Annotated in this window: 347 protein-coding genes, 6 tRNA genes, 3 pseudogenes, 1 CRISPR repeat array and 1 riboswitch (2 of these 358 running past the window's edge); of the genes and pseudogenes, 58 read left to right on the top strand and 298 right to left on the bottom strand. The window is 74.2% G+C overall.

The features are described 5' to 3' along the window. From fliL to E1B22_RS08505, 20 genes are all read right to left on the bottom strand, one after another. Window positions 1-161: the start of a flagellar basal body-associated protein FliL gene (fliL, locus tag E1B22_RS08600; RefSeq protein WP_135225317.1), read on the bottom strand. Its footprint begins 397 nt before the window's first position; only the first 161 of its 558 coding nucleotides appear in the window; its start codon is at window positions 159-161; its stop codon lies beyond the left edge, outside the window. After that, the gene (locus tag E1B22_RS14105) at window positions 158-544 is read right to left on the bottom strand and encodes a flagellar FlbD family protein (RefSeq protein ID WP_318751395.1); all 387 of its coding nucleotides are present in this window, start codon (window positions 542-544) and stop codon (window positions 158-160) included. The genes fliL and E1B22_RS14105 overlap by 4 nt, the downstream gene beginning before the upstream one ends. A 488-nt stretch (window positions 545-1032) precedes the next feature. After that, window positions 1033-1899 carry a flagellar hook-basal body complex protein gene (locus tag E1B22_RS08590; protein WP_135225316.1) on the bottom strand — a complete coding sequence of 289 codons (867 nt, stop codon included), beginning with the start codon at window positions 1897-1899 and terminating at the stop codon, window positions 1033-1035. Then, window positions 1896-2393, bottom strand: coding sequence for a flagellar hook capping FlgD N-terminal domain-containing protein (locus E1B22_RS08585; protein ID WP_243123274.1), 498 nt, complete (start codon window positions 2391-2393; stop codon window positions 1896-1898). The genes E1B22_RS08590 and E1B22_RS08585 overlap by 4 nt, the downstream gene beginning before the upstream one ends. Window positions 2394-2480: 87 nt before the next feature. After that, the gene (locus E1B22_RS12715; protein WP_167758900.1) at window positions 2481-3107 is read right to left on the bottom strand and encodes a flagellar hook-length control protein FliK; all 627 of its coding nucleotides are present in this window, start codon (window positions 3105-3107) and stop codon (window positions 2481-2483) included. Window positions 3108-4413: 1306 nt separating this feature from the next. After that, window positions 4414-4878 carry a flagellar protein FliJ gene (locus E1B22_RS08575; protein ID WP_135225314.1) on the bottom strand — a complete coding sequence of 155 codons (465 nt, stop codon included), beginning with the start codon at window positions 4876-4878 and terminating at the stop codon, window positions 4414-4416. 125 nt (window positions 4879-5003) lie between these two features. Next, complete coding sequence (locus E1B22_RS08570) at window positions 5004-6362, bottom strand: FliI/YscN family ATPase (protein ID WP_243123862.1); 1359 nt, start codon at window positions 6360-6362, stop codon at window positions 5004-5006. A gap of 224 nt (window positions 6363-6586) precedes the next feature. Further along, window positions 6587-7393: a FliH/SctL family protein gene (locus E1B22_RS12710; protein ID WP_167758899.1), complete on the bottom strand. Its 807-nt coding sequence runs from the start codon at window positions 7391-7393 to the stop codon at window positions 6587-6589. Window positions 7394-7853: 460 nt separating this feature from the next. Beyond that, window positions 7854-8849 carry a flagellar motor switch protein FliG gene (gene fliG / locus E1B22_RS08560; RefSeq protein WP_256369309.1) on the bottom strand — a complete coding sequence of 332 codons (996 nt, stop codon included), beginning with the start codon at window positions 8847-8849 and terminating at the stop codon, window positions 7854-7856. 398 nt (window positions 8850-9247) lie between these two features. After that, window positions 9248-10870, bottom strand: a complete 1623-nt coding sequence (fliF, locus tag E1B22_RS08555; protein ID WP_135225312.1) for a flagellar basal-body MS-ring/collar protein FliF — start codon at window positions 10868-10870, stop codon at window positions 9248-9250. A gap of 170 nt (window positions 10871-11040) precedes the next feature. Next, window positions 11041-11385 (bottom strand): flagellar hook-basal body complex protein FliE, encoded by a 345-nt coding sequence (fliE, locus tag E1B22_RS08550; RefSeq protein ID WP_135225311.1) that lies wholly within the window; start codon window positions 11383-11385, stop codon window positions 11041-11043. A 41-nt stretch (window positions 11386-11426) separates the two neighbouring features. Beyond that, the gene (gene flgC, locus E1B22_RS08545; RefSeq protein WP_135225310.1) at window positions 11427-11942 is read right to left on the bottom strand and encodes a flagellar basal body rod protein FlgC; all 516 of its coding nucleotides are present in this window, start codon (window positions 11940-11942) and stop codon (window positions 11427-11429) included. 4 nt (window positions 11943-11946) lie between these two features. Continuing rightward, window positions 11947-12393: a flagellar basal body rod protein FlgB gene (gene flgB / locus E1B22_RS08540; RefSeq protein ID WP_135225309.1), complete on the bottom strand. Its 447-nt coding sequence runs from the start codon at window positions 12391-12393 to the stop codon at window positions 11947-11949. A 205-nt stretch (window positions 12394-12598) separates the two neighbouring features. Then, a riboswitch (cyclic di-GMP riboswitch) is annotated at window positions 12599-12691 on the bottom strand. A 275-nt stretch (window positions 12692-12966) separates the two neighbouring features. Beyond that, the gene (gene hslU / locus E1B22_RS08535; protein ID WP_135225308.1) at window positions 12967-14406 is read right to left on the bottom strand and encodes an ATP-dependent protease ATPase subunit HslU; all 1440 of its coding nucleotides are present in this window, start codon (window positions 14404-14406) and stop codon (window positions 12967-12969) included. 232 nt (window positions 14407-14638) lie between these two features. Beyond that, window positions 14639-15187 (bottom strand): ATP-dependent protease subunit HslV, encoded by a 549-nt coding sequence (gene hslV / locus E1B22_RS08530; protein WP_135225307.1) that lies wholly within the window; start codon window positions 15185-15187, stop codon window positions 14639-14641. Next, the gene (locus E1B22_RS08525; RefSeq protein ID WP_243123273.1) at window positions 15076-16266 is read right to left on the bottom strand and encodes a tyrosine-type recombinase/integrase; all 1191 of its coding nucleotides are present in this window, start codon (window positions 16264-16266) and stop codon (window positions 15076-15078) included. Before E1B22_RS08525 ends, hslV begins: the two co-directional genes overlap by 112 nt. 4 nt (window positions 16267-16270) lie before the next feature. Next, the gene (gene trmFO, locus E1B22_RS08520) at window positions 16271-17737 is read right to left on the bottom strand and encodes a methylenetetrahydrofolate--tRNA-(uracil(54)-C(5))-methyltransferase (FADH(2)-oxidizing) TrmFO (RefSeq protein ID WP_243123272.1); all 1467 of its coding nucleotides are present in this window, start codon (window positions 17735-17737) and stop codon (window positions 16271-16273) included. 2 nt (window positions 17738-17739) lie between these two features. Next, a complete protein-coding gene (topA, locus tag E1B22_RS08515) occupies window positions 17740-19878 on the bottom strand; it encodes a type I DNA topoisomerase (RefSeq protein ID WP_371413497.1) in 2139 nt (712 codons plus the stop codon). An 80-nt stretch (window positions 19879-19958) separates the two neighbouring features. Then, entirely contained in the window at window positions 19959-20846 is an 888-nt protein-coding gene (gene dprA, locus E1B22_RS08510; protein ID WP_135225306.1) for a DNA-processing protein DprA, read from the bottom strand. Window positions 20847-20914: 68 nt separating this feature from the next. Continuing rightward, window positions 20915-22549, bottom strand: coding sequence for an ABC transporter substrate-binding protein (locus tag E1B22_RS08505; protein WP_135225305.1), 1635 nt, complete (start codon window positions 22547-22549; stop codon window positions 20915-20917). A gap of 765 nt (window positions 22550-23314) precedes the next feature. On the opposite strand from E1B22_RS08505, the gene E1B22_RS08500 reads away from it, so the two are divergent. Further along, window positions 23315-24886: a YifB family Mg chelatase-like AAA ATPase gene (locus E1B22_RS08500; protein WP_243123271.1), complete on the top strand. Its 1572-nt coding sequence runs from the start codon at window positions 23315-23317 to the stop codon at window positions 24884-24886. 202 nt (window positions 24887-25088) lie between these two features. Here the strand turns inward: E1B22_RS08500 and E1B22_RS08495 are convergent, their stop codons facing one another. From E1B22_RS08495 to E1B22_RS08370, 25 genes are all read right to left on the bottom strand, one after another. After that, a complete protein-coding gene (locus tag E1B22_RS08495) occupies window positions 25089-25511 on the bottom strand; it encodes a YraN family protein (RefSeq protein ID WP_135225304.1) in 423 nt (140 codons plus the stop codon). Continuing rightward, window positions 25508-26473, bottom strand: coding sequence for a ribonuclease HII (locus E1B22_RS08490; RefSeq protein ID WP_135225303.1), 966 nt, complete (start codon window positions 26471-26473; stop codon window positions 25508-25510). Before E1B22_RS08490 ends, E1B22_RS08495 begins: the two co-directional genes overlap by 4 nt. A 233-nt stretch (window positions 26474-26706) precedes the next feature. Continuing rightward, entirely contained in the window at window positions 26707-27690 is a 984-nt protein-coding gene (locus E1B22_RS08485; protein ID WP_135225302.1) for a GTPase, read from the bottom strand. A 25-nt stretch (window positions 27691-27715) separates the two neighbouring features. Further along, window positions 27716-28246, bottom strand: a complete 531-nt coding sequence (gene lepB, locus E1B22_RS08480; protein WP_135225301.1) for a signal peptidase I — start codon at window positions 28244-28246, stop codon at window positions 27716-27718. A gap of 155 nt (window positions 28247-28401) precedes the next feature. Next, entirely contained in the window at window positions 28402-28743 is a 342-nt protein-coding gene (gene rplS, locus E1B22_RS08475; RefSeq protein ID WP_135225300.1) for a 50S ribosomal protein L19, read from the bottom strand. A gap of 217 nt (window positions 28744-28960) precedes the next feature. Then, window positions 28961-29743, bottom strand: coding sequence for a tRNA (guanosine(37)-N1)-methyltransferase TrmD (gene trmD, locus E1B22_RS08470; RefSeq protein WP_135225299.1), 783 nt, complete (start codon window positions 29741-29743; stop codon window positions 28961-28963). A gap of 10 nt (window positions 29744-29753) precedes the next feature. Further along, window positions 29754-30257: a ribosome maturation factor RimM gene (rimM, locus tag E1B22_RS08465; RefSeq protein ID WP_135225298.1), complete on the bottom strand. Its 504-nt coding sequence runs from the start codon at window positions 30255-30257 to the stop codon at window positions 29754-29756. After that, window positions 30254-30511, bottom strand: coding sequence for a KH domain-containing protein (locus E1B22_RS08460; RefSeq protein WP_135225297.1), 258 nt, complete (start codon window positions 30509-30511; stop codon window positions 30254-30256). The genes rimM and E1B22_RS08460 overlap by 4 nt, the downstream gene beginning before the upstream one ends. A gap of 101 nt (window positions 30512-30612) precedes the next feature. Continuing rightward, window positions 30613-30885: a 30S ribosomal protein S16 gene (rpsP, locus tag E1B22_RS08455; RefSeq protein ID WP_135225296.1), complete on the bottom strand. Its 273-nt coding sequence runs from the start codon at window positions 30883-30885 to the stop codon at window positions 30613-30615. Window positions 30886-31024: 139 nt separating this feature from the next. After that, entirely contained in the window at window positions 31025-32362 is a 1338-nt protein-coding gene (ffh, locus tag E1B22_RS08450; protein ID WP_135225295.1) for a signal recognition particle protein, read from the bottom strand. Window positions 32363-32364: 2 nt separating this feature from the next. Beyond that, the gene (locus E1B22_RS08445; protein ID WP_167758898.1) at window positions 32365-33000 is read right to left on the bottom strand and encodes a sigma factor-like helix-turn-helix DNA-binding protein; all 636 of its coding nucleotides are present in this window, start codon (window positions 32998-33000) and stop codon (window positions 32365-32367) included. Window positions 33001-33170: 170 nt separating this feature from the next. Next, window positions 33171-34106 carry a signal recognition particle-docking protein FtsY gene (gene ftsY / locus E1B22_RS08440; protein ID WP_135225293.1) on the bottom strand — a complete coding sequence of 312 codons (936 nt, stop codon included), beginning with the start codon at window positions 34104-34106 and terminating at the stop codon, window positions 33171-33173. 109 nt (window positions 34107-34215) lie between these two features. Then, on the bottom strand, window positions 34216-37773 hold the full coding sequence (gene smc / locus E1B22_RS08435) for a chromosome segregation protein SMC (protein WP_135225292.1): 3558 nt from the start codon (window positions 37771-37773) through the stop codon (window positions 34216-34218). 119 nt (window positions 37774-37892) lie between these two features. Beyond that, window positions 37893-38153 carry a stage V sporulation protein S gene (locus E1B22_RS08430; protein WP_167758969.1) on the bottom strand — a complete coding sequence of 87 codons (261 nt, stop codon included), beginning with the start codon at window positions 38151-38153 and terminating at the stop codon, window positions 37893-37895. Window positions 38154-38367: 214 nt separating this feature from the next. Further along, window positions 38368-39387 carry a ribonuclease III gene (rnc, locus tag E1B22_RS08420; RefSeq protein ID WP_135225290.1) on the bottom strand — a complete coding sequence of 340 codons (1020 nt, stop codon included), beginning with the start codon at window positions 39385-39387 and terminating at the stop codon, window positions 38368-38370. Then, window positions 39377-40639 carry a beta-ketoacyl-ACP synthase II gene (gene fabF, locus E1B22_RS08415; RefSeq protein WP_135225289.1) on the bottom strand — a complete coding sequence of 421 codons (1263 nt, stop codon included), beginning with the start codon at window positions 40637-40639 and terminating at the stop codon, window positions 39377-39379. The genes rnc and fabF overlap by 11 nt, the downstream gene beginning before the upstream one ends. Before the next feature lie 86 nt (window positions 40640-40725). Continuing rightward, on the bottom strand, window positions 40726-40965 hold the full coding sequence (gene acpP, locus E1B22_RS08410) for an acyl carrier protein (RefSeq protein ID WP_135225288.1): 240 nt from the start codon (window positions 40963-40965) through the stop codon (window positions 40726-40728). An 87-nt stretch (window positions 40966-41052) separates the two neighbouring features. Next, a complete protein-coding gene (gene fabG, locus E1B22_RS08405; RefSeq protein ID WP_135225287.1) occupies window positions 41053-41802 on the bottom strand; it encodes a 3-oxoacyl-[acyl-carrier-protein] reductase in 750 nt (249 codons plus the stop codon). After that, entirely contained in the window at window positions 41799-42752 is a 954-nt protein-coding gene (gene fabD, locus E1B22_RS08400; protein WP_135225286.1) for an ACP S-malonyltransferase, read from the bottom strand. The genes fabG and fabD overlap by 4 nt, the downstream gene beginning before the upstream one ends. Beyond that, entirely contained in the window at window positions 42749-44026 is a 1278-nt protein-coding gene (locus tag E1B22_RS08395; RefSeq protein ID WP_371413459.1) for a beta-ketoacyl-ACP synthase III, read from the bottom strand. Before E1B22_RS08395 ends, fabD begins: the two co-directional genes overlap by 4 nt. Continuing rightward, window positions 44010-45053: a phosphate acyltransferase PlsX gene (gene plsX, locus E1B22_RS08390; protein WP_243123270.1), complete on the bottom strand. Its 1044-nt coding sequence runs from the start codon at window positions 45051-45053 to the stop codon at window positions 44010-44012. Before plsX ends, E1B22_RS08395 begins: the two co-directional genes overlap by 17 nt. Next, on the bottom strand, window positions 45050-46228 hold the full coding sequence (fapR, locus tag E1B22_RS13735) for a transcription factor FapR (RefSeq protein ID WP_256369287.1): 1179 nt from the start codon (window positions 46226-46228) through the stop codon (window positions 45050-45052). Before fapR ends, plsX begins: the two co-directional genes overlap by 4 nt. A gap of 18 nt (window positions 46229-46246) precedes the next feature. After that, window positions 46247-46426: a 50S ribosomal protein L32 gene (gene rpmF / locus E1B22_RS08380; protein ID WP_135225284.1), complete on the bottom strand. Its 180-nt coding sequence runs from the start codon at window positions 46424-46426 to the stop codon at window positions 46247-46249. Continuing rightward, window positions 46407-46991 (bottom strand): DUF177 domain-containing protein, encoded by a 585-nt coding sequence (locus E1B22_RS08375; protein WP_135225283.1) that lies wholly within the window; start codon window positions 46989-46991, stop codon window positions 46407-46409. The genes rpmF and E1B22_RS08375 overlap by 20 nt, the downstream gene beginning before the upstream one ends. A gap of 154 nt (window positions 46992-47145) precedes the next feature. Next, complete coding sequence (locus tag E1B22_RS08370) at window positions 47146-47856, bottom strand: S16 family serine protease (RefSeq protein WP_243123268.1); 711 nt, start codon at window positions 47854-47856, stop codon at window positions 47146-47148. Between the two features lie 625 nt (window positions 47857-48481). Here E1B22_RS08370 and E1B22_RS13915 point away from each other — a divergent pair. Beyond that, window positions 48482-49693 (top strand): nucleoside recognition domain-containing protein, encoded by a 1212-nt coding sequence (locus tag E1B22_RS13915; RefSeq protein WP_135225282.1) that lies wholly within the window; start codon window positions 48482-48484, stop codon window positions 49691-49693. 98 nt (window positions 49694-49791) lie between these two features. Here E1B22_RS13915 and E1B22_RS08360 read toward each other — a convergent pair whose 3' ends face one another. The 5 genes from E1B22_RS08360 to E1B22_RS08340 all read right to left on the bottom strand — a co-directional run bounded on the left by E1B22_RS08360 (window position 49792) and on the right by E1B22_RS08340 (window position 53855). Then, entirely contained in the window at window positions 49792-50391 is a 600-nt protein-coding gene (locus tag E1B22_RS08360; protein WP_135225281.1) for a hypothetical protein, read from the bottom strand. Further along, the gene (gene coaD, locus E1B22_RS08355; RefSeq protein WP_135225280.1) at window positions 50388-50879 is read right to left on the bottom strand and encodes a pantetheine-phosphate adenylyltransferase; all 492 of its coding nucleotides are present in this window, start codon (window positions 50877-50879) and stop codon (window positions 50388-50390) included. Before coaD ends, E1B22_RS08360 begins: the two co-directional genes overlap by 4 nt. Beyond that, on the bottom strand, window positions 50876-51457 hold the full coding sequence (gene rsmD / locus E1B22_RS08350) for a 16S rRNA (guanine(966)-N(2))-methyltransferase RsmD (protein ID WP_135225279.1): 582 nt from the start codon (window positions 51455-51457) through the stop codon (window positions 50876-50878). The genes coaD and rsmD overlap by 4 nt, the downstream gene beginning before the upstream one ends. A 251-nt stretch (window positions 51458-51708) precedes the next feature. Next, on the bottom strand, window positions 51709-52341 hold the full coding sequence (locus E1B22_RS08345; RefSeq protein WP_135225278.1) for a spore coat protein: 633 nt from the start codon (window positions 52339-52341) through the stop codon (window positions 51709-51711). 101 nt (window positions 52342-52442) lie between these two features. Next, window positions 52443-53855, bottom strand: a complete 1413-nt coding sequence (locus E1B22_RS08340) for an MFS transporter (RefSeq protein WP_243123266.1) — start codon at window positions 53853-53855, stop codon at window positions 52443-52445. Between the two features lie 751 nt (window positions 53856-54606). On the opposite strand from E1B22_RS08340, the gene gpr reads away from it, so the two are divergent. Then, entirely contained in the window at window positions 54607-55854 is a 1248-nt protein-coding gene (gene gpr / locus E1B22_RS08335) for a GPR endopeptidase (RefSeq protein WP_243123265.1), read from the top strand. A gap of 350 nt (window positions 55855-56204) precedes the next feature. Then, window positions 56205-57545 (top strand): MFS transporter, encoded by a 1341-nt coding sequence (locus E1B22_RS08330; RefSeq protein ID WP_135225277.1) that lies wholly within the window; start codon window positions 56205-56207, stop codon window positions 57543-57545. A gap of 288 nt (window positions 57546-57833) precedes the next feature. Here the strand turns inward: E1B22_RS08330 and recG are convergent, their stop codons facing one another. Both recG and E1B22_RS08320 read right to left on the bottom strand, forming a co-directional pair. Beyond that, the gene (gene recG / locus E1B22_RS08325; protein ID WP_135225276.1) at window positions 57834-60515 is read right to left on the bottom strand and encodes an ATP-dependent DNA helicase RecG; all 2682 of its coding nucleotides are present in this window, start codon (window positions 60513-60515) and stop codon (window positions 57834-57836) included. 157 nt (window positions 60516-60672) lie between these two features. Then, window positions 60673-61203 carry an Asp23/Gls24 family envelope stress response protein gene (locus E1B22_RS08320; protein ID WP_135225275.1) on the bottom strand — a complete coding sequence of 177 codons (531 nt, stop codon included), beginning with the start codon at window positions 61201-61203 and terminating at the stop codon, window positions 60673-60675. A 625-nt stretch (window positions 61204-61828) separates the two neighbouring features. On the opposite strand from E1B22_RS08320, the gene rpmB reads away from it, so the two are divergent. Beyond that, entirely contained in the window at window positions 61829-62020 is a 192-nt protein-coding gene (gene rpmB / locus E1B22_RS08315) for a 50S ribosomal protein L28 (protein WP_135225274.1), read from the top strand. 396 nt (window positions 62021-62416) lie between these two features. Here the strand turns inward: rpmB and hslO are convergent, their stop codons facing one another. From hslO to E1B22_RS08210, 21 genes are all read right to left on the bottom strand, one after another. Then, window positions 62417-63529: an Hsp33 family molecular chaperone HslO gene (gene hslO, locus E1B22_RS08310; RefSeq protein WP_243123264.1), complete on the bottom strand. Its 1113-nt coding sequence runs from the start codon at window positions 63527-63529 to the stop codon at window positions 62417-62419. 658 nt (window positions 63530-64187) lie between these two features. Then, the gene (rpe, locus tag E1B22_RS08305; protein WP_243123263.1) at window positions 64188-64967 is read right to left on the bottom strand and encodes a ribulose-phosphate 3-epimerase; all 780 of its coding nucleotides are present in this window, start codon (window positions 64965-64967) and stop codon (window positions 64188-64190) included. A gap of 262 nt (window positions 64968-65229) precedes the next feature. Then, a complete protein-coding gene (gene rsgA, locus E1B22_RS08300) occupies window positions 65230-66141 on the bottom strand; it encodes a ribosome small subunit-dependent GTPase A (protein WP_135225273.1) in 912 nt (303 codons plus the stop codon). Between the two features lie 98 nt (window positions 66142-66239). Further along, window positions 66240-67268 carry a PASTA domain-containing protein gene (locus E1B22_RS08295; protein ID WP_167758897.1) on the bottom strand — a complete coding sequence of 343 codons (1029 nt, stop codon included), beginning with the start codon at window positions 67266-67268 and terminating at the stop codon, window positions 66240-66242. Beyond that, window positions 67166-68971 (bottom strand): protein kinase, encoded by a 1806-nt coding sequence (locus tag E1B22_RS08290; protein ID WP_135225271.1) that lies wholly within the window; start codon window positions 68969-68971, stop codon window positions 67166-67168. Before E1B22_RS08290 ends, E1B22_RS08295 begins: the two co-directional genes overlap by 103 nt. Further along, window positions 68968-69702: a Stp1/IreP family PP2C-type Ser/Thr phosphatase gene (locus tag E1B22_RS08285; protein ID WP_135225270.1), complete on the bottom strand. Its 735-nt coding sequence runs from the start codon at window positions 69700-69702 to the stop codon at window positions 68968-68970. The genes E1B22_RS08290 and E1B22_RS08285 overlap by 4 nt, the downstream gene beginning before the upstream one ends. A 312-nt stretch (window positions 69703-70014) precedes the next feature. After that, the gene (gene rlmN, locus E1B22_RS08280) at window positions 70015-71220 is read right to left on the bottom strand and encodes a 23S rRNA (adenine(2503)-C(2))-methyltransferase RlmN (RefSeq protein WP_135225269.1); all 1206 of its coding nucleotides are present in this window, start codon (window positions 71218-71220) and stop codon (window positions 70015-70017) included. A 218-nt stretch (window positions 71221-71438) separates the two neighbouring features. Beyond that, on the bottom strand, window positions 71439-73211 hold the full coding sequence (gene rsmB / locus E1B22_RS08275; RefSeq protein ID WP_243123262.1) for a 16S rRNA (cytosine(967)-C(5))-methyltransferase RsmB: 1773 nt from the start codon (window positions 73209-73211) through the stop codon (window positions 71439-71441). Between the two features lie 4 nt (window positions 73212-73215). Further along, a complete protein-coding gene (locus tag E1B22_RS08270; protein WP_135226041.1) occupies window positions 73216-73899 on the bottom strand; it encodes a zinc metallopeptidase in 684 nt (227 codons plus the stop codon). Between the two features lie 300 nt (window positions 73900-74199). Next, a complete protein-coding gene (gene fmt / locus E1B22_RS08265; RefSeq protein ID WP_135225268.1) occupies window positions 74200-75840 on the bottom strand; it encodes a methionyl-tRNA formyltransferase in 1641 nt (546 codons plus the stop codon). 71 nt (window positions 75841-75911) lie between these two features. Further along, window positions 75912-78371, bottom strand: coding sequence for a primosomal protein N' (gene priA / locus E1B22_RS08260; RefSeq protein ID WP_135225267.1), 2460 nt, complete (start codon window positions 78369-78371; stop codon window positions 75912-75914). Then, window positions 78368-79771, bottom strand: a complete 1404-nt coding sequence (gene coaBC, locus E1B22_RS08255) for a bifunctional phosphopantothenoylcysteine decarboxylase/phosphopantothenate--cysteine ligase CoaBC (protein WP_135225266.1) — start codon at window positions 79769-79771, stop codon at window positions 78368-78370. The genes priA and coaBC overlap by 4 nt, the downstream gene beginning before the upstream one ends. Before the next feature lies 1 nt (window position 79772). Further along, window positions 79773-80003, bottom strand: coding sequence for a DNA-directed RNA polymerase subunit omega (gene rpoZ, locus E1B22_RS08250; RefSeq protein ID WP_135225265.1), 231 nt, complete (start codon window positions 80001-80003; stop codon window positions 79773-79775). A 258-nt stretch (window positions 80004-80261) separates the two neighbouring features. Continuing rightward, the gene (gene gmk, locus E1B22_RS08245; RefSeq protein WP_135225264.1) at window positions 80262-80939 is read right to left on the bottom strand and encodes a guanylate kinase; all 678 of its coding nucleotides are present in this window, start codon (window positions 80937-80939) and stop codon (window positions 80262-80264) included. Between the two features lie 8 nt (window positions 80940-80947). Next, window positions 80948-81202, bottom strand: a complete 255-nt coding sequence (gene remA, locus E1B22_RS08240; RefSeq protein ID WP_013495332.1) for an extracellular matrix/biofilm regulator RemA — start codon at window positions 81200-81202, stop codon at window positions 80948-80950. Window positions 81203-81471: 269 nt separating this feature from the next. Next, the gene (locus E1B22_RS08235; RefSeq protein ID WP_243123261.1) at window positions 81472-82353 is read right to left on the bottom strand and encodes a YicC/YloC family endoribonuclease; all 882 of its coding nucleotides are present in this window, start codon (window positions 82351-82353) and stop codon (window positions 81472-81474) included. A gap of 74 nt (window positions 82354-82427) precedes the next feature. Beyond that, complete coding sequence (locus E1B22_RS08230; protein WP_167758896.1) at window positions 82428-83243, bottom strand: DUF402 domain-containing protein; 816 nt, start codon at window positions 83241-83243, stop codon at window positions 82428-82430. A gap of 53 nt (window positions 83244-83296) precedes the next feature. Next, on the bottom strand, window positions 83297-84466 hold the full coding sequence (locus E1B22_RS08225) for an LL-diaminopimelate aminotransferase (RefSeq protein ID WP_135225261.1): 1170 nt from the start codon (window positions 84464-84466) through the stop codon (window positions 83297-83299). A gap of 124 nt (window positions 84467-84590) precedes the next feature. Then, window positions 84591-85457: a diaminopimelate epimerase gene (gene dapF, locus E1B22_RS08220; RefSeq protein ID WP_167758964.1), complete on the bottom strand. Its 867-nt coding sequence runs from the start codon at window positions 85455-85457 to the stop codon at window positions 84591-84593. 573 nt (window positions 85458-86030) lie between these two features. After that, the gene (locus E1B22_RS08215; protein ID WP_135225260.1) at window positions 86031-86210 is read right to left on the bottom strand and encodes a hypothetical protein; all 180 of its coding nucleotides are present in this window, start codon (window positions 86208-86210) and stop codon (window positions 86031-86033) included. A gap of 17 nt (window positions 86211-86227) precedes the next feature. Next, a complete protein-coding gene (locus E1B22_RS08210; RefSeq protein WP_135225259.1) occupies window positions 86228-89056 on the bottom strand; it encodes a cation-translocating P-type ATPase in 2829 nt (942 codons plus the stop codon). An 886-nt stretch (window positions 89057-89942) separates the two neighbouring features. On the opposite strand from E1B22_RS08210, the gene E1B22_RS08205 reads away from it, so the two are divergent. Further along, on the top strand, window positions 89943-90461 hold the full coding sequence (locus E1B22_RS08205) for a hypothetical protein (RefSeq protein WP_243123260.1): 519 nt from the start codon (window positions 89943-89945) through the stop codon (window positions 90459-90461). A 284-nt stretch (window positions 90462-90745) separates the two neighbouring features. On the opposite strand, the gene E1B22_RS08200 is transcribed toward E1B22_RS08205, so the two are convergent. From E1B22_RS08200 to E1B22_RS08190, 3 genes are all read right to left on the bottom strand, one after another. Next, window positions 90746-92431: a methionine synthase gene (locus E1B22_RS08200; RefSeq protein WP_135225257.1), complete on the bottom strand. Its 1686-nt coding sequence runs from the start codon at window positions 92429-92431 to the stop codon at window positions 90746-90748. Window positions 92432-92555: 124 nt separating this feature from the next. Then, window positions 92556-93662 (bottom strand): NAD/NADP-dependent octopine/nopaline dehydrogenase family protein, encoded by a 1107-nt coding sequence (locus E1B22_RS08195; RefSeq protein WP_135225256.1) that lies wholly within the window; start codon window positions 93660-93662, stop codon window positions 92556-92558. Between the two features lie 773 nt (window positions 93663-94435). Next, the gene (locus tag E1B22_RS08190; protein ID WP_135225255.1) at window positions 94436-94825 is read right to left on the bottom strand and encodes a hypothetical protein; all 390 of its coding nucleotides are present in this window, start codon (window positions 94823-94825) and stop codon (window positions 94436-94438) included. 1676 nt (window positions 94826-96501) lie between these two features. Between E1B22_RS08190 and E1B22_RS08185 the strand changes: the two genes are divergently transcribed. Both E1B22_RS08185 and E1B22_RS08180 read left to right on the top strand, forming a co-directional pair. Further along, on the top strand, window positions 96502-97854 hold the full coding sequence (locus E1B22_RS08185; RefSeq protein WP_207669856.1) for a hypothetical protein: 1353 nt from the start codon (window positions 96502-96504) through the stop codon (window positions 97852-97854). 290 nt (window positions 97855-98144) lie between these two features. Continuing rightward, entirely contained in the window at window positions 98145-100988 is a 2844-nt protein-coding gene (locus tag E1B22_RS08180; RefSeq protein ID WP_243123259.1) for a bifunctional GNAT family N-acetyltransferase/acetate--CoA ligase family protein, read from the top strand. Between the two features lie 102 nt (window positions 100989-101090). On the opposite strand, the gene E1B22_RS08175 is transcribed toward E1B22_RS08180, so the two are convergent. The 4 genes from E1B22_RS08175 to E1B22_RS08160 form a co-directional block, all read right to left on the bottom strand. Beyond that, on the bottom strand, window positions 101091-102158 hold the full coding sequence (locus tag E1B22_RS08175; RefSeq protein WP_135225254.1) for an MBL fold metallo-hydrolase: 1068 nt from the start codon (window positions 102156-102158) through the stop codon (window positions 101091-101093). Between the two features lie 525 nt (window positions 102159-102683). After that, window positions 102684-104504 carry an acyl-CoA dehydrogenase family protein gene (locus tag E1B22_RS08170; protein WP_135225253.1) on the bottom strand — a complete coding sequence of 607 codons (1821 nt, stop codon included), beginning with the start codon at window positions 104502-104504 and terminating at the stop codon, window positions 102684-102686. A gap of 411 nt (window positions 104505-104915) precedes the next feature. After that, on the bottom strand, window positions 104916-106094 hold the full coding sequence (locus tag E1B22_RS08165) for an acetyl-CoA C-acyltransferase (protein WP_135225252.1): 1179 nt from the start codon (window positions 106092-106094) through the stop codon (window positions 104916-104918). Between the two features lie 28 nt (window positions 106095-106122). Continuing rightward, window positions 106123-108525 (bottom strand): 3-hydroxyacyl-CoA dehydrogenase/enoyl-CoA hydratase family protein, encoded by a 2403-nt coding sequence (locus tag E1B22_RS08160; protein ID WP_135225251.1) that lies wholly within the window; start codon window positions 108523-108525, stop codon window positions 106123-106125. 488 nt (window positions 108526-109013) lie between these two features. Here E1B22_RS08160 and E1B22_RS13730 point away from each other — a divergent pair, with 488 nt between their 5' ends. From E1B22_RS13730 to E1B22_RS08125, 7 genes are all read left to right on the top strand, one after another. Next, the gene (locus tag E1B22_RS13730) at window positions 109014-110459 is read left to right on the top strand and encodes a LacI family DNA-binding transcriptional regulator (protein WP_135225250.1); all 1446 of its coding nucleotides are present in this window, start codon (window positions 109014-109016) and stop codon (window positions 110457-110459) included. Between the two features lie 294 nt (window positions 110460-110753). After that, entirely contained in the window at window positions 110754-112169 is a 1416-nt protein-coding gene (locus E1B22_RS08150) for a sugar ABC transporter substrate-binding protein (protein ID WP_135225249.1), read from the top strand. 221 nt (window positions 112170-112390) lie between these two features. After that, the gene (locus E1B22_RS08145; protein WP_207669855.1) at window positions 112391-113371 is read left to right on the top strand and encodes a carbohydrate ABC transporter permease; all 981 of its coding nucleotides are present in this window, start codon (window positions 112391-112393) and stop codon (window positions 113369-113371) included. 68 nt (window positions 113372-113439) lie between these two features. After that, window positions 113440-114333, top strand: a complete 894-nt coding sequence (locus E1B22_RS08140) for a carbohydrate ABC transporter permease (RefSeq protein ID WP_243123258.1) — start codon at window positions 113440-113442, stop codon at window positions 114331-114333. Next, window positions 114317-115780, top strand: coding sequence for a GH1 family beta-glucosidase (locus E1B22_RS08135; RefSeq protein ID WP_135225247.1), 1464 nt, complete (start codon window positions 114317-114319; stop codon window positions 115778-115780). The genes E1B22_RS08140 and E1B22_RS08135 overlap by 17 nt, the downstream gene beginning before the upstream one ends. A 217-nt stretch (window positions 115781-115997) precedes the next feature. Then, on the top strand, window positions 115998-118124 hold the full coding sequence (locus E1B22_RS08130; protein ID WP_135225246.1) for an NFACT family protein: 2127 nt from the start codon (window positions 115998-116000) through the stop codon (window positions 118122-118124). Between the two features lie 138 nt (window positions 118125-118262). Further along, window positions 118263-119573 carry a glycerate kinase gene (locus tag E1B22_RS08125; protein ID WP_135225245.1) on the top strand — a complete coding sequence of 437 codons (1311 nt, stop codon included), beginning with the start codon at window positions 118263-118265 and terminating at the stop codon, window positions 119571-119573. 19 nt (window positions 119574-119592) lie between these two features. Here E1B22_RS08125 and pyrR read toward each other — a convergent pair whose 3' ends face one another. The 52 genes and pseudogenes from pyrR to tyrS all read right to left on the bottom strand — a co-directional run bounded on the left by pyrR (window position 119593) and on the right by tyrS (window position 180177). Then, window positions 119593-120144 (bottom strand): bifunctional pyr operon transcriptional regulator/uracil phosphoribosyltransferase PyrR, encoded by a 552-nt coding sequence (pyrR, locus tag E1B22_RS08120; RefSeq protein ID WP_135225244.1) that lies wholly within the window; start codon window positions 120142-120144, stop codon window positions 119593-119595. A 164-nt stretch (window positions 120145-120308) separates the two neighbouring features. After that, window positions 120309-121274 carry an RluA family pseudouridine synthase gene (locus E1B22_RS08115; protein ID WP_135225243.1) on the bottom strand — a complete coding sequence of 322 codons (966 nt, stop codon included), beginning with the start codon at window positions 121272-121274 and terminating at the stop codon, window positions 120309-120311. A gap of 67 nt (window positions 121275-121341) precedes the next feature. Then, window positions 121342-121842: a signal peptidase II gene (gene lspA, locus E1B22_RS08110; protein WP_135225242.1), complete on the bottom strand. Its 501-nt coding sequence runs from the start codon at window positions 121840-121842 to the stop codon at window positions 121342-121344. 260 nt (window positions 121843-122102) lie between these two features. Next, the gene (locus E1B22_RS08105; RefSeq protein ID WP_135225241.1) at window positions 122103-122885 is read right to left on the bottom strand and encodes a TraR/DksA C4-type zinc finger protein; all 783 of its coding nucleotides are present in this window, start codon (window positions 122883-122885) and stop codon (window positions 122103-122105) included. 218 nt (window positions 122886-123103) lie between these two features. Continuing rightward, window positions 123104-123460 (bottom strand): DUF5665 domain-containing protein, encoded by a 357-nt coding sequence (locus E1B22_RS08100; RefSeq protein ID WP_243123257.1) that lies wholly within the window; start codon window positions 123458-123460, stop codon window positions 123104-123106. Between the two features lie 724 nt (window positions 123461-124184). Beyond that, complete coding sequence (gene fbp / locus E1B22_RS08095; protein WP_135225240.1) at window positions 124185-125297, bottom strand: fructose-1,6-bisphosphate aldolase/phosphatase; 1113 nt, start codon at window positions 125295-125297, stop codon at window positions 124185-124187. Window positions 125298-125905: 608 nt separating this feature from the next. Further along, window positions 125906-127615: an amidohydrolase gene (locus tag E1B22_RS08090; protein WP_243123256.1), complete on the bottom strand. Its 1710-nt coding sequence runs from the start codon at window positions 127613-127615 to the stop codon at window positions 125906-125908. 43 nt (window positions 127616-127658) lie between these two features. Further along, window positions 127659-128540 (bottom strand): aspartate/glutamate racemase family protein, encoded by an 882-nt coding sequence (locus E1B22_RS08085; protein WP_243123255.1) that lies wholly within the window; start codon window positions 128538-128540, stop codon window positions 127659-127661. A 1036-nt stretch (window positions 128541-129576) separates the two neighbouring features. After that, window positions 129577-132555, bottom strand: a complete 2979-nt coding sequence (ileS, locus tag E1B22_RS08080) for an isoleucine--tRNA ligase (protein ID WP_135225239.1) — start codon at window positions 132553-132555, stop codon at window positions 129577-129579. A gap of 547 nt (window positions 132556-133102) precedes the next feature. After that, window positions 133103-133816, bottom strand: coding sequence for a DivIVA domain-containing protein (locus tag E1B22_RS08075; protein WP_135225238.1), 714 nt, complete (start codon window positions 133814-133816; stop codon window positions 133103-133105). Between the two features lie 84 nt (window positions 133817-133900). Beyond that, a complete protein-coding gene (locus E1B22_RS08070) occupies window positions 133901-134191 on the bottom strand; it encodes a YggT family protein (RefSeq protein WP_135225237.1) in 291 nt (96 codons plus the stop codon). A 103-nt stretch (window positions 134192-134294) separates the two neighbouring features. Then, window positions 134295-134750: a cell division protein SepF gene (locus tag E1B22_RS08065; protein WP_135225236.1), complete on the bottom strand. Its 456-nt coding sequence runs from the start codon at window positions 134748-134750 to the stop codon at window positions 134295-134297. 12 nt (window positions 134751-134762) lie between these two features. Further along, the gene (locus E1B22_RS08060) at window positions 134763-135455 is read right to left on the bottom strand and encodes a YggS family pyridoxal phosphate-dependent enzyme (protein WP_135225235.1); all 693 of its coding nucleotides are present in this window, start codon (window positions 135453-135455) and stop codon (window positions 134763-134765) included. A 551-nt stretch (window positions 135456-136006) separates the two neighbouring features. Then, on the bottom strand, window positions 136007-136921 hold the full coding sequence (locus tag E1B22_RS08055) for a polyphenol oxidase family protein (RefSeq protein ID WP_243123254.1): 915 nt from the start codon (window positions 136919-136921) through the stop codon (window positions 136007-136009). An 81-nt stretch (window positions 136922-137002) separates the two neighbouring features. Continuing rightward, entirely contained in the window at window positions 137003-137299 is a 297-nt protein-coding gene (locus E1B22_RS08050; RefSeq protein ID WP_135225234.1) for a YlmC/YmxH family sporulation protein, read from the bottom strand. Window positions 137300-137693: 394 nt separating this feature from the next. Next, entirely contained in the window at window positions 137694-138596 is a 903-nt protein-coding gene (locus E1B22_RS08045; protein ID WP_167758895.1) for a stage II sporulation protein R, read from the bottom strand. A gap of 115 nt (window positions 138597-138711) precedes the next feature. Next, window positions 138712-139482, bottom strand: coding sequence for an RNA polymerase sporulation sigma factor SigG (gene sigG, locus E1B22_RS08040; RefSeq protein ID WP_207669958.1), 771 nt, complete (start codon window positions 139480-139482; stop codon window positions 138712-138714). Window positions 139483-139834: 352 nt separating this feature from the next. Continuing rightward, on the bottom strand, window positions 139835-140173 hold the full coding sequence (locus E1B22_RS08035) for a hypothetical protein (protein ID WP_135225231.1): 339 nt from the start codon (window positions 140171-140173) through the stop codon (window positions 139835-139837). Window positions 140174-140287: 114 nt separating this feature from the next. After that, on the bottom strand, window positions 140288-141022 hold the full coding sequence (gene sigE / locus E1B22_RS08030; protein ID WP_135225230.1) for an RNA polymerase sporulation sigma factor SigE: 735 nt from the start codon (window positions 141020-141022) through the stop codon (window positions 140288-140290). Between the two features lie 29 nt (window positions 141023-141051). Then, window positions 141052-142416, bottom strand: coding sequence for a sigma-E processing peptidase SpoIIGA (locus E1B22_RS13360; RefSeq protein WP_243123253.1), 1365 nt, complete (start codon window positions 142414-142416; stop codon window positions 141052-141054). 233 nt (window positions 142417-142649) lie between these two features. Then, window positions 142650-143711 carry a cell division protein FtsZ gene (ftsZ, locus tag E1B22_RS08015; protein WP_135225229.1) on the bottom strand — a complete coding sequence of 354 codons (1062 nt, stop codon included), beginning with the start codon at window positions 143709-143711 and terminating at the stop codon, window positions 142650-142652. A gap of 358 nt (window positions 143712-144069) precedes the next feature. Continuing rightward, a complete protein-coding gene (locus E1B22_RS08010; RefSeq protein ID WP_135225228.1) occupies window positions 144070-144984 on the bottom strand; it encodes a cell division protein FtsQ/DivIB in 915 nt (304 codons plus the stop codon). Window positions 144985-145213: 229 nt separating this feature from the next. Beyond that, a complete protein-coding gene (gene murB / locus E1B22_RS14100) occupies window positions 145214-147535 on the bottom strand; it encodes a UDP-N-acetylmuramate dehydrogenase (RefSeq protein ID WP_371413457.1) in 2322 nt (773 codons plus the stop codon). Between the two features lie 41 nt (window positions 147536-147576). Then, on the bottom strand, window positions 147577-148770 hold the full coding sequence (gene ftsW, locus E1B22_RS07995) for a putative lipid II flippase FtsW (RefSeq protein ID WP_371413456.1): 1194 nt from the start codon (window positions 148768-148770) through the stop codon (window positions 147577-147579). Continuing rightward, complete coding sequence (gene mraY, locus E1B22_RS07990) at window positions 148767-149762, bottom strand: phospho-N-acetylmuramoyl-pentapeptide-transferase (RefSeq protein ID WP_135225227.1); 996 nt, start codon at window positions 149760-149762, stop codon at window positions 148767-148769. Before mraY ends, ftsW begins: the two co-directional genes overlap by 4 nt. 181 nt (window positions 149763-149943) lie before the next feature. Further along, entirely contained in the window at window positions 149944-151131 is a 1188-nt protein-coding gene (gene murF, locus E1B22_RS07985; protein ID WP_243123252.1) for a UDP-N-acetylmuramoyl-tripeptide--D-alanyl-D-alanine ligase, read from the bottom strand. Between the two features lie 89 nt (window positions 151132-151220). Continuing rightward, window positions 151221-151355 (bottom strand): annotated as a pseudogene (locus E1B22_RS13355) (hypothetical protein); the annotation flags it as partial. Between the two features lie 30 nt (window positions 151356-151385). Beyond that, window positions 151386-152987, bottom strand: a complete 1602-nt coding sequence (locus E1B22_RS07980; protein ID WP_243123251.1) for a UDP-N-acetylmuramoyl-L-alanyl-D-glutamate--2,6-diaminopimelate ligase — start codon at window positions 152985-152987, stop codon at window positions 151386-151388. Window positions 152988-153233: 246 nt separating this feature from the next. Continuing rightward, window positions 153234-155354, bottom strand: coding sequence for a penicillin-binding protein 2 (locus E1B22_RS07975; protein ID WP_243123250.1), 2121 nt, complete (start codon window positions 155352-155354; stop codon window positions 153234-153236). 202 nt (window positions 155355-155556) lie between these two features. Further along, the gene (locus tag E1B22_RS07970) at window positions 155557-156015 is read right to left on the bottom strand and encodes a hypothetical protein (RefSeq protein WP_135225225.1); all 459 of its coding nucleotides are present in this window, start codon (window positions 156013-156015) and stop codon (window positions 155557-155559) included. Window positions 156016-156425: 410 nt separating this feature from the next. Beyond that, on the bottom strand, window positions 156426-157673 hold the full coding sequence (gene rsmH / locus E1B22_RS07960) for a 16S rRNA (cytosine(1402)-N(4))-methyltransferase RsmH (protein WP_243123249.1): 1248 nt from the start codon (window positions 157671-157673) through the stop codon (window positions 156426-156428). A gap of 112 nt (window positions 157674-157785) precedes the next feature. Further along, window positions 157786-158217, bottom strand: a complete 432-nt coding sequence (gene mraZ / locus E1B22_RS07955) for a division/cell wall cluster transcriptional repressor MraZ (protein ID WP_135225224.1) — start codon at window positions 158215-158217, stop codon at window positions 157786-157788. Between the two features lie 600 nt (window positions 158218-158817). Further along, window positions 158818-158890: transfer RNA gene (locus E1B22_RS07950), tRNA-Ala, on the bottom strand. Between the two features lie 199 nt (window positions 158891-159089). Further along, a complete protein-coding gene (locus E1B22_RS07945) occupies window positions 159090-159854 on the bottom strand; it encodes a 5-formyltetrahydrofolate cyclo-ligase (RefSeq protein WP_135225223.1) in 765 nt (254 codons plus the stop codon). 374 nt (window positions 159855-160228) lie between these two features. Next, window positions 160229-161116: an acetyl-CoA carboxylase biotin carboxyl carrier protein subunit gene (locus tag E1B22_RS13910; RefSeq protein WP_305791192.1), complete on the bottom strand. Its 888-nt coding sequence runs from the start codon at window positions 161114-161116 to the stop codon at window positions 160229-160231. A gap of 17 nt (window positions 161117-161133) precedes the next feature. Next, the gene (locus E1B22_RS07935; RefSeq protein WP_135225222.1) at window positions 161134-161499 is read right to left on the bottom strand and encodes a hypothetical protein; all 366 of its coding nucleotides are present in this window, start codon (window positions 161497-161499) and stop codon (window positions 161134-161136) included. 223 nt (window positions 161500-161722) lie between these two features. Continuing rightward, complete coding sequence (locus tag E1B22_RS07930) at window positions 161723-163267, bottom strand: acyl-CoA carboxylase subunit beta (RefSeq protein ID WP_135226029.1); 1545 nt, start codon at window positions 163265-163267, stop codon at window positions 161723-161725. A 609-nt stretch (window positions 163268-163876) separates the two neighbouring features. Continuing rightward, window positions 163877-165166: a Glu/Leu/Phe/Val dehydrogenase gene (locus E1B22_RS07925; protein WP_207669957.1), complete on the bottom strand. Its 1290-nt coding sequence runs from the start codon at window positions 165164-165166 to the stop codon at window positions 163877-163879. An 808-nt stretch (window positions 165167-165974) separates the two neighbouring features. Continuing rightward, window positions 165975-166256: a preprotein translocase subunit YajC gene (gene yajC / locus E1B22_RS07920; RefSeq protein ID WP_135225220.1), complete on the bottom strand. Its 282-nt coding sequence runs from the start codon at window positions 166254-166256 to the stop codon at window positions 165975-165977. A gap of 193 nt (window positions 166257-166449) precedes the next feature. Further along, window positions 166450-167625, bottom strand: coding sequence for a tRNA guanosine(34) transglycosylase Tgt (gene tgt, locus E1B22_RS07915; RefSeq protein ID WP_135225219.1), 1176 nt, complete (start codon window positions 167623-167625; stop codon window positions 166450-166452). Window positions 167626-167913: 288 nt separating this feature from the next. Next, on the bottom strand, window positions 167914-168978 hold the full coding sequence (gene queA / locus E1B22_RS07910) for a tRNA preQ1(34) S-adenosylmethionine ribosyltransferase-isomerase QueA (RefSeq protein ID WP_135225218.1): 1065 nt from the start codon (window positions 168976-168978) through the stop codon (window positions 167914-167916). A gap of 256 nt (window positions 168979-169234) precedes the next feature. Beyond that, complete coding sequence (locus tag E1B22_RS07905) at window positions 169235-170956, bottom strand: anti-sigma factor domain-containing protein (protein WP_167758893.1); 1722 nt, start codon at window positions 170954-170956, stop codon at window positions 169235-169237. A 115-nt stretch (window positions 170957-171071) separates the two neighbouring features. Then, window positions 171072-171794, bottom strand: coding sequence for an RNA polymerase sigma factor SigI (gene sigI / locus E1B22_RS07900; protein WP_135225216.1), 723 nt, complete (start codon window positions 171792-171794; stop codon window positions 171072-171074). Between the two features lie 362 nt (window positions 171795-172156). Next, window positions 172157-172372 carry a DUF2905 domain-containing protein gene (locus E1B22_RS07895; protein ID WP_167758892.1) on the bottom strand — a complete coding sequence of 72 codons (216 nt, stop codon included), beginning with the start codon at window positions 172370-172372 and terminating at the stop codon, window positions 172157-172159. Window positions 172373-172476: 104 nt separating this feature from the next. Continuing rightward, window positions 172477-173568, bottom strand: a complete 1092-nt coding sequence (gene ruvB, locus E1B22_RS07890) for a Holliday junction branch migration DNA helicase RuvB (protein ID WP_135225214.1) — start codon at window positions 173566-173568, stop codon at window positions 172477-172479. Then, complete coding sequence (ruvA, locus tag E1B22_RS07885; protein WP_135225213.1) at window positions 173565-174233, bottom strand: Holliday junction branch migration protein RuvA; 669 nt, start codon at window positions 174231-174233, stop codon at window positions 173565-173567. The genes ruvB and ruvA overlap by 4 nt, the downstream gene beginning before the upstream one ends. Continuing rightward, complete coding sequence (ruvC, locus tag E1B22_RS07880) at window positions 174230-174856, bottom strand: crossover junction endodeoxyribonuclease RuvC (RefSeq protein WP_135225212.1); 627 nt, start codon at window positions 174854-174856, stop codon at window positions 174230-174232. The genes ruvA and ruvC overlap by 4 nt, the downstream gene beginning before the upstream one ends. Before the next feature lie 335 nt (window positions 174857-175191). After that, the gene (locus E1B22_RS07875) at window positions 175192-175773 is read right to left on the bottom strand and encodes a hypothetical protein (RefSeq protein ID WP_135225211.1); all 582 of its coding nucleotides are present in this window, start codon (window positions 175771-175773) and stop codon (window positions 175192-175194) included. 167 nt (window positions 175774-175940) lie between these two features. Next, window positions 175941-176687: a YebC/PmpR family DNA-binding transcriptional regulator gene (locus E1B22_RS07870; RefSeq protein WP_135225210.1), complete on the bottom strand. Its 747-nt coding sequence runs from the start codon at window positions 176685-176687 to the stop codon at window positions 175941-175943. A 328-nt stretch (window positions 176688-177015) separates the two neighbouring features. Further along, window positions 177016-177984 (bottom strand): cysteine synthase A, encoded by a 969-nt coding sequence (cysK, locus tag E1B22_RS07865; RefSeq protein WP_135225209.1) that lies wholly within the window; start codon window positions 177982-177984, stop codon window positions 177016-177018. Window positions 177985-178175: 191 nt separating this feature from the next. Beyond that, window positions 178176-178880, bottom strand: coding sequence for a sporulation protein YunB (gene yunB, locus E1B22_RS07860; protein ID WP_135225208.1), 705 nt, complete (start codon window positions 178878-178880; stop codon window positions 178176-178178). Between the two features lie 58 nt (window positions 178881-178938). Next, the gene (gene tyrS / locus E1B22_RS07855) at window positions 178939-180177 is read right to left on the bottom strand and encodes a tyrosine--tRNA ligase (RefSeq protein WP_135225207.1); all 1239 of its coding nucleotides are present in this window, start codon (window positions 180175-180177) and stop codon (window positions 178939-178941) included. Between the two features lie 475 nt (window positions 180178-180652). Here tyrS and E1B22_RS07850 point away from each other — a divergent pair, with 475 nt between their 5' ends. Continuing rightward, window positions 180653-183928 (top strand): PBP1A family penicillin-binding protein, encoded by a 3276-nt coding sequence (locus E1B22_RS07850; protein ID WP_135225206.1) that lies wholly within the window; start codon window positions 180653-180655, stop codon window positions 183926-183928. A 317-nt stretch (window positions 183929-184245) separates the two neighbouring features. Here E1B22_RS07850 and E1B22_RS07845 read toward each other — a convergent pair whose 3' ends face one another. The 5 genes from E1B22_RS07845 to pheS form a co-directional block, all read right to left on the bottom strand. Then, window positions 184246-186966, bottom strand: coding sequence for an endonuclease MutS2 (locus E1B22_RS07845; protein WP_135225205.1), 2721 nt, complete (start codon window positions 186964-186966; stop codon window positions 184246-184248). A 281-nt stretch (window positions 186967-187247) separates the two neighbouring features. Beyond that, window positions 187248-189317: a PHP domain-containing protein gene (locus E1B22_RS07840; RefSeq protein ID WP_243123248.1), complete on the bottom strand. Its 2070-nt coding sequence runs from the start codon at window positions 189315-189317 to the stop codon at window positions 187248-187250. Beyond that, window positions 189314-189769: a cell division protein ZapA gene (locus tag E1B22_RS07835; RefSeq protein ID WP_243123247.1), complete on the bottom strand. Its 456-nt coding sequence runs from the start codon at window positions 189767-189769 to the stop codon at window positions 189314-189316. The genes E1B22_RS07840 and E1B22_RS07835 overlap by 4 nt, the downstream gene beginning before the upstream one ends. 277 nt (window positions 189770-190046) lie before the next feature. Further along, window positions 190047-192602, bottom strand: a complete 2556-nt coding sequence (pheT, locus tag E1B22_RS07830; protein WP_135225204.1) for a phenylalanine--tRNA ligase subunit beta — start codon at window positions 192600-192602, stop codon at window positions 190047-190049. Between the two features lie 210 nt (window positions 192603-192812). Further along, the gene (gene pheS, locus E1B22_RS07825; protein ID WP_135225203.1) at window positions 192813-193853 is read right to left on the bottom strand and encodes a phenylalanine--tRNA ligase subunit alpha; all 1041 of its coding nucleotides are present in this window, start codon (window positions 193851-193853) and stop codon (window positions 192813-192815) included. Between the two features lie 1451 nt (window positions 193854-195304). Here pheS and E1B22_RS07820 point away from each other — a divergent pair. Further along, on the top strand, window positions 195305-195580 hold the full coding sequence (locus E1B22_RS07820; protein ID WP_135225202.1) for a zf-TFIIB domain-containing protein: 276 nt from the start codon (window positions 195305-195307) through the stop codon (window positions 195578-195580). A gap of 127 nt (window positions 195581-195707) precedes the next feature. Here E1B22_RS07820 and E1B22_RS07815 read toward each other — a convergent pair whose 3' ends face one another. The 18 genes from E1B22_RS07815 to E1B22_RS07730 all read right to left on the bottom strand — a co-directional run bounded on the left by E1B22_RS07815 (window position 195708) and on the right by E1B22_RS07730 (window position 215251). Continuing rightward, window positions 195708-196559 carry an RNA methyltransferase gene (locus tag E1B22_RS07815; RefSeq protein ID WP_135225201.1) on the bottom strand — a complete coding sequence of 284 codons (852 nt, stop codon included), beginning with the start codon at window positions 196557-196559 and terminating at the stop codon, window positions 195708-195710. 104 nt (window positions 196560-196663) lie between these two features. Next, window positions 196664-197323, bottom strand: coding sequence for a TrkA family potassium uptake protein (locus E1B22_RS07810; RefSeq protein WP_135225200.1), 660 nt, complete (start codon window positions 197321-197323; stop codon window positions 196664-196666). Between the two features lie 229 nt (window positions 197324-197552). Further along, the gene (locus E1B22_RS07805; RefSeq protein ID WP_135225199.1) at window positions 197553-198977 is read right to left on the bottom strand and encodes a TrkH family potassium uptake protein; all 1425 of its coding nucleotides are present in this window, start codon (window positions 198975-198977) and stop codon (window positions 197553-197555) included. Window positions 198978-199079: 102 nt separating this feature from the next. Beyond that, complete coding sequence (gene rplT / locus E1B22_RS07800) at window positions 199080-199439, bottom strand: 50S ribosomal protein L20 (protein WP_135225198.1); 360 nt, start codon at window positions 199437-199439, stop codon at window positions 199080-199082. Between the two features lie 174 nt (window positions 199440-199613). Further along, complete coding sequence (gene rpmI / locus E1B22_RS07795; RefSeq protein ID WP_135225197.1) at window positions 199614-199811, bottom strand: 50S ribosomal protein L35; 198 nt, start codon at window positions 199809-199811, stop codon at window positions 199614-199616. A 148-nt stretch (window positions 199812-199959) separates the two neighbouring features. Next, a complete protein-coding gene (gene infC, locus E1B22_RS07790; RefSeq protein WP_135225196.1) occupies window positions 199960-200553 on the bottom strand; it encodes a translation initiation factor IF-3 in 594 nt (197 codons plus the stop codon). 593 nt (window positions 200554-201146) lie between these two features. Next, window positions 201147-202049 carry a nickel transporter permease gene (nikC, locus tag E1B22_RS07785; protein WP_135225195.1) on the bottom strand — a complete coding sequence of 301 codons (903 nt, stop codon included), beginning with the start codon at window positions 202047-202049 and terminating at the stop codon, window positions 201147-201149. 107 nt (window positions 202050-202156) lie between these two features. Beyond that, window positions 202157-203167, bottom strand: a complete 1011-nt coding sequence (locus E1B22_RS07780; RefSeq protein WP_135225194.1) for an ABC transporter permease — start codon at window positions 203165-203167, stop codon at window positions 202157-202159. A gap of 273 nt (window positions 203168-203440) precedes the next feature. Continuing rightward, a complete protein-coding gene (locus E1B22_RS07775) occupies window positions 203441-205084 on the bottom strand; it encodes an ABC transporter substrate-binding protein (RefSeq protein ID WP_135225193.1) in 1644 nt (547 codons plus the stop codon). 151 nt (window positions 205085-205235) lie between these two features. Beyond that, window positions 205236-207167, bottom strand: a complete 1932-nt coding sequence (thrS, locus tag E1B22_RS07770) for a threonine--tRNA ligase (protein ID WP_243123246.1) — start codon at window positions 207165-207167, stop codon at window positions 205236-205238. Between the two features lie 521 nt (window positions 207168-207688). Beyond that, window positions 207689-208285 (bottom strand): DUF445 domain-containing protein, encoded by a 597-nt coding sequence (locus E1B22_RS07765; RefSeq protein ID WP_135225192.1) that lies wholly within the window; start codon window positions 208283-208285, stop codon window positions 207689-207691. 369 nt (window positions 208286-208654) lie between these two features. Further along, window positions 208655-210106 carry a putative sporulation protein YtxC gene (gene ytxC, locus E1B22_RS07760; RefSeq protein ID WP_135225191.1) on the bottom strand — a complete coding sequence of 484 codons (1452 nt, stop codon included), beginning with the start codon at window positions 210104-210106 and terminating at the stop codon, window positions 208655-208657. 542 nt (window positions 210107-210648) lie between these two features. After that, window positions 210649-211263, bottom strand: a complete 615-nt coding sequence (locus E1B22_RS07755) for a YwhD family protein (protein WP_135225190.1) — start codon at window positions 211261-211263, stop codon at window positions 210649-210651. 64 nt (window positions 211264-211327) lie between these two features. Next, window positions 211328-212296: a S1C family serine protease gene (locus E1B22_RS07750; protein WP_135225189.1), complete on the bottom strand. Its 969-nt coding sequence runs from the start codon at window positions 212294-212296 to the stop codon at window positions 211328-211330. A gap of 480 nt (window positions 212297-212776) precedes the next feature. Next, window positions 212777-212849, bottom strand: a tRNA-Val gene (locus tag E1B22_RS07745). A 123-nt stretch (window positions 212850-212972) separates the two neighbouring features. Beyond that, a tRNA-Cys gene (locus tag E1B22_RS07740) sits at window positions 212973-213044 on the bottom strand. Between the two features lie 459 nt (window positions 213045-213503). Then, window positions 213504-213575: transfer RNA gene (locus E1B22_RS07735), tRNA-Gly, on the bottom strand. A gap of 245 nt (window positions 213576-213820) precedes the next feature. Further along, the gene (locus tag E1B22_RS07730; RefSeq protein ID WP_135225188.1) at window positions 213821-215251 is read right to left on the bottom strand and encodes an ISLre2 family transposase; all 1431 of its coding nucleotides are present in this window, start codon (window positions 215249-215251) and stop codon (window positions 213821-213823) included. A gap of 457 nt (window positions 215252-215708) precedes the next feature. On the opposite strand from E1B22_RS07730, the gene E1B22_RS07725 reads away from it, so the two are divergent. Further along, window positions 215709-217526 carry a M3 family oligoendopeptidase gene (locus E1B22_RS07725; protein ID WP_243123245.1) on the top strand — a complete coding sequence of 606 codons (1818 nt, stop codon included), beginning with the start codon at window positions 215709-215711 and terminating at the stop codon, window positions 217524-217526. Window positions 217527-217833: 307 nt separating this feature from the next. Here E1B22_RS07725 and E1B22_RS07720 read toward each other — a convergent pair. The 5 genes from E1B22_RS07720 to E1B22_RS07700 form a co-directional block, all read right to left on the bottom strand. Beyond that, window positions 217834-217906: transfer RNA gene (locus E1B22_RS07720), tRNA-Phe, on the bottom strand. A 289-nt stretch (window positions 217907-218195) separates the two neighbouring features. Continuing rightward, window positions 218196-218270: transfer RNA gene (locus E1B22_RS07715), tRNA-Val, on the bottom strand. A gap of 491 nt (window positions 218271-218761) precedes the next feature. Then, window positions 218762-219193, bottom strand: a complete 432-nt coding sequence (locus E1B22_RS07710) for a PPC domain-containing DNA-binding protein (RefSeq protein ID WP_135225187.1) — start codon at window positions 219191-219193, stop codon at window positions 218762-218764. Between the two features lie 94 nt (window positions 219194-219287). Further along, window positions 219288-219983, bottom strand: a complete 696-nt coding sequence (locus tag E1B22_RS07705; RefSeq protein ID WP_135225186.1) for a hypothetical protein — start codon at window positions 219981-219983, stop codon at window positions 219288-219290. Window positions 219984-220046: 63 nt separating this feature from the next. Further along, a complete protein-coding gene (locus E1B22_RS07700) occupies window positions 220047-220268 on the bottom strand; it encodes a NifU family protein (protein WP_135225185.1) in 222 nt (73 codons plus the stop codon). A 299-nt stretch (window positions 220269-220567) separates the two neighbouring features. On the opposite strand from E1B22_RS07700, the gene E1B22_RS14095 reads away from it, so the two are divergent. Both E1B22_RS14095 and E1B22_RS07690 read left to right on the top strand, forming a co-directional pair. Continuing rightward, entirely contained in the window at window positions 220568-220837 is a 270-nt protein-coding gene (locus tag E1B22_RS14095; protein ID WP_371413455.1) for a hypothetical protein, read from the top strand. A 27-nt stretch (window positions 220838-220864) separates the two neighbouring features. Next, a complete protein-coding gene (locus tag E1B22_RS07690) occupies window positions 220865-221335 on the top strand; it encodes a DUF441 domain-containing protein (RefSeq protein ID WP_135225184.1) in 471 nt (156 codons plus the stop codon). Between the two features lie 67 nt (window positions 221336-221402). Here the strand turns inward: E1B22_RS07690 and E1B22_RS07685 are convergent, their stop codons facing one another. Together E1B22_RS07685 and E1B22_RS14090 are read right to left on the bottom strand one after the other, a co-directional pair. Continuing rightward, window positions 221403-221762, bottom strand: coding sequence for a sulfite exporter TauE/SafE family protein (locus E1B22_RS07685; RefSeq protein ID WP_135225183.1), 360 nt, complete (start codon window positions 221760-221762; stop codon window positions 221403-221405). A 165-nt stretch (window positions 221763-221927) separates the two neighbouring features. Continuing rightward, the gene (locus E1B22_RS14090; protein WP_243123244.1) at window positions 221928-222263 is read right to left on the bottom strand and encodes a sulfite exporter TauE/SafE family protein; all 336 of its coding nucleotides are present in this window, start codon (window positions 222261-222263) and stop codon (window positions 221928-221930) included. Window positions 222264-222841: 578 nt separating this feature from the next. On the opposite strand from E1B22_RS14090, the gene E1B22_RS13345 reads away from it, so the two are divergent. Continuing rightward, on the top strand, window positions 222842-223183 hold the full coding sequence (locus tag E1B22_RS13345) for an acylphosphatase (protein ID WP_243123243.1): 342 nt from the start codon (window positions 222842-222844) through the stop codon (window positions 223181-223183). A 429-nt stretch (window positions 223184-223612) separates the two neighbouring features. Further along, window positions 223613-224002 (top strand): cell division protein FtsI, encoded by a 390-nt coding sequence (locus E1B22_RS07670; protein WP_207669852.1) that lies wholly within the window; start codon window positions 223613-223615, stop codon window positions 224000-224002. A 408-nt stretch (window positions 224003-224410) separates the two neighbouring features. Here the strand turns inward: E1B22_RS07670 and E1B22_RS13340 are convergent, their stop codons facing one another. The 7 genes from E1B22_RS13340 to E1B22_RS13330 all read right to left on the bottom strand — a co-directional run bounded on the left by E1B22_RS13340 (window position 224411) and on the right by E1B22_RS13330 (window position 232258). Then, the gene (locus E1B22_RS13340) at window positions 224411-225319 is read right to left on the bottom strand and encodes a hypothetical protein (protein WP_167758792.1); all 909 of its coding nucleotides are present in this window, start codon (window positions 225317-225319) and stop codon (window positions 224411-224413) included. A 694-nt stretch (window positions 225320-226013) separates the two neighbouring features. Continuing rightward, complete coding sequence (locus tag E1B22_RS07660; protein ID WP_135225181.1) at window positions 226014-227240, bottom strand: nitrilase-related carbon-nitrogen hydrolase; 1227 nt, start codon at window positions 227238-227240, stop codon at window positions 226014-226016. A 98-nt stretch (window positions 227241-227338) separates the two neighbouring features. Next, window positions 227339-229702 (bottom strand): hypothetical protein, encoded by a 2364-nt coding sequence (locus tag E1B22_RS12700; protein WP_167758891.1) that lies wholly within the window; start codon window positions 229700-229702, stop codon window positions 227339-227341. A gap of 523 nt (window positions 229703-230225) precedes the next feature. Beyond that, a complete protein-coding gene (locus E1B22_RS07650) occupies window positions 230226-230687 on the bottom strand; it encodes a tRNA (cytidine(34)-2'-O)-methyltransferase (protein ID WP_135225180.1) in 462 nt (153 codons plus the stop codon). Continuing rightward, the gene (locus E1B22_RS14085; RefSeq protein WP_371413496.1) at window positions 230615-231097 is read right to left on the bottom strand and encodes a DCC1-like thiol-disulfide oxidoreductase family protein; all 483 of its coding nucleotides are present in this window, start codon (window positions 231095-231097) and stop codon (window positions 230615-230617) included. The genes E1B22_RS07650 and E1B22_RS14085 overlap by 73 nt, the downstream gene beginning before the upstream one ends. 300 nt (window positions 231098-231397) lie before the next feature. Beyond that, on the bottom strand, window positions 231398-231721 hold the full coding sequence (locus E1B22_RS13335; RefSeq protein ID WP_243123242.1) for a zinc ribbon domain-containing protein: 324 nt from the start codon (window positions 231719-231721) through the stop codon (window positions 231398-231400). A 225-nt stretch (window positions 231722-231946) separates the two neighbouring features. Next, on the bottom strand, window positions 231947-232258 hold the full coding sequence (locus tag E1B22_RS13330; RefSeq protein ID WP_243123241.1) for a helix-turn-helix domain-containing protein: 312 nt from the start codon (window positions 232256-232258) through the stop codon (window positions 231947-231949). A gap of 168 nt (window positions 232259-232426) precedes the next feature. Between E1B22_RS13330 and E1B22_RS13325 the strand changes: the two are divergent. Beyond that, window positions 232427-232786: pseudogene (locus E1B22_RS13325) on the top strand (transposase); the annotation flags it as partial. A gap of 285 nt (window positions 232787-233071) precedes the next feature. Here E1B22_RS13325 and E1B22_RS13720 read toward each other — a convergent pair. Further along, window positions 233072-233206, bottom strand: coding sequence for a hypothetical protein (locus tag E1B22_RS13720; protein ID WP_256369284.1), 135 nt, complete (start codon window positions 233204-233206; stop codon window positions 233072-233074). Between the two features lie 589 nt (window positions 233207-233795). Here E1B22_RS13720 and cas7u point away from each other — a divergent pair. The 4 genes from cas7u to E1B22_RS07615 are packed head-to-tail and all read left to right on the top strand — an operon-like array spanning window position 233796 to window position 240608. Then, a complete protein-coding gene (gene cas7u, locus E1B22_RS07630) occupies window positions 233796-235013 on the top strand; it encodes a type I-U CRISPR-associated RAMP protein Csb1/Cas7u (protein ID WP_135225177.1) in 1218 nt (405 codons plus the stop codon). Between the two features lie 17 nt (window positions 235014-235030). Then, entirely contained in the window at window positions 235031-236395 is a 1365-nt protein-coding gene (gene csb2 / locus E1B22_RS07625) for a type I-U CRISPR-associated protein Csb2 (protein ID WP_167758886.1), read from the top strand. Further along, window positions 236392-239595: a type I-U CRISPR-associated helicase/endonuclease Cas3 gene (gene cas3u / locus E1B22_RS07620; protein ID WP_135225175.1), complete on the top strand. Its 3204-nt coding sequence runs from the start codon at window positions 236392-236394 to the stop codon at window positions 239593-239595. The genes csb2 and cas3u overlap by 4 nt, the downstream gene beginning before the upstream one ends. Next, the gene (locus E1B22_RS07615; RefSeq protein ID WP_135225174.1) at window positions 239592-240608 is read left to right on the top strand and encodes a hypothetical protein; all 1017 of its coding nucleotides are present in this window, start codon (window positions 239592-239594) and stop codon (window positions 240606-240608) included. Before cas3u ends, E1B22_RS07615 begins: the two co-directional genes overlap by 4 nt. Before the next feature lie 230 nt (window positions 240609-240838). Further along, window positions 240839-241972: a CRISPR direct-repeat array (repeat unit 36 nt; unit sequence GTTGCATCCATGGTGAACACCGTGGCTACGTTGCAG). A gap of 226 nt (window positions 241973-242198) precedes the next feature. Here E1B22_RS07615 and E1B22_RS07605 read toward each other — a convergent pair. The 11 genes from E1B22_RS07605 to E1B22_RS07560 form a co-directional block, all read right to left on the bottom strand. After that, window positions 242199-242459, bottom strand: coding sequence for a type II toxin-antitoxin system RelE/ParE family toxin (locus tag E1B22_RS07605; RefSeq protein ID WP_135225173.1), 261 nt, complete (start codon window positions 242457-242459; stop codon window positions 242199-242201). Further along, window positions 242452-242781: a helix-turn-helix domain-containing protein gene (locus E1B22_RS07600; protein WP_135225172.1), complete on the bottom strand. Its 330-nt coding sequence runs from the start codon at window positions 242779-242781 to the stop codon at window positions 242452-242454. The genes E1B22_RS07605 and E1B22_RS07600 overlap by 8 nt, the downstream gene beginning before the upstream one ends. Window positions 242782-242793: 12 nt before the next feature. Then, window positions 242794-243492: a recombinase family protein gene (locus E1B22_RS07595; RefSeq protein ID WP_167758885.1), complete on the bottom strand. Its 699-nt coding sequence runs from the start codon at window positions 243490-243492 to the stop codon at window positions 242794-242796. A 221-nt stretch (window positions 243493-243713) separates the two neighbouring features. After that, entirely contained in the window at window positions 243714-247313 is a 3600-nt protein-coding gene (locus E1B22_RS07590; RefSeq protein WP_243123240.1) for a DNA polymerase III subunit alpha, read from the bottom strand. 109 nt (window positions 247314-247422) lie between these two features. Continuing rightward, complete coding sequence (locus tag E1B22_RS07585; protein ID WP_135225170.1) at window positions 247423-247665, bottom strand: DUF6504 family protein; 243 nt, start codon at window positions 247663-247665, stop codon at window positions 247423-247425. 174 nt (window positions 247666-247839) lie between these two features. Then, window positions 247840-249582, bottom strand: a complete 1743-nt coding sequence (locus E1B22_RS13905; RefSeq protein ID WP_305791191.1) for a nucleotidyltransferase — start codon at window positions 249580-249582, stop codon at window positions 247840-247842. A gap of 142 nt (window positions 249583-249724) precedes the next feature. Next, complete coding sequence (locus E1B22_RS07575) at window positions 249725-250393, bottom strand: response regulator transcription factor (protein WP_135225169.1); 669 nt, start codon at window positions 250391-250393, stop codon at window positions 249725-249727. A gap of 918 nt (window positions 250394-251311) precedes the next feature. Beyond that, window positions 251312-252343 (bottom strand): hypothetical protein, encoded by a 1032-nt coding sequence (locus E1B22_RS07570; RefSeq protein ID WP_135225168.1) that lies wholly within the window; start codon window positions 252341-252343, stop codon window positions 251312-251314. Between the two features lie 349 nt (window positions 252344-252692). Beyond that, window positions 252693-253718, bottom strand: a complete 1026-nt coding sequence (selD, locus tag E1B22_RS07565) for a selenide, water dikinase SelD (protein WP_305791223.1) — start codon at window positions 253716-253718, stop codon at window positions 252693-252695. Further along, window positions 253698-253952: a hypothetical protein gene (locus tag E1B22_RS12690; RefSeq protein WP_167758791.1), complete on the bottom strand. Its 255-nt coding sequence runs from the start codon at window positions 253950-253952 to the stop codon at window positions 253698-253700. The genes selD and E1B22_RS12690 overlap by 21 nt, the downstream gene beginning before the upstream one ends. A 239-nt stretch (window positions 253953-254191) precedes the next feature. Beyond that, window positions 254192-254668 (bottom strand): GNAT family N-acetyltransferase, encoded by a 477-nt coding sequence (locus tag E1B22_RS07560; RefSeq protein ID WP_135225166.1) that lies wholly within the window; start codon window positions 254666-254668, stop codon window positions 254192-254194. Between the two features lie 431 nt (window positions 254669-255099). Here E1B22_RS07560 and E1B22_RS07555 point away from each other — a divergent pair, with 431 nt between their 5' ends. Continuing rightward, on the top strand, window positions 255100-255645 hold the full coding sequence (locus E1B22_RS07555) for a gamma carbonic anhydrase family protein (RefSeq protein WP_135225165.1): 546 nt from the start codon (window positions 255100-255102) through the stop codon (window positions 255643-255645). A 338-nt stretch (window positions 255646-255983) separates the two neighbouring features. Here the strand turns inward: E1B22_RS07555 and E1B22_RS07550 are convergent, their stop codons facing one another. Beyond that, window positions 255984-257396 (bottom strand): NCS2 family permease, encoded by a 1413-nt coding sequence (locus tag E1B22_RS07550; protein ID WP_135225164.1) that lies wholly within the window; start codon window positions 257394-257396, stop codon window positions 255984-255986. A gap of 1072 nt (window positions 257397-258468) precedes the next feature. Here E1B22_RS07550 and E1B22_RS07545 point away from each other — a divergent pair. After that, the gene (locus E1B22_RS07545; RefSeq protein ID WP_135225163.1) at window positions 258469-258723 is read left to right on the top strand and encodes an alpha/beta-type small acid-soluble spore protein; all 255 of its coding nucleotides are present in this window, start codon (window positions 258469-258471) and stop codon (window positions 258721-258723) included. Window positions 258724-259289: 566 nt separating this feature from the next. Continuing rightward, complete coding sequence (locus E1B22_RS07540; protein WP_135225162.1) at window positions 259290-259637, top strand: ASCH domain-containing protein; 348 nt, start codon at window positions 259290-259292, stop codon at window positions 259635-259637. 104 nt (window positions 259638-259741) lie between these two features. Here E1B22_RS07540 and E1B22_RS07535 read toward each other — a convergent pair whose 3' ends face one another. Then, a complete protein-coding gene (locus E1B22_RS07535) occupies window positions 259742-260992 on the bottom strand; it encodes a YpdA family putative bacillithiol disulfide reductase (protein ID WP_135225161.1) in 1251 nt (416 codons plus the stop codon). Window positions 260993-261262: 270 nt separating this feature from the next. Then, window positions 261263-261979 carry an SDR family oxidoreductase gene (locus tag E1B22_RS07530; RefSeq protein WP_135225160.1) on the bottom strand — a complete coding sequence of 239 codons (717 nt, stop codon included), beginning with the start codon at window positions 261977-261979 and terminating at the stop codon, window positions 261263-261265. Window positions 261980-262621: 642 nt separating this feature from the next. Between E1B22_RS07530 and E1B22_RS07525 the strand changes: the two genes are divergently transcribed. Further along, a complete protein-coding gene (locus E1B22_RS07525; protein WP_135225159.1) occupies window positions 262622-264217 on the top strand; it encodes a hypothetical protein in 1596 nt (531 codons plus the stop codon). Between the two features lie 5 nt (window positions 264218-264222). On the opposite strand, the gene E1B22_RS07520 is transcribed toward E1B22_RS07525, so the two are convergent. From E1B22_RS07520 to E1B22_RS07490, 7 genes are all read right to left on the bottom strand, one after another. Continuing rightward, window positions 264223-264597: a hypothetical protein gene (locus E1B22_RS07520; protein ID WP_135225158.1), complete on the bottom strand. Its 375-nt coding sequence runs from the start codon at window positions 264595-264597 to the stop codon at window positions 264223-264225. Window positions 264598-264818: 221 nt separating this feature from the next. Beyond that, a complete protein-coding gene (locus tag E1B22_RS13900; protein ID WP_305791190.1) occupies window positions 264819-269516 on the bottom strand; it encodes a UvrD-helicase domain-containing protein in 4698 nt (1565 codons plus the stop codon). Continuing rightward, window positions 269503-273324, bottom strand: a complete 3822-nt coding sequence (locus tag E1B22_RS07510) for a PD-(D/E)XK nuclease family protein (protein ID WP_135225157.1) — start codon at window positions 273322-273324, stop codon at window positions 269503-269505. Before E1B22_RS07510 ends, E1B22_RS13900 begins: the two co-directional genes overlap by 14 nt. Next, window positions 273321-276821, bottom strand: a complete 3501-nt coding sequence (locus E1B22_RS07505) for an AAA family ATPase (RefSeq protein WP_167758884.1) — start codon at window positions 276819-276821, stop codon at window positions 273321-273323. The genes E1B22_RS07510 and E1B22_RS07505 overlap by 4 nt, the downstream gene beginning before the upstream one ends. Window positions 276822-276943: 122 nt before the next feature. Next, on the bottom strand, window positions 276944-278083 hold the full coding sequence (locus E1B22_RS07500) for a DNA repair exonuclease (protein ID WP_135225155.1): 1140 nt from the start codon (window positions 278081-278083) through the stop codon (window positions 276944-276946). A gap of 103 nt (window positions 278084-278186) precedes the next feature. Further along, window positions 278187-278756, bottom strand: a complete 570-nt coding sequence (locus E1B22_RS07495) for a glycerol-3-phosphate acyltransferase (RefSeq protein WP_135225154.1) — start codon at window positions 278754-278756, stop codon at window positions 278187-278189. Between the two features lie 316 nt (window positions 278757-279072). Continuing rightward, entirely contained in the window at window positions 279073-280479 is a 1407-nt protein-coding gene (locus E1B22_RS07490; RefSeq protein WP_243123855.1) for a hemolysin family protein, read from the bottom strand. A gap of 217 nt (window positions 280480-280696) precedes the next feature. Here E1B22_RS07490 and E1B22_RS07485 point away from each other — a divergent pair, with 217 nt between their 5' ends. After that, window positions 280697-281146, top strand: a complete 450-nt coding sequence (locus E1B22_RS07485) for an NUDIX hydrolase (protein WP_135225152.1) — start codon at window positions 280697-280699, stop codon at window positions 281144-281146. Window positions 281147-281160: 14 nt separating this feature from the next. Here E1B22_RS07485 and E1B22_RS07480 read toward each other — a convergent pair whose 3' ends face one another. From E1B22_RS07480 to E1B22_RS07460, 5 genes are all read right to left on the bottom strand, one after another. Beyond that, on the bottom strand, window positions 281161-282012 hold the full coding sequence (locus E1B22_RS07480) for an inositol monophosphatase family protein (protein WP_135225151.1): 852 nt from the start codon (window positions 282010-282012) through the stop codon (window positions 281161-281163). A 366-nt stretch (window positions 282013-282378) separates the two neighbouring features. Beyond that, window positions 282379-283884 (bottom strand): tripartite tricarboxylate transporter permease, encoded by a 1506-nt coding sequence (locus E1B22_RS07475; RefSeq protein ID WP_135225150.1) that lies wholly within the window; start codon window positions 283882-283884, stop codon window positions 282379-282381. Between the two features lie 405 nt (window positions 283885-284289). Then, entirely contained in the window at window positions 284290-284934 is a 645-nt protein-coding gene (locus E1B22_RS07470; RefSeq protein ID WP_167758882.1) for a tripartite tricarboxylate transporter TctB family protein, read from the bottom strand. Between the two features lie 164 nt (window positions 284935-285098). Beyond that, complete coding sequence (locus E1B22_RS07465; RefSeq protein WP_135225148.1) at window positions 285099-286220, bottom strand: tripartite tricarboxylate transporter substrate binding protein; 1122 nt, start codon at window positions 286218-286220, stop codon at window positions 285099-285101. A 498-nt stretch (window positions 286221-286718) separates the two neighbouring features. Next, window positions 286719-287492, bottom strand: coding sequence for a hemerythrin domain-containing protein (locus E1B22_RS07460; RefSeq protein ID WP_135225147.1), 774 nt, complete (start codon window positions 287490-287492; stop codon window positions 286719-286721). A 546-nt stretch (window positions 287493-288038) separates the two neighbouring features. Between E1B22_RS07460 and E1B22_RS07455 the strand changes: the two genes are divergently transcribed. Beyond that, complete coding sequence (locus tag E1B22_RS07455) at window positions 288039-288584, top strand: hypothetical protein (protein WP_167758881.1); 546 nt, start codon at window positions 288039-288041, stop codon at window positions 288582-288584. Window positions 288585-288995: 411 nt separating this feature from the next. Here E1B22_RS07455 and nth read toward each other — a convergent pair. Beyond that, window positions 288996-289565: pseudogene (gene nth / locus E1B22_RS07450) on the bottom strand (endonuclease III); the annotation flags it as partial. Window positions 289566-289907: 342 nt separating this feature from the next. Beyond that, entirely contained in the window at window positions 289908-290651 is a 744-nt protein-coding gene (locus E1B22_RS07445) for a hypothetical protein (RefSeq protein ID WP_243123239.1), read from the bottom strand. Between the two features lie 281 nt (window positions 290652-290932). Between E1B22_RS07445 and E1B22_RS07440 the strand changes: the two genes are divergently transcribed. Beyond that, window positions 290933-292369, top strand: coding sequence for an FMN-binding glutamate synthase family protein (locus tag E1B22_RS07440; protein WP_243123238.1), 1437 nt, complete (start codon window positions 290933-290935; stop codon window positions 292367-292369). Window positions 292370-292479: 110 nt separating this feature from the next. Next, complete coding sequence (locus E1B22_RS07435) at window positions 292480-293553, top strand: permease (RefSeq protein WP_135225144.1); 1074 nt, start codon at window positions 292480-292482, stop codon at window positions 293551-293553. Between the two features lie 68 nt (window positions 293554-293621). On the opposite strand, the gene E1B22_RS07430 is transcribed toward E1B22_RS07435, so the two are convergent. The 3 genes from E1B22_RS07430 to E1B22_RS07420 all read right to left on the bottom strand — a co-directional run bounded on the left by E1B22_RS07430 (window position 293622) and on the right by E1B22_RS07420 (window position 296742). Beyond that, window positions 293622-295043 carry a cell wall metabolism sensor histidine kinase WalK gene (locus tag E1B22_RS07430; RefSeq protein ID WP_135225143.1) on the bottom strand — a complete coding sequence of 474 codons (1422 nt, stop codon included), beginning with the start codon at window positions 295041-295043 and terminating at the stop codon, window positions 293622-293624. 24 nt (window positions 295044-295067) lie between these two features. Then, window positions 295068-295742, bottom strand: a complete 675-nt coding sequence (locus E1B22_RS07425; protein WP_135225142.1) for a response regulator transcription factor — start codon at window positions 295740-295742, stop codon at window positions 295068-295070. A 385-nt stretch (window positions 295743-296127) separates the two neighbouring features. Then, the gene (locus tag E1B22_RS07420; RefSeq protein ID WP_243123237.1) at window positions 296128-296742 is read right to left on the bottom strand and encodes a DoxX family protein; all 615 of its coding nucleotides are present in this window, start codon (window positions 296740-296742) and stop codon (window positions 296128-296130) included. A 489-nt stretch (window positions 296743-297231) separates the two neighbouring features. Here E1B22_RS07420 and E1B22_RS07415 point away from each other — a divergent pair, with 489 nt between their 5' ends. After that, window positions 297232-298686, top strand: coding sequence for a PQQ-dependent sugar dehydrogenase (locus tag E1B22_RS07415; RefSeq protein WP_135225141.1), 1455 nt, complete (start codon window positions 297232-297234; stop codon window positions 298684-298686). Between the two features lie 239 nt (window positions 298687-298925). On the opposite strand, the gene hemG is transcribed toward E1B22_RS07415, so the two are convergent. The 5 genes from hemG to E1B22_RS07390 all read right to left on the bottom strand — a co-directional run bounded on the left by hemG (window position 298926) and on the right by E1B22_RS07390 (window position 304921). Further along, window positions 298926-300470, bottom strand: a complete 1545-nt coding sequence (gene hemG, locus E1B22_RS07410) for a protoporphyrinogen oxidase (protein ID WP_135226022.1) — start codon at window positions 300468-300470, stop codon at window positions 298926-298928. A gap of 5 nt (window positions 300471-300475) precedes the next feature. Next, entirely contained in the window at window positions 300476-301537 is a 1062-nt protein-coding gene (gene hemH / locus E1B22_RS07405; protein ID WP_135225140.1) for a ferrochelatase, read from the bottom strand. A 117-nt stretch (window positions 301538-301654) separates the two neighbouring features. Then, on the bottom strand, window positions 301655-302590 hold the full coding sequence (locus E1B22_RS07400) for a glycine betaine ABC transporter substrate-binding protein (protein WP_135225139.1): 936 nt from the start codon (window positions 302588-302590) through the stop codon (window positions 301655-301657). 131 nt (window positions 302591-302721) lie between these two features. After that, the gene (locus E1B22_RS07395) at window positions 302722-303609 is read right to left on the bottom strand and encodes a proline/glycine betaine ABC transporter permease (protein ID WP_207669851.1); all 888 of its coding nucleotides are present in this window, start codon (window positions 303607-303609) and stop codon (window positions 302722-302724) included. Beyond that, entirely contained in the window at window positions 303590-304921 is a 1332-nt protein-coding gene (locus tag E1B22_RS07390) for a glycine betaine/L-proline ABC transporter ATP-binding protein (RefSeq protein ID WP_135225137.1), read from the bottom strand. Before E1B22_RS07390 ends, E1B22_RS07395 begins: the two co-directional genes overlap by 20 nt. 443 nt (window positions 304922-305364) lie before the next feature. Between E1B22_RS07390 and E1B22_RS07385 the strand changes: the two genes are divergently transcribed. Continuing rightward, on the top strand, window positions 305365-306273 hold the full coding sequence (locus E1B22_RS07385; protein WP_135225136.1) for a 4-hydroxy-3-methylbut-2-enyl diphosphate reductase: 909 nt from the start codon (window positions 305365-305367) through the stop codon (window positions 306271-306273). Between the two features lie 3 nt (window positions 306274-306276). On the opposite strand, the gene E1B22_RS07380 is transcribed toward E1B22_RS07385, so the two are convergent. Continuing rightward, window positions 306277-306693, bottom strand: coding sequence for an EVE domain-containing protein (locus tag E1B22_RS07380; RefSeq protein WP_135225135.1), 417 nt, complete (start codon window positions 306691-306693; stop codon window positions 306277-306279). 239 nt (window positions 306694-306932) lie between these two features. Here E1B22_RS07380 and panD point away from each other — a divergent pair, with 239 nt between their 5' ends. Next, on the top strand, window positions 306933-307307 hold the full coding sequence (gene panD, locus E1B22_RS07375; RefSeq protein ID WP_135225134.1) for an aspartate 1-decarboxylase: 375 nt from the start codon (window positions 306933-306935) through the stop codon (window positions 307305-307307). Between the two features lie 15 nt (window positions 307308-307322). On the opposite strand, the gene E1B22_RS07370 is transcribed toward panD, so the two are convergent. Together E1B22_RS07370 and glyA are read right to left on the bottom strand one after the other, a co-directional pair. Further along, window positions 307323-308099 carry a tyrosine-protein phosphatase gene (locus E1B22_RS07370; protein ID WP_135225133.1) on the bottom strand — a complete coding sequence of 259 codons (777 nt, stop codon included), beginning with the start codon at window positions 308097-308099 and terminating at the stop codon, window positions 307323-307325. Window positions 308100-308278: 179 nt separating this feature from the next. After that, a complete protein-coding gene (gene glyA, locus E1B22_RS07365) occupies window positions 308279-309553 on the bottom strand; it encodes a serine hydroxymethyltransferase (protein WP_135226021.1) in 1275 nt (424 codons plus the stop codon). Window positions 309554-309930: 377 nt separating this feature from the next. Between glyA and E1B22_RS07360 the strand changes: the two genes are divergently transcribed. From E1B22_RS07360 to E1B22_RS12685, 3 genes are all read left to right on the top strand, one after another. After that, entirely contained in the window at window positions 309931-311037 is a 1107-nt protein-coding gene (locus E1B22_RS07360) for an LLM class flavin-dependent oxidoreductase (RefSeq protein WP_135225132.1), read from the top strand. A gap of 1027 nt (window positions 311038-312064) precedes the next feature. Beyond that, window positions 312065-312550, top strand: a complete 486-nt coding sequence (locus tag E1B22_RS07355) for an NADH-quinone oxidoreductase subunit B (protein ID WP_135226020.1) — start codon at window positions 312065-312067, stop codon at window positions 312548-312550. Window positions 312551-312614: 64 nt separating this feature from the next. After that, entirely contained in the window at window positions 312615-312884 is a 270-nt protein-coding gene (locus E1B22_RS12685; protein WP_167758879.1) for a hypothetical protein, read from the top strand. 283 nt (window positions 312885-313167) lie between these two features. On the opposite strand, the gene E1B22_RS07345 is transcribed toward E1B22_RS12685, so the two are convergent. Further along, the gene (locus E1B22_RS07345) at window positions 313168-313431 is read right to left on the bottom strand and encodes a hypothetical protein (protein ID WP_135225130.1); all 264 of its coding nucleotides are present in this window, start codon (window positions 313429-313431) and stop codon (window positions 313168-313170) included. Between the two features lie 1306 nt (window positions 313432-314737). Then, a complete protein-coding gene (locus E1B22_RS07340; protein WP_243123853.1) occupies window positions 314738-315949 on the bottom strand; it encodes an amidohydrolase in 1212 nt (403 codons plus the stop codon). Window positions 315950-316065: 116 nt separating this feature from the next. Between E1B22_RS07340 and E1B22_RS07335 the strand changes: the two genes are divergently transcribed. After that, window positions 316066-318186, top strand: a complete 2121-nt coding sequence (locus E1B22_RS07335; protein ID WP_135225128.1) for a hypothetical protein — start codon at window positions 316066-316068, stop codon at window positions 318184-318186. A 140-nt stretch (window positions 318187-318326) separates the two neighbouring features. On the opposite strand, the gene E1B22_RS07330 is transcribed toward E1B22_RS07335, so the two are convergent. The 8 genes from E1B22_RS07330 to E1B22_RS07295 all read right to left on the bottom strand — a co-directional run bounded on the left by E1B22_RS07330 (window position 318327) and on the right by E1B22_RS07295 (window position 330427). Next, window positions 318327-319496: an ABC transporter permease gene (locus E1B22_RS07330; RefSeq protein ID WP_243123236.1), complete on the bottom strand. Its 1170-nt coding sequence runs from the start codon at window positions 319494-319496 to the stop codon at window positions 318327-318329. Window positions 319497-320194: 698 nt separating this feature from the next. Then, on the bottom strand, window positions 320195-321214 hold the full coding sequence (locus E1B22_RS07325; RefSeq protein ID WP_135225127.1) for an ABC transporter permease: 1020 nt from the start codon (window positions 321212-321214) through the stop codon (window positions 320195-320197). A 420-nt stretch (window positions 321215-321634) separates the two neighbouring features. Then, entirely contained in the window at window positions 321635-323182 is a 1548-nt protein-coding gene (locus tag E1B22_RS07320) for an ABC transporter substrate-binding protein (RefSeq protein ID WP_243123235.1), read from the bottom strand. Window positions 323183-324042: 860 nt separating this feature from the next. Then, window positions 324043-325458, bottom strand: coding sequence for a sodium:alanine symporter family protein (locus E1B22_RS07315; RefSeq protein WP_135225126.1), 1416 nt, complete (start codon window positions 325456-325458; stop codon window positions 324043-324045). Window positions 325459-326038: 580 nt separating this feature from the next. Beyond that, window positions 326039-326899, bottom strand: a complete 861-nt coding sequence (locus E1B22_RS07310; protein WP_135225125.1) for a ZIP family metal transporter — start codon at window positions 326897-326899, stop codon at window positions 326039-326041. Between the two features lie 399 nt (window positions 326900-327298). Beyond that, window positions 327299-328093 carry an SDR family oxidoreductase gene (locus E1B22_RS07305; RefSeq protein WP_135225124.1) on the bottom strand — a complete coding sequence of 265 codons (795 nt, stop codon included), beginning with the start codon at window positions 328091-328093 and terminating at the stop codon, window positions 327299-327301. Between the two features lie 370 nt (window positions 328094-328463). Further along, window positions 328464-328835 (bottom strand): bacillithiol system redox-active protein YtxJ, encoded by a 372-nt coding sequence (gene ytxJ, locus E1B22_RS07300; RefSeq protein WP_135225123.1) that lies wholly within the window; start codon window positions 328833-328835, stop codon window positions 328464-328466. Beyond that, window positions 328832-330427 (bottom strand): sensor domain-containing diguanylate cyclase, encoded by a 1596-nt coding sequence (locus tag E1B22_RS07295; protein ID WP_243123234.1) that lies wholly within the window; start codon window positions 330425-330427, stop codon window positions 328832-328834. Before E1B22_RS07295 ends, ytxJ begins: the two co-directional genes overlap by 4 nt. Window positions 330428-330965: 538 nt before the next feature. Here E1B22_RS07295 and E1B22_RS07290 point away from each other — a divergent pair. Continuing rightward, window positions 330966-331967, top strand: coding sequence for an LCP family protein (locus tag E1B22_RS07290; RefSeq protein ID WP_135225121.1), 1002 nt, complete (start codon window positions 330966-330968; stop codon window positions 331965-331967). Window positions 331968-332012: 45 nt separating this feature from the next. Here E1B22_RS07290 and E1B22_RS07285 read toward each other — a convergent pair whose 3' ends face one another. The 3 genes from E1B22_RS07285 to E1B22_RS07275 all read right to left on the bottom strand — a co-directional run bounded on the left by E1B22_RS07285 (window position 332013) and on the right by E1B22_RS07275 (window position 336573). After that, window positions 332013-333227, bottom strand: a complete 1215-nt coding sequence (locus tag E1B22_RS07285) for a cytochrome d ubiquinol oxidase subunit II (protein WP_243123233.1) — start codon at window positions 333225-333227, stop codon at window positions 332013-332015. A 107-nt stretch (window positions 333228-333334) separates the two neighbouring features. Continuing rightward, a complete protein-coding gene (locus tag E1B22_RS07280; RefSeq protein ID WP_243123232.1) occupies window positions 333335-335002 on the bottom strand; it encodes a cytochrome ubiquinol oxidase subunit I in 1668 nt (555 codons plus the stop codon). Window positions 335003-335727: 725 nt separating this feature from the next. Beyond that, complete coding sequence (locus tag E1B22_RS07275) at window positions 335728-336573, bottom strand: HAD family hydrolase (RefSeq protein ID WP_243123852.1); 846 nt, start codon at window positions 336571-336573, stop codon at window positions 335728-335730. Window positions 336574-337020: 447 nt separating this feature from the next. On the opposite strand from E1B22_RS07275, the gene E1B22_RS07270 reads away from it, so the two are divergent. Next, complete coding sequence (locus tag E1B22_RS07270; protein ID WP_243123231.1) at window positions 337021-338112, top strand: hypothetical protein; 1092 nt, start codon at window positions 337021-337023, stop codon at window positions 338110-338112. A 174-nt stretch (window positions 338113-338286) separates the two neighbouring features. On the opposite strand, the gene E1B22_RS07265 is transcribed toward E1B22_RS07270, so the two are convergent. The 6 genes from E1B22_RS07265 to E1B22_RS07245 all read right to left on the bottom strand — a co-directional run bounded on the left by E1B22_RS07265 (window position 338287) and on the right by E1B22_RS07245 (window position 344152). Then, the gene (locus E1B22_RS07265) at window positions 338287-339447 is read right to left on the bottom strand and encodes an acyl-CoA dehydrogenase family protein (RefSeq protein ID WP_135225120.1); all 1161 of its coding nucleotides are present in this window, start codon (window positions 339445-339447) and stop codon (window positions 338287-338289) included. 79 nt (window positions 339448-339526) lie between these two features. Beyond that, window positions 339527-339841 (bottom strand): hypothetical protein, encoded by a 315-nt coding sequence (locus tag E1B22_RS07260; protein ID WP_135225119.1) that lies wholly within the window; start codon window positions 339839-339841, stop codon window positions 339527-339529. A gap of 161 nt (window positions 339842-340002) precedes the next feature. Continuing rightward, window positions 340003-341271 carry an IS607 family element RNA-guided endonuclease TnpB gene (gene tnpB / locus E1B22_RS07255; protein WP_243123230.1) on the bottom strand — a complete coding sequence of 423 codons (1269 nt, stop codon included), beginning with the start codon at window positions 341269-341271 and terminating at the stop codon, window positions 340003-340005. Window positions 341272-341412: 141 nt separating this feature from the next. Further along, entirely contained in the window at window positions 341413-341538 is a 126-nt protein-coding gene (locus E1B22_RS13715) for a hypothetical protein (protein WP_256369283.1), read from the bottom strand. A gap of 170 nt (window positions 341539-341708) precedes the next feature. Continuing rightward, window positions 341709-342866 (bottom strand): hypothetical protein, encoded by a 1158-nt coding sequence (locus E1B22_RS07250; protein ID WP_135225118.1) that lies wholly within the window; start codon window positions 342864-342866, stop codon window positions 341709-341711. A gap of 278 nt (window positions 342867-343144) precedes the next feature. After that, on the bottom strand, window positions 343145-344152 hold the full coding sequence (locus E1B22_RS07245; protein WP_167758878.1) for an alpha/beta hydrolase: 1008 nt from the start codon (window positions 344150-344152) through the stop codon (window positions 343145-343147). Between the two features lie 471 nt (window positions 344153-344623). Between E1B22_RS07245 and E1B22_RS07240 the strand changes: the two genes are divergently transcribed. Continuing rightward, complete coding sequence (locus E1B22_RS07240) at window positions 344624-345844, top strand: alanine--glyoxylate aminotransferase family protein (RefSeq protein WP_135225116.1); 1221 nt, start codon at window positions 344624-344626, stop codon at window positions 345842-345844. 125 nt (window positions 345845-345969) lie between these two features. Continuing rightward, window positions 345970-346425, top strand: coding sequence for a GNAT family N-acetyltransferase (locus E1B22_RS07235; protein WP_167758877.1), 456 nt, complete (start codon window positions 345970-345972; stop codon window positions 346423-346425). A gap of 21 nt (window positions 346426-346446) precedes the next feature. On the opposite strand, the gene E1B22_RS07230 is transcribed toward E1B22_RS07235, so the two are convergent. Beyond that, window positions 346447-347019 (bottom strand): DinB family protein, encoded by a 573-nt coding sequence (locus E1B22_RS07230; RefSeq protein WP_135225114.1) that lies wholly within the window; start codon window positions 347017-347019, stop codon window positions 346447-346449. A gap of 280 nt (window positions 347020-347299) precedes the next feature. On the opposite strand from E1B22_RS07230, the gene E1B22_RS07225 reads away from it, so the two are divergent. Beyond that, complete coding sequence (locus E1B22_RS07225) at window positions 347300-347494, top strand: hypothetical protein (protein ID WP_135225113.1); 195 nt, start codon at window positions 347300-347302, stop codon at window positions 347492-347494. Between the two features lie 216 nt (window positions 347495-347710). On the opposite strand, the gene E1B22_RS07220 is transcribed toward E1B22_RS07225, so the two are convergent. From E1B22_RS07220 to E1B22_RS07205, 4 genes are all read right to left on the bottom strand, one after another. Beyond that, window positions 347711-348694, bottom strand: coding sequence for a GDP-mannose 4,6-dehydratase (locus E1B22_RS07220; RefSeq protein ID WP_243123851.1), 984 nt, complete (start codon window positions 348692-348694; stop codon window positions 347711-347713). A gap of 151 nt (window positions 348695-348845) precedes the next feature. Continuing rightward, window positions 348846-350441, bottom strand: a complete 1596-nt coding sequence (locus tag E1B22_RS07215; RefSeq protein ID WP_243123229.1) for a UDP-glucose/GDP-mannose dehydrogenase family protein — start codon at window positions 350439-350441, stop codon at window positions 348846-348848. A gap of 110 nt (window positions 350442-350551) precedes the next feature. Then, window positions 350552-352198, bottom strand: a complete 1647-nt coding sequence (locus E1B22_RS07210) for a CocE/NonD family hydrolase (protein WP_243123850.1) — start codon at window positions 352196-352198, stop codon at window positions 350552-350554. Between the two features lie 338 nt (window positions 352199-352536). Next, complete coding sequence (locus tag E1B22_RS07205) at window positions 352537-353823, bottom strand: IS256 family transposase (protein WP_135224104.1); 1287 nt, start codon at window positions 353821-353823, stop codon at window positions 352537-352539. A gap of 110 nt (window positions 353824-353933) precedes the next feature. On the opposite strand from E1B22_RS07205, the gene E1B22_RS07200 reads away from it, so the two are divergent. Further along, window positions 353934-354125, top strand: a complete 192-nt coding sequence (locus E1B22_RS07200) for a hypothetical protein (protein ID WP_135225111.1) — start codon at window positions 353934-353936, stop codon at window positions 354123-354125. 505 nt (window positions 354126-354630) lie between these two features. On the opposite strand, the gene E1B22_RS14080 is transcribed toward E1B22_RS07200, so the two are convergent. The 16 genes from E1B22_RS14080 to E1B22_RS07115 all read right to left on the bottom strand — a co-directional run bounded on the left by E1B22_RS14080 (window position 354631) and on the right by E1B22_RS07115 (window position 380637). Beyond that, window positions 354631-355545, bottom strand: a complete 915-nt coding sequence (locus tag E1B22_RS14080; RefSeq protein ID WP_135225110.1) for a glycosyltransferase family 2 protein — start codon at window positions 355543-355545, stop codon at window positions 354631-354633. 357 nt (window positions 355546-355902) lie between these two features. Further along, window positions 355903-356736: a glycosyltransferase gene (locus tag E1B22_RS07185; protein WP_167758875.1), complete on the bottom strand. Its 834-nt coding sequence runs from the start codon at window positions 356734-356736 to the stop codon at window positions 355903-355905. Window positions 356737-357259: 523 nt separating this feature from the next. Beyond that, entirely contained in the window at window positions 357260-358021 is a 762-nt protein-coding gene (locus E1B22_RS07180) for a CpsD/CapB family tyrosine-protein kinase (RefSeq protein ID WP_135225108.1), read from the bottom strand. 15 nt (window positions 358022-358036) lie between these two features. Beyond that, a complete protein-coding gene (locus E1B22_RS07175) occupies window positions 358037-358714 on the bottom strand; it encodes a YveK family protein (protein WP_135225107.1) in 678 nt (225 codons plus the stop codon). Between the two features lie 682 nt (window positions 358715-359396). Further along, on the bottom strand, window positions 359397-360644 hold the full coding sequence (locus tag E1B22_RS07170; protein ID WP_135225106.1) for an O-antigen ligase: 1248 nt from the start codon (window positions 360642-360644) through the stop codon (window positions 359397-359399). 119 nt (window positions 360645-360763) lie between these two features. Continuing rightward, complete coding sequence (locus tag E1B22_RS07165; RefSeq protein ID WP_135225105.1) at window positions 360764-361897, bottom strand: glycosyltransferase; 1134 nt, start codon at window positions 361895-361897, stop codon at window positions 360764-360766. 53 nt (window positions 361898-361950) lie between these two features. Further along, a complete protein-coding gene (locus E1B22_RS07160) occupies window positions 361951-362964 on the bottom strand; it encodes an exopolysaccharide biosynthesis polyprenyl glycosylphosphotransferase (protein ID WP_167758874.1) in 1014 nt (337 codons plus the stop codon). Window positions 362965-363997: 1033 nt separating this feature from the next. Beyond that, entirely contained in the window at window positions 363998-368782 is a 4785-nt protein-coding gene (locus E1B22_RS07155; protein WP_135225103.1) for a sugar transferase, read from the bottom strand. A gap of 608 nt (window positions 368783-369390) precedes the next feature. Continuing rightward, complete coding sequence (fetB, locus tag E1B22_RS07150; RefSeq protein WP_135225102.1) at window positions 369391-370200, bottom strand: iron export ABC transporter permease subunit FetB; 810 nt, start codon at window positions 370198-370200, stop codon at window positions 369391-369393. A gap of 116 nt (window positions 370201-370316) precedes the next feature. After that, window positions 370317-371138 carry an ATP-binding cassette domain-containing protein gene (locus E1B22_RS07145; RefSeq protein WP_135226016.1) on the bottom strand — a complete coding sequence of 274 codons (822 nt, stop codon included), beginning with the start codon at window positions 371136-371138 and terminating at the stop codon, window positions 370317-370319. 79 nt (window positions 371139-371217) lie between these two features. After that, a complete protein-coding gene (locus E1B22_RS07140) occupies window positions 371218-372792 on the bottom strand; it encodes a glycosyltransferase family 4 protein (protein WP_243123849.1) in 1575 nt (524 codons plus the stop codon). A gap of 431 nt (window positions 372793-373223) precedes the next feature. Then, window positions 373224-375053 (bottom strand): S8 family serine peptidase, encoded by a 1830-nt coding sequence (locus E1B22_RS07135; protein ID WP_243123228.1) that lies wholly within the window; start codon window positions 375051-375053, stop codon window positions 373224-373226. A gap of 270 nt (window positions 375054-375323) precedes the next feature. After that, on the bottom strand, window positions 375324-377342 hold the full coding sequence (murJ, locus tag E1B22_RS07130) for a murein biosynthesis integral membrane protein MurJ (RefSeq protein WP_243123227.1): 2019 nt from the start codon (window positions 377340-377342) through the stop codon (window positions 375324-375326). A 43-nt stretch (window positions 377343-377385) separates the two neighbouring features. Further along, window positions 377386-378078, bottom strand: a complete 693-nt coding sequence (locus E1B22_RS07125; protein WP_243123226.1) for an HD-GYP domain-containing protein — start codon at window positions 378076-378078, stop codon at window positions 377386-377388. Window positions 378079-378712: 634 nt separating this feature from the next. After that, window positions 378713-379774, bottom strand: a complete 1062-nt coding sequence (locus E1B22_RS07120) for a flagellar motor protein MotB (protein WP_135225100.1) — start codon at window positions 379772-379774, stop codon at window positions 378713-378715. Then, the gene (locus E1B22_RS07115) at window positions 379774-380637 is read right to left on the bottom strand and encodes a flagellar motor protein (RefSeq protein ID WP_135225099.1); all 864 of its coding nucleotides are present in this window, start codon (window positions 380635-380637) and stop codon (window positions 379774-379776) included. Before E1B22_RS07115 ends, E1B22_RS07120 begins: the two co-directional genes overlap by 1 nt. Before the next feature lie 132 nt (window positions 380638-380769). On the opposite strand from E1B22_RS07115, the gene murJ (E1B22_RS07110) reads away from it, so the two are divergent. Further along, on the top strand, window positions 380770-382461 hold the full coding sequence (gene murJ / locus E1B22_RS07110) for a murein biosynthesis integral membrane protein MurJ (protein WP_135225098.1): 1692 nt from the start codon (window positions 380770-380772) through the stop codon (window positions 382459-382461). Between the two features lie 63 nt (window positions 382462-382524). Here the strand turns inward: murJ (E1B22_RS07110) and E1B22_RS07105 are convergent, their stop codons facing one another. From E1B22_RS07105 to E1B22_RS13710, 3 genes are all read right to left on the bottom strand, one after another. After that, on the bottom strand, window positions 382525-383259 hold the full coding sequence (locus E1B22_RS07105) for an LD-carboxypeptidase (RefSeq protein WP_243123225.1): 735 nt from the start codon (window positions 383257-383259) through the stop codon (window positions 382525-382527). A gap of 37 nt (window positions 383260-383296) precedes the next feature. Then, the gene (gene galU / locus E1B22_RS07100; protein WP_135225097.1) at window positions 383297-384250 is read right to left on the bottom strand and encodes a UTP--glucose-1-phosphate uridylyltransferase GalU; all 954 of its coding nucleotides are present in this window, start codon (window positions 384248-384250) and stop codon (window positions 383297-383299) included. Between the two features lie 131 nt (window positions 384251-384381). Then, window positions 384382-385701 carry a mannose-1-phosphate guanylyltransferase gene (locus E1B22_RS13710; protein ID WP_256369282.1) on the bottom strand — a complete coding sequence of 440 codons (1320 nt, stop codon included), beginning with the start codon at window positions 385699-385701 and terminating at the stop codon, window positions 384382-384384. Window positions 385702-386020: 319 nt separating this feature from the next. On the opposite strand from E1B22_RS13710, the gene E1B22_RS07085 reads away from it, so the two are divergent. Together E1B22_RS07085 and E1B22_RS07080 are read left to right on the top strand one after the other, a co-directional pair. Continuing rightward, on the top strand, window positions 386021-386449 hold the full coding sequence (locus E1B22_RS07085; protein ID WP_135225096.1) for a HEPN domain-containing protein: 429 nt from the start codon (window positions 386021-386023) through the stop codon (window positions 386447-386449). After that, complete coding sequence (locus E1B22_RS07080; RefSeq protein WP_243123224.1) at window positions 386446-386664, top strand: hypothetical protein; 219 nt, start codon at window positions 386446-386448, stop codon at window positions 386662-386664. Before E1B22_RS07085 ends, E1B22_RS07080 begins: the two co-directional genes overlap by 4 nt. A 238-nt stretch (window positions 386665-386902) precedes the next feature. On the opposite strand, the gene E1B22_RS07075 is transcribed toward E1B22_RS07080, so the two are convergent. The 28 genes from E1B22_RS07075 to E1B22_RS06935 form a co-directional block, all read right to left on the bottom strand. After that, complete coding sequence (locus tag E1B22_RS07075; RefSeq protein WP_135225095.1) at window positions 386903-387721, bottom strand: hypothetical protein; 819 nt, start codon at window positions 387719-387721, stop codon at window positions 386903-386905. A gap of 102 nt (window positions 387722-387823) precedes the next feature. Continuing rightward, on the bottom strand, window positions 387824-388405 hold the full coding sequence (locus tag E1B22_RS13895) for a PilN domain-containing protein (RefSeq protein ID WP_167758872.1): 582 nt from the start codon (window positions 388403-388405) through the stop codon (window positions 387824-387826). 43 nt (window positions 388406-388448) lie between these two features. Further along, window positions 388449-389579, bottom strand: a complete 1131-nt coding sequence (locus tag E1B22_RS07065; RefSeq protein ID WP_135225093.1) for a hypothetical protein — start codon at window positions 389577-389579, stop codon at window positions 388449-388451. Between the two features lie 148 nt (window positions 389580-389727). After that, the gene (locus tag E1B22_RS07060; RefSeq protein ID WP_135225092.1) at window positions 389728-391122 is read right to left on the bottom strand and encodes a hypothetical protein; all 1395 of its coding nucleotides are present in this window, start codon (window positions 391120-391122) and stop codon (window positions 389728-389730) included. Then, window positions 391122-391691: a hypothetical protein gene (locus E1B22_RS07055; RefSeq protein WP_135225091.1), complete on the bottom strand. Its 570-nt coding sequence runs from the start codon at window positions 391689-391691 to the stop codon at window positions 391122-391124. Before E1B22_RS07055 ends, E1B22_RS07060 begins: the two co-directional genes overlap by 1 nt. 73 nt (window positions 391692-391764) lie before the next feature. Continuing rightward, on the bottom strand, window positions 391765-392217 hold the full coding sequence (locus E1B22_RS07050; protein ID WP_135225090.1) for a hypothetical protein: 453 nt from the start codon (window positions 392215-392217) through the stop codon (window positions 391765-391767). 86 nt (window positions 392218-392303) lie between these two features. After that, a complete protein-coding gene (locus tag E1B22_RS07045; RefSeq protein ID WP_167758871.1) occupies window positions 392304-392813 on the bottom strand; it encodes a type IV pilin protein in 510 nt (169 codons plus the stop codon). Window positions 392814-393125: 312 nt separating this feature from the next. Beyond that, the gene (locus E1B22_RS07040; protein WP_135225088.1) at window positions 393126-394352 is read right to left on the bottom strand and encodes a type II secretion system F family protein; all 1227 of its coding nucleotides are present in this window, start codon (window positions 394350-394352) and stop codon (window positions 393126-393128) included. Next, window positions 394349-396325 carry a GspE/PulE family protein gene (locus tag E1B22_RS13890; protein ID WP_135225087.1) on the bottom strand — a complete coding sequence of 659 codons (1977 nt, stop codon included), beginning with the start codon at window positions 396323-396325 and terminating at the stop codon, window positions 394349-394351. Before E1B22_RS13890 ends, E1B22_RS07040 begins: the two co-directional genes overlap by 4 nt. A 258-nt stretch (window positions 396326-396583) precedes the next feature. Then, complete coding sequence (locus E1B22_RS07030) at window positions 396584-397405, bottom strand: A24 family peptidase (protein ID WP_135225086.1); 822 nt, start codon at window positions 397403-397405, stop codon at window positions 396584-396586. Between the two features lie 223 nt (window positions 397406-397628). Then, entirely contained in the window at window positions 397629-398663 is a 1035-nt protein-coding gene (locus E1B22_RS07025; RefSeq protein ID WP_135225085.1) for a type IV pilus twitching motility protein PilT, read from the bottom strand. A 297-nt stretch (window positions 398664-398960) separates the two neighbouring features. Then, entirely contained in the window at window positions 398961-400277 is a 1317-nt protein-coding gene (locus E1B22_RS07020) for an acetamidase/formamidase family protein (protein ID WP_135225084.1), read from the bottom strand. A 28-nt stretch (window positions 400278-400305) separates the two neighbouring features. Beyond that, complete coding sequence (locus E1B22_RS07015) at window positions 400306-400563, bottom strand: MoaD/ThiS family protein (protein ID WP_135225083.1); 258 nt, start codon at window positions 400561-400563, stop codon at window positions 400306-400308. 258 nt (window positions 400564-400821) lie between these two features. Further along, the gene (locus E1B22_RS07010; RefSeq protein ID WP_243123223.1) at window positions 400822-401328 is read right to left on the bottom strand and encodes a DinB family protein; all 507 of its coding nucleotides are present in this window, start codon (window positions 401326-401328) and stop codon (window positions 400822-400824) included. 86 nt (window positions 401329-401414) lie between these two features. Then, complete coding sequence (locus E1B22_RS07005; RefSeq protein ID WP_135225082.1) at window positions 401415-402266, bottom strand: NAD-dependent deacylase; 852 nt, start codon at window positions 402264-402266, stop codon at window positions 401415-401417. A gap of 103 nt (window positions 402267-402369) precedes the next feature. Further along, entirely contained in the window at window positions 402370-403902 is a 1533-nt protein-coding gene (locus E1B22_RS07000; protein ID WP_135225081.1) for an arginase family protein, read from the bottom strand. Window positions 403903-404053: 151 nt separating this feature from the next. After that, entirely contained in the window at window positions 404054-404746 is a 693-nt protein-coding gene (locus E1B22_RS06995; RefSeq protein WP_243123222.1) for a YdeI family protein, read from the bottom strand. Window positions 404747-405043: 297 nt separating this feature from the next. Then, entirely contained in the window at window positions 405044-406687 is a 1644-nt protein-coding gene (locus E1B22_RS12895; RefSeq protein WP_243123221.1) for an imidazolonepropionase, read from the bottom strand. A 213-nt stretch (window positions 406688-406900) separates the two neighbouring features. After that, the gene (gene hutU, locus E1B22_RS06980; protein ID WP_135225080.1) at window positions 406901-408595 is read right to left on the bottom strand and encodes a urocanate hydratase; all 1695 of its coding nucleotides are present in this window, start codon (window positions 408593-408595) and stop codon (window positions 406901-406903) included. Between the two features lie 36 nt (window positions 408596-408631). Continuing rightward, the gene (locus E1B22_RS06975) at window positions 408632-408934 is read right to left on the bottom strand and encodes an NUDIX domain-containing protein (RefSeq protein WP_243123220.1); all 303 of its coding nucleotides are present in this window, start codon (window positions 408932-408934) and stop codon (window positions 408632-408634) included. Between the two features lie 63 nt (window positions 408935-408997). After that, entirely contained in the window at window positions 408998-410152 is a 1155-nt protein-coding gene (locus tag E1B22_RS06970; RefSeq protein ID WP_135225078.1) for an NAD(P)/FAD-dependent oxidoreductase, read from the bottom strand. A 167-nt stretch (window positions 410153-410319) separates the two neighbouring features. Next, on the bottom strand, window positions 410320-411027 hold the full coding sequence (locus E1B22_RS06965; RefSeq protein ID WP_167758870.1) for a CDP-alcohol phosphatidyltransferase family protein: 708 nt from the start codon (window positions 411025-411027) through the stop codon (window positions 410320-410322). A gap of 37 nt (window positions 411028-411064) precedes the next feature. Then, window positions 411065-412648, bottom strand: a complete 1584-nt coding sequence (murJ, locus tag E1B22_RS06960) for a murein biosynthesis integral membrane protein MurJ (RefSeq protein ID WP_135225076.1) — start codon at window positions 412646-412648, stop codon at window positions 411065-411067. A gap of 94 nt (window positions 412649-412742) precedes the next feature. After that, a complete protein-coding gene (locus E1B22_RS06955) occupies window positions 412743-413807 on the bottom strand; it encodes an iron-containing alcohol dehydrogenase family protein (protein ID WP_167758869.1) in 1065 nt (354 codons plus the stop codon). Then, window positions 413794-414600 carry an NTP transferase domain-containing protein gene (locus E1B22_RS06950; protein WP_135225074.1) on the bottom strand — a complete coding sequence of 269 codons (807 nt, stop codon included), beginning with the start codon at window positions 414598-414600 and terminating at the stop codon, window positions 413794-413796. The genes E1B22_RS06955 and E1B22_RS06950 overlap by 14 nt, the downstream gene beginning before the upstream one ends. Beyond that, the gene (locus tag E1B22_RS06945) at window positions 414567-415760 is read right to left on the bottom strand and encodes a CDP-glycerol glycerophosphotransferase family protein (protein WP_135225073.1); all 1194 of its coding nucleotides are present in this window, start codon (window positions 415758-415760) and stop codon (window positions 414567-414569) included. Before E1B22_RS06945 ends, E1B22_RS06950 begins: the two co-directional genes overlap by 34 nt. Window positions 415761-415857: 97 nt before the next feature. Next, a complete protein-coding gene (locus E1B22_RS06940) occupies window positions 415858-417222 on the bottom strand; it encodes an O-antigen ligase (protein ID WP_135225072.1) in 1365 nt (454 codons plus the stop codon). Between the two features lie 448 nt (window positions 417223-417670). Then, window positions 417671-418861, bottom strand: coding sequence for a glycosyltransferase family 4 protein (locus E1B22_RS06935; protein WP_135225071.1), 1191 nt, complete (start codon window positions 418859-418861; stop codon window positions 417671-417673). Window positions 418862-419207: 346 nt separating this feature from the next. Here E1B22_RS06935 and E1B22_RS06930 point away from each other — a divergent pair, with 346 nt between their 5' ends. Next, window positions 419208-420368, top strand: coding sequence for a glycosyltransferase family 2 protein (locus E1B22_RS06930; RefSeq protein ID WP_135225070.1), 1161 nt, complete (start codon window positions 419208-419210; stop codon window positions 420366-420368). Here E1B22_RS06930 and E1B22_RS06925 read toward each other — a convergent pair. From E1B22_RS06925 to E1B22_RS13275, 11 genes are all read right to left on the bottom strand, one after another. Next, window positions 420365-421513 (bottom strand): glycosyltransferase family 39 protein, encoded by a 1149-nt coding sequence (locus E1B22_RS06925; protein ID WP_167758868.1) that lies wholly within the window; start codon window positions 421511-421513, stop codon window positions 420365-420367. The genes E1B22_RS06930 and E1B22_RS06925 overlap by 4 nt on opposite strands. Continuing rightward, on the bottom strand, window positions 421510-424299 hold the full coding sequence (locus E1B22_RS13885; protein WP_305791188.1) for a S8 family serine peptidase: 2790 nt from the start codon (window positions 424297-424299) through the stop codon (window positions 421510-421512). Before E1B22_RS13885 ends, E1B22_RS06925 begins: the two co-directional genes overlap by 4 nt. A 472-nt stretch (window positions 424300-424771) precedes the next feature. Further along, the gene (locus E1B22_RS06900; protein WP_135225068.1) at window positions 424772-428059 is read right to left on the bottom strand and encodes an S-layer homology domain-containing protein; all 3288 of its coding nucleotides are present in this window, start codon (window positions 428057-428059) and stop codon (window positions 424772-424774) included. A 120-nt stretch (window positions 428060-428179) separates the two neighbouring features. Beyond that, window positions 428180-428452, bottom strand: a complete 273-nt coding sequence (locus tag E1B22_RS06895; protein ID WP_243123219.1) for a helix-turn-helix domain-containing protein — start codon at window positions 428450-428452, stop codon at window positions 428180-428182. Between the two features lie 700 nt (window positions 428453-429152). Further along, entirely contained in the window at window positions 429153-431372 is a 2220-nt protein-coding gene (locus E1B22_RS13880) for a SpoIID/LytB domain-containing protein (protein ID WP_135225067.1), read from the bottom strand. Window positions 431373-431599: 227 nt separating this feature from the next. Beyond that, complete coding sequence (locus tag E1B22_RS06885) at window positions 431600-433648, bottom strand: polysaccharide pyruvyl transferase family protein (RefSeq protein ID WP_135225066.1); 2049 nt, start codon at window positions 433646-433648, stop codon at window positions 431600-431602. 1 nt (window position 433649) lies between these two features. Then, a complete protein-coding gene (locus E1B22_RS06880) occupies window positions 433650-435146 on the bottom strand; it encodes an N-acetylmuramoyl-L-alanine amidase (protein ID WP_243123218.1) in 1497 nt (498 codons plus the stop codon). A 685-nt stretch (window positions 435147-435831) separates the two neighbouring features. Beyond that, complete coding sequence (locus E1B22_RS06875) at window positions 435832-436536, bottom strand: WecB/TagA/CpsF family glycosyltransferase (RefSeq protein ID WP_243123217.1); 705 nt, start codon at window positions 436534-436536, stop codon at window positions 435832-435834. Between the two features lie 54 nt (window positions 436537-436590). Then, entirely contained in the window at window positions 436591-437727 is a 1137-nt protein-coding gene (locus tag E1B22_RS06870) for a glycosyltransferase (protein ID WP_243123843.1), read from the bottom strand. Window positions 437728-438398: 671 nt separating this feature from the next. Then, a complete protein-coding gene (locus tag E1B22_RS06865; RefSeq protein ID WP_243123842.1) occupies window positions 438399-439961 on the bottom strand; it encodes a nucleotide sugar dehydrogenase in 1563 nt (520 codons plus the stop codon). A 490-nt stretch (window positions 439962-440451) separates the two neighbouring features. Next, entirely contained in the window at window positions 440452-442251 is a 1800-nt protein-coding gene (locus E1B22_RS13275; RefSeq protein ID WP_243123216.1) for an MFS transporter, read from the bottom strand. A 158-nt stretch (window positions 442252-442409) separates the two neighbouring features. Between E1B22_RS13275 and E1B22_RS12680 the strand changes: the two genes are divergently transcribed. Then, window positions 442410-444212, top strand: coding sequence for a spore coat protein (locus E1B22_RS12680; RefSeq protein ID WP_167758867.1), 1803 nt, complete (start codon window positions 442410-442412; stop codon window positions 444210-444212). Between the two features lie 178 nt (window positions 444213-444390). On the opposite strand, the gene E1B22_RS06845 is transcribed toward E1B22_RS12680, so the two are convergent. Beyond that, window positions 444391-444708, bottom strand: coding sequence for an AbrB/MazE/SpoVT family DNA-binding domain-containing protein (locus tag E1B22_RS06845; RefSeq protein ID WP_135225062.1), 318 nt, complete (start codon window positions 444706-444708; stop codon window positions 444391-444393). Window positions 444709-445418: 710 nt separating this feature from the next. Here E1B22_RS06845 and E1B22_RS13270 point away from each other — a divergent pair. After that, window positions 445419-447050, top strand: coding sequence for a hypothetical protein (locus tag E1B22_RS13270; RefSeq protein WP_243123215.1), 1632 nt, complete (start codon window positions 445419-445421; stop codon window positions 447048-447050). A gap of 2 nt (window positions 447051-447052) precedes the next feature. Beyond that, window positions 447053-450433 carry a glutamate synthase-related protein gene (locus E1B22_RS06840; protein ID WP_243123214.1) on the top strand — a complete coding sequence of 1127 codons (3381 nt, stop codon included), beginning with the start codon at window positions 447053-447055 and terminating at the stop codon, window positions 450431-450433. 364 nt (window positions 450434-450797) lie between these two features. Here the strand turns inward: E1B22_RS06840 and E1B22_RS06835 are convergent, their stop codons facing one another. Both E1B22_RS06835 and E1B22_RS06830 read right to left on the bottom strand, forming a co-directional pair. After that, entirely contained in the window at window positions 450798-452315 is a 1518-nt protein-coding gene (locus tag E1B22_RS06835; protein ID WP_207669850.1) for a carboxylesterase/lipase family protein, read from the bottom strand. A gap of 358 nt (window positions 452316-452673) precedes the next feature. Beyond that, window positions 452674-453078 (bottom strand): helix-turn-helix domain-containing protein, encoded by a 405-nt coding sequence (locus E1B22_RS06830; RefSeq protein ID WP_305791222.1) that lies wholly within the window; start codon window positions 453076-453078, stop codon window positions 452674-452676. A gap of 275 nt (window positions 453079-453353) precedes the next feature. Here E1B22_RS06830 and E1B22_RS06825 point away from each other — a divergent pair, with 275 nt between their 5' ends. Then, window positions 453354-453917 (top strand): YceI family protein, encoded by a 564-nt coding sequence (locus tag E1B22_RS06825; RefSeq protein ID WP_135225061.1) that lies wholly within the window; start codon window positions 453354-453356, stop codon window positions 453915-453917. A gap of 278 nt (window positions 453918-454195) precedes the next feature. Here E1B22_RS06825 and asnB read toward each other — a convergent pair whose 3' ends face one another. After that, window positions 454196-456043, bottom strand: a complete 1848-nt coding sequence (asnB, locus tag E1B22_RS06820; RefSeq protein WP_135225060.1) for an asparagine synthase (glutamine-hydrolyzing) — start codon at window positions 456041-456043, stop codon at window positions 454196-454198. 501 nt (window positions 456044-456544) lie between these two features. Here asnB and E1B22_RS06815 point away from each other — a divergent pair. Continuing rightward, on the top strand, window positions 456545-457249 hold the full coding sequence (locus E1B22_RS06815) for an ammonium transporter (protein WP_207669849.1): 705 nt from the start codon (window positions 456545-456547) through the stop codon (window positions 457247-457249). A gap of 195 nt (window positions 457250-457444) precedes the next feature. Here E1B22_RS06815 and E1B22_RS06810 read toward each other — a convergent pair whose 3' ends face one another. From E1B22_RS06810 to E1B22_RS06800, 3 genes are all read right to left on the bottom strand, one after another. Further along, window positions 457445-458200 (bottom strand): ANTAR domain-containing response regulator, encoded by a 756-nt coding sequence (locus E1B22_RS06810; RefSeq protein WP_135225059.1) that lies wholly within the window; start codon window positions 458198-458200, stop codon window positions 457445-457447. A 399-nt stretch (window positions 458201-458599) separates the two neighbouring features. Further along, window positions 458600-459934 (bottom strand): type I glutamate--ammonia ligase, encoded by a 1335-nt coding sequence (gene glnA, locus E1B22_RS06805; protein ID WP_135225058.1) that lies wholly within the window; start codon window positions 459932-459934, stop codon window positions 458600-458602. Window positions 459935-460067: 133 nt separating this feature from the next. Continuing rightward, window positions 460068-460403, bottom strand: coding sequence for a MerR family transcriptional regulator (locus tag E1B22_RS06800; protein WP_243123841.1), 336 nt, complete (start codon window positions 460401-460403; stop codon window positions 460068-460070). An 875-nt stretch (window positions 460404-461278) separates the two neighbouring features. Between E1B22_RS06800 and E1B22_RS06795 the strand changes: the two genes are divergently transcribed. Beyond that, window positions 461279-461373, top strand: partial view of a hypothetical protein gene (locus E1B22_RS06795; protein WP_135225056.1) — the beginning only. Its footprint extends 724 nt past the window's final position; only the first 95 of its 819 coding nucleotides appear in the window; it begins with the start codon at window positions 461279-461281; its stop codon lies off the right edge, out of view.

Genomic DNA, 461373 nt, shown 5'->3' with positions numbered 1-461373 from the left:
CCGTCCCGCAGATTGGTGGTGAAGGGCTCCAGGGAGACGTCCACGGGGGCGGGCTCCGCGGGCTTCGCCGCGCCCTGCCGGGCCATGGCCCACCACGTCCCCGCCGCCGCCACGGCGGCGGCGACGACGACCACCAGCGCCGTCCTGATCCTGCCTCTCACGCACCGTCACCGTCCTCGCACCCACGGGTGCACCGCTCCGCCCCGCCCGGGCCCCGGGCCGCCTTCGGCGCGAGCGGGGAACCCTCCACCGGCTCGGGGGATGGCGGGCCGTTGGCACCCTCCGCGCCGCCACGGCGCCCCGCCCCGCCGAGCCCCGACCCCGCCCGGCGGAGACGGGCGGCGGCCACGAACCGTCCCCCGCCGACGGCCACCCGCCGGCGATACGCGACCACCCGCCGCACCACCTCCGCCACCGACTCCCGCACCACCAGCCGCCGGCCGGTGGACAGGGTGATGACGGTGTCGGGCGTCGCCTCCAAGAGCTCGATGAGCTCGGCGTTGACCACCAGCTCCCGTCCGTCGAGACGGGTCACCCGGACCACCGGACCGCCCCTCCTCCCCGATCCGTGCCGCGGCGCTGCCCGTACCGGGCGTGCACCGCGGCGCCGCGGGCCGGCCGCCGGCGGCCTCGCCGGCCAACCGCACCGGGGGACGAGATTCCGCCACCCGCACCGGGGGACGGGGTTTCGCCACGCGCACCGGGGACGCAGCTCCGCCACCCCCACCGGCGGACGGGGTTCCGCCGGCTGCACCAGGCCACCGGATTTCGCCGGCCGCACCCGACGACGGGGCCCCCGCCCCACCCAGAGGGCCGGGCTCCTCCCTCCTGCTCCCCCGCGCCGCCCGCCGGCTGGGACGGGTCCGCGATGCCTCCACCCGCAGCGGATGCGGCATCCACCGCGTCGGCGAACCCGGCCGGCCGGCTGCGCCGCCCGGCCGGGTTCGTCCGCCGGGGGCCGGCGGGCCCGTCCGCGGCGGCCCCCGCTCCGGGCAGCGGGGCGCCCGAGCCCACCGGGGCCCGCGGTGGGGATCACCGCTTGAGGTTGACCAGCTCCTGCAGCATCTCGTCGGAGGTGGTGATCACCCGCGAGTTGGCCTGGAAGCCGCGCTGGGTGACGATCATGTCGACGAACTCCCGGGAGAGGTCGACGTTGGACATCTCCAGGGCCCCCGCCTGGACGGTGCCCCGGCCGCCGGTGCCTGGTGCCCCCACGTCGGGCACCCCCGAGTTGTTGGACTGGCGGTAGAGGTGACCGTCGCGCAGCAGGCCGCTGGGGTTGGCGAAGGTGGCCAGGGCGATCTGGGCGATGGGTCGGGTGCTGCCGTCGGCGAAGGTGCCGGTGATGACGCCCGCGGTGTCGATGCTGAAGGAGACCACGACGTTCTCGGGCTCCGTCGCGGGGTCCGCATCGGGGTCGAGGACCCGGATGGGACCGGCAGCCGTGGGATCCGGATCTGGGAGGACGCCGTCATCGGCCTGCCACCCCAGCACCAAGAGGCCGTCGCCGCTGACCAGGTACCCCTGGGCGTCCAGGCGGAAGTCGCCCGCCCGGGTGTAGACCTCGGCGCCGGTGGCATCCCGGAGGACGAAGAACCCGTCCCCCTGGATGGCCAGGTCGGTGTTGACCCCCGTGACCTGCGGGTTGCCCGGCTGGTGCACCACGTCGATGCCGCTCAGGGTGGTGCCCAGCCCGATCTGGATCGGGTTGGTCCCGCCGCGCACGGGAGGGGTGGGGGCCGCCGCCCCGCGCAAGGTCTGGCTGAAGAGCTCCTTGAAGGTCACGCGGGAGGCCTTGAAGCCCACGGTGTTCACGTTGGCGATGTTGTTGCCGATGACGTCCATCCGGAGCTGGTGGTTCTGCAGCCCCGAGATGGCGGCGTACAGCGAGCGCATCATGGCGCCTCACCCTCCTTCGTGGGGTCGGCCTGGGGGACCAGGCGCAGTGCCAGCACGTCGGCCCAGGCCAGCGGCTCGCCGTCCAGCAGCAGCCCCGGCGCGGCGGGGTCGAGGCGGACCCCCGTGACCGTCCCGGTCCGCTCGCCGTCGGCGGTGGTCACCGCCACCGCCCGGCCGAGCAGCGGCAGCGCGGCCAGGCCGGAGACCGCCGCCCGCAGGGCGCGGGTCTCCTCCAGCTGGGTGAGCTGGGCCAGCTGGGCCACGAAGGCCGTGTCCTGCATGGGCTGGAGCGGATCCTGATAGCGCAGCTGCGCGGCCAGGAGCCGGAAGAAGGCGTCGGGATCGAGACCACCGGGACCGGCCGCCCGTCTCGCCGCGTCGCCGGAGCGCAAGTCCGTCGTCGCCGCAGCGGTGCGGACGGGGGATCCGGAGGACCCCTCGCCGGTCCGTGCCGCAGCGGGGGCGGCGGCCCAGCTGGCGGCCAGGGTCGACACCATCGCCACCTCCTCTCGTCGTCCGCGTCGTCGTCGACGCCGGGTCCGGCAAGGCCTCCGCCGTAGCCGGCCCGCGCTCAGGTGCGTTCAGATCCGCACGTCCAGGCGGACGGATCCGGCGACGCCGCCCAGCGCTTCGCGGGGGAGCGCCCGGCGGGCGCTCGCCCCGATGAGGGGGTCCGCCCGGCCGATCGACGGCACGCCGTCCTGGTGCCATCCGCCCTGGCCACCCGTCCTTCCCGCGCCGGTCCGCCCCGCCTCGTCACCCGCCGCGCCGAGGCCCACGTCCAGGCTGGCCAGCGGGTAGCCGCGGGCCGCCAAGGCCTGCCGCAGCTCGTCCGCATGCCGGTTGACCAGCACCAGGGCGTCGGGGTTGAAGACGGTGATGCGGGCGGCCAGCCCGCCGGCGTCGCCGGCCACCTCCACGTGCAGCGGCCCCAGGTGGGCGGGCGTCAGGTGGAGTCGGAGCACCTGCCGCTCCCCGCTCCGGTGCCACTCCAGCCCCTCGATCCAGCGGGCCACGGCCTGCGCCCACCGGCCGGCGTCGACGGCGGCACCGGGGCCCGGCATCCCCCCCGCGTCCGCGCCGGGCGCCAGGCTCGGGACCCCGCCGGTCGGGGCGGCCGCGGAGGGACCGTCGCCCCCCGATCGGAGGAACCCGGCCGCGTCCTGCGCGGCCTCCGCCGGGTGGGTGCCGGCCGGCGCCGGCGCCACGGACCCGCCCCCCGGATCGCCGCCGGCCGGGACGCCGCCATGGCCCTGGGATGGCGAGGGTCCCGCCCCGCCCGCCCCGCGAGCCGGGTCCCCTCCTCCGCCAGGCAAGGACCCCGGCATGCCCTTCCTCCCGACCGCCTTCGGTCCGCCGGCATCGCCCCCCGCAGGGCCGGCGGGGCCGGCGCCCTCCCGGGCGGAGGACCTCCCATCCACGGCGGGCTCGGAGGGCAGGGAGCCCTCCCCGGCGGGCGGACGCCCGCCGTCGCCCGGGCCGCCTGCAGCGGCTTCGCCGGCGGCATCCTCGGGCGATCCGGCCCCGGCAGCGGCCCCGGCCGGGCCGCCGGTCGCCTCCCCGCCCGCCCCAGGCGCTCCGACCGCCGGCATCGCGCGGTCGGCCTCGACCCGCCCCGGGGCCGTGCCGCCCGCGCGGTCGGCGACGCCAGGGGCGCCCGGGTCCTGCCCAGCACCCGACGACGGGCTGCCGGCGCCGACGGCGGCGTCCCCCGCCGCACCCGGGATCGGGCGGCCGGCACCGGCTCCGGCGGAGGCCGGCGCACCACCGCCCCCCGGGCCGGCGGCGACCGCCGGGCTCCCGCCCGCCTCCGGGACCGGGGGCAGCGGCCCGCCGGAGGTCCCCAGGCCCTCGCGCCCCGACCCGCCGGCACCCGCCCTCCCCGGCGTCCCCTCCCCACCCGCGGCGCCAGCCCCCGGCGCGGGCGGCGCCCCGCCCGGCGCGGAGGGGCCGCCGACGGCGCCGTCCTCGCCGCCGGTCGGGGTCGAGCCCGCCGGTCGTCGCTCGTCCGGCGACACCGCGCCCGGCCTCCCGGGTCCGCCCCCAGGCGCAGCCCCATCCTCGCCGCCCGGCCCGGGGGCTCGGTCGACCGGAGGGTTCGACGGGGCCGCCGCACGCCCGTCGACCGCCGACGCCGGGCGCCCCTCCTGGCCGGGGCCCGTCGCCGGCCCCGTCCCGGGGGCGGTCGCCCCGCCCGGCGCGGCGGCCCAGCCGACCCAGCCGTCCGCCGCCCGCGATCCGGCGGCCGCGGCCCGGGACGGGCCGGAGCCAGCCTCGCGGTCGTCCGGGTCCAACCCCTTGCGCCGGCGATCCGGCGGTCCCGCGGCACTGGTCGGCTCCGCCGCATCCTCGGCCCGCCGCGTCCGGGCGCGCAGGAGATCGAGGAACGCCCCCCCTTCACCGCGGGCGCCGAGACCCGCCGCCCGCCCAGGGGCGGGATCGGGTGCCCCCCGCCGCGTCACGGCCCTCGCCGCGGCGGGCCCCAGGATCGGACCGCTCGCGGCACCGATCCCCTCAGCGCCAGCCGCCGCCATGCGGACCCCTCCCCCCGGCCACCCGCCCGGCGACCTCGTCGACCCGGGCCTGTTCCCGCCGCAGCGCCTCCAGGCGTTGCCGCTCGCGGTGGCGCCAGTAGAGCCGCTGATAGGCCTGTTCTTCCTGCCGGGCGTTCAGCGCCTCGCGCTGGCGGGTGGCCGCCTCCTGGGCTAGCACCCGGGCCCGGCCGTGGGCCGCCTCGGTGCGCCGACCCAGCGCCTCGACCTCTCGCCACCGGGCGGCCATCTCCACCGCCGGGAGGGAGGCCCCCACCGTCGCCAGGGCGCCCGCCGCCCGCCGGCGCTCGGCCTCCATCCGGCTCGCCTCCCGGCGCGCCTCCTCCGCCCGCGCCTGCCACCGGCTCCACTCGGCGAGCCGCGCCAGCGCCTGCAGCCGCCGGACGTCCCACACCCGTCGCAAGCGAAAGGGCTCGCGCTCGGCCATCGCCATCCCCTCCCCCCGTCTCCCCGATCCGGCGCCAGGGCCATCCCCCTGGCCCCGTCGCCCATGCGGGACGGAGCGGCGAACGCACCCGCACCCCAGCCGCCCGCGCCGCGCCGCTCCGCTCCTCACGCCGTCGCCCGTGCCCGCGGGTCGGCCCTCGCCTCGTCCTCGCCCTCGGGTGCACCGCCCGCCACCTGGTGCAGCCGCGCCACCGCCTCTGGGAAGTCTGACGCCTCGTCGCGCCCCTGGCTCAGGAAGGCGCGGATGGCCGCCATGCGCTCCAGGGCCCGGTCGACGTCGGGGTTGCTGCCCCGCTGGTAGGCGCCGATCTCCACCAGATCGCGGGCCTCGCGGTAGGCGCCGAGCCATCGCCGCAGGCGCTGGGCGGCGGCCCAGTGGGCCGGTTCGACCAGCTCCGGCATCAGCCGGCTGACGCTGGCCAGCACGTCCACCGCCGGGAACTGCCCCTCCTCGGCCAGCTGGCGCGAGAGCACGATGTGGCCGTCCAAGGTGCCGCGCACGGCGTCGGCGATGGGCTCGGTGAAGTCGTCGCCGTCCACCAGCACGGTGTAGAAGCCGGTGATGCTGCCGCGCGGCCCCGTGCCGGCCCGCTCCAACAGGCGCGGCAGGGCGGCGAACACCGACGGCGGGTAGCCGCGGGTCGCCGGCGGCTCGCCCACCGCCAGGCCCACCTCCCGCAGCGCCATGGCGTACCGCGTGACGGAGTCCATCACCAGCAGCACGTGGCGGCCTCGGTCGCGGAAGAACTCGGCGATGGCGGTGGCCACCTGGGCCGCCTTGATCCGCACCAGCGCGGGCCGGTCGGCGGTGGCCGCCACCACCACCGTGCGCCGGCGGGCGCCGGCCAGGTGGTGGTCGACGAAGTCCCGCACCTCGCGGTTGCGCTCCCCGATCAGGGCGACCACCACCACGTCGGCGGCGGTGTGGCGGGTCATCATCGCCAGCAGCGTGCTCTTGCCGACGCCGCTGCCGGCGAAGATGCCCACCCGCTGGCCGCGCCCGCAGGTGAGCAGGGCGTCGATGGCCCGCACGCCCACCGGGAGCGGCTCCCGAATGGGGCGCCGACTCAGGGGCGGCGGCGGATCGGCCTCGGCGGGATACCACGCCTCGGCGGCCACCGGCCCCAGGCCGTCCAACGGGCGGCCCAACCCGTCCAGCACCCGCCCCAGCAGCCCCTCGCCGACGCCCACCACGAAGCCGCGCCCCGTGGCCTCGACCCGGTTGCCCGGCCGGATGGCGCGGGCGTCGCCCAGGGGCATCAGCAGGGTCCGGGGACCCCGGAACCCCACCACCTCGGCGGGCACCGGCGACAACCCCTGCCGGTGGATCCAGCAGAGCTCGCCCAGGGAGCTCACCGGTCCCCGCGCCTCCACCGCCAGGCCCACCACCTCTTCCACCCACCCCTGGGACGGCCGCGGCTCGCTGGCGGCCACCAGGGCCTGGAGCCGCCCCCAGTCCAGCAGCGCCGACGGGTGGCCGCCGCCGGGGACGGTGGCGGGCTCGGTCCGGTCCGCGGGACCGCTCGCCCGGGGGGCGGCGGGCCCGGTCCGGTCCGCGGGGCTGGCCCCTCGGGGGGCGGCGGGCTCGGTCCGGCCCGCGGGGCTGGCCACCCGGGGGGCAGCGGGCTCGGTCCGGTCCGCGGGGCTGGCCCCTCGGGGGGCGGCGGGCTCCGCCGTCGCCGCGGCCTTCACGCCGGATCCCTCCCCTCCGCCCCACCGGGGGTCCGGGCCGCGGCTGGCGGCACCGCGGCGGGCCGGAGGTCCGCTCCCGGGGCACTCGCCCCCACGGGCCCGGGACCGCCCCCAGGGGCCGCTGCCTCATGCGGGGAGGCCGCACCGGATCCCGGCTCCTGCGCCTCGCCGCCCGCGCCCGGCCCCGTCAGGCCGTCCCCCTCCACCGGGGGGACCGCACCCAGCCCCTGCTCCCGCAGCACCCGACCCAATCGGTCCACCTGGGCCGCCACCCGCCCGTCGACCTGCCCGCGGGGGCTCTCGACGCGGAAGTCCCCCGGGGCCAGGGTGAGATCGCCCACCAGCTCCACCCCGGGCGCCAGCGGCGCCGTGCCCTCCAGTTGCGCCAGGCTCTCGGGGTGGAGCAGCACCCGGGCTCCCTCGGCACCCAGGCGGGCGAGGGCCTCCTCCACCTGGGCCCGCAGGGCGGTCGGATCCGCCGCCAGCTGCTGGCCCGCCACCCGCCGCGCGATGGCCAGCGCCAGCTCCAGCAGGGGCTCCGCCGAGGCGGCCAGCAGCCGCCGGTACCGGGCCTCGAGTTCGCGGCGCTGCGAGGCGACCTGTTCCTCCAGCCGGCGTTGGGCCGCCTCCCACCGGGCCCGGCCCTCGGCCTCGCCGCGGGCAAAGCCCTCCTGCCAGGCCCGCCGGCGCAGATCGTCCGCCTCCCGGCGGGCCCGTTCCAGGTGGGCCGTCGCCGCCCGGCGGGCCCGCTCAAGCCACCGGCGCGCCCGCCGTCGGGCCCGCGCCCCGTCCCCCGCAGGCACCGCCGCGGCCCACCCCGCCACCTCCGCCCCGCGCGCGACGGGCGCCGCCGGGCTGTCCCATCCGCGCCCGCCAGGGGACGGGCCTTGCCCCCGTGGAGCGGCGTCCCCGACGGGCGCGAGGTCCGCCCTCCGGTCCCCGACCCCGTCTTCGGCGGCCACCGGCGCTGGCGTCCAGGGCCGGGCCCGCCCCCGGGTCCCCGCGCCCGGCGCCTCCGCGCCCCGGCCGTCGCCCCCACCCGCCGCGACCGTCCCGGCCGCGGCCCGGCGCCTCGAGGGGGAGCGACGGCCGCCGCCGGCGGCCAGAACACCGGGCGTCCACGGCCGGGCGACCTCCACCCGGGACGATCCGGCCGGCCCGCGGCCGCCTACGGCCGTCCCCTCGCCTCCATCCCCGCCGCCCGCAGCCCCTGGCGCCGCGGGCCGGCGCAGGGCGGTCGCGGCGGCGGCGCCGCGTTCCACCTCAGACCACGACCTCATCCTGGCCACCCCGCGCGATGACGATCTCGCCCTCTTCCTCCAGGCGCCGGATGATGTTGACGATCTTCTGCTGGGCCTCTTCCACGTCGCGGAGGCGCACGGGCCCGAGATAGGACAGGTTCTCCTGGAGGATCTCCACGGCCCGCTGCGACAGGTTGCGGAAGATCTTCTGCTTGACCTCCTCGCTGACGGCCTTGAGGGCCAGCGGCAGGTCCTCGTTGAGGTCCACCTCACGCAGCACCCGCTGGAGCGAGCGGTCGTCCAGGAGGACGATGTCCTCGAAGACGAACATGCGCTTCTTGATCTCCTCGGCCAGCTCGGGATCGGTGACCTCCAGGACCTCCATGATGCTCCGCTCGGTGCCGCGGTCCACGTTGTTGAGCACCTGGACCACCGCCTGCAGCCCGCCGGCGGCGGTGCCCTCGTCCCCCAGGACCGACGAGAGCTTGCGCTCCAGCACCCGCTCCACCTCGCGGATCAGCTCGGGCGAGGTGCGCTCCATCAGGGCCAGGCGGCGCGCCACGTCGGCCCGGCGCTCCGGCGGCAGGCCGCTCAAGACCACGGCCGCCTGCTCGGGGTGCAGGTAGGCGAGGATCAGGGCGATGGTCTGCGGGTGCTCCTGCTGGATGAAGTTGAGGATCTGCATCGGGTCGGCGCGCCGCACGAACTCGAAGGGGCGCACCTGGAGCGTGGCGGTCAGCCGGTTGAGCACCTCCGCCGCCCGCTGGTGGCCCAGCGCCTGCACCAGGAGCTGGCGGGCGTAGTCGATGCCGCCCTGGGCGACGTAGGCGTGGGCCAGGGCGAGGTCACGGCACTCCTCCAGCACCGCCTGCCGCTGCTCCGGCGAGACCCGGTCCGTGTTGGCGATCTCCAGGGTCAGCTGCTCGATCTCGTCTTCCCGCAGGTACCGGAACACGCGGGCGGCCAGCTCCGGCCCCAGGGAGATCATCAGGATCGCCGCCTTGCGGCGAGGCGGGATGTCGGCCCCTGGCGGGCGCGGAGCGGATGCGGCGGACGAACCGGCCGCCGCGGGCGCGACCCCGCCGGCGGCGGGCTGCGCCGGGGCCGGGGCGGCGGGCGCCGCCCCGGCCCCGGCGGGGGCGCTGCCGCGTCGCCCGGCCGGGCCCCCCGCCGGGGGCCCGGCCGGGCGACGCCCTCCGGCCCCAAGGCGACCGCTGCCCTCGGCCCCGGACGCCGAGCCCAGCGCCCCCCTGCGGCCCGGCGCCGGCCCAGCCGCCGTACCCGTCGCTCCGCTGCCCATCTCCCGTGGCACCGTCTCCTGTGGAAGCGCCAAGGCCCCTCGCCTCCCCCGTCCCTACCCCGCCACCCGGGTCGCGGCCGGTGCCCACCGGCCCGCGGCACCCGTCGGCGGCCCGGCTAATTGGCCGACCGCTCCGCCAGCCAGCTGCGGATCACCTGGGCGACGTGCTCCGGCTGGTTCTTCACCAGCTCGCTGACCTGCTCGTAGACCGCGGCGTCCGCCGTGCGCCCGTCGGCCCAGGCCGGGACCCCATCGGCGCCGCCGGCCCGCGCCGCCGGCAACCCGTGGAACGGCAGCCCGTCCTGTCCGGGGACCGCCGTGCCGGCCCCCTCCACCAGGTCCTCGGCCTCCTCGCGGGCGCGGCGGACGGCCCGCCGGCGCCAGGCCACGACCAGGGCCGCCACCGCCAGGGCCGCCAACAGGCCGGCGCCCGCCCAGAGGGCCCACCGTCGCGCCGCCTCGCGGGCCTGCCGCTCCGCCTCCAGCGACTGCTGCAGCCGGTCGGCCACCGTCGTGTCGAAGGGCATCCCGACGACCTCCACCTGGTCCTGCCGCTGCGGGTCGCTGCCGATGGCGGCCGCCACCACCTGCCGGAGGGCGGCCTGCCGCTCCGGCGTCAGCTGCCCGTTGACCACCACCGCCACCGAGAGGCGCCGCACCGCCCCCGGCGCCACCTGGAGCCGGTCGATCACCTCGTTGACCTCGTAGTTGGCCGTCCGCTCCGTGCGCTGATACTCGCCCTCGCCCCCGACCAGCTGGGGATAGGTGGGGATGTTGGCGTCGCCGGGCACGCCGCCCGGGACCCCCTGCCCGGTGAAGGTCTCCTCCAGTTCCTGGATGGACCGCAGCAGGCCCTCGCCGCCGTCGGCCGGCGGCTCGAACAGGTGCCGCTCGATCACCTGCTGGTCGAAGTTCAGCTCGGCGTTCACCCGGGCCACCACGTTGCCCGGTCCCAGCACCTGTTCCAGCAGGGTCTGGAGCCGGTGTTGCAGGTCCGCCTCGAACTGGCGCTCGACCTCCAGGCGGTCGTCGGCGCGGGCGGTGTCGGTTCCCTCCGCCGCACCGACCTCGGCCGAGAGCAGGCGGCCGGTCGCGTCGACGACGGTCACGTCCTCGGGCTTCAAGCCCTCCACCGCCGAGGCCACCAGGTGCATGATGGAGCGCACCTGCTCGGGCCCGAGGTCGGCGCCGGGCTTGAGCTGCACCAGGACCGCGGCGCTGGGCGGCCGACGCTCGGCGACGAAGGGGGTGTCGTCCGGCAGGACCAGGTGGACCCGCGCGGCCTCGACGCCCTCCAGCCGGCCGATGGTCCGCGCCAGCTCGCCCTGGAGGCCCCGCAGGTACTGCACCTGCCGCTCGAACTCCGTGGCCCCCATGGGCATCCGCTCCATCAACTCCAGGCCCACCGTGCCCTCACGCGGCAGGCCCTGGGCGGCCAGCTCCAGGCGCAGCCGGTCCACCTCGGTGGCGGGCACCAGCACGGCCCGGCCGCCCTCCGCGAGCTGGTAGGGCACCCCCTGCTCCTCCAGCTGGCCGACGATGGCGGCCGCGTCGGAGGGATCGAGCCGGGTGAAGAGCGGCTCCCATCGCGGTTGACCGCGGCCCGCCAGGGCCAGCGCCAGCAGGCCCGCCAGCGCCAACCCCGCCGCCGCCACCACGGTCCAACGAGCCGCGGGCCGCAGCTGCCGGAACCAGCCCAGGAACTGTTGGGGAAGCTGCCGCAGTTGCGTCACCGGCATCGGGCCCTCCGCCGCCTCCTTCCCGTCGCCCTCGCCGCGCGCGGGCTATGCGGCCGCCCTCGCCGCCGCTCGCCGTCGGCGGCGGGCACGGCGGACCTGCTGCAGGTGGGCATCTGGGCGATGCGGCCGTCTCGCCGCCGGTCGCCACCGGCCAGGGTCGCGGGCCGCCGTCAGATGGGCATCCGCATGATCTCCTGGTACGCCTCCAGCGCCTTGTTGCGCAGCTGCACGGCGAGCTCGACGGCCAGCCGCGCCTTCTCGCTGGCCACCATGACCGCAGACAGGTCGTCGACCTGGCCCGTCACCAGCCGCTGGGCCATGGCGTCGGCTTCGGCCACCGTCCCCTCCAGTTGGGCCAGGGCCCGCGCCAGCTCCCGCAAGAAGCGGGGACCGTCGCCGGCGGCCGTCTCGGCGCCGCCCACCGGCGTCCGCGGGGCACCGGCGGCCGGCGCCAGGCCCTGCGCGACGGACGGCGCCCCCACGCCGCCCGCCCATCCCACGCCCCATGGGCTCATGGATCATCCCTCCTGCCCTGCAGCCAGCGCCCGCGTCCCGCCTAGCCCCGGCCCAGCTCCAGGGCCCGCAGGGCCAGGGTGCGAGCCGCGCTGAAGACGGCCACGTTCGCTTCGTAGGCCCGGGTGGCCGCCAGTAAATTCACCATCTCCATCAGCGGATCCACGTTGGGGTAGGCGACGTACCCGTCGGGCCCGGCGTCGGGATGCCCCGGGTCGAACACCAGCCGCGGCGGGGAGGGATCGGCGACCACCGCCGCCACCTGCACGCCCGCCGGGCCGAGGCCGCCGCCCCACGGGCCGGTTCCTCCCGTCCCCCGCGGCGCGACGCCGGCGGCGCCCCGGGCCAGGGGGCCGGCCGCGACCCGCTCCCGCAGCACCTCGGCGAAGGGCCGCACCCGCTCCTGGAAGACCGGCACCAGGCGCCGGTACGGCCCGCCGCCGGGGGCCCGGGTGGTGTCCACGTTGGCCAGGTTGCTGGCGATCAGGTCCAGCCGCAGCCGCTGGGCCGTCATGCCGCTAGCCGCGATGGCGAGGGTGCCGAAGAGGCCGCCGCCCATGGCGCTACCGCCTCCCCTCGGCGATGACCGTGCGCAACAAGGCGATGCGATCGGAGAGCTGCCGGATCAGCGCCTGGTAGTGCAGACCGGTCTCCGCGAGGCGCGCCATCTCGGCGTCGAGGTCGACGTTGTTGCCGTCGTTGCGCAGGGCCGTCCCCGTCTCGCGGTACACCGCCTGCCAGACCGCGCCGGCGGGTCCCCGGCCCGGCTGGTGCGCGGGGTGGGTGGCGGCCAGGGGCAACGGGCCTCGGCCCGCCGCCTGCAAGCCGTCCGCCCTGCCGGCGCCCCTCCCCGACGCCTCCAAGGCCAGCGCCAGCGCCCGGTCGAAATCCACGTCGTAGCGCTTGTAGCCAGGGGTCTCGGCATTGGCCACGTTCTGGGCCAGCAGCCGCTGACGGAGGGCCAGCACCTCCAGCGCCGCCGCCAGCCGGTCGTCGATGGCGCCCCACATGGGCCCACCCCCTCCGCTGCGAACACCGCCCGGTCCGGGAGCACCGGGCGCCTGCGCCGGGCACCGGGCGCCCGCGCCGGCCCGGGTCGCCGCCGGCCCGAGCGATGGACCGGCCGCGGCTTGGGATCCGAAAAGACGAGCCGCCCGCGGCGCAACCGGCACCACGGGCGGCCCACGACGGCGGGGACAGAACCACCACGCGGCGTTCGGCAGTCCGGCCGTCATAGTCCCGCCGGGGCGGGACCGTAGACCCGTGACTTTGCGAGCCTGCCTTTCGGCAGGGGTGCCTTTGTCGCTGCCGCGGGGGGCGGGCCGTCGCCAGGCTCCGACCGCTCCTGGAGCCCGGCGGGGGCACAAGGCCTCGCCCGCCCCCGAAGTTTATAGATTTGTCTATCCCTGTCGACCCGAGCTGGTCGACATGATTCTCCACGCCGCTGGTCATTCCTGCTATCGGCGACAAAAAATTTGGGACCCCGGTCCTGGATTTGGGTCCCTCTCTCGACACGGTTCGCCTTTCCAGCCGCGGTCTCCTTGGTGCGGGCGGCCGCCCGGCGGGCCGCGGCGGTCCGCGGGTCAGAGGATGTACCGGCTCAGGTCCTGGTCCTGCAGCACCCCCTCCAACCGCTGCCGGACGAAGGCGCCGTCGACCACCACCTTGCCCTGGAGGGCGTCGGGCGCGTCGAAGGCCAGGGGCTCCAGGACGCGCTCCAGCAGCGTGTGCAGGCGACGGGCGCCGATGTTCTCCGCCTGCTCGTTGGCGCGGGCGGCCATGGCCGCCAGTTCGTCCACCGCGTCCGGCGTGAACTCCAGCTCCACGCCGTCGGTCGCCAGCAGCGCCTGGTACTGGCGCAGCAGGGCGTTGTCGGGTTCCGTGAGGATGCGCTTGAAGTCCTCGCGGGTCAGGGGCTGCAGCTCCACCCGGATGGGAAACCGGCCCTGCAGCTCCGGGATCAGGTCCGAGGGCTTGGCGACGTGGAACGCGCCCGCAGCGATGAAGAGGATGTGGTCCGTCCGCACCGGGCCGTGGCGGGTCATCACCGTCGAGCCCTCGACGATGGGCAGGATGTCGCGCTGGACGCCCTCCCGGGAGACGTCGGGCCCGTGGCCCCGTTCCCGGCCGGCGATCTTGTCGATCTCGTCGATGAACACGATGCCCGCCTGCTCGGTGCGGCGGACGGCCTCGGCCACCACCTGGTCCATGTCGATCAGCTTCTGGGCCTCCTCCTGGGCCAGCACCTCCCGGGCCTCCCGCACCGGCAGCCGGCGCCGCCGCTTGCGCCGGGGGAGCCAGTCCTTGAGCAGGTCCTGGACGTTGAGGGTCACCTCTTCCAGGCCGGGCCCGCCCAGGATGTCCACCATCGGCGGCGTCTGGTCCTCGACCTCGATCTCCACCACCTGGTCCTCCAGCTGGCCGTCGCGCAGCCGCGCCGCCACCTCCTGCCGGCGCCGGCGCCAGTCCTCCTCCTCTTCCGGGCGCGGCGGCTCGCTGGGCTGGGGCGTGCCCCCGAGGGGCCCCAGCAGCATCTCCCACGGCGAGGAGAAGCGCGGGTGCCGCCGGCGGGGCGGCGGCACCAGCACGTCCAGCAACCGCTCGTCGGCGGCCGCCCGCGCCCGGTCCTGGACGGTGGCCATCCGCTCCGCCTTCACCATGCGGATGGCCGTCTCCACCAGGTCGCGGATGATGGACTCCACGTCGCGCCCGACGTAGCCCACCTCGGTGAACTTCGTCGCCTCGACCTTGATGAAGGGGGCACCCGTCAGACGCGCCAGGCGGCGGGCGATCTCGGTCTTGCCCACCCCCGTCGGGCCGATCATCAGGATGTTCTTCGGCGCCACCTCGTCCCGCAGGTGGGGCGGGAGCTGCTGGCGGCGCCAGCGGTTGCGCAGCGCGATGGCCACGGCGCGCTTGGCCGCGGCCTGACCCACGATGTACCGGTCGAGCTCCGCCACGATCTGGCGCGGCGTCAACCGATCGGGCTCCCATGCCGCACCCGGTGCGGCCGCCTGATCCACGGCGGGCGTCCCTCCTCCGGTGCCGATGGCCGGTCCCGACCCCTGGCGGCCGCCGCGCCCTGCCCCTGGCGCCCCGCGGCGCCGGAGCGCTCCCCGATGCCGCGCCGTGGGGCCTCGGGAACGGCCGACCCCAGAACGGGGCGGCCTCCTTGGACCCCGCGCCCCGCTCCATCCGCCTCGCGGACCTCCCCGCGGACGCGGCCTCCCGCCGTCGGGAGGAGGGGCGCGGGGCCTAGAGCTCCTCCACGATCAGCTGGTCGTTGGTGTACACGCAGAGCTCGGCGGCGATGCGCATCGCCTCGCGGCAGATGGACGGAGCGTCGAGGGCGGTGTGCCGGGCCAGCGCCCGGGCGGCCGCCAGGGCGAAGCCCGCGCCCGAGCCCACCGCGACGATGCCGTCGTCGGGCTCGAGCACCTCGCCCGAGCCGGAGACCAGCAGGAGGTGCTCGGCGTCGGCCACCACCATGAGCGCCTCGAGTCGTCGCAACATCCGGTCGGTGCGCCAGTCCTTGGCCAGCTCCACCGCCGCGCGCACCAGCTGCCCGGCGTGCTCCTCCAGCTTGCCCTCGAACCGTTCCAGCAGGGCCACGGCGTCGGCCACGCTGCCGGCGAACCCCGCCAGCACCCGGCCGTGGTAGAGCCGACGGACCTTGCGGGCCCGATGCTTCATCACCATGTGCTGTTCCAGGGTGACCTGGCCGTCGCCGGCCATGGCCACCTTGCCATCGCGGCGCACCGCCAGGATGGTGGTGCCGTGGAACGACCCGGAGCGTGCCGCCATGCCACCGACTCCTCCCCGGCCGACAGGTCCGGCCGACAGGGCCTCCGCCGCCCTCTCTGGGACCGCGCCGTCTCACGGCGGCGGACGGTGACCGGCCCCTGGCGGCTCCCGCCGCCGCGCCCGGGGGTGGGCCTGCTGGTAGACGGCCCACAGGCGCGCGCGCGAGACGTGGGTGTAGACCTGGGTCGCCGCCAGGCTGGCGTGGCCCAGGAGCTCCTGGACGGTGCGCAGCCCCGCCCCCCGTCGAGCAGGTGGGTGGCGAAGGTATGGCGCAGCAGGTGGGGATGGGCGCGCAGCCGCGCCACCGCCGCGCCGGCCTTGCGCACCACGGCCTGGATGCCCCGGGGGGACAGCCGCCCGCCCCAGCGGTTGAGGAACACCGCCCGCCGGTCCTGGGGAGGACACGGTCGTCGGCGACGGGCCGCCTCCAGCTGCGGTCGCCCCTCCTCGACGTACGCCCGCAAGGCCGCGGCCACGGGTCCCACCAGGGGGACGATCCGCTCCTTGCCCCCCTTGCCGTACACCCGAAGCCAGCCGCCGTCCCAGTCCACGTCGTCCAGATCGAGCCCGCTCAGCTCTCCGACGCGGAGACCGCACCCGTAGAGCAGCTCGAGGAGCGCCCGATCGCGCAGGGCGGCCGGCCCGCTGCCGCCCCCTGCAGCTGCCAGCAGGGCCCGGACCTCCTCGGGGGTGTAGACCCGCGGCAGTCGCCGGCGCACCCGCGGCGTGCCCAGGCGCGCCGCGGGGCTCGCGGCGACCCACCCCTCCCGCACGGCGTACCGAAACAACCCCCGCACCGCCGCCAGCTTGCGCGCCACGGAGGAGCGCGCCAGGCCGCGTTCCTCCAGGTGGACGAGCCAGCGGCGCAGGTCGCGGCTGGTGACGCGGGACAGGGACGCGGCGTCCACCGGCGGCGCCAGGCCCAGGAAGTCGAGCCACCCGGCCAGGTCCGCGGCGTAGGCCTCCAGGGTCCGCACCGCCAGACCCCGCTCCAGGCGCAGGTGGTCGAGATAGGCGGCGACGACGTCGGCCGGGCACCCGCCGGCTCCGGCCGGCGGCCGGCCCCCGGCGCCGCTCACGGCCTCACCGCCCCGGCACGGGCGTCGGCGTCTCCGCGGGCCGGGTCGACGCCCGCCCTGGGGCCGCCGGCGCCTCCCTCGCCGCGGGCGTCGCGGGCGCCCGGGCGCCCGCCGCGGAACCCGCAGGCCCACCGCCGGCGACCACCGGCGCCGTCTCCGGCAGACGGGCGGGGGCGAATCCCTCCAGCGCCTTCAGCGCCCGCTCGGCCATGAGCAACCTGCGCCGCCGCGGGTCGCGGACCCGCCGCTGGAGGGGCGGCAACAGCCCGAAGGCGATGTTCATCGGCTGGAAGTGGTCGGGGTGCGCCTCGGTGATGTAGCGCGTCAGCGCACCGTGGGCCGTCTCCGGCGGGAAGGCCACGGGCTCCTCCCCCCGGACGAGCCGGGCGGCGTTGATGCCCGCCACGATGCCGGTGGCCGCCGACTCGATGTAGCCCTCGACGCCCGTGATCTGCCCGGCGAAGAAAAGGTCCGGCCGCTTGCGCGTCTGCATGGTCGGCTTGAGGATCTTGGGCGAGCAGATGAAGGTGTTGCGGTGCATGACGCCGTAGCGGGCGAACTCCGCGTTCTCCAGCCCGGGGATCATGCGGAAGACCCGCTTCTGCTCGCCCCACTTGAGGCTGGTCTGGAATCCCACCAGGTTGTACAGCGTCCCGTAGCGGTTGTCCCGCCGCAGTTGGACCACCGCGTAGGGCTCCTTGCCCGTGCGCGGGTCGACCAGGCCTACCGGCTTCAGCGGGCCGTAACGCAGGGTGTCCGGGCCGCGCCGGGCCATCTCCTCGATGGGCAGGCAGCCCTCGAAGAACAGGCCCTGCTCGAAGTCGTGGGGCACGTGCCGCTCCGCCTCGACCAGGGCCTGCCAGAACGCCTCGTATTGCTCCCGGGTCATCGGGCTGTTGAGGTAGTCGTCGCCGCTGCCCTTGCCGTAGCGCGAGGCCCGGAAGAGCTTCGACAGGTCCAGGGACTCGTAGGTGACGATCGGCGCCGCCGCGTCGAAGAAGGCCAGGTACTCCTCCCCGGTGAAGGCGCGGATCCACCGGGACAGCGCGTCGGACGTCAGCGGCCCGGTGGCGATGATCACCGGCCCGTCCGCGGGCGGCTCCGTCACCTCTTCCCGGATCACCTCGATCAGCGGATGGTTCAGGATCGCCTCCGTCACGCGCCGGGAGAACTCCTCCCGGTCGACGGCCAGGGCGCTTCCCGCCGGGATCGCGCTGGCATCGGCCGCCTGCATGATCAGGCTGCCGAGGCGGCGCATCTCTTCCTTTAATAGTCCGGGCGCCTGGTCCAGCTGGGCGCCGCGCAGGGAGTTGCTGCACACCAGCTCGGCCAGGTTCCCCGTGTGGTGGACCGGCGTCGACTTCACCGGCCGCATCTCGTAGAGGCGGACGGGAATGCCCCGGCGAGCCACCTGCCAGGCCGCCTCGCTTCCCGCCAGCCCACCGCCGATCACCGTCACGCGGTTCGCCATCCTCACCGCCTCCCCGCCCCGGCACCGGCGCCGGCGGTCTCGCCCGCGGCCTCCCGCTGGTAGCCGCACTCCGGGTTCGCGCACACCAGCCGCACCCCCTGGCGGGAGCGCTTCTCCGCCAGGAAGGTGCCGCACTCCGGGCAGGTCTCCGCCGTCGGCCGGTCCCAGGTGGTGAAGTCGCAGTCCGGATAGTTGCTGCAGCCGTAGAAGACCCGCCCCTTGCGCGAGCGCCGTTGCACCAGCTCGCCGCCGCAGCGCGGGCAGCGGGCGCCGGTCTTCTCCACCAGCGGCTTGGTGTTGCGGCACTCGGGGAACCCCGGACAGGCCAGGAAGCGGCCGTATCGCCCGTGCTTGATCACCATCCGCCGCCCGCACTTCTCGCAGACCTCGTCGGTCTCCTCGACCGGCAGCGCCACCCGCTGGATCTGCTGCTCCGCCCGGCTCAGCGTCTCGCTGAAGGGACCGTAAAACGCGCGCACCACGTCTTCCCAGTCCCGCTCGCCTTCCTCGATCCGGTCCAGGTCCGCCTCCATGCGGGCGGTGAACTCCACGTCGACGATGTCCGGGAAGTACTCCTTGAGCAGGGCCGTGACCACCCGCCCCAGCTCCGTGGGGCGGAAGCGACGGTCTTCCTTGACCACGTAGCCCCGCTCCTGGATGGTCTCGATGATCGGCGCATAGGTGCTGGGGCGACCGATGCCCTTCTCCTCCAGCGCCCGCACCAGCATCGCCTCGGTGTAGCGCGGCGGCGGCTGGGTGAAGTGCTGCTCCGGCCGCAGCGCCCGCACCCGCAGGACGTCCCCCTCGGCCAGCTCGGGCAGCATGCGGTCCCCCTCGTCGCCGTCCCCCTCGGCGCCCTCGTCCCGCCCCTCGACGTAGAGGCGCATGAACCCCGGGAACTTGACGGTCGAACCCGTCGCCCGAAAGCGATGCGGGCCGGCGCCGATCTCGACGGTCACCGTGTCCAGCACGGCCGGCGCCATCTGACTGGCGACGAACCGCTCCCAGATCAGCCGGTACAGCTTGTACTGGTCGGGCGTCAAGTCGTCCTTGATCGCATCGGGTTCCCGCGCCACCGACGTCGGCCGGATCGCCTCGTGGGCGTCCTGGGCCTGCGCCTGGCGCCGACCCGCCTGCTTGCGGGGGGACGAGAACTCCGGTCCGAAGCGCTCGGCGATGTACGCCGCGGCCTCGTCCAGGGCCTGGTCGGCGATGCGCGTGGAGTCGGTGCGGATGTAGGTAACCAGACCCACCGCGCCCTCGCCGCGCAACTCGATGCCCTCGTACAGCTCCTGGGCGATGCGCATCGTGCGCCGCACGGAGAAGCCCAGCTTGCGCGACGCCTCCTGCTGCAGGGTCGAGGTGGTGAAGGGGGGCGCCGGGTTGCGGCGCCGCTCCTTGCGCTCGACGCCGAGAACGACGAAGGCGCGCCCCTCCAGATCGGCCAGCAGGCGGTCCACCGCCTCCCGACTCGGCAGCTCCCGCTTGCCTTCGGCGTCGCCGTGGTAACGGGCCGTGAACACCTCGCCGCCGGCCTGGCGCTCCAATTCGGCGTCCAGCGTCCAGTACTCCTGGGGCGTGAAGGCCTCGATCTCTTCCTCGCGGTCGACGATCAGGCGCACCGCCACCGACTGGACGCGGCCCGCCGAGAGGCCCCGCCGCACCTTGCGCCAGAGCAGGGGGCTGAGCTTGTAGCCCACCAACCGGTCGAGGACGCGCCGGGCCTGCTGGGCGTCGACCAGGTTGCCGTCGATGGGCCGCGGCTCCTGCAACGCGCGCCGCACGGCCTCGCGGGTGATCTCGTGGAAGACGATGCGGCAGGGCGAGTCCTCCGGGATGTCCAGCAGCTGGCACAGGTGCCAGGAGATGGCCTCGCCCTCCCGGTCCGGGTCGGTGGCCAGCAGCACCCGATCGGCCTGGCGCGCCTGCTGCCGCAGGCGCTCGATCAGCTTGCCCTTGCCCCGGATCGTGATGTAGTGGGGCGTGAAGTGATCGTCGATGTCGACCCCCAGCTGGCTCTTGGGGAGGTCGCGCACGTGGCCCATGGAGGCCTCGACGGCGTAGTCGCGCCCCACGAACTTCTTGATGGTCCTGGCCTTGGCCGGCGACTCGACGATGATCAGCGTCTTGGGCAATGGCATCACGCTCCGGCGCCTCGGCGCGTTGCACCCTAGTGTAGCACTGCCGGCCGCCGCCGGGCAACGCGGGGTGGAAGATCCTGCTAGACCCCGCCCAGCCCGTGGTCCCCCAGCACCGCGGCCACGTCGGCCCACGTGGCCACGGGCGGAGCCCCGGCCCGCAAGAGCTCCATGATGCCCTCCCCCTGCCGCCGGGTCACCGGTCCCGGCACCGCCATGACCGCGCGCCCCGCCGCCAGCGCCAGATCGGCGGTCACCAGCGCGCCGCTCCTGGGCGCCGCCTCGACGACCACCACCCCGTCGACCAGGCCCGCCAGGATCCGATTGCGCTCCGGGAAGCGGAAGGCCTCGGCCGGGGTGCCGGGCGGATACTCGGCGACGAGCCACCCCGTCGCCGCCAGCCGCTCCGCCAGCGCGCGGTGCTCCTCCGGATAGACCCGATCCGGGCCGTGGCCGAGGACGGCCACCGACCGCCCGCCGGCGGCCAGGGCAGCGCGGTGGGCCGCGGCGTCGATGCCGACGGCGAGGCCCGACACCACCACCCAGCCGGCCGCCGCCATGTCGCCGGCCAGCCGATGGGCGAGCTGGACCCCGTACGGAGAGGCGCGGCGGGACCCCACCACCGCCACCCAGGGCACGCCCTCGGCGGGGGCCCGACCCCGGTAGTAGAGGATGAGCGGCGGATCCGGGATGGTGCGCAGGCGCCGCGGGTAGGCCGGTTCGTCCCAGGCGACCCAGTCCACCCCCGCCGCCGCCACGCGGCGGGCCAGCCGCTCCGGGTCGATCCGGTCCCGGGCCGCGGCGGCGCGGAGCAGGACCTCCCGCGGCGCCACGGCGGCAGCCAGCCAGTCCTCCGCCGGCGCCCGCCAGGCCGCCGCCGGCCCGCCCAGGGCCGCGGCCAGCCGCCGCGCGCGCTGGCGCCCCAAACCGGGCAAGGCGAGCAGGGCCATCCACGCCCGGCCGGCGTCCATGCTGGGGATCCCCCCTCGTCCAGGCACGAGCTTGTCCTGCGGGGTGCGACGCCCCAAGCGGTGCCCCCTCAGCGGGCGTCGTCGGCCGCGGGTGCGAAGGAGACGGCCCACAGATCGGCCCCCTGGGGGAAGGGGGACGGGACGAAGCCGCGCACCTGGGGCTGCACCGCCCACACCACCACGGGGTGGTAGAGCGGCAGGCCGAAGCCGGCATCCAGCAACCGGGCCTCGAGGCGCGCGGCGGCCTCCGCCCGCTCCCGGCCCCGGGCGGGGAGGAAGGCGGCCAGCGCCTGGTGCACCGGGCGGTCCCGTCCTCGGAGGACGGCTCCTCGCTGCCCGCCGGCGCCCATCGCCCGATCCGCGGCCGCCTCGATCCAGGGCAGCAGGAGGGCCTCGGCGTCGGGATACTCCGCCCACGTCGCCCGGGGCGCCAGGTGGTACGGGGCGTCCCTGCCGTCCAGCGGCGGGAAGTCGGCCTGGGCGACGGTGGTGACGTCCAGCTCCAGGCCGACCCGCCCCAACAGGTAGTCGAGGCGACCGGCCACGGCCGACCAGAAGAGATCGCCCGGTTGCAGCCAGCGGAGTTCGGCCCCGGGCTGGACACCGGCCGCGTGCAGCAGCGCCCGCGCCTGCTGCGCGCGGTAGGCGGGCAGGTGGGCGGCGGGCCGGGCTCCCGCCATGCCGGGCGGGATCCACCCCTCGGCCAGCCGGTAGCCGCCGGGGGCGAGGCCCGCCACCAGGGTCTCCCGGTCGACGGCATATGCCAGCGCCCGGCGCACCGCCGGGTGGGTCAGCGGCGGCCGGCCGGCGTTGAGCTCGATCCAGACCGTGGCGGGCAGCTCCAGGCGCCACTGGGGTCCGGCCCACCCGAGGGCGGCCAGCTCGCGAACCTCGTGGGGCAGCAGGCGCACCGCGGTCAGCCGCCCGGCCGCGAAGGCGGCCAGGGTCTGTCGGCGGGATCCCCCGACCACCAGCTCCACGGCGTCCAGGTAGGGCCGGCCGCGATAGTGGCCGGCGTACGCCTCCAGCCGGATCGCCGCCTCGGTCCGCGCCGCCAGCCGGAAGGGCCCGGTGCCCACCGCCGGGAACGCCCCGCTCCCGCTGCCTGCCACGGTCTCGGCATCGACGATGGCCGCACCGGGCGTCGCCAGCCGATACAGGAGCGCCGGCCGCGGACCCACCAGGCGGATCTCCACCCGGTCGGCACCGAGGGCCCGCAGCCCGGTGATGGCGGATGCCCGCCCCTGCCGGTAGGCCTCGGCGCCCACCACGCCCTCCAACACCCATTGGCGCGGCGCGGGCTTTCGGGGGTCGGCCAGGCGCTGGAGGCTGAAGACGACGTCCGCGGCGGTCAGCGGTCGACCGTTGTGGAACCGCACGCCCGGCCGCAGCCAGAACACGTAGCGCGTGCCGCCGTCGCGGACCTCCCAGCGGCGTGCCAGCCCCGGGCCGAGACGACCGTCGGGCCCGAGGCGCACCAGGCCGTCGTAGAGCAGGGCGGCGATGCGCACCTCGGCCTCGCTGCTGGCCCGGGCCGGATCCAGGGACGCCGGGGGCACGGGGATCGGCTCGACCCATGTGCCGCCGGGGCGGCCGGGCGGCCGCCGCTCCGTCGCCTCCGGGGCTCCCACGGCCCACCAGCCGAGGACGACGGCACCGACGAGCGCCGCCGCCAGCGTGATCCGCCACCGCCCCGGCGCCATGGCCGTCACCTCCGCCGCCGGGGGATGTATACGTGGCGTCCCCGCGGTCCATGCCCGAGCCCCAGCCCGCCGGCCGGCCGGCGCACCGTCGCGGCCCGTGCCGCGGCGGACGGATCGCGGACTTTGGAGCCCTGGGGCCCCACGAGCCCGGCTGGCCCCCCTGGTCCCGCCGCGTCCCGGTGGCCGGCCCGCCCCGCAAGCCCACGGGCCCAGGACACGGCCCCGACGGGGCCGGCCCTGTGTCCCGCGGCGCGGCCGCCGCCCGGGTTGACAACGATATCCTATAATCCATATATTACCATACAGCAGCGCATGTCAAGCCCCTGAACCCGGACCGCGGGCGGGCCGGTTCCTCCGACGCGGGACGTCCCCGGCACGTCCGGCCTGCCCGGTGGGCACCACGCCGCCGCGGGGACCGCCCTGGCGGCCGACCGAGGGCGCCATCGCCGCCTCGGCGCGTCGGCGCCGTCCCAGGCCTCACAGCCAGGCCCGGACAGCGAGGGCGTCCCGCCGCCGGCTCCGCCCCAGGCGGGCTCCCGGTCCGGGCCCGGCTCGCGCGGCAGGAGGCGAGGCATCGTGACACCACCGGAGAACGGCAAGCCTCGGGGACCCATGCCATGCCGCAACGGATCCCCGCCCCGGAGCCCACGGGGCGAGCCGGGGGGCTGGCCGGCGTCCGGCGCATCCCCCGCCGGCCGCCCCACCCCGTCCCCGGGCGGTGGGCGGTCGGATTCCGGGCAGGTCGCCGAGCGGCGGCCCGAGGCCGTGCTGCCCACGGCCCCGTGGCGGTCGGTGGCGGGGACCGGCTCGGCCGTGGTCGGCCTGGCCTGCTCGGGTCCCCGCGGCGTCGCCGTGTTGGTGGAGACCGTGGTCGACCGCGGCCTGCCCCTCTTCGTGGTGGTCGGGCTGGCGTCGACGGCCGTCCGGGAGGCGCGAGAGCGGGTGCGGGCCGCCATCCGGGCCGCCGGGCGCACCTTCCCCCTGCAGCGGATCACCGTCAGCCTGAGCCCGGCCGACCTGCCCAAGGAGGGCACGTCCCTCGACCTGCCCGTCGCCCTGGGGTTGCTGGCGGCCAGCGGCCAGGCGCCGCACCTGCCCCCGGGCTGGGCGGCCTTCGGCGAACTGGGGCTCGACGGGTCGGTGCGCCCCGTCCGCGGCGCGCTCCCCATGGCCGTGGCCGCCCGTCAGGCTGGGGTGGCCCACCTGGTCTGCCCGGCCGGCAACGCCCGCGAGGTGGCCCTGCTGCCCGGCATCCGCCCGCTGCCGGTGCGGCGGCTCGCCGAGCTCCTGGATCGCCTCGCGCGCGACGATCCCTGGGATCCGCCGCCCGCGACCGCGGGCGACGCGGCACCGGTTCGTCCGCCGGCAGCGCCGGACCTGGCCACCGTCCAGGGTCAGCCCTGGGCCCGCAAGGCCCTGGAGCTGGCGGCCGCCGGCGGGCATCACATCCTGCTGATGGGACCGCCCGGCGCGGGCAAGACCCTGCTGGCCTCGTGCCTCCCGGGCCTGCTGCCCCCCCTGGATCCCGACGAGGCCCTGGAGGTGACGGCGCTGCACTCCCTGGCGGGACAGCTTCCTGCGGGGGCGGGGCTCATCACCTGGCCGCCCTTGCGGGCGCCCCATCACGCCACCCCCGTGGCCGCCCTGGTGGGGGGCGGCAAGGTACCGCGGCCGGGCGAGGTCAGCCTGGCCCATCGGGGCGTCCTGCTGCTGGACGAACTGGCCGAGTTCCGGAGGGAGACCCTGGAGGCGCTCCGGGAGCCCCTGGAGACGGGCTCGGTGACCGTGGCCCGCCTCGCCGGCGTGGAGCGCTTCCCCGCCGCCTTCCAGCTGGTGGCCAGCGCCAACCCCTGCCCCTGCGGTCGCCCCGGCGGCCGCTGCCGCTGCTCGGACCGGCAGGTGGCGCGCTACCGGCAGGCCCTCTCGGGGCCGCTCCTGGATCGCATCGACCTGCAGGTGCGGGTGGAGCGGGCCGCGATCCCACCCATGGCACCCGGCCGTCAGGAGACCTCCGCGGCAGTCCGCCAGCGGGTGACCGCGGCCCGCCGCATGCAGGCGGAGCGGTTCGCCCGCCTCGACCTGACCCGCCCGGACGGGGTGGGCCCGGTGAACCGGTGGCTGCAACCCGGCGACGCGCAGCGCTGGGCACCGCTGACGGCGCCGGCCCGGCGGCTGCTCGAGGCCCTCTACCGCGACGGCGAGGTGGGCCTCAGCGGCCGTGGCGTGATCAAGCTGCTGCGGGTGGCACGGACGGCGGCGGACCTGGCGGGCCGCGACGCCATCACGGTGGACGACGTGGAGCTGGCGGCCCAGTTTCGCTTCGGGCCGGAGTGGTGACCGCCAGGGCTGGTCTCGCGGGTTGTCGCCGAGTCTGAAGGTGCCCGGTTTCGCTTCAGGCCGGAGTGGCGACCGCCCGGGGCTGCGCCGGCGCCCGGCGTCCGGCCCCCGAGGCCTCCCCGTCCCGGCGATCGCTGGCGTGGGGCCGGTGCCGACGACGGGGCCCGGGGCGCGGCGTTCCCCGCCGGCTGCCTCGCCCCGGCTAGCGCTGGGCCCCGCCCTCCAGCCGGCGGTACACGGCCACCCTCGGCGCGACCGCCCCTGCCGGCTCGTCGGCGGTCGCGGGCCAGGTCACCGTCACCAGGTCGATCCGCCACGGCGCGTCCGGCAGGCCGGCCTGCGCCAGGAACCACTGCCCCACCCGCACCAGGCGGCGGAACTTGCGGGCGTCGACGGACTGGGCGGCGGGGCCGAAGCGGTCACTCCGCCTCCCGCGCACCTCCACGACCACCCACTCGCCCCCCTGCCGGCAGATCAAGTCGGCCTCGCCCCCCGGGCAGCGGACGTTGCGGGCCACCACGCGATAGCCCAGCGCCTCCAGGTGACGGGCGGCCAGCTCTTCCGACCGGCGGCCCAGCTCCCACCGGCCGTCCCGTTCCCAGCGGCGCGGCGGCCTGTCCCTCATGGGACCCGCCCCTCCCCCTGCCGCGGGCCGGGACCCGGGCTCCCACCAGCCTCGCCGTCCCGCCCGGGCCGCTGCGCCGGGTCCAGGCCCGCCAGGAAGCGGCGCCGGTGCTCCGGGCACGGACCGTGCCGGAGCAAGGCCCGACGGTGCTCGCCGGTGGCGTAGCCCTTGTTGCGCGCGAAGCCGTACCAGGGATAGAGGGGATCCAGCCGCCGCATCCACGCGTCCCGGAACACCTTGGCCAGCACCGAGGCGGCGGCGATGGCGGCCAGCCGCGCATCGCCGTCCACCACGGCCTCCACCGGGTACCCCAGGTCCCCGGGCGGGCGCCCGTCGACCAGCACCCGCTGGGGGACGACCCGCAGGCGGTCCAGGGCGCGCCGCATGGCCAGGCGGGTGGCGGCCGCGACGTTGAGCGCATCGACCTCCGCCGGGGTCGCCACGCCCACCGCCCAGTCCACGGCCTGCTCGCGGACGGCGGCGGCCAGCGCTTCCCTGGCCGCGGGGGTGAGCCGCTTGGAGTCGTCGAGGCCGGGCAGGAAGGCGCCATCGGGAAGGATGACCGCCGCCGCCACCACGGGCCCGGCCAGGCAGCCCCGCCCCACCTCGTCCACGCCGGCCACCGGCACGCCGCCCGCTCGCTGCCGCTGCGCCTCGGCCAGCTGCGCCCACCGCGACCGGGCCGCCTGCCACCGCTCCCAGCGGCGCCGGGCCCGGGCCGCGAGCCGCCGGGCCCCGACCCGGCGATCGGCCTCCAGGGCCTGGATCCACGCGGGCAGCTGATCCGGGGCGACGGCCGTCACCGCCTCCTCCAGCTCCGCCAGCGGCCGCGCCGCCAGCGGCAACCCCCGCCCGTCCCCCGCGCCCACGCCGACCGCCCGCCCCGCCGGGCAGGGCCGGTCCGCCGGATCCGCCCGGCCATGCGCCCCGCCCCCGGGCGGCAGGGGTGCCCGACCCGCCATGACGGCTGCCTCCCTCCGCGTGCCCCGTCCCGTTCCGAGGCCGACCGACGATCCCCAGCGTCCGGCCCGATGCGTGCCCCGATACCCCACGGGGCCATGCGCCGGTGCACACGCCGGCGGGCTGTCGACGCCACCGGACCCTCCCCACCCCCGGCTCCCGGGAAGCGGCAGCCGGAGCCGCGGGCCGGCGTAGCGAGCCCCGACCGCGAGCCTACCGGCGACGTCCCGCAGGGCTATTCGCTGGATGAAACTGGATCTCCTGCCCCGGAGCCGGGTTCGTCCGCCGGCGACGGCCCCGCCACGGCGTCGGGGCGCTCGAGGGAGAACCGGCCCAGCTCCCCGGCGCGGAAGGCTGCCACGAAGACCGCCGCGGCCCGGTGCAGGTCGGGGCGGCCGCCCGGCCCCAACAGACCGCGGCGCCGCGCCAGCTGCTCCAGCACCGCCTCCACCGCAGGCCGTCCCCGCGGGCGGGCGGTCCCGCGGCGCCCTGCCGCCGCTCCCGCCGCCGGGACCGCGCCCGCGGACCGGTCGGGGTCGTCGTCGGCCGGGCGCACCGCCGCGCGCGCGGCGGTGGCCCAGCGGTCGAGGGCCGTCTGGAAGGCGGGGTGGTCGCCGAGGCGCTCGATGAGGAACGCGGCCACCTCCTCGGCCCCCGCCACCTCGGGTCCGACCAGGCCCAGGGCGCCCAACACCAGGCGGCGGGTCCCACCCAGGCGCGGCGGCAGCACCCCGGGCGTGTCCAGCAGCCAGAACGCGCCCACGTCCACCCACTGCCGGCCCCGCGTCACCCCGGGCTGGGCCCCGACCCGGGCTCGCCGGCGGCCGGCCAGGCCGTTGAGCAGGGTCGACTTGCCCACGTTGGGCAGGCCGACCACGATGACCCGCGGTTTGAAGGCCGCCGGCGCCTGGGCCAGCCGCCGTCGCAGCCGGCTCACCAGGCGCGGGTCGGCGGGCCCCTCGCCGACCAGGGGCTCGAGACCCCGCCCGCGCCACCAGTCCATCCACGCCCGGGTGACCTGGGGGTCCGCCAGGTCGCCCCGCGACAGCACCAGCAGGTGCAGGCGGTCGCCCACCAGCTCCGCCAGCTGGGGGGATCGCGAGGTGAAGGGGGCCCGCGCGTCGGCCACCTCGACCACGGCGTCGACCTGCGCCAGATACCGCCGCACCTGGCGCAGCGCCCGGGCCATGTGCCCCTTGAGCGCCCCGCCCTCGCCCACTGCGCCTCCCTCCCCGCGGCGGCCATCAGGGGCCTTGCGGATGCGGCACCAGCCCGATCTCCGCCGGCGGCCAGTAGACGAACCACGCCCGGCCGATGATGTCGCGGATCGGCACCGTCCAGCCGCTGCGGCTGTCGTCGGAGTGGGGCCGGTTGTCACCCAGGACGAACACGTGTCCCGGCGGCACCGTCACGGGCGGGTAGAAGTCCGGCGCCCGCTCCGCCACGTAGGGTTCCGCCAGCGGCCGCCCGTCCACGTAGACCCGACCCTCGCGGATCTCGACGGTCTCGCCCGGCAGGCCGATGACGCGCTTGACGAAGTCCCGGCTGGGGTCGAGGGGGTAGCGGAAGACCACGACGTCGAAGCGCCGGGGCGCGCGCCAGCGGTAGGTCAACTTGTCCACCAGCAGCCGCTCGCCGTCGTGGAGGACGGGTTCCATGGAGACGCCGTCGACCACGAAGGACTCGACCACGAAGGCCCGGATGGCCAAGGCCAGCACCAGCGCCACCAGCAAGGTCTGCAGGACCTCCCGGGCGGCGCTCCCCCGAGCCGCCACCGCCGCGGTCCCTCCTCTCCTCCCTGCGCCATGAAGGCGTCGCGGGGCGTCGCCCTCCCCATACGTCCCCATCAAAGAAAGAACGTCCCCATAAAGAAAGAGGACTGGGGACCCAGTCCTCGGACGAACCGGCCGCCGTGGCGACCGCCCACGCGTCACCGCTTCTCCTTGATGCGCGCCGCCTTGCCCCGCCGCTGGCGCAGGTAGTTCAGCCGGGCCCGCCGCACCTTGCCGCGCCGGGTGACCTCGATGCGCGCGATGGCCGGCGAGTGCAAGGGGAACACCCGCTCGACCCCGACGCCGGAGGCGATGCGCCGCACGGTGAAGGTCTCGTCCAGCCCCCCTCCGCGACGGGCGATCACCGTCCCCTCGAAGACCTGGATGCGCTCCCGGCCGCCCTCCTTGACCTTCAGGTGGACGCGGACCGTGTCGCCGGGGCCGAAGTCCGGCACGTCGGTCTTCATGTACTCCTGCTGGATGCTCTTCAAGAGGTCCATGCCCTTCCGCTCCTTCTGCGCCGCGGGATGCCGCCGCTCACACGGCGGGATTATACCACAGCGCCGGGCGGTGGGACGCCCGGCCGTGGGACGCCGAGGCCGCGGGGCTGCGGCCGGCGGCCTCCGCCCCGGTGGCGCCGGGCCGGGCTCGGCGTCGAGCGCGGGGATCGGGACGGGCGGCGACCGGTCCCGCGTCCCCTCGGCACCCACCGCCGACCTAGGCCGACCCGTCGGGGGCGCCGGACCGCACCGACCCCCGCCGCGCCCGCACCTGCTCGAGGAAGCGCCGGTCCTCGGGGGTCAGGGGCGCCCGCTCCAGCAGGTCCGGCCGTCGCTCCAGGGTCCGCAGCAGGGCCTGCTGCCGCCGCCAGCGGGCGATGGCGCCGTGGTCGCCGCTGAGCAGGATCTCCGGCACCGCCATCCCCCGGTAGACCCGGGGCCGGGTGTAGTGCGGACCCTCCAACAGCCCGCTGGTGAAGGAGTCCTGCTCGGCCGCCCCCTCCGCCAGCACCCCGGGCAGCAGCCGCACCACCGCGTCGATCAGCACCAGCGCGGCCAGCTCGCCGCCCGTGAGGACGTAGTCGCCGATGGAGATCTCGTCGGTGACCAGCGCCTGCCGCACCCGCTCGTCGACGCCCTCGTAGTGGCCGCACAGCAGCACCAGCCAGTGGCGCCGCGCCAGGTCGGCCGCCACCGCTTGGGTCAGGGTCCGCCCCTGCGGCGCCAGCAGGATGAACTCCACACCGGGACCGCGGCTGCGCGCCCCCCCGGGTCCCAACAGGTCGTCCACCGCCCGGAAGATGGGCTCCGGCTTGAGGACCATGCCCGGCCCGCCGCCGAAGGGCCGGTCGTCGGCGACGTGGTGCCGGCCCTCCGCCCAGTCCCGCAGGTTGTGGACGAACAGGCGCACCACGCCCCGCTCCCGGGCCTTGCGCATCATGCTGGTCTCCAGCGGGGCGCGGACCATCTCCGGGAACAGGGTGAGCACGTCGATGCGCACGCCGTCCCTCCTAGTCCAGCAACCCCGGCAGCTCGCCCAGCACCAGCCGGCCCGCCGCTAGGTCAATCTCGGCCACGGCCTGCCGGATCGCCGGGACCAGGACCTCCCGGCCGTCGTCGGCGTCCACCACGATGACGTCGTTGGCCGGGTAGCGCAGCACGTCGCGCACCCGGCCGACGGGACGGCCCGCCGGGTCGAGCACCCGCAGCCCCACCAGCTGGAACACGTAGTACCGGCCCTCGGGCAGCGGGGGTACCCGGTCTTCGGGGACCTGGAGCCGACCGCCCCGCAGGGCCTCGGCCGCGGTCCGATCGGGACAGCCGGCCAGCTTGACCCGCCAGAACCGCCCATGGGGGCGGGCCCACTCCACGGTGTCCGGCCGGGCGGGACCGCCGCCGGGCGGCGCCACCCACACCTCCAGGCCCGGCCGCAGGCGCTCGGGGTCGTCGCTCAGCAGGTCGACCTTGACCTCGCCCCGGATGCCCCACGGCGCCAGGATGGCCGCCAGGGTCACCGGTCGGCCGTCGCCCGCCCGCCCCCGTCCAGGATCTCCACCTCGACCCGCTTGCCCATGCGGGCGCCCACGGCCCGGGCCACGGTGCGGATGGCGCGGGCGATGCGCCCCTGCTTGCCGATGATCTTGCCCACGTCCTCCGGCGCGACCCGCACCTCGAGGATCACCGTCTGCTCTCCCGCCACCTCGTTGACCCGGACCTGATCCGGGTGGTCCACCAGCGAGCGGGCGAGGAACTCCACCAGCTCCTTCATCCTGCGTCACCTCGATCGCCTCCCGGGTCGAGCCCGCACCGCCCCCACCCCCACGGCTCGGCCCCGCCCTGGCCGCCGCACCCACCCGTCGCCCCCGGCGCTCAGGCGCCCGCGCGCTGCTTCTGCCACTTCTCCAGCACGCCGGTCCGCTGGAGCAGCACCCGCACGATGTCCGTGGGCTGGGCGCCCTTTCGCAGCCACTCGATGGCCTTCTCCTCGTCGATCTTGATGGTCGCCGGGTCGGTGGTGGGATTGTAGTATCCGATTTCGTCGACGAACCGGCCGTCCCGCGGGGAGCGGGCGTCCGCCACCACCACCCGGTAGAACGGGTTGTTCTTCGCACCCATCCGGCGCAGCCGCATGCGCAGCGCCACCGCTCCTCACCTCGCCATCCCGTGGATTGACGCCGGCACCGGCATCCCGCCCGGCCCCGGTCGCCGGCGGCCCACCGCGACCCGGGACCGCGCCGACCCGGCCCGGCGTCCCGCCCGCCGCCGGACCGGGTTCGACCCCCTAGCGGAGGAAGGGGAGGTTGCCCAGCCCCCGCCGGCCCCGGCGGGCGGCCCCGGCCATCTGCTTCATCAGCCGCTGGGTCTCCGCGAACTGCTTGAGCAGCCGGTTCACGTCCTGCACCCGCGTGCCGCTGCCCCGGGCGATGCGCCGCCGCCGGCTGGCGTTGATGATCTCCGGGTGGCGGCGTTCCTCCGGCGTCATGGACTGGATGATCGCCTCGATGCGGCGCAGCTCGTCCTCGTCCACCCTGACGCCCTGGAGCCGTCCCGCCAGGCCCGGGATCATGGCCAGCAGCTGGTCCAGCGGCCCCATCTTGCGCACCTGGCGCAGCTGCTCGAGGAAGTCCTCCAGGTCGAAGGTCTGCTCCCGCAGCTTGCGCTCCAGGCGCTGGGCCTGCTGGGCGTCGAAGGCCGCCTGGGCCTTCTCGATCAGCGACAGCACGTCGCCCATGCCCAGGATGCGGGAGGCCATCCGCTCGGGGTGGAAGGGCTCCAGCTGGTCCACCCGCTCGCCGAGCCCGACGAACTTGATGGGCCGACCGGTCACCGCCCGCACGGACAGCGCGGCCCCGCCGCGGGCGTCGCCGTCCAGCTTGGTGAGGATCACCCCGTCGATGCCCAGGCGCTGGTGGAAGGCGGTCGCCACGTTGACGGCGTCCTGCCCCGTCATCGCGTCGACCACCAGCAGCGTCTCCCGGGGCGCCACCGCCTGACGGATGCGCTCCAGCTCGGCCATCAGCGCGTCGTCCACGTGGAGCCGCCCCGCGGTGTCGAGGATGACCACGTCGCGGCCGCGGCGGCGGCCCTCGGCCACGCCCTCGCGGGCGATCGCCACCGGGTCGCGGTCGGTGCCCGGCGCGTAGACCGGCACCTGGATCTGCTGTCCCAGGGTGACCAGCTGCTCCACGGCGGCGGGCCGGTAGACGTCGGCGGCCACCAGCAGCGGCTGACGCCCCTGACGAACCAGCAGGCGGGCCAGCTTGGCGGCCGTGGTCGTCTTGCCGGAGCCCTGCAGCCCGACGAGCATCACCCGCACCGGCGGCTCGCCGCCCAGGTCCAGCCGGGTGTGCTGACCGCCCATGAGGCGGGTCAGCTCCTCGTGGACGATCTTGATCACCTGCTGGGCCGGCGTGAGGCTCTCCAGGACCTCCTGGCCCACGGCGCGCTCCCGTACCCGGCCGATGAAGTCCTTGACCACCCTGTAGTGGACGTCGGCCTCCAGCAGGGCGAGGCGGACCTCCCGGAGCGCCGCCTCCACATCGGCCTCCGAGAGCCTGCCCTTGCCGCGCAGCCGCCGGAACACCGCCTGCAGCTTCTCCGCCAGCCCTTCGAAGGCCATGCTCACACCCCACCTGCCGGCAGGTCGTCGCGCAGGGCCGCCACCACCCGTCGGGCTTGTTCCAGCAGGGCGCCCGCCTCGACGAGGGCCGTGGGGCCGGGTTCGTGGGCGACCTGGGCGAGCCGCTGGGCCGCCGCGGCCAGCAGGCCCTCCAGCCGGTCGAGCCGCCGCGCGGCACGCTTGCGCCACGCCCCCAGCCCCAGGGCCCCCTCCGCCTGCTCGAGCACGGCCTCCCCGCGACGCAACAGGTCGTGGACCGCCTGGCGGGAGATGCCCAGGTGCTCCGCCACCTCGCCCAGGGACAGGTCCTGCCAGTGGTAGAGCTCGAAGGCGTCCTGCTGCCGCGCCGTCAAGAGTCCCCGGTAGAGGTCGTAGAGGCGGTGGAGCCGCACGGTCCGCTCCAGGGGGCTGACGTCGGCGTCCCGGCGCGGCGCGGCCCGGACCCCCCGGCGGGAGGCGGCGCCGGCCTCGGCAGCCCGCTGCCCGCGGCGCGCCCGCGAACGGTCGCGCCGCCCGCCCCGGTCCCGCCGCCCGCCCCCGCGGCGTGCGCCCCCTTCACCGGGCGCGAGCCGCTCCCCCGGGTCCATGGCCGCGCCGGAGGAACCGGCGTCCCCTCCATGCCCTGGACCTCGCTCCACGGTGCCACGCCCCCGCGCCGAAGCCCGGCCATCTTTGACCGGCGTCGGCCGGCGCCCATGGTACGTCACGGGGTGCCCCATGTCAAGCAAAGCAGCTTGACAGCCGACCGCGGCGCGCCGTCCGCCGACGGGGGTCCCGTCGCGCCGGCCCGCCTCCGCCGCCCGTCCCGTCAGGCGCCGGACCCGCCGGGACCGGGCTCGAACAGCGCCTGGGTGAACTCGGCGGCGTCAAAGGGAGCCAGGTCGTCGGCGTCCTCCCCGGTCCCCACCCACTTGACGGGCAGCCCCAGCTGGTCGGCGATGGCCACCACCATGCCGCCGCGGGCCGTGCCATCCAGCTTCGTCAACACGATGCCGGTGACGCCCACCGCCTCGGTGAAGTGCCGGGCCTGGGCCAGGGCGTTCTGCCCGGTGGTGGCGTCCAGGACCAGCAGCACCTCGTGGGGGGCGGTGGGATCCAGCCGCCTGAGCACCCGCACCGTCTTGCGGAGCTCCTCCATCAGGTTGACCCGCGTGTGCAGGCGCCCCGCCGTGTCGATCAGCAGCACGTCGGCTCCCCGGGCTCGGGCGGCCTGCAGGGCGTCGAAGGCCACCGCCGCCGGGTCTGCGCCCGGGTGCTGGCGCACCAGCTCGGCACCCACCCGGCGGCACCAGCGTTCCAGCTGCTCGATGGCGGCGGCGCGGAAGGTGTCGGCCGCCCCCACCACCACCCGCCGTCCCTCCTGGCGATAGCGGGCGGCCAGCTTGCCGACGGTGGTGGTCTTCCCGCTGCCGTTGACGCCCACCACCAGGACCACCAGCGGTCCCTTGCGGCCTGCCGGCGAGGCGGGCGGTGCCGCCACCCCCTCCAGCAGGGCCCGCATCTCCTCCGCCAGGAGGCGCGGCACGGCCTCGGCGTCGCGCACCCCCTCGGCCCGGATGCGCTCCCGCAGCCGCTCCAGCAGCCGCTGGGTGGTGGCCACGCCCACGTCGGCGGTGATCAACGCGGCCTCCAGCTCTTCGAAGAGGGACTCGTCCACGGCGGCGCCCTGCACCACGGCCCGGATGCGGCCGGCCAGCTGCTCCCGGGTCCGGGCGAGGCCCGCCTTGAGCCTGCTCCAGATCATCGATCCTCGTCCTCTCCAGGCCTCCGGCGCTCCCGCACCGGGGGCGGGCGGCCCCGGGTCCGCCCGCCCCCGGCGCTGCGCCCGTCCCGGTGGCGGCCGCGGCCGCCGGTCAGGCGCCCGCGGCCGCCACCTCCGCCAGGCGTACCGACACCACCCGGGAGACGCCGGACTCCGGCATGGTCACCCCGTAGAGGGCGTCCGCCACGGCCATCGTGCCCTTCTGGTGCGTGATGACGATGAACTGGGTACCGCGGAACCGGCGCAGGTAGCGGGCGAACCGCTCCACGTTGCGGTCGTCCAGGGCGGCGTCGATCTCGTCCAGCAGCACGAAGGGCGTCGGCTTGACGCGCAGCAGGGCGAAGAGCAGGGCGATGGCCGTCAGCGCCCGCTCGCCGCCGGAGAGCAGGGACAGGTGCTGCAGCCGCTTGCCCGGCGGCTGGGCCACCACCTGCACCCCCGCCTCCAGGACGTCGCCGTCGCCCAGGACCAGGTCGGCGTGGCCGCCGCCGAACAGGTCGCGGAACACCTGGCGGAACTCGACCCGCAGGCGCTCGTAGGTGACGCGGAAGAGCCGCTCCATCTCCCGGTCCATCTCCGCCAGGACGGCCTGCAGGGCCTCCCGGGCCCGCCGCAGGTCGTCGTACTGGCGCTCCAGGAAGGCGTAGCGCTGGCAGAGCCGCTCGTGCTCCTCCACCGCGGCCAGGTTGACCTCGCCCAGGGCCGCCATGCGCCGGCGCAGCTCCTGGACGCGGCGCTGGCCCTCCTCCCAACCCGGGGGCGCCTCCGCGGGGAGCTCGGCGATGCCGTAGTCCTCCGCCAGCCGCGCCACCAGGCGGTCCCGCTCGCTCTCCAGCCGCGCCGCCTCGACCTCCAGCTGACGCAACCCGTCGACCAGCCGGTCCAGCTCGGCGCGGGCGGACGCCGCCTCGTCCTCGACGGCGTCGAGCTCCGCCGCCAGCCGGCCGCGCTCGCCTTGCAGCCGCGCCAGCGCCTCGCGGCAGGCGGTCACCCGGGCGGTGGCCTGGTCGGCCGCGGCCTCGAGGCGCCTCCGCTCGGCCGCGAGCCGGGCTCGTTCCTCGGCGAGCCGCTGGGCCTCCGCCTCGAGCCGGTCCGCGTCCGCCTCCAGGTGGGCCAGGGTCTCCCGCGCCCGCTGGGCCTGTTCGGCCAGCAGCCGGCCCTCCCGGCCGAGGCTCTCGCAGCGGGCCGCCGCCTGGGCCCGTTCCGCGGCGGCCGCGTCCCGCCGGGCCCGGGCGGCCCGCACCGCTTCCTCCGCCTTGGCGACGGCCTCGGCCGCCGCGCGCACCCGGGCCTCGGCGGCCTCCACCCCCTCTCCCGCCGGCCCCTCGTCCGCCGTCGCCGCCAGGGCCAGCTCCTCCAGCTCCGCCTGCACGTCGGCCGCCGACGCGGCCACGCGCTGGCGCTGCTGGGCCGCCGCCTGGCGCTGCTGCTCGGCGCGGGCCCGGGCCACGGCGCACCGGTGCCGGCGCTGCCGGGCCTCCTCCACCGCCGCGGCCGCCCGGGCCGCCGCCTGGTCCGCCGCACGGCGGCGGTCCTCGGCCCGGGCCACGGCGGTGCGCAGCGCCCGCACCCGCTCCCGCAGGGCCTCCACCTGGCGCCGCCGCGCCAGCAACCCGGCCGCCTCCCCTCGCCGCCCCTCCCGGCCGCCGGTCATCGCGCCGCCGGGGTGGACGACGTCGCCGTCCAGGGTGACGATCCGGTATCGGTAGCCGCTGGCCGCCGCCAGGCGCCGGGCCGCCGGCAGGTCGTCGGCGATGAGGATCCGACCCAGCAGGTTGGCCAGGGCGGGGCGCAACGCCGGATCGCAGCGCACGGCGTCGATGGCCCAGGCCACGGCGCCGGGCTGGCGGTCCAGGTGGCGGTCCCGCTCGGCGGGCGCCGCCGGTCGGATGGTGTCCAGCGGCAGGAAGGTGGCCCGGCCGGCCCGGGCCCGCTTCAGCGCCTCGATGGCCGCCTCGGCCTCGGCGGCGGTGCGGGTGATCAGGTGCTGCAGCGCCGGCCCCAGGGCCACCTCGATGGCCCGCTCCAGCCGCGGCTCCACCTGGATCAGCTCCGCGACGGCACCGATCACGCCGGCGTAGGTCGGATCGCCCACGTCCCGCCCGGCCAGCACGGCGCGGACGCCGGCGAAGAAGCCCTCGTGGTCCCGCTCCATCTCCTCGAGGACCTGCAGGCGCGAGGCGGCCTCGCCCAGCTGCTGGCGCAGCCGCTGCACCTCCCGGGCCGCCTCCCTGCCCTCCTCCTGGGCGGCGGCCAGGGCGCGCCGGGCGCTCTCCTCCTCGTGGGCCGCCGCGGCCGCCTCCCCGGCGAGCCGGTCCAGCGCGGCGGCGGCGGACGCCTCCTCCTCCGCGAGGCGCCGCGCCTCGGCCTCGAGGGCCGCCAGCCGCTCCCGGAGCCGCTCGGCCCGGGCGGCCGCCTGCGCCCGCTCCCGCTGCCGCGCCAGCTGCTCGTTGCGCAGCCGGCTCAGCTCCTGCAGGGCGTCGAGATGGGCCTGCCGGGCGTCCAGCAGCCTGGCCTCGGCGTCCTCCACCTCGCGGGACGCGGCCTCCAGGGCCGCTCGGGCGGCCTCCTCCGCCCGGCGGGCGGCGGCCAGCTCGGCCGCCAGCGCCTGGTGGCGGCGCACGGCCTGCTCCGCCGCGGCCGCCTGGGCCCGCCGCTGGGCGGCCCGTTCCTCCCGCTGGCGGGCCAGCTGCTCCGCCTGCGCCTCCAGGTGCGCCGCCCGCTCCTCCAGTACGGCGAGACGCGTGCGCACGCTCTCCAGGCCGCGCTCGGCGTCGGCCAGCGCCGCCCGCGCCGCCTCGAGCCGCTCCTCGCGGGCCCGCGCCTCCGCCCGCAGCCCTTCCCGCCGCGCCTCGGCCCCCTCCAGCCGACGGCGGGCCGCCGCCACCTGGGCCCGCACCGCCTCCACGCGCCGGGCGTGGTCGTCCAGCCGCCGCTGCACCGCCACCGCCTGGGCGGTGAGCATGCGGGCCTCCAGCTGCACCAGCTCGTCCCGCCACTGCCGGTAGAGGTGGGCCCGCTTGGCCTGTTCGGTCAGGCCCTCCAGCCGGTCCTCCAGCTCGCGGAGGATGTCGCCCAGTCGCTCCAGCCGCCGCTCGGCCTCCTCCAGCCGCCGCAGGGCCTCCCTCTTCCGCACCTTGAACCGGACGATGCCCGCCGCCTCCTCCAGGAGGCCGCGCCGGTCCTCGTCCCGGGCGCTGAGGATCTCGTCGATCTTACCCTGGCCCACCACGGAGTAGGCTTCCCGGCCGATGGCGGTGTCGTAGAACAGTTCCTGGACGTCCCGCAGGCGCACCCGCTGGCCGTTGAGCAGGTAGTCGCTGCCCCCCGCCCGGTCGACCCGTCGCGCCACCGTCACCTCGCTGTAGTCGATGGGCAGCGCGCCGTCCTCGTTGTCCAGGACCAGCACCACCTCCGCCAGGCCGACGCCCTTGCGGGTGGCGGTGCCGGCGAAGATCACGTCCTCCATCTTGCTGCCCCGCAGCTGGCGGGCGCTCTGCTCGCCCAGCACCCAGCGGACGGCGTCGACCAGGTTGCTCTTGCCGCTGCCGTTCGGTCCGACGATGGCGGTGATGCCCGGTGCGAACTCCAGCCGGGTGCGGTCCGCGAAGGACTTGAACCCGTAGAGCTCCAGCCGCTTGAGGTACATGGTCGCCTCCCCGTCCGGCCCGCCGCGGGACGACAGAAAAAAACCTGCCGTGGCACCAGGTCCAACGGGCAGGTCACGGGGACGAACCCGGCCCCCTGGGCCCGGGGCGCCGGGCGCGGTCAACGGGGCTCGACGATGAACTTGATGGCCGTGCGCTGCTGGCCGTCGATCTCGATGTCGGTGAAGGCGGGGATCACCACCAGGTCGATCCCGTTGGGCGCCACGTAGCCTCGGGTGATGGCGATGGCCTTCACCGCCTGGTTGACGGCGCCGGCCCCGATGGCCTGGACCTCGGCGGCACCGTCCTCGCGCAGGACCGCCGCCAGCGCCCCGGCCACCGCCTTGGGGCGCGAGTTGGCCGAGACCCTGAGCACCTGCACCACGGCGACTCCTCCCCCAGCGAGAGCCATGGATCCGACGGTCGCGTCCGCAGCGGTGGCGACGCCCTCGACCCGCCGCGCGGGCGGGCGAGCTTTGCCGGGATGTTTCGGCGGCGGGCGGCGCGGTTCCTCCCGCCCGGCCGGACGGTCCCCGCGGTCCTGGGGCCGCCGTCGCCGGCCCCGGCGCCGCGGACCGCGGTGCCGCCGCCGGCCCCTAGGCCTTGCCGGCCCTCGCCCCGTCGGGCGGTGCCGCCCCGTCCGGCGGCGTGCCATGCGAGCCCTTCGGCGCGGCGTGGGCGGATCCGTCCGGCGCCGGGGCGCCCGAGCCCCCCGCGCCTCCGCCTTCGGGGGCTCCCGCCGGCCCGGCGCTCGTCGCCGCCGGTTCGCCGAGCCCCGCCAGGGCGATGCGAGCCGCCTCCCGCTCCGCCACCTTCTTGCTGCGGCCGACGGCCTGGCCCAGCGGGCGGCCACCGACCCGCACCTCCACGGTGTAGCGCGGGTCGTGCTCCGGACCGGCGGTGTCGATCACCCGGTAGCTCGGCTCGCCCAGGCCGAGGCGGCGGGAAAGCTCTTGCAGCGCCGTCTTCGGATCGTCGCAGGCGCCGGACCGGGCCGCCAGGCGGCGGATGTCGTCGCCCAAGGTGCGCAGGACGAAGGCCCGCGCACCCTCCAGCCCCTCCTGGAGGTACACCGCCGCTACCATCGCCTCGAAGGCGTCGGCCAGGATCGACGGCCGCTGCCGCCCGCCGGTGGCCTCCTCGCCCCGTCCCAGGCGCAAGAGCTCCCCCAGGCCCAGCCGGCGCGCCGCCTCCGCCAGGGTCTCGGCCCGCACCGTGGCGGCGCGCAGCTTGCTCAGCTCCCCCTCGGGCCGCTCCGGGTAGCTGCGGAAGATGTGGTCGGTGACGCAGAGGTTGAGGACGGCGTCCCCCAGGAACTCCAGGCGCTCGTTGTCGGCGCCGGCGGTGTCCGGGTGCTCCGCCCGGTAGGAGGCATGGGTCAGGGCCTCCAGGAACAGCGCGGGGTCGGCGGGGACGACCCCCGTCAGCGCCGCCACCCGCTGCAGCCAGCCGGGCTCGCCGGCCCGGGGTGGCCGCGGGTCGCTCTCGCCGCCTGCCGGCAGCGGCCGGTCCGGCCCCGCCGGCAGGCCACCGGCCGGGTTCGTCCCGCTCCGGCCTTCCCCCTCGTCGGGCCCTGCCGGCTCCGGCCCGTCCGCCCACCGCCCCTCACGCGCCACGGTCCTCCGCCCCCGCGTCGTAGCGCCGGAAGGCCAGGCACGCGTTCTGGCCGCCGAAGCCGAAGGAGTTGGACAGGGCCACGCGGATGGCCCGGGGGCGCGCCCGATGGGGCACGTAGTCCAGGTCGCACTCGGGGTCGGGGTCGTCCAGGTTGATGGTGGGGGGCAGCACGCCGTCGCGCAGCGCCAGCACCGTCAGGATGGCCTCCACGGCCCCGGCGGCGCCCAGCAGGTGGCCGGTCATCGACTTGGTCGAGCTGACCGCCAGCCGGTAGGCGTGATCGCCGAAGACCCGCTTGATCGCCAGGGTCTCCGCCACGTCGCCCTGGGGCGTCGAGGTCCCGTGGGCGTTGATGTAGTCCACGTCCGTGGGGTCGATCCCGGCATCGGCCAGGGCGGCCTCCATGGCCCGGGCGCCCCCCTCGCCCCCCGGGGCGGGCTGGGTGATGTGGTGGGCGTCGGCGGTGCTGCCGTAGCCGATGATCTCGGCATAGATCCGCGCGCCCCGCCGCCGGGCGTGCTCCAGGGTCTCCAGGATCAGCGCCCCGGCGCCCTCGGCCATGACGAACCCGTCCCGTCCCCGGTCGAAGGGTCGCGAGGCCGCCTCCGGCCGGTCGTTGCGCGTCGACAGCGCCTTCATGGCGCAGAAGCCCGCCAGCCCCAGCGGGACGATGGCCGCCTCGGAGCCGCCGGTGATCATCACGTCGGCCTGGCCCCGCTGCAGGATCCGGAAGGCCTCGCCGATGGCGTGGGCCGACGCGGCGCACGCCGTGACCACGGTGGTGTTCGGACCCCGGGCACCGTAGCGGATGGCCACCTGGCCGGCGGCCATGTTGGCGATCATCATCGGGATGAAGAAGGGGCTGACGCGGTCGGGACCGCGCTCTGCCATGACGGCCGCCTGCTCGACGAAGGTCTCGATGCCGCCGATGCCCGTGCCCATGACCACGCCGAGGCGGTCGCCGTCCAGGGACGCCGGGTCCAGGCCGGCGTCCCGGAGGGCCATGGCCACGGTCGCCATGGCGAACTGGGTGAAGCGGTCCATGCGCCGCGCTTCCTTGCGGTCGATGAAGGCGGTGGGGTCGAAGCCGGGCACCTCGCCGGCAATCTGGGACGGGAAGGGCGAGGGGTCGAACCGGCTGATGCGCCGGATCCCCGAGCGGCCTGCCAGGATCCCTTCCCAGAGGGCGTCGGCGCCGACGCCCAGGGGCGTGACGGCCCCGACACCGGTGATCACCACGCGGTGCCGCATGGAGGGTGCTCCACTCCTTTCCGGCCGGCGGGCGCCCCGCCGGGGGCGGGGCGCCCCGGCCGCCGCGGGGGCGGTCGCCGGCGCGGTCACTTGTGGGACTCGATGTACTGGACCGCGTCCCCCACGGTGGCGATCTTTTCCGCGTCCTCGTCGGGGATCTCGAGGTCGAACTCCTCCTCCAGCGCCATGATCAGCTCGACGATGTCCAGGGAGTCGGCCCCCAGGTCCTCGATGAAGCGCGCCTCAGGGGTGACGCTGGCCTCATCCACCCCCAGCTGCTCCACGATGATCGCCTTGACCCGCTGGAAAAGGGCCTCGTCCGCCATGGTGCCACCTCCTTTCCCTCGCCGCGGCGACCGGCCGCGCCGGGGGCGCATCCGCTCGGGGCCGACGGCCGGGGACGCCCGGCCGCCTCACCCCAGGGACAGGCCGCCGTCGACCACCAGCACCTGGCCGGTGATGTAGGCGGCCCCGTCGGAGGCCAGAAAAACGGCGGCGTGAGCCACGTCTTCCGGCGTGCCCAGCCGCCCCAGGGCGATGCGGCGGGCGAGGGCGTCCCGGTGCTCCGGCGCCAGCTCGCCCGTCATGTCGGTGGCGATCAGGCCCGGGGCGATGGCGTTGACGGTGATGCCGCGGGACCCCAGCTCCCGGGCCAGGGCCTTGGTCAGCCCCACGACCCCCGCCTTGGCCGCCACGTAATTGGCCTGGCCGGCGTTGCCGGTCAGGCCCACCACCGACGCGATGTTGATGATCCGCCCCGAGCGCTGTCGCAACATCACCCGCGCCGCCGCCTTGCAGGTGAAGAACAGGCTGCGCAGGTTGGTGTCCAGCACCTCGTCCCACTGCTCCGGCCGCATCCGCAGGATCAGGCTGTCCCGCGTGATGCCGGCGTTGTTGACCAGGATGTCCAGGCGCCCGCCGAAGGCCTCGGCGGCCTGCTCCACCAGGCGCGTGGCCTGCTCACCGTCGGCCACGTCGGCCTGGATGGCCACGGCCTCGCCCCCGCGGTCGCGGATCCCGGCCACCACCTCCTCGGCGGCGGCCGCCGAGGAGCGGTAGTTGACGGCCACCCGCGCCCCCGCCGCGGCCAGGGCCTCCGCGATGGCCCGGCCGATGCCGCGGGAGCCGCCGGTGACCAGCGCCACCCGGCGATCAAGGATCATGCTAGCAGACCCCCTTCCGGCCGGGCAACCAGCGCCAGGATCTCCTCCACGGTGCCGGCGGGCACCGCCTCGAGGGACCGGTCGATGCGGCGGGCGAAGCCCGTCAGGGTCTTGCCCGGCCCCATCTCCACCAGGCGGGTGATGCCCTCGGCCTGCATGCGCCGCACCGACTGCTCCCAGCGCACCGGCCGGTGGACCTGCTGCACCAAGAGCTCCCGGATGCGCTCGGGATCCGTCACCGGCTCGGCGGTCACGTTGGCGACCACCGGGATCCGGGCCGGGCGCAGGGGCACCTGGGCCAGCACCTCGGCCAGCCGCTCGGCCGCCGGCTCCATCAGGCGGCAGTGGAAGGGGGCGCTGACGGGAAGCAGCACCGCCTTGCGGGCGCCTGCGGTCCGGGCCCGCACGATGGCGGCCTCCACCGCGGCGCGATGGCCCGCCACCACGATCTGGCCGGGGCAATTGTAGTTGGCCGGCTCCACCACCCCGGCGCCCTCCGCCACCACCTGGCGGCAGAGGTCTTCCACCGCCCGCGCCTCCAGGCCCAGGATGGCCGCCATGGCGCCCTCCCCCGGGGGGACGGCCTCCTGCATGAACCGCCCTCGCAGCCGCACCACCCGCGCGGCATCGCCCAGCTCCAGCACGCCCGCCACCACCAGGGCGCCGTACTCGCCCAGGGACAGCCCCGCCGCCGCGGCGGGCTCCAGGCCCCGCGCCGCCAGCACCCGCCAGCAGGCGACCCCGACGGCCAGCAGGGCGGGCTGCTGGAACTCGGTCAGCTGCAGGCGCTCCTCCGGCCCCTCGAAGCACAGCCGGGCCACGTCGAAGCCGGCCGCCGCCGACGCCTCCTCGAACACCCGGCGCGCCTCCGGGAAGCGCTCGTACAGGTCCCGGCCCATCCCCACGTACTGGGCGCCCTGGCCGGGGAAGACCACGGCCGTCTTGCTCACCGGGCGTCGCCCCCTCCCGCCGCCCGCGGGGGCGCTCCCCGGCCCGGCGGGCCGGGGAGCGCCCCCGGCTCGCCGGGGCCCGCCGGCGGCGTCGCGGCCCCGGCCGCCGACGCCGCCGGGTCGGCCGCGGCGGCCGCCGGGTCGGCCGCCGCGGCCGCCAGCCGCGCCCGTCCGTCCCGGCGCGCCCGCCCTTCCGCCGCCTGGCGGCGGATCCACTCCGGCAGCCCGTAGCGCGGCCGCTGGCCCGGCATCTCCAGCGGCCGCGGGGCCTGCCGGTCGTAGCCCCAGCGGACCACCGCCGCACCCCAGGTCAGGCCGCCGCCGAAGGCGACCAAGAGCACCGTCTGGCCGGCGCGGATGCGCCCGGTGGAGAGCGCCTCGTCCAGGGCCACCGGGATGGAGGCGGCGGAGGTGTTCCCGTAGCGGTCGATGTTCACCACCACCCGCTCCAGCGGCAGGTCGAAGCGGCGGGCCGACGACTCGATGATCCGGTAGTTGGCCTGGTGGGGCACGTAGAGGTCGACGTCGTCGAAGCCGAGGCCCGCCTGGGCCAGGGCCGCCTGGGCGGCGTCCCCCATGGTCTTGACGGCGAACTTGAAGACCTCGCGCCCGTTCATCTGGACGTAGTGGAGCCCCCGGGCCACCGTCTCCGCCGAGGGGGGCAGGCGGGAGCCGCCGGCGGGCTGCTTGAGCAGGTCGCCGCCGGAGCCGTCGGCGCCGAGGTACAGCCCCAGGATCCCCTCCCCGGGCGGCGCCGGCCGCAGCACCGCGGCCCCGGCACCGTCGCCCAGCAACACGCAGGTGCGCCGGTCGCTCCAGTCCAGGATCTTGGACAGGGTCTCGGCGCCGACGACCAGCACCGTGTCGTACAGGCCGGCGGCGATGAACTGGGCGCCCGCCGCCAGCGCGTACACGAAGCCGGAGCAGGCGGCCTCCAGGTCGAATCCGGCCGCCCGCACCGCCCCCAGCCGGTCCTGCAGCAGGCAAGCCGTCGAGGGGAAGGGCATGTCCGGCGTCACGGTGGCGACGATGATCAGGTCCACCTGGTCGGGGCGCACCCCCGCCTCCTCCAGGGCCCGGCGGGCCGCCACCTCGGCCAGGTCGGAGGTGGCGATCTCCGGGTCGGCGACCCGCCGCTCGCGGATCCCCGTGCGGGTGCGGATCCACTCGTCGTCGGTCTCGACCACCTGCGCCAGGTCGTCGTTGGTGACCACCGAAGGCGGCACGCAGCCGCCGATGCCGGCGATGGTCACCCCTCTACCGGCCGCGACCAAGGGCCTCACCGTCCTCCTTGCCGATGGACTCGCCGATGCGGTGCAGGAGGCGTCCCTGGCACGCCCGCACCGCCGCCCCGATGCCGTTGGCGATGGCCCGCGGGTCCGACGAGCCGTGGCACTTGAACACCAGGCCGTCAAGGCCCAGGAAGAGCGCCGCCCCGTACTCCCCGTAGTCCAGCTGCCGCCGCACGCGCCGCAGCACGGGGCGCAGGAGCCCCGCGGCCAGCCGCGCCAGGGGGCGGCGCGCCACCTCGGCCTTGAGCAGCTTCCAGCAGGCTTCCCCGACCCCCTCCATGGCCTTGAGGGCGACGTTGCCGGTGAAGCCGTCGCAGACCACCACGTCCGCCGGCCCCGCGAAGAGCTCGCGGGCCTCCACGTTGCCGGCGAAGTCCAGGCCGCTGCGGGCCAGGCGCTCGTGGGCCTCGCGGTAGAGCCGATTCCCCTTCCCCGCCTCGCTGCCGATGTTGAGCAGGGCCACCCGCGGCGCCGGTCGACCCAGCACCTCCCGGGCATAGACGACCCCCATCACCGCGTAGTGGACCAGCTGTTCGGCATCGGCCTCGGCGCTGGCGCCCAGATCCAGCATCAGGAACCCTCGGCCGTCCAGGGTCGGCAACACGGCGGCCAGGGCGGGGCGCGCGATGCCCGGAAGGGTGCCCAAGAGCAGCTTGCCAGCCGCCATCAGGGCCCCGGTGCTGCCGGCGGAGACGAAGGCGTCGGCCTCCCCGTCGCGCACGAGGCGGATGCCCACGGTGATGGAGGAGTCCGGCTTGCGCCGCAGCGCCGCCACGGGCGGGTCGCCCGGCTCGATCACCTGCGAGGCGGGGACGATCCGGCCGGGGACGCGGGAGCCCCGGACCTGCCGACGAAGCTCGGCCGCCACCTGCGCCTCCGGCCCGACCCAGAGGATCTCCACCGGCCACCGGCGCATCGCCTCGAGCCCGCCGGCCACCGGCGCCTCCGGGGCCCGATCGCCGCCCATGACGTCCACCGCCACCCGCCAGCGGCCGGCCCGCCCGCTCACGGCCGCCCGCCTCCCCCGCCCGGGTCCGCCGCTCGCCCTGACGGCAGGGCCCGCCGGGGCGAGGCCGGTTCCTCCGGACGGTCCCGAGCCGGGTCGGCGTCGGCGGAGCCCCGGACCCCCCATGCGCCTCCTCCGCCCGGCGGCGTGGCGCAGGCGGGAGGGGCCGCCTCCAGCGCCTGGACGACGAACTTGCCGCGGAACACCACGTCGTCCCCGGCCCGGGTCTGCACCAGGACGACCGGCGCGCCGTCGGCGCGGCGATGCCGCAGGACCACGGCCTTGGCCACCAGGCGCTGGCCGACCTGGACGGGCCGCTTGTACTTGACGTTGGCCACCGAGGTGAAGGCCAGCTCGGCGTCGACCACCGCCAGCGCCAGGGAGTCGGCCTGCGCGAGGATGTACTGGCTGCGCACCATGCGGGTCCGGGCGAAGGCCATCTCGGGGGTGGTCTGGAGGATGGAGATGCCGAAGCGGCCGAGCTCCAGGTCGACCAGCTCACCCACGATCTCGCGCAGCGGCAGGGCCCGCACCCGGCCGTGGACGCGCTCGGCCACGGCGCGGACCCGCTCCCGGACGGCGGGGATGCCGAGGCGCATGCGGTCCAGCCGGATCGTGGCGACGCTGACCCGAAACCGGTCGGCCAGCTCCTCGTCCGTGAGGAAGGGGTTCTCCTGCAGCACCTGCACCAACCGCGCCTGGCGAATGGCCCGGGAGTCCCGACCCCTCGGCCGCGGATCGCGGCCGCCGGTGCCGCCGCGGGCATCCGCCCCGCCGCCGGCGCGGTCCGCGCCCTCGGAGCGGGGTCCGGGAGGCTGCGGGACCGGATGCGACGGCGGTGGCGCCTCCGCCGGATCGGGAGCCGGCGCCGTCGGGCCGTGATTTCGCACCAGGTGATAACCTCCGGTACTAGGAGTTAGCCCTATGACCGGACCCAAACTAAGGCCAGTATACGGGAGGCCGGGGACGGTGCCAAGGCGGGAAATCCCTGCCAGCCCCCTCGCCCCCCGCCGTCGGCGCCGCCCGGTGCTCCTCGAGGCGACCGGAGGGGACAAGCCCGCGGCGGAGCCGATCCGGCACCGGGTCGGCCGCCCCAGAACGAACGAGGCCCGGCCGCAGGCCGGGCCTCGCCTCCTCGTCGTCGCCGGGGCCCCGCCCTCGCCGCCGGGGCCCCCCATGGCACGGGCGCTCCGCGGTCAATCCTCCTGCTTCACCGCCACCCGTCCGCGGTAGTAGCCGCAGTTCGGGCAGACGCGGTGCGGCCGCTTGGGCTGGTGGCACTGCGGGCACTCCACCAGCGCCGGGGCCGTCAGCTTCCAGTGGGTCCGCCGCTTGTCCCGGCGGGACTTGGACGTCTTATGCTTGGGAACCGCCATGGTCGGCCTCCTCTCCCCTGCCGTGCTGGCGCAGCCACAGGTCCAGGACCGCCAGCCGCGGATCCACCTCGTCGTCGGCGCAGTCGCACGGCCCTTCGTTTAAGTTCTTGCCGCACCGGGGGCACAGCCCGCGGCATCCCAGCCGACACAGCTGCTTCCAGGGCATCGCCAGCAACAGGCTCTGGCGGATCCCCTCCCGCAGGTCCACGCGGTGCTCGTCGTAGTAGGCGACCCGCGTCTCCCCCGCGTCGTCGGGCTCGGCGTCGGGGTCGGCGTCGACCGGACGCGGTCGGTACTCCTCCTCGTACCGGGTCCGCAGATCGGTCTCGAAGGGCTCCAGGCACCGGTCGCAGGTCAGCCGCGCCCGCGCGGCCAGATCGGCCTCCAGCCAGATCCGCCCCTCGCCGGTGTGGGTCAGGCGGTACTGCAGGCGCACCGGGCCCCGCGCCCCGATGTCGCCGCCGGGCACCGGGATCGGCTCGATGGCGGTCACCACCGTGCCCCGGGCCTGAAGCCCGCGCTGCCGGGTCAACGGCTCGACGTCGATGACCAACGGGTCGTCCATGGTCTCCCTTCCCTCGCCGCACCAGGCGACGCGCGCACCATGAGGGTGCGCGACGCGACCGGCCACGCGATGGTTCGCTACGCAACGCGATCATTATAGGGAGGCCGCGGCGGCCGTGTCAAAAAGGCCCGCCCGCACCCCGCGCCGTCCGGCCCTACCCGCAGGGCGGCCCCTGCCCCCCATGGCGACACAGCCACGCCACCGCCTCCGCCAGGCTGGCCACCGGCACCACCCGGAGACCGGGGGATCCGGCCGGCCCCGGCCCCGCCGACCGACGGGGCGGCGGCGAGGCCTGCTCGTCCGCGTCGGCCTCCGCAGGGACGAACAGGACGTCCAGGCCGGCCGCGGCGGCCGCCGCCCGCTTCTGGGCGAGGCCCTCGACGGGTCCCACCCGCCCCGCGGCGGAGATCGTCCCGGTGGCGCCCACCCGCCAGCCGCCGGCCAGCCGGCCCGGGGTCAGGGCGTCCACGGCGGCCAGGCCCAGGGCGAGGCCCCCCGAGGGACCCGCCACATCCCGCGGCAACCCGAAGCGCAGCGCCGGCGGGGGCCGGATGCCCAGCAGGGACGCCGCAGCCCGCACGGCGGCCTCCTGGCTGGCGGCCAGGGCGCGCCGCTGGACGGCCTTCACCTCCGCCTGCGTCCGCCCGCCCAGGGCGCCGGCGGGGACCAGGGCCTGGTGCCGGTTCGTCAGCACCGACCAGGCGTCTCCCAATCGGGCCGGGCGTGCCGCCACGGTGACCATCCAATAGGATGTGGCCGTGGGCGAGCGACCCGGTGCGACCGCGACCCGCACCGGGATGGCGCGGCCCGGCTCGATCAGCAGCCAGGGAACGGGAAGCCGCGCCGCCAGCGCCCCCAACGCCACCGCCGCGACCACCGGGGCCAGCCCGCGGGCCCGACGCAGGTCTCGCCGCCCCGCATCGCCCGCTGGCCGTGCGGGGCCGCTCCGCCGAGGGGACCTCGCCGCCTCGCCCGGTGGCCCTACGGCGCCGCTCGGCCGGGCGGGCCGTCCCGCCTCCCCCGCGCCGCCCCGCGGGCGCGCCGCCGCGTGGCCCCTCGCCTGGCGGTGAAGCAGGCCCACCCGCATCACGCCCCGTCGCGTCATCGGCGCCGGGCGTGACCCGCTGGCCGGCGGTCAGGCCCGTCCACCCGCATCGCGCCCCGCCTCCTCCTCGGCGCGTCCCGCTGCGCGCATCGGCTCGCCGCGCCGCCCCCACCGGCCCGGCCGATCCGGTCCCGCGCCGCCACGGGGCCCGCCGCCCCCGCCCGCCGCAGGCCCCGCCTATCGCGGGCGCACGGCACCGCCTCCGGCGCCGACCCGACGGCCGGGTCTACCGCCCCCACCGCGTCCATATACATGCTGGTGCGTCCCGCCCCGAACCATGCCGCCAGAGCCGGCGGCCGTCCCGGGGCCGGGCGCGCGGCGCGGTGGCCGATCCTGGGGCGGCTTCCCGGCGGGCCCGCCCCAGGATCGGCGCGGGGGAGTGCCCGTGCGCGAGTCGCCCTTGACCCACCTGCTGGTGGCAGCCGTGGTGGTCCTGGTGGTCGCCATGGTGGTCTACCCCGAGACCGCCTTCTCCGCCGCCGTGGCCGGCCTGAAGGTGTGGTGGGACGTGGTCTTCCCCGCCCTGCTGCCCTTCTTCATCGGCGCCCAGATCCTGATGGCCCTCGGCGTCGTCCACTTCATGGGCGTGCTGATGGAGCCCTTCATGCGGCCGCTCTTCAACGTCCCCGGCGCCGGCGCCTTCGTGGTCGCGGTAGGGCTGGCCAGCGGCTATCCCCTGGGCGCCGTGATCACCAGCCGCATGCGCAAGGACGGCCTGCTGAGCAAGACCGAGGCCGAGCGCCTCATGAGCTTCAGCAACACCGCGGACCCGCTCTTCATGGCGGGCGCCGTCGCCGTGGGCATGTTCGGCACCGCCGCGGTGGCCGGCCCCATCATGGCGGCCCACTACGTCGGGGCGCTGCTGACGGGTCTCGCCCTGCGCTTCTGGCGGGCGGGGCAGGATCGCAGCGAGGCGCTGGGCGGGCCCGAGGGCTGGATCCTCGCCCGGGCGTGGCACGCCATGGTGGCGGCCCGCCGGGCTGACGCCCGACCCTTCGGCCAGGTCCTGGGCGACGCCGTTCGCGACTCCATCAACACCCTGCTGCTGGTGGGCGGCCTGATCATCTTGATGTCCGTGGTCATCCAGGTGCTGGACCGGGCCGGCGTCCTCCCCGCCCTGGGCGGTCTCTTCCTGCTGGTCCTCCACCCCCTGGGCCTCGATCCCTCGCTGACCCGGTCGCTGATCAGCGGGCTCTTCGAGCTGACCCTGGGGACCCAGGCCGCCGCTCAGGCGCTCGCGCCGCTGACGGACCGCCTGATCGTGGCGGGCGCCGTCATCGCCTGGAGCGGCCTGTCGGTCCACGCCCAGGTGGCCGCCATCATCCAGGGGACGGACCTGCACATCGGGCCGTACATCGCGGCACGGCTCCTCCACGCCGTGGCCGCCGGCGCCGCCACCGCCCTCTGGCTCGCCTGGTTCCCCCCGGCGATGCCGACCCTCGTCCCGGCCCTGGCCTGGGCCGCCCCGGGCCCCACCGCCTGGCTGGGGCGCCTTGGCGCGGCGATGGTCCAGTTCCTCGGTGCCGTCGGCGGGCTGGCCGTGCTGGCCGCCCTGGTCCACCTGGTGCGCTCCCGCCCGCCCGCCGGCTCCCGCTGAGCTCGCGGCCCCGGCGTCGCCCCGCCCCTGCTCCGCCGGGGGGCGGCCTGAGGCCGCACGCCGGCCACCCCCCGCCGCCGGCCTCGCCCCCAGCCCGTTCAACCGCGGGCCGGTTCGTCCCACCGCGGATCCTCGCGCCCCTCGGCGGCCGGCTCCTCCGCCTCGCGGGCGGGCGCCGCCTCCTGGCCGGCCCCGTCCCCCCGGACGCGACCGGCCGCTCGCAGGGTCGCCTCCAGCTCCTGACGGCCCTCGGCCACGGTGTCCAGCGCCTTGCGCAGGATGCCCTCCAGCCGATCCAGCACGTCGGCCGCATAGGCGTTGGCGGACGCCCGCAGCTCCCGGGCCCGCGCCTCCGCCTGCGCCACGATGCGGCGAGCCTGCTCCTCGGCCTTGCGGGTGATCTCCGACTCCCGCGCCAGGCGCTCCACGTAGGTCTCCGTCTGGCGCACCATGGACTCGGCCTCCGCCCGGGCCTGCTGCAGCAGCCGCTCCCGGTCGGCCAGGAGCCGGCGCGCCCGCTCCACCTCCTCCGGGACCAGCCGCCGCAGGTGATCGAGGAACGAGTAGACGTCGTCCTCGTCCAGGATGACCTTGCTGGTCAGGGGGAGGCGGCTGGCCTGGTGGACGAACTGCTCGAAGTCGCGGATCAGCACGTACAGATCCCGTTCCGGGGCGGGCTCGTTGCCGGCCACCGTCATCGCCTCCTCCGCTCGGCGGCCCGGGCGGCGAGGGCCGGCCGCACCACGTCGGGCACCAGGCCGGCGGGATCGACCCCGTAACGGGCCAGCTCCTTGACGATGCTGGAACTCAGGTAGGCGTTCTCCGGCCGCGTCATCATGAACAGGGTCTCCAGCTCGCCCACCAGGTGCTTGTTGATCTGGGCCATCTGGAACTCGTACTCGAAGTCGGAGACGGCGCGCAGACCCTTGACGATCACCCGCGCCCCGTGGCGCCGGGCGTATTCCACCAGCAGGCCGTCGTAGGCGTCGACGGTCACGTTGGGCAGGTGCGCCGTGGCCTGACGGGCCAGCTCCACCCGTTCCTCGGGCGTGAACCAGGGCTGCTTCGCGGAGTTGACGAAGACCGTCACCAGGACCTTGTCGAAGAGTCGGCTGGCGCGCTCGATGATGTCCAGGTGACCGTTGGTGATGGGGTCGAAGCTGCCGGGGCACAGGGCGACGGTCATGGGGTCTCTCCCTTCCCCTCCACGACGGGGCGGTAGAAGCTCAGCGCCGTGTCGCCGTAGCGCCGAGCGTCGACCTTCACCAGGCCGCCCGCGCGGTCGGGCAGCGACTCCCGCGGGTCGTGCTCCACCACCATCCAGCCGCCGGCGGTGACCAGCCCCCGCTGGCCCACCGCCGCCACGACCCGCGGGGCCAGCCCCTGGCGGTACGGCGGGTCGGCCACGACCAGGTCGAAGGTCCGCGAGCCGCCCGCAAGTTTCGCAACGGCGGCCAGGGCATCCTGCCGCCAGACGACGGCGCTCCCCCCCGGGGCGAGCCCGAGGTCCCGCAGGTTCTGCGCAAGCACCCTGGCGACCCGCGGGTCGGCCTCCACCAGCAGGGCCTCGCGCGCCCCGCGGCTGAGCGCCTCGATGGCGAGGCTGCCGGTCCCGGCGAAGAGGTCGAGCACCCGTGCCCCCTCCACCGACGCCCCCAGGATGTTGAACAGCGCCTGGCGCACCCGGTCCGTCGTCGGACGAACCTGCCGACCGGGGGGCACCCGCAGGACCCGCCCTCGCCAGCGGCCGCCGGTTACCCGCATACACCAGGCCTCCCTGGAATTTCCACAGGGGATCCCGTCGGTGGCGTGCATACCGCCGGTCCGGCTCCCCCATATTATCGACTGCAAGAGCTGCGGAGGCCAATCCGTCACGGATCCTCCCCAAGGCTCTTCCTCCGGTTTCTCCTCTCCCGGCAGGCGGCGGGGACGCGCCAGCGCCCCGCCGCCTGCTTTGTGGGCGGCGGCGGGCGCCGGCGTCGTCGGTGGCGGCGACGCCAGAGCGGCGGCGGGCGTCAGCGCCCGCCGCCGGGCACGGCAGGAACGGTCCCGCCCGGTGCGGGGGCCCCCGCGTACCCGCCCGGGAAGCCCTGGGCGACCTGTCGCGCCATCGCGGCCGGGGCCGCGGGCACGGCGTACCAGTTCCGCTCCTGCAGGTACTGGAACAGCTCGAAGGCCATCTCGGCGTGATCCCGTGCGATGTCCAGCAGCGTGCGCCGGACCTCGGGGTGGGCCGCCTCCAGCGCCGTCCACGTGGCGGTGAGGCAGGCGTGCTTGTTCATCTCCAGGCACCCGAGGGCCAGGGCGCGGTCGCCGACCCGGCGCCCCGGGGCCGGCGCCGGGCGGTAGGGCTCGAAGGCCTGGAAGCCCTGGGTGAGGTCCGGGGCCGCCGGCGCGCCGCCGGTTCGACCGTCCCCGCTGGCGCGGTAGTCGCCTTGCGGGAGCTGCGGGGATCCCTGGCCCCGGGCCCGGTCCAGCAGCCACTGGAGCTGGCCGTAGTGGCGCCGGTACACCTGGCCGTGCCGCTCGAGGATCTGGCGGAGGCGGTCGTCCTGGGCCATGGCCTGCTCGGCCTCGGCTCGCTCGATCAGGGCGGCGTGGGCATTGAGCAGTTCCGGCAGGTTGAGGAGCTCCTTCTGGCTCAGCAAGGCTTTCCCCTCCAATTCGGAAAGGCCCTCCGCCCGTCCAGGGCGGGAAGGGGCCCGAGGTCGGTCGCCGTCACGACGTGAAGACCGGGGGCGAACCCGCTTCAGGGCGCCGGGCTCGTCCCCTCGCGTCGGGAGAGGGTGCTGCGCACCCGGCTCCACGGTCCCAGGGGGATCGGCCCGCTCCCACCTCCTTTCGCCGCCGCACCGGCCCGCCGCCCCGGGGCCTGCGGCTGGGATCCCGGCCCCGGCGCGACCGCGCCCAGGTGGGGCCGGGCCGCTCGGGCGTCGGCTCCGGGGCGGCGAAGGGATGGGAGGAGCACGTCCTGGCGCAGGAGGGCGACCACCAGGGCCAAGACCCCCGCCACGGCTGCGGCGCTGCCCAGGTAGACGACACCGCGCCCCGCGCCCAGCAGGAGCCCGAAGGCCGGCGGCCCCAGGGCGGCCCCGAAGAACCGCACCGTCCCGTAGAGCGCCGTGACGCCCCCCCGTTCGGCCGTCTCCACCGCGCCGGTGATCAGGGTGTTGATGGCCGGCAGCGTGAGGCCGTACCCGAGCCCCATGACGCTGATGGCCGCGACCCACGGCCCCAGGGCCCGCGCCCAGAACAGCGCCGCCGTACCTCCCGTCAGGAGGGCCAGCCCGGTGACGACCACCGCCTTGAGGTGGCGGGCCAACCGCCCCTGGAGGACGATGCCCGTCAGGTAGGCCGTGACCGTGGCCACCGCCACCGGGATCGCCACCACCAGGCCCTTGGCGAAGCCGCGGATGCCGAAGGGACGCTCCAGCAGGTCCGAGTAGACGCTGAGCAGCCCGAAGAGCATGAACAGGGCGGTGAAGCCGACCAGGAAGCAGACCGCCAGGGAGACCCCCTTGGCCCGGAAGATGCCGCCGATGCGCCGCAGGTAGGGGCCCGGCACCGGGGCCTGGGGCCGACGGTTGGGCTCGGGGACCAAGAGCCACAGGCCCAGGGCGGCGAGGGCCGCCAGCGCCGGGTAGGCGAAGAACGGCGCATACCAGCTGACCAGGGCCAGGGCCGAGCCCAGGATGGGGCTGGCGATCTTCCCCAGGCCGTTGCTGGCCTCCATGATGCCCATGGCCCGCGGCCGCGCGTCCCCGGTGAACATGTCGCCGGCGGCGGCCAGGGCCACCTGGTACATGCCCCCGGCCGACAGCCCCTGGAGCACGCGCCCGGCCAGGATCCATCCGTAGGGATCCTGGGCGAGGAGCGGGGCGAGGCCGGCGATCAGCCCCCCCAGTCCGAACCCCAACAGCCCCGGGATCATCACCGGCTTGCGTCCCCAGCGGTCCGAGAGATACCCCCCGATGGGGATGAACAGGCCGGCCGGCACCGAGAACGCGGTGATGACCAGGCCGATCTGGAACAGGTTGCGGTCCATGGCCGCGCCCATGGCGGGGAGCACGGGGATCAGCATGGAATTGCTCAGCACCATCACGAAGGGCACGCTGCAGAGCACCGCAAAGGCCAGACCCGTGGGGTCGCGGCGGCGCGGCACCGGTGTCACCTCCGTCCCCCGGCTCGGCCGCTGGCTCGGCCGCTGGTCGGCTCGGCCGTTCGCCGACGCGGCCGCCGGCCGGCCCTGGCGCCCGCGGGCCCGGCCGTCGCCCGACGCCGCGGTGGGGGTGAAGCCCTGCCGACGCGGCGGGGGCGGGGCCTTGCCGGCGCCCGCGGCGAGGCGGGCAACCGCCGTCGCGGCAGCCGCGGCGGTGCGGGCGCGGCCGTCCCGGCCCCCGCGGTCCCACCCGGGGTTCCCGGGGTGCGGCGGCTCGGCCGCAGCCACCGGGCCGGCGCCGGCTCGGCGCCGGTTCCACCGCCCGCCTTGCCCCGGGTCCCGTCGGCTCGGCCAACCCCGGTGGCCCCGCCGTCCGCCTGTGGCGTGGGCCCGCCGTCCGCCTGTGGCGTGGGCCCGCCATCTGCCTGTGGCGTGGGCCCGCCATCTGCCTGCGTCATGGGCCCGCCGCCCGCCCGGGCGCAGGGGGTGGCCATGGCGATCCGCCCCCGGCTGTCCGTGGCTCCGCCGGGCCGGCGGTCAACGGGCATAGTCTGCCCGCCGCCCCGCGGCCACGGCGCGGTACCCTCTGGCACGGCCACCAGCGGCCGTCGGGCGCAGCGGGCCCCCGTCCCGACGGGCCCCCGATGAGCCTCGGCAGCGTTGCGGCGCGCCGAACCAGGCCCCGCCGCATCCCCGGGACTAGCGGCGCGGCGGCGGGGAGACGTTAAGAGCACGAGGACGGAGGGATCGCCCGTTGGCAGGATCGCGCAACGACGGGAGCACGCCCCCCGGCGGGCGGGGATGGCGGGGGGCGGCCCGCGGCACCGGGGGCCGTCGCGCCGGCGGGCGGCCCCCGACGGCACGCCTCCCGCTGCGGCCCCCGGCCTCCGCGCCGGCCGGCGGCGGCCCGCCGCCCGGCGCGACCACCGAGGCCGCGGTCCACCGGGTCGCCGGACCCGCCCGCGACGGCGGGCCGCGGGGCCACGGCGCGGGCGCCGCGCCCCCGCCCGATCCCGCCGGCGCCGCCACCGGCGCCGGCGGGATCGGTGCGGCGCCGGGTCTCGTGCGCACCGATCTGGCCCTCGAGGCCATCGGCGCCTCCCAGCCGATGCCCGGCGTGCGCGTGGAGGAGGAGCGCGGCCAGGGCTACGTGGTCACCCGCGTCACCGTCACCACGCCCGAGGCCGCCCAGAGACTGGGCAAGCCGCCGGGCCGGTACGTGACCATCGAGTCGCCGGGCTTCCGCAAGCGCGACCGCCAGCTCCAGGAGCGGGTGGCCAACGTGCTGGCCCGCGAGCTGGGGGCCATGCTGCCCGACCGGCCGGACGCGTCCTTCTTCGTCGTCGGGCTCGGCAACTGGAATGCCACCCCCGATTCCCTGGGACCCGAGGTGGTGCACCGGCTGCTGGTCACCCGCCACCTGCAGGACTACGTGCCCGCCGACCTCAAGGGCGGGCTGCGGTCGGTGGCCGCCCTGGCGCCGGGCGTCCTCGGGCTGACGGGCATCGAGACCGGCGACGTGATCCGCGGGATCGTCCAGCAGATCCGCCCGGACGTGGTGATCGCCGTGGACGCCCTGGCCGCGCGGAACATCGAGCGCATCATGACCACGATCCAGATCGCCGACACCGGCATCCACCCCGGCTCCGGCGTGGGCAACCATCGCGCCGCCGTCACCCGCGAGACCCTGGGGATCCCCGTGGTGGCCATCGGCGTGCCCACGGTGGTCCACGCCCACACCATCGCCTACGACACCCTGGACGCGCTGACGCGATCCCTGCAGGAGCAGTCGGCGCTGTTCCGCACCCTGGGGCAGATGCCGGAGGCCGACAAGCGCCGCCTGATCGAAGAGGTGCTGGGACCCGCCGTCGGCGACCTGATGGTGACGCCCAAGGAGATCGACGTGTTCGTGGAGGAGATGGCCACCGTGGTGGCCAGCGGCCTCAACGCCGCCCTGCACCCGCGTCTGGACGAGATCGACCTCTCGCCCGTCTTCACCTGATCCCCGACCCCGGGTGCCGGCCGCCCCCACCCCTGGGCGCGGGCCGGTTCGTCCGCCGTCGGCGGCCTGGGGCGCCGGCCGCCCGGGCCGGCCCAACGGGGCGCCGCCCATGCCCGCCGGCTGCCGACAGCCGCCTCCATCCCGCCGGTCGCGGTCCAGGGCCCGCCTCGCGCCGGTGGCGGCGTCCGCTGCGGGCGCCGGTCCAGGCCGTGGGAGCCGGGGCTCGCCGACCGGCGCCCCACGCCGGCGCCCCACGCCGCCGGCCCACGCCGGCGGTCCGCGACGCCGCGGCGGCAGGAAGGGGCGCCCCGCCGGGCGAACCAGGGCGGGGTTGGGCGGAGGTGGCCCCGTTGCCCGTCGGCGTCTACGTCGTCGCCCTCGTCGCCTGGCTCTACTTCGTCGCCCTGGACATGCTGGCCACCGGCCTGCCCCTGGCCCTGGCGGCGGCGGGGGCGGGTGAGGGCTGGATCGGCCTCCTGGCCGGCTGGATGGGCCTGGCGGCCATGATCCAGCGGCCGTTCCTGGCCGCGTGGGGGGACCGCCACGGCCACGGGCGCCTGCTGGTGGCCAGCCTCGCTGCCGCGGTGGCCGGCGCCGTGCTCTTCGCCGTGCGCCCGGAGCCGGGCGCCCAGCTCCTGGCCCGCACCCTCCAGGGCACGTCCCTGGCGGGGCTGGTGGTGGCCAGCCAGGCCCTGATGGCGGCCCTGGCGCCGGTCCCGCGGCGTGGCCGGGCCCTGGCCCTCCAGGGCCTGGCCGACACCGGCGGCGTGCTGGTCGGCACGAACCTGGGGGAGTGGGCCTGGCATCATCTCGGACGAACCGGCCTCTTCGCCGGCGCAGCGGCCGCGGCCGGCGTCGCCCTGGGGCTGGCGGTGGCCGGTCGTCGTGCGGTCATGCCCAGCGCAGGCGGCAGGCCCGCCGGCACGGGCCCGGCCCGGGCCGCGGTTGGTCCCGGTGCGGCCGCCGGTGCGCGGCCCGCCCCGCGGCTGCGAACGGCGCTGGCGGCCGCCCGCCCCCGCGCCCGGCGGGGTGGGGAAGCCGGCTGTCGGCAGCCGGCGGCGCGGCCTGGGGTCCTGCCGCTGCCGTCCGCCTTCCTGCTCCTCGGCGCCCTGATCGGAGCGATCTTCGGGACGGCGCTCAACCTGACGGCGCTCCATGCCCAGGCCGCGGGGTTTCGCGCCGGCGGATGGCTGGCGGTCTTCGCTCTGGTGGCCATGGCGGCGCGCTACGCGGCGGGCACGGCCATTGACCGCGCCGGCGGGGGGACGGCGGGCGCTTCGGCGCCAGGGATGGCGGGTGCGGTCCGCCCGGCCCGGCGGCTGCTGGCGCCGGCCTTCGGCCTGATGGCGGCGGGCGAGGCCCTGCTGGCCGCGGCGTCCGGCGGCCCTGCCGGCTACGGCGTCTACGCCGCCGCCGTGGTCGTCGCCGCCGGCTACGGCATCGCCCACACCGCCCTGGCGGCCGCCGTGGGCGGCGCCCCGCCTGGCCGGCGCGGGACCGCCGCGGGCTGGTTGGCCAACGCCATCGACCTCGGGGTGGGCGCAGGTCTCGCTGCCCTGGGCTGGGTGCTGGAGCGGTGGTCGTTCCCCCTGATGTACGGCGCCCTGGCAGGGGCCGCGGGGCTGGGCGCGGTCCTGGGTCTTGCCACCCGGGGTGACCGGCTGCGGCCGGAGGCCGGCGCCCGGCCATAGCCGCCGGGCCGCCGCCCGGCTCGGCCGTCGGGACGCGCCGCCGCGCAGGGGCCCCGCAACGGGCATCGTCGCGCGGTTCGTCCCCCGCCGAGAGGCTTACGCGGATGCCCCCCGGGGGCGGGAAGTCGCAACGGCATCGCCACGCGATTCGTCCCCGCCCCAGGGCCGGGCCCCCCGCAGGGCCCCCGGGCGCCGCAGCCGGGGTCGTCGCCGGGTCGCGGGCCGACGGCCCCGGGGCCGGGACGGACGCTCCCGGAGCCCCACCGGGCTGGGGCGGCAGCGTCCCGCCTAGCTCCACATCGCCCGCGCCTGGGTCAGGAAGGCGCCGTACCGGTCCATGACCTCGCGCCGCAGGGCCTGGTGGTCGGGCTGCCGGAGGTCGGGGTCCTGCTCCAGCAGCCGCCGCGCCACCTGGCGGGCCTGGCGGAGGAGCTGCGCGTCCCGCACGGGGTCCGCGATGCGCAGCGCGGGCAGTCCGTGCTGGCGGGTGCCGAAGAAGTCCCCGGGGCCCCGCAGCTGGAGGTCGAACTCGGCGATCTCGAAGCCGCTCTGGGTGCGGCACAGCGCCTCCAGCCGCTTGCGCCCCTCCGGCGTGGCCGGGTCGGCCACCAGGATGCACAGCGACTCCTTGGTGCCGCGGCCGACGCGGCCGCGCAGCTGGTGCAGCTGGGCGAGGCCGAAGCGGTCCGCCCCCTCGACGATCATCACCGTCGCGTTGGGCACGTCGACCCCGACCTCGATCACCGTGGTCGCCACCAGGACGTCCAGGGCGTGCCGCTCGAAGGCCGCCATGACCCGCTCCTTCTCCGCCCCGGGCATGCGGCCGTGCAGGATCCCCACCCGCAGCTTCGGGTAGTGGCGGGCGACGAACTCCGCCCAGGTGGTCACCGCCTTCTGCTCCGCGTCGCCGGCGCCGTCGGCCGGTTCGTCCACCAGGGGACAGACCACGTACCCCTGCTCGCCGGCGGCCACCCGGGCCGCCAGGAGGTCGTACGCCCGGCGCCGCTGCCGTCCCCGCAGCCACAGCGTCCGCACGGGCCGCCGGCCCGGGGGGAGCTGGTCGATCACCGAGACATCCAGATCGCCGTAGAGCGTCAGCGCCAGGGTCCGGGGGATCGGCGTCGCCGTCATGACCAGCAGGTCCGGCACCTGGCCCTTGCCCTGCAGCAGGGCGCGCTGGCGCACGCCGAAGCGGTGCTGCTCGTCGATGATGACCAGGCTCAGGTCGTGGAACCGCACCTCGTCCTGGATCAGGGCGTGGGTGCCCACCACCACCGGCCAGCGACCGCTGGCGAGGCCCGCCAGCACCCGCTCGCGGTCGCCGGCGGGCAGGCTGCCCACCAGCGACACCACCGGGATGCCCACCGGGGCCAGCAGCTGCTGCAGGCGGCGCGCGTGCTGCTCCGCCAGGATCTCCGTGGGGGCCATCAGCGCCGCCTGGCCGCCGCTCTCCACCGCCTTGACCATCGCCCAGGCGGCGACGACGGTCTTCCCCGAGCCCACGTCCCCCTGGACCAGGCGGCGCATGGGCCGAGGCGCCTCCATGTCGGCGCGGATCTCGTCCAGCACCCGGCGCTGGGCGGCGGTCAGCTCGAAGGGCAGGCTGGCGAGGAAGCGGGCGACCCGCGGCCCGTCGGGTCGGTGGGCCCGCCCCGGTTCCTGCTGCTGCTGGCTGCGCACCCGGGCCAGGGCCACCTGCATGACGAACCACTCCTCGAAGGCCAGGCGCCGGCGGGCCGCCTGCCAGGCGGCGGCGTCCGGGGGGAAGTGGATGTGGCGCAGGGCGGTGGCGCGGTCGACCAGCCCCAGCTCCTGGCGCACGGCGGCGGGCAGGATCTCGTCCACCTGGTCGGCCAGGGCGCCCACGACCCGCCAGGCCAGCTGCCGCAACCAGCGCTGGTTCACGCCCTCGGTGGCCGGGTAGATCGGCACAATGCGGGCCGTGTGGACCGGCTCGTCGGTCGCGCCCTCCAGCACCTCCACCTCGGGGTGCTCCATCTGCAGGCCGCGGTAGCCGGCGTCGACCCGCCCGCTCAGCAGCACCGTCCGGCCCGGCACCAGCTGCTGGAGGCGGTACGGCTGGTTGAAGAACACCGCGTCCAGCCGCCCGCTGCCGTCGCTGACGGTGACGCGGACCACCGTCCGCCCCGTGCGGGTCGGCACCCGCTGGGCGTCGAGCACCACGGCCTGCACGGTGGCCACCTCCCCCGGCACCAGGCGGACGATGGGCTTCCAGACCGAGCGGTCCTCGTAGCGGCGGGGCAGGTGCCAGAGCAGGTCGCCCGCCGTGGACAGGCCGAGCCGGGCGAGGCGCTGCGCCTGACGGCGGCCGACGCCGGGCAGGCGGCCGAGCGGCGTGGTCAGGGTGACGGACCATGGCTCCACCCTCCCCCGCCCCGGAGCGGGACCGGCGCCCGCGTCCCCGCCCGCCACCGCTCCGCCGCCGTCGCGGCTCGCCAGGCGCGAGGGAGCGGAGCCACCGTTCGCCCCGCCCATGGCCCGCGCCGCGGGGACCGGGCGGTGGTCCCCGGCGTCGCGGGCCGGCGGGAGGTGGCGGGCGGCGTCCGCCACCAGGGCGAGGGCGCGGGCCACCCGCTCCTTGCGGAGGGCGGGCGCCAGGTGGGCGAAGTCGTGGAAGAGCCGGTACGCCTCGCGCAGCGGGCCGCGCCGGGCGGGGGGCAGGGTGCGGGCGACCGCCTCCAGGGCCCGCCGCACCCCCGCGGCCGCCTCGTCCGCCGGCAAGGCCGGGGGCAGGTCGCCCGCCGCCTGCAGCGCCTGGATCAGACGCCGCCAGCCGCCGTCCGGCTCTCCGCCCAGATCCCCCCGCACCCCGGCGCCGGCGGGCGCGCTCCCCGCCGGCGCCGCCTGCCCCACGTCGCCGTGGGGACGCGGATCCCGCCCCGCCGGCGTCCCGCGGGTCGGGGGCCGGGACGATGCCCTCCCTGGATCGCGCGCCCTGGGCTCATCCATGGCCTCACCTGCGTCACGCCGGTACCCAGCGCCTCGCAAGGGCGCGACGGCACGGGGGGTGCCGGTGATCCGCCGCTGCCGCCCGGCTCAAGCGGCGGGCCTTCGATCGGCTGCGGTCGCGGTGGCGCGTTGCGCGTTGCGCGTGGCGCGTTGCGCGTCATCCGCCGGTGTCGCCCGGCTCGGACGGGTCGGCGGGGTGCGCCCCGCCCGGGGCCGCCGTCCCGGGCGCAGGGGGCCGCGTTGCGACGCCCTCCCCCGGCGCCTCCGGAACGCCCGCACCGGCGCGGGGCGCGCCGGCGCGGGCAGCGCCGGTTCCTCCGCCGCCCGGCGCACCGCCGGCCGGGACCCGCACGCCGGCGACGTGCACGTGCACGCGCACCCGTTGCTCGCCCACCGCGCGGCGCACCGCCTCCCCCACGCGCCGCATCACCGTGCGTGCCACCTCCTGGATCGGGACCCCGTAGGTGACCACGATGCTCACGGTGACGTCGATGGCCTGGTCGTCGGCGACGGTCACCTCGACGCCGCGACCCCGGTCCTCGCCCAGCAGGCCCGCCAGCCCCTGGCGCCACCCCCGCGGCACCGTGCCGGCCACGCCGGGGCAGTCGGCTAGCGCCGCACCGGCGATCCCCGCCACGACCTCCTCGCTGATGGCAATCCGCCCGTGGTCCGTAGGATACTCCAGCACGTCCAGCTCCCGCTTTCGCCCGGTCTCGGCTTGCTGCGGCGCGGCGGGGCACCCCGCCGCCGGAAGCCGCCTCCCTCCAGGTTCCCTTCGCCCTCCCCGCCCTGGGGTCCTCGTCCCCCCCACGGCGCCCGGGCGTCGAAACCGTCACCTGCAACGCCGCTTCGTTTCAGGCATCCGATCCTTGAAGATCCGCGGTGCCGGTCTTACCCGGCGATGCGCCGACGCCAGGTTCCCGCTGCGTCCGGGAGGGCCTTCCAGGCAGCTCTTCCGTCCGCCCCGTCGCCGCCGGTCCGCCCCGTTGGCGGCACCCGACCGACGGCCCTGGGGCGCGGCGGACCCTTCCTTGTCGCCCGCAGGGGCCTGTGGTAGAATCGGCGCCGTGATCTGCACCCCTCGGCGGCCGCCCCGGCGTCCATCGGGGCGCCGGTCCGTCCCGTGGGTCGCGGCGGGTCATGCCCCGGGGTGGTCCCGACCCTCCGCGGCGGCCCGCGGCGACCGCGCTCCCCGGCCATCGGGCGGGAAGCCGCGGATTCCGAGCGGATCCCCGGCCGTGGGAGGCTGGCGCCAGGACGGGGCGGGGACCGCGTCCCTGCCGGCAGCCCCGGGAGTGGGAGGAATCGTCACCATGGCTCGTCGCTGTGCCATCTGCGGCAAGGGCGTCGACTTCGGGAACCAGGTGAGCCACTCCAACCGCAAGTCGCGGCGCATCTGGCTCCCCAACCTGCAGCGGGTGCGCGCCGTGACCCCCCAGGGCGTGCGCCGGATCCGCGTCTGCACCACGTGCCTGAAGTCCGGCCGCGTGGTCCGGGCCCTGTGAACGGCGAAGCGCCGTCGGACCGCCGGGCTGCAGCGCATCCACGCACCCACCGGCCGGCGCTCGGACCGCCGGCGGGACCGCGAGCAGGGGTCGGCTAGGTCGCCGACCCCTCTCTGCTTCGGTTCGCCGGGTGCTTGCCGCGGCGGCCGCAGGAGCGCCGACCGGGCGCCACGCACCCTGGCGCGGTGCCGTCTCGGTTCTGCCGGGGGCCGGTCAGGGCCGCCGGCCCCTTCCTTCCGCGCCGGTTCCACCGGTCTCCGTTCGCCGCGGTCGCCGGCCGGGCAGGGGTGCCGCCGGCGGGCCGCGGCCGATGGACGGTGGCGGCAACCCGCGCACCCCCGCCCGTGGGCTGCGGAGCGGCGCTCCAGGCGACCGGTCCCCTCGGACGCCCCGAGGTCACCCGCCCGCGCCGGGCGTGCCCCCAAGGCCGCGGCCCTCTCGGGCGCGGACCAGGAGCGCGTCCAGTTCCGCGGCCGACACCCGATAGACGGTTCCGCAGAAGTGGCAGCGCAACTCGGCGCCCCCGTCCTCGCGGAGCATCGCCTCCAGCTGCTCCGGCCCCAGGCTGAGCAAGGCCCGCTCGACCCGCTGGCGGTCGCACCGGCAGCGGAAGGCCAGGGGCTGGCGGCCGAGGATGCGCGGGGCCAGTCCCTCCAGGCCCCGTTCCGCCATGGCCTCCGGCGTCAACCCGGCATCGATCAGCCGGCTGATGCCTTCCAGTTGCCGGATGTTCCCCTCCAGCCGCCGGATCCAGTCGTCCGGATGACCCGGCAGCAGCTGGAGCAGGAAGCCTCCCGCCGCCCGCACATCCCCTGCGGGGTTGACCAGGACGCCCACGCCCACCACCGAGGGCGTCTGGTCCGAGCGGACCAGGAAGGCGGTGAGGTCGTCCCCGATCTCCCCCGACACCAGCGGCACGCTGCCGGTGTAGGGCGTGCCCAGGCCGAGATCCCGCGTGACGTGCAGGAACCCGGGCAGGCCGACGGCTCCCCCCACGTCCAGCTTGCCGTCGGGGCGCAGGGGCAGGTCGACGTGGGGGTTGCGCACGTAGCCCCGCACCGACCCATCGGTCTCGCCCACGGCGAGGATCACGCCCAAGGGGCCGCTCCCCGTCACGCGCACGGTGACGCTGGCGTCGTCCTTGAGCTGGGCCGCCAGGAGGGCCGTGCCGGTCAGGACGCGTCCCAGGGCGGCCGTCGCCGTCGGCCACGTGTCGTGGCGCCGCCGGGCCTCCTCCACCAGGTTCGTCGTCCGGCAGGCAAAGGCGCGGACCCGGCCGTCGCCGGCCACGGCGCGGACCAGGTAGTCGCCCGCGGGGTCCGGCCGTCCGCCGTCCCCCTGGGACGGGCCCGGTTCCTGCGTTGCGCCCCCGCCTCGGCTCGCTTCCCGTGCCCCCCGCCCGTGGGACGGGGTCGGGCCCGCGTCCGGCACCGCCCCGCGGTCCGGTGCCGCACCGCCGTGGTCTCGTGATGGCCCGCGTCGCGTCTGTGGGCGGTCTGCCGACGTCATGGCGCACCATCCTGGCCGGGGCCGTCCCGTTCCCGCGGCCCCGGCCGCCCCTGGGCCGCCGGCCCGTCGCCGTCCGCCGATGGACGGCTCCCCGACCGTCGTCGGGGCTTCGGGCCGACGTCACCTATGGTGCCATCCCCGTGCAGACCGGGCAACGTGGTCGGCGTGATGGGGCGCGGCGCGGTGGGCGGGTCGGCCGAGCCGCAGGGCGTGGCGGGCGGGGCCGCGCCGTCGCCCGACACGGGCGGGTCCGCCCGCATGGCTGCAGCCCAGGTTGGGCCGCGCCGCGGTCCGACGCGGCCCGACGGCGCCCGGCGGCGCCCTGGCCGCGAGGCGCGTCGCCGTAGCGGCCAGGGCGCCGCCGGCATCGCAGGCCTCAGGATCGCCCGCCGCGGCGGCGGAACAGGCAGCCCAGCAGGGCGGGCAAGCGCACGACGATGACCCGCACGGCCACGGTCGATCCCTCCCGGTGCGAGCCCCCTCGGGGTCCCGCCCCAGGCTATGGCCCGGCCGGCCGGCCGGTGCCTGGCCCAAGGGCCGGCGCCCCGTCACCCGCCTCACCGCGGCGCGGGGCGCCGGTGCCCACCCCCCCCCTCACGGGCGGGTCGCCCGTCGCCGGGATCCGCCCGCCGCAGCCTCCGTTCGGGACCGCCCCGCCTCAGGGCCGGGTCGATGCGCTCGTCGCCACGGCTTGCCGCAGGCGGGCGAGGTTCGCCTCCACCGGCGCCCGCTGGTTGAAGACGGCCGATCCGGCGACCAGCAAGTCGGCCCCTGCCGCCGCCGCCAACGGCGCCGTCTTGGGGTCGATGCCGCCATCGACCTCCAGCCACGGGCGCGGCCCCGCCGCGGGCAACATCGCCCGCAGGGCCCGGAGCTTGTCGAGGGCCAGCGGGAGGAACGCCTGCCCGGCGAAGCCCGGGTTCACGCTCATCACCAGCACCAGGTCGACCTCGGCCAAGAGCGGCTCCACGGCGGTCGCCGGCGTCCCCGGGTTCAGGGCCACCCCGGCCCGGCACCCCAGGGCGCGGATCATCTGCAGCGCCCGGTGCACGTGGGGCGTTGCCTCGACGTGGACGGTGACCACGTCGGCCCCGGCCTCCGCCACCGCCGGCAAGAGGGCCTCGGGGCGCTCCACCATGAGGTGCACGTCCAGGGGCAGGGACGTCAATCGTCGCACCGCCGCGATGATCGGCGGTCCGAAGGTGAGGTTGGGCACGAAGTGGCCGTCCATCACGTCCAGGTGCAGGCCGGCGGCGCCCGCCGCCTCGGCGGCCCGGACCTGCTCCGCCAGCCGGGCGAAGTCGGCCGAGAGCAGGGACGGCAGCACCACGGGTCCCGCTCCCGGCGCGGGCCACGCCAGCGGACGGGCGACCGGGCTTCCCGCCTGCGCCCCCTCCCTGTCGTCGCCGGGGTCGCCCGCGCCGGCGGTCCCGTCCACCGCAGGCCGCCCCCCGCCGTCCCCGGCCCGGCGATCCGGGCCCGACCTCGGCGGCCCCTCCTGCCCCTGCCGTCTCGGCATGGTCAACCTCCCGTCCCTCCCGCGCCGGCGCTGCCCGGCCGGCGGCGCGAATTCCACCGGCCGGCCTGGCACCAGAGCGCCCCCGCGCCCCGGCGGGCACCGCTCCGGGTGCCCTGCCGACCCCGGCGCCGCCGGCCGCGGCCACCCCATGGCCCGCAGGCGGCATCCGACCGGCCCCGCCTCACCGGTATCGCTCGGCGAGCCGCTCCTCCACCTCGGCCAGCAGGACCAGATAGTTCTGGTAGCGCCACGGCGCGATGCGCCCCTGGTCCCGGGCCGCCCGCACCGCACAGCCCGGCTCGCTGCGATGCAGGCACCCGCGGAAGCGGCAGTCCGGCGCCTCCCGGCGGATCTCCGGCCAGAGGTCGCCCAGCTCCTCGGGTTCCAGGTCCGGCAGGTCCAGCCGGCTGAAGCCCGGCGTGTCGGCGACCCACCCGCCCAGGGCCAGGGGCAGCAGCTGCACCGACCGGGTGGTGTGCCGCCCCCGGCCCAGCTTGCGACTGATCTCGCCCGTGGCCAGCCGCAGCCCCGGCTGCAGGGCGTTGAGCAGGGTCGACTTCCCCACGCCGCTGGGTCCCGCCAGGACGGTGACGCCCTCCCGCAGGGCGTCGGCCACCCCCTCCAGACCCCATCCCCTGGGCGCTGCCACCAGGTGCACCGGGTAGCCCGCCAGCCGGTAGCCTTCCACCAGGCGGGCGAGCGGTTCCGGCAGGGGCCGGTCGGGCGCGTCCACCACCAGGTCCAACTTGGTCAGGCAGAGGACCACGGACAGCTCCAGCGCCTCCGCCTGGACCAGCACGCGATCCATCAGGATGGGCACCGGATCGGGGTGCTGGAGGGACTGGACCAGCAGCACCCGGTCCACGTTGGCGATGGGCGGCCGCACCAGCCGGTTGCGACGCGGAAGAACCCGCTCGATGGCGGCGCCGCCCGGCTGGAGCGCGACCTCCACGCGGTCGCCGGTGAGCACCTCGCCCACCTCGCGGCGCAGCCGCCCCCGCAGCGCGCAGAGGCACACCTCGCCGTCGTCGAGACGCACCTCGTACAGGTTGGTCTGCGCCTTGGTCACGATCCCCGTCCGCAGCGCCGTCATGGGCTTCCCGCGTCACCTCCCCCGTGCCTCCCACGACGCCCGTCCCCGGGCGGCTGGTCCACCGTTCTACGAAGCCGGCCCCTCCCGGCGCCCCCTCGTCAGCCGTCGTCCCCGCCGCCGTCCGGGGTCCCCTCGCCGTCCACCGGTTCGCCGGCGCCGGGGGCCGGTTCGTCCGACGTCCTGTCCCGCCCCTTCCCCTTGCCCCCCGACGGCTCCAGGGGTCGACGCTCGACCAGCTGGCCGTCCACGTAGATCAGGGCCTGGGCGCGGTCGCCCTGCCAGCTGACCGGCACCTCGATCCCCTGCCCCCCCTGGACGGTCCCGTCGTACACGGTCCGGCGGCCGGCGGCGTCCTCCACATCCACCCGCAGCCGGTGCGAGCCGGATCCTTCGATGCGCACGTCCAACGTCGCCTGGTGCGTCGCGCCGGCCTTCCCCTTGCCGGGCGGCGCGGGCGCCGGGCCCTTGCTGACCACCAGGTCGACCCGGCTGCCCCGTTCCACCGACGCCGCGGCCGCGGGATCCTGGCCGATCACCGTCCCCGCCGGGTACGGGCTGTGCCGCTCCTGGACGGCGCCCGCCACCAGGCCGACCGCCCGCAGCTCGTCCTGCGCCCCCGCCACGGTCAGGCCGAACAGCGACGGGACCACCACCGGCCGCGACTCGGGTCCGCGGGAGACGGTGAGGTAGACGGTCATGCCGGCCTGGATGGGGCTGCCGGGACCGGGATCCTGGTCCACCACCACGCCCTCGGGCTCGTCGGCGTGCTCGTAGCGGACCTCGACCACCAGGCCGGCGTTCTCCAGGCGCAGCCGGGCATCCCGCTCGGCCAGCCCGCGGACGTCGGGGACGGAGAGCCACTGCGGCCCCTTGGAGACCACCAGCTCCACCGTCTGCCCCATGCGGACCCGCGCGCCGCCCTCCGGCCGCTGGGCGATGACGGTGTTGACCTCACTGTTATCGTAGCGCTCCTCGACGATCTGCCACTGCAACCCTGCCTGCTCCAGGCGGCTCTGGGCCTCGATCAGGGGCAGGCCCTCCACCGCGGGCACCGTGACCACCGGCGGCTGCAACCAGCGGCGGACCGCCGCCCCCGCGACCAGGGTCCCGGCCAGCAGAAGGAACACGGCCAACGCCACGCGCAGGGCCCGGCGCCGGCGGGCGCCGGGCCCTGCGGGGACCGTGGCTCCGACGCCCGGGGCAGCCCCGGGAGCGGGCTCACCGGGCCGGGGTCGGGGACCGGGATGCGCGGCCGCCCCGTCGGCCAGCGCCCCCGCCGCCCGCAGGCCCTCTCCCGCCCTCCCCGCGGCGCCGGGCGCCGGACGGCCGCCGGTGCCGGTTCCCGGGCCGGCCCGGGCCGCCGGGCGCAGACCGCGGCCCCGCCCCTTGGCCCGTCCCTCCCGCGGGCCGGGGGCCGCGGGACCTGGGCCGGCCACCCGCGACCCCGCGCCGGACGTTGGCCGTGCCTCCCCGGGGGCTGCGCCCCCGGACTGGGGCGCCGCGAGCCAGGAGGCTCCGTCGGCCGCTGCGACCGCGGCCCCCGCCGCATCCGGGCGGGGGCCGCGGCGCACGGCGCCCGACGCCCGGCGACCCGCCGCCGCTTCCGCCCGCCCGCCGCCTGCCACCCCATCCCGGCGGCCGTCCCCGGCCCGCGGGTCGATGGCGCCAGCACCGGCGCCGGGGCCGGGGCGCAGGCCCTGGGCGTCGCCGCCGTCCCCGCTCCCTGGGCCGCCGTCGCCCCGGCTCGGGCCACCGCCGTCCCCCTGGCCGGGGCCGCGGGACCTGGCGTCGGTGCCGCCGGCGGCGCCCCCCCCCTGGCGGCCTTCCGCCGCCGGCGGGGCGCCCGTGCGGCCGTCGAGGTCCGGCCCGCTCTCGCCACCCTGCTCCCGTCCAGGCCCCCCCGCGGACCGCGCCGGTCGGGCGGCCTCCCCCCTCGGGAGCCGGCCCCTCGTGGGGGGCCGGCCACCAGGGTGTCCTGCACCGCCTGCCGAGCCAGCGCCGTCACCGGGCGCCCCGCCAGGAAGCGCTCCAGATCGGCCCGCATGGCGGCCGCCGAGGGGTACCGGCAGTCGGGGTTCTTCTCCAGCGCCTTGAGCACGATGGCCTCCAGGGCGCGGGGTACCGCGGGGTTGAGGGCGGACGGCAGCGGCGGCTGCTGGCCCAGGTGCTGCATGGCCACGGCCACCGGGCTGTCCCCGTCGAAGGGCAACCGGCCGGTGAGCATCTCGAAAAGGATCACGCCGACGGCGTAGAGGTCGGACCGCTCGGTGGCCGGCATGCCCTTCGCCTGTTCGGGCGCGAAGTACTGGGCGGTGCCCACCATCGCGCCCTGGTCCACCACCGTGGTCGTGGTGCCGCTGGCCCGGGCGATGCCGAAGTCCGTCACCATGACGCGGGCGTCGGGCGTGATCAGGATGTTCTGCGGCTTCACGTCGCGGTGGATCACGCCGTGCTGGTGGGCGTGCTCCAGCACCGCCAGCACGCGGCAGGCGATGCCCGCGGCCTCGGCCGGCGGCAGCGGGGCCTTCTCGCGGATGTACTGCTTGAGGGTGATCCCGTCGACGTACTCCAGGACCAGGAAAGGGTGGCCGCCGTCCTCGCCCACGTCGCGCACCGCCACCACCCCGGGGTGGGAGAGGCGGCGCACGGCCTCGGCCTCCCGCCGCAAGCGGCGCAGGAAGGCGCCGTCGGCGACGTACTCCGCCCGCAGCGCCTTGACGGCCACCGTCTCGCCGGTGACCTGGTCCGTCGCCTTGTAGACCACCGCCATGCCGCCGCCGCCCAGCAGGCCGGTCACCCGATACCGCCCCGCCAGCACGGTGCCGATCACGGGGCCTCACCGTCCCACCAGGCCAGCACGGCGGTGATGTTGTCGCCGCCGCCGGCGGCCAGGGCGGCCTGGATCAGGGCGTCGACCCGGGCCACCACGTCGCCCGGTCCGCCCGCGGCGAGCAGGTCGGCCAGCATGGCGTCGGGGAGCGCCTCGCTGAGGCCGTCGCTGCAGAGGAGCAACAGATCCGAGGGCTCGAGCTGGACCGTGGTCTCATCCACGGGCACCGAGGCGTCGGTGCCGATGGCCCGCGTGAGCAGGTTGCGCTGGGGGTGGCGACGAGCCTCCTGCTCCGTCAGCGCACCACTGCGGACGAACTCCTCCACCAGCGAGTGGTCGCGGGTGAGGCGGGCGAGGTAGCCCTGCCGCAGCAGGTAGGCCCGCGAGTCGCCGACGTGGCAGAGCTCGACGGCACCGCCGCGGCCGATGACCGCCGCCGTCAGCGTGGTCCCCATGCCGCTGAGGCCCGGATCGCCCGCCTGGCGCCGGAAGACCTCCTCGTTGGCCGCCAGCACCGCGTCGGCGAGGGCGGCGCCGGCGACGACCTGCTCCCGCAGGGTGCGCAGGGCCAGCCAGCTGGCCACCTCCCCGGCACGATGGCCCCCCATGCCGTCGGCGACGGCGACCAGCCAGCCGTCGTCGCCCGGCAGGGCTTCGGCCAGGTAGGCGTCTTCGTTGTTCTCCCGCACCCACCCGGGGTGGGTGCGGGCGGCCAGGCGCAACACCGGCATGCCCTCTCCCTCCGTGCGCCGCGGAGGCCGGCGGGCCTGCCCCGGGCCATCCCCTCACCCGGCGATGTGCGGACAGGCCACCGGCCCGAGGCGTCGCGGGACCCGGCCGCCGCCGCTCCCGGCGACGGCCCCCGCGGCCGCGCGACGCCCCCCCACCGCATCCCTCAGGCGCGAGCATCCCGACGGCTTGAGGATTCGGCGCGAGCGCCCATCTCCCTCGCGTCCCTCGCGCACCGGTGGGTCGCGACCGGCCCCGCCGGCCCCCCGCCGCGCCCCCGCCAGGCTGGGCAGCGCCGGCGCCGCCGCCGTCCCTCAGCTCGACCCGTCTCCCGCCGCCGCCAGCGCCCGCCGGCGCAGCTGGCCGCAGGCCGCCTCGATCCGCCGCCCCAGCTGCCGCCGCACCGTCACGTTGACCCCGCGCCGGCGCAGGGCGGCGGCGAAGGCCTCGACCCGTTGGGGCGACGGCGCCTTGAACGGTCGCTCGCTGACGGGGTTCCACGGGATCAGGTTCACGTGCACGGGACCCCCAAGGCCCGCCAACACGTCGGCCAACTCCGCGGCGTGCTCCGGGCGGTCGTTGACGTCCTCGATCAACACGTATTCGAAGGTGATGCGCCGTCCCGTCCGCTGGACGTACTCGCGACACGCGTCCATCAGCTCGGCCATGGGCCAGCGGCGGTTGACCGGCATCAGCCAGCTGCGCAGCGCGTCGTTGGGCGCGTGGAGGGACACCGCCAGCGTGATGGGCAGGCCCTCCTCGGCCAGCCGGCGGATCTGGGGCACCAGCCCCGAGGTCGAGACCGTCATGTGCCGATAGCTGATCCCCGCGCCCTTGGGGTGGTGGGCGATCCGCAGGAAGCGGAGGGTGGCATCCAGGTTCTGCAGCGGCTCGCCGATGCCCATGACCACCAGGTGGCTCACCCGCTCCCCCTGGACGACCAGGTGGCGGTTGACCACCAACAGCTGGCCGGCCATCTCCGCCGCGCTCAGGTTGCGCACCAGTCCGCCCAGGGTCGACGCACAGAACCGGCACCCCATGGCGCAGCCCACCTGGCTGGAGACGCAGAGGCTGAGGCCGTACCGGTAGCGCATCAGCACGGTCTCGATCAGCTGCCCGTCGGCCAGCTCCAACAGGTACTTGCGGGTGCCATCCTCCGGGTCGACCTGGACGGCTCGCACTTCCGGGACCACCGGGTCGCCCAGGGCGGCGAGGCGCCTCCGCAGCGCCTTGGGCAGGTCGGTCATCGCCGCGAAGCGCGTCACGCCGCGCCGGTGCATCCAGGTGAAGATCTGCTGGCCGCGGTACGACGGCTCGCCCCACGTCGCCAGCGCTGCGGCCAGTTCCTCCGGCAGCAGGCCGACCCACTGGCGGGTGGGCACGGGCAGGAGGTCGGGCGTCGCGTCCCGCCCCGCCGGGCCGGACCCGGCGGCGTCCCCAGGGGCGCCTGCCGCCACCGGACCGGCCGCCGCCGGTTCGCCGCCCGTCGCCGGGACCGTCGTGGAGTCCGCCGCGACCATCCGTGGCCCCCTGCTCTCCGCCATGGCACCTCACCTCGCCCGCCTCGGCAGCGACGCGGGCGGGGCCCCGCCCGGTGCCGCTCCCCCTCGCCGGGCCGGCCCTCGCCCGGGCATCGGCTGCCGGGCCCCGCCCCGGCATCGTCCCCCGGGCCGCCAAGGCCGCCGGGCCGCCTGGCCCCGGGCTTCGACTGCCGGGCCGCCCGGACCGGGGCTTCGGCTCACCGCACCCGCCGCAGCCGCGCGATGAAGAACCCGTCGACCCCGTGGCGATGGGGCCAGAGCTGGATCCAGCCTCGCTCGGTGCCGGGTTCGTCTTGAAGCGGCGCCGGCAGCCAGGGCCGCAGGTCCTCTGCGACCAGGGCGCCGCCTGCCTCCGCCAGGAAGGCCTCGACGACCTGCTGGTTCTCCTCGGGCTCCGTGGTGCACGTGCTGTAGACCAGCACGCCCCCCGGCCGGAGGCAGGCCGCCGCGGCCCGCAACAGCTCCCGCTGCAGCCGGGCCAGGGCCTCCACGTCCCCCGGCGCCTTGCGCCAGCGCAGGTCGGGTCGCCGGGCGATGACGCCCAGGCCGGTACACGGCACGTCGGCCAGGACCCGATCGGCTCGCCCGCCCAGCCGCTCGGGCAACCGGCGCCCGTCCAACGCCAGGCGCTCGATGCATCGCAGGCCCAGCCGCCGGGCCGCCTCGCCCACCTTGGCCAGCCGGCGCCGATCGACGTCGCAGGCCACCACCCGGCCGCGGTCGCCCATGCGCTCGGCGATGTGGGTGGACTTGCCGCCCGGGGCGGCGGCCACGTCCACCACCAGCTCCCCCGGCTGGGGGTCGAGGACGTGCACCGCCAGCATGGAGCTCTCGTCCTGCCACGTCAAGGCCCCCTCCCGGAAGGCCTCGAGCTCCGCCGGCTGCACGCCGTGGCCGATGCGCAAGGCCTCGGGGACGAACCGGCCCGGCTCCACCGGCACCCCCCGGTCGGCCAGGGCGGCGGCCACCGCCTGGGGCTCGGCGCGCAGCCGGTTGACGCGGGCCGACAGCGGGGGGACCCGGTTGTTGGCCGCCAGCAGCCGCTCGGTCTCCTCCGGCCCCAGCCGGGCCAGCCAGCGGTCCACCAGCCACCGCGGGTGGGCATGGACCAGGGCCAGGTGGCCCGCCAGGTCCCGCTCCCGCGGCGGCACGGCCGCGTGGGGGAAGCCGCGGCGGACGGCGGCGCGCAGGACGGCATTGACGTACCCGGCGGCATAGGCCGGGCCGTGGCGGCGCACCAGCCGGACGGACTCGTCCACGGCGGCGTGGGCGGGGATGCGGTCCAGGTACCAGAGCTGGTAGGCGCCCAGCCGCAGGGCGACCCGCACCGGCGGGTCCAGGCGCTCCGGCGCCCGGCGGGAGAAGTGCGCCAGGGCCCAGTCCAGCGTCCCCTGGCGCCGGGCCACGCCGTAGGCCAGCTCGGTGGCCAGCGCCCGCTCGCGGGCGGAGAGCGCGGCCCGACGCAGGACCCTGGTCAGGGCCTGGTCCACGTAGACCGACCCCGTCTCCGCGGCCAGGAGCGCCTGGAAGGCCGCGTCCCGGCCGCTGACGGCGGCGCCGCTCCCCGGCGTGCGGGGGCGCGCCGCGTCGCCTGCGCGTGGGGCCACGGGAGCGCGCCCCGGGTCACCGGCGCCCGTCGCCACGCCGGCGCGGACCGGGGCCCCCGCCGCGCCCGGCGCCCCCTGGCGCCCCACGCCGCCTGCACCCGCCGGCACGGGAGGCCGCGCCGGCGCACCCTCCCCGGCCCGTGCCGCAGCGTCCTTGGCCGTGCCGCCGCCCACGGCGGCGCGGTGGGCGCCGGTGGGCACCGGTGGCCGTGCGGCCGGCGGCGCCGCGCCGGGGGGCGCGCCCGACGAGGGGCCACCGGTGCCGCCGCCCGGCTCCCCCCGCGTCCCGTCGCCCCCCGCGCCCTCCACGTCGAGGGGGCGCCCCGCCGGCGCCCCCCGCTGGCCGTCACCAGCTGCGATCATCGCCTCACTCCCGGCGCCCGCGCAGGGCCAGCAGGTAGAGCAGCTGCATCACCGCCATCACCATGGCCGCCACGTAGGTCAGGGCGGCCGCCTGCAGCACCGCCCGGGCGCCCCGCACCTCCTCCCCGCGGAGGTAGCCGCCGCCGGCCAGGGCCGCCAGCGCGCGGCTGGAGGCGTTGAACTCCACGGGCAGGGTGATCACCTGGAACAGCACCGCCAGGCTGAACAACAGGATGCCCAGGTCGACCAGCGACGTCAGGTTCAGGATGAGTCCTAGGAAGAACAGCGGAAACGCCAGCTGCGAGCCGAACTGGGTGGCGGGGATGATGGCGTTGCGCAGGCCGAGCCACACGTACCCCGTGGCGTGTTGGATCGCATGGCCGACCTCGTGGGCGGCAATCCCCTGGGCCGCCACGGTGGAGCCGTAGTAGACGCCCTCCGACAGGCGCACCACCTTGCTGCGCGGGTCGTAGTGGTCGGTCAGCCGCCCGCCGATGGGCTCGACCCGCACGTCGTCGATCCCCGCCTGGTGCAGCAGCTGCCGCGCCACCTCCGCCCCGGTGAGGCCGTTGGCCGCCCGCACCCGGGCGTAGGTAGCGTAGGCCGACGAGACCTTGCTCTGCGCCCACAGCGCCAGCAGCAGGGCCGGCCCGACGAACAGCATGTACAGGGGGTCGAAGACGAACACGTCCACGCCCTCCTTTCGGAAACCAAGTCAACCTGCGCTCCCGCCGGCGGCGAGGGCACCGCTCGCCGCCGGCGTCCCGGCCCGCTCACGCCCTGGCGCCCGGACCGGGTGGGCGTCGACCCCGGCGCCCGGGCTCCGCTCGGCACGGCGCGCCGCGAGCCCCACCGCGCCGCCCCCCGACAAGCCGGGCCCGTCGACCGCCCACCGCCCGAGGTCGGGTCTCCGCCGCCGGGACCGCAGCCCGGCCGACCCCAGATCCCCGGCGGAGGGGAAGTCCGGCGCAGCATCCCGGCCGCGACCCTAGCGGCCGCGGGCCTCCACGGCCTCGACGCCCGGGCCGTGGGGCGCCGGGCCGGCGGACGCCGCATCGGACGAACCGGCCTCCGCCGGGGCGAGCAAGCGCTCGCCCACGGCCAAGCGGTAGCCGTTGACCATCTCCTGGGGCGTCAGGGGCCGCCGGCCCGCCGGCTGCAGGCGGCGGATCCACACCGGTTCGTTCAGGCACTGCACGGCCACGGCCTCGGGCCGCACGGCCACGATGGTCCCCGGCGGCGGTGCCGGTGGATCCGCCGACGCCGCCCCTCCCTGCCCGCCGCGGGGCTCCGGCCCCCGGTCGCCTCCGGCCCCGGTCGCCTTGGCCCCGTCGGCCCCCGGCGCGGCCGCCTGGGGTGGCGTCACGGTGGCGCCAAACAGCTTGAGGATCCGACCGCGCCAGAGGGTGCGGGCGCCCGGCCGCGGATCCAAGGCGCGGATCCGCCGGGCCACCTCGACGGCGGGCCGGTTCCAGTCCACCCACTCCTCCTCGGGCCGCAACCTGGGCGCCGACGTCGCCTGCGCCGGGTCCTGGGGACGGCGCGGCGCCTTGCCCTCGGCCACCAGGCGCAGGGTCTCGCCCAGGAGCTCGGCACCCGCCCGGGCCAGACGGTCGTGGAGCTGGCCCGCCGTGATCGCCTCGTCCAGCGGGACCTCCCGCTGGAGGATGATGTCGCCCGTGTCCAGGCCCTCGTCCATCCACATGGTGCTGACGCCGGTCACCCGGTCGCCGGCCAGGATCGCCCGCTGGATCGGTGCCGCTCCGCGGTGGCGGGGGAGCAGGGAGGCGTGGAGGTTGATGGCCCCCAGCCGCGGCACCGCCAGCACCGCGGGCGGCAGGATCTTGCCGTAGGCGACCACCACCAGCAGGTCGGGCCGCCACGCCTCCAGCTGCGCGACCACCGCCTCGTCCAGCCGCTCGGGCTGCAGCACGGGCAGGTCGTGCGCCTGGGCCACCACCTTGACCGGCGGCGCCGCCGGCGCCAGCCCCCGACCCTGGGGGCGGTCCGGCTGGGTGACCACGCCGACCACCCGCACCTGCCGCCGCAGGAGTTCCTCCAGGCTGGGCACGGCGAAGGCCGGGGTGCCCATGAAGACCACCCGCAGCTCGCTCTCCGGCGGCAGCTCCACCACCTTGCGGGCGCGGTCGGTGATCAGCACGCCGTCCAGGTGGTCGATCTCGTGCTGCAGGCACCGGGCCAGCAGGCCCTCCGCCTCCACCCAGACGCGGCGACCGCGCCGATCGAGGCCGGTCACCTGGACGGACGTGGGCCGCTCCACCTCCGCCAGGATGCGCGGCAGCGAGAGGCAGCCCTCGTAGCCGGCCTCCGTCGCCTCGCCCCGGCGCACGATCTCGGGGTTGATCAGCTCGATCAGCCCGTCGCCGACGTCGACCACGATGATGCGCTTGGAGACGCCGACCTGCGGGGCCGCCAGGCCGATCCCGTCGGCGGCGTACATGGTGGCCGCCATGCGGTCCAGCAGCCGCCGGATCTCCCGCGTCACCTTGGGGACCGGCTGGGCCGGCGTCCGCAACACCGGTTGGTCCGCGCCCTTGACGATGGGCAGCGGCTCGGCCTGCGGTCGCCGGTCCCCGCGCCGCCCCTGCCGCCGCGGGCCCTCGGCCATCGGCATCCCTCCCATCCAACTTCGATTTTACCTGTTCCCAGGGCCCGCACGACCGGCGGGGACGCGCCGGGCTATAGCATGCTGAAGGGATCCACGTCCAGCTGGACCTGCACGTCCCGCGGCCACGCCTCGCGCAGCCGCTCCATCACCGCCCGGGTGGCGGCCCGCAGGGCCGCGCCGTCGACGGCCCGGGCCAGGACGTGCCAGCGCCAGCGACCGCGCAACCGCTCGATGGGCGCCGGGGCCGCGGGGGTGACCCGTGCCCCCGGCACCGCCGCCTCGTCCACCGCCCGCCGCCACGCGGCCGCCAGCCGGCTGGCCGCCTGTTCCACCGGCGCCCGTTCGGGCCCGGCCACCACCGCGCGGATCAGATGCCCGAAGGGCGGAAACCCTAGCTCGCGGCGCTCCGCGGCCTCCAGGCGGTACATCGCCCGGTAGTCGTGGCGCGCCACCGCCTGGAGGCAGGGATGGTCGGGGCTGTAGGTCTGGATCAGCACCAGGCCGCGCCGGGGCCCGCGCCCCGCTCGGCCCGCCACCTGCTCCAACAGCTGGAACGTGCGCTCCTGCCGTCGGAAGTCGGGCATGTGCAGCGCGGTGTCGGCTGACACCACGCCGACCAGGGTCACGCCGGGGACGTCCCAGCCCTTGGCGATCATCTGGGTGCCGATCAAGATGTCGATCTGCCCCGCGGCGAACCGCCGGTAGATGGCCTCGTGGGTGCCGCGCCGGGCGGTGACGTCCGCGTCCATGCGCTGGATGCGGGCGCCGGGGAAGAGGCGCCGGGCGGCCTCCTCCACCTTCTGGGTGCCGAGCCCGAAGGGGTGAAGGGCCACGCCCCCGCAGCGGGGGCACAGCGCCGGCGGCACCTGGCGGTGGTCGCAGTAGTGGCACCGGCAGACCCGCCGCCCCGAGGCCAGCTGATGCACGGTCAGCGTGACGTCGCAGTGGGGACAGCGCAGGACGAACCCGCACTCCCGGCAGAGGAGCACGGTGTGGTAGCCGCGGCGGTTGAGGAAGAGCAGCACCTGCTCGCCCGCGGCCAGCCGCTGCCGCAGCAGGTCCACGAGGCGGCGGCTGAAGAGGGCGCGATGCCCCAGCCCGAACTCCCGCCGCATGTCCACGATCTCCACCGCGGGCAGGGGGCGCTCGCCGATGCGCCGCCCCAGCTCCAGCAGCCCCAGTTCGCCCTCCAGGGCCCGGTGGTACGTCTCGACCGCGGGGGTGGCGCTGCCCAGGATCACCATCGCCCCCTCCAGCCGCGCCCGGGCCAGGGCCACCTCCCGCGCGTGGTACCGCGGCGCCTCCTCCTGCTTGTAGCTGGTCTCGTGCTCCTCGTCCACCACGATCAGGCCGAGGTTGGGCACGGGGGCGAAGACCGCGGAGCGCGCCCCCACCACCACCGGCTTGCGCCCGGCGCGGATGGCCCGCCAGGTGGCGAGCCGCTGGGCCGGGGTCATGGCGCTGTGCAGCACCGCCACCCGCGAGCCGAAGCGGGCCCGGAAGCGCGCCACGGTCTGCGGCGTCAGGGCGATCTCCGGCACCAGGCAGATGGCGCCGCGGCCCCGGGCCAGCGCCGCGGCGATGGCCCGCAGGTAGATCTCCGTCTTGCCGCTGCCGGTGACGCCGTGCAGGAGGAAGGCCGCGGGCTCGGTCGCCGGCCCGCCGCGGGCCGCGCCGGGGCCGGTTCCCCGGCCGCGGCGGGCGGCGACGCCCCCGCCGGACGGCGGGGCGTCGCCGCCCGCCGCGTCGCCCAGCACGGCCGCCAGGGCCGCCTCCAGGCGGCGCCAGGCCGCCGCCTGCTCCGGCGTCAGAGCCGGCGGCCGCGCCGCCGGCTCTGACGCCGCGGCCGGTTCGTCCGGCTCCGGCTCGCGCTCCTCCACGGCGACCCACCCCTTGCGGGCCAGCGCCTTGACCGCCTCTGGGCCCGCCCCGGCGGCCGCCAGCAGCGGCCCCTGGGGCACCGCGGCGGGAGCCGCCTGGGCGAGGCGCTCCAGCACCGCGGCCTGCCGCGGCGCCCGCCGGGCCAGGGTCTCGGCCCGATGGCGGGCCTCCGCCGGGTCCAGCAGCAGGCGCACCCAACGGCGGGGCGCCAGGCGCACCCGATCGCCGCGCGCCCCGGGGGGCAACATGGCGCGCAGCGCCTGGACGAACAGGCAGAGGTAGCGGTCCTCCATCCAGCGGGCGAGATCGATGAGGGCGGGGGTCAGGACGGGGACGGGATCGCGCAGGGCGGCGATGGGGCGCAGGCGCTCAGGCGGCACGCCCGGCTGCTCGGTGAAGCCCACCACGGTCCCCTCCACCCGACGGGGGCCGAAGGGCACGGTCACCCGGTGTCCCACCTCCAGCCGGTCCCGGAGTCCCGGAGGCACGAGGAAGTGGAACACGCGGTCCACGTCGGGGGCGACGATGTCGACCACCACCTCCGCCACGGGGGGACACCGGCCGTCGGCGGCCGTCCCCCCGGCGCCGGACGGCGCGGACCCGGCGGCGATGGCCGCCGGGTCCGATCCCCCCGTCCGCGGCGTGGTCACGACCCTGCGCCTCCCCTCGCGGTCCCGCCGCCGGATCCGCGGGACTTGGCCATCGGTGGCGCCGACGGCGCCGCGCCCCGCCCCGCGGCGACGTCCCGCCGCTCCCCGTCCCGCGACGGCTCGCCGGCCTCCGTCCCGGTGCGGTCGCCGGCGTCGGCCTCCCGCCGGACGCGTGGCCAAGGCAGCCGGTCCAGGATGGCGTCGGCCACCTGGCGCTTCGGCATGGGCGGCAGCGCCTCGTGGCGACCGTCGCGGTAGACCAGGGTGACGATGTTGGTGTCGACCTCGAACCCGGCGCCGGGCTGGGTCACGTCGTTGAGGACGATCAGATCCAGGTTCTTCTCCCGGATCTTGCGGTTGGCGTTCTCCAGCAGGTCCTGGGTCTCGGCGGCGAACCCGACCAGCACCTGGCCCGGCGCCTTGCGGCGCCCCAGCTCCTTGAGGATGTCGGGCGTCGGCTCCAGCTCCACCACCGGCGCCCCCGCCTCCTTCTTGATCTTGTGGGCCGCCGGGCGAGCCGGCCGGAAGTCGGCGACGGCCGCCGCCTTGATGACCGCGTCGGCCGCCGGCGCGTGGCGCAGCACCGCCTCCAGCATCTGGGCCGCCGTCTCCACCCGGATTACCTGCACCCCGGCGGGGTCGGGGAGGTGGACGGGACCGGTCACCAGGACCACCCGGGCGCCGCGGTCGCGGGCCGCCTCGGCCAGGGCGAAGCCCATCTTGCCGGACGAGCGGTTGCTCAGGAAGCGGATGGGGTCCAGGGGCTCCCGCGTCGGACCGGCGGTGACCAGCACCGTCCGGCCCTCCAGGTCGCGACGCGCCGCCAACAGGGCCTCGGCCCGCGCGACGATGGCGGCCGGCTCGGGCATGCGCCCGACCCCGGCGTACCCCTCCGCCAACGGGCCGTGCTCCGGATCCATGACCCGGTATCCCCACGCCCGCAGCCGCGCCACGTTGGCCTGGACCGCCGGGTGCGCCCACATGTGGCTGTTCATCGCCGGCGCCAGCAGCACCGGCACCCGCAGGCCGGTGGCCAGGATCACCGTGGTGAGGAGGTCGCCGGCCATCCCCGCCGCCAGCTGGCCCAGCAGGTGCGCGGTGGCCGGCGCCACGATCACCAGGTCGGCCTCGTCGGCCAGGCGCACGTGCTCCACGCCGCGTCGCGGCGTCCAGAGGTCGTCGGCGGTGTAGACCGGCTCATGGGTGAGGGCGGCGAAGGTCAAGGGCGTGACGAAGCGGGCGGCCCCGGCGGTCAGGATCGTCACCACCCGGGCCCCCCGCTCCTGCAGACGGCGGGCCAGCTCTGCCGCCTTGTAGGCGGCGATCCCGCCCGACACCCCGAGGATCACCCGCCGCTCGGCCAGGGGGCTGGCGTGCGGCGTCCCCTCCCCCGGCGCCATCTCACTTGATGCCCGCCTTGCCCGGCACGTAGGAGAGCTTGCCCGCCGCCAGCTCCTCCAGGGCCACCGTGACCGGCTTGGCCGCCTGGGACTCGACCACCGGCTCCGCGCCGTCCACCAGCTGACGGGCACGCCGCGCGGCCAGGACGACCAGGGTGTACTTGCTGTCCACCTTCTCCAGCAACTCGTCCAGGGTGACCCGGGGAGACTCGCCCCGCTTCTGACGCTCCATCGCCCCTTCGTCCCCCTTTCCCTCTCCCGCCCCGGACCGGCCGCTGCCCGAGCGGTCCCGGGACGCGGTGACGGCCTCGTGCACCGGACTGCCGGCCGCGGAGCCGGCCCTTGCCCGACCCCCCGCGGCCCCCTTGGCCGACGGACCCGCCCACGACGGTAGGCATGCCCGCAGCTCCACCCGCCGCCCGTGGCCCGCGTCGGCCGCCCGGGCCAGGTTGCGGGCGGCTGACCGACCGCTGCCCCGCACCACGGCCCGCTAGCCGCCGATGCGCCCGCCCGCCCGCACCTGCTCCACCAGGTGCCGCTGCCGGCGGGCCCGCAGCTTCTCGGCCCGGATGATGGCCAGGATGTCGTCGGCGGCCCGGTCCGGGTCGTCGTTGACCACCACGTAGTCGTACCGGTCGACGCAGGCCATCTCCATGTCGGCGCTGGCCAGCCGCTGGCGCCTGGCCTCCGGGGATTCGGTGCCCCGCCGTTCCAGCCGCCGCTTGAGCTCCGCCAGCGACGGCGGCATCGCAAAGATATACACCGCCTCGGGGTAGATGTCCATCAGCTTGAGGGCGCCCTGGACGTCCTTCTCGCAGATCACGTCGCGGCCCTCGCGGAGCCAGGTCTCCATGGGCTCCCGGGGCGTGCCGTAGTAGTTGCCGTAGACCCGCGCCCACTCCACCAGCTCGCCGGCCTCCACCAGCCGCTGGAACTCCTCGGGCGTCACGAAGTGGTAGTCCACGCCGTCCACCTCGTGGGGCCGCCGCGGCCGGGTGGTCACCGAGACGGCGTAGAGCAGATCGGGCAGGCGCTGCTGCAGCCGTTCGCGGATCGTGCCCTTGCCGGCCCCCGAGGGTGCGGAGAGGACGATCATCAAGCCCGGCCAGGGATCGCCGTCGCTGCGGCGCCGGCCGGTCCGGGCGGCATCCCTTCGGCCCGCTTCCATGGCCTCCCTCACTCGCCCTCACGCGCGCTGAGCAGGCGATGGGCCACCGTCTCGGGCTGGACGGCCGACAGGATGATGTGGTTGCTGTCGGCGATGATCACCGCCCGCGTCCGTCGCCCGTAGGTCGCGTCGATGAGCCGCCCGTCGTCGCGCGCCTCGCTGACCATGCGCTTGATGGGCGCGGACTCCGGGCTGACGATGGCGACGATGCGATGGGCCGAGACGATGTTGCCGAAGCCGATGTTGACCAGCTTGATGTCCATGGACGAACCGTCCCTTCCCTTCCCGCCCGCCTTGCGACCGGGTCTCCTGACCCTCGTGGGTCTCCCGACCCTCGTGCTGCCGATGTGGGTCTCCCGACCCTCGTGCTTCGCTCCGGCCTCCGCCGCGCCGCACCGCGCGGCACCGCCGCCCTGGGCGACCGCGACCGGCCGCCCCACCCGCCGCGCATCGCCCCCTCGGGCGGACCCGGCCCCTTCGGACGAACCCGGCCCCCCGGGGCCGGTGTCCCGGCCATGCCCCCGCTCCCCCGTCACTCCACGTTCTGCACCTGCTCCCGCATCTTCTCCAGCTCGGCCTTCACGTCGACCACCCGACCCGCGATCTCCAGGTCCCCGGCCTTGGCCCCGATGGTGGTGATCTCGCGGTGCATCTCCTGCAGCAGGAACTCCAGGCGCCGTCCCACCGGACCGCCCCCCGCCAGCAGCGCCCGGAACTGACGGCAGTGGCTGCGCAGCCGGACGCACTCCTCGCTGATGTCGCTGCGCTCGGCCATCAACGCCACCTCGGCGGCGATCCGCTGGGGGTCGACGGCCTGGAGGCCCCACTCCTCGAGCCGGGCCTGCAGTCGCCGGTGATAGGCCTCCACCACCGCCGGCGCCCGCCCCGCGATGGCCTCCACCTGGCGCTCCACCCGGGCGGCGCGTTCTTCCAGGTCGCGGGTGAGGACGCGGCCCTCGGCCTCGCGCATGGCGACCACCTGTCCCAGCGCCTCGGCCAGGGCCGGCTCCAGGTCGCCCCACAGGGCATCCACGTCGTCCTCGGCATGCTCCACCCGCAGGATGTCGGGGAGGCCGAGCAGCATGTCGACGTCGATGCTGCCCGGCAGGCGCAAGGACCGCCGCAGCTCCTTCAACGCCTCATAATACGCGTGCGCCAGTTCCCTGTCAACGTGAATCGCCCTGACGGGCGATGTCAGGCGATCCACGCGCACGGACACGTCGACACGCCCGCGTTCGATGTGCTGCGCCACCGCACGCCGGATCCTCTCTTCGAGGCCGGCGTACTCCCGCGGGAGTCGCACGGCCACGTCGAGAAAGCGGTGGTTGACCGTGCGGACCTCCACCCCCAGCCGGTACTGCCCCGATTGGGCGCTGGCGCGCCCAAACCCCGTCATGCTGCGGACCACGCCCATCCTCCCCGCTACGGTGTGCTCCCGAGCCGGCCGCCGCGGGCGCGGGGGCGCCGTCCCGCGCGGCGGCCGGTCCCCTAGCCCGGGGCCCGCTCCCGGCCCGCCGTCCCAGGCTGGCGGTGGTCCGCACCAGGCGCCACCGGGACCGTCCCGGCCCCGTCGAGGGCCCGTTCCAGATCGTCCCACGGGACGAGCCCGGCCACGAAGGCCTGCGCGTCCCTCGCCAACCGGACGGCCAGGCGGCGCGCGGCGGCGATCCACGCGGCCCGGTCGACCGTCCCCGTGGCCTCGTCAGGCCCGGCGCCAGCGCTTCGCGCCGGGCCGCCCGCCCCGGCGTCTGGACCGGCGCCCGCCGTCGCGGACCCGCACCGCGCAGTCCCGCGGCCCCGGCCGCCCAGGCCGAGCAGGTGCCGGAACTCGGCGCGATCCAGCCACCGCCACCGGCCGTCCGGCAACACCACCGCGTCCAGCACCCCGTCCACGTACACGAGCCGCGGCCTGCCGGCGCCCGCCGGCGGGCGCCGGCAGGCCGCCGTCCCCGCCTCCGCCAACCGGGCCGGCGTCGCCAGGTTCACGTAGTATCCCTTGAGCCGCCGGGCGCCGCGCCGCAGGCGGCCCGCGGGCTCTGGCGCCGCCACCCGGAAGACGTTGTACCACCGGTCGGCCCAGTACACCTCGAGCAGGCGGTCGCCGGGCGCGAAGGTCAGGGGACCCGCCTGGGTGGGCCTGCGGGTCCAGATCGCGGCCACGCACCACCAACCCGGCCCCTCGACCATCACGCCCTGCCAGGTGGCCTTGAGACCCCCCGTGGCGAGCCGAGCCTCGACCTCCACCTCGGTCACGGGCCGGCTCGGACCGCCGGCCGCGGGGCCTGCGCACGGCGGACGCGCCATGGCCATCCCGTCCCCGGCGAAACGAGGCCCTGGTGGCACCGCACCCGATCCCCTCAGGCCAGCACGCGCTGCAAGCGTTCCATGGCCTCGGCCAGGCGGTCGTCGGGGACCGTGAGCGAGATGCGGAAGTACCCCGCCCCGTGATCGCCGTAGGCTGAACCCGGCGAGACCACGACGCCCGCCTCCTTGAGCAGGAACGTCGCGAACTCCCCGTCGCTGGCGAAGCGCTGCGGCACCCGGGCCCAGACGTAGAAGGTGGCCCGCGGCCGCGAGGCCTGGATGCCCGCGGCGGCCAGGGCGTCCAGCACCAACCGCCGCCGCCGGTCGTAGAGCTCCGCCAGCCGCTGGAACCAGGTGGGCGGCGTCTCCTCCAGGGCCACGATGGCCGCCTCCTGGATCGCGGTGAACTGACCGGAGTCGGTGTTGGTCTTCAGCGTGGCCAGCGGCCGCAGGAGGTCGGCACGTCCCACGGCGAAGCCGATGCGCCAGCCCGTCATGTTGTAGGGCTTGGACAGGCTGTGGAACTCCAGGGCCACATCGCGGGCGCCGTCGACCTGGAGGATGCTGGGGGCGCGGTAACCCGGCTCGCCCACCTCGCTGTAGGCCGCGTCCTGGACCACCAGCACGTCGTGGGCGCGGGCGAACTCCACCACCCGGCGGTAGAAGGCCTCGTCCGCCACGGCCCCGGTGGGGTTGTTCGGGTAGTTGAGGAAGAGGAGCTTGGCCCGTCGCGCCACGTCGGCGGGGACGCGATCCAGGTCGGGCAGCCAGCCGCGTTCCTCCTGAAGGGGCACGACGTACGGCTCGCCCCCCGCCAGCAGGGTGTGGGCCTTGTACACCGGGTAGCCGGGGTCCGGCACCAGCACCACGTCGCCGGGGTCCACGTAGGCCCAGATCAGGTGCGCCAGGCCCTCCTTGGAGCCGATCAGGGCCAGCACCTCGCCCTCGGGATCCAGCTCGACGCCGAAGCGGCGGCGGAACCAGCGGGCCACCGCCTCGCGGAACCGTCGCGAACCGGCGTAGCTCGGGTAGGGATGGTTGGCCGGGTCCGCCGCCGCCCGCTGCAGGGCCGCGACGATGTGGGGGGGCGTGGGCTGATCGGGATCGCCGATGCCGAGGCTGATCACGTCGACGCCGCGGGCCGCGGCCTCGGCCTGCATGCGGTCCAGTTCGGCGAAGAGATAGGGGGGGATGCGCTCGAGCCGTCGCGCCGGCCGCACCATGGGCTCCACCTCCTGCGCCTGGTTGCCGGGGACCCGGAGCGGTCCAGGCCCCGCCGCGGATCTCGGCCGGCCCCGGCCGTGCCGGCGTGGGCGCAGCCGGGGCACCGCCAGCCGGCCGCTGGCCTCAGTGGGGGTCGTAGGTGATCTCCGCGACGTAGGCCGCGGGCCCCGTCATGGACACGTGTCCGTCCTCCTCCCAGCGGATCTCCAGCGGCCCGCCGGGCAGCTCCACGGTCACCTGGCGGCCCGTGCGGCCGGTCACCGCCCCGGCCACCGCCACGGCACAGGCCCCGGTGCCGCACGCCAGGGTCGGCCCCGAGCCCCGCTCCCACACCCGCACCCGGACGCGCGAGGGGCCGAGCACCTGGGCGAAGTGGGTGTTCACCCGCTGGGGGAAGGCGGGGTGGTGCTCGAAGGCCGGACCCAGCCGCTGGAGATCGACGGCGTCGACGTCGTCGACGAAGACCACGCAGTGGGGGTTGCCCATAGAGACCGCGGTCACGATGAACTCCTCCGCCGAGCCGGCGCCCGTCGCCACCCGGAGGGGCACCTCGACGGCCCGCTCCGTGGCCGGACCCGCCATGGGGATCGCCCCCCGCTCGAGGCGCGGCACCCCCATGTCCACCGTGACCGCCTCCACCCGGCCGTCCACCAGGTGGAGCCGCGGCCGGATGGCCCCTGCCTTGGTCTCCACGACGAACTCGGTGTCGCGGGTGTAGCCGCGGTCGAACACCAGCCGCGCCAGGCAGCGGATGCCGTTGCCGCACATCTCGCCCTCGGACCCGTCGGCGTTGAAGATCCGCATGCGGAACTGGGCCTCGCGGTCCCGCGGCGGCAGGACCAGGATCAACCCGTCGCTGCCGATGCCGAAGTTGCGGTCGCTGACGGCCCGGGCCAGTTCGGGCAGGACCTCGTCGGGGGGGACCGGTCCGGCCATCCCGTCGAGGAACAGGTAGCTGTTGCCCAGGCCGTGCATCTTGGTCAGCCGCACCGGGCCTGCCGCCTTCACGGCGGCCACCTCCTCCGGTTTTTGGAAAGAAAAAGGCGGCCGCAGGCACCGCCCCGGAGGCCGCGACCCCCACCCGCTGGTGCACCGTCCCCGCCGGCTCCCGGGGATGCCGCCCGGGGTTCCTCCGCTGCCCGCCCCACCCCGTGGACGGGGTCGCCGCGGGAAGGGCGGGGATCGCCTGGGCGGCTCCCGGCGTCGGCACGTCCACCCCGACGCCGGAGCCACCGCCCGGCGACGTGCGGGCGCCCCCGGGGCTCCCGGGTACGCAGGAGCGCCGGCAGGGACGTCGGTCCCCACAGGCCTCCGGTGGCTCGCGGCCCCGGCCGGGAGCGGCCGGGGCCGCGGCGCGGTCGCGCAAGACTCATGTTAGCATACTCTGCCGCCGGTGCCACGAATCCTGCCGCGGTGGACGCGCCCGTCCCAGATCGTCGCCCCACGGCTCCCCTGGGCCCGTCAGCGCCCGGACCGGCCCGCGCCGGCCCCGGGCGCATGGTCCCGGGCGACACCCCCGGCGGAGTCCTCCCAGTCCGTGCGGGTTCGTCGAGCTTCCCCAACTCATGCGGGTTCGTCCGGCTGGAAGCGCACGCCGTGAACCACCGCCAGCGTCAACCAGGCGAAGAAGAAGAAGAAGATGAGGACGCCGAGGGGCACGTGGTACGCCCGGAGCTCGACATGGCGATTCGAGGCCAGTCCGAGCCGCAACGGCCCATGGGTGGGCCGCCGGCCGGTCCGCACCCCGCGGCGCCCCCGGGTCAGGTCCTGCGCACCTCAGCCCCCACGGACGACGGCAACCCGCCCAGCAGATGCCGCCGCACCAGCAACGGGACCCACGGCAAGAGGACCCCGCCCAGCACCGTCACCCAGTCGCCGGGCCGCAGGGGCACCGTGTAGAAGGAACGGGCCAGCGGCTCCCAGTAGATCACCGCCAGCAGCACCGCCACCGACGACGCCACCGCCGCCACCAGGGCGGGGTTGGCGGACAGGGGCACGTCGAAGGCCGACCGCCGCTCCGAGCGGCAGTCGAAGACGTGCAGCATCTGGCTCAGGACGAGACCCGCCAGGGCCATGGTCCGGCCGCGCTCGAGGTCGCCGCCCGCCCAGCCGAGGACGAACAGGGCCAGCGTCGTCAGCCCGATGACCACCCCGCGCACCACGATCCGCCGCCCCAGGCCCCCGGCGAAGAGGCTCTCCTGCGGGTGGCGCGGGGGCCGGTTCATCACGTCGGGTTCCGCCGGTTCCAGGCCCAGGGCCACCGCGGGCAGACCGTCGGTGACCAGGTTGACCAGCAGGATGTGGATGGGCCGCAGGGGCAGCGGCAGGCCCACCAGCAGGGCCAGGAACATCACCAGGATCTCCCCGGTGTTGCAGGCCAGCAGATACCGGATGAACTTGCGGATGTTGTCGTAGATGGCCCGCCCCTGCTCGATGGCCGCCACGATGGAGGCGAAGTTGTCGTCGGTGAGGATCATGTCCGCCGCCTCGCGGGTGACGTCGGTGCCCGTGCGGCCCATGGCGATGCCGATGTGGGCCTCCTTGAGGGCGGGGGCGTCGTTGACGCCGTCCCCCGTCATCCCCACCACCTCGCCCCGGCGCTTCAGGGCGCGGACGATCCGCAGCTTGTGCTCGGGCGCCACCCGCGCGAAGACGCTGACCTCGGCCACCCTGCGGGCCAGCTGCTCGTCGTCCAGGGCCTCCAGCTCCCGGCCCTCCACCACCGGGTCGCCCTCCCGCAGCAGCCCCAGCTCGCGGCCGATGGCGGCGGCCGTGCGGGGGTGGTCGCCGGTGACCATCACGGGCCGGATCCCCGCCTGGCGGCAGCGCACGATGGCCGCGGGGACCTCGGCGCGCGGCGGGTCCATCAGGCCGATCAGCCCCACCAGCACCAGGTCCCGCTCCACGATCCCCTCGTCCTCGGGGTCGCGGCCCGGCTCCAGCGGCCGGACCGCCACGGCCAGCACCCGCAGCGCCTGCTCGGCCATGGCCGCCGCGGCGGCCGCCATGCGGCGGCGGTCGGCCTCGGCCAGCGGGGCCGGCCGATCACCCCGCCAGACGAACCGGCACCGCGCCAGGATCACCTCGGGGGCGCCCTTGACGTAGCCGGTGGGGCGGCCGCGTTCGTCCAGACAGACCACCGCCATGCGGCGGCGCTCCGCGGTGAAGGGGTGCTCCGCCAGGCGGGGACGCTCCCGCTGCAGGCGGCGGGCGTCGATCCCTCCCGCCCAGGCGGCCTTGACCAGGCCGACCTCCGTGGGATCGCCGACCGGGTCGTCGGAGGCGGAGACGGGCACCGCGTTGTTGCACAGGGCCACGGCCTCGAGGAGCCGCCGGAGCTCGCCGGCGGCGCCGGCCCGCGGAACCGGCGGCGGATCCCATCCACCGGGACCGGGTGCCCGGCCGCGGCCCGGGCTCTCCAACCCTGGCGCGGGCCGCCAGGGCTCCCCCTCCCCGCTCCGCTCGAAGACGCCGCTGGCCGTCACCGCGCGCCGGGCGGTCATGCGGTTCTCCGTCAACGTCCCCGTCTTGTCCGAGCAGATCACGGTGGTACAGCCCAGGGTCTCCACCGCCGGCAGACGGCGGATGACGGCGTGGGCCTGGACCATCCGCTGGACGCCGAGGGCCAGGACGATGGTGACCACCGCCGGCAGCCCCTCGGGCACGGCGGCGACGGCGAGGCTGACCCCGGCGAGGAACATCGGGGCCAGGCCCTGCCCCTGGATCAACCCCAACGCCACCACCACCGCGCAGACCGCCAGGGCGGCGGTGACCAGCACCCGACCCAGGTGGGCCAGGCGCCGCTGCAGCGGGGTCGGCTCCGTCTCCGCGGTCTGCAGGAGGTCGGCGATGCGCCCCATCTCGGTGGCCATGCCGGTCGCCACCACCACCGCGCGGGCGCGGCCGCGGGACACGGTGGTCCCCTGGTAGACCATGGTCGTCCGCTCCGCCAGGGGCGCGTCGGGCGGGCACGCGGCGGCGGCCGACTTGGCGACGGGCCGGGACTCGCCCGTCAGGGCCGCCTCTTCCACCGCCAGGCTGTGGCTCTCGAGGAGGCGCGCGTCGGCGGGGACGCGGTCGCCGGCCTCGAGCAGGATCAGATCGCCCGGGACCAGGTCGGAGGCCGGCACCACGCGGCGCTGACCGTCGCGGACCACGCGGGCCTGGGGCGCCGCCAGCGCCTTGAGGGCCTCCAGGGCCTGCTCGGCCCTGTGCTCGTGCAGGAACCCCAGGAGGGCGTTGACGATCACGATGGCCACGATGGTGACGGCGTCCGCCCGCTCGCCCAGGGCGGCGGACAGCGCCGCCGCCCCCACCAGGACCAGGACCAGGACGTCCTGGAACTGGACGGCCAGCTTGCGCCAGAGGGGATCCCGCCGCGCGGGGCGAAGCCGATTGGGGCCGTACCGCTGCAGCCGGCGGTCGGCCTCGGCGGGGGTGAGCCCTCGCTCCCCGTCGCTGGCCAGCGCCTCCAGGCAGCGATCGGCCGGCCAGGCGTGCCAGGGCGGCGCCTCCCCCCGCGACCCGGCGGCGGGGCCGGAGCGAGCCTGCGAGCCGTGGGCGGAAGGGCGATGCGGCCAACGTACCACGCCTCTCGCCTCCTGCGGACCCGGGGTCGTCGTCGGCGCCGGGGGCGCCGGAGCCGGGGCGCAGCCCCGCGCGGGACCGGGTGGCGGCGGCTGCGTGCGGGCATGCGCGGCATGCGCGGCATGGAGCGGACCGCTCCTGCACCTGCCCAATCCACGGCCCGGCGCGGCCGGCGGGAGCCGCCGGCCGCGCCGGGCCGTGTGCCCCGGTCGCCCACCATGCCTATGCCGCCCCTCCGGGGCCTATGCGCCGTTCCTAGGCCGGGGGCGCATCAGGACCGCCTGGGACGCCGGGCGAAAGCGCTCGCGACGACTCGCGCCGGGGGATCGCACCCCGGACCCCAAGCCAGACCGTGGCACCCGGAGCCCGGCGGCCTTCCGGCCGCCGGCGCCTGTGGGGGATCGGCGTCCGCCCCGACCCGGGGCGTCCTCGGCGGACCGTGGCGGACGGCGCATCGAGCCGGTGCGCGAGCCCACACGCCAGCGTCCCGCGCCCCGCCGCGGCGATGGCGCCCCGTCGGGGCCATGGACCGCCATGGCTCCAGACGCGCGTCGGGGACCCGCAGGGGTCCCCCGCGGCTGGGCATTGGGCGCCGGGCGCCATCGGCGACGGGCGACGCCGACGGCCCGCGCCGACGACCCGCGCCGCGGGGGATGGCTTCCGCCCGGCCGGGGCGGCGGCCCGACCGGGGCTTGGCGCCGGCGGGCGCCCGTGCCCGGCCGCTGGGCCGGCCGGGTACGGGCGCCGGTCGCCGTCGGCCTCGGTCGGGCAGGCCCGGACCGGGAACCGGCTTGCGGAGGGAGGCGTCCAACGGGTAGCAAGAGGGTAGGCGCCCGCCCGGGCACCGACCCGCGGGGACGGGGCGCCGGACGGAGGGATCGGGTGAGGATGGGACGCGGGCATCGGCGCATGGTGGCGTTGTTCCTGGCAGTCGCCGTGGTGGCGGGGCTGGGCGGCTGCGCCGCCCTCGGCACCGGCGGCCCGGCGGTCAGCGGCCCCGGTGGTGCGCCGGCCGGGGACGGCCAGGGCGCTGCGCCCCCCAGGGGAAGCGACGCCGGGACAGGGGGCGGCGCGGAGGTGGAGGGCGTGACGCTCACGGCCGACAAGGCGCGGTATCGGCCCGGTGAGCCCATGGCGCTGACCGTGCACAACGGGACGTCGGACGAGATCCAGTTGACCGGTGCCCTGGGCGGTCTCAAGGGATGGCGGGTCACCGCGGCAGGCCGACAGCCCTGGGACCACGGGATGGCGGAGACGACGGCGCTGGTGCCGGTCCGGGCCGGTCAGTCCGTGCGCCTCGGTCCCGTGCCCGCCCCGGCGGAACCCGGCCGGTACGTCCTCGAGGTCCGCTTCTTCCATCGAGGGGGAGGCCCCGCCACCGTCGCCGTCGAGGTGGAGGTCGAGTAGGCCCCTGGCGGCCGCGGTCAAGCGACGGGTCGGGTGCCCGGCCCCGTCGCCGCCAGGGGGAGGCCGGGTCGGCGCCCCCAGGCACCCCGCGGCGAGCCCAGGAAGCCTCCTGGCAGATTATGCCATTGCGGCGCGGCCTCCATGTCGCTGACGCAGACCAGCCCCTCCGCGGAAGACCCCCGGAAGCGGCCGTCATTCGGTGCGACCCCGAGAGCGTCCACCGCCCGCGACCCCGGCACGCCCGCGCCGGGGCGCCGCCCCGCGGCGTCCCCCCGCCGGGCACATCACGCCGACGGCGGGGGCGCCGGGGTGCCGGCCATCGCCCGCTCGTAATCCGCGAACACCCGGGCGATGCGTTCCTCCTCCCGCAGCGGGCGGCCGGTGGCCGGATCCACCGCCACGCAGGCCCCGCCCACCATGCGCGTCCGCATCTTCCCGCGGGCCGCCTTGTTGCCCATGAGGTGCGGCGCATCCAGCAGCCCCATCTCCACCGCCAGCTTGAGCGTCGCCGGGTCCGTCCACGGATCGCCCGTCCCCCCCGGCGCCAGGGAGCGGATCGCCTCCAGCAGCTGCCGCGCCTCCTGCACCAGCTGGTTCTTCCGCTCCTGGATGTCGGGGTCGCGCAGCATGTCGGGCAGGCCGTGGACCGCGTTGCGGATGGCCTGCTCCGCGATGCGGCAGGAGGCGATGACGTCCTCGGCCGTGGCGGCGTGGCTCGCCTCGGTGTAGGCCACCACGTGCACGATGTGGGGCTGGAGGGCCATCTGGACCGTCACCGAGGAGGCGATCTGCCCCTTGGCCCGGTCCAGGTCCGCCGGGTAGCTGGACAGTCCCGTGCGCGTCTCGCGCAGCACGCGGAACCGGGCGCCTTCGAGCTCGCCCACGAGCTCCAGCTTGGCCAGCATCTTGGCCAGGTCCATCTTGAACGACGTGCCCGGCGGGTTGTTGAACATCAGCTGCTGGACGTAGGTGCGCACGCCGCACCGGTAGGCGTTGTACGCCGCCAGGAAGGCCGCGGCCACGGCGACGGTGTCCGGCGCGTCCCGCAGGCTCCAGTGGTGGGATTCGTTCATCTCCACCGGGATGCCGTGGCGCGCGTGCCAGTGCATCAGTTCCTGCGCCTCGGCGATGGACTCGTCCAATGGCCGCCGGCTGCGCCCGTCCAGCTGGCTGTACCAGAAGAGCGGCACCGCGCACCAGGCGTTGTTGATGGTCTCCTTCAGCATCGCCGCCCACTTCAGGGTGTCGCGGGTGCCGCTGTAGCAGCGCATCAGCGGGTAGTTGCCCCGCCGCGACGCCTGGTAGATGGCCCGCAGGTCGTCGGGGGTGCGGACCGGCACGCCCCCGGCGCCGTGTTCGTCCGGGTCCATCTCCTCGGGGCGGAAGAAGTGCTCCTGGGCGTTCTGGTCGGTACCCAGGGAGATCACGTCCAGGCACCGGGCCTCGGCGATGGCCTCCACGCCCCGGATGGTCGCCTCCACCGACGGCAAACCGAAGTGGTGGCGCAGGATGGGGTACGGGTGCTTGAACTCGATGCGCCCCACCAGGGTCTGCGGGTAGTCGACCTCGTCCTGGCGGGTCGGCCCGCCCCGCAGGTAGGCGATGATCTCGTCGACGGTGGTGTCGGCGTCGAACACCGCCTCGAACAGGCCGAGGCGTCGGGCGTAGTCGCAGACGGCGCCGACGCCGCCGAAGATGAAGCGCTTGTGGGCGAGGCCCATGCGCTCGGCCTTGTCCTTGAGCTCCGCCAGCACCCGGGCGCCGGTCTCCGGCGTCAGGCGGTAGCCCACGGCGATGATGTCGGGATCGTCCTCGAGGGCGGCGCCCAAGAGCTCGTCGACGGGCACCGCCGGCCCGAGGCAGAAGGTCGCGTAGCCCTGGGCCTCCGCCAGATGGAGGAAGTTGACCACGCCGGCCACGTGGACGCAATCGCCCACCGCCGCGCCCAGGATCTTCGGCTTGCGGCCCATGGACCTCACCTCCAGGGAAGCGATGACGCCCTCGGCCCGCGTTGCGGGGCCGGGCGACGGGACGATGGCTCCGGGTCGCGGCTGACGACGGGACGATGGCTCCGGTTCGCGACGCCCGCGAACCTCACACCACCAGGGCCTCGTCGAGCTCGCCCAGGGTGACCCAGCGGCGGATCTGCTCGGCGCTCATGCCGCGGAGTCCCATGTGCCCCAGGGTGCGCCCCGTGCGCCAGAAGTCCGTGCCCCGGAGGGCGCCGGCCAGGTGGATGACGCCGTCCATGACCGGGGTCGGGACGCCCAGGCGCCGCCCGAGGGCGGCCATGGGCACCAGGCTGGCGGGGACGTCCTCGTCCAGATAGCGATGGGCCAGGGTCGCGGGCGCCGCGATGCCCCGGTAGGTGGGATTGCCCTGGACGGCTTCGTAGAGATCGTGCCCCTGGGCCCCATAGGTCTCGGCCAGCCACTGGCGGGCGGTGCGCAGCTGCAGGCCAAGGGCGGACGCCACCGCCAGCCGCTCGGCGTCCAGCGCCTCGACGACCCGGGCCACCGCCGGCGTGATGCCCTGGCGGTAGTACTCGAAGGGCTCGCCGGCCTCCACCCGCCCCGCGTTGAGGAGCAGCGGCGCCGGATGGAACACCGCGCCGACGTTGTCCAGGCTGGTCTCCAGGACGCTCTCGGCCGCGCTGAACAGCGGCAGCACCTCCCGCAGGGCCGCCAGGAGCTCGGCGTTGCGCACCGCCGGCAGCGCCGCCGCCCGCACCCGGTGCTTGAACCCGTAGATCCGCACCCGCGCGGGTCCCGTCACCCGGCTGGCGAAGAGCAGGGTCTGCGCCTCGCCGACCAGCACGTCGGCCCGGTTCCCCGCGGCGCGCAAGGCCGCGTGGAACTCCAGCGCTCCGCCCGTTCGTCCCGGGTGCAGGACCACCACCTGCCCGTCGCCGAGGAAGGGCGCGCACCAGGCGGCCACCTGGCGGTGGGCGGTGGCGGGGACCACGACCATGACCAGCCGGAAGCGCCGCAACTCGGGGCCGACGGTGCAGGCGACGCGTTCCACCGGCCCGAAGCCCCGGACCTCGCCCTCGAGGTGGATGCCGCGTTGCGCCGCGATGGGCTCCAGGGCCGCCGCCGAGCGGTTGTAGAGCGTGACCCGGAACCCCAGCAGGCCTAGATAGGCGGCCATCGCCTGGCCGCCGTGGCCCGCTCCGATGACGGCCACGCGTCGCGTGCGCATGGGACGCCCTCCCTTCCCCGAGCCCAAGGGGGAGCCCCAGGGGAGCCCCAGACCCCACGACGGGCGCTGGACCACGACCTCTACCACCGGAGCCTGCACGACGCCTGGCGAGGGGGCCTCGACGCCGCCCGGACGCCCGGCGGGTTCGACCGGTGCGAGCCCAAGGCGGGTTCGACCGGCAGGACCCCACAACGAGTTCGACCGACGGGAGCCCACGGCGGGAGCCCTCGGCGGGTTCGACGACGGGTGGCCGCGATGGGTGCGGCGGCAGGTGCCCCAGCCCACGGGAAGAACCTGCGGTGGGACCTAGACCCGCTCGGAGCCCTGCCCGGCCCTGGGGTGCGACGCCCAGCCCGAAGACGTCGCCGGTCGACCGACGCCGACCATCGACCGGCCGCGCGACCCGGGCGCCTGGTAGACACCCGTCATGCCTGACGGCCTACCTTGCGGGGATGACCGCCGGCCCCGGCGCGGTGGGGGGTCAGACGGACCAAGGCTGGGAACGGACCACGCGATCGGCCGGCGCCCGGCTGTCGACCCGTCCCTGGCTGGAGCGGACGGGTTGGCCCGCGCTCGTCGCGGAGCCGATGGCGGGAATCCCGAAGCATGGAAACCACGAGTGTAGTCTATGGGACGCGGTGGCCCTCTGTCAAGGGAGGAACCGGCCGGCCCAGCCGGCCGACCGCTGCGCCGCCCCCGAGGGGGCTGCATCGGGCTCGAAGGGGGGCTCGCCGGGCGACACGGGACCAGAAGGGGTGGCCCGCCCCGCGCCGTCATCCCCCGCCGCCACGGGCCGATGGCGGGTGCTCGGTATGGCCCTCGGGGACGGTGCCGCCGGCGCGACGGGCCATGGCGGCCCGCAGGCGACCGACCACGCGGGGTGTCGCCCCCTGACCCTGGCCCTGCTGGCGGCCATCCGCCTCCGCATCCCCCGGGCCGCCGCTTCCCCCGCGGTGGCCCCCCTGGGCCGCGGCGCGGCCGGAACCGGCACCCTGGTCGCCCTGATCGCGGCCGCGATCGGCGCCGGTCCACTGGGCGGTGGCGGCCAGCAGCTGTTCCATCTGCTGGGCGATGGCCTGGCTCTCGCTGATCACCTGGCGGAGCTTGCGGAGGTTGTTCTCCATGTCCTGGCGCAGCTGCAGGTGGGCGCTGATCAGCGTCATGGCCGGGTTCTCGCCCCCGGCCCCGGCCGGCGCCGCCGCCCCCCGGGGATGGCCAGCCGACGGGTCGCCACCGGCGTCGCCTCGGAGAGCCGAGGGCTGCACCGCCGGGCCCACCCCTGCGGCCGACGGCGGCCCCGGCGGGACCGTTGAACCGGTGCCGGCCGGCCTCCCCATCCCGCCGCCCGGCCACGGCCAGGATTCCACGGCGACCGGTGGCATCCAAGGCGGACCGGGGAAGGCGGGCGGGGTCCCGCCCAGCAGGGCGGGCGCGCCCGCCGGCCACCCGGGCCAGGGGACGGTCCAGCCCGGGATCCCGGCCGGGGTCCAGGGCGGCACGGCGGCCCCGGAAGGGGCCGGCCGCTCCCGTCCCTGGGCCGCGGAAGGGCCTTCTCCTGCCGGCGCCACACCGGCCTGGCTACGGCCCCGCTCCCGGCCCCCGCGGCTCGACCTCCGCGACCCCGCCTGGGGTGCCGTTCCGGCCGCCGTGGCCCCACCGCCCGCGGCGTCGCCGGCCTCGGGCCTCGGGCTCGCTGCGTCGTCGCCCGACCGCCCGGGACCGCCCGGCGTCTGCTCCCGGCGTGGAGCACCCTCGGCATGGGATGGTCCAGGGGCATGGGACGGTCCAGCACCCTGGGCAACGGACGGCCACGCCGGCCATGCCGCCCCCCAAGGGATGGGGATCGCCCCCGCTCCCGGTGGGATGCCCGGTCCCACCGCTCCCAGGGGGAACGGGCCCATCCAAGCCGGCATGCCGACCGGCGGCAGCCCGGTCGCCTCCGCTCCGACCCCGTCCGCGGGGCGCCCTCCCGCCGACGTCGCGTCGTCCCGTCCTGCGCCCATCCCGGCTGCGCCCATGGTCCCGCCCCCCGCTCCTTCGCCGATCGGTCGGTGTCCCGTGCCGGCTCCGGCGAGGCCCGCCGGCGGAGCTTCGCCGCCGGCCGCCGTGGCGCCATCCCCCATCGCCCGGGTCCACCGCGCCAACCAGCGGCGCGCCTCCACCAGGGGGGCGGCGTCCCGAGGCTGCCCGCGACCGGCCGTGGGGCTGTCGTCGCCCCCCTGGGAGGACCGAGCCCCCACCGCGCCGGCGCCGCGCAAGGTGCCGGCGGCGAGCCGCGGGCTCCCCGGGGAACGGCGTCCCGCCCCTTCGCCCACCGACCCCGACCGCGGGCTCGCCCGCCCAGCGCCGTGGCCGGCGTCGGCGCCGGGGCCGGCCATGGTCCCGCCCGGCAGCGCACCCCTGGGGCCGGCGGGCCCCCTGGCCGCGGGGTCGGCCGTCGCCGCGGCACGCCGCCCGGCGGCCCCATCCGCCGAAGGGGTAGGCGCCGCGCCAGCCCCCGTTCCCTGCACCTTGCGCAAGGTCACCCTGCGCGCCACGGACCGCCCTCCCGTCGCCTCTCGCGGGTAGTCTGCCCGCCCGCCGCGGCCCGTAGCCGGCCGCACCCGTGGGGACTCGCGCCGACGGCTCCTCGCATCCGGCGGCGGCTGGCGCGGATGCCCGATGCCCACATCCGCCGCCCCCTCCCCGCATACCCATGGGACGGGCGGGACGGCCGCGCCGCCCGCCGTACGCCGCAGGGGGGGCACAGTCTCGTGCGGGGGTCCGCTGGGGCGCCCGGTGGACGGCCGCGCCGCCCGCCGTGCGCCGCAGTCGGGGCGCAGGCTGGGGAGGACGGGCGATGATCGGTGGCGGCGGGACACCGCCGGGGACGATCCCGCCGGCCGGGGTCGGCCGCGCCGTCGGCGGCCTCGGACCGGGGCGCGGAGCGGGGCTGGGGCTGGTGGCCCTGGGGATGCTGCTCCTCCTCGCCTGGCTGCTGGCCCGGCCGCCGGGAGCCCCCCTGGCGTCGCCTGCCCTGTCCGTGCGCACCGCGACCCTCGCCTTCGCCTGGCCCGAGTACCGGGCACGGACGGCCCTCACCGCCGACGAGCGCCGGGAGCTGGTCCGCGCCCTCCGTCGCGTCCGCCCCGCCGGCCGCGGCACCGTCTCGGCGCCGCCCGGCCCGCACTTCGCCTACTGGCGGCTGGAGTGGACCGACGCCGCCGGGCGTCGGCACGAAATCTTGATCTCCCGCGAAGGCCGGTTCTTCCAGACGGACCGGGGCCACCTGGATCGGACCGAGGCGCTGTGGGCGGTCCTCGCGCCCGCCACCCGTCGCCTGGCGGACGCCTTCTTCGGCGAACCCCTGCCGTGGCCCCAGGTGGATCGCCTGTGGCCATGGGATGCGGTGGCGTCGCTGCGCGACCTCGAGACCGGGCGGACCCTCCGCGTGGTCCGCTACGGGGGCTATCAGCACGCCGACGCGGAACCGCTGACGCGCCAGGACACGGCCGTCCTGCGGTCCCTGTTCGGCGGCGCCTGGAGCTGGCGCCGGCGGGCGGTGGTCCTGGAGGTGGGGGGCCGGCGGGTGGCGGCCTCGATCAACGGCATGCCCCATGGGGAGGACATCGTGGCCGGAAACGACTTCGACGGCCACTTCTGCGTCCACACCCTGGCCGCCACCACCCACGCCAGCGACCGCGTCGACCCCGGCCACCACCTGATGGTACTCAAGAGCAGCGGCCAACTGGTGGATGCGCTGCGCTCGGCACCACCCCACGCGGTGGCGTCGTGGTTGTCCATCGCCCTGGCCAACGGCGACGCCGCCACCGCCGCCCACATGGTCACCGACCCCCGCGATCCCGCCTGGACGACCCTGGCTCGACGCCTGACCACCCTGCTGGCGTTCGTCAAGGTCGAGCGGGCGACCACCCTGGCGGTCCAGGGTCCCCGGGCCCGGGTGCGCCTGCAGGGCACGGCCTACTACGCCAGCGAGCCTCCCGCGGCCCCGTTCGACCTGACCTGGACGATGATCCGCCAGGACGGGTTCTGGACCGTCGCCGCCGACGACGTCGCCGACCTCTTGCCGTCGCCCCATCCCTCGGGCCGCCCCGCGCCGGCACCCCCGTCCCCTTCCCCCGCCGATCCCGCGGCGGATGCGGGTCTCCCCACCGCCTGGCAAGGGTGCGCCCCCGGCGCGTCGCCGCGGTGACCCGGCGCGCCACCCCGCCATCGGCCCGACGGGGGCGGAGATCGTGCCGCCGCGGCGGCGAGCCTGCCGCCCCGTCGGCGGCGGGATCGACCGGGAGGGCGACGCGGGCACCCTGCGACAGAACCCGTGGCTCCGCCGAAGCCCACGGCCCCGATTCGGGAATCTTCAAGGGGGATGGCCGTCCCCTGGCAGGAAGCGGGCGATCCGCCCGGAAAGAAGAGAGCGCCGGCGGCCGGAGCACGGTTCCACCCCCCGGGCGAGGTCCCACGCCGGCAAGGAGGTCGACGGGCATGCGCAGCGACCCTGGCGATCCCCGGAGCCGCCCCGCCCAGCCCGGCGCAGCGAGCGCCGGGGCCGCGTTGACGCCGGCGTCCGGCACCACCCGACCCCGTCCGGCCCTGGCCTCGCTCCCCGCCCTCTACCCCGCCCCCATCCCCCAGGAGGGGCTCGAGGCGGGCCGCGTGCTGCTCCGCGACGGCACGGCCGCCACCCTGCGGCCCGCGCGGGAGGCCGACCGGCCGCTGGTGGGCGAGTTCCTCCAGCGGGTCTCGGACCTCTCCCTGATGCGGCGCTTCTTCGCCGGCGCCTCGCGGGAGGCCGCGGTGGAGGCGCTGCTCCAGGTCGGGCCGCCCGCCGAGCGATACACCCTGCTGGTGCAGGTGGGTGACCCCGACCATCCGCGCATCGTGGCCAGCGGCACGTACGTCCGCGACCGGGCGGAACCCGACACCGCCGAGGTCGCCTTCCTGGTGGAAGACGCCTACCAGGGCCGCGGCCTGGGCACCCTGCTCCTCGAAAGGCTGGCCCTGATCGCCGCCCGCCACGGCATCCGCCGGTTCGTCGCCTGGACCCAGCCCGACAACCGCCGCATGCTGGAGGTCTTGCGGGCCAGCGGCTTCGAGGCCCACCAGCACCACCGGGACGGCTACGTGGTGGTCAGCCTGGACGTCCAGCCCAGTCCCGAGAGCGTGGCGCGCAGCGAGATGCGGGACCGCATCGCCACCGTGGCGTCGCTGCGACCCCTCTTCCGCCCCCGGGGCGTGGCGGTGGTGGGGGCCTCCCGCGATCCCGGCAGCATCGGCTACCGCATCCTCGAGGCGCTGGTGATGAACCGGTTCCAGGGCCCGGTCTATCCCGTCAACCCGCGGGCGGAGGTGGTCGGGTCGATCCCCGCCTACCGCTCGGTGCTGGACGTCCCGGGCCCGGTGGACCTGGCGGTGGTGGCGGTGCCGCGGGAGGCGGTGCTGGACGTGGTCGACCAGTGTGGCGCCAAGGGCGTGCGGGCGCTGGTGGTGGTCACGGCCGGCTTCGCCGAGACGGGTCCCGAGGGCCGGGCGCTGCAGGAGCGCCTGGTGGCCAAGGTGCGCGGCTACGGGATGCGCATGGTGGGCCCCAACTGCCTCGGCCTGATCAACACCGCCCCCGACGTGCGGATGAACGCCAGCTTCTCCCCGGTCTTCCCGCCCCACGGACGGGTGGCCATGTCCTCGCAGAGCGGTGCGCTGGGGCTCGCCATCCTGGAGTACGCCCGCGACCTCGGTCTCGGGCTGTCGAGCTTCGTCAGCGTCGGCAACAAGGCGGACGTGTCGGGGAACGATCTCATCCAGTACTGGGAGGACGACGAGGACACGGACCTGATCCTGCTCTACCTGGAGTCCTTCGGCAACCCCCGCCGCTTCGCGCGGCTGGCCCGCCGCGTGGGCCGCAAGAAGCCGATCCTGGCGGTGAAGGCGGGCCGCACCGCCGCGGGGACCCGGGCCGCGGGCTCCCACACCGCCGCCCTGGCCGCCAGCGACGTGGCGGTGGAGGCGCTGTTCCGGCAGGCCGGGGTGATCCGCGCCGACACGCTGGAGGACATGTTCGACATCGCCGCGCTGCTGGCGAACCAACCCCTCCTCGCCGGACCGCGGGTGGCCATCGTCACCAACGCGGGGGGACCGGGCATCCTGGCCACCGACGCCCTGGCCTCGGCGGGACTGGAGGTGCCGGAGCCCTCCCCCGCGACCCGCGAGGCCCTGCGCCGATTCCTCCCGCCGGCGGCGAGCGTGGCCAACCCCATCGACATGGTCGCCTCCGCCACCGCCGAGCAGTACCGCGAGACCCTGCGGGTGGTGCTCCGCGACCCCGGCTTCGACGCGGTGCTGGTGATCTTCATCCCCGTGGGCCTGGCCGACGTCGACGCCGTCGCCGCCGCGGTGCGGGAGGCGGTGGCCGAGGCCCGACGGGCGGGCCATCGCAAGCCCGTGGTCGCGTGCTTCATGAGCGCCCGCGGCCTGCGCCAGCCCCTGGCCGTGGGGGACGAGCGCATCCCCTCCTACCGGTTCCCCGAATCCGCCGCCCGGGCCCTGGCCAAGGCGTACGAGTACGCCCGCTGGCGCCAGCGCCCGCTGGGCCGGATCCCCGCCCATCCCGACCTGGACGTCGACCGGGCCCGCGACCTGTGCCGCGCGGCCCTCGGGCGGGGCGGGGGGTGGCTGTCGGCCCAGGAGGTCGACGGGCTGCTGGAGGCCTTCGGCCTGCCCCGGGTGCGCAGCCGGTTCGTCCGGGACGAAGAGGCGGCCGTGGCGGCCGCGGCCGACCTCGGCTACCCCGTGGCGGTGAAGATGGCCTCGCGCACCCTGGTGCACAAGACCGAGTGGGACGGGGTCCAGCTGCACCTCGCGGACGCGGCGGCGGTGCGCGCCGCCTGCCGCGGCATCGTCCGCCGGCTGGAGGCCGCCGGCCGCAGGGAGGAGCTGGACGGCTTCGTGGTCCAGCCCATGGTGCCGGCCGGCACCGAGCTGGTGGTCGGGGTGACCCAGGATCCCCTCTTCGGCCCGCTGGTGGCCTTCGGCCTCGGCGGGATCCACGTGGAGGTCCTCAAGGACGTGGTCTTCCGCATCACGCCGCTGACCGACGTGGACGCGGCGGAGATGATCCGCAGCATCCGGGGCTATCGCCTCCTGGAGGGCTACCGGGGCCACCCGCCGGCCGACCTGGAGGCGATCCAGGACGTGCTGCTGCGCGTCTCGCGGCTGGTGGAGGAGGTGCCGGAGATCGCCGAGCTCGACATCAACCCGCTGATGGCCTACGAGCCGGGGCGGGGCTGCCTGATCGTCGACGCCCGCGTCCGGGTGGAGGAACCCGGCCGGTAGGCCGATGCCTGCGCCAGGACCGGGCGTCAGCGGGGGACCGCCTCGCGATCGGGGCCGCACGGCGGCCGGCGCCGCGCACCCTCTGCGGCCGGCGGCCGCCGCCTATCCGGCCCCGCCCGCCGCCGTCACCATGAGGACGCCGCTGCCCCCGGGTTCCGGCCGGCAGCGCACCCAGCCCTCGCTCTCCATCCACGCCACGTGGCCCTGGACCTCGGAGAGGGCCAGCAGCAGGTGCCCCGCATCGCCCGACCCGAACAGATCGACGGCCAGCCGGTACAGGGTCGACCGGCCGCCCCGGGCGGCCAGCGCGTCGCGGATCTGCCGGGCCCGTCGTTCCATGTCCGCGAGGCGACGCTCGATCAGCTCCCGGTGGCCACCGAAGGGGTCGCCGTGGCCCGGCAGGCAGCGCCGCGCCGGAAGCGGCCGCACCCGGCGCAGCGACCGGCGATAGTCCACCAGGCTGCGGGGCGGCTCGGGCCGGAGGGGCCGGCCGCGTTCGTCCAGGGGCGCAGGCTCCAGCAAGGCGTTGGAGGAGATCGTCGGAAGCAGGTGGTCGCTGCTGATGAGCAGGCCGTCCCGCTCCCGGTAGAGACACACCTGGGACTGGGCGTGGCCCGGCGTGTGGAGCACCAGCCAGCGGTCGTCGCCCATGGTCAGCTCGTCGCCGTCCTCCAGCCACCGGGCGACCGACACCGCGGGCTCGGCGGCCATCAGCGCCGCAAGCCCCTGGAGCAGGCCGCCCGCCACGTCCGCCGGGACCCCCGCCGAGCGCACGAATCCCTGGAAGAACCGGACCCGCTCCGGGTCGTCACCGCCGCGGAAGTGTCGCGCCCCCCAGCGATGGCCTACCACCGCGGGCCGGCGCGTCCCCGGCCAGTGGCGCAAGAGGCCCATGTGGTCGGCGTGGGTGTGAGTGATCACGACCTGGGCGACGTCGTCCCAGCCGAGGCCCGCGGCCGCCAGCCCCGCCTCCAGGGCCTCCCGACCGCGCCGCCCGCCCGGCCCCACGTCGACCAGGGTCGGCACCCGGCCCAGGATGAGGTAGACGTTGACGACGCCGACCGCGAAGGGGGTGGGCACGGGGATGCGGAGCACGCCCTCGTCCACGGGGTGGACGCCAGCGGGCACCCCCGTGACCGACGCGTCGACGCCTCTGCCCGGCGTTGCCATGGCCATGCCTCCTCGTCGAAGCGGCAGCCGGTGCGGCCGCCGATGGGGTCGCCGCTGCAGCGGCCTTGGAGGGGTGGGGCGCGGCGTGGTCGCGGGAAGCGCCCCGCCCTCCCGTCCCCGGCAGCTGGGGCGTGGAGGCGGTGGACCCCGCCCTCCCGGGGCCCGGGCGCCCATGGGGTGCCGTCGGCCTCGGGACCGGCGGGGGCTGCCGCCGCTGCCGTCGATGGCGCAGGGGGTCCCGCGGCACCGGGCCGCGGAGGAAGGGGGACGGGCGGGAGCCAGGGCTCCCGCCCGTCCCCCCCCCCCTCGCCCCCGGCCCCTGCTGTCGAAGGGCCGCCGGGAGGGCGCCCAGGGGTGCGGAGGGCGCCGACCGGCCTCCCGCATCCCGCCGCGACCGGGCGCCCGGGCGCATCGGGAGCCCGCGCCCGGGCCGCCAGGGGGCGGTGGCCCCGCGTGCAGGGCTCCCGGGCGCCTCGGACCCCGCGTGCCGCGGCGCCCGCCCGAGCCGGCGCCGTCGTCCCGGATTCAGCGGTCGCCCAGCGGGTAGCCGCCGGCCTCCAGGACGGCCCGGGCCACCTGCCGGCCCAGGGCCACCTGGTTCACCGGCTCGCGCCGCAGCAGGCGCCGGACGATGCCCAGCTGCACCTGCAGGGCGTCGCCGCGCTCGATGGCCGCCAGGGCATTGCGGGCGACGATCTCCACCCGGTCGAGGCTCCCGGCCACGAAGAGCCGCGCCAGGTCGGCGTGGACGCCGGTCCCGCCCGCCTTGAGGGCCCGCAGCACCGCGCTCTCCATGGCGTACAGCTCGATGCACAGGTCGGCGATGGCCGCCAGCAGCTCCTGCTCGTGTTCAAGCTGCTGCATGTACCGCTGCACCGCCAGGCCCGCCACCATCAAGGTCAGCCGTCGCGCGTTGGCGATCAGGGCCTGTTCGTCCGCCAAGGGACCCGACGCCGCCTCCCCGGCCGGCCCCAGGGGCGACAGCTCCGCCAGCTCCTTCTGGACCCGACCGAGGGCCTGCATCAGCGGGAGCTTGCCCTTCAGGGTCCGGCGCATCAGCTCGCGGGGGATCAGCAGGCGGTTGATCTCGTTGGTCCCCTCGAAGATCCGGTTGATGCGGGCGTCGCGGTAGGCCCGCTCCACCTCGTACTCCTGCATGTAGCCGTAGCCGCCGTGGATCTGGACGGCCTCGTCGACCACGAAGTCCAAGGTCTCGGAGCCGAAGACCTTGTTGATCGAGGCCTCCACGGCGTACTCGGAGATGGCGGCGATGGCCTGCCGGCCCGCGTCGGGGGCGTCGCCGTCGATGGCGCTCAGGCTGGCGTCGAAGGCCCCCGCCGTGCGATAGACCATGGCCTCCAGGGCGTAGGTGCGGGCGGCCATGGCGGCCAGCTTCTGCTGGATCAGCGGGAAGTCGGCGATGGGCCGCCCGAACTGCTTGCGGCCCTGGGCGTACTGGGTGGAGACGGCGATGAGCTCCTTGCAGGCCCCCAGGTTCCCGGCGGCCAGCTTCCACCGGCCGATGTTCAGGATGTTGAAGGCGATGTGATGGCCCTTGCCCACCTCGCCGAGCACGTTCTCGACGGGCACCGGCACGTCGTTCAGATAGAGCGTCCGCGTGGACGAGCCCTTGATGCCCATCTTGCGCACTTCCTCCGACACCGCGACGCCGGGGAAGTCGCGCTCGACGATGAAGGCCGTCATCTTCTCGCCGTCGACCTTGGCGTAGACGACGAAGACGTGGGCAAAGCCCGAGTTGGTGATCCACTGCTTCTGGCCGCTCAGGACGTAGTGCTTGCCGTCGGGCGACAGCACCGCCCGCGTCTTGCCGCCCAGGGCGTCGGAGCCGGCGTCGGGCTCCGTCAGCGCATAGGCGGCGATCCACTCGCCGGTGGCCAGCTTGGGCAGGTAGCGCCGCTTCTGCTCGGGGGTCCCGAAGTAGACGATGGGCAGCGTGCCGATGCCGGTGTGGGCGCCGAAGGTCACCCCGAAGGAGCCCGCCGGCGCCAGTCGCTCCACCACCAGGGTAGCCGTCGCCTTGTCGAGGCCGAGCCCCTCGTACTCCGTGGGGATCTCCACCGCCAGCAGGCCGAGCTCCCCCGCGCGCCGCAGCAGGGCCACCGAGTGCTCGTGCCGGCCGTGCTCGAGCTCGTCGATCAGCGGGCGCACTTCCTTCAGGGCGAAGTCGCGGGCCACCTGGCCGATCATCTTCTGCTCCTCGGTCAGGTCCTCCGCGGTGAACACCTCCGCCGGCGCGGTACCCTCGATCAGGAACCCGGCACCCACCGGCCGCTTGCGGGCGGGGGCTTCGGGCTCACGCGCCGGCATGGGCTGCGCATCGGCCATGGTCCTCCCCTCCTTCGAACATCCTCCGGTGGAGCATCCTCCGGTCCCGCCGGCGGCTCCGGTCACGGCGGCGGACGATCCGGCCGGATCCGCCGGTCGAACCCGCACCCCCCGCCGCGGGGCCACCCGGCCCCGCGGCGGCGCCAGCACCCCGGGGCCTCCGCCGCCCCCGGACCGTGCCGTGGCGGCGCGCCGGAAGCGAACGGCGTCGAGCCGGCATCCCCCGGTCTCCGCCGGCACGCCGGCCTCTGCCGGGACGGGGTTCCGCCGGCACGCCGGGGCCTCCCGGGACGGGATGCCCCAGCACCCCTGGACGGCCCCGGACGGCCCCCGCGGGACCGCCCCGGCCTGGCCTCCCCGGGGTGGCACCCCGCGCGCGACGCGGCGCGATGGCCTCCGGGGATGGCGCCATCAGCTGGCGAACTCGAAGACGCCCGCCGCCCCCATGCCGCCGCCGATGCACATCGTCACCACGCCGTAGCGCGCCTTGCGCCGCGGGGCCTCGTGCATCAGGGTGACCACCTGCCGGGCGCCGGTGCATCCCAGCGGGTGGCCCAGGGCGATGGCCCCCCCGTTGACGTTGACCCGCGCGGGGTCCAGCTCCAGCTCCCGAACCACCTGCACCACCTGGGCGGCGAAGGCCTCGTTCAGCTCGATCAGGTCCACGTCCTCCAGCCGCACGCCGGCCATCTTCAGCGCCTTGGGCACCGCCACCACCGGGCCGACGCCCATGATGTCGGGGTCGACTCCGCCGACGGCGAAGCTGCGGAAGACCGCCCTGACGGGGAGCCCGCGTCGCGCGGCCTCCTCCGCGGCCATGACGATCACCGCCGCGGCGCCGTCGTTGGTCGGCGAGGAGTTGCCCGCCGTCACCGTGCCGTCGCGCCGGAACACGGGCTTCAGCTGGGCCAGCTTCTCCAGCGAGGTGTCCCGCCGCACGCACTCGTCGGTGTCGAAGGTGAAGGTCTCCTCGATGCGCTTGCCGCCTTCCACCCGCACCCGCCGGACGGGGACGGACACGATCTCCTCCTTGAACCGGCCCGCATCGATGGCCGCGGCGGCCTTGCGGTGGCTCTCCAGCGCCCAGCGGTCCTGGTCCTCGCGGCTGACGCCGAAGCGCCGCGCCACCTCTTCCGCCGTGTGACCCATCCCCATGTAGACCTGGGGGTACTCGGCCACCAGGGTCGGGTTGAGGGACGGGTTGTGCCCCATCATCGGCACCCGGCTCATGGTCTCGACGCCGCCGGCGATGACGATGTCCGCCCCGCCCACCATCACCCGCTCTGCCGCGATGGCGATGGCCTGAAGGCCCGACGAGCAGAACCGGTTGACGGTGAAGCCCGGCACGTTGGTCGGCAACCCCGCCCGGATGGCCGCGATGCGGGCGATGTTCAACCCCTGCTCGCCCTCGGGCAGCGCGCAACCGAGGATCACGTCGTCGATCTCGCGCGGTTCGATGCCCGGCGCCCGTTCCAGCACCGCCTTGATCACCAGGGCGGCCAGGTCGTCCGCCCGCATGTCCTTGAGCGCGCCCTTCTGGGCGCGGCCGATGGGTGTCCGGACGCCCGCCACGATCACCGCTTCGCGCATGGGACTCACCTCGCTCCCCGGGGTGGGGCTAGTTGCGCAGGGGCTTGCCCGTCTTGAGCAGGTGCTGCATCCGCGCCTGGGTCTTGGGCTCGCCCACCAGGCTGAGGAACGCCTCCCGCTCCAGGTCCAGCAGGTATTCCTCGTCCACCTCGGTGCCGGGCGGCACGTCCCCGCCCGCCAGCACGTGGGCCAGCTTGCGGGCGATCTTCAGGTCGTGCTCGCTGGCGTAGCCGCTCCAGTGCATGCTGGTGGCGGCCAGCTCCAGCAGGGCCCGGCCGCTGTCGCCAACCACCGGGATGCGCCGCCGCACCGGCGGCCGGTACCCGGCGTCGTCGAGGGCCAGCACCATCTGCTTGGCCTCGTAGACCAGGTGGTCCGGGTTCGGCACGATGCGGTCGGTGGCGCGGAAGAAGCCGAGCTGGCGCGCCTCGGCCGCCGACGTGGCCACCCGCGCCGTGGCGATCAGCTCGAACACCCGGTTGACCAGCACCTGGAGGTTGACCCGGCCGGTCAGGTCCGTGGTCGCCGGCCCCGGCGTCTGGGCGTACTTGCCCGAGAACACCTCCGGCACGTTCTCGATGGCGCGCAGCAGCATCTCCTTGGTGCCGCCGCCGCCTGGGATCACCCCGGCCCCCACCTCCACCAGGCCGATGTAGGTCTCCGCCGAGGCGACCACCCGGTCGCCGTGCAGCGCCACCTCGCAGCCCCCACCCACGGTGATGCCGTAGGGCGCCACCACCACGGGCCGGGCGGCGTACTTGAGCCTCATGTTGGCGGCCTGGAACCGGCGCACCATGGCGTCGATCTCGTCCCACTCGCCCATCTGGGCCGCCAGCAGGATGAGCATCAGGTTGGCGCCGACGGAGAAGTTGGGCCTGACGTGGCTGGAGATCACCAGGCCGCGCCAGTTGGCCTCCACCTCGGCCACGGCCTTCTCCACCATCTGGATGAAGTCGGGGCCGATGGCCTGCTTGGGCCCGTGGAAGTCCAGCAGCAGCACCTCGTCGCCCAGATCGACCAGGGTCGCCCCGGTGTTGCGGTCGACCACCCGGTTCCGCTTCAAGAGCAGGGGCACGTCGATGGCGCGCGGGTCCGCCTCCACCGGGACGTACTCGCCGCCCGCCGCCAAGGCCAGCGTGCGACCGTCCTCCTCCACGTAGAAGCGTCCCGGCCCCTCCTTGATGGCCGCGACCAGCCAGCCGGGCAGGGTCTCGCCGTCCCGCTCCATGCGTTCCAGGACCGCCGCCGCGCCCAGGGCATCCCAGAGCTCGAAGGGCCCCGCGTTCCAGCCAAAGCCCCACTTGATGGCGCGGTCGACGCTGGCCACGTCGTCCGCGATCTCCCCCAACTTGTTGGCGGCGTAGGCCAGCGTGCGTCGGGTGATCTCCCAGGCGAAGCGGCCCGCCACGTCGTCCGCCGCCAGCAGGGTCTTGATCCGCTGCAGCGGGTCTTCGATGGCGCGCACCGCCTGCAGCGACGGCGCCTCGAGCCGCCGTCGCGGACGGTACTCCATGGTGGCGGGGTCGAGCACCAGGATCTCCCGACCGCCGTCGGGCCGCGGGACCCGCTTGTAGAAGCCCTGACCGGCCTTCTCGCCCGTCCAGCCCCGCTCCACCAGCTGCCGCATGAACTCGGGCAGGGTGAAGGCGGCCTGTTCCTCCGGGTCCCGGACGGCGGCGCGGGTGTTGTCGGCCACGTCCTTCATGACGTCGATGCCGACCACGTCCAGCGTGCGGAAGGTGGCGCTCTTGGGCCGCCCCATGTTCTCCCCGGTGATCTCGTCGACCTCGTCGGGGCCGAGGCCGAACTCCTGCATCGCCCGCACCGTCACCATGAGCCCGTAGCAGCCGATGCGGTTGGCGATGAAGTTGGGCGTGTCCTTGGCGACCACGACCCCCTTGCCCAGCACGCGGGTGGCGAAGTCGCGCATGGCGGCGACCACCTGGGGGTCCGTCTCGGGCGTCGGGATCAGCTCCAGCAGGTGCAGGTAGCGCGGCGGGTTGAAGAAGTGGGTGCCGAGGAACCGGCGCCGCGCCGCCTCCGGCAGCGCGCTGGCGATGGCGGCGATGGAGAGCCCGGACGTGTTGGTACTGTAGATGCCGTCGGGCCGCAGGTAGGGGGCCACGCGCGCCCAGAGCTGCTGCTTGATGGGCAGCTGCTCGAGCACCGCCTCGACCACCCACTCGGCGTCGCGCAGGCGCTCGAGGTCGCCGGCGTCCTGGAAGGACCCGGGGGCGATCAGGTCCAGCACGTCCCGGGTGTAGATCGGCGAGGGCTTGAGCTCCGTCAGCCGTCGCTTGGCCTTCTCCACCAGCTCGGTACTGAGGTCGAACAGGTCGACGGGAATGCCCTGGTTGGCCAGGTGGGCGGCGATCTGGGAGCCCATGGTCCCCGCTCCCAGCACCGCGACCCGGCGAAAGACGTGCGGCATCGCGTCCCCTCCCATCGTGGTCCGGCCGCCCGCGCCGGCCGACGCCGGCCGACCGCCCCCGCTGCCGTGCGCCGGGCCGTCGGCGCGACGTCCACCGGGGTGGGGTTCGCCGCGGGATCGGCCCCGCCAGCGGCCCGTCACCCGGGCGGGTGCCGTCGCACACGCCTGCCCGCGCAGCATTGGTCCAGGATGCGGGGCCCGTCACCCGGACGGGCCGTCGCACCCCGTCACCCGGACGGGAGCCGCCGGCCCGGCCCCTGGGCCATCCACCGCGTCCCGGGCGCCGCCCAGCCGGTGCCGCGGAGCGGACCCGGCACCCGGCCCCGACGGGTGGCGCCCCATCCGCCGTCGCGCCCGCCGTGCACCGGATGTCCCGGGGTCGACCGACCGGTCGGTCGAGTCACGGGAGGACTTCGACGGTCTCGCCCAAATCCCTTCGCGGCAGCGACCGCAGATTGGAGGTCCGGCCGGCAGGAATCGCACCGCCGGTGGCGAAGCGTCTGATCGAAATCGTTTTCGCCCCGATCTTCGCCCGGCGGACGGGGCCGACGGCCGGCCGCGAGCGGCTGGCCTCCAACGGACGCAATCGCCGCCCGCCGGAGCAAGGGACGGGACGTGGGGAAGGGGGATCGGGCGGGGTGGCGACCATCCGCGACGTGGCCCAGGCCGCGGGCGTGTCGGTGGCCACGGTCTCCCGGGCCCTCAACGGCTACCCCGACGTGAGCGACGAGACGCGCCGGCGCATCGTGGAGCTGGCCCGCCGACTGAACTACCGGCCCAGCGCGGCGGCGCGCACCCTGGTGACCCGGCGCAGCTACCTGATCGGCGTGTGCCTGTTCCACCACCCTTCCCAACCCGCGCTGACCCACCCCTTCTTCCAGAAGGTGATCGTCGGCTTCCACCGGTTGGTGGAGGCGCAGGGCTACGACATCCTGCTCTTCGCCCACGCCGACGCCCAGCCGGAGGGCACGGGCGCGGCGGCGGGTCCGGACCCCGGACCGGCGCCCGTGCCCGGCGGAGGCGCGCCGCCCGGCACCCAGGCCTTGGATCGACGGCCCGACCGGCCCGCCGGCGCGGGGACCCGCCCGACGGTCCCGGCCCCGCCCGCCGCCCCCGCCCCTGGGGCCGCCGCCCCGCCGGCGGCCGGTCCGCCGGCCCGGGCGCCGCGCCCTGGAGCCGGCGGGGCCCGCGGTCCCGCCCGCGGGGGGAGCCGCGGCTCGTACCTCAAGCGCTGCCAGCAGCATCGGGTCGACGGCGTGGTGCTCATGGGCACCGATCCCGACGCCCCGGGGATCCGCGAGCTGGCGGGCTCGGGCCTTCCGTGCATGGCCGTCGACCTCGACCTCGTCGGACCGCGGGCCGGGTACGTGATGTCGGACAACGTGGGGGGCGCGGCCCTGGCCGTCCGACACCTCTTCTCCCTCGGCCACCGGCGCATCGCCATCATCAACGGCGAGTTCAACACCCGGCCCGGCCGCGACCGGTTCATCGGCTACCGCCAGGAGCTGGCGCGGCTCGGGCTGCCCTACCGGACGGAGTACGTCACCCAGGGCGACTTCTACTTCGACAGCGGCTACCGGGCGATGGAACGCCTCCTGTCCTTGCCCGAGCCGCCGACGGCGGTCTTCGCCACCAGCGACCTCATGGCCATGGGCGCCATCAAGGCCGCCCAGGAACGGGGTCTCCGCATCGGCCGCGACCTGGCGGTGGTGGGCTTCGACGACATCGACCTGGCCGCCCTGGTCCACCCCGCCCTGACCACCGTCGCCCAGGACATGGAGGGTTTGGGCGTCGCCGCCGCCCGCGCCTTGCTGCGCCTGATCGACGACCCGGCGGCCGCGCCGCCCGCCATCACCTTGCCGGTCCGGCTCGTGGTGCGCCAGTCGTGCGGCGCCCCGGCCGGCTCCGGCGGTGTCGCGGCCCCGCAGCCCTGAGGCGCCCGGCCCGCGGCGGGGGTGGCGGGGGATCCGAGCCGCCGATCCCCGGTCCCCGGGGCCGTTGGACCCCGGGGACCGGGGTCCGGGGCCCGAGGCCCGCGGCCCGCGGGCGGTTCTTCCCAAGGGGGTGGTCTCTCGCCCATTCCGAAAAGGTTTTCGAGCGGAGGCAGGGTGACGCCCTGCGGCGATCGCGTCGCGGTCGCCTCGAGCGTCGGGACAGGAGGGATGTGGCAGGAGCGCCGTGACTGCAGGGCGTGCGGTGCGGCGAACACGCGAGGAGGGGAATGCATCATGGGCATCGGTCGCGGCCGGCGGGCCGGCCGCTGGTTGGGTACGGTCCTGGTCCTCGTCCTCCTGGCGCTGGCGGGATGCGGCAGTGGGACCGGGTCGGCGCCGGGTGGGGGCGGCGACGCCGGCAGCTCGTCGGGGGCCGAGGGCGAAGACGGGCAGGGGGCGAAGACGAAGCTCACCGTCTGGATCATGCCCAACAGCCCCCAACCGGACCGGGACTTCCTGACGGTGATCCAGCCGTTCCTCAATCGCAACCCCGGCCTGGACGTCGAGGTCACCGTGCTGGACTGGGGCTCGGCCTGGACCAAGATCACCACGGCCGCCACCTCCGGGGAGGGCCCCGACGTGCTGCAGCTGGGGACCACCTGGGTGCCGGCCCTCGCCGCCATGGGCGCCCTGGTGGACATCCAGGACCGGGTGGCGGAGATCGGCGGCAGCGAGGCCTACCACCCCGCCAGCTGGAACACCACCGGCATCGCCGGGCAGGACGGCGTCTACGCGGTGCCCTGGTTCGTCGACGTCCGTGCCGCCTACTACCGCACCGACGCCTTCGCGGCCGCCGGCGTCGACCCCGAGGAGGCCTTCGCCGACTGGGACCGGTTCCATGCGGCGCTGCGCAAGGTGCACGGCGTCAAGGTGGGCGGCCAGACCCTGGCGGCCATCGGCTTCCCGGGCAAGAACGACTGGAACGTGGCCCATAACATCTTCCCGTGGGTGTGGGGCGCCGGAGGCAGCGAGCTGACCCCCGATCTCCGTCAGGCTGCGTTCAACTCGCCCGCGGCCCTGCGCGGGGTGATGTTCTACACCGGCTTGGCCCACGAGGGGCTCGTGCCCAAGGAGGTCCTGGAGAAGAACAGCGCGGAGGTGGAGGCGCTCTTCGCCAACGGCCGCTTCGCCGTCACCTTCGCCGGGCCATGGCTCGCCCGCAGCCTGCGCACGCCCCAGGACCAGGGCGGCCTGGGCGGGACGCCGGCGGCGGAGAACTTCGCCGTCGCGCCCATGCCGGCGGGGCCGGCGGGCCGCTTCACCTTCTTCGGCGGGTCGAACCTGGCGATCTTCAAGGGCTCCCGGCATCCCGACGCCGCCTGGGAGCTGATCAAGTTCCTGTCGACCCCCGAGGCCCAGATCGAGTACGCCAGCCGCAGCGGCATGATGCCGGCCGTGACCAAGACCTGGACGGACCCCAAGCTGGCCGACGACCCGGTGATGGCGGCCTTCGTCGAGGCGGCCAGATACGGCCGCAGCTACCCCGCCATCCCCGCATGGGGGCCGATGGAGACGGTGTTGGTCAAGCACTTCGGCATGATCTGGGACATCGCCGCGGGCGTCCGGGGAACCTACAGCGCCGAGTCGATCCAGGCCGAGCTGGACGCCGCCGCGCAGGAGGTCAACCAGATCCTCCAACAGTCCCAGTGACGCGCATCGGCGGCAGGCTCGCGGCGGCATGTCGCCGCGCTCGCCCCACCCGGGGGACCGGTTGGCGCGCCAACCGGTCCCCCGGGAGCCGGGGGCGCCCGGGAGGCGCGGGCACGCCCTGGCCACCCGCCGGTCGGCGTCCGTCCGTTCCGGTCGCCGCGCGCCCATCAGGGACGCTCGCCCGCCCCCGCCCGACGATGGATGTGAAGGAGGGGTGTACCGTGCTGCAGGCAGCCCCCACCTCCCCGCGCCCTGCGATCCCCACCTGGCGGCGCCGGTTGGCGAAGGGCTGGCGGCAACACGGCCTGGCCTACGGCATGATCGCCCCGGCGTGCGGCCTCATGGTCCTGGTCCACCTGATCCCCATCGCCCAGGGGATCTACCTGTCCTTCCTCAAGCTGAACCAGTTCACCCTGACCCAGTTCCTGGACGCGCCCTGGGTGGGGCTCGACAACTACCGGGCGATCCTCCTGGACCCGCAGAACCCCGTGCGGGCGGGCTTGGCCGTGGCCGCCCGCAACACCGCCTTGTACACCGTGGTGGTCACCACGGGCGTCCTCGTCACGGGCCTCGCCGTGGCCCACCTGCTGAACCGCCCCTTCCGCGGCCAGGCGCTGGTGCGCACGCTGCTGCTGGTGCCGTGGGTGGTTCCGGCCTACGTCATCGGCATCCTGTGGGGCTTCATGTGGCAGATGGACGGCGGCGTGATCAACCGGCTGCTGGTGGACGGGCTCCACCTGCTGGAGCAGCGGCCCCACTGGCTGACGGGTCCCAACGCCTTCTGGGCGGTGGTGATCCCCACCATCTGGCGCTCCTGGCCCTTCGTCATGGTGGTGTTCCTGGCGGGGCTCCAGACCATCCCCCAGGAGTACTACGAGGCGGCGGCCATCGACGGCGCCCGTCCCTGGCAACGGTTGTGGCACATCACCCTGCCCATGCTGCGGCCCCTGATCGCGGTCCAGCTGCTGTTCCAGCTGATCTACAACGTCTACTCCTTCAACATCGTCGCGATGATGTTCGGCAACGCGGCGGGCTACCCCGGCGAGTGGGCGGACCTTTTGATGCCCGCCCTCAACCGGCAGTCGTTCCAGCTGTGGCTGTTCGGCTACGGGGCGGCTGCGTCGGTGCTGTTGATGCTGGCCATGCTGATGCTGGTCTGGGTCTGGTACCGGATCTTCAAGGTGGAGCTGGTGAACCCATGAGCCGGGCCCCTCTCGCTCCCACCGCCCGCCGGGTCCCGGCCGGCGGCCCTCCCGTCGGCGGGCCGGCCGTGGACCGTCACCCGTCCGGCACCGATCGCCGGTCGGCGCGCCGTCGCCGGGCCTCGCGCCGGGCCGCCGGCCACCTGGCCCTCAACCTGCTGACGCTGCTGGTGACCGCCGTCATGCTGTTCCCCGTCGCCTGGATGGTGTTGGCGTCGTTGCAGACCAACCAGGGGCTGTTGACCGGTGACGTCGACCTGGCGCACCCCCGTTGGCAGAACTACCTGGAGATGTGGCGCAACATCCAGCTGGCCCTCTTCTTCCGGAACAGTCTGCTGGTCTGCGGCGCCACGACGCTGCTGGCCACGCTACTGGCGACCACGGCGGGCTACGCCCTGGCACGCTTCCGCTTCCCCGGGGCCGACCTCTTCGGCATGACGGTCATCGCCACCCAGCTGATCCCCGGGATCATGTTCCTGATCCCCCTCTACCTGCTCTTCCTGTGGATGCGGGACCGGCTGGGCATCCCCCTGCTCAACACCTTCCCGGGGATGATCCTGGTCTACACGGCCTTCTTCACGCCCGCCTCCATCTGGATCATGCGCGGGTTCTTCGCCCGGCTGCCGCGGGAGCTGGAGGAGGCGGCCCTGCTGGACGGCTGCACGCGCTGGCAGGCCTTCTGGCGCGTGATCCTACCGCTGTCCGCCCCGGGGCTCGTGGCGACCGCGGTCTACATCTTCCTGGCCGCGTGGGACGAGCTGCTCTTCGCCTGGGTGCTGGCGGGCAAGCCGGAGGTCCAGACCCTCCCGGTCGGCATCCGCCTCTACGTCGGCCAGTTCCAGAACCGATACGACCTGCTGATGGCGGCGGGGACGGCGGTGAGCCTGCCCGTGCTCCTCGCCTTCCTCGCCAGCCAGCGCTATCTGATCAAGGGACTGACCGCCGGTGCGATCAAGGGTTGATGCAAGCCGCGGCCTAGCCCCGCGCGCCCTTCGCCCCTCCTTCCCTGAGGGCTTCCTCTGGGGCGCGGCCACGTCCGCCTACCAGATCGAGGGATCCGTCGACGCCGACGGACGGGGTGAGTCCATCTGGGACCGCTTTTGCCGCGAGCCCGGCCGCATCCGGGACGGAGGAACCGGCGCGACGGCCTGCGACCACTACCGACGCTACCGCGAGGACGTGGCACGCATGGCCGAACTGGGCCTCAAAGCCTACCGGTTCTCCGTCGCCTGGCCGCGGGTCTTCCCCACCGGCACGGGGCCGGTCAACCCGCGGGGTCTGGACTTCTACCGGCGCCTCGTGGACGCCCTGCGGGCCCGGGCCATCGAACCGGTGGTGACCCTGTACCACTGGGACCTCCCCCAGGCGCTGCAGGACCGCGGCGGCTGGGCCCGTCGCGACACGGCCGCACGGTTCGCGGAGTTCGCGGCCACCGTGGCCCGGGCCCTGGGCGACGGCGTCCGCTACTGGATCACCCTCAACGAGCCCTGGGTGGTGGCCTTCGTCGGCCACCTCTTCGGCGAGCACGCGCCGGGCATCCGCAGCTGGGCCGTCGCCCTGGCCGTCGCCCATCACCAGCTCCTGGCCCACGGCCTCGCCGTCCGGGCCCTGCGCGCCGAGGGCGGCGGGCGGTTCCAGGTGGGCATCACCCTGGACCAGGTGGCCGTACGCCCCGCCACGCAGGACGAGGCCGATGCCGCGGCCGCCGGGCGCTTCGACGGGTGGCGCAACCGCTGGTTCCTCGATCCGGTGCTGCGGGGGCGCTACCCCGCCGACCTGTGGCCGCTGCTGGCGCCCCTCTGGCGGCCCGCCGGGCTGGTTCGTCCCGGCGATCTCGACGTGGCGAGGGCCCGCATCGACTTCCTGGGGGTGAACTACTACAGTCCGGCCGTCGTCCGGCACGCCCCCGGGCGGCCACCCCTGGAGGCGGAGGTGCTGTCTCCCCGGGGGCCGGTGACGGCCATGGGATGGGCCATCGACCCGGGGGGCCTCGCCCAGGTCCTCTTGCGGGTCCACCACGAATACGGCCCGCTCCCCATCATGGTCACCGAGAACGGCGCCGCCTTCCCCGACCGCTGGGACGGCGAGCCGGTGGTGGACGACCCCCAGCGGGTCGCCTACCTGGACGGCCACGTGCGGGCGGTGGCCGACGCCATCGCCCGGGGCGTCGACGTGCGCGGCTACTTCGTGTGGTCGCTGCTGGACAACTTCGAATGGGCCCGCGGGTACGGGCCGCGCTTCGGCCTCTTCTACGTCGACTACCCGTCCCAGCGCCGCGTGCCCAAGGCCAGCGCCCTCTGGTACCGGGAGGTGATCGCCCGCAACGGGCCGGACGCCTCCGTCCCGAGCCCCGGCGGGCAGGCCGAGCCCGGGCGCGCTCCGCGTCGGCCGTCCGGTCCGCCGGCATGAGCCGCCCGGCCGGAGCGCGGCACCCGGCGGTCCTGGGGTTGCGCCGCCCGCGGCCGGCGGGGCCCTCGGTCGCCGCCGGGTGAGATGGGCGAGGAGGGCCCCGGCCCGGCGGTGCCGACGGGGATGGCAGGTCTCCCCTCGGCGGCCGGCCGGGTTATAGTGGGAACGGGCCCCGCCGCACCCGGTGCCGCGGGGTCCGGCGCAGGGAGGGACGCCCGTGAACGGGCTCGTCTTGGCGGCCGTCCTGAGGGAGCTCGGCGAGCTGCTCCCCGCCCGGGTGGAGCGGGTGTACCAGCCGGAGGCGCACGTCCTGGTCCTGCGGCTGTACGCGGGCCGGACGGTGCACCTGCTGATCGGCGCCGATCCCCACCTGCCGCGCCTTCACCTGACCCCGCGCCCGCCGGCCAACCCCCCGTCGCCGCCGGCCTTCTGCATGCTGTTGCGCAAGCACCTCGAGGGATCGCGCCTGGTGGCCGCGCGCCAGGGGCCGGACTTCGACCGGTGGGTCCGGTTGGACTTCGCCGCTCCCGGGCCGGACGAACCGGCCCGGCGCCGGCACCTGGCCGTCGAACTCCTGGACCGGCGGGCCAACGCGATCCTGGTGGACGGGGAGGGCCGCATCCTCGACGCGCTGCGGCGGCTTCCGGCCGGCGCCGGCGGCCGCAGCCTGCTTCCCGGCAGCGCCTACGAGCCGCCCCCGGCCCCCACGCCCCTGCCCGACGGCGACCCCGAGACCCTGGGGCGCCGTTGGCTCGAGGCCCTGGCCGAGGCGGACGCCGATGCCGACGCCGCCCGCGGCCCCGCGGCGGGGCAGGGCCGGTCCCGCCCGCGGCCGGCCTGGCGCCGCCTGCTGGAACAGGTGCCGGCCCTGGGGCGCGAGCTGGCCCGGGAGGCGCTGCAGCGGGCCGGCATCGATCCGGACGCCCCCGGTGCCGTCGCCGCGGGCACGGCGGACGGCGGACAGGAGGACCACCGGGAGCCGAGCGTCGGCCAGGGGACCGGCGCCAGCGCCCGGCCGCCGGCGGCCGCCGACCGGCGGGCCGCGGCCCTGGGCGAGGCGGTCCTCGGCTGGCTCGACGCTGCGCGCCGGGGCCGCTTCGATCCGGTGGTGGTGCGGGACGCCGCCGGACGGGCGGTGGCCCTTGCGGCCTTCCCGGTGTCGCCGCCCCCCGGGGGCCGGGTGGAGCGGGACGGGGACGGCCGCGTCTCGGCGCTGTGCGACCGGTTCTACCGCGAGCGCCGGGAGGAGCTGGCCCGCCAGCGGCTCCGACGCGAGCTGGAGCAGCTGGTGCGGGAGGCGCTGGATCGCGCCCGCCGCCGCCTGCAGGCACGGGAGGGCGACCTGGCCCGGGCCGAGGAGGCCGAGCCCTACCGCCTCTACGGCGAGCTCCTCACCGCCTTCGCAGCCCAGGTGCCGCGGGGCGCCCGTCAGGTGGAGCTGCCCAACTACTACGATCCGGAGGGGGGGACGGTGGTCATCCCCCTCGATCCCGCCCTGAGCCCGCAGGAGAACGCCCAGCGCTACTTCCGCCGCTACCAGAAGGCCAAGCGCGGCCGCCAGCAGGCCGCCGAGCTCGTCGCGGCGGCCCGCGAGGAGGTGGCGTACCTGGAGTCGGTGGAGCACGCGCTGGCCGAGGCGACGAGCGTCGGCGACCTCGAGGCCATCGCCGCCGAGCTGGCCGAGCAGGGCTATGCGCCGGCCTTCGCCCACCTGGCCGGCCGGGGCGCCCCCGGCGGGGGCGCCCCGGCCGGGGGCGGGGCCGGCAGCCGGGTTCCCGACGGATCCCGGGCCGGAGCCGGCGGCCCGGCCGCCCGGGCCCGGCGGACCGGCGGCGAGGGGGACGGGTTCCTCCGCTACCGCGGGCCCGGCGGCGAGCTCATCCTGGCCGGGCGCAACAACCGGCAGAACGACGCCCTGGTCACCCGCGTCGCCAACCCGTGGGACATCTGGTTGCACGCCCGGGAGGTGCCGGGCTCGCACGTCCTCCTGCGCCTACCCCACCGGGAAGCGGCGCCGTCCCCCGCGGCCCTGGAGGCGGCGGCCCGCGTCGCCGCCTACCACAGCAAGGCCCGGTGGTCGGGCCGCGTGGCGGTGGACTACACCGAGGCGCGGCACGTGCGCAAGCCCAAGGGCGCGCGGCCCGGGTTCGTCCGCTACGAGCACGCCCGCACCCTCTTCGTGGCCCCCGACCCGCAGGGCCTGCCGCCCCGCATCGAGGCGCTGGCGGCCGGGGGCGACGCGTCGGGGCAGCCGCCCCAGCGGCCGGGGGCCCGCGGCGGGGCGGCTCGCAGTGCGCATGGCGGAGGCGCCGTTCCGGGAGCGGCCGAGGGGGCCCAGGCGTAGGGCCGCCGCCGGGATCCCCGCCCGGTGCCTCCAGCCCGCCGCGCCGCCCTCGGCCGGTGGCGGGGTCGATGCCGCCGCTCCGCGCCCTGCGTCGCGCCGCGGGGGCCGCCCCGCCGGCACCCCAGGGAGGGACGACCCGTGCACCCGCCATCCGATCCCCGTCAGGCCGAGGCTCCGCTCCCCCACCCGCGGCCGCGGGCCCCAGAGGACCCCCGGCTCCCGCCGCCGCGACCGGACGCCGGTTCGTCCGGCCGGGGCCCGGGGCCGTCCCCGCCGCCGCTGCGGGTGCTGGTGGCGCCCGATTCCTTCAAGGGAAGCCTGACGGCGCCGGAGGCGGCGTCCGCCATGGCCCGCGGCGTCCGCCGCGGCTGGCCGGGCGCCGCCGTGGTCGCCCTTCCCCTGGCCGACGGCGGCGAGGGGACCGCCGCCGCCCTGGTCCAGGCCACCGGCGGGTGCTGGTTCGTCCGGCGGGTGACGGGGCCACTGGGGGAGCCGGTGGACGCCCGCTGGGCGCTGCTGGGGGACGGGCGGACGGCGGTGATCGAGATGGCCGCCGCCTCGGGCCTGCTCCTGGTGCCGCCCGACCGGCGGCGCCCGCTGGAGGCCACGACCTTCGGCACCGGGGAGCTCATCCGCGACGCCCTGGATCACGGCTGCCGCAGGCTGCTGGTGGCCATCGGCGGCAGCGCCACCACCGACGGGGGGACGGGCATGCTAGCGGCCCTGGGCGCGCGCTTCCTGGATGCGGCGGGCGCGCCGCTGCCACCGGGGGGCGGCCCGTTGCGGCGCCTGGCCCGCATCGACCTGGGCGGGCTCGACCCCCGGCTCGCGGAGACGGCGATCGAGGTCGCCTGCGACGTCGACAACCCGCTCACCGGGCCGCGGGGCGCGGCCCGGGTCTACGCCCCCCAGAAGGGCGCCACGCCCGAGCAGGTGGAGGCGTTGGAGGCAGGTCTCTTGCGCCTGGCCGACGTGGCCGCCCGCACCCTGGGGCGTGACCTGCGGGACGAACCCGGCGCCGGGGCCGCCGGCGGCCTGGGGTTCGCGCTCCTCGCCTTCCTCGGCGCCCGGCTGCGCCCGGGTGCGGAACTGGTGATGGACGCCGTGGGGTTCGACCGCCACCTCGAGCGGGCGGACCTGGTGCTGACGGGGGAGGGGCGCACCGACGCCCAGACCCTGGCGGGCAAGCTGGTCGCGCGGGTCGCCGACCGGTGCCGTGCCCGGGGGCGGCCGGTGGTGGTGATCTCCGGCGCCGTCGACCCGGCGGTCGAGCCCGCCTTACGCCAGCGCGGGGTCGCCGCCCTGCTGGCGGCGACCCCGGCGCCCATGCCGCCGGATCAGGCGATGGCTCGGGCGGCGGTCCACCTCGAGGTCGCTGCCACCACGGCCCTGCGGCTCCTGCACCTGGGGACGCGGTTCGGGCCGGGACCCCGCCCGCGGGGCGGTTGAGGGGCGGGGCGACGGCGCCTCACGGCTGCTCCATGATCCAGACCTCGTCGACGCCGTCCACCTCCTCGAGGCGGCACTCGATCACCTCGCGCCGGGAGGTGGGGACGTTCTTGCCCACGTAGTCCGCCCGGATCGGGATCTCCCGATGCCCGCGGTCCACCAGCACCGCCAGCTGCACCGTCTGCGGCCGGCCCAGGTCGACCAGCGCGTCCAGGGCCGCCCGCACCGTGCGCCCGGTGTAGAGGACGTCGTCGCAGAGGACGATGTGCTTCCCCTCGATGGGGAAGGGCACGTCGGTGTTGTTCACCCGCGGCTGTTCGCTGAGGCGGGAGAGGTCGTCGCGATAGAGGGTGATGTCCAGGACGCCCACGGGCAGCTCCTGGCCCTCGAACTCCTTGATGTAGCGCGCGAGGCGCTGGGCGATGGGCACGCCGCGGCGCCGGATGCCGACGAAGGCCACCTGGTCCAGGTCGCGGTTGCGCTCCACGATCTCGTGGGCGATGCGCACCAGCGCCCGGCGCAGCGCCTCCTTGTCCATGATCCGCGCCTTCGCCTTGAGTCCTCCCGCCATGGGCCTCCCTCCCCGTCCGATGCCGTCCCGCGCGGGCCGACGGACCGCCCCCCGCATCCCGGCGGACGCCGCCCTGCCCTCGTGCCTCGTCTCCCCCGGGGGCCGCCGCCATCCGCCCCGCGCCGGCCCGGCCGCCACCGTCCCCCAGGCCGGCTCCGCCGCCCTCAGCCCCTGGCCCCGGACCGCGCCCGTTCCAGCGCCCGGGCGAAGTCGGCGGGTGGCGGCACGGTGAAGTCCAGGAGCCGGCCGTCCCGCGGGTGGGGGAAGGTCAGGCGCGCCGCGTGCAGCGCCTGCCCCTCGAGTCCCAGCTCGCCCTGCGCCTGCCGGCCCCCGTAGACGGGATCCCCCGCCACCGGCAATCCGATGAAGGCCAGGTGGACCCGGATCTGGTGGGTCCGCCCCGTCTCCAGCCAGCAGCGCAACAGGGTGTAGCGGCCGGCGCGCTCCACCACCTGGAAGTGGGTGCGCGCCGCCCGCCCGCCCTCCGGCCGGACCGCCATCCGCTTGCGATCCACCGGGTGGCGGCCGATGGGCGCGTCGATGGTGCCCTCGCGGACCTCGGGCCAGCCCCGGACCAGGGCCAGGTATTCCCGGCGCACCTTGCGCTCCTTGAGCAGCCGCACCAGCTCCCGGTACGCCAGGGGACTGCGGGCCACCACCAGGAGACCCGTGGTGTCGCGGTCCAGGCGGTGGACGATCCCGGGCCGCCCGGGGCCGCCGACCCCCTCCATCTCCGGATAGCGGGCCAAGAGCGCGTTGACCAGGGTGCCCTGGGAGTGCCCCGGCGCCGGATGGACCACCCAGCCGCGCGGCTTGTTCAACACCACCACGTCGGCATCCTCGTACACCACGTCCAGCGGCAGCGGCTCCGGCGCCACGCCGCTGGGCTCCGGCGGCGGCAGCTCCACCACCACCTCCTCGCCGGGCTCCAGCCGGCGGCTGGGCCGCGCCGGCCGCCCGTTGACCCGGACCCGGTGGCGACGGATCAGCCGCTGGATGGCCGAACGGGTCAGCTCCAGGGACTCCTGGCGGGCCAGGAACACGTCGAGGCGCTCCCCGGCCGCCGAGGCCGGCACGACGAACACCGCGGTGTGCGCCGCGCGCCCGGCGACGGGCGGGTCGTCCGCCATACGCCCTCCGTTCCCCCTCCCCATCTGCCGGATCCCCGCCGGCGCCGGCGGTCGACGGCGGCCGGCATCAGCGGGGACCGCGCCCCCCGGGGGGCCGGGTCGGTCGCTGGGCCGCCACCGGCTCCGCCCCCCGCAGGAGCCACAGGACGAGCAGGGCGGTCCCCGTGACGATGGCGGCGTCGGCGACGTTGAAGACCGGCCACCGGTGCAACGGCCAGAACTCGAGGTCCACGAAGTCGACGACGTAGCCCCAGCGCAGCCGGTCCACCAGGTTGCCCACGGCACCCCCCAACTGCAGGCCGAGGGCGAGCCGGACCCCTCCGGCTCGCCCCGGCACGCGCGGCAGCCAATAGAGGATGACGGCGATGACGATCGCCGCCACGACGACGAAGAACGTCGTCTGGTTCTGGAACAGGCCAAAGGCCGCGCCCCGGTTCTCCACGTAGGTCCAGCGCACCAGGCCCGGCAGGGCGGGCACGCTGCCGTGGGGCGCGACGTGCGCCAGGGCCCAGGCCTTCGCCGCCTGGTCGGCCGCCAGCACCAGCAAGGCGGTGACGACGGATCGCAAGCCCTTGCCTCCCGTACGGTCGCCAGGGATGCAGCGCGTCCCTCCCCTCTCATTCCCTACGACGGGCCCCGTCCCTGCCGCAACGGAGCCGGCCACGCCCCCCCGGCGCGCCCCGGACCGCGGCTCGTCTCCGGACGGGCCGCCCGCCACCGCCGCGCCGGCGCCGGGCGTGCGCCAAGGCCCCGGCGCCGTTCTGCAGGCAGGCCCGACGGGCGGGACGGGCCAGGGCACGGCGCGCCCCCCTCGCGCCGCCGCGCGGGTCAGCGCCCCTCCCCGCCGCCGGCCGCGTCCCCATCCGCCGACCGCCGGCGGCGGTCCGGGGACCGCCCCGGGGCCGCGTCGAAGTCGCCGTCGCCCCCGGTGTTCCTGCGCCGGTGCTCCTTGACGGCCTCCTGGGCCACGGCGACGTCCTCCGCCGACTCGAAGCGCAGGTCCAGCAACCGGTCGGTGTGCTCGACCAGGCCGCCGTCGTCGCCGGCGTCTTCGTAGACGTCGGGGTAGGTGGCGGGCTCCCCCACGTCCTGGGGCGTATCGGAACTGCCGTACTGGGCCACCGACTGCCAGGCGTCCTCCCCGTCGAAGTCGACCTCGTCGGTGTCGTCGCGCCAGGATCGGGCAAAGGGCGGGCTCAGCAGCGCCTCCTCCACCGGGCGGGCGGTGCCGCGCACCCTCTTCTCCCGTTCCGCCATGGCCTCGGCGCACGCCTCGCAATAGGGCGTGGCGGGCAGCGCCTCCAGCCGCTCCCGCGGGATCGGCCGTCCGCACCGCTGGCAGTAGCCGTAGGTCCCCTCCTCCAGCCGGGCCAGGGCGGCGTCGATGTCGTGCAGGGCCCGCTGGACGTCCCGCCGCCGGGCCACGTCCTTGGCCCGTTCGAAGGTCTCCGTGCCCACGTCGCCGGGATGGTTGTCGTAGGTGGAGAGCTCGCCGACGGACTCCCGCAGGGAGAGCCGGCCGATGTCGCTGTCGAACCGCAGATCGGCGGCGATGCGCCGCCGCTCCGCCAGCAGGCGCTGCCGGAAGTGCTCACGGACTTCGGGTCGCATGGACCATCCCTCCTCGGGGCCGCTCGCCGCCGCATCGCCCGTCGCCCCCCTGGCGGGTCCCCTCCGTGGACGAACCGGCCTGCCGGAGGGGCGGCCCCCCGCGCCCGGGCCGGCGGCACCGCGCCAGCGCGCCAGCCGGTGCGCCGCGCGGCGGACCCCCACCCGCGCGCCGGCCCCCGCGGCGACCGGGCTGGCCGGGGCCGGCCCGTCTCGCTCGGTCAGGGTCCCGGGGCACCGCCCCCGGCGGGCGGGGTGCCGTCGAGCTCGGTGCGCACGATGCGCAACAGGTCGGCGATCAGGCTGCCCAGATAGGGCAGGTTGAGCTCCACCGCCCGCTGCAGGGCGAGGAGCACCAGCGCCCCCAACAGGGTGAACCCCACCGCCGCCCCCAGGCCGCGGGCCACCCCGGCCAGGAAGTTCATCCAGAAGAGCCGTCCCGGGTCGTGGAAGAGGGCCAGGTACTCGCCGATGCTGATGCGCTGCCACCGCCAGCTGAGCTCGTCCAGGCGGTGGAGGATCCCGGCCAGCAGCGTCCGCGGCGGAGGGCGCCGCTGCCCGGCGGGGACCCCTGGCATCCCGACCCGGGGCGGCGAGCGTCGGTGCCCAGCGCCCAACCCCGGCATCCCGACCCGCGCCGGCGAGCGTTGGTGCCCAGCGCCCAACCCCGGCATCTCGACCCGCGCCGGGGGCGCCGGCGACCGCCGGCACCCCGGCATGGCTCCCGTCCCGTCACGCCGCACCCCCTGATCCGGCCGCCAGGCGGGGCGCCCGCCCGGGCCCGGACGCCGCCACGACCCAGCCAGCCGCTCCACCGCGGCGCGGCCCGTCGGCGCCCGCTCCCACGCGATGCGGGGCGCGCCCCCCGGACGCCGGTCGCCACGGCGCTCCGGCCTGCCCAACCGGTCCACCTCCCGCTGCCCCGGCGCGGGCACCGCGCCGGCCGCCCCTGGGCGCCGGTGGTCGTAGCCTGTCCCGCCGCGGGACGCGCCACGCAGCGCGACCGCCCCGGGCCAAGCGCGGCGGGGGCGGCCGCATGGTGCATGCGGCCGCCCCCGCCGACGGGCGCCCCGCACGGCGCGGCCCCGTCCCCCGCGGGGACGGGGCTGCGCCCGGGCTCCCCACCGCTTTGCCATGGCCGTCGCGCGCCGTCGCGCCGGGCCCGGGGCCGTCGCGCCGCGCGCCGACGGCCCCCTCCCCAGAGATCCACACACGGCACAGCCTGAGCGAGCCCTGCAGAGGCTCGCGCCGCGCGGCGACGGCCCCCGGCGCCAGGGGTCGGCGCGCGGCCCGTCCGCCGGGCTAGTCCCGGGACGCCTCCACCCGGAACTCCGCATCCAGGCGCTTGAGGCGCGCGGTGATGCCGCCGTACTCCAGCTCCGAGAAGGGGAGCATCGCCGGCTGGAAGAAGCCCTGCTGCCGCATGCCCAGGGCCTTGGCCACGATGCGGTGCCGGATGGGCTCCCACACGGGGTCGGCGAAGAGGTCCACGGGTCCCGTGAGCTTGCCGTCGCGCAAGGAGAAGCCCAGGGCCGCCACCATGGGATGGCAGAAGAAGGTGCTGGCCGGCGTGTTCACCGGCACCGGCAGCAGCGGCAGGTTGTGGCTCCCCCGGGTGTCCCCCGCCACGAAGGCGCCCAGGGCGAAGGGCGGACCGAACTCCTCGGTGGCGGGGAAGATCTTCTGCACCCGCACGATGGCCACCGGGTCGTCCTTGCCCACGTAGCGGCCGGCGATCTGGCGCAGGCGCGTGGTGCTGACGGCCACGGCCTGTTCGTCCGGATACTTCCGCGACCAGATGCCGGCGATGACGTACCGGTGGGTGTCCCGCAGGAGGGCCGCGATGTCGTAGAGCCGCTCGGGCGCGTCCAGGGTGATCAGCCGGTCGCCCTCGGTGTGCTCGACGTCCATGATGACGAACCGGAAGCCGGCGTGGAGCTCCTCGGAGAGCAGCAGGCCCGGCGAGTACATGGGGTCGGCGAAGGCCAGGTACAGGGGCAGGTTGAAGGCGCCGGGCTCCGTCTTGTCGGCGGCCAGGATCATCAGCGCCTCGTTGGGCCGCTCCCGCAAGGCGAGCTCGGCCACCTGCGGACCCAGGCCGCGCACGTTGCCCGAGAAGGCGTCCTTCAACAGGTCCTGCCCGGCGCCGTAGAGGCCCTGCCGCTTGGCGACTTCGGTCCCCGCCTGGAAGGCCTCCCACGCCACGCGGTGGATCGCCTCGTCGCCCGGCGGCCGCTGGTGGGTCATCAGGATGGAGATGTCGTCGCCGCAGAAGAAGACCCGGGCGTCCAGCAGGAGGCCGCCCCTCTCGGCCTCGGCCCGCTGGCGCACGGCGTCCAGGAGCTCGTCGCTGGGGCGGGTGTGGCCGCCCACGCTCCCCACGTCGGCCTTGATGACGCTCACCGTGACGTCCATCGCAAACCCCCCGTCACGCCGCGGGAGCGCGCCGGCCGGCGACGGGACCGCCGGGCCCCGTGCGCAGGTCCCGTCCCCCACGCCCGGCGGGGCCGAGGCCCCCTCCCACCCTCCCGACGGTGCGCGGGTGTTGTCCGCCGCACCGGGCGGTGCGCAGGTCCCGTCCCCCAGGCGCGCGGGATGCCCGCCCCCGGCCGCCGGCGGCATCACGGCAGCCGGTCGCTGCACCGACGCCCTGGGCCCGGCCGCGGCGCCCGCCGTCCCGAGCCCGAGGCCGGCAAGGGCCAGGGCGAGGGGCCGCCCTGCGGCCGGCAGAGCGCTGCCCGCGACGAATCTTGCAAGAGGCGCTCACGATGGACCCATTTCCACGAAGGCCGGACGATTCCTACACAGCGAGGGGCTTCAGCGGGCCGTCGCCGCCGGGGCCCCGGGCCGCCGCCACCGGGGACCCCGGGCCGTGGCCGCCAGCGCCCCGCGGCACCCCCGCCAGGGGCTGGGACACCCCGGTGCGGCTGCGGAGCGGCGAGCCCCAGGGCGGCCGCTCGCCCGAGCGGCGGCCGGTCGTTGGGCCGGCCCTGGGGCCCGAGCCCCCGAGGCCGTGGCGGACCTCACCGCCTGCGGAAGACGGGCACGCCGCCTACGTACGTGGCCAGCACGGGGATGGACCGCAGCTCCCCCGGCGCGACCCGCCACGGGTCGGCCCCCAGGACCACCGCGTCCGCCGCCGCACCCGGCAAGAGGCTGCCCCAGAGCCCCTCCGCCAGGGCGCCGTAGGCGGCACCCGCGGTATAGGCCTTCAGCGCCTCGCCGACGCCGAGCCGCTGCTCGGGGTGCCAGCCCCCCGGCGGACGGCCCGCCAGGTCGTCCCGCGTGACGGCCGCCTGCACGCCCTCCAGGGGAGGCAACGGCTCGATGGGGGCGTCGGAGCCCGCCGAGACCGGCACGCCGGCATCGATCAGGCTGCGCCAGGCATAGGCGTACCGGCACCGCTCGGGTCCCAGCCGCTCCTCCACGAAGGCCAGGTCCGACGCCAGGAAGCGCGGCTGGATCTCGGCCACCACCCCGGCGGCCGCCAGTCGCCGCGGGTGCTCCGGCGCCATGACCTGCACGTGGATCAGCCGGTGGCGACCCGGCCCGCCCCGGCCCCGGGCCGCGGCCACCGCCTCCAGGGCCACGTCGATGGCCCGGTCGCCGATGCAGTGGATCGCCACCTGGTATCCGGCGGCAGCCGCCTCGGCCACGCGGGCGGCCAGTTCCTCCGGGGGGTGGCGAAGGAGGCCCCGCTCCGCCCCGTCGCCGTCGTGGTAGGGCTCCCGCAGCGCCGCCGTGCGGCCGCCCAGCGACCCGTCGGCGAAGAACTTGATCGAGCCCATGCGCAGCCACTCGTCGCCGTGGCCCGAGGGGCCCCACCGCCGGGCGTCGCCGAACGCCGCCCAGCCCACGTCCAGGGCTACCCGCAGCGGCCGCCCGCGGCGGCGGGCGGCGGCGTACAGCGCCACCACGTCCCCCAGCTCCCCGGGGCGGTGGACGTCGTGGCTGTGGACGGCGGTGATCCCGGCCGCATGGGCGGTCCGGATCACCTCCAGAAGTCCTGCCAGCCGCTCCTCGAACCCCGGCTCGGGCCGGGCCGACGCCACCCGATCGATGGCAGTCTCCTCCAGCAAGCCCGTCAGCTCGCCGGTCTCGGGATCCCGGACGAACCGGCCACCCGGCGGGTCGGGCGTCTCCTGGTGCACGCCGGCCGCGGCCAGGGCGGCGCCGTTGGCCACGGCCACGTGCCGGCACACCCGCCGCAGGAGGACGGGGTGCTCCGGGGCCGCCCGGTCGAGCAAGGCCCGCCCCGGCCACGTCGGCGGGTCGAACCGGCTCTGATCCCAGCCGTAGCCCTCGATCCACGTGCCCGGCGGCAGCTCCGCGGCCCGTCGGGCCACGCGGCGGGCCAGTTCGTCCAGCGAGTCCACGTCCCGCAGGTCGAGCTGCGCCGCCGCCGCGGCGCACCAGAGCAGGTGGCAGTGGCCGTCGACGAAACCCGGCAGCAGCACCGCCTCCCGGGGCAGGACCTCCACCTCCGCCCCCGGCCCCGCCGCGTCCCGCACGGCGGCCTCGCTCCCCAGGGCGGCCACGCGGCCGTCGCGGAAGAGCACCGCCTGCGCCGGGGCGACGGGCGCGCCCGGCACCGGGACGATGCGGCCGACCAGCACGAGGCCGGCCGCCGGGGGTCCGTCGCCGCCGCACGCCGCCGCGACGGAGGTGGGCACGCTGTCGTCCATGGGGTCGGGCGCCGCGGAACCATGGGGTGGGGAGGCTGGCGTGGCCATCGCGATCCGCGTCACCTCCTGGAGGGGATGGTCATGCCCCCGCTCAGCGACGGCCCGCCTCCACCGGCGTCCCCAGGACCCGGGCGAGGGCGGCCCGCGCCAGGATCTCCGCCGGATCGACCCACGGCACGGAGAAGTCGCCGGGCCGCAGGACCAGGGGCAGCTCCGTGCAGCCGGCGATCAGCACCCGGGCGCCGCGCTCCACCAGGTGGGCACCGGCCTCGAGCAACCGCCGGCGCGCCGGGGCGTACACCCCGGCCTTGATGCCGTCGGGACCGAAGATCGCCCGGGTCACCCGTGCCTGGTACGGCGGATCGGGCACCACGACCTCGAGGCCCACTCGCGCCAGCGCTTCGTGGTAGAGGCCACTCTGCACCGTCAATTCCGTGGCCAGCAAGCCCACGGGCCCGCCAGCGGCCAGCCCGGCCGCGGGGTCGCCGCCGGGCGCCAGGGCCCGCGCGACCTCCCGCATGATGTGCAGGATCGGGACCGGGCTCGCCTCCTGGAGCCGGTCGAAGTACACGTGGGCGGTGTTGCAGGGGATCAGGATCACGCGCGCCCCCAAGGCGACCAGCCCCTGGATCCCCGCCACCATGGCCGGCACGGGGTCCGGGCCGCAGCCGCGCAGGTAGGCGGTGCGGTCGGGGATCTTCGGGTTGCTGTCGATGACCACCCGCACGTGGTCCTGGTCCACCCGGGCCGGCGTGGCGCGGACGATCTTGGCGAACAGGTCGACGGTCGCCTCGGGCCCCATGCCCCCCAGGATGCCGATGGCCGGCCCGCCCGCGCCCGCAAGGGCGGCCGCGGTGGCGCGGGCGGCGTAGTCCGCTTCGATGCGACCCGAACCGTCCCGACGAACCGGCCGGGAGGCCGCCGCGGACGGGGCGCCGGGTGGAGACGGCACGGAGGACGGGGCTGCGGGCACGGGCGCGGTGCCCTCCGGCCGGGGCCCGCCCCTCCCGCCCCCCGGCCCGGGACGCAGGCGACCGTCCCCGTGAGCCCCCGGGCGCCAGCCCGCTGGGCGGTGAGACCGTCCGTTCCGGCTTACGTCCGTCGACATTCGACCTTTGCGCCTCCCGTGGGTTCGCGCCGACCGGCGGACGCCGAGCGGATTCGGCGACCGGCACCACGCCGACGGCTGGCCGGCTACGGACCGGTGGCTCGCCGCGCCGCGGCGGGGACCGCAGCCGGCGGGCGGCCCGCCGCCGTGTCCGGCCGGCGGCGGGCATCCTGAGGCAGCCGGCCGCCGGCCGAGGCGCGCCGCCGGCCTTGCTCACACGGCGGCACGATGAGCTCAGCGTTCGACGGCTTCGGCCCGGCTCCTGCCCGGCGCACGACCGGGGGCGCCCTGCGGCGCCGCCCCGCCGGTGCCCCCGCAGGGCGGCACGCGACCGGGGCGTACCCACCCGGCCCGCGTCGGCCACGATGCCACCCCTGCGTGCCTCCCAGGGCGGCGCGCAACCCGGGCCGTACCCCGTAGGGCGCCGGGCGAGCCGGGCGGCGCCCATGGGGCGGGGCGCAACCCGGGCGGTACCGCGCAGGACACCGCGCCAGCGGGGGTGCCCGGCAGGGCGGCGCGCAACCGGCGCGTCGACCCGCAGGGCGACGGGCGACCAGGGCGGTGCCCCGCATGGCCGGGCGCAACCCTCGCCACCCCACCCGGCGCCCGGGCAACCCGGATGGAGCCCCCTTGGGGCGCCGCGCAACCGGGGCGGCGGTGCGGGCGGCGCCGCTGGGCGGCGGGCGGTGCGGGGTCCGTTCCACGGCCCCCCTCGGCGCCCGGGGATGGCGCGCCGGCCCCTGCACCCACGGTGTATGCACGGGGGGCGGGACAGGTGCCCACACCGGGCACCTGTCCCGCCCCCGAGTGGCAGCCGCCACCCGCAAGGGTGCGCCGGGGTCGGCCCGCCGACCCCGGCCCGGCGCGCCGACCCCGGCGAGCCCGCCGGCCGCTGCAGGCTTCAGGCTCCGGCGGTGCGGCCCGTCCCGGGCGTCGCCTGGAGCCGGCGCACCACCTGGGCGCAGCGGGGACAGAGGTCGGGGTGGTCGCCGTCGTCCCCGACGCCGGGGACGTGGCGCCAGCAGCGGGCACAACGCGCCAGGGACGACCGCGCCACCCGGACGGTCAGGCCGTCGACCCGCGCCTCGACGGAGCCGCCGCCGGCCGTCCCTGCCACCTCCGGCTGGGCCCCGGCGGCAGGCCCGGTCCCGGTCCCCTCGGCCGCCGCGTCCCGCGCCGGGTCGGCGGGCACCCCGCCACCGTCCCGCACCGCGGCGGCCCCCCCCAGCGCCCCCGGCACCGCGGACGCCGCCGCGGGCTCGGTCCCGCGGCCATGGCCGGGTTCGACCACCACCTCGGCCACCAGGAACAGCTCCGGCAGCTCGGGCATGTGCCGCTCCAGCACCCGGGCCTGCTCGCCGGTCGCCCCCGCGATCACCACCCGGGCCTCCGCCGGCACCTCGATCACCTTGTCCTGGCGGGCCTGTTCGAGGACGCGATAGACCGCCTCCCGTACCCGCAGCAGCGTCTCGTACCGGTGCAGCAGCGCCTCGTCGCGCCAGGCGGGCTGGGGGTCGGGCATCAGGGCCAGGTGCACGCTCTCCGGCTCGCCCTCCCCTCGCGGCAGGTGTCCCCACACCTCGTCCGCCGTGTGGCAGAGCACCGGCGCCAGCAGCAGGGTCAGGGTGCGCGCCAGCTGGTAGAGCACCGTCTGGGCCGCCCGCCGCTCGGGGGCCGCCGGCCAGGAGGCGTAGAGCCGGTCCTTGAGCACGTCCAGGTAGAACGCGCTGAGATCGGTGACGCAGAAGTTGTGGATCGCGTGGTAGACCAGGTGGTACTGGTACTCGTCGTACGCCCGGCGCACCCGCTCCGTCACCTGGGCGAGCCGCGCCAGCGCCCAGCGGTCGAGCTCGGGCAGCTCGCCGTAGGCCACGGCGTCCCGGCCCGGGTCGAAGTCGCCCAGGTTCGCCAGGAGAAAGCGCAGGGTGTTGCGGATCTTCCGGTAGACCTCGGCCATCTGCTTGAGGATGTCCTCCGAGATCCGCACGTCGCCCCGGTAGTCCGACGAGACCGCCCACAGGCGCAGCACGTCGGCCCCGTAGCGCCGGATCACGTCGTTGGGGTCGACCACGTTGCCCAGGGACTTGGACATCTTGCGGCCCTCGCCGTCCACCACGAAGCCGTGGGTCAGCACGGCCCGGTAGGGCGCCTGGCCGCGGGTGGCCACCGCCGTCAGCAGCGACGACTGGAACCAGCCCCGGTGCTGGTCGGATCCCTCCAGGTAGAGGTCCGCGGGCCAGGTCAGCTCCTCCCGCGTCTCGAGCACCGCGGCGTGGCTCGACCCGGAGTCGAACCACACGTCCATGATGTCGGTCTCCTTGCGGAACCCCTGGCGGCTGCCGCAGTGGGGGCAGGCGAAGCCCTCGGGCAGGATCTCCGCCGCCTCCCGCTGGAACCAGGCGTTGGAGCCCTCCCGCCGGAAGAGGTCCGCCACCGCGCGGATGCTCGCTTCCGTGATCACCGGCTCCTGGCAGGCCTCGCAGTAGAAGACCGGGATCGGCACGCCCCAGGCGCGCTGGCGGGAGATGCACCAGTCGCCGCGGTCGGCCACCATGTTGCGGATGCGCTCCCGACCCCACTCCGGGATCCAGCGCACTCGATCGATGGCCTCCAGGGCCTGCCGGCGGAAGCCCTCCACCGAGGCGAACCACTGGGTGGTGGCGCGGAAGATCACCGGCTGGCGGCAACGCCAGCAGTGGGCGTACTGGTGCCGGATGGTGCCCTCGGCCAAGAGCGCCCCCGCGTCGTCCAGGGCGCGCACGATGTGGGGGTTCGCATCGGCGTAGAACAGGCCCGCGAAGGGCCCGGCCTCCTCGGTGAAGCGGCCGCGGTCGTCCACCGGGCTCAGCACGGGCAGGCCGTAGCGGCGACCGACCTCGAAGTCCTCCTGGCCGTGGCCCGGCGCCGTGTGGACCAACCCCGTGCCCTCCTCCATGCTGACGTGCTCGGCCAGCACCACCGGCGAGGTGCGGTCGAACAGGGGGTGGCGGTAGGTGACGCCCTCGAGATCGGCGCCGGTCCAGGGGCCCGAGCGGCCGCGTTCCTCCAACTGGGCGGCCTGGAGCACCCGCTCCACGAGGGGCTCGGCCACCACCAGCGGCCCACGGTCGGTCTCGACCGCCACGTAGCGGGCCTCGGGGTGGACCGCGATGGCCAGGTTGGCCGGGATCGTCCAGGGCGTGGTGGTCCAGATCACCAGGCGGGCGCCGTCCGGCAGGCGGCCGCGGCCGTCGACCACGGCGAAGGCGACGTAGATGGAGGGCGACGTCTTCTCCCGGTACTCGATCTCCGCCTCCGCCAGCGCCGTCTCGTCCACGGGACACCAGTACACGGAGTAGAGGCTGCGGTAGATGTAGCCGCGCCGCGCCATCTCGCCGAAGACCTCGATCTGCTTGGCCTCGTACTCGGGATCCAGGGTGAGGTAGGGCCGCTCCCAGTCGCCCAGCACGCCCAGGCGGCGGAACTGCTGGCGCTGCCGGTTCATCTGCTCCAGGGCGTAGTCGCGGCAGCGGTTCCGCAACTCGACGGGCGAGATGGCGCGCCGGTCGACGCCCAGCACCTCCAGGGCACGGCGCTCGATGGGCAGGCCGTGGGTGTCCCAACCCGGGACGTAGGGCGCGTCGTAGCCCGCCATGGAGGCGTACCGCACCACCACGTCCTTGAGGATCTTGTTGAGGGCCGTGCCCACGTGGATGTCGCCGTTGGCGTAGGGCGGGCCGTCGTGCAGGACGAACCGCGGCCGCCCGCGGCGGGCCTCGCGCAGCCGCCGGTAGAGGTCCATCGCGTCCCAGCGGCGCTGGATCTCGGGCTCCCGCCGGGGCAGGTTGGCCCGCATGGGGAAGTCGGTCTTGGGCAGGTTGAGCGTCTCGCGGTAGTCCATGCTCCCCCTCCTCGCGAAGTCGGCAACAACGAAAAACCCCTTCGCCAAAGGGCGAAGGGGGCTCCCTCGCGGTACCACCTTTGTTCCCGGGCAAGCTCGCCGCGGCCGCGGCGGCTCGTCACGGCCGCCCGCGGCGCCAGGGCCACGTCGCCGTCGGTTCCCCGGTCGCGGCTCCGGTACCAGCCGAAGGCCCGGGCACTCTGCGGCCCGCTAACGGGGGCCAGGCGGCCCAGCCTACTGCGCGCCCCGCGCTGCCTCAATCCGTGGCTCCCGCAGGCCGCGGGGCGGGTTCGGTGGGCGGCTCGGGGGGGATCTTCGGGCGGCCACCGGCGCCCGGGCTCGCAGCCGACGGCCCGGGCTCTCTGCAGCCGGCATCGCGACCGGCCCTACTCGCCCCGTCATCGCCGTGCTCGACCATTGACCATTGGCGGGGGCGCCGCCCCTGGGGCCGCGGCGCCCAGCCTGTCGGATTACGGCAAATTGTAGGGACACGGCGGCGGCCCGTCAAGGGAGGGACGCCTGGGCCCGTCGAGGGAGGGACGCCTGGCTAAAGGCCGGCGGTCCTTTCGCGGCCCGCCGCCACCTCCCGGGCTGCACCCCACTGCGCCGGGGGACGAGCCGGCCCGGGCTCGCGCCCCCCCTCCTGCCCGCCGGCGCCGGGGCGGGCCGGCCCCCGGGCGCCGACACTGCGGTGGACCGTCGCCCCGGCGGCGGCCGCCAGGGCGGCCGGTTCGTCCGCCGCGTCCCGGCCCGGGGCGGCACCGGCGTCGCCCTCCGAGACCGCCGCCGCGGCATCGGCCTCGTCGCCCCCCGCCAGCCCCGGTTCCTCGTCGAGGAGCTGCAGGTGGGCCATCAGCATGGCCCGCATCCGCGCCCGCGCGACCTTCATGTTGTTGAGCAGCTCCTGGTAGCGGCGCTCCATCTCCTCCGCCTTCGCCCGGGCCGCTTGCACGATCTGCTCGGCCTCCAGCCGCGCCTGGTTGATCAGCAGCTCCGCCTGCCGCTGGGCGCTGGCCTTGACCTCCTCCGCCGTCTCCTGGGCGACCACCAGGGTGTTGTGGAGCGTGTCCTCCAGCTGCCGGTACTGCTCCAGCTTGGCGTTCAGCGCGTCCACCTGCTCGCGCAGGGCGGCGTTGTCCCGCAGCACCTGGTCGAACTCCCGGCCCACCTGCTCGAGGAACTCGTCCACCTGGGTCTCGTTGTAACCGCGGAAGGAGCGGGAGAACTGCTTGTTGTGGATGTCCAGCGGCCTGAGGGCCATCCTCCCACCTCCCGGGATCGGTGCCGTCCCGCCCCTGGGGCGGGATGCCGGCTCGCCCGGCGCCGGCCGCGGGCGGCGCCGCCGTCACGCCACCGCCAGAAGCAGCCGCACCAGCAGGGTCTCCACCAGCCGGATCAGCAAGAGGGCGACCAGCGGCGACAGGTCCATCGGCCCGGTGGCGGGCATCACCCGCCGGATCGGGGCCAGGATCGGCTCCGTCAGTTGGACCAGTACACGATAGACATCGTGAAACGTGCGGTTGTAGTTACCCTGGACGAACCACGACATGATCACGCGGATCAGCAGCAGCCAGAAGAACGCCGTGGCGAGGCCGTGGATCACCCGGACGAGGAACGTCACGATCCAGTCGGTCAACGCCCACCCTCCCTGCGCCGCCCATCGGGCTCCGCCCCACCGGCCGCCGCGCCATGCCGCCGGCACCGCCCCGCCGGGTCGACCGCCGTTCCCTCGCCGCCCCTCAGTCGCGGCTGAGGAAGTCCGGACGGTCGACCACGGTCTCCACGTTCTGCGGGGCGAAGAACACGACGCCGTTGGCGATGCGGTACATCTCCCCGTTGAGGGCGTAGATGGTGCCGCTCAAGAAGTTGAGGATGCGCTGCGCCGTCTCCTTGTCGGTGTCCTCGAGGTTGAGGATCAGCGGCCGCCGGTTCTTCAGGTGCTCGGCGATGTCCTGGACCTCGTCGAAGGACCGGGGGCGGGCGATGACCACCCGTTGGGAGCGGGGACCGGAGACCAGGGGCACCAGCTGCCCCGGCCGCCCGGCGGCCCCCTCCGGCCGCTCCCGCGAGGGGCGACCGTCCCGGCGTCGCGTCGTGGTCGTGCCGTCTTGCGGCTCCTCGGCCGCGGCGGCCTCGACCACCTCCTCCTCGACCTCGAAGCCGATCAGGGAGAGCAGCCGGTCCATCCACCCCATCGCGACTCCTCCTCATCCGCGCTCGCCGAAGATGGCCCGGCCGATGCGTACGATGGTCGCACCCTCTTCCACCGCCACCTCGAAGTCGTCGGTCATGCCCATGGACAGGTGGCGCATCTCGATGCCCGGGAGGCCGCGGCACCGCTCGGCGGCCTCCTCCAAGAGCTGCCGCAGCCGCCGGAAGACCGGCCGCACCTCTTCCGGGTTATCGGCCCGCGGCGCCACGGTCATGAGGCCGACCACCCGCAGGCCGGGGCGACCCGCCACCTGCTGGAGAAAGGGGATGACCTTCTCCGGCGGCAAGCCCGCCTTGGTGGCCTCCCCCGCCACGTTGACCTCCACCAGACACGGCAGCACCCGGCCGCAGCGGCTGGCACGCCGGTCGACCTCCTGGGCCAGGGCCACGCGGTCCAGGGAGTGGAGCAGATGACAGTGCCGGACGATGTACTTCACCTTGTTGGTCTGCAGCCGCCCCACGAAGTGCCAGTGGACGTCGTCGCCGAAGGCCGGGAACTTGTCCCGCGCCTCCTGGGCGCGGTTCTCCCCGAAGTGGCGGATCCCGGCGGCGTACGCCTCGCGCATCGCGGCGACGGGCACCGACTTGCTCACCGCCACCAGCGTGACCGCCCCGGGATCCCGCCCCGCCCGCGCCGCCGCGGCGGCGATGCGCTCCCGCACGGCGGCCACCCGTTCGGCTATGCTCATCGGCGTCGTCGCTCCCCGGACGGTGCCGGCGGCCGCTGCCCCCGGGCGCCGCGGTGCGCCACGGCCCCGGCGGGACCCGCAGGTGTCCCGCCAACCGCGCCGTTCGACCCGCCGTCGACGCCGGCGGCGGGCCATCCGGCGCCGGCGCCCGGAGCCCCCCCGTGACCCGGGAGGAGCCCGGCGTCCCGGGCCGCCGGCCCTTCCAGTGTAGCAGGGCGATTCCATACCGGCGGGGGCGACTCCTGCCCGTTTCGGCGGTTCCGTACGTCGGGACGGCCCTCCCGCTCCCACCCCGCGGGCACACCTCCGGGAGAGCGCCGCCGGGGCCGTCGCAGGCGTCAGGAGGAAGCTTCGCGGGTCGTGCGGATCGTCCAGGTCTTGCGGATCGGCGGGTCGTGCAGGTCGTGCGGATCGCCGGGCGTCGAGCTGCGCCCGAGCGCCGTCGCGCCGGCCGGGAGGGGGCCGACGCCCGCCCGGCGCGGCGGGGCCGGCCCCGCCGCGCCGGGCGGCCGCGACCGGTGGGGACGGCTGCCTGCGGCGCCCGACGGGAATCAGCCACCCGGCCGGATACCCGGCCGGATGCCGATCAGGCCGGCCATGCGGCCCGTTCGACCGCCGCTGGCCCGGTGGGAGAAGAAGGACGCGGTGTCGCAGGCCGTGCACAGCGCCGCGACGGCGATGCGTCGGGGGTCGAGGCCCGCCTCCACCAGCAGTCGCCGGTTCGTCTCCCAGAGGTCCCAGTGCCGGTAGCCGGCGCCCCGGGGCGACGGCGCGAGGACCTCCTCCGCCCACGGCAGCCGGCGCGCGAGCCGCTGGAGGACGGGTTCGTCCACCTCGAAGCAGCAGGGGCCGATGGAGGGACCGATCAGGGCGTTGAGACGGTGAGTGCCCACGCCCATGGCCCTCGCCAGGGTGCGGGCCGCCGCCGGCGCCACCCCGGCCAGGGTGCCGCGCCAGCCGGCATGGGCCAGGGCCACCCCGCGACGCGGTCCGGGTGCCGCCCCGGCCCCATCCCGCGGGGCGACACCGGCCGTCGCGGGGGAGGGCTCCGCCTCGCCCCACAGGAAGACGGGGACGCAGTCGGCAAAGGTGGCCCACAGCAGGACGCCGGGGTCCGTGGTCACCAGCGCGTCGGCCGCGGGCGCCTCCCCCGGGGGCCACGGCGCCTCGGCGCGGACCACGCTCACGTCGGCGCCGTGGACCATGCGCGGCATGGCCACCCACCGCCAGCCGGGACCGGCCGCCTCCAGCACGCGCTGGCGGTTGGCCTCCACCCGGGCCGGTTCGTCCCCGGTGGACCGACCCAGGTTGAGCTCCGCCCAGGGTCCCTCGCTCACGCCGCCCCGGCGGGTGGTGAAGGCCAGGAAGAGCCACGGCGGGGCCTGGGGAAGAACCAGCCACTCCAAACCCGCCACCGACTCCCGGCGCATGGGCGGGGAGGCGTCCCGTGGGAGCGCGGCGGTCACCGGCCTCCCTCCCCTGGGGCCGACCCCTCGCAGCCCGCGGGGCCCGCAGGTCCCCCGGCCCGGGCCACGGGAGGACGGCGCCTATCCCGTCTTTGCCTCCACCCCTTCGCTTCCCGCGACCGCGGCTCCTTCCATGTCGACGAACCCCGGCACGTTGACCAGGATCACGTCCTGACCGAAGCGGACGATCTGCTCCCACGGGATCACGTAGTCGCGGTCGCGGCCGAAGAGGCCGAACCACCGGGCCGGCCCGGGCACGATGATGGCCTGGATGCGCCCGGTCTGGAGGTCGATCTCCACGTCCCCCACCCAGCCCAGCCGGCGCCCGTCCACGATGTTGATCACGTCGCGGGTGCGCAGGTCGGAGGTCTTGAGCACGGCCGTTCACCTCCGCAGCCCATGGCGGCGTCCGCTTCAGGATATGCGGGGCCCGGGACGGGGGCCCCGCAGGGGTCGGGCACGGGCCCCCAGGATGGCAGGGGGCGGTGCCCCGGGGTCGCCCCGCGGGACCATGGGGCGAGCCCCGCAGAGCCGCGGGGCTCGCGGCCCGCGGCGCCAGGGGGTTCGCAGGCTGCGGGGACGGGGGCTCGCAGGTCCCGGGGGGCCACGGGGTTCGCAGGCCGCGGGACCGGGGATCTCGCGGGTCGCGCTCGCAGGTCGCGAGATCGGGGGCCGTAGGCTGCGGAACCTGCGGCGCGCAGGTCACAGGACCTTCCGCCCGGGCGGCACGCAGGGAACAGGACCTTCCGCCGGGGGCCGCGGCACCTGGGGACTAGCGGGCCGCCGCGCGCTGCCAGGCGGCCAGCGACGCCCACCAGCTGCCGACGCTGCCCCGCCACCACTCCAGGAGGAACCAGCGGGTCTCCGGCGGCCTCCCCGCCCCCGCGGGGTCGACCGCGGCGGTGTCGGCCGTGCCCGCCGCGGTCCCGTCGGGCGCGGCGTAGGCCCCGCCGGCCAGGGCCTGGGGGGTCGCGCTGGCGGCTTCGCCCCCGCTTCCCGGGACCGGGGTGGCGAGCCTGGCGGACGTCCCCGAAGCGCCGGCGGCGACGGCCCCCAGCGGCTCGACGGCCGTCGCCGGGTCCGCGCCGGCGCCGGCGGGACCGCCGTCCCCCACCCGGCACAGCCCGGGGAACAAGACGCACCAGAAGTTGTGACCCCGTCCGCTGCCCAGCACCACCCGGACGGCGGGATAGGTGCCGGCCGGGTAGACGAAACCGCCCAGTTCGCGGCGGTCGAAGGCGAAGGATCCGATCTCGACCCGCGCGCCATACGACAAGCCGGCCTGGCGGACCACCGCCTCGGCGCGGCCCTCCAGCTGGGGGGCCATCGCGGCCACCCGCTGGAGGACCTCTTCCGGCGTGCGCACCCCGGCGGCGGCCGCGGTCACCAGCGGAAGGAGGGCGTCGCGCACCTGGAGCTTGACCGCCTGGTCCCGGGCGGCATCGCTGTGGGCGACGACGTGGAGCCGGACGATGGGCGGTACCGGCGGCGACGCGGCCGGTTCCACCGCCGGTGTGTGACCGGCCGCCCGCGGGCCCAGGGTGACCGCAACGAAGAGGGCGAGGGCCAGCCACCCTGCGACCCGGAGCCAGCGGCCCACCCCCGGCTGCGGGCGCGCACCGGTCCGGCCGGCCGTCAGGGGGCGGCGCGCGGCCGCCGGCTGGCCGTGGTGCACCCCGTCCCCGTTCGCCGCCGCGCCGGTCGCGACCGGGCCGATCCCCGCCCGCGGGTCGCGGCGCGGGATTCGTGGGGCTTTCCGTGGAGCTCGCGCGTCCATGCCTCTCGCCCTTTCACATGTACTTGCGCATGCGCTGGAGGGCGGCCTTCTCCAGTCGCGAGACCTGCGCCTGGGAGATGCCGATCTCGTTGGCGACCTCCATCTGGGTCTTGCCCTGGTAGAAGCGCTTGGTGATGATCAACTGCTCGCGCTCGTCCAGGCGGGACATGGCCTCGCGAACCGCGATGCTCTCCAGCCACTGCTCGTCGCGCTGCTTGTCGTCGCTGACCTGGTCGACCACGTAGATGGGGTCGCCGCCGTCCTGGTAGATCGGCTCGAACAGGGAGACGGGATCCTGGATGGCGTCCAGGGCGTGGACGACCTCCTCCCGCGGGAGCCCGAGCTCCCGGGCGATCTCCTCCAGGGTCGGCTCCCGACCGTGCCGGTGGGTCAGCTGATCCCGCACCTGGAGCGCCTTGTACGCCACGTCCCGCAGGGAGCGGCTGACGCGGATCGGGGTGTTGTCCCGCAGGTAGCGGCGGATCTCGCCGATGATCATGGGCACCGCATAGGTGGAGAAGCGCACGTTCTGGTCGAGATCGAAATTGTCGATGGCCTTCATCAAGCCGATGCATCCCACTTGAAACAGGTCGTCAACGGGTTCGCCGCGATGATTGAAGCGTTGAATGACACTGAGGACGAGGCGCAGGTTGCCCTGGACCAGTTGCTGCCGCGCCTCCTGATCGCCCTGGCGCATGCGCTGAAACAGCGTCCGCATCTGTTCGTTCGTCAGCACCGGGAGTTCGGCGGTATTCACCCCACAGATCTCAACCTTGTTGATCATGCGGCTCATGGGAACGTGGCTCCCTCCCGCCCGCCGGCCCGTGGCCATCGGCGGCAGGCCATGTGCGCGCAGCCGAGCTCGTCCTGCAACGGGGAGTATGCGCGGCGCTGGGAGGGGTTATGCACCGGCGACGCCGGCATCATTCGTCATAACTTTCCCCGGCGCGTTGCGGGGCATGCATTGGAGAGCGCCGTGATGACGGCATGCTTTGGGGAGGACGATCAACATCGAGTCCTATCATTGAGAGGTCTCAATCGATCAACCTTCATCGAATTGACACGAAGAGCCCCGCAGCGTAGGCTGCGGGGCTCTGTGCAAACCTGCGGGGCCCTTTACAAACCCATGTTGAGATTCAGCTGATCGCTTCCTGGATCTTCTCCCGCAAGGCGTCCAGCTCATCCTGGGTCGCATCGTCCACCTCACACCAGGTGGCCAGGGGGCACTGCCACTGCTGGTAGTCCAGGAGCCCGAAGGCCACCTCCAGCTGCCGCCGCGTCAGGGCTGGAGCCTCTGCGGCCTCCATGGCGGCGTCCAGGACGTCGACCAGTTCCTCCAGCTCCTGCGGGTCGACCGCCGGTTCGACCTCGACGGCGTGGATGTCGCAGCCGAAGCCGGCGAAGTCGGCAACGTTCCGCAAGAGGGCCATCTCCCGCCCGGACAGCGCCACCGTGACCGCCGGTGTCCCTGGCATCGGGACCACCTCCCGGTTCCAGGATGCACCGGCCGCGACGGGCCGCCTGTGACCGCCGTCACCGATTTGATATGAACAGGATCCCCCCGGATGGCGGGCCCTCGCCTCCGCCAGCTACTCCATCTTCCGGATCTCCCGGCGCAAGCGGTTGATGATGCGCTTCTCCAGGCGCGAGATGTACGATTGCGAGATGCCCAGGTGGTCGGCCACCTGCTTCTGGGTGCGCTCGATGCCGTCCACCAGGCCGAATCGCAGCTCCATGATCAGCCGCTCCCGCGGGCTGAGCCGCGCCAGGGCCCGGTAGAGCAGCTGGCGGTCCACCTTGGCCTCCAGGTCGCGATAGATCACGTCGCCGTCCGTGGCCGGGATCACGTCCGAGAGCAAGAGCTCGTTGCCCTCCCAGTCCACGTTGAGCGGCTCGTCCAGGGAGACCTCGTACCGCGTGCGGCTGGTGCGCCGCAGGTGCATGAGGATCTCGTTCTCGATGCACTTGGAGGCGTACGTGGCCAGCTTGATCCGCTTGGACGGATCGAAGGTGTTCACGGCCTTGATCAGACCGATGGTCCCGATGGAGACCAGGTCCTCGAGGGGGATGCCGGTGTTGTCGAACTTGCGCGCGATGTAGACCACCAGGCGCAGGTTGCGCTCGATCAGGGTGTGACGGGCGGCGGGGTCGTCGTCGTCCAGGCGGTCCAGCAGCAGCTCCTCCTCGTCGGCCGTGAGCGGCGGGGGCAGGGCCTGGCTGCCCCCGAGGTAGTGCACGGGCAGCCGCGCCACGCCCGAGCGCAGCAACCACCGCAGGATGGCCAGCCGCACGGACCACTTCAACCGGAGCCAGTGATGCCGCATCGTCTGCAGCGCCTCCCCTCCCGACAGGTCTAGGACACCCGTGACGACGCGGGACCCGCGGCGTCGGGCGCCTCCAAGAGCGCGGTGGGTAGAAGGGCCACGTAGTGCTGATCCCCGGTGAAGCGGCCGGGGAAGACCGCCACCACCGCGGGGCCCAGGGCCCGCCAGCGCCCCCCGGGCCGGACCCCGGCCGCGGACCGGCCGGGGTCCGGGACCGGGCTCGGCTCCCGGCTCGCCCCGCAACGCGCCGCCGTCGTCGATGCCGCCGGCGCGCCCGGCACCCCGGTGGCGTCCGCGCCAGCCCGACCCTGGCCGGATTCCGCGGGCGCAGGTGGCGCCGCGGCATCCGTCCCCGCACCGCCGGGCCGCGCCGCGTCGAGCACACCGGGATCGCCTTCGCGGCCGGGGTCCGGCTCGCTGACCGCGGCGGCCACCTCCGTGGAAGGAAGCGCCACCTCCCCGGTCTCGGCCCCGGCCGTCGACCCGGACGAACCCGGCGGCGCGCGGTGCCCTCCCCGATCCGCGGCACCCCCGCGCCCCGCCCGCGGCCCCGGGGGCTCCGCCAACCGAGGCCTCGCGCCGGCTGCTGGCCGGCCGCCCTCCTCGGGCCCCCTGCCGCCCACCGGCTCCGGCCACCGCACCCAGAGGGCGTCGGGGCGGAACCCGGCCAGGAACCCCCGCTCCCGGCCGATGGAGGCGAAGGGGACGATGCGCAGGCGCTCGGCCCAGCCGGCGGCCACGGCCGCGCGCGCCCAGGCGGCGATGTCGTCGTCGGCGGCCACGGCCTGGCGCAGGGCCGGCGGGAGGAGCGGGGCCACGGCCTGTTCCTCCACCACGACCACCGCCAGGCCCGTCAGGGGATCCCGCAGCTGGTTGCCGGTATCCACCAGGGCGGGCAGGTCCACCGCCCGCCCCTCGCAGGCCACCCGCAAGGTGACGTACAGCGGTCCCGGCAGCGAGCGACGGCGCCACGCCTGGAAGAAGAACCGGCCCGCAGCCACGGCCGCCCCGACCGCGGGCACCAGGGCGACGACGGGGGCACCGGCGGGCAGGCCGCGGCCGGCCACCAGCGAGAGGACCGCCAGCGCACCGCCCGCGACGAAGCAGGCCAGCCCGTAGAACCACGCGGCCAGGGCCAGCAACCGCCGGGGCGCCACCGGCCAGAAGGCCAGCAGCAGCATGGCGGTCGAGGCGAGCACGATGCCCGGCAGGCGGCTCCAGGGTCCGTCGGGGGCCAGGGCGACGAGGCAGGCGAAGGCGGTCCCCCAGGCCGTGGCCAGGAGCAGGCGCCCCCGGCTGGTGCGCGCCTGGGTCGCCTGGGCCGTGGCGGCCAGGAGGGCGTAGTCGACGACCGCATTGACCAGGACGAAGAGGTCCAGGTAGACGTACGGCACGGGCGTCGCCCCCGCTGCGCCATCGCCACGATCCCATGCCTATGCCCGTCGCCGGGATGGTAGAACCACGCGACGACCGCCGGCGGCCCGGCCGCCGGCGGTCTGATTATACGGCCCGCGCTGGGGGAAACATGTCGACCCGTGCCTGCGGGAAGGGTGGAGGGCTGTCGCGGCGGCGTCCTGCGCGGGCCGCGGGGCCCGCGCAGGACGCCGCCGCGCCCGGCCCGCCCGGCCTAGCGCGCCGAGCGCGGCCGTCGGCGCAGGAAGTGGGGGATGTCCAGGTCGTCCCCGGTGAACGGCTTGATGGGCAGGTCGTCCAGCTCGGCGGGCGGCGCCGCGGGCTTCGGATCGAAGCCCGTGGCGATCACCGTCACGCGGATCTCGTCCTCCAGCGACTCGTCGATCACCGCCCCGAAGATGATGTTGGCGTCGGGATCGGCCGCCTGGGCGATGATCTCCGCCGCCTCGTTGACCTCGTACAGGCCCAGGTCGGTGCCGCCGGTGATGCTGAGCAGCACCCCCTTGGCCCCTTCGATGGAGGCCTCCAGCAGTGGGCTCGAGATGGCCGCGCGGGCGGCGTCCACGGCGCGGGTCTCGCCCCGCCCGACGCCGATGCCCATCAGGGCGGAGCCGGTGTTCATCATGATGGTGCGCACGTCGGCGAAGTCCAGGTTGATCAGCCCCGGCACCGCGATCAGGTCGGAGATCCCCTGGACGCCCTGCCGGAGCACGTCGTCCGCCACCCGGAAGGCCTGGAGGATCGAGGTCTTCTTGTCCACCACCTGCAGCAGGCGGTCGTTGGGGATGGTGATCAGGGTGTCCACCTTGGCCTTGAGGTTGTTGATGCCCATCTCCGCCTGGGCCGCCCGCTTGCGCCCCTCGAAGGAGAAGGGCCGGGTCACCACCCCCACCGTGAGCGCCCCGACCTCGGTGGCGATCTCGGCGATGACCGGCGAGGCACCGGTCCCGGTGCCGCCGCCCATGCCGGCGGTGATGAAGACCATGTCCGCGCCCTTGAGGCGCTCCTTGATCTCCTCGCGGCTCTCCTCCGCCGCCTTCTTGCCGATCTCCGGGTCGGCGCCCGCCCCCAGGCCGCGGGTCACCTCCCGGCCGATCTGGATCTTCTCCGACGCCAGCGAGGTGGACAGCGCCTGGGCGTCGGTGTTCACCGCCAGGAATTCCACGCCCCGCAGCCCCGCCTCGATCATGCGGTTGACGGCGTTGTTCCCGCCGCCGCCCACCCCGACCACCTTGATCACGGCAAAGGGTTGGTTCTCCATGTCGAACTCGAGCACGGTCCAAAACCTCCCCGGTGCCGGAGACCCCGGCACCCTCCCGGATCGCCCGGTGTCCGCGGGGTTCGCGATACCGGGACGAGGGTTTGACGGCAGACGAGCCAGAGCCCGCGGATCCCTTGGAACTTCAACGTACAGTTCCACGCCCCCACGGCGTTCCCTGCCCGTCCTGCGGCCATCCGCCGGTGCGGCCCGTCCGCACCCAAGGGCCGAACCCCCGAATCCGTGGGGCCGCCCCGGCGACAGGGCCACGCGCCGCGCCCCGTCGCGGCCGACGGCCTCGGAGCGGGCCGCCCGCCGGCGACGCCGGCTCCGCGGGCGCGGGTCGGCGGCGGGCGGGAGGGCGGACGGATGAGGATCAGCCCCCTCCGCCCTCCCGGGCCGGCGGCCCCAGGACCGGCCGGTCCGGGTCCGTCACGTCGATGTAGGCCGGCCGCGCCGCCGCGTCCCGGTCCACGGCGGCGAGCACGGCGGTCAGCGCCCGCACCTTGGCGGACGGCGCCACGTCCGAGCGACCCCAGTGGACGCGGATCCCGCTGACCAGCTGCACCTCCAGCAGGCCCCCCGGCCGGGCCACGAGGCGCACCACGGGCTCGGGCAACCGGGCGGCCTCCAGGGCGGCCGCCACCGCCGCCGCCCGCGCCAGGGGATCCGGGACGAACCGGCCCGGCTCCCAGGCGATCGGCGGCACGGCGCTCCGGGCGTCCCCCGCCGAGGGCGCGTCCCACACCAGCACCGGGACGGCGTCGGCGCCATCCCCGGCTCCGGCCCCGTCGCCGCCCTCGGTCGGCGGCGCGCCGGCCCGCCAGCCGCCCCCGGCCGCCGGCGCGGCCGGGCGCGGCGGCTCGCCCCGGCCCGACGCGAGGATGCGTCCCTGGGCATCCAACTCCGCCCACCGCGGGCCGTCCCGGTCGACCAGCACGGCCACCGTCGCCCGCTCCCGCAACTCGATCACGAGCCCGCGGGGCCACTCCCTCCGGACCACGGCGCCCGCCACGCGGGGATGGGCCTCCAGGCGTCGAGCCACGGCATTGGGGTCGACGCGCCAGATCAGCGTGCCGGGAGGGATGCCGGCGAGTTCCCGCACGGTGGCCGGATCCAGCCGTTGGTAGCCGCGGATGCGCAGGTGGTCCAGGACGAAGTAGGGTGAGCTCATGAACAGGTAGAGGCCGAGGAGCAGCGCCGCCACGCCCGCCCCCGCGACCAGGCGCCGCGCCCGCAGCCGGCGCCGGCGCACCTCCAGGGCCCAACGGCTCGTCCCCTCGGGAACCACGCTCCTCCCTCCCACCCCGCGCCCCGGACGGCGGACGTCGACGCACCCGGACCGGAGGCGGCCCGCCGCGGCGCTTCGGAGCCAGCCGGGGTCACCGGCCCGCCCCCGGGGGCCGGCGCCCCCCATCCCGGGCCGGCCTCTCGCGATGGTCCGTTGCGGGGGCGAGCGCCGTGGCCCCTTGAGGCAACCCGCGCGGCGCGCCCGCAGGGCGGCCGAGCGCCCCGCCGGATCAGGCCTGGTTCGGGTCGGACGAACCGGCCGGGGCCACCGGGTCCGGCGGCCAGCGCCGGGCGAGGGAGCCCAGCAGGCGGACCTCCGGCTCCAGGACCACCCCGAAGCGGTCGCGGACGCACCGCCAGGCGGTGGTCATCAGCGCCAGCACGTCCTCGGCGGTCGCCCCGCCCAGGTTGATGATGAAGTTCGCGTGCTGGTCGCTGATCTGCGCCCGTCCATGGCGCAGCCCCTTCAGCCCGCACGCCTCGATCAGCCGGCCCGAGGCGTCCCCGGGCGGGTTCTTGAACACGCTCCCGCAATTGGGGTAGCGCAGCGGCTGGGTGCGCTGGCGGTACGCCGTGTACCGGCGGATGGCCGCCGCGATGGCCTGCCGGTCGCCGGGTGCCAGCACGAGCCGGGCGGCGACCACGGGCACGCCCTCGACCTGCATCCGGCTCGAACGATAGGTGAACCCGCACCGTTCCCGGGGCCAGACGGCCAGCCGCCCGCCGGGCTCCACCACCCGGACCCAGTCCACCACCTGGCCGATGGTGCCGTCGCGGGTCCCGGCGTTCATCACCAGGGCGCCGCCCACCGTCCCGGGAATCCCGGCGCACGGCTCCAGGCCCTGGTACCCGCGGCGGGCCGCCTCGTGGACCAGACGGGCCAGCACGGTCCCCGCCCCCACCACCACCCCGCATCGTCCCTGCGGGTCGGGATCCTCCCAACGGATGCCGTCGAGCCCGACCCGGACCACCAGCCCCCGCAGGCCCTCGTCGGGGACGAGCACGTTGCTCCCGCCGCCCAGCAGGGTGACGGGCACGCCGTGGTCCCGGGCCCAGGCCAGGGCGCGGGCCAGGTCTTCCTCGTCGACCGGTTCCACCAGCACGTCGGCGGGCCCACCGATGCGGAAGGTGGTGTAGCGCGCCAGGGGCTCGCCGATCCGCACCGGTCCCTTGACCCGTGACTGCAGCTCGCGCGCCATGGTCTCCCGGTCCACCGCCATCGACTCCTGTGCAGGCCCTTCCCGTGCCGCCGCCCGACCCGGCCCGGCGGCCCGGCCCGCGGCCGCCTTCGCGGCCGCCTTGACCCCGGCGGCCCCTTGGGCCGAAGGGGCGGGCCCCGTTGGCTCGCAGACGGGCCGGACCCGGTGCCCTGTCCCGGCCGGCGGCTCGCCCGCCCCGGCCCCGGCCGCCCCTAGCCCCCCCTGGACCGACACCGGCGCCCCGACGGCGTCCAGGATCCGGTCGACGATGGCGCCGGTGGCGTCGGGGCGCCCCAGCTGGCGGCTCGCCCGGGCCATGGCCGCAAGCCGCGCCGGATCCGCCAACAGCTCCCGCACCAGCGCCACCAGCCGGGCGCCGGTCAGCTCGCCGTCGGGGATCACCACCGCCGCGCCGGCCCGCGCCAGCACCCGGGCGTTCTCGTCCTGCTCGTGGTGGGCTACGTGGGGCGACGGGACCAGGATCGCCGGCAGCCCCCGGGCGGTGATCTCCGCCAGGGTGGTGGCCCCCGCGCGACCGACGTACAGGTCCGCCGCCGCGTAGGCGGTCGGCATGTCGTCGATGTAGGGGAACAGCCGCACCCGCCGCGCCGGCTGGCTGCCGGCGGCCGCCAGCCGGCGCTCCAGCCGCATCCGCAGCTCCCCGTGATAGCGCTCGCCGGAGGCCCAGAGCAACACGCCCTCGGGCCAGCCGGCCATGGCCACCGCCAGCTCCAGGGCCGCCCGGTTGATCCGCTCCGCCCCGCGGCTGCCCCCCGTCACCAACACCACCGGCTCCGTGGCGCCGATGCCCAGCCGCGCCCGGGCCTCGTCCCTGCGCACCGTCAGGATCTCGGGGCGCACGGGATTGCCCGTGACCACCACCGGCGTCCCCGGTGGGAAGAACCGGCCCGCCTCCGCGAAGGGCACGCAGACCGCCCGCGCCCAGCGCGCCAGCAGCCGGTTCGTCGCACCGGGGACGGCGTTCTGCTCCTGGATGACCAGGGGGATGCCGCGGCGCACCGCCGCCAGGGCCACCGGCGCGGCCACGTAGCCGCCGGTCCCCACCACCACGTGGGGCCGGAAGCGGGCCAGGATGCGATCCGCCTGCCACAGGCCGCGCATCAGGGCGACGAGGCCGGCCAGCATCTCCCGCGGCGCCTTGCGCATCAGCCCCCGGGCGCTGACGGTGGCGAAGGACAGCCCGGCCCGCGGCACGATGCGGCTCTCCAGGCCCTCCCGGGTCCCCACGTAGAGCAGTTCGCACCCCGGCACCCGACGTCTGAGCTCGGCGGCGATGGCCAGGGCCGGGTAGATGTGACCGCCGGTTCCTCCCCCGGTCAAGAGGACGCGCACGCCTGCCTCCCCCCGTCGACGACCGCCCCGGCCCCGTTTGCCTACTGGGGGCAGTGCCGGGACACGTTGATCAGGATCCCGATGGCCGCCAGTGTCACCACCAGCGACGAGCCGCCGTAGCTCAAGAGGGGCAGGGTGATGCCGGTGATGGGCAGCGTCGCCGTCACCACCCCGACGTTGACCACCACCTGGATGGCGATGATCGACGTGATCCCCGCCGCCAGCAACGCCCCGAAGGTGTCCGGTGCCGTGGCCGCCGTGCGGAAGCCGCGCCAGATCAGCACCGCGTAGAGCGCCAGGACGGTCAGCGTCCCCAGCAGGCCGAGTTCCTCCCCCAGCACGGCGAAGATGAAGTCCGTGTGCTGCTCCGGCAGGTACCAGATCTTCTGGCGGCTGAGGCCGAAGCCCAGGCCGAACCACCCGCCCGAGCCCAGGGCCAGCAGCCCCTGGATCAGGTGGTACCCCGTGCCCTGGGGGTCGGCCCACGGGTCGAGGAAGGCGGTGATGCGCCTCCAGCGGTACTCGGACTGCGTGATGGCGACGATCAGCGCCGGCACCGCCAGGGCCCCCAGGGCCAGGAGGTGCTGGATGCGCGCCCCGGCCAGGAAGGCCATCAGCACCGCCATGCCGCCGATGGCCACCGTGGTGCCCAGGTCGGGCTGGAGCATGATCAGGCCGGAGACCGTGGCCACCACCAGCAGCCACGGTCCCAGACCACGGCGGAAGTCCCGCACCTGGGGCCCGACGCGGGTGAAGTGATCGGCGAAGAAGATGCACAGCGCGAACTTGGCCCACTCCGACGGCTGGAAGCTGAAGAAGCCGAAGTCGATCCAGCGCTCGGCGCCCCCCCGCGCGGCGCCGATCAGCAGCACCGCCACCAGCAGCACCAGCGTGGAGTAGAGCGCCGGTCGCGCCATCTGGCGCCAATGGGGGTACTCGATGTGGGAGAAGAGCCACATCACCGGCACGCCCACCAGGGCCCAGAGCAGCTGCCGCTTCAGGAAGTAGAAGGGATCGCCGGCGTCGTCCATCGCCTTGGCGAAGCTGGCGCTGAAGACCATGGCGATCCCCAACGCCAGCAGGATCACGGTCACGGCGAAGATCGTGCGATCCATCTCCCGGGACCGGCCGAAGGGGCGCGGCGCGTCCGGCGCCGCGGCGCCCGCCCCGTGCGGGGGCGCGGGCCGCCACGGGCCCCGCCGGCGATGGGGACCCGGCACGCCGGCCGTGGTCATCCCGGAAACCCTCCCAGGGCCAGCAAACCCGCCAGGGCGAAACCCAGGCCGGCCGCCCAGAACCGGTAGACCACCTGGGCCTCGCTCCAGCCGCCCAGCTCGAAGTGATGGTGGAGCGGGCTCATGCGCAACACCCGCCGCCCGGTCAGCCGGAAGCTCAACACCTGGACGATCACCGACAGCGTCTCCAGCACGAACAGCATCCCCGCCACCGGCAGGACCAGCTCGGTCCCGGTCAGGACGGCCAGGCCGCCCAGGGCGGCGCCCAGGGCCAGGGACCCGGTATCGCCCATGAACACCCGCGCCGGGTGCAGGTTGAACCAGAGGAACCCGGCCAGGGCCGCGCCCAAGGATACGATGAAGATCGCCAGGTCATACCGGCCGGAGCGGGCGGCCGCGTAGAAGAAGACGGAGAGGGCGATCAAGGTGGAACCCGCCGCCAGGCCGTCGAGGCCGTCGGTCATGTTGACGGCGTTGGCGCTGGCCACCACCGCCAGCACCGCCAGGGGGTAGTACCACACCCCCAGGTCCCACCACCCGCCCCCGAAGGGGATCCAGACGGCGGTGCCCCGGCCCAGCCACGCCTGGGCCAGGTACACCAGCAGGGCGGCCGCCACGGTCTGCCAGGCCAGCTTGGCCCGCGCCCGCAAGCCCAGGGAGCGACGCAGGGCGACCTTGAGGTAGTCGTCCACCCCGCCGACGACGCCGAAGGCGACGGTCACGCCCAGCACCAGCGCCGTCGCCGGTGTCGGCGGAGCCAGCCAGGCGGTCACCAACAGGGTCGGCAGCAGGAAGATCACCCCGCCCATGGTCGGGGTGCCCTGCTTGACCCGGTGCCGGGCCGGGCCCTGCTCGCGCACGGTCTGGCCGAACCGCAGTCGGCTGAGCCAGGGGATGATCACGGGCCCCAGGACCAGGCTGAGTCCCGCCGCCAGCACCGCCGCCAGTCCCAGGCGGGCCAGCGCCGGGACGGGCCAGAGGTCGATGGTCATGCAGCGCCCGTTCCTTTCCGCGCCAAGCTTTCCCGTTCACCCTTCTCGTCGGGACGCCGCCCGGGACCGTCCATCCCCCACGACCGCAACGCAGCGGCCCCCGACCCCCGGGACCGGCCGCCCCGGCGGGATCCGGCACGGGCCGTCCGCGCCCCGGTCCCGCGCACCTCTGGGGGGCCGTTCACCGTTCGGCCGGGGACGAACCGGCCGCGTCCGCCCGCGCCAGCAGGGCCTCGACGACCTGTTCCATCGCCATGCCCCGCGAGCCCTTGATCAGGATGGCATCGCCGGGTCGCAGCCACCCCTCCAGGGCGGCCACCAGGGCGGCCTTGTCGGCGTACGCCGCCGCCGCGCCGCGGTCCCCCCCGGCCCGCCGCCATCCCTCCACCAGCTGGGGCGCCCACCGTCCCACCGCCAGGAGCACGTCGACGGTGCGCGCCGCCACCGCGCCCGTCTGCCGGTGGCCCTCTTCGGCCCACTCCCCCAGCTCGTACATGTCCCCCAGGATCGCCACGGCCCGGCGCTGGCCCGCGATCTGCCGCAACGCCTCGAGCGCCGCCCGGGTCGAGGTGGGCGACGCATTGTAGCAATCGATGAAGAGGGTCCACGACCCGACCTGGCGGATCTCGTTGCGCATCGCCGCGGGTCGTGCCTGGGCGAGGCCCGCGGCGATGGTGGCCGCATCGAGCCCCAGGGCGACGCCGACGGCCGCCGCGGCGAGGGCGCAGGTGACGCCGGCCGGGCCCGGCACCGCCAGCTCCACCGGCGCCCCGTCGCCGCCGCGGATCGCCAGGCGGAAGCGACTCCCCGCCGCTCCCCGATGCTCGACGGCGACGGCGCGGACGTCGGCATCGCCCTGGCCGAAGGTGAGCACCCGGGCGCGGGTGCGGGACGCTATGGCCCGCACCCGGGGATCGTCGGCATTGAGCACCGCGACGCCATGGGCGGGCAGGGCCTCCACCAGCTCGCCCTTGGCCTGGGCGATCCGTTCCAGGCTGCCGAGGAGCTCGAGGTGCGATTCCGCCACCACCGTCACCACGCCCACCTCGGGCGCGGCGATGGCCGCCAAGCGGGCGATCTCGCCGAGCCCACGCATGGCCATCTCCAGCACGGCCACCTGGTGGTGGTCCTCCAGATCGAGCAGGGTGAGGGGCAGGCCGATGTCGGTGTTGTAGTTGCCGGCCGTCTTGAGCACCTGGAAGCGCTGGCCCAGGACCGCCGCGGCCATCTCCTTGGTGGTGGTCTTGCCCACGCTGCCCGTGATCCCCACCACCCGCAGGTCCGGACGCCGCCGCCGAACCCAGCGGGCCAGGTCCGCCAGGGCCTGGCGGGTATCCGCGACCTCCACCACGGCGGTCCCCGCCGGCACCCCCCGGGCAGGACCTGGCCCAGGGGGCGGGCGATCACGGCGCCGCGCGCCCCGGCCGCCAGGGCCTGCCCGACGAACCGGTGGCCGTCCACCCGCTGGCCGGGCAAGGCGAAGAACAGGTCGCCGGGCCGCACCCGGCGGCTGTCCACGGTGCCGCCGGTCACCGCCACGGAGGGGTCGCCCGCCACCAGGCGCCCGCCCGTGGCGGCCGCCACCTCCGCCATGCTCAGGCGCACGCCCTCACCCCCCTGCCGTCACCGGAGACCGCCCCCGGCCGAGCCGCCGGTCGGCGTCCCCCCGCCGTCGCCGCCGGGGGTGCCGGACCCGCGGCCCGCCCCCGCGGACCGGTCGCCGCCCCCGCGATAGCCCATGGCCTCCAGGGCCGCCGCCGCCACCTGCCGGTCATCGAAGGGGATGGTCCGGTCCGCGAAGATCTGGTAGTCCTCGTGGCCCTTGCCGGCGATGACCACCACGTCGCCCGGCCGGGCCAGCTCCAGGGCGCGCCGGATGGCGGCGGCCCGCTCCGTCACGCGCTCGTAGGCGGCGCCCGCCACCTGACGGACGCCCGCCTCGATGTCGTCGAGGATCGCCTCCGGGTCCTCGCTGCGCGGGTTGTCCGAGGTCAGGACGGTGTAGTCCGCTAGGCGGGCGGCGATGGCCCCCATCTGGGGGCGCTTGCCCCTGTCCCGGTCGCCGCCGCAGCCGAAGACGCAGATCACCCGGCCCCGCCCCGCTAGCTCGCGGACGGTGGTGAGCACGTTCTCCAGCCCATCGGGGGTGTGGGCGTAGTCCACCAGGACCGCGAAGGGCTGGCCGCGGTCGATGCGCTCCAGCCGCCCCGGCACCGCGGGCAGGCTCTCGAGGCCCCGCGCGATGGTGGCGGGGTCGATGCCCAGGGCCAGGCCCGCGCCGGCCGCCGCCAGGGCGTTGTAGACGTTGAACCGGCCCGTCAACCGCAGCCGGACCGGCACCTCCCCCGCCCGGGTGACCAGGACGAAGCGGACACCGCCCGGCTCCACCTGGACGTCGCGGGCGGAGAGGTCCGCCGGCTGGCGGATGCCGTAGGTGATCACCGGCGCGCTGCTGCGGGCCGCCATGAAGGGCCCCCACGGATCGTCGGCGTTGATCACCGCCGCCTTGGGTCCGAGCTTGTCGGTGCCCGGGATCTCGTTGCGCCCCAGCCGCGCGAAGAGCCGCGCCTTGGCGGCGGCGTAGTCCTCCATCGAGGCGTGGAAGTCCAGGTGGTCCTGGGTCAGGTTGGTGAAGACGCCCACGTCGAAGGCGCACCCGGCGACGCGGTGCAGCGCCAGGGCGTGGGACGAGACCTCCATCACCACGTGGGTCAGGCCGGCGTCCCGCATCTGGGCCAGCAGCCGCTGCAGGTCGGCGGCCTCCGGCGTGGTGCGCTCCACCGGGAGGGAGCGCCCGCCGATGATGTTGTGGACGGTGCCGATGAGGCCGGTGGGATGGCCGGCGGCCTCCAGCACCCAGCGCACCAGGTGCGTGGTGGTGGTCTTGCCGTTGGTACCCGTCACCCCGACCAGCACCAGCCGCGCGCTGGGATGGCCGTAGAAGGCCGCCGCCAGCAACCCCAGGGCCAGCCGGCTGGAGGGCACCTGCACGTAGGGGACCCCGTGCTCCGCCGGCGCCCGCTCCCCCACCACCGCCGCCGCCCCGCGGGCCACCGCCTCGGGGATGAAGGAGTGGCCGTCGTAACGGAGGCCGCGGATGGCCACGAAGAGGAACCCCGGTTCCACCCGGCGCGAATCGTAGGCGATGCCGCGGATGGGTCGGTCCGTGGGGCCCGTGACGGTCTTCTCGGGGAGGACGGCGACGAGATCCTTGAGATTCACCATCGGCCTAGCTCCTTGCCATCCAGGGTCCGGGCGCCGGCGGTCCCCCGACGGACGAACCGGCCCGCCGCCGGCGCCGCATCGAAGTATAGCAACTGACTTGGCCCGTGACACCCCTTGCGGCGGCCCCGGGACACCCCTTGCCGCGGCGCGGCCGCGGCGTCACGCCCCGCCGTGGCCGGGCGGGAGGCCCGGATGCCGGACCGCATCGGCTTCCGGACGCCGGCCTGGGGCGCAGGACGGGGTCTGTCACCGGCGCGCCGGCTCCTGCAGGGTCACGGTCACCGTGGAGCCGATGGGCACCCGCCGTCCGGCAGGCGGGTCCTGGCGGGCGACCACACCGGCCCGATCGCCGCGCACCTGCATCTGCAGCCCGGCCGCGGCCAGCCGCTGGGCGGCCTGCTCGTAGGTGAGCCCCCGCAGGTCGGGGACGGTGACCCGTCCCTCGTCGTCCTGGCGCGCCGCCGTCTCGGTGTAGAGGATGATCGTGCTCCCCTCCTCCAGCTGCGCGCCGGCAGCGGGGAACTGCCCCACCACCCGCGGGCCGCCGCCCTCGAAGGCCACCTGGAACCCGGCCGCCTGGGCCCGGTCCCGTGCCTCGTCCCGCGTCAGGTTCATCAGGTTGGGCACCGTCCGCAGGCGCCGGGATTCGGCCCGCTCCTCCCGGGTCGGCGGGACCCCCAGGTAGCGCAGCGCGTCGCGGGCCACCGCCTGGAAGACGGGGGCCGCCACGTAGCCGCCGTAGTAGATCCCCGCGGGTTCGTCGATGGAGACCACGATGACCAGCCGCGGATCGTCCACCGGCACCAGGCCGGCGAAGGAGCCGATGTACTTCTGGACGACCCGGCCGCCCTCCACCTTGTTGGCCGTCCCCGTCTTGCCGCCCACCTCGTAGCCCGGGACCTGGGCCCGCCGGCCCGTCCCCTGCTCGACCACGCCCCGCATCAGCTCGCGGATGATCCGCGCGGTCTCCGGCTTGATCACCTGTCGGCGCTCGGCGGGCTGGACCTCCTCCACCACGTGGCCCTCGGCGTCCAGCCACGCCTGGGCCAGGTGCGGCGTCTGCCAGACGCCGTCGTTGGCCACCGCCGCCACCGCCGCCGCCATCTGGATCGGCGTGGCGGTCAGCGTCTGCCCGAAGCCCATGATCGCCAGGTCCAGGGGGGAGGCCTGCTCCATCGGCGGCACGATGCCGGGGGTCTCGCCCGGCAGGTCGATGCCCGTCAGTCGCCCGATGTGGAACCGCTCGAGGTACCGGTAAAAGAGCGGCTTGCCCAGGGCCAGGGCCATCTTGCCGAACACCACGTTGGACGAGTGGGCGAAGCCCTCGCGGAAGGGCACCGACCCGAGCCCCGCCTGGTTCCAGTTGGTGATGGTCTGGCCCCCCACCGACAGGAAGCCGGGGTCGTCCACGATGGTGTCGGGTGTCACCTTGCCCGCGTCCACCGCGGCCGCCCCGGTGATGACCTTGAAGATCGACCCCGGCGGGAAGGCGTCGGCCACCGGCTTGATGCGCCAGTTCCGTCGGGGGAAGTCGGCGAAGCGATTGGGGTCGTAGGTGGGCCGCGAGGCCAGGGCCAGGATCCCGCCGGTGCGCGGATCCACCACCACGATGACGCCGCCCTTGGCGCCGTGCTGGGTGACCGCCCGCTCCAGCTCCCGCTCGGCGATGTACTGGATGGTCTCGTCGATGGTCAGGCGCAGGGTCAGCCCGGGCGCGGGGCGCTCGTAGTGCGCCTGCACCGTCGGCAGCCGGATCGGCCGGCCCAGGGCGTCGTACTCGGTGGCGATGTAGCCGTCCTTGCCGGCCAGCTTCGCATCGTAGTAGGCCTCGATGCCCTCCAGGCCCTGGTTGTCCACCCCGGCGAATCCCAGCACGTGGGCGGCCAGCTCGCCCTTCGGGTAGAACCGGCGCGCCTCCTGGGTGATGTGGACGCCCGGGATGTCCAGCTGGCGCACCGCCCGGGACTCGGCGTCCGTCACCCGCCGCTTGACGTACCAGAAGGCGTGGGGCACCGTCAGCCGCTGGTAGACGTCCTCGGGGTCCATGTCGAGGACCCGGGCCAGCTGGCGGGCCGCCTCCTCGATGTCCACCAGCCCCTTGCGGGCGGCCGCCTGCAGCTCCGCCGGGGCGACGTAGACGGTGTCCACGTCGGTGCTGGTGGCCAGGACCCGCCCGTTCCGGTCGACGATGTCGCCCCGCCGGGCCTGGACGGGCACCTGCCAGAGGCGCATGTCCAGCGCCTTCTGGCGGAGCGCCTCGCCGCGCACCACCTGGATGGTGACGAGCCGGCCTGCCAGCACCGCCAGCGCCAGGGAGAAGGCGAGGAACACCACGAGGATCCGCCGTCGCAGCCCGATCCCGGGCATACGAACGGCCGGACCGCCTGGCGCCGTCCGGCCCATCCGTCACCGCCTCCCGTGCCCGCCCGCGGGTCGATCCCCGCCCGCATGCGCCGCCCTTTGGCGTGGCCCTTTGGCGTGCCCGTCCCCGCCCCTCTGGCGCGCCCGTCCCCGCGCCTTTGGCGCGCCCGTCCCCGCCCCTCTGGCGCGCCCCTCCCCGCGCCGCCCGTCAGCCGCCGAAGACCCGCTGCCAGATGCGGCCCAGCCAGACCAGGGGACCGCCCGCCGTTCCGCCCGACCCCACGGCCGGCTCCCCCGGCTCGCCCTCGGCGCCCGCGGGAGCCAGCGCCACCACCGCCTCCCGCACCGCACCCGCCTGGCCGTCCCCGGCGGCGGTGCCGCCGCCGGGCGCCTGCCCGCCGCTGGCGGTCCCACGCCCGCGGGTTGCCTCCGGGACGCGCACCGTGCGCAACGCGTCCGGCGCCTCGTAGCCGCGGGCCCGGGCAGCGGCCTCGAGGCGCGCCAGGGAGTCGCGCTGGGCCACCTCCAGGGCCAGGTGCTGGTTGGCCCGCTCCAGGCGCGCCACCTCCTGCTGGCGCTGGAGGATGGCCCGGTTCATCCCGTAGAGGGCCGCCCAGCGGGCGATCACCAGTACCGCCAGGGCGAAGAGCACAGCCACCGTCGCCACCAGGCGCGCCTCCGGGCGCAGCCTCAGGCGGCGGCGGATGCGCTGGCGACGGACGACCCCCGGGCGGCGTCGCGGATCGGGATGGCCCGCCGCCCCCGGCCCCGCAGGGGCCGCGGTGGGTCGCCACCGCGGCGCGACGGCGGCACCTCCGGCTCGTACCATAGTCCTATTCGCCCCCGTTTCCCGCTATGTCGTGGCCCTGGCGCCGGGCGACCGCGCCCGCGCGGTTGACGCCGGCCGCCGGGTGCGTGCCCGCCGGCGGTGACCTGGATCGGCGGACCCGGGCGACTCCTAGCCCTCTCCGATGGCGGCCGGGTCCAGACGCCGGGCGCCCGCCGACGGCGACGGCGCCCCGGGACGGCACCCCCGCCCGGTTCGCAGGCGCTCCCACCGGCGGCGGACCCCGGGCGTCACCGGGTGGCGTCGCAGGGCGACGCCCTCGCCCCGGCGCCGGTGCGGGGCTCTCCGCCCGCGGGCGCCGGACCCGCCGCCAGGCGCTGGAGGGCGCGCAGCTTGGCGCTGCGTGACCGGGGATTGCGGCGGACCTCCTCCTCCCCGGGCGTCACCGGCTTGCGGGTGAGGAGGCGGAAGCCCTCCCCGGCGGCCAGGTCGCGAAAGGCCCGCTTCACCGCCCGGTCCTCCAGGGAGTGGAAGGCGATGACCACCAGCCGCCCCCCCGGCCGGAGCCGCTGGGCCGCCGCGCGCAGGAATCCCTCCAGCCCCCGCAGCTCGTCGTTGACGGCGATCCGCAGCGCCTGGAAGGTCCGGCGCGCGGGATGGCCGCCCCGCCGCCGGGCGCGGGCCGGGATGGCCGCCTTGACGATCTCCACCAGCTCGGTGGTGGTGGTGATGGGCCGCCGCCGGCGCGCCTCCACGATGAAGTCCGCGATGCGGCCGGCCCAGCGCTCCTCGCCGTACTCGGCCAACCAGCGGGCCAGCTGGTCGCGGCTGGCGGTGTTGACCAGGTCCGCCGCCGTCAGCGGCTGGCCCGGATCCATGCGCATGTCCAGCGGCCCCTCCTCCTGGTAGCTGAAGCCGCGGGAGGGATCGTCCAGCTGCATCGACGAGACGCCCAGGTCCAGCAGGATGCCGTCCACGCGGTCCCAGCCCAGGGACGCCAGGTGCCGCTCGAGGTCGCGAAAGTCGCCGTGAACCAGGTGCACCCGGTCGCCGAAGGGCGCCAGGCGCCGCCGTGCCACGGCCAGGGCCTGGGGATCGCGGTCGATGGCCAGCAGCTGGGCGTCGCCGCCCACCGCCGCGAGCAGGGCGGCCGCGTGGCCGCCGCCTCCCACCGTCCCGTCGACGTAGCGGCCGCCGCGGCGCGGCGCCAGGAAGGCCAGCGCCGCCTCCAGGAGCACCGGCTGGTGGGGCGCCAGCCCCTGCGCAGCCCCGTCCTGCCCCCAACCGCCACCCGCCTCGTGCCCCTGCGCGGCACCGGCCTGCTGGGCACCGCCACCCGCTGCGTCGCCGGCAGGGGGACGGCCGGCAGAGGGTCGGCGGACCGGCGCCGCGCCTCCCCCTCCAGCGGTCGCGTCCGTCCCGCCCCCGCTGCGGGGGGCCCGGCCGGGCGCGCCCCCATCGCTACCCGCTCCGCCCCCTCCGTCGTCCTGGTGGGGCGCCGTGGGTTCGGCTGCGGCCGACCGGATTCGTCCGCCCATGGCCTCGCCCCTCGGTCCGTGCTGATGGCTGGCTCCGCCCTTACCCGCGGCGAATCGGGCTGCGTCCGCCCAGGGCCTCGCCCCTTGGTCCGCGGCCGGGCGAACGTCGGCGTCAGATGCCCAGGTCGACGATCTGCTCGGCGATCCGGGAGTAGGCCTCGGAGGCCTCCTCCACGTAGCGTGTCCACCGCTCCACCGCCCAGATCTCCACCCGGTTGCCGACGCCGATCCACACCGCCTCGCGGTCGATCCCCGCGTACGCCCGCAGCGCCGGCGGCACCAGGATCCGCCCCTGCTTGTCCGGCACGCACTCGCTGGCCCCCGACAGCAGCAGCCGCACGAAGGCGCGGGCGCTGGACTGGGCCAGCGGCAGGGCGCGCAGCTTCGCCTCGAGGCGCTGCCACTCCGCCGGCGGGAAGACGAAGAGGCACTGGTCGAGGCCGCGGGTGACGACCAGGGGCTCGCCCAGCGCGTCGCGCAGCTTGGCCGGGACGAACAGGCGCCCCTTGTCGTCCAGCGCGTGCCGGTACTCGCCGATCAGCATGCCCGCCCCTCGCTTCCCCGCCCCGCCCTTGCCGCCCGGCAGGCCACTGCTCCCGTGGCGGCGTCCGCGACGACACCCGCCGCCCGCCCGACCGCGATGGGTGCCCCACTCTTCCCCACGTTACCCCACTTCGAACCACTGGCACCGGTTATTCGGGGCGGCCGGGTCAACTCCTGCCCCCGCGGGTCCCAAACTTCTGACGCGTGCCGACGCACCGGCGCTGACGGGTGGGCCAGCCGGCAGCCGCCGCGGCGACCGCCGCGCTTCCGCAGGACGTGCGCGAGCCGAGGGCGCGCGAAGGGGGACAGGCGCTGGAGCCATCGGCCGGCGCCGACGGCCCGCGCCCGTTGGGTCACCACGAGGCCTCGCCAAGGATGGGGGTGAGGATGTTTCGCGGGGCGGCGTGGCGTGCGAAGCGGAGGATCCCGGGCGCCGTCGCGGGACGACGGTCGGGGGGATGGGTCGCGAGGACCCCGGCGGGATGGGTCGCGACGATCCCCAGGAGCGGCCGGGTCGCGGGACGCCGACCCCGGGGACCGGGTCCTACGACGCCGAACGCGCCGCCGGAACCGGCGGCGCGTTCGGCTGACGAGCGGGCGGTGGAGCGGATGGGACTCGAACCCACGACCTCTGCGATGCGAACGCAGCGCTCTCCCAACTGAGCTACCGCCCCGTCGACAACCTCGATTCTAGCGGCCGGCGCCGGCGCCGTCAACCGACTCGCCTGCGGGTCCTGGACGCGCCCGCGGGTCGTGGTCCGGCGCCGCCCGCAGCGGCCTCGACACCGCGCCCGTGCCCGGCCGCTCCCGGGCCTGCGGAGGCCCGCCGCGGAGGCCGGCCGCTGCGCGGCGCGCACGCCACCCGGCGACGCGTCAGCGGATGCCCCACCACGGTCCGTGGACCCCGTCCTCGGTCACGATCAGATCCATGCGCCGGTCGTGGGGATCCCGGGGCAGGCGGTCCACCACCATCCGGGCCGGGGCCACGGCCACGCGCCACGCCGCCGGGCATCGCGCCAGGAAGCGGTCGTAGTAGCCGCCACCCCGCCCGAGGCGCCATCCCTGGCGGTCGAAGGCCAGCCCGGGCACCACCACCACCGTGTCCGGCCCGGGGACCCAGCGCGGGGCATCGTCCGAGGGCTGTCGGAGGCGCCAGGGCCCCATCCGCCCGGGGGCGGGGACCAGCTCGTCCCAGGAGCCGACGCGCCGGGCCTCCATGCGGCCGCCCGCCGGCTCGATCCAGGGAAGGAGGACGGCGATGCCCCGCCGGCGTGCCCACTCCAGCAGGGGCGAGACGTCGACCTCCGTCGGCATGGGGGCATAGAGCATCAGGCCGCGGACCTCCCTCGGCAGGCCGCCGAGGTCGCCCCATGGGGGCCCACCGGCCCCCGCACGCGCCGTCGCCCCCTGGGCCGCCTGCTCCAGCAGCGTCCGGAGGCGCCGGCAGATGGCGGCAGAGATCGCCCCCAGCGCGGCGGGCGAGAGCTCCCGCCACGCGGCGCGCATGCGTCGGCGCCAGCGCGCCTTCTCCGCCACGGCGGGCGGGGTCCGGCGGGACGGGTCGTCATCCGCCGGCGGGGCTTCCCGCCGGGGCGCTGCACCCCATCGCCGCGCCGTGTCCTCGTCCTCCTGCGCCATGGCCTCGCCCCCCCTGCGCCACGGATCGACTCCCGCCCCGCACCCGTCGGCGGCGGGGATCGCCACCCCCTCAGCAGCTCCATCACCGCCACCGCCGCGCCGATCGACGCCGCCCGGCCCATCGCCGTCCCAGCGCCCCCAGCGGCTCCACCGCCGCTGCCAAGTGTCGGCCGGCACCCGGCTGAAGCCCGCACCAACGCCCCCTCGGCAGCCCCGCCGCCACGGCCCCGGTCGGCCCCCGCCTGGGGCCCCGGCCACGGGTTCCTCGGTGGTCCCGCTCCTCCGCTTCGGCCCTGCGCCGCCTCCCCACGGGCCCGGAACACCGCCCCGTCGGCGGCCGGGACACCCCGGGTCCAGGGCGCCGCGGGACGTCCTCAGCCTTCCGGCTCGATCCAGGCCACCACGTCGCCCTGGTCGAGGGTCTGCCCCTTCGTCCGGGGAACGGCGGCCACGCGCCCCGCGCAGGGGGCCGTCAGCTCGTTCTCCATCTTCATCGCCTCGAGGATGGCCACCACCTGCCCCGCCTCGACCCGGTCGCCCGGCCGGACCCGCACCTCCAGCAGGACCCCCGGCAGGGGCGCCGCCACCGCCACGCCCTGGCCCTCCCCCGCCGCCTCGGTTGCGCGGGTCCCGCCGGCTGCGGCGAGACCGCCTTCCGCGGCCCGCCGCGCCCCTTCCTCCACCGACCCGTCCACGGCGGGCCCCGACGGCGTCGACGGCGCGCCGCCTGCCGGGCGCCCCGGCGCGGGCGCGGCACCGGCCGGTGCCGCGCCCGCGCCGACGGCGGCCTCGGCGTCCGTGCCCGCGGCGCCGTCGGGCCCGGCTTGGGACGCCGCAGCCGGGCTGGCGCCGGGGCCGGGGCCGGCGGCCCCGCCGGCCCCGGCCCCGGCGACGGGCGCAGCCGCACCCCCGGCCGCCTCCCCGGCGCCCGGTGCCCACCCCGGGCCGGGCACCCATCCGGTGCCCGGCCCGGGGTGGGCCGCCACCGGCGGCCCCGGCCACGACCAGGGGATGGCGGGCCACGGCCACGGGCCGGATGCCCCCGCCCCCCAGGCCGGCGCCGGGTACGACGGCGGCGCCACCGGCACCGCGCCCGGTCCGCCCCCCGCGGTGCCCGCGGGCGCCGCCATCCCACCGCCAGGGACCCCGGCTCCGCCCGCCGGCACCGCGCCGGCCGCGTTCAGCCCCGGTGCCGCCGGGTCCACCGGTTCGACCCACACGTCGAAGACCCAGCCGTTGACCGTCACCCGATACCGCTTCATCCCCTGGTCCTCCCGTCTCATCCCCTGGTCCGCCCGTCGTCGACGTCGAATGCTCCGCCGCGGGCCCGGAGCCGACCCGCGGCGGCCCATGGGCGCGCTCCCATCGCGGCCCGCGCCGCCAGCAGCTCCTGCCGACCCGCCAGCACCCACGGCGACGGGTGGCGCCCGGCGAGGGGCACCGCGGCACCCGCCCTCGCCGCGCGCAGACCGGCGGAGGCTGCGCCGCCGGCGAGGTTTACCGGGCCGGTCGGCCCCCCCACCGGCAGGGATGCCCCGCCGTCCGCCCCAGGCCCCACCGGCTGGATCCAGCGCACCCGGACCGGCTCCCCGGTCGCCGCCTCGATGGCAGCGGCGACGGCCGCCACCACGGTCCACGGCACCATGACCGCGCCCGCCTCCCTCGACGAACCGCCATCCCCCACGGCGCCCCTGGGGCCCTCCCGCTCGGCCCCCGGGGCCGGCCACCCGCGCCGCCCCAGGCGGCGCCGGTCCCGCCGCAGCCCGCACCCCGCGCCCTGCAGGCGGATGGGGCCGCCGGCGCGCCGCCGGGGTGCGGACCAGCCGGCTCCGGCGCGCATCCCCCGGCGCCCGGGCCTGCAAGGGGGCCTACAAGGGGATGTTGCCGTGCTTCTTCGCCGGCCGCTGCTCCCGCTTGCCGACCAGGCTGGCCAGCGCCGCTGCGACCCGCAGCCGCGTGGTCGCGGGCTCGATCACGTCGTCCACGTAGCCGCGGGCCGCCGCCACGTAGGGGCTCGCGAACACCTCGCGGTACTCGCGGACCTTGGCGGCGCGCACGGCGGCCGGGTCGTCCGCCTCCGCGATCTCCCGCCGGAAGACGATGTTGCACGCCCCCTCCGGTCCCATCACCGCGATCTCCGCGGTCGGCCAGGCGAAGGCATAGTCCGCGCCCAAGCCGCGGCAGCACATGGCGATGTAGGCGCCGCCGTACGCCTTGCGCAGCACGACGGAGATCTTCGGCACCGTCGCCTCGGCATAGGCGTAGAGGACCTTGGCGCCGTGACGGATGATGCCGCCGTGCTCCTGGGCGCGCCCCGGGAGGTAGCCCGGCGTGTCGACGAAGGTCAGCAGCGGGATGTTGAAGGCGTCGCAAAACCGCACGAAGCGGGCGATCTTGTCCGACGAGTCGATGTCGAGACACCCGGCCAGCACCCGCGGCTGGTTGGCCACCACCCCCACCACCTGCCCCGCCAGGCGGGCGAAGCCGACCACCGCGCTCTGCGCGAAGCGCTGGTGGACCTCCAGGAAGCTGCCGCGGTCCACCACCGCCTCGATCACCCGGCGCACGTCGTAGGGCTTGTTGGGGTCGGTGGGAACCGCCCGTTCCAGCTCGGGAGCGAGCCGGTCCGGGGGGTCGCCGGTGTCCTCCAGCGGCGGGTCCTCCAGGTTGTTCGAGGGCAGGTAGCCGAGGAGCCGACGGATCAGGCCGAGGCACTCCCGCTCGTCCCGGGCGTAGAAGTGCGCCACGCCGCTGCGGGCGGTGTGGGTCGCGGCGCCGCCCAGCTCCTCGAAGCTGATGGTCTCGCCGGTCACCGCCTTGATCACGTCGGGACCGGTGATGAACATCTGGCTCGTGCCCTCGACCATGAAGACGAAGTCGGTGATGGCCGGCGAGTACACGGCGCCGCCGGCGCACGGCCCCATGATCACCGAGATCTGGGGGATCACGCCCGAGGCCCAGGTGTTCCGGGCGAAGATCTTGGCGAACCCGTCCAGGGAGGCCACGCCCTCCTGGATCCGGGCGCCGCCGGAGTCGTTGATGCCGATCAGGGGGGAGCCGGTTTCGAGGGCCAGGTCCATCACCTTGCAGATCTTGGCGGCGTGCATCTCGCCCAGGGTCCCGCCGATCACGGTGAAGTCCTGGGCGAAGACGTACACCAGCCGGCCGTCGATCCGGCCGAAGCCGGTGATCACGCCGTCGCCCGGCGCCTCCTTGCCCTCCATGCCGAACTCCCGCGCCCGGTGCTGGACGAACAGGCCGATCTCCTGGAAGCTGCCGGGGTCGAGCAGGAGCGCCAGGCGTTCGCGGGCGGTGAGCTTGCCCTTCGCCCGCTGCTGGGCGATGCGCTCGGGGCCGCCGCCGAGCTCCAGGCGCTGGCGGCGCGACCGCAGCTCCGCCACCTTGGCGGCCATGGGGGCGGCCGCTGCCGGCGTCCCGCCCCGCTCGCCGGGTCCCGGGCTCGGGGCGCCGGCCCCACCCGCCCCGCCGGCCGGGGGCCGGTCGCCGGCCGCGGCGGTCGGCCCCCGGCCCCCGGCCGCGGCGTCCGGCGGCAGGCCACCGGCCGGCGACGCGCCGGCTCCGGCGCTCGCCGCCCCCTGCGGCGACGGGGCCGGGTCGCCCGCCGGCCGTCCCGGCCCGGCCCGCCAGCGACGGCCCCCGCCCTCGCCCCCACCGGGTTCACCGGCGGCGGACGCGCCGGCCGCAGCGCCCGCCTCCGGGCGCGCCGCATCCCCTTCGTCCCGGACGGCACGGCGCCGGCCTTCGCGGCCGGCGGCCCGCTCCGCCCGTCGATCCCGGGTTCCCTCACCCGTTCCCTCGCCGAAGCCGATCATGTCCTGGTTCCTCCGGTCCCTTCCCGTCCCGCCGGACGCCGCGCGGGGCCGCGAGCGCGCCGGGAGCTCCGCCCCGCCCCGGCATCTCCGCCCGCGGCGTCCCGGCGCGGGGCTGCGCGGCCCGGCCCCGAGGCGGTCCCGCCCCGCGCGGCCTTCGCCGCGCAGCCGGCCGGGCACGCCCCCGGACCGCTACGAGCGGAAGCTGCTGTCGGTGCGGTGGATCCAGCCGCGCACCTGCATGGCCTCCGTCACCCGCGCCACCGCCACGGTGTAGGCCGCCAGGCGCAGATCCCGGGTGCGGAGCCGCTGAGCCGCCTCCCACACGCGGCGGAAGGCGCGGACCATGCGCTCCTCCAAGCGCCGGTTGACCTCCTCCTCCGACCAGGTCCAGTGGCACTGGTTCTGGACCCACTCGAAGTAGCTGACGGTCACGCCCCCGGCGTTGGTCAGGATGTCGGGCAGCACCACCACGCCGCGTTCCACCAGGGTCTGGTGCGCGTCGGGCGTGGTGGGCCCGTTGGCGATCTCGCCCACCAGGCGCGCCTGGATGCGGTGGGCGTTGGCAGCGGTGATCTGGTTCTCCAGCGCGGCCGGCAACAGGATATCACAAGGCAGCGTGAGCAACTCCGCGTTGTCGATGCCGCGGGCCCCGGGGAAGCCGGCGACGCTGCCGGTGGTCTCCTTGTGCGCCGCCACGGCCGCCGGGTCCAGGCCGCGTTCGTCCAGGATGCCGCCCCGGGAATCGCTGACGGCGATCACCCGCACGCCCAGCTGGTGCAGCAGCCGGTGCGCCACGCTGCCCGCGTTGCCGTAGCCCTGGATGGCCGCGGTGGCGCGGCGCAGGTCGAGCCCGAGGGCGGCCGCCGCCTCCCGCACCACCGTCACCGCCCCCCGCGCCGTCGCCTCCCGGCGACCCAGCGAGCCCCCGATGACCAGGGGTTTGCCGGTGACGATGGCGAAGGCGTTCTGCTGGCGGATCTGGCTGAACTCGTCGGCGATCCACGCCATGACCTGGGCCGTGGTGTAGACGTCGGGGGCGGGGATGTCCTTCTCCTCGCCCATGACCTGGGCCATGGCCTGGATGTAGCCGCGGCTGAGCCCCTCCAGTTCCCGCGCGGACATGCGCTTGGGGTCGCACACCACCCCGCCCTTGCCCCCGCCAAAGGGGACCTCCAGCAGGGCGCACTTGAGCGTCATCCACATGGAGAGGGCCTTGACCTCGTCGGGGGTGACCTGGGGATGGAAGCGGATCCCGCCCTTGGTGGGACCCAGGGCGTCGTTGTGCTGGGACCGGTACCCGACGAAGACCTCCGTCCGGCCGTCGTCCATGCGGACGGGGATGGCCACCTCGACGAAGCGGAGCGGCCGAGCCAGGATGCGGTACACCGCCGGGTCGAGCCCCAGGGCCTCACAGGCCCGGGCGAGCTCCCGCTTGGCCACCTCGTAGGGGTTGGGCAGGTCGGCCGCCGCCTCCCCCATCGCCCCGGGGTCGCCTTGCGAGCCCCGCCGCGCCACCCGTTCCCGCTCCCCCTCGGTCGGCTCCATCGCCGGCGCGTCCTCCGCCGCGGCCGGGGGCTCGGGCTCCTGCGGCGGGGCCGGCCGGGCCGGCCCCGCCGGCGGGCTCGGCACCGTCGTCACCGTGGGGGTCAGCGGCGCCCCCGCCTCCAGGGAGGCGGCTCCCGGGGCCGGCTGCGGCACGCCGTCCCGGCCGCCGTCCGGTCGGGACGGCGGCCGGGACGCGGGCGGGGTCGCCGGCGGCTGTCCCGCTGGGGCGTCGGGCCGCCCCGTCGCACCCCGAAGCCGCCCCGCCACGGCGGGTGGCCGCCCCACCGCATCCGGGGACCGCTCCGCCGCGGCCGGCGGCCGCCCCGCCGCATCCGGGGACGGCTCCGCCGTAGCCGGCAGCCGCCCCGCCGCAGCCGGGGACCGCCCCACCGCGGCGGGCGGCCGCACCGTCGCTGCCCGAAGCCGCCCCGCCGCAGCGGGCGAGCCTCCCGTTGCGGCCTGGGCCGGCCCCGCCGGCCCAGGCCGCCCGGCCGGTCGGGACCGGCCCTCCCGCCCATGGCCCTCGCCGCCCCGCCCGTTCCCGTCGCCTTGGCTCTGCCCGCGATGCACGGTCACCGTGAGGCCCCCTTCCGCTGCGTTGCGGCTGCGGCAGGCCCCCGCGGCCCCTCCCCGTCTCCCCCTCCCGGCCGCCGGCCCGGCCCTGGGGTGCGTGCGCAGGCTCCCGCCGGTCCGAGCCCGCGGCCCGCCCCCGGGCCGCGGGCTCGGACCGGGCGCAGGACGGCTAGTCGTCCTGCCCCAGGACCCGGGCCACCGCGTCGCGACTGAGGCGGATCTCCACCTTGTCGGCGATGCGCAGGCGCACCGTGTCTTCGTCCACCCGCGTCAGGGTGCCGAAGATGCCGCCGATGGTGACCACCTTGTCGCCCACCTTGAGGCGCGCCAGCATCTCCCGTCGCCGCCGCTGCTGCTGTTGCTGCGGCCGGATCAGCATGAACCACATCAGGCCGAAGAACAGCGCGAAGATCAGCAGGTTGACCAGCAAGGCGTTCTCCTGTTCCGGCACGGCGCCACCTCGCCTCCCCGCAAAGTGTACCCTACACCGGTTCGCGGGCCGTCGGCGGCCTCCTCCCGGCTCGTCGCGCCCCGTCGGCCGAGGCGGTCCCCCGCGCTCCCGGCGCCCGAGCCGCCGCGGCGCGGGCCCCTGGCCGGGCCGGGTTCGTCCGGACGAACCGGCCGCCTCCGCCGGGGGTCGCCGCCTACGCCCCCGGCAGCGTCGCCGGCTCCGGCGGGCGGAAGCCCAGGGCTGCCCCCTCCCCTGCGTAGAAGGCGGCGCGGAACTCCGGCAGCCGGTCCGCGCGCACCGCCTGACGCAATCGCTCCATGAACCGGTGGAGGTAGCGCAGGTTGTGGATCGTCGTCAGGCGCATGCCCAGGGTCTCGTTGACCTTGAGCAGGTGGCGGATGTAGGCGCGGGTGAAGTGACGGCAGGCGTAGCAGTCGCACGCCGGGTCCAGCGGGCGGAAGTCGCGGGCGAAGGCGGCGTTACGCACGGTCAGCCTGCCCTCCGAGGTGAAGACGGTGCCGTGCCGGGCCATGCGGGTCGGCAGCACGCAGTCCATCATGTCGATGCCCCGCCACACCGCCTCCAGGATCAGATCGGGCGTGCCCACGCCCATCAGGTACCGCGGCCGGTCCGCCGGCAGCAGCGGGACCACGGCCTCGAGCACGGCCACCGTCAGGCCCGCCGGCTCCCCGACGCTCAGCCCGCCCACGGCGTAACCCGGCAGGTCCAGCTCCACCAGCGCCTCCGCCGACCGGCGCCGCAGGTCGGCGTAGACGCCGCCCTGGACGATGCCGAACAGCGCCTGCCGGTCGGGCCGGCCCTCCTCCCGCCAGGCGCGGTGGCAGCGCCGAGCCCAGCGGGTGGTGCGCTCGACGCTGGCCGCCACGGCGTCGTACGGGGCCGGGAAGGCCAGGCACTCGTCGAAGCACATGATGATGTCCGCCCCCAGGTCCCGCTGCACCGCCATGGACAGCTCCGGCGTAAAGAGGTGCTCCGACCCGTCCAGGTGGGAGCGGAAGCGCACGCCGTCGGCCGTGACCTCCCGCAGGGAGGCCAGGCTGAACACCTGGAAGCCGCCGCTGTCGGTCAGGATCGGCCCCTCCCAGGCCATGAAGCGGTGCAGGCCCCCGGCGGCCGCCACGACCGCGGAGCCCGGCCGCAGATAGAGGTGGTAGGTGTTGCTCAGGATGATCTGCGCCCCCACCGCCCGCAGCTCGTGGGGGCTCAAGGTCTTCACCGCGGCCTGGGTGCCGACGGGCATGAACACCGGCGTCTCCACCGTGCCGTGGGGGGTCGCGAGCCGGCCGGTGCGGGCCTGGCTGTGGGCCTCTCGGTGCTCGATGGTGAACCACCCGTCCCAACCGCTCAAGGACCGTCCGCCTCCCTGCCGACGCCAGGTCCTCCCGCCGCAGCCTGCCGCCCGTTCCCACCCCGGGGCGGGGGATCGGCGCGGGCCCGGCCGGCGCCGCGAGAGGCCTCCACGCGCCTCGGTGCCCCGAGGGGCGCCGGATCGCCCCGTTGCCCGGAAGGGGGTCTGGACCAGTGCCGCCGGCGCCGGCTGCCCCTCCCCCGAGGGGCGTCGGATCGTCCCATCGCCCGGAGCGGGCGCCCGGGCGGCGGCGCCGGCCGCCGGGGCCGCCGCCACCGGGCCCGGCGGCTACGCGGGCTCCCCGGCGTGCGGGGCCACGCCCGGCAGGATCAGCATCGCGTCGCCGAAGCTGAAGAACCGGTACCGCCGGGCCACCGCCTCCCGGTACGCGGCCAGGGTCCGCTCCTTGCCCAGCAGCGCGGCCACCAGCATGATCAGGGTCGACCGCGGCAGGTGGAAGTTGGTGATCAGGCCGTCGATGGCCTTGAACCGGTACCCGGGGTAGATGAACAGGTCGGTCCACCCGCTGCCCGGCCGGACGGTGCCGTCGTCGGCGGCCACGGTCTCCAGGGTGCGGGTGACGGTGGTGCCCACCGCCACCACCCGGCCGCCCTGGGCGCGGGTGGCGTTGATCGCCGCGGCGGTCGCCGGTTCGACCCGGTAGAACTCGGCGTGCATCCGGTGTTCCTCCACGCGGTCCACGGTCACCGGGCGGAAGGTGCCCACGCCCACGTGGAGGGTCAGGTAGGCGATCCGGACGCCCTGGGCCTCGAGCCGGGCCAGGAGCTCGGGGGTGAAGTGCAGCCCCGCGGTGGGCGCGGCGACCGAACCCTCCTCCCGGGCATAGACCGTCTGGTAGCGCTCCGGGTCGTCCAGCTCCTTGCGGATGTAGGGCGGGAGGGGGACGCGGCCCAGCCGCTGCAGGGTCTCGTCCACCGTCTCCCCGGACGGCGGCTCGAGGCGGATCACCCGCTCGCCGCCGTCCCGCACCTCCTCCACGTGGACCCGGAGGGGGCGGTCGTCGCCGCAGATCGCCACCGTCCCCGCCCGCAACCGGCGCCCCGGCCGGCCCAGGGCCAGCCACCGGCCGTCGCCCAGGGGGTCGAGGAGCAGGAACTCCACCTGCCCGCCCGTGGCGCGGCGGCCGAAGAGGCGCGCCGGCCGCACCCGGGTGTCGTTGAGGACCAGGCAATCGCCCGGCCGCAAGAAGCGGGGCAGGTCGCGGAAACGGGCGTGGATCCATCGCCCACTGTCGCGGTCGACCACCATCAGGCGCGAGGCGTCCCGCTCGGGCAGCGGCTCCTGGGCGATGAGCTCGGGCGGCAGGTCGTAGTCGAACTCGTCGACCCGCATCGCGCCTGCAGCGCCTCCCTCGCACGCCGCCACGGGGATCACGAAGGCCATTATGGCACAACGGACGCAACGAGGCCCCGGGGCTTCGCCCCTGGGGCCGTGGCGTCGGGGAGGCGTCGGGCCGGCCGTCCGGGAGGGGGAGGCGTCGGGCCGGCCGTCCGGGACCGCTGGGCGGCGCGGGGCCGTCCCCCCGCCCCGGGGATGGAGCCCCGCCCGGAGCGGGCGGAGCGTCCCGGGCGCGGGCCAGGGGCCCTGGCTAGCGGCAGAGCAGCGGCTCCTTGATGCTCCCGAAGAGGCGGCCCAACGGGCCGTGGTCTTGCTCCGAACACGTCCACAGGTCCTCGAGGAGCTCGCCCAGGTCGAGCCGCCCGGCGTCGGCCTGCCGGCGCGAGCGGTCGTCCCGCTCCCTGCGCCCCTCCGTCCCCGCGCCTTCGTTCCCCCGGTGGTGCCGCTCGGGGGCACGCGGAGACGGTGCCGCGGCCTCCTGGCGCCGGGCGGGCTCGCCCGCACCCTGCCCGGACCGTCCGCCCGCGGGGTCGGTCCGGCGGCGGCCATCGGCCTCCCGCCCGCCGCCATCGCGGGGGCCGCCGGAGGCCCGGCCGCCGCGCCGGTCCTGGCGCCGGTCGTCCGTGTCATCCCGCCGGTCCGCGGAGGGCCGGCGGACCGCCGGCGGCGCCGGCTGCACCGTCCCCTGGGCCGACCGGTCGTCGGCCAGCCGTTGCGCGCGGCCCTGCTCGCCGCGGCCCCGACCGCCGCCGTCCCCGCCGTCCGCCGTGCCGCGCCCCCTCTCGGCGGGCCCCGGGCGGCCCGTCGCCATACCTGGCCCGCGGGTGCCTTCGGCGCCGCCCCGGCCGCGCCCCGCCCCCTCCGTGGCCGGGCGCGACGGCGACCCGGCCTCCGCCGGGATGGGGCGGAGCAGCAGAAGTCCCCGCACGATGCCGTCGATCTGCCGGCCGAGCAGGTCGACCAGCTGCAGCCCGATCACCGGGGGCGGGAGCGCGCCGTCCCCCGCTCCGGCCGCGGCGGGCCCCCGCGATCCGCCCTGCGCTGCGGAGTCGGCGGCCGCCCCGCGGCCCGACGGGGATGCGGGCCGACCCTCCCGCGGCGCCCGGCGGGAGCCACGGCCCGGGGCGGCGGCGCCGCCCGCGGTCGCCGCCCCGTCCGCCACGACCCCTGGGCTCGGCGCCGCCGACCACGCCCGGTGCAACTGCTCCGGCGGCAGGTCGGCCAGCTCCGCCAACGCCCGCCGGACCGCCTCCGGACCCTCCCCGCCGGCCTGGACGCCGCCGATCTGCTGGATCCGGGCGCCGAGCAGCGCCGCGACCTGGAACAGCGACATCCCGGTCCGCCGGGCCAGCTGGGCGAGGCGCACCCCCACCTCGGGATCCTCGACGGTGACGACGGCGGCAGCCGCGGGCTCGGCGCCCCGATCCAGCAACCGCGCCGTGCCCCATTGGGCGCGCCCCACCGCCTGCCGCACCGCCGGCGGCAGCCCGAGCCCCTCCGCCAAGGGCGCGGCGGCGATGACCACCACGCCGGGCTGCATCCCCGGCTGCCCCAGGGCCCGCTCGATCAGCCCCACGATGGCCCGGTCCACCGGCACCCCGGCCCACGCCACGGGCTCCACCAGCGCCACCGCCTCGCGCGTGAGGGGCTCGACGCCCAGCACCACCGCCCACGCATCGGTCACCAGGCCCACCCGGGCGGGGTCCAGGTCCACCGTGACGTACCCGGCCGGCTGGGCGGCCGCCGGGGTGACCAGGAAGCCGCTGAAGACGCCGACCAGCAGCGCCGCGGCCGCCGACCAGACGATCAGCCGCCGCCAGGGCGACCGGCGGGCGGGCACCGGGTCGAGGACCACCTCCTGCCCCACCTGCCACCGGCGACCGCGCAGGGGCACGCGCAGGAACTCGCCGCCCTCCCGCAGGACGACGGCGCTGTCCCCGTCGATCTCCAGCACCACCGCCTTGGCCCCCATCGGCCCTGCCCGCCTCCCCCGACCGGCTGGATCGCGGCGCCCGGCCCCGTTACTCCCTACGCAGCGGAAGCACCCGCTGCGGGGGTGGTTCTCCCGTCGCTTCGCGGATTCCCGCTCATGCCACGTACTCCTGCAGGTATACATAGTCGCCCATGAGGATCAGGGCAACGGCCACGATGTACTTGCGCTGTCGCTCCAGGGTCTTGCGGGAGGCCTGCACCAGGGGGTCGGCCGCCAGCTCCCGCAGGGGCAGGGTGCGGTTCTTGAGGAGGGCTTCGCGGTAGGCGGGAACCGTGGCCAGGCGCCGGGCGACCTGGATCGCCCGGTCGCGGGCGTCCTTGTGCTTCGGACAGCTCTCCACGAGGTCGCTGAACCGGATGCCGAACTGGGCCAGCTCCTGCTGCAGCCGCAGGATCTCCTGACGCCGCTCCCAGGCTTCCTCCGCCAGGGCATGGCGGTCCAGGGCCGCCTGGATGTCCACCTGGTTGACGGGATGGCCGTCCTCGTCCTCCGTCTCCAGATCGCTGAAGGGGACCGCCACCCGGGTCGCGGTCTGCTTGCGGAAGTGATCGATGAGCCGGCGCTTGATCACCGTCTCGGCGAAGGCGATGAAGTTGTTGCCCCGGCGGGCGTCGAAGCGATCGATGGCCTCGTTGAAGGCGAGGAGCCCGATGCTGATCTCCTCGTCCTGGCCGGGGTGCAGGTAGCGGCCGCAGACGCGGGACGCCACCTTGAGGACGAAGGGGGTGTACGCCCGGATCAGCTCGTTGCGGGCGTCGTCGTCCCCCGCCTTGGCCGCGACAATCAGCTGGTCCGTCCCCAGGGGGCTGGCACCCATGGCTCCACCCCGTCGGCTGGCTCCCCTCCGGGGCGGCCGGGTCCTTCCCGCTCCTGCCGCCCCATGCCCGCACGGCGTCCGCCTCGGCCGCCCCGCGCTCCCCCCGCCCCCTCACCCGCTGCACCGACCCGGCAGGCCGTCCCGCGCGGCCGGCGGACCCGCGCCGTCCCCGCCGCGCAGGCGCCCGCGCATCCGCCAGGGGCACCTCCGGACGGTGGCGTGGCGCGCCGGCGGCGCCACCGCCGGCAACCGCCCCGGAGACGACGCCACCGCCCCCGACCGCCCCCGAGGCGACGCCACCGCCGGATGCTGCCCGGGACCGGCCGCCGGCGGCTGACGCCTCCCGATCAGGCCATCGCCCGCTACCGCCCCCGGAACAGCAGGTTCAGCACCAGGGTCAGGAGCAAGCTCAGGACCAGCGAGCTGGCGAGGGGGAAGAAGAAGGTGAAGTTGCCGCGCCGGATGACGATGTCCCCCGGCAGGCCGCCGAAGCCCACGCGCCCGGCCAGCCACAGCACCAGGCCGAAGGCGGCGAGCCCGAGCCCCATGATCACCAGCCAGCGTCCGATCTCGCTCATCCCCACCGTCCTCACCCGTCCTCGACCCGCGGGTCCAAGGCGGGCGAGGGGCTGCCCCCTCGCCCGCCTTCTCGAACGAAGTTTACAACATTGTGACGAAATCTTTACAGACCCGCCAGCCGCTGCTGTGGATCCGCGGCGGCCCCGGCTCCCGACGAACCGGCCGCGCCGGCCGCGGTCCCCTCCTCGAGGCTGGGGGGCACCGGCAACCCCAGGTGCTCGTACGCGCGACGCGCCAGCACCCGCCCGCGCGGCGTCCGCTGGAGGAATCCCATCTGCATCAGATACGGCTCGTAGACGTCCTCGATGGTCTCCGGCTCCTCGCCGATGGCCGCCGCCAGGGTCTCCAGGCCGACCGGCCCGCCGCCGTAGTGCTCCGCCATCACCGTCAGCAGCCGCCGGTCCGCGCGATCGAGCCCCAGCGGGTCGACCTCCATCAGGTCCAGGCCCGCCCGGGCCACCTCGGCGGTGATCACGCCGTCGGCCCGCACCTGGGCGTAGTCGCGCAGCCGCCGCAGCAGCCGGTTGGCGACCCGCGGCGTGCCGCGCGCCCGCCGGGCCACCTCCTCGGCCCCCTCGGGATCGATGGGGACGCCGAGGATCCGCGCCGAACGCAGGACGATCTGGACCAGCTCCTCCGGGCGGTAGTACTCGAGGCGCAAGAGCACCCCGAACCGGTCGCGCAGCGGTCCCGTCAGCCGACCCGCCCGGGTGGTCGCCCCCACCAGGGTGAAGCGGGGCAGGTCGATGCGCAGCGAGCGCGCCGCCGGCCCCTTGCCGATGATCAGGTCGAGGGCGAAGTCCTCCATGGCGGGGTAGAGGACCTCCTCGACCGGCCGGGGCAACCGGTGGATCTCGTCGATGAACAGCACGTCCCGGTCGTTGAGGTTGGTCAGCAGCGCGGCCAGGTCCCCGGCCCGCTCGATGGCCGGTCCCGAGGTCATGCGAAAGCCCACGCCCAGCTCGCGGGCGATCACGTGGGCCAGGGACGTCTTGCCCAAGCCCGGCGGCCCGTAGAGCAGCACGTGATCCAGCGCGTCGCCGCGCTCCCGCGCCGCCTGGATGTAGATCGCCAGCCTCTCCTTGACCGCCTCCTGGCCGGGGAAGTCGGCCAGGGACTGGGGCCGCAGGCCCGCCTCGACGGGCGCATCCCCGGGCTGCAGCCGGCTGGAGACCACCCGTTCCTCTTCGATCATCGGCCCGCACCTCCCGCCGCGCGGGCGCCGCCCAGCACCCGCAGCGCCGCCCGCACCCACGCGGCCGCAGGGGCGTCCGGTTCGACCTCAGCGGCGGCCGCGGCCAGGGCGCCCTCCGCTTCGACACGGGTGTAGCCCAGGGCCTCCAGCGCCGCCATCGCATCGGCCCGGGGGGTCTCCTCGCCCCCCAGCGGCCCCGGGCCAGGACGACCGACGGGTTCTGCGCCCGGCAAGGCGCCCCCGCGGGCGCCTGCGGCCGCGGGCTCCCCCAGCCGGTCGCGCAGCTCCATCACCATGCGCCGCGCCAGCTTCGGCCCGACCCCGGGCGCCCGGGTCAAGGGCGCCGGATCCTGCAGCACCGCGGCCCGTCGCAGCTCCTCCGGCGTGAGCACCGAGAGCACCGCCAGCGCGACCCGCGGGCCCACCCCGCTGACGGCCAAGAGGGCGTCGAAGGCCGCCTGTTCGTCCGCGGTGGCGAACCCGTAGAGCGCCCATTGCTCCTCCCGCACCACGAGCCGGGTGAGGAGCCGAACGGGCTCGCCCACCCCAGGGAGCCGCCGCTGGGTCTGGCGGGAGACGGCCACGCGAAAGCCGACCCCGCCCACGTCGATCCACACCTCGTCGCCGGCCACGGCCGCCAGCCGGCCGCGCAGGAAGGCGATCACGCGCCGACCCCCCCGCCGCCGGCCGACGGCCGCCCGCCCGGGGCCGTGGCGCCCCCTCCCTCCCCGCCGCCGGCCGGCCGCACCGCCCCGGCCACCGCCGCGGCACCCGGCGCCCAGGCGGGCTCCGTCGCCGCCCCACCCCCCGCCCAGGCCGACGTCCGGGCGTGGAGGCAGCAGACCGCCACCGCCAGCGCATCCGCCGCGTCGTCGGGTACCGGCGGACGGGCCATGCCGAGCAGCGCCTGGACCATGCGCTGGACCTGGTCCTTGGCCGCGCGGCCGTAGCCGACCACCGCCTGCTTCACCTCATGGGGCGCGTACTCGTACACGGGAAGGCCGGCCTGGGCCGCGGCCAGCAGGGCGACGCCCCGGGCCTGGCCCACGTGCAGGGCGCTGGACCGGTTCTTCTGGAGGAACAGGCGCTCCACCGCCATGGCGTGGGGTCGGTGCCGGCGGATCAGCTCCCCGAGATCGCGGTGGATGGCCGCCAGCCGCAGCGCCGCCGGCTGGCCCGCCGGCGTCCGGATCACGCCGTACGCGACGGGGACCAGCGTCGTGCCGGAGACCGCCACGATCCCGAAGCCCATGGTGGCCGTCCCCGGGTCGATGCCCAGCACCCGCACCGCCATCCCTCCCGTCCAACCTGGGTTCTTCGACGGGGGGACGACGCTTCCTTGCGGTTGCCAGGGTGGCCGCCAGCGGTCCGGACGTGGGATGAGGCAGCGCCGTACGGGGGGTGAGCCGTTGCGCAGGGAAGCAGGGGAAGAAGCGGGCTCCCCGGTCGACCCGGGCCCGCGACGGCCGCCGCCGGCCCCGGCCGCGCGGCCGTGCGCCACGCCGTGCGGCACTCGTGACGTCGCGAGGCGCTCCAGACGTCGTGGGGCGCTCCAGACGCCGCGGGGATCTCCCGCGCGGGCCATGGGCTCGCGGCGCGAGCCGCTCCAGCGCGCGGCCTGCGCTAGGGCGTGAGGCTCTCCAGGACGTGCCAGGCCTCCCCGTCGCCTTCGACCACCAGCCCCTGTTCCAGGCGCCGGCGATCCCCGGGGAGCAGGCGCTCGGCGGGAAGGTCGGTGAGCAGGCGCAACGGCCCGAGGTCCCGCCCCTGGCGCCCGGGCCGGCCGTAGAAGACGGCCACGTGTCCCTGGTGGAGGCGGACGGTGCGGTACCGCAACCAGGCGGCGGGCGGACACGGACCCGGCCGCTGGCGCTCGAGCACGATGCGATCCGGCGTGGCCTGCGCCAGCCGCCACGTGTCCCGGCTGCGCAGGAGGTCCGACAGGCGCCAGCCGGTCTCCACCGGCGTGGGCGGCCGCTCGGTCTCCAGCACCGCCTCGCCGCAGGCGGGGTAGCGCGTGCGCTCGACCAGCCGGGTGTCCGGCGTCAGGGTCAGGTTCACCAGCGGGGACGCCCGCCGGCGCGACGGCGTCCCGCCTTGGCCGCGGTCCGCCGCGTCCTGGCGCCACCAGTAGGCGCCGACCCCGACCCCGGCCAGGATGGCCGCCGCCAACAGCGTCGCCGCCACGGCATGCCTCCGCGCCATCGCCGCGGGCCGCCTCCCCAGCCGCCCCGCATCCGCCGTCGCGGGCGGTCTTCCGCGGCCCAGGATGCCCCGCAGTACACGCGCCTATGCGCCGCCGGACGGCCTCCCCGTGCAGCGCCGCGCCGGTCGCGTCCCCTCCGAGAAGATCAGGGCGCCGCCCGCCGAGGTCAGGACTCCACCAGCATCTCGTCGGGCAGCTCGAAGTTGCCGTAGATCTCCTGGACGTCGTCGTGGTCCTCCAGCGCGTCCAAGAGGCGCAGGAGCTGCTCCGCCTCCTTGCCCTCGACCTTGACCTCGGTCTTCGGCACCATGCGCAGCGCCGCGTCCTCGATGGGCACGCCGGCCTTCTCCAGCGCCTCCCGCACCCGGTGGAGGTCGTCGGGGTCGGTGTAGATCGTGTAGAAGCCGTCGTCCTGCTTGAGGTCCTCCGCCCCCGCCTCCACCGCCAGCAACAGCAGGTCGTCCTCGCCGGGCGCCCCCTGGGTCGGCACGGTGATGACGCCCTTGCGGTCGAACATCCATGCCACGCACCCGCTCTCGCCCAGGTTGCCCCCGTGCTTGGCGAAGATGTGCCGGATCTCGCTGGCGCTGCGGTTGCGGTTGTCCGTCAGGATCTCCAGCATCAGGGCCACGCCGCCCGGGCCGTAACCCTCGTAGATCAGCTCCTCGTAGGCGTCGGCCTCGGACTGGCCCAGGCCGCGCTTGATCGCGCGCTCGATGTTCTCCGCGGGCATGCTGAACTGCCGGGCCCGCTCCAGGGCCAGCCGCAGGCGCGGGTTGGCGTCGGGGTCGCCGCCGCCCTGGCGCACGGCGGTGATGATCTCCCGCGAGAGCTTGGAGAAGATCTTCCCCTTCTTGGCATCCTGGCGAGCCTTGCGGTGCTTTCGGTTCGCCCACTTGGAATGCCCTGCCATGCCTCCATCCTCCCGCAGACCGTCACCACGTTGCCACCGCCACCACGTTCCGAATCCTTTCCGTGTGACCGCGATGGTTCCGTCCGTGCTGCCGAGGTCGCATCGTCCGGTCCGGCCCGCCGGTCGCACCCCGTATCGGGCCGGCGACCGGGCAACCCTGGGGCAGCGGCGTGGGGCGCCGGCCCTGCAGCGCGTCGGCCGCCGCCGGATCCCGGCCCGCGATCCGACCGCGGCCCGCACGCCGACCGCGGGCCGCGCCTGCCCCACGCCGCGCCCGTTCGCCGCGCCCTATTGTAGCACGGCCGCCCCCAGGCGCCCGGGACGGCCCTCACCCGCCCTCGTCCCGCACGAAGGCGGCCAGGTCCTCCATCATCGACAGGTAGCGCTCGCCCGTGTCGGGCATCACCGCCAGCACCCGGCGGCCGGGGCCCAGCTCCCGCGCCACCTGGCGCGCCGCCCAGGCCGCGGCCCCGGACGAGATCCCCAGCAAGAGCCCCTCCTCCCGCGCCAGTCGCCGCATCATGACCACCGCGTCCTCGTCGCGCACCGGGATCACCCGGTCGATCACCGCCCGGTTCAGCACCCGCGGGACGAACCCGGCCCCGATGCCCTGGATCCGGTGCGGACCCGGCTCGCCGCCCGAGAGCACGGCCGAGTAGGCCGGTTCGACCGCCACCACCAGGCATCCCGGCAGGCGCTCCTTGAGCACCTCCCCGACACCCGTCAGCGTCCCGCCGGTGCCCACCCCGGCGACGAAGGCGTCTAGCCGCCCCTCCATCTGCTCGAGGATCTCCTCGGCGGTGGTCCGGCGGTGGACCTCGGGGTTGGCGGGGTTGTCGAACTGCATCGGCATGAAATACGTAGGGTGTTCGGCCACCAGCTCCTCCGCCTTGCGGATGGCGCCGGCCATCCCGTCGGCGCCCGGCGTCAGCACCAGCTCGGCGCCGTAGGCGCGCAGCAGGGCCCGCCGCTCCAGGGACATCGTCTCGGGCATGACCAGGATCAACCGGTAGCCCTTGACCGCCGCCACCATCGCCAGGCCGATGCCGGTGTTGCCGCTGGTGGGCTCCACGATGGTGTACCCCGGCTTGAGCCGTCCCTCCCGCTCGGCGGCCTCGATCATGCTGAGGGCGATGCGGTCCTTGACGGAACCGGCGGGGTTGTAGGACTCCAGCTTGACCCAGACCTCGGCGGCGTCGCGCGGGATCACGCGGTTCAGGCGCACCACCGGCGTGCCGCCGATCAGCTGCAGCACGTCGCTCGCCACCCGTCCGGCCTGCACCTTCGCGTCGGCCAATGCCGCGACCTCCCGTGGGCAGAGTGGCGTCCCGGTCGCCGGCGCCGGGACCGGCGGGCAGGGCGCCCGGCCGCCTCCCCGACCGGCGCACGCCTCCCCGCCGCCTCCAGCATACCAGGAGGGGGAGGGACGCGACCGCCCGGGCGCAGCCGCCCCGCGCCCGGCGGAGGCCGACGGGGGAGCGGCGGGGGTCACGAACCGGCGGCCGCGCCCGCCCCGCCGCCGGACCCGGGCGCCGTCCCCGGCCACGGCGCGATCCAGGGCGGCACCTCGCCGGGGATCACCGTCTCCACCAGCGGCACCGGCACCTGGACGGGGACGGTGTCGCCGTAGAGGGGGATGACGACCCGCACGGCGGTGCGGATCACCAGGACCACGCGATGCCGGACCTGGTTGATCCCGGCGCCGTCGAACCGGCTCTCCACGTCCACGTCGACGCGACCGAGGGGGAGGATGCGGACGTCGATGGCCGGGCCTCGCCCGGCCAGCAGCTCGGTGCCCAGGAACGCACCCAGCGGGATCGCCACGGGGTCGTCGCGCAGGGCGTCCAGCCGGTCCTGGACCGCGCGCATGACCCGGGCCTGGATGTCCACGATCAGCGGCGTGTTGACCTGGACGAACACGGGGCGGCCGCCGTCGTACTGGACCCGCACCACGTCCTCGGGGCGGTAACGGCCCGCGACCTCCGCCTCCACGGCGGCGGCGATCGCCTCCACCGCCCGGATCTCGGCCTCCCGGCGGGCGGCGGCCATCAGGGCGGGGGCCAGGGCCCGCTCCACCGCCCAGACCATCCACAAGCCACCCAGGACCGCCACCACCAGGAGCGTCCACCGGCCGGGGCGGATCCGCGGCGGCCAGCCCCACCCCCGCCGGTTCCTCCGGCGCACGTAGGCCACGGGCGTCACCATCCCGGGACCGGCGCCAACCGGCGCGACACGCGGTCCCGGGCTATGTCTATGCGCCGCCGGGCAGGCGCAGCCTTGCGAACCGCCGCTTGCCCACCTGCAGCACGGCGCCGTCGGCGGGGGCCAGCGCCGCGTGGGGGTCGGTGATGCGCCGGCCGTCCAGGCGCACCGCCCCCTGCTCGATCAGCCGGCGCGCCTCGCTGTTGGAGGGCGCCATCCCGGCCACCCGCAACAGGCGCACGGCGTCGAGCCGCGGGGCGGGCAGGGTGACCTCGGGCATCGCGGCGGGCAGCTCGTGGCGGCTGAACACGCGGAGGAACTCCTCCTGGGCCGCGTCGGCCGCTGCCTTCCCGTGGTACATGCGCACCACGGCGTGGGCCAGCCGCAGCTTCGCGTCCCGGGGGTTGACGGTCCCCTCCGCCATGCCCCGCTCCAGGCGACGGATCTCGTCCATGTCCAGGTCGGTGGCCAGGACCATGTACTTGACGATCAGCGGGTCGGGGATGGACATGGTCTTGCCGAACATCTCGCCCGGCGGCTCGGCGATGCCGATGTAGTTCCCCAGCGACTTGGACATCTTGTCCCTGCCGTCGGTGCCCTCCAGCAGCGGCATGAGCAGCGCCACCTGGGGCTCCTGGCCGTACTCGCGCTGGATCTCGCGGCCCACCAGCAGGTTGAACTTCTGGTCGGTGCCGCCCAGCTCCACGTCGGCCCGCACGGCCACCGAGTCGTAGGCCTGCGCCAAGGGGTAGAGGAACTCGTGGATCGCGATGGGCCGCCCCTGCCGGTAGCGCTGGGCGAAGTCGTCCCGCTCCAGCATGCGCGCCACCGTGTACTTGGCGGCCAGGCGCACCACGTCGGCGAAGGTCATGGCCCCCAGCCACCGGTCGTTGAAGGTCAGCTCGGTGCGCTCCATGTCCAGGATGCGGCCCAGCTGCTCGGCGTACGTCCGCGCGTTCTCCCGCACCTGCTCCTCCGTCAACTGGGGCCGGGTCACCGACTTGCCCGTGGGGTCGCCGATGCGTCCGGTGAAGTCGCCGATGATCAGCACCACCTGGTGGCCCAGGTCCTGGAACTGGCGCAGCTTGCGCAGGACCACGGTGTGCCCCAGGTGCAGGTCGGGTGCCGTGGGGTCGAGGCCGAGCTTGACCCGGAGCGGACGCCCGGTGCGGACGGAACGCTCGAGCTTCCGCAGCAGCTCGTTCTCGGTGACGATCTCCGCCGCCCCGCGCCGCAGCACCTCCAGCTGCTCGCGGGGCGAGAGGGCCGTCTCGGCGCGTCGGGCCATGGCCTTCCCCCGTACCCCTTCCTTCCCGCTGGGATTCCTTCCCCGCGTCCGCCGCGTCGCCGCGTCCCGGGCAGGGCCGCAGAGGCGGACCCGCGCGGCCCCAAGCCGCGCTCCGCCGACCCGCCGCCCCACCGGCCGGGCGGCGCCCCAGCCCCGACCCCCTGGGCGCGGGGCCGCGACCCGGGGGACAGGGGACACGGCGGCGACGGGACGACCCCGGCGCCCCGGCCGGCGCGGCGCTGGCACGAACGTAATATAACCGGTACGGACTGACAAGGCGAGCCGGGCGGGGACCGGCGCGGGGACCGGCGCGGCCCCGGAGGGTGGAGGGCGACCGGGCCCGCCCCGGCCCTGCAACATCGCCATGGTATAATCGGCAGGACGAACCGGCCCCCGCCGGTCGCCGGCCTGTCCCGGTGGCCGAGGGGGCGGACGCGGGGCCCGGAGGAGAGCATCCGGAGGGGGAGGGACCTGCGTGGCCGGTTATCCCCACGGATCGGGGGCCGGCGGCCGTGGCCCCCGGCGACGCAACCCCTGGTGGCGGCGCGTGCGCTGGATGCGGCTGTTCCTGTTCCTGGTGTTCCTCTTCGGCATCAGCGGCACCATGCTGGCGGCCGGGTTCATGGTGGGCGCGGTGCGCGCCATGGGCCCCATCACCGCCCTGCGGCCCCAGGTGGCGCAGACCTCCTTCATCTACGACCGCCACGGCGAGCTGCTGACGGAGATCCAGGGCCCCGAGAACCGCATCGTCGTGCCGCTGGAGCGGATCCCCGAGCACGTGCGCAACGCCTTCATCGCCATCGAGGACGAGCGGTTCTACGAGCACTTCGGGGTCGACCCCATCGGCATCGCCCGCGCGGTGATCAACAACCTGCGCGGGGGTCACCTGCAGGGGGCCAGCACCATCACCCAGCAGCTGGCCCGGAGCGCCTTCCTGACCCAGGAGCGCACCTGGCGGCGGAAGATCCAGGAGGCGATCCTGGCCATCGAGCTGGAGCGCCGGTTCACCAAGGACGAGATCCTGGAGATGTACCTGAACCAGATCTACTTCGGTAACGGCGCCTACGGCATCCAGGCGGCCTCCTACACCTACTTCGGCAAGCCCGTCGAGGAGCTCACCATCGCCGAGGCCGCGGTGCTGGCCGGGATCCCCAAGAACCCGTCGGCCTACCCGCCGCCGCCCATCCCCGACCCCGGGGAGGAGCCGTCCAAGGAAGACCGCGAGCGTGCCGAGCACGGGCGCTGGAAGGAGCGCCAGCGCCTGGTGCTGGCCAAGATGCGGCAGCTCGGCTACATCACCGAGGAGCAGTACCAAGCGGCCCTCGAGGAGGACGTCCTGGCCAACCGGCCCAAGGTGAACACCCAGAGTCCGCGCCCCGACCAGGACGTGTTCGGTCACGTGGTGGACTACATCATCGAGGAGACGGAGCGGGTGCTGGCGGAGCAGCTGCGCGCGACCCACGGCCTGGACGCGGCGGCAGCCCAGGCGCGCGCGCGCGAGTTGCTCTACCAAGGCGGCCTGCGCATCCATTCCACCGTCGACCCGGAGCTGCAGCGGGCCGCCTACCGCGCCCAGCAGGAGCACCTGCGAGCCCTGGGCTACCCGATGCCGACCCCCGACGATCCCAACCGCGGACCGCAGGCGGCGGCGGTGCTGATCGACGTGGAGAATGCCCAGATCGTGGCCATGGTCGGCGGCCGCTCCTACGAGAAGCCGTTGGGGGGCCGGGACTGGAACTTCGCCGAGGACAGCCGACGGGGCCTGGGCTCGGCGACCAAGCCCCTCACGGCCTACGGCCCCGCGCTGGCCGCCGGCTACACGCCCGCCACGGCGGTGGACGACGTGGCGGTGGCGGTCCCCTCGGGCGGCGGCACCCACGTGATCGCCAACTTCGAACCGCGCTACTTCGGCTACACCCCCTTCCGCTTCGGACTGAAGCGGTCGATCAACACCGTCGCCGTCCGGGCGGTGCAGCTGGTCGGCGTGGACCAGGCGTGGGAGTTCGGCCGGCGCCTGGGGCTCCCGCTGGTCGACCGCGACCGGGACGTGGCGCCGCTGGCCCTGGGCAGCTTCACCGAAGGCGTCTCGCCCCTCCAGGTCGCCGACGCCTACGCCACCCTAGCCCGCGGCGGAGTGCGGGAGCCGGCCTACATCGTCGCGGAGATCCGTGACGCCCAGGGTCGGGTCCTGTACCGCCACCAGAGCCAGAAGGAGGCGGTGGTGGACGAACGGGTCGCCTACCTGTTGGCGGACATGATGCGGGAGGTCATGGAGCCCCACCGGTTCCCCACCGACAGCCGCCTGTACCGGCCGTCCACCGGCACCGGCTACAGCGTGCACAACAACTACTTCCGGCGCCCGGCGGCCGGCAAGACCGGCACCAACGACGATCGCGACGTCTGGTTCGTCGGCTTCACGCCCCAGTACGCGGCGGCCGTCTGGGTCGGGTATGCCGTGCCGGACAAAGAGACCGGCCGCCTGCCCGCCAACGCCTCGGGGGCGCGGGTGCCCGGTCCCATCTGGGGGCGCATCATGGCCGCCGCCCACCAGGGCAAGCCCGTGCGCTGGTTCGACCCGCCGGACGGCATCGTGACCGCCACGGTGTGCGCCAACACCGGGCTGCTGCCGGGCCCCCACTGCCCCGAGGACATGCGATACCGCGAGGTCTTCGCCGCGGGGAGCCAGCCCACCCAGGCCGAGGACCTGTGGGTGACCCTGCCGGTGTGCGCGGAGAACCCCGAGCTGGTCTACGCCCCGGGCTGCGCGTGCACGCCGACGGAGAAGGCGTTCTTCAACCGGCCCCGGGCCGAGGTCCCGACGGGCTACCCGCAGCCGCGGGACTACGCCCTCCGGCCTCCGGATCCGACCAAGGCGTCGTGCACCACGGCGCCCGCCTTCCAGCGGGACAGGGCCCCCAACGAGATCTGGCTCACCCCCGAGGGTCCCGTGCCGGGCGAGCTCGCGGTGACCGGGGAGCCGGGCGGCACGGCGACCATCCGCATCACCGACGTGGCCGGCCGTGACCACCGGGTGACGGTCCCCCTGCCCGATCGCCAGATCCAGGTCGCCGCCTCGCAGAGCGTCGATGTGCCGCTGACGCTGCCGGCCGAACCCGGCGACCACGAGTTCCGCGTCACCGCCACCTCCGCCGCACCCGACGGCGGCACCACCACCATGGTGGTCCGCCTGCGGGTCACCGTCCGCGGCGCCCAGCCCGAGCCGGGCGGCGACCAGGGCGAGCCAGGGGCCGGCGGCGACGAAGGCGGCCGAGGCCGCGGACCGGGCGGCGGAGGCGTCGCCGCCACGGTGACCGTGAGGCTGGCGGGTCCGGCGACGCAGCTGCTGGCGCCGGGCGGTCCGCTGCGGGTCACGGCGGGTCAGGCCGTGCAACTGGTGATCGCCGACGGCCTCGGCCAACCCCACGAGGGCGTCCGGGTCTCCATCAACGGGCGCCCCGCCCCGGGCGAGGGCAGACGGATCAACGTGCCGGCCGGGCAGCAGGTCACCCTCACCCTGACCTTCCGTCAGCCCGGCCGCTACGAGGTGGTGATCGACCACAGCGACCCGCAGCACCCCGGGGAGCGCGCCCGCGTCGTCGTCGAGGCGGTCCCGGCCCAGGGCGAGGGCGGTGGCGGCGGGGACGGCGAGGATGAGGCGGCCGGCGGCCAGGCCGTCCTGCCCTTGGGACCGGGCGCGTGGCGGGTCGATTGGGACCGGTGGTGGGCGGGCCTCACGCGCCGGGCCGCCTGAGGGTCGCATCCCCCGGCGGATCCGCGGCCACGGGGGATCTGCATCCACCGGGGGATCGGCGTCCCGGGAGACGACGATGGCTGGAGGGGGCCGGCGATGCGCCGGCCCCCTCCTTCTACCGGCCCGTCCTCCACGGCGCCCCGTGGTCCGCGGCGCAGGACCCGCGGCGGACCCCGGCGGCCGGGCGGCCGCCGGCCCTTCGGCGCCGGTGCGGGAGCCAAGGGACGGGCCCGGGCCCTGGCGCCCCCCGCCCGTGCGGCTCAGCCGGCATTCGGCCGAGACAGGGACACCCCCGGGGCTGGGGCGCGCCGGGACGGTCACGCCGAGCCGTCCTTGAGCATCACCACTGTGGCGCCCGCACCGCCTTCGTTGGGCGCGCCCAGCCGGAAGGAGGCCACGGCGGGGTGCTTGCGCAGGAAGTCGTGCACGGCCCGGCGCAAGGCCCCGGTCCCCTTGCCGTGGACGATCCGCACCTGGGGCGCACCCGCCAGGATGGCGTCGTCCAGGTACTTGTCCAACCGGGCCAGCGCCTCGTCCACCGTCAGCTGGCGCAGGTGGATCTCCGGCTGGAACTCCCGGAGCTTGGCCTGCATCAGCCGGGCCCGCTGCAGGGCGGCGGTGACGTCGTCCGCGCCCGCCGCCGTCCGCTGGCGTTCCCGCTCCCGGCGGCCCTTGGCCGCGGCGCCCGTGGGGCCCCGACCGGGGCCGTCCCCCGTCCCTGCCCCCGCGGCGGCCGCCCCACCCGGGGCGGCCGCCGCGGCCGGTTCGTCCAGCAGCCGCAGGTCCGCGAGGGGCACCCGCATCCGCAGGATGCCCGCCTGCACGGTCACCGGCTCGTCCGGGTCGTCCGGAACCTCGAGGACCTCGGCCGGCTGCCGCAGGCTCAAGACCTCCACCCGGGCCCCCGGCCGCAGCCCCGCCGCCAGCCGGGCCGCGGCCCCCGCCCGCGCCTGGCGGCGGGCCTCCTGGACTTGACGGTGCACGGCCTGGGCGCGTCCCTCCAGGACGCCCAGGGTCTGCCGGCTTTGTTCCAGGGCCGCGCGGGCCTCGGCGAGGGCCTGGGCGGCCGCGGCCTCCCACCCGTCGCCGGTAGTGCTGTCGCCGTCCGCCGCAGCCGGACCGCGCCCCCCGTCGAGGGCCCCCGCGTCGGCGTCCCCATCCCCGTCACCGGGCGGCGCGGGGCGCAGGACGCCGGACCGCAGCGCCCGGCGCCGCTCCTCCAGCTCCGCCAGGGCCGCCTCGAGCCGGCCCATGGCCGCCCGCAGCTGCGCCACCAGCCCCTCCGTCTGGCGCCGGGCCTCCCGCACCGCCGCGCCCATCTCCTGCTCGAGCGCCTCCAGGCGCGCCCGGTGCTCCTGGCGCTGCGCCTCGAGCTCGCGGAGGCGCTCCTGGCGGAGCGCCTCCGCCTCCCGCCGCCTGGCCTCGGCCTCCGCCCGCAACGCCGCGGTCTCCCGGCGGTCCGCCTCCATGGCGGCGATGAGCTCCTCGACCCGGTGCGCTCCCGCTCCCATGATCTCCCGCGCCCGCTCCAGGATCGGCTCGGGCAGGCCGAGGCGGCGGGCGATGGCTAGGGCCATGCTCTTGCCGGGCAGGCCGATCCACAGCCGATAGGTCGGCCGCAGCGTCTCGGGGTCGAACTCGACGCTGGCGTTCTCCACCCCGGGCTGCTGGTAGGCGTAGGCCTTGAGGGCGCTGTAGTGGGTGGTGGCCACCACCAGGCAGCCGCGGTCGCGGAAGTGCTCGAGCAGGGCGATGGCCAGGGCCGCGCCCTCGTCGGGATCGGTGCCGGCCCCGATCTCGTCGAGCAGCACGAGGGCGCCGGGTCGCGCCGCCCGCGCGAACCCCACGATGGCGCTCATGTGGGACGAGAAGGTGCTCAGGCTCTGCTCGATGCTCTGCTCGTCGCCCACGTCGCAGAAGATCTGGGGGAACACCCCCAGGGCGCTGCCGGGCGCCGCGGGGATGTGGAGCCCCGCCTGGTGCATCAGGGCGAGCAACCCCACGGTCTTCAGGGTCACCGTCTTGCCGCCGGTATTGGGCCCGGTGATCACCAGGGCGTCGAACCCGGTCCCCTCGCCGAGCCACACGTCGATGGGCACCGCGCCCGGCCCGAGCAGCGGGTGGCGCGCCCGCTTGAGGTCGACCCGCGGCCGGTCCAGGGTCTCGGGCCGCTCGGCCCGCATGACCAAGGCCAGCCGGCCCCGGGCGAAGATGGCGTCCAGCTCGGCCAGCTCCTCCAGCGTGGCGGCCAGCTCGTCGCCCACCGCCGCCACCCGGCGGGTGAGCTCGCCCAGGATGCGCTCCACTTCCTCCTGCTCCTCGGCCTCCGCCTCCCGCAGGCGGTTGCCGAGTTCGACCACCGCCATCGGCTCGATGAACAGCGTGGCGCCGCTGGCCGACTGGTCGTGGACCACGCCGGGCACCTGCGCCCGGGCCTCGGCCTTCACCGGCAGGACGAACCGGCCCCGCCGCTGGGTGACCAGCGGCTCCTGCAGCGCGGCGGCCCACTGCGGGGAGCGCACCATCGCCTCCAACCGCTGCCGGATGGCCGCCTCAAGATCCGCCAGTCGTCGGCGCAGGCTCGCCAGGCGCGGGCTGGCCTCGTCGCGCACGCGGCCGTCGTCGCCGATGGCCGCTGCCACGGCTTCCTCCAGTTCGGGCTGGGGCACCAGGCGAGCGGCTCGGGCAGCCAGCCGCGGGCAGGCGTTCTCGCGGTTGAGCAAGAAGGCCCGCAGCCGCCGGGCGCCCCGCGCCGTCGCCGCCACCGCCAGGAGTTCGTCGGGGGCCAGGGTGCCGCCCTTGGCCGCCCGCTGGAGGGAGCGGCGAATGTCGGCCAGGCCGCCCAGGGGCACCTCGCCTTCCCGCTCCAGCAGGCGGGCGGCCTCTTCCGTCTCCGCCTGCCGCTCGCGCACGGCGTCGGGATCGGTCAGGGGCTCGAGGGCGCGGCAACGCTCGGCCCCCAAAGAAAAACTGGCCTGGGCGGCCAGACGTTCCAGGATCTTCCCGTACTCCAGCCGATCGAGACTGCGTGGATCCATCTCGGTCTCCCCGGGCGGCGTCCGTGGCCCGCGGCGGACCCGTCGCCCCGCGCTCCACCGCCCCCTACCGAACCATAGTCCAGCGACCCGCGGGCTGGCAATCCGCCGGGCCCGCCGCGCGCCCCCAACCACATGGGAACCGGACGGCGCGCGGTCCGGCGCGCCCCTCCCCTCGGCGCCGGTCGACACCCGCCGCCCCCGTCGCCCATCCTCGGCCCATGTCGCCCAATCGTCGGGCGTCCTTCTCCCCTCGGCCGGCCCGTTGCCTGAGGACCCACGGGCTACGGTCGCCCCCCTCCCGCCCCGGGGCCGGCCCCGCGGCCGCCGGCGGCATCCGCCCGCGGCCGCGGTCGACTCCCCTTGGGGGCGGTCAGCCAGCGGAACAGGGCCTCGGGCTCCAGCCCGTTGAGCACCTGCCCGGGTCCGATCTGACCGCGTCGCGCCACCTTCACCCCGAGCACCACCTGGGCGAGCTGCTCGGCGGCATGGGCATCGGTGTCGATCACCAGCCACGCCCCGGCCTCCGCCGCCCGGCGGGCCCAGGCGGCCGGCAGGTCCAGGCGCTCCGGTGAGGCGTTGATCTCCAGGGCGGTGCCCGTCCGCGCCGCCGCCTGGATCACGGCCTCCAGGTCGACCGCGTACGGGTCGCGCAGGCCGAGGCGGCGTCCCGTGGGGTGGGCGATGATGTCCACGTGGGGGTGCTCCACCGCCGCCAGCAGGCGCTCGGTCATGGCCTGCCGGTCCAGGTGCAGGTGGGTGTGGACCGAGGCCACCACCACGTCCAGCCGGGCCAGGATCTCATCGGGGTAGTCCAGGCGCCCGTCCTTGAGGATGTCCACCTCCGCGCCCTTGAGGATGCGGAAGCCGGCCCCCTCCTCGGCCAGGGCGGCGTTGAGGGCGTCGATCTCCGCCCACTGGGCCTCTAGCTCCGCGATCTCGAGCCCGTGGGCCACCTTGAGCGAGCGGCTGTGGTCGCAGATGGCCAGGTAGCGGTACCCGCGGGCCCGGGCGGCCGCGGCCATCTCGGCGATGGAGGCCGCCCCGTCGCTCCAGCGGCTGTGGACGTGCAGGTCCCCCCGCAGGTGGCCCACCGTCACCAGCTCCGGGAGCCGACCCGCCTCGGCCCACCCGATCTCGCCCGCGCCCTCCCGCAGCTCGGGCGGGATGGGCAGAAGGCCCAGGAGCCGATACAACGCCGCCTCGTCGGCCGTCATCCCCTCCCGCGCCGCGCCGGCGGATGCGCGGCGGCCGCCGCCGGCTCGGACGGGACCGGCCGCCGCCGGGGCCGCGGGCTTCCCCGCAGCCGACGGCCACAGCCCGGCCGGCTCCAGCCGCCAACCCCGTCGCGCCGCTCGCTCCCTCAGCTGGGCCCAGTGGGTCGCGCTCCCCGTGGCGTAGAGCAAGGCCGTGGCCCGGGCGGCCGGATGCGCCACCCACACCCGCACCGGCCAGCCCCCCGCGGCCACGCCGTCGACCACCGGCAGGGAGCCCTGGTCTCCCTCGCCCGGGGCCGCCTCCACCGCCCCCGATGGCGGGGTGCGGGGGGGCGCCGGGCGTCGCTCGGCGGCGGCCGCGGGTCGGCCCGAGCCGGGGACTGCGGCGGCGTCGTCCCCGCCGCCCGCCGTCGCCCCGCCGCCCTGCAGCCACCGGCCGACGGCGCGGACGGCGGCCGCCGGCTCGTCGGCGAGCACCACGACTTCGACGGCCTCCACCTGCTCCACGCCGCGGCGCGCCTCCCCCGCCGGCAGGACCTCCGTCACCCCCGGCAGGGCGGCCAGTTCCTCCGCCAGCGCCTCCGCGGCCGCCAGCGCCTCGCCCAGGGTCAGGCGGCGGCCTTCCCGCTCGAGGTGCGCCAGCGCCTCCCGCAGCCGGCGGGCCCGCGCCTCGCCGAAACCCGGCAGGGCGGCCACCCGACCGTCCTCCAGGGCCTCCCGCAACGACGCGACGGAGTCGATCCCCAGCTCGTGGTACAGGCGGCCGGCGGTGCGCGGGCCGAGACCGGGGATGGCCAGCAGGGCCTGGACGCCCGCCGGCACCCGGGCCCGCAACTCGTCGAGGAGGCGCGTGGAACCGGTGGCGTAGAAGTCGCGGATCTTGGCGGCGATGGCGGGGCCGATGCCGGGCAGGGCCTGCAGGCGGTCGCCCTCCAGGTACGCGCGCAGGTCGTCCCGCAGGGCGGAGACGGTGCGGGCCGCGCGGCGATAGGCGCCGGCCTTGCGCGCCTCCGTGCCGTCGATCTCCAGGAGGTCGGCGATCTCCTCCAGCAGGGCGGCGACCCGCTTGTTGGTCATCGGGGGATGGGCCGGAGGCGTCGTCTCGCCGGGCGCGTCGCCCGGGACCGCGGGGGTCACCGACCATCCCCGCCGAAGGGCGTGGCGTTGGGCGGCAGGCCCGCAGACCCCCCGGCGGAGGCTCCGTCGGCGGGCGTCGTGCCGCGGGCGGTCCCGCCGCCCCCGCCCGCCGCCCCCGCTGCGCCTGTGCCGCCCGGGCGGCCGTTGAGCTCCCGCTTGCGGCGGTCCCACTCGCGCTCGAGCATGCCGAGCACGCGCTGGTACTGGTCTTCCAGCTTGCTGAGCTCGTCGGCCAGGTTGATGGCAGCCAGGACGGCGATGCGGGTGATGCCCAGCCGGGGGTGGCGCTTGGCGATCTCGTTCATCCGCCGGTCGACCATGTCCGCCAGGCGCTCCATGTACTCGGGGCGGGCGTCCCCGCGCAGGACGTACTCCTCCCCGAAGATCTTCACCGTCACGCGGTGGATCGTCCCCTCGCCCTCCCGGCTGCCGGCCGGTGGCACGTCACGCATGTCCGGGCCCCTCCCGCGATAGTGCTTCGGGCATCGACCGCCGTTTCCTCCCCCCATCTTGCTGCCGGCGCGATCCGACCTCGGGCGATCCGCCCTGCCCGGGTCCTCGGGCGATCCGCCCTGCCCGGGTGCGGCGAGGCGGCGCCCCCGGCCGTCGGAGGCGCCGCCTGCCCCGGTGCGCTGCGCCTCGACGAGGAGGGGCGCATCGGGGACACCGGCCGGGCCGGCCTCGAGCCCCGCCCCGTCGTGGGCTCCGCCCCGGCGCAGGCCCCGACGCCTACGAGCGCAACGTCAGCCCCATGCCGGCCAGCGCCTCCCGCACCCGTTGGTGCACCCGGTCGACCTCGGCGTCGGTCAGGGTGCGGTCGGCCGCTCGATAGACCAGGGCGAAGGCGAGGCTCACCTGGCCCTCCGGGACCGGCTTGCCGGTGTACCGGTCGAACAGGCGCACCGCCTCCAAGAGCGGCCCCGCCGCCTGTCGGATGCGGCCGGCGATGGTGGCCGCGGGCAGGTCGCCGGGCGCCAACACGGCGATGTCGCGGCGGATCGCGGGGAACCGGGGGATGGGCCGGTAGGTCGGCACCGGACGGACCGCCGGCAAGAGCGCCTCCAGATCCAGTTCGGCCGCCACCGGTCGCTCCCCCAGATCCCACGCCGCCGCGACCCGGGGATGCAGCTCGCCCAGCCAGCCCACCCGGCGCCCGTCCACCTCGAGGACCGCCGCCCGTCCCGGGTGCAGCCAGGGCTCGTCCGTCCGCTCCCAGCCCACGGCGGCCGCATCGACCCCCAGTTGCTCCAGCAGCGCCTCGACGACGCCCTTCACCGTGAAGAAGTCCACCGGTCGCCCGGGCTCCGCCCAGTGCAAGCCGCCCAGCTCGCCGTAGCCCGCCACGCCGATGCGCACCGGCTCCTCGGGCAGGTCGGCCAGGGGCAGCGCCTCGGGGACGAACACGGCCCCCACCTCATACACCAGGGCCCCCGGCTGCTGCCGCCTGGCGTTGTAGGCCAAGACGTCCAGCAGCCCGGGCAGGAGGGTGGTGCGCAGCAGGCTGTGTTCCTCCGCCAACGGATGCAGCAGGGGGATGGCCCGGCGCCACGGGTGATCCGGCGGCAGCCGCAGGGCATCCCACGCCTGGGGGCGGGTGAAGGCCCAACTGACCACCTCCTGGGCACCGGCCTGCGCCAGCGCCTCCCGGGCCTGCCAGGTCAGGCGCAGCCGGGGGGAGACCTCGTCGCCGGCCGGCCGACCGGCGGGCAGCTCCGCCGGGATGCGGTCGAGCCCGTAGACCCGGCCCACCTCCTCGGCCAGGTCGACCTCGCCCTCGATATCGGTACGATAGGAAGGGACATCCACCGCCCCCGCCGCCGCATCGACCCGGAAGCCGAGCCGCTGCAGGCTCCCCGCCAGCGTCGCGTCGTCCAGGTCGACCCCCAGCCACTGGCGCAGGCGCTGGGGACGCCAGGGCAGCCGCCGGGGCGGGAAGCGCCGGGTGCGGACGACGGCGGCGCCGGGCAACGGCCGCCCCGCGCCCACCGCCGCCAGCAGGGCCATGGCCCGGGCCGACGCCCGCTCCACCGCGGCCGGGTCCACCCCCTTCTCGAACCGCTGGGCCGCCTCGCTGAGCAGGCCGTGGCGGCGGGCCGTGACCCGCACCCGGCGCGGGTCGAACCAGGCGGACTCCAGCAGGACGACCCGCGTGGCGGGGGTGATGGCGGAGTTGGCGCCGCCCATCACCCCGGCCAGGCCGATGGCGCGGCGGGCGTCGGCGATGACCAGGTCGCGGGGCTCGAGGACCCGCTCCCGCCCGTCCAGGGTGACCAGGACCTCGCCCGCCATCGCCGACCGCACGATCACCGTGCGGTCGGCGATGGCGTCGCCGTCGAAGGCGTGCAGCGGCTGGCCCATCTCCAGCATGACGTAGTTGGTCACGTCCACGATGCGGTCGATGGGGCGCAGCCCCGCGGCCACCAGCCGCCGCCGCACCCACAGGGGCGAGCCGCCGGCCCGCACGTCCACCAGCACCCGGGCGACGTAGAGCCCGCACCCCTCCGGATCGGCGACCCGCACCCGGACGGGCCACGGGCCGCCCAGGGCGGCCTCGGCCGGGGCCGCGGCACCGGGGGCGTCCGTCACCGGTTGCGACGAGCCGGGGGCCGGTTCGTCGGTCCGTCCCGTCCCCGGTCCTGACGGCTCCTCCTCCCCCGGGCCGCCGGCGCCGTGCTCCCCGGGGTATCGCCACCGGCGCCCGGTGGCGGCCGCCAGCTCCCGGGCCACGCCCAGGATGCTCTGGCAGTGGCTGGCGTAGTTGGGGGTCAGGCTGAGCTCCAGGACCTCGTCCCGCCAGCCGAGCCACTCGGCCAGGTCCGTGCCCGCGGACGGCACCGCCGCCGGGTCGCCGGCCAGCGCCGCCAGGTCCGCCAGCCCCTCGCGGTCGGCGGGCTGATCCCCCAGGCCGAGCTCGGCCAGGGAGCACATCATGCCCTGGGACGCCAGGCCGCGCACCTCGCGCACGCCGATGGTCGTCCCGTCCGGCAGGACGGCGCCCGGCAGGGCCATGGCCACCGCCATCCCGGGCCGGGCGTTGGGCGCGCCCGTCACCACCGTCAGCCGTCCGGCGCGCGGGCCCGCGTCGACCCGACACACCTTGAGGTCGGCGGCCTCGGGGTGGGGTTCGACCGCCTCGATCCGCGCGGCCACCACCCCCGTCGCACCCGGAGCCACCGTCGCCACGGCCTCCACCTCGAGCCCCAGGTTCGTCAGCAGCTCGGCGACGGTGCGGGCGTCCTCCTCCAGCTCGATGCACTCCCGCAGCCACTGGATCGGCACGCGCACGCTGCTGCTCCTCCCCTTCTGCGTCCCCCGGCGGCGTCGAGGATGCGCCCCCGGCCGGACGCCCGGCGCCAGCCGGTCCGGCACCCCGGTCCGGCCCCGGTGGGGCCCCCGACCCCGCCGCTCAGGTGGACCCGCCTCCGGCCAACGGCCAACGAGCCCCGTCGCCGGGCCCGGCGGGTCCCCCGACCCCGCCCCCGTCCCTCCGGCGCCTCACCGGAACTGGGCCAGGAAGCGCAGGTCGTTCTGGAAGAACAGGCGCAGGTCGTCGATGTCGTACTTGATCATGGCGATGCGCTCGACGCCCATGCCGAAGGCGAAGCCCGAGACCTGCTCGGGATCGTAGCCGCCGGCCCGCAGCACCGCGGGATGCACCAGACCCGAGCCGAGGATCTCGATCCACCCGGTGCCGCCGCAGGTCCGGCACCCCCTCCCACCGCACAGCGGGCAGGACACGTCCATCTCGGCGCTGGGCTCGGTGAAGGGGAAGTAGCTCGGGCGGAACCGGTAGCGGGTGTCCGGGCCGAACATCCGGCGGGCGAACTCCGCCAGGGTGCCCTTGAGGTGGGCGAAGCCGATGCCGCGGTCCACCAACAGCCCTTCCACCTGGTGGAACATCGGCGAGTGGGTGGCGTCGTCATCCCGGCGGTAGACCCGGCCCGGTGCGATGATCCGCACCGGCAGCCGCGGCGCCTTGGCCTCCATGTACCGCACCTGGACGGGGGAGGTGTGGGTCCTGAGCAGGATGTCGCCCGCTAGGTAGAAGGTGTCGTGCATGTCCCGCGCGGGATGGTCGGGCGGGATGTTGAGCGCCTCGAAGTTGTAGTAGTCCCGCTCCACCTCCGGCCCCTCCGCGACGGTGAACCCCAGCCCGCGGAAGATCTCGATGATCTCCATCTCCACGCGGCGCAGCGGGTGGCGGCGCCCACGCCACACCGGTCGACCGGGCAGCGTGACGTCGATCCGCTCGGCCTCCAGGCGACGCGCCTCCTCCTGGGCCGCCAGCTCCTGCCGGCGCCGGGCCAGGGCCGCCTCCACCGCCTCGCGGGCGGCGTTGGCCCGCTGGCCGAAGGCGGGACGCAGCTCGGGGGGCAGGCTGCCCGTCTGCCGGAGCAGCTGGCTGATGCGCCCCTTCTTGCCGAGCCACTCCACCCGCAGTCGCTCGAGTTCGGCCAGGTCGTGGGCCGCGGCGATGGCGGCCTCCGCCTGGCGCTGGAGGTCGGCGATGGAGGCGAGGGCCTGTCCCTCCCTCACCGCTTCGGAAGACCCCTGACTCACCGGCTGGTCACCCTCTCCATGCCGTGGCACCCTTCGCTTCGCCCTGGCTCGATGCCCTGGGAACAAAAAACGCCGCCCCGTCCGGGGGCGGACTGGATGCCGCGGTACCACCCTGGTTCGCGCCGGCCTCGCGGTCCGGCGCCTCGGCGGGTCGGGCCCTGGGGCCGACCCCGGGGCGCTAACGGGCCCCGCCCGGAACGGCCTACTGCGGACGAACCGGCCCCCGCCCGACCTCAGGCGCCGCCAGGCGTCGCCCCGGCGGCGGGTCGGACCGCTGTCCCCGGTCGTCCGGTTCAGCCGTCGGCTCCCGGGGGAACTTCGCCCGGCCGTCCCCTGGGCGGGCTTGCAGCCACGACCCGCCCTCTCTGGAGGGTCCTGCCGGGGTACTCGCCCGGTCATCGCCCTGCGCCCTTCGCGCTTCGCCCTGCTTCCTTCGCGCTACCGCGCTCGCGAGCCTCCGCGCCTCGCGCCGCCGAGCCCCGGCCATCCTGCGGTCGGTCGGTCAGCGGGAGCGGTCGGCCCGCGCCGTCTCGCCACCGTCGCCGGCCTGCCGACCCCATCGTGTCGTGGCGGCGGCTTGCAGCGCATCGTGTCGTGGCGGCGGCTTGCAGCGCTCCGGTCGCCCGAGCCTCGCGATCGCGCTCGGTGGGCGTGATCGCGCTCGGTGGGGTCGCTGGGGATGGGTCCGCAGGGCTGACGCTGGCGCCGATGGTCCCCGCCGCGGGAGGGGCCGGGTGCCGTCCGCCCCGGACCCACGGCGATGACCCCTGGCGGTGCCGGGACCGCGGGGCGCCCGAGTTGGAGCCGACGTCCCCGCCGGGGTTCCCCGGCAGCTGCTCCCAGGCCGGCGCCGCCCCTGTCACCTTGATCGCTCCCCGCTGGCCGCGCCCCGATTTTCGCCGCGCACGGTGCGGGGGCGGTCCACGGCGCATGCTGCGGGGCAGTCCGCGGCGCGCGGTGCGGCCGCCCGCCGCCCGGCCCTCGGCGGCGCCCCGGCACGGTCGCCGCCCTCGCCGGCTCCGTCGAGGGAGCCGGCTCGACGGGGCCGGCGTCCCTCGCTGCTGGCGCCCCCCCGTCCGGCTCACCCGGCGCCTCAGCCGTCGGCACCCAACAGCAGCCGGTACAGCAGAAAGGCCACCACCGAGCCCGTGCGCTCGAACAGCTGCCAGAAGACGTCGGCCGTCAGCGGACCCATCGCGGCACCTCTCCCTGCCTGGCGGCCGCCTGCCAGTGTGCCGGCATTATAGCACGGGCCCGCGCGCACCCACAACCGGCGCGGCGACGGTCCCTTGCACGCCGCCGCCCCCGTCCGGGCGGCGGCGCCCGCCGCAGGCCGGCATCCTTGCGGTGGCCCGCCGCCGCATGGCACCACCGGCTGGCGGCCCGTCGGCGGCTGGGTTACCATCGCGGAGGAGGTGAGGCCGCCCATGCGCTGCCCGCTGTGCGACGTGCCCATGAAGGAGGTCGACCGCCGCGGCGTGCTCATCGACGTCTGCCCGGAGTGCCGCGGCGTGTGGCTCGACCGGGGCGAGCTCGAGAAGCTGCTGGCCGGCGCCGAGCGCTGGGAGGAAGAGGATTTCCGGCACCGCGGCGATCCCCGCTACGAGTCGCCGTACCCGCACCACCCGTACGGTCGCAAGCGCCGGAAGCACTTCCTGGACGACCTCTTCGACTTCGACCTGCCGTTCTTCGGCGACGACTGACCCGCCGCCCGCGGCGGCCCCTCGCCCGCCGCGGGCGAAGGCCGCGCCCCGACCCCGCTCCCGCGCCCTGGACGGGCGGCCGCCCCCAAGGCCGCAGCGGCACGACGGGCGGGCGATCCCGCTGCGCTCAGGCTCCGTCGGTAGCGCGGGTCGCGGCGGCGGACCGCAGGGCCCGTTGCCGGGCCGCCTCATAGAGCAGGATGGTGCCGGCCATGGCCACGTTGAGCGAACCGATGCCCCCCGCCAGGGGGATCGCCACCCGGCCCGTGGCGTGGCTGGCGACCTCCGGGCTCACCCCGCTCCCCTCGTTGCCCACGACCAGCAGGACGGGCTGGCGCCAGTCCACGTCCCAGCAGGCGGTGGACCCCTCCGCCTCGGCCAGCCACACCTGGAGCCCCGCCGCCCGGGCGGATGCGGCGGCCTCCGCCGCCGCATCCGCCCGGGCCAGGGGCAGCCGCAGGCACGCCCCCGCCGAGGCCCGCACGGCCCGGGGGTGGTAGGGGTCCACCGTCCCCGGCACCAGCACCGCGCCCGCAGCCCCGAGCCCCTCCGCGGCCCGCAGCAGCGTGCCCAGGTTGCCGGGATCCTGGACGCCGTCGAGCAAGAGCACCAGCGGCAGGTGCGCCGTCTCCACCCGGCCCCACCACGCCCGCCCGACGGGGGCGGGTTCGTCCACCGCCACCTCGGCCACGATCCCCTGGGGGGTCTCCGTCGTCGCCACCGCCTCCAGCAGCCGATCCGGGACCTCGGCCAGCTCCGTGCCGGCTGCGGCGAGGGCCCGGAGCAGCGCCGCGCCGGCCGGTGAGGCGGCGAACGCCTCCGTGTAGACCGCCTGGCGCACCGTCCGCCCGGCGGCCAGCGCCTCTTCCACGAACCGCCGCCCCTCGACCAGGGTGGCGCCCAGCCGCCGCCGGTGGCGTCGGTCCTGCAGCTTGCGGAGCCGCTTGATGCGCGGGTTCTGGGGCGAGGTGATGCGCATGGCCGACGACCCGTCCCCTCCTCCCGGGAGCCCCGGACCCGCCGGCGCGGGTGCGCCCCCCGCCGTGGCGCCTCGACGCCGGGGCCGAGGCTCCGATGCGAGGCTCAGATGCCGAGTTCCTCCTGCATGCGGCGGATGTCGGCGTTGGAGCCGATGACCACCACCACATCCCGCGCCTCGATGACGGCCGACGCGCCGGGGGAGACGACGACCTCGTCCCCGCGCCGGATGGCGATCACCGTCACCCGGAACCGGTTGCGCAGCCGCAGCTGCTCCAGGCTCTTGCCCACCATGTCGCCGCCGGCCTGGAGCTCGACGACGCTGACGTCGGGCGAGACCTCGATGTAGTCCAGGAAGTGCGCCGACACCATGCGCTGGGCGACCCGCGTCCCCATGTCCCGCTCGGGGAACACCACCCGGTCGGCGCCGATGCGCTGCAGCACCCGCCCGTGGTGTTCGCTGACCGCCTTGGCCACCACCCGGCGCACGCCCATCTCCTTGAGCATCAGCGTGACCAGCACGCTGGCCTCCACGTCGCCGATGGCCACCACCACCACGTCGAAGTTGCGCAGCCCCAGGGACCGCAGCACCTCTTCGTCCGTCGCGTCGGCGGCGACCACGTGGGTCGCGTGCGGGACCATCTCCTGCACGATCTCCTCGTCGACGTCGACGCCCAGTACGCTGAAGCCCATGTCGTACAGGGTGGTCGCCACCGCGCGACCGAACCGGCCGAGGCCGATGACGGCGAACTCACGGACGGGCATGGTGCCCCTCCCTCCCCCTTGGCGCGCCGGCGACCGAACCGTCCCCGGGGCCGGCCGCCGCCCGGGCTCCATCCGCGGCGGTCCGCCCACCCCCCGGCCCTCGGTCCCCGCTCCGCCGCGGTCCCGCGCGGCGTCCCCACCACGGTCCCCCGCGCGCGTCGCCGGCGCCGGCTCCCAACCCCGCCGACCCGGCGGGACCCCGCCGGGTCGCGGCCTCCGCCCCTCTCCCTCAGCCGACCAGCACCCGCTCCTCGGGGTAGCGCAGCACCCGGGGCCGCCGGCCGCGGCGGGTGAGGGCCACGGCCAGGGTGAGCGGCCCGACCCGGCCCGCATACATGGTCAGAAGGATCAGGACCTTCCCCACGGGCGTCAACTCCGGCGTGATGCCGAGGCTGAGGCCCACGGTGCCGAAGGCGGAGACGACTTCGAAGACCGTGGCCTCCAGCGCGTGACCGTCCCAGAGCAGCATGCCCATGGTCACCGCCAGCACCAGCCCCGCCGCCAGCACCGCCAGCGCCAGCGCCTTGGCCGCCACCAGCGCCGGCACCCTCCGCTCCATCAGCACGAGTTCGTCGTCGCCCCGCACCGTGGCCCGCACCGTCGCCACCAGCAGGGCCACGGTGGTCGTCTTGATGCCGCCCGCCGTGCCCGCCGGCGACCCGCCGATGAACATGAGGAGGATCGTGGTCAACACCGTCAGGTTGGTGAGCTCGGCCATGGGCAGCATGTTGAACCCCGCCGTGCGCGGGGTGATGGCGTGGAAGAGCGCGGCCCACAGCTTGCGGTCCAGGGGCAGGGAGCCCAGGGTGGCCGGGTTCGACCACTCGCCGAGGGCGACCAGCCCGGTGCCCACGGCCAGGAGGACCGCCGTGGTGACGAGGACCAGCCGCGAGTGCAGCGACAACCGGTGGCGGCGGTGCCGCAGCCGACGCCCCAGGTCCGCCAGCACGGTGAAGCCCAGGCCGCCGGCGACGATCAGGCCGCCGACGACCAGCGTGATCACCGGGTCGCCGGCGAAGCGCTCCAAGCTGGGGCGGCGGCTGTCGAAGAGGTCGAAGCCGGCGTTGTTGAAGGCCGAGACGGCGTGGAACACGCCGCGGTAGGCCGCCAAGCCGAAGGGCACGTCGTAGGCCAACCACCAGTACAGCGTCAGCAAGGTCGCGCCCAGCAGCTCGAAGGCCAGGGTCACGGTGGCGACGTAGAGCACCAGCCGCACCATGCCGGCCGGCGACAGCTGGCCCAGGGCCTCCTGGATGATCAGGCGCTCGCGGAAGGTGATCCGCTTCCCGACCAGCAGGGCGAAGAGGGTCGACATGGTCATGACGCCCAGGCCGCCGACCTGGATCAGGCCCAGGATGACCAGCTCGCCGAAGGTGGAGAAGGTCTCGGCGGTGTTGGTCACCACCAGGCCGGTCACGCACACGGCGGACGTCGCGGTGAACAGGGCGTCGAGGTAGCTCACCCGCCGGCCGGGCTCCCACGCCGCGGGCAGGCTCAGCAAGAGGCTCCCCACGACGATGACGCCCGCGAACCCCAGGGCGAGGATCTGCGCCGGGTTGGGCTCCCGCGGCGGTGCACCCGAAGGGCGGGTCGGGCGTTGGAGCGGGTCGGGGTCTGCGGCGGTGCGGCCATCGCCCGCGGTGGGCCTGTCCATCGTGGAGCCGGTTCCTCCCGAGGGGCGGACGGCGTCGGTCCCATCGTGCGCGAACGCCTTGGGGGCGCCCCGCCGCAGCGGGCCGCCCCCAAGGCGGATCGATCAGGCCCCCAGCGCCTGCCGGGCCCGCTCGACCACGGCGCGGAACGCGGCGTCGTCCCGCACGGCCAGATCGGCCAGCACCTTGCGGTTGAGGGCGACCCCGGCCTTGCGCAGGCCGCTCATCAGGCGGCTGTACGAGAGGCCGTACTGGCGGGCGGCGGCGTTGATGCGCTGGATCCACAGCCGGCGGAAGTCGCGCTTGCGCGCCCGCCGGTCGCGGTAGGCGTACCACAGGGAGTGCAGCACCTGCTCGTTGGCGGCCCGGAAGGTCTTGCTCCGTCGGCCGTAGTACCCCCGGGCCAGCTTCAGGATCTTCTTGTGTCGACGGCGGGTTCGGGGACCACCCTTGACCCGTGGCATCGCGTCTTCCTCCTCGTCGCAGACCGGACCGTCCCGTGCGCCGGGCGCCGAACCGTCCCGCGCCGGCGTGCTCCCGACCGCCGGACCGCGCGACGCCGCCCCGGTTCCCGCGCCGGATGCGTCACGGCCCCGCCGCCCTGGGCTCCTGGGGCTGGTACCCCGGCGGCCCCAGGGCTAGCCGTAGGGCAGCAGCCGGCGGACGGTCCGGGTGTCGGCCGCCCCCAGCACCGCCGGACGGCGGAGCCGGCGCAGCCGCTTGGCGCTCTTCTTCTCGTTGAGGTGACCGCGGTTGCTGCGCTGGTGCTTGTAGCGACCGCGCGCCGTGCGGCGGAAGCGCTTGGCGGCACCGCGGTGGGTCTTCATCTTGGGCATCCTCGCCGCCTCCTCGACACCGGATCGCGCTGGACGCGATCGCCGAAGTTCGTGCCCGACCACCCGTGGGCGGTCGACCCTGCGTGCTCGGTCGGGTCGCGGCCGGACCCGGCGAGCCACCCGGCGAGCCATGGGACGCGGGGTGGACTCACGTGCTGCGAGGCTCCCCGCCGCCCGGGGCCGATGCAGGACCGGCGTCGCCATCCGTCGGCCGGGCCTCGGTGGCCTCCCGCCGAGCGGCCGCCTGCACCTGGGGGCGCGGGGCCAGGACCATGGTCATGTTGCGGCCTTCGACCACCGGGCGCCGCTCGATGGTGGCGATGTCCTCCACCGCCCGGGCGAGCCGCTCCAGCACCTGGCGCCCGAGGTCCGCGTGAACGATCTCGCGCCCGCGGAACATGATGGTGGCCTTGACCTTGTTCCCGTCCTGCAGGAAGCGCCGGGCGTTGCGCAGCTTGACCTCGAAGTCGTGCTGGTCGATGCGGGGCCGCATCTTGACCTCTTTGACGTCGACGATCCGCTGGCGCTTGCGCGCCTCCCGATCCCGCTTGGACTGCTCGTACTTGTACTTCCCGTAGTCCATGATGCGGCACACGGGCGGACGGGCCTGGGGCGCCACCTCCACCAGGTCCAGGTTCCGCTCGTACGCCATGCGCAGCGCCTCGTGGGTCGGGAAGATGCCCAGCTGCTCGCCCTCGGGCGAGATCACCCGCACCTCGCGCACGCGAATCTGCTCGTTCACGCGCAAGTCCCTGACGATTGCGCGTCACCTCCGCCCCATTCGCCCGGTGCCCCTCCCGGGACGCGCGTCCCATGCCCGCAGGAGCCCGCGCGCAGAAACAACAAACGGGCGCAAGCGGCGCCCGCGATCCCCCGCGCGGCATCCGTGGGCTCGCCCTGCCGCGACGCCGCCGCCGAAGCCGCCCGCCGGCGGCCCGCCATCCCACAGCTGCGCTCGGCGCCGCCGATGTCCGCCGGATTGCCGGGGGGCGCGCGGCGACGCCCGCGCGACGCGCGTCCTCACGGCGAGGCGATCTCGCAGGATGCCGCCCGGTTGCGAACCCCAGCGGCAGCCCCTGGCGCCCTGGGGTGGGAAGCCCGCGCTTCCGCTTGCTCGGCCGATTGCAAATCGCCAGCCGTCGGCATGCGGCGGCTGGCCGGCTGCATTGTAGCACCGGTGCCAGCGACCGTCAATCGGTCGGGTCCCGTCGCGCGTCACCCCTGCGGTCCTGCCTGGGGGCCCGCCCTGCCGCGGGGGCCGGCGGCCGTCGGCGCGGGCGCGGGGGTCCGGCTCCCCGGCGCCCCTCGGTGCGCTCGGCCCGCGGCAAAGCGGCGTCAGTCGTCGCGGGCGCGGGGGTCCAGCACGTCCCGCAGGCCGTCGCCCAGCAGGTTGAACCCCAGCACCACCAGCATGATGGCCAGCCCGGGGAAGGTCATGTTCCAGGGCGCCACGCGGAAGACGGTGCGCGCATCGTTCAGCATCCGGCCCCACTCGGGGGCGGGCGGCTGGGCGCCCAGACCGAGGAAGCTCAGCGCCGCCGCGTCCAGGACCGCCGTGCCGACCCCCAGCGTGGCCTGCACGATCAGGGGGGCCAGGGCGTTGGGCAGGATGTGACGCACGATGATCCGCGCGTCGGAGAGGCCTTGCGCCCGCGCCGCCACGACGTAGTCCTGCTCCCGCAGGGACAGCACCTGCCCCCGGACGAGGCGCATGTACTGCGGCACCGAGACCAGGGCCACGGCCAGCATGGTGTTCTCCAGGCTGGGCCCCAGGAACGCCGCGAAGGCGATGGCCAGGAGGATGCTGGGGAAGGCGAGCATCAGGTCCACCAGCCGCCCCGAGATCAGGTCGAACCAGCCCCCGTAGTACCCCGCCAGGGCCCCCCATGCGGTCCCCACGGCGGCGGCCATCAGCATCGCCATGACGCCGACCCGGAGGGAGATGCGGGCCCCGTAGAGGATGCGGCTAAGCACGTCGCGACCCTGGTGGTCCGTGCCCAGCCAGTGCTCGGCCGACGGCGGCTGCAGCCGCCGGCCCAGATCGGCGTCGTCGACGGGATCGTAGGGCGCGAGCAGGGGGGCCAGCAGGGCGATCAGGACGAAGGCCGCCACGATGGCGCCCCCCAGCAGCGCCGAGCGATGGTTCAGCAGGCGCCGCCCCAGTCCGCGCGCCGGCGGAAGGGGCGCGCCCGGGGGCAGGGGCGTGGCGCCGGGCACGTCGTGGGCTACGGCTGCCATCGGCTTCCCTCCGTGTCTCCGTGTCTCCGTCCCTCGCCCGGTGCGGCAGCGCCAGCCGGCCCCGCCGACCGACGGGCGGCGGCGCCACCGCGGTCCCGGGTCCGCGGTCAGTCGTACCGGATGCGCGGGTCGACCAGGGCGTACAGCAGGTCGACCACCAGGTTCGTCAGCACGAACAGGGTGGCCACGACGAAGACGGCCCCCTGCACGGCGGGGTAGTCGCGGGCGCCGATGGAGTCGACGATGTATCGGCCCACCCCGTTGATGGAGAAGATGGTCTCCGTCAACACCGCGCCCCCGAGCAGCATCCCGACCTGCAGCCCCGTCACCGTCAGCACCGGCAGCAGGGCATTGGGCAGGGCGTGGCGCAGGGTGACGACGCGCTCGAGCAAGCCCTTCGCCCGTGCGGTCCGCACGTAGTCCTGCTTGAGCACCTCCAGCAGGCTCGAGCGGGTCATGCGGGCAATCAGCGCGGTGGGGATGGTCGCCAGGGCCAGGGCCGGCATCACCAGGTGTCGCACGGCGTCGACGAAGGCGGGCCCGTTGCCCACCAGCAGGGTGTCGACCAGGTACATGCCGGTGATGAAGGGGACCTGGGCCTCGTACTCCACCGACAGCCGGCCCGACGGCGGCAGCCACTTCAGGTCCACCGCCAGGAAGTACATCATGACCAGGCCCAGCCAGAAGATGGGCATCGAGACGCCCACCAGCGACCCCGCCATCACGCCGTAGTCCAGCACCGTGCGCCGGCGCACCGCGGCGATGACCCCGGCCAGCACGCCCACCGGGACAGCGATCGCCATGGCGGCCAGGGTCAGCTCGATGGTCGCCGGGAGCCGCACCGCGATGTCATGGGCCACGGGAAGGCCGCTGCGCAGCGAGCGGCCGAGGTCGCCGTGGAGCAGCCGCCCCGCGAAGCGGGCGTACTGGACCCAGAAGGGATCGTTGAGCCCCATCTCCTCCCGGAGCTGCGCGAGGAGCTCCGGCGAGGCCCGCTCGCCCAGGATCGCCTGGGCGGGATCGCCGGGGATCAGGTACATGAAGCCGAAGACCGCCACCGAGATGCCGAAGAGGGTGGGGATCAGGAGCAGCAGCCGCTTGACCACATACCGCAGCATGCTCTCGCCTCGCACCTGGCACGCGCGCGAATGCGGACCCGCTCCGCGGTCGACCCCTGGGGACCTCCCGCGGGGGGACCACCCGCGGGCGAGGCGGCGCGGGACCTCACCCCGCGCCCGCACCCGCTGCACCGGCACGGGCAGGCCGGGGCGGCACCGCCGCCCCGGCCTGCCCGGCGGGCCGGCGAAGCGCCGGCGCTGGCACCGGCAGCCCCCGGCGGGCGGGGCCGCACCGGTCGCGGTGCGGCCCCGCCCGCCACGGTCCTCGCCGCGCTAGCGCGTCACCGACACCTTGTGGAGCTTCTCGCTGCCCAGCGGGCTCGGCACCAGCCCCTCCACGCCCTTGCGCACGATGATGGGTGAACGGGCGTGGGCCAGGGGGATCATCGGCACGTCCCGATGGATGATCTCCTGGGCCTCCTTGTACAGCTGCTCCCGGACCGACTGCTCCGGCGTGCGCTGGGCCCGGATCAGCAGCCGGTGCACCTCCTCGCTGCGGTAGAAGGAGATGTTGCCGGCCCCCGGCGTCTTCGCGTTGTCCTTGTCCAGCAGCACGTAGAGGAAGTTGTCCGGGTCGCCGTTGTCGCCGATCCAGCCCAGGAGCGCCATGGGATGCTCGCCGTTGCCCGTCTTCTCCAGGTAGACGTCCCACTCGTGGGTGACGATCTCCGCCCGGATGCCCACCGCCGCCAGGTCCTGCTGGATCGCCTCGGCGATCTTCTGGGGCTCCGGCATGTAGGGCCGCGGCACCGGCATCGTCCAGAGCTCCGTCTCGAAGCCCTCGGGGTAGCCGGCCTCCGCCAGCAGCTGCTTCGCCTTCTCCGGGTCGTACGCGTAGTCCTGGATGGCGTCGTTGTAGCCCCACATGGCCGGCGGCAGCGGGTTCTTGGCCACCTGGCCGAGTTCGCCCCAGAAGGCCTCGACGATCTCCTGCTTGTTGATGGCGTGGGCGATGGCCCGGCGCACCCGCACGTCGTCGAAGGGCTCCTTGTCGTTGTTCAGCGCCAGGTAGCCGACGTTGTTGGCCTCCCGGTAGAGGATCTCGAACTGGCTCGTGTCCACCGTGGCCAGATCCGCCGGGTTGGGGTCCTCCATCACGTCGATGGTGCCGGCCATCAGCTCGGCCAGCCGCGCCGAGTTGTCCTTGATGGCCCGGTAGACGATGCGCCTCACCTTGGGCTTGGGCTCGCCCCACCACTGGTCGTAGGCCTCCAGGGTGATCTGCTGGTCGGGGATCCACTCCACGAACCGGTAGGGGCCCGTACCCACGGGATGGCGCCCGAAGTCGGCGCCGTACTTCTTGATCGCCTCCGGGCTGGCGATGGCGAAGCACGGCATGGCGAGGTTCTGCAGGAAGGACGCCAGGGGTTCCCGCAGGGTGAAGCGGACGGTGTACTCGTCCACCGCCTCGACCTTCGCGATGATCGACTGCTCGTCGAACCCGCCGAACATGTAGGCGTAGTACTCGAAGTTCTCGCCCTCGTGGCGGTGCGGGTTGTCGGTGTTCATCCAACGCTCGAAGTTGAAGACCACGGCCTCGGCGTTGAAGGGCGTCCCGTCGTGGAAGGTCACGCCCTGGCGCAGCTGGAAGGTCCACACCTTGCCGTCGTCGCTGACCTCCCAGTCGGCCGCGAGCCAGGGCTCGACCTCGGTGCTGCCCTCTTTGAACTCCACCAGGGTGTCGAAGATCTGGTGGGTCACCTTCAACGACTCGCCGTCGGTGACGTTGGCCGGATCCAGGGACACCGAATCGCCGCCTCGCCCCCAGACCAGGGTGTCCGCCGGCTGGCCGCCGTCGCCGCCGCCGGCGCCGCCCTCGCCCGCGCTCTGGGGCGGCGCGCCGCAGGCCGTGGCCAAGATCGCCACCGCCACCACCATGGCCGCCATCCCCAGCCGTCGCCGCCAACCGCTCACCATCCCAGCCCCCTCATCGCAAGCCCGGCCCGGCGGCGGTCGGCCTGACGGGGCACCGTGCCGCGGCGGGCCGGGCTGTCGTGCACCGCGAATCGCTTTTCGCCGCCCCCCAGCCGGTTCCTCCCCGCTGGCGGCCGGCCGCCGACCGTCGCCCTCACGCCGGGTTGCCGCGCCGCTCCCGGACCGCCGCCACCACCTGCTGGACGAACGCCTCCAGCGGCTGGCTGCCCAGGTCGCCGCGGTCGCGGCTGCGCACCGCCACCGTGCCCTCCTGGGCTTCGCGATCGCCCACCACCAGCATGTAGGGCACCTTCTCCACCTGGGCCTGGCGGATCTTGTAGCCCAGCTTCTCGTCGCGGGCGTCCACCTCGACCCGCAACCCCTCCTCGCGCAGGCGCTCCTCCACCCGCCGGGCGTAGTCGCGATGCCGCTCGCTGACCGGCAGCACCCGCACCTGGACCGGCGCCAGCCAGACCGGGAACGCGCCGGCGTAGTGCTCGATGAGGATGCCGATGAACCGCTCCAGCGACCCCATGATGGCCCGGTGGATCATCACCGGCCGCTGCTCCTGGCCGGCGGCGTCGACGTAGGTCAGGTCGAACCGGATCGGCATCTGGAAGTCCAGCTGGACCGTGGCGGTCTGCCACTTGCGGCCCAGCGAGTCGATGACGTAGAAGTCCAGCTTCGGCCCGTAGAAGGCGCCGTCGCCGGGCGCCAGGGCGTAGGGCCGGCCCGCCGCCTCCAGCGCCCGCGCCAGGGCGGCCTCGGCCCGCTCCCAGAGGGCGGGGTCGCCCATGAAGTCGTCGGGCCGGGTGGCCAGCTTGATCTCGTAGGGCATGGCGAAGGTGCCGTAGACGGCGTCCACCAGCTCCAGGACGCGGCCGATCTCCGCCTCGATCTGGTCCTCCCGGACGAACAGGTGCGCGTCGTCCTGCTCGAAGCCCCGCATCCGCAGCAGGCCGTGCAGCGTGCCCGACCGCTCGTAGCGGGCGAGGCGGCCGTACTCGGCCAGCCGCAGGGGCAGGTCGCGGTAGGAGCGGATGCGGCTGCGGTAGATCAGGCAGTGCCCCGGGCAGTTCATCGGCTTGACGCCGAAGTGGGCCCCCTCGCGCTCGATGAGGAACATGTTCTCGCGGTAGTGGTCCCAGTGGCCCGACCGGTGCCAGAGATCGACCTTGAGGATCTCGGGGGTGCGCACCTCCTGGTAGCCGTGGCGCGCCTGCAGCTCCCGGGAGAACTGCTCGAGGAGCCCGTACACCGTGGCGCCCTTGGGGTGCCAGAAGACGTACCCCGGCGCCACCTCCTCGAAGTGGAACAGGTCCAGCTCCGGCCCCAGCTTGCGGTGGTCGCGCCGCTTGGCCTCCTCCAGCCGCTGGAGGTGCTCCTCCAGCTCCTTGCGGGAGGGGAACGAGGTCCCGTAGATGCGGGTCAGCATCGGCCCCCGCTCGTCGCCCCGCCAGTAGGCGCCGGCCACCCCCGTCAGCTTGAAGGCCTTGATCCGGCCGGTGGAGGGCAGGTGGGGCCCCCGGCACAGGTCGACGAACTCCCCCTGTTCGTAGACCGTCAGCGGCTGGTCCTCCGGGATCGCCTCGATGATCTCCACCTTGTACCGCTCGCCCCGCGCCCGGAACAGGTCCAGGGCCTCCTGGCGTCCCACGGCCCGGCGGCGGATGGGCAGGTCCTCGGCGACGATGCGGGCCATCTCCTTCTCGATGGCCTCCAGGTCCTCGGTGGACAGCGGCCGCGGCGTCTCGATGTCGTAGTAGAAGCCGTCCTCCAGCGGCGGTCCCACCGCCAGCCGCGCCTCGGGCCAGAGGCGCTTGACCGCCTGGGCCATCAGGTGGGCGGTGCTGTGGCGGTACACCTCCCGGCCGGCTTCGTCCGCGAAGGTCAGGATCTCCAGCCGCCCGTCCTCCTCCAGGGGCCGGTTGAGGTCGATCACCTCCCCGTTCCAGCGGGCCGCGACGGCGTCCCGCGCCAGCCGCGCCCCGATCTCTTGCGCCACCTCCAGCGGCGTGGTCCCGCGGGGGACCTGGCGCTTGCTGCCGTCGGGCAGCTCGATCTCGATCCGGGCCGGTTCGTCCACCGGGATCACCCTCCTTCACGGTCGGTGCGCGGTCGGTGCGACCGGGGTCCGCTCTGCGACCGGCGTCCGCTCAAAGAAAAGGGCCCCGTCCCCAAGGGACGAGGCCGTCCTGCCTCGCGGTTCCACCCTTCTTGGCGCACCCGCGCCCGGTGGCGCCGACCCCGGGTCCGCGCGGGTGCGCCCGCTCGAGGCCCGTTAACGGGGGCGACCGGCCGGCGCTCGGAGGGAGACGGCGGCGGGTTCTGGACGCCGCGGGTCGGTGTCGGCCGGCGCCTTACCTTGGCCGGCCGCCGGCCCGAACCGCCCCCCGGCAGGGCCCTCCTGGCACCGGCGGCTCCGGGGTGGTGACCGGGGGCGGCGCTCCGGGGCGGGCTCCCAGCCCCCATCGCCCCTGGGTCGCGGGGCATCTGGGGACCCGCCCTCTCTGGCGGGGCCGGACCCCCGGCCGTGTCCCCCTCCTCGCCGTTGGTCTCGCCGAATCATAGCGAATTATAGCGGAAACGTCATAGGGAGCGGAAACGTCATAGGGAGACGAGCAACGCCTGCAGGAGGCCGACCAGGAATCCCAGCACCGCCCCCGACCACTCCACGAACCGCAGCTCCCGCCCGGCCAAGCGCACGACCAGCGCCTCGACGCCCGCCGGATCCAGCTCCAAGAGCTTGCGCTCCACCACGGAGCCCAGGCGCAGCCCCTCGCCGGCCGCGGCCAGCAAGCCCTCCGCAAGCTCGGGGAACCGGCGCCGGACCTCGAGCCCCGCGGCCTGGGCGACGCGGTCGGCCAGCTGGGTCGACCAGCTGCGGGGCAACCAGGCCGGCATCCGGGCCAGCACGGCCTCGCGCGCCATCTGCGCGACGGCGTCGGCCGCGGCGCGGTCCAACGGCAGGCGCCGCAGATGATCGCGCACGTCCGCGGCGGTCAGCAGATCGCGCTCCACCGCCTCGGCCAGGGCCCGCGCCAGATCCGCCTGGCGACGCGGCAGGAGGCCCTGGACCGTCCAGCCGACGACCGGGACCCGCCAGGGATGGACGGGACGGAAGAGGGCCCAGAGGGCCAGCCGGTTGGTCACCCAGCCGATCAGGCCGCCGGTGACGGGCAGGGTCAACCACGCGGTGTCCAACGGCCTCCCTCCCGGCCGCCACTATACCACGGCCGGCGGGGAACCCCCTTCCCGGCCGGCGCCACCGGGACGAACCGGCCCGCGAGTCGATCCGGGCCGGCGGGGATCGCACCGTCGGGCACGGGCTGCGGGGCGCTGCCTCCCCAGCGGGCTGCTGCCCATGACCGCCGGGGAGACCCGCGGCGTCTCTCGCGGGAGGGGCAGGCGCCCCCGGAGCGGCCCCGGATTGGAGAGAGGCCCCCGCAGCGCCCCGCCCCGGGCCGGCCGCGCCGGGACCGCCGCCGGGGCGCCGAGGGTGGCCGGGGGGCGGGCGGGATGCTGCGTGGAAGCCGGTGGCCTCTTCCGCCGGCCTCATGGGGAGGCGGGGGCTCAGCGCGATCCCGGGGCCGGCGCCGCGGGACGCCGCGCCCGGGACCGGCAACGGGCACAGCCCGGACACAGCTCCACCCGGTCGCCGAAGACCTGATCCAGGAGCTCCCTGGTCTCGCGGGAGAGGCCCCTGGCGCGGCGCCGCACGTGGACGACGAAGCGCCGCGCCCCCACCATGACCAGGGCGCTCAGGAGGGCGTCCCCGGCGTCCGCGGCGACCCCGGGCCCGGCGTTCGGCACCGGCCCCTCGCCGGTCGGTGCGGCCAAGGGCCGGCCGGCCTCGTCGGTCAGGATGAAGCTGCCCGAGGGCTCGACCAGCACGTGGACCACCGACAGCCGCGGCACCTGCAGATCGACGAACTGGCGCAGCAGCTGGACGAACTCGCGGTACTCCCGGTCCAGCAGGTACTCGTCCACCGCCCGGTCCGCCGCCAACTCCAGGGCCTCGACGTACTCGCGGCAGCGGAAGCGGAGGAACCCGTCGATCAGCAACAGGCGGGCCCCCTGGACGTACTCGGCCACCCGGCGGGTCAAGAGGTGGCGGAGCCGGGCGTCCCGGGCCGCGGCCGCCGCCATCCGCCGGCGCACCGCGTCCACCACCTCGAGGCGCTCGTCGGGCGCCAGGTGGGCGTATCGCCGCTTGAGGAACCGCTGGACCAGCAGCCAGCGGTGGTCCTCGTGCACGTAAGCCACCACGGCGCGCACCACCCGGGCCTCCCAGTCCCGCTGCAGCGGCGCCATCGCGTCGCCGGTGGCGATGTCCGCCGCCGCGGCCGCGCCCGGGGAGCGGGCGCGGCCGCGGGTGCCCCGGGACGCCCCGCCCGGGCTGGCCGCCGGGGCCGCCGCGTCGTCCCCGACGCCCTGGCTTCGCCCTGGGTCGCGGGCAGCCCGGGGAGGGCGCGGGCCGCCGCGCCCGTCAGCGGGGGCCGTCGGCGGCGCCGCGTCGCCGCGCCCGTCAGCGGGGGCCGTCGCCGGGCTCGCGTCGCTCCCATCGGCAGGGGCCGCCGCCGCAGTCAGGCCGGTACGTGCCGGGGCAGCGGGCCCGGTCGGGGCCGGCCGCCCCGCCTGCGCCTGGCGGGGCGCTCCCGGGGATTGCGGGGGCGCGAGGCCGCCCTCCGCGCGGAACGATCCCATCTCCCCCGCCAGACCGGCCAGCACGCTCCACCAGGCGGGATGGCGCCCCGTCGAGAGGCTCGGGGCAGCCGCCGACGGGATGCGGCCCCCCGCCGGACCCGGCACCGGGTCCCGCTCCCGCGGCTCCCGTTGGCGCTGCGGCGGAACCGGTCCGTGGACGGCCAGGAAGCACCAGCCCTCTCGGCGGTGTTCGACCACCTGGGGAGGGGACAGCCCCAGGGCAGCTGCCAGCGGCGCGTAGTCCACCAGCTCCCGTTCGAGACGCTCGCGCAAGGGATCGGGCCGTTGCGCGATCCCGATGACCAGGGGATCCATCATGGGCTTCGCCCCCTTCCCGCCGGCCTCCGCGGCCCGCCACCGCCCCGCCGGCCGGCGCCGTCCCCGCCCTGTCCCGGGCCGCCGCCGGAGGGCGACGGCTCGCCGGCCCTCTGCCCTCCCGCCGGCCCTCTGCCCTAGTGTGGGACGGACCGGTTTCCCGCAAACGGACCCCACGGGTCTGCCATGGCATATGGAGCATATGGATCGGCTGACCGGGACATGCCGTGGCCGGGAGCCCTCGACCCGCCCCGCGGCGCCCGGCGTCGGCGGTCACGGCGGCACCCGCGGGGGATGGGAGGAGCACAACGGCGCGCGGCGGGGGAAGGGCTCCGGGGTTCGCAGCAGGGGCAGCCGCATCCTCGTGCCATCGGGACATCGGGACCAGGCGGCGGGCTGGACGCCGGCAGGGGACGCGCCGACGGCCGTCGCACCCCCGACGCGGCCCCGAGGCCTCGCGGGGAGATCGCCACCAAGGACGAGACCGCCTCCGGCCCGGCCGGAGGCGGTCTCGCCGCAAGGTCGCGAGGTCGCCTCGATGACGCCTACGCGCCGTCGCCCGGGTCGGCCGCCCCGTCCGCGGCCTCGCCCCCGAGCTGGGCGCGGATGGCGGGATCGGTGGCCGCCCACACCTGGGGCGCCCGGGCCCGGATGGCCTCCCCCACGGCCCGGCGCTGGGCGGCGGTCAGCCCGCTGAGGTCGACCACGCCCTTCATCGCCCGGGACATGTCGTTGACGTGACCCGCCAGGTGCTTGTACCCGACCATGGCCTGGCGGTCGATCCACATCGGGCTCGCCACCGCGCCGCGGATGCCCCTGCCGCCCGCGCCGCCCTGGGCGATCCAAACCACCCAGTACTGGCGCCCCGCCGGCACCTGGGCCGGGTCGTCCACCCAGCGCACGCCCTGTTCCACGCGGGACTTGGCGTGCAGCGCAGCCGGCGCGACCTCCGCGCGGTCGCCGTCCACCAGGATGGCCGCAAGCCCCCCCATGTGACTGTGGGATCCCGTGCGGCTGCCCACCAGCGGCAGGCGCATGGGCCCACCGGCCGCCGGGGCGGCCCCGGCGGGCACCCGGCCGCTTCCTTCCCGCCCGCCGGCCTGCACCGCCAGGCCGGGTTCGTCCGGACGGTCGGTCCTGGGATCCATCGGCGGCGCCAAGGGCTTCACCCTCCTCTCCGCCGGCCACGGCGCGCCCGAGGGCGCGCTCGCCCGTCCGCGCGGCTCAGTTGTCCCGGGTCGGGCGGCGCGCCGGCATCTCCTCCAGTCGGACGGGCACGCGGAACAGCTCGGCGCCCCGCAGCACGGTGACCTCCACCTGGTCCCCCGGGCGACGCCCCACCAGCCGCTTGCGCACGTCCCCGATGGTGTCCACGTGCTCGCCCTGCACGGCCACGATCATGTCGAACACCTGGAGCCCGGCCTTGTCCGCGGGGCTCGCAGGCACGACGCGGGTGATGACGATGCCCCGGTCCGCGGGCAGGTCGAAGGTGCGCACCCAGTTGTCGTCGATGACCTCGGCGTACCCCTGGATGCCCAGCCAAAGGTGCCGAACCGCCCCTTCCTGGAGGATCTGGTCGGCGATGGCCTCCACCAGGTGGATGGGCACGGCGAAGCCCAGGCCATCGCCCTCCAGCTTGGCGGTGGTCAGGCCGACCACGCGCCCGTCCAGCAGCGCCAGCGGACCGCCCGAGTTGCCCGGGTTGATGGGCGCGTCGGTCTGGATCAGGCCGTCCAGGGGCGTGCCGTTGGGGGTGGGCAACGACCGGTCGACCGCGGAGACGATCCCCATGGTCACGGTGGTGCCCAGGCCGAAGGGATTGCCCACGGCGATCACCGCCTGGCCCGGCCTGAGCTGGCGCGAATCACCGGTGCGCACCGTCGGCAGCGACCCGGCGGCGACCTCCACCACCGCCACGTCGTACAGCAGGTCGCGCCCCGCCACCTTGCCCACCAGGCGTCGCCCCGAGGGCAGCAGGACCGTCACCTCGGTGGCGCGACCGACCACATGGGCGTTGGTCAGGATCAGGCTGCGGTCGGGCTCGGAGCGCCAGATCAGGCCGGAACCCACGGCATCGAGGAGTCGACGGCCCCCGCGCCGGTGCTGGCGGGCGATCTGGACCACCGACGGGCTGACGGCCTCCACCGCGCGGGTGATCCACTGCGACAGCGGGTCCATCCAGGGCTGGGTCACTCCGAAGCCTCCTCTCCCTCGCGCAAGGCCGGGAGCGCGGGCCGCCGGCCCGCGCTCCCGGCCGGGCCGGCGCGCCCCCGCGCCGCCGCGTGGGGCACGCCGGGACACCGCACGCCATGGAGCCCTTTCGCCCCCACGGCCTGCGGCTCCTTCGCCGGACGGCTTTGACCATCATTGACGTTTGTCTTCATTCTACGCCTGGGCTGGCGCCAGGGTCAACGAGCCCCCGAACCCCGCCCGTCCCGCGGCCGCCCGTGGCCCAGCGGCCCTCCAGGTGGCCCCCTCCGACGAAGGGTTCCGAGACGACGGGACGACCTGGACCGGAGCGGGCCGGCGCGCGCAAGGCGGACCGGACCGGCCGGCGGCACACCGCACCCGCCACCCGGCGCGCCGGGCCGGAACGGCACGCCGCCCGGAGCGCCGTCGCGGGTCGGCTGCGGGAACGGAAAGCGGGCACCGGAGCCATGCCGGTGCCCGCGGTGGGCGGTAGTGGACTCGAACCACTGACCCCGTCGACGTCAACGACGTGCTCTACCAGCTGAGCTAACCGCCCATGCCCTCCGCTTCCGCCGCCGGCTGCGACGTCCGCTGGCCGCCGGTCGGCAGGTCGCATTATAGGAACGCCCGTCCGGCGCTGTCAAGGCGACCGCGGGATGCGGTGGATCCCGCGGCCCTGAGGCCGCGGCCGGATTCGAACCGGCGAGTAAGGGCTTTGCAGGCCCCTGCCTTACCACTTGGCTACGCGGCCATGCGTATCGCGTCGGTTGTCCCCGGCCCTGCACCCCGGCAACGTGGGCCTGCGTGCGGGCAGGTCTCGCATCGAGGCCTCGTCACCGGCGTCACCATCGCGCGCTATGATTATACCCGCCGTCCGCAACGGCTGTAAACGCGGCCTCCCCGCGCCGCGCGCGGGGCGACCATCCCACCCCCCGACGCCCGACGGCGCCCAACCGTCGCCCATGGGACCCAACCGCACCGGACCCTGCATCCCCACGGCGGCCGGCCTGCCTCCGGCGCCGATGGCGTCGGCGCACCCGACCCTGGCGCATCGGATCGGACCAGCGCCCGGCGGACCGTGGCGCGTCGGACCCACTCCCTTCACCATGGGGCATCGGCTCCGACCACCGGACCGGCCGCGCGGGGATCGCCCCTAAAGTCACATCGGGGCAGGTGCCCCTGCCCCGACGCGAATCGCCGAGCGGGCTTGAGCGGGAGACGGGATTCGAACCCGCGGCCTTCTGCATGGCAAGCAGACGCTCTACCCCTGAGCTACTCCCGCATCCTCATCGACCCGCCCATGCGCCGCCCGTGCATGCGCCGCCCACCGGGTGGCGCATGGACCGCAGCACCAGGGGGGACCGCCAGGCGCCACCCCGCCCGCGGCGCGGACAGGGGTGGCGAGGCGGACCTTCCCGACCGCGTCCCGCGGTCCCTTAGTTTACTCGCGGCCCCGCGGTCGTCAACGTCCCCGGGGCCGGGGTCCGTGTCACGTTCCGGTGGGTGCCCCCAGCGGTGAATCGGCTGTCAAGCCACCGGTGCGTGGACATGGGCCAGGTCGCGCAGCACCTGAACCCAGGGTTTGGTCGCATGCGGCCCGGTGAGCGCTGGGATGCGGGCACGCAGCCAACGGGCTGGGTCCTCCTCGAGCTGGCGCATCACGCGCTGAACGGCCTGGCGTGTCGCCTGCCGCACGCCGGGCGAAATCTGCAGGGGCCGGCCGCCGAGGACCGCGCGCCAGTGGGGGTCCACGCGTTCGCTCAAGAGCCGCGCCAAGTGGTCGGCGCCGCGTTCACTCCAACGCGCCCCATGCCGTTTCATCCGTCGTGCAAGGACGTGAAAGACTTCTGCTTCGATCGCCCCCAGCCGCGGCGCTTCCCCAGAAGCCACAATCCCGTCCCAGTGCTCCCGCAAGTAGCCGCGCAGCCGCAACAAGCGCTCCCGCGCCGGACCACGCCGCCCCCGTAGCGCCTGGCGAAGCGCCGACTCCACGCCCGCCCAATCCCCCGCTTCGATGGCCCGGCACACCTGGGCGTACGTCTCCTCGGAAGGCGATAACGCCTCCCGCAGGGCTCGCCGCAGGTGGAACGGATCCAGCCGGTAACACGCGCGGGGGAAGTACTGCAACCCCTGCTTGACCCAATGCGCCCCATCGCCTCCGAGGTAACAAGCCTGGACCGCGCTCAGATCCCAGTGCGTCCCCCAATAGGCGCTCGCCTGCTCCCAAAAGGCCGTACCCGGCATCACCCCCGCCACGACCCGCCGCTCCCGCAGCGCTTGCCGGTTCGAACCCACGGCTTGCTTGCCTTCGTACGCGACCCCCAGCTTCAACACCACCGGTTGCCCTCGACCCCGCAGATAAACCTCGTCCGCTTCGGCATGCAGCTGCGCACTCCGGCGCCGGCCTTCCGGCACCTGGCCCTCCACGAACACCGACCGCCGCAGCCGCTCCGCCGCCTCCTTCAACCGGCGCCCCGCCCGTTGGGACGCCCGCCACACCGTCATCGCCCGCGCCGGTGCCTGCCCCGCCGTCAACTCCCGCAGGACCGCCGCCGCTCGGTGATACGGCATCTCCGTCGCGAGCCGCCGGCACAGCGCTTCCAGCCGCGGCGACAGTCGCCGCCGCGATTCCAAGCCCAGTGCTTCATCCAGCAAGAACACACCCTGGCCCGTCGCCCGGTCCCGGTAGTAACGTCGCTTCACCTGCAACTCGCCCAGCGGCGTGTCCAGGACCCGCTCCCGCGTGTCCAGGCACTCATATCGGCTCGGGTCCCGCTCCTGCATCAGTCGCTCATCGATCCCGGCCAACACCCACTCCAGCAGCCGCAGTGTCAGCCGGCCGCTGAGCCGCTGAACGGCTTCCTCCAGTTCGCCAAACGATCGGTCCTCCGTCACCAGCTCCGCCAGTTCCCGCAATGTCTGGAGGAAAAGTTCGCGCACAGCGTGTATGCTGAGCATGGGGCCTCACCCTCCGACTGCCGCTGGGGAAGCCGTCCCGATGCAGGGACAGCCTCCGGGTGAGGCCTTTTCTATTTGCCTCGACCCTCACCTACCGAAACGTTACACGGACGGGCCGGGGCGCTGGGCGGCGGCGCACCCGACCGGGAGGCCTCGGGGCCTTGGCAGGCATTCTCGCCCCCGCTTCGAAACATAAGCCGAGGTGCGGCTCGCGTCCCCCGACGTGCGGCTCGCAGCCGCCGACGGGCCATGCGCGCCCCAAGGGCTGCGGCGCGCCGCCCGGTCACGACGGGACGGGGCTCTCCCCGTGATGCCCGTTCGGGGTCGGGACGCCGGGCCTAGGGTGGTCGCCTCACGCACCCCTGCCCCATCCCGGCCCGTCCCCCGCCAGCTCGCGGCGGGGACGCGGCGGCCGCCAGGGGCGAGCCGGGGGGCGAGCTGCCCGGGAGAAAGGACGGTGGATGTCGTCGTGGCCGTCGGTTCCCGCTACAACCCCACCTGGGATCTGGACGTGTTCTTCCCCGGAGGAAGCCGATCCCCCGAGTTCGCGACCTTCCTCACCGCGCTGGCCGCGGACCTGGAGCGCCTCCAGGAGGAGCTCCGTCGTTTCGACCCCGCCAGCCCGGCGGAGCGCTGGGCGACGGTGGTCGACGCCCTGCAGGACGCCGGCGCCCGCCTGGGCCAGGCCGGCGCCTTCACCGTCTGCCTCGCGTCGCAAGACACCACCGACGAGCAGGCTCGCCTCCTGATCACCCGGGTCGGCGAGCTGCGTGCAGCCTACGCGAACCTCTGGACCGAGCTGGACCGCCACCTGCTGGCCGTGACCGACGAGACCTGGCGCACGCTGCTGGCCCATCCCCGGCTGGAACCGCTCGCCTTCCCCCTGGACGAACGCCGCCGCCGCGCCAGGGAGCGGATGACCCCGGAGCTGGAGTCCCTGGCGAGCACGCTGGCCGTGGACGGTTACCACGCCTGGGGCGACCTCTACGAGCTCGTGGCCGGTCGCATCCGCGTCCCGGTCGAAGAGGGCGGTCGGACAGTGGAGCTCTCCGTCGGGCAGGCGGCGAACCGGCTGGAGGACCCCGATCGCGCGGTGCGCGCGGCCGTGTTCGACCGCTGGGAGGAGGCGTGGGCCGCCGAGGCGGAGGTCATCGCCGCCGCGCTGAACCACCTGGCGGGGTTCCGCTGGCAGTGGTACCGCCGCCGCGGTTGGGACGACGTGCTCAAGGAGCCGCTGGACGAGAACCGCATCCAGCGCACCACGCTGGAGGCCATGTGGGACGCGGTGGCGCGGCGGCGAGGCGCCCTGCTGGAGTACTTCCGGTGGAAGGCGGCGCGGCTTGGCGTGGAGCGGCTGGCGTGGTTCGACGTCGACGTGCCGGTCTTCCACGCGCGGGCCAGGGTGACCTATGACGAGGCGGCGGACTTCGTCATCGAACAATTCGGCCGCTTCAGCGAGGACCTGGCGGCCCTGGCCCGGCGCGCCTTCACCGAGCGCTGGATCGAGGCCGAGGACCGGCCCAACAAGCGGGCGGGTGGCTTCTGCACCGGCTTCCCCCTGAGCCGGCAGTCGCGGATCTTCATGACCTTCGGCGGAACCGCTTCCAACGTTGGCACCCTGGCCCACGAGCTCGGCCACGCGTACCACCAGTGGCTCATGGACCAGCTGCCCGTGCTTCTGCGCGACTACCCCATGTGCCTCGCCGAGACGGCGTCCACCTTCGCCGAACGGGTGGTGACCGATGCGGCCATCCAGCACGCGCCCGACGATCCCACGCGCCTGGCGTTCCTCGAGCAGCAGGTGCTGGACTGCGTCTCCTTCTGCATGAACATCCACGCGCGGTTCCTCTTCGAGACCGCCTTCTACCAGGCGCGTCGCCAGGGCCCGCTGAGCGTCGCCGACCTCAACCGGCTGATGGAGGACGCCCAGCGCCGCGCGTATCACGACAGCCTGGGGCGCTACCACCCCTATTTCTGGGCCTCCAAGCTGCACTTCTACGCCACGGACGCGCCGTTCTACAACTTCCCTTACACCTTCGGGTTCCTGTTCAGTTCGGGCCTCTACGGCCGCGCCCAGGAGGAGGGGCGCTCCTTCGCCCGGCGCTACGCGGCGCTGCTCCAGGACACGGGCCGCATGCCCGTGGAAGAACTGGCCCGGAAGCACCTGGGCGCCGACCTGACCAAGCCCGCCTTCTGGGAAGAGGCGCTGGACATGGCACTGGCCCCGCTGGATCGGTTCCTCCGTCTCGCACGCCAGGGGGAGGAAGGGCGCTGACGGCCGACGGGGGAGCGGCCCGCCCCGCCTCCCCTCCCGCCCCATGGCCCCGACGGGTGACCATCGACGCGTTGTCCCCCGGCGGGCGGGAAGGGCCCGGTTCGACGGACGGCTGGTTCCGGACGAGACCGCGGGATCCGATGTCTCCCTGCCCACCCTCCAGCGCGAGGCCGCCGACCGGATGGACGCCCTGCCCTCTGGTCGCTGAGGTTTGGCGGTACATTGGCGGCACGGAACCCCAATCCCTGGAAATCGGCCGGGCAACAGAAAACCCGCGAAGCCTTGCGCCTCGCGGGTTTCTTGGTTGTGGCCCAGGGCGGATTCGAACCGCCGACACGGGGATTTTCAGTCCCCTGCTCTACCAACTGAGCTACCGGGCCGCATCGCACCTCCTGGCCGGTTCCCACCCGCGCACCCGGCGGCGCTCCGCCGCGTCGCATCGCATCCGGACGCGCGCCCACCGAGCAGCGGCGAGCCGACGAGGGAACCGCCGCTACTATACTCCATCTCCCTCCCGCACCGCAAGCCAGTCCTTGCCGCGCCTCGCGGCACCCCCAACGGCCCCTCCCGGCCCCGCGCCTCGCGCAGGCGGCGACGGGGCGGCGGCCCAAGCCCAGACCGGTCTGGGCGCCGAGGAGCCGCGACCCAGCCCTTCCCAGGGCGCTCTTCTGGTGGGCGAACCAGGAATCGAACCTGGGACCCCTCGCTTGTAAGGCGAGTGCTCTGCCGCTGAGCTATTCGCCCGCGTGACGCCCTGGGCTCCGCCCCCTGGGATGTTCGGCCTACCGTGACCGCGCATCAAACCCGCGGGCCGGCCCGCTGCCCTCGCGCATCCCGCGCCCGGACCCGCCTGCGCCCCCTCGGTGCAGCCTCACCCATGCCGCCACGGAGGGCCGGCTCGCCCTGGGCGGTCGTACGAGTCGGTCGCTGACCGGCGCGGGTCGGTCGCCGGCCAGTATACCACCGCCGCCCAGCCGGGTAAAGCGCACCGCACCCACCCGGGTCAAGCGGAGGACGACCGCGGAGGACGACCGCGGAAGGCGCTTCGCGCCCGCGCCGCCCCTCCCGGGTCCCGGTATGGCGACGCCAGAGGGCCTCGGAGGCTCAGGCGCGAGGCATCCTGTCGCGGCTCGACCCACGCAGCCGCCTTCGCCCTCCGCGGCCCACGCCTCCGGCCCCGCCGCGACGCCAGCTCCGGCTCCTGCCCCGGACCGCCGGGCGCGGCGCCCGTCGCCTCAGCCGGGTTGCCACAGCTTGAGGCCCGTCTCCGCGTCCGGATGGCGCACCAGGGATGGACCCTCGAGCACCCAGATGGCGTACTCGCAGGCGAAGACCCGCGTGCCCTCGAGGACGTGCCCGCCCCACGCCCGCCCCTGGCGGTCGCCCAGCGTCAGGTGCAGGTGGACGAAGGGTGACTCGCTGCCCGCCGTGCGACTGATGTTCCCCGTCCCCGCGAGGATCTCCGCCGGTTCGTCCAGGGTGAACTCGCGATAGACCCGTTCGCTTTGATCGTAGAAGGCCAGGCGCGCCCGCTCGACCGCCCCCAAGAGCTGCACCCAGCCCACGGCGATGGCGTGCTGGGCGGCCACCCCACCCAGTGCGGCCAGGATGTCGTCACCGCGCCGGAGGCGCCCCACCAGCACCCGGCGGACGCCGAACTCCGCCACAGACCTCCCCCTCCTCGCCCCGCATTCCGCCGGCGCCCGGATCGGCATGCCGACCTGCCGGGATCCATGGGGCCCCGACCGGGCCCCGCGGGGGCTACGCCGCCCCCGCGGGGTGGCCCACCCCGGCGTCGTCATCCCGTGACCGATGGGCCTCCCGCGCCAGCCGGTGACCGCGATAGAGCAGCCAAACCCCCAGCAGGTTGGCCACGGGCAACACCACGGGTGCGCCGAGGCGCGTCAGGCTGCCGCCCGAGGCCAACACCAGCGTGCCCGCGACGAGCCAGAGCGCGTACGGATGGCGCGTCCGCCACCACGACGCGACGGCGCCGCCCAGCAGGAGCAGCGAACCCGGGATCGTCAACAGCGGCGAGAAGACGCGGACGGTGGCGTCGGTCCAACCCTCGCCGCCCACCGGTCCGCCACCCGCCAGGGCGGCCAGGTCCACCGGCGTCGCGGCCGCGACCCCCAGCATGGCGAGGCCGACCGCCGCCAGGAGCCCGAGGATCGCATGGGCCCAGGGCCGCGGCAGCACCAGGTACGCCGTCCCCGCGCCGAAGGCCGCGACCAGCCACGCCGCGCCGACGTACCAGAGCCGGTAAAGCCACGGCGTCCAGCCCACGACCGCCGCCGCGGCATCGGCCAGGGCGGTCAGCGCGAAGAGCACCAGGGCGACGAACCAGCACAGCGAGCTGGGCGCTCGCCGCCGCCGGAAGCTCTGTCCCACTTCGCGCGCGAAAAGAAGGGCCACGATGCCGCTTGCGGCATGCAGCCCCGCCGTCCACCAGATCAAGGGACGTCCTCCCCATCCCGCCCGCCGGACCGCGTCAGCGCAGGAGCCCCCGGCGAGGGTGGCTCAGACGGCCTCGACGTCGGTCACGCCCGGCACCCGTTCGCGCAGGATGCGCTCGATGCCTGCCTTCAACGTCATGATGGACATCGGGCAGCCCACGCATGCGCCGACGAGGCGCACCCGCACGACGCCGTTCTCGTCCACGTCCACCAGCTCGATGTCACCGCCGTCCATCTGGATCGCCGGACGGATGGACTCCAGCGCCTGCTCCACCTGCTCACGCATGGTCGTCGTCCTCCCGTGAGGGTGGGCGACCGCGCCCGGCGCGTCGCCGCTACACCCTGCCGATGCCCCCGGCGGCGCGGTCCGCCCTCCGCCGGCCGCCGGCGCAGGCCCCGACCCTTCGCCGGCCCGCGCCGCCGGCCCTGCGCGCCCAGCCGACGCTTCGCTCCTATTATAGAAGACCCGGCCGGCCCGCAGCCATGGCCGGCGCCGGTGGCTGCGATTGACGGCGTGGACCGCCCGCCGGAGGCAGCACACTACCCTCAGGCCCTGCCGCGAAGCAGGGTCGGGAGGGATCCTCCATGGGCCGACGGCGCCTGATGTCCGACGCCCTCCGGGCGGACCTGGCGCGCGACCTCGGCATCGACCAGGTGGTCGCCCGCGAGGGTTGGGGCGCGGTGTCCGCCCGGGAGTGCGGACGCCTGGTGCAACAGGCGATCCTGCGGGCCGAACGGATGCTGGCGCAGCAGCCGTCGGCAGCCGGCCCGGGGATGCGTTCCCCGGGGAGGCCGACGACGCCCGCCCCTCCCGTCCACCCGCCTTCTACGCCGACCCCCGGCCGCGTATGGTAAGGCGGGTGGGCGGGAGGTCGTGGCAGATTGGGGCAACCGGATCTGGTCCTGCTGGCGATCCTCGGGCTTGGGGCCTTGGGGCGCAACCCCCTGGTGACCGCGGCGGCGGGGATCCTCTTGCTCCTCCGGCTCCTGGGGCTGGCGTGGGTCCTCCCCCTGGTCGAGCAGCACGCCATGTCCCTGGGCCTCATCCTCTTGATCGTCGCCGTCCTCATCCCCTTCGCCGACGGCCAAGTCACCCTCCAGCAGACCGTCCAGAGCTTCACCCGCGGCGGCCTGGCGGGCTACGCCGGGCTAGTGGCGGGCTTCGTCGCGGCGGTCCTGGGGGCGCGGGGCATCGCGCTGCTCGAGCAGAATCCCCACGTCATCATCGGCCTCATCTTCGGCACGCTGGTCGGCGTGGCCTTCTTCCAGGGCATCCCGGTCGGCCCGCTGACGGCGGCGGGGTTCGCCGCCGTCCTGCTGGAGCTGTTCACCCTGTTGCGCCGCGGTTTCTGACGGCCGGGCCGTCCGACGGGCGGACCGCCCGCCGCCCGTGCCCTCCCCTCCCACCGCGGACCGCGGTTCATCGGCGGCTGCGGTACAGGGCGTACATGCCGATCCCCACCAGGTAGAGGCCGAAGAGGCGGCGCAGCAGCTCGCCGGACACGTCGACGGCGAGCCTCGCGCCGAGCGCCGCACCCACCGCGCTGCCCGCCGCGATCCGCAGCGCCAGCCGCCAGCGCAGGAAGCCCTGGCGCCAGTGGACCCACGCAGCCACCGCCGCCACCACCGGGAAGGTGGCGAGGACGACCCCCTGCGCCACGTGCTGGGGGACCCCGACGACGAGCACCAGCGCGGGGACCAGGAGCGATCCGCCGCCGATGGACATCCCGCTGAGGATGCCCGTGGCGACCGCGATCAAGCTCGGCCAGGGAACGCCCAATCGACCCCACCCCTCGCCCCGGCGACGCGGCGGGGACCCTGCGTGAGTGCGCGCCCGCGCGGTGCGGGGGCCCCGTGGCCCGTCCCCGCCCCTCTTCACGCCCACGCCACGCCCCGCCGGCAGTGCACCCTGTGGCACACCCCGTCGGCGCCGCACCCCGTCCCTCTAGCCCCAGATCAGCATCCGCAAGCCCAGCGCCAAAAGGAAAGCGCCGTACAGGCGCCGCAGGCCACGGGGTCGCAGGTACGCCATCCAGCGGGCCCCCAGGGCCGCCCCGATCACCCCGCCGGCGGCCACTTGCGCGGCCAGGGACGGGTCGACCATCCCCCGGGTCGCGTAGACGCCGGCGCTGATCAGGGAGGTCAGCCCTACCACGAGGATCGACGTGCCATGGGCTCGGTGGTCCGGGACCCCGAACCAGTACACCAGGGCCGGTACCAACAGGGTTCCGCCGCCCACCCCGAGCAGCCCGTTGACGCCACCGACGACGACCCCGGCCACCCACGGTGCCCAACCCGACAACCGTCGGCGGGTGGGCCGCTCCCGGCGGTCGAGCCGGTCGGCGCCGGCGGCCTGTCGCGCGCCCTCGCCGCCGGCCGGCGCCCCGCGACGGCCACGGCGCCTCCGCGCCTCCGCGCCCGGGCCGGCGGCCGAACGCGGCGCACCGATCCACCCCGGCCCCCCACCCGACGCCGTCGTCGGGGCCGTCCGGGCCGAGGAGGTGAAGGTCCGTGGCGGCGTCAGCGGTGGGGTCGATGCGCCCGACCTCCTGTGGTCCCTCCACCCGCTCCTGGCGTCCCGCCCATCGGGGGCCATGCCCGGTCTTGCCCCCCCAATCCTTACCGGACGAACCGGCGGGCCCTCCGCCGGCCGAACGGGCCGCGCGGCCCTGCGGGCATCCACCGCCGGGTTTAATTTGCGCCCATCGGCATCGGGAGGTGCGCGGCTGCTCATCCGTCGTCGAGCCCCTGCACGCGCCCTGCGGCCATGGCACACTGGAACGGGAGGACGGATCGCAGGCGTGGACCGGCCGCGCCCGGCGCGGTGGACGGCGGTCCACCCAGGAGGTGAGGGACGCGGTGACGCAGGACGGCGCATCGAGCCGGTCGGATCGGCCCGCCGACATCGCGGGCGATGCAGCCCCGACCGACTTGGCTCGGGTCGAGGTCACCGTGCACGGGCAGGTGCAGGGCGTCGGCTACCGGGCCTTCGCGCGCAGCCGTGCCCTGGCCCTCGGGCTGCGAGGGTGGGCGCGCAACGAACCCGACGGCACCGTGACCGTTCTCGCCGAGGGCGAGCGCGCGGCGCTGGACGCGTTCATCGAGGCGTTGCGCCAGGGCCCACCCGCCGCACAGGTCCAAGGCCTCGAGGTGCGCTGGGGCGCCGCCCGCGGCCTGTCAGCGGGGTTCGGCATCCGGTGAGCGGAGGGGCCGGGCCCGGGACAGACGCCGCGGCCACGATCCGGACCTCACCGCGGGTTCGGCATCCAGCGAGCCGAGGGGACGGGCCCGGGGTACACGCTGCAGCCACGATCCGGCCCCCCGCGGGGTTCGGCATCCAGCGAGCCGAGGGGCCGCGGCGGCTGCTGCCCACCGGTGCGCATGCAGCGCCCCGCGGGCACGCCAGCCCCTGGACGGCCGCTGCCGGGCGTGGCATGGCGACTCAGGGGCGGCCGGTGACGGGGCCGGCGCGCCGTCCCCGCCACCGGCCCCCGGGCCGTCCCCCGGCACCCTTGGCATCCGGCCGGCAGGCCCGGCGGCGTGGCGATCCATCCCCCGGGCCGCGGCCGGTGCACGGCGGGCACACATCCCGGGCCCCCCGCGGGCAGGCTAGGAGCGGGGGGTGATCCCGTGTCCAAGCCGCGGCATCGCGACGGCGGACAGGCCGCGGAGCGGCAGCGCGAAGAGGGTCGGCCGGCGTCGTCCCCCAATCCGGCGGCCGACGGCGGGCTGAACCCGCTGACCACGGGGGCCGCCGATGGCTGGGGCCCGGCGTGGGTCCGCCCAGGCGAAGGGGAGGGGGTCGACACGCCGGCACCGTACAATCCACTGTCCAACAGCGCGGGCTTCCAGCCCTTCGCCACCCGTGCCGAGCGGTTCGGGGCCGCCCCGCAGGCCTCCCGGGACGACCCGGAGGGGGCCGGCGTGGTGGCACCCGCCCCGTCGACGCCGCCGGCGCCCCGGCCGCCGCGTCGCCGCGAAGCCGGCGACGCCCGCCGCGGGCCCTCGGCGCCGCGCTGAGGTTGGCGTGGGGGACCGGCTCCGCCAGCGGCGGAGCCGGTCCCCTATCGGTTCGTGCCGCCCCGACCGCGGGGTCGTCGACGATGGGCTGTCCCCAGGGCCTCGGGGCCCATCCGCCAGGGCTTCGGCCCACCGGACCGAGACCGCTTCGGCCCATCGGACCGAGACCTTGGATCATCGCTGGGCCATCGGGCGATCCGTCCGGGATGGCTTCGTGGACAGCGCGCGGGCTTCGGCGTGCAGGGCGCGGCCAAGGCTCCAATCCGGTCCGATCTCGACCCTATTCCTCGCCCCTCCTCGGGGTACGCGGGTTCACCGTCGAGCCACCGTGGGGCTCGACCCGGCCGGTCTCCAAGGCGCCCGGGCGGGTTGCTCTCGACGCGGCGTTCGGCCCCGATCGGAGGATGCTCACCCGCAGCACGCCCGAGGGGGTCCAGGCGGGTTGCTCTCGCCGCGGCGTTCGGCCCCGATTGGAGACCGCCCGAGGGACATGGGGATTGAGTGAAGGCCCACCAGATCGGCGGGGCATGGCGGACGGGCGCGGCGAACGCGGCCTTGGACGCGGCGCAAGACGGCCAGCCGCGCGGAACCGTGCGACGGTGACCTCCTGCGGGGGCTCTGGACGCGGCGACCGAGGGCCACCCGCGGAACCGTGCGGCGGTCTCCTGCGCAGGGCCTTGGACGCAGCGAAGGACGGCCACTCGCGCGAGTGCGGCGGCCTCCTGCGCTAGCCCCCGCCACCTCCGCCGCCCCCGCCGCCGCCCATGCCGCCTCCTCCCGCGCCACCGGCCCCCCGCCGGCCCCGCCACCCCCCGCGGCACCGCTCAGCATCTGTTGCAGCTGCATGGTCACCGCCTGCCGGATCAGCTGCTGCCCCTGGGGCGACCGCAGGAACGACTGCACACCCGTCTGCATCGCCGCCTGGCCCTGGGGCGAGGCGGCCACCGTCTCGAGCTGCTCGACCAGCTGCTTCTGCCCCTCGGGGGTCAACAGGACCTGCTGGGCCGCCAGCGCCTGCACCTGCTGGGTGATGATCTGCTGGATCTGGGCCTGCATCTCGGGGCTCTGCAGCTCCTGGCGGACGGCGGAGCGCACCTCCTCGGGCGACGGCTTGGCCTGGGCACCACCTCCGCCGCCACCCCCCATGGCACAGCCGCCCAGCCAGAGCCCTGCCAGGACGACCCCGGCCATGGCGGCGGCCCGGACGCTGCCGCGGGAACCGACGACCCCCCGCAGCTGCCCTCGTCCCGCGCGGTCCCGGGCCCGTTTCCCGCCCCATCCATCCAGCCCTTGGCGGAGCGCTTCCGTTGCCCGCACGACGGCGGAATCCCCCCTCGCGCGCTGCGCACCCCTCGTCCGTCGGCCCCTTGCTCGCCGCCCGCCCCCCGGCACAGCCATGGGATGGAACCCACGGGTGCGATGGACCGCGCCGGTTCGCACGGGTGATGAAACGCATCGGGTCGGCGGATCGCTCCGGCCCGGTGATCCGGGATGCGCTTCGCCGATGCGCTTCGCCGGATGCCCCATCGCGGGCGCTGCCCGCCCGGCGCGGGGACGACCGGCCCCCGCCCGATCCCCGGCGGCTCCGGTGCTCCGCGGCGCCGGCCCGACCCGGGGCACCGATGCTAACCTCTCTGCGGGAGCCCAAAGTATGCGCGGGCGGAGGGCCGCGCCGGTGCGGCGCCCTGTCGACCCGTCGATCGACCCCCGGTGTCTTCGCAGCCGGCGGACAACCCGCCGGCTCCTGGGGTGCGGCGCCAAGTCGCCCTGTCGACCGACCCCGGTCGCCCGCGGCTTCGGCGGCGCCCCGCGGGTACACGATCTCCGCGGGAGGCCACCCGCGAGGGGATCCCCCACCGCCACCCATTGCCCTCGCGCCGGGTGCAGCCCACCACCCGCGCCGGGTGCAGGGTCACCCGGCGCGGCGTGGGCGCCGGCCTCGGGGACACGGCGACGGCCTCGCCGGCGGACAGGGGCGGCAGCCGTCCCGGGCGGCGGGGCCCAGGCGGGTTCATCCCGGGCGGTTCCCGACAGGCGGTTCGTCCAGGGCGGTCGGTGAAGGCCGGTTCGTCAAGGCCGGTTCGTCCCGGGACGAACGCGGCCCCCGGCCGAGGGGCGCGGCCCCCGCCCGAAGGGGGGGACGGACCTCCGGCCCGGGAACCGTCCCTCCTCCCAGGAGGCGGCGGTAGGCGGGTTCGAGGTACCGGGTGTAGAGGTCGGGCCGCAGGTACGCCGGAAACGCGACGCGCTGGCGGTACTCCCGCAGCCGCACCAGGTCGAGGTCGGCCCAGACCACCTCGGCCCGGTCCCAGGTACGGGCCTGGGCGAGGACGCCGTCACCCGCGGGGGTCAGGGCGAGGGGGGCGTAGACGGCGGCGCGACCCGTCAGCTCGAACCCCAGGAGCCGGCCCACCAGGGCGGGGACGATGCCGTAGACCGGGGTCTCCTGGACCCGCGCCCAGGTGCCGCGCCGGGCATGCCACTCGTTGTAGGGCTCCGGGTTCGCGATGGGCACCACCACGATCTCGGCGCCCTTGAGCGCCAGCAGCCGGAAGGTCTCGAAGTAGGTGGCGTCCATGCAGACGGGGATGCCGATCTTGCCCAGCAGGGTGTCGTACACCTCGAGGGCGTCGCCGGAGCAGAGGCCCCACTCCGCCTCCAGCGGCAGCAGGTGGACCTTGGCGTGGCGTCCCACCAGCCGCCCGTCGGGACCGTAGAGGAAGCCGACGTTGTAGAGGTCGCGGCCCTGGGGCAGCATGACGCTGCCTGCGTGGACGAACACGCCGTGGGCGCGGGCCAGGGTCGCGAAGGTCGTGTGGTGGATGCGCGCCACCGCCGGCCCGAGGAAGCGCAACACGTCGGCGACGGCCACGTCGCCCAGCTCCGCGAGGGCCGCCTCGGCCGACGGCGCCTGGGCCAGGCGATCGAAGCCGGGCAGCAGCCCGAGGAGCGCCAGCCCCACGTCCTCCGGGAACGCCACCAGCTGGGCGCCCTCCGCCACGGCCCGCGCCAGCGGGTCGGCCACCCAGCGGACGAACTCCTCCGGGCGCTGCACGGGGGAGAGCTCCAGCTGCACGGCCGCCACCCGCACCCGCGCCGGGTCAAGCTTGTGCAGATTGGCGCTGCGGCGGATCCCCATGGCGGCGATGGTCCGCCGCAGGGGACCGCGCCGGGCGGTCCAGCGCAACACCAGCCGGAACGCCTGCTGCTGGAGGATCGGCCAAAGACCGCGGGCCATCGGGTGTCCCTCCTCCCGCCGCTCGTTTCAGCGCCAGCCGGTCGTATCGCGTTGCCTGGGCCGGGTCAGCCGGTCGTCTCCCGCTGGGCCGGCCGGGGTCAGCCGGTCGTCGATCCCCCGTTCCCCGGCTCCACCGAGGGGTCACCGGACGGCCTGCGGCGGCGACGGCGCCGCCGGCGCCGTCGCCGCCGGCCGCCGGCGGGCCCCACCACCGTGGGCTCATCGCCATGCCCCGCATCGCGGGGTTCGGGATGGCGCCGCCGCCGGCCGCCCGGCCCCGAGCCGCCGGGGCCCGGCGGCTCGGCCCCCGAGGACGGCCCGACGTCCCCCGCGGCCGCCCGGGAAGGCTCGGGAGGCGTCTGCGGGGAGGCTTGCGGGCAGGCTGGCCCGGAAGCCTGCGAGGAAGTCGACGAAGCCCTCCAGGAAGCCGACGGGGAAGCCGACGAGGAACCCGAGGAGGAACCCGAAGGGGAACCCGTCGGTGGCGCCGCCTCCTCCGACGCCCGCTTGGACGCCCCGTCGGCAGCACCTGAAGCCCCTTCGGGAGCACCCTCCGCCGCGGGCACCTTCCCCGAAGCCCCCGCCGCCGCCCCGCGCCCGCCCTCTCCGAGGATCCCGCCGGGGGGGGACGCCGGCCTGGGCGGTGGGGACGTCCCGGCCGGCCACCGCGTGCCGGCCTGGGAGGACGGCGCATCTTGGCTGGACGTCTCCTGCCCGGACGGCGCTCCCGTGCCAGGCTCCCGCTCGCCCGTCGGCCGGTCTCCCGCCGGCCGGCCTCGCGCCGGTCGGCCTCCTGCCGGCGAGGACGCTGCGCCTCGCGGCGGCCGTCCACCCTGGGCGGGTGCCCCCTCCACCGCCTCCGGGCCGTCGGGCGCCCCACCGTCCCCAGCAGCCGCCGCCAGCCCGGGGCGACGGGCGTCGTCCGGCCCAGCGCCCGCCGGCGGGGCGCTGGCCCGAGCACCCCGCCCGCGGCGCCGACGACGACGGCGCCGGGCCGGTTCGTCCGCTGGGGACCGGCCGTCGGCCGCCTCCCCCGGGACGAGCGCCGGGCCCGAACGCGCCGCCCGCTGGACGCCTCCGTCCCCGGCCGGCGGTTCGGCCCCCGTCGACCGCGACACAGCGAGCGCCGCCGCGGCCGCGCCCGCGCCCGCACCCGCGCGGCGTCCCGCCTCCACCCCCTGCGGTCGTCCCGCCGGCGTCTCGCGTCCCGCCCCTACAGCCTCCGCTCCTGGCTCCGCCGCACCATCTCCGTCCGCCACGGACGCCGTCGCCAGCCGTCGGTAGGCGGGCAACAGGTCGCGCAGATAGAGGGCGGGGCGGAGGTGGCGATCCAGGGGATAGGCGGCGCGGATCGCGTCCAGCGGCCCGGGCTCCAGCACCGTCGCCACGGGCCGCTCGCCGTCCTCGCGGGCCAGCCAGCCCCGCCCGCCGGGCGTGATCTCGCAGGGGGCGAAGACGGCCGCCCGGGGGACCAGCGGCTTGCCCCCCAACTCGCCCGCCGGCGTGACGTGGATCCAGTAGATCTGGGTCTGCTGCACCACCTGCCAGGGACCTGCGATGGCGTCCCAGGACGAGGCGGGCTCCAGCCGGTGGCCGGGGTGGATCACCAGGCGCGTCCCCTGCAGGCTCGCCCAACGCCCCACCTCCGGCACCCAGCCGTCTTCGTGCACGACCAGCGCCGCCGGCCACCCCTCGATGGTGAAGGGGTTCCAGTCGTCGCCGGGGACCAGCTGCACCGGCGCATCCGCGGCCAGGCGGTGCAGCTGGGGCTGGCGCGCCAGCCGCCGCCCGTCCGGGCCGAAGCAGAGGCCGACGTGCTCGATCCCGTCGGGGTGGGGGAGCACCACCGTCCCGGGGCAGAGATAGATCCCCAGCGTGCGCGCCACCTCCGCGGACCAGGCCTCCCAGGCCTCGGCCGCATCTTCGCCGTAGCGCCGCGCCAGGGCCGCCAGCCGCCCGTCCCAGCGCGGCGGCTCCCCGGCCAGGGCGGCCAGCGGCAGCAGGCCGGCCAGCCCCGGAAGCACCACGAGACCCGCCGCGCGGCGCCCGGCGGGAAGGAGGGGACGCCCCTTGCCACCGTGTCCCGCGGCGATTCGCACCGAGGCGGGGGTGCCGGCGGAGGGACCGCCGGCGGCTCTGCGGGCACCCGTGCCCTCCGGGGCGGCGCTTCCCCCCAGGGCCCGCTCCGCTGGGGCGGCCTCTCCCCCGGCTCCGGCGGCCCCGGTCGTCGCCGGAGGACGGGGTGGTGCCGCGGCTGCGCCGCTCGGCGCCGATGCCCGCTCCGACCGCCCGGCGGTCGGCGGGCCGGGATCCGGGGAGCGCGCCGCTGCATCGGGCGCGTCGGACGCGGTCAGCAACCGGTAACCGGTCAGCGCCGCGGCCCACAGCCGCTCCCGTGCTGCCTCCAGGTGCGTCACCGCTTCGAGCCGGAGCGGAACGGCTGCCACGCGCAGCGGGCGCATCCTCGGCCCCCTCCTCTGGCACGTCGACCGGAAGGCCCTCGGGGCGACGACCGGAGCCCCTGGCGCCGCTGCCGGAGGAGGCCCCCTCCTCCGGAGCGCGGCCCGCGGCTGCCAGAGGAGGTCCCATCCTCCGGAGCGCCGCCCCCGGCTGCCGGAGCGGCCGGCGCCGCCTCCCCGGGAGCCTCCCGCACCCTGGGTGGGACATCCTCGCCGCCGACGCCCCCACCTCGGCGGACCGACCGCGCCGACCACCTTCGGTCTCCCGGCCGAGACCGACGCTGCCGGTGGAGACGTCTCCACCCCGGCGAACCGACCGCGCCGACCACGGCCCTACCCTACCGGGCCGACCAGCCCGGCGACGCGTCCCCTTGGCGGGATGGCCGTCTCCCGGCGGGTCCGACCCGCCAGATCGCCGCCCCTCGGGGTCCTCGCCGCGCCGCCAGGTCGGGGAATCGCGGACGCCGCCGGGGGAGGGCGCCCGCCGCGGGGTGCATCCGGCCGCGGCCGGAGCGCCGCCGGTCCCTCACACCAGGCCGGGGAAGCCGTGCTGCCGATACGCCTCGTAGAGGACGAGGGCGACGGTGCTGGCCAGGTTGAGGGAGCGCAGGCCCGGCCGCATGGGCACCCGCAGGACCGGGCCCGGCCGTTGGCGGATGAACTCCCGCGGCAGGCCTCGCGACTCGCTCCCGAAGACCAGGACGTCCCCGGGCGCGAAGGCGAGATCGCTGTAGCGGACCGGCCCGTCGGGCTCCAGGTAGCAGAAGCGCGCCTCCGGCAGCGCGGCCAGCAGCTCGTCCCACGTGTCGTGGACCCGCCACTCCACGTGCTCCCAGTAGTCCATGCCCGCCCGGCGGAGCATCCGGTCGCTGAGGCGGAAGCCCAGGGGCCGGACCAGGTGCAGCCGGGCGCCCGTCACCGCACACGTGCGGGCGACGTTCCCCGTGTTGGGCGCGATCTCGGGCGCCACCAGCACGACGTCGAACATCCGGAACCCGTGACCCCCCGGTCGGCCGGCGGCGGGGCATCGTCCCGTCTCCCCACTTCGCCAGCAGCGGGGCGGCTCCTCGTCCCGCGCCGGCCGGCACGCCCGGCGCTGCCGTCCGCGTCCCGCCGGCGATCCCCGCCGGCGCACGGGCCCGCGGGGTCGGTCCCGACACATCGGGCACGACGGGGCAGCGGGCAGGCCCCGGGAAGGGGCAGGACCACCGGCCGCCGGCGGGCGATGGCGCGGTACAGGGCCGGCCCGAGGCCGAGTCCCTGGAGGACGGCCAGCAACGGCACCGTCGGCCAGAGCAGCGGCAGCCGCTGGGCGATGGCCCGGACCGCCGCGAAGCCGTGGTACCACCGGCCGGAGGGGTGCGCGCGAGCCAAGAGCTCCTGCTCCGCCTGGGCCATGGCCACGGCGTCCACCGGAGGCGACCCCCCGGGGACAGCCCCGGCCTCCCCCCGACTCCCAGCCGCGGCCCCCGGGTGGAGGGAGGGGCGATCGGGGCGGAAGGACCGGAGGTCCAGGCGGCCCAGCCAGTCCAGGCGCCGACACCACGCGGCGGCCCGCACGCACCACGGGCACCATCCGTCGTAGTAGACGGTGAGCCGTTCCATGGGCACCGCGCCCCCCTCTGGAGGCTCAGCCGTTACCTGAAACATCATCCTCTGTTTCAGGCAGCCGATCCTTGCGGATCGGCGGTGCCGGTCTTACCCGGCCATGCGCCGGTGCCGGCTTCCCGCTTCCTCCGGGATCGCCTGCCTTGTGGCAGGTCTTCCATCCCGTCCACGGGCGTTTTGCGTCTCCGGGCCACTCCCGGCGACGGCGGCCGCCAGGGCCGCGAGATTCCGCGCCGCGTTTTCGTCCCGGTCGAGCACAAGCGCGCATTCCTCAGAGCGGAAAACGCGCTGCGAAAGCGGCAGCGACGGCTTGGCCGCGCCACACCGCGAACAATATCGACGCCGACGAGCTTCCAGGGGAACCGGGGGCGGCCTGGCGGCCGCTCCACCTCGCAGGTGAAGCTGACGAACCACCGGCCCCCTTCCCGGGCGACCGTGGCCGACAGGATGCGGGCTGTCCCCGCTTCGATGCGTCGGAGCAGGGCCGTGGTGGTCTCGTGGGTCTTCACCCGCCCGATCCGGGGCAGCACGAAGTGGCTCTTGTCGTCCACCCGGATCGCGCCGGTGGTGAACCGCACGGACTCCCGCCCCCGCCCCTTCTTCCGAAAACGCGGGAATCCAACCCGGCGCCCCTTGCGTTCACCCTTGCGGCTCTTGGACTCGTTCTGAAGGGCCCGGGCGAGTCCGTCCAGACCGCAGGCGTAGGCTTCCTTCGAGTTCTCCCGCCACCAGGGGGCGACGCGGTGCTTTTGCCGGTTCCACTCCCGTCGCAAGGCGGGGAGGGTCCAGGGCACCTCCACATCCTCGCCCCGGGCACGGGCTTCCAGGCGCTCCTTCACCAGGGCGAGGCCCCAGTTGAAGGCGACGGCGGGCGCCCACGTGGGAGGCCAGCGCCCGCTGCTGGCGGGGCGTAGGATCCAACGCGAAGCGGTACGCTTGAAGAACCTTCATTCGGCGTCGCCCCGACGGGCTGCAGCCAGGGCCCGCGCTAGGTGGTGGTGGAAAAGTTCGCGGCCGGACCGGCCGGCCCTGGTAACCCTTTACAAAAGAGGTCACCGGTGGCCCCCCTTCCGGTTGGACAAGAGCTCTAAAGACCCCTTGAAGGGAGGGCAGCCACCGGTGACCGCTGACTTCACGATGGCACTTCTCGAGCTTTTGCGCAAACACCGATGCGAGCCCGCAGCCGATGCCTTGCGGGAAAGATTGCGCTGGCTGGCCCAACCGCTCATGGAGCTCGAAGTGGGCGAACTCGCTGGCGCTCAGCGGTACTAGCGGACGGAAATGCAGAAGGCGTACCGAAACTGCCATCGCTTCTGGCCCTAGATACCCGCGTGGGCACCCTCGAGCTACGAATTCCAAAATCTTGCCAGGACAACGACTGTTCCAGCCTGCTGGAGCCGCGCCGGCGGGCGGAACGGGCCCTGGGCGCCGTGGTGCAGGGGGCCGATGTCCAAGTTGTCAGCACCCGGAAGGTACATGAGCTGGCCGTACATGACCTGGCCGTACATGACCTGGCCCCGGCTTTGGACCTGATCGAGCGCTTCCAGAACCGCCTCGAATGTTGCCGGATTGGTTCCGGATGCCTACTCGGTTCCCGATGGTGCTCCTCGTCAAAACAAACCTGCAACGAAGCCGACCGTGGGTTCACGGCGGATCTTAGGCTTTCTTTATGAGCATATACGCTGTAGACGGCGATGGCCAAGGCGCAGTAAACAAGGGGTCCGTGTCACGCTCCGGTGGGTGCCCCCAGCGGTGAATCTGTTGTCAAGCCACCAGTGCGTGGACATGGGCCAGGTCGCGCAACACCTGAACCCAGGGTTTGTCCGCATGCGGCCCGGCGAGCACCGGGATGCGGGCACGCAGCCAACGGGCGGGGTCCTCCTCGAGCTGGCGCATCACGCGCTGAACGGCCTGGCGTGTCCCTGCCGCACGCCGGGCGAAATCTGCAGGGGTCGGCCGCCGAGCGCACCAGTAGGGGTCCACGCGCTCGCTCGAGGGCCGCACCAAGGGGTCGGCACCGCGTTCACTCCAAGGCGCCCCATGCCGTTTCATCCGTCGCGCAAGGACGTGAAAGACCTCCGCTTCGATCGCCCCCAGCCGCGCGGCGCTTCCCCTGAAGCCACGATCCCTTCCCCGTTCGCCCGCAAGGAGCCGCGCAGCCGCACCAAGCGCTCCCACGCCGGACCACGCCGCCCCCGGAGCGCCTGGCGAAGCGCCGCCTTCACGCCCGTCCAATCCCCCGCCTCGATGGCCCGGCACACCTGGGCGTACGTCTCCTCGGAAGGCGATCACGCCTCCCGCAGGGCTCGCCGCAGGTGGAACGGATGCAGCCGGTAACACGTGCGGGGGAAGGACTGCAACCCGTGCTTGACCCAATGCACCCCAGGCGCACTAGACGGGGCACAGCCACCGGACGTTTAAATCATTCTTTCTCTTGGCTAGGAGATTTCACTCACATTAGGATGTAGTTGGCAATGTCCAGCAGGAGGTGCTTACCTTGGAAGCAAGGTCCTTGAGGGAACAACTCCTCACAGCCTGTCACCGTGGTCCTTCGGCCCTGCGCTCTGAAGTGCGCCTGCTCCCGCCGGCCGAGGGCACGAAGGTGTTCCCCCCCACCTACGCCCCTCCCCCGGGCAGCCAAGGATCCCCCCGTTATGCCGAGGAACCTCGCTACATTGACGGCGAACCGACCCCCACGGTCCTCCTGGACTCCGTACCATCCCAGGCGAACCGGATGGAACAGGCCCTCTTGGCCGCCTGCCGGCGTGGTGCGATCCGCCTCCCCCTCTTGCAGGTGGAAATCCCCGGCCACGGCGCCGTGACGTCCCTGGACGCCCCCCACCGCGTGTTCGATGCCATCTTCCGGGACAGCTTGCTGGACGGTGAACCGTTCCCCACCAGCCGTATCGGCCGGGCATTGCGCGAGGCAGGACTGGGTAACGCAACCGCGCTGTTCCGCTACGCCCCAACCGCGCTGCTGTTTGGGGCATGGGACTCCCACACCGGTCGCGGGACCAAGGGGACCAAGATCCCCCGTGCGGTGGTGTCGGAGATCGTCGGCGTCGCGGCCCAGCGGGGTGTCAGGACCCAGGGGCGCATCGACCCCCTTGGCATTGAGCGTGATGTGGCCGAGATCTACAGAACCGAGCAGGCGGACTGGGGTTTCTCCGAAGAGGACGTCAAAAAGGCCGCGGCGCGTGCAGGGCGGGGGGACGTGAAGGTCAAGAAGTCACGGCCTTCAGAGATCGGCCACGGCAACATCGCCCCCACCGTTCAGGAGGATGCTGGCGGTGTGAGCATCCGGTATGCCCTGCACACCACGGTCATTTCCGTAGCCCAACTCCGGCAACTGCGCTTTCCCGATGGGACGGGCAAAACCAGCGCAGACCGGGATGCGGCAGGTCGCCTGGTCCTCCTCAGTTTGGCTCTCTACGCCACGGCTGCCCTGCACGAAGAGGGCTACCAGCTTCGCTCCCGCTGCCTGTTGATTCCGGAATCCGAGCCCCGCTGGGAACTGGTCGGCCCCACGGCCGGCGAGCGGAAATCCTTCGCGCTCGACACGTCCGGAGCCAGAGCCTTGCTGGATGAGGCGCTCGAGATCGCAGCGAGCCACGACCTGAACTGGGAGACCGAGCCCGTCATCCTCCAGCCAAGCCCCAAACTCGTCCGGCTGGTGGAGCTCAACGACGCAACGATGGGTCGCTGACGGCCGGGGGTGCAAACGTGCTGGCGTTTCGCGTGCGCTACCTGACAGGCCGGGTCTACGCCACGGACGCTACCGATCGGAACCGGGTGGAGTGGCCGCCTCACCCCGAGCGGTTCTTCTCGGCCCTGGTGGCAGCCGCATTTCGCGCGGATATCCCGCGAGCGCGAGAAGCCCTGGAGTGGCTGGAAGCTCAAGAGCCTCCCCACATCGCCGCCCCGCCCCTGGCCGGTGAGCGGCGAGTCCATGCCTACGTTCCCGTCAACGACGTGGATGGCATGGACGTTCTACCGCTCCACCGGCCCAAGCAGCCCCGCCCGTTTCCATCCGGAACCATCACGGGCGATGCGACCGTTCATTTCGTCTGGCCGGCGGCCCACCCGCCCGCGTCGGTCCGGGAATGCCTGGCGGAGATCGCCGCCCAAGTCACCTACCTGGGGAGCTCCATGTCCCTGGTCGCTGTGGACATGGTCGAAGACGCTCCCCCGCCGAACTACGTCCCTCATCCCCAAGGCGACGTCGTGCTACGAGTGCCCTTCCGTGGCCGCCTGGCCGAGCTCGACCACCGGTTTCGGCTGGGCGAGCGCCCCGTCCCGGGCCGGCGCATCCGCTACCGGCGACTCGACGACAACCCGCGCCTTCCCGAGACGGCGCGGTCCGTCTTTGGGGAGTTCTTCCCGTTTCGCATCCGCGGGCGCTGGCCCCTGGCTGCAGCCCTCACCCTGACCGCGACGGTACGGGCGGCGGTCCTGAGCCTCGCCGACGAACCCGTGCCGTCGATCCTCCACGGGCATGACGATCGCGTGCACTGCGCCTATGTGCCGCTGCCCTTCGTCGGAGCCGATCATGCCGACGGCTCCGTCCTCGGCTTCGCCGTCGTACTGCCCCGGGGCGTGAGCTGGCCGGAACGACAGGCCGTGTTCCGCGCCCTGGGCAAGCTCCGATGCCTGGAGTTGCCCGGAGGACGCGTATTGGAAGCCAAGCCGGTCAACGCCTTCGCGACCGCACGCACGCCTTCTACGCTCACACCCTGGCGGTGGTGCCGGCCGGCCCGCGTGTGGGCTAGCGTCACCCCCGTTGTCTTCGACCGCTTCCCACGGCGGCGTCACCGGGCGGCTGAAGTCCTCGCAGACAGTTGCCGGTTTGTCGGGCTGCCGGCCCCCCGGCAAGTCACCGTCAGCCAGGCCTCGCCCCTTCGCGGCGTTCCTCGCAGCCGGGACTTTCGGGTACGGCGCCAGCCGGACGAGCCGCTGCGCTATGTGGCTCACGTGATCCTCGAGTTTGACCAGCCCGTGGATGGGCCCGTGTTGCTCGGATCGGGCCGCTATTTTGGATTGGGTTTCTTCGCGCCCGTCGTGACAGCCGAGGAGGCCACGCAAGCATGAGGGAGCTGACGGCCAAGGACTTTGCTGCCTTTTTCCACGAGGTCACGGGCCTTCAGCCCTATCCCTGGCAGGAACGGCTCGTCGAGCGAATTCTCGCCGAGGGATGGCCGGAGGCCATCGAGGTGCCGACTGGCTGCGGCAAGACCGCCGTGGTGGAGATCGCCGCCTTCACGCTCGCCGCCCAGGCGGGGCGCTCCCCCTGGGAGCGCACGACCGGCCTGCGGTTTTTCTACGTGGTGGATCGGCGCCTCATCGTGGACCAGGCCGCGGAGCGGGCCCAGGCCCTGGCACGCCTCCTGTTTCGGCGCTGGCAAGAGGGTGATGACGGCCCGGTGGGACGGGTGGCGAAGGCGCTGATGACTTTCGGTGGACAGGTGCCACTGCACGTAGCCGTCCTGCGGGGCGGCATGTATCGCCAGTCCCGCTGGGTCGACATGCCAAACCAGCCGACCCTTTGCATGACGACGGTGGATCAGATCGGATCGCGCCTGTTGTTCCGCGGCTACGGCGTGTCGGAGTACCAACGGCCCATCGACGCGGCCCTGGCGGGTGTGGATGCCGTGTTCGTCCTCGACGAGGCGCACCTGTCCTGGCCCTTTCTCGAGACCCTCCGGACCATCCAGCGCTATCAGGCGCTGGCCGAACAGCCCGTGGCCCCGCCTTTGCGCGTGGTCGCCATGTCGGCCACGCTGCCACCGGGCGCCGGCGAACGCCCTGTGCGCCTCGACGCCCGCGACCGCACGATCCTGCAAGCACGACTGGGAGCGCAAAAGGTTGCCCGGCTTGTGGAGATCAACGCTCGATCCTTCGAAGCGCAGCTGGCCAAGCTGGCCCAAGAGCTCGCGAGCGACCTGGCCGGGCAATCGCCTGCACCGGTGGTGGGCGTCGTCGTCAACCGCGTGGGCGGTGCGCGCCAGGTCTTCCAGCAATTGCGGGAGCAAGTGGGTGACGAGGCCGACGCGGTGCTGCTCACGGGACGAATCCGCCCCTACGATCGGGACCGGTTGCTGGATCGGATCCGCGGCCGCGTCGTGGCCGGCCAACGACGGCAGGACGCCGACCGTCCGCTTTTCGTCGTCGCCACGCAAACGGTGGAGGTGGGGGCGGATTTCGACTTCGACGCCCTGGTCACAGAGCTGGCACCCCTCGAGGCTCTGCTCCAACGCTTCGGGCGATTGAACCGCACCGGCGCGCCCCGCCCGGCACCGGCGATCATCGCCCGCCGCAAGGCGCGCAACGACAGCGTATACCCCGCCGACGTCCTGGACGCCTGCTGGAATTGGCTGGTGGCACGGGCAGACGATCCGCGCCGACCGCAGGTGGATTTCGGATATGAAGGATTCGAGCGGATGAAGCAGGGCGATCCACCACCCGTCCTGTCGCCGTCGCCCCCTCCCCTCTTGTTGCCGGCCGTTCTCGAACGGTGGGTCCAGACGAGTCCGACGCCGGACCCCGATCCGGACGTCGCACCCTACCTGCATGGGCTCGAAGCCCTTTCCCCAGCCGACGTGCAGGTCGTCTGGCGGGCCGACATCGATCCGGACGACCTGCGGGCCGCAGCCGAAGCCGCACAGAGGGCTCCGCAATCGGGTGAGGGCGAGCAGCAAGACTGGACAGCGTACTTTGACAGCTTACTTACCCTGGTCCCGCCACGGCTGCATGAGGCCCTGGCGTTGCCGGTGTGGGTGGTGCGCCGCTGGCTCGAGGAGCGCGCGAGCGACGCGGATCCTCTGGGCGACGACGAAGGCGCCCCGGCTCCCGATCCGGCCACCGGGCCCGGGAAGGGCCGGCCGGCCCTGCGCTGGCAGGGTCCGGCGAACGTCCAGGTCGTCTGGCCTCGCCAGATTCGACCCGGGGATACCGTGGTGGTGCCCGCTGCATACGGCGGTGTGGACGAGTATGGCTGGCACCCTGCCCGCACCACGCCGGCCCGGGATGTATACGAGCTCGGGGCCGCTCGCGATTCGTCCCCTTGGGGGATTCGCCTGCGTCTACACGAAACGGGCTTGCGCGCCGTATGGGCAGGTGAACGGGACGATGCCGGTTTTGCGGGAGGAGCCGGTGGTTTTGCCCGGACCCGACCGGACGCGAGACCAGCCGGCGCTGTCCCGTCCAACGCGCGGGCGGCCACTGCCGGCGCGCCGGAAACGGCCGATGCGACCGCACCGGATGAAACCGGGGGTCACGCACTCCCTGATGCAGGTGGAGCGGCCGAGGAGACCCCGGCGCTGGAACGGGCACTGAACCGCTTGCGCCAACTCCTGGATGCCCTCAATCAAGAGGACACGGGTGTCGACACCGGGAACGATCCCAATCTGCTCTTAAAGGAGCTCCTTCAAATCTTGCGAGACTCCGCCCCCGAGCCGTGGCGATCCCTCGCCGAGCACGCCTTGGAAGGCCGTTCGAGCTGGCACCCCTATCCTCGCCACCCGCGCCGTGGCGTGACAGGCGTGGTCGTCGAACTGCAAGGTTGGCACGGTTCGCCCCGCGATGAACTCGCCGCCTGGGGATTCGCCACGGCCCCTGAAGATGTCGTGGCCGAGGAAGAGGAAACCGAGTCCGCTTATGCGGGCCGTGCCGTCCCGTTGGCGGAGCACAGCGAGCACGTCGCCGGCAAAGCAGAAACCTTTGCCCGTCAATGCGGGTTGGCGGAACGACTCGTAGCCTGTATCGAACGCGCTGCGCGGCTCCACGACCTCGGGAAGGCAGAGCCGAGAATGCAGGTGCTCCTCCACGGCGGCGATCCCTTCGCGGCGGCCGTCGCGCCCGAACCCCTGGCCAAGTCCGCTCGCGTTCCCCGGGAGTGGACAGGTCGCGTGCTGGCCGCCGAGTTGGCTGCTTTCCCCCGCGGCCTGCGCCACGAGTTCATCGCAGCACGCCTGGCGGAACGGCACCCGGCTCTGCTCGCCGGGGTAGCGGACCGGGAACTGGTGATCTATCTCATCGGCTCGCACCACGGTCGCGGCCGCCCGTTTCCGCCCATCCCCATGCCGGACCCCTCTCCGACCACCTTCAAGCTGCGCTGGGAGGGGCTGCGCCTGGAGGGCTCGAGTGCGCACGGTTGGGAGCGGCTTGGCAGCGGTTGGGTGGACGTGTTCTGGACGCTGGTGCGGCGGTATGGCTACTGGGGGCTGGCCTACCTGGAGGCCATCGTCCGGCTGGCGGACCACCGGGCTTCGGCGGAGGAGGTGGGCCGATGAAGGCGATACGGCTGACCGGGTTGACCGAATCCCACTTCCCCTTGAGTGCTCTCGCAGCTTTCGGCCTTCTCCGAGTATGCGGGGACATCGAAACCCTGGAAACGGCGAAACTCGGCTGGGAACCCGACCCCGAATGGACGGCGGTGCTCTACGTGCCGGAGGGACAAGACGCCGACCGCTTGGTGAACGCCTTAGCCACTTACGCGGCGAACCGCCTCGCCGCCCCCGAATTCAACTTCGCCGAGGAGCTCAAGCGGCTGCGCACCGATGAGTTCCGCGGGTTCGCGGAACAGGCGCTCCAACAAACCCTGGCGGGGACCGCTGGCGCGCGCATCACCGCCGATTTTGCCGCAGCATATGCGACCGAACGGCCGCCCGCGGGCGGCAGGCGCACAGCGAGCGGCGCGGGAGCGGCGCTGCAGCCGACGTTGTTTCATATGGTGGCAGGGCAGCAACGCTTTCCAGGAGCAATTCGGCAGTTGCTTGAGGGGCTCGGTCACGCTACCGGCCGGAAGGTGAAGCCGGCTAATGAGCGACGCCGGGCCATTCGGGAGGCCCTCTTTGGCCCCTGGACGTACCGAGACAAGCAGTCCTCCTTCGGGCTCGATCCCTCGGCGGAACGACTGCATGCCCTTCGCGCCATCCAGCCGACCCGGGAAGGCACCCCCCCTGGGGTCAAGGCAGCCATTTGGCTCGCCATCGAGGCCTTGCCGCTCTTCCCCTGCTACGTAGCGGGCGGTCGTTTCCGCGTGGCCGGGTTCGACCGGGACGGCACGGCCTTGTACTGGCCCGTATGGCGCGAGCCGATCGCGCTCGATACGCTTCGCTCCCTGATCGCCTTGGGGGTGCACGGGGGAAGGCAGGCAGCAAAACGCCTTCGAGACAGCGGGGCAGTGGAGGTGTTTCGCTCGGCCCGGGAGGCAACCACCGGGCACGGTTATTTCACCTTACGTCCAGCGACGTTGTGGACGAGGCGGGATGAGGAGGCCGCCACGGACGTGCAAGCGGTGTGAGGCGATCTCCTGGCGGTGTCTCCGCCCTGGGCCGTCCGTCCGGCGGTCCGCGCGCGAACCTCAAGTGGACATCAAGTCCCTGGGGGGTTCGCGCTGTGGCGCAAACCGCATGGATGCTGGGTTCCTTGACAGCCGGTCCGGGCAATCGACGCCCCGAGCCCACCGCGCAGCCGCGGTTCGCGCACGAGGGTTGGGAAAGCCTTGTGGGAAGCAAGCTGGTAGGGTGAACCGTTGCATCCACGGTGAACACCGTGGCTACGTTGCAGCTCCAGCCGCCGGCGGGCCATGTCGCAGTAGTCACGGTTGCATCCACGGTGAACACCGTGGCTACGTTGCAGCATCAGCCGCAGCTTCAGCGTGGTTTCGCTGTTGCAGGTTGCATCCACGGTGAACACCGTGGCTACGTTGCAGCTCCGTGCTGGCCGTCGACAGCAACGACCCGGCCATGTTGCATCCATGGTGAACACCGTGGCTACGTTGCAGCGCCGCCCGGGCTCGCTACGACGGCGTGGACCTGGGCTGTTGCATCCATGGTGAACACCGTGGCTACGTTGCAGCCACTGCTGCGACGGCGCGTCCCATCCCTCGACCACGGGTTGCATCCATGGTGAACACCGTGGCTACGTTGCAGCCGTGAACTGCACCGGCGGGTCGGTCTCCCTGTACGGGCGTTGCATCCATGGTGAACACCGTGGCTACGTTGCAGCCCCTGGCCACATGTGCGGGTGCCCAAGGATCCCTTGTTGCATCCATGGTGAACACCGTGGCTACGTTGCAGTGCCGAGCCACGAGCCGGCCATGCCGCCGAGAATGCTAGTTGCATCCATGGTGAACACCGTGGCTACGTTGCAGCTCACGATGAACATCTACGAGGCCATCGAAGCCGCCAGTTGCATCCATGGTGAACACCGTGGCTACGTTGCAGCAGCGTCCGCATAACCATCTTGGTGTTGCCGTCGAGAGTTGCATCCATGGTGAACACCGTGGCTACGTTGCAGCATCTCCTCCTTTTTCTCGGCCGGTCACCGACCCGGCCGTTGCATCCATGGTGAACACCGTGGCTACGTTGCAGGGCCCTCGCCAAGCGTCTCCGTGACCGCATCCTGGAGAACGTTGCATCCATGGTGAACACCGTGGCTACGTTGCAGGGCGGTGCTGGTGGCATTGTTGGCATGGGCGGATGGTTGCATCCATGGTGAACACCGTGGCTACGTTGCAGGATCCGCCGCCACCATCGGCACCACCTGCCTCCGCAGGGTTGCATCCATGGTGAACACCGTGGCTACGTTGCAGCCGGTTCCCCAATTCATGGTTGGCGATGGTGCCGGGTTGCATCCACGGTGAAAACCGTGGCTACATTGAAGGATCATCAGTCAGCAGGCGGAGAGTCGCTCGGCTTAGCCGCCCTCGACCCGGGATTTGGCGTCTGCTTCACGCCGATGCACCGCGTCATCGAGGATCTCCGCAACTACTTCGCAGTGCGGGCGACCGGCAACAGGATGAGTGAAACAAAAGGAGCATGAACACCCCCACTGGAGAGCGTTGGCTGGGAATTCCTCTCGTTGGGCAACCTAAGCCGCAGCGGCCCACCTAGCGCTTGTAGACGTCGCCGCGCGGGCCGATGGTCGTCACGATGAACAGCTTGCGCTCCCGGTCGGGGATGAACAGGATGCGGCGCCCGCCCACGCGCAGCTTCCACTCCGGGCGACCGGCCAGCGGCTCGGGGCGAGCCTGTTCGGGGTTCTCCTGCAGCCGCTCCAGCGCTCGCAGGATGCGCTCCTGCTCGGGCCGTGGCAGGCGCTTCAGATAGCGCTCGGCGGGGCGCAGGAGGATGACGCGCCACTCACTCACGGCTCGCCTCGAGTTCGCGGCGCAGCTCGTCCAGCGACCGGCCAGGGTCCCGACCCGCCAGGTATTCGAGCCATGCGCGCCGGGATTCCTCCAGCTCCTCGGCCGTGGGCTCGTCGTCCTCGTCGTGGTCCACGCCGCCCGGACGCCAGGCCGGGGCGTCCTGCTCGCCGGCCAGGAAGCGGTCCAGGTCCTCCGGGCGAATCCGCCAGAAGGGCCCAGCCTTCAGGCCCCGGAGCCGGCCGGTGCGCAGCCACTCGTACACCGTCCGCCGGGTGACGCGCAGGATGTCGGCCACTTCCTCCGGCGTCAGCAGTCGCTCCACTTAGGCCACCTCCTACCCATACAGGTCGTTCTTCGGGGTGTAGCGGACGGTGGACGCGTGCCACCGCCTGCCCTTCTTCGCGGGAATGCGGCGCCGGTTCAGCTCCTCGGCGATGCGGCGCAGGCTCCACCCTTGCGCGCACCACGTCCGCACCATCATGAGCACCCGCTGTTCGGCGGGGTTTTCGACCAGCACCTCGTCGTCGCGGTCGAAGCCGTAAGGGGTCGGGGCGTAGGCCTTGCGGTCAGCCTTCTTGCGCGAGAGGGTCGCCTGCGTCCGCTCGGCGATCAGGCTACGCTTGAGTTCCGCAAAGGCGGCCGTCATGCTTAAGAAGAACCGGCCCATGGCGGTGGCGGTGTTGACGGCCTGGCCGCCCACGTCTACCCGATGCAACGCCACGCCGGCCCGGTCCCAGGCCTTGGTCTGGCGCAGGGCGTCCTCGGCATCGCGAAACAGGCGGTCCCGCTTCAGCGCCACGAGGTGCTGCACCCACCGGCCGCCCACCAGTTCCAGCAGCCGCTTCCCGCCGGGCCGCTCTGCGAGCGGCTTGGAGGCCGACACGCCCGCCTCCCGGATCTGCTCCACGAGCTCCAGGCCCTGCAGGGTGAAGTAGGCCCGCAGGCGCTCCTCCTGCCCATCCAGCGACACGCCCTCGCTGGTCTGCTCGGCGGTGGAGACCCGGACATAGGCGACGGCTCGGGCCGGCTTCATCCCGCTTCCCTTCTCCTGCACATAGGATGCCATGGGAAGCAATTAGGAAGACAAAGGGCTCTGCACCGTGCGCCGGCGACCGCTGCAACCCGCCTTCCGGCGGCCGTCCTTTCCCGAGGGTCTTCGCTTTTTCCGCAGGACCGCTCAGAACCGGCGGGCTCGCCGCGCACTTGCAAGCCTCCGAAAAACGGACAGCCGGAGCGGCAGGCGACACAGGTCTTCTAAGGTCCCGATTTGGCCCGTAGACGGGCGTTTGGCAGGCGGCGATGCCTACGGTCGCGTCCACAACAAAGCCCTCTCTGGAGGCCTCTACAGGCCTCTACCAACGAACCGTTACGTCCTCGCCCCGGGCACGGGCTTCCAGGCGCTCCTTCACCAGGGCGAGGCCCCAGTTGAAGGCGAAGCGCCGCCGCCAGGGGGATCACGCGGTGGGCCAGCACGGCCCGGGCGCCGTCCCGGTCCTGCAAGACCCCCTCGACGGCCAGGGGCACCGGCGGGTCGGTAAAGATCCACCGCCCGTAACGCTGGTATACCGCCTCGAAGACGGTCACGTCCACCAGGCCGGTCTCGTCCTCCAGGCTGAGGAACACGATGACCCGGCCGCTGCGGGTCGGGGGGCGATGGGGCCGGACGGGGATCCCCGCCGCCCGCACGGGCGCGCCCGCCGGCAGGTGGCGGATGGCCGCGGCCGCCCGATACCCCTGGGCGTCCAGCACCTCCCGCAGCATGGCCAGCAGGTGGCGGCGGTGGACGTCGATCCCCAGCACCTCCCGCTCCATGGCCCACTTCTCCAGCTCGGGGAAGTCCGCCACCACGGGCGGCGACCAGCTCGCGGCCAGGGCCCGGGCCAGCGCGCCGTCGCCGGCGGCGCTGCGGGCGGCCGCCAGGGCTTCGTCGAGTCCCCACAACAGGGCGCGGCGGTTGGGGTGCAGGCTGTCGAACGCCCCGGCCCGGATCAAGGCGGCCACCTGGTCCCGGTCGAGGACCGGCCCGCGGGGCGACCCCCTCCCCCGCCGGTGCCCCCTGCCGTCGGGCCGGCCCGTCCTTCCGCCGGCCTGCGCGACAAGCGCCCCCCTCGGTGCGCCCGGCTCCCCCTCCGGCTCGGCGCCCGGCCCTCCGCCCGCCGGCCCGCCCGCCGCTTCGCCGGATGTCGTCTCCGCTGCCCCGTCCCAGTCTCCGCCGCCCGCGCTGCTCCCTGCCATCCGCAGCAGGAAGTCCATGAAGTGGCGGAAGGGACCGCCCCGCTCCCGCTCCGCCACGATGGCGGCGGCCGGTTCGTCCCCCAACCCCTTGACGGCCCGCAGGCCGATGCGGATGGCGCCGGGGGTGGCGGTGAAGCCCACCTGGCTGGCGTTGACGTCCAGGGGGAGGATGCGGATGCCCCGCCGCGCCGCCTCGACGCACAGGGTGTTGGGCGGGTAGTAGCCCATGGGCTGGAGGCTGAGCAGGGCGGCATACCACTCCGCCGGGTAGTGGGCCAGGAGATAGGCCGTCTTGTAGGCGGTGACGCCGAAGGCCGCGGCGTGGGCCTCGCAGAAGCCGTAGCTGGCGTAGCCCTGGATCATGCGGAAGATCGCCTGGGCCACCGCCTCGTCGACGCCCTGCTGCCGGGCCCGGTGCAAGAAGTGCCGGCCGATGTCCTCCATCTCCTCGGAGGAACGGGCGTGGGTCATCACCCGGCGCAGGCGGTCGGCCTCCCCCGGGGTGAAACCGGCGATGGCGGTGGCGATCTCGATCACCTGCTCCTGGAAGAGGACCACGCCCCAGGTCTTGCGCAGGATGGGCTCCAGCTTCGGGTGCAGGTAGGTGACGGGCTCCCGGCCCCGTCGCCGGGCCAGGAAGGGCTCCACCATGTCGCCCTTGATGGGCCCCGGCCGGATGAGGGCCACGCTGGCCACCACGTCTTCCAGGTTCTCGGGCTTGAGCCGCGGCTGCAGGGCGCGCTGGGCAGGCGATTCCAGCTGGAAGGCCCCGACGGTCTCGCCGCTGCCCAGCAGCGCATAGGTGGCCCGGTCGTCCAGGGGGATGTGGTCGTAGTCGAAGCCGGGGTCGCGGCGGCGGATGACCCGGACCGCCTCCTCCACCGCCCCCAGGGTGCGCAGCGGCAGGAGGTCCAACTTGACCAGCCCCAGCTCCTCCACGCCCCGCTTGTCGAACTGGAGGATCCGGCACCCCTTGGCCGCCCGCTGCAGCGGCGACAGCTCGACCAACGGCCGGCGGCTGATCACCAGGCCGCCCAGGTGGGTGCCCATGTGCCGCGGCAGCCCCGCCGCGGCCTCGCACAGGGCCACCAGCCGGCGGAACCGCTCGCGGGGCAGGTCGAGGTCCCGCAGCTCCGGCACCTCCTGAAGCGCCCGGCCCAGGTGCCGGGACAGGTAGTACGGCACCCGCTTGGCGATGCGGTCGATGACCTCCGGCGGGAAGCCCAGGGCCTTGCCGAAGTCCCGCAGGGCGCCGCGGGCGTGGTAGGTCTGGTAGGTGCACACCGTGGCCACATGCGCCGGGCCGTAGCGCCGCTCGACGTAGTCGGCCACCTGATCGCGGTAGCGGGCGTCCAGGTCCAGGTCGATGTCCGGCTGCTCCGCCCGCTCCAGGCTGAGGAAGCGCTCGAAGAGCAGCCCCCGCTCGATGGCGTCCACGTCGGTGATGCCCAGGCAGTAGGCCACCGCCGAGTCGGCCGCCGATCCGCGACCGGCGCAGCGGATGCCCCGCTGGCGGGCGTAGCGCGCCACGTCCCAGACCAAGAGGAAGTAGTCGGCCAGCTCGAGCTTCTCGATGATGGCCAGCTCGTGCTCGAGCCGCTGCCGGATGCGGGGGGTGATGCGGCCGTAGCGCCACAGGGCGCCTCGCTCCACCTGCTCCCGCAAATAGGCCGCGGCGCTCACCCCCGGCGGCAGGGGATAGGCCGGCCGGGGCACGGCGCCCTCCGGCAGCACGGGCCGGCAGCGCTCGGCGATGGCCAGGGTGGCCTCGAGGGCCCGGGGGTGGTCGGCGAACATCCGCGCCATGGCCCGGGGCGCCTTGAGGTCGTTGTGGGCGTTCAGGTGCCGCTGGGGATGGGGCTCGTCCACCGGGATGCCCAGGCGCACGCAGGTCAGGAGGTCGTGGACGGCGAAGCGGTCGCGGGTGGCGTAGTGGACGTCGTTGGTCGCCACCACACCGACCCCCAGGTGTTCCGCCAGGTCCGCCAGCGTGCGGTTGAGGGCGCGGTTGCCGGGCAGCCACCCGCCCTGCAGCTCGACGTAGAAGTGATCCCGCCCGAAGGCGTCCCGCAGCTGCCGCGCCCGCCGGAGGGCAAGCCGGCGGTCGCCTTGAAGCAGGGCCTGCAGCACGGGCCCTCGACGACAGCCGGAGAGGGCGATCAGCCCGTGGTCGGGGAGGGGCTCGCCGTCCGGCGCCACCTCTGCGAGCAGCGCGGACCAGGGCAAGGCCGGCCGCCCGCGGGGCTGCTCCAGGTGGGCACGGGTCAGCAACCGGCACAGGCGGGCATATCCCGCCGGCCCGGTGGCCAGCAGGATCAGGTGGGCGGTGGCCGACGCCCCGCCGGGTCCCGGCGCCGGCGAAGCCCCGGCGGCCTCGGCCGCGGAGCCGGCGGCCGGTTCGTCCCCGTCCAGGAGCAGGGTGAGCTCGACCCCCTGGATGGGCTTGATCCCCGCCGCGCGAGCGGCCCGGTCGAACTCGACGGCGCCCGCCACGTTGTCGTGGTCCGTCAGGGCCAGGGCCGGCATGCCCAGGTCGGCGGCCCGCTCCACCAGCGCCTGGACGGGGCTGGCGCCGTCCAGGAAGGAGTAGGCGGAATGGCAGTGGAGGTGGACGAACATCGCGCACCGCTCCTCCGCCAGGCTGGGTCGGGGCCCTCCCGCGGAAGCCCGGGGTGGACCGTCGCCCGGTCCGACCATGGACCATGGCTCCGTCCCTCGCCGCCCGTGCCTAGTCGTAGACCTTGTAGAGCACCCAGCGGGCGCTGCCCGCCGCCCGCTCCAGCTCGAACACCCCGCCCTCCTCCGTCAGCAACCGCACCACCCAGCGCTCCCCCTCCCCCTCCCACCACGCCCCCGCCTCCCGCCACTCGTCGAGCACGCAGCGCACGCGATGCCAGCGGCGCCAGAAGAACTGGCGCGGGCGGCCGCGTTCGTCGGTCTCCACCGGAACCGGCTTGCCGATCAGCGCCATGCCTCTGCGCCTCCCGCCGCAGGCGGCCCAAGGGAACCGGTGGGCGACGCGGGGGCGGGGCCGACGGAAACCGGTGGGCGACGCGGGGGCGGGGCCGACGGGCCCGCCAACCGGCGCCGGCGGCACCCGCCGGCGCCAGGTCGGCCCGCCGGCTCGAGGCCCCAGCCCGCCGGGTCAAGGCCCCAGCCCGTCGGCTCGAGGCCCCAGCCCTTCGGGCGCCCCGCGCCAGGGATCCCAGTAGGCGAGCTGGCGCTCCCGCCGCGTCGCGGGACGTTCGCGGCCCCAGAAGACCCGCCCCGGGTAGCGGCGGGCCAGCTCGTCCACCAGCACCGGCAAGGCCGGCACCGACAGGGCCGGCCCTGCCGCCCCCCGGCCCGCCGACGCCGGCTCTGCCGGGCCCCGACCCGCCGACGCCGGCTCTGCCGGGCCCCGACCCGCCGGGGCCCGCGCCGCCGGTGTCCGCTCCCCGGGAGCGGCGGGGACCGGCTCCCGCCCCTGTCGGACGCGGTGCCCTCGCGTCGGCTGCGTTGGCTCCCCGGCCGGCGGCCGCCCTCCCATGGCAGGGGTTGCGCGGTCTTGGGTGGCCAGGGCCGCCGGGTCGCCCAGGGCGAGCTGGCGGGCGACCGGCTCCAGGGCGGTCACCGTCAGCGCCAGCCGCGCCGGGGCCGGTTCGTCCCCCAGCAGGCGGCGGTACAGGTCCAGGGCGGTGCGAGCCAGCGCGTCGCCGTCGGCCACGGCCTGGGGCAGGTAGCGGCGGACCCGGGCCCGCTCCCCCTGCAGGACCACGAGCCGTCCCCCTCGGCCGGCGGCCGCCAGGCGGGACGCCACTTCCCGGGCCAGGTGCGGCAGGCGCCCCGGCCACCAGCCGGTCCGGCGATCTTCCGGGAGCTCCGGGGGCGCGGCGAGGGCGGCGGTGACGCCCGGCGGCGGGAAGCCCGGCACCACGGGCCGGCGGTCGTCGCCGCGGCACCAGGCTTGCAGGAGGGGGGCCAGGTCGCCCACGGCCCGGGACACCACCTGCTGGGGCGCCGCAGCCACGTCGCCCAGGGTCATGAGGCCGAGGCGTTGCAACCGGCGGCGCGCCGCCGGCGGCACCTCCTCCTCCAGGACGGTCACGGGCATGGGGGCCAGGAAGGCCGCCTCCTGGCCGGGAGGAACCCGGCAGCTCGCCACCCCCGGGGATCCGCCGGCGTCGGCTGCCGGCATGGCGACCCTCGGGGCGGCGGTCCCGCTCTCATGGGCCGGTCCGGCACGCATCCCGGCCGGCGCGACGCCTCGGGAGGCCGGACCGGCACCGCCGGCCGGTCCGGCGACCCCGCTGCTCCGCTGCGCAGCGGCCCGGCCGCCTGCCGAGGCGGCGCCCCCGGCCGCTTCGTGCCGCTGCGGGCCTCGACCCCGCCGGCCCACCGCCCGGCGAGCCGGCGGTCCCGGATCTCCACCCAGGGCCTCCTCGCCGGCGATGGCGGCTCGGGACCGTGCCGCCACCCGCGCCGCCAGGCGCGCCACCAGCCGGCCGTGGCCGATCCCCAGGACCAGCCGGTGTCCCCGTCGCCCCAGGCCCGCCGCCTGGAGGACGGCGACCACCTCCTCGACGGTCGTCGAGGCATCCAGCTCACAGAGGGCCGCCAGGCGATCGACCACCGGCTCGACCCGCGGGGAGACGCCCAGCAGCGCCTCGTAAAGGGGCTCCAGGGCCGCCAGGGGGTCGATGGCATCCCGCGGCACCACCACGAGGCCGGGGAGCAGTCGCCGCGCGGTCCGCACCCGCATGCCGGGACGCACGCCCTCGGCCCGGGCGAGCGGCGCCACGTCGACCACCACCGGCCCGGCGGCCACCACCGCCGGCCGATCCCCCACGCCGGCCGCCGTCACCCATGCCCCCTCGAGCCGCACGAAGGCCAGGGGCGGCCTCGACATCGAACATGTGTTCCCCATGGTGAGCCCATTGTAGGGAGGACGGAGCCGGGGCGTCAAGAGGGACAAATCGCCTTTCTTAGAATTAAATGGTGATGGGGCTGGCGGGGGCGCTCTACCCCAGGAGGTCCTACCCCAGGAGGTCCTACCCCAGCAGGTCCTGGCGCCGGATCAGCCCCACCCGCAGGGCGAAGAGCACCGCCTGGGTGCGGTCCCGCACCCCGAGCTTCTGCATGACGTGGCTCAGGTGGTTGCGCACGGTCTTCGGGCTGATGTAGAGCTCCTGCGCCACCTGGGCCGTGGTCTTCCCGCAGGCGATGCGGCTCAGCACCTCGATCTCCCGCTGGCTCAAGAGCCGGGCCCGCTCCACCTCCTCCGGGGCGGGGACATAGCGGTAGAGCGGCGAATCGTGGGCCAGCTCCGACATGATCTCCGCGTCGATCACGAAGATGCCCGCCGTACAGGCGCGGATCGCCTCGGCGAGCCCCGCGGCCTCGCGGTGGGCCAAGAGGTAGCCCCCGAGCCCCGCTTGGACCAGCCCGAGCAGCGCCTCCGGATCACCCCGGTCGGTGATGCCGACCACCACCGGAGCGTTGGGCATGCGGCCGAGCCGGCCCACCACCTCCCGCGCCCGGTCCTCGACCAGGTCCAGGTCCAGCAATACCACGTCGGGCTCCAGCTCCCGCACCCGTTCCAGCAGCGCCCCGGCGGTCGCCGCGTGGCCCGCCACCTGGAGCCCCGGAGCCCCCTCCAGCACCCGTTGCAGCCCCTCGCGGATCAACGGCCTCCCGGTGGCGATCACGATCTTCACCATCGGCCTCTCCCCTGCGTCCCGGCGCCGGCCGGCGGCAACCCCCGGCCGCGGGTGGTGTCATCCCATCCTACGAAGGAGCGGCCCAGGGGGAACCGGCGACAGGCGCCCAAGACGGCGGGAAGCGGCGGACGGGAACCGACGAGGGCGAGACGGCGGTGCGAGGGCCGGGTCCTGGGGCAAGTCCCCCACGCTGAAGGCGGACGGGGTGCGGCGCGGCGGAGGCGGCTCGATGGCGCCGTCGCGGCGCAAAGGGCGGGGTCGCACCACGTGGAGGCGACGGCTCGATGGCGCGAAGGGCGGGGGCCGCGCGGTGACCCCGGGGCCCGTTGGTCCATGGCATCCGGGGCCCGTGAGGGTCGCCGCCACGGGGCGAGGCGCAAGGCGCGGGGCGCAGGCGGGAGATCCGATGGCGGCGTCGCGGTGCGAGGACCGGCCCCGCGCGCGCGACGCGGCCGAGGCATCGGAGGGGGGCAACCCTGATCGCGAAGGCCGTCCATGGAGCGCGGACGAGGCGCCCCGCCGCACCCTGAAACGGCCCCAGGGGCGCCAGGGCCAGCGTCGCACGGTGGCCACGAGGGGACGCCGCGAGGCCCCCACGGTGGCACGACGCGCCGCGGAGGAAGCCCCGCCACCGGGCCGGCGGATGCGGCGGTGGCGGGGCAGGGCGGCGTTGCGGCGGTGCGGCGGCGGTGTGGCGGCGGTGTGGCGGCGGTGTGGCGGGACACGCTCGCCCGTACCCACCGACCGCAGGGGGAGGCGCATCGACCGCAGAGGGAGACTCGACGATGCGGTGGCGGGGCAGCGGTGCGGCTCGCCGAGCCCGGGGGTCGGCCAGGACGGCCGCGGCGGAGGAGCCGGCGTAGGCGAGGGCTCAGGCGGGCGGGGCCGCGCCGAGGGTCGGGGGCGCCCCGCCTCCGGTCAGCCTCCGGTCCCAGGCACGGTCGAACGCAGCGGGCTGACCCGGCCGAGGGCATGGCCGCCCGGGATCGCGGCATCGGACACGGGGCGGCCCCGGTCCAGGTCGTACGGGACCTCGACCCGGGAACCGTCCTCCACCGCCACGGTCAGGACGGCGCGGTCGCCCTGGGCTTCGACCCGCCACCCCAGCGGCCTGGCGTGGTAGAGCACGTCCAGGACCACCACCCGTCCGGCTGGGCGGACCTCGGGGTCGTCCAGGGACCAGGGCCAGAGGGCCACCAGGGGGCGTGGGCCGCGGGTGGTCAGGAGGATGCCGCGGCTGCCGGCCAGGGCCACCGGGCCGAAGCCGTCGCGGCTCACCTCCACCGGCACCTCCGGCGGCCCGCCCGCCGGGGAGCCGTGGCGGGGCAGATCCGCCAGGCCGAGGCCGGGCTGCCATGGGCCCGCCGGTCCGCGCCACAGCAGGCGATGGCCCCGGACCGTCACCTCCACGACCCGGCGCCCCGAGGCCGCCACCAGCCGCGGATGGGCCAGGGTCGGACGCCAGACCAGGTCCTGGACGAACCGGCCGGCATAGCCCGCCGCGGGGATCGCCACGTCGAGCACGGTCGCCACGTGGATCCGCCCCGCCGCATCGGGGCGGGCGGTGCCGATGGCGTAGCCGGTCAGGGCGACGGCCGGGGTCGGGTCCCCGCCCCCGGCTTCGCCGACCGGCGGTGTGCCCGGAGGGGCCAGAGGAGGAACCCGTTCCGCCGGATGGCCGGCGAGCCCGGCCAGCCACGCCCCGCCCGGCGCGGCGGCCGCCGGGGCCACCCAGGCCCCGGCGGCCGCCGGCGAGCCCTCCTGCCAGGCGCCGAGCAGCCCCCCGGTGGCCGCCACGGCCTGCGCCGTGGCGGCCACCGGGGGGGCGTGCCGCTGGAGGCCCGCCAGGGGCAGCGCAAGCCCTGCGGCCAGCCCAAGCCATGCCAGCGCGGCCAGCGCGCGGGGCACCGGCCCCCGCCGGTGCCCCGCGCGGCGTGCGTCCTCGGCCATGCCTCCCTCGTGTGCCTCCCGTGCCGTTGGCGGGAACATCGTCATCGGCTCCAGGTAGCCGATCCCCGCGGGGTGGCGGTGCCGGTCTCACCCGGCCGTGAGCCGGTGCCGGCTTCCCGCTGCCTCCGGGACCGCCTGTGGGGTCGCAGGTCGTCCGCCCCGTCCGCGGGCGCCTTCCGTCGCCGGGCCACGCCCGGCGACGGAAGGCCACCAAGGTCGCGGGATGCCGGGCCGCGTTTTCGTCCCGGTCGACCACGTGCCCGTCACGTGCCCGTAAACCTCGCAGCGGAAGGTGCGTTCCGAGATCGCCGGCGCCAGACGCCCCGACGGGCTCCGGCGGCCGGATCCCCTACTCCACCAGCACGCGCCCCGCCGGCCCTTCCTCCACCCGGCCGATGACCCGCGCCTCGCGGACCCCGCGGCCGTGCAGCTCGTCGAGCAGCGCCGCGGCTCGGGCCGGTTCGACCACGAGGAGCAGCCCGCCCGAGGTCACGGCATCGAACAGCAGGCCCTGCTGCCACTCCGGCAGCGCGCGGCGGAAGACCACCACCGGCCCGTAGTGGCGGCGGTTGGCCCGGCTGCCGCCGGGGAAGACGTCCTTCTCCGCCAGCTCCCGGGCGCCCGGCAGGACGGGCACCGCCTCCGCCTCGACGACCAGCGCCACCCCGCTCTCGCGGGCGATGTGGCTGGCGTGCCCCACCAGGCCGAACCCCGTCACGTCGGTAGCCGCGTGGACCCCGCCCACCGCCTGGCCGGCCTCGGCGGCGGCCCGGTTCAGCGTCCGCATCATCGCGACCATGGCCGCCACCGCCTCCGGGGGCGCCAGGTCGCGCTTTAGGGCGGTGCTCACCACGCCCGTGCCGATGGGCTTCGTCAGGATCACCACGTCGCCGGGCCGCGCACCCCGGTTCGTCCAGATCCGGTCCGGGTCGACCACGCCCGTCACGGCGAGGCCGTACTTGGGCTCCGCGTCGTCGATGGTGTGCCCGCCGACGATCACCGCCCCCGCCTCCCGGACCTTGGCGGCGCCCCCAGCCAGGATGGCCGCCAGGGTCTCGGCCCCGTAGCGGGAGACGGAGAAGCCCACCAGGTTCAGCGCCGTCAGCGGCCGCCCCCCCATGGCGTAGACGTCGCTGAGGGCGTTGGCCGCGGCGATCTCCCCGAACAGGGTGGGATCGTCGACGATGGGCGTGAAGAAGTCCACCGTCTGCACCAGGGCCAGCCGGTCCGTCAGCCGGTACACCCCGGCATCGTCGCCGCTCTCCAGCCCCACCAGCAGGTGGGGATCGGTTCCTCCTTGCGGGGGTAGGTGGCGCAGCACCTGCGCCAGCTCGGCCGGGCCGAGCTTGCACCCTCAGCCGCCCTTGCCGGTCAGCTGCGTCAGGCGCAGCGCATCCACGGCGATCCCCCCTCTCCTGCCGGAGCGCGCCGCCGGCAGCCAGCCCACGCCAGGAGCCGTCCCACCGCCGGCAGCCGTCCCCACCGCGCGCAGCGCCCACCACCGGCAGCGACGCCTCCGCCCTTCGAGGACGGTCCCTGGCGCGAACCCGGCACGGTCCGGCCGGTCCGAGGAACCGGCTCGCGCGGACCGGCTCACGACCCGCACCATGGGCCGGCGCACCGGGAGCCGGGGGCGCCGCCCCGGTGGCTCGGAAGCGCGCCGCGCCCCGGTCCCACCCAACGGGCGCCGCCCCCTCCCGCCCCGATCCAAGGGCAGGCGTCCCGCGCCCGCGGGCTCGTCCGCCTCGACCGCGCCAGCGCCGCCCCGCTCCTTTCCCGTGCGCGGACGGGCACCGTGCGCCGACGCGGGAAGGGGCGAACGGCGCGGGCGGCGGCCCGGCCGCCCGCCTACCATTCCTTGGAAAACCAAACGCGATCGTAGCCGCCGGCGGGGTCGGGATCGGGGTCGAGGCGGTAGGGACGGTACCCCACCCGGTACCAGAACTCGATGGCCGGTGCGTCCCGCAGCCCGGTCTGCAGGTGAACGGCCCGCACGCCCTGCCGGCGCAACCGGTCCTCGAGGGCCCGCACCAGCGAGGTGCCCACGTCGAGCTGCGAGAACTCGGGATCCACCGCCAGGTCGTACACCTCGTAGGCGTCGCTCCGGCCGCCCAGCGGCCGCGCCCGCACCGCGCCGATCACCCGCTGACCGCTGCGGGCGACCCAGACGCGGCCGCGGGCGATGTCGTCGCGCACCTGTTCCAGCGTCTCCTTGAGCGGCTCGGGCGCCACGGGGTACTTGGCCTGATAGGGACGGAAGGCCCTCTGCGTCACCGCCCAGACCTGGTCGGCGTCGGCTGGGGTGGCGGGCTCCACGCTCCACACGGCATGACCCATCCTTTCCCGCGGGCTCCCGGCGGGCGCCCCGTGGGCGGGCCCCGCGGCGTCGCGGCGCGGTGCGATTGGCGGTACGATTGGATTGTATCGAATCGCCGGCGGCGAATCCAAGGATGCCCAGGGACGGGCCGCCGCGGCCCCTCGTCGGGGTGCGGCGTGCCGCGATCCGTGGAGCCGTGGGCGGCAGCCGCTCGCCCCCCTCCTCGGGGGGCGGCGTGCCGCGATCCGTGGGGCCGTGGGCGGCGAGCGCCTCGGCGGCAGCCCGGTCGCGGCGGGTGCCCGCCCCCGCTGCCGGCGCGAAGAGGCACGGCATCGCATCGGCGCGGCGTCCGCCCGCGCGAGCGCGCTTCCCTGCGCGGCCGCGCGGAGGCGCCGACGACCGTCACCGTGCCCATGGCCGCTCGCGGGAGGGTGGTCCCATGCCCGTCTATCGCCTCGGCTCCGTGACCCCCCGCATCGCCGCCACCGCCTACGTGGCGCCGGGGGCCCACGTGATCGGCCGGGTGACCCTGGACGAACACAGTAGCGTCTGGTTCGGCGCGGTCCTGCGGGCGGACCTGGACGCGATCCACCTCGGTGCCGGCAGCAACGTGCAGGACAACGCGGTGATCCACGTCAACGCCGGGGAGCCGTGCCACATCGGCCGCGACGTGACCGTCGGCCACGCCGCCGTCGTCCACGGGTGCACGATCGAGGACGAGTGCCTGATCGGCATGGGCGCCATCGTGCTCAGCCGCGCCCGCATCGGCCGGGGGAGCCTGGTGGGCGCCGGTGCCCTGGTCCCCGAGGGCAAGGTCATCCCGCCGGGAAGCCTGGTGCTGGGCGTGCCGGCGCGGGTGATCCGATCGCTGACGCCGGACGAACAGGCCGCGATCCGTGCCGCGGCTGCCCGGTACCGCGAGAACGCGCGGCGGTATGCCAGCGGGCTGGGCCTCGCGAGCGACGACCCCCGCGGCGACTCGTAGACGACGCCGACGCACCCTCCGCCCTCCACCACCCGTACGCCGCGCGGAAGCGATCGAGCCCCCGCCCGGCGTGGTGCCGGTGCGGGGGCCCCGGACCTGCGTGTTCGTCCGTGCGGGTTCGCGATGGTCCGATTCCGTTCGCCTCCCAGCCGTCGGCTGGCGGCTTCACCCACGGCGAGGGATGCGCGCCGCTCGCAGACTCACCCACCGCGAGGCCATCGCCCGGCGCCCCGCCGCGGCTTGGCTCGCGGCCAGGCACCCGCCCGCCGCCCGCGGCGGCTTCGCGGCCGGGCATCGGCCCGCGGCCCGCGCCCGCGCGTGCGGGTCCGGCGCCCGCCTCAGGCGCCGGACCCCATGAAGGCGTAGTGGGCGATGAAGATGGCCGCCAGGATCCACATGGTCACCGAGACCTCGCGGATGCGGCCCGTCACCAGCTTCAGCACCACGTAGGAGACGATGCCCAGCACCATGCCGGTGGCGATGCTGAAGGTCAGGGGGATGCCCAGCACCGTCAGGAAGGCGGGCAGCGCCTCGGTGATGTCGTCCAGGTTCAGGCGGCGGATCGGCTCCATCATCAGCAGGCCGACGATGATCAACGCCGGCGCCGTCGCCGCGGCCGGGATCACGCCGGCCAGCGGCCAGAAGAACACGGCCAGCAGGAACAGCAGGCCCGTCACCACGGCCGTCAGGCCGGTTCGACCGCCCTGGCCGATGCCCGCCGCGCTCTCCACGTAGGTGGTCACCGTGGAGGTGCCCAACACGGCGCCGATCATGGTCGCCAGCGCGTCGCTGACCAGCACGCGGCCGACCCGCGGGAAGGTGCCCGTTTTCTCGTCGATGACGCCCATCTTGGTCCCCAGGCCCACCAGGGTGCCGGCGGTATCGAACATGTTGACGAAGGTGAAGGTGAAGATCACCGTCAGCAACCCGAGCTGTAGCGCGCTGCGCACGTCGAGCTGGCCCGCCACCTGGGCCAGCACGCCGAGGTCGGGCGCGCGCACCACGTCGCCGAGGCTGCGCGGCAAGTGGGTCAGGGGCTGCATGACGCCGTTGGCGTCGGGTGCGTGGAAGAAGGCGCCCAGGGCGGTGGTGATCAGCACGCCCCAGAGGATGGCCCCCTTGACCTGGCGGGCCATGAGCAGCGCGGTGATCACCAGGCCCAGCAGGCAGAGCACCGCCGGCCCGGAGCGCACGTCGCCCAGGGCCACCAGGGTGGATTCGTTGGCCACCACCAGGCCCGCCGACTTCAGGCCGATGAAGGCGATGAAGAGTCCGATGGCCGTGCTGGTGGCCAGGCGGATGTTCAGCGGGATGTCCCGCAGGATGCGCTCGCGGATGGGCAGCAGGCTGATGATCAGGAAGATCACGCCGTCCATGAACACGGCGCCCAGCACCGTCTGCCAGGGCACGCCCTGCCCGAGGACGACGGTGAAGGCGAAGTAGGCGTTGAGGCCCATGCCCGGCGCCAGCGCGAAGGGCATGCGCGCGAACAGTCCCATGATCAGCGTGGCCACCCCCGAGGACAGGGCGGTGGCCATGAGGACCGCGTTGGGATCCAGGCCGGCGGCCCCCAGGATCTGGGGATTGACGAACAGGATGTAGGCCATGGTGACGAAGGTGGTCAGGCCGGCCAGGATCTCCGTGCGCAGGTCGGATCCACTGGCCTGGATGGCGAAGAACCGGTCCAACCAGCCGCCGCGGCGCGGCGCCGGTGCGTCCCCCGCCGGCTGGGGCTGAACCGCAACCGACATGTGGTCGACCCCCTTGGGTGCGATGCAGCCGCGCGGCTCGCCGGCGGCCCGTTCGCCGTGGTCGCTCCCGCGGCTTCGCTGCTGATCCCGCGGTTTCCGCGAGCGACCCGGTGGAATGGGCCGACGGGTCGCCGGCCGATCCCGGGAATGCGCCGCCGTGCCGCCGGTCGAGCCGGTCAACTCTGGCGTACCACAGCATTGCCCGGCAAGCAACGGTGAAAGTTTGCTCCTATTGAAACGTTGAATATTAATATGGCTTAATCGTTCGGTAACTGATAGTATCGATCGGGTCGAAGACCTTCCGCGCCGGATCGGCCCTGGCTCTTGATAAACGTGGTGCAAGCCGCCAGGACCCGCCCCGCCCCGTCGGGTTGCGGCCCGGACGTCGCGCGGCCCTGCGGCCCCCGGCGGGCCGGGCACCGGACCGCCGGCCGGCGTGGTTCGCCGTCCCGCACGACCCCCAGGGGAGCCGCGGCGGCCCCAGCCGTGTCGAACCTCGGCCGTCGGCCCGGGGATTCACTGTGGGCCCCGGATTTGCGAGCCTACCCCCCGGCGCCGGCGCGCACATTAGGCCGTGGGAACGCCACCTGAACGGGTTCCGGACGAACCGGTCCCGAGCCAGCGGATCGGCAGCACGGGTCGCGGCGCGCAGGACCGCGAGGCGGCGGCAGCGGCGGCCTGGGCGCCGCCCGGGCGCCGAGGGCCGGCCCCGACGGCGGGTCCGGCGCGGCCGGCGGCTCCCGGGTCGAAGAGAGGCCGGGTCAGGGCGGCAGCCCGGGCAGGCAGCGTCGCGCCGCGCCGCGTTGGGGCCGCGACGCACCGCGAGCGGAACGGTGGCGATGCGCCGCACGGTGGGGCCGCGACGCACCGCGAGCCGGACGGTCGCGCCGCGCCGCACACCGCGCGCCGGACGAGCCGGGTGGGATCGGGCCCCAGGGCGGTGAGCCGCGAGGGCGCATCGGGACGGCACCCGATCCGCGCCGCGAAGCGGGCGACCGGGCTGAAGGCGGAAGGGCGGTGCGGTACGCGCCGCGGGCGCGCGGGTCCAGGTCGGCCCATTGAGGTGATCCCCATGGCGTTGGGACAGAAGACCAACCGGTTGCTGGTGAAGGAAGCCCACCCGGCGCTGGACAACCTGAAGTACGAGATCGCGGCGGAGCTGGGGTTGCCGGTCCATCAGGGATCCGAGGACTACTGGGGAGAGATCCCCGCGCGCCAGGCGGGCGCCGTCGGCGGCCGCATGGTGCGCCGGATGATCGCCCTGGCCGAGCAGGCGCTGGCCAGCGGCCAGGCGCTCCCCCCGGATCCCAAGGCGCCGCAGGGCTAGGGCGGGTCGGTGCCGCGGGTCGGAGCCTGGGTCGCGGGAACGCCGCGGCGGGCTCCGCAGTCGCAGCGCCCGTGCCGCCCGAGCGCTCGCCGGCGCAGCCCGAGCGGGACAGCGGCCCCGGGTCGAAGAGCGGCGTCAGCACCTGCAGCAGCACCTGCTGGATCAGGGGTCCAGGACGGTCGGGATGCTCAACGCGCCAGCGGACGGGGCCGGCGCCGACATCGCGGGCGCGATGTCGGCGCCGGCCCCTTGTGGCTTTTTTCGGAAGGAATGGCGGGATGCCCGCACGAATAGCGGGTAATCAAACGCCCTGCCGACCGAATTCCGGCGACCGTGCGCGGTCGGCGACCGGCCTGCGCCCGGCGCACGGCGCGACGCCGCCACCGCCACGCCGGTGGCGGCCCCCCGCGTCCCTCGGCCCGGGGGGCGTCCGCGCCGTGGACGGCGGGCGCGGCGCCTCCCCGACCTCCCGTCGGCGCGCCCGCCGCGGTGGGCGGCGGCAAGGCTTCGACCGCGCGGATCCGGCCGGTGGCCGGTTCGTCCCGCACCTCTCGGGAGGGGTGGCCGTGAAGGCGCTCAACTTCTACTCCACCGTCTATCAGGCCAACCTGCTGGCCGCGGAGAAGCGCTGCACCATCCGCCTGGGCGACAAGCGCGACAAGTATCGCGAGGGCGATCTGGTCTGGGTGACCTACGGCAACCGGTATGAACCCCGCCAGAAGCTGTTCACCGCGGTCATCGATCGCGTGGTGGTCAAGCGGCTCGGCGACCTCACGACCGAGGAGCTCCGGGCCGAGGACGCCAACCTGAAGGACCCCGCGGAGCTGGCCCGGTTCCTGGAGCGGATCTACGACCGTCCGGTGGCGATGGACGAGACCGTCAGCGCCATCTTCTTCTCCCGGGTGCTGGAGTGACCCACGCCGCCGGACCCGGGGACGCGAGCCGCGCCGCCGCCGCGACCCCCTCGGCCCGCGGAGGCCCGAGGCCGTGCCCCGTGGTCCTGCCAGGGGCCGATGGCCTAGGACCGCGGCCACCCGGCGGCCTGTCGCCGGCTGAGGATGTGGCGCACGATCCGCTCGCCGTGCCAACGGCCGTTCTCGATGAAGATCTTGTTGGCGTCGTACCCTGCGGCCGCGACACCGGCCAGATAGACGCCCGGGACCGGTGTCGCCATGGTCTCCGGGTCGTGGCAGGGCTCCCCCGTGGCGGGATCGATGGGGATGCCGAGCCTGCGCACCAGGCGGTGATCGGGGCGGTACCCCACCAGGAGGAAGACGAAGTCGGCCGGCAGCCGGCGCGGCTCGCCCGCCACCCTCAGCCGCACGGCCTCAGGTTCGATGGCCTCGACCTCGGTGTTGTAGAGCACCGTGATCCGGCCCTTGTCCACCAGGCTGCGGAAGGGCGGCAGCACCCACGGCTTGATCCGCTCCGAGAGGGCGGGGCCGCGGTACGCCAGGGTCACCCGTGCACCGCAGCGGTGCAGGTCCAGGGCCGCCTCGACGGCCGAGTTCTGTCCCCCCACCACCAGGACGCGCCGTCCGTAGAAGGCGTGGCCCTCGCGGTAGTAGTGGCTCACGTGGGCCAGGTCCTCCCCCGGCACCCCCAGGCGATTGGGGCGGTCGTAGTAGCCGGTGGCCAGCACCACGTGGTGCGCGCGATAGACGACGGGACGATCCAGCCGGCCCACAGGCGCCGCCGGTTCGTCTTGTTCCGCCCGTGGCGCCCCCTCCGGCCCCAGGGGCGGCCACCCCGCCACCAGGCGCGGCGCCCGTCGCGCCACCACGCGAAAGGGCCCGTCGGGCTCGCGCTGGATGTCGACGACCTCCGTGTACGTCTCCACCGCCAGGCCGAGGTGCTGGACCACCGCCCGGTAGTAGTCCAGGGCCTCGCGCCGGGTGGGGTTGGGCCGCTCGCTGACGAAGGGGATCCCCGCGATGGCCAGGTTGTCCGCCGTGCTGAAGAAGTTCATCTGCAGCGGGAAGTGGACCAGGGAGTTGACGATGGCCCCCTTCTCCAGGACCCGGTAGCGCAGCCCCGCCCGGTGGGCCGCCGCGGCACAGGCCAGGCCGCAGGGCCCGCCCCCCACGATCACCAGATCGAGGGGCGCCTCCTCCGCCGGGTGCGCCGGCCCGCCCCCGGACTCCACAGGACGCGGCCCGGTCTCGCGGGTCGGGCTCGCCCGGCCGGTGGGCGCGTGGGGCGTTGCCTGGGTTCCGTGGTCTTCGGGGATCTCATGGCTCTCATGGGTCTCGTGGGTTGCGGTGGCCATGCTGCGCGTCGGACCTCCCTACCCGCTCCGCCCGCGACGGGCGATCCTCCCTCCGACCCGCCAACCGGCGGCCCTCCAGCCCTCGAACGGACGGCGACCGGCAGCGGGGGCCGGGTTCGTCCGGTCAAGACGCAAGACGGTGTCCCCGGCCTCTGCGGCCCTGGCATCGCTCCGGCGTCGCCCCGCCGCCGGCTCGGCTCCCGGTGAGGGCCATGGGTCGCTCCGCAGCCTCTTCCCGCGCCCGCGGGGCGGATCCCTGCCGGCGCCGCATCACTGCTGGTCGGCCGGCACCAACGGGCGCATGATCACCGTGCCGTAGATGACCCGGCGCGGCGCCGCGGCCACCTCCAGCACGGTGTGGGCCACGTCCTCGGGCCGCAACGCGTAGTCCCGCGGCGGCGTCCCCCCGAAGTGGGTCTGGACCGAGCCGGGGCACACGGCGGTGACCCGCAGCTCGTAAGGACGCACCTCCTGCCGGAGGGTGTCCGCCAGCGCCATCAGGCCCCACTTCGAGGCGCAGTAGCCCGCCCCGTTGACGAAGGTGGTGGTGCCGGCCACGGACGAGATCATGATGATGTGGCCGTCCCGCCGCTCCATCATATGGGGGAGCACGGCCTGGGACCAGAGGAAGGGCGCCTTGAGGTTGACCGCCATCATCTCGTCCCAGGCCGCCTCCGAGAGCTCGGTGACGGGCGCGAAGTGGCCGACCCCGGCATTGTTGACCAGGATGTCGATCCGTCCGAACCGCTCCAGCGTCTCCCGGACGACGTCGCGGGCCGCTGCCGCAGAGGTCACGTCGGCGACGCGCGGGACGAACCGGCTCGCGGCCTCGTCCAGCGCCGCCCGCAACGTCTCCAGGGCGTCGCCGGATCGGGCCACGCCCACCACCTGGGCGCCCTCGGCCACGAAGGTGCGCACGATGGCGGCGCCGATGCCGCGGCTGGCGCCGGTGACGATGGCCACCTTGTCCTGAAGCCGGCCTGCCATGCTCTTGCCTCCCTCGTCTGGCGTCGGGTTGCGGGTTGCTCGCACCCTTCCACTTTAACCCGATTCGACCCGAGCGTGGGTAGCGCCGCGGTGCGGCGCGGGAGCACCGCGCCACGGCGACCGCGGGGACCGGCGGGCGCCGACCGGTGCGGGCGGGCGCCGTGGGTCGGCATGGCGGGCCGGGATCCCCGCCGCCGGGCGCCTGCGCACATCGGCATCCTGGGGCGGGGTGGCGGTATGGCCGCGGCGGCCGGCCAGCCGGCTTACGGAGGAGGGCCAACGCCTGCACCGTGGGGCGGGGTGGCGGCGTGGTCGCGGCGGCCGGCTTGCCGGTCGCAGGGCGCCGGTGCTATCGTGGTAGCCGCCGTGCCCCCCTCCGCCGCGAGCTCCGCGGGCCAGGACGGTGCGGGGTCGCAGCGGCGGAGCGACGCCGGCCCGTCCGGCCGATCACGGCCCATCCGGCAGCGGACGCCCGCGGGCCGACGGGCGGCGAGGGCCGGCGGTCCGGACCCCGGCGCAGTTCCGGGTGCCTGCGCCGTTCTGGGGCCCCGGTGCACCGGGGCGGCAGTCGGGCGGTGCGCCGGGCTGAGGCCGGCGCCGGTCGCGGGGCGGCGATCCCACGGAAGGACGACGATCGGTTCCATGGATCCCCAACGTCCCGTCCAGGTCGAGGCCGACCCATCGTCGCCCGGGGAGACGACCCCCGCCGCCGTCCGGGGCGGCGACGACGCCGCGGGTGTCCGACCGGCGTCGGTCGGCGACGCGCCGGCCGGGGGTGGCGCCACGTCACGCCCGCGCCCCCCGGCGGGCGGCCTCCGGCGGCTGGCCCGGTTCTATGGGCCGCTGGCCGCCAGCGACCTCCTGATGGCCGCCTCCGAGATGGCGGTTAGCGCCGGCATCGCCCGGCTGGCGGCGCCGGACCTGTCCCTGGCGGCGTACGGGGCGGTGATCGCCACCTGCCTGCTGATCGAGAGCCCCGTCATCATGTTGCTGCATGCGGGCAACGCGCTGGCGACGCATCCCCAGGCGCTCCGCCGCCTGCAGCGGTTCACCCTCCTGCTGGCCGGGGGGCTGACCGGCCTGCACGCCGCCCTGGCCTTCACGCCGCTGTTCGATCTCTACTTCGGCCGGATGCTGGGACTGGATCCGTCGGTGCTGGCCCTGGTGCGGCCGGCCTTCGCCCTGATGCTGCCCTGGACGGCCGCCATCGCCTGGCGCCGGGTTCATCAGGGGCTCCTCATCCGGCACGGACACACCGTCGTGGCCAGTCGCGGCACCTTGCTCCGGTTGACCACCCTGGCGGCGGTCATGACCCTGGCGGGGGTCCTCGGACGGCAGCCCGGGGCGGTGGCCGGGTGTGCAGGACTGGCCGCGGCCGTGACGGCCGAGTGCGCCTACGTCGACGCGTACGCGCGGGGCTGGCTGGCCCGGTCCGGATGGCGACAGCCGGCGGCGCACGCCGCGACGTCTGCGGGATGGCCTCAGGCCGGGGTCGCCGCCGGGGAACCCCGGGGTGAGGCCTCTCCACGGCCTGCCGAGGCGAATCCGGAACCCTTGAGCTGGCGGGGGCTCTTGGGGTTCTACGTTCCGCTGGCCCTGACCAGCGTCACCACCTTTGCCGCCCGGCCGGTGCTGACGGGCCTCCTGGCCCGCTCGGCCGACGCCGCCCGCGCCCTGGCCGCATGGCCGGTGGTCTGGGGGACCGTGCTCCTGTTCCTGTTGCCCATGCGCACCGTCGAGCAGGTGGCCATCGCTCACGGCGAGGCGGAAGCCCAGCGGCTGGTGCGGGCCTTCGCCCTGCGCATCGGCCTGGCGGGAGCCGCCGCCCTGGCGCTCCTGGCCGCCACGCCGCTGGCCGGGGCGTATCTCACCGCGGTGATGGGCGTCGGCGGGGGCGTGGCCGAGGCGGCCCGGGTCGGTCTGCTGGCCATGGTCCCCGTGCCGCTGGTGGTGGCGCTGGCCTCGTGCGAGGCCGGCCATCTGGTGCGGGCGCGGCGCACCCTCTTCATCCACGGCTCGGCGCTGGCCAACGTGGCGGTCCTCTGCGTCACCGCGGGGCTGCTGGGCCACCTGGCACCGCACTGGCCGGGCACGCGCCTCGCGGCGGTGGCCCTGGTCGCCGCCTATCTGGCCGAGTGGGCGGTGGTGGCCGCCGGGACCCTGCGCGGTCCCCATCGCCTGCCCCATGGCCCCGGCGTGCGTCGTCAACCGCCGTCCGAGGCGTGGGCTGCGCGGTGATTGGGTCACCCGCCGCCGGTGGGCGCACCTTCGTCGGAGCGCCGGCCGTCCCCCGCGCCGCGGGGGTTGCCGGGGCCGCGGGCGATGCGGTGGGCCGCCCGCACCGACTCCGTGGACTGCCGGGTCGCCTCGTAGTCCGTCCCGCTCTCCGGATCGGCGCCGTAGGTGGCGCCCCACAGCCGGGCGGCCTCGGGCGACCGCGGTCCCGGGACGCCGCCGTCCACGGGCACCACGGGGCCACCGGCCCCCCGACGAACCCGGCCGGGGACGCTGCCGTGGGGGGCTGCCCCCGCGCCCTCCCGCCCTCGCCCGTCGGCCTTCGCCACCGCTCGTCCCTCGGCCCTGCGTCCTGCCGGTTCGTCCCGATCCGCTCCCTCCATGACCGTCACCCCCTTGGCGGCTAGTATGGCTCGTGGGGCTTGCGTCGCCGTCCCGCCGGCGGCCGCGGCCGGATCGGCCCGGCCGCGATGGGACCGCGACGGGACCGAGGGACGGGCACCGGCGAACCGGGGAGCCGCTCAGGGATCCCGGCGGGGCCGAACGACCCGCTCCGCGTCACCGTCGCCCGTCGGTCCCGTCGGCGCGACCCGGTCGGCCGGGATCAGGGCACCGGCACGGCGGCTCCTGCGGCCAGGAAGACGAGGTAGGCCTCCTTGACGGGGCGGCCCGTGATCTCCCTGAGCGCCCGGCGGTAGAAGCGGACCTGCCCCGCGTAGAGGGCGGCCATCGCCTCCAGCGTCCGCCCCCGCGGCTCGTCGGTCTTGAAGTCCAGCAGGAGCAGGCCGTCGTCCTCCTCCACGAAGCAGTCCACGACCCCCTGGACGACCACCACGTCCGCATCCGCGCCGGTGCCCCCCTCCGTCCCGCCGGCCGCCAGGTCGGGGTAGAGCTCCGTGGCGGGCACACCCAGGGTGAACATCCACTCCCGCCGCACCCGCTCGGGCGCGCGGCGGAGCCGCCGCCCCAGGGGACCGGCGAAGAAGCGGGCCAGCGCCTGCCGGTCGACGACCTCCGCCTCCGCCGGCGTCAGCAGGCCCCGTCCCACCATGGCCTCGATCTGGCGGGCGACGTCGTCGACGTCCAGCGGGCCCGTCAGGTCCAGGTGCTGCAGGACGCGGTGGGTCGCCGTGCCCCGCTCGGCGCCGCTCAGCGGGAGGGCTGCCCCGACAGCCGGCGCCGCCGCGGCGTCCAGGCGCGGCTGCCGGAGCCCCCGGCGCAGCTCGGCCGGCAACGGGTAGGCCTGCCACTCCGGGTCGGCACGGCCCTCGAGTTCGCTGACGGACCGCTTGGCGAAGCGGTTGGCCAGGGCAGCGAAGGGATACCGCCACGCCAGGCGCCGCCGCAGCGCCTCCACCGCCTCGCGGTCGACGGCGCCCGGCGGTAGCGGCTCCCCGCGCAGCAAGGGCTCCAGCCACCCGGGGACCGGGACACCTTCCACCGCGCCCGGCGTCGCCTCCTCCGCCTCCCGATCCCCGGTCCCATCCGAGGCGGCCGGCTGCGACCTACACGATCCGTCCGCCGGCGGTGCAGCGGAGCGGTCGCCGGGACCGCCGTCGGCCGGTGCGGGCGCGGGTCCCGTCGCCTCCCGGGGCGCGGGCCCGGCGGGGTCGTCCGGTGCCGCCGCCGGCATCGCCGGCCGCAGGAGCAGCGCCCAGGCCCAGCGGGACGTCCACCCCGGGCCCGGCGGCGGCTCGACCGCCCCGCGCCCCGGGCCAGCGGGGGAGGGCGCGCCGGGAGGGTCCGGGTCCTGGGGCCGGCCGCGCCCCTGGCCGCCCAGGGCCAGCCGGCGCAAGGGGGTGGCGTCGGGATGGTGGATGAGGGCGGTCCCGATCCAGTCCAGGAAGCTCCTGGCGCCCTCGAGGATCGCCGCCGGCAGGGGCTCGGGCCCCCGCCCGTCGCCGGCCCAACCGCCGGCCGCCGCCCACCACGCGGCCGCGGCGGTGGGCAGGTCGCGGACGGATCCGACCAGGATCAGCCGCTCCCGCGCCCGCGTCAGGGCGACGTAGAGGATGCGCAGCTCCTCGGCCAGGGTGTCCAGGCGCTGCCGCGCCCGGACCGCCTCGTAGGCCAGGCTGGGATAGCGGATCCGCAGTTCCGGGTCCGCCACCTTGAGCCCGAGCCCCAGCTCCCGGTGCAGCAGGGCGTGGCCCCTCTCCTCGGGGAATCGCGCCCCCAGGTCCGCGACCACCACCACCGGGAACTCCAGCCCCTTGCTCTGGTGGATGGTCATCACCCGGACCACGTCCTCGTTCTCCCCCAGGGCCGGGGCGGTGCCCAGGTCGTCACCCCGCTCGCGCAGCCGCTCGATGAACCGGAGGAAGCGGAAGAGCCCCTGCCGGGCGAACCGGTCGAACTGGCGGGCCCGGTCCCGCAGCGCCTCGAGGTTGGCCCGGCGCTGTTCGCCCGCCGGCAGGGCGGCGACGAAGGTCAGCAGGCCCGTCTCGTCGTAGATCGCCTGGATCACCCGGGAGAGCGGCCAGCGGCGGGCCAGGCCCCGCCAGCGGGCCAGGTCGGCCAGGAACGCCCGCAGACGCTCCGCCAAGCCCTCGCCGGCGGCACCGGCCCAGCCGGTGCCGCCGGCGGCCGGCCCCCCGGGGTCGCCCCCTGCGGCCCTGGGGTCGCCCGGGCCGGAAGTGCCCCCCGCCGCTCCTGCATCACCGAGGCCGCCCGCCGGTCCGGCATTGCCTGCGCCCCCCGCCGGTCCCGCATCGCCGGTGCCCCCCGCCGCTGCGGCATCGCCGGGGCCGCCCGCCGCCCGGGGGCTCAGGAGGGCGGGCGCCACAGCGGCGGCCGGCGGCCCCGGGCGGGCGTCCGAGGCCGCCGCCTGGCACGCCTGATCCCGCGGCGCAGCCGGTTCCTCCCGGTCGGGATCCCAGCCGGCGACGCGGCAGACCGCCTCGTAGAAGGGGACGTCGCGGGCGGCCACCCGGATCCGGGCCAGGTCGTCCGCGTCCAGCCCCACCACCGGCGAGCGCAGCACCGCGGCCAGCGGGATGTCCTGGCGGGGGTTGTCCAGCACCTGCAGCAGGGCGAGGACCATCTCCACCTCCGGCGCGGTGAGGTAGCCGGTCCGGGAGCGGGTGTAGACCGGCACCCCGTGGCGGGACATCACCTCCACGAAGGTGGCCGCCCGCACCTTGGCGCTGCGCAGCAGGACCACCACGTCCCGGTACCGCACCGGCCGGTAGCGCTCCAGGTCGGGATCCCAGACGTGCAGCGGCGGCTGGCCCGGTGCCCCCTCCACCAGACGCCGGATGCGCCAGGCCACCAGCCGGGCCTCCCGCTCGAGGACGGTCGGGTCGACCTCCTCGTCCTCGCTGCCCTCCTGGTCCCCCGTCCCGTGGGACCCCGGACCCGCCTCCCCATCCCCCTCCTCCGCGCCGTCGCGCAGTTCCGGTCCGGGTTCCCCGGCACCGCGCCCACCGGGTTCCCCTGGGCGGAGCCCAGCCTCCGCCTCGGGATGCGACGGTCCGGCGGCCGGCCCGCCGTCCGCCGCCTCGAGGCCCGGGACGGGGATGGAGCCGGCGGCCAGGGCGTCGGGGAGGTCGTCGTCCAGCGCCTCGGGCTTCCGTTCCAGCACGTAGACCTCCACCGGGGCCTCGCCGGCCGCCGTGCCCGCGGGCGGGTCGGGGAAGGCGGCCCGCGGGCGGAGCCGGGCGGCCTCGTCGTAGGCGAGACCCCCCAGGTCCTGCACCATGAGGCGCGCGAAGAGGTCGTTGACCGCCGTGAGGATGGCCGGCCGGCTGCGGAAGTTGGCGTTGAGCTCGATGCGCCAGCCCGGTGCCGGCGCGGCGTCCGCCGGCGCCGGCACCGGGGGCGCCGGCTCGTAGGCGCGGTAGCGGCCGAGGAACAGGGCGGGTTCGGCCTGGCGGAAGGCATAGATGCTCTGCTTGACGTCGCCCACCAGGAAGAGGTTCGGCGCTCCGTCCTCGCCGTCCCGCGCCACGAGGCGGAGGATGGCGTCCTGCAGCGGATTGATGTCCTGGTACTCGTCCACCAGGACCTCCTGGTAGTGGCGGCGGAGCTCGCGGGCCACGGCGGACGGCACCAGGGCACCGGGATGGGCGGGGTCGGCCAGGAGCGCCAGGGCGTAGTGCTCCATGTCGGTGAAGTCCATCAGGCTGCGGTCCCGCTTGGCGACTTGGAGGGAGGCGGCGTACGCCTTGACCAGATCGACCAGGGTGGCCACGTGGGGCGCGAGGCGTTCGAGGTCGGCGGCGACGTCGGCCGCCGGGCGGGCCCATAGGCCCTCGCGCAGCCCGCGGAGGTCCCGCTTGATGTCCTCCCGGCGCCGTTGGATCCGTTTGTGGAACGGGTTCGCCTTGGCCTCGGGGTTGCCGGGGAGGCGGGGCCACTGGGTGGCCGCCTCCAGGATCTGCCCCAGCCCCTCCCACCCCACTCCCGCGGCCTCGGCGGCCAAGGATGCCAGCCGACGGGCGTCGCCTTCCAGCGTATCGGCCCAGACCGCGGGTCCTCCCGGCCGGCGACACTGGGCGGCGAGGCCGGCCAGGGCCATGGCGTGGCGCTGCAGGCGGCGGGCCACCCCCTCCCGCGCCGCCTGCAGCCACCGCGCGCCGTCCAGGTCGGCGCCGGCCTCCCGGTACATGCGCACCAGCGCGTCGAGCCAGGCCTCCGGCCAGGGCTGCGCATAGGCGCTCTCGTAGAGGGCCAGGACCAGCTGCCGCAGGTCCTCGTCGCCGCGGCGGCCGCCGTACGCCTCCACCAGGGCCAAGAAGTCGGCGGCGGCGGCCGCGTAGCGCCGTTCGAAGAGGTCGTCCAGCACCTCGTGGCGCAGCAGCTGGGCTTCGTGCTCGCCGGCCACCTTCGTCGCCGGGTCGAGGCCGAGGCGGTAGAAGTACTGTCGGATGATGCGCAGGCAGAAGGCGTGCACCGTCGAGATGCTGGCCCGTCCCAGCAGCGCCAGCTGGCGGCGCAGCCGCCGGTCGTCGGGGTGCTGCGCCAGGGCCGCCTCCAGCCGCTCGCGGATCCGCTCCTTCATCTGCGCGGCGGCCGCCTCGGTGAACGTCACCACCAAGACCCGGTCGACGTCCAGCGGATCCGCGGGGTCCAGCACCCGGCGCACGACGCGCTCCACCAGCACCGAGGTCTTGCCGGCACCCGCGGCGGCGCTGACCAGCAGGTTCGCACCGCGCAGGGCGATGGCCTGCCACTGTTCCTCGGTCCACCGCGTGCCCGTTCGCGCGCCGCCCTCGGCCGCCACCGGGCGCGACGCCGCGCCGCCGGTGGCTGCGGCCCGGGCCGGCCCCCCTCGGCCGCCTGCGGGTTCACCGACGGTCATCGTCCGCCCCTCCCTCCGCGGCAGCGGGGACGGGCCCGGCGGGTCCGCCCCCGTGGGATCCGTCGGCGTCCGCCGGGGCGGGCCGGTCCGGCGGCCGCGGGGCCGCCCGGCCGGCCGGCAGGCCGGTGGACGCCCCACCGCCGCCGTCCGGGGCGTGGGCCTGCCGCACCCGCTGCCAGACCTCTTGGGGACGCAGGGGCCGCATCACCCGGTAGCGGTTGCCCGGCAGGCGCGGGTCGAACTGGCAGAGCGCGCGGAAGGCGCAGGTGCCGCAGGGCGAGCGTTCCTTGAGGCGGTACGGCGCCACCTCCACCCGCCCCGCCAGGATGGCCGTCGCCATCGCCTGGACCCGCGCCTCCACCAGCCGGAAGAGATCCTCCATCTCCCCCGGCTGGAGGACCCGCGCCCAGGCCGTGGGCGTCCCATCCCTCCTGAGCTCCACCGGGATCAGGGTCTCGGGCTTGAGCTCGCGGTCATGGGCCCGGATGACCTCCGCGTCGTCGACCACCCAGCCCTGGGCCCGCAGGAGCCGGCGCGCCCGCCGCCGGGCGGCCTCCTCCGCCGGCAACGGACCCTCGGTGTCGAGGAACGGGTCGTGGACCGGGAAGTACAGCAGCGCCGCCGGCTCCACCGCGGCCGCCGGGACCGGGCTCCCGGGCGGGCCGCCGTCCGGGGCCGGGACCGGCGATCCGGCTCCCGGCCGCCCGGGCGCCCCCCCGGGGTCGATCCCCAAGGCGGCGCCCGCCCGGACGGCCACCAGCAGGTACAGCGGCAGTTGCAAGGCCAGCCCATGGTAGACCTGGTCCAGCGGCAGGTCGTGGGCGCTGCTCTTGTAGTCGACGACGCGGACGAGCCAGCGGCCCGACGCGGTCCGGGCCCCGTCGATGCGGTCGATCCGGCCTTGCAGGGCCAGGCGCTCGCCCGAGGGCAGCCGCCACGGCTCGACTAGCAGCGGCGCGTCGGGATCGGGCCCGAAGTCCACCTCCACCGCCAGCGGCCGGAAGTCGCCGCGACGGGCGTGCTCCGCCAGGCGACGGGCGGTCTGGCCGAGGATGCGCCGCGTCCGCTCCAGCAGGTGCGCGTGGTACGCCGTCTCCACGGCCAGCTCCTGGGCCAGCCGGGGCCCGATCTCGTCCAGGCACGCGGCGACCATCGCCTCGAGCCGGGACTCATCAAGGTCCTTCCAGTCCAGTCCCTCCTCCCACACCTTCCGCGCCAGGAGGCTGAGGGCGGCATGGTGGATCCGGCCCAGGCGCGGCGCGTCGAGCCGCCCGACCACGCGCTCCCGCAGCCCGAGCCCATGGGCCGCGAAGTGCTGGAACGGACAGGCGGCGAACCGCTCCAGCCGGCTGACGCTGGTCCGCAGCAGCCATCCGGCCGCGGCCGGGCGGGCATAGAGCTGCCGCCCCAGCTCGCGGCCCAGGGGACGAGGCCGGTTGGCATGGGCCAGGGCGGCCAGCGAGTGCAAGGCCCGGGGCCGGACGGCGGGGTCGGTGACGGCCCACTGATAGAGCACCGCCCAGGTGGGAGGCGGGTCCCCGCGGCGCGGGGCGGGCGGAGCCCATGGCCCCGCGGAGACCCCCATTGCATCCCGGTGGCGGGCCAGCAGCCGGGCCAGCCGGTCGATGCCCTGCGCCGGCGTCGCCACGTCGTCCGTCCCGTCGGCCGTCGCGGAACTCACGGCGAGGCCGGGCAGGAGGACCCGAAGCCGCCGCGTGAGCCAGGCCGGCGCCACCGCCCGGCCCTCCTCGTCGCCCAGCGGGTAGCTCACCCAGAGGCGGTCCCGCGCCCGGGTCAGCGCCACATAGGTGTGGTACTGCTCGTGCAGCGCCCGCACCCGCCCGGGCGGCCCCAGCTCGACGCCGCGCTCGGCCAGTTCGTCCCGCTCCTGATCGGTGAAGATGGCATCCTCCTCGACGCGGCGGGGGAAGGCGTCGTCGGTGGCGCCCAGGACGAACGCGGCCCGGGCGCTGGGGTGCCGCGAGCGCTCCACGCTGCCCGCCACCACCTGGTCGAGGCCCGGCGGGATGAGGCCGACCCGCAGGCCCTCCATGCCCGCCTCCAGCACGCGCAGGAACTCGGCCGCCGTCAGGGCGATCCCGGGCAGGCTGGCTCCCACCTGCTCCAGCAGCTCGGCGACGCCGTTCCAGACCTGGAGGTGCTCCTGGGCCGCCTCGAGGTCGCCGGCCCCCTCGGCCTCCTCGCTCCACCCCTGGAGCCGGGCGGGGACGTCGAGGTCGACCAGCAGCTGGTACAGGGCCGCCGCCAGCTCCGCCGCCGGCACCGGTTGCCGGCGGGCCGGCGCCACCCGCTGGAAGAACCGGCGCAGGTGCCCGGTGGCCTCGTCGCGGATGCGGTTGATGGCCTCGAGCTCCGCCTGCTGCACCGGCGTCGGCTCGACGTCCGCCTCCAGGGCCTCGCGGCGCCACCAGCGCCACGGGCCCCCTCGATACCACCGCGAGCCCCGGATGCCGAAGGCCAGCACGTAGTTCTCCAGCCGGTCCACTTCCCCCCGCGGCACGGGCACCAGGTCGGTCTTGAGGTAGCGGAAGACCGCCTCGTAGGGCCAGTCGCCCGCCACCACCTCCAGCGCCGCCCGCACCAGCTCCAGCAGGGGGTGGTGGGCCACCGGGCGACGGCGGTCGACGAAGAGGGGGATGCCGTGTTCCGCGCAGGCGGTCGCCAAGAGGTCGTGGTAGGTCTCCAGATCCCGCACGATGACCACCATGTCCCGGAACCGGTATCCCTCTTCCCGGGCCAGGCGCAGCATCTCCCGCGCGGCCGCGGCCACCTCCGCCCGCCGGTCGGGCGCGGCCACCAGCGTGATGCCCTCGGGCGGACCGGCGAAGCGGCGGCCGGGGAACTGGAACAGCTCCCGCTCCAGGTGGGCCAGGGCCGGGTTGCGGAAGCGCGGCATGCCCCCGCCCGCTTCCGGGAGGACCCGGGCGGGGGCGACGGCCACCCCCGCCCGCCGTGCGATGTCCAGCAACTGCCGCGCCGTCACCGCCGTGGGGTGGAAGAGCGCCGACTCGTCGTCCCCTTGTCCCGCCTGGCCGGCGCCGCCCACGGCCCAGGGCGCCTCCTGAGGGTCCAGGCAGAGACTGACCTCGACGCGGTCCGCCACCCGCAGGAGGGCCTCCAGGACCCGCAGCTCGCCGGGGGTGAACCCGGTGAAGCCGTCGACCCAGACGCGGGCCCCCTGCAGCCAGGCGGCGTCGTGGATGCACCGCGCCACCCGTTCCAGCACCTGGACGGGGTCGTACAGGTGGTGTTCGGCCAGAAAGTCTTGGTACGCCTCCAGGATCAGGGCGAGATCGTGCAGCTTGACGGCGAGGAGGCCCTCGCGGCCCTCGCCCACCAGGGCCGCATGGCGGGCCCGCAGGGCGTCGGCGTCGATCCCGTAGGCCGCCAGCTCGCCGAGGGTGGCGACCAGTCGCTCGATGAAGCCGGGCCGGTCGGCCACCTGGCCGAACAAGGCGAGCCGCGGGGCCTCGCGGGCGACCAGCGCGCGCAGGATCAGCCGCTTGCCCAGTTCGGTGACGGTGGGCGTCGCCGCCCCGCCGGCCTCCTGCTGCACCCACCAGGCCAACCGCTGGAAGCTCGCCACCCGCGCCCGGGCGAACCCCCGCCGGCCATGGCGATGGACCGCGGCCAGCAGCGCCTGCTCCATCTGGAACGTGGCCTGCTCGGGCACCAGGAGGATCAGGGGCGGTCCGGCCGGACGGGCCGCCTCCTCCCGCGCCACCGCCTCCAGGCAGTGATGGGTCTTGCCGGCCCCCGCCCGGCCGAGAATCAGCCGCAGGCTCACGAGCCCTCGCCCTCCCCTTCCCGCGTCGCCCCGCCACCCGCCGCATCCGTCGGCCCCGCCGGCGCAGACGGCGCCGACGCCACGGCGACCTCCTGCGCCGTGGCCGGCAGCGCCCCGGCCAGCTCCACCGGTTGCCCCCACGCCGCCAGCGCCGGCCGGTGCGACAAGACGACCACCTGGCGGTCCTGGGCCAGGGCGGTCACGATCCGCCGCCCCTCCTCCAGACGCCGGTCGTCCCAGTGGACGAAGGGGTCGTCCAGCACGAAGGGGAGGTTGACGTCGCCGGCCAGCAGGTCGGCCACCGCCACCCGCAGCGCCCAGAACAGCTGGTCCCGGGTCCCCTGGCTGAGCTGCTCGGCCACCACCGGCGTGCCGTCGGCTTCGCGCACCGACAGGCGGAACCGGGCATCCAGCACCACCCGCCGCCCCGGTTGGCCCGTGATGCGGGCGAAGTAGCGGCTCGCCGCGTCCTCCAGCCGCTGCCGGTAGGTGGCGTGGAACTCCTCCAGCGCCTCCCGCAGGTGTCGGTGGGCCAGCACCAGGGCGTCCAGCTCGTCCCGCAGGGCTTCGCGCCGTGCCTGCAAGGCGACCAGCTCCAGCTCCGCCTGGGCGATGTTCAACGGCGCCTGCTGCAGGAGCGCCGCCTCCTGCGCCGTCAGGTGCTGGAGCTCCGCGTCGGCCTGGCGGATCGCGGCCTCGATCCCGCGCCGCTCCTCCTCGAGACCGGCCAGGGGGTGCGCCGCCTGGGCCGGGTCGAGGTCCTCCCCCGTCGGCAGCTCGGGGAAGCGCTTCGCCAGGTCCTCGATGGCCCGCAGCTCGACCAGGCAGGCATCGCGCCACTGCTCGAGCCGCACCGCCAGCGCCTCCGTGTCGGGCGTCTCCCAGGCGCCCAGGACTCCCTTGAGCTCGCCCTCGCGCTCCCGCCGCCGCTGGCGGTGGGCTGCGTAGGCCTGCCACTGCTCGCGGGCCTGGATCGGATCGCCCCCGCAAGCCTCGAGGAGGGCGCGGCACCGCGCCCGCAGGGCGGCCTCCTGCGCCGTGAGGGACGCCAGCTCCTGCGCCAGGGTCTCCGCGCGACGAGCCGTCGCCTCCGCCTCCTGGGCCTGCTCGACCTCCAGCCGCTGCAGGTGTTCGTAGACGGCCGGCGGCCCATCGGGCACGGCGGCCGGCTCGGGGTCGCCGCCAGGGGACCAGCTGGCCTCCAGCGCCTGCAGCCACGCGGCCTCCCGCTCCTCGAGCCGCCGCCACCGGTCGGCCTCCGCGGCGGGTTCCTCCCAGGACGCGGCGTCCCACCGACTGAGCTGCTCCACCAGGCGCCCCACCGTCCAGGCGCCGGAGGGCGCGCCGTCCCCCAGCGCCTCCCGGGGGTCCGCCGGCGACGCGGACCCTCCAGGGTCCGCGTCGCCGGCCACCACGATGCGAGCCATGGCACTCCACGACGGACCGGTCTCGGGCAGCACCAGCTCCGCCACCTCGTCCGCAGACGGGGGCGGGCCGGAGCGGACGCCCCAGAGCTCGGCCGCCAAGCGGGTCCGCTCCTCCTCCAGCCGCCGCCGAAGGCTGCAGACGGCGTCCCACCAGGTCGTGACCCGATCCACCGCCCCCGCCCCGCCGGTGAAGGAGGCGACCCAGCGGCGCAGATCTTCGATGGACGCCTCCACCGCCTCCAGCCGCCGCCGGACGTCGTCACGCGCCGCGGTCTCGCGCCGTCGGCGCTCCTCCAGGCTCGCCTGCCGCGCCTGCCACTCCCGGAAGCGGCCTTCCAGCTCCCGGAGGCGCGCGGGCGCCTCGTGCGCCCAGGGCCCGAGCCGCGCCCGCACCGCCTCCAGGCGCTGGCGAAGCCCCTCCTCGACGGCGGGAGCGACGCGCTGGGCCCCTGCGACCCCTCGCCACGCCAGCCACCCGACCCCCAGCGCGGCGAGGCCCACGGCCAGGGCGAGCATCCACCCCGGGGCCTCCACAGCGCGGCCCAGGGTCGCCGCCGCCACCCCGGCCGCGGCGGCCACCGCCAGGGCGACCCGGCGGCCCAGCCTGCGCCGCTGCACCATCTCGGCCCGTCGCCGCTCCGCCTCATGCTCCCTCCGCTGGATCTCCTCCTGCAGGGCCGCCGCCTCGGCGGCGGCAGCGGCGATCTCCGGCGTCCACCGTTGGACCTCGGCAAAGGTCGCCGCCAGTGCCCGCCCCTCCTCGGCGAGGGCCTCGAGCGCCTGCTCCCGGGCCCGGAGCTCCCCAGCGAGGGCCGCCGCCTGGCGCTGCAGCTCGGCCTCCTGGCGCGGCGCCGCCCGCAAGCGTTCGAGCTCGTCCGCCGACGCCGCCGCCAGCCGCGGGGCACGCCGCCCCAGCCGGTCCAGCGTCGCCAGGGCCCGATCGAGGAACCGGTAGCGACACCACGCCGCCCACAGCACCCGCGCGGCGGCCTGCCACCGCCGGCGCTCCAGGACCGCCAGCTGATCCCGCAAGGCCGCGGCCGCCTGGCTCACCTGCAGCAGCCGGTCCAGGGCGGCCGCCAGGCCGCTCTCGTCGTCGCCCGCCCAGTCCTCCCAGCCCGGCCAGCGACGGCGCTCCTCCTCCCGGAGGGCCGCGACCTCCGCCTCCAGCACGGCGGCCCGCTGCACCGCCTGCTCGATGCGCCGCCGCTGGACCAGCCGGTCCCGGTACCGTTCCACGCGGCGACGCCACTCGGCCCAGGCGTCGTGGCGCTCCCGGCACCGCTCCAGCCGCTGCTCCAGCGCCTGCCGTTGTGCCGCCACCTCCGCCCGGCGCCGCCGCACCCCCTCGAGGGCATCGGCCGCCTCCCGGTCGCGGGCGATGGCCTCCTCCAGTTGGCGGATCCGCTGCTCGACCTGCTCGATCGCCCGATCCTGCCGCAGGTTCTGCCCCGAGACGCCGAGCTCGCGGGTCCAGCGGGTGAGCGCCCGGATGGCCTCCTCCAGGGCGGCCAGCGCCTGGGCGGGCGAGCGGGCGCCGGCACCGGCCAACAGCTCCTGCACCTCGGGGGCCAGCCCGGGTTGCCGGTCGGCGGCCGCCGGCGCGGGCAACGGCTGCTGGAGGCAGAAGGTCTCGAGCAACACCGCCCGGGAGCCGATCCCCACCAGCCGCCGGATCGCCTCCTCGTACCCGGGGGCGGGCCGGTTGGCGGCGGGGTTGTGGGTCCCGGCCCACTCCTCCACCGGACCGCGCGGGTCGAGCCGCACGAGCCGCACGCGGTGGGTGGCGAAGTCCCGCTGGATGCGGTAGCGCCGCCCGTCGACGGCGGTGAACTCGAGCTCGCCCTCGAAGCGCGCAGCCCCGCCCCAGTGCCGGTACCGGGCCTGGCCGTAGCGCGACGGGTCGGACGAACCCGGCAGACCGAAGAGGATCGCCACGAGCCCGGCGACCAGGGTGGACTTGCCGCTCTCGTTGGGCGCCACCCAGTGCCCCAGGCCGTCGGGGAACCGGAACTCGACGGCCTCCCGGAAGGGTCCGAAGCCCTGCAGCCGCAGCCGGTGCCAGCGCACCCGGCCGCCCCCCGGGAGCGGGGATCGCCCCCCCGCCCCGCCGGCCCCGCCCCCCGGACCGCCGGCACCGGCGCCCTCCGCGGGGACCGGGGCGCGGCGGTCCCTCGCACCACCTGCGCCCGTCACGGTCGGGGTCCCTCCCGCAGCAGGGCGCGGACCCCCACCCGCAGGGCCCGCTCGGCGACCTGCCGCCGGCGGGGGTCGGCTGCCGCGTCGATCTCGCCCAGGAGCCGCTTGACGAACAGGCCCAGGATCGTGGGTTCCGCCGCCCAGGCCGCCAGCTGCTCCGGGCTGACGGGATCCGTGGCGTCCTCGATCTCGAGGTGGAAGAACCGGTGGCCCAGCGCCACGGCCAGCACCTCGGCATCGACGGGGAACGCCGGCACCCCCTCCAGGCGCACCCGCAGGATGGCGTCGGGCGGGGCCACGTCCTCCAGGTGGGACCGCAAGCGCTCCACCGAGGGGAATCGCCCCGCGTCCACCGTGACGGTCACCACGGGCTGGACCTCCACCGGCTCCCGTCGCAACCCCACCACGCCGCGGCCGGGCTCCACCTCCACCAGCGTCCACGCCCCGGTCCCCGGGTCGTCGAAGCCCTTGCCCTCGACGGCGCCGGCGTAGGCGGCCAGCGTTGGCCCCAGCCACTCCTCGTGGGCCTGGTGGATGTGCCCCAGGGCCACGTAGTCGTACCCCGCCCGTCGCAGGCCCTCGCGGTCCAGGGGCAGGCTGCGGTCGCCCCCCCACCGGCCCAGCGTGCCGTGGAAGACGGCCACGTGCAGGCCGGGTTCGTCCGCCCGGGGGAAGTCCGCGAGCGGGACCCCCGCCGGGGTGATGCCGCCGGTGTAGGCGAGGCCGTACAGGTGGACGGGGGTACCCGCCACCGTCAGGGTCGCGACCCGGTCGGGGAGGGCGTTGCGCACCAGGACCCCCGGCCACGAGCTGCCGTAGAGGCGGTACACCGAGTCGTGGTACGTGATCTCGTCGTGGTTGCCGGGCACGGTGACCACCGGGATGCCGGCGGCCTCCAGGCGACGCAGCTGGCCGATGACTGCCGTCACCAGCGCGGCTTCGGGGCGGTGGGTCTCGAACAGGTCGCCCGCGATCACCACCAGGGCGACGCGGTGTTCGGGATCCAGGGCGTAGTCGACGGCCCGCTCCAGCAACCGGTCCCGCCGCTGCCGCCGCTCGGCGGCCCGCGGTGGCGGCATGAAGGCCGGTTCCCAGCCCAGGTGCAGGTCCGCCAGGTGCAGGATGCGGAACAAGGCTCGTCCCTCCTGAGGGCGCGGGCGGTCCCTGCCGCCGTCCCGTGTCGCGTCGCCGCCTGCCGACGGCCGGCGGTGCGCCGGCCGCGGGGCGACGGCCGCCCTAGATCCACCGCCCGCGGTGGCGGGTCCACTGCAGATACCGCAAGCCGACGGTGACCATCGCCGCCACCGCGGCGGCCACGCGGATCCCCGGCGTGTGGGTCAGCAGCATCAGCACGAGCCCGAGGGGAAAGCCGACGATGCCCACCCACGGGGTGCGCCGCCGCCAGAGCGCCACCCCGCATCCGACCAGCAGGGCGGGGATCAGGGCGGTCGGGGCCAGGTAGACGGTCACCCCGATGGCGCTGGCCAGCCCTCGCCCGCCGGGACGGAACCCCCGTTGCAACGGCCAGTTGTGTCCCGCGACGGGAGCCACCGCCGTGGCCACCAGCAGCCAGCCGCCGGCGCCCAGCCGGTCGGCGAGCCAGATGGGGATCAGCCCCTTGGCGAAGTCGAAGGCGAAGACCGCAAGCCCGGCGGCGGCCCCCGCCTGACGCCAGGTGCCCGCCGTGCCGGGTTCGTCCCCCAGCTCGCGCGGCGAGGCGCCGCGACGCCAGCGCACCAGGTACTCCCCCGGCAGGATGCCGCCGAGGAGATAGGCCGCCACCGGCAGCAACACGACCCCGTCCATGGACGACCTCCGATCCTCGAAAGACTGACCATCGGCCCGCAGGCCTCGCGGGGCACCCGTGCAGCCGGCACCGAGGGGCGCCCCAGGACCCCCACCCCAGCGGCCGCCCCGCCCGATGCACCGGCCGACCTCGTTCGGTTGCGCCTGGAGACCGCCGCAGACGCCACCCCCGCGGTCGCCCCGCCCCCCGGCCGCAGGCAGGATCATCCTACCCAAACATGTGTTCCCTGTCAATGGGCTACCAGGAGGGACCGATCCATGGAAGGCGGCCGGACCCGCACCCGCGACCGTCCCGGCCTCGGACGGCGCGGCCTCGTCAACCGGGACGGGTTGCGTCGGGATCGTCGCCCGCCTCCTTCGCCGCGGTGCCGTCGGCCGCGACCACGCTCCCCGCCGGCATCGACGCAGGTCGGGCGGCGCCGGCCGCGAGCCCCCCGTCCTTCTCGGCGGCCGTCGCCACGATCTTCCGGACCCGTACCGCGGTCACCCGCAACCCCTCGCGGCGCTCGACGGCGATGTGCCAGCCGCGGTGCTCGAACCCCTCCCCGACCTCCGGCAGCCGGCCCAGCGTGTAGAGGACGAACCCGGCCAGCGTCTCGTAGTGGGGACTGGCCGGGATGCCCAGGTTCAGCCGCTCGTTGGCATCCTCGATGGGCGTGTCGCCCTCCAGCACCCACTCCGTGGCCGCCACCTGGCCGGTGGCGGCCGGTCCTCCGCCCACCTCGCCCACGATCTCCTCCAGGAGGTCGTCCAGCGTCACCAGACCCGCGACGCCGCCGTACTCGTCGACCACCACCGCGAGCCGGAAGTGGTCGCGCTTCATCTCCTTCAGGAGATCGAGGGCCAGCTTGGACTCGGGGACGAACCGGACGGGCTGCATGCAGCCCTCGACCGTCTTCTCGCCCTCCCCTGCCAGCGCCGACAGGAGCAGGTCCCGGGTGCTGACCTGGCCGACGATGTCATCCGGCCCCTCGCCGGTCACGGGGTAGAAGGCGTGGCCGAGCTGCACCGCCCGCTCCACCGCCTGGCGCAGGGGCAGGTGACGCGGCAGGGTCTTCATCTCGGGCCGCGGCACCATGAGCTGGCGGACTACCCGGTCGCCGAAGTCGAAGACCCCCTGGATCAGCTGCTTCTCCTCCGAGCGCAGGTCCTGGTGCTCGGCGACGTAGAAGCGGATCTCCTCCTCGGTCAGACCGCGCTCCTGGACCTCCTCGACCCGCCCCCCCAGGGCGCGCACCACCAGGTTCGTCGAGCGGGCGAGCAACGCGGTGAAGGGGCCGGCCAGGCGCGCCAGCGCCGCGATGGGGCGGGCCACCCGCAGGGCGAGCGACTCCGGGTTCTGCAGGGCCAAGCGCTTGGGGACCAGCTCGCCCAGCACCAGGCTGACGTAGGAGATCAGCAGCGTGACGACGGCCACCGCCGTCGGACCCGCCACCTGGGCACCGAGGCCCGCCCCCTCGAGCCACCCGGCCAGCGGGCGCGCCAGGGTCACCGCTGCCGACGCGCTCGCCAGGAACCCGGCCAGGGTGATGCCCACCTGGATGGTGGCGAGGAAGCGGCTCGGGTCCCGCATCAGCTGCAGGGCCACCTGCGCCGCCCGTTGGCCGTCCTCCGCCAGCTGGTGGATGCGGGCGTCCCGGGCGGCGATGACGGCGATCTCGCTGGCGGCGAAGAAGGCGTTGAGCAGCACCAGGACGGCGATCCAGACCAGTTCCGGCAACACCTCGGCCAACGTGGGTCGTCCCCCCTCCGCCGCGACCGGAGCCGATGCCCGCGGCACCCCCATGCGGCGGTTCGTCGAACCGGTTCTTCCACCAATATAGCGGCCCCGGCCAAAATCGGAGGTGAACGGTGGGCGTGACCGATCCGGGCGAGGGCGCCGGCACGCCGGACCCGCGGGCGCCGCGCCCAGGGGACCCGGATGCGGGAGGTGAGGCCGCTTGGCGAGGTTCCAGTACCCCACCCATCCCCGGCCGTCCTGCCACGCGGTGGTGAGCGACGGCGAGCGCCTCGTCCTGGTGCGGCGAGGGGGCGAGCCCTTCCGCGGCTGGTGGGGCTTGCCGGGCGGGGCGGTGGAGCTCGGCGAGACGGTGGAGGAGGCCCTGCGCCGCGAGGTGCTGGAGGAGACCGGCCTGGAGGTGGAGGTCGAGGGGTTCCTGACCTACAAGGACGCCGTCAACCGCGACGAGGCGCAGCGGGTGCGCTTCCACTACGTGATCCTGTTCTTCGCCGCCCGGCCGGTGGGAGGCCGGCTGCAGGCCAGCGACGACGCCGCCGAGGCGGTCTGGGTGCCCTGGAGCGAGGTCGACCGCTACCGCCTGGTGCCGGGGACCCAGCAGGTGCTGGCGGCCTGGCGGGCCGCCCGGGCCCGGTCGCGGGGCGAGGGGTAGGGCCCGCCCCCGCCTCACGCCCCGGCGCTCGCCTGCCGGAGCAGCGCCACCAGCTGGTCGTGGATCCGGCCGTTGGTCGCCACCACCGACGGCTGCCAGATGTCGAAGGGGCCGCCGTCCAGCCGGCTCAGCCGCCCGCCGGCCTCCCGCACCACCAGCGCGCCGGCGGCCAGGTCCCACGGCCCCAGGCGCAGCTCCCAGAAGCCGGAGAGGCGGCCGGCGCCCACGTAGCACAGGGACAGGGCCGCCGAGCCGATGGCCCGCACGTTGCGGGCCTCGTTCAGCACGACCCGGAACAGCTCCACGTTCAACCGCCGACCTTCGACGGCGTCGTACTGGAAGCCCGTCGCCAGCAGGCTCTCGGCCAGGACCTCCTCCGTCGAGACCCGCAGCGGCCGGCCGTTGAGGGTGGCCCCGTGACGCCGGACGGCGACGAAGAGCTCGTCCTGCATCGGGTTGAACACCGCACCCGCCAGCACCTCGTCGCGGTACATCACGGCCACCGACGTGGCCACGATGGGCAGCCCGTGGATGAAGTTGGTCGTGCCGTCGATGGGATCGATCAGCCACTCCCACTCCCGACCCTCCGCGGCCTGGGCCACGGCCCCCTGGCGGGAGGCGGCCTGCCCCGAGAGGACGCGGCGGGAGACGTCCTCCTCCCCCACCACCGCATGGTCCGGGAACTGGCGCCGGACGTAGGCCGTGAGCTCCGCCTCGATGGCCTCGTCGGCCTCGGTCACCAGGTCGTAGCGCGAGCTCTTGGTCCGCACCCGGCTCGCCGAGCCGAAGCGCTGGCGCAGCATCTCGCCGCCGCGCAGGGCGACGTCGATCACGGCATCCCGCAATGCCTCCACGTCCAGGTCCATCGACCGTTCCCTCCTCGTCGCCGGGCGGCGTGCCGCCGGGGCACCCCGCCGGCATCCCGGACCGGTGCAGCCGCAGCCGGCCCCACGTCCGCCGCGCGGACGCGACCACGAAGAACCCGCGCCCTGGGGCGCGGGTCGACGCGGGCAGCCCAAGCGGCGGCCCGGGTCGCCGGGACACCGGCTCCATTGTCGCAGATGGGGCAACCGCGGCCAAGCCGGTGGGAGCTCGCGGCCGGAGGCCGGCCGCCGGCCGTGAGCAGGCTCCCGGCTGCGGGCCGGCCACCGGCGGACCCGCCCCGGCCCGTCGCGGCCGCGTCCTGACCGTCGGTCGGTGCGGCGGATCGCGCCCCGGTCGCCGGCCCGCGGCTACGCGGCCACCGGCCCGCCCGGCGCGGCCGGTTCGCTGCGCCCCCGGCGCCGCAGGCCCACGACCAGCACCCCCACGGCCAGGGCCAGGAACGCCCCCGCCAGGGGGCGGCTCACGAAGATGGCCGGCGAGCCGCCCGCCATGGTCAGGGACTGGCGGAACGACTCCTCCATCAGCGGGGCCAGCACGTTGGCCAGCACCAGGGGCGCCACGGGGAACCCCAGCTTCCGGAGCCCGTACCCCACGGCCCCGAAGGCCAGGGCGACGCCGACGTCGAACAGCGAGTACCGCAGGCTGTAGGCCCCCAGGGCCGAGAGCACCAGGATCGCCGGACCGAGCACCGCGAAGGGCACCCGCGCCACCCGCACCCAGAGCCCGATCAGGGGCAGGTTCAACAGCAGGAGGATCAGGTTGCCCACGTACATGCTGGCGATGACGGTCCACACCAGGTCGGGGTGCTGCCGGAACAGCTCGGGACCGGGGTCGAGGCCGTACATCATGAGGCCGCCGAGCAGCACCGCGGGCACCGGGCCGGCCGGCAGCCCCAGGGCGAACAGCGGGACGAACCCGGCCGTGGACGTGGCGTTGTTGGCCGCCTCCGCGGCGGCCACGCCCTCGATGGCGCCCCGGCCGAACCGCTCGGGCCGCCGGCTCAGCCGGCGCTCCGCATCGTAGGCGACGAAGGTGGTCACCGACGGGCTGCAGCCCGGCAAGAGGCCCAGCAGGAACCCCAACAGGCTCGCCCGCAGCATGGCCGGCGTGGCGAGCCGCAGATCGCGCCGGGTGGGAAGCCAGCCGCGGACCCGGGTCTCGTAGAGGTGGCGCACCCGCTCCTCCGCCGCCATCAGCACCTCGCTCACCGCGAAGAGCCCGATGATCACCGCGACGAAGGGGAAGCCGGCCGTCAGGGGCAGCCAGCCGAAGGTCCAGCGGGCGACGCCGGTCACCGGGTCGAGCCCGACCATGGCCACCAGCAGCCCCAGCAGCGCCGCCGCCGCCCCCTTCAGCCCGTGCCCCCCGGACAGGCTGGCCACCAGCGCCGCCGCCAGCACCGTCAGGGCGAAGTACTCCGGCGGACCGAAGGCCAGGGCCACCGTCGCCAGGGTCGGGGCGAAGAAGGTCAGTCCCACCAGGCCCAAGGTGCCCGCCACGAAGGAGGCCACCGCCGCCACGCCCAGGGCCGCGCCCGCCCGTCCCTGCCGGGCCAGCGGGTAGCCGTCCAGGGCCGTCGGCACCGACGACGCCTCCCCCGGGATGTTGACCACGATGGCCGTGGTCGACCCGCCGTACATGGCGCCGTAGTAGATCGCCGCCATCATCACCAGCGCCGGCCCCGGCGGCAGGACGGCCGTCAAGGGGAGCAGCATGGCGATGGCCGAGGTGGGCCCGATGCCGGGCAGCACCCCGACCAGGGTGCCCAGGAGGCACCCCGTGAGCCCGTACAGCAGCGTCTGCGGCTCCAGGGCCATCGTCAGGCCGTGTCCCAGCCAGTGGAAGGCCGACACCCCAGCACCCCCTCTCCGGGCGGCCCCTCCGGGCCACGCCCGCCGCGACGGCGACACGGGGGACGAGCGGCGCCCGCGGGCGGGCGCCGCGAGGTGCCGCGATGCCGTGCCGCGGAGGGCCGGCTGGTGCCCCGTTACGGGCGGGGGGACGCGGGCCGCCGGGTGACGCGATGCGACGGCGGCGGGGGACGCCCCCTGGTGCCGGGCGGCCGCCTGGGGCCGAAGCTTCAGGACGCGGGCCCCGGTACGCCACGGGGGGCGACGCCCCATGGCCTAGGCAGCCGCCTGCGGCCGAAGCGGAGGGACGCAGGCCGCCACGCGGCCCGGTGCGACCGCGGCGAGGGACGACGCAGGGCGGCTCGGGTCTCCCCACCCCCGGGGCTCCCCGCGCCGGGGACCGCGCGGTCAGGGGCGCCCCAGCGGCCCCAACGGCAGCGGGACGCCAAGCCCGCGGACGAACCCGGCCCACAGGGCTGCGGCGAACAGGCCGCCCCACAGGACCGCCACCGTCACCCGGCGCTCGCCCAGGTACCAGCTCAAGCCGGCCACGAAGAGCGCGCTGGCCAGGGGGAAGCCCAGGTCGGGCAAGGCCGCCGCGTACGCCGTGGTGGCGAGGGCCGTCACCAGGAGGCGGACCCGCCCCCGGTGGGGCGCGCCGGCCGCCCTGGCCGCCGGCGGATCCGCCGCCGGCGGATCGGTCGCCCCCGCCTCGGAGGGCCGCGGGTCGGCCTGGATCGCCGCGGGGCGTCCCGGCACGGACGGTCCGTCGGCCGCCCGGGCGCGGCAGGCCGGGTCTGGCCCGGCTGCTGCGGCGGCGCCCCGCGCCGCGGTCGCGTCACCAGCCCCTCGGCCCCTCCGGCGCCTGCCCGTCGGCGGCCGCAGCGCCGACGCCACCAGGCCGAGACCGCAGAGCACCAGCCCCAATGCCACCAAGGAGGGCAACACGCCGGGTCCCATCACGCCGGCGACGGGATCGCGGGGCGGCGCCCCGGCCAGCGCCACCGTCCCCAGCACGGCGAGAGCGGCCCCTGCCACGGCGTCGCGGTCCACGTTCCGTACCCTCCCTTCGTCGGATCCGGGGAGCCCATGGGGATCCCGTGCCTTCGCTTCGCGCGCCGCCCGCCGCCCGCGTTGGTCGGGTCCGGGGAACCCATGGGGATCCCGTGCCCCTCCCCCTGGTCGGCGCGGACCGACTTCATCGGCGCGGATCGACCTCATCGGCGCAGATCGTCCAACAGGCTCCGGTAGGTCGCGGTGACCTGGCGGATGTAGGCCTTGCTCTCCTGGTGGCCCATGGCCAGGGGGACGAAGCCCTGCTCCTCCATCTGGGCGCGGGTGGCGGGGTCCTCGGCGATGGCCAGGAACGCCCGCTCCAGCTCGGCGAGGATGGCGGGCGGCGTCCCGGCCGGCACCCCCACGCCCCGGTCGATGCGCTCCACCAGGTGGATGCCCTGCTCCTTGAAGGTGGGCGCGTCCGGCAGACCGCGAAACCGCTGCTCGGCGGCGATGCCCAGCACCCGGATGCGGTCGCGGTACCGGACCAGGTCGTTGGAGTTGGCGAAGACCGCGTCCACGTGGCCGCCCAGGAAGGCGGTCATCTGGGGCGCCGCGCCGCTGAAGGGCACGTAGGTCAGGTCGATGCCGGCCAGCTTCTCCAGGCGCACCGTGGCCACGTGGTGACCGGAGAAGGTCCCGGACCCGCCCACGGTGAGGGCCCCCGGCCGGGCCTTGGCCGCCGCGATGAACTCCGCCAGCGTGCGGTAGGGGCTGGACGCCGGCACCGCCAGGCCCAGCGGCGTCGACTGGAAGAGCACCACCGGCTCGATCTGCTCGGTGCGGTACCCGGTCTGCTGCTGCAGCGGTTGCAGGACGATGTGCGGCACGTTGATCCCCGCGACCACGGAGCCGTCGGGCCGGCTGCGGACCAGCTCGCTCCAGCACAGGGCGCCGCCGCCGCCGACCTTGTACTCGATCACCACCTGGCGCCCCAGGAGCCGCTCGAGACGGGGCTGCTGGCGGCGGGCCTCGATGTCCGACTGGCCGCCGGGGTCGAAGCAGACCAGGTAGGTCAGCGGCCGCGCCGCAGCCGATCCGGTGCCGCCGGCGGCCGATGGGGACGGGCCGCCCGGGGCCGTCGCCTCCCGGGGGCCGGCGGGGCCGGTTCCTCCGGACGAACCGGCCGCGGCGCCGCCCCCCGCCGAGGCGTCGGGGGACCCAGGGCCGGGGCCGCACCCAGCCGCCGCCAGCACCAGCAGCGCCACGCCCACCAGGGCGAGTCCCCGCCGCCACCGACACCCCGAGCGACTCCCCCCGTGCCGATGGTCGCCGTGGTCCATGGTCTGTTCCCTCCCCGCCCGGCGCCCAGGGCCGGCCGCTCCCCGCTAGCGGGGCCGTCGGCGGACCGTGCGCGGTGGCGATGGTCGCCCGCAGGGCCCGGGAGCCGCGACCCAGGCGGGTGGGGCCGGCACCCAGCGTCCCTGGGCACCCATCCCTTCCGGGCTAGGCGTACTCTATGCCCGCCGGGGCCGGAGGGTGCCCCCGCGTCGGCCCAGGTAGGAAGGGATCCCCGCCCGAGCGCCGCCCGGGGCGGTACGGCCACGTCCCCATCGGCCCCCGGGCCGGCGGGGCGGCGGGGCGGCCACGCGCCCCCCGCGGTGACCGCAGCGGCCGTCGGTGGGGTTGGGTGCGCCCAACGACCGATGCCCCTCCCCGCGGGGTCCGACGAACCACCGGGCAGCGGCCGTGGGCGGGGGCGCGCACCCGAAGACCGCTACCCCTCGACCCGAGCCCAATGAAGCCTCGGACGCCGGTCGTGGGCGGGGGTTGGTGCGCCGTCAGGCCCGGGCGCCCTTGCGGCTGCGGGCGTAGAGGCGCGGCGTGCGGGCGCGGGGGGCGGCCATGGTGGCCGGCGGGTCGCTGGCCGGGAACGTGCCCTCGACCACGTCGTCGTAGTCGAAGGCGAATTCCTCGAGGCCTCGCTCCAGCTCGGCCCCCAGGCCGGCGAGTCCCTCCTCCAGGTGGCGGCGGGCGAGGGGGAACAGCTCCTCTTCCTCCCGCTGGACGTGATCCGCCAGGGCCTCGGCCAGCCGGTCCAGGAGCCGCTCCGGCGTCCCGTCCTCCCGGCCGCCCGGACCACCGGGGTGGCTGGGGCCCCCGCTCCCCTCCACCGGGAGGCCGGCGCCCGCCGTTCCCGACGATCGCGCCGCCGCTGGCCGGGCCGCCACGCCTCCCGGCCGGGCCACGGCGGGGTCCGGTCTCGGGCCGCCCTCGCCGGCGAGCCCCTCGGTCACCGCCCGCCCGAGGCGGTCGGCCAACCGCTCCAGCTGCTGGTGCTCCGCCAGGCGAGCCGCCAGCCGGTCCGACACCGTGGCGTCGCCGGTGCGCCGCAGCGCCGGGTAGAACACCTCCTGTTCCAGACGGCGGTGGGCATCGAGCTCGTCCATCAGCTCCACCACCAGGTCGGGGCGGTGCGCCGCGCCCGCCTCGCGGGCGTCGGCGAGCAGGCGTCCCAGCCGCCGGTGGCGATCCGCGAGGATCTGCAGGGCGCGGGGGCCGGTTCGTCCGGTCTGGTCGGGCAGGCTTCCGCTCGGCGGGGTCCGTCCGGTCATGCGGGTCCCTCCTTCGGGTCTTCGGCCGTCCCTAGTGTGTCCGCCGTCGGGCCGCGGGGCGGCCGGGACGCATCTTGGCCACTTGCGCTCACCCTTCAGAGCACACCCGGGTGTCCGCGGTGGGGCCGTGGCTGGCGCCGCGCGGAGTGGGTCCCGGGCCAGTCCACCGCTGCGTACGCAAAGCAACGGTCTGCGATGGTGCCGCAACGCACCGGGCGTGCCCTCCGCAGGTATGAGCGGGCGTCGCAGCGGCCATACTGATGGCTGCCCGGGCACCAAGAAGGAGGATGCAGGTTGGTCGGCAAGGTCAGGCCGCGGCGCGTCATCATGCCGTCGGACCTGGTCGGGCCTCGGGGCGCGAACCGGCCCCGATCCGGTCCGGTGGTCCACTACCGACTGGACGATCCGGCCGCAGCGGCCGCGGATCGTCGCGCCGCGGGGGGTCGGCCGCGAGCCGACGCCCCCGCGGAGGGGTCGCAACCGGCCGCCGGTCCATCCCCGGCCGCCGGTTCCCCGATGCAATCCCTGGGAGGAGGACGGATGCCGATGCAGGAGCCGATGACCCACGCCGGTGCCAGCGGCTACGGCCAGGGGGTGGGCGCCGCCGCCCCCGCGGGTCCCGCCGCCAGCGCCGCCGCCGGCGCCTCGTCCACCGGGTCGAGCCCGGGCGGGGCGGCGCGGCGCATCGACTTTCACCGCCTGAGCCCGCAGCAGCAGCGGCAGGCGCTCTTGGAGCTGGTCCGCGACGGCCGCAACGACGAGGAGATCGGCGAGCTGTTCGGCCTCAGCCAGTGGCAGGTGCGCAACCTGCGCTACCGGTTGGGGATCAAGAAGGACCGCGGCGGCAACGTGCACCTCGAGCCCATCCGGCTGCGGGGCGCCGACGTCGCCGACGGCGTGGAGGCGCTGGAGTCCGGGGACGGCCGCCCGCGCCTGGCCCTCACCCTGGAGGGCGAGTTCAGCGGCGCCACGTTGGCCAGCTACCTCGAGGGGATCACCGGCTTCGTGAGGGCCGCCGGGTCGCGCCCCTTCCGGGTGCGCTGCTTCGTCTGCGAGGCCGAGGCCGACGAACCCGGCCCGTCCGGCCGGTAGCCGACCGCCCTCCGCCGGCGTCGCCCCATCCGCGGGCGGCGCCGATGACCGAAGCGAAGACCTGGTCGAACCGGGGCGCGCCCGCTGCCGTTACCGCCCTTCGCCGCCCTTGGGCCCTGGCCTGGGGCCCGGCGCCGGGGAGCCGGCGGTCTCCCCGGCGCCGGGCCCCCGGGCATCCGGCCGCCCTCCCTGGGAGGCCACCGCCCCCCGCCCGTCGTCCCCACGGACAGCCGGCCCGTCCTCCCGCTCGTCCGGGAGACCGTCCGGCGGACCGTCCGCCGGTTCGTCCCGCGATGCGCTGGAGGGAGGGGCCGTCGCCGGGGTCGCCCGCGGAGCGCCCGATCCCGTGCCGGCCCCCTCGGGGGCCGCCCCGCCGCCCCCGGCCCGCCGCACCGGCTCCCCCGCCTGCCCGGTGGGGCATTCGGGCCGCAGGGCGCAGAGGTCACAGCGCGGGTTGCGGGCATGGCAGATGCGGCGACCGTGCCAGATCAACCAGTGGTGGGCCCGCGACCACTCGGCCTCGGGGAGCTTCGCCATCAGCTCCTCCTCGACCCGTTCGGGGGTGTTGCCCGAGGCCAGGCCCAGTCGGCGGGCCACGCGGAAGACGTGGGTGTCCACGGCGATAGCCGGGATGCCGAAGGCATTGCTGAGGACGACGTTGGCCGTCTTGCGGCCGACGCCGGGCAGCTGCATCAGCTCCTCCCGGGTCCGCGGCACCTGGCCGCCGTGGCGTTCCACCAGGATGCGACAGGCGGCCAGCAGGTTGCGGGCCTTGTTGCGCCAGAGGCCGATGGTCCGGATCATGGACCCCAGCTCGTCCTCGCTCAGCTGCAGCATGGCCTCCGGCGTGGGACAGCGCGCGAACAGGGCGGGGGTGACCTGGTTCACCGCCGCGTCGGTCGTCTGCGCGGAGAGGATCGTGGCCACCAGCAGCTCGAAGGGCGTGCGCCAGTGGAGGGCGGTGGTGGCGTCAGGGTACATGCGGACCAGCTTCGCCCGGATGCGGGCGATGCGGGCCGCTTCGGCGTCCCGGTCGGTCTTCGTGGCCGGGGCGCTCCCCTCCGTCACCGGAGCCGCCGTCGCCGGGGTCCCTGCCCGGGCGGGGCGCGCTGGCAGCCCGCCGGCTGACCCGCTGGGGTGCCGTCGGGCCGCTTCCTTGGGCAGCGGCGTGGGCTTCGACCGCTGGGATCCCCGCCGGGGGTCCTGACCGTCTCCGGGGCTGTGCACTCCGCGTCACCGCGCCTAGCCTATCACGTGTCGCGCTAGCGGGGTAGGGTGGCGTCGCGTGCCGCACCAGCGGGGTGGGGTGGCGCTGCCTCCGTTCTACGTCGCCGGCCCGTCCCCCGGACCCCCCGCGGACGGCCGAGCCGGTTCGTCCAGCCGCCGCACCAGGGTCTCCGCCAGCTCCCGGGCGATGCCGGCCGGATCGGCGGCAAGCCGTCGGCAGGGGCACCACCAGGGCTCGTCGGGAGCCCACACCGGCTCCGCCCCCGTGCGGCGCGGCAGCCGATAGCGGGGGACGAACCCGGCCGGAGCCTCCGCCAACCGGCGGTACGCCATCCCGCTGACCCCCACCTGCAGGAGCCACCCCGACTCTCCCGCACCCGCCGAGGGGCCGTCGGGTCCGTTGCCTCCGTGGCCGTCGGCCGGCCCCCGCCTTCGGTCAAGGCGCGGCGGTGCCGCCCCGCCGGCTTCGACGCCCGGCGTCGCGGTCGCGCCTCCCGTGCCGGCGGCAGGACCCGGGCCGCTCCGGCAGTCCGTCGCCAGGGGCTCCAGCAAGCGGCGCAGCTCCGCTTCCACCCGGGCCGGGGGAATGAAGAAGAGGGCCAGGGGATCCCGCGGGTCGTTGGGGGCCGTCAAGCTGGCCGTCGCCACCCGCACGCCGTCCTCCATCGCCACGTCACGCCGCTCCCTTGCGGAGTCCACCCGGACCGCCACCAGGTGCAACCACGCGTCGAAGCCCCCCGGCGGCGTCACCCCGCGGCGGACGGCTTCCAAGGCGTGGCGGGCTTCTTCCTGGCCGCGTTCGTCCGGCGGGGACATCCGATCCCGGTCCTCCGCTGCCACCGGCAGATCCCCCTTCGCCATGTCGTGCCCGAGGGGCGTTCCCACGGCCCACCCGTCGCCTGTTCCCGCGCATCAGGAAGCTCCAAGATCATCCAAGGCCACCGTACCAGAGCGTCCGTTCTCGGGCAACGAGCGGGCCGAGGCCGGAGGGCCGTACGAAGCATTGGCCGACGGCGATTTGACGACGGACCAGGGAGGAACGATAAGACGCGCACGAGCCGTGCTCGGCCCCCGCGGAGATGGCGTCGCCGGGGGGTGCTGGCCGGCGCAGGACGGGGTGGGTGCAGACACCTGTGACCGGTGCGTCCGGTCTCGCCACCCTCTTCGCGGTCACTTTGGCCGCGGTGCTGGTCGGCCTGGCCAGCGCCATCCTCAGCCTGTGGGCGGTGCGGCGGAGGCTGCTGGACCGCACGGTGGATGGGGCCGTCCGCCGGCTGCTCAGCGATCCCTACCCGGAGAACCTCTGGGACCTGGCTGTGGGGATGCAGCGCGTGCCCCCCACGGTCCTGCTCGAGCTCGAGCTCCGGGCGCACAAGGGTGCGCTCCTCGAGCGGCCCCTGGGCAGCGTCACGCGGCGCAGCCAGTGGGAGGACATCGCCTTCAACCCGGCCCAGCTGGTCCGCCCTCCCTTGCCACCGGACGCCCCGGTGGACACCTCCGTCGTCCTCGGGCCCGAGGCGGGCCGCCCGTTGCGCCTGGAGACCCCCTTGCTGGTCGGTGCCATGGGGTACGGGGTCGGCGTCAGCAGGGCCGTGGCGTTGGCCCTCGCCCGGGGCGCCCATCAGGTGGGGACGGCGTACAACGCCGGGTCGGGCCCCATCCTTCCGGAGCTCCTGGACGGTCGCGGTCCCCTGATCCTCCAGTTCACCGGCGGGGCGTGGACCCGCGACCCCGCCGTCCTGGCGCGGGCCGACATGGTCGAAATCCGCCTCGGCCACGGGGCGCGGGGTGCCCTGGGGCGGCGCTTCGACGCGACCCGCCTGCCCCCTGAGGTGCGCCGCCTGCTGGGAAGGGGAGCTGATGCACCCCCGGTCCTCGAGGCCCCTCTGCCCGAATCCCTCGACCCGCAGGCCTTCCGGCAGCTGGTCGACCGGCTGCGCCGGTGGACCGATGGGGCCCCGGTGGCCGTCAAGCTGGCGGCGACCCACGACCTGGAGCGGGAGCTCCTGGCGGTGGTCGACGCCGGGGTCGACGTCGTCGTCCTGGACGGGTCCGAAGGGGGCACCCACGGGACGCCCCCGGTCCTGGCGGACGACTTCGGCATCCCCACGCTCCACGCGTTGGTGCGGGCGGCGGCCCTGCTCGAGGCCACGGGCCTCCGTCCGCGGCTCAGCCTGGTCATCGGCGGTGGGCTGCGCACCCCGGGTGAGGCTCTCAAAGCCCTCGCCCTGGGCGCTGACGCCGTCTACCTGGGGACCGCCGTGCTGATGGCGGCCACCCACGGCCAGCTCAGCAAGGCCATCCCCTTTGAGCCCATCACCCAGCTGGTGTGGGCGACGGGGCGGCGGGCACGCCGGTTCGACCCCGAGCGCGGGGCACGGACCGTCGCCAACTTCCTTCAGGCATGCACCCTGGAGATGGCCGAGGCAGCCCGGGCCCTGGGCAAGGACAGCCTGCGGGCCGTGGACCGGTCGGACCTGGTGGCCCGAACCCCCGAGGCCGCCCGGATGCTGGGGCTGCCGCCGTCGTGGCGTCCTCCGGGGTCCGGGACGCCGTGAGCGGGCCGCACGAGCGCTCGGGTGCTCCGCAAGCGCTCGGTTGGTCTAAGATGGGGTCGTGACCCGCACCGCGCGTCCCGCGGTTGGCCGCAACCGGAGGAGGGTCCCCCATGGCGTCTCCCGTCTGGTCCCCGGGGTCCAGCCCGCGACGCGCTGCGGCGGCCGCCGTCGTCGCCGCCGGTCTCGTCGCCGTCGCCGGGCTGGCCTACGTCAAATGGCTACCATACTACCATCGCCTCCTCGCCGTCTCCCTCACCCACGCCCTCGGATCGTCGCTGTTCGGGCCGGAGGGCTACTTCACGGCAGTAAACCTGGGAGTCGCCTGGAGCTATGCGGTCGAGTACTTCCGGAGCGTGTGGCAGGCCGCTCTCCTGGGCCTCGTCCTCGGCGGGGCCGTGGAGGCTGTCCTACCCGCAACGTGGATTCAACGACTGCTGGGGGCACGTCCCCGGGCCGTGGCCTTGGCAGGGCTCTTCGCCCTTCCCGGCATGATGTGCAGCTGTTGCGCCACGCCCGTGGTGGCGGGGCTCCGGCGGCAGTCCGCCTCGGCAGGTGCGGCCGTGGCCTTCTGGTTGGCCAATCCCGTCCTCAATCCCGCCACCCTGGCCGTCCTGGTGATGGTGCTGGGGTGGCCCTTCGGCCTGGTCCGCCTGATCTTCGGGGTGCTGATGGTGTTCGGGATCGGCCTTCTGGTCGATCGGCTCTTCCCCGAGGAGCGCCACCCGCCCCAGGCTGCGACCACGGGACACCCGGCGACCCGGACGCCGCACCCGGCTTCGGCGTCCTGGCCGGTCCGGTGGCTTCGAAGCACCCTGCGCCTGGCGGCGTGGATCGTGCCCGAATACCTCGTGATGGTGTTCCTCACGGGCCTGCTGGGGGGTGTGTTCTTTCCTGCCGGCATCGGGCAGTGGGCCCATGCGCCCCTGGCCCTGCCGCTGATCGCCCTGGCGGGGACCCTGTTCGTCATCCCGACCATGGCCGAGATCCCCATCGTGCAGGGGCTGATGGCCGTCGGACTCCCGACGGGACCCGCCGCAGCCCTGCTGCTGACGTTGCCGGCCGTCAGCCTGCCCGGCTTGGTGATCCTGGGTCGGTCCTTCCGCGCACGAACGCTGGGGGTGGTCACCCTGGCCGTGACGCTGGTAGGCGTAGCCGGCGGGCTGGTGGCGGCGGCCCTGCTCTGAGCTGAAGGCTGTCATCGATGCGGGACGGTCGCGGCATCCCGCCGTCCACGGAGGGCGGTCCGTCGCCCTCAGCCCGCGGCGGAGGGCGCCTCGGCCGGAAGGCGGACGGTCACCGTCGTGCCCCGGCCCGGCGCGCTGTCGATGGCGATGGAGCCGCCGTGGCGGTCCACGATCCAGCGGGCGATGGACAGTCCCAGCCCCGTGCCGCCGGGGTCGCGGCTGCGGGCGGGATCGGCCCGGTAGAAGCGTTCGAAGACGTGGGGCAGATCGGCGGGAGGAATGCCGACCCCGGTGTCGGCCACGGTGAGGGTGGCACCGCCATCGGGACCGGCGCGGAGCCCCAGGGTGATCCGGCCGCCGGCGGGCGTGTACTTGATGGCGTTGTCCAGCAGGATCAGCAGCAGTTGCTTGATCCGATCCGCGTCGCCGCGGATCCGCACGGGCTCCAAGGGGTCCAGCACCAGCTCCTGGCCGCGGGCGAGCCCGCGTGCCTCCTGGAAGGCCTCCAGGACGACGGCGTCCACGTCGACGGGCTGGATCGCCAGGGGCACCCCCGCGTCGGCCCGCGCCAGCGCCAGCAGGTCGGCCACCAGCCGGCTCAGACGCTCGGCCTCCCGTCGCGCCTCGGCGAGGGCCTGGGCCTGTTCCTCCGGGGGGAGGTCGGGCCGCCGTCGCAGCAGGTCCAGGTTGCCCAGGATCGCCGTCAGGGGCGCCCGCAGCTCGTGGGAGGCATCGGCGACGAACCGCTGCTGCAGCCGGTAGGCGGTCTCGATGCTGTCCAGCATCTGGTTGAAGGTGGCGGCCAGCATGGCCAGCTCGTCACGCCCGGCGGCCTGCACGCGGCGGGACAGGTCGCGGGAGGCGGCGATGGCGCGGGCCGTCTCCGTCAGCCGCGCCACGGGGCGCAACGCGCTTCCCGCCACCGCCCAGCTGCCGACGCCGGCCACCACCAGTCCCAGCGCCCCGAGCCCGGTGAGGAGCACGCGGAAGTCGGCCATGGACGCGTCCAGGCCCCCCAGCGGCGAGAGGGCTACCACGTAGCCGGGGCCCTCCCCCGCGCCCTCGCCACCGTCGTCCACAGGCCGGACGAACACGCGCCACCGCTGCCGGCCGTCGTGAAGGGTGCCGAAGGCGCCCTTCGCCACCGGCGGCATGTCCACGATGGAGCGCGCCAGGGTTGGGAAGAAGCCGTAGGCGGGTCCGGATGGGCGAGCCAGCACCGATCGCGGGTCCACCGCCGGCGCCGCGTCGTCGGGCGAGCGCTGCAGGAGCCGGCCGTCCGCGGCATGCAGCCGCAGCGCCATGGCCACCCCCTGCTGGGCCGCCAGATGCCCGAGGTGGCTGGGAGCAGCCGGGTCCGCCACGGCGGCGGCGGTGGCGGCCAGGAGGGCGCGGTCGATGGCCTCGTAGTGGGCGCGGGCGTGGAAGGCGTAGCTGGCCATGGAGCCCACCAGCACCACCACGGCCATCACGGCGCCAAACCACACCACCAGGCGCCAGCGCAGGGGCAGCGCTCATCCCTCCCGCAGCACGTAGCCCACGCCCCGCACCGTGTGGATCAACCGGGGCTCCCCCTCCGCCTCCAGCTTCTGGCGGAGCTGTCTGACGTACACCTCGAGGACGTTGGCGTTGCCGCCGAAGTCGTAGCCCCACACCCGCTCCAGGAGCTGGTCCTTGGGCAGCACTTGCCGGGGGTGGCGCATGAACTCGTGCAGGAGCTTGAACTCCAGGGCGGTCAGGTGGATCTCGCGCCCACCGCGGCGGGCGGTGTAGGTACCGGTGTCGAGCACCAGGTCCGCGAAGCGCAGGACCTGGGGCCGCTCCGCCTGGCGTCGCCGCAGCAGGGCCCGCACGCGGGCCACGAGGACCTCGAAGGTGAAGGGCTTGACCACGTAGTCGTCGGCGCCGGCCTCCAGCCCCCGCACCTGATCGGCCGGCGCGTCCCGGGCCGTCAGGAACAGCACCGGCAACTCGGGGTCGGCCGCCCGCAACCGGCGCAGGACCTCCATCCCATCCATGCCGGGCATCATGATGTCGAGGATGACCAGGTCCGGCGGTTGCTCGCGGGCGATCTTCAACGCCTCTTCGCCGGAGCCCGCGGTGTCCACGGTGAACCCCTCGTACGACAGGCCCCGCTTGAGCAGGCTGGTGACGGCGGGGTCGTCGTCCACCACCAGGATGCGCTCCACGCGCTCTCCCTCCGCCCCTCGGAGCGGTACCGCCGCGGCAGTCCCCGGCTCCCATTGTCGCCGCGGGCCGTGATGGCGGTCAATGCGGCGGGGCGCCTCGGCGGGGGCATGATCCGGACACCCTTCCGGCCGCTGGGGTCGCCGTGGCCTCCGCGCCCGTGCGTTGCACAGCCGGGTGCACGCCGGGCAGGCCGTCCCCGGCCCGCGCGACGGCGCCGGCCACTGGCCGGCGCCGTCGCGGACTTCGTCGCCACCGCCGACTGCATGGCGACATCGCCGCCTTCCCCGCCTGACCCCCCAGGCGGAAAGGGCGGAGCCCCGGCTGCCGCCGCCCGGCGCCACCGCCGGCGAGCGCCGGGGCTCCCTCGACGCTGCCGATCGGTCGCTACCGCCGCCGTCCCGCGAACACCGCACCAGGCTGCCAGGGCGTACCCAGGGCCGGCAGCACCCAGCGGTCGGCCCCATACCAGCCGGCCACCCTCCAGGCGAGCACGAGCCACGTGGCAACGATGAACATCACGGGGTTGCTGCTCACGGTGCCAGCGAAGAGGAAGTTGGCGTTCATGAAGCTTCCGGCGAAGGCCGCGATGCCGGTGAACAGGCCCAGGATCAGCGCCACGCCGATCAGGACCTCGCCGTACGCCACCAGGTGCCCGAAGAGTGGTGCATGGGGCAGGGCCACCCGCTCGATGAACCAGGCGTACCAGGCGGGCACGTCCGGGTGCTCGCCGGCGGTCTTGGCCAGCGCCCCCTTCAGGAACCCGGCCACCGCCGCCCCCGCCTGGTCGCCCGTCCAGGCCGGGTTGCCCACCTTGCCGAGTCCCGCCTCGAGCCACCGCCATCCCAGCCACACCCGCAGCACCAACCAGATCCAGGCGGAGCGGGTGTCGCTGAAGAGCCACCGCACCACGGGCGGCTCGGTGAACACGCCGTGCTGCTGCTTGATGCCCTCCACCGTCCGCGCCGGTCTCACGGCGCCCACGCTTCCCGTCGTCGCCATGGCCGTCGCCTCCTTCCGGTTCCAGGATGGGAGGCAAGGCTGAGGCCCACATGAGCGCCATCTGAGCGGTCGCTGAGAAGTCCGCTCAGCCGGCACGCACGAGCCTCGTCGGCCTGCGCCGGTGCTGTGAGAGGGGAAGGAGGAGGGATCCGACAATGCCGACGACACCCCAGCGCCCTCAGGAGGCGGAGGCACGAACCGGCCGGACGAACCGGCTGCCGCTCACCGCCGGGAAGGCGAGGTCTGGCGCAGAACCACCGGTCCACCCGAGGCCCGAACGGCCACCTTGCCCGGCTGCATGCCCGACGCCGGCCTGCGCCCCACACCTCATCGCCTGGGGTCGACCGCCGCCTCCAGCACTTCCCCGCGCTGCTGATCGAAGAGGGGCTGACACGGCGGGTCATTCCACGTCCACCGCCGCCGGCGTTCGTCGGAGGATCACCAGGAACCATCCTCCCGGCCCCGAAGTTCCCAACGAGGGGGTCGTCCATGACGTCGCACCGCGGACCCGACGGCCGGCGCGTCCCCGACCCGCGCCGGTGGCGCAGCACGGGGGCACCCGCCGGGAAACCCGGACCGTGGGGCCTGGTGGCGGTCGCGGCCATCCTACTGGTGGCCGCCAGCGCGCTGGCCTGGCTTGCCCATACGGCTGGGGCACCCGAGGACGGCGGTGCGGGACCGGCCTCCCCTCCGGGCGGCAGCGCCACCGGGACGGTGCCGGGTCCGACCGCGGAGGAACCGGCCACGCCGCCGGGCGACGACACCCAGGCGGCCGGCGGCGCCCAGGGAGGGGAAGGCGAGCCGGGATCGCCCGCGGGGCGAGGCGACGGCACCGGTCCGAGCACGGGGGACGCAGGGGGCGGCAGGGTCGTCCTGCGCGTCGAGGAAGTCGCCGCGGGCCTCGAGGTCCCCTGGGACATGGCCTTCGACCCCGAGGGCCGGATGTTCTTCACCGAGCGGCCGGGCCGGATCAACCTGCTGGACGGCGACCGGGTGATCCGCCTGGCCTCCCTGCCCGATACCCTGGCCATCGGGGAGGCCGGCCTCCTCGGCATCGCCCTCCACCCCGGGTTCCCGGACCCGCCGTACGTCTACGTCTACCAGACGTACCAGACCCGCGGGCGCGGCGCCGCGGTGAACCGCGTCCTGCGGTTCCGGTTCGACCCTGGCGCCGTGGCATCGGGCGGCGCTTCGGGCCCCGGCGCCCGGTCCCCGCGGCTGGTGGCCCGGACGGTGGTCTTCGACGGCATCCCCGCCTCGTCCATCCATGACGGCGGACAGCTGGAGTTCGGCCCCGACGGCAAGCTCTACGTCACCACCGGCGATGCCCGCGCGGCGGCGCAGGCCCAGAACCCGCGCTCGCTCCACGGCAAGATCCTCCGCCTCAACCCCGACGGCTCCGTTCCCCCCGACAACCCCCTGGGGCCCGACAACCCCGTGTACTCCTACGGGCACCGCAACCCGGAGGGGCTGGCCTTCGACCCCGTGACGGGCCGCCTATTCGCGGTCGAACACGGCCCCGACGCGGGGGACGAGATCAACCGCATCGAACCGGGCGCCAACTACGGCTGGCCCGATGCCGTGGCCCCCGCGAGCCACCGGGGCCGCTTCACCCCGCCCCTGCGAAGCTACGACCCGATCATCGCCCCGGCGGGGGCCGCCTTCTACCGCGGGCCCGTCCGCGCGTGGGACGGCAGCCTCTTCTTCGGAACCCTGGGATTCTCGCCCGACAGCGCGGGGCGGCACCTGCGGCGCGTCCGCCTCGATTCGTCGGGGGTGCGGGTGGTCGAGGAGGAGGAACTCTTCAAGGGACGGTACGGACGCATCCGGGCCGTGCAGATCGGCCCCGACGGCTGCGTCTACTTCGGAACCAGCAACCGCGACGGGCGCGGCGAGCCGGGCCCCCGGGACGACCGCATCCTCCGGGCGTGTCCGGTCAGTTGAGGGTCGGGCCGGGATCCGCCGGTGCGCTCCGCCCGCAGGGTGTCGCGTCGCCGCCCCCACCCCCCAGCCGTCGGGGAGCGGGCCACGGCGCCGCCGCACGCCATGGGCACCGGGGGTGCGCCATCGGTACCGGGGGTCGGGCGGGTTCGTCCTGCGTCGGGCGGGTTCGTCCGCCGCAAGGCCGCCCGCAGGCCCGTCGTGCGGGACGTGGCTCGGGGCCCCGCCCTTCGGGGGCCGGCTCATCGCCCGGCGAGGGGCGCCCGGGACCGGTCCTGGAGAGCCTGCCACAAGGCCTCGGCCGCCGCCTCGCCCTGCCGGATGCAATCGGGGACGCCGACCCCGAAGTACCCCGCACCGGCCAGGACCAGCCGCGGGTGCTCCTGCAGCGCCGCCCGCACCGCCGCCATCCGCTCCAGGTGCCCGACGGGATACTGCGGCATGGCCCGCGGCCAGCGGTAGACCCGCACCAGCGCCGGCTCGCCCGCCACCCCGGCCAGCTCGGCCAGGTCGGCACGCACCCGCCCCACCAGCTCCTCGTCGGGAAGAACCAGCGGGTCCTCCCCCGGCCGGCCGACGAAGGCCCGCAGCAAGGCCATCCCCGGCGGCGCCGTGCCGGGCCACTTGCTGGAGACCCAGGTGCAGGCCGTGACGAACCGCTGTTCGTCCAGCGGCACGATGAAGCCGCTTCCGTCCAGCCGACCGGCCCGCTCCTGCGGGTAGGCCAGCGCCACCACCGCCGTGGACTTGTACGGGATCGCCGCCAGCCGCTCGGCCACCGCGGGGAGGAACGGCTCGACCAGCGCGGCCGCCGCCCAGGCGGGGACGGCCAGCACGACGCCGTCCACCGTCTCCCGACCGCCGTCGGCGGCGTGCACGCGGTATGCGGCCGGACGGCCGCCCGCCGCACCGGCCGGCACCGCTTCCATCGCGACGACGCGCGTGGCGGGGACGATCCGGCCCCCCAGCGCCACGATGCGCCGCGCCACCTCGACGGGCAACCGGCCGAGTCCCCCGCGCAGGGTGACGAACGGCGAAGGGTGCGCAGCCGCAGGCCGACGACCCCCTTCCCCATCCGGCGCCGTGCGCGACGCGGGGTCCCGGTCCGGCCCGTTCGTCCCCGCGCTGCGCTGCCGGCGGGCTATCCCCCGCATCAGGCTCCCGAACTCGCGTTCCAGACGGACCAGTTGCGGGAACGTCGCCTGGATGCTCAAAGACTCCGGATCGCCGCTGGCCACGCCGGCCAGGAGGGGAGCGGCCAGCCGATCCGCGATCTCCCGGCCCAGGCGCCGCCGGAGGAACGCGGCGATGGACTCGTCGGCCCCGTCTCGCCGTGGGGGCAGCCAGGGCTCCAGGCTGGCCCGCACCTTGCCGCCCAGGCTGAAGAGCGACGCCGCCCAGAGGGCCCGGACGCTCTGGGGAACGCCCAGGGAGAACCCCTGCGGCATGGGCCGCAGCCGTCCCCGGTGGACGATGAAGGTGCGCCCAGCCGCCGGACCGGGCGCCACCAGGTCGTCCTCGAGCCCGAGGTGGCGCACCAGCTGGAGGCCGTGGGGCTTGGACGTGACCAGGGAATCGGGCCCCTGTTCGATGACGAAGCCGCCGACCCGCTCGGTCTGGATCTTCCCGCCCACCCGCCGCGCGGCCTCGATCACCCGCACGTCCAGGCTCGCGCCGTGGGACCGGGCGAGCTCCAACAAGCGGAGGGCGGCCGCCAGTCCGGCGATGCCGCCCCCCACCACGACGACGCGAAGTGCCGCGGTCCCTGGTCGCAGCGGCGAGGCCATGGGCGTCACGGCTCCCCCCCGTCTTCCGCGCGCGCTCCCGCCGCCGCGGCCTCGTGCCGGGTCGCGCCCAGGCGGTCGAGGACCAGGTCGGCCAGCACCTCGATGAAGTCGCGATCGGCGTTGAGCGACGGCGTGCGCGCGAAGCCCACGCCCGCCTCCTCCGCCACCTGCCGCGCCTCGATGTCCAGGTCGTAGAGCACCTCGAGGTGGTCCGCCACGAAGCCCACCGGGCAGGCCACCACCGCCCGCGCCCCCTCCCGGGCCAGTTCCCGGATCACGTCGGTCACGTCCGGGCCCAGCCAGGGGTCGGCCGTCCGGCCCGCGCTCTGGTAGGCCACCCGCCAACGCTGGAGCCCTGCTGCCGCCGCCACCTTGGCCGCGGTCTCCTCCACGTGGCGCGGGTAGGGATCGCCCCGGTCCACCACGGGCTGGGGGATGCTGTGGGCGGTGAAGACCACCACCGCGCCGTCCCGTCGGTCCGGCGGCAATGCGGCCAGCGTCGCCTCGACCCGCCGGGCCAGGGCGGCGACGAAGCCGGGGTGTCCGTGGAAGTGGTCGATGAAGTGCACCGGCGGTGCGCCGGCGTGCCGCGCCAGCGCCTCGCGGGCCGCCTGTTGGTAGAGGGCCACGCTGGCCGCCGAGTACTGGGGGGCCATGACCAGCGCCACCGCCTCGCGCGGCCGCGCCCCCACCAGCCGCTCCACGGCCTCGGCGATGAAGGGCTTAGCGTGCAGGTAGCCGACGAAGGCCGACACCGGCCGGCCCAGGCGCTCGGCCACCGTCGCGGCCACGCGGCGGGCCTGTTCTTCCGTGATCTCGTGCAGCGGCGACCGGCCGCCGATGGCCTTGTAGCGGTCGATCAGCTCCTGCAGCAGCTCGGGCGTCGGCGGACGCCCGTGACGGATGTGGGTGTAGTAGGGCTCCACCTCGTCCAGGCTCTGGGGCGTCCCGTAGGCCATGACCAGCAGGCCCAGCAGGCCCTCGCCCCGCACCCTCCCCTCGGCCGCCGCGCTGGAGGGCGGCGACCCCGGGGGCCGGGGGGCGTTGTCGGTCGTCCTCCCGTCCATCGCTGCTCCCGCCTCCCAGGCCACGTTAGCACACGCAGCGCGGCGTGGGCGTCGGGTCAAGGCCCGGGGACGCCCACGGGCATGGACCGGAGCCGCGACCTGCCAGGGGCCCCCGCCTCACTGGAGCCACGTCTCCACCAGCCCGCGGTTTTCCTCGAGCCAAGCCGCCACGCCCTTCGCCGGCTGGTCCGCGCCGTGCTCCTGGATGGCCGCCTCCAGCGCCGCCAGCTGGTCGAGGGTCAACTCGAACCGCTCCAGCCAACGGGCGACCTCGGGGAAGTCGTCCCGGAAGCCCTGGCGCGCGATGATCTGGATCTTCTCCGCCCCCTCGGGATTCATCAGCCCCTTGGGATCGTCCAGGTAGCGGATGTCGTACTTCGCAAACGCCCAGTGGGGGCGCCACAGGGTGACCACGATCCACTCCCGGTTCTGGATGGCCCGCTCGAGCTCCGCCAGCATCGTCGGCGTGCTGCTCTGGACCAGCTCCCAGTCGTCCAGGCCGTATCCTGGCATGGCGCTCTCCCGCGTCACGCGCATGAGGCCGGCACCGGCCTCGATGCCCACGATGCCCTTGCCGAACCGGTCGGCGTAACGGGGCAGGTCGGCGATGCTGCGCGCCTCCACGTAGTCCGGAACGGCCAGCCCCAGGTCGGCCTGGTCGTACCAGGTGCCCAGGACCTCCACCCGATCGCCGAACCGCTCCATGTACTGGCCGTGGGTCGAGGGCATCCACACGTCCAGGAAGAGGTCGATGCTGCCGTTGGCGACCGCGGCGAAGAGCGGCGCCACCTCGACCTGCGTCAGTTTGACCTGGTATCCCTGCTCTTCCAGCAGCGCTTTCCACAGGTAGGAGACGGCGATGTCCTCGTCCCACGGGATGTAGCCGATCTCGATGGTCCCCTTGGCCTCGTTCCCCGCCCCGTCCGAGCGACCCATCCCGCCGCAGGCCGCCAGCAGGAGCGTGGCGAGGACCACCAGCCCGGCCAGCCATGGACGCCACCCCCCGCCGCGCCACCGTCGTGGACGAATCCGGTGATTCCGATCGCGATGCATCGTGCCACCTCCCGCTCCTTCGTGGCCCGCGCCGCCGGTCCCCGCCGCGAGCGACCACCGGCGGCTTCCCACAGGACCAGCCCGCCCGCGGGTGCCAGGCCGCCCGCTGGCGCGCCGCGGCCTCCGGACCGTCACGCCGCCCGGACGCCGGCGTCCCGTGCCCGACCGCCCGCGCGTCGAGACACCCTGCCGGCCAACCCCTCCGTCACCCGGTCCAGGTATACCGCCAACAACACCACGGCCAGCCCGGACTCCACGCCCAACGGGATGTCCAGCGCCGTCAGGCCGCGGACCACCTCGGCCCCGAGGCCTGGCGCACCGGCCATGCCCGCGATCACGACCATCGACAGCGCCAGCATGATCACCTGGTTGACACCGGCCATGATGGTCGGCAGGGCCAGAGGTAGCTGGATCTTGCGCAGGATCTGGTTCGGGGTGGATCCAAAGGCGCGACCCGCCTCCACCACGTCGGCCGGCACCTGGCGGATCCCCAGGTCCGTCAGGCGAATCGCCGGCGGGACCGCGAAGACCACCGTGGCCAGCAAGCCCGGCACCACGCCCGCGCCGAAGAACAGCACCGCCGGCAGCAGGTGGACGAAGGCCGGCAGGGTCTGCATGAGGTCCAGCACGGGCCGCAGGACCGCCCGCAGCCAGGGGGACCGGCTGGCGGCGATCCCCAGGGGGATGCCCAACGCGACGGCGATCACGGTGGCCGCCAGCACCAAGGCCAGGGTCTGCATCGCCGGCTCCCACTCGCCCATCGCCGCGACCAGGACGAACGCGGCCGCGGCGAACAGCCCGAAGCCCCGTCCCCGCAGCCACCAGGCCAGGGTGGCCAGCACGGCGATCACCAGCAGTGGAGGGCTGCCGACCAGTAGCGTGGTGGTCGCATCCACCAGACCGCTGACACCCTGCGCCAGGGCGTCCCAGACGGGGTCCAGGGCGTCGAGCAACCAGTAGATCCCGGCCTCCACCCACTCCCCCAGCGGCACGTCGATCTCACCGATCCCCACCGGCAACGGATACATCCCCTCCTTCCCGCGTCTGCCCGGCGCCGCCGTCGGCGGACTGGCTCCGCCCTCCGGCCGTGGAGGCGCCGTCGTCGCGACCGTGGGCCTGCGCCGGCTCGCCGGAGCCCTCGGGCGGGTTGACCGCCACCTCCCCGGCCATGCCCGCGAGGACCTGCACCCGGGCGACCAGGCCGACCAACCGGCCCCGCTCGTCGACGACGGCCACGGGCCACGCGCTGCGGGCGATGACCGGGATCAAGTCCCTGAGGGTGGTCTCGGGGGAACACGTGGGGACGTCGCGCCGGACCACCGCAGCCAGGGTCCGCTCCCCTCGCCGGGCCGCCTCGAGCGCGTCGTCCGCCGTCACCAGACCCCGCAGGCGCCGCTCCCGGTCCACCACGAAGACCGACGAGAGCTGCAGCTCCTCCATCTTGCGGAGCGCCACCCGGGGGCCATCGCTCTCCCGCACCGTCTCCGGCCGCCGCATGACCGTGCGCGCCGTGAACACCTTGCTCCGGTCCACGTCTTCGGTGAAGGAGGCCACGTAATCGTCGGCCGGTCGCGCCAGCACGCCCTCGGGCGTGTCGACCTGGACGACGCGGCCGTCTCGCATGATGGCGATGCGGTCCCCCAGCTTGAGGGCCTCGCTGAGGTCGTGGGTGATGAAGACGATGGTGCGCTGCAGCTCCGCCTGCAACTGGAGCAGTTCGTCCTGCATCTCGCGGCGGATCAGGGGATCCAGCGCGCTGAACGCCTCGTCCATGAGCAGGATGTCCGCATCCGTGGCCAGTGCCCGGGCCAGGCCCACCCGTTGTCGCATGCCGCCGGACAGCTCCCCCGGGTAGCTGTCGGCCCACTGGGCCAGGCCCACCGTCTCCAGCGCCTCCAGGGCGCGTTGGCGGCGCCGCCTCGCGTCGACGCCGCGGACCTCCAGGCCGTACTCCACGTTCCCGAGGACGGTGCGATGGGGGAGGAGGGCGAAGTGCTGGAACACCATGGCGAAGCGCTCCCGCCGCAGCTGCAAGAGGGCGCGCGGCGGCAGCGCGGTGACATCCTCTCCGTCCAGCAGGATGCGGCCCGCCGTGGGCTCGACGAGGCGGTTGAGACAACGCAGCAGCGTCGACTTGCCGCTGCCGGAGAGCCCCATGATGACGAAGATCTCGCCCTTCTCGATGGCCAGGCTGACCCCCGCCACCGCCAGGGTGTGGCCCGTGCGCCGCAGGATCTCGTCCTTGGAGCGGCCCGCGCGCGCCAGGGCGAGGGCTTCGTGGGGGCGTGGCCCGAACAGCTTGTAGACGTCGTCCACCACGATCTGGGCCACGCGTCGGCTCACCTCCCCGTGGCTTGTCATGGTGGGCCATTCCGGCGAGCAAGGCAGGGCAGTGCCGGATGGGGCGCGACCTCGCATGGAGAGGAGGCGACTGGGAGCGGGCCCCTCAAGGCCCGCATCGGAGACCCTGGGGTTCCAGGGGGAAACAAAAAACCGGCCTGCGGAGCCTGCCGGTTCCAGTTGTGGGCACTCGCCGGAACGATGGGCTGCAGCCTCCTCCTTGGTAACACAACAGCGCGCCGGTCTGCAAGGCCTGCTCGGCGACGTCCCCGCGGCGCCCGGTCGTGCGCCGCATTTCCGCGGCATTTCGGCGGTATTCTCTCCCCGCCCCTTTCCCCTATACTGGGGGCGAGGTCCTCGGACCGCCGGGCCGCGCCACCGCCACGGCAGGAGCCCAACGGTGCTCGCTTGGGCCGAAGAGGAGGCCGCCCACCATGGAAGTCATCAAGATCTCGCCCCGCGGCTACTGCTATGGCGTGGTCGACGCCATCGCGCTGGCGCGGCGGGCCGCCGCCGACCCCACGCTGCCCCGGCCCATCTACATCCTGGGCATGATCGTCCACAACCGCCACGTGGTGGAGGAGCTGGCCCGGGAGGGCGTCCACACGCTCGACGGCGAAGACCGCCTGTCGCTGCTGGAACAGGTGGACCGCGGCACGGTGATCTTCACCGCCCACGGCATCGCGCCCCAGGTCCGGCGGCGGGCCATCGAGAAGGGGCTGACCTGGATCGACGCCACCTGCCCCGACGTCACCCGCACACACGAGCTGATCAAGGACCGCGTGGCCAAAGGGTTCGAGATCATCTACATCGGCAAGAAGGGCCACCCCGAGCCCGAGGGCGCCATGGGCGAGGCGCCCGGCCACGTGCACCTGATCGAGACCGTCGACGACCTCGACGCCCTGCCCCTGGACCCGGCGACCACGCCGCGGGTCGCCGTGGTCACCCAGACCACCCTGAGCAAGTGGGACACCGAGGCGCTGATCCGCGCGGTGCTGGAGCGCTACCCCCACGCCGAGGTCCACAACGAGATCTGCCTGGCCACCCAGCTGCGCCAGGAGGCCGCCGTGCGCCAGGCCCGCGACGCCGACGTGGTGATCGTCGTGGGCGACCCGCGCAGCAACAACTCCAACCGCCTGGTCCAGGTGGTGCGGGAGATCGCCGGCAAGCCGGCCTACCTGGTGGACAGCGCGGAGCAGATCGACCCCGCGTGGCTGAAGGGCGCGCGCCGCGTCGCCGTCACGGCGGGTTCGTCCACCCCGAGCCAGATCACGCGGCGGGTGATCGAGTGGCTCGAGGCCTACGAGCCGGACGAACCGGCCGGGATGACCGCCTCCGGTTGACCCCTACACCGACCCCAGCCCCGCCATGCGCATGATGCGCTCCCACAGCGGTTCCGGGACGGGCATGACCGAGAGGCGCGGGTTTCGCACCAGCTCCCAGTCCTTGAAGGCCGGGTCCGCCTTGATCTGCACCAGGGTCACCGGCCGCGGCAGGCGCAGGCGCGCCTTGAGATCCACGGCCACCCAGCGCCCGCTGGGGTCGGTGGGATCCGGATACGCCGCGCGCACCACCTCCGCGACCCCCACCGCCTGTCTCTCCGCACCCGTGTGGTACACGAGCACCAGGTCCCCGGGCTGCATGGCCTTCATGTACCTCTGCGCCAGGTTGTTGCGCACCCCGTCCCAGTAATCCGTCCCCTCCCGCTCGAGGTCGGCGTAGCTGTAGACCGCCGGCTCGGTCTTGACCAGCCAGTAGGCCATCGCGCACCGGACACCCCTTCCTCCGCAGACCCCATGGGCCCGGCCCCGTGGTACATTGTTGCCCAGCGGCAACCGCGCCGCCGCGCGGCGACCGCGCCCCGCAACGGCCCTGGCGCCGCGCGCCGGCCGGGCCTGCCGTCGCGGGCGGCCGTGGCGTCCCCGTCGCGGGCCTCCCGCCGCTCCGCGCATCCCCGCCGCCACGGCGGGCGAGAACGCCATCCCGGGAGGGGGAACCGGCCGTGCTCCGGACCTTCATGCGGGCCAAGCTGCACGGGGGCACCATCACCGAAGCGAACCTGCACTACGTGGGCAGCCTGACCGTCGACCGGGAGCTGCTGGCCGCCGCGGACATCCTGCCGGGGGAACTGGTCCAGGTGATCGACGTGACCAACGGGGCCCGCCTGGAGACCTACGTGATCCCCGGTCCCGCCGGCTCCGGCGTGATGGCGGCCAACGGCGGCGCCGCCCGGCTCGTCCACCCGGGGGACCGGGTCATCGTCATCGCCTATGCTCACCTGACGCCGGACGAGATCCCCGGCTTCCGCGGCCGCGTCGTGGTCCTGGGCGAGGGCAACCGGGTCCTCGAGGTCCGGGAGCAACCGGCTGCGTTGTGACAGGCCGTCGCGGCCTCAGAGCCAGAACCGCCGTCGCCGCCGCACCGCGGGCCGGGGCAGGTCGATCCGCTCGCCGGCCAGCACCGCGGCCGTGGCCCGTTCGACCACCGCCAGGGTCTCCATACCGCCAGGCAGGCGCCCGAGCTCCCGGTAGGCCTCGGCCAGCTGCGGCGGGCGATGGGCATTGTGGGCGTCCGAGCCGATGAGGTGGACCATCCCCCGCCGCACCAGCCACTCCGCCGTCCGTCGAACCGGGTCCCGCCGCGGTCGCAGGAGGGCGGACGCCGTGATCTGGAGCCACACCCCCCGCTCCACCAGCGGAACCAGCCACTCCGGCCGTCGCTGCACGGGAAGGTACCGCTCGGGATGGGCGACGACCGGAACCGCCCCCGCCGCCTGCAGCTCGAAGAGCACCCCCTCGACGTAGGGCGGCAACGCGATCATGTTCCACTCCACCAGCACGTACGGCCCCTCGCCGCCCAGCGGCACCAGCTCACCCCGCCGCCACGCCCGCGCCGTCTCCGGCACGAGGAAGACCTCGCTGCCCGGCCGCACCCGGAGCGGGACGCCCGCCGCGTCGAGGCGCCGCTGGAACTCCGCGGTCAGGCCGCGGATGGTCTCGGGCCGGTTGTCGTAGACCTCGGGGTAGACGTGGGGCGTCAGGATCAACTGCGCCGTACCGTCGGCGACGGCCGTGCGGGCCAGGGTCAGGGCCTCGTCCCAATCGGCGGCGCCGTCGTCCAGGCCCGGCAGCAGATGGCTGTGGACGTCGACGCGGGCTGCTGCGGTCACCCTCTCCCTCCCGGATGCCCAGTCTGCCCACCGCATGCCGCCGCCGACGATGGCGGCTCAGGGAGGCAACCGCCACGGCTCGGCCGCACGGGGAACCGCGCTTCGCGGCGAGGCCCGGGTCGGCCTGGGCCGGCCCCGGCCGGTGGTCCGGGCCATCACCGCGGCCGTGGGACCCGTTCCTACGCGGAGGCCGGGGTCGCCGCCTCGGCCGCCGTCGCGCCCGAGGGGTGCGGGAAGGCCCGGGCCAGCTCGCGCACGCGGTCGGCGAGCCGCTCCAGCTGGGCCGGTTCGTCCCGGTGCCGCAGGACGGCGGCGATGAGCTGGCCGATCTCCCGCATCTCCGCCTCCCCCATGCCACGGGTGGTCAGGGCCGGGGTGCCCAGCCGGATGCCGCTGGTGACCATGGGCGGCTGGGGGTCGAAGGGGATCGCGTTCTTGTTCACGGTGATGCCCACGCGCTCCAGCACCTGCTCCGCCTCGCGCCCGGTGACGCCCAGGGGGCGCAGGTCGACCAGCACCAGGTGGTTGTCCGTGCCTCCGCTGACGAGGCGCAACCCCTCGGCGGCCAGGGTCTCGGCCAGGGCGCGGGCGTTGGCCACCACCTGCCGGGCATACGCGCGGAAGGCGGGCTGCGCGGCCTCGTAGAAGCACACGGCCTTGGCGGCGATCACGTGCATGAGCGGCCCGCCCTGCATGCCGGGGAACACCGCCTTGTCGAGCGCCTTCGCCTCGCCGGCGCGGCACAGCACGAACCCGCCCCGTGGGCCGCGCAGGGTCTTGTGGGTGGTCGAGGTGACGAACTCGGCGAAGGGCACCGGGTTCGGGTGCTCGCCACCCGCCACCAGGCCGGCGATGTGGGCCATGTCGACCATCACCTTGGCCCCGACCTCGTCGGCGATGGCGCGGAAGCGGGCGAAGTCGATGACCCGCGGGTAGGCCGACGCCCCCACCACGATGAGCTTCGGCCGGTGCTCCCGCGCCAGGCGTGCCACCTGGTCGTAGTCGATGCGCTCGGTCTCGGGGTCCACCCCGTAGGCCACGACGCGATAGAGCTGGCCGGAGAAGTTCACCGGGCTGCCGTGGGTCAGGTGGCCGCCGTGGGCCAGGTCCATCCCGAGGATGGTGTCGCCGGGCTGGAGCGTGGCGAAGTAGACCGCCATGTTGGCCTGGGCGCCCGAGTGGGGCTGCACGTTGGCGTGCTCGGCACCGAAGAGGGCGCAGGCCCGGTGGCGGGCCAGCTCCTCCACCTCGTCGACGAACTGGCAACCGCCGTAGTAGCGGCGGCCGGGGTAGCCCTCGGCGTACTTGTTGGTGAGGGCGGAGCCCATGGCCTCCAGGACGGCGGCGCTGGTGAAGTTCTCCGACGCGATGAGCTCCAGGGTCTCCCGCTGGCGGCGGTGCTCCTCCCGGATCCAGCGGAGGATCTCGGGGTCCGTGGCGGCCAGCGCGCTCATCACCGGGGCATCTCCTCCTCTCGGCGGCCTCGCGGCACCGGGGTGGCGTCCTCGGGGCGGCGCCTCCTGACGGCGGTCTCCGCCACCCGCCGGGACGAACCGGCCCGGGCCCCCGGGCACGGCGACCTGCTGCAAGTGTTCGCAGATCGCATCCGATCCCCTGCCCTCGCCGCCCCGCGGCGCGGGCGGTGCGCCACGGCCGCCGGTTCGTCGCGGTAGGGGGCCCCCCGGCGTACCCGGCGATGGCGTCGCCCGCCGGAGAACGGCACCGGCGGTCGGGCCTTGCGTTACCTTACTTTTCTAAAGTAACTTGATGTTCAAAAGGACCGGCGGAGGATCACCCTCCTGCCAGAAGCCCGCACGAGGGAGGGCTAGCCTTGGAGATCGGCATCTACAGCTTCGGCGAGCGCAACGTGGACCCCGAGACCGGGCAGCTGATCAGCCCGGCGGAGCGCATCCGGCGCCTCCTCGAGGAGATCGAGCTTGCCGACCAGGTGGGGCTCGACGTCTTCGGCGTCGGCGAGCACCACCGCCCGGACTATGTGGTCTCGGCCCCTGCCGTGGTGCTGGCCGCGGCGGCGGCCCGGACTCGCCGCATCCGCCTGACCAGCGCCGTCAACGTGCTGAGCTCGGACGACCCGGTGCGCGTGTTCCAGCAGTTCGCCACCCTGGACCTGATCTCCGGCGGGCGGGCGGAGATCATGGTGGGGCGCGGCTCCTTCATCGAGTCCTTCCCCCTCTTCGGCTACGACCTCAGGGACTACGACGCCCTGTTCGAGGAGAAGCTGGACCTCCTGCTCAAGCTGCGGGAGTCGGAACGGGTGACCTGGTCGGGGCGGTTTCGGCCGCCCATCCGCGACCGGGGCGTGTACCCACGGCCGATCCAGAACCCCATCCCGGTGTGGATCGCCGTGGGCGGCACCCCCGAGTCGGCCGTCCGCGCGGGGCGGCTGGGCCTGCCCATGGCCCTGGGCATCATCGGCGGCATCCCGGCGCGGTTCCGGCCGCTGGTGGAGCTGTTCCGCCAGGCGGCGCGCGAGGCCGGCCACCCCGTGCCGCGGCTGAGCATCAACTCCCACGGCTTCATCGCGGACACCTCCAAGGACGCGGCGGACACCGCCTTCCCTGCCTTCAAGGAGGTCATGGACCGGCTCGGGCGCGAGCGGGGCTGGGGGCCGCTGACGCGGGAGCAGTTCGAGTTCTCCCGGTCCCTGCACGGCGCGGATTTCGTCGGCAACCCGGAGGAGGTGATCGAGAAGATCCTCTACCAGCACGAGCTGTTCCACCACGACCGGTTCCTGCTGCAGCTGACGGTGGGCACCCTGCCCCACAAGAAGGTGCTGCGGGCCATCGAGCTCTTGGGCACCAAGGTGGCGCCGGCGGTACGCAAGGCGCTGGGGAAGGGCCAGGGAGCCGGTGAAGGCCACGGTGGCGGTGAGGGAGCCGCCGAGGGGTACCCGGACCTCAGGCCCGCTTCCCGTTGAGGCGGTCCCTGTCGACGTCCGCCCGGTGCTCGGGGCGGGGGCAGGAGGCCTCTCCGGACACCCCGGTCTGGCTGCAGGGGGGTGACGAGCCACCCCCCTTGGCGCCTCGGTACGTCGCCGGATCGAGGGCGAGCGTCATTGCGGCGGCAGCCAGGTCGTCACCTCCGCAAGATCAAACCCCTTGGGTAAGGAGGCGTCAGGATTTTCTTACTCAAAGCCTTCTTCCTTGCGATAGCGCGCCAGAGGCGATCTGTCGACCCCCTTCTCGCCACCGCGCCGACAGGCACCGTCGTGGCGGTGCGGCCGGTTCTTCCGGTTCGTCCCGTAGAGCACCTGTCCCCGCAAGGCATTGTCCCATTCTGGCCATACTCGGAAGGGACGGCAGGTCTGGTCTCCCACGCTTGCGCGCGGGGCTCCCAGGAGCCCAGGGCGGGGACTGCCGGGCGCGCCACCTCCTCTCGCGACCGCACCTGCGGCCGCAGCCGCGGTCGCGAGCGCCGACTGCAGCGCCGGAGATTACCAGGCGCAGGGCCGAATTCGTCAGCACCCTGATGGACTGCGGGGTGATCCGATGCCCCAGGACGGCGACCGTACCTCCGCGCCTCCCACCAACGCGAGCGACGGCAGGGACCGCCATGGTGACGGCCCAAAGGCAACGGGCCCCGGCACCCGGACCGCAGCGGGCGCCGGCGCCGAAGGCGGCCCCGGCGCCGCCACGGCTGGTTCCCCGGCTGGTCAAGGCAGCCGCGCTCCCACGACCCGTTCCACCGCCGATGACGGCTCCGGTGACCTCCGCGCCGCCGTGCGCCGAGCCGAATCCAAGCCCTACCCCACCCCCGTCAGCGGCCAGGGTGCCCGGCCTGCCGCCTCGGAGGAAACCCGGGAACGCCAGGCGCGGGCGCGGGCCATCACCGCCCAGAGCCCCGAGCCTGAGGTGACCGGCGCCCCGGCCGGCGAGGGGCCGCGCTTCTCCCAGGCGGACGAGCTGGAACCCGACGTGATCCGGCGCCTTGACACCCACCCCTCCATGCGGATCCCGGGGGTGTGGCAGTGGCTGCCCGGCATCGTCACCGCCCGCCTGCAGGAGCTGGTCAACTGGGGGCGGGCCAATTCCCTGTGGTATCTGCTCTTCGGATTGGCCTGCTGCGCCATCGAGATGATGGCCGCCGGCGGCACCCGTACCGACCTGGACCGGATCGGATCGGTCTTCCGCGCCTCGCCCCGCCAGGCGGACCTGATGATCGTCTCCGGCACCGTGACGGAGAAGATGGCCCCCGTGGTCAAGACCCTCTACGACCAGATGGCTGAGCCGAAGTTCGTGGTCTCCATGGGCGCGTGCGCCACCAACGGCGGGCCGTACTACCAGGGCTACAACGTGGTCGACGGCGTGGACAAGATCATCCCGGTGGACGTCTACGTGGCCGGCTGCCCGCCGCGGCCGGAGGCGCTGGTCCACGCCATCTTGAAGCTCCAGGACAAGGTGCGGAAGATCCATGTCCCGGCCGGAATCTGATTCCCCGCGGCGACCCCGGTCCCGGACCGGCCGGCCTTTTGGGGGGTCCACACCCGAATGGCCGGTGGGCTGGGTTCATCCCTGGCAGCGGTACGTGGAGCTGTTCCGGCGGCGGCTCCCACCTGCCGCCGAGGAAGCTGCTCCCGGGCTAGCCGCGGCCGCCGGCCCCTACCGCCCCCTCTGCCGCACGCGGGCCTGCTACTACAACCGGGAATGGGTCTGCCAGTTCGACCGGGTGGAACCGGCTCCGGTGGGGGTCATGGAGGCTGCCGTCTGCCCCCACGCGCTGTTCCTGCAGGAGGGCGGGCCTGGACCGAAAGAGCAACTCCAATGACTCCGGTCGCCCGTAGGACCCCGGCGGAGGAACCGGTCGGCGCCTCCCACGGTCTTGATCTGCCCGAATCCGGGCTCCACGGTCTGGCTGCGCTGGGCGTCGATCGCCTGCACTCGCCGGGTCCGCAGCTTGCGTTCCATCCACAGCAAACCCGAGGGTGTTCGGGCTTCCGCTGTGCACGCAAGTGCCGTTTGCGGCGGCGGCAGACTGGCTAGAGCGGATGAGCTGCCGCGACGTGACCGGCGCAAGATCACCCGCGGGGCCGGCCACGCGGGTGGAAACCTCACACGCGAAAGAACAGCCCCACAATGGTGCTGAAGAGCGTCACCCACGTGCCCAGGATGGCCAGAAGAACGACGCGGTGGTCACGGCGGTAGAACTCCAGGCTACGGGACATCTTATCGAGCTCCTGCCGCGTGTCCTGGCGAAGCTCCTTCATGTCCTGCCGGAGGTCTTTGACCTGGGCGCTCAGGTCCTCGAGCCTCTGCAGGATGAGCCAGGACTCCGATGGCGGCCCGGGATCCCGGGTGGCCGCGACCTCTGTCACCGCCATCACCCCCTACGGTGAACAGGAATAGAGAGGAACCGGCCGCAAGGGCCTACGCGTAGGGTAACATATCAGCCATTTTATGGCAATCCCGACCTGCGACCCCATGTCCCTAATCCGGTACCGCCTCCGGCCCCAATGGGAGTCGCGACCCTCGCCGAGGCTGGACACCGGTCCCACGGGGACTCCTGCTGCCCGTTCTTCCAACGGCGACGGTCGGCGCCCCGGATTGGAGCCCCGTGCACCTTTCCTATCCGAAGACGATGGACAGGACCATGAGGCCTGAGGTGGAGGCGGGGGCGCCGGGCCCGGTCCCGCCCGCCGGCCCGCCACCCATCGCGTTGCCGAACCCGGCCACCCGCGCCCCCGAGCGGGAGGCCGCCCCGGAAGCCGAATCTACCGTCCCGGGGCTGAAGCGGGGGACCACCCGACGCCTCGACTCCGCTGCCGCTTCCGGCCATGACCCGGCTGTCGCGCCGCCTTCCCGGCGAACCGGCAGGCCGGAGGACGACACGCCGGAGGGCATGGAAGTTGCCCTCCGACTCGAGCCGGCGCCTGCGCCGCTGCCCGGCCTTTGGCTTCCGTGGCAGCGCTCCGTGGCCGCGTCCGTCCGCAGCCGCCAGGCCCGAACGGCGGCGCGCCAGCCCCTCTGCACTGCCCGCGCCTGCCCCTACAACCGCCGGGGCACCTGCACCCTCAAGCGGGTAGAACCGGGCCCGGCCCCGGTGATGGACGCAGGCCTCTGCCCCCACGCCCTCGTCCTCACACAGGGACCCTCCTGAGCCCCGCCCTCAGACCGAGCCGCAGTGGCAAGCCGGCCGGGTACGGCCACGACGCGATGCCTTCACCTGACCGACCGCGATGACCGAAAGCGTGTTGGTAAGCGGGCCGTGTGGCTCCCTTGAGCTCAAGGCGCGCTGGGAGGCTGCACACAAAGAAGGATGCCCAGGCTCGCCCAGCGAAGGGCTTCCTTAAAGGGACCGGGACCCCGCTCCCATGCGGCGCAGGAAGTGGTGAGGTCGGTGAAACATCGCCTTGTGTTTGTCGTCTTCACGGCGGTGACTTTCTGGTCATCGGTCTATTCACCATGGTGTTCGTGCTGCTGCCGCTGTCCGTTGGCATCGTCCACTGGATGTTCCGTGTCATCCGCGAGGGCTCGTAGTCGGCGCGTGGCGGCGGGGTGAGCGCAGCCCAGAACTGCACGATCACCCGAGCGCAAGCGCAACGCCCCTTGCGGAGGGAGCGATCACGGCACCGTCCCGGTCCGCTGGAGCGCGAGGCTGCGGCGCTTCCAGGCCCCGGGGGGTTAGCCGGTGGCCATCCCCCGCTCCAGCTCCTCATCCCCCACGAGGTACCGCAGCGTCACCGCCAAGAGCGCGCGGCCCGCCACCAGCATGGCCCGCTCGTCGATGTCGAAGCGCGGGTGATGGTGGGGGTACGAGGCGCCCACCTCGGGATTGCCTGCCCCGGTGAAGAAGAAGCAGCCCGGCACCTTCTGCAGGTAGTAGGCGAAGTCCTCGCCGCCCATCACCGGCGCCACCCGCTCCACCGCCTCCGCGCCGGCGTAACGCTGGATGGCTTCGGCCGCGAAGGCCGTCATGTCCTCGTGGTTGCACAGGGCCGGATAGCCCCGCTCGTACTTGAAACGATACCCGGCCCCGTGGGCCTCGCAGGTCCCGCGCACCAGCCGCTCGAGCAGGGTCTCCATCCGGTCCCGCACCGCGGGGCTCAAGGTCCGCACCGTCCCCGTCAGGGTGGCGGTGGCAGGGATCACGTTGAAGGCCGTGCCGGCGTGCAGCGTCCCCACCGAAACCACCGCCGGCTCCAGGGGGTCGACCATCCGCCCCACCACCTGCTGCAGCTGCGTGACCACCTGGGCCGCCACCAGGATGGGGTCGACCCCCTGGTGGGGAGCAGCGGCGTGGCAGCCCTGGCCCAGGATCTCGATCTCGAAGCGGTCGGCGGCGGCCATGGCGTAACCCGGGCAGTAGCCGACCCGCCCCACGGGCAGCGGGGTCCAGAGGTGGGTGCCGAAGATCACATCGACCCCGTCCAGACACCCGTCCTCGATCATGGGCTTGGCGCCGCCCGGCGCGACCTCCTCGGCGAACTGGTGGATCAGCACCACGCGGCCCCGGAGGCGGCGGCGTTCTTCCATCAAGACCCGTCCCACCGCCAGCAAAGTCGCCGTGTGGGCGTCGTGGCCGCAGGCGTGCATGACGCCGGGCACCTGGGAGCGATAGGGCACGTCCTTCTCGTCCTGGATCGGCAGTGCGTCGAAGTCGGCCCGCAGGGCCACCGTCGGGCCCGGCCGGGCGCCCTCGATCACCCCCACCACCCCCCGCCCGCCGACGCCGGTGCGGACGGGGATGCCCGCCTCCCGCAGCCGCTCCGCGATGAAGCGCGGCGTCTCGACTTCCTGGAAGGACAGCTCGGGATGCTGATGGAGATGGCGCCGCCAGGCCACCATAGTGCCGAACAGGGCCTCCAGGCGCGGACCCCAGGGGGCAGGGAGCACGGCCAACGGACCTCCCTCCTCGGGTTCCAGGACGGGTGCTCCGTCCCACGACTCGGTTCCCTGGATTTCACCGCCGACGGGCGGTCATCCTGGCACGGATCGGAGGAATGGAAGCCTTGCCAAGGCAGCGCGGCTGGACCGGTGAGGCCGGCGACCCGGCCGGTGCGCCGGGAGGCGGGGCCGGTTCGTCCCCCGGCATGGGCGGACCGAAGGGCGCAGCCGGTTCGTCCGGACGAACGCGGCCGCGGACGGCCCTCGGTCCCTTGCGGGTGGCCGCCACCTATATCGGCACCGTGGTGGGAGCGGGATTCGCCTCGGGCCAGGAGATCTTGCGGTTCTTCACCGCCTACGACGGGTGGGGCACGCTGGGCCTCCTGGGGGTCGCCGCGCTGCTCGCCGCCTTCGGAGTGGCCATCATGCGGCTCGGCGCGGCCACGGGCGCCGAATCCCACCAGGAGCTGGTCCGGGCGGCGGGCGGTCGATGGCTGGGCGCCCTGGCCGACTGGGTGATCACCGGGTTCTTGTTTGCCGGCACCGCCGTGATGATCGCCGGGTCCAACGCCATCTTCCGGGAGCAGTTCGGGTGGCCCGGGTGGCTGGGCGGGCTGGTCATGGCGGCGGCGGCCACGGTGACGGTGCTCTTCCGGCTGCGGGGGGTGACGGCCGTCACCTCCCTGGTGGCGCCCGTCCTGATGGTGGGGGCGCTCGGCGTCAGCGCCGGGGTGCTCGTGCGCGAGGGCTGGCCGGCCACCCCGCCCGGCGGCACCGGCGTGGCCGGGGCCGCGCCCTTCTGGCCGCTGGCGGCCGTGCTCTACGCCAGCTTCAACCTGTTGCTGGCCATGCCGGTGCTGGCCCCGCTGGGCGCCCAGGTGCAGCGTCCGGCCACCCTGCATGCCGGCGGGCTGCTGGGGGGCGCGGGGTTGGGGCTCGCCGCCCTGGCCCTGCACCTCGCCGTGTGGGCCGGCCTGCCGGCCACCGCCCGCGTCGAGGTCCCCATGCTCGCCCTCGCCCGCGGCTTCGGCCCCGTCCTGGGCACGGCCTACGCGGTCATCCTGTGGCTCGAGGTGTTCACCACCGCCGTCACCTCCCTGTACGGGGTGGCGGCGCGCCTGCGCTCCCCCGAGCGGGCGGGCTACGCCACCACGGTCCTGGCCCTGGGAGGCGTCGCCTTCGCCGGCAGCTTCGTCGGCTTCGCCAACCTGGTGACGCGGGTCTACCCGCTGGTGGGGTACCTGGGCCTGCTGGTGATGGCCGCCGTGGCCTGGCGGGCCGTGCCCCTTCTTCTGACGGGACGCGAGTCGGCCCAGGTTCTGCGGCGGGCGGAGGGGCCGGACCGCGTCCCGGCGGGAGCACCGGGACGGCGGGAACCCGGTGGCGTCCCGGCAGGGGCGCCGGAATGGCGGGGGCCGGAGCGCAGGCCCGCGGAGGCGCCCGCGCCCCGTCCCCTGGGGGGACGCCGCCCGGCACCCGTGCCCGTCCCGGCCCTCGGCCGTGCCCTGGCCCGGGCGGCGGCCGCGGCCGGGGTGCTGTGGGGCGGCGCCCACGTGACCGGTGGCACGGCCACGGGCTCGAGCGTGCCCGAACTGGGCCTCTGGCTCGCCGCGGGCACCGGTCTCGCCCTGATCGGCGCGGTGGCGGACCGGCTGGGCTGGGCGGCGGTCCTTGGCGCCGGGGCCCGCACGAGCCTGGCCGCGGCGGCCATCGCCTTCCTGCTGGAGTTCGGTCTCGGCAGCCTGTGGCTGGCGACCACCGGGTCCGCTGCCGGGGCGTGGCTGGGGGGCGACGCCGGCAGCGGCAGCGGGGCGCCGGCCGCCCCCCGGCCCACGGACGCCGGCTCCGTCGATCCGGCTGGGGGCGCACCGTCCGGCGGTGCCGGGACGCCCGGCGCCGCCGACCCATCGGGTGTCGGGGGACCCGGTGCCGGCGGACCGCCCGGGCCGGTGGCCGGCGGCGATGGAATCGAGCGCGTCCCCAGCGTCTGGTGGTTCCAGGGACCGCCGGGACCGCCGCCGGCCAGCGGGACGGGCCGATGGCCGTGGACGGCCTCCGAGGCAGGCGCCGCCGCGGCCACCGCCAAGGCCGGCGACGCGCAGGCCGCGGCGGGTCTGACGTGGACGACGGCGCTGCTGGCGGCGGTGGCCGGCACGGCCGCGCCCGGACTGCTCACCGCCCTGGCCCGCCGACGGAGTCGGGGTGACGGGCCCGCCGGGCCGTCGCCCGGTCCGTCGACGCCGTGAGCCGGCGTCGCGCCTTCGGCCCACCGGCGTCTCTGCGGATGCGGCCCGGGCGCGGAGCCGGCCGACCGGACGCTTCACCGCGCATGAGCGCCCGGAAGGATCGTCCTCGACCCCCACAGGACCCAGCGTCCCCGCCCCCCTCACACCCGCAGCCGCGGATCCAGCATCTCCCGCAGCCCGTCGCCCAGGGTGTTCACCGCCAGGACCAGCACCAGCACGGCCAACCCCGGCAGGGTGGAGACCCACCACGCGGTGCCGAGATAGTCGCGCCCCTCGGCCACCATGGAGCCCCACGCCGGCACGTCGGGCGGGACGCCGATGCCCAGGAAGCTCAGGGACGCCTCCATCAGGATCATGTGACCGGCCCGCAGGGTGGCCACCACCAGGAGCGCGTGCACGATGTTGGGCAGGATCTCCCGCGCCAGGATGCCGGCGTGGCCGCGCCCGATGGCCCGGGCCGCCTCGACGTAGGGCTTGGCCTTCTCCGCCAGCACCTGGCCCCGCGCCACCCGGAAGAACTCGACCCAGGCCTTGAAGGTCAGGGCCAGGATCAGGTTGCCGATGCCCGGCCCCAGGATCCCCATCATCAGGATGGTGAAGAGCAGATACGGAAAGGCCATCAGCAGGTCGGCCGCGCGGGAGAGCACCTGATCGACCAGGCCCCCGAAGTATCCGGCCACCGCGCCGAGCACCGACCCGAAGAGGCCGGCCACCATGACCCCCACCGCCCCCACCAGCAAGGAGACGCGGGCCCCGTAGAGCAGCTGGGTCAAGAGGTCGCGCCCCAGCCGGTCGGTGCCCAGCAAGTGCTCCGGGTGGCCGCCGGGGAGGAAGGCCGGCGGTGCCAGCCGCGCGCTTAGGGTGAAGTCGTCGGGGTCGTAGGGCGCGAGCCACGGCGCCGCCACCGCCGCCGCCACGTAGAGCGCCACCACCAGCAGGCCGACCACCATCTGGGGATGCCGCCGCCACAGCCGGCGCCAGGCGCCAGGGGTCCCACCGGGCGCGGGAGCGCCACCGGGGACCCGGCCTGGCGCGACGACGGTGGAGGCCGGGCGGTCGGCGATCGGGCGAGCCCCCTGGGGCGCCGCGTCCGGCCTGGCCACCGCTCCCACCCGGTAGGCAGCGGTCGGGCCGGAGGAAGGGGCGGCGACGAATCCGGCGGCCGCGGCGACGACGGTCGCCCCGCCGGACGCCCCGGTCCCCCGGATCGCATCGCCCAGATCGCCCCCGACGCCACCCTCCGGCCGGAGGTGCCAGGCCCGTTCGTCCCGTCGCCCGCCCCGCACCGGATCCTGCCTCCCGTATGGCATGGCCGACCCTCCTCTCCAACCGGTCCCGCTCCCGCCGCTCGCAGCCAGCCGACGTCGCTGCCGCCCCCGGTAGCCCTCGTCCCCGGTTTCGCCCATGGGTTCGCGGTGCTCGCCCGCCACCACCCTGCGCCCGTCGTCCTCCGGCCGTGATGGTCCCGTCTTCGCCTGGGATGGCCCCGTGCGCCGCATCCCTCCCCAGGTCGGCCCGGCGGATGTCCGGTTTGACGGACCGCCCGGGCCGCCTCGGCGCGCCTGCGGGCAGGGACCTCGCCTGGCCCGGGCAGCGGCCACCGCGGGCCCGTGGGGACGGCCCCGGTGTGCCAGCACGCAGGGACCTCGCCTGGCCCGGGCGGCGGCCGCCGCGGGCCCGCGGGAACGGGCCCCGGCGTGCCGGGGCGCGGGGACTTCGCCTGGCCGCGGGCAGGGACCGCTGGGTGTCCGCGGACGCGGGCGCCGGCGTGACCGCACGCACGGACCACGGATGGTCGCGGGTGGGACCCCGGCTTGCCGCAGGAAGGAGCCTCGGTCGGCACCTCCCCTGGCCGCGCGATTGGGCCTCGATTGGCCCAGGACCGGGAGCCGGTCGCCCTCGCCAACCGCCCCGCGCAGCGTCCCCGACCTCGTCCGCCCCCTCGTGCGGGGTCCGTACCTGCCGCGCCGTCCGCACCCCCGCCGTCGGCACGCCCCAGGCCGCCCGGCTACGCCTCCCGGATGCGCGGATCGAGCCACGTGTAGGCCAGGTCGACCAGCAGGTTCATCACCAGGAAGGTCAGCGCGTAGACCATCACCGCCCCCTGGACCACCGGGTAGTCCCGGGCGAAGATGGCCTCGACCACCAGCCTTCCTAGGCCCGGCCAGCCGAACACCGTCTCGACGATCATGTTGCCGCCCAGCAGCACCCCCGCCTGCAACCCCACCACGCTGGCGGTGGGGATCAGGGCGTTGCGCAGGGCATGGACCAGGACCACCCGCCGCTCGTGGAGGCCCTTGGCCCGGGCCGTGCGGATGAACTCGGCCCCCAGCACCTCCAGCATGCTGGAGCGGGTCACCCGGGCCACCACCGCCGCCAGCTCCGCGCCCAGGGTCACGGCCGGCAGCACCAGGTGGGCGAGGGCGGACCGGAAGGCGGCCCCGTTGCCCGCCAGCAGCGTGTCGATCAGGAGGAACCCGGTCCGCCAAGGCACGGCGCCGGCGTACTCGGAGGCGATGCGGCCGGAGGTGGGCAACCAGCCGGTGCCCACCGCCAGCACCAGCATCAGCACGATGCCGAACCAGAAGGCGGGCATGGAGATGCCGAGGGAGGCCGTCGCCATGACCAGCCGGTCGAGCCACGAGCCGCGGCGCACCGCCGCCAGCACGCCCAGCGCCACCCCCGCCACCACGGCGAAGCCGAGCGCCGCCACGGCCAGCTCCACCGTGGCCGGCAGGGTCGCCAGCAGCACCTGCCCCACCGGTTGGCGGCTGCGGATGGACTCGCCCAGGTCGCCATGGGCCAGATCGGCGACGAACCGGCCCAGCTGGACGTGCAGCGGCTGGTCCAGGCCCAGCTCCCGGGCCAGGGCCCGCGCCTCCTCCTCGCTGGACATGCCGCCGCCGCGCAGCATGATGTCCACGGGGTCGCCCGGCATCACCCGCAGGAGGATGAAGCTCACCAGCACGATCCCCACCGCCAGGGGAAGCGCCATGGCCAGACGACGCACGATCCACGCGCCCCGCATCCCGTCACCTCCCGTCCCCTGCGGCCCGCGCCGCGCGGGTCCCCGGGCCGGCGCGCCCAAAGGGCGCCGACGGTCGCCCCGTCCCCGGCTGGCATTGGAGCCGGCCGCCGGGGGGCAGCGGCCCCGGCCGCAGGGCGGCCACGCCCGCCGGCGGCGCGGACGAAGCCATGCCGAAGCCACCTCCGGGAGCGCCACCGCTCCACGGCGGCCACACCCGCGGCCCGGGCGCCGCCACCACCCGCCGTCACCGCCCGCCGTTACCGCCCGCCGTTACCGCCCGCCGCCGCCCGCCGCCCTCGCCCGCCGCGCGCCCCGGCGCGGCCGCCGCGCGTCGGTCCGCCGGGCGAGGGTGGGCTCACCTGCCGCGCGGGTGCCGGGGAGGGTCCCATTCGTCCGCCCGGCGATGGCCGGGTTCGTCCCTCAGTCGACCCTGTAGCCCGCCTCGCGCAGCAGCTGCTTCGCCTTCTCCGGGTCGTAGGGGTACGGCTCGAGGCCCTCGTGGTAGCCGAAGCCGCTGGGCAGCATCGCCGTCGCCACGCGGTGGGCGTGGCCCTGGTACAGCTCCTGGAGGATCGCGTCCCAGTCGATGGCGTAGTTCAGCGCCTGTCGCACCCGGGGGTCGGAGAGCACCTTGTTGTTGAGCTCGATCATGTAGAGCCGGGTCCCCTGGGTGACCTTGACCTGCACGTTGGGGTCTCGCTCCAGGTCGGCCACCATGTCCGGCGGCACCTCCTGGACGATGTGGACCTCCCCGCTCTTCAGCGCCGCGATGCGGGTGGCTGGCTCCGGCATCATGCGGAAGACCACGCGCCGCACCTTGGCCGGGCCCACAGGCGGCAGCTCCGGCGAACCGCCGTAGTACCCGTCGAACCGCTCCAGCACGATCTGGCCGTCGAGGCTCCCCTCGACGAACTTGAAGGGACCCGCCCCCACGGGGTGCTCCGACAGCCCCCGGCTACCCACTTCCTCCACGTAGTCCTTGGGGACGATCTGGGTGTGCACCAGGAGCTGGAGGAACGCGGCCGACGGCTTCGCCAGCTTCATCCGCACGGTGTAGTCGTCCACCTTCTCGACGGACTGGAGCGGCTCCACCAGCCCCTTCCGCGGCGAGGGCTGGCCGTCCAGCCCGTCGTCGGCCAGGATCCGCTCGAAGGTGAACACCACGTCGTCGGCCGTCAGCTCCTCACCGTTGTGGAACTTGATGCCCCGGCGCAGCTTGAAGATGTAGGTGGTCGGGTCGGGCTGCTCCCACGACTCGGCGATCTCCGGCACCACCTCGCCGTCGGGCGTCCGGGTCACCAGACCGTCGTAGATGTTGCGGATCACCGTCTCGGTGTCTCGGTCCCGGTAGGCCGCCGGATCCAGGGAGAGGATGCGGTCGGCGCGCAGGCCCACCACCAGCGTGTCCCCGTCCTCCAGCTCCACGTCGTGGAGATTGACGCGACTGTCCATGGAGGGTTGCCAGTTCTTCACCCGGGTCGACGCCGCCTCGATGGCGTCCAGGTAGTAGCCGAAGATCCACGGCGCATCCCGGTAGATGATCTCCTGCGCCTTCTTGTAGGCCTCGAGGGCCTCGCCCTCGTCGGTGGTGGCGGCCGCCTGCCGGAACAGGGCGTCGACCTCGGGGTTGGAGTAGAAGGAGTAGTTGCCGCGCCCGCCGGTCTCCAGCTTGGGCACCGCGAGGTCCACGGGACTGAACGTGGAGCTGCCCCAGTCCGTGGCGTACGCCTGCCGCGTCCCCTTCTGGGCCTCGGCCACCAGGGTCTGGTACTCCCACACCCGCACCTGGGCGTCGATGCCCACCTGCTTCAGGTACTGGGCGATGACCTGCAGCTCCGCCTCCCGATTCTTCGCCCCGTCCAGGGTCAGGGTCAGCACCTTCCCCTCGGACGAACCGGCCTCCCCGCCGGCCGTCTCCTGCCCGCCACCGGTGCAGCCGGCCACCGCGAAGCCGAGCAGGACGACCACCAGCCAGCACAACCGTGGCCGGGCGCCAGGCCGCCGCGCGTTCCATGACGGCGGGCACCCGGTCCCGGCTCCACAGCCTTCTTCGCGAACCGCCCGGGGCCCGAACCACCTCGTCCGACCGACCATGCGTCTCCCCCTTTCGCCGGCGACCGGCGCCCCCGCGCCCGGTCGCAGTCCAGAAGGTCTCCGTCACCCCACCGGCCTTCGAGCCCTCGAACCCTTCCGCATCTTGCGGGCGTCCCGGCCGCGCTTCCGCGGGTCCCGACCGGGCCGCGGTCCCGGCGCCCCCGGGACCGGAGAGGAGACGGACCGCTCCCCGTCGCCGGCGCTCGTCGACGCGGGCGCCCCGGCGTCGCGCCGGGTCAGCGCGGGCGCCGCGGCGTCGCACCGGGTCAGCGCGGGCGCCGCGGCGCGGCGCCGGCCCGGTCGCCTGGCACGCACCCATCCCTCCCAGGCAGGCCAACGCACCGACCGGAGGCATGGCGGTGGGAAAAAGCCAGCGGGTCACAGGGACCGCGGGAGTCGGGGTGCACGAGCTGATGCGCGCACTGCGCATCGCGGTGCGGGCGTCACGCTGGGCACCGCGTCCGGGATTCCGATGGGTCGCCGCAGGGCGGTTCGATCCGGTTCGGGACCCCTGGGGGACGAAGGCTTCCCCGCCCCGAATCTAAGGGCATCGCAGGCTCCGCGCAAGAGGAGATGGCAGCGGCGGCCGCCCCGGGCGCTGGGCCCGCCCCGTGCGGCGGCGGGCACGGGGCCCATGGACGGGGATGCAGTCCAGAGCGGCCGCGCGGGGCGCTGGGCCCGCCCCGCGCGGCCGTCCCCTCGCCATCGCGGGATGCGCCGGGGGCTACGCCCCCTCAATCGCCGGACGCCCCGGTGGTCACGGGCTGCCCGCTGCCGGGGACCACCGGCTCCCGGCCCACCTCGAAGAAGCGCCGGGTCTCACGGACCACCACTCCGCTCAGGGCGAGGAGGCTGATCAGGTTCGGCACCGCCATGAGCCCGTTCATCACGTCGGCGAAGTCCCACACCAGCCCGAAGGTGGCCACCGAGCCGGCGAACACCCCGACCGTCCACAGGACGCGGTAGACGGTGATGGCGCGGGTCCCGAACAGGTACTCGAAGCACTTCTCCCCATAGTACGCCCAGCCGAGGATGGTCGAGTACGCGAAGAGGATCAGCCCGATGACCACGATCAGCCCACCCGGTCCCGGCAGGCCCATCTCGAAGGCCCGGGTAGTCAGCTGGGCGCCCGTCAGCGTCGCGGGGTCGGCCTGCTGCCACATCCCCGTCGCCACGATCACGAGGCCGGTGATGGAGCAGACCACGATGGTGTCGATGAACGTCCCCGTCATGGACACCAGGGCCTGCCGCGCGGGGATGTCCGTCTTGGCCGCGGCGGCGGCGATGGGCGCACTGCCCAGGCCCGCTTCGTTGGAGAACACGCCGCGGGCCACGCCCCAGCGGATGGCCTCGCGCACGCCGGCCCCCACCACGCCGCCGCCCACGGCCTCCCCGGTCAAGGCGTGGCCGAGGATCAGGGCGATGGCGCCCGGCACCGCCTCGATGTGCCGGACGAGGATGACCAGCCCCCCGATGACGTAGAACAGCGCCATGAAGGGCACCAGGAACGCCGTCACCCGCCCGATGGCCTTGATCCCGCCGATCACCACCAGCCCGGTCATGCCGGCCAGCACGACCCCCGTGATCCAGGAGGGTACGCCCCAATACTGCTGGATGTTGTTGGTGACCTCGTACGCCTGGACCGTGTTACCGATGCCGAAACCGGCGAGCGCCCCGAAGAGGGCGAACAACACCGCCAGCCACCGCTGCCCGAGCCCGCGCTCGAGGACGTACATCGGCCCGCCGGCCATCTCGCCACGGGCGTTGCGCACCCGGTAGGCGACGGCCAGGATCGCCTCGGCATACTTGGTGGCCATGCCGACCAGGGCCGTCACCCACATCCAGAACACCGCCCCGGGCCCGCCCAGCGTCACCGCCGTCGCGACGCCGGCGATGTTGCCCGTTCCCACGGTGGCGGCCAGAGCCGTCGTCAGCGCTTGGAAGTGGTTGATGTCGCCCTCGGACCGATGGTCCTGCCGCCGGCTGAAGGCGAGACGCAACGCATACCCCAGCTCGCGGAACTGCAGCCCGCGCAGGCGGATGGTGAGGAACAGGCCCGTGCCGACGATGAGGACCAGCATGGGCGGCCCCCACACCAGGTCGCTGGCCGCGTCGAGGAACGCAGCCAGCCCGTCCACGAACCCTTGCACCCGGATCCCCCCTCGTACCGGCATGGTCTCGGATCGCCTTCACCCGGCCCCGGAATCATCCGGAGGAGCCCGGCGTGCTGCGGGGCCATCCGATCGATACCGCCGGCGATACAGGCGAGCGACACGAGTCAACAGACAGGTTCGGTCGAAAGGAGCACGAATCCTGCCCAGGGCGAACCCGGCGCTCCCCCGGCGGGAACGAGGGCCACCGCGGCCAGGCACGCGCCGCCGCCGACGCGGGTGCGCCGCCGCCGACGCGGGTGCGCCGCCGCACCACCCGCGACCGGCGACTCGCGAAGGGGAGGGGGACTCGTGCACGACCGGGCGGTCCGCCCACCAGCGGGCGAGCCGCTCACGCGAACCCCGCAGGAACGGGTCGACGTCGCACGGAACCGCCCGAACCCCGGCGGGCAGACATGATGACGGATGCGATGGACAACCTGCCGGTGGGGCAGGTGGTGGTGACGGTGGGCGGCTGGACGGATGCCCAGGCATGGGCACGGGAGCATGGGACATCAGGCGCAGGCAGGAACCTCCCGAGCCGGTCGCGGCGGCATCCGGTCCGTATCCGCTGGCCGGGCTACCCGGCCAGGATGAAGCTGAGGATCATCCCCACGGCGGTGACCAGGCCGACCACGTTGCCCCCCTCCCGGTATGCCTCGGGGGTCAGCGTGTCGGCGGCCATCGCCACCACCCCGCCGGCCGCCAGGGAGAGGATCAACGCCTCCGTGACGCCGGCTAGCCGCTCGGCGAGGACGAAGCCGGCCGCTGCGGCGGGCGCCGCCACCAGGGCCACAGCGGCCCAGATCGACGCGATGAACCCGGGGTTGTAACCGGCGCGCCGCAGCCCCACGGACCCGAACAGGCCCTCGGGCAGGGTGCTGAGGAAGATGCCGGCGACCAGCGCGAGGCTCACCCCCCGGCCGGCGTACAGGTCGACGCCCAGGGCGAAGGCCTCGGGGATGCCGTCGAGCACCGCGCCGGCCAGGATCGCCCAGGCCGCGCCGGCCCGCGGCCCCGGGGCATCGCCAGCCCCCGCCCCTGGGGCGCCGCCGGTCCCGGCTGGGGTCGGCCCCAGGCCGCGCCCCATCGCCCGCTGGCGTGGACCCGTCGACGCCGGCGCCCGCGGCGCCGCCGGCTCGACGCCGCTGCGCTTGCGGCCCGCCGCCCCGCGGCGATCGAGGGCGAAGTCGACCAGGGTGAAGAGGAGCGCCCCCGCCAGGAACCCGGCCACCGCCGGACCCGGCCCGCCCCGGTCGTGGGCCGCGGGCAGCACGTCGAAGGTCACGGCACCCAGCAGGGCCCCGGCGCCGAAGGCCATGACGGCGGCCAGCACCTCGCGTCCCAGGGGGATGAACAGGCCGGCGAGACAACCCCAGAGCCCGCTGCTGGCCGCGACCAGCGCCCACAGGGCGGCTTCGCCCCATCCGGGCCACCCCACCGTCCCACCCCTTCAGGGCGCGTGCCGACATCAACACCCATCGACGCCCTGACATCCACAGGATGGCCAACAGGATGGCCCAGGCGCCGCGGCGCGGCCGCCCGCTGCGGGATACCCGTCGTCGGCCCCCTTCCGTGGTCGCCTACGGCAACCGGCTGGCCTGCATGAGGAGTCCCCTGCGGGCTGCCCGGCGTCGCCTCCCCCTCCGCGGGTCCTGCACCCCCGTCCCCCTGCCGGCAGCAAGCCCTGGCGGGGGGAGCGGCTGGCCCTGGCGCCCGGCTCGCCGCGGCGCGCGGCGAGCCGGGCGGGCCGGTTCGTCCCGAACCGCGGGAACGAGCGCGACAGGGACTCCCCCGACGGCTTCTCGGGGCTTCCCCGGGCCAGCGGCGGCAACCGCAACTACAGCGCCCGCATCATGCCTCCGTCGACGAACACCGCCTGCCCGGTCAGGTAGCGCGCCGCGTCGGAAACCAGGAAGGCCACCACGCGGGCGAACTCGTCGGGCTCCCCGTAGCGACCGAGGGGGATCTGCTGGCAGTAGCTCCGGCGCACCTCCTCCACGGTCCGGCCGGAGTGGCGCGCCAGGTCCTCGTCCAGGCTCCGGACGCGAGCGGTGTCGATGCGCCCGGGCGCCACGGTGTGAATGCGGATGTTCCGCGCCGCCAGATCGGGCACCAGGCTCTTGACCAGCGCGTAGACGCCGGCCCGCATCACGTTGGAGAGGATCAGTCGCGGCAGGGGGACCTTGATGGAGGTCGAGGTGATGGCGACGATGGTGCCGCCGCCCGACCGCTCCATCAGCGGCACGCACGCGCGGACCAGCCGCACCACCGACATCAGGTTCTGCTGGAACGCCCTCTCCCAGTCCGCGTCGGTGACGTCGAAGAAGTCGCCCGGCGGCGGGCCCCCCGCGTTGCAGACCAGCACGTCCAGCCGGCCGAAGGCCTGTTCGACCCGCCGGGCCAGGGCCTCCACCTGCTCCGGCACCGCCACGTCCGCCGGCCAGGCCTCGACTCGCGACCCGGGGCCGGCCCGCCGACTCACCTCGGCCGCCGCCTCGCGGATCCGCTCCGCCGATCGGCTGCACATCGCCACGTGCATGCCCTCTTCCGCGAGGCGGCCGGCGATGGCGCGCCCCAGCCCCTGGCTGGCCGCCGTGACCAGGGCCACCTTGCCCTGCAAGCCCAGCTCCACAGCTCGCACCCCCGATCCGCGGATGGCAAAAAGTTGCGCGGGACGGCAGGGACCGTCCGTCCCGCGTCCAATTCCTCTCAGCGACTGCCCCACCACGCGGATGGACCGAAGGCGGCCACGCCCCTCTTGGTGCACCGCACCGGCCCCTTCGCCCGCCGCGTGGTCAACCCCTGAGCCCGCCTTCGCCCTGGGCGGGCTCAGGTCCTCCTGGCACCCCTGCACGGCATCGCGGCGGCGATGGCCCGGCCGCGGGCCCTGCACGCCATCGCCGTGGCGACTCCCCAGCCTCGGCGGATCGGCCCGCCTGCCCCCGGCCCCCGCGCCCCCCGGGCGGCCCCGCGGCGGAGCCCCGCGGGCGATCAGGCGGCGCCTAGGGCCGTGGCCGGGCCCGACCCCGGCGCTCGGCCGCGGTGATCCCCGCCAGGGCCGCGGCCAGGGCGGCTTCGTGGATGGCGCCGTGGGATGCGTGCCAGCGCACCGTGCCGCGGTGCCAGAGCAGCACCTGGGGCGAGGCGTGCTGGACCCCCAGGCGCCGGGCGATGGCATCGGACAGGGCGCGCTGTTCGATCACGTGCACCACGCCGAAGCGGGCCGCCCCCGGCCGGCTGGCGGCGAAGCGCCGGAAGGCGCGATAGGCGGCGGCGCTGATGGGGCACCGCGTGCTGTGCTTGAAGATCAGCACCGGCTGCGAACCCGTCAGCATGCGGTCCAGGTCGGCCTCCGTCCGCAAGGGGACGATCACGGTCCTCCCTCCTCGGCGACGGGCGCGGAGGCGCCCGGCTTGCCCCGGCCACCGGACCGCGCCACCCGTCGCTTGCCGCGGCGCTTCGCGCCGTACATGGCCTCGTCAGCCAGGCGCAGCAGCTCGGTCCAGTCCCGGGCATCGGCAGGATACGCGGCCACGCCGATGCTCGCCCCCAGTCCCCGCCCGCCGGTGCCCGCGGCGAGGGGGTTGGGTTCGTCCGCCAGCCGCTGCTGGATCCGGGTGGCCACCGCCATGGCCCCCTCGGGTCCCGTCTCCGGCAGGACGACGACGAACTCGTCGCCTCCGTACCGGGCGGCGTAGTCCACCGACCGGCAGGCCTCCCGCAGCACGCGGGCCACCCGGACCAGCACCCGGTCGCCGGCCTCGTGACCCAGCCGGTCGTTGATCGCCTTGAGGTCGTCGAGGTCGATGAACAGCAGCGCCAGCGGCCGGCCGTAACGGGCGGCCCGTTCCCCCTCCTCCCGCAGCCGCGCCATCAGGTACGTCCGGTTGTAGAGCCCGGTCAGCGGGTCGGTGATCGCCTGCTGCTCGATGCGTTCCAGGAGCGACGCCCGCTCCAGGGCCACGGCCACCTCGTCGGCGATGGCCCCCAGCAGGCGCAGGTCGCGCCGGCTGAAGGCGGCGGGCTGCGGCGACTCCACGCTCAGGACGCCGACCACCCGCCCGTGTCGCGTCACCGGCACGGCGATCTGCGAACGCGCCCCCGCCAGGCCGGGGTAGTAGCGGGGATCCCGGGTCACGTCGTCGACGATCACCGGCTGGCCGGTCTCCACCACCGCGCTGCAGATGCCCTGGCCCTTGCGGAGCACCAGCCCCTGCACCTCCGGCGGATAGAGGGGCGCCGACGCCATCCGCAGCGACCCGTCGGGCTGGACCAGCAGGAGGGCCAGATAGGGGTAGCCGAGCCGGGCCGAGAGCAGGTCGTTGAACTCGCGGATCAGGTCGTCGAGGCTGGTGACCTTGTTCAACGCATGGGTGCAGGCGTAGAGCACCTGCAACTCGGATTCGTCCAAGGGGTCGCGTTCCGGTAACGGCTCGCGATCCGGTCCCCCCGACGCCACCGGCGGCGTCGGCCCCGCCACGGCCGCGCCCGCTGCTCCGGCGGTCGCGGCTCCCCCGCCCGGCCCCGCCCTGGCAGGTCCGCCCCGCCCCGGCGCCACGGCCACCATCCGCCCCTGCCCCTGCCCCGCCGCGACGGCCACCGCCCGCCCCTGCCCCTGCCCCGGCGCCGGCCCGCCGGATCCCTCTCCCGACTCCCGCGCCGCCGGTGGCACCGTCGGCCCCGGCGCGCGGGATCCTCTGGCGAGCGCCGCCGTGCCCGCCATGGCCGCCGCCTCCGCCAACCACAGCCGCCAACCGGCTCCGCCGCCCGGATCGAGCGCCAGCCCCACCGCCATGGCCGCCAGCACCACGGCGGCCGCGGCGACGCCCCACCGGCCTCCGCAGCGACGCTGGACCAGGGCCGCAACCGGCAACGCCAGGACCCAGACCTCGACCCATCCGGCGAGCCGATGGACCGCTGCCAGCGCCAGGACCAGCCCCACCAGGCCCACCGCCTCGGCAGCCACCCAGCCGCGCGTCCCGGTGCCCCTCCGGCCGGCGCGCCCGGGACCCGCCCCGCGGGCTCCCGCGCCCCCTTCCGCGGGGACCGCTGGCGGATGCCCGGTCCCCCGTCCCCCCTTGGCTGCCGCTCCCCCTGCCTCTGGCCTCATGCCCCCAACTCCCCACCCCACGGCCGCTTCCCCGGGCAGGACGCCCCGCACCCCGCGCCGGGACGAACGGCGCCACCGACCCGCCCCGGTGGACCACGCCACCGGGGTCCCCGAGCGCCTCGGGCCGGCGGCCCCACGCCGTCCCCCCGGCCCACGACGGGGCGGCCGGCGGGCCCTGGACGCCCTTCCTGCCGCTGACCCGTTCACGCCGAAGCCCGTGCGATACAATCGGGGTGATGTCCGACGACCCCGGGAGGACGGGGTCCCATTCCATCCACCGTGTGAACCGCGGGTTCTGTGCGTGTCAGGGAGAGGGGAAGTTTTTCCACTCGATACAGGGGAATTCGTGATGGTGGCCCCGGCTCCTGCCGGGCCCAAGGCGAGGGATTGCGAAATGGTTGGTTTTGGAAGAACGCGGCGCCGCCGTCTGCACCGCACCGTGCTGTGGGTGGTCGGCCTGACCGCCATGGTCTGCGGCCTCGCGGTCGCCTACTTCGCGGGGTCCGAGCTGACGGTGCCACCGGAACCCGTGGCCCCGGTCCCGAGCGAAGCGGGGTCCGGTTCGCCCGCCGGGCCGGGACCGGGCGGCGCGCAACGGGTCAACATCCTGCTGCTCGGCATCGACGCCCGCCAGGAGGGCGCCCAGACGCGGTCCGACACGATGATCCTGCTCTCCATCGATCCGGCCACGAAGGCGGTGGCGATGCTCTCCATCCCGCGGGACAGCCTGGTGGAGATCCCGGGGCACGGCATGGACAAGATCACCCACGCCCACGCCTTCGGCGGTCCCGAGCTGGCCACCCGCACCGTGGCGCAGAACTTCGGCATCCCCATCCACCACTGGGCGCGGGTCGACATGCCGGGCTTCCTCGAGCTGATCGACGTCCTCGGGCCCGTCGAGGTCAACGTCCCCTATGACCTCCGGCTCCAGGACGGCCGCTTCCTGGAGGCGGGCCGGCACACCATGGACAGCCAGCTGGCCCTGGCGTACCTGCGGGAGCGCTACAACGACCCCGACGGCGACTTCGGCCGGGCCGACCGGCAGCAGCAGTTCCTGATCGACGTGGCCAAGCAGCTCAAGGCCAACCTGACGTTGCTGGACGTGCCCCGGACCCTGGCCATCGTCAGCCGGTACGTGGAGACGGACATGGGCCTGCGCGACGCCGTCGCCCTGGCGCGCCTCGCCTGGGCCACCGACCTGGACGGCATCCGGCGGGGCATGGTGCAGGGGCACGGGATCATGCGGAACGGGATCTACTACTACGCCATCGACTGGCCGGCCACCCGGCGGGTGCTGGCGGATCTGGGCATCAAGGCCGATTCCCGGGCCGGGACGAACGCGGCCGCGGCCGCGGCCGCCCCCGGCTTCGCCCCGGCTCCGGCGGCCGGGGAGTAGCCACCGGCTCCCCCGCCTGGGGTGCGGTTCGCCCGGGCCGCAGGATCAGCGGCCGGTTCGTCCGCTGGGGGCTCCGCCTCGGGCGCGCTCCGCCTGGGGCTCCCCCTGGAACGCGGGATCCACGGCCGGTTCGTCCGCATGGGGCGCGGGGCTCGCGGCTGCTGCGTCTCGCCGCAGGGCGGGACGCGCGGCCGCTTCGTCCGCCTGCGCACGGGGGCTCCCGACCGGTTCGTCCGCCTGGGGGTTGTCGCCCTTGAAGACGGCGAAGAGCAGCCACAGCGAGGGGATCAAGATCAGCAGGCCCACGGGCGTCACCCAGAGGGCGAAGCGCAGGATCGGGTCGGGGGCGGCGGCGTTGAACACCGTCACATCGGGGTAGATCAGGTACGGCCACTGGCCCAGGGCCCAGCCCCACAGCAGCACCACCACCTCGGCCACCGCGGCCACCCGCGCCAGCAGGAAGCGGCGTCGCCAAACCAGCCACGCCGACAGCGCAGCCAGCGCCGCCCCCGCCGCTACCAGCGGCCGACCGCGCTCCGACAGGAGCTCCCACAGGTGGGGTGCCGTGCGCGGCGCCAGCGGGAGCAGCACCGCCGCCAGCACCGCCACCGCCAGGCCCGCCCCCAGGGCGCGGCGGCGGAAGTCTTCCTGCAGGGCGCCCCGCGTCTCCACCGTCAGGTACACGGCGGCCAGGTAGGCGAAGAGCGCCACCGTCAGCGCCCCCACCAGCAGGGAGAAGGGGCTGAACCAGGCGTTGACGGCGTCCACCGTCACCGTGCCGTCGGCATCGACCCGGATGCCGCCGGACGAGACGGCGGCCAGGGTGGCCCCCAACAGGAAGGGCGTGATGGTGCTGGCCGCGCCGAAGACGCTGGCCCAGGCCCGCTGCGGGCCCGCCGCCGTGGCCGCCGGGGCGCGGAACACGAAGGCGGCGCCGCGCAGGACGATGCCCGCCAGCACCAGGTGGAACGGGACGAACAGCGCCACCCCGAGGCTGCTGTAGGCGCGCGGGAAGGCCGTGAAGAGCAGCACCAGGGCGAAGATCAGCCAGACGTGGTTCGCCTCCCAGACCGGGCCCATGGCCCGGGCGATGGCCTGCCGCTGGGCCTCGGCCCGGGGCCCGCGGGCCAGCAGGTCCCACACGCCGCCGCCGAAGTCGGCGCCGCCCAGCACGGCGTAGGCCGTCAGCGCCAGCATCAGGACCACCGCCACCACCGTCTCGGGCAGGGGATCGCCCACTCCCACCGGCACGAAGACCACCTGCCTGCTCGGCCTCCAGGCGCAGCCGACCGGCTGTCACTCCACGCCGGGCATGCGACCCGGCCCGCCGGTGCGCAACGCGTCGCTCGCCCAGCGCCCCGTCGAACTCACTCCACGCCGGGCGTGGCGGCCCGCCCGGCCCCCCTCGCCCCGAGGGAACCCGACGGGCCGCCCGGCCCGGGGCCGTCGGGCGCAACCGCGGCCCGCTGGTGCAACCCCGCACCCGCGGTCATGGCACCCGGCACCGCCGGGCACGCTGACCGACCGGTGCCGGCGCCTGGCCGGCGCAACCCCGCCTCGATGGTCGTGGCATCCGGGACCGCCGGTGTCCCCGCCCGGCCGGTAGTGGCCTGCGCGGCCGACGCCGACGAGGGTGCGGCCCCGGACCGGGCCGGGCTTGCCGACGCCAACGCCTCCGTGGCCACGGCCGATCCGGACCCGCCATCGCCGCCCGCCCCGGGCGGCGCCGTCACCCCCGGCACCGGACCGTGACCGATGCGCCGGAGCAGCCACACCAGGGTCGCGCTCAAGAGGAGGTAGAGCAGCGTGAACGCCACCAGCGTGGTCACCACCCCGGGCGCCGGTGTCACCGCCTCCGCCGTCCGCATCACCCCGCGGATGATCCACGGCTGCCGTCCGACCTCGGTGACGATCCACCCCGCCTCGAGGGCGACGATCCCCAGCGGCCCCGCCGCCACGAGCCCGCGCATGAGGGCGCGGTGGTCCATCACCGCCCCCCGCCGGCGCCAGGCGATCCACCAGTACCAGGCGGCCGCCAGCACCATCAGCACGCCGGCGATGACCATGACCTGGAAGGCCACGTGGGTCACCGGCACGTTGGGCCAGAGGTCGCGGGGCACGCGGTCGAGGCCGGGGACCACCGCCCGGGTGTCGCCGTAGGCGAGCCAGCTCAGCATGCCGGGGATCTCGATGGCATACGGCACCGCGCCCGTCTCCGGGTCGGGCAGGCCGCCCAGGCGCAGGGGGGCGCCGGCCTCCGTCTCGAACTGGGCCTCCATGGCGGCCAGCTTGACGGGCTGGTTGGTCGCCACGAACTTGGCGCTGGCGTCGCCGGTGACGGGCATCAGCAAGGCGGCGACCGTGCCCAGGGCCATGGCCATGCGCAGGGCGCTGCGCCGCATGGGATCCCGGTGACCGCGGAGGGCGGCCCAGGCGTAGACCGCCGCCACCATGAACGCCGTGGCCGCATAACAGGCCAGGGTCGAGTGGATCGCCATCACGGGCCACGCGGGGTTGCCGAACAGAGCCCGCACGGGGTCGAACCGGTGGGGCTCGGCCAGCAGCGTCTCCACCGCCACGGGGTTCTGCATCCAGGCGTTGGCCGCAACCACCATGACGCTGGAGGCGGCGCTGCTCACCGCCACGGGGATGCCCGTCAACCAGTGCGCCCACGGCGACAGCCGGTTCCACCCGTAGAGGTAGAGGCCGAGGAAGATGGCCTCCGTGAAGAAGGCGAAGCCCTCCATCGTGAAGGCGGGACCCGTCGCCGGGCCGGCCAGTTCCATGAAGGCGGGCCACAGCAGGCCGAGCTCGAAGGAGAGGGCCGTGCCGCTGACCGCGCCGATGGCGAAGGTGATGGCTGTGACCTTGCCCCACGTGCGGGCCAGCTCGAGGTACCGGGGATCGCGCCGCCGCAGGTAGAGCCCCTCCGCCATCAACATCAAGACGGGCATGCCCACGGCCAGCGACGCGAAGATCATGTGAAAGCCCAGCGAGATGGCCATCTGCAGGCGCGCCGCCAAAAGCGAGTCCACCGCTCCGCCTCCTTTGCGCCCCCGGCGACGTCGACCGGATCCCCTGCCCTGGTCCCCAGACTAAACCGGGGGCGCGGTCTCCACCATCGGGCCCAGGGCCATCGGATGCCGCCCGGGGCCCGGTCCGGCAACGGTCGGGTCCATTGGCCCGGTCGCCCTCCCGGCGGCCGCCAAGCCTCGGGTCCCGTCCGCACCGGCCCCGTGCGGCCCTGTGCCGCCGCCGGATCCCGGACCGGGCCCTCGCCCGGCGGCCGAGTCCCCGGCCAGGCGGACGCACCGGTCCCCCGCCCCTCCGACCCGCGCCGGGCTTCGGTGAGGCACCCGGGTTCGCCGGTCCGGCCACGGCTCCCTGTCCGGCCACGGCTCCCAGGCGGGACCGGGGCACGGCTTAGGATGCACCTCCAAGCGAGGAAAAAGGCGAGAAAAAGAAAGAAACCCCGCGGTTCTCCCGCGGGGCTCCGTACCAGGTGCCGACGGTCTTTCGCGGCGCCGCACACCGATTGGGTTCCGGGGAGGGCGGGTGTGCAGCCGGGCCGGTTGGGTTCCCGGGGAGGGCAGCGGATGGGCAGTTCCGCTTGCATCCGGCCCGGGGCGCCGCGCGGCGGGGGTTCCGACCGCCGCACCGTGGCGATCACCTGGTCAGGATCGTGGCCGGCTGCATCGGCGGGGATGGACCGCATCAAGCCGATCAATCCGTCGGGATGTCCCGCCGCTCCGGCCACTTCCTACTCTAGGGGGGCGTTGTTGCCGGGCAAGGTCGGCCGGTTTGCAAAAGTGTTACGGTTCCCGTCGCTCTTGACAATCCATTGCAGCAGCTGACCCAGCGTCCCGCGGGGCGCGTCGACCGCGCCCGGCTCCCCCTCGTGGAGCACCAGTCCCTCCGCGACGTACACGGCCATGCCCACGGCCCGCGCCGGGGCGATGTCCTGGCGCAGGTCGTTGCCGACCATCAGGCACCGGCCGGGTTCGACCCCGATGCGGTCGGCCACCTCCAGGTAGTAGTCGGGCTGGGGCTTGCAGCTGTGCATGTTCTCCAGCACCGTAACCAGGTCGAACTGGCCGACATCGAGCCCGGCCCAGCGCAGGCGCTCGGCGATGGCCGCCATGGGGAAGATCGGGTTCGTCGCCAGCACCACCTTCCATCCCCGGGCGCGGGCCGCCTCGACCAGCGCGGCCGCCTCCGGTCGCCGTCGGGCCATGAACTGCAGTTTGGGGAACTCCTCTCGGTAGAACCGCTCGAAGCGCGCCAGCGCCTGCTCACGGCGATCGGGGCGCGCGCCGGGGTGGCGCGCCGGGTCGAGCCCCGCCCACAGCGTCTCGTAGAGCAGCGCCGCGTTGGTGCGGGAGCGATCGCGGTTCTCCATCACCGCCGTCGTGGCGCGGATCAGCTGGCGCACGAAGTCCTCCGGGTCGAACAGGTCCGCCACCCACGCCGCCAGCCGCCGCAGGTACACCGGCAGGAAGCGGTCCATGTCCAGCTCGAGCAGTGTCCCGTCGAGATCGAAGAGCACGGCCTCCACGGGGCCTCCCGGCCCGCTCGGGATCGCCGTCTCGGTGCCCGCCGGCCGCACGTCCGCCAACGGCCAGCCTCCCCCTTTCCCCCGTTTCCTCGCCCGTTTCCGCGCCCCTTGCGTGCCGGGACGCCCGCCGCCCCTGCCGCGCCGGAGGGGCTCGGCCGGCGACGGCATCCCGGTGCACGGACGCGACGGACCAACACGAACCCTGACGCAACACCGAACCGCTTCTTTCCAAGGATTGTACCGCTGCGATGGTACCGCTGCGGCGAAATCGCGCCGTCACGCCTCCTCGCGCCGGGCCCCCCACGACGCCTTGGCTCCCCTTTCGCACCGCGCCGCGCGCATGACACCCTCCTGCGCAACCCAGACTATCCTGGGCAAGACCGGCGACCCCAGGAGCCAAGACGATCCGCACCGCAGGGGTAAGACCCGCGCCCGCCGGAGGCTGCATCGGCCGGAGCCTGCATCGCCGGACGGGCCGCGGCGCAGGAGGTGGAGTCCGTGGCAGCCGAACCCCGGGGCGGCACCGGCCGGATCCTCCGACACCCCGCCGGCAGCCGTGCGGCCCCGCGCCGCGCCGACCCGGCCGCGCGCCTGCCCGGCGAGCCCTTCCCCTTCCCGGGCCACGAGCCGGCGACCCTGCCGCGCCGGGAGGTCGGGCCGGACCGGTGGCCGCGGGAAGAACCCGAGACGGTGGTGGCGCCGACCGAGGTGGTGGAACCGGCGGTCTACCCGAAGCCGGAGCCGGCCACGCCCGTCGACCCCTATCCCGACACGGACCGGGACGACGGCCGCGACGACCACGGCGACGGGGAGCGGTCGACCGGGCGCGAAGACGAGCGGTGGACGGCCGGACGCGGCGGGGCGTGGACCGTCGGCGGCGAAGCCGCGGGGGTCTTCATCAGCCGGGTCAAGGTGGGGCCGCACGCCTTCGAGCGCGTGGTGGTGCGCACCCACTGGTTCCAGCGGGGGGAAGACCTGGCCGCCGCCCTGCGCCGGTACCTCGGGCCCCACCTGCGACCCGGCGACCACGCCATCATCAGCGAGACGGCGGTGATCGCCGCCCGCGGGCGGATGATTCCCGCCCACCAGGTGCGGCCGGGTCGTCTCGCCCGGCTGCTGGCCCGCCACGTCCGGCCCACGGGGTGGGGGCAGGGGCTGTCCGTCCCGGAGAAGATGCAGGTAGCCATCGCGGAGACGGGCCGGCTGCGGATCCTGGCGGCGGCCGCCGCCGCAGCCCTGACGCGGCCGCTGGGCATCCGCGGCGTGTTCTACCACGTGGCGGGCGACGGGGCGCGTTGCCTGGACGGGATGCGGGCCGGAAGCCCCTACGAGGGGTGGGTGCTCCCGCCCCTGCGCCGGGCCGAGGCGGTGGCCATCGCCCGGGAGCTGGCCCAGGCGTTGGGCGTGCCGGTGCACATCGTCGACATCAACGACAACGGGGGCACCATCCGGGCCAGTTCGCACCCCTTCCCCCCGCGCCTGCTGCTGGCCATCTTGCGGGACAATCCCCTGGGACAGGGCGCACGGCGCTGTCCTGTGGGGCTCATCCGGCGTTGGGAGGGCGCCTTCGGCCTGCTCGGGGACGAATGACACTCCCGGCAAGTACCTCCTGCCTCCTGCCGTGTTCGCACTCGAGCGCCAAGCCTCCGGAGCGGCACCGTTTCCCGACGCCTACCTCGCCTGCCGCTGCCAGGAGAACGGCGTCCACCTCTTGACGAACGTGGAGGGGTAAGATCGGGGTCGACCCCCTCCCCGAGCCTGGTCCTAGAAGGCCCCCAGGCCCGTCACGTCGCGGCCCACGATGAGCGTGTGGATGTCGTACGTCCCCTCGTAGGTGTCCACCGTCTCCAGGTTCAGCATGTGGCGGATCGCCGCGTACTCCAGGGTGATGCCGCTGCCGCCCAGGATCTCGCGGGCCGAGCGGGCCGCCCGCAGCGCCGCCCGCACGTTGCTGCGCTTCGCCAGGGACACCTGGGCGTAGGTCAGCTTGTCCTCGTCCTTGAGCTTGCCGAGCCGCCAGGACATCAGGAGCGCCTGGGTGTGGGACTCCACCATCTCCACCAGCTTCGCCTGCACCAGCTGGCGCTCGGCGATGGGCCGGCCGAAGGTGATCCGGTGCCGGGCGAACTCCAGCGCCTCGTGGAAGACGGCGTCGATCACCCCCGCCGCGCCCCAGGCGATGCCGTACCGCGCCTGGGTCAGACAGCTCAGGGCCGCGCCCAGGCCGCGGGCCTCGGGCAGCATCTGGGCCGCGTCGACCCGCACCTCATCGAGGATGAGCTCCGAGGTCACGGAAGCCCGCAGGCTCATCTTGTGCTGGATCTCCCGCGCCCGGAACCCCGGGGCGTCCGTGGGCACGATGAACCCCCGCACCACGCCCTCGTCGTCCTTCGCCCAGATCACCGCGATGTCGGCGATGTTGCCGTTGGTGATCCACATCTTCCGGCCGGTGATCACGTAGGACGAACCGTCCTTCCGGGCGCGGGTCTTCATGGAGCCCGGGTCCGAGCCGCCGTCGGGCTCCGTCAGGCCGAAGCAGCCGACGATCTCGCCCCGGGCCAGCCGGGGCAGGTACTCGCGCCGCTGCTCCTCCGAGCCGTAGCGGTAGATGGGGTACATCACCAGCGAGCTCTGCACGCTGACGAAGCTGCGCAGGCCCGAGTCGATGCGCTCCAGTTCGTACATGATGAGGCCGTAGGCCACGTTGCTGGCGCCGGCTCCGCCGTACGCCTCGGGCAGGTTCGACCCCAGGAACCCCAGCTCGCCGAAGCGGGGGATCAGGTGGCGCGGGAAGGTCCCCTCCTCCCACCACCGGGCGATGTGGGGCGCCGCCTCGGCCTCGAGGAAGCGACGCGCCTCCTCCTGGATCAGGCGCTCCTCGGGGGAGAAGAGCTCGGCGACGCGGTAGTAGTCAAGTCCTGCCAAGGGGAATACCTCCTCACGGGCCGGAGGGGGCGGGCGGCGCCCCGCGGCCCGCTACGCGCATCGAAGGTCGCGGCCTCCGTTACGATTCGTTGCCGGCACCGGGCGACCCTCCCCCCAAGCGTTTCCGCCGATCCAGCAAGGCCTCCAGCTCCCGGCGCACCGCCGCGGGCAACGGCTCGAGCAGCAGCCGGCGCACCCGGTCTGGTGCGGCCCCGTGGCGGCGAAGGTAGCCGGCCAGAAGGTCCGCCCGGTCGTGGCGGTTCATCAGCCGGTAGGCGACCAGCCACACTTCGGGGCTGGCGGTGGGGACGCCCTGCCGGGTCCCGCCCTCCAGCGCCGGCAGACGGCAGATCCCGCCGTCGGTGCGGATGGCGAACCCGCCGATCAGATCCACAGGGCGGCGGGGTTCAGAGCCCGGGACCGGCGTCAATCGGAGGAAGAACCGGCTGGCGTAGAGTCTCGGCGCCCGCAGCCGAAACGAGCCGCTCCATCCGTTACCTGAAACATCGTCATCTGTTTCAGGCAGCCGATCCTTGCGGATCGGCGGTGCCGGTCTTACCCGGCCATGCGCCGGTGCCGGCTTCCCGCTTCCTCCGGGATCGCCTGCCTTGTGGCAGGTCTTCCATCCCGTCCACGGGCGTTTTCCGTCTCCGGGCCACTCCCGGCGACGGCGGCCACCAGGGCCGCGAGATTCCGCGCCGCGTTTTCGTCCCGGTCGAGCACGAGCCCGCATTCCTCGCAGCGGAAGATGCGCTGCGAAAGCGGCAGCGACGACTTGACCGCGCCGCACCGGGAACAACGCTTGCTGCTGGGGTAGAAGGGCGGCGCTTCGACCAGGACCGCCCCGTGCCAGGGGCACTTGTAGTTGAGCTGGCGGCGGATTTGCGCCAGGGCCGCATCCGCCAACGCCCGGGCGAGCCGGCGGTTCTTCAACATGCCCGCCACGTGCAGCTGCTCAACCACCACCACGCCGTAGGTGCTCGCCAGGTGGTGGGTTAGCTTGTGAAGGGCATCCTGGCGGAGGTTCCGGACCCGCGCATGGAACCGGGCCAGCCGGCGGCGGGCCTGTTGCCACCTTCGGCTGCCCTTTTGGCGGCGGGCCAGGGCGCGACTGGACCGGGCGATCTTCCGGAGGACTTTTTCAAGGGGTCGCGGGTTCGGCCACACCACGCCCGTCGAAAGGACCGCCAGGTGCTTCACCCCCGCGTCCACGCCCACCACCCGCCCGGGGAACCGGGGGCGGCCCGGCGGCCGCTCCACCTCGCAGGTGAAGCTGACGAACCACCGGCCCCCCTCCCGCGACACCGTGGCCGAGAGGATGCGGGCCGTCCCTGCTTCGACGCGCCGGCGCAGGGCCGTGGTGGGCTCGTGGGTCTTCACCCGCCCGATCCGGGGCAGGACGACGTGGCTCTTGTCATCCACCCGGATCGCGCCGGTGGTGAACCGCACCGACTCCCGGCCACGGCCCTTTTTCCGGAACCGGGGAAACCCCACCCGGCGCCCCTTGCGTTCGCCCTGGCGGCTCTTCGACCAGTTCTGCAGGGCCCGGGCGAGTCCGTCCAGACCGGAGGAGTAGGCTTCCTTCGAGTTCTCCCGCCACCAGGGGGCGACGAGGTGCTTTTGCCGGTTCCACTCCCGCCGCAAGGCGGCGAGGGTCCATGGCACTTCCACGTCTTCACCCCGGGCGCGGGCTTCCAGGCGCTCCTTCACCAGCGCCAGACCCCAGTTGAAGGCGAAGCGGCGGGCGCCCACGTGGGAGGCCAACGCCCGTTCCTGGCGGGGTGTGGCGTCGAGGGCGAAACGGTACGCCTGCAACACACGCACGGGCAGGCCCCCCAAAACCATCCAAGGAGAACATACCAGAACATATGTTCCGTGTCAAAGCTCGGCCGAGGAGCTGAGGGGAGGGAATGCGAAGATTTGATGACGTTGGGGCAGAAATGATAAGAAGCGCGTTAGCTGTTCTCAGCCCCGTAACGTGGGCGCCGCGGCCATCACCCGTTCCACCGGCGCGTCGGTGACCAGGTCCCAGTCGCGGACCCGGTCGATCAGCCCCAGGCTGGCCAGAAGCCCGCTACCGCCCAGCACCACCGGGCAGCCGGCCTCGGCCAGAGAGCGAACCAGGGGAAGGATCTCCACCGGGCTGGGCGTAGCGATCGGCGGGCCGGCGGGGCGCTCGGCCGGAAGGTCATCCCGGTTCGGGTTCCCGTTGCGGTTCCTGTCCATGCTCGGTTGCGGGTGCACTCCTTGACGTGGCCGGATTACGGGCCTGGGGACGCGGTCCCTGCTCCCAGAACCCGTGCCAGCCGGAATAGGGCCAGGTCTTTCTTCTTCGCCTCCACCATCCCGTCGACCTCCGGGACGCCCAGCCGGGGGAGGATCGCCAGCAGCGGCTTGACGAAGGCCGGGTCCACGTAGTCGGCATGGGCCCGCAGGCTGGCGCCGTCCCGGGGACTGGAGAGGTGGATCTTGGGCGGCCGGTCCCGCCACAGGCGAAAGGTCCTGACCAGGAGCGGCTCCAGGGCGGCCAGGCCCTCCGCGCTCCGGGGCTCCGGAAAGGCTGCCGGCGGGCAGCAGACGTGGTGGTGCCAATCGAAGGCCACGGGCAGGCCGAACCGTTCCGCCAGTTCCAGGGTGGTGGCGATGTCCACGGTCCGGTCGTCGTTCTCCAGGACCAGCCGGGACCGGGCCCACCCGTCCAGTTGCTCCAGATGACGCCCCGCTTTCTCAAGGATCGCCCGCGCTCCATCCCCGGCCGCAGCCCGCTGGTGCCGCTCGCGCCCGCGGTTCTCGCCCGGACCCTGGCTCCGACCCCGGCGCCCGCCCACGTGGATCACGATCCTGGCCCGTTCGTCCAGATCCAGGAGGTCGAACAGGCGGCGGTGGTAGGCCAGGTACGCGCCAAGCCAGCGAAACTGGCTCTCACTGCCCAGGCCACAGATTTCGGGCAGGTGGGAACTGAGCCGGATGCCCGCCTCCCGGGCCACCCGGCCGACCCGGGCGCCCGTGGCCTGCAGGTCCGGCTCGTCCCACCACCGCCAGTCGGCGGTCAGGGGGTGGGTTGTCAGGGGAATCATGTTGGCAGAGATCCTGTAGAGGCGGATTCCGTGGGCCCGGGCGAAGAACAGGATCCGCAGGGTGTTCTCCAGGTTGCGGCGGGCGATCTCCCGCAACCGGTAGCGCCGCGCTTCGGGGTCGAGGCGCGACGCCGCCGTCACCGTCATGGACCCGGCGGGCGAGCAGTCCCGTTCCGAAAGGCAAATGGCAACGAAGCCCAGGTGAAGCTGCACGCCGCCCACCTGGATGGTCGCACCCCGAAGAATGCCGGAACGAGGACCCGCCCCCGTGACGCCGGCGTCAGGACCCTCCGCCGCGATGGCGGCGCCAGGCACCGCCGCCGAGATGCCCGAACCGGACACCTCCGGCGCCCCCCTGCGGTCCTCCGGGGAGTTGGAATGCGTCCCGCCGGCCGGGTCCGGCCCTGCCTCCGCCGGCGCCTGGGGCGACGGTGCCGTACGGCGCCCCCTGCTCCGGGGCGCTGCGGGCGATGCCTGAGGGGTTGGGCGCGGTGATCCTTCCGTCATGGGGGCGTCCTTTCGACTTGCTGCGGCTACCCGGGACCCGGGGCCGGTCGACGTACCTGCGGCCGACAGCTCGACAAAAAATGCAGGCCTTTCCTAGATTGCCCCGCAGGGGATCACCGCCATGTGGCGAGCAGCGGTGCGATGCGCGCCTCGAGGTCGGGTGGGTAGAAGTGCCCGGCCCCCTGGACGATCTCGACCTGTACCGTGAGGCCCGCCGCCTCCATCCACCTGGCCACGTCCTCAATCATGCGGACGGCCCGTTCGTCCCGAGACCCGGCCCAGAAGTAGGCCCGGAGGCCTGGGTTGCGAGGGCTTGGCTCCAGAAGTCCTTCCATGTAGCTCCAATCCGTCAGGTGAGGCGCAAGGGCGATGACACCCCGGGCAAGTAGAACCCCCGACAGGGCGAGGTGGAGGGCAAGGGCTGCACCTCGGGAGAACCCCGCCAGCACCACCCGCTTGGGATCGAGGGAAGCCCCCGGGGCAGCCGCATCGTCGAGCATCGACCGGTAATGGTACCGGACATCCTGGGCACCCCGGTCGAGATCGTCCCAGTGGTAGGCATCCGGACCCATGACCTGGGTCGACTGGGGGACCAGAAGGGCCCATCCGTGGGAAGCCACGAAGCGCCAGCAACCCGCCGCCCTGGCGGCGTTCTCGGCGTTGCCGTGAAGCGCGATGAGGACCGGAGCGGAACTCCGGCCCGGCGGGGCGGACCCGCTGCCCTGGCTCAGCGCGGTATCTTCGGGACGTAGAGCGGTTCCCTCGGGGAACAGGAGGACGCGCCGCGGCACGACCATTCGTTGCGCTTCGCTCTGACGTTGTTCGCACACCGCGACCGCCCGCTCGAAGCGCGGGTGGCCCCGAAGCCCGGCCAGGTCGGGGTCGTTGCGCAACCATGTCACGGGAATCCACAGGCCCTGGTCGAGCAGTTGCTCCAAATGGGTCAACGCGGCCTCCGCGTCGCCCAGGCGCGTTAGCAAACAAACCCGCCAATACCCGATGTGCCAGGCCTGTTCCGGGTGACCGACCCCCTCCCTGTCAAGGAGATCCAGGGCCTGCCGGTATTGCTGGCGCTCGTAGAGATCGAAGACCCGGGATGCCAGCCGGTCGAAGGTTGTCACCGCGGCACCACTCCTCTCACCGGAGAAACGCCGCATGTTAGGAAAGCAGCAGCAGGACCGCCGCCCCCGCGGCCGCGTATAGCCAGTACCACCCGCTCCCGCACGCCAGCCAGCGACGCATCCGCCTCACCTCCCCCGCGACGCCGAACGAGCCGATCCAGCCGCAGCGACCGGGCGGGTCGGACGGGACCTTGATCGGACACGTCCCTGCGCAGACCAGATATGTCCTTGGGCCGGCCCGGCACCTCCTGATGGGACCGGGCGCGTCCTGGAACGGGCCCGGCGAGTCGCCGCCCCCAAGCCCCCGCGCGGCCAGTCCCCCGCGCTCTGGCGTCCATGCCCCTCGCAACGCTTCTTGTGCGCTACCATGGGTTCGATGGGGACCACCGGACCGGCCCCGGGGGCCGGATCCTCTTCCGCCCTATCGGGGCCAGGACCACCCTCCCGGGTCCAGGACAAGGAGGATTCGCCATGGATCCGAACCTTCTCGCCTTCGCCCGCCGCCTGGAAGAGCGGCTCGTCTTCACCCCCGGCCCCACGGAGGTCTCGCCCCGCGTCCGGGAGGCCATGGCCCTCCCCGTGGCCAACTCGGACCTCGACCCGGACTTCGCCGCCCTCTACCGCGCCACCTGCGCCGGGCTGCAGGAACTGCTGCATACCCAGAGCGACGTCCTGATCCTGGCCGGCGAGGGCCTGTTGGGCCTCGAGGCCGCCATCGCCTCGCTGGTCGAACCCGGCGACCGCGTCCTCGCCCTGGCCAACGGCCTGTACGGCCACGGGTTCGCCGACTTCGCCCGGGACTACGGCGCCGAGGTCACCGTCTTCGAGGCCCCCGACCGCCAGCCCCTGGATCCGGACGCCCTGCGCCGGTTCCTCCGGGACCAGAAGCCCTTCAAACTGGCGACCCTGGTCCACTGCGAGACGCCCACCGGCCTGACCAACCCCGTGGACCGGATCCTGCCCGTCCTCCACGAGCACGGCATCCTGACGGTGATGGACAGCGTCTCCGCCATCGCCGCCGAGCCCCTGGAGGCCGACGCCTGGCACGCCGACGTGGTCCTGGGCGGCTCGCAGAAGGCGCTCTCCGCCCCGCCCGGCCTGGCCCTCCTCAGCGTCAGCCGCGCGGCCTGGGAGGCCATGGCCCGGCGCCGCACCCCGATCCGCGGGGTCTACCTGAACCTGCGGCTGTGGAAGGACCTCTGGCTGGAGAAGGGCGAGTTCCCCTACACCCCGTCGACCTCGGACGTCTACGCCCTGTATGCGGCCGTCGCCGACGCCCTGGCCGAGGGCGAGGCGGCGCGCCTGGCCCGCCACGAGCGGCTGGCGCGGGCGATCCGCGCGGCCGGCGAGGCGGCCGGTCTGGAGCTGTACCCCGAGCCGCGGGCGGCCGCCCGGGCGGTGACCGCCTGGCTCATCCCGAACGACCTGCGCCCCCGCGAGCAGGAGATCCGCCGCTTCATGTGGGAAGAACACGGCGTCCTCATGGCCGGCAGCTGGGGGGACGCCGCCGGCCGCGTCTGGCGGGCCGGCCACATGGGCGAGAACGCCCGCCCCGAGAAGGGCGAGCGGTTCGTCCGGGCGTTGGCCGCGACGCTGCGTCACTTCGGGTGGCAGCTGCCGGGCGACCCGGTGGCGGCGTACCGAGAAGCGTTGGGGTCGGGCGGCGCACCGGGGGCGGGGAGCGGCGGCTAGACGGCCGGGCCGCGCCCGGCAACCCGCCGGAAGAGCCCAGAGGAGCCCACCGGCCCCCCGGCGAATCCCGCCACCCGAACGGGACGAACGCAAGGCCAGGTCTGGTTTCGGAGGGGGCTTTCGCCGTGACCACCGGTCGTCCCGCCGTGACCATCCGGTTGGCCGAGCCCGGCGATTTCGAGGCCATCACCCGTCTCCTGGAAGAACTCGGGCGCCCCGCCGTCCCGGCGGAGGCGGAAGCGGCCGCCCGGGCCGTGTACCTCCGGCACATCCAGCGCCCCGACACCGCCTCCCTGGTGGCCGAGCTGGACGGCCGCATCGTCGGCTTCATGTCGTTGGAGTTCCGCGACCGGCTCAACCACCTGCGACCGCAGGCGTGGATCCCCGACCTGATCGTCACCGCCTCCGCCCGCGGCCTCGGCATCGGCAAGGCCCTCCTCCAGCGGGGCTTCGAGCTCGCGCGGGAGCGGAACTGCTGGAGTGTGACCCTGGAGTCGGGCTACCACCGCCAGGTGGCGCACGAGCTGTACCGCTCCGCCGGCATGCGGGACGAGGGCCTCTATTTTCGCATCTACATGTAGATCGGGATGTAGGTCCGCGCCCTACATGTGGGTCGCGTTCCACAGCTTCCGCAACACGATGACCTGCCCCATGTGGTGCTGGGCGTGTTCCACCAGGTGGTGCAGGATGAACGCGGCCTCCGCCGGCACCTGCTGACGGCCCACCACCCGCTGCGCCGCCAGGTCGGCGTCGCTCAGGCCCCGGATCCGCTCCTGGACCCGGGCCACCTCTTCGTGGAACTGACGCAGCACCTGCGCCGGCTCCACCTCCGGCGAGGGCTTGAGCTCCTCCCGGGCGCGGGCGCGCAGCTCGTCGGGGATGGGCTCGCCCACCGCGTAGCAGAGCAGCCGCAGGCTGGACCCCGCGATGTGGCGCAGCAGCCCGCCGATCGGGTTCATCTCCGGCCCGGGCACCCACCAGAAGGCCTCGCGGCCGAGGTCGCCGGCCCACCGGTCCGCCATCTCCCGCACTTCCTCGAGGCCGCGCCACCAGGCCGACGGGAGCAGCCCCGCGCCCTGGACCCGCCCCCGGAGGAACGGCGGCTGGGCCACGGTGCCTCCCTGCCCGCCGGTCCCCGCGCCGCCCGCTGCCGGGGTCTTCCGCTCGTTGGCCATGACCACCCCTCCCTCGTTCGGCATCGGTTCGCGACTGTAGCCGGATCGGCTACAGGGATTCCCTGCCCCATGGCGAAGCCGGTTCTTCCGGCGACGGACCAACAAAAGTTGACACCGCTCGACTCCGGTTCGACGCTGGCTCCCGCGCCGGCGGCGCCGCGGCGACACCAGGACGCCAGGGGCGAGGATGCGCCCGGCGGGCGAGGATGCGCCCGGCGGGTGAGGATGCGCCCGGCCCCGGCGGCTGCGACGGTGGCGGCCGGCCAAAGGGGATTGGAACGTGCGAAGGATCTGGCGCCTCGTCATGGATTCGCTGAAGAAGGTCTTCCTCATGGGCGAACCCCCCGACTCCCCCCGGGAGGCCACCATCAACCCCGCCGCCTGGGAACTGCTTCGCGAGACGCTGACGCTGTTCCTGGGGCTGGCCCTGGTGCTGGGGCTGCTGGTGGTGGCATGGCTGACCGGCCAGGGGTGAACGGGAGGCCTCCCGGCCCCACCCTGGCCGGCTGCATCCCGGCCGCGCCCTACCCGGCGGCCTCCCGGCCCCACCCCAACCGGCGACCCCCCGGCCGCGGTCTGGCCGGCGCCCCCACCCGCGCCCTAGCCGGCCGGCGCTGGCTGCCCCGCCCGCCCGCGTCCTACCTGGCCGCACCCTACCCGCCTGTCGCGGGCTGCACCGCCCGCCCGCGCCCTACCCGGCCGGCGCCGGCTGCACCACCCGCTGGCGGTACCAGCGATAGGTCAGCGCGAGCCCCTCGTCGAGGCTCACCTGGGGAGCCCAGCCCAGCCGCTCCCGCGCCCGCCGGTTGTCCAGGACGCTGTGGCGGATGTCGCCGGGTCGAGGCGGCCCATGCCGCGGCGAGGGCGCCCCCTCCACCAACCGGCCGATCCGCTCGGCCAGATCCCCGATGGTCGTCGCCGACCCGCCGGCGACGTTGGCCACGAGGCCGGCCGGCCCCACCAGCGCCCGGGCGAAGGCCCGCGCCACGTCGGTCACGAACACGAAGTCCCGGGTCTGCCGGCCATCGCCGTGGATCACCGGCCCCTGGCCGCGCAACGCGTCGAGGAAGAACCGGGCCACCACGGGCCCCGTCTCGGGCCGCTGCCCCGGGCCGTACACGTTCCCCAGGCGGAGGATCACCGCCTCCAGGCCCGCGCCCCGGGCGTACTGCTGGATCAGCCACTCCGCCGTCTGCTTCGAACGGCCGTACACCGAGAGCGGCTCGAGCGGGTGGTCTTCGTCCACCGGCAGCCGGCGGGGGTTCCCGTACACCGCCGCCGACGAGGCGAACACCACCCGGCGCGTCCCCACCGCCACCGCCGCCCGCAGGACGTTGAGGGTCCCGTAGACGTTGACCTCCACATCCCGGTCCGGCCGCTGCAGCGACCGCTCCACGCTGACCTGGGCGGCCAGGTGGATCACGGCCTCAGGCCGGAAGGCGCGGAACACCGCCTCGACCGCCTCGGGCTCGGTGACGTCGACGCGCTGCACCACCACCTCCCCGATGCGGTCGACGCGGCCGGCCGAGAAGTCGTCGATGGCGGCGATCTCGCGGGCCGCGACCGCGCTGCGCGCAGGCCCGGCGTCACCCGCCCGGCCGTGTTCCTCCCTCCCCTCGAGCAGATGCTGCACCACGTGGGAACCGATGAAACCCGCCGCGCCCGTCACCAACACGCGCAAGACCCGCCCGCCCCCTCGGTGCCCCGGCCCGCGTCCGGCCCCGCCAGCGGCGCCGCCCACCGGGACCACGCTCGCTTACACGCTCGATGGATTCGAATAAAGGTAGAACTCAACCGAGGAGGAACCCGAGACCCGCCCGGCCGCATCACGCGCCTCCGCCCACCGCCGCGTTCCGCGCCGCCACCACCTCGCCGCGCGGGAGGTCGGGCGTCGAGGAGGCGACCGCGTCACGTCCCCCGGCGAGCCGCTGCCGGCCCCGCCCCACGCCGCGGTACCGGAACCCCAGCGCCGCCATCCGCGCCGGATCCAGCGCGTTGCGGCCGTCGAACACGAACCGCGGCTCGTCCATCCGCCGCGCCGCCTCCTCCCAGTCCAGGCGGACGAAAGCGTCCCACTCCGTGGCGAGCACCACAGCCCGCGCGCCGTCCAGCGCCTCGAGGGCCGACGGGGTCAACCGCACCTCGCCGGGCAGCACCGCCCGCGCCCGCTCCACGGCCTGCGGATCCGCCGCCCGCACCTCGGCCCCCTCCTCCACCAGGAGCGGGATGAGGTCGAGGGCCGGCGCCTCGCGGACGTCGTCGGTGTTGGGCTTGAAGGCCAGGCCCAGCACGGCCACGGGCACCCCGGCCAGCGAGCCGAAGACCTCCCGCAGCGCGTAGAGGGGCAGCAGCCGCTGCCGCGCGTTGACCGCGATCACCGCCCGCAGCAGCTCGAAGGGGTAGTCGTAGACCCGGGCCAAATGGTCCAGGGCCGCCACGTCCTTGGGGAAGCAGGAACCGCCGTAGCCGAGGCCGGCGCGGAGGAACTGGCTCCCGATGCGCGGATCGAGCCCGATGCCCCGGGCGACTTCGTCCACGTCGGCCCCGACGCGGTCGCACATGTTGGCGAGCTCGTTGATGAAGGAGATCTTGGTGGCCAGGAAGGCGTTGGCCCCGTACTTGACCATCTCCGCCGTCGTGGTGTCGGTGACCAGCACGGGCGCCCCGTACCCCGCGAAGAGCGCCGCCACCCGCTCCGCCGCCGCGCGCTCCTCGCTGCCCACCACCACCCGGTCGGGATGGAACCAGTCGTGGACGGCGCTGCCCTCGCGCAGGAACTCGGGGTTGGCGACGTAGGCGAGGCCCAGGGGCGCCAGGTAGCGCCGGGCCAGCCGCCGGCCGGTCCCGGGCGGCACGGTGCTCTTCACCACCACGATGGGCGCCCGCAGCCCGTCGGCCGCGGCAGGCCACACCGTCCCGGCCGTCGCTTCGGCCCCGGCCATGGCGACGCGGCCGGCCCCTGCGATCCCGTCGGACGAACCGGCACCGCCCTGCGGATCGACGGCCTCGCCGGCCGGAAGAACGCCCGCCCCTGCCGGGCGCCCTCGGCGCACCCGTTCGGCCACCCAGGCCAGGGCCGCCTCCACCTGACTCAAGTCCGCCGCCCCGGTGGCCCGGGACGGCGTCCCCACGGCGACGAACACGAAATCGCCCAGCTGGCCGGGTTCGACCTCCCCGGCCAGGGCAAACCGCAGCCGGCCGGCCGCCACCCCTTCGCGCACCAGCTCGTCCAACCCGGGCTCGTAGAAGGGCACCTCCGCCCGGCGGTATCGTTCGACCTTGGCGGGGTCCACGTCGACCCCCACCACCTGGTGACCGTCCCGCGCCAGCGCCGCGGCGGCGACGGCGCCGACATAACCGAGCCCCAGCACGGTGATGCGCACGAAGATCTCGCCCCCTGAGAAATCGTTCAATCCATCCAAATGGACCAGCCCTCGGCAGCTGGAAACATGATACCATAGGGTCCCGCGAGCAGGATGACAACGGGCGTCATGGTCCTCTCCCAGTTCGGCGCCGCGAGCCGCCCAGGCCCCTACTCCGGGATGATGGGCAAGATCAGGTGCGACGGCCACGCCGGCGTGTGCCAGACCCGGTTCTCCGCCACCACCATGCGCGTGGAGGTGGCCAGGGGCTCGCCGGTGTTGAGGTTCCGGTCGTACTTGGGGAAGGCGCTGGAGGCGATCTCGAGGCGAATCCGGTGCCCTCGCCTGAACACGTTGGCCGTGTTCCAGAGGTCGATCTCGAACCGGTACACCTTGCCTGGCTCCATCAAGACCTCCTTGTGCATGCCCTCCCGGAACCGGGCCCGGACCATGCCATCGCACAGCCGCTGGCAGAAGCCATTGGGGTGCACGTCCACCAGCTTGGCCATGAAGTCGGTGTCCACCGCCGACGACGAGGCGTACAGCACCAGCTTCACCGGCCCCGTCACCTCCACGTCCCGGTCCAGGGGCGGGGTCGAGTAGACCAGCACGTCGCCCCGGGTCTCGACGGCGGAGTAGTCATCGGGGCCGCCGATCTGGCTCGAGAGCGGATCGGTGATGAAGGGCACCGGCCGGGCCGGGTCATAGAGGTAGACGTCCGGAGGCTCGTCCGTCGCCGGCGGCTCGGTGGACAGCACGCCGTCGCCGAAGCGGCTGTTGGCGCGGCCGCCGCTGCGCAGGTAGAACTTGGTCCACTGGGTGCGGGCCAGGGGCCACTCGTGCTCGTCCCGCCAGCGGTTCGCCCCCATGATGAACAGGCGCACCGGCGGCTCCTCGCCGATGCCGTTGTCGATGCCCTTGAGCCAGTAGTCGAGCCAGCGCACCTCGTACCCGTCCAGGTCGATCACGGCCTCCGGCCCGAAGTCCACCTCGCCCAGCTTACGGCTCTCGTTGACCCGGTGCCCCCAGGGCCCCATGATCAGCTTCTGGCCCCGCCGGGCCCGCTCGCTGGGGGCGTGCCGCACCATGCCGGCGAAGTTCAAGGGCGTGCCGATCTGCTCGTCGTCGTACCAGCCCGAGACGTGCAGCACCGGCAGGTCGATCTCGTGGAAGCGGTGCTGGTAGCGCAGGGGCTCCCACCATTCGTCCAGGGTGGGGTGGGCGCAGTCTTCCCGCCAGTGCCGGCTCACGAACCCCGCCGCCTTGTCCATGGTTAGAAGCGGCAGGTGCTCGTAGACCTTCATCCAGTCGATCTTGTCCACGTACTGAAGAACCCGGCCGTCGGTCATGCGGTTCCAGCACACGTGCATGGGCCCGGGCGTGCCCGTGGGCCACTCCACGTAGGGGTCCGACGGCGTCACGTGGACGATCATGGCCTTGAGGTGGGGCGGCTTCTCCAGGGCGGTGAGCCACTGGATGCGCCCGAGATAGGACCCGCCCCAGGTGGCCACGTCGCCGGTGGACCAGGGCTGCCGGGCCAGCCACTCGATGGCGTCGTAGCCGTCCTTGGCGTCGTTGCGGTAGGGGACGAACTCCCCGTCAGAGTCCCCGCGCCCCCGCACGTCCATCCACACGAAGACGTAGCCGTGCCGGGCGAAGAAGTTCCCGTACTTCCACGCCCGTTCGGTGTTCTTGTTGTAGGGCGTCCGGGCAACCTCCCCGGGGCGTCGGGGCGGTAGATGTCCGCCGAGAGGGTGATCCCGTCCCGCATGGGGACACGGACGTTGAACTCGTGGCGAACGGGGTAAACAGGCCAGGATGAATCCCGATTACCGAAGAGGGATGACCGGGACGAAGGCACGCCACTGGGAACTACGGAGGGTTCCGGGGTATCGCCAAGCCAGGCCAAGGCGCCTCCTCCTCTCTGCCTTCCGGTGGTAGGACCGGCATCCTCCCGGCAGAGCCACGTTTCCGGGACTCAGTCCAGCATTGGGGAGGTAGCCAATCCGGCAACAGGAACGGACCAGAAAGGAACGGTATAAACAACCAACAGATAGCCAATTTTCGACAGGGCCCAGCAATTTCCACACTAGTCTAGATACACGGAGGAATTGGCGTTGGTCAAGTCCCGAACTGTCTGTAAAAGCGGTCTGGGTCATGCCACGGTGGCAGCGGGTGAAACCTCTTTCTGCGCCGCTCTTTGCCGTTGCCGCTCCTCGATGTAGCGCTCCAGCTGCTTTCGTTCGTGCTCGCTGAACTGCACCCGCCGCCAGCGCTCACTCGCCCGCCACAGCACGGCGAAGACTAGCTTCAGGCACTCCCGCTCGCTCCGAAACCGCGGGATCACCTTGGCGCGCCGCCGCTCCTCCTCGAAGCTGCGCTCCACCAGGTTGGTGGTCCGGACATGCTTGCGGTGGGCGGCGGGTAGCCGCAGGTGCGCCAGGCTCGCTTCCAGGTCCTCCTGCAGGCTCCGCATGGCCGAGGGATACTCCCGCCCGAACCGCTCCACCACCTCGGCCACCAGCCGCCGGCCCTGCTCGATATCCGGTGCGTCCCGGATCGCCTCCAGGTAGGGCTTGAGCACGGGCCGCGCCTCCTCCGGCACCTTGTCCAGCACGTTCCGCATCTTGTGCACCCAGCAGCGGATGCGCTCCGCCTCCGGCCACATGGCTTCCACCGCCTGGATCAGCCCCGGCGCCCCGTCCGTCGTCACCGTCAGCGGCGTCTTCAGCCCCCGGCGCACCAGATCCCGGAAGTGCTCCAGCCAGTCCTCGTAGCGCTCCTTGTTGCCCAGGCTCAGGTGCACCAGCACCTTGCTGCCGTCGCTCAAGATGGCCCAGGTGACCAGGATGCCCTCACGGCAGCCCGCCTGCCGGCGCAGCGACTCGTAGATGGCGTCGGCGAACAGGTACACCACGTCGAGGCCTGACAGGTCCCGCTGGGCAAAGGCCTCGAACTCCTCGTGGAGCGCCTCGGTGATCCGGCTCACGGTGGACCGGCTCAAAAGCGGCGCTTCGCTGCCCGCCAGCTCCGCCAGCGCATCCTCGATGTCCCGGGTAGAGAGGCCCCGGGCGTACATCTCCACCACCAGGCGCTCCAGCACGTCCGTCCGCCGCTTGAGGGCCCTCCACAGCGTGGGCTGGCACAGTCCCTCCATGCCCCGCACCTGGGGGACGTCGATCTCGAGCCGCCCCTCGGCGCAACGCAGCGTCCGCGGCTTGTAGCCGTTGCGGGCGCCTTCCTGGCCAGGCTCGCGCCGCTCGTAGCGTCCGCGCCCCAAAAGCTCCGTGACCTCTGCCTCCAGCAGCTCCTGGATGAGCTTGCGGGCGCCCAGGCGGACGAGGGCATGGGTCAGGTCCTCGACCTCAGTACCCTCCCGGGCCTGCGCGGCCAGCTGCCGGGCCAGCTCCGCCAACTGCTGGCTGGGTGGTATCCTGGACATAGGTCTGGGTCCTCCTCGGTGTGCCCCAGCTGGGGCGAGTTTTCCGACGCCACCGATGGTAGCCCAGACCGCTTCGCGTTTACAGACAGTTTAGGACGTCACCATTGGCGTTGGCTAAGTTGTTCCGCGTTGTGGTCAAAGCTCTACGGCAACACCGGTACGACCGCCCCACGCCGGAAGAGGTTCTCTCCAGTTCTGAGAGAGCCCTCCTGAGGGAAGCTATGCTGGTGTTCGCGGGAATCACGGCCGTGGGCGGCATAATTGCCATCTGGTGGCTGGTGGAGTCGCTCGGGTTCCGTTGAAGGTGCCACGACCCTAGAAAAGTGCCGGTCGAACGCAGGACCGGCATTTTTTATCTTATCTATCACTACAGCATTCCGTTACCCCATACTGGCTCCTTTTGTACGCCTTCGTCTAGACATCATCCCCACCGGTAATAGCAGGCATAATACCCCACCTGCTTAAGCTGCACGTCGTTGACGTTAACCTCCAAAATCCGGGCACCAACCTTCTCCAGAGCCTCTCTGGCCTTCTGCGACTGCAAACCGAAACACCTGCTTCCCAAACTTCCCGCCAACTCAACTCGACAACCTTCTAAACAGACTCACCTGCGGTACTCTATAATACCGGTACTAGGCCTATTCCTTTCAACCTCGAACCTTCTTCTTTCGCCCTCGCTCCTTCCCAATATGCGAACATCCTGTCGTGAACAAGTTCTCACTACCACAGCACCCGCGGCCGGACCGCAAACATTGCATATAGGCCCTACTTCTACTTCCACCACAAATCCACTACTTAGTAGTCATGTTACCACCACAACCTTCCATAATGCATCTTTAGGTATTTCACTGCCCTTCTAGACAGAATACGCCTGGGCTGCGGCGCACAAATCCCCTCTTTAATTGCTGCCCAAACCATGTCTGGTCGTCGGTACCGAATCATCAATTCGGAACCCATATAGAGTATCCATGATACCAGGTACATTACTCTATAAGGAAGCGGTAGGTACCTTCTACCAACCCACAGATGATTACGCAAGGCATAGAATGCTTTCCATTCTCTTGAATAGCTGCTCGTGGCCACGCGATGCTGAACCTTGACTCTAGGATTATAAAGGATAGTCCATCCGCTTTCGATTAGCCGAAATGCTAAGTCCAACTCTTCGCATCCATACTTCATGTCCGCATCGTACAAACCGACAGCATTCAAAGCTGCACGCCGAACGGCATAACCTCCACCGTTGAAATAGGAAACATACCCTTCCTCACTAACGATATTCGGATTCCGCCGTATCGCTTTCCTCGAAAACGGTACGTGTAACGTGCCACCAGGATCGTCGTAAATGCAAAACGCAATAAGACCAATAGAGTTATCGCGGTCAAGCGCCTTAACAACCTGAACGAGCGCATCACTATCGACAAATGCTGCGTCATCGTCTAGCACGACCAATATAGAGCCTTGCGATACCTCAGCCAGACGATTACGAGCCCCAGTAACGCCCAAACGAGCATCCGTACGCACATATCGTATCGGTAAGCTCTCCGACAAACTTTCAGCGACCTCACGAGCACTAATTTCCGGCGCGTCATCTAGTACCACTACCTCTACACTCCAACCTGGCGGACGTGCCTGCCGAGCAACACTAGAAAGACAGTACCTTAGCGCCTCGGGACGATTCCTCGTAGCGATTAACACCGACAATATCCTTACCGTTCGACCCATTCCTTCCCACCCTTCCTCCGCCCAAACCCGACTTCCGCACAGTACTCCAAACGCCACGCTCAATGCCGGTGGCAGCAGACGATAATGTCCCACCGTGGACGCCGTTATCCTCACACGAACGGCTTTCCTTGCAGTCCCTTGCCACAAATATTAAGGCACAGCCCACCATAAATTCTCCGCTCCAGGCGGAGCTTGCGCTCTATTACGTCGTCTAACCTTATGGCTTCTCGCTGCCACAGAAAAATGAGCAAAATCCAATACCCGTCGAATATCTTATCGTGCGACGACCCCGTGGCCGTAGTCAACTTCGCTGCGGATAACCCACACTTATAACTGCCATCAAATCGTGGCCGACCATCATGCGTGCCGTCCGTGTACCATACGTGTATGAATCAACTGCGCAATACGCATGAACGGAGAACTCAAGGGTGCGAAGGCCCCAACATATACCATGATGGACAACGGCAGCATCCATATGGCATGATTCCACGCAATTCGAACAGCAGTCTTAGCCGCTGTCCGAAAACGCGTTCGTGCAGAAATATTGCCGCGGAAGTATTGACCCATGTGGCGACGGTGCCGCGCTACGATTACAGGCAAACATGACACTGGCCCGTATCGCATACACCGCTCGATGGCGTCGTAATCAATTGCACAGCTTAACGTCTCATCAAAACCACCAATCAATGACAATACATCCCGTCGATACATTACTGTGGAGTGAACAATAGGATTGCCCAGTGAAAGCAAGCTCTTAATCCGCCAACCCCCTTCCGGTGGACACCGTCTTCCAAGAATACGTCCATTTTCGTCAATCACTTCAGCCCATCCACCTACCAGTACAACATTGGGATTTCTACGCAAAAACTCCACCTGCACTGCGAGGCGATTGTTCACAGATATGTCATCCGCGTCGTTAACGGCAACAAAACACCCACGACACTGTCGCAGCCCCAGATTCAACGCAGCGGCCCGCCCCACGCGCTGAGCGTATATCACCCTGAAACGTTTGTCCCTTTCGATATAGTACCGGATGATTTCTCTGGACCGGTCCGTCGATCCATCGTCGACGATTACCACTTCAAAGTCACGAAAGGTCTGATTCCTCAACGACTCAAGGGCCTCCGCCAAATACCTTTCGCCATTAAAAACAGTCATGAGTACACTCACAGTGGGCATCTTGTGCATCATCTCCATGGCCTCGATCGCGTGCAAACGAAAGCCCCTAGGTGGTAAGCCATCCGTGGTATGAGGCCTCTCGTCCGCAGAAATAGGGGAAAAATCTAAGGTTGGGCAAGGCGTTCATACCATACTCGACTATTTAACGGCAGCGTCTCAAAAGTCTCCGTACCCCCATATTTGCACCCATAGAATGAGCCCTCACATTTCCCTTGAAGGCCATCACATCACGTACCGAATCGAGTAACCGTCTTCCCACCGTTGCTCGGTTTCTATGGGGGAGAAGTTGTACGTTTGCTAGGCCTCTGTAGGATGTAGGCTCGTCACGCACATTCCATAGCTGATGCGTGCCTGCTCCCTCTTACGGCCCCCGGCCGGGGCATCGGCTGTCAACCCGCATTACGGGAAACCTATTGGGGGCGCGATTGACGACTAGAAAAGTGCCGGTCGAATGCAGGACCGGCATTTCCTTATATCACTCGCCCCTGCCCCCTCTCGCGTAGTGGCTCGAAGGCGTATGCCTTGGCTGCTCATATCACCGCCGCCGGTAATAACGCGCGTAGTAGCCCATCCGTTTGAGCGGCACGTCGTTAAGGATAACGCCCAGAATGCGAGCACCTACCTTCTCCAAGGCCTCCTTTGCCTTCTGGGACTGCACGTGGTCGGAGTTCTCGGCGCTAACCACCAGGATCACGCCATCCACCTTTGGTGCCAGCACCAGGGGATCTGCAACCATAACTGCTGGTGGGGTGTCGTAGATTACGACCTCATAGTCATTAACCAAGCCGGCAAAGAGCTCATGAGCACGGCGCGACCCAAGTAGTTCTGCCGGGTTGGGCGGCGTTGGGCCGGCGGGTAGGACCCATAGGTTCTTAGCACGCGGGACCAATTGGAGCGCTTCATTAAGGGTACAAGAACCAGCCAGGACCGCGGACAGGCCATACACATTCGCAAGCCCAAACAGTGCCGATTGTACTGGCCGCCGCATGTCAGCTTCAACAAGCACGGTAGTCTTACCCGCGTTGGCAAAGCTCAAGGCCAGGTTGGCCGCGGTCAGCGACTTACCCTCACCCGGCAAGCCGCTGGTGATCATGATACTGCGTAGTGGCTTATCTACCGCCAAGTACTGCAAGTTCGTGCGGACGAGCCGGTAGGCTTCCACGGCTGGTGAATGTGATTCCAGACCGCCAAGAATACCGATATCGTAATCCTTCTCCGCATCCCGAACCGCCCTAGACCGCCGGGACTGGTAACGTGCTACAACCTCCTGACCCTGGGTGTGGAAAGCCTCCGTCAACGAGGTGCCTCCCTTCTACAGGTCAATATGGGGGATTACACCCAGAACAGGCAACCCGAGACGACGCTCTACGGCAGCCTCGTCACAGATTCGCCGATCCAACACCTCGAGCGCTAGCCCAATACTGGTTCCAACGAGTAGCCCCAATAACACAGCTAGCGATAGTTCCAACGCCGGCCGAGGACTGACCGGTTCCTCTGGTGGCACGGCAGAATCAAGCAACACAAGCCTGTTTTCGCGCATGACCTCAGCCGCTATGCCCGTCATGATCTCAGCGGCACGATTCGCTATTCGCGCCGCCTCGGAGGGAGAGCTATCCCGAACAAACACATCGAGCACTTGGCTTTCCTCATAGGCCCTAATACGCACCCGCCGGCGATACTCGTCTGAAGACCAACTCAGACCGAGGTCCCTTAGGACGGCATCCATGACACGCCTACTCGCCAGCAACTCTTTATACGTAGGGACCAAATTACGATACAGTTCTAAGGTCTCGACATCGTTAACAGCCTGATCGGGGGGAAGAACCAACAGTCGTGCCCGCGCCTCAAACGTTGGCGGCACCATGGCCATCCTAATCCCAACAAGACATATTGAAACCACTATCATCAATGCAATGATTCGCCATCGCCTGGCCACAACCAGCAGCCATTCTTCCAATGCTAACTCCTCGTGATCCACTGCATTACCCATCGCAACCGCTCCCTTTCATGTACTCACAACCGCACGTCATCCGTCATCACAACGACCGACTATCAAAACCTGTGGCCGAAAATACTGTCGAGCAAGAACCTTCAGTACAGGCCGCACGAAATACCGGCAGCGAAACGGATGGCATAATAGAATCTTTCCACCAGACTCTCGGAGCCACAAATTCAATTCGCGATCTTCATTTCCAATCCCTTTCTATTGAATTCGCTTCGGATATCCAATGCCGACCTCCTCCAAGCGCCAGGAAACACCGTATCCACCATGCGTTCTCTTTCTGCGTTCCTTTTCTGAGAAACGAAACTACGCATCGCCCCCACCCAACGACATAATCACCGCACTAGCTATTGCTTCTCAAATATAGCCCTGTTCACCGGCTTCCATGACACCACCGGCATTTGCAGCGTTTCTTGCTCAGGGCATTCGATGACACATTCCCTAATACCGTCGCGGGGATACGAGGCCTCTGCGTCCCTACCAAGTACGATTTCATCTCTCACCATTTGAATACCTAGGTTTAACGACGACGAGACAAATCGCCTTGGACCTAATAACTCGCTATCAGTCAGCGCATTGCCCAACAACCCTCTTCGAACGCTCGGTACTGCCCCACCGACCACACTAACCTCAACTTGCAAGACCCAATAATCATTCACCAAAATCGAGCTCAGGCACTTGGCGTCCTCTTGTGCCCATCGCTCCTCTGTACACCGCTCAAGATCCAACCCGCAATTATCCATGTAATAGGATCGTAGTGCATGGAAACATAAGCCATAGACAGGACTACTATTGACCACATGTATACAAATAAGACACCGTTCCCATCATTCCTCGCCTGTCGCATAGCGACACTGTAAATATAACATATCAACGCACTCCATAACATCAGGCCAACAAGCCCTTGGTCATAAACGAGGTCCAAATACGAATTCTCGACCGCCTGTCCAAACAATTTCAACTCAGCCGCCCTTAGCCCATGCCCAAGTACTGGCCTCTCATAAACATCAGGCAACAAACTCCACCAGTAATTGTCCGCTCGAGAAGCCCATCGCGCCTCTGTGAAGCGAAACACAATTCTACCAAGCACGGAAACATCTTGGCCGGGTAACTCGATCATACCCAGCACCGGGACGCCTATTAGACCCCCCAACGCAATACCGCCAACTAGACGCTTGCTAATGCTCCGCGCCGACTTTGAAACAGCTCCTACAATAACCACCACCATGAATGCCGCGAGCACCATCGTTATGAGAGCGCCGCGCGAGAAGGTCATTATCATACCTAGAAACAACACACCCAACCCCGCCCAGCGCCACACCCGCCCGACAATCGTAGCCGGATGCGATACCAAACCCGAAGCAATTGCGATCAAAATTAGCACAGCAAGATAGATCGGATTGTTCGTGAATCCCTGGAGGTGTGGAAAGAAGCCTTCGCCAGCCCGATATATGAGCCCAGGCCTCGGATTCGCACTAACCTTAGCAGGATCACTGATAGTCCAAACATACACTAGTAACGCAATTGCGGTTGCGATTGCAGCTACAGAAAACAGCAACTTGGACAACCGCTGCCGCCCCACCTGCCACTGCGACATTCCCATTCCCACAAGCACCATCGTCCCGATGTCGCGAATCAGGATGCCCACCAATGTCACCGCACGTCCGAGGTCGGGCGACCGGAACGCTTGTAGAAGTACCCAAGTCAACAAAATCATAGAAAGACCCATTCCGCCCCTTAGTTCCCTGGTGATCACGGCTCTTTTATCCAGGAGAACTTTAGGGGCAAACAAGAAAGCACCGAGAATAAATACGACGTCATACGGAACAATTTTAACGGGGCCATCAAATAGTATAACACCGTTATAAAACAGCGCCAAAAAGGCAAGTGCAAGATACGCTAACGCCAAGTCAATCAATACCAGAGCCTCCTATGATGCTTGCGTATATCAGAGATTAATCCCAGTTCAAACCTTATCGCTCCAAATCCATTCCCGCACAAGCCGCATGCCCTCAACCACACCTTGCCAAGAACGAACTAAGTGAACATAGCCAAATCCCGTTCACGCTCCCCGAGTAACAACCGGGCGTAGCGATCGACTGACCTCCGTAACGAGAACTCCTGCGCCCTCGCAGCTGCTCCTCTAGTCTTGGTTTCGTCCCGTTCGTCCAACCGCTTTAGGATGGCACGGGCCAATGCCTGCGGGTCTGCAACGGGTACCAAATCCCCCCACCGGCCATATTCCAATATTTCCGCTGGCCCACTGGGACAGTCTGTAGAAACGACGGGAGTTCCAAGTGCCATGGCCTCAGCCAGTACGTTCCCAAATCCCTCCCAACGAGAGGAGAGAACAAAGACTGCAGCCCGTTTCATGTACTTGTATGGATTGACTTCAAATCCTGGCAGGGACACGACCTCATCGAGTCCAAGGTCGTGCACCATACGTTCCAGAGTTGGACGCTCTTTGCCTTCCCCCAAAATCATCAGGCGCGCTATACGCTCCTTACGCACCAACGAAAATGCCTTGATCAGAGTACCAAAGTCCTTCTGTGCAGTAAGTCTTCCCACTGCCAGTACCACTGGAGGTTCGCCAGGCGCAAACCACGGATGGTGCACTGGCTCCGCGGCTCTTATGAAAATGGCATCCGACACGACCGGATTATAGACCACGTGGACCTTGTCCTTGCGAATGCCAATGAACCTTATGAGGTCGACAGCAACTCCATGTGAGACAGCAACGACGCTGTCAGCTCGTGGGTACGTGACACGCATCAGCATGGGAATTATCTTCTCCCGCAGCTTTGTGACATGCTGAAAGTGCAAAATTGGATTAATGCGTACGCTAACCACGATCCGCACGGGCACACCCGATAGTTGGCGCGCCCACAAGGCAACTATATTGATGTAGTCCTTCGCGGTGAGTAGGGCTCTAGGACGGACCTGACGGAGATAACGAACTAGCGCGAATGTGCTGGCAAGTGCCCTTGTCCCTCCAAGATCGATGATCCGAGCTCCAGCGGGAACTTCTGTCGCTAGTGGTCCGTCTTTTCTAACCACAACTAGGTCAACAGCCAACCCTCGTTGGATAAAACCGTCCGCTAACCTTAACATCATACGTTCTACTCCGCCGAGTTCAAAGGAAGGCAACAACAAAGCTACACGTTCGTTCATTCTAATCATCCTCCGGACGTGCAACGAAGGAGGCAAACGTCTGCGTCCCAGTGTCAGATCCGAAACTCGAGACCTATTCGTTGCCTAATTTTTCTTGCGGCTATACCAACACTGCGCGGAAATAGCACTACTGGAATTGTCCAAAGAAGGATAAGTAGATCCAGACCAAGCCCCCAGCGAGTAATGTAGAACAAATCAAATCGCAGTTTGGAATCCGGCTCCGTGTCATACCTGCCCAACACCTGGGCCAGTCCCGTAATACCCGGTTTGACGGCCTCCCGGGCCCGGAACATCGCATTACGCCCTGCGAACTCCATAACCAGTTCGGGACGCTCCGGCCTCGGACCCACCAAGCTCATTTCTCCCCGCAACACATTGAAGACCTGAGGCAATTCGTCGAGCCGAGTCGCTCGCAACCACTTTCCGACGCGAGTTACCCGCGGGTCGTCCTCTCGGGCCCAGACGGGACCCGTGAGTTTTTCGGCTTCCGGCACCATGGTACGGAATTTAATCAGTTCGAAGATCTTCCCGTCACGGCCCACCCGCCGCTGGCGGTAGAATACGGGCCCCCGGTCCTCCAGCCAGATTAATAGCGGCACGATCAGGAAGACGGGAAGGAACGCGATTAAAAGCGATAGCGCTCCAGCCAGATCCAGGGCCCGCTTTACCGCTCTGAGTTCAATTGACAATGCCAAGCGATATACGGTCATCAACGGTATGTCACCGATGTGAGTCAGCCGCCCAGAAGCCATCAGAATCTCATACGTATTGGGCACGACGTAGAGGTCCACCTGATTTCGAAGCGCCCAACTCACGATGCGTTCCCGGTACTCCATTGGGACATCGGAGGCAAGGACCACACGGTCGGTCGCCGGTGGCGTCTTGAGGAAGTCAGCCGGCGTCAGCGCATGGCGAATCGAGACGTAGGCGGGCAGTCGCCCCTGCCACCCAAGGGGGTCGGCGGACACAAGGGTTACGTGGTGTTGGTAATACGTGTGCTTTGCCCGGCGGGCGAAGGGAACGCTCCACACGGAAAGTAAGATCGCGGTGAGGACACCTGCGATCACCTCCGCCGCTCGCGAAACCCCACGAGCAGGGACATAGAGATAAAGGGCGGCCATGGTGATAACGACCGACCACAGAGTCGCCGTGGTGACATCCCGAGCTAACTCCATGAAGGGCCGGTGCAGGTCGCGATAACCCCTGTACAGAGCAAGGAGAACAATGGTAGATGCTGCAGCAACGGACGCCGCGAAACCGTCCGGTGAGAGGGGTCCGTGGGAAAGTAGTGCCCGGAGTCCCTCCATGTCGCCGGCTAGCAAATGCCCCCCCGCCTGGGCCGCTACGGCAATGATCATGTCGCCTGCCAGGAGCACGACCCGACGCGACCGTCGGCCGAATACCCGTCGTAATGTGACAGGCTCGTTGCGGGTAAAGGCTCCTAGTTCGGGTACAACCGCGGCCTTGACGGGCCTGTTGTGGCGCTCCGTGATCAATCCTGACAGTGTCTCTCCGGTTGGCCGTGCCCCGTCCTCCCGGATGCTCCGCATGACACACTTCTCCCCCACTTCTCCCCCGGCTCCCTTCGACAAACGTAACATCGGTGAGGAACCCCACAGGTCTCAGGACAATATGCCACGTCGCTGCCACTTGCAAGGAAGCTCCGCTTGTACGGACAGTGGCAGGCTCATTGAAGTAAATCCATCCCGAACCAATGGCTCCTCCCCTAGCAAACCCAGCCTGAGCATGCCGTCGACGACCCTCTTCCTATTCCTACATACCAGCCTCAGGATGACAGCAGGTGTCAACGTATCAAACTCGCAGGTATGAATGATGGTGTGCCGGTTCCGTTGGCGCAGCAGCCAACCTGCAGCCATCACTCCCAGCAAAGAAAGGCAGGGAGGTTGCGTAGTCCGGTCCCATAGGGGCCCAGCGGTTGCGGGCTTGGCTCCGACCTGGACTCTGCCCAGGCCGTGGCCCGTCTGCCATCTTGGATCGTGTTCCCGCCCCAGGGGAGACCCCCCCACCGGCACCAGACCCTGCCCGCAACCGAATGATGCAGCCAAGCGTGGCCTCCTCCCCTCGGGGGAAGGCCTCGCATCACCTTTCGACCTGGGCCAGGCCGGTGAGCCCCGGCTTGACGGCCTCGCGGAGCCGGAAGGCCGGTTCGTCCAGGGAGAACCGGGCCGCCAGCTCCGGCCGCTCGGGCCGGGGGCCCACCAGGCTCATCTCTCCGCACAGCACATTGACCAATTGGGGCAATTCGTCGAGATGGGTCGACCGCAACACTCGTCCAATTCGCGTTACCCGGGGATCTTCCTTCTTTGCCCAGGTGGGGCCCGTGTCGCGCTCGGCGTCGACCACCATGGTCCGGAACTTGAGGATCGTGAAGGGGCGACCGTGGAGGCCGAGCCGCGTCTGGCGGTAGAGGACGGGTCCGCGGTCGTCCAACCAGATCAGCAGGGGGATCAGGACGAAGGCCCAGGCGAAGAGGACCAGCAGCAGCAGGCTCCCCACCACGTCCAGGATGCGTTTGGCCAGGCGGGCCAGCGGGGGCGGTTCGAGGGGGCCGATGCGCAGGAGAGGTGCGTCCCCCAGGCGGCTCCACCGGGCGCTGGCCACCACCACCTCGTAGGGATCGGGGATGAGGTCGACGGCCATCCCGTGGCCCAGCGCCCAGATCAGGACGCGACGGCGCACGCCAGGCGGGACCTTCGGGCCGATGAGCACGCGGGGACCCCGGGGGACGCCCCGGGGTGGGACCAGCGGGACACGGGGAGGCGGGGTGTGATCCTGTTTGCCGGGGAGGTCGGAGGGGTCGAGCCCGTGGCGACCGGGGTGATCGCGATCGCGATGGGCGCCGGAGTCGCCACCGGCGTGGGGCACGCGATCGGCGTCCGGTTCGCCGTGGGGCGTGGCGAGGGGTCGCCCAGGGGCGCGGTCGGCACCGCCGTCCGACGGAGGGTTTTCGCGGGGGAGCCCGGTGCCGTGGGTTGGGGTATCGCCCGCCGAACCAGGACCGCTACCGGTAGGCCGGAGGTGGCCCTCGGGCCTGCCCCCCTCCGACGGCTCGCCGCCGGCCCGGCGGGTCACCGCCCGATAGAGGGCGAGCAACCGCCGCTCCATGTGAGGCCAGGCCCAACGTCGTCTGAAGAGACGCCGGACGCGGCGGGCGAAGGCGCGTCGCCGGGCCGCACTCCACCGTGCGGCGTCGGCGAGCGCCGCCTCGAGCCCCTCGCTGTCGCCGTAGGCGACGACCCACCCCAGGCGATGGCGCCGGACGCGGCGGTCGACCCCGGTCCCCCGGGCCACCACCACGGGCTTGCCCAGGGCCAGCGCCTCGAACAGCCGGTTCGGGCTGGCGTAGCGGTGATTGGGGATGGCGGGGTCGTAGAGGGCCAGGATGACGTCGGCCCGGCTGTAGATCTGGCGGCACCGGTCGTGGGCGACGCGGCCGTGGAAGGTCACGTTGGGCAACGCGGCGGCAGCCTGGCGGACCAGCGGCTCGTCCGGGCCGAAGCCGGCCAGCTCCAGGTGCCACTCCGGGTGCCGGGCCATGAGGGACAAGACGAGGTCCAGGCCCCGTCCCGGCTGCAGGGTGCCGACGTAAGCCAGACGCAACGCAAGCCGGCCCGCCGCGGGCCGGGTCGCCCGGGTCTCGCCGTTCGCACGGGGCGCGGGGTCGGACGGGGGCGGCGCGTCCTGCGGCAGCGTCGCGTCGCGACATGCCGTTGGGTCCGTGGGCGTCGCCGCGTCCTGGAGCGGCCCCGGCTCCTGCGGCGGCAGGGGATCCCGCGGTCCGTCCCAGTGCGGACTGTCCCAGTCCGGGCTGTTGTGGATCACGGCCAGCCGGCGCGGGCGGGCCCCGCCCAGCTGGGGGCGGCGGTGTTCGTCCGCCAGGATCACGGCATCGGCCAGGGTCAGCAGCCGCCGGTCGAGGGCGGCGACGAACCGCCGCAGAAGCGGCGGCAGGCCCCTCACGGTGTCGGCGTACCAGTCGAAGATGTCGTACACCACGGCGATCCGGGTCCGATCCGAGCTGCGGTCCCGGCGTGCCGCCCCGTCCCTGGCTGCGGGGGGCGCCAGCCCGGTTTGGTTCGCCGCCCTGGCGAGGCGGTGCCGCCCACCGGCCAAACTGCGGACGATCAGCGCCGGGATCAGGGTGTCGAAGTCGCAGGCGTGGATCACGTCGATGCCGTGCCGGTGGCGCCAGAGCCAGGCGAGGAGCCGAGCCTGCCAGGCGAGCCACCGCGGCAGGTTGCGCAGGCCGTTGCCGTAAGGGCTGCGGGGCGGGCGGGGCCGCGACTGCGACCGGAGCCCGAAGACGGGCAGGTCCGTGGCGAGGAGCACCTTGTGCACCCCCGTCCCCGTTCCCGGGGCCGTTCCCGTAGCCGTCCCCGGGGCCGTTCCCGTGACCGTTCCCGCCGCCAACCCCGCTCCCACCCGAGCGGGTCCCCTTTCCCTCCCCACCCCCGGGCCCGTCCGAGACCCGGGGCCCGGCCCGTTCCCCGCCACCGATCCCGCTCCCGTCGCGCTCGCCGTCGCCCGCTGGGCCGTTGCCCGCCTGCCCTCCCGATCCCAACCCACCACCGTCACCCGGTAGCCGGCCCGCGCCAGGGTGCGGGCGATGCGTTCCACCCGGGGGTCGGGATCGACCGGGTTGGAGCGGCAGATCACCACCCGGACGCTGGAGGGTTCCGCGCACCCGGGAGCCCCCGCGGGTTCCACACCCCCGGGGTCCACCACCGCGCCCCTGGGGTCGGGAGGCGCATCTCCGGGGTCCAATGGCGCCCCCGGCCCGCGACGGGACGGGGCGGTGCCCCGTTGCCCTGGATGCTCTCGCTGGGGCGGACCCGCGCTGTGCGGCGGGACCCCCCCGGCGGCCGCGGCGTGCACGCCGGCGCCGACCAGCAGGTGCGCCAAGGCCCACAGCAGGGTCGCCGCCGGTTCCTTGGTGAACCCGGCCGCGGCCAGCAGCGGCGCCGCGGTGTACACCTCCCGGGCGGTGGGAAGCCCCGCCGGGCGCCGGCTCCACAGCCGACGGTCGGCCAGGGCCGCCAGCAGCCCCGCCACCCCGCCGGCCACGGGCAGCGCCCCGGCCCCGAAGTTGAGGTAGACCTCCTGGGCCAGCGAGACGTTGAAGCCGAAGCGCGTCCCCCAGTAGAACTGCCGCCAGCGGTACGTGTTGAGGAGGTCGACGGCCGTGAGGAGGCAGCGGCGGGACCGGTTGTCCGGGGGGAGCAGCCGGGCGGGAACGGCCGCCAGGGTCTGGCCACCGAGGAGGCCGTGGCGGGCGGTGAAGCCCTGGACCAGCACCCACACGTCGGGCCCGTCGAAGTCGGGGGTGCGGGCCACGAAGCGAGCCGCCCCGAGGACCCAGGCGCCCAGCGCACCGGGCACCGCCCCGCGCAGGGCCGAGGCCCGCGGCGCCGCGGCCTCCCCCGCAGCCGGGTGCGCCGGCGCCTCCGCCCGGACCGCCCCTTGTGCGGGGTTGCTGCCTGCGGCCCCTGCGGCCGGGGCAGTGGGCCGGGCGGCCCAGGGGGCGGCGCAGCGTGGCATGGCGGCTGCGGCCGGCCCGTCCGGCGGCCCGGGACGGTTCGTCGACCGGGCCGCCCCCGAGGCCTTGCCGGCGGGCGCCCGCGATCCGGGTGCACCGGCGGCCGGATCGTCCGTCAGGGCCGCTGCGGGCAGAGCCCGGAGGGCCGGGGGCAGGCCACCCAGGATGGCCACGAGCCCCTCCGCCACCACCCCCGCCAGGGGCCGGGCGCCGGCCAGGAGGACCATCAGAACGACCAGCAGGGCCCCCAGGCGGCGGACGGTCCAGGGCCGGCGGCGTTCGTCCAGCCAGGCGGCGACCACCACCGCGTTGAGCAGATAGCCCCGCTGGTAGAGGAGGAGAAGGAGCGCGATGGCCCAGAGGGTTCCGACCCCAGGGGTGGCGCGAAGGGTGGCGCGCCCGACCGCAAGGGCGACCCTTCCGAAGGCGGTCCAGCGCCGGGACCCCTCCGCCCGGGGGCACGACGCCTGGCGGCGGCCGGTTCCGCCGTAGCCACCGTGGTCCGCGGCGGGGCCTGCGGTGGGGCCCGCGGCGGGTCGCGCCGCGGAGCTCCAGGTGGGGCCTGCCGCAGGTCCCGCCGCGGAGCCCGCGGTGGGGCCCCGATTGGGCCCGGCCGTCATGGCATAGGCCAGGGGCAGGCTGGCCGCCAGGGGGATGGCCGCCAGCGGGAAGAGGATCTTCCCGTACGGGACGGCGGCCGTCACCGTGGTCCCGCCCCGCCGGCCCGGAAGCCACGCGCCGTCGGAGAGGACGTGCATGGCCACCACCGCCCCCGTCCCCACGAGCAGCGAGAGCAGCCACGCGACCCGCAGGTGGGCGGCGGTCCGGGCGACCTGGGCGCCCGTGCGGTTGCGAGGCGCGGGCGACGGCCGCGCGGGGGACGGCCGGGCGGGCGGCAGCCCATCGGGCGACCGAGAACCGAGGGACCGGGCCGAACCGACGGGCCGGGCCGGCGCATCCCCCGGGACCGATGGCGGCACCGGTCGCACCAGGAGGTATGCCGCCACCAGCGCCGCCGCGAAACCCAGCTGCAAGGCCAGGCCGCGGTTGTAGGCCGCCCAGGCGGCCGGTTCGACCGGCGCCGGGGGCAGGAAGGAGACCGGCGCCCCGCCGGGGTGCAGGTCGGCCGGAAGCCCGTACAGGAGGTAGCCGCCGATCAGGACGCTGGCCAGGGGACGGAGCCCGTAGGCCACGGCGTCCAGGCCCAGGAACACGTGAAAGCCGGTCAGCAGCGGGCGACGGGTCCGCTCCAGGGCGACCGCCACCAGCGCCAGGTGCGCGCCGGCCAGGGCCACGGTGCCTGCCGGACCGGCCCAGATGGGGTCCATCGCGGCCCTCACCCCCGTCCCCTTCACCCCGGTCCCGCCCGCCGGCCCGGCGCGGGAGCGAACCCGCGCGCGAACCGGGCTGGTGACGGTGCGTGCCGCCTTCGGCCCCGGCGGCCCGGCCGGGGCCGGTTCGTCCCAGGGACATCGTGGATGTCCTGGTTGTTCCTGAGATCGGTGGATCGTGGGGCTGGAACATGGGAGGAACCGGCCGGCGCGGCTCGCCAGTGGCGGCGCGGCCTGCGGGAACAACGCCGGGAGCGATCCGCTGCCGCATTGCAGGCGGGGTGGGTGGCAGGGGCGACGGGCAGCTGGCGGGGGCAGCGAACAGGAGCGGTGCACAAGGGCGGCCGACCAGGGTAGCCGGAGGCGGGCGGCCAGGGAGGGAACCGGCAGGGGGCTGTGGCGGCGGCCGCTGACAGGGGCGGCCAGCAGGGGGTGGCAGGAGAGGTGTCGGGCCACAGCCGCTGCCAGGGGCGGCCGGCCAGGGACGGGTGGCGGGCGGCAGCCGCTGGCAGGTGACCGGCAGGGGCAGCGATCGGCAAGGGTGGCGGGCAGGGAGAGCGGGCAGGGGCACCCGAACGGGGCGCTCGTCGGCCGGGCCGGCCCGGTCAGTGGGGGTCGGGCGGCGTCTGCAGCCGGTCGAGTCGCAGCCGGTGGTAGCCGTCCAGCAACGATCGGTACGCGTACGCCACGGCCCCCAGGGTCCCCAGGGCCGTGGCGGCGGCGATCATGAACATGATCACGATCTGGTAGCGGACGGCGTCGGCGGGGTCGGCACCCGCCAGGATCTGGCCCGTCATCATGCCGGGGAGGCTCACCAGCCCCACCACCGCCATGGCGTTGAGGGTGGGCACCATGCCCGTCCGGACGGCATCCCGCATGACGTCGCGGCACGCCTCCCAGCGAGTGGCGCCCAGGGCCAGCAAGCCCTCCACTTGGTCCCGGCGGCGGACCAGGCCCTCGAGGAACCGGTCGAGTCCCAGGGAGATGCCGTTGAGGGTGTTACCGAGGACCATGCCGAGCAGGGGGATCACGTACTGCGGCTCGTACCACGGTCGCGGGCGGACGATGAACGCGACGGCCAGGCCGGTGACGGTGAAGGATGCGACCAGCACCGACAGCGTGCTGCCGAAGTAGATCCCCCGGAACCGACCGCCGACCCGCCCCGCCGCCGCATGGCCCGCGAGGACCACCATGACCAGGCCGAGCGCCAGCACCCAGAGGGGGTGGCGCAACCCGAAGATGAACCGCAGCAGGTAGCCAATCAGCAGCAGCTGGATCACCGTGCGGGCCGACGCCACCAGGAGCCGCCGCTCGAGGCCGAGCCCAAGCGCGAGGGACAGCGCGCCATTGATCAGGATGAGCGCCGCCGCCAGGGCGAGTTCCCCACCGCCCAGGCGGATGTAACCAGCGTCCACCTCGCGTCCGCCTCCCCCTGCCCCGCGACCCGGTGCGCTCTCCGTCCCGGACCGGCGGCGCCGGAGCCGCCCGATCCCGGCCTGCACCGGGTGGCCGCGGCCCGGCGGCCTCAACGTCACAGGCCGCCGCGACGTAACGGACCGCCGGCGGGCGCCAGCGCCACCTCCCGGTGCGCCACGCGCCGCAGCTGGTCGCGGTCGTGGCTGGTCCAGATGCAGGCCCTGCCCCCTCCCGCCTCGCGCCACCGGGCGACCAGCGCCTCCGCCGCCCGGGCCGTCGCCGGATCCAGGGAGGCGGTGGGCTCGTCCAGCAGGAGGACTTGCGGCTCCACCAGGAGCGCCCGGACCAGGGCGGTGATCTGGGCCTCCCCGCCCGAAAGGGCCGTAACCGGCTGCTGGAGGAACCCGGCATCCCGGCCCAGGGCCGCGAGGAGCTCGAGCGCCCGCTCGCGGTCGAATCCAGGTTCGACCACCCGGGACCGGCCCTCGCCCCACCCGATGCGCGCCGCCAACGCCATCCCGGGCGCGAACGCCCGGCCTTGACGCCCGCCTGGACGCGCCTCCCCGTTCCAGCCGCCCTCCTTGCCCCTCGCCCCTGCCCTGCCCCGCCGCACCGCCAGGGTGAAGGGACGGGCCAGGTTGTCCGCCACCGTCCCGTCGAAGAGGGCGGGCCGCTGGGCCACGTAGAGCACGCGGGCCCGGTAGAGGGGCGCGGCCCACGCCGCCTGGGGCCGGCCCTCCAGGTACACGGTGCCCTCGTCCAGGGGGTCGAGCCCGGCCAGGGCGCGGAGGAGCAACGTCTTCCCGGTCCCGGAGGGGCCGGTGACGGCCAGGCTCTCCCCAGGATGCAGGTCGAGGTCCAGGCCGCGCCAGATCCAGCGGGCGGGGCGGTCGCCGCCGGCCGGAAGCCGGCGGCCGAGCCCCACGGCATGCAGCATGGGGGTGCGGGTCGCGGGATCGGCTCCCGTTGGGGGCCTGCGGTGCTTCCGGCCGTCGCGGGGGTCGGGAAGGGAGCCGTCAGCCGCCGATCGGTCGTCCACTACGACCATCTCCCGCCTGGTCACGTTGCATGGAGGTCTCCTCAAGGGGACCCGCCGACGTCGATCCGCCCCGGCGGATCTGCCGTGCCCACGTCCCCATGATAGCGCCAGGGACGATGCTCGGGTTCTCCTGACGCTGGCGAAGCATGGACTGTCGCAGGTCGTTGGCCACCACGGACCGGTATACCGCCAGGGTCGCACGGACCATGCGATGGACGGTGAAGCGAGCCCGGTGGCGCCGGGATCCGGCGACGCCCATCCGACGCCGCAACACGGGATCGGCGAGCAGGCGGGCCAGGGCACCGGCCACCGCGGCCGGATCGTTCGGAGGAACCAGCAAGCCCGTGACCCCGTGGCGCACGGCCTCGGGCACCCCGCCGACCGCCGTCGCCACCACGGGCACACCCGCCGCCATGGCCTCCAGGACCGCCAGCGGCAGCCCCTCCCGGTGCGAGCAGAGCACCGCCACCGCGGCCCCGACGACGGCGGCCGCGCCGTCACCCCGAACGCCGAGGAAGCGGACCCGATGACCGATGCCCAGTTGCCGGGCCAGGTCCATCGCGGGACCCAGGCCGGGTCCATCGCCAACCAGCTCGACGACCCACGAGGTCGCCGCCAGGGAGGATGCCCACGGCTCGGCACCACGTGAGGGTGCCGAAGGGCAGCAGGGCCCGTGCCCGGCGGCCGGCACCCGCCGGGCGCCCCGTTCCGCTCGCGATCGTCCCTCCAGCAAGGCCACCGCCCGCAGCAAGGTGGTGTGGTCCTTGGGCGCTTCGAAGCGCGCCACCATGACCACCCGCAAGGGCCGCCCGCACGGCCCTTCGGCGCCAGCGGGCGGCTCTCCGCAGGGCGGCCCTTGGGCGCCAGCGGACAGCTCTCCGCAGAGCAGCCCTTCGGCGCAAGCGGGCAGCTGCCCGCAGGACGGATCGCCGGAGCCGGACGAGCCGGCACGCAGCGGGAAGCGGGCTTCACGTCCCCGACGGCGTCCCGGACGGAGCCCCGGACGGGCACCCGGTCGCGGAACGCCGTTGGGGATCACCACCGCCCGCCGGGGGTCGAACAGGTGCCGCCGGAGGCCCTCCTCGCGGTCGTGGCGGGACACCGTGATCACCGCGGCCGCCAGGCGGCCCAGGATGCGCTCACCCTCCAGGGCCAGGCGGACGGACAGGCGCCGCAGGATGCCGCCTTGCCCCGCTGTCGCGTCCCAGGGCCAGCCGTGCACCGTCACGATGCACGGGATGCCCAGGGTGGCGGCGGCGAGCCGAGCGAGCCAGGTGGCCTTGGTCGAGTGGGCGGCCACCAGGGCCGGCCGGTGGTGGCGCAAAAGGCTGCGGATCGCGAGGAGCGCACGCAGGTCGTCCAGCGGACGGACGGGACGGACTAGGTGCGGGACGGGATGGGACGGGATGCCCGCCCGGTGCAGGGCGTCGGTGAAGGGACCGGGCGGTCCGGTGATCACGCGGACGGGGATGCCCCGGCGGCGCAGGCCCTGGGCCAGGTGCAAGACGTGCACCTGCGCCCCGCCGATGCGATCGGCCCGGGTCACCACCATCACGACCCCGCGGCGCCTCAGCCGCGCGTCGGCGGCCGTCCCCGCACCGGGGACGGGAATCCGGCGTTCTCCCGCCAGCGGGCATCCGGTCGCGACGGCCGGGGCGGCGGCCGCCGTACGGGTGGGGACTCGGCCCCGCAGGCACCCCACGGCCGCGTCCCTCCCGACCCGCCCCGGCAAACGCGAGGGCGGGCCTGCTCGAAGGCCCGCCCTCGCGTGCCGGACGGGTTCCCGGAGGACGGAGCGCCTGCCCCTCGCCCTGCCGCGCCGTTCCCGGGGGACCTGCCCTCCCCCGGGCCGCTCCACCGCGCTTGCCGGGGTACCCATGCCCCCGGAACCCGCCGGTCACCGACGTGAATTCGACACCGAGGGCCAGCCTTCCTTCTCCTGGTATCGCGTTTTTATGGAGGATTTTTTAGGAGGGCCTGCCGTCATCGCGCGGCCGCGCCCTGGGGGTGCGCGTCGTGGGCGCGCAGGGCGACGGCCGCCGCCTCCGCCCGGGTGATGGAGCGGTGCGGGTAGAAGTAGCGCACCCCGCGCACCCGCACGCCCTGCATGATCCCGGCCCGTGCCACGGCCCCCACCGTGCCGGCGAAGCGGCCGGCGACGTCGACGAAGGGGTTGGGGGCCTCCCCCAGGCCCAGGGCTCGGGCGACGACGATCGCCGCTTCCTGGCGGGTGATGGGCCGCTGGGGGCGGAAGGTGCCGTCCGGGTAGCCCTGGATCCACCCCGCCACCGCCGCCTTGAGCACGTAGGGCCCGAGGTTGCCGTCGCGTTCGTCCACGTCGGGGAAGTCCGGGGCCGGGGTGCCGTCGGGCGGCCGGTCGGGCAGCGGCCGGCGCGTCGCCCGCTCCACCGCGCCCACGATCAGCTTGGCGAACTGGTGCCGGGTGACCGGTTCGTCCGGGGCGAAGCGCGTGGCGGAGTAGCCCTGGGCCAGACCCAGCCGCGCCGCCCGCAGGATCTCGTCGTACAGCGCCATGCCGGCGGTGACGTCCCGGAAGGGCGGCGGGGCCACCGCCTCCGCCCACACGGCGTTGCCGGCGGAGACCATGGCGCCCGTGCCCACCCAGCCCTCCAGACCGGGCAAGGGCTGGGCCGTCGACAGCACCTGCTGCGCCAGCTGCTCGGGCGTGAGCCAGGGGTAGCGGCTGGCCGCCAGGGCCGCGGCGGCCGTGACGAAGGGGGTGGCCATGGAGGTGCCGTGCATCCAGCCGTAGGTCCCGCGGCCGAGGCCCGGCTGGCGGGGGATGGGGTCGGGTTCCTGGCCGGTGCCGGCCGGTTCGTCCCGGGTGGGAAGGGTGCTCAGGACCGACCAGCCCGGCGCCGCCACGTCCACCGCCTCCAGCCCATAGTTCGAGAAGACGGGCAGCAGGCCGCGGTTCTCGGCGGCGGCGACGGCCAGCAGGTTCGGCGCCTCGCAGGACGCCGGGTAGAAGGGGGCGACGTCCAGGTCCTGGGCCTCGTTGCCGGCTGCGGCGACAAACAGCATGGGCGATTGGGCGATGACGCGGCACAGGGCCGGGTCGACCGGGCCCGGCGCCCCCCAGGACATGTTGACGATCCGGGCCCCCATGCGCCGGGCGTAGCGGATGGCCTCGATCACCGTGGCCGTGTCGGTCTCGCCCCGCCCGTCGAAGACCTTGAGCACCATGATCTTGACGCCGGGGGCGACGCCGGCCACGCCCTCGCCGTTGTCCGCCCGCGCGGCGATGATGCCGGCGATGTGGGTGCCGTGTTCCTCCCCGTCGGCGGGGTCGAAGAGGGTGGCGTCGCGGTGGACGAAGTCGAAGCCGTGGACGTCATCGACGTAGCGGTTGCCGTCGTCGTCCCGGCCGGGGCGGCCGGCGGCCTCGGCGGCGTTGGTCCAGAAGGCGCCCTCCAGGTCCGGGTGATCCAGCTGTACCCCGCTGTCGATCACCGCGACCGTGACCGTCGGGGCTCCGCGGGTCAGGATCCACGCGTCCAGGACGCCGACGTCGGCGCCCGGGGTCCCGGGCTGACCGAACACCGCCTGGCCCTCGTTGGCGAGCCCCCACTGCAGGGGGAAGCCCGGATCGGAGGGACGCAACCCGGCCGCCGGGGTCGCGGCGGCGGCCGGTGGGACGCGCCCTGGGCCGACGGCGGCGAGCGCGGTCAGGCTCAGCAGGGTGCCCACGGTCATCGTCCAGCGCAGAACCCGGGTCCGGATCCGTCGCCAGCGCAGAAGGTGCCGCGGCATGCGCCGCGGTCCGCAGCGACGCCCGCCGGTCGGCTCCATGGCACGGCCCTCCTCTCCCCTCTGCCGCGGCCGGCCCGCTTCCCGTGGGCGCCGCCAGTACCGCGACATCCTCGTCGCCAGGCCGGACGCAGCGGACACACAGGGTGTCTCCCCCTGTATTCGCCACGGCGCGTCGAACCCTTCACCCGGTCGAACCCCGCCCCTGGCGGCGACCCAGGAGATCCAAGGGCCGGCGTGCGGATCGGCGCGCAGCCGCCCCGTTACAAGGGGGGACGTCGCGCTCCTTAGGGGGGACCGTCGCGCTCCCGCTCAGCTCTCGCGTTCGGGTGCGGTAGAGAGGCCGTCTCGCTCCCGGTCGGCCGTGGCGCCCGGGTACGGGAGGCAGCCGTCGCGTTCCCGGTTCGCGACCGCCTCCCCGCCTCGCGGCCCGGTGACGGCGTCGGTTCCCGGTCGCCGGGCGGGCTCCGGGTCGGCAACGGGTCCCGCCGGCGGCGCGTACTCCGGACCGGCGCTGGGTGCCGATGGCGCTGCGGACCCCCACCCGGCGGCGGGTGCCGGTGGCGCGGCGGGCTCCCGGCCGACGGCGGGTTCCGGGGGCGGGGTGCCCCCCTGGGCGGCAGCGGAGCCCTCGGGCGAAGCCGGCCCCCGGCTCGCGGCGGGTCCTTGGGGCGGAGCGACCTCCCGGCCGGCAGCGGACCCCTGGGGCGGGACCGGCTCCCGGCCGGCGGCGGGTCCCAGGGCGGCGCGGAGGGAGCTCAACGGCCGAACCGCCCGGGCGGCGAGATCCTGGATCAGGGCCCACTCCTCCACCCGCAGGGCCCGCAGGACGGCGGCGTAGGCCGCGGCACCCACCAGCGCCAGGACCAGCACCTCGGTCAGGAGGGGCACGAAGCCCACGGGATCGCCGGCCCGGGCGGCCTGCGCCAGCTCGCCAAAGGCGGAGCGCCGGACCAGCTCCACCACCGCCGCCATCGCCGCCGTGGCCACCAAGGCCTGGACGGCGCCCTGGCCCACCGCCCGGTAGCTCACCTGCCCGGCCCGGCGCCGGATGCGCACCATGAGCATCGCCGCGCCCCACCACATGGCGGCCGACGCCGCCAGGGCGATGCCGCCGTGGGCGAGGAAGCGCACCAGCACCAGGTTGAGGGCGATGTTGAGCGCCATCGCCACCGCCGCCGTCGAGGCCGGGGTCCACGTGTCGCCCATGCTGTAGAGGGCCCGCGCCAGGAGCTCGCGCCAGGCGTAGCCCACCAGGCCCAGCATGTAGAACAGCAAGGCGAAGGCGGTGAGCCGGGTGTCCTGGAAGTCGAAGGCGCCGCGCTCGAAGACCAGGCGCGTCACCTCGATGCGCAGCAGGATCAGACCGGCGGCGATGGGCGTCAGGGCGAAGGTGAGCACGCGCAGGCTCCGGTTCAGGGCGGCGCCGAAGCCCCGCCGCTCACCGCGGGCGATGCGGGTCGCCAGCTCGGGGTAGATCACGTTGATGATCGGGAAGGTCACCAGGCCTAGCGGCAGGCCCTGCAGCCGCTGGGCGAAGGTCAGGGCTGCGGCACTGCCCGCGGGGAGCCCCGAGGCCAGGGCCTTGTCGACGATCTGGCTGAGCTGGACCGCCCCCGTTCCCACCAGCACCGGCCCCGTGCGGCGGAGCACCAGCCGCAGGTCGGGATGGCGCCAGTCCAGGATGGGGCGATACGGCAACCCCAGGGCGCCGAGCCCGCGCCACTGCACCACCACCTGGGAGGCCATGGCGGCCAGGGACGCCCAGGCCACCGCCTCGATGCCGAACCGCCGGCCGAGGAAGTAGGTGCCCGCGATCAGGATCAGGTTCATCGGGATGCCGACCATGGCCGGTGCCGTGAAGCTGCGGGCGCTGTTGTGGACCGCCTGCAGCCAGCCGTTCATCCCCATGAACAGGATGCCGGGCAATAGGATCAGCGCCAGCCGCCGCGCCAGCTCCAGGGTCTCGCCGGTGAACCCCGGCGCGAAGAGGCGCAACACCACGTCGACCCCGGCCATCAGCACGGCCAGGAAGCCGAGCAGCAGCACCAGCAGGGCGTGGAAGAGGGTCCAGGCCACGCGCTGGAGGTCTTCGTGCCGCCCCCGGGCGCGATAGTGGGCCAACAGCGGCAGGACCACCGTGGTGATGGCCGATCCGAAGGCGGCGAAGACCACGAAGGGGATGGAGAAGGTGATGGTGTAGGCGTCGGTCACCTGGCTGGCCCCGAAGACCGCCGCCAGCACCATCTCCCGGAAGAACCCAAGGACACGGCTGATGACGCCGATGATGAAGATGATGACGACCGACCTGGCCAGCCGAGACCGGAACAAGCCTTCGCCCCCCAACACCTCCTTTATAGCAGCTGCGCGGCGGCTACGGTTCCAGCCCCGCGGCGGCGTCCCGGACCCTCCCCATCATCGTCACGAAGGCCTCCGCCAGGTGGGGGTCGAACTGGCGCCCGGCGTTGCGTTCGATCTCCGCCAGGGCCATGTCGACGGTGATCACCTGGCGGTGGTAGGGCCGCCCTCCCACCATCGCGTCGAAGGCATCGGCCACGGCCAGGATGCGGGCGGCGGGCGGGATCGCCGGACCCGCCAGGCCATCGGGGTAGCCGCCCCCATCCCAGCGCTCGTGGTGGGAGCGCACCCACGCGGCCACCATCGGGAGCCCGGCCACCCGCTGCGTGAGCTGCTCGCTGACCAGCGGATGGCGCCGGATCAGTTCCCACTCGTCCGGGTCGAGCCGGCCGGGCTTGTGCAGGATGCGGCGATCCACCGCGAGCTTGCCGGTGTCGTGCAGGATGCCCGCGAGGGCAAGAAGGCGCAGGGAGTCGCCCTGCCACCCCACGCACCGGGCCAGGCGGCAGGCCAGGGCGGCCACCCGGCGGCTGTGCCGGTAGGTCGCCTCGTCATACCGGAGGAGGACGTGCAGGAGTTGGCGGACGGCGGCGACGCCCGGCCGACGCAGTGAGGTCACCAGGTGGGCGACGGACTCCCCTGCGAGAGAGGCCGGTTCGTCCACGCCCGGGGGCGAAGCCGCGGGGTACGGCGCGACCGCCTCCCGCACCTGCGCGGCATCGGCCCCCGGGCCCGCGGTCCGCCGACCGCCCGGTGCCGCCGCGCCGTCCACGGGCTCACCGGTGCGCCCTGCCGGCGGGCGGTTGCCCTCCCCCCGTGCAGCGGACGGGTGGCCATCGGGCAACGCTGGGCCGGATGTCCGGGCAGCGGGGCTGGCGGGCGGTGACGGGCGCCGGGCCGAAGCGGGCCCTGCGGGCGGGGTCCCGCACCCCCCGGCGCCTTGCCGTCCGCCGTCGCGCCGGAAGGCGTCCCCGGTCGCTGCCGGATGCCGCGAACCTCGGGCCTGACCGGAACCGCCGCCTGCACGTGCCACCTCATCCCCTCCCTTTGCCGTCGTCGGCGTGGGACGGGGCGCGATCCGGATCCGCACCCCCGTCCGGTGCCGTTGGCCCCGTCTGCCGGTAAGAGACCCATCATTTGTCACACTTTGTCATCCAAGTTAAGGGGAGTCGCTGGCAACATCAACGGCTGGGCCTTGGGACCGGAGACCCAATTTCCTGGGCCGAGGGCGGTCAGCGGTCCCGCCCCGGCATGGCGTGCCGTCGCGGCGACGGCGGCCGGGCGCTTGTCCCAGGCCCTCCCCACCACGCGGACCCGCCCCGAGGTGGGCGCCGTCCTTGGGATCACGGGGTCCCCTCGCCGCCGATCCGCGCGGTGGGGTCCAGGCTCTGGCGCAACAGGACGATCTCCACCCGCCGGTTGCGGGCGCGGTTGGCGGCGCTGGTATTGGGATAACGGGGTCGCCACTCGCCGTACCCTGCGGCCGCCAGGCGGCGCGGGTCGATCCCGCCCTGCTCGGCGAGGAACCGCACCACCGTGGTGGCGCGGGCGGTGGAGAGCTCCCAGTTGGTCGGGAAGCGGCCGCTGCGGATGGGCAGGTCGTCGGTGTGCCCTTCGACCAGGATGGTCCCCGGCACCGCGGCCAGGATGGGGGCCAGCCGACGCAGCAGGTCGCGGCCCTCGGGTCGCAGCTCCGCACGCCCCAGGTCGAAGAAGACCTGGTCGTCGAAGATGATGGCGACGCCGCGGTCGGTCAACCGCGCCGAGGCCCGGCCGCCCAGTCCCGCCTCCCGCAGGGCGGCGTTCACCCGCTCCACCAGCCCCTCCAGCCGACGCCGCTCCTCGGCCGTCATCGGCGGCAGGGCGGTGCCGGCCGCCGGCACGCCCCGGGATCCCAGCTCCTGCTCGTCCGTGACCGGCGGGGACGAACCGGCGTCGCCGGGCGGCGCCTCGGCCGCGCCGGGTTCCACCGGGGGAAAGGGCTGGCCGGTGTCCCGGTTGAGCCCGTCCAGGACCTTCCGCGCATCGGGTGAATGGCCCTCGGTGTCGATCAGGGCCTCGCCGGCGGTGGCGAAGACCGCCCGCAGCGACGCCGCCAGGGCCTGGTACCGTGCCGCGTTGACCTCGGAGATCGCGTACATGACGACGAAGAAGGCGAGGAGCAGGGTGATGAGGTCGGCGTAGGTGAGGAGCCAGCGCATGCTGCCCGTCCCCTCGTGGCCGCCGCCCCCACCGTGGCCGCCCGCCTCGGCCGCGTCCGTCCACCCGCGGCGGCGGCCGGTTCGTCCCCGCAGCGCGGCGGTGCCGCCGAGGTCCTCGGCCGCCTCCCGCTCGAAGCCCAGGGAGGTGGCGCCCGGCGGTCCGGTTGCGTCGCGACCAGATCCCCAGCCACGGCGTGGAGCCATCAGTCACCCACCCCGGCGATCCGGGTCCCCGTCTCCGCGCGGGCGCCGGCCGTGCCGCCGGCTGCCGCGCCACCCAACCCTGCGCCGGCCCCCGCGGGACCGGTCCCCTGGCCGCCCGACCCCGTGGCCAGGAACGCCTCCAGCTTCTCGCGGACGATCATGGGGTTGTCGCCCCGCTGGATGGAGAGGATGCCCTCGACCACCATGCGCCGCACCTCCGTCTCCGCCTGGACGTTGGCCTTGATCTTGTTGGCCAGGGGCAACCAGAGGAGGTTGGCGCTGGCGATGCCGTAGAACGTGGCCATGAAGGCGACGGCGATGGCGGGGCCGAGCTTGGAGGTGTCCTCCAGGTTGCCGAGGACGTGGATCAGGCCCAGCACGGTGCCGATGATCCCCATGGTCGGGGCGTAGCCACCCGCCGTCTCCAGCACCCCCGCCGCCACCAGGTGGTGCCGCTGCTCCGCCTGGATGGCGTTCTCCATCACCTCCTCCACCATCTCGGGATCGGCGCCGTCGATCACGAACTGCAGTCCCTTGGCGAAGAAGGGGTCGTCCAGGTTCTTGCGCTCTTCCTCCAGGGAGAGGAGCCCCTCCCGGCGGGCTTGCTGGGCCAGGGTGACCATCTTCTCGATCAGCGACCGCGGTTCGAGGCGCGGGGACCGCAGGGCATAGGCGATGGCGGCCGGCACGAGGCGCACGTTCTGCAGGCCGGCGCTGGCCAAGGTCGCGCCCAGGGTGCCCCCGAAGACCAGCAGGCTCGCCGAGGGGTTCAGCAGCTGGCTCAGGTGACCGCCTTCCATCACGTTGGCGATCAAGACGGCCGCCACGGCGAGGACGAATCCGGCGACGCTTCCGAGATCCACGGGCCACCCCCCCGTTCGTCCCGAATCAATCCCGGTTATCGGTCAGGTCGGCGGGGAGTTGACCGCCCCGAGCCGGTGGCCGACGATAGCGGACAGGATGCGCCCGGTTCGTATCCCGGGGGAGGGCGGGCCGTGTCGGAACGGGCTCCAAGCCGGCGCCGGCCGGTGGGCGGCCGGCGGGAACGTCCCGGCGCGGTGGCGCAGGGCGTCGCCGCCGCCACCCTGATCATCGCCGTGCTCACGGCCGCCAGCCGCGTCCTCGGCTTCCTCCGCGAGACCGTGTACGCCTCGGTCTTCGGCGCAAGCCCCGAGCTGGATGCGTTCCTGGTGGCCCAGGGCGTGCCCAACCTGGTCCTGGGCATGGTCTCGACGGCCATCGCCACCGCCGCGACGCCCGTGCTGGCGGGCTACGTGGCCGCAGGCCGCCGGGGCGAAGCCGCCCGCAGCTTCAGCGCGCTGGCCAACGCGGTGCTCGTGGTGGTGGTGCCGGCCCTGGCCCTCCTCGGCGTCCTGGCCGAGCCCGTGGTGCGGTGGATGGCGCCGGGTTTCGGCCCGGAGCAGGTGCGGCTCGCCGCGGGGCTGACCCGCCTCCTGCTGGTGGCGTCGCTCTTCGTCACGGTGATGAACCTCCTGACGGGCCTGCTGCACGCCCACCGGCGCTTCACCGGCCCCGCCGCCACGGGCATCCCGTTCAACCTGGCGATGATCGCGGCGGCCGCGTTCTTCGGGACGACCTACGGCCCCTGGGCGCTGGCCGCGGGGTTCACCGTGGGATCCCTGCTGCGGGTCCTGATCCAGCTGCCCGAGGCCCGCTGGGTGGGGTTCCGCCACCGCTGGCTCCTGGATTGGGACGATCCCGGCCTCCGCACCATCGCCGGCCTGCTGCCCCCCCTCTTCCTCGGCGCCGCCGTCAGCGAGGTCAACGTCTTCGTCGACCGGATGGTGGGGTCCACGCTGGGCGAGGGGATCATCTCCGCCCTGAACTACGCCTTTCGCGTGGTCACCCTGCCCCACGGCCTGGTGGCCATGGCGCTGGTGCAGGCGGTGTACCCCTCCCTGGGGGCGGTGGCGGAGGCGGGCGATGGGGCGGCGTTCCGGCGGTTGCTGCAGCGCGGGATGGGGGCGTTGGCCGTGGGGCTGGCACCCATGACCGTGGCCCTGGTCGTGCTGCGGGATCCCATCGTGGCCTTCGTCTATGGGCGGGGCCGCTTCGATGCGCAGGACGCCACGCTGACCGCCCTCGCGCTGGCCGCCTATGGGCTGGGGCTCGTGCCCATGGCCCTGCGCGACCTGGCCAATCGGGCGCTGTATGCCGCCCGGGACGGCCGCACGCCGGCCCGGGTGGCCCTCGTGGCCATGGGGGTCAACGTCGCAGGGGACCTGGTGCTCGGCCCGTGGCTCGGCATCACGGGCCTCGCCCTCGCCACCACGCTCTCCTTCACCACCGGCCTGGTGCTCCTGGTGGCCCACCTGGACCGGCGCTACGGAGCCGTCGACGTGGGTGGGCTCCTGGCGTCGACGGGACGGGTGGCGATGGCCGCCGCGGCGTCCGGCGTGGCGATGCACGGCGCGTACCGGGCGCTGCTGGCCCACTGGCAGATCCACCCGTCGGCGCTGGCGGACGGGGCGGCGGGCGCCGCGGTGGAGCTGGCGCTGGTGGCCGGGCCCGGTGCCGTCGGCTGCGTCGCCTACCTGCTGGCTCTGGTGGTGCTGCGGTCCCCGGAGGTGACCGACCTGGTGGAGGCAGGGCGGCGCCTGCTGGACCGGGCGCGTCAGGCTGCGGCGACGGCCCGGCCGGGGATGCGGCGCACGGGCAGCCCGTAGGGGGATATCTTCATGCAAAATCAATTCGGACCCGGATGCCGTGTCGCTGGGAGGGGCTGAGCTTCACCGGCTCCCCTCCCTCTCAGCCGCCTCCAGGCAGAGGATGACGCCGTCGACCCGCGGCCACCACGGCGTCCCCGCGAGGAGTAGCAGGGTGCCCGCGTTGCCGGCCAGGATCGGACCCTCGGCACGGCCCGGGCGCAAGGTTCGGGGTCCTGGATTGGGGATGAAGCGGCGAGGGCGATCGTCTTCCACGTCCCAACGCAGGTGCTCGGCCGTCCACTCGGGAGACTGGCGGAGTTCCCCCGGCGCCTCGGCCCGCATGGTGACGCGCTGGAAGTGCTCCCAGGTGTAGGCGTGCACCCCGCCATACTCGCCGAACTGGGGCAGCAGCGCCGGGCCGAGAACGGTCACCAGCCCCGTTCGGGCATGAAGGGCCACGTGGATCGCCGTGATGTCGCTGTAGCCGACGAAGAGCTTCGGGTGGCGGGCGATGTACTCGTAGTCCACGTCTTCCAGCAGGTGGTGCGAGTTGTATCCGCCGATGGTGTTGAGGATGGCCCGGACCTCCGGATCGCGCCAGAGGACGTGGAGGTCGGCCAGCCGCTGCTCGGGCGTGCCCGCCGTGTGGCCGTGCCGGGCCGCGACGTGGGCACCGGGACGGACGCGGAACCCGCGCCGCTCGAGCTCCTGCAGCCCCCGCCGGTAGCGACGGGGACACTCGGCCACCACCGGCGCCGACAGGGACACGACGCCCACGGTATCGCCCATGCGAAGCCGCGGGGGCTTGAGAAGCAACGGATCCCGCTCCCCTCTCATGCCGGCTGGACGGCCCCTATCCCTCCCGCTTGAGAGGCGCCGGGCCCGCCTGCCGGGCCGCTGCCTGGTCCACCGCGGCCGGCCACCGCCCAGCCTGGAGGTCGCCGACCAGCCGGATCAGGTAGTCGCGGAACGCCGGCGCCAGCTCCGGCCGCATCAAGGCGAACTCCACCGTCGCCTGCAGAAAGCCCAGCTTCTCCCCCACGTCGTACCGCCGGGCCCGCACCGGGCAGGCGTAGACGGCTCGCCGGCGGGCGAGGAGGCGCAGCGCGTCGGTCAGCTGGATCTCATCGTTCTTGCCACGCCCCACCCGCTCCAGCAGGTCGAAGACCTCCGGCTCGATGATGTACCGGCCGACGATGGCCAGGTTGGACGGCGCCTCGTCGGGTTCCGGCTTCTCCACCATGTCCCGCACGCGGAAGAGCCGGTCGCCCACGGGCTCGCCGTCCACCACGCCGTAGCGCCGCACCTGCTCCCGCGGCACCTCGCGGACCGCCACCACGCTGGAACCCGTCTCGTGGAACCGGTCGATGAGCTCGGCCAGGGCCGGTTCGTCCCCCACGAAGATCTCGTCACCCAGGAGGACGGCGAAGGGCTCGTCGCCCACGTGGCGCCGGGCCTGCAGGACCGCGTGCCCGAGGCCAAGGGGTTCCTTCTGGCGGACGAAGTGGATGTCGGCCAGGTCGGCGATGTACCGCACCCACTCCAGCATCTCGTCCTTGTTGCCCCGTTCGAGGTGCCACTCCAGTTCGATGGCGCGGTCGAAGTGGTCTTCGATGGCGCGCTTGCCGCGCCCGGTGACGATCAGGATGTCGTCGATGCCCGCGGCGACGGCCTCTTCGACGACGTACTGGATGATCGGCTTGTCGACCACGGGCAGCATCTCCTTGGGCTGCGCCTTGGTCGCCGGCAGGAAGCGCGTGCCGAGGCCCGCGGCCGGGATCACGGCCTTCCGGACGGTGCGTCGCAAGGGACCAACCCTCCTCGATGGACCACCCGCCGTTCCCTACCGAATCCCACAGGCTGGGTTTCCCATTCGGGAAGTCCCCTTCGCGGCGAGGGAACGGCGATCCTTCCCCCGGCGCCCCCGCCCCCGTCGGCTCAGGGGTCCGTGACCGGCATCCGCCGGACGACGGGCGCCGGTGGCGGGCCGCAGGGCCGTTCGGCGTCCCGAAGCCGTGCGGCGAGGGCGTCCAGCGCCTGGCGCAGTCCCGCGAGGCTGTCCTTCCCCGCCACCAGGACGCCGTCGCGGGTCGCCGCCAGGATCAGGTCGCGCACGCCCATCACCACCGCCGGCACGTCCTCGGCCAGGACCGTCACGCCGGACGAACGCTGCACCACCGCCGGCGCCCCGCCGAGGACCACGTTCCCGTGGGCATCGCGGGGGCCGTGGCGGTCGACGGCCAACCAGGATCCCAGGTCGTCCCAGGCGAAGCCCGCGCGGATGCAGTAGATGGAGCGGGCCCTCTCGAGCACGGCGTAGTCCACGGAGATGGCCGGCAGGGCGTGCCAATCGGGTTCCCATGCCGCCTGGGCCTCGCCCGCGGCCACCCGCCGTGCCAGCCGCGCCAGCTCCGGCGCCACCGCCTCCAGTTCGGCGCGGAAGACCGCGTTCCGCCACGCGAACATCCCGCTGTTCCAGAGGTAGCGGCCCGACGCCAGGAAGGCGGCGGCCTGCTCGGGCCCCGGCTTCTCGACGAACCGGCGCACCCGACAGGCCCGGTCGGCGCCTCCCCCGGCGGACACCGGCCCGGCAGCGGCGGCCCCATCCCCTGAGCCCATGCGGGACGCCGCCCCATGGTCCGCAGCAGGGTCTCCGGCGCCACCGCCTGCCACCCGGCCGTCTTGCCGTGACGCCGGTGCCGCGACCGCGGGCGATGCCGGGGTCGCCGGCGAGGGGGCCGGAGGGGCTGGAGGGGCTGGAGGGGCCGGTTCGTCCAATTCGATGTAGCCGTACTGGGTCTCCGGCCGGGTGGGCTCGATGCCGAAGGTCACGAGAGCGTCTTGGGATGCGGCCACCGCCAGGGCGCGGTCCGCCGCCGCGGCGAAGGCCGCTACGTCGGGGATGTAGTGGTCTGCGGGCAGGACCAGCACCGCCGCGTCCCCGTAGCGCCGGCTGAGGTAGCCGGTCACCAGTGCCAGGGCGGGGGCGGTGTTCTTCGCCGACGGCTCGATGACCAGGTGCTCCGCAGGCAGGTCGGGCAAGGCGGAGCGCGTCAGCTCGGCATAGGGAGCCCCCGTGACCACCCAGACGTCCTCGAGGTCGGGCACCGCCCGGGCCCGCTCCCAGGTGGCCTCCAGCAGCGTCCGGCCCCCGAAGAGCCGCAGGAACTGCTTGGGCCGCTGGGGCGTGCTGGCCGGCCACAGTCGGCGCCCCTCGCCGCCCGCGAGGATCACGGCGACGCGAGGTAAGCTGGGCATGGCTCCTCTCCCTTCCGGTCTTCCGGGGCGATCGCGATCCTTCGTCCAGTTTACCGTCCCGTGTTGGGCGGGCCAACGACGGGCCGGCCGCGGGTCGCGGGGCATGTCGCCATGGAAAGCCCCTTGTCGAATCGGCATTGATGAAAGACAAAAGATAGAAAATCCGGAAGAACGCAGCGCCCCGTTGAAGTCGCCTCGGCCGTCACCTCCCGCGATGGATCGCCAAAAGGCGATCTACGATAGCGCAGAACGGTTGCAATAGACGTCACGGTTATACTGGACGTAGCAACCGGCCTGGACGAAGGAGTGAGCATGGGGAGTGAACAGAGCCCGCGATTGGCTGGCCCAGGCGCGACTCAACCTGCGGCATGCCAACCATAGCCGCGATGCAGGGGACCACGCCTGGGCTTGCTTTGCAGCCCACCAAGCGGCGGAGGCAGCCCTCAAGGCCCTGCACTTGGCCAGAGGGCAGGTGGCCTGGGGACACTCCATCCGCCTGCTCCTCGACGCGTTGCCGGATGACGTCAAGCCGGACGATGCCTTCATCGAACGCGTGGCCATCCTCGACCGGCTCTACATTCCCACGAGGTCCCCAGACGCCCACCCCGCAGGACCGGCAGGCCAGCATTACACTGCGAAAGATGCCGAAGAGGCGATCCGGCTGGCCAGCGAGGTGGTGGACTACTGTGCGAGTCAGGGTCTGGAAGATCGACCGCCCACAGCGACGTGGACCTGCTCATCGTCTTGAAGCAGTCCGACGTGGCCTTTCACGAACGCCATCGGTGCATCCCGTACCCGCCCGGAGCCGTACCGGTGGAACTCTTCCCCTACACCGCCGAGGAAGTGAAGACGATGTTGCGCGAGGGGTGGGGCATGGCGCCACCGGCTGCTCGTGAGGGCATGGTCCTGGCCGAACGCGACGGGGCGTGGCAGGCGCTGATCACGGGGCACGGCAGGCGCTGAGTAGGGGGCCGTTCCGCGAGGTCGGGATCGGGCGCGGCTCCCACGCCTCGTCAGCCGCCGACGGGAACGCCCACGCCCCGTCGGCCGGCGATGCGTACGGGTACAGCCGGGGACGGGTTCGGGTCCAGGTCGGGAGACGTGCCGCTCGGCGAACTCGCGCGGGACCCATGCCCCGTGGGCTGGCGGCGACGCGCCGGGCAGCCCGCGGTTCCGGGCGGATCACCGCGATAGCTGGCCGTCAGGGTCGCGTCTCGGGGGGTGCGACGGGGAACGGCGCCTCCCCCGTCACCCACACGCGGCCGGACAGCTCCACGCGCTGATCCCCCGCGTCGCTCACGCCGATCGCCAAGCCCTCGACCCACACCGCCGGTTCCTCCCGATCGACCCGCTGCAACCAGGCCTCGACCTCCGGCCACGGGCCCTGCAGGGTGGCCGCGAAGGTCACGGCGCCGTACGGTGGATCGGACGAACCGGCCCCTTCGGCCGGCGCCGGCACCGTCGGAGCGCCGGGCCCCCCCTGTTCGGACCCCGCGAACCCCTCCTCTGTCCCGTCCACCTCGTCCGATTCGCCGGACAGCCCGCCGCCCCCGGTCGGGTCCGTCGCCGGATCGGTCGAGGGCTCGCCGTGTCGGTCCCCTTCGGCGTCCGCGCCCGATGGGGCGGGTTCGTCCAGCGGCTCGTATCCCTCGAACCGGATGGCCTCCAGCGTCACGCCGGAGTCCGCCGCCAGGGCCGCCAGCCGCGCCGCGAGCCCGGCGAGATCCGCGGCGGGAACCAGCTGCGACTCCCGCACCTGCACCTGGGCCGCCAGTTGGTCCACACCCGCCACCGCCTGCGCGGCGCTGCGATACGCCGACTCTGCCGCCGCGGCCGCCGCCTCCGCCGCCGCGGCCCGGTGATGCAGATCCACGAGGTGCCGCACGGCGGGACCAAGGATGAACCCTGTGAAGCCGAGGAGGAACGCGATGGCGACGATGCAGAGCACCGGCACCAGACGCGCCAGGGGCAACCGCCGCCCGTACGCCCCGAGCAGGTCGGTGGCGAGGAGTCTGCGCACCCGCGCGCCGCCTCCCTTCCTCTCCCTCGCATGGATCCAGAGAAAGACGGCCCCGGACGGTTCCGGCGGTCACGGCCCGTCCCCGCGCGACGGTTCCGGCGGTCAAGGCCCGCCCTCGCGCCCTGACGCCCCCTCCCCGGCTGGGACCCAGGCCCTGGGCGCCCGGGCGCCGAGGTCGAACGCCACCCCATCCGCCCCTGCGCCCTCGCGACGGACCTGCTGGACCCAGACCTGGCGGAAGAATCCGCTCTGGCGCAGGGCGGCGACGTAGGCATCGACCGACGCGAAGGACGGCGCCTCGCCCTGGAGGCGCACCGATCCGTCCGCCGCAGCGAACTCGAGCTGCATCAGCCGGACTCCGTCGGGAAGAGCGGCCCGCGCCGCGGCGACCACCGCGGCCGCCTCCACCGGTGCCGAGCCGATGGCCTCGAGAGCCTGCCGTCGCCGCTCCAGGCGGACCTTCTCCTGGACCGTGGGCAGCAGCGGCGCCATGGCCGCCTCGGCCGCGGCCCGGCGCGCCTCCGCCCGGGCGAGGCGCTGCTCCGCGGCCGCCGCGAGGCCGCCGACGGCCAACCAGGCGAGGACCACCCCCAGGTCGAGGAGGGCCACGATCGCCAGCGCCACGGTCCACCGCGCCGCCACCTGCATGCGACGGGCCGGAAGCCGCGGCGCCAGCAGGTTCATCCGCGGTACCCAGGCCGGGCTCCGGCCCGACGGCCTCGCCAGGTCACGCCCCCGATGGCTGGCTGTCAACGCGTCCCCCCACCCCCGCACCCCCTGCCCTCGACGCCGACGCCCGCGCCATCGAACGGGACGGACCATCGAGGCCAGCGGTGGGATCGTCCCCTGCGGTCGGCGCCGCGACGGCCGTCCGGTGACGGTGCCTTGCCGGATCCGCTCCCCACAAGGCCAGCGCCCCCGCCATCACCCAGCGCGGCGGCAGGGCCCCCAAGGGATCGGCTCCCCCTTCGGCGCCGGTCACGCGGAGTCGATCGCCCAGGGCCTCGACCACGGCCTCCCGCAGCGGCGGCCACTGGGCGCCGCCGCCGATGCCCCACAGCTCCAGCCGCGACGAGGGCCCGCCCAGCTCCGCCCGGGCACGGCGCAGGGTGCGGGCCAGGTCGCCCAGCAGGGAAGCCACCGCCTGGCTGCGTTGCAGGTCCTCGAGCCCCAGGGCGCCGTCGGACGCCAGGAGCCGTCGCACCGCCGAGGGCAGTTCCCCGAGGGTACGGACCAGGTCTTCCTCGAGGGCCAGCCCTCCCACCGGCGAGCGATGGAAGGCCACGGGGTTCCCTCGCGGGTCGACCACCGCCAGGCGGGTCGACGTGGCCCCGAAGTCGATGACGGCCACGGGCGCCGGCTCCGCCCGAGCGCAACCCAGCCACCAGGCACACCGCCACAGGGTCACCCACTCCGGCTCGAGGACCGCGGGGCGGATCCGGCGGCGTCGGAGAGCATCCAGCCGCTGGTCGACCGCCGCGACCGCCGCTCCGCTGACGGCGAACCGCACGGGATCGGCGGCGCCGGGGCCACCGGCGCGGACGGCCGCCCCCCCGCCCGGCTCCCGTGACGCCTCGCCGTCGACCGTGGGGAGTTCCACCCAGTCGTAGACGGCCTCGTCGACGGGGAGGGGGAGGATGCGCTGCAGCTCCCAGCGCAGAGCGTCCTTGCGCTCCCGCGCCGGGAGGGGCGGCATCTCCACCAGCCGGAACACCGCCTGATCGGCGGGGAGGGCGGCCACCACCCCACCGCCGCCCTGCCGGTTGGGCTCGACGCGACCGGTCTGCGGCACGTAGGTAGCCCAGCGCACGCCCGTCGTCCCCACGTCCACGCCCGTCCGCGGCCATCGCCATGCCATGCCCGGGTACCCGCCCTTCTGCGTAGCCTGCCCCGCACCGGTTCCACCGCCGATGAACGCCCCTGCCGCCGGCCCGCCGCACCGCCCGGCCGGCGGCGATCCTGCCGCCCAGCCCGGCCCGGGCGACGTCCAGGGCCCCGCGCCCGACTCATCCCTGCCAGGCCTCGACGGCATACGGGACAAAGCCGGGTGCGATGCCCAGGTACCGGGTCAAGAGCCCGAGGTCCACGTCCCAGTCGACGGCGACCCGGTGGGCGCGGATGGTCACCGAGCCGGCGGCCACCACCGCCCCGCGCACGCGGAGCGTCCCCACCGCGGGGCCACGCCCCGGCTCGTCCGGCCCGGGCCCGCTCCCCTTCCCACCCCCCGCAGGGCCGGCCCCCAGGGCGAGTGTGATCCGGCTGGCCTCGGCGTCCCCCGTCGCCAGCGGCTCGGCGTAGGCCAGGACGTCGCGCACCCGGACCCAGCCGAGGTCGAGGACGTTGGCGTGGTCCGCGCCGCAGGCTGGCGCGCTGCAGTCGCTGCGGTCGAGAGCCAGGACCGCGAGGGGTGGGACCGTCGCCGCCCCGGCGGTGGCCCCGATCGCGCCGGCGACCCCGAGGGTGCCGCCGATGACCACGAGGACCGGCGCGGCCCCGGGGCCCGCCGGCCCAAGCTCCACGGTCTGCAGCGTGGCGTCGCCTCCGACCACCAGCCGGGCGCCCGGCTCGAGGATCAGGGCGCCCCGGACCGCCAGGTCCGCCGTGACCACCAGCGTCGCCCCCGCTTCGAGGACCAGCCCCGGATCGCACCGAAGGCTTCCCCGGACGGCGGCCGTCACGCCGCGGGGCACGATCACGGGGTGCGGCCCGCGACAGCGGCCGCCTTCATACCACCCCGCGCCCAGGCGTCCCGCCCCGACGTCCGGTGCGGCGCCCCACGGAGGGGGCGATCCGGCCAGCTCCGCGAAGACGCCGAAGGGGATGTCCGGGAGGGCCATACGCACGGCCACGGGGGTGGGGGAGACCGTGCCCGGGCCCCGGTAGCGCGGCGGCGCCCCGCCGTATCCCGGCGCCGCTCCGAACCGCAGGGCGCCCGCCCGGGGCGTGACGTGGAACGTCAGGGTGGTGCCGGCGTAGACCGGCATCACGAAGGGCGCGGTGACCGTGACCTGCACCTCGTGGCGGGACCGACCCTGGACGCCCGTGCTGACCAGCCGCCAGCGGGCCGGTCCGTCGGGTACGACGCGGACCGTGTAGGCGGCGGAACCCGGCGCGAGGCCCACCGTCCCCGCGAGGGTGATGGGTTCGGCCCGGGGCGGGGCCAGCGTCCCGCGGGCCATGGCGGCCAGGGTGCGCGCCACCCCCGCCTCGGCCGCGTACAGGGCCGCCGTGGTCTCCCCGAACCGCTGGGCACGAACGGCGCTGCGCACCCACAGCGTCAGGACGACGGCCGCCAGCAGCGACGCGACCAGCAGGGCCGCCAGGGTCAACAGGACCGCCTGGCCCCGCTGGGAGTCGGTCGCGTGGCCGTCCGCAGCGAGGGCACGCCATCGCTCCCGCATCAGCGCCCCCCGGGATTGCGCAGCGCCACGTAGCCGTGGACGGGTCGGATGCCGCCCCCATCCACCGGCCGCGGCTCGATCCACACGTACAAGCCCCGCACCCCTGCGCAGGTCCGGGACGGACCCGGACCGCACCCCGCCTCCGGTGGCCCGGGTGACGCCGGGTCCACCGCGAACCGCACGCGCTGGAAGGTGGCTCCCGGTACCAGGTCGATGGGTGCCGGCGGATCCGCACCGGCGCACCGGTCGTCCGGGGGAGCCGGGGGCGGGACGGCCGCGAGCACCAGTCGGCCCTCTCCGTCCCGGGCCACCTGGCCCCGCAGCACCTGGTCCTGCCAGGGGACCCCGCAGAGGACCAGCCGCTCCGTCGCCGCCTCCCACACCGCCGGCCTGCCGGCCGCCCCCGCGCTGCGCACCAGGCGCCCCAGCACCTGGACGGCGACGTGGCCGGCCTCCACCCCGTCGTAGACCGACCCGGCCCGGGCCTGCTGCGAGGCCGTCCACGCCACCATGGCCACCGTGGCCGTGGCGAGGAGGCCGAGGAGCGCCAGGGCGACGGTCACCTCCACCAGCAGCGCACCGGCCTGGGATCCCTGCCGCCCCCTCCCTGAGCGCCCCTCATCCTTCCGAGAGAACCCCGCATCACGGGGGCGTTCCCGCCCGCCCGGGAGGCGCCAAGGGTCCGGGCAGCCAGAAGACCGACGCGACGGTGTAGATCGGCGCCGCCTCACCCGTCCCGGCCTCCCGCCGGACCTGCACCGTGACCAGCACCGCGTCCCCTGCCCCATCACCATCGCCCTCGGTCGCCGGGCGCGACCCGTCCCGCACCGCCACCGGGTCCGGATCGGGACGAACCTCGACCTGGTAGCGCAAGTCGCGGCCCAGCGGCGAACCGCACTCGCCCTCGACCGGGGGTGCACCGCCCGCCGCCAGCCCCGCCCGAACCTGCTCCATGACGCGGGCCGCACAGCCGACCGCCGCCTGCCGCGTCAGCTGGTCGAAGAGGCCGGCCCCGGCGGCCCCCATGCCAGCGAAGAAGGCCGTCGCGAAGACCGCCAGGATCCCCAGGGCGACGGCGACCTCCAGCGTGCCCAACCCCGCGGACCCGCACCGCCCGCCCGGCGGGGCGGGTCCGCGGGGGCGCCGGACGCCACGCCGTGGCCGCCACCCGCCCTTGCCGATCACGGGCAGGCCTGGTTCTTCTTCTCCGTCACGCGCCCGCGGTCGTCCAGGGTCCAGCACAGCTTCTCCGCCTCGTGGGCGGCCACCAGGGTGGCGCTGTTCCCGCCCTGGGCCGTCACGGCGGTGTAGGTCCAGTAGTTGCTCTTCGGCGCCGGGTCGATCCCGGTCCACCAGCCGTTGCGCACGCCGGGGAAGTCGCCGTAGCGCACGAAGTAGGTCCACAGCTCCGTCCGCACCATGTTCCAGGTCTGCCGGGCCTCCGCCGTGCGGGCCTCGTTGACGATCATCGCGTACATGGGCACGGACACCCCCACCAGGATCGCGATGACCGCCAGGACCACGCCCAGCTCGATCAGCGTGAAGCCCCCCTGCCGGCGCAGGGGGCTCCGTTCCACCCCGCCACCGGCGCTCCGCCCGGCGCCACGACGGCGACCGCCCCCCGTCAGGGGCGCGCCCCATCGGCGCAGCCGACGAAGCCCCCCGGCGCCCCTCCACCAAGAGCGCAGCATGGAAGCTCCTCCTCCCCCAAGGTCTCTCCCCCCGGCCCGCCCCGCGCCTCGGTCAGGGACCCGTCCCCCGAAGCCGCGACACGGACCGACGATGGGCAACCCTATTCGCAACACCCACCCTCCTCTCCTGCCGCATCGAACCATCGGCAGCCCGGATTCCGGACCAGGTCCCGCGGCTGGCGACCGCCGTCCGCAACGGCACGCGACCGCGACCGCACGCCGGATGGCATGGTGCTTCCTGATTCATCCAACCCCCAGCGCCCCTGGCGTCCCGGGCGCCGGCTGCGTTCGCCCCACGGCTCGCCGCACGCCTCACCCGCCCAGGGCCGTCACGCCGGAGAGCAAGGCGAGGATGGGCAGCACCACGGAGATCGCGACGAACCCGACCACCGCGCCCATCACGAGCACCAGCACCGGCTCCACCAGGGTGGTCAAGCCGTCCAGCCGTCGGTCCGCCTCGTCCTCGTACAGACGGGCGGCCCGATCCAGCAGCTCGTCCAGCGCCCCCGTCGCCTCCCCGACCGCGACGAGGTCGACCAGGACCTGGGGGAAGACGCCGGGCGCCCCGAGCGCCGACGCCAGGCTGGCGCCCCGCTGCAGGGCCGAGCGGGCCTGGGCGAGGGCGGCGGTGAAGACCCGATTGCCCGCCAGGGCGCCCGCCGCGGCCAGCGACTCCAGCATCGGCAGACCGGACCGGTACAGGGTGGCCAGGGCGCGGGTGATGCGCGCCAGGACCAGGGCCTGGGCCAGGGGCCCGATGATCGGCAGCCGGAGCTTCCACGCGTCCCAGCGCCGGCCGCCGGCCGGCGACCGCGCCCACCCCCACGCCGCGGCCCCGATGGACGCCGCCAGCGCCACGAACCCGGCGAGCCCGCGCCCATCCCGGGCCACGCCGACCCAGAAGCGCGTTGGCCACGGCAGGGGCAGCTCGAACTGGGCGAAGATCCCCGCCAGGGTGGGCACGACGAACGTCACCATCACCACGAGGACGCCCAGGGTCACGACCAGGACGAACAGCGGGTAGCCCATGGCCGCCCGCAGCTTGCCCTCGACCCGCACCCTGCGCTCCTCGTCCGCCGCCAGGCGCGCCATGGCCTCGTCCAGCGTGCCCGACAGCTCCGCCGCGCGGACCAGCGCCAGGTGGACGGGGTGGAACGCCCCCGCCTGCAGGGCCAGCGCCTCGTGGAGGGAGCGCCCCGCGTCGATGGACCGGTGGAGCCGCCGGTTCAGCTCCTGCAGGCGCCCGCGGCTCTGGGCGGCCAGGGAGGCGAGGGCGGTGGTGAGCGGGATCCCGGCCCGGAGCAGGGCGGCCATCTGGCGGAAGAACACGGCCCGCTCCCGCGGGTGCAGCCGCAGGCGATCGCGCCGCAGCCAATCCCGGACGTCCAGGTCCCGCCACCAGACCAGGGGTCGCACGTGCAGCGCCACGTAGCCGGCTTCCCGCAGCCGCCCCAGGGCCTCCTGCAGCGAGGCGGCCTCGATCCGCCCGCGCACCCGCCGGCCGGTGCGGATGTCCCGGGCGAGATAGACGTACGTCACGCCTCCCGCCCCCGCCCCGCCTCGTCCCAGCCGGGCGCCTCGGTGACCCGCAAGACCTCTTCGACCGACGTGATGCCCGCCAGGGCCAGGTCGAGGCCGGCCTGCCGCAGGGTCCGCATCCCGCCGGCCACCGCCCGTCGGCCGAGCTCGGCGGCGGTGGCGCCGGCGGCGATGCGGTCGCGGAGGGCCGGGTTCGTCACCATCAGCTCGGCGATCGCCCGCCGACCGGCGTAACCGTCCCGGCACTCGGCACACCCCACCGGCCGGTAGAGCACCCCATCGGTGGGCAGCGGGACGCCGGCGGCCGCGAAGACCGAGCGCACCGCCTCGCCGGGCGCATACGCCTGCCGGCAGTGGGGGCAGAGGACCCGCACCAGGCGCTGGGCCAGGACGGCCAGCAACGACGACCCCAGCAGGAACGGCTCGACGCCCATGTCCACGAGGCGCGTCACGCTGGACGGGGCGTCGTTGGTGTGCAGGGTGGCCAGGATCAGGTGGCCGGTGAGCGCCGCCCGCACGGCGGTGTCCGCCGTCTCCCGGTCGCGGACCTCCCCCACCATGATCACGTCGGGATCCTGGCGCAGCAGGTGGCGCAGGGCCACCTCGAAGGTCAGGCCCGCCCGGGGGTTCACCTGGCTCTGGCTGGCGCCGGGGATCTCGTACTCCACGGGATCTTCGATGGTCAGCACATTCAGGCGCGTCCGGTCGATCTCCTGCAGCAGCGCCGCCAGGGTGGTCGACTTGCCGCTGCCGGTGGGCCCGGTGACGAGCAACAGGCCGTGGGGCCGACGGACCAGCTCCCGGAGCTGCGCGACGACGTCCGGCGGCAGGCCCAGGTCGTCGAGCCGCGCCACCCCGAGGGAGCGGTCCAGCAGGCGGATCACCACCTTCTCGCCGTGGACCGTCGGCATCGTGGAACAGCGGCAGTCGAACTCGCGACCGTCCACCCGGATGCGAAACCGGCCGTCCTGGGGCAACCGGCGCTCGGCGACGTCCATCCCCGCCAGCACCTTCAGGCGCGTGGTCACGGCCGGGTGCAGGGCCGGCGGCGGGGTCATCGCCACGTGCAGGGTGCCGTCGATGCGGAAGCGGATGGTGAAGGTGCCGTCCCCCGGCTCGACGTGCACGTCCGAGGCCCGCTGCCGCACCGCCTCTTCCAGCAGGTTCTGGACCAGCTCGATCACGGGGGCCGGGGTCGCGGCGGGATCCCGCTCGGGACGAACCGGCCTCCCGCCCGGGTCCCGCGGCCGCGGAGCCGTGGGCCCGCGGCCGCGGGACCCCGCGGTGCTGCCTCGGGAGGAGGCGTGCGGATCCAGCGCGTCGAACGCCCCGCCGACCCCCCGCAGCCCGCCGGGGTCGGGCCCGGCCTCGGGATCCCTGGCCGCAGCGGCGTGTCCGGGCACGTCCGCACCGTCCCCCGGCCGTCCCATCCCCCGCGGAGCCGTCCGGCCTGGGGCCGGTTCGTCCCGGGTGTGAGGCGTCCCCGCTTCCCCGGACGTCCGGGTCGCCTGGAGGGCCCGCTCCGCCACCTCGAGCAGGCCGAAGATGCGGGCCAGCCATGCCCTGATCGCGTCCTCGTCGGCCAGGACGGGTTCGACCTCGCGACCCGTCACCAGGCGCACCTGGTCCAGGGCCTCCAGGTCGGTGGGATCCGCCATCGCCACCGCCAGGCGGCGACCGTCGTCCGCCACCGGCAACACCAGGTACCGCCGGGCCACCCAGTCGGGCACGCGACGGGCGACGGCGGGGTCGGGCGGGTTCTGGCGGAGGTCCCAGACCCGCACCGCCAGCTGGGCTGCCAGCGCCTCCTGGAGCTGCGCCCGGGTGATCCAACCGTGGTCGAGCAGGATCTGGCCCAGCCGCCGGCCGCTCTGGCGCTGCTCGTCGAGGGCGGCCTGCAGTTGTTGGGGGGTGATCCAGCCCCGCTCCACCAGGTAGTCTCCCAGTGGGCCGCGAAAGAGCCACCGCGCCATGGTCCTCCCCCCACCCGGTGCGGGCGATGCCGGCGATCCGCGACCCTCCCTCGCGGCGGACGCCCGGCCGCGGTTCGGCGACGCCCCGACCCTGGTGACCGGACGGTCCGGGCGCTGGCGTGCCGTCGGGGGCGTCCCTCCCCCGACGGCGGCGTCCCCTTGCGTCCGGTGGCCGCCCCAGCCCTACCCCCCAGAGCGACGCCCGCGCAGGCCGCCCCCAGCTTCGAAGCCGAAGGCCAGCAGCTTGCGGGGCGCGTCCTACCGCAGGCCGACGCCCACGTAGGCCGCCCACAGGGCTTCGCCGCCGAACCACCCCACCAGGCCTCCCACCGCCAGGAAGGGGCCGAAGGGGATGGCATCCCGACGTCCACGGCGGCGGGCCACGAGGAGCCCGGTCGCCACCAGGCCCCCGAGGAGGGCCGCCGCGAAGAGGGCCACCGGTAGGGCCCGGGGCCCCAGGTAGAGGCCCAGCCAGGCGGCCAGTTTGACGTCGCCGAAGCCCAGGCCGCCGCGGGACCCCCACCGGAGGACCTGGAAGACCGCGCCGGCGACGGCCGCCGCGCCCAGCGACCCGGCCCAGTGGGCCCCTCCGCCCCCCACCGCCGGGGGCCGGAGCCAGCTCGTCGCGAGCCCCTGAGCCGGTTCGTCCGCCGGGATCAGGAGGTTCACCAGCAGCGCCCAGCCCGCCCCCGTCAGCAGCGCGACGTCGGGGATGAGTTGACAGCGCAGGTCGACCCCGGCGACGGCGACCAGCACGGCGACGAACCCGAGCCCCAGCATGAGCTGCGCCCCGTTCGCCGCCGTGGCCGCCACCGCGGCGAACAGGACGCCCGTCATCGCCTCCACCACCGGCGCCTGCCAGCCGATGGGCGCCCGGCAGGTGCGGCACCGCCCCCGCAGCGCAATCCAGCTCAGCACCGGCACCATCTCCAGCGGGCGGAGCCGCCGGCCGCAGCGATCGCAGCGGGAGGGCGGCGCGATCACCGACTGGCCCCGCGGCCAGCGGTCGATGAAGGTGTTGACGAAGCTGCCGACGGCAAGGCCCACCACGCCGGCCGCGGCGGTCGCCACCGGCCCCATGGCCCGCTCCCCTCCCGCATGACGATGACGGCCCGTCGGACGGTGGCGGCCCCTTGGACGCCTCGCTCCCGCCGGCGCGCCCGGTCCCGCGGCGGGCGTGAGCGGCGTCCCCGCCACAGCGGGCGACGAGCGGTGCGGGTGATGCGCCCCACCAAGCCCCGGTTCCCGGCGGCGTCGCCGCAGGCACCGCCGATCTCCCGGGCGCGGCGGGGGTCGCCGTGGCCTAGCGCACCCCGGCGCGAAGCAGCGCCTCTCGCGTCACCAACCCCCGGGCGAGCAGCTGCCCCGCGCTCTCCCGCAGGGTCACCATCCCGTACTGCCGCGAGGTCTCCATCACCGCCGGGAGCTGGGCCGTCTTGCCCTCGCGGATCAGGTTGCGCACCGCCGCGGTGCCCAGCAGGACCTCGGCCACGACGTGCCGACCCCGCCCGTCGGCGGTGGGCACCAGCCGCTGGGCGATCACCGCCTCCAGGACCCCCGCCAGCTGCACCCGCACCTGGTTCTGCTGCTCCGCGGGGAAGACGTCGATGATCCGGTCCACCGCCTGGGGAGCGCTGGGGGTGTGCAGGGTGGCGAGCACCAGGTGCCCGGTCTCCGCGGCCGTCAACGCCGTGGCGATGGTGTCCAGGTCCCGCATCTCCCCGACCATGATCACGTCGGGGTCTTCCCGCAGGGCGGCCCGCAGGCCGGCCGCGAAGGTGGGGACGTCGATCCCGACCTCCCGCTGGTTCACCAGGCTCCGGCGGTGGCGGTGCAGGTACTCGATGGGATCCTCCAACGTCACGATGTGGAGGCGCCGGGTGCGGTTGATCCGGTCGACCATCGCCGCCAGGGTGGTCGACTTCCCGCTGCCCGTGGGGCCGGTCACGAGCACGAGCCCCTGGGACAGCTCGCAGAGGCCGGCCACGGCCGGCGGCAGGCCGAGTTCGCCCAGATCGGGTACGGAGGTGGGGATCAGGCGGAAGGCGGCCGCCAGGCTGCCCCGCTGCCGGTAGACGTTGGCCCGGAAGCGGCCGACGCCGGGCAGGCTGTAGGCGAAGTCCACCTGCCCGTCCCGCTCCAGCCGCTCCTGGAGCCGCTGGTCCAGGATCGGACGAACCAGCGCCGCGACATGCTCCGGTCGCAGCCGAGGTCCCGGCAGGTCCTGCAACTCGCCGTGGACCCGCACCACCGGCGGCGACTCCACCGTCAGGTGGAGATCGGAGGCGCCGCATTCGGCCGCCTGGCGCAACCAGAGGGCCAGCTCCGGCCCTGCCACGTCCCCTCACCTCGAGCGGCGGTCCATCCACGCCGTTCCAGTCCACCAAATCCAGAGACATCGTGTTCGCGCTTGCCAAGGGGGATTCCTGTCGAAGGGACGCCTTTCACCGTTCTGCCGCGCCGACTGCGTTGCCCAGCGCCCGACCGCATGGACGCCCCAGAGCGGCGCCGCCCCCCATCGTCCCGCACGCGGCGGGTTCGGGGGGCGGCGTCGCACCGACCATGTCCCACGGTCGCGGGGCCTCGACACGGATGCCCCTGGTCCGGCCGCAACGACCGAGGGAGCCAAGGCGACCTACGCCTTGATCCCATACTGCGCCTCGATGTACGGCCCAAGCCCAATCCGTGCCAGCCGGTCGACGGGGGCCAGGAAGGTCACCTGCACTACGCCGGGGTGCCGCGCGATCTCGATGGCCCCTGTGATGGTGGCCCGGTTCTTCACCTCGGGTACGGTCATGTCGAGCAGCCGAGCGGCCCGTTCCAGGCCGTTGTCGGTGGCCGCGTTGAGATCCGGTCCCGTGCCGATCACCGAGATGGGGGCCGTTCGCTCCAACTCGCGAAGCCCCCACTGCTCCGCCAGAGCCCGGGCGCGGGCCAGTTCTTCCTCCGTGAAGGGCCGGGCCAAGTAGGGCAGGTCCTCCGGGACCGGGAAGAGGATGGGGCCGTCGATGTTCAGGCCCTTGATGACCTCGACCTGAAGGGTCACCGTGCCGGAGACGTCACAGGTGTGGCCGGCGATCTCACCGTCCCCTTGGAGGGCGTGCATGTCTCCGAGGTAGACCCCAGCCCCTGGCACCTTGACCGGTGCGATCACGATGGCACCCGCACGTACCGCGTCACAGTCCATGTGCCCGTCAGTGCGAAGGGCAAGCTGTTCCGGCGTCAAGGCGAACTCGTGCTGCTTACCGATCAGGAACGCGCCGAAGTCCCCGGCGTTGTGGGAATCCGGCATGCGGATCGCCGGTACCGTCCCCAGCTGGCCGAGGAAGGGACGCAGCCGCGCCACCACGCCCACCAGGTCGTGGGGCGCGAATCGCAGGATGGGGTTCTGCGTCGAACGGGCCGGGAGGGCGGCATAGCGGGCCGCGTCGCGGGCAATGGCCTCCGCCGCCTCGCGGTGGACGGTCACCCCCACCCGCCGCGTGGCGTCGAACACGATGGTGTAGCCGTTGGTGAAGGTGAAGGGCGTCGCGTCGGCGCCGCAGTTGGCGCAGCGGACCGACTCGGGCCCGATGCCTTCAAGCCGCGTCGGCGGGTACATGGTGCCGCACTGGGGACAGCGAGCGGCGCAGTATGGATCGTCGACGAAACGCCCCTCCATGGGGCGGTCGTTGCCCGAGGCCGTGGCGATGGAGGTCACCGTGATGTCCTTGATCCGGATGGCGACGGCGTCCCCGACTTCCGCCCCCTCGACGGCCACGGGCACGGTCACCTCGTGCCCTCCCTTGAGGTGGGGCGTGATCATCGGCCCCCAGCAACCGGGGGCGGTGTTGGCGACGATGTGCCCGCCGTCGCGGACGGGTCCCAGCATGGGCTGTGCAGGGTCCAAGACGCCGTCGGTGAAGCGGTCGACGAAGACGGTCTCGTCCGCGGTGCGCAAGGGCAACGCCATGGATCTCCCCCCTAAGGGATGCTAGAGGCTACCCGCCTCCCTGCCCGCCCGCCATGGGCTGCAGCAAGGCCAGGTCAACCCCCGCCGGAACTACTTCCCGGCGGCCTAACACGCGCCCGCCGGCAACCAGCAACGCCGTTGACAGGGCCTCCCGCAGGGCGGGATAGTCCTCGCCCAGCCGCAACAGGATCTGCTCAACGGTGGTCTCGATGGGCGCTTCGACAACCGCCACCGGCACCCCGGCCGCCCTGGCCAGGTCGGGGCCAAGACGCACCCGGAACTGCATGGCATCCCTCCTCGTGTCCGATTGCGACGGTGGTGTTCGGCACTGCCCGCAGCACATCCCGGTAGCCTCGGCTACGGAACCACCGGGGCTGATCGGAGACACTGCGCTCGGTCCGGAGGCTCCGGGTCGGCTTCCCCACAAGGACGGGACTGGTTCCCCGGACGACTCGGCCATGGACATCTTGGGGCGGCGGACACAGGACAAGACGGAGCCGGGCCGCCGGTAGCACCAAATCGGTGGCCCGGCGCCGTCCATGCTTCAGCGCTCATAGAACAGAGGCGGCTCTATGCCCAGCTCCCGCAGATACACGTACCCCTGCCCCCGGTGGTGGATCTCGTTCTCCAGGGCATACACCAACCGCTCAAAGTGGCTCTGGGGCGGGCCTCCGAAGAAGGGATCCGACTCGACCTGCAAGAGGCGCTCGGTCGTCACCCGAGGCCACAGTTCGCGCGTTCGGGCCCGGACCTGTTCGCAAGCGGCCAGGAGGTCGGCTTTCGTGCGGGCGTCGTCCGCCACCTTGCCGAAGTACCACTCGCCCAGGGCAATGCCGCGGACGTAATCGTCTTCAATGTTCAGGATCTCCTGGACCATCTCGGCAAAGGGGCGCAGGATCTCCACGGGCTTGTATTGGAAGAGGGCCTCCTCCGGGAACGCTTCGATGACCCGCACGGTGAGGCGGCGATTGCTCTCAAGGATTTCAAGAAGCCCGGCAGGATCGAGCAAGGTCCCCTTGTTGCGGCTCCCGTCCTGGGCCGCTCCCGTCACGGCTTTCCCTCCCCCCCACTCACCCGCGTCTGGTGCAAGGACGCACGGTAACCACCCGCTGCCTTACCGAAGCGCCATGCACGTCCTCAGCCGGACGGATCGCTTGGCAGGGCCTCGTCTTCGCGCCGCTTGCCGGTACGGTTCGACTCCATCCGCGCCAGTTCCTGGTCGACCCGTTCCAGGACGTCCCCCGCCACGCCGCGGAGGACGAGCCCCGCCTCCTCATCCAGCGGCGTCGGGTCGCGGTTGACGATGGCCAGCACAGCCTCGCCGGCGGCCGCCCGCCTGGCCACCAGCTCGGGAAGGGACGCGGCGGGATAGACCTCGAGGGACGAACCGACCACCAGCATCAAGTCGCAGCGAAGCGCCTCGCGCCGGGCCTGCTCCCAGACCGCGGCTGGCAGGGGCTCGCCGAAGAGCACGACGTTGGGCCGGAGGCGCCCCCCGCAACCGCAGTAGGGGTGGCTGAGGAAGGCCTTGGAGGGCTGGGTTCGTCCGCAGCGCTGGCAGCGGCACGTCCGCAGGTCGCCGTGCAGCGGCAGCACCCGGCGCGATCCAGCTTGCTGGTGGAGGCCGTCGACGTTCTGGGTGATCACGGCCTTCAGCCATCCCGCCGCCTCCCACCGGGCCAGGATGCGGTGGACCCGGCTGGGCCGCGCCCCCTCGAGGGCCGCGATCCGCTGGCGGTAAAAGGCCACGAACTCGTCGAAGTGGCGCTCCATGAACGCTAGGCTGGCCATGTGCTGCGGAACCCGCCGCCACAGGCCCTGCGACGAGCGGAAGTCGGGCAAGCCCGATTCGGTGCTGGCCCCGGCCCCGGTGAAGGCCACCATGTGGCGCGCCCCGCGGATGAGGGTCGCCAGGCGCTGGATCTCGGTGGAAGAAGGCACGGCTTGCCCGCCGCTGCACCCCGACGCCGCCCCGTTGGTTCGGTCCATTCGCCGGCTGCCTCCCACCGATCGCATTGCGCTTCCGTGCGCTTCCCCCTCGGGCTCCCGCCCTGGCGCATCGATCCCAGCGTGCTCACCCGAGGGGGAAGGCTCAGGACCCCGGTGCCGTCCGAGCCAGAGCATCATGGCTGAACGCCATGGCTTCGATGGCCAGGCGAGCCGCCAGCAGCGCCGTCATCCCACCCGGGTCCAGGTACGGGTTGACCTCCACGATGTCGATGCCCACCACCCGGGCGCGGCTCGCCGCGAGGCGCAGGATCTCCCGGACCTCCTCGTAGGTCAGGCCGCCCGGTTCGGGACTCGACGTGCCGGGGGCCACCGCCGGGTCCAAGCCGTCGATGTCCAGGCTGATATAGAGCAGCTCACCCGGGGGAATGGTCTCGAGGAAGGGCGCCAGCGGGTTCGCGTCGTCCCCTGATGCGGGTGGCCAGCTCAGCCGGCTGCCGGCCTGCTCCTCGCTGCCCGGGCTCGTTCCGCCACCTGCCCCTGCCGCTCCGACCGGGCCGGCCCCATCGCCAGATTGCGTCGCTCCACCCGCCCTCGCCCCATTGCCAGACTCCGTCGCACCGCCCGCCCTGACCCCAATGCCAGGCCCCGTCGCCCCGCCTGCGCTCGCCCCATTGCCAGGCTCCGTGGTACCGCCTAAGCTCGCCGCATGGTCAGATCCTGCCGTACCACCTGGGTTCGGCCCACAACCCGGGCCCGCCCCCGCGGCGATGGCCCCTCGCCTGGCCCACGCGGCCCGCCACTCCCCCATGGTCACGATGCGGTTTCCCCGCTGGACGGCGGCCGCATACGCCTCGGGGCTGGTGCGGATGCCGCGGACGCCGATGACGGTGATGGTCCCGATGTAGGGCAGTTCGGCCGCCCGGCGGAAGGGGCTCGAGTTGGACCGGAGGAACCCGGCCACATCGGCGGAGAAATCCAGGTGAGCGTCAATCTGGAGGATGTGAAGCCGTCCCTCGCCGCGCCCATGGGGCCCCATCGCTTCCATCGTGCGGGCGCCTGGGCTCCCCGGTGACCGGGCGCCCGGTGACGGCAACAGGCTCGGGCCGGTTCGTCCCGTCGTGATACCGGCGCCGGCTTCCGCCAGGGGGGCCCCCGGGCCGCCCGCGGACTTCAGCAGCTCGCCGTACGCCCGCAGCACCGGGTACGTGATGGAATGGTCGCCCCCCAGCACCACCGGCACGGCCCCCGCCCGCAAGGCGGCGCCCACCACGTGCTCCACGCTGCGATCCAGGTGATCCAGGTCGGTGTAGAGCGGGTCGGCGTCGCCCAGGTCGACCAGCCGGCAGCCCTGAAGATACCAGCGGTCGTCCTGGATGTCCCAGTAGCCGGGGTTGGCTGGTCCCCAGGGCAGGGCGTAACGGGTCGAAAGGTCGCGGATGGCCCGCGGCGCCAGCCGCTGGCCCGGCCGGAAGCCCACGGCCGCGTCAAAGGGCACCCCGATGACGGCAAAATCGGCCTGGCCGGGCTGCAGCGCCTTGGGCGGCACGTAGGGCGCCCGGGCAAAGGTGGCAATGCCGGTGAAGGGCATTCCGGCCTTCGGCTGCTGCGGCGCCTGCATCGCCTTGACCCCCCTCTGCTTGCCATCGCCGGCTGCCGTGTCGCCGGCTGCGTGCATCGTTGCTGCCGCCTCTGCCGGTGCATCCCCGCCGCGGCCCCCATCGGCATCGCCCGGGCTGTGGGGGCTCGTCCCTTGAGCCGTCACCCGGTGCGTTCATGCTGTCACTAGACTGGTGCGTCACCGGAGGCGAACCGGCCCCCAGCACACGTCACGCCCGGTGCCCCCAGAAGTACTCCAGCAAAAGCCCGGCACCCAGGCCGATCAGGACACCGGCACCCGTTTTGTCGAACACCATCCCAAGCCCCAGCCCGAGGAACAGGCAACCCGTGTAAGCTCGCCGGCGCCCTGGGGTCAGCGCCTCCCAGGCCGCCTTCAGTTCCGGCATCGCGGCAAATTTCTCCTCACGCTCGCCGGGGACCGGCAGATCCCGCCCTTCGGCGAAGTCGACCCCCAAGCCCGCTTCCTCCACGGCGATGGCCCGGCGGACGTAGTCACGGATGACCGGCTCCTTCGCCTCGATCTCCGCCAGGCTCGTGAACCGCATCTGCCGGGCCACCCGCACCGTCTCCGTTTGATTGAAGAAGAGCAGGGCGCAGTAGTCCTTGAAGCCGTGGATCAGCACCACGTTCTTGCCGCCGTGGGTATAGCAGGGCTGCCCCCACTTGACGGTTTCCTCCAGGGGCCGGTCAAGGAGGATGGACCGCAGCCTGCTGAATTCAGCCCGCCAGCGGGTTTCCCGCTGGAGCAGGTCGCCGACGCGGGGGTCCTTGCCGCCCGAGCCGCTGCCCGGGTGGCCGCCCGGGTGCCCATCCGGGCTGGTGCCCGGGTCGCCGGCCCGGTTGCCGGCCGGCTTGACGCCCCGGTTCTTGGCCGGGCCGGCGGCCAGGTTGTCGCCGTTCAATTGTGCGGCCGTGGCACCATGGGCATGCCTTCCTTATCAGCTTGCGGCCTCCATTGCGGCCTGCGGCACGGCACGGCCGCCCCCCGCCGGTTCCGCCGGCGACCCGTTACGCGGGCTGCAACAGCGCGCGGCGCCAACCGTACCGGGTTCTAACGACGCCGGCCCCCCAGTGTCGGGTTCCAATCGCGCCGGGTTCTACCCGCGCCGGCCGCCAACGGCGCCGGGTCCTCACCACGCCGGGCCCCAACCGCACGAGACCCCGCCCTCTTCGTGACACCCTCCACGATACCCGGCCCGTCACACCTCAACAACCCGGCCACCCTTCACCACCGCCACCACCGGCACCGTTCCCAGCCGGTAGGCCAGGTGCTGGTAGGAGGGTGCGTCGATCACCACCAGGTCGGCCTGCTTGCCGGGCTCCAGGCTGCCCAGGCGCTGGGCCCGTTCCACCGCCCACGCGCCACCCAGGGTGGATGCTACCAGGGCCTCGGCGGGCGTCATCCCCATCCCCACGCACGCGATGGCCATCACCAGGGGCATGCTGCCGGCCGGGTGGCTTCCGGGGTTGTAGTCCGTGGCCAGGGCGACGGGAACGCCCGCCTCGATCAGCTTCCGGGCGGGGGCATGCGGCTCCCGCAAGAAGAAAGCCGTTCCCGGCAGCAGGGTCGCCACCGTCCCCGCCTCCCGCAGCCGGGGGATGTCCTCGTCCCGCACGTGGAGCAGGTGGTCCGCCGACACCGCCCCCACCTGGGCCGCCAGCCCCGCCCCGCCCAGGGGAGTGAGCTCATCCACGTGGAGGCGGATGCGGAAGCCCAGGCGCCGGGCAGCCTCCACGATCCGCCGGGTCTGTTCCAGGTCGAACACGCCCTGCTCGCAAAAGACGTCGGCGTACTCGGCCAGGCCCTCCCGCGCCACCGCCGGCAGCATCTCCTCCACGATCCGATCGACGTACTCGTCCGGGCGGCCCCGGTACTCCGGAGGCACCGCGTGGGCCCCAAGGAAGGTCGCCACCACCTCGGGAAGAACCAGCCCGCTGCCCAGATCCCCGTGGCCACCCGCCCGGTCGGCGGCCGGTCCGGCGGCCACGGGCCCAGCCGCAGGAACCGCTGCGCGGGCAGCAGCTCCGGCAGCCGCACGAGGGGGGGCGGTGCCGGCCGTCGGTCGGGCGTGGGCCGTACCGGCAGCGGCCCAGGTTGCGGCCGCACCGCCCGCACCGGCAGCGGCCCCGCCACCAGCGGTCCCGCCACCAGCGAGTCTAGCGCCACCCGCGCCGTCGCCGGCGTCGACGTCGCTGCCGCTACCCGGCCCCCCGCTTCCTGTGGCCCCGGGCCGGTTCTTCCGCAGCCGCGGGCCGTTGCCGGGTCCCCGCGTCCCGGCCCCCAGTGGCCAGGTGCCGTCGAGGTCGTCGGCCGGGTCGGCCGCCCGGCGGATGGCCCGGAGCATCTTGAGCTCGTCGGCGGTGGTCAGGCCGTAGCCGCTCTTGACCTCCACCGTGGTGGTGCCCAGGCGCAGCACCTCGAGGAGCCGCCGGCGCAGGGCGGCGGCCAGTTCGACCTCCGACGCCTCCCGGGTCCGGCGCACCGTATCGAGGATGCCGCCGCCCGCCGCCAGGATCTCCTGGTAGCTGGCCCCGGCCAGGCGCCGCTCGAACTCCTCCGCCCGCCACCCGGCGAAGCAGAGGTGGGTGTGGGGATCGACGAACCCCGGCACCACGGTGCAGCCCGAAGCGTCCAGCACCTCGGCCGGGTCGTAGCGCCGCGCCAGGTCGGCGTAGGGCCCCACGGCCACGATCCGCCCGTCCCGGACGGCCACGGCGCCACCGGGGATCACCTCGAGCCGCCCCTGCTGGGGGCCGGCCGGCGGCCGCTCGGCCGCCCGGGGCGTCGCCACCTGGGCCGCAGGTCCGATCAGCAGGTCGACGGGTTCCCGGGATGGATGCACGGTCGACGTCCCTCCATCGCTCACCGGCGTTTCCCCGCGCACTGGCGTTGGCTTTGGCTCTCGTTGGCGTCGGGGGCCCGGCCACGCCCCGTCTCCGGCCGCCTCCCGTTTCCGGTGGCGCCCGGCCCCCCGTACTTCGTCGACCGTCATATACCACGCCTTTGAAGGCCGCGTCCCGTTTCCGGTCGCGCCCCGTTCTCCGCCCCGCCCCCGTCAGCCGCCCTGGCGCCCATTCCCGGCGTCCATGCCGATCCCCAGGGACGGCATCTTGATGCCCCGTTCCCGGGCCACCTGCTGGGCCCGCTCGTAGCCCGCGTCGGCGTGCCGCACCACGCCCATCCCCGGGTCCGTCCGCAGCACGTGGGCAAGCCGCCACTCGGCCTCGTCGCTGCCGTCGGCCACCACCACCTGCCCGGCGTGGATCGAGTAGCCGATGCCCACGCCGCCGCCGTGATGCACCGACACCCAGGAGGCCCCCGCCGCCGTGTTGATGAGCGCGTTGAGGATGGGCCAGTCGGCGATGGCGTCGGAGCCGTCCCTCATCCCCTCCGTCTCGCGGTAGGGCGAGGCGACCGACCCCGCGTCCAGGTGGTCGCGGCCGATCACGATGGGCGCCTTGAGCTCGCCCTTCTTCACCATGTGGTTGAACAGCAGCCCCGCCCGGTCCCGTTCGCCGTAGCCCAGCCAGCAGATCCGCGCCGGCAGCCCCTGGAAGGGGATCTTCTCCCCCGCCAGCCGCAGCCACCGCGCCAGGCCCTCGTTCTCGCGCCCGAACTCCTCCAGGATCACCCGGTCGGTCTTGTAGATGTCCTCGGGGTCCCCCGAGAGGGCGACCCAGCGGAAGGGTCCCTTGCCCTCCTCGAACAGGGGCCGGATGTACGCCGGGACGAACCCGGGATAGCTGAAGGCCTCGTCGAACCCGGCCGCCTTCGCCTGGCCCCGCAGGTTGTTGCCGTAGTCGAAGACCACGGCCCCCGCCTTCTGGAACGCCACCATCGCCTCGCAATGGGCCGCCATGCTGGCCATGGACCGCCGCACGTACTCCTCCGGGTCGGACGAACGCAGCCGCTCCGCCTCGGCCACGGTCAGCCCCGCCGGCACATAGCCTCCCAGCGGATCGTGGGCGGAGGTCTGGTCGGTCACCACGTCGGGGATCCACCCGCGGCGGACCAGCTCCGGCTCCACCTCGGCGCAGTTACCCAGGAGGGCCACGGACAAGGGCTCCCTCTTCTGGCGCGCCTCTTCGACCCAGCGCAGGGCCTCGTCCAGGTCCGCCGTCCAACGGTCGCAGTAACCCATGTCGACCCGGCGGCGGATGTGCCGCTCGTCGACCTCGATGATCAGCCCCACGCCGCCGTTCATCGTGATGGCCAGGGGCTGGGCGCCGCCCATGCCGCCGAGGCCACCGGTCAGGACGACCCGGCCCTCCAGCGACCCGCCGAAGTGCTGCCGGGCCACGGCGGCCAGGGTCTCGTACGTGCCCTGGATGATGCCCTGGGAGCCGATGTAGATCCAGGAGCCTGCGGTCATCTGGCCGAACATGATGAGCCCCTTGCCCTCCAGCTCCCAGAAGTGCTCCCAGGTCGCCCACTTGGGCACCAGCAGCGAGTTGGCGATGAGCACCCGCGGCGCCCGCTCGTGGGTCTCGAAGACGGCCACCGGCTTGCCCGACTGGACCAGCAGGGTCTCGTCGTTGCGCAGGACCTTGAGGGTCTCGACGATGCGCTCGAAGGCCTCCCAGTTGCGGGCGGCCTTGCCGGTTCCTCCGTAGACGATGAGCTGGTCGGGATTCTCCGCCACCTCCGGGTCCAGGTTGTTCATCAGCATGCGCATGGCCGCTTCCTGCTGCCACCCCCGGCAGGTGAGGGTGGACCCGCGTGGCGCGCGAATGGTGCGGACGGCGGACATGGTGGCACCTCCCCAGGGGGCTCAGCCGGGCTCCGGCTACCGCTCCAGCCGTGCGACGCGGCGGCTCGGCTCCATCGCCCATGTTTCGTACGGAACGACCGTTGCACCCTTCATCGCATCGAGCACCCGGGATTTCAATCCGATGAGGCGGATGGCAACACCAGTCTCTTCCAGCACCTCGCGTTGGATCGCCTCGTCGAGCGCCTCCCCCGCCTCCACCTGCCCGCCCGGCAACTCCCAGGTGCCTGAACGGGCATGACTCTTTACCAGCAAAACCTCTCCCTTGTCATTCGTAATGTAGGCGGAGACGGCGACAATCGCTTGCCGGCTCTTCCCCACCACCCTCGCCTCCTGCACCGCGCTCCGAAGCGGAAGCCTCCCATCCATCGCCCTCGCCAAGCCTCACACCCCCACCCCCAGCGCCGCCTTCAGCGGCTCCACATCGGGGAACGAACCGCGGCCGAAAAACACCTGCCAGGCCAGCCGGCGCAAAGGCGTGCCACGGAAGGCCGCGCAGGCCAGTTCATACCACAGGGGATGCCGGAAGGCCGCCAGGGCGCGCCGCATCCAGCGCCGGGAGAGGAAGCGAGGCTGGAAGGCGCCACCGTGGTACAGCTCGAGGATGCGGGGGTCGCCCCGGTCCAGGTAGGCCGCCACCACGTGGGACGCCAGGTCGGACAGCCGCAGGCACGGATCGAGACCGCCGGCCGTCAGGGGCGACACGGCACCGGCGGCATCGCCCACTAAAAGCCCCCGCGGGCAGGCGATGCGCCGCAGAACACCACCCACGGGGATGCGGCCGCCGCGCCGCTCCACCAGCCGGCCCCGCTGGAGGCCCAAACGGGGAGCCACGCGTTCTTTGAAGGCCGCCAGGGCGGTGGTGACGTGAAAGCGGTCGGGATAGCCCCCCGTGCCCACGTGGACCTCCTCCCCGTCGTGGACCACCCAGGCCAGATACCCCGGCGCCAGCCGCGGGTCCAGGTAGCAGTGGAAGGCGGGCGGGCCGTCCAGTGGCACACCCCGGTAGACTTCCTCCGCGCCCACGATCCACTCCCGGTTCACGTCAAGTCCCAGGTCCCGGGCTACCGCCGACTGGCAGCCGTCGGCGCCGATGAGAAAACGGGCCTGCACGGCCCAGCGGCGCCCTCCCGTCTCGAGGTCGACCCGGCACACCCCGCCGCTTCGACCCGGTTCGGAGCCCAGAAACCGGGTGCCGCCCGCCCAGTGGGCGCCGGCCCCCACCGCCTCGTCGAGCCACCGGCCGTACAGGCGCCGCAACCGGCCCACGCGGAACTCGTCGTGGAGGCTCGACAGGTGAAGGGCACGCCCCGCCGGGGAATACAGCACCACGTCCCGTACCACCGGCCCGAGGCAATCGGCGGGCAGGTCGAAGCTCTCCAGCGTCTTCCGCACGAAAATGCCTGTGGTGTGGACGAACCGGTCCACCTGTGGCTTGCGGTCGACCAGCAGGACCTTCACGCCTTGACCCGCCAGCAGGCGGGCGCACTGCAGCCCCGCCAGCCCGGCCCCCACCACGACCACGTCGTACAGGTTCATGCCTTCGCCTCCCTGCGCTGGTACGATGCGCCATCACGCCCCAACCGAACCGCACCTGCACGACGAGCCGTGGCTTTGCCTGCGCCGTGCTCTCGGCTACCCCCTGGGAGGTGTCCGGTCCTGTTCTCGCCCATGGCGCCGGTTGGTACTGTGGGCAGTTCACCGCCCTAGTGGGCGGCCTCCTGCCGCGCCACCCGCCCCAGCTCCTTCAGGACCGTGCGGAGCCCCGTCACCGAGAGGAAGGCAAAGGCGGCCGCGCCCAGCGCAAAGCCCCACAAAGGCCGGTTCAACAGGGGAAACACGGTGAAGGTCACCAGGAAGATCTCGATGTTGCTCGGCACGGGGTAGAGCCGGTGGCGCCGGCAAAACTCCAGCCAGCGGCGCCCCAGACCCCCACGGGCCACCGACTGCCGGACCGATTCCTCCGGCTCCCGGCCGAAGCCCAGCAGCACGTGCCGCCGCTGCACCATCAGGTACCGAATGCAAAAGAGACCAAGCCAGATGAGCCCGGCGATGAGCAGGCGGTCGTCGCCCGCCTGCCGCCAGCTGCCCACGGCCAGGGTCACCGCGGCGTAGACGTCCATGGACCGGTCCAGGATCCAGTCCAGGAACGCCCCCACCGGCGAGCTCATCCCCTTGTAACGGGCCAGTTTGCCGTCCACGCAGTCGAACAGGAAGGCCACCTGGTACAATACAGCCCCTGCCGCCAGGGAACCGGTGAGGAAGGCCAGCCCTGCCAGGAAGCCGATGAGGTTGGCGATGGCGGTCACGGCATTGGGGGTCAACCGCGTGTAGCGTGCGATCCAAACGGTCAGGCGGACGGCGATGGGATCGATCACCAGCACCGTCCACCAGGCATCCATGGGCTTGAGCATGCCCCGGACGCCTCTGGATGATGCCTGGACGTCTTGATCAGCCATTTCCCACTCGTCGCTCCTTTTGGGGGCGAGCCAGCGCCCGACCCAGCAGGTCAGTCAGGAGTCGGCGCTCTTCGACGCCGAGCGCGAGCAAGGCCAGCAGGTAGACGACGGCACCCACCCCGACCAGGACCAGGGTGCTTGCCGTCAGCGGCACGAACCCGGCATGCTGTCCCAGCCGCCCCAGCAGAGGCCCGCGCAAGGCCCAGACGGCGACCGACATCGCGGCCGTCGCCACCGCGGCCTGCAGCGAGCCCACCGCCAGAGGGTAGAAGCGCAACTGCGCATACCGCCGCCGCAGACGGAACATCAGGCTCAATGCGGCCCACCATGTGGCCAGGGCGGTGGCCAGCGCGATGCCCCCGTGGCCCATGAACCGGACCAACAGCAGGGACAGCACGATGCTGAGGCCCATGGACATCATGCCGTTGGTGGCAGGGGTCCGCGTGTCGCCGAGGCTGTACATGGCCCGGCTCAGGAGCTCGCGCCATGCGAAGGGAATCATGCCGAGACTGTAGTACAGCAGAGCGGTGGCCGTGAGCAGCGTGTCCATCCGGTCGAAGGCGCCCCGTTCGTAGATCAGCGCGGTGATCTCCACCCGTAGCAGCACCGCCCCCGCCGTCAGGGGTGCCATGATGAAGGTCAAAAGGCGTAGGGCCCGGTTGATGGTGGCGGACAAGGCCTGCATCCGGTTGCCGGCCGCCTGCTCCGCCATGTCGGGATACAGCACGGTCACCAGCGGGATCGCCAGCAAGCCCAGGGGCAGCAGGTACACGCGGTACGCGAAGGACAGGGATGCGGCGCTTCCCGCGGGCAGGCCGGAAGCCAGCGCACGGTTCACCACCTGGCTCGCCTGACGGGTCACCGTTGCCAGCAGCACCGGGGTGGTGCGGCGGGCGGCGGCCCGCAGATCGGGATCGCCCCAGTCCAGCACCGGCACGTAGGGGAGTCCTATCTTGCGCAGCGCGGTCCACTGCAGGACCACCTGGGAGGCGAAGCCGGCCAGCGTACCCCACGCTACGGCCTCGATGCCGTAGCGCGTCCCCAGGAACCAGGTGACCGCGATCAAGACCAGGTTCATCGGGATCGAGACCGCCGCCGGGGCCGTAAAGCTCTTGCTGGAGTTGAGGACGCCCTCCATCCACCCGGTGAGCCCCATGAAGACGATGCCGGGCAACATGATCATGGTCAGGCGACGGGTCAACTCAAACTGGTCCCCGGTGAACCCGGGTGCGAACAGCCGCACCAGCCAGCCCGAACCGGCGAGGGCCAGTGTCAGGAGGATCACCAGAACCAGGAGCAGGGCGTGGAAGAGGGTCCACGCGAGCCGTCGGAATGCGACATCGTCCCCCCTCGCCCGGTGGGCCGCCAGCATGGGCACCATCACCGTGGTGATGGCGGTGCCCACGGCAGCGAAGAGGACGCCCGGGATGGAGAAGCTGATGGTGTAGGCGTCGGTCACTTCGCTCGCACCGAAGACCGCCGCCAAGACCATCTCGCGAGCGAAGCCCAGCAGGCGTCCGATCGTGGTGAGCAGCACGAACAAGGCGACAGAGCGAGCCAGGCGGTATCGAGCCAAGTCCGTCGATGCCTCCACGAACAGGGACCCGTCGCACCTGGTGCCGCCCGGCGCCGGCGCCCTGCCGCCGGCGCAGCCGCCGGGGCAGCGACGGTCACGGAGTGGCCGGCCAGCAGGACGGGACGGGGGCCTTGAGCACGCGTTCGACCTGCGAGGGCGTGGCCACATCCAGGATCGTGAATCGGCCCGGGCGCATTCGCGGGGCTTGGCGCACGACCTCCACGATCTGGTCGCGGGTGAGACCAAGGTCCGGCAGGCTCGTGGGCATGTTCAGTGCCCGGTAGACACGGAACACGTCGCGGGCCAGCCCGTCCTGCCCCTGGAGCAACAGCATGGGCACGGTCGCCGCCGCCACCTGCAGGCCATGGGCCGCGACACCGCCGTAGAGGTAGTCGAGGGCGTGGCTGATGAGGTGCTCGCTGCCGCTGCAGGGACGGCTAGTGCCCGCGATGGCCATGGCCAGCCCGCTGAGCATCAGCCCCTCCAATAGTTCCAGGACGAAGTCCCGCGACCGCACCGGCGCCCCCTGCAGCAAGGAGCGCAGCACCGAACGCGCCGCGTGCCGTGCCAGAAAGGCCGAGAAGTCGTCGAACCGGTCCCTCTGGTGGTCCTGGGCCAGCCGCCAATCCTCGATGGCCGAGAAGTTGGAGAGCAGGTCGCCGATGCCCGCCAGCAGCATCGGCGTGGGAGCGTCCTGGATCCAGTGCAGCGGGGCGATCACGGCCGCCGGCATCGTAGCGGCCAAGCTGCGCTTCCGGTTGTCCCCGTCACGGATCACAGCGACCGGGGAGACGATGCCGTCGTGGGAAATCTGGGTGGGGACGGCCACCACCGCCATCCCCAGGCGAGCAGCCACGAACTTGCCCGTGTCCAGGACGCTCCCCCCGCCGACGGCGACGATGGCGTCGCTCTCCAGGCGGGTCACCTCGGCCTCGAGACGCTCGCTCTCCCTCGCGCTGGCCTCGCGGACCACGAGCAGCGGTGCCGCCGCGCCCAACATGCCCACGATCTGTTCCGCCAGTTCGCGGGTGCGACCCGGCCCACAAAAGACGGCCGGGCGCCGGACCGCGAGCACCGCCAGGGCCTCGGCAATCTGTCGGCCGGCGTCGGCCGTCGTTTCGACCACCTTGAGGATCCGGCTCACTTCAATGGTGCGCATGGCTGCCCCCGGCCGCATCGCGCTTGAGCTCGCTGTACAGCGCCCGGGCCCGCTGGTAGTCCTCTACCGTATCGACTTCCGTCCACGGCAGGCCGTCGATGAACAGGGGCCGCAATCGGATGCGATCCAGGACGCTGTGGATGACGTCCTCGTAGTACAGGTCGGTGCGCCCGGCCGCCAGGAGGTCCGCCGCCGCCGACAGGACCACGTCGGCATCGGCCGGCGTCAGGTAGAGGATCCCGATGTATTCGCCCGCGGACTCCGCAGGGGCGAGGCGCTTGCTCACCGCACGGAGGAACCCCTCCTCGCCGACGGCGACCTTCATCTCCTCCTCGGCCAGATCCACGCTGCCGTCCACCACCATGAAGGACTGGTCCGCTTCCTGGGCCATGTGCTCCAGGGCCCGTCGCAGGATCGCCGGGTGGTAGACGATGTCCGAGTTCAGCAGCAGGCACGGCTCCACGAAGGCCGCCCGCGCGAAGTACAGCGTGCCGATGTTGTTCACCGTGCGGAAGTCGGGAAACCGCCGCAACACCAGGACGCCCCTGCGCAGCCAGTCCCCCCAGCGCGCCGCCACATGAGCCTCGAGGGCGGCGAAGGCGTGGCCGCCCACCACGTGCACCTGGCGCACCGGCGTCCCTTGCAGGCAACGCAGGGAGTGATCGAGGAACGTGTCGCCGCCGTCCGCCAGGGGCAACAGGGCCTTGGGTCGATCGGCGGTCAGCGGGCCCAGGCGGCTTCCCACCCCTGCGCCCAGGATCACTGCGTTGAACGCTGGTCGTGGCGTGGCCATCGCCGGTCCATCAACTCCTCGATCCGGGCGGTCAAGCGCTCACATGCCCGGCCCGGCGGCAGAGCGAAATACCGGTCGTAGAGCACGGCCTGTCGCCGCGCCCCTGCCTCGGTGAGACGGCCGCGGGTGAGTACGTGCTCCAACACCGGGACGAGCTCGTCCATGGATGCTGCCACGTCGCCCGGGAAATCGTCGGGATACCGCCAGTGAATGCCCCGCACGCGATCGTATTCCTCAAGATCGGGCACGCAAAAGACGATCGGTCGCCGCAGGACGAGAAAGTCCACACATAGGCTCGAGTAGTCGGTCACGAGCACGTCAACCCCTGCAAGGTACTCGTAGATATCGGGTGCCACGTCCCCATTGAATCGGACGAACCGGCGATCCAGCCGGGACGGCTGCCAGCGCGAGTAAAGGGGGTGGGTTCGCAGCAGGACCAGCGTGTCCGACTTCTCCACCAATTCCTCCAACCGTGTCCAGTCTGGCTCGGCTTCTGCCCCTTGTTCGCGCCACGTGGGGGCGTAGAGCAGGATGCGCGCCGGCAATCCAGGCCGACCCAACACGCGCGCGATCCGCTCCCGGGCCCGCTCGCGATCATCCCGCAGGATGGCGTCGTGCCGTGGATAGCCGTCGAGGACCAGGGCGCCCGGTTTCAGCGGGATCCGGGTGCCCCACTCCGGGGCCACCTCGTACGAGGTGGTGGTGAAAAGATCGTATTTCGAGAAGAACTCCCGCTGCTTGCGGACGACCCGGATGGGCGCCGTTCGCGCGGGCTCCCGCTTGGGCCCGACCCCGTGCCACAACTGGACCGTGACGCGCCGCCGAGGATGCCACGCAGGGAGGATGGGGCCATGATCCATCACCCAGACCCCGCTGCGCAGGGCCGTCCACAACCCCGCCAGGCTCCGTGCGAACACGGCCTGCACTCCCCGTTGACGGGCCCATGCCACGAGGCGCGGATCGTGGAACCACCACACGAGCCGTTCCCGCGTATGGCGCGCCATGTATTCGAACAGATACCGGGCATTGTCCGCATACATCCGTCCATTGCCGGAGGAGAACAGGATTTGTCGTCTTTTGGGAACCAACGCGTCGGCCCACACGAGGACGACCTCGGCGAGCCCGGCCAGCCGACGCCCCAGTGCCCATAACCACTTCATCGCCTGCTCTGCCTTCTTCCCCAGACAGCGGACCGGATCCTAGCGGCCTTGCCGACCCCCGTCCGCCTGGGGCGGGGTGCGGCCGCATGGCGCCGTCTCATCGTTCCTGCCGGAGTTGCAGCGCCCAGGCCGCCCCCAAGGACAGCCAGTAGACCGCGGCCAGGGGCTGGTTCTCCCACGCGTTCTGACCCAGCCCGAAGCTCACCATCGCCACCACGACCGCCGTGAACGCAGCACCTTGCAGGGGATCGACGCGTGCCGTGCGGTACGCCAGGGCAAGGGTCGCGAGGATCATCGCGCCTAACGCAAGCAGCCCGAGGGTGCCGAGCTCCATGGCGGTCCGCACGTACTGGTTGTCCGCGTACGCATGGTCGGGCAACCCGTACCGGACCTGGAGTTCATGGTCGGGATTCAGCGCCCCAGCCCCACCAACGCGGCCGGGCCCGACGCCCAGCACCGGGTGGTCGCGCAGCATGGCCAGCGCGTAACGCACCATGGCCAGCCGCCCGGTGGCACGGCTCTTGTCCACGGTCTCCTCGTCGAAGGTCTCGGAGATCCTCCGCAACTGCAACTGACGGGTCCGCGAGATCCCGTCATCGTCGCCCCAGGCGAACAGCGGCACCGGCAACATCGTGGTCAGCACGGTGACCACGACGACAACCAGCATCAACAGCGCCGTCACGCGCCACGGGACGAGGCGGCGGGCCACCCATCCGGCCGCCAGCAGACCCGCGGCAACGGCGAGCCACCCCTGCCGCGAGTAGGTTAGCGCCAGCCCCATGAGCAGCAGGACCGCCCACGCCCAGACGGCTCGATCCCGCACCCGCCGGGTCACCGCCGCCACCCATCGCGGCCAGAGCAGCAGCAGGCCCAGGACCAGAAAGCATCCCAGGGTGTTGGGGTTCTTCATCAGTCCGACGGCCCGCCCGGCGTTGGACCCCGTCAAGGTCGCCACCCACTCCGCCGGGCCGTACCACCCGAAGAGCAACACGCCCGCGGTTTCCACCAGCGCCATGAACACGGCGAGGGCGACGACCCAAGAAAGCACGCGCAAGGCCCAGGGGCGTCGGCCGGCACCCTGGGCCTGACCCGGTCCGTAGGCCAACTCCCAGGCCGCGACGAGTCCCACGGCGGCCAGCAGCGTGCACCACAGCACGAGGCTCCGGATGCCGGTGGCGATGTCCACGAGCCCGCGTCCGTTGGCAAGACCCGAGGCGAGCACCGTGACGACGGCCAGGACGATCGCCCCCGCCAACCCGAGGAGCACGTTCCGAAGCCCAGGCCGGCAAGCCCAAACCGCCCGCCGCCAAGCGGGATCCCTCCACAGGGCCAGCACCGCGAGCCCGCCCAGGCTGAGGGACAGCACATCGCTGATCCAGCGCAGGGGGGACCACACATAGTCCACCAGGACGAACCGGAAGGCCAGGTACGTGATCGTGACCAAGGTCAAGCCGCGCAGCAAGGCAACCGTCGTCCGGGACCCACGCCAAGCCCCGGTGCCCGCGACGGGGTGTGTCACCATTCGGGCATCCTCTCCAGGCGCTGTCGCAAGACGGTCCATTTCCTTCTGTGGCGTCGCCTGTCGGGTGGTCAGCGGTCCCATGGCTCGTCACCGCTTCGGGACCCGTGCACGGGACGCCCGGCAAGGCCGAAACGGGCCAGAGACCCCCGGCGAGACCGGTACGGGTCCCCCGCCCCCCACACCGGCGGCCCGGTCGCCGGGTCCCGCGCGTCGGGCACGGCACGTTGGTCCGGGCACGCCGTTCCGGCACGGGCCAAGCAAAAGGAAGCGCACGAACATACAAGATTCGTCCCTCTGCAACAAAGTCCTCTCCCGCGAAGGGGCCGGTCGCCCACCAAGATGTGGGGATCAAGCCGTACACCCGCCCCGCGCCGCGCCGCGGTGCGCGTCAACCGACCTGGGCCGTCGCCTGGCCGTAGATGTGCAGAAAACGAGCGGCTGCGGCCAGGTGCGAATGGTGGGCGAGCACATACGCCCGGGCCGCCTCGGCCAGACGCCGTGCCAGGGACGGCTCGGCCGCCAGGCGGGCCAGCGCTCGAGCCAGGGCGTCGGGGCGCTTCTGCGGCACCAGCAACCCCGTCTCGCCGTCCCGGATGATCTCCTTCAAGCCCCCCACCGCCGAGGCGACCACCGGCACGCCAAAGACCATGGCCTCCAGGGCGCTGATGGAGGTCGCCTCCTCCACCCCGGCGGCGTGGATCGAAGGGATCACCACCGCGTCCGCGGCCCTCAGGTAGACCGCCATCGCCTCGTGCGGCCGGCCGCCTTCCAGCCGGCAGAAGGGCGCGAGCCCTCGCTGGCGCACGAAGGCCTGCACCGCCGGCCACTGCTCGCCGGTGCCCACCACCACGAGCAGCGGGCGGCGGTCCGCCGGCCACTCCACCTCGCCGTTCCGCACGAGGTCCATCGCCTCCAAGGCGTAGACGACGCCGTTCTTCGGGGTCAGGCGTCGTGGGCACAGGACGACGAAGGCGTCGTCGGCAAGGCCCAGCGTGGCCCGCGCGGCCGTCCTGTCGGGCGCTTGCCTCGGCCAGTCGCCGTCGACGAAGTTGGGGATCACCGTCACCCGGCGATGCCCCGCCAACTGCTCGACGTGCCGGCGGATCCGCGAATCCACGGCCACCACGTGCTGCGCACCGCCCAGCGCGCGCCGTTCCAGCTCGAGGTGCCACCGGTGGACCCAGCTGTCGCGCCGGATGCGCCCTGCGGCGACGTGCTCGTCCGTGGCGTAACCGTGCACCGTGTACACGTACCGGAGGCCTGCCCGCTGGGCCGCCACCGCAGCCATCGGGTCCTCGACATTGAGGACGTCGAGCCACGCGGACTCCGCCCTGAGGAGACGGACGAGAAAGCGGATGCGCATGGCGGTCGTCCACCAGGTGCCCCATCCCCGCTGCACCCGGTTCAACAGCCAGGCAGGCCCGCGGGTCGCCGCCCGCTGGACACGGCTGAGATCAGTGAAGGAGCGGATGCGGACGTCGTGCCCCTGCGCCCGGAGCCCCTTCGCCAGCAAGGTCATGTGGGTCGACAAGCCACCGAGGTGGGGATACTCGAACGCGGTCGCCAGCAAGACGTTCAATCCCGGTTCCTCCCGCGGCGAACCTGGGACAAGGGTAACACGAAGGCGGCGAGCCGACATGCGGCCGCCCTGCCGCTTATAGGCTCTTCGCCCTTCTCCTCACCGAAAGGGACGCACCGTCGTGCACCACAGGACGAACCGGCTCCCGCTGCGCGCACGGGCCGCACCACCCTGCATCCACCCGCACCGCAGGGAATTTCCGCTATACTGGCCTCGTACCGGGGCCCGGATTGCCGCAACCACGGCGGCGCGCCGGCAGGCCGCGGGACCGACGCCAGGAGGCGACCCGACCCGGCGCGGCCCGCGGTCTCGGGTCGTGGATGTCGACGACGAAGTGGGTGCGGACATGCTGAGCATCGTCGTGCCGACCTACAACGAGCGCGACAACGTGGAGCGGCTGGTGGAACGGATCACCGCCGCCGTCCACGTTCCCTTCGAAATCGTGTTCGTCGACGACAGCCGGGACGATACGCCGCAAATCCTCGCCCGGCTCGCCGCGAAGTACCCGCAGGTGCGCTTCCTCCACCGGGAGGGCGAACGGGGCCTGGGTTCCGCGGTGGTGACCGGTTTCCGCATCGCCCGGGGCGACCTGCTGGCGGTGATGGACGCCGACCTCCAGCACCCGCCGGAGAAGCTCATGGACCTGGTCCGCGAGGCCGAACGGGGTGCGGACATCGTCATCCCCAGCCGGTTCGTCCCGGGTGGCAGCGACGGCGGCCTCAGCCCCTCCCGCAAGCTGGTGTCGTGGACGGCCCGCTGGATGGCCCGGGCGTTGCTGCGCCGCGTTCGTCCCGTCACCGACCCGACCAGCGGGTTCTTCCTGGTCCGCCGTCGCGTGGTCGAGGGCGTCGAGCTCAACCCCATCGGGTGGAAGATCCTCATCGAGGTGCTGGTCAAGGGCCGGTACGAGCGGGTGGTCGAGATCCCCTACGCCTTCGAGGCGCGCGCGGCGGGCGAGTCCAAGATGGGCCTGCGGGAGCAGTGGGAGTACCTCGTCCACCTGGTGCGGCTGGTCGCCTCCTCGCCGGAGGATCGCCGCTTCTGGCTCTACTGCCTGGTGGGGGCGTCGGGGGTCGTCGTCAACTTCACCATCTACTGGATGCTCGTGAACCTCGCCCATCTCTACGTGCCCCTGGCGGGGGCGCTGGCGGCACTGGCCGCCATGACGTCCAACTTCATCCTCAACGACCGCTTCACGTGGCGGGACGCGCGCGGCGGCCGTCTGCACGTCCGCGCCTCTCGGTTCCTGGTGGTCTCGGCGACGGGCGTCCTCATCAGCGCAGGGATCCTGGAGTTGATCCACCGCGCGGTCCACTACCTGCTGGCCAACCTCATCGCCAGCGGTGCGGCGGTGTGGTGGAACTTCACCCTGAACAACCGCTGGACGTGGGCCGGCCGCCCGCAACCCGGCCGAGCCCAGCGTGCGGCGGCGGCGCGGATCGCCAGCCGGCTGCCGCAGCCAGAACCGGTGCGGCGGTCGCAGTCGGGATCGGCGCCGGGCCACTAGACGGGGGCCCGGCGCGCGTCCCTCCGGGATCGCAGGGCCTCGATGGGCACCGCCAGGGCGAGGCCCGCCAGCGCCAGCATGAAGGGCGTGAAGGGGAAACGGAAGCGGTCCCACGCCGGGAAGACGAAGTGCAGGGCGAGCATGTACAGGAGGAAGAGCGCCGGGAGCGACGTCCGGGCCAGCTCCCCCGCCGGATGTTTCCAGCCTCGTCCCAGCCACGTCAGCAGCCCCGCCACGGTCAGGGCGAGGAGGATGTTCAGCGCCCACTGCAACACCGGGTAGACGTGCCGGCGCACCACCGACGGCACGGGCCGCGACGCCTTGCGGATCGCGAAATTGGGCGCGGTACGGACGTCGGTCAGCAGGTGTCGCCACTTCGTCAGGCCCAGCCGCGCGAACTCCAGCGGGTTCTCCCGGATCCACTGCAGCGCGAGGCGACGGCCCAGCCGATCGCGCTCCACCTCGTCCCGCACCCCCGACAGGGGATTCCTGGCGGGATCGGTCGGCCAGAAGAACGCCCCATTGGCATCGGGATTGTTCCCCTGCCAGAGGTTGACGCCCCCGTTGGTGGAGACGGGGACGAAGGCGCCCAGCGCCACGTAGTTCCGCACCGTCCAGGGCGCGACGACCAGGGCCATGCCGAGGACCACCGCCGCGGTGCCGGTCACCGCCCGGCGCCACGTGGCGAGCGACCGCCAGCCGTCCCGGGCGCACAGCATCGCGTAGACGAAGAACACACCCGCCGCGGGCAGCATGACGGGGCGGGTCAGCGCTGCGAGCCCCAAGAACACCCCGCTGACCACCAGGGTGCCCAGGGACGGGACGAACCCGGCCGCCCCTCGGGGCGGCACCCAGAGCGCCACGCCCAGCAACATCCACACCATGAAGGGAACCTCGGAGTCGAGGACCGTGCTCCACAGCAGGTGATCGGGCATGATGGCGGTGAGCGCGGCCGCCGCCAAGCCCGCGGTGGTACCGAACAGGCGCGTGGTCAACCAGTAGGTCGCCAGGACGACGCCCGTACCCATCAGGGCTTGGATGACGATCGCGTACCACCAGTCCTCACCGAAGAGCCGCACCACCAGGCTCAGCAGCAGCGGATATCCGATGGGCCGGTACGCGCTGGGCTCCCCCTCCTTGGTCACGTAGCCCTCCCCGCGAGCCAAGTCCACGGCGATGTTCCAGTAGGCCTTGAAATCCGAAATGGGGACGGGGCGAAGGTATGCGGCGAGGCCCAGGCGCAGGGCCAGGGCCAAGCCGATGATCGCGACCAGCGCGATGCGCGCCCTCCGGACTCGGTTTCCCGTTTCGGCCAACCGATGTTCACTCCTCGCGCTTCAGGCATGGATCCGGTCGCTGGACCGGCCGCAGCGTGTGAGTCGCCGGCTGCGCGGTGATCCCTCACGGTTCCGGCAGACCTCGCGTAGTCGTAGGCCCGCACCGCGACCGCCGCAGCCTCGGCGCGCGTCAGCGAGGCATTCGGCTTGAACAGTAGGGTCCGCGGCTCGCCGGGTTTCGCCATCCCCTTCATGATACCGGCACGCGCAACTGCTCCAACGGCCCCTGCGAAGGGACCGCCGACGTCCGCGAACGGATGGGCGGGCTCGGGTGGAAGCCGCAGCGCCCGGGCAACGATGACGGCCGTCTGAAGCCGCGTGATGGGTTGGGTCGGCCGGAACGTGCCGTCCGCATACCCCGTGATCCAACCGGCCGTCGCTGCCTTGGCCACATAGGTCCCCAGCCCGCCGTCCCGCTCGTCGACGTCGGAGAAGTCCACCGAGGGACGTGCGGGCAGGGACGCGCCCCGCGCCTTCTCGTACGCCAAGACGATCATCTTGGCGAACTGGTGGCGGGTCACCCGGTCGTGCGGGCGGAACGTCCCATCCTTATATCCCTGGACCACGCCGAGCGCCGCGGCCCGCCGGATCGCGTCCGCCAAGGCCATGGAGGCCGGAACGTCCCGGAAGGCGGGCCCATCGGGTTGGGGTTCGGAGCCCGGCGGGGGTGATCCGCCCGGCGGCTCGGGTTGGGGCGGTTGCCCTTCGGGTGGCTCGGGCGGCGCCGGCGGCGCAACAGGGGGCTCCTCGGATTCCTCACGCTTCCCCACCGCGGCTGCAGCATCAGGGAACACCGGGTTCGCGATGCGACCCACCAGGCCGGGCATGGGCTTGCCCGTCGCCAGGATACGCTCGCGAATCTCGGCCGCGGTCATCGCGGGGTAGCGGCTGGCCACCAGGGCCGCCACGGCCGTCACGTGGGGCGCGGCCATCGACGTACCGCTCTCGTAGGCGTAGAGCCGATCCGGTTGCGCGGGGTAGATCAGGGCCTTGTGCGCCCAGGGACCAGCGGGCTCCAGGCGGTCGGGAATCGTGTACGTGTTCGGGGACAGCGTCAACCGGAAGGCCAGGCCCTCGTTCCACAGCGAGCCTCGAGTGGCGATCACGTCGAGGCGTTGCGTCTCCTCGCCTGCAACCGAGGTGTAGAGGTACTGCCGGACGAAGACCGATCCCTCCACATGCTGAAGGGCATCGGGCCCGGCCAGGAGCAACGCGCCCCCCTGCAGAAGGTAACGAGCCAGCTGGTACTGGTCCACCCACGTCAAGTTGGGCTCCGAGAACGATCCAGGCGTGTGGCCGGTGAACCAGATCACCGCCGGATACTGGGCGGGGTCGAGATCCGGCAACGGTGCGGGGCCCGGACCGGCGACCTCGATTTCGTCGTACGCCTGCCCCAAACCACGCAACGCCATCTCGTAGTACGAGGACACATCCGGGACATGCCAGGAGTCGAAGTCGCTGCTACCGTCGTCATCGACCAACAGGACGCGATCCCCTCGCTCTACACCGAAGAACGCCAGAGCCCGTTGGAGAATGAGCCGCTGGATGGCGGCATCGGGTACCTGCTGGAGGTCGAAGCCCAACACGACGGCCCTGTACAGCCCGGCATCCACCTGCAGGGCAGCTCCCGAGTCGGGCAACGGTGGTACGGTACTCAGGATGTCCTGCCCCGGCGCGGCCAGGTCGACGGTACCCGGTCCGTAATTGGAGAACACGGCCAGGGCACCGCGGTTGTCCGCCGCGGCCACGGACACCAGGTTGGAAATCCGATAGGACGCGGGATAGAAGGGGGTCCGGTCATTGTTGGAAGCATCGTTGCCGGCTCCTGCGACGAACAGCAGCGACGCCCCACGAAGGGCCTCGTAGAGGGCCGGGTCATACGAATAATTGCCCCATGAGAGGTTGGCGATCTTCGCCCCCATTTTCTGGGCATACGCGATGGCCTCGATGGCGTTGGCCGTGGAACCCCCTCCCGGACCGAGAACCTTCAGCACCATGATCCGCATGCCGGGCGCCAGGCCGGCCACGCCCTGACGATCACCCCAGCGGGCGGCGATGATGCCGGCGACGTGGGTGCCGTGCTCGTCGCCGTCCTCGGGGTCGAACACGGTGCCGTCGCCATTGACGAAATCGAATCCGTGGACGTCGTCCACATAACCGTTGTGATCGTCATCCACGCCGGGGCTCCCGGTGGCTTCGGCCTCGTTGACCCATATCGCGTCCCGGAGGTCAGGATGGCTCACGTCGACCCCGGTGTCGATCACGGCCACGACCACGTCCCTGGAGCCCTTCGTCACGTCCCAGACCTCGGGACCATTGAGGTCCGCATCCGGCACTCCGGGCCGCCCGAGAATGACCTGTCCGGTGTTGTGCAGCCCCCATTGCTGCGGGAAGTAGGGATCATTGGCCGCCCCGGTGGGCTCGTAGATGTAGTTCGGCTGCACGTACAGGTAATCGCCCGAGCCCTTCAGGGCGGCCAGCACCTCGTCCGTGCGGTCCGGCTCGTCGACCTTCAGCAGCCGGGCACCCGTCGGTAGCGCCTCTGCCACGTCAACCTGGACGCGCAGGTCCTGGCGCGCTTCGATCTTCGCCAAGCTCATCCCCAGCTTTGTACCCGGCTTTGGCTTGACGATGATCTATCCAGGAACCGCCGCCGGCGTTCTCATATCACGACCCCTGTCTGCGTCGGCGGCGTGAGTACCCCGCGTAAAGAAGGGGGGCATCGAAGATGCAGCTAGGGCCAACATCAACAGGACCAACGTGGAGACTCTTCCCACCCTCTTACGAACGCGGCCGGACCCTCTAGCCGTGAAGCTATCAATAGATGGGCGCCCAGAGTGACCCAAATGATGCCTTGGCCACACGTGCACCTACCACCCTTGCCCAGAAGACTAACAACGCCGCCCAAGGCGCCGCGACTATTCATCCGCTGGCACTGCCATCAGTTCGATCGTCGAACAGTGGCGATACGTTAGCCCCGCCACAGAACATCTGGGATTCAACCTAACACAGGAAAAGCCGAGGGCGGACCACGAAGGTCCGCCCTCGGCACCAGTCCCTTCGTTTTTACTGCTGGGCCGGCACCTTGATCGTCACGCTGGCAGTCTTGCCGTTGTCCGTCAGGATGACGATGTCGAAGCTACCGCCGTCATTCTTGTCGTCCCCGGCGAGGATCTGATCGACGTCAACACTAATCTTGCCCTCGGGATCGACGTTGACGACACCGCTGTCCACATCGACACCCTTCTCGTTTGCAACAGCCACCCGGACCCAGTTGGTCGACCAATACCGTCCGAACTGGTCCTTCACGACCACGGCACCAACTTCCTGACTATCAGCACTCCGGTCGACGGTAAATTCAGTCACCGTCCTACTGCCGGGCAGCTGGCGCAGCGCGTATGTCGTGACGTTGCCCGAAGCATCTTTTTGGATCGTGCCCTTGTCTCGGACGTAGACCGCCTCCGGCGTACGCTCCTTCGCCGAGATCTTCACCGGCGCCTGCAGGGACAGGACCTTGCCATCCTCGGTGTTGAAGAGCACCGTGATGGTCCCTTCAATGTCCTTGTCATCCCAAGGCAGCCCGTCGATATCCGACCAGACCCGCAGCGTGCCGTCCGATGCCTGGCCGATGCCGAACTCCGGTTTGCTGACCGAGTAACCGATGATCCTGGTGGGATCAATCGCGTAGGAGTTGCCCTGGCTATCCTTCGCAATGATCTTCACAGTCTCGGCATACACGCTATCCGGAGAACCGCCAGGCCCGCCGATGATGTCGCTGCGCCAGTTCTCCCTCTCCCAGTCCCAGTCCTGACCGTCACCGTCAGCGTCCCAGTACAGGGCAGGAATCGACGCGATGCTGTACTGCAAGCTGCTGGACGCCTGGGTGACCGTGACCGTGAACTCGACGCGGCTGATCTCCTTCTCGTCCTTAAGGAGCTGCACGGTGACCGTAGCAGTGCCTTCCTCCTTGGCCGTCACCTCAATGTCCTGGAGGTCAGTGAGATCAGCGTCGTCCTTAACCTCGGCCGGGACCTCCCTGCCGCCCACAGTCACCGTGACGACGTCCGTGTCATCCACGGTCACCTTATAGCCGAACTTATCCAGCGGCGTCGACGAGGGCTTGTACTCGGCGCCGTACTGATCCTTGAAGCCGAGCTCGATGGTCGTCGTGGCACGCTTCGTCAACTTGGTTACCGCGTCCGTGGGCAACACCAGCTCGGCCGGCTCACGCGGCTCGCGGATCTGGACCTGCACCGAATCGGTAGCTCCGGTCTTGACAGCCACAACGGTAATCGTGACCGAGCCAGTCTTGTCCGCCGGGATATCAGCCGTGTTCACGACCTTCCCGACGTTGTCGCCCTCGGAAGCGATACCCAGGGTGAGGTCAACGGCACCCGCGTCGACGATCTGGATATCACCCTTATTGAAGGCGGCGACAACATCCTGCGTGGACAACTGCGAGCCGAACTGGTCATAGACCGTCAGCGGAAGGACCAGCGTCTCCTCCGGGTCGCCCGCAGCGACGACACCAGTCGGCGCGCCGACCTCGACCCTGGCCGCATACGGCTCGTCAACAACGTCTAACGTGATCGTCTTGTTCAACTCAGGCTTGGCCAGGACGACCGCTGTCAGAGTCACCTTGCCGGCAGCCTGCACGCCCGTGGTGTTGAGGGCGACCATTGGCTTGCCGTCCTTGGTGACGAACTCGGCCGCAAGCCCGGAACTCTCGACCAGCTCGACGGCAGTCTTAAGGTACGCCTCGTCTACAGCGACTCCGTTCTCGTCCGTAGCCGAGACCTCGATCCACGCCGCCGGATTCTTGCCGCGGTAGATCCGGGTCGTGTCCTTCGGGTAGATGATGTTCCCGAACGAGAAGCTGCTCAGCACACCCGACTGCGCTACCGTCAGGGTCTTGCTCGTGGAGACCCCAGTCGCCGGGTCAACACCGGTGAGTACGACCGTGGCACCCACCTGCCAGTCGGACGTGTTGCTTACAGTGATGACACCGTCGTTCTCGTCGTCCTTAGCGACGCCGACGTTCGCCGCCCACGTAATGTTCTTGGTCAGCGCGGTCCCGGTGACCTCCTGGCCATATTGGTTGAAGGCCTTGTAGGAGATCCGCGCCACCTTCTTATTGGTGGCATCCAGGATCAGCTTGTCGCCAACCAGCTCGATCCTGGCGACCTTCTCATCCTCAACTGCAACGCTACCGGTGTTCTTGCCCGCCTCAAAGTCCGGACCCGTAACCGTCACCGTGTAGGTGCCAGCCGCGAGCTTCGCAGCAGACTTGAGGTCGACCGACTTCTTGTCATCGGCCCAGGCAGGCGTCAGCGTCACGGCCAAGCCGTCCCGCTTGACGTCGAACTTAACGGCGCTCGTGTCGGCAATGGCCTTGTTGAATGTCACCCGCAGAGCATTCGGGCTGACCGGCGTGACCGAAACGACCCGATAGCCTTCGATGGTCACGGAGCCGCTGTTCTTGCCCGCGGCAAAGTTCGGGCCGGTAACCGTTACCGTGTAAGTGCCGGGCTGCAGCTTAGCCTGGACCTTCAGCTCAACCGAGGTCTTGTCCTGGGCCCACTCGGGCGTGACCTGAACCGCCTGGCCGTCACGCTTGACGTCGAACTGGACAGCGCTGGTGTCCTCGACGGCCTTGTTGAACTTCACCCGCAGGGAGCTGTCGCTGGCCTGCTCGACGGCCACGACCTCATACGGCTCTTCCTCGGGCTGCTGGCTGACCAGGTACTCCAAGGCGCGATAGGCAACGGCCGCCGCCTGGCCACGGGACAGATTCTCCGCCGGCTTGAAGTTGTCGCCGTAGCCGACCATGATGCCCGCGGCCGCCACGGCGCCGATCTGCTTCGCGAAGGCGCTGTTGTCAGGCACGTCCTTGAAGTTCTCGGCCTTCAGCGGCAGGTTCAGCGCCCGCTGGAGGATGGCCGCCGCCTCCATGCGGCTGATGGCCTTGTTGTAGCCGAAGGTGCCGTCCGGATAGCCCTTGATGTAGCCTGCCTGGTACGCCTTGACGACGTACTCGTACAGCGCCTGGCCGGGCCGCACGTCCGAGAAGGGCTCGCTGCCCGTCTCGAGCTCCTCCCCCGTGGCCTGTTCCACGGCCAGGACGATCATCTTCGCAAAGGCCGCCCGCGACACGTTCTCGTTCGGCCGGAACGTGCCGTCCGAATAGCCGCTGACAAGACCGGCCTCGTACGCCTTCTTGATCTCGTCAGCCAGCGTGCCGCCGACATCCTTGAACTGAGCGAAGGCGGCGACCGGGAACAGGGCCAGGACCATGCCCAGCACCGTGAGGATCGCCGCCAGCTTGCGCGTGTAGTGCCAACGCGCCGTACTCAACTCCGGACCTCCTCCTCCACCCAGATCTCGGGGACTCCCCCGTGATGTCCTGTGATGGCCGACACGTTTCGCCACGATTCGACACGTAGCCCCCGATGCAACGTCGTTACGGCCCCAGCGCTAGGCGCCCGCGGAAGCGCCGTTCCCGACGTCCGGGTCGCCCTCGCTGGTCCCGTTCGTGCCGGCCCGCCTCGCATGCTGACCGCCGTTGCTGGTCAGGGCACGCAACAGCTCCTCGATTTCCTCGCGCCGGTACCGGTACTGGCCACCCAGCGTCTGGATGGGATGCACCCCATGCTCCGCCAGCTTGCCCGACGCCTGCCAGTTGAGAAAGGTGCTGCGCGAAACCCCGAGGAGCCGTGCCGCCTGCGAGCTGGTCAGATACTCACCCACCGTCCCCCCTCCATCCGGCGGTGCGCCTCGGCCCAGCGGCCTCAGGCCGGTGTCTCGCGGTACCGGCCCCGGGGGCCGCCGCCCCGCCTCGCTCGGCCGCGCACCGGGATCGGCGCCGGTTGCAGCGCCTGCACGGCCAGCCCCTGGAGGCTGGCTCCGTGGCCTACCCCGCACTTGCCACGTGCCTCCCGCCGGTGGCGGCCGTCGCGCCGCCTGGCAGGGGCCGTACCACCCCCTCTCGAAGTGAACCGCGCTAAAACGTTCAAAACGCTCAAACTGACAGATATGTATTGATTTCTCACGACTTGTCCAAATTGCTACGTTCGACTACGCAGCCCTGACTCCTTCCGGGGATCGCGACCATCCTTCGGCGCACAGTCCAAGCATGCGGTCAGCTCGGCGAAACAAGCCCGATTTGTATCTTTGCCAACTCTGTAAGAAGGCATCAAACCGGATGCCGCCGGTATAATTGGCCGCCGTTGGCAGTTATCCTGCTGGAGCTGGCGCGTTCTCTTCCGTTCGCACCCAACCAACCGTGCAGGGCCCGGAGCGAACCAGCCCTGGAGGGCGCTGAAGGGTGTGGGAGAGCGTGCACCGACGGACCGTGCCAGAGCAGGCCGCCCAGAGAGCGCAGCGGGGGAGGCCGCGCTTCGTGGCCTCCCCCGCCCTCTCCGCCGATGCCAGGGACCGCCTGACGTGCCTACGGCTTGCAACTGTTGTCTGCGCAGTAGTCGTAACCGCGCACCGCCACCGCCGCCGCCTGCCCCCGGGTCAGGTTCTCGGCCGGGCCGAAGGTGTCGCCGTAGCCCACCATGATGCCGGCGGCCGCCACCGCACCGATCAACTTGGCGAAGGCGCTGCCATCCGGCACGTCCACGAAGGCTTCCGGCCTCAGCGGAAGCTTCAGCGCCCGCTGCACGATGGCCGCCGCCTCCATGCGGCTGATCGCCTTGTCGTAGCCGAACGTGCCGTCTGGATACCCGTTGACGATCCCGGCATTGTACGCCTTGACCACGTAATCGTACAGGGCCTGGCCGGGACGCGCATCCGGGAAGGGCTCGCTGCCCGTGGGCAGCTCCTCGCCCGTCGCCTTCTCCACGGCCAGGACGATCATCTTCGTGAAGGCCGCCCGGGTCACGTCTTCGTCCGGATGGAAGAAGCCGTAGCGATCGCCATCCACCAGTCCCAGATGGTAGGCCCGGTTGATCTCGTCCTTGAGGGCCCCGGCGACGTCCGGGAACTCGCGCAGGTACAGCTTGTCATGGAGAAGCAAAGGTGAAGGCAGGGCCAGCTTCGACCGGAAGACCCGACCCAGCACGTCCACGCTGCCCTTGGAGCCGGTGATGCGGATGGTGATGGGCGTATTGCTAGTAGCGCTTCGCTTGACCACCTGGACGGCGAGGAGTTCTCCCACCTGCGGCCACGCCTGCTCGATGGCCGAGATGGCCACGTCCCGTTGCCACCGGAAGTAGGTGGCCTCGTAGCTGACGTCGCCCTGCTGGTAGGATTCCGGCGTCACCGTGGCCCCACTGGCCAGGCGGAAACGGTCTTCTCTGCCCGGCAGGTACGGCACCGGTGGCGGGCTCTTCTCACCGTCACCGAAGGCCTCGGTGTTGGAAGCGGTCCAGCCCCCGTTGGCCGAGCTGTAAACCGCAGAGATGAGGCTGCCGCCGTAATAGAGGAGCTCGCCGTCGGTGCCGACGACCACGTTCTCGATCTTCTTCCGGTACTTCGGGTCATCATAGTAGCCGTGGAATACCTGATCGGCCTGGGAATCGACCAGGTCACCATTTTCGCCGTACTGCTGCCCGGCAGCATAGGTTCGCGCAGCCACAGCCTGGGCCTTGAGGGCTTCCTCCCCCCAGGAGGCGTACATCTCGTGGGGCACCACGCCCATCAAGTACTGCCGCAGGTTCACCCTGTTCCACACCTTCATGCGCCCGTCGCCGCCGCCCTGAAACTCCAGGGTCCCCTCGTACTGCCGGTAACCCGAGGTCGGGTAGCGCAAGTGAATCACTTTGCCGGTGGGCGCCTTGACCTCCACCTTCGTCACGCTGGTCCCGGTCACGTCCAGGGCCTTGCCGCCGGGGTCCAACGGTCTGAAGTAGAACCCCTCACCGGGCTCGTAGGTCAGGTCATAGGTGCCCGCCACCAAGTCGTAGGTGGTATCGCCCTGCACCACCGTCGCCGTGGCATCGACCTTGAGCGTCCACCGTTGGCGGCCCACGGGCAAGTCGTGGGCACCGCCCTTCTCGTCAAAGGATAGGCCAACGCGCACGACCTGGCTCGTGTCGCTTGCTGCTTGCTTCTTCACCGTCGTGCCGGGGTAGTAGTGGTCCAGAATCTCGCGGTAGGTGACGCCTAGCTTCGCTAGGCCCTGGGCGCCGAACTGGGACATGCCGGCCCGATGGCCGTTGCCGCCGCCCTTCAAGCGCACCCAACCGCCAGTGTTGGCGGAGGTGGACGTTTTGCCAGCAGCGGCGATAGAAAACGTGCCCGCTCCCCTGGCGTCGCCCGCCGCGGTCACGGTGCCGATGCGGGCGGTGGTGGTCTGACCGGCGACGGCGTGGAACTCCAGTCGTACCTCCTGGCTCGCGGCGCCCACCGGCCGCACCTCGTGAATGACGGCGCCGTCCTGGACGCCGGTCACACGCACCTGGTAGCCCGGCGGCGTCACCAGCACAGGCCCGCCCTGGGGGATGGCGATGGTCACGCCCTCGATCCCCTCGGGTAGCCGCACCTGCAACCAGCCGGCGCGGGCTTCCAGCATCCACCCGCCCCCCGGAAGCGGCGTCAGCCCCTCCGTGGCCAGGACATCCACCGCCGCCTGGGGCCGGCCGTCGGCCGCCCGGACCGGCCGGGTCAAGACCGACCCCGACGGCCACACCGGGATCGCCGTCGCCGCCAGGAACGCCCACACCAGCCCGGCAGCCCAAAGCCTTCTGCCAAGACCCCTCCCCCGGGGCGAACCCCGTCTCGCCATCCTCTTCATCCGGTCACCGGTTCCACCCCGATGGGGCCGTCGGAAACCGGATCCCTCCATGTCGAAGCCCCTCCCGTGCAAACCCGCCGACGGGACCCGACCCTCCAGCCGGACGTCCCGTCCCCTGGCATCCCTGGACCATCCGCGATGGGAACGTCATGCAGTTAGCCTGGGGAAGCAACATACCTCCGGAGGACCCGCGATCTCGTTTCGAGGTCGCATCCTGCGGCCGCAAGACCCCCGGCGCAGCACCACCCCCTCTCCTGGCGCCACTCCCCTTCATCATCCGGCCTGCTCCTGGCCAGCCAACGTCGACCCCCTGGGACCGGTCGGGGCCGGGCGAGAGCCCGGGCCGCAGCCGCGTCCACCAGTTCGAGGCTGGCCGCCGCCAGGGGCGCCAGTTCAACAGCCGCTTGCCGTAGCGACCGGCTGATCTCGTCATGGCGGGCCACCAGCTCCTGGTACGCCGCCAGCAGTCGATCCGCCCGTACGTCATCCAGCCTCAGGACGAACCGCGACATCCCCAAGCGGTCCATGGCGGCTCCCACCTTCGGGTCGTAGGCGAGGGCGAGCACGGGCACACCCGCCCGGGCCGCAAAGAGCAGGAAGTGGAGCCGCATCCCCACCGCCAACCACGCGCGGGCGACGAAGGCCTCGAGGTCAGCGGTTTCGTAGTCGGCTTGCAGGATGTGAACCCGCTGCCGCGCGGACGCCACCCGCTCCCGGCCGTCCGGTCGCCCCACCCCGCTTGTCCCCTGGCTCATGTAAGCGACTAACTGCTGGGCGGCGGCACGGTCCATCGCCCCTTCCATAGGGACCAGGACCACTCGGAGGTCCGCATCCCGCGCCAGGACCTGTTCGACGAAAGCCGCCAGCTCCGGGAAGAACCGCTCGCTCCCCGGCCATGAGCGCACCGAGACCGCCAGCCACCGGCCACCCGTGTCCAGCCCCTCCCGGGCGGCCACCGCCGCGGCCCGCTGCGGGTCCGGCGGCGGGGCGGCGAAGACGAAGTCCGCCGCCAGCCAGCGGGGCGGCCGGGTCACCCCCACCTCGGCCAGGAGGTCCAGGGATCCGGCATCGCGGACGGTGATGGCGTCGGCGTGGTTGGCCAGCAGGCGCGTCAGGAACCGGACCCACCGGCCCCGCAGGGGCCCGACCCCCTGCCCGAGGAACAGCACCCAGCAACCCAAGAGCCGGGCGAGGGTGGCGATCAGGAGGTAGTAGGGCACGGGTCCGCGGAACAGGAAGGTGGGGGTCGCGTCCTGCAACAACCCGCCGCCGCCCGAGATGAAGACATGGGTCCGTGCGAGGGTCCGCACCTTGGTCCACAGCTGGCGCCGCCAGCCGCGGTAGACGCTGGCCACGCCGTGCTGCCGGCTCGTCCAATCCGGGCGGATGGAGAACACCGTGATGTCCCGGTACCCCCGGGCCCGCAGGCCGGCCAGCAAGGAGGCGAGGATCGCCTCGTCGCCAGCGTTCCCGGCGCCATAGAAACCGGAGATGACGATGCGGACCCGGGCCGGGTCGAATCCCCTTGTCCGATCTCGCCGTCCCCACCCAGGCCCGGACAGGGCGGACGGCGGCCCCAACCGGACCGCACCGTACCTCCCATTGAAGAGGCCGAAGACGAGCCAGTACGCCGCGGCGGCCCCCTCCGCCACCACCGGGTCCGTGAGGAAAGGCCCTCCCATGACGGCGGGCATCGCGACCAAGAGGGCCGTCGCCGCCCCGCGCAGACCGGCATCGCGGCGCCACGCCTGGTAGAGCACCAGGAGCCCGGCGAGGGCGACGGGCCCGGGCAGGGTATGCGGCCAGGTCAGAAGACTGGCCAGCTCGGCCGCCCTTTCCACCGCCGCGCCCTCAGCACCTGCCGCGATGCCCCCCGCTCCACCGCCGAGGCGCGCGGTCGCGGCACCGGCGCTCGTGAACGCCTCCGTCGCCGCCCGCCCCGCGAGGCGAAGGGCGATGGCGGCCAAGACCACCATCCCGAGGCGGATCCGCCACCCATGCGATGGACCGCCACCTTCCATCGCCGGCGCCAGCCTGCGTACGACGGCATAGGCCAGGATCCATAGCCAGGGAGGCCCCGCCAGCCCGAGGACCGTGGCCGCTACCCCGTCCGCAAGACCACCGCCGATCCCCCCCGCCAAGGCCCCCAGCCCCCAGCTGACCAGGGCCACCCCCTCGACCACGTTGAGCGGTTGCCGGTCCATTTCAGTTCGCTTCCTTTAATAGATCGTGCAGTCGCACGGCCACCGCCGCCGCCTGGGCCCGGGTTATCGGCTTGCCGTAGCCGAAGCGGCCATGCCCCTCGCCGTGCATCAGCCCGGCCTTGGCCACGGCACCGATGGCGGATGCAAACGGACTGCTGCTGGACACGTCGTCGAAGGAGGGCCGGCTGCCCTCGAGTCCGGCTGCCCGCTGCAGCACGGCCGCCACCTGCTCCCGCGGCATGGCCAGCTCCGGCCGGAAGGTGCCGTCTCCATAGCCATGGAGGTACTTGGCAGCCGTGGCCGTGAGGACGTACTCGTAGAGCGCCTGTCGGGAGTTCACGTCGCGGTAGGGCGACTCGGACGGTGTGGGCAGGTCCTTGCCCGTCGCCCGCTCCACCGCGAGGACGACCATCTTCGCCATGGCGGCCCGGGTCACCGGCTCTTGGGGCCGAAACCGGCCATCGCGGTACCCGTCGACGAGACCAAGCTCATGGGCGCGGTAGACCTCGTCCGCCAGGGTACCGCCCACGTCCGAGAAAGGCTTGGGACCGGGATCCGGATCAGGCTCGGGAGTGGGATTGGGATCGGGGTCGGGCTCGGGGTTCGCATCGTCACCGCCCAGGGGGCCCTCGGGAACGCGTTCGAGGACGAAGGCACCGGCGCCGTCGGCGATGCCCCGCGCCACCGCTTGGAGGAACGCCTCGCTCTTCAGGAGCGCCGCGTCGTCCTTGTTCGTCAGGAAGGCCACCTCGACGATGGTCGCCGGGACCCTCGAGCAATTGGTGATGGCCAGCGTGCTCCCACTGATGGCGGTATCCCGGTAGACGCCGCTCCCGAAGCTGCGGTGGTCGAATCCCTGCCGCGTGCGCGTCCAGTACAGTGTGCGATCGTGGATCACCTGGGCCAGGGCCTGGGACTGGGGTGCCCGGCCCCAGATGGTGAGCAGTCCGCGGGCGCTCGCGCTGCTACTCCAGTTGTTGTGGATGCTGAGGAGCATGTCCGCTGGCCACGCATTGGCCATACCCGTCCGGGTGGACGGATCGTAGGGGTTATTGCGGTTGCACAGCGGCGGCCTGCTCTCCCAGGTCTCCCGGGTCATCCGCACCTCGGCGCCTCGGGCCCGCAACATATCCCGCAGGTACAGGGAGATGGCCAGGTTGACCTCCCGTTCGACGAGCCCGTTGGCCATGGCTCCGCCGTCGATGCCGCCGTGGCCGGGGTCGACCACGATCCGCACGCCGTCGAGCCGGGCGGTGAGGTAGTCCCCGTGAACCCACCCCGTCAAGCCTGGACCGGCAATGCGGAACCAGTCGCCCTTGCGCTCGAGGATGGTGACCTCGGCCCCCTCCATCAACCTACCGGTGGCGGCATAGGTGGTGGCCGGCCCCATGCGGACGTTGAGGGCGCTGGCCGTCACCAACGCCTTCTTCGGGATGGTGGCGGCCTCGACCACCGCCGACTCCTTCCCGCCGGGCGCCCATGTCCCCAGCAGGACCATGCCCGTTGCCGCAAATGCCGCCAGCGTCCGCTTCCCACCGCGTATCAGCCTGCGCCATCCGATCCGCCTGCGTGCTGCCACTCCCATCCCATCCTCCATACCGCACAGGGATGGGCCGGACCCTCGACACGCGCTGGGACGTGCCATCCAGTCCGGCCCCCTGCCCATTCGCGTCATGCGCTCCGGGCCGGGCGCCCGGAGGCCGCACGATGTCGAGGAAGCTCGTCCAGCGATTTCCACAATGACACGCTGTTCGTCCCCAGGCGGACATCTCCTCCCCCGCTTCGACAACCGTCTTCTGGATTTCTATGGAACTCCAATGCATCATGGCCGCATATCGCATATTTGCAAGAAAACCGAAGGTATTTTCATGACCAACGACGAGGTGACATCAGTAGGACGGGGCGCCCCCGCGACGGGCAGCTTGAAGGGCGGCTTGGACACGGGCAAGGGTTCGCCATGCTCGACCTGGAAAGCCTGCAACTCTCTTGCCGCCGCCGGCAGCCGCATGCCGTAGCCCGCTTAAGGCGGCCGCCACACCCTCCGGCGCCGCCCGGGTCGGACGGAGCGCAATGGAGCCGAGCCAGGTGATGGCTGATGGCAATGCCGGCCTGCTCGCACACGTCTTTCGCGTCTGGATGGCATCCGGCGCCAGCAGGATTCCTTCGAGGGGCGCTTGGAAGGACTACCGCGTCCGCCAAACCATCGCCAGGAAACGGGCATTGTCCACGATCACCCGGCGCCAGCGCTTGCGGGGCTCCAGCAGCAGCCGATAGACGCCTTCGAGTCCGGCCCGCTGCACCCATGTCGGCGCCCGGCGCGCAACCCCTGCCAGGACGTCGAAACCGCCGCCGACCCCCTGGGCATAGGTCACGCCCAGGTGCGCAAACCAACGGTCCAGGAACAGCTCCTGCCGCGGGGTCCCCAGGGCGACGAACAGCATCCGGGCGCCGCTGGCACGGACCCGTTCCACCACCGCGCTCTCCTCTTCCCCTTCGCGGAAGTAGCCGTGGTGATACCCGGCGACCGCGAGGCCGGGCCAGCGGCGTCGGGCTTGAGTGACGGCCCGTTCCACCACCTCGGGGCGTGCCCCAAGGAGGAACACGGTCCATCCCCGGGTCGCGGCGACGGCCAGGAGCGCCATCATCAGGTCGACGCCGGGCACCCGTTCGGGCACGGGCAGCCCCAGGCGCCGGGCGGCCAGCAAGGGACCGGCCCCGTCGGGGCTCACGATGTCGGCGCGCTGGATGAAGGAGCGCAGTGCCGGGTTCTCGGCAGCCCGGACGTACTTGGCCGCGTTCATCGACACTTGCACGGTGGGCTCGCCGCGCTCCACCCGGCGGACGATGCGCCGGACGGTTTCGTCGAAGGTCAGGGCGTCGAGGGGCAAGCCCAGAAGCTCGATGCGCAGCGCCTCTCCCTCCCACCCGACGGCGGTCGCCCGTCAGTCGCCCTTGGGGCGGCGACGCGCGGCGGCATCGCTGGACCGGCGGGTCCCCTCCGCACCCGCTTGCAATGACCGATAGAGGACCACCAGTTCCGCCGCACGCCGGCGCCGGTCGTGACCGGCCGCCACCCGGGGGCCGTACTGCCGGGCTCGCTGTCGGAAGGATGCGTCCTCGAGGACGCGCCGAATCGCACCGGCCAGGGCGTTCACGTCACCCGGTGGCACCAGCAGCCCGTAGTCGCCGTCCTGGACGATCTCCGGGATGCCACCCACCCGGCTGCCGACCACCGGCACGCCGCATGCCAGAGCCTCCAGCACCACCAGCCCCAGGCCCTCCTCCAGCGAGGGGAGCACGAAGACGTCGGCGGCCGCCATGAAGGCCGCCACCTCGGCCGGCGGGCGGGGCCCGGCGAAGGTGACGTGACCGTCCAAGCCCAGACTCGCGACGCGCGCTCGCAGAAGGTCCTGATAGGCTTCGTCGACGCTTGGCCCGACGAGCACCAGGTGTCCGGAACCGAGACGCTCCCGCACCCGGGCGAACGCCCGCACCAGGATGTCCACGCCCTTCTGCCGAATCAGGTTGCCCGCGAAGACCACCAGCGGCTGGCCGCCATACCGCGCCCGCACCGTCTCCGCCCCCGGCGCCCCGGGCCGGAAGACCCGCGTGTCGATGCCGGCGCTCTGCACGGTGATCCGCTCGGGCGGGACGCCGAAGCGGTCGACGATGCGGTCGCGGAGGAACCAGGACACGGCGATGACGTGGTCGGCGCCGTGGAGCACCCGGCGCAACACGGGCGCCAGCCGTGGAAAGCGGTCGGGCAGGACCAGGACGTCGGAGCCGTGGACCGTGACCACCAGCGGCCGCCCGGCCAGGCGCCGGAACCACAGGCCGATCACGCCGCTGGGCACGGCGTAGTGGGCGTGGACGGCGTCATACCGGCGCAGCAGCCGCCCGAGCCCCCGCAGCGCCCAGCCGGCGTAGGCCAGGCGGCCGCGCCAGCCGCGGCCGCGCCGCGGCATGGCCAGGACGTCCACCTGCACCCCTGCCGCCTGAAGCGCCTCGACCTGCCCCTGGACGAACAGGCCGAAGGACGGCTCCTCGCGGTTGGGGTACATGTTGGTGATGACCAGCACGCGCAAGGGGGCTCGCCGGGGACCGGAGCCGCCGGCGCCGGGGCCCTCCGGGGCGCCCGGATGGTCGGACCCGCGGCCGGCGTCGCGGAGGCGGCGGGGCTCGCGGCCGGCCTCGCGGGGGCGGTCGGACCCGCTGCCGGCCTCGCGGGGACGGTCGAGCTCGCGCTCGGCGTCGCGGACGCGGTCGGGCCCGTCGCCCTGGTGGGGGCTGTCGGGCTCCGCGTCGCGGAGGCGGCCGGCCCGGTGGCCGGCCTCGCCGGGGTGGCCGGCTTCCCGGGGGCCATCGGGTATCCAGCCGGCGTCGCGGCGGTGGTCGGCCCCGCCCGCGCCGCGGGCGCGGTCGGATCCACGACCGGCACGACGGGGGTGAGCGGCTTGACGGGGAGGGTCGGCCGGCCCGCCCGCATCCCGGGGCGGGTCCTCGACGGAACGGCCGTGCCCCCGGTCGCCGGCGTCGGGAGAGCGGCCGCCCCTGCCGCCGGCGTCGCCGCTTCCGCCGAGGTCGCCGCGGCGTCCGGGACCAGGTCCGCGCTCCGGCCCGTTGGCCGCGGCCCCAGCGCCACCGGCTGCGGGCCCCCCGCCGGGCACGGGCGCACCCGCGCCGGCGGCCGGTTCGTCCCGATGCACGGCCCCGGCCGCCCGAGCGGCCGCGGCCCCTCCCCGGCTCGCTCTCACGGGTCGACCCGCACCCCCGGGGCATCCAGCGCCACCGCGGTCGGCCCGCCGGGCGACTGCGCGCCGCGGCGGCCCTTGCCGTCCCCCAGCACGTGCACCTCGAACCCTGCCGCCCGCCAGCGGGCGTGGTCCAGGTGGTTGCGGGTGTCGAGCAGCACGGGCTGGGCCACCAGCTGGCGCAGGGCCGCGGGGTCGATCTCGCGGAAGCGGTCGTGGTCGGTGACCAGCACCAGGCAGTGGGCACCGCGGGCGGTCTCCTCCAGCGTGGCGTTGGGCAGCGCGCCCCGCCGCACCAGGGGGTCGTAGGCCGCCACCTCGAAGCCGCGGCTCTGGAGGATCCTCGCCAGCACGTACGCCGGCGATTCGCGGCTGTCGTCCGAGTTGCCCTTGTAGGCCAGGCCGAGCAGGCCCACCTTGGGCGCCCTGCCCCGCGGGCGTCCGGCCTCCGCGCCGGCCTCCGCCGCCGGGGTCCCCGCGGATGCGGCCCCACCCAGGGCGTCGGCCCCCGCGGCCATGCCGGCACCGGCCGCCACCCCGCCGTCCGCTGGCCGCATCCCGCCGACGGCGCCCCTCCCCGCCCCGTTCCCGGGCACCGTCGCCGCGTCGCCCGCCGCGCCGGACCCGGGCAGGGCCACGTCGGCGCGGGCACCGACGCCGAAGCCGCGCCCCAGGGTCAGCTGCTCGATGCGCTCCGCCACGACGACGGGCATGCGGTCGTTGGTGGTGCGGGCCTGCCGGATCAGGGCGGTCTCCAGGGGCGCCCGCTCGACGATGAACCAGGGGTCCACGGGGATGCAGTGGCCTCCCACCCCGGGTCCCGGCCGGTGGACGTTGACCCGCGGGTGGAGGTTCGCCAGCTCGATGGCCTCCCAGACGTCGACCCCCAGGCGTTCGGCGGCGAGGGCGAACTCGTTGGCCAGCGCGATGTTGACGTCGCGGTAGGTGTTCTCCATGAGCTTGACCAGCTCGGCGGTGGTGGGGTCGGTGACGCGGATCTCGCCCCGCACGAAGGTGGCGTACAGGGCCCGGGCACGCTCGGCGGCACGGGGCGAGTCGGCGCCGATCAGCCGCGGGTTGCTGGGCAGCTCGATCAGGATGCGCCCGGGCAGCACCCGCTCGGGCGAGAACACGTAGTCGAGGCCGGGCACCCGGGCCTCGATGATGGGACGAACCAGCCGCTGCAGCGTCCCCGGCGGGACCGTGGACTCCAGGATCACCATCTGCCCGGGCCGGGCCACCGCGGCGACCATCTCCGCCGCGCGGCGCACCGCCGAGAGGTCGGCGCCCCCCGTCTCCCGGTCCAGGGGGGTGGGCACGGTGAGGATGTACACGTCCCGGCTCTCCAGCCGCTGGGTCACCCGGAACCGGCCCGAGGACAGGACCTGGCGGAGTAGCTCGGGCAGGCCGGGTTCCTCCACGGGGCACTGGCCGGCTTCCAGGGCCGCCACCAGCTCGGGGTTGATGTCGACCCCCAGCACGTCGACGCCAGCCCCGGCGAAGAGCAGCGCGGTGGGCAGGCCGACGTACCCGAGGCCGATGACGGCGATCTTCTCGGGCATGGATCCATCCTCCCTGGCCATAGGGTTACGGTCCGCAGGGCGGCCCATTGGCCAAACCTTCTCCATTCGTTGCACACCCGGGGGACCGGCGGCAAGGGTGGAGGCTTCCGGCGGCACCGGCGGCGCAGCGCCGCTGCCCGGCCGACCGGAGGCCGGTTCGCCCCCTGTCCGCACCCCTCCGCCCGCTGGCCGGCGCCACGCCGGCCCCGTCACCGCGCCGGCACCTACACCGCGAGGCGGAACGAGGGGTCGGGGCCCCCGGGCCTCACGGCAGCGGAGCGGGGGTCGGAGTGCGGGGGGAACGGCGGCCCGGCGTCGGGGGACCACGCACAAGGGCCGGACACCCGGAGGGCCGGGCGGCCGAGGGGCCGGGGGCCGAGCAGCCGGAGAGCGCGGGCCGAGGGCCGGAAGACCGGAGCCCGCGGGCCAGGCGGCCGGGCGATGGAGGTGCGACGGGACCCGGCAAGGGCGTCCCGCGGACGCCCGCGCCTCACGGGAGAGCGGAGCCGCCCCCCGCCCCGGCGGCGCCCATGCGGTTCGCCGCCCACCACCCGACGGCGAGAAAGGCCACGCCCACCGGGAAGAACGCGGCCCATCCCAGCCGGTCCACCGCCGCACCGTACACCGGCGGCGAGAGGACGCCCGCAAGCCCGATCACCAGGTTCCAGAGGCCCGTGTAGGTTCCCGCCGTCCCGACGGGAGCCAGGTTGATCAGGATCGGGTAGGAATTGGTCATGAGCAGCGCCCAGCAGAGGCCGGCCACGGCGAACAGGACCGGGGCCACGGCGCCGGGCGGTTCGAAGGCCAGCGCAAGGAAGGCCAGCACGATGCCGGCGGCGCCGATCCGGATGGCGCGGAGCCGGCCGATGCGGTCGCCCAGGATGCCCGCCGGGATGGAGAACAGGATGAACGGGGCGGCGAAGTACCCCAACATGAAGGTGGCCTGCACCTGGGTGAGGCCGAGGTGTTCCGTGCCGTAGCGCGTGAACATGTTCTGGGCGCCGTTGACGGCGGCCACCCAGGCCAGCGCGGCGAGGAGCAGCCAGAAGGGGCGGCGGTCCCGGTCCACCAGCACGTGGGCCAGGGCCAGCAGCAGGTGGCCTCGCTCGGCGGGTTCCTCGGCCTCCGTGCCTTCCCGGGCGGCGCGGGCCGGTTCGTCGGCCGCCGGCTGCCACGCGGCCCCGGCGATCGCGCCGGAAGGCGCCGGCTCCGGGACGGTCCGGGTCGCGCCCTCGGTGGCCGTCCACCCCGAGGCGGCCACGGCCGGTGCGTCGGGATCCCTCGGCTCTGGGACGGTCTGAGCGGGGATGTGGGGATCCCCCGGCTCTGGGGCGGCGTGAGCGGGGATGTGGGGATCCCCCGGCCCTGGGCCGGCCTGAGCGGGGCGATGGGGATCTCCCGATCCTGGGGCGGCCTGAGCCGGGGTAAGGGGATCCCCCGGCCCTGGGGCGGCCTGAGCGGGGCGATGGGGATCCCCCGGCTCTGGGACGACCTGGGCGGGGGTGTCGGGAGCCCTCGGCGTCTGGGCGGCCGGGGCCGGCCTGCCGGGGGCCGCCGGCGCCGGTCCGGCCGGAGCCGGTTCGTCCGACGGTCGGGGCGATGCGGGCTCGGGCCCCCCTGGGGCCGTCCCGTCCGTCCCGGCCGTCATGCTGCCGTACTCGTCGGCAGGCCGCGTCCCCTCGCCGACGGCGTACCGCGCCAGCCGCCGCTCGGGTAGGGCCAAGGCCACCGCCAGCAGCGACGCCAGGACCAGCAGGGCAGCCTGGTCGAAGGGCAGGACGCGGGAGCGGTCGAAGGAGGGCGACAGCACGAAGATCGCCAGCAGCGCCCCCAGGCCGCCCATGACCATGATGATGCCGTTGGCGCGGGCGCGCAGCGCGGGGGGCGTCACGTCGGGCATCAGGGCCACCGCGGGGCTGGAGTAGATGCTGATGCCCACGTTCATCAGCAGCGTGGCCAGGAGCAGCGGCAGCAGGCCCTGGGCCCGGGGCAGCAGGACCAGCCCCAGAGCGGTCAGCGGCACCCCTATCAATAGGAAGGGCATCCGGCGGCCAAGGGGCGTCTGCACCCGGTCGCTCAGCGCCCCGAAGTACGGCTGCACCGTGAGGGCGGCGATGTTGTCCAGGGTCATCACCAGGCCGATCAAGGCGTTGCTGGCCACGTAGGCGCCGTAGAAGTTGGGCAGGTAGGCGTTGTAGAGCGTCCAGACCACCTGCGTGCCGAGATAGCCGCTGCCCAGCACCGCCACCCGCCACCAACCCGCCCACCGTGCCGCCGTCGCGCTGCTCACGCCCCGGTCCCCCCGTCGTCCCACGCCCCTGCGTCTTCCGCCGTCGCCGACGATCCCGCTCCAGAAACTGCTATCCTAGGCGTTCGCCGCCGCGAACACGCTTCCTCTTGAAGGGGCAAGCCGCCACGCCACCGGGGCGGCGACGAGGAGGGGGAAGGGTGCAGCGCACGGTCCACGAGGCACTGGAGCTGCGGGACTTGATCGTCGCCTGTGAGACGGCGGCCAACAAGCTGCTCCACGCCGTCAGCACGGTCCGCGATCCCGACGTGGTCCAGATGCTGGGCGCCCACGAGCGGACCTTCCGCCAGCAGAGCCACCAGCTGAAACTGGCGCTGAAGGGCGAGGGCGGACTCTACGGAGCGGGGGCCCATCCCGCCGGTGGAACCGGCGTCGCCGGGCCGGCCGGCCCGGCTACCTTCGGCACGCCGGGGATGGCGACGGGGGTGGGCGGCCCGGTCGCCCCCGGCGGTCCGGGAGGGCCGGGCAGCCCCCTGGGACCGGCCGGAGCGGCAGCACCGGGTGCCCCGGTCCCACCGACCGGCTGGTCTGCATCGGGGGGCCCTGGCGCACCGACCAGCCCAGCAGCCCCGGCAGGCTCGGCAGCGCCGGCCGGCCCGTGGGGACCGGGGCCGGTTCATCCCGCTGAGGCCGGCGGGTCACCGGGGTACCCGCCCACGGGGCCGGGGACCTACAGCTACCGTCCGTCGGCGGCGTCCCCCGACCACCGGTACCCCGCGGGCGCCGACGGCCGGTCGGGGCCGCCAACCGCAGGGCAGGCCGCGCTCTCGACGGGGCCCTCCGCCGGTGCCGGGCCGGCGAGCCGGCCCGGCGACGCCCCAGGCGACCCGTGGCGTCCGATCCGCGGCGGCGGCCCGGAGGGCGGCCGGCCGGGCCAGGGCGGCGACGTCACGCGCCACGCGCTCCGGGCGGACCGTCCCGAGCTGGTGGGGTGGGAACCCGGCGCCGGCAACAACGAGGGCTGGCAGGCCGGGGCGCGGCGCGAGCCGACGGGCCTGACGGCCGCGGTCCAACCCCGTCAGACCCCGGCGCCCTACGCCCCGGGCGCCGGCGGCCCCGTGGCCCCCGGCAGCGTCACCGCCTTCGACGCGCCAGGCGGCGGCACGATGGCCGATTCGGGGGCGGGCGGGCCCGGTCGGGACCGTGCCGCATCCGGGCGGGCCGGGCGGGCCGATGCCGGAAGCCCCGGGGTGGCCGGATCCGGCGGCACCGTCCGCTCGGACGGGAAGGACGCGGAGGCCTTCACCGCGGTGCGCCCCGTGGGCTACGGCCCCGGCGCGGCCCCGGGGGAGGCCGGGGGCGTGGCCCGGGGGCGGGAGGAGCCGACGTTCCGCGGCCACTGGGCGGCGCAAGGCGGGCCGCAGGGACCGGGGAGCGAGGGCGTCCGCTACGATTCGCCCCGCGTCGGGTTCCGGGCCGAATGGTCGCCGGCCCCGTGGACCGGCCCGGCGGCGGGCTCCCCACCGGTGGGATCGCCTCCCGTCGACGCGCCGGGTGCCGCGGTTCCAGGGCCCAGGCCGGGGGCGACCGAACCCGCCCAGGCGGCCGGGGTCCGGCTGGTCGACCCCGACGCCCTGGCCGTCGCCGACTGCCTGCAGGATTGCAAGCACCTCGCCCTGCGCATGGTGGTCGCCGCCACCGAGGCGTCGGATCGGCACCTGCGCCGGACCCTGTACCAGATGGCGGGGCAGCACCTGGAGATGGCGGAGCAGCACTACCAGTGGTTGCGCGGACGCGGCCTCTACACCGTGCCGCCGGCCACCCCCGACCTGCTCCGTCAGCTGGAGGACGACCTCCGGGGCGCGGAACAGGCCGTCCGGGTGCTCCCCGCCGTCGCCGCCGAGGCGGCCGGCGGTCCGGGTGGCGCGGTCAACACGGACCTGGCCGGCTACCCGTCGGGCGGGCTCAAGGGCGCCTTCGGCGGCCAGCAGATCCGCGACTAGGACCGATGGCTGGGCCGGCGAGCATCGCCGACGGGCCGGGGTGCCTGCCGGCCCGTCTCGTGTCCGTACACCGTTGGCCGCTCCATCCCGCGCGGACGCCGCCCACGCCGCCCTGGCGGCCCCCGCCCGCCTCGCCGACGCGCGCCCCTCCGCTCGGAGACGCCCAGGACCTGGACGCTCAGAGGCCACCCTCGACGGGCATCGACCGCGCTCGGGCACGCGTCAGCCCCGATGCCTCACCGTGGCGCTCACGCCATCGCTCCGCCCGCTGACGCTGGGCTTCCCGGCGCGCGTCCTTGGGATTCACCTCACCTCGGCTTGGGAGCAGGCCGATGATGCTCGGCAAGTCGCCCCTCGGCTCCGGGACGGGCTCGAGGATGAGCCGCCCCCTTTCCACATAGGCGAGAAGGACGGAGTTGTCCCCGATGCCCAGCTGCTCTCGAAGCACCTTGGCGATGGTGATCTGGCCGCGCTCCCGCACCCGCAGCAGCTCCATGACAACCCCCTCCGGCGATTCGTCGAGTTGTCACATCCATGGCAGCCCATTCGACCAAGGCGCCTCCCGCCCCCTCCCTGGCGCTGCCCGCTCTTGCGGACCACTCACCCGCCAAGCGCTGCCGCTCACACCCGCCGGGCCACCGCTGGCGGCACGGCGGCAACTCTTCCACCGATCGGCCGCCCGCTTTGCAAGTTGACCATCATAAACTTTCTTAACGATTGCTTGACGGGGTACCCGCGGACCGTATAATCATGCCTAAATATTCGTTGCCGGCGGTCCCTGGACGAACCGCCCGGGGCACAGCGGCCAAAAACCCGAACGATCCCTATCCCATTTCCCCAAACAAACCGGAAAACGTAGGCGAATTTACCGAACGATTCGACGTCGATCGATCCGTGGGGTCACCCGGGGTCATGCAATCCGATGAATATCCCGGCCGCCGGCCCGGCGTTGCGGCCCATGCTCGGCCGGCTGCGGTGCAGGACGGATGCAATGACACTTGCAAGTCAGCGGTCGTCCTGCACCCGGACCCCGCAGGCGCACCGGACCGCACCGCCGCCGCGGCTCCGCGGCGGTGCGTGAAACCCACCCCGGCGGCCGGCGAACCCGGCGGCGAGCCGAGGGGTGGACCCAACCCAGGCAAGGGAGTGGACCCGACCCGGGCAAGCCGACGGGTCGACCGACGGGCCAACCAAGGAGGAGTGCCGATGCACCCGCATCCACGCGACCACCGATCGACCCTGGACGGGGGCCATGCGGCGGGGTTGTCGCCCGAGCACGACGCCTGCGGTGTGGGCTTCGTCGCCACCCTCTCCGGACGACCCGACCCCACGCTGTTGGCCGTGGGGCTCGAAGCCCTGCGCCGCCTGCGGCACCGGGGCGGGGTGGCCGCCGACGGGCGCACCGGCGACGGCGCCGGCGTGATGACCGAGATCCCCCGTCGCCTGCTGGCGCGGGAGCTGGCGTCCCGCGGCGTCCGCCTCCCCGCGGAGGACGACTTCGCCCTGGCCGCCTGCTTCTTCCCCACCGCCCCCGAGGCGGAGCGCCGCGCCCAGCGGCTCCTCGAGGAGGCCTGCCGCCAGCAGGGTCTTGCGGTCTTGGCCTGGCGCCCCGTGCCCGTCGACCTCGACGCGCTGGGACCCATCGCCGCCGCCAGCCGGCCGGCCCTGTGGCACGCCGTCATCGTGCGGGGACCGCGGGTGGCGCCGGGCCTCGCCTTCGACCGCGCCCTCTACCTGGCGCGGCGCGCCTTCGAGCGCCGGGCCGCCGCGTTCGTCCAGAGGGAAGGGCGGGACGGGGCGCCGGCGGCCGGGCCGGCCCCGGCGGGCCTGCGCAAGCCCTACATCGCCTCCATGTCGTCGCGGACCGTGGTGTACAAGGGGCTCGTCATGGCCGGCGACCTCGACCGCTTCTACCGCGACCTGCGGGATCCCGACTTCGCCACGCGGTTCGTGATCTTCCACCAGCGCTACAGCACCAACACGACGCCCACCTGGGAGCGGGCCCAGCCCTTCCGCCTGCTGGGGCACAACGGGGAGATCAACACCCTGCAGGGCAACGTCAACGGCATCGCCGCCCGCGAGCCGTGGCTGCGGGTGCCCGACTGGCCCGAGCTGGCGCCGGCGGCGGTGGCGCCGGTCATCGACCCCGAAGGCTCCGACTCGGCGATGCTGGACAACGTCCTCGAGCTCCTGGTGCTGGCCGGCCGCGACCCCCTCCACGCCCTCCTGATGCTGGTGCCCGAGGCCTGGGAGAAGGTGGCCGACCTGCCCCCGGCGCTGCGCGACTTCTACCGCTTCCACGCGTGCCTGACCGAGCCGTGGGACGGGCCGGCGGCGCTGATCTTCAGCGACGGGCGCTGGGTGGGGGCGCGGCTCGACCGCAACGGGCTGCGACCCCTACGCTACACCGTCCTCAAGAGCGGCCTCGTGGTGGCCGCCTCCGAGGCGGGCGTGCTCGACGCCGAGCCTGCCGACGTGGAGGAACACGGCAAGCTCGGCCCCGGCCAGATGATCGCCGTCGACCTGGCGACGGGCCGGTTCCTCCGGGATGGGGAGGTCAAGGCGGAGGTGGCGGCCCGCCGGCCGTACGGGCAGTGGGTGCGGCAGATCGTGCGCTATCCGGACGAACCCGGTGCGGAGGACGCCGCGCCGGCCTCGGGGGGACGGGACCTGGAGCCGGACCCGCCGGCGATGGCGCCGCCGGTGCATGCCCGGCGGGCGGGTCGGCCGGGGTCGCAGGCACCGACCGACGGGAGGCGGCGGATCCGTGCCCCGGCGCCCTCGCCTCCGCCCCGCTCCCCCCGCTGGCCGCCTTCGGCTGGACCCGGGAGGAGCTGACGGTGATCGTCCGGCCCATGGTGGAGTCGGGCAAGGAGCCCGACGGCTCCATGGGCGACGACACGCCCCACGCCGTGCTCTCCCTGGTGCACCGGCCGCTGCACCACTACTTCCGGCAGCGCTTCGCCCAGGTGACGAACCCGCCCATCGACCACCTGCGGGAGGAGCTGGTGTTCTCCCTGACGGTGCGGTTGGGCCGGCAGCCGAACATCCTGGTGGAGGAACCGGCCCAGGCCCGGGTGATCGAGCTGCCCGGGCCCGTGCTGACGGCGGAGCAGATGGCCTGGCTGCGGCGGCTGGGGCGGCTTGCGCGGACGCCGGGGATCCGCCTCGCCGAACTGCCGATCCTCTTCCCCGCCACAGGGCCCGATGCCCTGGAGCCGGCCCTGGAGCAGCTCTGCCGGCGGGCGGAGGCGGCGGTGGACGCCGGTTCGTCCGTCCTGGTGCTGACGGACCGGGGCGTCGACGCCGACCACGCCCCGATCCCCGCCCTGCTGGCGGTGGGTGCGGTCCACCACCACCTGCTGCGGGTGGGCAAGCGGGCGCTGGCGTCCCTCGTGGTCGAGAGCGGCGAGCCCCGCGACGTCCACCACTTCGCCACCCTGGTCGGCTACGGCGCCGCGGCCGTGCACCCCTACCTGGCCCTGGCCGTCGCCCGGGAGCTGGGCGGGGCCGACGGCGAGGCGAACTTCATCCGGGCGGTGGAGGGCGGCCTCAAGAAGGTCATGTCGAAGATGGGCATCTCCACCGTGGACGCCTACCAGGGGGCGCAGATCTTCGAGGCCATCGGGCTCGATCCGGCGCTGGTCGAACGCTGCTTCACCGGGACGCCCTGCCAGGTGGGCGGCAACGGGTTGCGGGAGCTTGGGGAGGACGTGCTCTACTGGCACCGGCAGGCCTTCGCGGCGGCCCCGGCGCGGGAGGCGGGCCGCGGCGGGCCAGGCCGCGGCGCCACCGGCGACGGGCCAAGCCGTGGCGCCGCCGGTTCGTCCGGGGAGGAACCGGCGACGGGCCGGAGGCGAGGGGCCACGACCGGCAGCGGGGCCCGCGAGCCCGCGGCAGCCGGCGACGGGCTGGCCGACACCGCCGCCGACGGGTACGGGTTCTTCAAGTTCAAGAAGGACGGCGAGCTGCACGAGTTCAGCCCCGAGGTGGTGCGGGCGCTGCACGACGCCGTGCGGGCGCGGCCGGGGGTGCTGGACGGCGACTTCCTCGCCACCTACGAGCACTATCGCCGCTTCAGCCGGCTGGTCCACGACCGGCCGCCCAGCCAGCTGCGGGACCTCTTGGACTTCCGCTCCGACCGGGCGCCCATCCCGGTGGAGGAGGTGGAGCCGATCGAGGCCATCGTGCGGCGCTTCTCCACCGGGGCCATGTCCGTGGGCGCCCTCTCGCCCGAGGCCCACGAGAACCTGGCCATCGCCATGAACCGGCTGGGGGCCCGGTCCAACTCCGGCGAGGGCGGCGAGGACCCCGCCCGCTACGGGACCGAGCGCAACAGCGCGGTCAAGCAGGTGGCCTCGGGGCGCTTCGGCGTCACCCCGGCCTACCTGGCCTCGGCCGTGGAGATCCAGATCAAGATGGCCCAGGGCTCCAAGCCCGGGGAGGGCGGCCAGATCCCGGGCCACAAGGTGACGGAGCTGATCGCGCGGCTGCGCCACACGGTGCCGGGGGTGCCGCTGATCTCGCCGCCGCCGCACCACGACATCTACTCCATCGAAGACCTAGCCCAGCTGATCTACGACCTCAAGCAGGCGAACCCCGAGGCGCTGATCTCGGTGAAGCTGGTGGCGGAGACCGGGGTGGGCATCATCGCCGCCGGCGTCGCCAAGGGGTACGCGGACATCGTGGTGATCAGCGGCCACAGCGGCGGCACGGGATCGTCGCCCCTGAGCTCGATCAAGCACGCGGGCCTTCCGTGGGAGCTCGGCCTGGTGGAGACCCAGGCGATGCTGGTGGCCACCGGCCTGCGCGGCCGGGTGACGGTGCGGGTCGACGGGGGCCTGAAGACCGGCCGGGACGTGCTGGTGGCGGCCCTCCTGGGCGCCGACGAGTACTCCTTCGGCACGTCGGCCCTGGTGGCGGAGGGCTGCGTGATGGCGCGGGCCTGCCACACCAACACCTGCCCGGTGGGCATCGCCACCCAGGCCGAGCGGCTCCGGCAGCGGTTCCCCGGCACGCCCGAGCACGTGATGAACTACTTCCTCTACATGGCCCAGGAGGTGCGGGAGCTCCTGGCCGGGCTCGGGTACCGCTCGCTGGATGAGGTGATCGGGCGGGCGGACCTCCTGGTCCAGCGGCCCTCCCCCCTGCCGCGGGCCGAGCGCATCGACCTGGGCCGGCTGCTGGTGCCGGCAGCCCCCCCGGCAGCGGCGCGGACGGAGGCGACGACGGCGGTGGACGAACCTAGCACCCGCCGGCCGGGCGCCCAATCGTCCGCGACGGCCGAAGGGGACGAACCGGCCGCGGCGGCCGACGCCGGCCCGCAGCCCGTGCCCCTGCGCCGCGTCCAGCTACGCAACCCGCTGCCGGAGGACGACAATCTCGGCCGGCGCATCGCCGCCGAGCTCGCCCCCCTCATCCAGCGGCGGCGGCCCGTCCGGCGCCGCTACGCCATCCGCAACACCGACCGCACCGTGGGGGCGACGGTGGCCTGGGAGATCGCCCGGCGCTACGGCGACCAGGGCCTGCCACCGGGCACGGTGCAGCTGGCCTTCCACGGCGTGGCGGGCCAGTCCTTCGGCGCCTTCTGCATGCGCGGCCTCCACCTCGAGCTGACGGGCATGGCCAACGACTACGTGGGCAAGGGCATGGCCGGCGGCGAGATCGTCATCCGGCCGCAGCCGGGGACGCCGACCGATCCCGCCCGCAACGTGCTGGTGGGCAACACCGTGCTCTACGGGGCCACCGGCGGCGCCCTGTTCTGCGCCGGCGCGGCGGGCGAGCGGCTGGCGGTGCGCAACAGCGGCGCCGTGGCGGTGGTGGAGGGGGCGGGCGATCACGCCTGCGAGTACATGACGGGCGGCACGGTGGTGATCCTCGGCCCCACCGGCCGCAACCTCGGCGCCGGCATGACGGGCGGCACGGCCTTCGTCTACGATCCCGCGGGCGCCCTGGCGGTGCGCCACCACGCCCCCTCGGTGGAGCTCTTCCGGCTGACCGAGGTGCCCAGCGCCACTGCCCAAGAGGCCGCCCGGGAGAGCCTGCGCCAGCTCGTGGCCATGCACGTCGACCGCACCGGCAGCGCCCGGGCGCGGGAGCTCCTCGCCCACTGGGAGCAGGCGCTCCCGGCCTTCTGGTGGGTCGTGCCGCGGGCCTCGCGGGAGCGGATCTTCCAGGAGACGGCGGCGGTCCTGCCGGCGGTGGCCGCGGGGCTCGATTGAGGGTCCCGCCGCGGTGGCCGCGGGGCTCGCTTGAGGGCCGGCACGCCGAGGCGCCAGGGCGCATCCGGCGCACGAGCCCGGGCCAGGGCCGCCCAGGGGCCGCCCACGATGGCGGATGCCGAGGAAGCCACGGCGGCGCCGCACCCCGCCGGGCGGCGGGGTGCGGCGCCGCGGGGACCCAGCCGGGCGGCGGGTCTCCCGTGCCGAGGCAGCCGGAGCCTGCCCAGAGGTTTGACCTGGATTGCGGTGCGCGACCTGCGGCCGGCGGCCGGACACCCGGCCGCCGCCGCTCCCCCCTGATGCGCGCCGACAGCCGGGCCGGAGAGGACCCCGGCCCGGCCCCTTTTTTGGGGATGGCCGGCGTTCAAAGGCCTGCAGGCACCGAGGCCCAGACCTCCCGTTCCTCACGCCAGGGGTCGCGCTCGACGCGGGGCTCCCGGTCGAAGACCATCACGGCCCGTTCGTCCCGATCGTAACGGGGCCAGGGGGGGAGACCGTCGTGCTGCGGATCCCCCTGGCGGGCGAAGGCGATCCACGCGCGGTGCATCATGCGGGCGACGTCGTACCGCTCCGGTGCGGTGCCGGTGAAGCGGTCGGCCCCGGCCCGGTCCAGGTTATTGAACACGAACGGGATCTCCAGGGCGTGGCAGGCCCCCAGCACGCCGCCCAGCACCGGGGTCTCGAAGTCGAACCGATAGGCCCACACCGGTGCCCCCACCTGCGCCTGGGCGTCGGCGGTGGCCAGCATCCCGCGGACGAACACGGCGTAGCTCATGAGCGGCAGGAGCCGTCGACCCAGCGGCCCCTGGCCCCGCCTGCGGTAGAACTCGATCAGCCGCCCCGCCGCCGCCGGTCCCACCATGGCCTCCACCTGGTGGCGCAGCGCCGCCTCGTCGTCCCCCAGCCACACGGGGTCCTGGAGCGCGAACAGGTTGTACTCGTCCTTGGTGACGCCCGTCAGCACCGCCACGTCCCGGGCCGCGCCCCGAGCGAGGGCGTTCAGCGGGTGCTCGGGCAGCACGTGGCCGTCCACCACCGGCCCCAGGGGCAGGCCCGGCCCGAGGGCCGCCACCGCCTCGACCCAGGCCCTGGCAGGCAGGTCGAGGAGGGCGCGCCGGTCGCCGGGTTCGACCCCCGCATGGCGCAGGACCCTGGCCGCCACCCGCGCCGCGGATTCCCGCGTGCGCACCCCCAGGCCCCCCGAGCCGCTCTGCAGGATGGCCCGCCGGAACAACCCCCGCGCGCCCGGGGCCGCCAACAGCACGCCGACGCTGCCGGCCCCGGCGGACTCGCCGAAGATGGTGACCTGGTCGGGATCGCCCCCGAAGGCCGCGATGTTCTCTTTCACCCAGCGCAGGGCGGCGATCTGGTCGAGGATGCCGAGGTTGCCCGAGCCGGCGAAATCGGGCCCGAACGCCTCCTCGAGGTACAGGAACCCCAGCGCACCGAGGCGGTAGTTGACGGTCACCAGCACCACGCCGCCCTCGCGGGCGAAGGAGGTGCCGTCGTACCAGGGGATGGATCCGGCGCCCGTCAGGTATGCGCCACCGTGGATCCACACCATCACGGGGCGGCGGCCCTCGGGGGAGGGTGACCAGATGTTGAGGTAGAGGCAGTCCTCATCCTGCGGCAGGGTCGCGCCACCGGTCAGGTTGCTGATCAGCCGGTCGTCGGGCTGGACCGAGGCCGGACCGAAGCGCGTGGCATCGCGCACACCGCTCCACGGCTGCGGGGGCTCGGGCGGGCGAAAGCGCAGCTCGCCGACGGGCGGGCGGGCGAACGGGATCCCCTTCCAGACGCAGACCGCGCCCTCCTTGCGGCCCCGGACGGCCCCGTAGCGGGTCTCCACCACCACCGCTGGCGCATCGGGGACGCTGGCCACCGGCAATCCCCTCCTCCCACGGGTCGGACTGGCGATCCCACCGCTTCATGGGATCGCTGGGGACTTTCGCCGCCGAGGGGACGGAGCCTGCCGCGCCCCTTCCACCGCGCCCCGCCCACCACGCCCCTCGCGGCCCGTCGGGGGATCGCACCCCGCGGCGGGGCGACGGGTCGTGGCCGCAGCCGGCTGGCGCCTCGCCGCCGGGGCGGGGGCACCGGCTCCGGGGCCCGTCCGCCCGTTCGTCCGGGAAGAGCTCCTGCACGGCGCACGGCCGGGGCGGGGGCACCGCCTCCGGGGCCCGGGCCGGGCGCCCGGGGGCGCGGTGTCCTGCGCCCAGCGGAAGCGGCGTCCGCGGGGCCTACGGCGGGGACCCCGCCTCCCCCGCCGCCTGCCCCTCCCGGGTGGCCGCTTCCGCTTCCGCGGGCTCGCTCCCTTCGTCAACCGGATGGGAGTCCGGGGTGCCGTCGCACCAGCGGTCGGCCCACGCCTGGATGGCGGCCACCACCGGCTCCAGCGCCCGTCCCTTCTCCGTCAGCTCGTACTCGATGAGCACGGGCCGGGTGTCGTGCACGTGCCGGGTGAGGATGCCAGCCTCCTCCAGCTCCTTGAGGCGTTCGGAGAGGATGCGATCGCTCATCTCGGGCAGGCTGGCCTTGAAGTCGCAGAAGCGCTTCTTGCCGGTCATCAGCACCCGCAGGATCAGGCCCGTCCACTTCTTGCCCAGGATCTGCACGGCCTGCTCGTAGCGGGGGCAGACTTTCACCGGATCCAACGCCGGGACCACCTCCTTTCCCCTGCCCGGCCGCTCCGCGACGGGAGCGGCGGCCGGCGGCCGGGCGCGAGACGACGAGGGGAAGCGAGGGTCGGCGAGCCGGCGGCCGGCGGTCGCCGGGTCGGGGCGAGGGGACGCGGCTTGCAAGCCCTTCGACCAACCCGATGGTAGCACGGCCGTTGACACTCCGGAAAGTGGCACTATACGATAGAGCTGCTTGTTTTAAGTAAGTTACGGACCCACCCGTACGAAGGAGGTCGGGAGTCGTGGCCGAGGCGGCGACGGCGACGCGGTGGACCATCGACGCGTCCCACAGCACCGTCGAGTTCGCGGTCCGGCACATGATGATCTCCACGGTCAAGGGGCACTTCGGCAAGATCGAGGGCTACCTCGAGGCGCCGGACATCACGGACCTCAGCAAGGGCGCCAAGCTGGAGGCCCGCATCGACGCCGCCACCGTCGACACCCGGGAGCCCCAGCGGGACGAGCACCTGCGGTCCGCGGAGTTCTTCGACGTGGCCAACCACCCCACCATCGAGTTCCGCAGCACCCGCATCGAGAAGACCGGGGCGAACCGCTACAAGGTCACCGGGGATCTCACCATCCGCGGGGTCACCAAGGAGGTCACCTGGGACCTGACCTACGAGGGCGGCGGCAAGGACCCCTGGGGCAACGAGCGGGCCGCCTTCCACGCCGAGACCCAGGTCAACCGCAAGGACTTCGGTCTGAAGTGGAACATGCTGCTGGAGTCGGGCGGCGTCCTGGTGGGCGACGAGGTGCGGGTCACCGTCGACGTCCAGCTGGTGAAGCAGGGGCAGGGCCAGGCCTGAGCCACATGACCGCCGACCGGCGCGCCTCCGGTGCCGGTGGGGCGGACCGGAGCCGCCGGCCGCGGCGGGCGCAGCGGCTTCGCTCCGCACCCCGGACCCAGGCGCCCGACCCCGGCGCCGGACGAACGCAGCCCGCGGGGGCGGCCCGGCAATGCCCGGGCCGCCCCCGCGGCGTCCTCTGCGGCGTGCCTGCCTCTCGGCGCGTCGCGCCCCGCGCACCGCGCCCATCGGATCCCGCGCCTCCGCCCTGGACACCCGCACCGCCGCCCTGGACACCGTCAGACCGCGACCCGCACCCTGTACTTCCGCAGCCACAGGTCCACCTGGGCCAAGTAGGCCAGCATCTGGGGCCGGCGCATCAGCTGGCCAAACCAGGGGAGGTCGAATTCCCCCTCCGCCTCCACCAGCTCCCGCACCGCTCCCTCGTCGATCAGCGGGCGCAGGGGGGAGTCCGGGTCGGCGAGGATCGATCGCACCCATTGGCCCACGGCCGCCAGGTACGCGGGGTTGAACGTCTTGGGGTACGGGCTCTTCTTCCGCCAGAGGACTTCGTCGGGCAGGACCCCGGCCAGGGCGTGACGCAAGAGCCCCTTCTCCCGGCCGCCCATGGTCTTGAGGGCCCACGGCACGTTCCACACGTACTCCACCAGGCGGTGGTCGCAGAAGGGCACGCGCACCTCGAGGCCCACCGCCATGCTCATGCGGTCGTTGCGGTCGAGCAGCACCGGCATCCACCGCGTCAGGGTGAGGTAGGCGATCTCCCGGCGGCGGGCGGCGGCCGGTTCCTCCCCCTCGAGGCGCGGCACCTCGGCCAGGGCCTGGCGGTAGCGGTCGGCCAGGTACTCCGCCGGGCGCAGCCGCTCCCGCAGCGCCGGGTGCAGCACCGCGAGGCGGGCGTCCAGCTTCAGCGACCAGGGAAAGGTGTCGGCCCGCAGGGCGTCGTCCCGGAAGAACCAGGGGTAGCCGCAGAAGACCTCGTCGGCGCACTCGCCGGAGAGGGCGACGGTGACGTCGCGCCGGATCGCCTCGCAGAGGAGCAGCAGCGAGGCGTCGATGTCGGCCATCCCGGGCAGGTCGCGGGCGGTCACCGCGCGGGGCAGCGCCTCGACCAGGGCGGCGGTGGACAGGCGCACCACCCGATGACGGGTGCCCAGGGTGCGGACCATCAGGTCCACGTAGGGCGCGTCGGCCTCGGGCTGGAAGTCGTTGGGCTGGAAGAACCGGTCGTTGCCCTCGTAGTCCACGGAGAAGGTCCGCAGCGGCTCCCCGTGCCCCGCCTCCGCCAGGGCCCGGACGGCCAGGGCGGTGACGGCGCTGGAGTCGACGCCGCCCGAGAGCAGCGTCCCCAGCGGGACGTCGGACACCAGCTGGCGCCGGACGGCGTCGGCGAGGAGGTCGCGGACGGTGGCCACCGTGGTGGCGGGGTCGTCGGTGTGGGGCCGGCTCTCCAGCCGCCAGTAGGCGTGCCGGCGGAGGCCGCCCCGGTCCCAGACCAGGTAATGACCGGGCAGCAGCTCGTCGACGCCCTTGAACACGCCGTGGCCCGGCGTGCGGGCCGGCCCCAGGGCGAAGATCTCCGCCAGCCCCTCGGCGTCCACCACGGGCTCCACCTCGGGGTGGGCCAGCAGGGCCTTGAGCTCGGAGGCGAACAGCAGCGTGCCGCCGCGGACCTGGTAGAAGAGCGGCTTGATCCCGAACCGGTCGCGGGCCAGGAAGAGCCGCTGGGCCCGTTCGTCCCAGACGGCGAATGCGAAGATGCCGTTGAGGCGCTCGGGCGCCCGCTCCCCCCAAGCCATGTAGGCGGCCAGCACCACCTCGGTGTCGGACCGGGTGGTGAAGCGGTGGCCCAGGGCCTCCAGCTCGCGCCGCAGCTCGGCGGTGTTGTACAGCTCCCCGTTGTACGTCAGGACAAACCGGCCCCCGCCCCGCTCCCGCACCATGGGCTGGACGCCGCCCACCGGGTCGATGACGATCAGCCGACGCTGGCCCAGTGCGGCATGGCGGGAGACCCAGTGGCCGCTCTCGTCGGGACCGCGGCACACGAGGGTCTCCGTCATGGCCTCGAGCACCGGCCGCTCCCGCAAAAGATCCCGATCCCAGTCGATCCATCCCGCGATGCCGCACATGGGTGTCCGACCTCCTCCCGTGGGCGGCTGCCCATCGGCGCTGGGGCATCGTACGCGGGAGGCACCCCCGCCGGTGTCTGTCCAACCCCGGAGGACGGCCTGCGGCCCACCACCGGTCGAGGATGGTCAACTCTTTCGTCAAGGGTTGGTCAGGCTCGACCGTTGACGATGGGCCCGGTCCCCGACTACGTTGAGAAGCGAAGGCGGTCGGGCGGCGGGCCCGATGCGCCGCACGCTCACAACTCCACATGCGGACGACGGCGTCCCAAGGGGGCAACGGGGCCCATTCGCAGCCGCAGCCGGTATGCGGATGGGCCCCTTTCCTTTGCATTGGCATCGCGGTTCCGTCCCGATCCGGTTCCACGGACGTCTCTGTGCCAAAAGGCTGACGACCAGGACCCGACGCGCCGGGATGGTGCGTGGATGGGGAACGGTCGCACTCGTGCGACGATGGCCGCGGCCTCGACGCCACGGCATCGTCGGAATTGGGGGGGGGAAACCATGAAGAATCTGGGGCGCTGGGCAGCGCTGGTGGCCTCGTTGGCGGTCGGTGCCTGGGGTCGCCCAGCTGTCGCGGCCGAACCCACCGCTGCCGAGGCGGCGGCAGGGGCGCTGGCCGCCCTGTTCACCGCCTGGGTGACTTCCGGCAAGGCCGACGTCTGGTCCATGTTGAACGGCGTGCTGGCGGGGCTGGTGGCCATCACCGCCTCCTGCGCCTTCGTCAAACCGTGGGCGGCCGTGATCGTCGGGGCCGTGGCCGGGGTGTTGATGGTCTTCGCGATCCGGTGGACCGAGCGGGTCCTGAAGGTCGACGATCCCGTGGGTGCCTTTTCCGTCCACGGCATCAGCGGGATCTGGGGCACCCTCTCGACGGGCCTGTTCGCCGCCCCCGATCTGGTCGACCAGGTTGGTATGGGCCAACCGGGACTGCTCTACGGCGCCGGACTCCACCAGCTGGGGGTTCAAGCCCTTGGCGTCACCGTCTCCTTGGCGTACGTGTTGGCGGCGGCTTGGTTGACCTTCGTGCTCGTGGACAAGGCGGTGGGCCTGCGCCTCTCCCGGCAGGACGAACGAATCGGCCTTGACATCAGCGAACACGGCCTGCCCGCCTATCCCGAGCTGCTCCCGTCGGCGGAGCCCGGGATCTCGGCCCCTGCGCAGCGGGCAACCCGGCCCACCTCGGCACAACCGACGGTCCAGACCTGAGTCGCGCCGGGCGCTGGAGCAACCCGGAGACGAGGCGCAGGCCACGGGCCCCGCCCCGCCAACCAGGCCCCCGAACGAACGCGCAGGGCGCGCACCTCGTGGTGCGCGCCCTGCGCTGCCGGGGTTGACCGGACCGCCGCCCGCCCACGGGCGCTCCTCCCCCGGGTCGTTTCCGTTCCGCCGGTCTTGTCCGGATCACGTCCGTTCCACCTGCCCAGGCCGGGAGCCCCGACCGGGGCGTCGCCGCCTCCCACCTGTCGCCGGCCCGTGGTGGTCGCGCGGCCGGACGGGCCGCGGGGACGGCTCGTCCCGTTCCTGGTTGCCGCCGGCCCCCTCCCCCACGGGCGCGGAGGGTCCCCCCAAGGGCCCGAGGCTCGCGAACTCAATGATGCTCTGGGCGATCTCCCGCAGGGGCTTGCGCTGGCGCATGGCCGTGTCCCGCAGCCGCTTGTAGGCCTCCGACTCCGCCAGGTCGAACCGGTCCATCAGGATCCCCTTGGCCCGCTCGATCACCTTGCGGTCTTCCAGCCTGCGGGCGGCCTCGGCCACCTCCCGAAGGGCCGCCTCCAGGCGGGCTGCGGCCGCCAGGAGGCTTCGGGCGACCGCCACCACCTGCCACCGGGGCGCGGTGGCGGGCAAGACCGCCCACAAGGGCCAGTCCTCCGAGCCCAGGTGCTGCCACAGGCCGGCCGGTTCGTCCCCGGCCGCGCCGTAGAACCAGAGCACCGGGCGGCCGGTGAGGCGCCCCAACGTGCGGGTCCGCTCCGCCGGGCGGTCGATCCCGTCGAGCCAGAGGACGTAGAGGTCCGCCGGGTGGCGAGCCAGCCAATCGTCGGAGGGCCAGCCCACGTGCAGCAGGATGGGCCACCCCGTCTCCACCAGAGAACGGGGCAATCGGGCCCCCTCTTGCGCCGGATCGAAACCCAGGGCGACGATCTGCGGCTGGCTCACCCGCCATCCCCGCCTCGCTGCATCCGCCTGCCTACCCGCCGCCGACGTGACGCCCGCCACCATCCCCGCGGCGACGGGCGAACCCGACCGCCGGCATCGGCGGCGGCTGCTTGCACGCCGCTCCCCTGCGCCGACGCCCGGCACCGTGGTCTCGCTGGCTCCATCATACCGCCTGCCCCCCGTGCCATGGGGGCGGGACGGCAAGACGCGTGCCGGAGGAAGGTCGGCGGCTTGGCGTGGTCGGCCACCGCGGTGCCATCCCGACCACCGACGCCCCCGTGGAAAGAAGCGCCCCCGGGCGTCTCGCATCGCCCGGGGACGACCGATCCGCGCAGATCCGCACGGATCCCCGCCGGCTCTGCACCGGATCCGCAGCGGATCCGCCCACCGCCGACCCCCTCAATACTTCGCCAGGTATTCCTGCAGCTCCCACGGCGAGATCTGGGTGCGGTAGACGTCCCACTCGATCTTCTTCGCCTCCAGGTAGCGGGAGGCCACGTGGCTGCCCAGCGCCTCCAGGATCAGCGGGTCCTGCTCCAGGGCCCGGATCGCCTCGGCCAGCGAGCCCGGCAGGCTGGCGATGCCGAGTTCTTCCCGTTCGGCCTCGGACATGTGGTAGATGTTGCCCTCCACGGGATCGGGCGGCGTCAGGCGCCGCTTGATGCCGTCGAGACCCGCCTTCAGGATTACCGCCAGCGCCAGGTACGGGTTGCACGAGGGATCGGGCGAGCGCAGCTCGATCCGGGTGCTGAGCCCGCGCTTGGCGGGGATGCGGATCATCGGGCTGCGGTTGCGGTACGACCAGGCCACGTACACCGGCGCCTCGTACCCCGGCACCAGCCGCTTGTAGGAGTTGACCAGCGGGTTGGTCACCGCCGTGATGGCCCGGGCATGCTCCATGATGCCGGCGATGTACTGCTTGCACACGTCGCTCAGCCGGTCCGGCGTGGTGGGGTCGTAGAAGGCGTTCTCCTCGCCCCGGAACAGGGACTGGTGCAGGTGCATGCCCGAGCCGGCCTCACCATGAAGGGGCTTGGGCATGAAGGTGGCGTGCAGGCCGTGTTGCAGGGCGATGGTCCGGACCACACTGCGGAAGGTGGCGATGTTGTCCGCGGTGGTCACGGCGTCGGCGTACTTGAAGTCGACCTCGTGCTGGGAGGGCGCCACCTCGTGGTGGGCGGCCTCGATCTCGAAGCCCATCTCCTGCAGCGTCAGGACGATCTCCGCCCGCACCTCCTCGCCCTTGTCCACCGGCGCCAGGTCGAAGTAGCCGGCGTGGTCCAGGGTCACGGGCCGCCCCTGCTCCGCCGACGGCCGTTCGAACAGGAAGAACTCGGGCTCGGGGCCCACGTTCATCACGTAGCCCATCTCCGCGGCTTCGGCCACCACGCGCTTCAGCACGTACCGCGGATCGCCCTCGAAGGGCGTGCCGTCCGGGTTGTAGACGTCGCAGATGAGGCGCGCCGTGCGCCGCCCCTCCCGGGTCTTCCACGGCAGGATGACGAAGGTCGCCGGGTCGGGCCGCAGGTACATGTCCGACTCCTCGATGCGGACGAACCCCTCGATGGACGAACCGTCGAACATCAGCTCGCCGGCCAGCGCCTTGTCGATCTGGCTGGCCGGGATCTCCACGTGCTTGACGGTGCCGAGGATATCGGTGAACTGCAGGCTGATGGTGCCGATGTTCATGTCGCGGATGGCGGCCTTGATGTCCTCGGGGCTCAGGTTCTTCAACGCGGTTCCTCCTCTCCGCGAATCTCGACGAGTCTCCGCGAACCGACGAACGTTCCCGGGAGCGCGGTCCGGGTCGCGCGGTGACGCCTGGTGGCGGGTCGGGTGAGCGGCAACGCAGGCGGCACCGGCTTCGTCACCGGCCCGGTCCCTCGCTCCAGCGGTTGCCGGTGGCCGGTCCCCCGCTGGCCTGGGCCACCCCGAGCGGGCGTCGGCATCCGGGACCGTCGACCCGCCCTCCGTGTCGATCCCCCCCTGCGCCCAGGGCATCCCCTGCGCCCAGCAAGACGCGCATGGTGTGGACGTTGTGCCCCTGCTGCAGGAGCCAGCGGATGCGCCGCAGCTGCCGGATGTCCTCGGCCGTCAGCAGGCGCTGCCCGGACGGGCCGCGGGCCAGGCGGATCAGGCCCCGGGCCTCGTAGTACCGGATCTGGCGCTGGGTCAAACCCGTCAGCCGCTCCGCGACGGCCATGGTGTACACGGCCTTCACCTCCTCAAACGACAAAGCCCCTGCAGGACGAACCTGCAGGGGCGCCGTTGCCCTCTTCTCCGCCGCCACGCCGTTGTGGCAGCCGCGCTGCATCCCGATGCAGCTTGATGCAACTATATGCGACCAAGGGGGCCCTGTCAACGGGCGTGGGCGGCCTGTCCGTGTCACGTTCGGGTAGGGTGCCCCCGCGGAACGACGTCGTCAACCCCTTGGTGGGCCCCGACGTGCGTCTAGATCGCGGAACACCTGAACCCAGGGTCTGTCCGCATGGGGTCCGACAAGCGCCGGGGTGCGGCCACGCAGGCAACGGGCCGGGTCTTCCTGAAGCTGGCGAACGACTTGGGCCACGGCCTTTCGTGTCGCCCGTCGTACGGAGGACGAAACTCGCAAGCGAGGCCGTAACGCATGACGCCAAAGCGGGTGGGGAGCAACGCGGCGAAGGCCCTGGGCGAGCTTGTAGGCGCCGCACTGACCGTCTCGTCGTGGCTGACGGTGGTTGGCGCCACCCGCCTCCTGGTGCCAGCAGCACCGGCGCCGCGTCTGCGAGGCCCTGCCGGCCGCCCAAGGGTGGTGCTCGTGCGGCCGGCAAGCAATGCCGCTCCGGCTGGGCCAACACGACCAGGAAAGGCGCCGGCGGGCGCCACGCCTGGAAGGGCGGGCGGAGTAAACGAGACCGGCCCTGCAGGCCGATGGGCCGCACAAAGGGGGCACACCATGGCGTTGCCGCCGCCGAAGCTGGCGGTCCTGGGTGGCCCTTCGGCACAAAGCGAAGGCCCCGGGAGGGAAGTCCGGAGAGGGGTTGAAACCACCGCATGAGCGCCTGTTGGGTTCATCGTCTCTACGATTGGAGGGGCGCCATGAGCGTTTGGGACCGCATTGTCCATGCGTACCGGGCGCTGCAGACCGAGGTCGCCAGGGCGGCCGAACGCCAGCGGCGATTGAACGAATTTCG

The sequence above is a fragment of the Thermaerobacter sp. FW80 genome, assembly GCF_004634385.1.
Classification (GTDB): domain Bacteria; phylum Bacillota; class Sulfobacillia; order Thermaerobacterales; family Thermaerobacteraceae; genus Thermaerobacter; species Thermaerobacter composti.
This window is presented reverse-complemented; position numbering and strand designations above follow the sequence as displayed.

Excerpts from the sequence above, each read along its gene's own strand:
- E1B22_RS08590 (WP_135225316.1), bottom strand. The coding sequence starts at position 1,899 with ATGATGCGCTCGCTGTACGCCGCCATCTCGGGGCTGCAGAACCACCAG.
- E1B22_RS08575 (WP_135225314.1), bottom strand. The coding sequence starts at position 4,878 with ATGGCCGAGCGCGAGCCCTTTCGCTTGCGACGGGTGTGGGACGTCCGG.
- fliF (WP_135225312.1), bottom strand. The coding sequence starts at position 10,870 with ATGCCGGTGACGCAACTGCGGCAGCTTCCCCAACAGTTCCTGGGCTGG.
- fliE (WP_135225311.1), bottom strand. The coding sequence starts at position 11,385 with ATGAGCCCATGGGGCGTGGGATGGGCGGGCGGCGTGGGGGCGCCGTCC.
- flgC (WP_135225310.1), bottom strand. The coding sequence starts at position 11,942 with ATGGGCGGCGGCCTCTTCGGCACCCTCGCCATCGCGGCTAGCGGCATG.
- flgB (WP_135225309.1), bottom strand. The coding sequence starts at position 12,393 with ATGTGGGGCGCCATCGACGACCGGCTGGCGGCGGCGCTGGAGGTGCTG.
- hslV (WP_135225307.1), bottom strand. The coding sequence starts at position 15,187 with ATGGCGGCACGCTCCGGGTCGTTCCACGGCACCACCATCCTGGCGGTG.
- trmFO (WP_243123272.1), bottom strand. The coding sequence starts at position 17,737 with ATGGCGAACCGCGTGACGGTGATCGGCGGTGGGCTGGCGGGAAGCGAG.
- topA (WP_371413497.1), bottom strand. The coding sequence starts at position 19,878 with ATGCCATTGCCCAAGACGCTGATCATCGTCGAGTCGCCGGCCAAGGCC.
- dprA (WP_135225306.1), bottom strand. The coding sequence starts at position 20,846 with ATGGACGCCGGCCGGGCGTGGATGGCCCTGCTCGCCTTGCCCGGTTTG.
- E1B22_RS08505 (WP_135225305.1), bottom strand. The coding sequence starts at position 22,549 with ATGGCGCCGGGGCGGTGGCGGATCACGCTGGCGGCGGCGCTCGTCGGT.
- E1B22_RS08495 (WP_135225304.1), bottom strand. The coding sequence starts at position 25,511 with ATGAGGGACAGGCCGCCGCGCCGCTGGGAACGGGACGGCCGGTGGGAG.
- E1B22_RS08490 (WP_135225303.1), bottom strand. The coding sequence starts at position 26,473 with ATGGCGGGTCGGGCACCCCTGCCGCCCGGGGGCGGGGCGCATGGCCGG.
- rplS (WP_135225300.1), bottom strand. The coding sequence starts at position 28,743 with ATGGACCTCTTGAAGAGCATCCAGCAGGAGTACATGAAGACCGACGTG.
- E1B22_RS08460 (WP_135225297.1), bottom strand. The coding sequence starts at position 30,511 with ATGAAGGAGCTGGTGGAGTTCCTCGCCCGCTCGCTGGTGGACCACCCG.
- ffh (WP_135225295.1), bottom strand. The coding sequence starts at position 32,362 with ATGGCCTTCGAAGGGCTGGCGGAGAAGCTGCAGGCGGTGTTCCGGCGG.
- ftsY (WP_135225293.1), bottom strand. The coding sequence starts at position 34,106 with ATGATCTGGAGCAGGCTCAAGGCGGGCCTCGCCCGGACCCGGGAGCAG.
- smc (WP_135225292.1), bottom strand. The coding sequence starts at position 37,773 with ATGTACCTCAAGCGGCTGGAGCTCTACGGGTTCAAGTCCTTCGCGGAC.
- fabF (WP_135225289.1), bottom strand. The coding sequence starts at position 40,639 with ATGCGGCACCGCGTGGTGATCACCGGTGTCGGGGCCGTCACGCCCCTG.
- acpP (WP_135225288.1), bottom strand. The coding sequence starts at position 40,965 with ATGGCGGACGAGGCCCTTTTCCAGCGGGTCAAGGCGATCATCGTGGAG.
- fabG (WP_135225287.1), bottom strand. The coding sequence starts at position 41,802 with ATGATCCTTGATCGCCGGGTGGCGCTGGTCACCGGCGGCTCCCGCGGC.
- fapR (WP_256369287.1), bottom strand. The coding sequence starts at position 46,228 with ATGGGGGGCCCCGGCGGCGAGGGCGGGGCCCCGGCGACGACGAGGAGG.
- rpmF (WP_135225284.1), bottom strand. The coding sequence starts at position 46,426 with ATGGCGGTTCCCAAGCATAAGACGTCCAAGTCCCGCCGGGACAAGCGG.
- E1B22_RS08375 (WP_135225283.1), bottom strand. The coding sequence starts at position 46,991 with ATGGACGACCCGTTGGTCATCGACGTCGAGCCGTTGACCCGGCAGCGC.
- E1B22_RS08360 (WP_135225281.1), bottom strand. The coding sequence starts at position 50,391 with ATGACGGTGGCCGGCAACGAGCCCGCCCCGGAACGGGATCTGTACGTG.
- coaD (WP_135225280.1), bottom strand. The coding sequence starts at position 50,879 with ATGACCGTCGCCCTGTGCCCCGGCAGCTTCGACCCCATCACCAACGGT.
- rsmD (WP_135225279.1), bottom strand. The coding sequence starts at position 51,457 with ATGCGGGTAACCGGCGGCCGCTGGCGAGGGCGGGTCCTGCGGGTGCCC.
- recG (WP_135225276.1), bottom strand. The coding sequence starts at position 60,515 with ATGGATGAGCCCAGGGCGCGCGATCCAGGGAGGGCATCGTCCCGGCCC.
- rpmB (WP_135225274.1), top strand. The coding sequence starts at position 61,829 with ATGGCTCGTCGCTGTGCCATCTGCGGCAAGGGCGTCGACTTCGGGAAC.
- hslO (WP_243123264.1), bottom strand. The coding sequence starts at position 63,529 with ATGACGTCGGCAGACCGCCCACAGACGCGACGCGGGCCATCACGAGAC.
- rsgA (WP_135225273.1), bottom strand. The coding sequence starts at position 66,141 with ATGACGGCGCTGCGGACGGGGATCGTGACCAAGGCGCAGACCAACCTG.
- E1B22_RS08285 (WP_135225270.1), bottom strand. The coding sequence starts at position 69,702 with ATGCCGGTGTTGCGCCTGGCCGCCCGCACCCACCCCGGGTGGGTGCGG.
- rlmN (WP_135225269.1), bottom strand. The coding sequence starts at position 71,220 with ATGGTCGCGGCGGACTCCACGACGGTCCCGGCGACGGGCGGCGAACCG.
- rsmB (WP_243123262.1), bottom strand. The coding sequence starts at position 73,211 with ATGATCGCAGCTGGTGACGGCCAGCGGGGGGCGCCGGCGGGGCGCCCC.
- fmt (WP_135225268.1), bottom strand. The coding sequence starts at position 75,840 with ATGGCCGAGGGCCCGCGGCGGCAGGGGCGGCGCGGGGACCGGCGACCG.
- coaBC (WP_135225266.1), bottom strand. The coding sequence starts at position 79,771 with ATGGCGCCGGGGGAGGGGACGCCGCACGCCAGCCCCCTGGCCGAGCGG.
- rpoZ (WP_135225265.1), bottom strand. The coding sequence starts at position 80,003 with ATGGAGCGTCAGAAGCGGGGCGAGTCTCCCCGGGTCACCCTGGACGAG.
- gmk (WP_135225264.1), bottom strand. The coding sequence starts at position 80,939 with ATGGAAGCGGGCCGAAGGGATGCCGCCCGGACCGGCCGGCGCCGCAGC.
- remA (WP_013495332.1), bottom strand. The coding sequence starts at position 81,202 with ATGGACATCAAGCTGGTCAACATCGGCTTCGGCAACATCGTCTCGGCC.
- E1B22_RS08235 (WP_243123261.1), bottom strand. The coding sequence starts at position 82,353 with ATGGGCGTGGTCCGCAGCATGACGGGGTTTGGGCGCGCCAGCGCCCAA.
- E1B22_RS08230 (WP_167758896.1), bottom strand. The coding sequence starts at position 83,243 with ATGGCGCGTCCGCCGTGCGCAGGCCCCGCGGCCGGCGGTCCGAGCCGG.
- E1B22_RS08225 (WP_135225261.1), bottom strand. The coding sequence starts at position 84,466 with ATGGTGCGGCCGGCGCGACGGCTCGAGCGCATCCCCCCCTATCTCTTC.
- E1B22_RS08205 (WP_243123260.1), top strand. The coding sequence starts at position 89,943 with ATGGGACGCGGGCATCGGCGCATGGTGGCGTTGTTCCTGGCAGTCGCC.
- E1B22_RS08200 (WP_135225257.1), bottom strand. The coding sequence starts at position 92,431 with ATGGGCCGCAAGCCGAAGATCCTGGGCGCGGCGGTGGGCGATTGCGTC.
- E1B22_RS08195 (WP_135225256.1), bottom strand. The coding sequence starts at position 93,662 with ATGCGCACGCGACGCGTGGCCGTCATCGGAGCGGGCCACGGCGGCCAG.
- E1B22_RS08190 (WP_135225255.1), bottom strand. The coding sequence starts at position 94,825 with ATGACGCTGATCAGCGCCCACCTGCAGCTGCGCCAGGACATGGAGAAC.
- E1B22_RS08185 (WP_207669856.1), top strand. The coding sequence starts at position 96,502 with ATGATCGGTGGCGGCGGGACACCGCCGGGGACGATCCCGCCGGCCGGG.
- E1B22_RS08180 (WP_243123259.1), top strand. The coding sequence starts at position 98,145 with ATGCGCAGCGACCCTGGCGATCCCCGGAGCCGCCCCGCCCAGCCCGGC.
- E1B22_RS08175 (WP_135225254.1), bottom strand. The coding sequence starts at position 102,158 with ATGGCAACGCCGGGCAGAGGCGTCGACGCGTCGGTCACGGGGGTGCCC.
- E1B22_RS08170 (WP_135225253.1), bottom strand. The coding sequence starts at position 104,504 with ATGGCCGATGCGCAGCCCATGCCGGCGCGTGAGCCCGAAGCCCCCGCC.
- E1B22_RS08165 (WP_135225252.1), bottom strand. The coding sequence starts at position 106,094 with ATGCGCGAAGCGGTGATCGTGGCGGGCGTCCGGACACCCATCGGCCGC.
- E1B22_RS08160 (WP_135225251.1), bottom strand. The coding sequence starts at position 108,525 with ATGCCGCACGTCTTTCGCCGGGTCGCGGTGCTGGGAGCGGGGACCATG.
- E1B22_RS08150 (WP_135225249.1), top strand. The coding sequence starts at position 110,754 with ATGGGCATCGGTCGCGGCCGGCGGGCCGGCCGCTGGTTGGGTACGGTC.
- pyrR (WP_135225244.1), bottom strand. The coding sequence starts at position 120,144 with ATGGCGGGAGGACTCAAGGCGAAGGCGCGGATCATGGACAAGGAGGCG.
- E1B22_RS08115 (WP_135225243.1), bottom strand. The coding sequence starts at position 121,274 with ATGGCGGACGACCCGCCCGTCGCCGGGCGCGCGGCGCACACCGCGGTG.
- E1B22_RS08105 (WP_135225241.1), bottom strand. The coding sequence starts at position 122,885 with ATGCGACCCGAAGTCCGTGAGCACTTCCGGCAGCGCCTGCTGGCGGAG.
- E1B22_RS08100 (WP_243123257.1), bottom strand. The coding sequence starts at position 123,460 with ATGCCAGGGGTCCCCGCCGGGCAGCGGCGCCCTCCGCCGCGGACGCTG.
- fbp (WP_135225240.1), bottom strand. The coding sequence starts at position 125,297 with ATGGACGTCACGGTGAGCGTCATCAAGGCCGACGTGGGGAGCGTGGGC.
- E1B22_RS08090 (WP_243123256.1), bottom strand. The coding sequence starts at position 127,615 with ATGGCCACGCCAGCCTCCCCACCCCATGGTTCCGCGGCGCCCGACCCC.
- ileS (WP_135225239.1), bottom strand. The coding sequence starts at position 132,555 with ATGGACTACCGCGAGACGCTCAACCTGCCCAAGACCGACTTCCCCATG.
- E1B22_RS08075 (WP_135225238.1), bottom strand. The coding sequence starts at position 133,816 with ATGGCCCTCAGGCCGCTGGACATCCACAACAAGCAGTTCTCCCGCTCC.
- E1B22_RS08065 (WP_135225236.1), bottom strand. The coding sequence starts at position 134,750 with ATGGGGTGGATGGACCGGCTGCTCTCCCTGATCGGCTTCGAGGTCGAG.
- E1B22_RS08060 (WP_135225235.1), bottom strand. The coding sequence starts at position 135,455 with ATGAGCATAGCCGAACGGGTGGCCGCCGTGCGGGAGCGCATCGCCGCC.
- sigG (WP_207669958.1), bottom strand. The coding sequence starts at position 139,482 with ATGATCAACAAGGTTGAGATCTGTGGGGTGAATACCGCCGAACTCCCG.
- E1B22_RS08035 (WP_135225231.1), bottom strand. The coding sequence starts at position 140,173 with ATGCCAGGGACACCGGCGGTCACGGTGGCGCTGTCCGGGCGGGAGATG.
- sigE (WP_135225230.1), bottom strand. The coding sequence starts at position 141,022 with ATGCGGCATCACTGGCTCCGGTTGAAGTGGTCCGTGCGGCTGGCCATC.
- ftsW (WP_371413456.1), bottom strand. The coding sequence starts at position 148,770 with ATGACCACGGCCGGCGTGCCGGGTCCCCATCGCCGGCGGGGCCCGTGG.
- mraY (WP_135225227.1), bottom strand. The coding sequence starts at position 149,762 with ATGACCATCGACCTCTGGCCCGTCCCGGCGCTGGCCCGCCTGGGACTG.
- E1B22_RS07980 (WP_243123251.1), bottom strand. The coding sequence starts at position 152,987 with ATGGTGAATCTCAAGGATCTCGTCGCCGTCCTCCCCGAGAAGACCGTC.
- E1B22_RS07975 (WP_243123250.1), bottom strand. The coding sequence starts at position 155,354 with ATGCCCGGGATCGGGCTGCGACGGCGGATCCTCGTGGTGTTCCTCGCC.
- rsmH (WP_243123249.1), bottom strand. The coding sequence starts at position 157,673 with ATGGGCGGACGAATCCGGTCGGCCGCAGCCGAACCCACGGCGCCCCAC.
- mraZ (WP_135225224.1), bottom strand. The coding sequence starts at position 158,217 with ATGCTGATCGGCGAGTACCGGCACGCGCTGGACGACAAGGGGCGCCTG.
- E1B22_RS07945 (WP_135225223.1), bottom strand. The coding sequence starts at position 159,854 with ATGGCGCAGGAGGACGAGGACACGGCGCGGCGATGGGGTGCAGCGCCC.
- E1B22_RS13910 (WP_305791192.1), bottom strand. The coding sequence starts at position 161,116 with ATGAAGCGGTATCGGGTGACGGTCAACGGCTGGGTCTTCGACGTGTGG.
- E1B22_RS07935 (WP_135225222.1), bottom strand. The coding sequence starts at position 161,499 with ATGGTGCCGTGGACCGTGGTGGCGGCCGTCGCCGCTGCCATCGAGGCG.
- E1B22_RS07930 (WP_135226029.1), bottom strand. The coding sequence starts at position 163,267 with ATGGCCGCCAAGGTGGCGGAGCTGCGGTCGCGCCGCCAGCGCCTGGAG.
- E1B22_RS07925 (WP_207669957.1), bottom strand. The coding sequence starts at position 165,166 with ATGGGGGAGGCGGCGGCCGACCTGCCCAACCCCTACGAGGTGGCCAAG.
- queA (WP_135225218.1), bottom strand. The coding sequence starts at position 168,978 with ATGCGGGTCGACGAGTTCGACTACGACCTGCCGCCCGAGCTCATCGCC.
- E1B22_RS07905 (WP_167758893.1), bottom strand. The coding sequence starts at position 170,956 with ATGGGGGCCAAGGCGGTGGTGCTGGAGATCGACGGGGACAGCGCCGTC.
- sigI (WP_135225216.1), bottom strand. The coding sequence starts at position 171,794 with ATGGGTGCCAGCCCCCTGGGGACGGACCAGCTGATTGTCGCGGCCAAG.
- E1B22_RS07895 (WP_167758892.1), bottom strand. The coding sequence starts at position 172,372 with ATGAGCGAGATCGGACGCTGGCTGGTGATCATGGGGCTCGGGCTCGCC.
- ruvB (WP_135225214.1), bottom strand. The coding sequence starts at position 173,568 with ATGATCGAAGAGGAACGGGTGGTCTCCAGCCGGCTGCAGCCCGGGGAT.
- E1B22_RS07875 (WP_135225211.1), bottom strand. The coding sequence starts at position 175,773 with ATGGCGCGGAGGCATGCCGTGGCGGCGACGCTGTTGGCGGCGGCCATC.
- E1B22_RS07870 (WP_135225210.1), bottom strand. The coding sequence starts at position 176,687 with ATGGCAGGGCATTCCAAGTGGGCGAACCGAAAGCACCGCAAGGCTCGC.
- tyrS (WP_135225207.1), bottom strand. The coding sequence starts at position 180,177 with ATGGCCCGACGCGCCGAGACGGCCCTCTCGCCCCGCGAGCAGCTGGAG.
- E1B22_RS07845 (WP_135225205.1), bottom strand. The coding sequence starts at position 186,966 with ATGGATCCACGCAGTCTCGATCGGCTGGAGTACGGGAAGATCCTGGAA.
- E1B22_RS07835 (WP_243123247.1), bottom strand. The coding sequence starts at position 189,769 with ATGCGTGACGTGCCACCGGCCGGCAGCCGGGAGGGCGAGGGGACGATC.
- E1B22_RS07820 (WP_135225202.1), top strand. The coding sequence starts at position 195,305 with ATGCGCTGCCCGCTGTGCGACGTGCCCATGAAGGAGGTCGACCGCCGC.
- E1B22_RS07815 (WP_135225201.1), bottom strand. The coding sequence starts at position 196,559 with ATGCGCATCACCTCGCCCCAGAACCCGCGCATCAAGCGGCTCCGCAAG.
- E1B22_RS07810 (WP_135225200.1), bottom strand. The coding sequence starts at position 197,323 with ATGCCCGTCCGTGAGTTCGCCGTCATCGGCCTCGGCCGGTTCGGTCGC.
- E1B22_RS07805 (WP_135225199.1), bottom strand. The coding sequence starts at position 198,977 with ATGGACAGGCCCACCGCGGGCGATGGCCGCACCGCCGCAGACCCCGAC.
- rplT (WP_135225198.1), bottom strand. The coding sequence starts at position 199,439 with ATGCCACGGGTCAAGGGTGGTCCCCGAACCCGCCGTCGACACAAGAAG.
- rpmI (WP_135225197.1), bottom strand. The coding sequence starts at position 199,811 with ATGCCCAAGATGAAGACCCACCGCGGTGCCGCCAAGCGCTTCCGCCGC.
- nikC (WP_135225195.1), bottom strand. The coding sequence starts at position 202,049 with ATGGCAGCCGTAGCCCACGACGTGCCCGGCGCCACGCCCCTGCCCCCG.
- E1B22_RS07780 (WP_135225194.1), bottom strand. The coding sequence starts at position 203,167 with ATGCTGCGGTATGTGGTCAAGCGGCTGCTGCTCCTGATCCCCACCCTC.
- E1B22_RS07775 (WP_135225193.1), bottom strand. The coding sequence starts at position 205,084 with ATGGTGAGCGGTTGGCGGCGACGGCTGGGGATGGCGGCCATGGTGGTG.
- ytxC (WP_135225191.1), bottom strand. The coding sequence starts at position 210,106 with ATGATGGATCCCCTGGTCATCGGGATCGCGCAACGGCCCGATCCCTTG.
- E1B22_RS07730 (WP_135225188.1), bottom strand. The coding sequence starts at position 215,251 with ATGCTCAGCATACACGCTGTGCGCGAACTTTTCCTCCAGACATTGCGG.
- E1B22_RS07700 (WP_135225185.1), bottom strand. The coding sequence starts at position 220,268 with ATGCGTGAGCAGGTGGAGCAGGCGCTGGAGTCCATCCGTCCGGCGATC.
- E1B22_RS14095 (WP_371413455.1), top strand. The coding sequence starts at position 220,568 with ATGGGCCGACGGCGCCTGATGTCCGACGCCCTCCGGGCGGACCTGGCG.
- E1B22_RS07660 (WP_135225181.1), bottom strand. The coding sequence starts at position 227,240 with ATGGCCCGCGGTCTTTGGCCGATCCTCCAGCAGCAGGCGTTCCGGCTG.
- E1B22_RS12700 (WP_167758891.1), bottom strand. The coding sequence starts at position 229,702 with ATGCGCCCGCTGCGCGTGGCAGCCGTTCCGCTCCGGCTCGAAGCGGTG.
- E1B22_RS07650 (WP_135225180.1), bottom strand. The coding sequence starts at position 230,687 with ATGTTCGACGTCGTGCTGGTGGCGCCCGAGATCGCGCCCAACACGGGG.
- E1B22_RS14085 (WP_371413496.1), bottom strand. The coding sequence starts at position 231,097 with ATGGCCCAGGCGGAGCAGGAGCTCTTGGCTCGCGCGCACCCCTCCGGC.
- E1B22_RS13330 (WP_243123241.1), bottom strand. The coding sequence starts at position 232,258 with ATGAAGGTTCTTCAAGCGTACCGCTTCGCGTTGGATCCTACGCCCCGC.
- cas3u (WP_135225175.1), top strand. The coding sequence starts at position 236,392 with ATGAGGGAGCTGACGGCCAAGGACTTTGCTGCCTTTTTCCACGAGGTC.
- E1B22_RS07615 (WP_135225174.1), top strand. The coding sequence starts at position 239,592 with ATGAAGGCGATACGGCTGACCGGGTTGACCGAATCCCACTTCCCCTTG.
- E1B22_RS07595 (WP_167758885.1), bottom strand. The coding sequence starts at position 243,492 with ATGAAGCCGGCCCGAGCCGTCGCCTATGTCCGGGTCTCCACCGCCGAG.
- E1B22_RS07590 (WP_243123240.1), bottom strand. The coding sequence starts at position 247,313 with ATGTTCGTCCACCTCCACTGCCATTCCGCCTACTCCTTCCTGGACGGC.
- E1B22_RS07585 (WP_135225170.1), bottom strand. The coding sequence starts at position 247,665 with ATGGCGCTGATCGGCAAGCCGGTTCCGGTGGAGACCGACGAACGCGGC.
- E1B22_RS13905 (WP_305791191.1), bottom strand. The coding sequence starts at position 249,582 with ATGTCGAGGCCGCCCCTGGCCTTCGTGCGGCTCGAGGGGGCATGGGTG.
- E1B22_RS07575 (WP_135225169.1), bottom strand. The coding sequence starts at position 250,393 with ATGGTGAAGATCGTGATCGCCACCGGGAGGCCGTTGATCCGCGAGGGG.
- E1B22_RS07570 (WP_135225168.1), bottom strand. The coding sequence starts at position 252,343 with ATGGCCGAGGACGCACGCCGCGCGGGGCACCGGCGGGGGCCGGTGCCC.
- E1B22_RS12690 (WP_167758791.1), bottom strand. The coding sequence starts at position 253,952 with ATGGTGCGGGTCGTGAGCCGGTCCGCGCGAGCCGGTTCCTCGGACCGG.
- E1B22_RS07555 (WP_135225165.1), top strand. The coding sequence starts at position 255,100 with ATGCCCGTCTATCGCCTCGGCTCCGTGACCCCCCGCATCGCCGCCACC.
- E1B22_RS07550 (WP_135225164.1), bottom strand. The coding sequence starts at position 257,396 with ATGTCGGTTGCGGTTCAGCCCCAGCCGGCGGGGGACGCACCGGCGCCG.
- E1B22_RS07545 (WP_135225163.1), top strand. The coding sequence starts at position 258,469 with ATGGCGTTGGGACAGAAGACCAACCGGTTGCTGGTGAAGGAAGCCCAC.
- E1B22_RS07535 (WP_135225161.1), bottom strand. The coding sequence starts at position 260,992 with ATGGCCACCGCAACCCACGAGACCCATGAGAGCCATGAGATCCCCGAA.
- E1B22_RS07530 (WP_135225160.1), bottom strand. The coding sequence starts at position 261,979 with ATGGCAGGCCGGCTTCAGGACAAGGTGGCCATCGTCACCGGCGCCAGC.
- E1B22_RS07525 (WP_135225159.1), top strand. The coding sequence starts at position 262,622 with ATGGATCCCCAACGTCCCGTCCAGGTCGAGGCCGACCCATCGTCGCCC.
- E1B22_RS07520 (WP_135225158.1), bottom strand. The coding sequence starts at position 264,597 with ATGGAGGGAGCGGATCGGGACGAACCGGCAGGACGCAGGGCCGAGGGA.
- E1B22_RS13900 (WP_305791190.1), bottom strand. The coding sequence starts at position 269,516 with ATGACCGTCGGTGAACCCGCAGGCGGCCGAGGGGGGCCGGCCCGGGCC.
- E1B22_RS07495 (WP_135225154.1), bottom strand. The coding sequence starts at position 278,756 with ATGGACGGGGTCGTGTTGCTGCCGGTGGCGGCCTATCTCCTCGGCGGC.
- E1B22_RS07480 (WP_135225151.1), bottom strand. The coding sequence starts at position 282,012 with ATGGACCTGGACGTGGAGGCATTGCGGGATGCCGTGATCGACGTCGCC.
- E1B22_RS07465 (WP_135225148.1), bottom strand. The coding sequence starts at position 286,220 with ATGGACCACGGCGACCATCGGCACGGGGGGAGTCGCTCGGGGTGTCGG.
- E1B22_RS07460 (WP_135225147.1), bottom strand. The coding sequence starts at position 287,492 with ATGACCGGACGGACCCCGCCGAGCGGAAGCCTGCCCGACCAGACCGGA.
- E1B22_RS07455 (WP_167758881.1), top strand. The coding sequence starts at position 288,039 with ATGCAGGAGCCGATGACCCACGCCGGTGCCAGCGGCTACGGCCAGGGG.
- E1B22_RS07435 (WP_135225144.1), top strand. The coding sequence starts at position 292,480 with ATGGCGTCTCCCGTCTGGTCCCCGGGGTCCAGCCCGCGACGCGCTGCG.
- E1B22_RS07420 (WP_243123237.1), bottom strand. The coding sequence starts at position 296,742 with ATGGCGACGACGGGAAGCGTGGGCGCCGTGAGACCGGCGCGGACGGTG.
- E1B22_RS07415 (WP_135225141.1), top strand. The coding sequence starts at position 297,232 with ATGACGTCGCACCGCGGACCCGACGGCCGGCGCGTCCCCGACCCGCGC.
- hemG (WP_135226022.1), bottom strand. The coding sequence starts at position 300,470 with ATGGCCTCGCCGCTGCGACCAGGGACCGCGGCACTTCGCGTCGTCGTG.
- hemH (WP_135225140.1), bottom strand. The coding sequence starts at position 301,537 with ATGGACGGGAGGACGACCGACAACGCCCCCCGGCCCCCGGGGTCGCCG.
- E1B22_RS07400 (WP_135225139.1), bottom strand. The coding sequence starts at position 302,590 with ATGCATCGCGATCGGAATCACCGGATTCGTCCACGACGGTGGCGCGGC.
- E1B22_RS07385 (WP_135225136.1), top strand. The coding sequence starts at position 305,365 with ATGGAAGTCATCAAGATCTCGCCCCGCGGCTACTGCTATGGCGTGGTC.
- E1B22_RS07380 (WP_135225135.1), bottom strand. The coding sequence starts at position 306,693 with ATGGCCTACTGGCTGGTCAAGACCGAGCCGGCGGTCTACAGCTACGCC.
- glyA (WP_135226021.1), bottom strand. The coding sequence starts at position 309,553 with ATGAGCGCGCTGGCCGCCACGGACCCCGAGATCCTCCGCTGGATCCGG.
- E1B22_RS07355 (WP_135226020.1), top strand. The coding sequence starts at position 312,065 with ATGCGGATCCCGGGGGTGTGGCAGTGGCTGCCCGGCATCGTCACCGCC.
- E1B22_RS07330 (WP_243123236.1), bottom strand. The coding sequence starts at position 319,496 with ATGCCATACGGGAGGCAGGATCCGGTGCGGGGCGGGCGACGGGACGAA.
- E1B22_RS07325 (WP_135225127.1), bottom strand. The coding sequence starts at position 321,214 with ATGCGGGGCGCGTGGATCGTGCGTCGTCTGGCCATGGCGCTTCCCCTG.
- E1B22_RS07290 (WP_135225121.1), top strand. The coding sequence starts at position 330,966 with ATGGTTGGTTTTGGAAGAACGCGGCGCCGCCGTCTGCACCGCACCGTG.
- E1B22_RS07240 (WP_135225116.1), top strand. The coding sequence starts at position 344,624 with ATGGATCCGAACCTTCTCGCCTTCGCCCGCCGCCTGGAAGAGCGGCTC.
- E1B22_RS07230 (WP_135225114.1), bottom strand. The coding sequence starts at position 347,019 with ATGGCCAACGAGCGGAAGACCCCGGCAGCGGGCGGCGCGGGGACCGGC.
- E1B22_RS07205 (WP_135224104.1), bottom strand. The coding sequence starts at position 353,823 with ATGTCCAGGATACCACCCAGCCAGCAGTTGGCGGAGCTGGCCCGGCAG.
- E1B22_RS14080 (WP_135225110.1), bottom strand. The coding sequence starts at position 355,545 with ATGGGTCGAACGGTAAGGATATTGTCGGTGTTAATCGCTACGAGGAAT.
- E1B22_RS07185 (WP_167758875.1), bottom strand. The coding sequence starts at position 356,736 with ATGATGCACAAGATGCCCACTGTGAGTGTACTCATGACTGTTTTTAAT.
- E1B22_RS07175 (WP_135225107.1), bottom strand. The coding sequence starts at position 358,714 with ATGGGTAATGCAGTGGATCACGAGGAGTTAGCATTGGAAGAATGGCTG.
- E1B22_RS07165 (WP_135225105.1), bottom strand. The coding sequence starts at position 361,897 with ATGAACGAACGTGTAGCTTTGTTGTTGCCTTCCTTTGAACTCGGCGGA.
- E1B22_RS07155 (WP_135225103.1), bottom strand. The coding sequence starts at position 368,782 with ATGGACCCCATCTGGGCCGGTCCGGCAGGCACCGTGGCCCTGGCCGGC.
- E1B22_RS07145 (WP_135226016.1), bottom strand. The coding sequence starts at position 371,138 with ATGCTGCATGCCGTGGGGCTCGGCCGCCGGCTTCCGGCCGGCGGCGAC.
- E1B22_RS07140 (WP_243123849.1), bottom strand. The coding sequence starts at position 372,792 with ATGGTGGTGACCCGGGCCGATCGCATCGGCGGGGCGCAGGTGCACGTC.
- E1B22_RS07135 (WP_243123228.1), bottom strand. The coding sequence starts at position 375,053 with ATGGAGCCGACCGGCGGGCGTCGCTGCGGACCGCGGCGCATGCCGCGG.
- E1B22_RS07120 (WP_135225100.1), bottom strand. The coding sequence starts at position 379,774 with ATGGCTCCACGCCGTGGCTGGGGATCTGGTCGCGACGCAACCGGACCG.
- E1B22_RS13710 (WP_256369282.1), bottom strand. The coding sequence starts at position 385,701 with ATGCCCAGCTTACCTCGCGTCGCCGTGATCCTCGCGGGCGGCGAGGGG.
- E1B22_RS13895 (WP_167758872.1), bottom strand. The coding sequence starts at position 388,405 with ATGAACCTGCTGGCGCCGCGGCTTCCGGCCCGTCGCATGCAGGTGGCG.
- E1B22_RS07065 (WP_135225093.1), bottom strand. The coding sequence starts at position 389,579 with ATGGCATGGCGATGGCCGCGGACGGGCGTGGACGTGGGGACGACGGGC.
- E1B22_RS07060 (WP_135225092.1), bottom strand. The coding sequence starts at position 391,122 with ATGCGGGAGCGATGGCGTGCCCTCGCTGCGGACGGCCACGCGACCGAC.
- E1B22_RS07045 (WP_167758871.1), bottom strand. The coding sequence starts at position 392,813 with ATGCTGCGCTCTTGGTGGAGGGGCGCCGGGGGGCTTCGTCGGCTGCGC.
- E1B22_RS13890 (WP_135225087.1), bottom strand. The coding sequence starts at position 396,325 with ATGGCGCGGTGGCTCTTTCGCGGCCCACTGGGAGACTACCTGGTGGAG.
- E1B22_RS07030 (WP_135225086.1), bottom strand. The coding sequence starts at position 397,405 with ATGGGGCCGGTGGCGACCGCCGCGGCCGGCGTGGTGGGCCTTGCCGTC.
- E1B22_RS07020 (WP_135225084.1), bottom strand. The coding sequence starts at position 400,277 with ATGGCGTTGCCCTTGCGCACCGCGGACGAGACCGTCTTCGTCGACCGC.
- E1B22_RS07015 (WP_135225083.1), bottom strand. The coding sequence starts at position 400,563 with ATGCAGTTCCGGGTGCGTCTTGGCCCCGACCTGGCCAGGGCGGCCGGG.
- E1B22_RS07005 (WP_135225082.1), bottom strand. The coding sequence starts at position 402,266 with ATGGACCGAACCAACGGGGCGGCGTCGGGGTGCAGCGGCGGGCAAGCC.
- E1B22_RS07000 (WP_135225081.1), bottom strand. The coding sequence starts at position 403,902 with ATGCACGCAGCCGGCGACACGGCAGCCGGCGATGGCAAGCAGAGGGGG.
- hutU (WP_135225080.1), bottom strand. The coding sequence starts at position 408,595 with ATGTCCGCCGTCCGCACCATTCGCGCGCCACGCGGGTCCACCCTCACC.
- E1B22_RS06970 (WP_135225078.1), bottom strand. The coding sequence starts at position 410,152 with ATGAACCTGTACGACGTGGTCGTGGTGGGGGCCGGGCTGGCGGGGCTG.
- E1B22_RS06965 (WP_167758870.1), bottom strand. The coding sequence starts at position 411,027 with ATGCTCAAGCCCATGGATGCCTGGTGGACGGTGCTGGTGATCGATCCC.
- E1B22_RS06955 (WP_167758869.1), bottom strand. The coding sequence starts at position 413,807 with ATGCGCACCATTGAAGTGAGCCGGATCCTCAAGGTGGTCGAAACGACG.
- E1B22_RS06950 (WP_135225074.1), bottom strand. The coding sequence starts at position 414,600 with ATGGCCACGCCACGACCAGCGTTCAACGCAGTGATCCTGGGCGCAGGG.
- E1B22_RS06945 (WP_135225073.1), bottom strand. The coding sequence starts at position 415,760 with ATGAAGTGGTTATGGGCACTGGGGCGTCGGCTGGCCGGGCTCGCCGAG.
- E1B22_RS06930 (WP_135225070.1), top strand. The coding sequence starts at position 419,208 with ATGCTGAGCATCGTCGTGCCGACCTACAACGAGCGCGACAACGTGGAG.
- E1B22_RS06885 (WP_135225066.1), bottom strand. The coding sequence starts at position 433,648 with ATGGACCGGCAACCGCTCAACGTGGTCGAGGGGGTGGCCCTGGTCAGC.
- E1B22_RS06880 (WP_243123218.1), bottom strand. The coding sequence starts at position 435,146 with ATGGTCCTGCTGGGGACATGGGCGCCCGGCGGGAAGGAGTCGGCGGTG.
- E1B22_RS06865 (WP_243123842.1), bottom strand. The coding sequence starts at position 439,961 with ATGCCCGAGAAGATCGCCGTCATCGGCCTCGGGTACGTCGGCCTGCCC.
- E1B22_RS06845 (WP_135225062.1), bottom strand. The coding sequence starts at position 444,708 with ATGGAGCTGCTGCGGGTGCGGGAGCGCGGCCAGATCACCATCGCCAAG.
- E1B22_RS13270 (WP_243123215.1), top strand. The coding sequence starts at position 445,419 with ATGCACCCGCATCCACGCGACCACCGATCGACCCTGGACGGGGGCCAT.
- asnB (WP_135225060.1), bottom strand. The coding sequence starts at position 456,043 with ATGTGCGGCATCGCGGGATGGATCGACTGGGATCGGGATCTTTTGCGG.
- E1B22_RS06815 (WP_207669849.1), top strand. The coding sequence starts at position 456,545 with ATGAAGAATCTGGGGCGCTGGGCAGCGCTGGTGGCCTCGTTGGCGGTC.
- E1B22_RS06800 (WP_243123841.1), bottom strand. The coding sequence starts at position 460,403 with ATGGCCGTCGCGGAGCGGCTGACGGGTTTGACCCAGCGCCAGATCCGG.